This is a genomic window from Bradyrhizobium lupini (genome assembly GCF_040939785.1).
Classification (GTDB): domain Bacteria; phylum Pseudomonadota; class Alphaproteobacteria; order Rhizobiales; family Xanthobacteraceae; genus Bradyrhizobium; species Bradyrhizobium canariense_D.
In genome coordinates this window covers 4,937,568-5,395,677 of sequence record NZ_CP162553.1, presented here as the reverse complement: position 1 = coordinate 5,395,677, position 458,110 = coordinate 4,937,568, and the positions used below count along the sequence as shown (strand labels likewise).

Genomic DNA, 458,110 nt, shown 5'->3' with positions numbered 1-458,110 from the left:
AGGCAGAGGGCTGCGAAGGCATGCAGCATGGTGACGAAGCCGCCCTGCTCGTAGAGCCAGGCGACCAGGCCGACCGAGGCGCCGGCGGCGGTGAGGCCGATGAAATAGCGCACGGCATAGGCGCGCGAGCGCCATTCCTCGCTGGTGTATTTGCCGACCATGGCGTCGTTGACCGTGACCTGCCCGAACGCGCCCATGACGATGCCGATCGAGACCAGGATCAGCGGCAGATTGGACAGGCTCGCGGCCAGATACAGGAACGGCGCCAGCATGAAGGACAGCGGCAGCGCCACCGTCTTCAGCGAATAGCGGTCGAGCAGCCGGCCGATCGTGTACTGCGTCATCGCGCCGAACACGTAGACGCAGGCCGCGATGACGCCGAGCAGCGCCGGGCTTTTGGTGAGATCGGCAAGCCGCTCCGCGAACAGCTTTGGCAGCGCCACGGTGACGGCATTGAACGTGGTGGAAATCGCGATCACCACAATCAGCAGCGACAGGATCACGCGCCACATGTCCTGCTTGGCGACCCGCGCCTGAGCTGCCGCCTGCTTCGAGCCCTTGCGGTCCTCGTGCACGACCATCATCGCAAACGCGATGCCGATCAGGATGGTGACGATGCCGGGGACGATGAAGGCGAAGCGCCAGCCGAGATACTGGCCGATCACGCCGGTGACCAGCGCCGACGATGCGACGCCGAGATTGCCCCAGACGCCGTTGATGCCCATCTCGCGGCCGAGCCTGTCAGCGTAGGAGACGATCATGGCGGTGCCGACGGGATGATAGATCGAGGCAAAAATGCCGATCGCGAACAGCGCCGCGCCGAGTTGCGCCGGGGTCTGCACGCAGCCGACCGAGATCATGGAAGCGCCGATGCCGACGAAGAAGATCAGCATCATATGGCGGCGGCTCCAGCGGTCGCCGAGCCAGCCGGTAAGCAGCGAGCCCGCGCCGAAGGCGACGAAGCCCGGCGTCGCATAAGGCAAGAGTTCCGAATAGGCCATGCCGAGCGCCGGTCCCATGATGATCACCGCGGCGGCGAAAATCAGCATCGCGTAATGGTCGATGAAATGGCCCGCGTTGACGAAACTGATCACCCGGCTGGGGCTGTTCATGGGAATCCTCTCCTGCTCCGAAATGAGTTATATGTCTTGGGCATGACGGGATGCTGCCAATGACTGTCGTCGAGACGCCAATCCTCCGGGCGGTCCGGAGCAATCATCGCTCACCTGCGGGCGTGCATCTGGTCGCGCGCGACTACCCCAAGGGCATGCGGATCGATCCGCACCTGCACCGCGAGGCACAGCTGATCTATGCCGCCAGGGGCACCATGCAGGTAACGACGCCCGGAGGGCGCTGGCTGGTGCCGCCGGACCGCGCGGTCTGGGTCCCCGCCGGGCTCCAGCACGCCATCGATCTGCTCGCCGACATCGAGATGCGGACGCTCTATTTCGACTTGGCTTGGCTGAAGCGCGAGCAGCGCCATGAGGGACTGACCAAGGAATTCGTGGTGCGGGTGTCGCCGCTGCTGAACCAGGCGATCCTCGCGCTGTTCGACGCGCAAAATACCGAGGAGCGGACCGATCTGCTGGTTCGCCTGGTGATGCTGGAACTGGTCCGGGCCGAGGACTCCGCGACCTTCGTGCCGCTGCCGCACGAGCCGCGCTGCCGACGCGCGGCCATGATCGTGCTCGACGATCCCACCGGCCTGCACGACATCGACGCGCTGGCGCGCGAGGTCGGAACCTCCGCGCGCACGCTGTCGCGGCTGTTTTCGACAGAGACGCAGCTGAGCTTCAAGAGCTGGTGCCAGCGTGCGAGGATTGCGGCGGCGATCCAGCGGCTGTCCACCGATGCCAATGTGTCCGTGAAGCAGCTCGCGACCCAGCTCGGCTATGCCAGCGTGCCGGCGTTTTCGGCGGCGTTCCGTCAGGTGACGGGACGGACGCCGACGGAGTTTGCGGGGAAGGGGTAAGCGCAGAGGCGGGCTGCCGATCGTCCTGCGGGCCCGGTTCGCCAGAATACGCGATGGCCGGCGGCCCCTTTGGCCTCGACGAGCCGCGCAATATCTATTCTTCGGGAAGACCTGCCTTGCGTAACCCCACGGCGATACGAGCTCGCTGCGCAAGACAGGTTGGATGATCCGTTGGCGAACTGGCGTGGAATTGGGCGATGCTGAAGCCCGGAGCGAGCGTCAGCCCCGCCTGCATATGAGTCCGCGCTTCCTTGATCTCACCGAGATGCGCCTGCTCGGCGGCGAGATAAAAATGGACAAAGGGTGCAATATTACGGTTGGTCTCGATCGATCGCTTGAACCAACGAACGGCAGCCTCATCGGCGCCGAGATATGATTGCGCGACTCCTGCCGTATTCATCCAGGAAGAGGCCTTGTTATCGCGGGGAGAGAGTCGGAAAGCCTCCATGACGTGCGCTTCGGTCTCCTCGGCTCGGCCCAGATTGCACTTGCCAAGTCCGATCCACGCATGGGCCGTGGCAAGATTCCGGTCCAGCACCAACGCCCGCTCACACTCGGCGATGCCTTGGGCGGCGCGGTTCGTGAAAATCTGGACGACGCCCATCAGGCAATGTGCCCTCGCGTGATTGGGCGTGTGGCCAAGTATCCTGGTCAAGGACGCTTCGACCACTTGCAGAGGCGCCGTGCGGTCGATCAGCATGGAGGTCGCCCGCATCGTATCGACGTCTGTGATTCCCACCATAGCTTCAACGTTTGAAGCGTCCAGCAGGAGCGCTTGTTCGAAGAACGGGCGAGCCTGCGACAGGCTCGTGGGATCCGTCCCGCGATTCAGATACGCCATGCCCTGGAAATAAAGGTCGGTCGGATCTGGATGTGGCGCACGCGCAGCGCGCCGTGCCTCTACCCTGACGAGCTCGGTTCCCAATTGATTGGCAAGACGCGCACCGATTTCGTCCTGCATGTCGAAAAGATCTGCTACCTGCTTGTCGAAACGGTCGCCCCACAAATGATTTCCGGTCTCGGCATCAATGAGCTGGACGATGATGCGCATTCGGCTGCCGGCCCGTTGCACGGAGCCCTCGAGCACGTAGCGAACGCCGAGTTCGCGGCCGAGCTGCTTCAGATCGACATGCACGCCCTTGTAGGTGAAGGCGGTGTTGCAGCCAATCACGAAGATACCGGCCATTCGCGACAGATCCGTGGTCAGGCTCTCGGTCACGCCGTCGACGAAATAGTCCTGGGCGGGATCGGGGCTCAGATTGGCAAAAGGCAGAACCACGAGCGACGGCTTGCCTGCGGCGGGCCTCGGCAAGCGCGCGACAGTCGCAGTTGTAGGCACTTCGCGCACCTCCGCGACGAAGCGGACGCCCTTGCGCGGAAATGTCTTGATCAAGCGCTGCGCGTCCCCGGAATCGCCGATCGCCTTGCGCGCCGCATCAAGCCGCGTGGTCAGGGCGACGTCGGAGACGACGCGACCATGCCAGATGGCGCGGATCAGGTCGTCCTTGCTGACCACGCGCTCGCGGTTGCCGATCAGATAACGAAGCAGGTCGAACACCTGCGGCGCGATGGCGACGACCTCCGGCCCGCGACAAAGCTCGCGCCGCTCAGTGTCGAGTGAAAAATCGTTGAAGAAATAGCGCAAGCGACTTCCCCGAGACCGCCGTCCGTCGTCAAAATCCGTGCGATGCGTAAGAGTAAGCTGCCGGTAAGGAAAATGTAAGCCGGCGACCAAGCCCGTTCGTCCCTCATGTGACACATCCGCCGGTAGAACCCGCTCTGAGCGCCAAATGGATCAGGGAGACAGGGAATGATCACGCGTCGTAGCGTATTGGCCGCATCTGCGGCCTGTGTGGCGAGCTCCGCCTCGCACCGCGTGTCGCGCGCGCTCGCACAGCCGCTCTCCAAAACCGCGCACATTTTGACGGGCTTCTCGCCCGGACTGCAGGACGCCATGGCGCGGCTCGTGGCCGGACAGATGAGCGGCTATGCGGAGACCATCGTGGTCGAGAATCGGCCAGGAGCAGGCGGCCGTATCGCGGTGGAGGCGGTGAAGAACGCCGATGCCGACGGATCGGCCATGCTGTTCTCGCCGCTCGGCTTCATGATGTTTTTTCCGCACGTCTACAAGACGCTGAGGTACCAGCCGCGCGATTTCACGCCGGTGTCGACCGTCGCCTCGACCCCGACATTGCTGACAGTCGGCCCGGCGGTTCCGGCCGACGTCAGGACACTGGCGGATTTCGTTGTTTGGTGCCGAGCCAATCCGAAGCTTGCCACCTTTGGCACGCCGGGCGCCGGAACCACGCTGCATTTTCTCGGTACGATGCTGGGCCGCAGCGCAGGCTTCGATTTTCTCCACGTGCCCTATCAGGGCGGTGGCGCGATTCAGGATCTGGTCAAGGGCGTGATTGCAGCGACCGTCATGCCGATCGGCAGCTCGCTCGGACTTGTCCAATCCGGAGATCTTCGTGCGCTGGCGACCACTGGACCGCGCCGCAGCCCGTTCGTTCCGGCGGTACCGACGGTGCGGGAGGCGGGATACCCCTCGCTCGAGGACCTCACATGGTTTGCGTTTTTCGTTCCAGCGAAGACGCCGGCGCCGATTGTCGATAAGCTCAGCGCCGCGATCCAGACGGCCGTTCGCACCGACGAGGTCAGGGCCGGTATGGCAAAGCTGGCCGTCGAGCCGGACGTGATCGCGATGGACGATTTCGCCCGGCTGATCGCATCCGAATCCGACCGGTGGAAGGCGATCGTGCATGAAACGGGGTTTGTCCCGACCGATTGATCGCAGCAACGGAGGCAACAGATGAGCCGGCCAGCGTCCGTCCTTGATCTCGTGCAGTCGCATCGCATCACCGCGGTGATCTATGCTGCGGCGAAGCTTAGTCTCGCGGAGGCCGTCGGAGACGAGGCGAAATCCGTGGCTGAGCTTGCCCGGCTGGTGTCCGCCGACGAAAGGGCTCTGCGCAGACTGCTCGTTGGTCTGACCACACTTGGTCTTTGTAGGCAGGCAGACCACGACCGGTTTGCTATGACCGATCTCGGCCTGCAGCTCGGCGAGACGGCCGACCCATCCTTCAAGGACTGGGTTCTCTTTGAGGGCGAGATGCTCGCGCAATCCTGGAGCGGACTGGTCGATTCGGTTCGCACCGGAAAGACCGCGACCCAGCTGCGCGGAGAAGGCGACGACCGTTATGCGGCCACAGGCAATACGCCGGAATCAAACCGCCGGTTCAACGCTGCGATGGTCAGCCTCACGCGGTCCATCGTTCCGAAGATCGTTACGGCCCACGACTTCGCCGCAGCGCGCCTCGTCATGGATATCGGCGGCGGCACCGGCGAATTGATCGGCGCCATAGTTCAGCACAACCCTCACCTTGAGGGCATCGTCTTCGATCTCGCGCGTTGCGAGACAGATGCGCGCACACATTTCGATCGTCTCGGGATCGCCGGCCGCAGTCGCTTCGTCACCGGCAGCTTCTTTGAAGATATTCCGAGCGGCGCCGACACGATTGTGATGAAGAGCATTCTCCATAATTGGAACGACGACCGTTGCCGGATCATCTTGCGCAATTGCCGGAACGCGCTGCCGTCCGACGGGACGTTGATCGTGATCGAGCGGATCATGCCGGAGCGCGCAACGACGGCGCCCGAGGATCGTTCCTGCGTCATGAGCGACCTCAACATGCTGCGAGGACCGGGCGGTTGCGAGCGGACCGAAGCCGAGTATCGCAAGCTGGCGGACTCGGCCGGCTTCGCTTTCGTCCGGACGACCGGTATCGGCTCGTTCAGCCTGGTCCAATTCAGGAAATCCGGTCACTGAGCAGGCTGTCTCCTTGCGCTGGCAGGAGGGGCCCGGATCAGGGACGCCCTGGCTGCCACCCGCGGCACGCAGGCCGTGGCGTACTGGATGTCCCTCCTTCGCCGGGCATGACGGCATTCTGGAAATCCACACCCCCCGCTAAACTTGCCAAAATCCCCCGCTTGATTGTGATCGGATTCCGCCCAAATCCCGTGTAAGATTCCCGCACCGCACAAACCCGACACGAAAGCCCCGATGGCCAACGCCTTCTTCTCCGACTTACTTACTACCATCTCCGAGCGCGGCCGCACGCTGCTTCGCCGCGGGGATTCTGCCGACACCAAGCCGGACGCCGATGGGCTGATCGAGCTCTGTGGCGCGCTGCTGTCGGGCCGGGGTGAAGCTTCCGGCACCGCCATGGCGCGTGAGGTGCTCGACATCTACCAGGACCTGGATGCGGCGGGACGTCGCGCCTTTTTCGAAGCCCTGGTGCGCGATTTCGGCCCGGATCGGGAACGCCTGTCCAAGGCGATCGAGACATGGCGCGCCAAGCCGGCCGACGAGGATGCCAGCGCCCTGCACTTCGCCTCCGAGCCGCGCCGGCAGGAGCTGATCCGCCGCCTCAACCGCGCACCCGGCGGCACCGGCGATCTCGTCAAGATGCGCGCCGACCTGCTCGACATGATGAACAGGCACGCCGATCTCGCCGCACTCGATCGCGACGTTTCGCATCTTCTCTCGTCATGGTTCAACAGGGGGTTTCTCGTGCTGCGCAGGATCGACTGGTCGACCCCGGCCAACATCCTCGAAAAGATCATCCGTTATGAGGCCGTGCACGAGATCAGCGACTGGGACGATCTGCGCCGCCGCATCGATCCGGTCGACCGCCGCTGCTACGCCTTCTTCCATCCCGCGATGGTGGACGAGCCCCTGATCTTCGTCGAGGTCGCGTTGACCGAGACGATCCCCGGCGCGATCGCGCCGCTGCTCGCGGTCGATCGCCCATCCGTCCCGATCGAGCGCGCCCGTACCGCCGTGTTCTACTCGATCTCCAACACCCAGCGCGGTCTGGGCGGCATCTCCTTCGGCAGCTTCCTGATCAAGCAGGTGGTGGAGGAGCTGCGCCGCGAATTGCCCAAGCTCGACAATTTCGTGACGCTGTCGCCGGTGCCGGGCTTCATGCCATGGGTGAAGCAGGACAAGGATTTGCCGCTGTCGGACGAGGACCGCGAGATCCTGAAGCGCCTCGACGATCCCAAATGGTTCGAGAACCCCGAGACCACGACACTGCTACGTGGCGTGATCGAACCGCTCGCGGCGCACTATTTCCTGAAGGCGCGCACACCCAAAGGCAAGCTGATCGACTCCGTCGCGCGCTTCCATCTCGGCAACGGCGCCCGCCTCGAGCGCATCAATTGGTTAGGCGATCTCTCGCCGAAGGGCGTGCGCGAGTCCGCCGGCGTGATGGTCAACTACCTCTACCGCCTCGACGACATCGAGAAGAACCACGAAGCCTACGCCAATGACGGCGAGGTCGTGGCCTCGAGCGCGGTGAAGAAGCTCTTGAAGGGCGAAGGGCGGCGGCTGTTGGATATGCGACTGTCGTAAGGGACGACCTCGGCTGATTGCGTTGGTTCGTCCACAATCTCGGTGTCACCGCCCGGCTTGACCGGGCGATCCAGTATTCCAGAGGCCTCCGTTGAAGCGGCTCGCTCTCGCCACATTCGCCACGGCGTACTGGATGCCCCGGTTAAGCCGGGGCATGACAGCGGAAAGCATGGCGTGGCCGTCGCGCCCCCTACTCCGCCAGCGCCTTCATCTCCTTGTAGAGATCCGACTTGCCTTCGAAGCCGATGCCTGACAGCTCCGGCATGGTGATGTGGCCGTTCTCGACGCGGACGCCGTCGGGGAAGCCACCATAGGGCTGGAACAGGTCGGGGTAGCTCTCGTTGCCGCCAAGGCCTAAGCCGGCTGCGATGTTGAGCGACATCTGGTGGCCGCCGTGGGGGATGCAGCGGCTCGGCGACCAGCCATGAGTTTTCAGCACCTCCATCGTGCGCTGGTATTCGCACAGGCCGTAGGACAGCGCGCAATCGAATTGCAGCCAGTCGCGGTCGGGGCGCATGCCGCCGTAGCGAATCAAATTGCGGGCATCCTGGTGGCTGAACAGGTTTTCGCCTGTTGCCATCGGGCCCGGATAGAATTCGGCGAGGGCTGCCTGCAGCGCGTAGTCGAGGGGGTCGCCAACTTCCTCGTACCAGAACAAGGCATAATCCCGCAGCATCTTGGCATAGGCGATGCCGGTCTCGAGATCGAAGCGGCCGTTGGCGTCGACGGCGAGCTGCGCGTCCTTGCCGATTTCCTTCAGCACCGCTTCGATGCGGGTGCGGTCGTCCTCGATATCAGCGCCGCCGATCTTCATCTTCACGACGTTGTAGCCGCGATCGAGATAGCCTCGCATCTCGCCGCGCAGCATCGAGAGGTCCTTGCCGGGATAGTAGTAGCCGCCGGCAGCGTAGACGAACACGCGCGGATTGGCTTTGACGCCGTGACGCTCAGCCAGCAGGCGAAACAGCGGCTGGCCCGCAATCTTCGCGACCGCATCCCACACCGCCATGTCGATGGTGCCGACCGCGACCGAGCGCTCGCCGTGACCGCCCGGCTTCTCGTTGGTCATCATCGCGGCCCAGACCTTGTCGGGGTCGAGATTGTCGCCGGCCGCGTTCAGCAGCGATTTCGGATCGGCCTCCAGGATGCGCGAGGCAAAACGCTCGCGGATCAGGCCGCCCTGCCCGTAGCGGCCGTTGGAGTTGAAGCCGTAGCCGACGACGCGCTTGCCGTCGCGAACGACGTCGGTGACGACGGCCACCAGGCTCGTCGTCATCTTGGTGAAATCGATATAGGCGTTGCGGATCGGCGAAGAGATCGGCTTCGTGATCTCGCGGACGTCGACGATGCGGACGGACATGGGGTTTGGCTTTCTGCGGGCTCCCTCCTCTCGTCATGGCCGGGCTTGTCCCGGCCATCCACGTCTTAGCCGCTCGAAGAACGTGGATGCCCGGGACAAGCCCGGGCATGACGGCGTGCCCCAAGCACGCTTCGCATTCCAAAACTACTTCTTATCCCTGAAATACGGCTCGACCGGGCCGTGCACCTTGATGGTCAGCGGGTTGCCGTGGCGGTCCTTGGCGTTGCCAGCGGTGACGCGGACCCAGCCTTCGCTGATGCAGTATTCCTCGACATTGGTCTTCTCGACACCCTTGAAGCGGATGCCGACGTCGCGCGCCAGAATGTCCGCATTGTAAAAGGGGCTGTTCGGATCGACCGAGAGGCGGTCCGGAAATTCGTCGCTCATGATTGTCTCGCTCATAACAGGGTCTCGATTTGCTGCCGCAATCCTTCGGGCCGCGCGGTCGGCGCATAGCGCGAAACCACCTTGCCGGCGCGGTCCACCAGGAATTTCGTGAAATTCCATTTGATGGAGGCGCCCAGCAGGCCGGATTGCTGGCGTTTCAGGTACTCATACAACGGATGGGCATTGCTGCCGTTGACGTCGATCTTCTCGAACAGGGGAAAGGTGACGTCGTAATTGGTCGAGCAGAACGCCTGGATCTCGCTCGCCTGCCCTGGCTCCTGCGCACCGAACTGGTTGCAGGGAAAGCCGAGCACCGAGAAGCCGCGCGGGGACAGGTCGCGATGCAGATCCTCCAGCCCGCGATACTGCGGCGTGAAGCCGCATTTGCTCGCGGTGTTGACGATCAGCAGCACCTGCCCTTCGAAGCTGCGCATCGGCACTTCTTCGCCGAGAAGCGAGTTGGCCTTGAAGTCGTAGATCGCGGACATCGCTAACCTACGGGATCGATCGGCGACGGCGGCACGCCGCCCGCCTCGATCGCCTCGCCTGCGAGCAGGCAGAGATCCTCGCGATAGCGGCCCGACACGATGTGCACGCCGACCGGCGCCTTGCCGACGAGGCCCGTGGAGACCACGAGGCCCGGCAGGCCCATGAAGGGAATGGCGATCTGCGGCAACTGCGCTTCCCAGACGCGTTTGAAGGAAGAGTCGTCCTTGCGGTCGAGATGATCGGGGAACGGCAGTTCGCCGGAGACCGGCGTCAGCAGCACGGCATAGGTCTCGAAGAACAGCATCCAGTCGCGGGTCAGCCTGGCGCGGCGGGTCAATGCCTTGGCGTAATTGGCCTGGTCCATCGGCGTGACCCTGGCACGGTTGCCACGCAGGCACGCCAGCGCGCCGGGATCGCCTTCACGCTCGGCCATCTCGAGCTGCGCCTCATAGCCGTCGCCGAGCCAGAGCTTGATCTGCCACTCGACCGCTTCGCGCATCGGCGGGGTATTCTCGATTGTCTCGACGGTCCAGCCGGCCCGTTCGAGCCGCTTGCCGGCGTCGATGACGGCGGCCTTCACCTCGGGCGCGGTGGCCAGGCCGTCCGGGTTGAGACAGAGCGCGGCGCGCTTCGGCCGCGCGGGGCCTTCCAGCGGCACCGGCACGAACCAGGGATCGCGGGCGTCACGGGCCGACATGGCCGCGAGTGAAATCCTGATGTCGTTGACGGTGCGCGCCAGCGGCCCCGACACCGCCATGATCTGCGGCCCGATCGGGCGCTCCGGCAGGGCCGGATTGAAGGCCGGGATGCGGCCCAAGGTCGGGCGCAAGCCATGCACGCCGCAGGCATAGGCGGGATAGCGGATCGAGCCGGCAATGTCGGTGCCATGGGCGATATGGCCGATGCCGGCCGCGACCGCCGAGCCCGCGCCGCCGGACGAGCCGCCCGGCGTCAGCGAGGCGTCGCGGGGGTTCTTGGTGTCGCCGTGGACCAGGTTGGTGGTGAACCAGCGATAGGAGAAGGCCGGGCAATTGGTGCGCCCAAGCAGAACGGCGCCGGCTTTGCGGAAATTGGCGACCACCGGATTGTCCTCGCGCGCGATCAGGTCGCGCTGGAGCTTGAGGCCGTTGGTGGTGGCAAAGCCCTCCTGGTCGACATTGGCCTTGATAGTCACGGGCACTCCGGCCAGCATGCCGGGGTCCTCGCCCCTGGCGATGGCGGCATCGACGGCGTCGGCCTGCTTGAGCACGTCCTCGGGCCGGTGGTCGATCACGGCGTTGAGGCTCGGATTGACGGCGTCGAGCCGGGCGAGGCCGGCCTGCGCGGCCTCCTGGCGGAGACCTTTTTGGTTTTGACGAGATTGGCGAGGTCGGCCGCCGACAGGCGCCAGAGATCTTGCATGACTTGCTCCGTGTAACCGGCGTCTTTTAGCCCCGGGAACGCGGCAAAGCCATGCGGATTTCGCAGGGATTCCTCCGCCATTGCGACGGTGGCGAGAGCAAGTCTTAATGCCGGGTGGCGGACTGGTCCGGAATGTCCAGGAGTGCCTCGGTGAAGGGGAATTCGAGCACGATCTCGCCTTCGCGGTCGGTGACCTCGATGACGGCCTCAAGCAGGGCCGGCTGGGTGCCTTCCGATCTCAGCACCTCCAGAATCATCTGGCGGGCAACCTCCCAGGCGCGATCGGGATTGCGCAAATCCTCTCCCTCAGGATCCACGATCAGTTCGTCGCCGATACGGGTGTTGAAGAAATATCTAGGCATCACGAAGTTCCAGTTGGGTCGCCTGTACCGGATTGAAAGCTGCACTGCACTCACAACTGCTTTATCAGGACAGGGTTCGCGACCGAATGCGCCGGGCGCAAGGCAGCATCACCAGCAAGTATCGTTCCGGCGGCATTTTTTCGCGCCGCAACATGGCTTTCTCGGGAAAATTTCACTGGCGAACTTTTCCACCCGCACTAACTTAAGGGTGGGCGGATACGTCCGAATTCTCGAAAATGGAGAGCCGAAAATGGCCTGGAAAGCCCCGAAGATCGTCGAAGTGCCGTGTGGCATGGAAATCAACATGTATGTGAGCGCCACCCGCAAGTAAGCGGTTGGTGAGTTCGCGTTCTGCGCAGGTGGATCTTTCGGTCACGATGCATGTCCGGAAGACAGGATTTGTGTTTGCGTGAGGTCCACCTCGCGACATTGCCTCCAGGAGACGGATCATGCTTCGCGTCGTCGTCCTGGGCGCCGCAGCCGGCGGCGGAGTGCCGCAATGGAATTGCGGCTGCGAGGGCTGCCGGACGGCCCGTGATAACGGCCAAGAGCTGCAACGGACCCAAGCCTCGGTCGCCTTCAGCGGCGACGGCGAGCACTGGTTCTTGATCAACGCCTCCCCCGACCTCCGCCAGCAATTGAATGCGACGCCACAGCTGCATCCGAAGGCAGGCGCGCTGCGCCATACGCCGATCGCAGGCGTGATCCTGACCAACAGCGAGGTGGACGCAGTGGCCGGCCTGCTGTCGATGCGCGAGGGTTCGCCCTTCACGGTCTATGCGCACGAGAAGGTGCTGGCGATCCTGAAGGCGAACAGCATCTTCAATGTGCTGAACGAGAAGAACGTGCAGCGCCAGCCGATCGGCATCAATGAGCCGTTCGAGCCGCGGCTGCCGGACGGGGCGCGCTCAGGACTCGAGGTGCTGCCCTTCGCGGTCTCGGGCAAATCGGCCTGGTACCTGGAAGGCAAGACGCATCCGGGCGGCGACAGCGGCGAAGGCGATACGCTGGGGCTGAAGATCACCGACAAAGCAACCGGCAAATGCTTCTACTTCATCGCCGCCTGCGCCGAGGTCACCGACGCGCTCAAGGCCGAGATCGACGGCGCTGCGCTGGTGTTCTTCGACGGCACGGTGTGGCAGGACGACGAGATGATCAAGGCCGGGCTTAGCCACAAGACCGGCAAAAGCATGGGCCACGTCGCGATGTCCGGCGACCACGGCGCCATCGCGCGGCTCGCCGACCTCACACTCGACAGGAAGATATTTCTGCATATCAATAATTCGAATCCGGCGCTGCTGCCCGCTTCCCCGGAGCGCAAGGCCGCTGAAGCGGCGGGCTGGCAGATACCCGCGGACGGAACGGAGATCGTGCTGTGAATGCCGCGTCACTGACTGGAATGACCGCGCTCTCGATCGGCAAGGACATCAGGCTCACTAGCGCCGAGGAGCTGGAGGCGACGCTGCGTCACATCGGTGCGACGCGCTATCACAGCCTGCATCCGTTCCATAGACTGCTGCATGGCGGCAAGCTCAACAAGGGCCAGGTGCAGGCCTGGGCGCTGAACCGCTACTATTACCAGAGCACCATCCCGATCAAGGACGCGGTGGTGATCTCGCGCTTCCGCGACCGCGCCACGCGGCTGGAATGGCGCCACCGCATCGAGGATCATGACGGCGACATCGGCTCCGAAGGCGGTATCGAGCGCTGGCTGAAGCTGACCGAAGGCCTCGGGTTGGACACAGCTTACGTGGAATCGACCGAAGGCATCCTGCCGGCGACGCGCTTTGCGGTGGAAGCCTATGTGCATTATTGCCGCGAGAAGTCGCCGCTGGAGGCGATCGCGTCCTCGCTCACCGAATTGTTCGCGCCGAACCTGCACGAAGAGCGCATCTCCGGGATGCTGGAGCACTACGACTTCGTCAATCCTGATATCATGAGCTACTTCAAGCGCCGGCTGGCGCAGGCGCCGCGCGACGCCGGGTTTGCGCTCGACTATGTCAAGGCGCATGCCGTCACGCCCGAGCAACGCGCGTCCGTCTGCAATGCGCTGATCTTCAAGACCAACGTGCTATGGGTGCAGCTCGACGCGTTGCAACACGCCTATGTCGAGGGCCATATTCCGCCGGGCGCGTTCGTGCCCCAAGAACACCGAAGGGCGAGCTGAGGAACCACCGATGGCCGGGCCGCGTCACATCAGCGTCAGCGAGACCAGCCGGCCGGTTCTGCCGCGGCACGCCAAGCTGAAATATGACGAAACGCGAAAAGTCTGGGTGATCCTGGCGCCCGAACGCGTGCTGGCGCCGGACGAGATCGCGGTCGAGGTCTTGCAGCTCTGCGACGGCGAGCGCAATGTCGGCGAAATGTCCGACCAACTCGCGACAAAATACGCCGCGCCGCGCGAGGCGATCCTGGCCGACGTCATTGTCATGCTGCAGGATCTCGCCGACAAGGGCTTTCTCACGGAGGCCCGGGAGAAGACGTCATGAGCGATGTGCTCGGCAATCCCACCATCCCGCCCGACGCCAGCGACAGCCTCGCGGTGCTGGAGAAGAGCCGCTCGACGGCAGAGACGTTCGGCATTCCGCTCGCCGTGCTGCTCGAGATCACCCATCGCTGCCCGCTGCAATGTCCCTATTGCTCCAACCCGGTCGAGCTCGACCGCTCGGGCAAGGAGCTGACGACCGAGGAATGGAAGAAGGTATTGAGCGAACTCGCCGAGATCGGCGTGCTGCAGGTGCATTTCTCCGGCGGCGAGCCGACGGCGCGCAAGGACCTCGTCGAGCTGGTCAAGCATGCGAGCGACGTCGGGCTCTACACCAACCTCATCACTTCGGCGGTGCTGCTGACGCGTGAGCGGTTGAGCGAACTTGCCGATGCCGGGCTCTGCCACGTCCAGATCAGTTTTCAGGGCGTTGAAGAAGCCCTCGCCGACCGCGTCGGCGGCTACAAAAACGGGCACCGCAAGAAGCTCGAAGTCGCAAAATGGACGCGCGAGCTCGATTTGCCGCTCACCGTGAATGCGGTGATGCATCGGCAAAACCTGCACCAGCTGTCTGATATCATCCAGATGTCGGTGGACCTCGACGCCGACCGGCTCGAGGTCGCCAATGTCCAATATTACGGCTGGGCGCTAAAGAACCGCGCCGCGCTGATGCCGACGGTGGCGCAGCTCGACGAGTGCACCCGCATCGTCGAGGAGGCGCGCGAGCGGCTGAAGGGCCGGCTCACGATCGACTATGTCGTGCCTGATTATTACGCGCTGCGGCCGAAGAAGTGCATGGGCGGCTGGGGTCGGCAGTTCTTCAACATTTCGCCGGCCGGCAAGGTGCTGCCCTGCCACGCCGCCGAGAGCATCACCGGGCTCGACTTCGAATCCGTGCGCTCCAACCAGTCGATCGCCTGGATCTGGCAGAACTCGGACGCCTTCAACCGCTACCGCGGCACCGGCTGGATGAAGGAGCCGTGCAAGAGTTGCGAATTCCGGGAGATCGATTTCGGCGGCTGCCGCTGCCAGGCCTTTGCGCTGACCGGCGACGCCGCCAACACCGATCCCGCCTGCGCGCTGTCGCCGCTGCACGAGACCATCTTCAAGCAGGCCGAGCGCGAGGCTGAGGGCGAAACCAACCGCTTCCTCTATCGCAATTTCGCTGGCGGCACCCTGGAATCCGAGAATGGTGCCTGACGCCGACGCGGCCAGCTCAGTCAAGCGCGCCGATCCCTTTGCACCGCTGACCTCCGAAATGCTCGACGTCGGCGACGGCCACGAGCTCTATGTCGAGAGCGTCGGCCGCACCGACGGAATCCCGGCGGTCTATCTGCATGGCGGCCCCGGCAGCGGCTGCCAGCCCGACCACCGCCGGCTGTTTGATCCCGACCGTTTTCAGGCCGTGCTGTTCGACCAGCGCGGCTGCGGTCGCAGCCGGCCGAAGGGATCGCGCGCACACAACACCACGCAGCATCTGATCGCGGACATGGAAAAGATCCGCGAGAAATTCGGCGTCGCGCGCTGGATGGTGGTCGGCGGCTCCTGGGGCGCGACGCTGGCGCTGGCTTATGCGCAGGCGCATCCCGAGCGCGTCTCCGGAATTGCGCTGCGCGCGACCTTTCTCGGCACGCGTGCTGAAGTCGAGATCGCCTTCACCTCCCGCCTGTCGCAATTCTACCCCGCGCTCTACGACGATTTTCTGAGCGTGCTGCCGGTCGAGGAGCGCGCGCAACCGGTGGAAGCCTACTATCGCCGCATCCTCGATCCCGATCCGGCGGTGCATGGCCCGGCCTCGCGCGCCTGGCACGATACCGAACGCGCCTTGTCGGAGCACAAGGCGGCAAAGACACGGCTGGATCTGGCGTCGCTGAACGTGTGGCGCACATTGCCGGCGACGCCGTTCATGGAGGCGCATTATTTCGTCCAAGACAGCTTCATGACGGAGAACGAGTTGTTGCGGAACGCCGGCAAGCTCGACGGCATTCCCGGCATCATCGTCCAGGGCCGCTACGATCTGTTGTGCCCTCCCGAGACATCGCAGGCGCTCGCGAAAGTGTGGCCGGGTTCCGAGATTCGCATCGTGGAAGAAGCCGGCCATTCGCTCTATGATACCGGCGTGCGGGACGCGGTCATGAAGTCGATCGCAGATATCGCTTCGAAGATTTCGCGATAGCGGGACAAGAAAATGCCACTCGCCGGGAAGGGCATGTTGCTCACGTCGATGAATATCGACGTTCCAAATGAACCCGATTTCAACCGCTGGTACGATCGCGAGCATCTGGAAGAGCGCGTTGCGATCGAGGGCTTTCTCGAAGCGCGGCGCTATGTCGCGCACGCCGCCAATCCCAAATATCTCTCGCTGTATTCAACCGCGACGCTCGACGTGCTCGACAGTCCCGCCTACCGGGCGAGGCTCGCCAGTCAGACCGAATGGTCGCGGCGGAGCATGGCGCATTTCAAGGACATGCTCCGCGTGGTCGCCCGCATCACGATCAGCAACGGTACCGGACGCGGCGCGGCGCTCGGCCTCGTGCGGCTGCGGCCGACGCCGGACAATGCAGTCGCGTGGCGTGACGCACTGCAAGAACGGCTGGCGCCGGAAAAACACGACGGCATCATCTCCATGCATCTGCTCGAAAGCGAGCCGGAACTATCAGGCGCGACCGCGGATATTCCGGCGGTGCGCAACGAAGGCGCGCGCGACTGGTTCGTGCTGATCGACGGCACGCATGTCGGCGCGGTCTCGTCCGTGATCGCCGAGCGCTTCACCGGCCCTGCCGCCTCGCCATTCCCGCTTCCCGTGTCGGTCGGCTCCTACTGCCTGATGTGGGACCTCGCGAAGAGCGACATCGCGCGCAACTAAGCCATCGGACGCATCGCAACATGCTGCACCGCCACATACTGCGCACGGCCGTTAATGCTGTGCGCGCGTAGCTCCCATGAAAGAGGGGAAGCGCGAAATTTGCCGTTGTACTTCGGAGCGGTTCTAATAAGCTAACCCAATGACGTCATTCAGAAACCAGATCGCCGCGCGTTAGCGTTCGCAAGCTCAAGAAAAGGCCGCGGGGTCTTTGAGCCTGCGCGGACAGGGTAGGAATGAAACCGACCGATATTGCGGCCCCCGACTACTTTCACAAAGTGGTCGATTGCCAATGGGCCTGTCCTGCGCACACTCCCGTTCCCGAATACATCCGACTGATCGCCCAAGGCCGCTACAGCGACGCCTATATGATCAATTGGAAATCGAACGTGTTTCCCGGAATTCTGGGACGGACCTGCGATCGTCCATGCGAGCCGGCGTGCCGCCGCGGACGCGTCGAGGAGACGCCGGTCGCGATCTGCCGCCTGAAGCGCGTCGCCGCCGACTTCAAGGACGACATCACGCAGCGCTTGCCGCGCCCCTCGGCCAAGAACGGCAAGCGCGTTGCCTTCGTGGGCGGTGGTCCCGCTTCGCTGACGGTCGCCCGCGATCTCGCGCCGCTCGGCTATCACTGCACCGTGTTCGACGCCGATGCCCAAGCCGGCGGCATGATGCGCTCGCAGATCCCGAAATTCCGCCTGCCGGATTCGGTCATCGACGAGGAGACCGGCTACATCCTGGGTCTCGGCGTCGACTTCAAGGGCGGCCATCGCATCGAGAGCATGAAGGCGCTGCTCGCGGAGAAGTACGACGCAATCTTCGTCGGCTCCGGCGCACCGCGCGGCCGCGAGCTCGACATCCCCGGACGCAAGGAAGCAGCCGCCAACGTCCATATCGGCATCGACTGGCTGTCCTCGGTCTCGTTCGGTCATACCGACAAGATCGGCAAGCGCGTCATCGTGCTCGGCGGCGGCAACACCGCGATGGATTGCTGCCGCACTGCGCGTCGCCTCGGCGGCGAAGAGGTGAAGGTCGTCGTACGCTCCGGCTTCGAGGAAATGAAGGCCTCTCCCTGGGAGAAGGAAGACGCGCTCCACGAGGACATCCCGATCCTCAACTTCCTCGTGCCCACAGCCTTCGTCCACGACAACGGCAAGCTCATCGGCATCACTTTCCAGAAGGTGAAGGCCGAATACGACGCCAAGGGCCGCCGCAACCTCGTCCCCTCGGGCGAGCCGGACCAGACCATCGAATGCGACGACGTGCTGGTCGCGGTCGGCCAGGAGAACGCCTTCCCTTGGATCGAGCAGGACTGCGGCATCGAGTTCGATAAATGGCACATGCCCAAGGTCGATCCGCAAACCTTCGTCTCGACCAACCCGAAGGTGTTCTTCGGCGGCGACGCCGCGTTCGGGCCGAAAAACATCATCTGGGCGGTGGCGCAGGGCCATGACGCCGCGCTGTCGATCCACAAAATGCTCTCGGGCGAGGACATCACCGAGCGGCCATTGCCCGACGTGTACATCTCCTCGCAGAAGATGGGCATCCACGAATGGAGCTATGACAACGACATCTCCAACGACAAGCGCTACAAGGTGCCGCATCGCGACAAGGTGATCGCGCTGAAGGACATCCGCACCGAGGTCGAGCTCGGCTATGACGTCAAGCTGGCGCTGGGCGAAGCTCATCGCTGCCTGAACTGCGACGTCCAGACCGTGTTCTCGACCTCGCTCTGCATCGAGTGCGATGCCTGCGTCGACATCTGTCCGATGGATTGCATCACCTTCACGGACAACGGCGAGGAAGGCGATCTCCGTCAGCGCCTGAAAGCACCCTCGCTGCATCCGGACCAGGATCTCTATGTGTCCAGCGACCTCAAGACCGGGCGCGTGATGGTCAAGGACGAGGATGTCTGCCTGCATTGCGGGCTGTGCGCCGAGCGCTGCCCCACCGGCGCCTGGGACATGCAGAAATATTTGATCGAGATGACTCACGCAGGTTCAGCATGTCCGACAAAAAGCCGATCAGCAGCGTAAACGACTTCGTCGTCCGCTTCGCCAACGTCAACGGATCGGGCTCGGCCAGCGCCAACGAGATGTTTGCGCGCGCGATCCTGCGCCACGGCGTTCCGGTGAGCCCCCGTAACATCTTCCCGTCCAACATTCAGGGCTTGCCGACCTGGTACGAGGTGCGCGTGACCGAAGACGGCCATCTCGGCGCCCGCGGCGGCGTCGACATGATGGTCGCCATGAACCCGCAGACCTGGGACAAGGACGTCGCCGGCATCGAGCCAGGCGGCTATCTGTTCTACGATTCCACCAAGCCGATGCCGTCGACCAAATTCCGCGACGACATCACCGTGATCGGCGTCCCCCTGACCGCGATCACCAACTCGACTTACACCGATCCGCGCCAGCGCCAGCTGTTCAAGAACATCATCTATCTCGGGGCGCTCTCGGCGCTGCTCGACATGGATCCGAAGCTGATCGAGCAGCTGATCGGCGAGCAGTACAAGGGCAAGGAGAAGCTCTTGTCCTCCAACGTCCACGCGCTGCATCTCGGCCGCGACTGGGCGCTGCAAAACCTGAAATGCCCGACCGGGCTGCGGGTGAAGAAGTCCGACAAGGTCGGCGACCGCATCTTCATCGAAGGCAACAGCGCCGCCGCGCTGGGCGCCGTCTATGGCGGCGCCACGGTGTGCGCCTGGTATCCGATCACGCCGTCCTCGTCGGTGGCAGAAGCTTTCACCGCCCACTGCAAGAAGTACCGGCACGACCCGGAGACCGGAAAGGCGAAATACGCCATCGTGCAGGGCGAGGACGAGCTGGCTTCGATCGGGATCGTGATCGGCGCCTCCTGGAACGGCGCGCGCGCCTTCACCGCGACCTCCGGCCCCGGCATCTCGCTGATGACCGAGTTCATCGGGCTGTCGTATTTCGCCGAAATCCCGGCCGTGATCATGAACATCCAGCGCGCCGGTCCCTCGACCGGCATGCCGACCCGCACCCAGCAATGCGACATCATCGCCTGCGCCTATGCTTCGCATGGCGACACCAAGCATGTGCTGCTGTTCCCCGAAGATCCCGCCGAAGCGTTCGAGTTCGCGGCCGCGGCTTTCGATCTCGCCGAGCGGCTCCAGACCACCATCTTCCTGATGCTCGACCTCGACATCGGCATGAACCACCGGCTCTGCCGTCCGCTGAAATGGGACGACGCGAAGCAATATGACCGCGGCAAGGTGATGACCGCGGAGATGCTGGACGAAGGCCGCGATTTCGGCCGCTATCTCGACGTCGACGGCGACGGCATCCCTTACCGAACCTATCCCGGCACGCATCCGACCAAGGGCTCCTATTTTACCCGTGGCACGTCGCGTGACCGCTATGCGCGTTACTCCGAAGAGGGCTCGGTCTACGCCGACAACATGCAGCGCCTGATGCGCAAGTTCGAGACCGCGCAGGATCTGGTGCCGCGGCCGCTCCAGGCCAATGCGGAACGGCCAACCAAATACGGCGTGATCTATTTCGGCTCGACCACGCCGGCGATGGACGAGGCGATCGGATTGCTGGAAGCGCGCGGGCATCAGCTCGACCGCCTGCGCATCCGCGCCTTCCCGTTCCACTCCAGCGTGGCGAGCTTCCTCGCCGAGCACGATTTCGTCTATGTGGTCGAGCAGAATCGCGACAGCCAGCTGCGCCAGCTCATCGTCAACGAAAACGGCATCGACCCGGTGCGGCTGGTGCCGATCGTGCATTACGACGGCTCGCCGATCACCGCCCGCTTCATCGCAAAAGCCATTGGCGACCACCAGGATCACATCAAGGTGACCCCGCTCCGCAAGGCCGTGTCATGACCTACATTGCAAAGCCGAAATTCCACCATCCCGGGCTGAAGAAGAACGAGCTCGGCTACACCCATCGCGATTACGAGGGCAAGATCTCGACGCTGTGCGCCGGCTGTGGCCATGACTCTATCACGGCCTCCATCATCGAGGCCTGCTATGAGCTTTCGATCGAGCCGCACCGGGTCGCCAAGATTTCGGGTATCGGCTGCTCGTCGAAGACGCCGGACTATTTTCTCGGCAATTCGCACGGCTTCAACTCCGTGCACGGCCGCATGCCCAGCGTCCTGACCGGCGCCAATCTCGCCAATCGCGACCTGATCTATCTCGGCGTCTCCGGCGACGGCGATTCCGCCTCGATCGGCTTCGGCCAGTTCGCGCATTCGATCCGGCGCGGCGTCAACATGACCTATATCGTCGAGAACAACGGCGTCTACGGCCTGACCAAGGGCCAGTTCTCGGCGACCGCCGACCGCGGCTCGAAGTCCAAGAAAGGCGTCACCAACACCGACAACGCCATCGACCTCGTCGCCATCGCGCTTCAGCTCGGCGCCACCTTCGTCGCGCGCTCGTTCTCCGGCGACAAGACGCAGCTCGTGCCGCTGATCGCGGCCGCGATCCGCCACAAGGGTGCGTCGTTCATCGACGTGATCAGCCCCTGCATCGCCTTCAACAACCATGCCGGCTCGACCAAGAGCTTCGACTATGTCCGCGAGCACAATGACGCGGTGAACCGGCTCGACGTGCTGGTCGGCCGCGATCCGATTGCGGTGGATTACGCACCGGGTACGGTGCAAATGGTCGAGCAGCATGACGGCAGCAGGATCGCGCTGCGCAAGATCGACGCCGACTACGATCCGCACGACCGGCTCGGCGCCCAAACCTTCCTGCAAAAGCACGCCGCCAAGGGACAGATCGTCACCGGCCTGCTCTATGTCGATCCCGACGCGGAGGACCTGCACGAGCATCTCAACACGGTCGAAACGCCGCTCAACACGCTGGAAGCCGACACGCTCTGCCCGGGCTCGGCGGCGCTGGACAAGTTCAACGCCAGCCTGCGGTGATTGCCTATCGCGCCGCGGCCGGCTGCCGGACGCGTATGGTGATCTTCTCCGACACGATGGGCGGCTCGAACGGATAGTGCTTGGCATCGCCCAGCACGAGTTGAAGCGTGTGCGTCCCGGGCGGAAGCTCGAGCAGCGTTTCGGTCTGCCCTGCCCCGAAATGCAGATGCGACTTGTCCTGCAGGATCGGCTCCTTGGGATCGATGGGGTCGTTGACGTCGATCAGCAGATGATGGTGACCGGCGTTCTGGTACTCGTCGCCGGCATGGGTCACTCCCATGTTGCGCAAGCCGAACCGGACCCAGAATCCGCCGCGCACCTTCTGCCCGTCACGCGGGGTGATGAAATAGAGCTTTGCGTCCTTGGGCGCTGCCTTGCCCTGCGAAAAGGCTGCCCCCGGGAGCAATGCGAGCGCCGCCGCCAGCGCGACGCAACGAAGGATCTGCATCAAACCAACTCCACCACTTAAGGACTGAGCGCCACGCGGAATCCGTGCGTGGGGTAACGAACATTGGTGTCGTAGCCATCGCGGTTGGACGGCCGCACATATCTCGAATCGTTCTTCCAGGAGCCCGAGCGCAGGACATGAGCGCTGCAGTCCCCGCTGCTCCATGCCGAGCCGTCGGTGGGCGCGCCCTGATAGGTCTTGTGCCAGCAGTCCTCGACCCACTGATCGACGCCGCCGCCCATGTCGTGGAGCCCGAACGGGTTCGGCTTGAAGCTGCCGACTTTCGCTGGCTGCTCGGCCGCGAGATCACCGCAATCCTTGCAACCGGCCATGCCCGGCTGCAGCTTGTCGCCCCACCAATATCTGGTCTGCGTTCCGCCCCGCGCGGCATATTCCCATTCGGCTTCGCTCGGAAGCCGATACGTCTTCTTCGTCGCCTTGGCGAGATAGGCCGCATATTGCTGCGCGTCGGTCCAGCTCACATTGCTGACCGGCGCATCGTCCTTGCCGATGGCGGTGAAGCTGCACGCCTTTGCAGCGGCGCACTCGTTCCATTCCTGCACGGTCACGGGATATTTGCTGATCGAGAACGGCTTCACCGTCACCTGATGGACGGGACGCTCGGTCGGGTCGTCGTTGCTTCCCATCGCAAAGCTGCCGCCGCGAATGGCGACGATCTCGGGTTCGCGGACGGGAATGGGCGATTGACTTACCGATTGACTCGTCGATTGATTTGGCGCCTGAGCGGGCGATGGAGATGACGAGGCCGACGAGGGAGAAGGCTGCGGCGTCTGCGGCGCCGCTTCGCGCGGCGGAGGCTGCGGGCTCGGCGATGCGGCAGGAGAAGCGGGAGTGAGGGCGGCCTGCTCGCCCACCCTGCCCGGCGCCTGAGCCAGAAGATACCACAGCACGCCGGCGGCCATCACCGACAGCGTGATACCCAGGAGAAAGATCAGGGCATTCTCGCGCCGCCCCCGCGTCCTGCCGACCGCGTCTGCATCCGGCAGCACTTTATAAACGCGCACGGGATCGGTGATGTTCTTGACCTTGCGGTCCCCGAGCGACTCGTAACCGCACACGACCTTGTGCTTGATCTGCTCGTAGATCGCGCCGGAGATAAAGACCTGGCCTGGCTCGGCGATGCCCTCGATACGCGTGGCGATATTGACGCCGTCGCCGTAGACGTCGTCAGGCTCCACGATGACGTCACCGAGATTGACGCCAATCCGGTACTCGATCCGGGTGTTCTTCGGAAGCGAGGCGTTGCGGCCGATGAGATTCTGCTGGATGACGATGCTGCATCGGACGGCCTCGACCGGACTGTCGAAAATCGCGATGAAGCCATCGCCCGTCGTCTTCACCAGACTTCCGTTGTGCTCGACGATGCTGGGCTGGATGAGATCCCGCTCGATCCGCTTGACGCGGACGTGCGTGCCCTCTTCGTCGGCCTGCATCAGGCGGCTGTAGGAAGCGATGTCACCGACAATGATGGCCGCGAGGCGACGAGGCATAGGGCCGTGCGAAGGCGGCTCGTCATTCCCGGATCTGAAGTTGCGAATTTCGCCCATTGCGGGGACTCCACAAACTTGCAAAGGCAGACCCCAGCCTACGACTGCCAAAGGCGATCGTCTGTGAAGGCTATCACATCGATGGAATCGGGCAATGTCCGTGGAATCGCAGGCGCCGAGTTCCGAAAGGCGAAGGCGTCACGTCGAATGAACCTTCAGGACCCCACCGACGACTAACGCCCGGCGTGGAACTAATCACCTCGCTCCGCCCTGCGATGATGCTGTCAGCTGTGCGGACGTTGAACGCGTCGCGCCGGGGCTGCGTCTACAGCGTACAGCTCAGCTGCTGCACGCGAGGCCATCATGAAGTCTTTTCTCGTTGCGGCCGTCTTCCTTGCCGCGCTCGGCGGCGCCGCTCACGCCGAGGAGGCCGACGATATCCGTGAGGCCAGCAAGGCCGAAGCCGAAACCTTCAACGTGCGCATGTATGCCGGCGAACCCGGCAACAAGGCCTATGCCTGCTTCGTGCGCCGCTACGATGCCGAGCATCTGGCGCACCATCCGAAGCAGAAGGTCGCCTCGATGAAGCTGCTGATCTCGGCGGAGATGGACACCGAAGACAAGCAGCTCCACAACTCCTTCCGCCTCGGCTTCAGATATCGTCACCGCTCCGGCGATTTCGATTCCAGCGGCTCCTGTCATCACGCCGTGTTCACCAAGGACGGCACCGAAATCCGCCTCGGTTGCGGCGTCGACTGCGAGGGCGGCGGCATCGGCGTCGCGCTCTCGAAGGACGACAAATCGGCGGTCGTGCGGCTGGCGCGGGTCAGGGTCTGGCAGAACAACAAGCCGGACGAGGATGCCGAACTGTCACTGGTCGCCGGGGCCGACGACGGGATTTTCCGCCTAGATCGAACGGACAATAAGGAATGCGCCTCGCTCGTGACCGACCGCAAGGAACTCGCCGCGCTTCGCCACAAATGATATGTGTCCGGCACAATCGAGGGGAGATCGTCATGAACCGCCGGAACATCTTGTGGAGCGCCGTCTCAGGCCTGGGCGCGGCACTTGGCGCCTCCAGCGCGAAGGCCGCGACCGAGGGCGGCACGGGCAACAAGCTGAAGGTGGTCTATCACCTGAGCGATGCCGAGAAGGTCAACTTCGTCCTCGGCAACATCCAGAACCACATCGATGGCGTCGGCGGCCCCGACCATGTGACGATCGCGCTGGTGATCCACGGCCCGGCACTGAAGGCGTTTCACTCGGCGCAGGCCAACCCTGACATTAGCAAGCGCGTCGGCGATTTTTCCAAGGATGGCGTCGAGCTTGCCGCCTGCGGCAACACGATGAAGGCGCAGAACGTCACGCTCACGGATCTGCTGCCGGGCTTCGTCAGCGCGGAGAAGGGTGGCGTCGTCCGTTTGGCCGAGCTCCAGTCGCAGGGTTATCTCTATCTGCGGCCGTAGGGGCGGGCGCTCGACACCCCCTTGACGTACACATAACCCCAGGGTTATGAATATATCCATAACTTGCAGGTTATGGATTTTATGCCCGCCACCGCCCACGACCTTTTGTTCAGGACGCTCGCCGACCCCACCCGTCGGGCGATCTTCGAGCGATTGTGCCGCGAGGGCGAACAGACGGTCGGGGCCCTGACAGCACTGTCGGGCGTTTCCCAGCCCGCGGTCTCAAAACATCTCGGCGCGCTGAAGCAGGCTGGCCTGGTGCGCGACAGGCATCAAGGGCGGCAGACGCATTATAGCGCCCAGCCCGGCGCGCTCAATCCGCTGATCGACTGGACCAGCCAGATGACCGGATTCTGGCAGAACCGGCTCGATGCGCTCGACGATCTCCTGAAGAGGATGGACCAATGAACGAATCCCCCACCGAAACCCGATCTGTCGTCGTCGAGCGCGAATATGCCTTTCCGGCAGAGCGGATCTGGCGCGCGCTGACGCAGCCACATCTGATCGAGGAATGGCTGATGAAGAACGACTTCAAGCCGAACGTGGGCCACCGCTTCAACCTTCGCGGCGAGTGGGGCGGCGTGCTGGACTGCGAGGTCCTCACCATCGAGCCGCAGAAGACACTCGCCTACACCTGGAATTTCTCGCATGACGACGCGGCGTTCGATCTCAAGAGCGTCGTGACCTTCACGCTGACGCCGGCGGGCGCAGGCACGCATCTGCGCGTCGAGCAAGCGGGCTTCAGCCCGACGCAGAAGCAGGCTTTTGGCGGCGCGCATGCCGGCTGGAAGCAGTTTCTCGCCAAGCTGGACGAGCTGCTGGCAAGGGCAGACTAGCTTGGCCGCCGGCCTTCATTCAATCATCTCAAGAGGAGGTTTCATTGACCGGAAACATGTGGGTTCGACAGATCCATCGTTGGCTGTCGATCGCTTTCACGCTTGCCGTCATCGCCAACATCGTCGCCCTGACGCTGCAAGTCCAGGCGACGTGGATCGGCTTGCTCGCCTTCGTCCCATTGATCCCATTGCTTGCGACCGGACTCTACATGTTCGCGCTGCCATATCTCGGCCGCAGCCGCGGCGCCCGACAAGAGGCGTGAACATGAAGAAGGCCGTCACCGTGAAAAACAGCAGCGCGACGAAGGCGGATGGCGCTTCGCCATCCAGGATGATCGACGGCAGGATCAAGGAGCTCGGCGACTGGCGCGGCGACATGCTCGGACGAATCCGCGGCCTGATCAAGGAGGCCGATCCTGACGTCGTCGAGGAATGGAAATGGCGCGGCGTTCCGGTGTGGGAGCACGACGGCATCATCTGCACCGGCGAGACCTACAAGGCCGTGGTGAAGATGACCTTTGCCAAGGGCGCAGCGCTGGACGATCCAGCCGGCCTGTTCAACTCGAGCCTCGACGGCAACGTGCGGCGCGCGATCGATATTCGCGAAGGCGAGAAGATCAACGAGAAGGCGTTGAAGGCGCTGATCCGCGCAGCCGTGGCGCTGAATGCGTCCAAGAAGAAGCCGGCGAAACGTTCCGGATAGAACAGCCGTTGTGGAGCCACGAACGCTTTCCTTCTCCCCTTGTGGGAGAAGGTGGCGCGAAGCGCCGGATGAGGGGTCTCTATCGACACGGGAAACGTTGAGAGATACCCCTCACCGCAGTGAGCTTGTGTCTCCGAGCGTCGCCGCCCTCTCCCACAAGGGGCGAGGGCGCATCAACGCGCATCTCGCCGTATTGCTCCGCATAGTCAGCAGCGTCAGGCCACCGCCGAGATCGGGCGCGGGCTCACGACATATTCGCGCAGCACCTTGTCACTGGCGTCGACCTCGATCAGTGCGACGTCGTAGGTCCAGAGATCGGCTAGATGCTGGAGCACGCGCTTGGCGTCGGTCTCGTTGAGCTGCGCGCCCTTGATGACATGGTGATGCAGGATCAGCCGCCGGTCGCCGGAGAGATCGACGTCGACCACCTCGATATTCGCGTCGATGTAGCCGACATCGTGCTGCCGTGCCAGCTCGCGCCGGACACGGCGGAAGCCCCGCTCGTCGTGAATGGCGTCGACCCGGATGCCGGCGCGTTCCTCGGGGTCATCATGCAGGTGGAACATGCGGAGGTGCCGCATCAGCTTCGGACTCAGGAACTGGGCGATGAAACTCTCGTCGCGGTAGTTGGCCCAGACGTCGCGCAGCACGCCCATCACGTCGTTCTTGCCGGCGATGTCCGGGAACCATTCGCGGTCCTCGTCTTCCGGCCTGGTGACGATGCGCTCGATGTCCTGCATCATGGCGAAGCCGAGCGCATAGGGATTAAAGCCGGAAAAGCGCTGGTCATCGAATTCGGGCTGGAACACGACATTGGTGTGCGACTGCAGGAATTCGAGGAAATTGCCGTCGCTTGTGCGGCCCTGCTGATGCAGCTTGGTCATGATGCGATAGTGGACGTAGGTCGCCGTCCCCTCGTTCATCACCTTGGTCTGGCTCTGCGGATAGAAATATTGCGCGATGTGGCGGACGATGCGCAACAGCTCGCGCTGCCAGGGCGCCAGCCGCGGCGCGCTCTTCTCGAGGAAATACAGCAGGTTCTCCTGCGGCAGGCCGAGCAGCTTGCGGCGGCGTTCGATGCTGAGCGCGGACCGGGTCTTGCTCTTTCCCGCCGGCACGGTGCGCCAGAGGTCGTTGAAGACCTCCTCCTCGTGCTGGCGGCGGCGCCCTGCCCGCTTCTCTTCGGCGCGGAGGTCGAGCTTCTTCTTGCCGGGATAGCGGTCGATCCCATGCGACATCAACGCATGCGCGGCATCGAGGGTGCGCTCGACCTCCACGCGGCCGTAGCGATCCTCGCATTGCATGACGTAGTTCTTGGCGAAATCCAGATAGTCCAGGATGCCATCGGCGTCGGTCCACTGCTTGAACAGATAGTTGTTCTTGAAGAAGTGATTGTGGCCGAAGGCGGCGTGCGCGATCACCAGGGTCTGCATCGTCGCCGTGTTCTCTTCCATCAGGTAGGAGATGCAGGGCGAGGAGTTGATCACGATCTCATAGGCGAGGCCCATGAGGCCCTTGCGGTATGAGGCCTCGTGATACGCAAAGTGCTTTCCGAACGACCAGTGCTTGTAGAACAGCGGCATGCCGACCGACGAATAGGCGTCCAGCATCTGCTCCGCGGTAATGACTTCGATCTGGTTCGGATAGACGTCGAGCCCGAGATCTTTCGTCGCCACCTCCTCGCAGGCATCCGTGATGCGCTGCAAGGTGTGAAAATCCCAATCGGCGCCTTCGAACAAGCGTTCCGTCATGGAGCGGCTTTCTCCTGGGCAGTGTCGCGGCGCTGAAACAGATCGTGGAACACCGGAAAAATTTCGCTGCGCTCGCTGACCTTGCGCATCGAGAGCGGTGCGCCACTGTTGCGCAAGCGCTCGTAGAGGGTCCAGAGCGAGGAGTCGGACAGATCGAAGGCGCTGCCGCCGGACTCGCCGACCTCGAGATAGGCGAAGAACTGGCAGACCGGCAGGATTTTGTCGGTCAGCAGCATGCCCGCGAGCTCGCCGTCGGAATAGGAATTGTCGCCGTCGGAAGCTTGCGCAGCGTAGATATTCCAGTCCGACGGGCTGAAGCGTTCGCGCACGATCTCGTGCATGGCCTGCAGCGCGCTGGAGACCAGCGTGCCGCCGGAAGCCGGGCCATAGAAGAAGGTCTGCTCGTCCACCTCCTCGGCGCGATCGGTGTGGCGGATGAAGACGATGTCGACATGCTTGTAGCGGCGCTTCAGAAATACGTAGAGCAGCATGTAGAAGCGCTTGGCGAGATCCTTCATGTGCTCGGACATCGAGCCCGACACGTCCATCAGGCAGAACATCACAGCCTGGGCAACGGGCTTTGGCACCGTCTCGAAGCGGCGGTAGCGGATGTCGAGCGGATCGATGAAGGGAATGCGCTTGGACTTCGCCTTCAGTTTTTCGAGCTGGGCCAGCAGCAGCAGACGCTCGTCCTCGTCTGCGGAGGCGGCGATGGCGGATTCCAGCTCCTCGATCTCCTCCTTGCTGGGCCGCTTGAGCGCGATACGGCGCGCCATTGCGCGCCGAACCGTCCGGCTCACCGAGATGTTGGATGGCGAGCCCGACGTGGTGTAGCCGGCGCGCTGGATGCCCTCGCTCTCGGTCTGCGCGATCTTGCGCTTGGCGAGATCAGGAAGTTCGAGGTCATCGAGGAAGAGATCGACGAATTCGTCGCGGCTGAGCACGAAGCGGAAGGCGTCCTCGCTGTCGCCTTCGCCCGGACCGGAATCCTTGGCACTGCCCTGGCCGGAGCGCTGGAGGTAGTCGCCCTCGATGAACTTCTTGTTTCCGGGCAACACCATGTCGCGCGTTCCGCCGTCGCGGCGGAAACGCGGCTCGTGCATGCCGTCGAGCGGAATGGTGACCTCGCCACCCTCCAGGACGTCCTTGATGTCGCGTTCCTGCGAGGTCTTCTTGACGGCGCCCTGCACCAGGGATTTGGCCCGACGCAAGAACCGCTGCCGGTTCTCGAGACTCTTGCCGCCTGGATTCAGGCGCCTGTCAATAATGTGAATCGGCACTTTTCCATCCGCCTCAACCGGCCTGCTTCACGCGCATGTACCATTCGACGAGCCGGCGAACCTGACGCTCGGTGTAGCCGCGCTCCACCATGCGTGCGACGAACTCGCCGTGCTTCTTCTCCGTCTCGCCGTCCTTCTTCGACCCGAAGGAGATGACCGGAAGCAGGTCCTCAACCTGGGAGAATATCCGCTTTTCGATCACATCGCGAATCTTCTCGTAGGAGATCCAGGTCGGATTCTTGCCGCCGTTCTGGGCGCGCGACCGTAACGAGAATTTGACCACCTCGTTGCGGAAATCCTTCGGGTTGGCGATGCCCGCCGGCTTCTCGATTTTGGTCAGCTCCTGGTTCAAAAGCTCACGATCCAGCAGCTGGCCGGTGTCGGCGTCCTTGAAATCCTGGTCCTCGATCCAGGCATCGGCGTAGTCGACGTAGCGGTCGAACAGGTTCTGGCCGTAATCCGAGTAGGATTCGAGATAAGCCTTCTGGATCTCGTTGCCGATGAACTCGGCATAACGCGGCGCAAGGTCGGCCTTGATGAATTCGAGGTAGCGCTTCTCGACTTCCTCGGGCAGTTGCTCGCGCTTGATCGATTGCTCCAGCGCGTACATCAGATGCACGGCGTCGGCGGCGACTTCCTGCGGATCGTGGTTGAAGGTCGCAGCCAGGATCTTGAAGGCAAAGCGGGTGGAAACACCGTCCATGCCCTCGTCGACGCCGGCGGCATCGCGATATTCCTGGACGCTGCGCGCCTTCGGATCGGTCTCCTTCAGGCTCTCACCGTCGTAAACCCTCATCTTGGCGTAGATCGTGGAATTTTCGTGCTTGCGCAGGCGCGACATCACCGAGAACCGCGCCAACGTTTCCAGCGTCGCGGGCGCGCAAGGCGCGGCCGCGAGCTCGGAGCCCTGGATCAGCTTCTCGTAGATCTTCTGCTCCTCCGTGATCCGCAGGCAGTACGGCACCTTGATCACGCAGATGCGGTCGATGAAGGCCTCGTTGTTCTTGTTGGCCTTGAAGCTCGACCACTCGGCTTCATTGGAGTGCGCGAGGATGACGCCGGTGAACGGGATCGCGCCGATGTTCTCGGTGCCGATATAGTTGCCTTCCTGCGTCGCGGTGAGCAGCGGGTGCAGCATCTTGATCGGCGCCTTGAACATCTCGACGAATTCGAGCACGCCCTGGTTGGCGCGGTTGAGGCCGCCGGAATAGCTGTAGGCGTCGGGATCGTTCTGCGCGTAGGTTTCGAGCTTGCGGATGTCGACCTTGCCGACCAGCGAGGAGATGTCCTGGTTGTTCTCGTCACCCGGCTCGGTCTTGGCGATCCCGATCTGGCGCAGCCGCGACGGCTGGATCTTTGCAACCCGAAACTGGGAAATGTCGCCGCCGAAGGCTTCCAGCCGCTTGTAGCACCACGGGCTCATCAGGCCGGTGAGACGGCGGCGCGGAATGCCGTATTTCTCTTCCAGCATCGGGCCGAGCTGATCCGGATCGAACAGGCTGAGCGGGCTTTCGAACACGGGCGAGAGCTCGTCGCCGGCCTTGAGCACGTAGATCGGATGCACTTCCATCAGCGACTTGAGCCGCTCAGCGAGCGAGGATTTGCCGCCGCCGACCGGACCGAGCAGATACAGGATCTGCTTGCGCTCTTCGAGGCCCTGCGCCGCGTGACGGAAGAAACCGACGATGCGCTCGATGGTTTCTTCCATGCCGTAGAAACCGGCGAAGGCCGGATAGGTACGGATCGTGCGGTTCAAAAAAATACGGCCAAGGCGTGGGTCCTTGGCCGTGTCAATCGTCTGGGGCTCACCGATCGCTGCTAGCAGTCGTTCGGCCGCGTTTGCGTATTTCATGGGATCGCTTCGACACGATTCCAGATATTCCGCCATCGACATGTCGTGTTGGCTTCTCGCCTCGAACGACTTAGCGAAAGCGTTGAATAGAGAATCGTTGTACATGATCCCTCTCCGCGTGAGTTCCGCTACACAATTGAACGAAAGCAGCGACCGGACCGTTCCTTAGCGCCACTCTCAGATCAGCGTGAGCACATGACGATCATTCGACACCCGGGCGCCTTCTCGGCGCAACGCACAACGTAGGCACAGGGTGAGTTACGAACAGGCACCTGCCTGATATTTGAGCAGATCTTTGTCTATATTGGCTCATTTCCAGAAAATGTCACTCGCTCGCAACATCCGGGCATTACCGGGGATGCGTTCATCCGGCGCCGCATCATAGCCGTCTGCGAACGGCGATCTTATGACGCTTGTGCGGCGAAGCCTTGCGTGGCGCGTTCATCTTCCTGCTGCAATGCGGTGCGTGGACCGCCGGCGGCGTGACAGTCGCGGCAAACGCGCAGCAGTGTATCAAAATCGGTCGCCAGGCCCTCCGACCGGATGACGATGCGATCGTCCGTCACACCGCGGGCCAAGCCGCGGATGCTGCAGAGCTGCCTCTGCAAGGCCGGCGTCGGCGTCAGCACGATCACCTTGCGCCCGCGGCGTTCTTCAGCCGAAATCTCCGCGATCGAGTCCCACAGCAGAAATTCATTGCCGATGCGAAGGTCGCGAATGCCATAGGGGGTGACGATCACCACCGATGCCCGCTCGGCGGGGAGCATCCAGATCAGCCGGCCGGTCATCGCGGCGAACGCCACCACGCCGGCATAGCCGACCGTCGTGTCGTAATCGCCAAAAGCGTTCCACCAGCCCAAGGCGAGCGTTGCGCTGAGCAGCGTCATGGCGAAACCCGCAACGATCAGCAACCGCAGTTGGGTCGTACATGGGCCGATTTCGAGATCGTGGGACGCATCGACGCATCCGGTCGACGTGACCGACTGGGGGCTGTCTGTGACAGCGAGCGCCAGACGGTCATGATGTGCTTGCATGCTTTCCCCCAGCATGGCCATTCGCGACCGAGCCACGATGCATCAGGCGGACCGGAATCCGCTGATGAGTACTCCACGCAGCCGCTGGCGGCGAGGCGAGGCAGCTGGCGTTACACAACAAGGGCCTAGCCGATTCCTCACGGCCAACGACCTTTTACGCAACTCGGCTCCCTCTACGCGGATCGCCATGATCGCGACGGAGTTACACTGGAGGATATGACGCCCATACCCTTGATTGGTTCCCTCAAGGAAGCATGTAAGCTAGAGGATAGCGCGTCAGGACCGGCGCGGAAACCCCTCGCCCGCAGGCTTGGAGATAAATTAGCATCATGAATCCCGTCAAAGAGCTGGAAAAGCACGGACAAGCCGTCTGGCTGGACTTCCTGGCCCGCGGCTTCATCGCCAAGGGCGACCTGAAGCGGCTGATCGACACCGACGGCGTCAAAGGCGTCACCTCCAACCCCTCGATCTTCGAGAAAGCGATCGGCAGCTCGGACGAGTACGACGCGCCGATCGGCAAGGCATTGAAGCGCGGCGATCGGTCGGTCGCCGATCTGTTCGAGGCCGTCGCGGTCGAGGACATCCAGAACGCCGCCGACGTGCTGCGCCCGGTCTACGACCGCCTCAAGGGCGGCGACGGCTATGTCAGCCTGGAAGTCTCGCCCTATCTGGCGATGGACACGGGTGAAACGGTCACAGAGGCGCGGCGGCTCTGGAAGGACGTCAACCGCAAGAACCTGATGGTGAAGGTGCCGGCAACGCCGGAGGGCCTGCCGGCGATCGAGACCCTCATCGGCGACGGCATCAGCATCAACATCACGCTGCTGTTCTCCAGGGACGTCTATCTGCAGGTTGCCGAGGCCTATCTCGCCGGTCTGGAGACATACGTCGCAGGTGGCGGCGATCCCTCGCACGTGGCGAGCGTGGCGAGCTTTTTCGTCAGCCGCATCGACTCGGTGGTCGACAAGCAGCTCGACGAGAAGATTGCCCGCGCCAACGACCCGAGCGAGAAGGAACGGCTCGCCGCGCTGAAGGGCAAGGTCGCGATCGCCAATGCGAAGGTCGCCTACCAGGATTACAAGCGCCTGTTCTCAGGTCCGCGCTGGGACAAGCTCGCGGCCAAGGGCGCCAAGCCGCAGCGCATGCTGTGGGCCTCGACCGGCACCAAGAACAAGGACTACAGCGACGTCCTCTATGTCGAGGAATTGATCGGTCCCGACACCATCAACACCGTGCCGCCGGCGACATTGGATGCGTTCCGCGACCACGGCACGCCGCGGGACAGCCTGGAAGAGAATGTCGACGACGCCAGGCGCGTGCTGGAAGAACTGGAGCGCTCCGGCGTCTCGCTCGATGCTATCACCGAGGAACTCGTCAAGGACGGCGTCAAGCAGTTCGCCGACGCCGCCGACAAGCTCTATGGCGCTGTCGCCCACAAGCGCGCCACCGTGCTCGGGCCTGCGATCGACCGCCAGCTTCTCTCGCTCGGCGACGGCCTCGGCAAGGCCGTGGCCAAGAGCACCGAGGAATGGCGCGCGTCGGCAAAGATCCGCAGGCTGTGGCAACGGGACAAATCGGTCTGGACCGGCACCGACGAGGACAAATGGCTCGGCTGGCTCGACAGCGCCGCCAAGGCCGACGTCGCCGATTATGAGGATTATGCCAGCCGCGTGAAAGGCCAGAAATTCTCCGACGCCGTCGTGCTCGGCATGGGCGGGTCAAGCCTCGGGCCGGAGGTGCTGGCCGAGACCTTCGGCAAGAAGCCCGGGTTCCCGAAGCTGCACGTGCTGGATTCCACCGATCCGGCGCAGGTGCGGGCAATGGAGGCCAGGATCGACATCGCCAACACCGTGTTCATCGTCTCCAGCAAGTCCGGCGGCACCACCGAACCGAATGCGATGAAGGATTATTTCCACCAGCGCGTCGCGCAGGCGGTCGGACCGAAGGTCAAGACCGGCCATCGCTTCATTGCGGTCACTGATCCCGGATCGTCGCTGGAGACGGCGGCGAAGACGCTAAGCTATGCGCGCATCTTCCACGGCGAGCCCTCCATCGGCGGACGCTACTCGGTGCTCTCGCCATTCGGCCTGGTGCCGGCGGCAACCGCGGGCGTCGATATCAAGACCTTCATCAAGCACGCGCTTGCGATGGCCCGCTCCTGCGGACCGGACGTGCCGCCGGCCGAGAACCCCGGCGTGCAGCTCGGCCTTGCCATGGGCCATGCAGCGCTCGAAGGCCGCGACAAGGTGACGATCCTGTCGTCGAAGAAGATTGCCGATTTCGGCGCCTGGGCCGAGCAGCTCATCGCGGAATCGACCGGCAAGGACGGCAAGGGCCTGATCCCGATCGACGGCGAGCCGCTGGGCGAGCCGGCGGTCTACGGCAATGACCGGCTCTTCATCGACATCCGTATCGAGGGCGAAGCGGACGCCGCCCATGACTCGCAGCTTGCTGCGATCGAAGCGGCCGGCCATCCCGTCGTGCGCATCGTGATGAAGTCGATCGACCATCTCGGCCAGGAGTTTTTCCGCTTCGAGATGGCAACGGCGGTCGCGGGCAGCATCCTCGGCATCAACCCGTTCGACCAGCCGGACGTGGAAGCGGCCAAGATCAAGACCCGAGAGCTCACCGCCTCGTTCGAAAAGACCGGCGCGCTGCCGGCCGAGCAGCCGGTGGTCAGCACCACCGAGGCCGATCTCTACACCGACGAGACCAATGCCGCAGCCCTGCGCGCTGCCGGCGCCAACGGCGACCTCACCTCCTGGCTGAAGGCGCATCTGTCGCGCTCCAATCATGGCGACTATGTCGCCCTGCTCGGCTACATCGCCCGCGACAAGGCGACGATCGACGCGCTCCAGGCCATGCGGCTCGAGGTGCGCGAGAAACGACACGTTGCGACCTGCGCCGAGTTCGGCCCCCGCTTCCTGCACTCGACGGGGCAAGCCTACAAAGGCGGGCCGGACAGCGGTGTGTTCCTCCAGATCACCGCCGACGATGCCAGGGACCTGCCGGTGCCGGGCCAGAAGGCCAGCTTCGGCGTCATCAAGGCCGCGCAGGCGCGCGGCGACTTCGACGTGCTTACCGAGCGCGGCCGGCGCGCGCTGCGGGTCCACTTGAAGGGCGGGCTCAAGAAGGGCCTCGCGGCGCTCAATGCGGCGCTCAACGAGGCACTGAACTAAGGGAATTCTTCAAATGCAACTCGGCATGATCGGCCTCGGCCGGATGGGCGGCAATATCGTTCGCCGACTGATGCGCCAGGGACATTCGACCGTGGTCTACGACAAGGACGCCAAGGCCGTCGCCGGCCTTGCGGCAGACGGCGCGGTCGGCTCGGCGACGCTCGAAGAGTTCATTGCGAAACTGGAGCGGCCGCGCACGGCCTGGGTGATGCTGCCGGCCGGCCACATCACCGAGACCACGATCGACACGATCGCGGGCGCGATGCAGGAAGGCGACGTCATCATCGACGGCGGCAACACGTTCTGGCAGGACGACGTCCGCCGCGGCAAGGCGCTGAAGGAGCGCGGCATCCACTATGTCGACGTCGGCACCTCCGGCGGCGTCTGGGGCCTCGACCGCGGCTATTGCATGATGATCGGCGGCGAGAAACAGGTGGTCGATCGGCTCGATCCGATCTTCGCCGCGCTCGCGCCCGGCGCCGGCGACATTCCGCGCACGGAGGGACGTGAGGGGCGCGATCCCCGCATCGAGCAGGGCTACATCCATGCCGGCCCCGTCGGCGCCGGTCATTTCGTCAAGATGATCCACAACGGTATCGAATACGGCCTGATGCAGGCCTACGCCGAAGGTTTTGACATCCTCAAGAACGCCAACATCGAGGCCTTGCCGGCGGATCATCGTTACGATTTCGATCTCGCCGATATCGCCGAGGTGTGGCGGCGTGGCAGCGTGATCCCGTCGTGGCTGCTCGACCTTACCTCGACCGCGCTCGCGGATAGCCCTGCACTGGCGGAGTATTCGGGTTTCGTGGAGGATTCCGGCGAAGGACGCTGGACCGTGAACGCGGCGATCGACGAGGCCGTGCCGGCCGAAGTCCTGACCGCGGCGCTGTTCGCACGTTTCCGTTCCCGCAAGGAACACACTTTCGCCGAGAAAATTCTCTCAGCGATGCGAGCCGGCTTCGGCGGCCACAAGGAGCCGAAGCAGCCGGCCGCTTCGAAGCCGAAATAGCAATTAGCAGAGCGAAGGCCAGTAGTTCGTGACAAAAGACCCGCAAGCCAAGCGCAAGCCGGAAAATTGCGCCTTCGTCATCTTTGGTGTCACCGGCGACCTCACCCATCGGCTGGTGATGCCATCGCTCTACAATCTGGCGGCCGAGCATCTGTTACCCGAAAAGTTCTGCGTGGTCGGCGTCGCCCGCCGGGGCCAGTCGGACAACGAGCTGCGCGACAGCCTATTGAAGGGCTTGCGCCAGTTCGCGACCCGGCCGGTGGACGATGACATTGCCAAGAAGCTGCTGGAATGCGTGACCTTCGTCGAAGCCGACGCAAAGGATCCGCCATCCTTTGATCGCCTGCGTGAGCATCTGGATTCCCTGGAATGCGCGCAGGATACCGGCGGCAACCGGCTGTTCTATCTCGCGACCCCGCCGGCTGCGTTCGCGCCGACCGCGCGCGAGCTCGGCCGCACCGGCATGATGAAGGAGAACGGGGCGTGGCGGCGCCTGGTGATCGAAAAGCCGTTCGGCACCGACCTCGCCTCGGCGCGCGCGCTGAATGGCGAGCTGCTGAAGATCATGGACGAGCACCAGATCTACCGGATCGATCACTATCTCGGCAAGGAGACGGTGCAGAACATCCTGGTGCTGCGCTTTGCCAACGGCATGTTCGAGCCGATCTGGAATCGCAACCATATCGATCACATCCAGATCACGGTGGAGGAAAAGCTCGGCGTCGGCCATCGCGGCGGCTTCTACGACGCCACCGGCGCGCTACGCGACATGGTGCCGAACCACCTGTTCCAGCTGATGTCGCTGGTCGCGATGGAGCCGCCGGCGCGTTTCGACGCCCATTCCGTGCGCTCCGAGAAGGCCGAGATTCTGACCTCGATTCAGCGCCCGAGCGAAGAGGAAGCGCTGAAGAGCTCGGTGCGCGCCCAATATCTCGCAGGGCGCATCGGCGACGATGAGATCCCGGACTATCGCAAGACCGAGGACGTCAAACCCGGCAGCACTACCGAGACCTATGTCGCGCTGAAGCTGATGATCGACAATTGGCGCTGGGCCGGCGTGCCGTTCTATTTGCGCACCGGCAAGGCGCTCGGCCACAAGCGCACCGAAGTCGCGATCAAGTTCAAGCAGGCGCCGCTGTCGATGTTCTCAGGCACGGCTGTCGATCGTCTCTCTCAGAACTTCCTCACGATCGGCATCGCACCGACCGAGACCATCGAGCTCCAGTTCAACGCCAAGATCCCGGGGCCGAGCGTCACCATCGACGGCGTCGAGATGAAGTTCCGCTATGGCGACTATTTCCGGGCCGATCCCTCGACCGGCTACGAGACGCTGATCTACGACTGTATGATCGGCGACAACATCCTGTTCCAGCGTGCCGACGGCATCGAAGCCGGATGGGAGGCGGTGCAGCCGTTCCTTGACGCCTGGAAGAACGCGGGCAGCAACGGCATCGAGACCTATCAAGCCGGCAGCGACGGCCCCGCCTGCACCGATGAATTGCTCCGCCGCGACGGCCGAAGCTGGCGTAAATTTTCGTGACGGCGACGGCCGGACAGCCGAAGCTGATCGTCGAGGCCGACGCCGAGGCTCTCGCGCGGACCGCGGCCGGACGGGTGATGGCGCGAATCGCGGCCAATCCTGGGCGCATTGCGATCTGCCTGACCGGCGGCTCCAGCCCAAAGAGGCTCTACCAGCTGCTGGGCAGCGAGGCTTGGCGCGAAAAAAATCCCGTGGGAGCGCGTGCACTGGTTCATCGGTGACGAGCGCTTCGTGCCCGAAAGCGATCCCCTCAACAACATGGCGGTCGCGCGCGCGACCTTTCTCGATCGCAACGCGCCCTCCGGCCATGTTCACCCGATCCCGACGACGGCTGACGACCCTGATCAGAGCGCCGAGGCCTATGCGCGCGAGTTGCAGGCTTTCTACGGCGCGGAAAGCCTGGATCCGGCACGGCCGCTGTTCGACATGGTCTTGATGGGCGCGGGGCCGGACGGCCACACGGCTTCGCTCTTCCCGGGCTACCCCGCGATCGAGGAGATGGGACGCTGGGTGGTCGGCGTCCCCAAGGCCAATGTTGCCCCCTTCGTGCCGCGGGTCTCGCTCACCCTGCCCGCGCTGGCGTCCTGCCGCGAAATGCTGTTCGAGATAGCGGGGCACGACAAGCAGCCGATCTTGACGCGCCTGCTCAATGGCGAGACTCTGCCGGTTGTACGCGCGCGCTCGAATGGCGAGACCGTCTGGCTGGTCGACCAGGCCGCGCTTCCGGAGGGAATTCGTGGCGGGCGTTGAAGCACCTTGTGCATTGATCGTGATGGGCGTGTCGGGCTCGGGCAAGAGCACGGTTGCAAAAGCGCTCGGCGAGCGCCTCGGCTGGCGTTTCGAGGACGGCGACAGCTTTCATCCCGCCAGCAATGTCGAGAAGATGCGGGCCGGCCATCCCCTCACCGACGAGGACCGCTGGCCCTGGCTCAACGCCATTGCCGACGAGATCGCGAGGGTCTGTGACAAGGGCGAGCACGTCATCATCGCCTGCTCGGCGCTGAAGCATACCTATCGGGACGTGCTCCTGCGCGGACGCGACGACGTCCGCTTCATCTTCCTGAGGGGCACGAAGGAGCTGATCGCCGCACGCCTGGCGCAACGCAAGGGGCACTTTATGCCGCCCGGCCTGCTGACGAGCCAGTTCAACACGCTGGAGCCGCCGGAGGCTGGCGAGCACGTGATCACAGTCTCGATCGACGAATCCGTGGAAGCGATCGTGGACGGCGCGGTGCGGCAGTTGAAACTGGGCGGCGCGAAACGCTGAGGCCAAACACCCAAGAAACACCCAAGGGACCGTCATGACAAAAATCTCGCTCGTCGTCTCCGACGTCGACGGTACGCTGCTGACCAAGGACAAGACGCTGACCGACCGCGCGAGGTCCGCGGTTCAGCGTCTGCACCGGGCCGGCATCGGCTTCACGATTACGTCGAGCCGCCCCGCGATCGGCATGCGTTTCCTGATCGAACCGCTGGCGCTCTGGCTGCCGGTCGGCCCGTTCAACGGCTCCTCGATCGTCGACCCCGAGATGAATCCGGTCGAACAGCATCTCGTCCCCGCCGCGGCGGCCGAGCGAAGCTTGCAAATTCTGCGGGACTTCGGCGCCGACATCTGGCTGTTCACCACCGACAAATGGCTGATCGACAAGCCTGATGGCCAATACGTGGCACATGAGCAGCACACCATCCGCTCCGACCCGACCATCGTGACGGATTTCTCGCCGTATCTCGCGAGCGCCTGCAAGATCGTCGGGGCCAGCGCCGATGCAGCCGGCCTCGAAGCTTGCGAGAAGGCGATGCAGAAGGCGCTCGGCAGCGAGGCGATGGCGGTGCGCTCGCAGACCTATTACCTCGACATCACCCCGCCCGGCTTCGACAAGGGCACATTCGTGCAAGCCATGGCCAAGCGCCTCGGCATTTCAACGGACGCGGTCGCCACCATCGGCGACATGCAGAACGACCTCGCGATGTTTCGCGTCAGCGGCGTTTCGATCGCAATGGGCAATGCGGCCGACAACGTCAAGGACCAGGCGACCCACGTCACCGCGACCAACGAGCAGGACGGTTTTGCGGAAGCGATGGAGATGATTTTGAAGCGGAACGAGGTCACCTAGGTCACTGCTTCGACCGCTGCATCGCGGGCTTCTTGCTGCCCTGCCTTGCGGCCGACAGGTTATGCGCGGTGTTGACCAGCGCGATATGAGTCAGCGCCTGCGGGAAATTGCCGGTCTGACGCCTGGCGCCTGAATCATATTCCTCGGCCAGCAGTCCCACATCATTCGCGACACCGACCACGCGATCGAACAACGCTTGCGCCTTGTCGAGATCGCCCGCCAGTACATGGGCATCTGCCAGCCACAGGCTGCAGGCGAGGAAGGCGCCCTCGATCGGCTGCTTCTCCTCGGACACTTCGCGCGGATCGTGCCGCAGCACAAAGCCGTCAGGCATCATGTGCTTTTCCATCGCCGCGATGGTGCCGCGAATGCGCGGATCCGACGCTTCCAGGAAGCCAACGGACGGCAGCAGCAGCACGCTGGCATCGAGCAGCTTCGAGCCGTAGGACTCCACGAAGGCATTCTCCTCCGCGTCGAAGCCCCGGTTGCAGACGTCGCGATGAATGGCGTCGCGCAAGGTGCGCCAGTGCAGCAGCGGCGCCTTGAAGCCGAAGGTCTCGGCGCTCTTGATGCCGCGGTCGAAGGCGACCCAGGTCATCACCTTGGAGAAGACATAGTGCTTCGGCTGTCCGCGCCGCTCCCAGATGCCGTGATCGGGCTGGTCCCAGACTTCGGCGAGATGCTTGAGCACGGCGCATTCCAGCGCCCAGCTCTCGTCGTCGAGCTTGAGCTTGGCCATCCGCGATTGGTGGAAGGCGTCGATCAGTTCGCCGTAGACGTCGAGCTGGAGCTGCGCATGCGCGGCATTGCCGACGCGCACCGGCTGTGCGCCCTCGTAGCCATCGAGCCAACCGGCCTCCCATTCCAGCAGCCGCCGCTGGCCCCAGATGCCGTACATGATCTGCATGTTCGCCGGTGAGCCTGCCGCCGCACGCAACAGCCAATTGTGCCAGGCCGAGGCTTCCTCGGTGTAACCCGAGTTCATCAGCGCCAGCAGCGTGAAGGTGGCATCGCGCAGCCAGCAGAAGCGGTAGTCCCAATTCCTGGCGCCGCCGAGCTTCTCCGGCAACGAGGTGGTCGGCGCCGCGACGATGCCGCCGGTCGGAGCGAAGGTCAGCGCCTTGAGTGTGATCAGCGAGCGCACGATCAGGTCGCGATAGTCGCCATCGCGATTGCAGTGGCTGCACCAGTCCTGCCAGAATTTCTCGGTCTCCTTGAGTGCGACCTCCGGATCGATTGGCGCGGGCGGCTCGAGATGCGAGGGGCCGTAGGTCAGCACGAATGGCACGGTCTCGCCGGCCTTCACCTCGAAATCGGAAACCGTGGTCAGATCCTCGCCTCGGGTCTTGGCCGGTGTCCGCAGCACGGTCATGTCCTGCCCGGCGACCGCCAGCAGGGAATGGTCGATCCGCCGCACCCACGGGATGTCGACGCCGAAGCCGAAGCGGATGACGAGCTCCATCCGCATCTTCACCTTGCCGCTGACACCGCGGACCAGCCGCACGATGTCGGAGGCCTTGCCGCGCGGCGGCATGAAGTCGATCAGCGCAACGGTGCCGCCGTCAGTCTCAAAGCGCGTTTCGAGGATGAGGGTGTCGCCGAGATAGCGGCGCGACGTCGCGGTGACGTCCTCGCTCGGCGCGATCAGCCAGCGGCCGTTCTTGTGCGTGCCGAGGAGCGCTGCAAAGCAGGCATCGGAATCGAAGGCCGGCCAGCACAGCCAGTCGATCGAGCCGTTGCGGCCGACCAGCGCCGCGGTCTCGCAGTCGCCGATCAGCGCATAATCTTCAATCCTCTGAGACAATGTCGTGCGAGCCTCGAAAACGACGTCCGGAGACCCCGGCGATCAACGCCCGCCGGGTAACGAGCGTTCCCGTGTCGCGGCCTTCAAGGCTGCGACATCGACCTTCGAAACGATCTTGTCGAGCGTCACAGGCAGGCGCTGGCGCCAGTTCGGATGCTCGTCAATCGTACCGGGAATGTTGGGCTGGTCGATCACGCCGAGCAGATCCTCCAGCGACACCGCAAGCAGCCGCGACGGCGTGCGCGACAGGAAGGCGAGCACCGAATAGACATCATTGGCACGGATGCCGTTGGCACGCAGGATCTCGTCGAGCAGGCCGAGCGCATCCCAGCGGGCCTGATCGTTCTCGCCCGGATCGAGCCCGAGCGAGCGCTTCATCCTGAGATCGCTGAAAGAGCGCCAGCCGGCATAGGTCGACAGATCATGCGTGTTCAACGTCACCAGCGCGTTGGGCCGGTAGTGATCGACGGGCCGGAAGTGACCGGCATCGTCGCGCTCGAACATCATGACGAGGTAGGACCAGATGCCGAAATCCTGCATGGTCTCGCGAAAACCTTCCGGCACCGTGCCGAGGTCCTCGCCGATCACAATGCACTTATGGGCCGCGCTCTCCCGCGCCACGGTCGCCAGCAGCGCCTCGAACGGCATCTGCACATAGGCGCCGTTGTCGGGCTTGAAGCCGCGCGGCACCAGATAAAGCCGCTTCAAGCCGAGCACGTGATCGAGACGGATGGCTCCGGAATGGCGCATCGAAGCCGCGAGCATATCGGCGAATGGCACGAAGGATTGCGCCTCCAGGCCGCCGGCATTGAAGCCGGCCAAGCCCCAATCCTGGCCAATGGTATTGAGCACGTCCGGCGGCGCGCCGACGGCGAGATGACGGGAGATCGCCCCCTGTTCGTTCCAAGCATCGAAGCCGTTCGACTGCACGCCGACGGCAACGTCAAGATAGAGCCCGACCCGCATGCCGAGCTGGCCGGCCAGCTCCTTGGCCGCATGCAACTGGCTATCGGCGGTCCATTGCACGAATTCGACGAACTCGACCTCGTGCTTGTCCGGGCCGTTGCGCAGCTCGGCGCATTTCGTCTCATCCAGCTGTTGCCATTCCTGCGGCCATTCCCACCACGGCGCCGCAAAGCGATGGCGTAGCACCTCGAAGCAGGCAAAACGGGACAACAGCGGCGCGCGAGCCGCCCGGAAGGCGTCGAACTGGTTGCGGCGGACGCCGCTCGCGGTTTTCACGAAGCTGTCGAAGGCGGCACGCAAGGCCAACCATTTCAAGGCCGCCATGTCCGGATAGGGCACACGATCACCGTCGCGGAGCCGCGCGGCGGTCGCGGCCGCATCGGGGACGAGGTCGGGGGAAAATTCCGGGATCGCCTCGACGTCGATATAGAGCGGATTGAGAAACAGCCGGCTGTTCGGCGAATAGGGGCTGCAATCGGCCGGATGGTCATCGAACAACACATGCAGGGGATTGAGCCCGACGCCGTCGGCGCCCAACTGCTTCGCGAGCCGGACCAGACCGGCGAGGTCGGTGAAATCGCCGATGCCCCAATTGCGGTCCGAGCGGACGCTGTAGAGCTGCACGGCAAGCAGCCAGCCCCGGTCGAAATCGCCGCCGAAGGCCCGCTCCGGCGCCACGATCATCGGCACCTCTTCCGTCACGCCTCCGGCATCCGTCAGCGTCAGCCGGTGATAGCCGAGCGGCAGGCCGGCCGGCCAGGCAATCACGGGCTCGCGCGTCTCACCTTGCGCGATCAAATTGCCGTTGCCGGTCATCTTCCATTTGAGCGGCGGCGCACCGATCGTCACCAATTCGGTGCGCGGATGGCCCAAGGCGCGTACCACCACAGGCCCGCTGACGAAGCGGTAAACCCGTTTTTCCGGCAAGGCGTCGAGGATGGATTTGAGGGCCACGGGATCGGTGACCCGCAGCTTTCCGAGGGCATCGACGAATTCGGATTGAACGCCCTTGATCCGGGCTTGAGCTAAAAGATCCATTCGGCACGCAGCTTGCAGGCCATTTTGTGGCCGGGGGCATCGATTTTAACGAGGTCGCGGAAGAGGTTAGTCAGGGTTAACTCGCGAGCCGCGCCTGCCGTTCCCCAGGGAACCAATGACACACAAGCGGCTTTCTATAGTGGTATCAAGCGTAGGTTCCCGGCAAGGGAAACGGGCTCCTGCTTTCTTGTCAATGGCATCACCGTGAACAAGACAATTCAAACTGTCGAGAGTGCCGCAGCCGGCAGCACTTTCCTCATCGAGGACGTCTATCCCCTGATCGACGGCGGGCGCTTCCCCGTGAAGCGGATCGCGCGCGAACCGGTCGAGGTCTGGGCCGACATCTACCGGGACGGCGACGCCGTGATCGGCGCAGCGCTGATCTGGCGACAGGAGCAGGACCGCGAATGGCAGAGCGAGCCGATGATCCCTCACGGCAATGACCGCTGGTCCGGCGCGTTCACACCCGTCGAGCCCGGCAAATATGTCTATGCGATCGAAGCCTGGACCGACGAATTCGCCACCTGGTCGCACGCGGTCGCGCGCAAGCAGCGCTCCGGTGCCGACGTCACGCTCGATGCGATCGAGGGCGCCGGCCTTTTGACCAAGGCGCATGGCGCGCAGCAGGACGCCGCCGCCGTCATCGTCAGGCGATGCGAGGACTATCTTCAGACCGGCGACGTTGCCCCGCTGCTGGCAACCGAGCTCGGCGCAGCCATGGCCGAGAGCCAGTTGCGGCCTGATCTCACGCGCTCGGCGCTATTCCCACTGTTCGTCGACCGCGACAAGGCACGCTTCGGCGCCTGGTATCAGATGATGCCGCGCAGCCAGAGCGTGGTGCCAGGACAGCATGGCACGCTCCGCGACTGCATCGCGCGCGTGCCCGACATCGCCGCGATGGGCTTTGACGTGCTGTACTTCACGCCGATCCATCCCATTGGCCGCACCCGGCGCAAGGGCCGCAACAACATGCCGGTGGCGGGCGACGGCGATCCCGGCTCGCCTTATGCGATCGGCGCCATCGAGGGCGGGCACGACGCGCTGCACCCCGAACTCGGCACGATCGAGGATTTTCGCGCGCTGGTCGCGACCTGCCTGGAATACGGCCTCGAACTCGCGCTCGACTTCGCCGTGCAATGCTCGCCGGACCACCCGTGGCTGACGCAGCATCCGGAATGGTTCAAATGGCGCCCGGATCGGTCGGTGCGGACGGCTGACGGGCCCTATTCCGATATCGTCATCCCCGATTTCGCGTCCGTCGACCGGGCTGGACTGTGGAACGCGTTTCGCGACGCCATGCTGTTCTGGATCGACCACGGCGTCACCATCTTCGCCATCGACAATCACGACACCGCGCCGCTCGCCTTCTGGGAGTGGCTGATCCGTGACATCCGCCGCCGGCATCCCGAGGTGATCCTGTTTTCCAAGACGTTCGCGCGCCCGAAGCTGATGAAGGGCCTCGCCAAGCTCGGCTTTGCGCAATCGTTCAGCTATTTCCCCTGGCGCACGGCGAAGTGGGAGCTGGAGCAATATCTCGGCGAGCTGACGCGCTATCCCGAACGTGACTTCTATCGGCCGAACCTGTTCGTGAATACGCCCGATCTTTTGCCCTATCATCTCCAGGGCGGCGAGACATGGGCGTTCAAATCGCGCGTCGCGCTGGCGGCGACGCTGTCCGGCAATTACGGCGTCTACAGCGGGTTCGAGCTGCTGGAGCACGACGCGATCCCCGGCCGCGAGGAATATCTCAACTCCGAGAAATACCAGATCAAGCAGCGCGACTGGAACAAGCCCGGCCACATCAAGGCCTACATCACGGAGATCAATCGCATCCGCAACGAGAATGCTGCGCTTCAGCAGACGGCGAACCTGCGCTTCCTCGGCATCGAAGACGGCGAGACGATCGCCTTCGTCAAGGAAGCGACCGACCCGGCCAACATCGTCGTGGCCGTGGTTGCGCTCTCGTGCCACGTGCGCGAATTCTGGTTGCCGCTCGGCGACGTCACGGTTGACGCCGGCGGGCAGCGACACCATGTGTCGGCACTCGAAAACCTCCTCACCGGCGAACAGGCCCGCATCGAATGGGGCGGGATCAGGTTGCGTATCGATCCCGAGCGCGATCCGGCGCTGCTGTTCCGCTGCCTGGCGTAAGGGCGCACGCCATGAACGTATTGTCTTCCGTCGACACCAAGAAAGCCGAGGCTGCCGAGATCGTGGACGAGCTCTGGTACAAGGACGCCATTATCTATCAGCTTCACGTCAAGGCGTTTGCCGATAGCAACAATGACGGCATCGGCGACTTCGCCGGGCTGACCGAGAAGCTGCCCTATCTCCAGGAGCTCGGCGTCACCGCGCTCTGGCTGCTGCCGTTCTATCCCTCGCCCGGCCGCGACGACGGCTACGACATCGCCGACTACGGTTCGGTCAATCCCGATTTCGGGACGATGAAGGATTTCAAGCGCTTCATCCAGGAGGCCCAGAAGCGAGGCTTGCGCGTCATCACCGAGCTCGTCGTCAACCACACCTCGGACCAGCACAATTGGTTCAAGCGTGCTCGCCGCAGCCCGGCAGGCTCGAGCGCCCGCAACTGGTATGTCTGGAGCGACACCGACCAGAAATACCAGGGCACCCGTATCATCTTCACCGACACGGAGAAGTCGAACTGGACCTGGGATCACGAGGCCGGCGCGTTCTACTGGCACCGCTTCTTCTCGCACCAGCCGGATCTCAATTTCGACAATCCGCGCGTCGTCAGCGCGCTGATCCAGGTGATGAAGCGCTGGCTGGACGCCGGCGTCGACGGCTTCCGTCTGGACGCCATTCCCTATCTCTGCGAGCGCGAAGGTACCTCGAACGAGAACCTCCCCGAGACGCATGCCATCATCAAGCGGCTCCGCCACGAGCTGGATTCCTACTCCAAGGGCAAGCTGCTGCTGGCCGAGGCCAATCAATGGCCGGAGGACGTGCAGGAATATTTCGGCCGCGGCGACGAGTGCCACATGGCCTATCACTTCCCGCTGATGCCGCGCATCTACATGGCGATCGCGCAGGAGGACCGTTTCCCGATCACCGACATTCTGCGCCAGACGCCGGATATTCCGGCGAGCTGCCAATGGGCGCTGTTCCTGCGCAACCATGACGAGCTGACGCTGGAGATGGTGACCGACGTCGAGCGCGACTATCTGTGGACCACCTACGCCAACGATCCGCGCGCCCGCATCAATGTCGGCATCCGCCGGCGCCTCGCGCCGCTGATGGACAACGACCGGCGCAAGATCGAGCTGATGAACTCGCTGCTGCTGTCCTTCCCCGGCACGCCGATCATCTACTACGGCGACGAGATCGGGATGGGCGACAACATCTATCTCGGCGACCGCAACGGCGTGCGCACGCCGATGCAGTGGAGCCCGGACCGCAACGGCGGCTTCTCGCGCTGCGACCCGGCCCGCCTCTACGCGCCGCTGATCATGGATCCGGTCTACGGCTATGAATCGGTGAACGTGGAGGCGCAGTCGCGCAGCCTGTCCTCGCTGCTCAGCGCGACCAAGCGTCTGATCTCGGTGCGCAAATCGACGCTCGCCTTCGGCCGCGGCACCATGACCTTCATCCGCCCGGCCAACCGCGCCGTGCTGGCCTATGTCCGGCAGTACCGCGACGAGGTGATCCTCTGCGTCGCCAATCTGTCGCGCGCGGCCCAGGCGACCGAGCTCGATCTGTCGCCCTGGAAGGACCGCATCCCGCAGGAGATGCTCGGCCGCACGCGTTTTCCGGCGATCGGCGAACTGCCCTACATGGTCACGCTGGGGCCCTATGGCTTCTACTGGTTCCAGCTCACCGAGCGCGACAAGTCCGAGCCGGTGACGCCGCGCGCAGTGCCCGAATTCGAGACGCTGGTGGTGCCGGTGAACTCGACCTGGGTGTCGCTGGCGCGCGAGCGCGGCGTGTTCGAGCACGAGGTGCTGCCGGGATTCCTGTCGCGCACGCGCTGGTATCCGGAGCACAATCCCAAGCACATCAAGCCGACGCTGACCTCGGCGGTGCCGTTCTGCGACATCGGCGACAACAGGCCCTGGATCGCGTTCTTCGAGGCGGCGCAGGGCGACGTCACCACGCGCTACGTGCTGCCGATGCAGATCGAATGGGTGCGCTTCGACCGCGAACGCTTCAATCCCAGGGCGCTCGCCGCCGTGCGTCAGGGGGCCCGCGAAGGGACGCTGCTGGACGTGGCAACCGAGCAGATCTTCATCGGCCTGTTCCTGCGCAATCTGTCGCAGAACCTGGTGGTGGAAGAAAACAATCTGCGGCTGGAGTTCAAGGCGACCAGCCGGTTTGCCGAGTACACCATCAAGGAGCCCGAACGCATCCGCACGATCGAGCAGTCGAACAGCACCGCGCTGGTCGACAACCAGTATGTCGCCAAGATCTATCGTCAGCTCGAAGCCGGCATCAATCCCGAGATCGAGATCGGCTCCTACCTCACCGAGATCGCCCGCTTTGCCAATACGCCGGCACTGCTCGGCAGCGTCGAGCTGGTCGAAGACGACCGTCGCAGCGCAGTCGGCGTGCTGCACGCCTATGTCGAGAACCAGGGCGACGGCTGGGGCGTCACCGCGGGCTATCTCGACCGCTATATCGACGAGCAACGGGTGCTGCCACCGGGCGAGATGCCCCGCGAGACCCAGGAGCAAGCGCCCTATCTGCACTTCATTACGCAGATCGGCCGACGGCTCGCCGAGCTGCATGTGGCTCTGGCCGCTGCAAAGCCCGGAGATCTCGCGCCGGAGCCCATTGGCTCCGCACACGTCAAGCGCTGGTCATCCGAGCTCGAGACACGGGCCGAGCGGGTTTTCGAGCGGCTGGCCGCCAGCACCGACCGCCTGCGGGAGGTGGACCGACCGCTGATCAATCAGCTCGCCGCGGAGCGCGCGACCCTGTCCGGCCGGCTCAACGCGCTCTTACCTTCCGAGCTCGGCGGGTTGAACATCCGTCATCATGGCGATTTCCGCCTCGGGCAAACTCTGATTGTGAAGGACGATATCTTCATCATCGACTTCGACGGAGATCCGCGTTTGCCGCTGGCCGACAAGCGGCGCAAGCTGCCTGCGGCGCGTGACGTTGCCGGCCTGATCCGCTCGATTGATCTTTCGGTTAACGCGGCGCTTCACCGCGCGCTCACGGGCGCCTCCGACGAACAGGGCCGTCTCACGGCTGCGCTCGACGAATGGCGCGAGCGCACCACCGCGACGTTCCTCACCGCCTACCGCGAAGCCATGACCGATCGGCGGCTGTGGCCGGAAGATCCGCAATCTGCGGCTGGCCTGTTAAGGTTTTTCCTGCTTGATCAAGCGTTCGAGGAAGTAGAGTACGAGCTGTCCCACCGGCCTGAGGGGCTCCATGCGCCGCTGTCCGGACTGCTTCGCATTCTGTCCAGTATCGAGAGCGAAGCCCATGCCTAAACTCCCTGCCGAGGCCTATGCGATCATCGAGGGTCGCCACTCCGATCCGTTCCACTATCTCGGGCTGCATCCCGAGGGCGACAAGAGCGTGGTGCGCGCGTTTCTTCCCGATGCTTCCAACGTCGAGGCGGTGGGCGAGCACGGCGAGGTGGCGAAGCTCGATCGCGTCCATGATGCCGGCCTGTTCATCGGCGCTCTGCCGAACGGCGCGAAGCACTACCAGCTCCGCGCGAAGTTCGGCGACAACGTCATCGAATTCGAGGACACCTATCGCTTTCCGCCGATCCTGACCGATTTCGACCTCTATCTGCTCGGCGAAGGCACCCACCAGCGCCTTTACGACAAGCTCGGCGCGCATCCGATGCGGCTCGAAGGCATCGATGGCATCGGCTTCGTGGTGCTGGCGCCCAACGCCCGGCGTGTCTCCGTCGTCGGCGACTTCAATTTCTGGGACGGACGGCGCCATCCGATGCGGGTGCGCGGCGCGGGTTATTGGGAATTGTTCATCCCGCACGCCAAGGCCGGCGACCACTACAAGTTCGAAATTATCGGACCGCACGGCCATCTGCTTCCGCTGAAATCCGATCCGATGGCCTTTGCAAGCGAGGTGCGCCCGAAGACCGCTTCCATCGTGTTCGACGAAGCGCATCTGCCGCGGCCGCGACCGGCGCCCGACGGCATCAACGCGTTGTCCGCGCCGATGTCGATCTACGAGGTCCATCTCGGCTCATGGCGGCGCAAGAACGGCAATGAATGGCTGACCTATCGCGAGCTGGCCGAGCAGCTGCCGGCCTACGCCCGCGACATGGGCTTCACCCATCTCGAATTCCTCCCCGTCAGCGAGCATCCTTTCGACGGCTCGTGGGGCTATCAGCCGACCGGGCTGTATGCGCCGACCAGCCGCTTCGGCACGCCGGAGGATTTTGCCGCGCTGGTCGATGCCTGCCACCGCGAGGGCGTCGGCGTGCTGCTCGACTGGGTGCCCGGCCACTTCCCGGACGATCCGCACGGGCTCGGCAGCTTCGACGGCACAGCGCTGTACGAACACGCCAATCCGCTCCAGGGCCGGCATCTCGATTGGGGCACGCTGATCTACAATTACGGCCGCACCGAAGTGACGAACTTCCTGGTCTCGAACGCGCTGTTCTGGCTCGAGCGCTACGCGATCGACGGACTGCGAGTCGATGCCGTCGCATCCATGCTCTACCTCGACTACAGCCGTCCGCCCGGGGCGTGGATTCCGAACCAGCATGGCGGCCGGGAGAACATCGAGGCGATCGCATTCCTGCGCCGCTTCAACACCGAGCTGTTCGCGCGTTTCCCGCAGGCGACCACGGCCGCCGAAGAGTCCACCGCCTGGCCGCAGGTCTCGCGCCCGGTCGAATTCGGAGGGCTCGGCTTCGGCTACAAGTGGAATATGGGCTGGATGCACGACACGCTGAACTACATCAGCAAGGACCCGATCCACCGCAAGCATCATCACGGCGACATCCTGTTCGGCCTGCACTACGCCTTCTCGGAGAACTTCGTCCTGCCGCTGTCGCACGACGAAGTCGTGCACGGCAAGCGCTCTATCCTCGGGCGCATGCCCGGCGACGAATGGCAGCGCTTCGCGAATTTGCGCGCCTATTACAGCTTCATGTTCGGCCATCCCGGCAAGAAGCTGCTGTTCATGGGCGCCGAGATCGCGCAAAGCCGAGAATGGAATCACGACCAATCGCTCGACTGGCACTTGCTCGAGTACAAGCCCCATTCAGGCATCCAGGCGTTGATCCGCGATCTCAACCGGCTCTATCGCGCGGTGCCCGCCCTGCACCAGATGGACTGCGAGCAGGCCGGCTTCGAATGGCTGATCACCGACGACGCCAACCGCAACGTGTTCGCCTGGCTGCGCAAGGGATTTGACGAGCACGCCCGGTGCATGGTGATCGTCAACTTCTCACCCAATGTCTATCGCAATTACCGCGTTCGCGCGCCGTTCGGTGGCAAGTGGAAGGAAGTGTTCAACTCGGACTCCGCTCATTACGGCGGCAGCAATGTCGGCAACATCGGCGAAGTCCACGCCGTCAATGGCGAGCTCCGCCTCACCATTCCGCCGCTCGCCGCGATCTTCCTCGTTCCGGAAAGCTGAACGATGCGCCTGACTGCTGGATCGCCCGCACGCCTCGGCGCAAGCTGGGACGGACGCGGCACCAATTTCGCGCTGTTCTCCGCCAACGCGCAGAAGGTCGAGCTGTGCCTGTTCGACATGCAGGGCCGCCGCGAACTCGAGCGCGTCGAGCTGCCGGAGCGCACCGAGGATGTCTGGCACGGCTATCTCAACGACGTCTCGCCCGGCCAGCTCTACGGCTACCGCGTGCATGGCCCCTACGAGCCGGAGCACGGCCACCGCTTCAATGCCAACAAGCTCGTGCTAGACCCCTATGCCAAGCGGCTTTCCGGGCGGCTGGTCTGGAGTGACGCGCATTTCGCCTATCGCACCGGAAGCCCGCGCGAAGACCTGTCGTTCGACCGGCGCGACAACGCGCGCGGCATGCCGAAGGCCGTCGTCGTCGACGAGACCTTCAACTGGGGCCGCCGCGAGATCCGGCCCAACATTCCCTGGGAAGATACCATCATCTACGAGGCCCACGTCAAGGGACTGACACAGAAGCGCGACGACGTGCCGCCGAATTTGCGCGGCACCTATGGCGGCCTGTCCTCGCCCGCGATGATCGAGCACCTGAAGAAGCTCGGCGTCACCACGGTAGAGCTTCTGCCGGTGCACAGCTTCGTCGACGACCGCATCTTGGTGGAGAAGAAGCTCGTCAACTACTGGGGCTATAACACCCTGTCCTTCTTCGCGCCCGAGCAGCGCTACGCCCAGGACAACGCTCTCGATTCCTTCCGCACCACGATCGCACGTCTGCACGATGCCGGCATCGAGGTGATGCTCGACGTCGTCTACAATCACACCGCCGAGGGCAATCATCTCGGTCCGACGCTGTGCTATCGCGGCATCGACAACGCCTCCTATTACTGGCTGAACCGCGAAAACCCGCGCTACTACGACGATTTTACCGGCTGCGGCTCGTCGGTGAACCTCACCCACCCGCGCGTGCTGCAGATGGTGATGGATTCACTGCGCTACTGGGTCGAGGTCTGCCACGTCGACGGCTTCCGTTTCGACCTCGCCACCACGCTGGCCCGCGGACCGAACGGTTATGATCGAGGCAGCTCGTTCCTGACCGCGATCCGCCAGGACCCGGTGCTGGCGAGCGTCAAGCTCGTCGCCGAACCCTGGGATCTCGGCCTTGGCGGCTATCAGGTGGGCGCATTTCCCTCGCAATGGTCGGAGTGGAACGACCGTTACCGCAGCGCCATGCGCCGCTACTGGAGCGGCGAAGGCAGCCTGATCGGCGATATCTCCAGCCGCATGACGGCGTCCTCCGACCTGTTCAACCACGACGGACGGCGGCCGCGCGCCAGCATCAACCACATCACCGTGCATGACGGCTTCACCCTGGCCGATCTCTTCAGCTACAACGAGAAGCATAACGAGGCCAATGGCGAGGACAATCGCGACGGCTCCAACGACAACCACAGCAACAATTGCGGTGTCGAGGGTCCGACCGACGATCCCCAAATCGTCAGCTTGCGCCGGCAGCTTCGCAAGAACGTACTGGCCTGCCTCATGCTGGCGCAGGGCATTCCGCTGATCCTCGCAGGCGACGAGGTCGGGAATTCGCAATCAGGCAACAACAACGCCTATTGCCAGGACAACGAGGTGGGCTGGGTCGGCTGGGACAATCTCGGCAAGGACGGCGACGACATGGTCGGTTTTGTCGCCGAACTCGCCGATATCCGCCGCCGGTTTTCGCAGCTTCGCAGCCATCGCTGGCTCGACGGCCGCCCCAAGGACGGCATCTCCTATGGCGCGCTGTGGCTGACGCCGGCCGGCGACGAAATGACGGAAAGCGACTGGAAATTCCCGGAAGGGCGGTTCCTCTCCTATGTGATGGGGCCGATGGAACCGGGCAGCGCCGCGATCTTTATCGTACTCAACGCAGCCCCCGAAGAGATCGCATTCAAATTGCCAAAAATGACTGAATACAAGAGCTGGCAGCAGATCCTGAACACGACCGACGCCAAGCTGAATACGATCGACTTCCAGCCCGGGAGCGACAGCAAGGCGCCGCCGCGCTCCGTGATCGCTTTCGCGGGGGCGCTATGAGGCCATCCTTCGGGGCGAGGCCGACGAAGGACGGCGTATCGTTCCGGCTGTGGGCGCCTGCCGCGCGCCGTGTCGATCTCCTGCTCGACAGACGACACGCGATGCAGCGCCGGCAGGATGGCTGGTATGTCGCCGAGATTGCCAATCTGCCCGTCGGCAGCAACTACAAATTCAGGATCGATGACGAGATCGACGTGCCCGATCCGGCGTCTGCATTCCAACCCGACGACGTGTTCGGCCCGAGCGAGGTGATCGATCATGACGCCTTCGCCTGGCGCGCATCCGATTGGCGCGGCCGCCCGTGGGAAGAGACGGTGCTGATCGAGACGCATGTCGGCACCTTCACTGCGGAAGGCACCTATCGTGCCATGATCGACAAGCTCGATCATCTCGTCGCGACCGGCATCACCGCGATCGAACTGATGCCGCTGGCTGACTTCGCCGGTCGCCGCGGCTGGGGTTATGATGGCGTGCTGTGGTACGCGCCCGACAGCGCCTATGGTCATCCCGATGAATTGAAGACGCTGATCGACGAAGCCCATCTGCGCGGGCTGATGGTGTTCCTCGACGTCGTCTACAATCATTTCGGCCCCGAGGGAAATTACCTCGGCCGCTACGCGCCGGCCTTCTTCACCGACGCGCACACGCCATGGGGCAGTGCGATCGATTATCGCGTGCCGCAGGTTCGCGCTTTTGCCGTCGAGAACGCGCTGTCGTGGCTCAGCGACTATCGCTTCGACGGCCTGAGGCTCGATGCCGCCAATCACATCATGGCGATCCCCGGCGAGCAATCGATGCTGCAAGACCTTAGCGTCGCCGCGGGCGAGCTTGCCAAGGCGACGGAGCGCCATATCCATCTCGTGCTGGAGAACGGCGACAACCGCGCGAGCCTGCTCGACGCGGCGCAGGAGCCTCCGAACGGCAAATATCGCGGCCAGTGGAACGACGACTACCACCACGTCTGGCACGTGATGCTGACGGGCGAACTCGCCGGCTATTATGCGGACTATCAAACTCCGCGGCTCGATCTCGCACGCGCGCTCGCCTCCGGCTTCGTCTATCAGGGCGAGATCTCGGAATTCTGGGGCAAGAAGCCGCGGGGCGAGAACAGCGGCGAGCTGCCGCCGGCAACCTTCGTCAACTTCCTGCAGAACCACGACCAGATCGGCAACCGGCCGCTTGGCGACCGGCTCGAAAGCCTGGCATCGCCCGAGCAGATCGAAGCCGCACTCGCGGTGACCCTGCTCGCACCGATGGTGCCGATGCTGTTCCAGGGCGAGGAGTGGGGCTCCATCGCGCCCTTCCCGTTCTTCTGCGACTTCCAGGGCGGACTGGCTGATGCCGTCCGCAAGGGGCGCAGGCAGGAATACGCCTGGGCCTATGAAAAGTACGGCGACGAGGTGCCCGACCCGCTCGATCCGGCAACACTGCAATCGGCCGTGCTCGACTGGACCGACCACACGCCGGAGCAGGATGCGCGTCTCGCGCTGGTGCGGGAGCTGCTCGCACTCCGCCACAAGGAGATCGCGCCACGACTGAAAGGTGCGCGCTTCGGTGATGCCGCCGTGGCCGATAGCGGCCTGCTCACCGCACATTGGCACATGGGAGATGGCGCGACGTTGCGCCTCGTGGCCAATCTCTCCGACAAGGACATCGCGTGTTCCGACGGCGGTGTGGGGACCCTGATCTGGGGCGGCGCAACCGGCGACCGGCTTGCGCCCTGGTCGGTGGTCTGGCGCCTCGGAGGTTGAGATGCCTCCAGCCATTCCTCTCGCAACCTACCGGCTTCAGCTCACCGCGGATTTCGACTTCGACAAGGCCGCCGCGGTGGTGCCCTACCTGAAGGCGCTGGGAATCACGCATCTCTACACCTCGCCGGTGATGAAGGCCCGCAAGGGCTCGACGCACGGCTATGACACCGTCGACCACAGCCAGTTCAATCCGGAGCTCGGCGGCGAGGCCGGCTTCGCGCGGCTGAGCGAGGCGCTGACGCGACACGACCTCGGCCTCATCATCGACTTCGTACCGAACCATGTCGGCGTGCACTTCGCCGACAATCCCTGGTGGCTGGACGTGCTGGAATGGGGCCAGGCCTCGCCGCACGCCGTCTCCTTCGATATCGACTGGGATCAACTGGCCTTCCGCGCCCGCGGCGGCGTGCTGCTGCCGATCCTCGGAGCGTCCTATGGCGAAGCGCTCGAGAGCGGCGATATCGAGCTGCGCTACGATCCCAACGAAGGTAGTTTTTCCGCCTGGTATTTCGAACATCGATTGCCGATCGCGCCGGAGCGCTATGGCGAGGTGCTGCGGATCATCGTGAAGGACGCCGACGCCGCCGAGACCGAGACGGGCAAGCGCCTGCTGTCGCTCGCGGCGCGCTACACGGGACTGCGCCGCCCCAACCGCAAGGAAGCACCCGGCTTCAAGGCGGAGCTCAGGGAGATCGCAGGCAGCGCCGATATCATCGGGCGCGGCCTCGGCGCCTATCGCGCGGCCAAGGACCGTCCCGCGCAGACGCTGGCGCTGCATCATTTGCTGGAGCGCCAGCACTACAAGCTGGGGCACTGGCGGCTTGCCTCCAGCGACATCAACTATCGACGTTTCTTCGACGTCAACGGGCTCGCCGGCATGCGCGTCGAGGATCCCGGCACGTTCGCCGCCACGCACCGGCTGGTGAAGCAACTCATTGCCGACGGCAAACTGCAAGGCATCCGGCTCGATCATATCGACGGCCTGCGCGATCCCGCGCAATATTGCCAGCGGCTGCGCCGGCTGGTGCGCGACGCTCAGGGCACCACAAAGCCGTTCTATACGGTGATCGAGAAAATCCTGTGCGAGCACGAGCGCCTGCCGCATTTCGCCGGCGTCCAGGGCACCACCGGCTATGAGTGGATGAACGCCATCACTCACGTTCTGGTCGACGCCAAGGGGCTGGAGGCCATGGACGAGACCTGGCGACAGATCAGCAACCGGCCGCCGCGGCTCGCGCCTTACGTCAAGGATGCCAAACGGCGCGTGCTGGAGACGCTGCTGACCAGCGAATTCACGGTTCTGACGCGCCTGCTTGCGCGCATCGCCAACGGGCACTACTCGACCCGCGACTTTTCCGCCGACAGCCTGCGGCAGGCGCTCGAGCTCTATGTGCTGCATTTCCCGGTATACCGCACCTACCTCACGACAGGCGCGCCGACGGCGAACGATCGCAAGCTGATCGACAACACCATCGAGCACGCTCGCCGGGAATGGTTCGCCGCGGACGAAGGCATTTTCGACTTCCTGCGCGACGCGCTCACCATGGACCTGCTCAAGCCTGGCCGTCCCCCGCACAGCGCCCCGCGGGTGCGCCGCTTTGCGCTGAAGGTGCAGCAATTCACCGGGCCGATGATGGCGAAGTCGCTGGAGGACACCGCCTTCTATCAATTCCACCGGCTGCTCGCCCTAAACGAGGTCGGCGGCGATCCCGCGAGCAAGGGCCTCACCATTCCCGCTTTCCACGACACCATGCAGGCCCGCGCCAGGGAATGGCCGCAAGGGATGACGGCGACCGCCACGCACGACACCAAACGTGGCGAGGACGCCCGCGCGCGGATCGCTGCCTTAAGTGAAATTCCCGGCGAATGGACCAGCGCTGTGGCACGCTGGAAAGTCCTGAACGCGCCGCACCTCGCGCTCGACGGCAATCTGCGCGCTCCGTCGGCAACGTTCGAATACATGCTCTACCAGACGCTGCTCGGCGCCTGCTCCCTCCAGGAGCCGGCCGATGCCGGTTTCGTCGCGCGTATCCAGGCCTATGCGCTCAAGGCCGCGCGCGAGGGCAAGGAGGAGACCAGCTGGCTCAACCCGCACGAGGCTTATGAGAACGGCGTCAAGAGCTTCATCGCGAAGATCCTCGATCCCGCGCAATCAGGCGAATTCCTGGAGGCGCTGAACACGCTGGCTCGCCGCGTCGCGCTGCTCGGCGCGCTGAACGCGCTGAGCCAGCTCACGCTCAAGGCGACACTGCCGGGCGTACCCGACTTCTACCAAGGCACCGAATTCTGGGACCTGTCGCTGGTCGATCCCGACAACCGCCGCCCGGTGGATTTTTCCGCGCGACATGTGGCGCTGGGCAGGCTGGAGAATCCCGATTGGAATCACCTAATCAAGAGCTGGCCGGACGGTCAGCTCAAGCTGGCCTGGACGCGGCACCTGCTCAAGCTGCGCAACGAGCTGCCCGACGTCTTCGCGCGAGGTGACTACCAGCCGCTTCAGGTGCGGGGCGCACATGCCGACCATGTCGTAGCGTTTGCCCGCCGCCACGGCCGCGCTGCGGCGATCGTCGCGGTCGGGCGCCACTTCGCACCTTTCACGCAAGCAGGCCGCGAATGGCCGGCGTTCGATGGGGCCGACGCCACTATTGACGTCACGGGCTATAGTGTGCCGGGTTTCGCCGGCAACGATCTGCCGCTCGCGCAGGCGCTTCGCGGTTTTCCCGCTTCGGTCATCCCCGCGCGTCCAGCGGGCGCGGCGAAACCGGTGCGACAGCGCACCCGTGCTTGAACGCTAGCTTTTCCCGTCCTTGCCCAACAGCAGCTGGCCGCGCTTGCGAATCGTGGCCTGCGCCATCTCCGCAAAGCGCTGCAATAGCCAGGGCAGCACCACCTGCACCTTGACATGGTCGTCGGCGACGTCGACCTGCCCCGTCGCGATCTGCCCGAGCGCGCGGATGCGGAAATTCATGCTGTCGCCGCTCCAGCTCTCCTCCTCGACCTGCATCACGGGAATGCTCGCCGCAGCACGGCCTAGCCCAGTCTTGAGCCGGCGCACCGCCTCCTCGCGGCCGAGGCGGTGGGGAATGGAGACGACAAGCGGTGCTGACATGACCCGGTCCGGCTGTGATGAAATCTCACGTAGGCATCCCCGGCGGTGCCACAAAGGTTCCATGCGTCTTTGGCGGCCACCCGTGTTTCAAAGATGGAACTTTAAAAGGTGCGGCAAGTTGCCCTGAGCACAACATAGGAACCCTTTTTTGACGAAGGGCCGGAGGAGATTTCCGCATGTCTATCGGTACGATCATTCTGATCATTTTGGTCATCGCGCTGCTCGGCGGCTTCAGCGGCATCGGCGGCGGCCCGTTCTACGGCACCGGCTATTACGGCGGCGGCGGTCTCGGGCTCGTCATCGTGATCCTGCTGATCCTGCTCCTGCTGGGACGGATCTAGCCACCAAACGAAGATCTAGTAGGGTGGGCAAAGGCGCAATGCGCCGTGCCCACCTTTTTGCTCGGCTGAGAGAAGATGGTGGGCACGCTTCACTTTACCCACCCTACTTCGTTTTCCCGGCGAGCTTCTTGATCGCCGCCTTGATCGACGCGGCTGCATCGTCATAACCATCCCACGCCTTCGATCGCGCCAGCAAGCCGGGCACCGTCCGCACCGTGTACCGCTTCGGATCGAGGTCGCTCTTCACCTGCGCCCACGTGACCGGCATCGACACAGTCGCACCATCTCGCGCACGCGGCGACAGCGGCGCCACCGCCGTCGACATCCGATCGTTGCGCAGATAGTCTAGGAAGATCTTTCCGTTGCGCAGCTTCTTCGACATGTTGAGCAGATAGCGCTCGGGAGCGTCGTCCGCCATCCACTGGCAGACGCCTTGCGCGAAGGCCTTGGCCTCCTTCCAGCTCACCTGGTCGCGCGCGCCGTGACGCAGCGGGACCACGACATGCAGACCTTTGCCGCCGGTGGTCTTGCAGAAGCTTTCCATGCCGATGTCGGTCAGCCGCTGCCGCATCTCCTTGGCGGCCTCAACGACCTCGGCGAAGACGACGTCGGGCGCGGGATCGAGATCGAACACCAGCCGGCCCGGGGTATCGTAGGCGTAGGGCGCGCAATTCCAGGGATGCAGCTCGACGCCGCCGATCTGCGCCACGGCCGCGAGCCCTTCGATGCGGTCGATCTGCAAATAGGGCTTGCGGTCGCCGGAGACCCGCGCGAGCTCCAGAAGGTTCGAGGTGCCCTGCATGGCGTGGCGCTGGAAGAAGCATTCGCCCTTGATGCCGTCAGGGGCGCGGATCAGCGAGCACGGCCGGCCCTTGAGATGCACGATCATCCATTCGCCGACGGCTTCGAGGTAGCGCGCGAGATCCAGCTTGGTAACGGGATCGCCATTGCCGTCGTCCGGCCACAGCGCCTTGTCCGGCTTCGAGAGCACGACACCCATCACTTCGGCAGTGCCGGCTTGCGCTGTTCGTGCACCGGTCTTCGCTTGCGCGCGCGGCTTCGCGCGCTGCTTCGTCGAGGGCTCGGCAAGCTCGGTATCGACCGGTGTCTCGGCCTCGACCTCCTCCGCCGGCTTGTCCTGCCGCAGACCCTTGAAGGCGGCCTGGCGGATATTGCCGTCGGCAGTGAAGCCGGCGAACTCGATCTCCGCCACGAGCTCCGGCTTCAGCCAGTGCACCTCGCGCGTCTTTTTCGGTGCGTTCTTGCCGCCGAAGGGGCTTTGCTTCGCCTCCATAGCCTTCAAGGACGGCATGATGCGCTTGACCTTGTCCGCGCCGAAGCCGGTGCCGACCATGCCGACGAAGGCGAGATGATCACCGCGGTGCACGCCGGCCATCAGCGAACGGAATTTGCCATTGGTGGTCTTGTAACCGCCGATCACGACCTCATGGCCGGCGCGGCATTTTGCTTTGGTCCAGCTTTCTGTCCGCCCCGAACGATAGGGCGCGTCCAGCTTCTTCGACACCACGCCCTCGAGCTCGAGCTTGCAGGCGGATTGCAGCACGGCGTCGCCGCCGCTTTCGAAATGCTCGACATAGCGAATCTGGCTCGATTTGCGCTTACGCGCTTCCAGCAGCTCCTTCAACCGCGCCTTGCGCTCGCCGAGCGGCAGCCGGCGATAATCGAGGCCTTCCGCAAACAGCAGGTCGAACGCAAAGAAGATGAGCTCCTCGGTCTTGCCGTCCGACAGCGCGGCCTGGAGCGACGAAAAATTGGGTGCTCCATTGTGGTCGAGCGCGACGATCTCGCCGTCGACCATCATATCCGGCAGCGCGCCCGCCTCCTTCGCGATAGTTGCGAATTTTTCGGTCCAGTCGAGGCCTTTGCGCGTCTTCAATGTCGCCTTGCCGCCCTCGACCCGCAGCTGCACGCGGTAGCCGTCGAACTTGATCTCGTGGCACCAGCCGTCGCCGCCCGGCGGGCGCTCGACCGACGTACAGAGCTGCGGCGCCACGAAATCCGGCATCTCCGCCGCCTTGTTCGCGGTCGTCGCGGTCGTCGCTTTCTTCTTGACCGTTTTGCCGGTTTTCAACGCCGCGCGGGGCGCCGGCTTGACCGTGCGCTCTTTCGCCTCGTCCGCCCGGTTGGACTGCCAGACCGCGTCGGCCTTGGCCTTGGTGCCCTTCGCCAGCATGAACGGTTTTGGCGCACGGCCCTTGCCTTCGGCGATCTGATCCATCGCGCGGCCGGAGGCGACCGATTTGTCCTCCTCGAGAATGTCGTTGTCTGCGCCCTCGCGAACATATTCGTCGCGATGCTTGATCAGGAGCCAATTGGTCCGTTTGCCGCCGGTGCGGTCGTTGCGCATGCGCACCAGGACCCAGCTGCCGTGCAGCTTCTCGCCGTGCAGCGTGAACTTCAGATCGCCCTTCTTGAAACCGCGTTCGGGATCATCGGATTCCCAGGTGCCGCGATCCCACAGCATGACCGTGCCGCCGCCGTACTGGCCTTCCGGAATCGTGCCTTCGAAGTCGCCATAGTCGAGCGGATGGTCCTCGACCTCGACGGCCAGCCGCTTGTCGTGCGGATCGAGCGAGGGCCCTTTTGTCACCGCCCAGGACTTGAAGACGCCATCGAACTCGAGCCGCAGATCGTAGTGCAGCCGCGAAGCGTCATGCTTCTGAATCACGAAGCGGCGCTGCTTCGACGGCGCCACCGCGGTCTTGCCCGATGGCTCGGGCGTCTTCTCGAAATCACGTTTCTGTCGATACTTGGAGAGCTTTTGCAGCACGACTGGTCCCGGATTCTCTTTGGCGTGAAGCCTATCACGGCCCGCATCCCACCCGGAACCAAAACCCCGCGGGACGGTTGGGGTTCCAAAATGACTCTGGAGAACGGAATGGCACCGCGCGCCTATTGGAAGGGAACGTTGAAGCTCTCGCTGGTCAGTTGCCCCGTTGTGCTTTATCCGGCGACCACCGCGGCCGAGAAGACGCGGTTTCACATGATCAACCGGGAGACCGGCAACCGGTTGAAGCAGCAGATGATCGACGCCGAGACCGGCGACGTCGTCGAGAGCGACCAGAAGGGGCGCGGCTACGAGCTGCGCAAGGGCAAATATGTCGAGATCGAGCCGGAGGAGCTCGAAGCGGTCCAGATCGAGAGCAACCACACCATCGACATCGAGAGCTTTGTGCCGAGCGACGAGATCGACCAGCGCTATCTCAACCACCCCTACTACATCGCGCCCGACGGCAAGGCCGCGGTCGATGCTTTTGCCGTGATCCGCGACGCCATGAAGGACCAGGATCGCGTCGCGCTCGCCAAGATCGTGCTCACCAATCGCGAGCACATCATCGCGATCGAGCCGCTCGGCAAGGGCCTGCTCGGCACCACGCTGCGCTTCCCCTACGAACTGCGCGACGAGGACCAGTTCTTCGACGACATCAAGAGCCCGAAGATCACCAAGGACATGGTTGAGCTCGCCGGCCATATCCTCCAGACCAAGACCTCCCATTTCGATCCCAGCAAGTTCAAGGACGACTACGAGACCGCGCTGAAGGCCCTGGTGAAGCGCAAGGCCAGCGGCAAGACAATCGAACTGCCGGAGCCCGAGGAGAAGCCGAGCAATGTGGTCAGCCTGATGGATGCGCTGAAGCAGAGCTTGAAGGGACGCGGCGGGAAGAAGACGGCGGCGAAGTCCCATGCGCGCCGGGCGTCGGGGCGAACGGGCGCGGCGAAGAAGACGCATCGGTCGACCGCGCGGCAGAGGAAGGCGGGTTGACTTAATCCGTCATTGCGAGCGCAGCGAAGCAATCCAGTATCTTTCCGCGGGGGCAGTCTGGATTGCTTCGCTGCGCTCGCAATGACGATGCTGATGCAGGCTTGCGCCGACCGTCATGCCCGGGCTTGTCCAGGGCATCCACGTTCTCGGTCCCCTGGGTCAAGACGTGGATGGCCGGGACAAGCCCGGCCATGACGGATCGTTGCACGCGGGCAACCCTAATCCCCTGCCCTTAACCGATACCCGATCCCCGTTTCCGTCAGTACATATTGCGGCCGTTCCGGATCGGCTTCGATCTTCTGCCGGAGCTGGCGGACATAGACGCGCAGATATTGCGCGTCGGTCAGCTCGTCCCATAACTCCCTCAGCAGGAAGCGGTGGGTGAGCACCTTGCCGGCGTGCTGCACCAGCACACGCAGGAGGTCATATTCCTTCGGCGACAGTTTGACGTCGCGCTCGCCGACCCTGACGACCCGGCGCACCAGATCGACCGAGAGATCGCCGGCACGAAACACCGGCCGTTCGCCCTGGATCTGAAGCTGGTGCCGCAGCGCGGCGCGCAGGCGCGCCAGCAGCTCGTCCATGCCGAACGGCTTTGTCAGATAATCGTCGGCCCCGAGATCGAGCGCCTCCACCTTGCCGGCTTCGTCGCCACGGCTCGACAGTACCACGATCGGCACAGCTTCATTGCGGGCGCGGATGGTGCGCAGCAGCTCGTGGCCCTGAATGTCAGGCAGGCCGAGATCGAGGATGATCAGCGCGGGACCCTCGCTGAGCTTCTCCAGCGCGGTCTTGCCGTTCGACGCCTCCAGGATCTCATAGCCTTGCGTCGAGAGCCCCATCCGCAGCAATTTGCGGATCGGCGGCTCGTCGTCGATGACCAGCACCTTGATCGGGGCTGCGCTCATGCGGCGGTATCCAATGCGTGGGTCCGGGCCGGAATGGGCAGACGGATGGTCAGAACCGCGCCGCTCCGGTCGCTGCGATTCGCGGCCGAGATCGTGCCACGCATCGCCTCGACGAAGCCGCGGGAGATGGCGAGCCCGAGCCCGGTACCGGGACGGACATGATCGCCCCTCCGCGCGCGATAAAACTTGTCGAACACGCTCTCGAGCTCCTCGGACGGAATACCCTCGCCCTCATCGGTAATCTGGAGCACCACATGATCGCCGTCGCGCCGGCTGCGAATCGAGACCGTCGCGTGGGGCGGCGAATATTTGGCGGCGTTGTCGAGCAGGTTGAACAGCACCTGCTCGAACAGCACCGCATCGAGCTGGAGCATGGGAAGGTCTGCGGCCGACTCCAGCTCCACCTTGTGGGCGGTGAGGATCTTGGCTGCCCGCCGGAGCGCGCTGCCGACGATCTCTCCGAGATCGTGCAACGCAGCGTTGGGCACGATGGCGCCGGATTCGAGCTTGGTCATGTCAAGCAGATTGGCAATGAAGCGGTTGAGCCGTTCGGATTCGTCGATCACGGTGGCGAGCAGGTCGCGCTTCTCGGTGTCGGAGAGCGCGCTGGCGAGATCGCGCATGGTCGAGGCCGCACCCAGCACGGATGCGAGCGGCGTCTTCAGGTCGTGCGAAATCGACGTCAACAATGCGGAACGCAGCCGCTCGGATTCGACGGAGCGCTTGACGCGATCGACGTCCTCGACCAGCAGCACGCGCTCGATTGCCAGCGCACCCTGGTCGACCAGCGCATCGAGCAGCCGGCGCTGGTCCGGCGTCAGCAAGGGACCGGTGCGGTCGTTGTCGATCCCGATGACCCCGATCGGGCCGCGCCCGGTGCGCATCGGCAGGAATAGCCGTTTTGCACCAGGCAGCGTGTCCGAGCCGCGGCCTGCAGGCCGGTCATTGCTCCAGGCCCAGTTGGCGGCCGCAAGGTCGGCCCGATCGAGATCGTCCTCGGGCGGATAGCCCGACTTCACCGTGAGCAGCCCTTCGTCCGGCAACAGCAGCACCACGCGGACTTTCAGCATCAGCGCGATCTGGTAGGCGGTCGCCCACAGCACGTCGTCGAGCGTGCCGGTGCCGGCGAGCTTGCGGCTGAAAGCATAGAGCTGCTCGGTGGTCCGGATGCGGCCGATCGCAGCATCAGCCTGGGTGCGGACCCGCCCCGCCACATTCGACACCACGAACGCAATCAGCATGAAGAAAAAGAACGCCGCGACATTGGTCGGATCGGTAATGGTGAAGGTATAGACCGGCGGCAGGAAGAAGAAATTGTAGGCGAGGGACGCCGCGACACTCGCAAGCAACGACGGCCACAATCCGTAGCGCACGGCAACCGTCACCACGGCGGTCAGAAACATCAGGTCGACGTTTTCAATGCCGAAATACGGCTTGATCGCCACGGCGGCAGCGAGGCCAAGCGCGGTGATCCCGACCGCCTTCAGATAGGGCCGCCCATCGAACGGGTCCGATCGCGTTGCGGTCTGTACCGCCGTCTTCGGCGGCGGCTCGTTCGTGAATTCGTCGCCAGGGATGACATGCACGCTGATGTTACCGGCGCGGCGCACCAGATCGTGCACGACGGAGCCGCGCGTCATCTCGAACCAGAGCGAGCGCGTGGACTTTCCGATCACGATCTGGGTGACGTTGTTGCCCTGCGCGAAGTTGACCACGTCGTCGGCGAGGCGGCGGCCGACGCCCGGAATCGTCAGTGCCTCGCCGCCGAGCGATTCCGCGAGCCGCAGCGTATCGGCGAGCCGGTCGCGCTCCTCATCGGACATTTGCAGGGACCGCCGCGTCTCGATCGACACCGCGATAAACGGCGCGTGCAGCCGGTCGGCCAGCCGCTTGGTGTAACGCACGAGGCTGGCCGCGCGCGGATCTTCGCTGATGCAGACGAGGATGCGCTCGCCTGCGGCCCAGGGACCGGCGATCGCGTTCGCCTGCATGTGGCTGAGTAGCTGCTCGTCGACCCGTTCGGCCGTGCGCCGCAGCGCGAGTTCACGCAGCGCGGTCAGGTTGCCCGGCGAGAAATAATGCTCCAGCGCCCGCTCGGCCTGCCTGGGGACATAGACCTTGCCTTCCTTCAGGCGCTGGATCAGGTCGTCGGGCGTGAGGTCGATCAGCTCGATGGCGTCTGCGCGGTCGAACACCGAATCCGGCACGGTCTCGCGCACCCGCACATGGGTGATCTGCGCGACAACGTCGTTCAGGCTCTCGATGTGCTGGATATTGACGGCGGTGTAGACGTCGATGCCGTGGGACAGCAGCTCCTCGACATCGAGATGGCGTTTTGGATGGCGACAAAGGGGAGCATTGGTGTGGGCGAGCTCGTCGACCAGCGCGATTTTCGGGCGGCGCGCGATCACGGCGTCGAGATCCATTTCTTCGACAATCTGGCCGCGGTAGTCGAGCTTCTTGCGCGGGATCACTTCCAGCCCACGCACCAGCGCCTCTGTCTCGGCCCGGCCATGGGTCTCGACGAAGCCGACCACGAGGTCGATGCCGGCCTTGCGCTTGGCGTGGGCGCTTTGCAGCATCTCGTAGGTCTTGCCGACGCCGGGAGCGGCGCCGACGAAGATTTTCAGCTTGCCGCTCACGCCCTCCTCCCGGCGCGCGGCCTCCAGCAGCGCCTCGGGCGAAGGACGTTGTTCGGGATCGCGGCGCTCTCGGACCATCAGATCAATATAATCATCCGCGCGGACCTAGCCTAGACTACTTCGTGGCACGATCGAGCGCGAGATTCAGAGTCAGCACGTTGACCCGGGGCTCGCCGATCAGGCCGAGCAGGCGGCCCTGGGTGTTGGAAGCCACCAGTTGCTTGACCTGATCCTCCGGCACGTTTCGCGCCTTCACGACGCGCGGCACCTGGAATTGCGCCGCTTCCGGCGAGATATCCGGATCGAGGCCACTGGCTGAGGTCGTCACGAGGTCGACCGGCACGGCGGCATTCGGATTCTCGCCCCTGAGCTTGTCCACGTCTTCCTGCAGCCGGTCGGCCAGCGCCTTGCTGGTCGGGCCGAGATTTGAGCCACCCGAATTCGCGGCGTTGTAGGGCGCCGGTACCGTCTTGGTCGAATCGTTCGGATTCGGCGCCACCGTCGCCGAGGGACGGCCGTGGAAATATTTGTCGTCCTTGAACTCCTGCCCGATCAGGGCGGAGCCGACCACCTTGCCGTCGCGCTCGATCAGGCTGCCCTGCGCCTGCGCGGGGAAGATCGCGCCGGCAATAGCGGTCATCGCGAGCGGATAGGCTAAGCCAGTGATGGCGGTGAGCACCAGCAGCAGGACGATGGCGGGGCGGATTTCTCTGAGCATGTGTTTCTCCTATTTCTTTCGTCATTGCGAGGGGCGAAGCGACGAAGCAATCCAGTCTCTCAGCCGCGGCAAGAATTCTGGATTGCTTCGCTTCGCTCGCAATGACGGGGTTAGGCCAAATGCAAAGCGGTCACCACGAGGTCGATCGCCTTGATGCCGATAAAGGGAATGACGATTCCGCCGAGGCCGTAGATCAGCAGGTTGCGCCGGAGCAGTGCGCCGGCCCCGACCGCGCGATAGGCGACGCCCTTCAGCGCCAGCGGGATCAGCGCGATGATAACAAGCGCGTTGAAGATGATCGCCGACAGGATGGCGCTCTGCGGGCTCGACAGATTCATGATGTTGAGCACATTGAGCTGGGGGTAGAACGCCAGGAACATCGCCGGGATTATCGCGAAATATTTCGCGACGTCGTTGGCGATCGAGAATGTAGTCAGCGCGCCGCGCGTCATCAGGAGCTGCTTGCCGATCTCGACCACCTCGATCAGCTTGGTCGGATTGGAGTCGAGGTCGACCATGTTGCCGGCCTCGCGAGCCGCCTGGGTGCCCGTGTTCATGGCGACACCGACATCTGCCTGCGCGAGCGCCGGCGCATCGTTGGTGCCGTCGCCGCACATCGCCACCAACTTACCCTTGGCCTGCTCGTCGCGGATCAGCTTGAGCTTGTCCTCGGGAGTTGCCTGCGCCAGGAAGTCGTCGACGCCGGCTTCCGCTGCAATCGCGGCCGCCGTCATGGGATTGTCGCCGGTAATCATGACGGTGCGGATGCCCATGCGTCGCAGCTCGGCAAAGCGCTCGCGGATACCGCCCTTGACGATGTCCTTGAGCTGGATGATGCCGAGCAGCTTGCCGTCCCGGGCGACCGCCAGCGGCGTGCCGCCGGCCTTCGATATGTCGTCGGCGATGGTCTGAATCTCGCGGCCGATGTCCGAGAGCCCGGCGGGCTGGATGGAACGAGCCGTGTTGCCGGAGGCGACCACCAGCGGTCCACCGCCACCGACATAGTTGAGGATCGCATCGACCGCGCCCTTACGCACCGACGAGCCGCCGGCGTCGACGCCGCTCATGCGGGTCAGCGCCGTGAACGGGATGAAGGTGGCTCCCAACTCGGCCATGTCGCGGCCACGGATACTGTATTTTTCCTTGGCCAGCACCACGATCGAACGGCCCTCCGGGGTCTCGTCGGCGAGCGAGGCGAGCTGGGCCGCGTCCGCCAGCTCCTGCTCGGTGACCCCGCGCACCGGGCGAAAGGAGGTCGCCTGGCGGTTGCCGAGCGTGATCGTTCCGGTCTTGTCGAGCAGTAGCGTGTCGACGTCTCCGGCGGCCTCGACCGCACGGCCGGACATCGCCAGCACGTTGAAGCGGACCAGACGGTCCATGCCGGCGATGCCGATCGCCGACAGCAGTGCGCCGATCGTGGTCGGGATCAGCGTCACGAACAGCGCGACCAGCACAACCACCGAGATCGAGCCGCCGGCATAGGCCGCGTAGCTCGGGATGGTGACGGTGGCGAACACGAAGATGATGGTGAGGCCCGCCAGCAGGATGTTGAGCGCGATCTCGTTCAGGTCTTCGCCCGCTCGGCGCCCTCGACCAGCTTGATCATACGGTCGATGAAGGTCGAGCCCTGCGCTGCCGTGATCCGCACGCGAAACCAGTCGGACAGCACCTGGGTGCCGCCGGTCACCGCCGAACGGTCGCCACCGGATTCGCGGATCACGGGTGCGGACTCGCCGGTGATGGCGGCCTCGTTGACGGACGCGACGCCCTCGATCACCTCGCCATCGGAGGGAATGGTATCGCCGGCCTCGACCAGCACGATGTCGCCGACCTTGAGGCTGGTGCCGGGCACCAACTTGAAGGTGCGGTCAGAGCCGGTCAGTAGCTTGGCCTGGCTCTCGGTGCGGGTCTTGCGCAGCGATTCCGCCTGCGCCTTGCCGCGGCCTTCTGCTACCGCTTCGGCGAAGTTGGCAAACAGCACCGTGAACCAGAGCCAGACGATGATCTGGAAGGTGAAGCCGAGATTCTCACCGGCGGTGAGGAGATCGCGCAGGAAGATCACAGTGGTGAGCGCGGCCACGATCTCGACCACAAACATCACCGGATTCTTGATCATCAAGCGCGGATCGAGCTTGATGAAGGACGCGCGGATCGCAGGCACGACGATCTTGGGATCGAGCATCGCCGAGACGGACGCGCGTTTTTGCAGTTTCGTGGTATCCATGGAGGTCACTCCAAACAATCAGAAGGCGGTCGATCAGAACACTAGTCGTTCAGAACACTTGGCCGGCGTTCATCGCGAGATGCTCGACGATGGGGCCGAGGGCGACGGCCGGGAAGAAGGTGAGGCCGCCGATGATCAGGATCACGCCGACGACGAGGCCGACGAACAGCCCGCCCGTGGTCGGGAGGGTGCCCGCGGACGGCGGGATCGATTTCTTGGCGGCCAGCGAACCCGCGATCGCCATCGCCGGGATGATCATGAAGAAGCGGCCGACGAACATCGCGCTTGCGAGCGTGAGATTGTAGAAGAAGGTGTTGCCGGTGAGGCCCGCGAATGCCGAGCCGTTGTTGCCGGTCGCCGAGGTGAAGGCATAGAGCACCTCGGTGAAGCCATGCGGCCCGGCATTCGCCATCGAGGCGACCGCCGCCGGATAGATCACGCCGACCGCGGTCCATCCCAGATACATCAGCGGCAGCACCAGGATCGCGAGCATCGCCATCTTCACCTCGCGCGCCTCGATCTTCTTGCCGACATACTCCGGCGTGCGGCCGACCATCAGGCCTGCCACGAAGATCGCGAGCACGACGAACAGCAGCATGCCATAAAGGCCGGCGCCGACGCCGCCGACGATGATTTCGCCGAGCTGCATATTGATCAGGGGAATCATGCCGCCGAGCGCCGTGAAGCTGTCATGCATGGCGTTGACCGCGCCACAGGAGGCGGCCGTCGTGATCACGGCGAACAGGGAGGACGCGATGATGCCGAAGCGAACCTCCTTGCCTTCCATGTTGCCGCCGGTCAGGCCGAGCGCGTGCAGGGTCGAAGTACCGTTGGCCTCCGCCCAATAGGTGATGACGACACCGGCGACGAACAGCACGCCCATCACGGACAGGATCGACCAGCCCTGGCGCTCGTTGCCGACCATGCGACCGAACACGTTGGTCAGCGCCGCACCCAGAACGAAGATCGACAGCATCTGAATGAAATTGGACAGCGCGGTCGGATTTTCGAACGGATGCGCCGCATTGGCGTTGAAGAAGCCGCCGCCATTGGTGCCGAGCATCTTGATCGCGACCTGGGAGGCGACCGGGCCGACCGCGATGGTTTGCTTGGCACCCTCGAGCGTGGTGGCCTCGACATAGTCACCGAGCGTCTGCGGGATGCCCTGCCAGACCAGGAACAGCGTATAGACAATACAGATTGGCAACAGCACATAGAGGCTGCAGCGGGTGACGTCGACCCAAAAATTTCCGACGGTGCGCGCCGACGCGCGCGAGAAGCCGCGGATCAGGGCGACCGCCAGCGCGATGCCGGTTGCCGCCGACAAGAAGTTCTGGTGCGTCAAGCCGAGCATCTGCACGAGATAGGACAGCGTGCTCTCTCCACCGTAATTCTGCCAGTTGGTGTTGGTGATGAAGGAGATCGCGGTGTTGAAGGAGAGATCCGCGGCGACAGCGCTTTGGCCGGCCGGATTGAACGGCAGGACGGCCTGCAACCGCATCACGCCGTAGATGATGAGGAAGCCGCCGACATGGAACAACAGCATGGCGACCGTATAGGTCAGCCAATGCTGCTCGCGCTTCTCGTCGACGCCGGAGAACCGGTAGATGCCGGCCTCGATCGGACGCAGCACCGGAGACAGGAAGGTCCGCTCGCCGTTGAACACGCGCATCATGTACCAGCCGAGCGGTTTTGTGAGCGCGACGGTAATGACGCAAAAGAGAATGATCTGGAGCCAACCGATCATAGTCATGATATCAACCCTTCAGGCTTCGTGAGCACGGTCAGAACCGCTCGGGCCGCAGCAGCGCGTAAGTGAGGTAGAACAGGAGGCCGAGCGAAACGGCGCCGGCGAGCGAATAATCGAAGATCATGGCCGCTCCTTCAAAGCCGTTCGCAGGCGTAGGTGTAGCCAATCGCAAGGGCGAAGAAGCCGAAGCCCAGCGCCAGCATCAGAATGTCCATCATGGAGATACTCCTCGTTGCGCCATTGATTTGGACGCAACCGTTTCTCGGGAGACCCGGTCGGCGCGTGAAAGGAAATGCCAGTGCATTTCCACCGCGCCCACCGGGACCTTTGACCGTGCTGAAGTGCCACCCCAGGCATAGGTTTTCGAGACGAGGGCCGTGGCGAAGTTATAGGAATCTCATAAAAGGCCGAGGCTGGCCTGGTCGGACAACGCTCGCGAGGCACATCACATCGTCGTCCCGGCGAAGGCGGAGAATGGCGCGCGACCGCCCCCATCCCGCACTTATGAAATCCCTATATCTCCCGCCCCGCCCCCATCTCGTTTTCAAATGCCGTTTTGGCCATCTTGGAGAGGCCGGCCGACTGACCGACGCCACCTCCAGGAGGCCTGACATGACCACCGCCGCTCTCCGACACTACGATCCACCGTCACTTGGCAACCGCTTGCGCAATGCGCAGGTGATGACGCAACCGTTGATGCTCGAGATCATCGACAAGGCGTGTCGGCACTTCCCTTCAGCTCGGACAGATCGAGCCCACCGCGCGCGTCACGCGCCTGATCGAAGCAGAGGCCTGGGCCGATGCCGCGCACTGATGGAGCTGGAGCTGCCGCTCTGGCAAGTCCGCCGCATCGCCTATGACGAGGGTGAATGGCATTGCGCTCTCTCGCGCGAGCGCGAATTGCCGGACTGGCTCGACGCCGCGGTCGAGGCGCGCTACTCCGATCTCGCGCTCGCACTGCTGTCGGCTTTCATCGAGGTTCAGGCATTGGCCCTGGAAGTTTCGCGTCCGAGTGTTCCCACTGTTCGCCCCGCGCCTGACCCGCTCTACGAGCCGGTAGGCTGCGAAAATTTCGGCTAGTGGGCGCGGTCCTGACGCTCGTCATCACACTCGTGGCGCGCGGGCTCGGAGCATAAACCGTCACGCCCATCGACCGCGAATTGACCATGGCTGCCTACGGGGCGAGCAACCGGCTCCGCAGCGCGGTCGCGACGCCCGGCTGAGGGCACGTCTCCCGCACCAAAAACACTCGGCCGATCTGGCGCAGTTTCACGGAACCGTGTAGATCGGTTTCATGAGCATCAGCAACGTCAACGTGGTCGCCCATCCCCTGGTCCAGCACAAGCTCTCCCTGATGCGGGAGAAGGACCGCTCGACCAAGAGCTTTCGCGAAATCCTGAACGAGATCGGGATGCTGCTCGGCTACGAGGTGACGCGCGACCTGCCGCTGGAGCTGGTCGAGATCGAGACGCCGATTGCGCCGATGCGGGCGCCCAAGATCGCCGGCAAGAAGCTCACGCTGGCGCCGATCCTGCGCGCCGGCGTCGGCTTCCTCGACGGCATGCTGGCGTTGATGCCCTCGGCGCGCATCGCTCATATCGGGCTCTACCGCGATCCTGAGACGTTGCAGGCCGTGGAGTATTACTTCAAGGCGCCGCAGGACCTGTCGGACCGCACCGTGATCCTGATGGATCCGATGCTGGCGACCGGCAATTCGGCCTGCGCCGGCGCCTCGCTGCTGAAGGCGCGCGGCGCCCGCGACATCCGCTTCGTCTGCCTTCTGGCGGCGCCTGAGGGCATCGCGCAGTTCCAGAGCGAGCATCCGGACGTGCCGGTCTGGACCGCCGCGATCGACGAGCGGCTCAACGACCACGGCTACATCGTGCCGGGGCTGGGCGACGCCGGCGACCGGATGTTCGGCACCAAGTAGACAGGTGCGCGCGATCGGGTTAGTTCGATTGCCATGGGCGCCAACGAATTTTCGCTGCAATCGCTAATCCGGGCCGAGGCCGCCGCCGATCCCGCCTTCGTGTTCGACGGCACGCCGGTCTCGCGCGCGGAGTTCTCGGAAAAGATCGAGCAGACCGCCGCTTGGCTTGCCGCGCAGGGTATCGGCAAGGGCGACGTCGTTGCGGTCTGGCTGGTCAACCGAATCGAATGGATCGCACTGCTGTTCGCCGCCGCCCGGCGTGGGGCAATCGTCGCCGCCGTCAATACACGCTACCGCAGCGCGGAGGTCGCGCATCTCCTGAAGCTGTCCGGCGCCCGTGTGATGGTGATCGAAGCCGCGTTCCGCTCGATCGACTTTGCCGCTATTCTCGCCGACGTCGCCAAGGACGAGGTGCCCGCGCTACGAGAACTCGCGGTGGTCGGCGCGGATGAGATTCCCGCCCAATGGCCATGCGTACGTTTCGACGCCTTCGACAAGCCTTATCCGCCGGCTACGCCGGAGGAGGAGGACGTCGATCTGCCTCTGCTGCTCTACACGACGTCGGGCACCACCAAGGGACCGAAGCTTGTCGCGCATTCACAGCGAACATTGGCCACGCACGCCGCCGCCGTTGCCAAGGCGCTCAAACTCCGCCGCAGCGCCATGCGCTGCTGGCGATGCTGCCGTTCTGCGGCACTTTTGGCATGACGAGCTTGCTCGGCTTCGTCGCAGCGGGCGCGGCCGTCCATGCGCTCGACGCCTTCGAGGCCGCGCCGGCGCTGAAGATTCTCCGCAAGTGCGGGATCACGCACGCCTTTGGTTCCGACGAGATGTTCCGCCGCATCCTCGCCCTCACCGACGCGCCGCATCCATTTCCGCATGTCGAGGCATGCGGCTTTGCCGCGTTCCAGCCCGGCTGGCGCGAGCTTGCGGCGGAGGCCGAAGCGCGCGGTATGCCGTTGCACGGCCTCTACGGTTCGAGCGAGGTGCAGGCGCTGTTCTCGATCGCACGCTCGAGTGATGGCTTCGCCGATCGCATCGAGGGCGGCGGCTGGCCGATGTCGCCGGAGGCCAAGGTCCGGGTGCGCGACACCGAGACCGGCGAACCCGCCCCTCGCGGCGTCTCCGGCGAGATCGAGATCCGTGCGCCATCACTCTTTCTCGGCTACTACAACAATCCCGACGCGACGCGCGACGCCTTCACCGCGGACGGCTTCTTCCGCACCGGCGATATCGGCCAGCTGCGCGGCGACGGCTCGTTCGTCTACGAAACCCGCGCGGGCGACGCCATGCGGCTCGGCGGCTTCCTGGTTGCGCCCGGCGAGATCGAGGACGAACTCAAATCGTGCGCTGGCGTGGCCGACGCCCAGGTCGTCGCGGTCGATCTGAAGGGAAACGCCCGCTGCGTTGCCTTCGTGATCCCCTCCCAGCAACCCCACGAGCCGCCGCGGCAGGACGCGTTGATCGCCCGCCTGCGCGAGCGGCTCGCCGGCTACAAGGTCCCGGCGCGGATCTATGTCGTGGAGGCCTTCCCCGTCACCGACAGCGCCAACGGCGTCAAGATCCAGCGCGCCCGGCTTCGGGCCATGGCGATGGAGCGGATCGCGGCCGAATAGCTCTGCCGTAGCGCGTCGCGGTGATCGGGCGCGAATATCGCGGCGCCCGGCAATGGTACGTGTTCGAGCTTAGTATGACTTGGCCAGTCCAAGCACCTTTTCCGCAATGAAGCTCAGCGCAAGCTGCGGGCTGACCGGCGCGATGCGCGGAATCAGAACTTCACGCAAGTAACGCTCGACGTGAAACTCCTTGGCATAGCCAAAACCGCCATGGGTCATCACCGCCTGCTCGCAGGCGTGATATCCGGCCTCACCCGCAATGTATTTCGCGGCATTGGCGGCGCCACCGCAAGGCATGCCCTTGTCGTATTGCCAGGCCGCCGACATCACCATCAACCAGGCCGCCTCGAGCTCGACCCAGTTTACAGCCAGCGGATGCTGAATGCCCTGGTTCTTGCCGATCGGCCGGTTGAACACCACGCGGGTCTTGGCGTATTCGGTCGCGCGCGACAGCGCGAGCTTGCCGAGGCCGACGGCTTCCGCTGCGATCAGGATGCGCTCCGGGTTCATGCCTTCGAGGATATACTGGAAGCCTTTGCCTTCTTCGCCGATCCGGTCTTCCATGGGGATCTCGAAATCCTCGAAGAACAGCTCGTTGGAATCGACGGCCTTGCGGCCCATCTTCTCGATCTCGTGGACCTTGATCCTGTTGCGGTCGAAGTCCGTATAGAACAGGCTCAGCCCATGCGTCGGCGAGCGCACGTCCTCCAGCGGCGTGGTGCGCGCCAGCAGCAGGATCTTGTGCGCGACCTGCGCGGTGGAGATCCACACCTTCTGGCCGTTGACGATATAGCGGTCGTTCTTGGCCACCGCTCGGGTCTTGAGCTGGGTGGTGTTGAGGCCGGTGTTAGGCTCAGTCACGGCAAAGCAGGCCTTCTCGCGGCCCTCGACCATCGGCGGCAGCATGCGCTTGCGCTGTTCCTCGGTGCCGAACACAACCACTGGATTGAGACCGAACACGTTGATGTGCACCGCGGAGGCGCCGGACATGCCGGCGCCGGATTCCGCGATGGCGCGCATCATGATCGCGGCTTCGGTGATGCCGAGGCCGGAGCCGCCATATTCCTCCGGCACGCAGATGCCGAGCCAGCCGGCGTCCGCCATGGCCTTGTGAAAGTCGTGCGGGAAACCGCCGTCGTGGTCCTTCTTCAACCAATAGGCATCGGGAAAGTCTTCGCAAACCTTTGCGACGGCGTCGCGAATGGCTTCCTGCTGAGCGGTGAGCGCGAAATCCATATTCTTGATCTCCTTCTTGGGAGAAGCGACCGCGCAATCTCCCCCTCGTCGCGTTCCCCACGCGAAGGCCGTGGCGGATTGGTGCGCCCGAACGTGCCTTCGCTTGCGTTCTTTAACTTGAAAAGCAGGGTACAGATACGTGAATTTCCCTATCAACTGTGTGTAGCATGCATAGGGTCATGCGGCGCGAGGATGCGAGCGCGCCGTTATTTCGCAGGGAGGAAACCGCGATGGCCGGACTTTATTTCGAGGAGTTTTCGGTGGGCCAGGAGTTCAGGCATCCCCTGACGCGGACCGTCACGGAGATGGACAACACCCTGTTCAGCCTGCTGACGCTCAATCCGCAGCCGCTGCACATCGACGCACATTTTTCGGCCCAGACCGAGTTCGGCCAGCGCATTTTCAACAGCCTTTACACCCTCGGCATCATGATCGGCATGACGGTCTATGATACGACCATGGGGACCACCGTTGCCAATCTCGGCATGACGGACGTCACTTTTCCGAAACCGGTCTTCCATGGCGATACGCTGCGGGCGACGACAAAGGTGCTTTCGTTGCGGGAATCCAAATCGCGCCCCAAGGCGGGCATCGTCGAGTTCGAGCACCACGCTCTCAACCAGAACGACGAGATCGTCGGCAAATGCCGCCGCATGGCGATGATGCACAAGAGGCCGGTCTGATGCGTTCGATGCTGTTCGTGCCGGGCGACTCCCCGCGCAAATTCGAGAAGGCCAGCGAAGGCAACGCCGACGCGCTGATCATCGATCTCGAAGATTCCGTCGTCACCGACAAGAAGCCGGAGGCGCGCGGGTTGACGCTGACGATGCTGAAGGGCCGCAACAAGCCCCACCAGCTCTATGTCCGCGTCAACGCGCTCGACACCGGCATGACGCTCGCCGACCTTGCCGCGGTGATTCCGGGCCAGCCCGACGGCATCGTGCTGCCGAAATCGCAGGGCGGCGACGACGTGCGACGGGTCGCGACCTGGCTGGAAGCTTTGGAAGCTGCGGCTGGTATCGCCATTGGCTCAACACGCATCGTCTGCGTCGCGACCGAAACCGCAGCTTCGATCTTCGGGCTCGGCAGCTACAAGGGCTGCTCTCCTCGCCTCGCGGGCCTGATGTGGGGCGCGGAAGATCTCTCGGCCTCGCTCGGCGCGACCGAGAAAGCGGCGGGCGGCGTGTTCCACAGCCCTTATCGTCTGGCCCGCGATCTCTGCCTGATGGCGGCCGCCGCGGCCGAAGTCGCGCCGATCGACACCGTCTATACCGACATCGACAATCTCACCGGACTCGAACAGGAAACGCGCGCGGCGCGGCGTGACGGTTTTTCGGCGAAAGCGCTGATCCATCCCAAGCACGTCGACGTGGTCAACGCGGCGTTCGAGCCGACCGAGGCCGAGCGCAATTGGGCCGAGAAGGTGATCGCGGCGTTCGCGAGCAATCCGAACTCCGGCACGCTGCGCCTCGACGGCCAGATGATCGACAAGCCGCATCTTCGCGCCGCAAAGAAGATCCTCGGCCAGAGTTAGATCAGGACGCCGCGCTGCGACAGATGGGATCGAAGCCACTCTCAGCGTCGTCGTGGCCGGGCTTGTCCCGGCCATCCAGGGCTTCCACGCAACCGGCACCCAAAACGTGGATGCCCGGGACAAGCCCGGGCATGACGAAGCGAAACGTCCGGCCCCTCACTTTCCGCAGGCGGGGAGAGGGGAGCGTTAGACGATCTTGATCGACATATCCGGCAAGCCGTCGAGCTTGCACAACAGCACGTCGCCCTTCACGACCGGGCCGACATTCTCCGGCGTGCCGGAATAGATGATGTCGCCGGCCTTCAGCTCGAACGCTTCCGACAGTTTTGCGATTTGCTCGGCCACGCTCCAGATCATCTTGCTGAGATCCGAGCTCTGCTTCACCGTCCCGTTGATCGCCAGCGAGATGGCGCCCTTGTCGAAATGCCCGGTCTTGCTGGCCGGGTGGATCGGGCCGATCACCGCGGCGTGGTCAAAGCTCTTGCCGATCTCCCACGGCTTCTTCTCCGCGGCCATCCCGTTCTGGAGATCGCGCCGGGTCATGTCGAGGCCGAGCGCGTAGCCATAGACGTGGTCGAGCGCCTTCTCGGCCGGGATGTTGCTGCCGCCGGATTTCAGCGCGGCGACCAGCTCGACCTCGTGGTGATAGTTCTTGGTCAGCGACGGATAGGGATGATCGGCGACTTCGCCCACGGCGACGTTCTGGATCGCGTCGGTGGGCTTCTGGAAGAAGAACGGCGGCTCGCGGTTCGGGTCCGAGCCGCGCTCGATCGCGTGCGCCGCGTAGTTGCGCCCGATGCAGTAGATGCGGCGGACCTGGAACACCTGAGTTTCGCCGACGATCGGGATGGTGACCATCGGCACTGGAAAGATCGGCTTCGGGCCGGCCTGCGCCGCGGCCGGCGCAACTTCCGCGATTGAGGCAGCACTTGCCGCCGCGGCAATTGCGAGCAGCTCCCGTCGCGTTGCTGATGTCTCTTTCATGGCTTGTGCTCCCTTTTTATGTTCGTTGGGCGCATAATGCGCGCCGAGCCGCCTGATAATCAATATTCAGTATGCCAGCAATGCTGGACCGGCACGTCGACTAATTTAGAACAGGCCGGCTGCAGCCGAGCCTTCCGAACCGGCTCCCTTTCACCCTAGCATGGAACTTGCATAAATTCTGGGCGACATGGACGCCGCATGAACCTCATCAGCCTCGATATCCGCATGCTCCGGTCGCTGATCTCCGTGGTCGAGACCGGCAGCATCACCGAGACCGCGCGGCGGCTGGGCCGCACTCAGCCGGCGATCACTCTGCAATTGCAGCGGCTGGAGGAGCTCACCGGCAAGCAATTGTTCGAGCATGTCGGGCGCCGGCTCACGCTGAGCGAGGACGGCACCACGGTTCTCACCTACGCCAAATCCATCCTGAGGTTGCATGACGAATTGATTTCGCAGCTGGCGTCACAGGAGATCGAGGGTCAGGTCGTGCTCGGCACGCCCGACCTCTATGCCGCCTTCATGCTGCCGCAGATCCTCAGCGTGTTCCGAAAATCATTCCCGCGCGTCCAGGTCGAGCTCAATTGCGCGCTCTCGACGCCGCTGGTGGGCCTCGTCAAGCGCGGCGATGTCGACATCGCGCTCGTCACCCGCATGAACGATTTTACGGGCGGCCAGGTGGTACGGCGCGAGCAACTGGTCTGGATGACCGGCGAGCAGTCCTCCGCGCACCAGGAACGGCCTATCCCGCTGGCGTTGCTGCCGCCCGGCAACATCTATCGCGACTACGCGATTGACACGCTGGAACGTGCGAGATCTGCGCTGGCGCATCGCCTGCGTCAGCGAAAGCGTCGGCGGCCTCCAGGCGGCGGCCTTCGCCGGCATGGCCGTGACCGTACTCGGCCGCAGCGCGCTGGTGCCGGCGATGCGCGAGATCGGCCCGAACGAGGGCCTGCCGCCGCTGCCGAAGATCGAGCTGCTGCTTTACAAGTCGAGCGGCGCGACCTCGAAGGCGGCGACCGCCTTGCACGACTATCTCGCGCACTATCTGCGCCTCGACGAGGAGCTCAGCGGCCGCGGCGAGCCGATCGAGCTGGGATAAAGCCATCCGGACGTTCGCGCAGCGGTCGTCCCAAACTGCGTCCCGGGTCCACGATCGCAGACAAAGAGCGACCGGCTTGCTGCGGTGATATCCTCTTTGATTGGCCTAGCGAACGAGGCGGTTGCTTCCTGCATTGGCATTGCGCGGCTCGGTTGCTGGAGCCACTCGGACGAGGACCGTGAGCGGTGTGCCGTTGCGCAGCAGAGCGAGCTTCACCTCGTCGCCGACCCGCGCAAGACCAATGGTATTGCGCAGCTGCGCGGCGGTGCGGATCGGGCGGCCCTCCGCCGTGGTGACAATGTCGCCCTTGTGCAGGCCAGCCTTCTCGGCCGGCGAATCCGCGGCAACTTCGGCGATGAGCGCGCCTTCGGTGCGTCCCTTGTTGACGGACGGGTGGAGGTCCTTCAGCGAAATGCCGATGCGACCGCGCTCGACCCTGCCGGTGGCGATGATCTGCTCCATCACCTTGCGCGCCATGTTGACGGGAATGGCAAAGCCAATACCGACATTGCCGCCAGCGGGCGAGATGATGGCCGAATTTATGCCGACCAGTTCGCCCTGCAGGCTGACCAGCGCGCCGCCGGAATTGCCGGGATTGATAGCGGCGTCGGTCTGAATGAAGTCTTCATAACCCTGCTTGCCGAGGCCGGTTCGGCCTAGGGCGCTGACGAGGCCCGACGTCACCGTCTGGCCGAGGCCGAAGGGATTGCCGATCGCGAGCACGAAGTCCCCGACTTCCAGTGCGTCGCTGTCACCGAGGGGAAGCGCCTTCAGTCCGGTCGGATTCTGGATCTGGAGCACGGCGACGTCCGTCGGCGAGTCGCGGCCGACGACCTTTGCGGAAAACTGCCGGCCGTCCTTGGTCGTGATCTGGAGGGCGGAGGTGCCTTCGACCACGTGGTTGTTGGTCAGCACGTAGCCGCTCCGGGCATCGACGATCACGCCGGAGCCGGTCGCGCTGACTTCCTTCTCGATCTGCCTCGGAACGTCGAAGAATTCGCGGAACAGCGGGTCACGATAGAGCGGATTGTCCTCGCGTACCCGGCCGTGCACCGAGATGTTGACCACCGCCGGCGTCACCTGCCGAACCAGAGGCGCCAAAGTCGGCACCGAGCCGCCCGGCTTCAGATCGGGGATCTGGCCTGCGGCGGGATGTGACGCCGTCAGTATCAGCACCAGCAACGCAAGCGAGAACGAACGCATTGCAATCGTCTTCATGACCTGTCGCATCGTCTGAGATTGAAATCAGAGAGCCGCTTCACGTTTGTCTGGCGGCACGTCGAGCCAGCCTTGCAAGGCTAAAAATGGAATGGCCCAGGCCGCGGAGACCTGGCCGACCAGCACCAGAGCAAGAACGGCCTGCGTGAGCATCACGCGCCTCGCCGTTCTGCGGCGGCCCAAGGCGCCGCAGGCGCATCGGGACGCCGCCGCCGCGCGGCGGGTCGTCGTCATTGTCGCCGTCGAGCCGGCGCAGGGCCGCGAGAATATCGGCGAGCCGAATCGTATGGTTCATGCCGGGAATTTCACGCAAAGCGGGACAGGATTCGACCGCGTACATGTCGGACGCCCATGACGACAGGATGATCCGCTTCTCCGGCGTGGAGAGCTCCTTTGCATTCAGGACATCCGCGGGCGAACCGTAGTGAACCGCGGGATGAAACAGCGGGTTGAGATTTCCGGAATTCGTATTCACGTTTGTCATCGGTTGGGCCTCCCCTGACGCTCCTTTCGAAGGGATGGATGTGCTGATGATCGAATGGCCGTTCTCTCATGCATGTGGGAGCGCGGCGCGCATATCTGAGCGCCGCGTTCCACCATTCCCCTCGATCGAGCGCTTAGGCTGCTTTCTTCTGCTCGATCTGAGTTGCAGGAGAGGCCGCGCCCGCGATCTGGATCCGGCGCGGCTTCATCGCTTCCGGAACCTCACGGACGAGGTCGATGATCAAGAGGCCGTCCTGGAAGGACGCCTGCTTCACCTGGACATAATCGGCCAGGTTGAACACGCGCCGGAACGGCCGTGCGGCGATACCCTGGTACAGATATTCGCCCGTCGCGCCTTCGGGCTTCTTGCCCTCGACGGTCAGCGCATTCTGTTCGGCCGTCACCGTGATATCGTTGACGCCAAAGCCCGCCACAGCGAGGCTGATCCGGTAGTGATCTTCGCCGGAGCGTTCGATGTTATAGGGGGGATAGTTGTCTTCGCTCGCCTGGCGCAGCGCGCTGTCGACGAGACCGGCCAGATGATCGAAGCCGACGGTGGAGCGCCACAGGGGCGCGAAGTCAAACGTGGTCCTCATAACCAAGTCCTCCAAAGAGCAAGATGGATACGAAGGAGCGCAGGACAGGGTTTTAGACGGGTCCAAAGACACCGGCCCGGCGCCCGCTCCGGGCCCCTCGCGGGCACCCGGCACACCGCTCTCGCGGCGAAAATGACTTAGAAGAACGCAAGTCGACTTCAAGAGGGCCCCTCGAAAAATTTTTTGGGGCGCAGAGGCCAACCGGGAGGACGCGGCCGGCCGGTTCCAGGCCGGGTTCGGCTCACGCCTTCACGCGGGCAAGGTCCGGTTCGCGCAACGTCAGCTGTGGCCAGAACGCCGCCCATGGCTGGGCCGCTTCGAACGCAGCGGCGATGCGGAAGATCATGGGCTCGTCGAGCCAGGGAGCGACGATCTGCAAGCCGATCGGCAGCCCATCGCGATCGAAGCCGCAGGGCAGCGTCGCGGCCGGGAGGCCGGCGAGATTGATCGGCCAGGTGAAGGGCGACCAGCCGAGATGCGGATCGACCTTGCCGCCGTCGATCGTGTCGACGCCGAGGCGGCCGGCCTCGAACGCGGTCACCGCGACGGTCGGCGTCACCAGCGCATCGACTCGCTCGAACAGCTTCAGGAAGCTGCTGCGAGCCTGGGCGCGGCGATACCCTGCTTCGATATAGTCCGTGCCGCTGTAGCGCCTGCCGGCACTGATGACGTCAAGATAATCTGCTTCGGAGCTGGCGAGATCGGCCGTGGTCTTGCTCGAGACCGCGCCCGCCTGTTCGGTAAAGGCGATCGGCTTCAGCGTGTGCTCCAGGATCCCGGGATCGAGGCCCGGACCATCCATGGTGACCTGCGCGCCGCAGGCATCGAGAATGGCCAGCCCCTTGCCGAACGCCGCGCGCACATCGGGGCTGACCGCGGCGTAGCCGAGATCGACGCTGGCGCCGATGCGAATGCCGTTCAACGGCGCGGCCTTCGTATCGAACCGACGCGCCGCCACCGGCAGGCTTGCGGGATCGCGCAGATCGTAAGCAGCGATGATCTCCAGCGTCAACGCGGCATCCGCGACCGTGCGCGTAATCGGCCCGGTATGCGCGAGCGAGCCCCAGGACGGTGGCGAGAAGCCGGGCGAACGGGGCACCAGGCCAAAGGTCGGCTTCAGGCCAAACACACCGCAGAAGGACGAGGGCACGCGGATCGAGCCGACCCCATCGGTTCCGATCGCGATCGGACCGCAGCCGGCGGCAACGCCCGCCGCCGCGCCGCCGCTCGATCCGCCACTGGTGCGACCCGGGTTCCAGGGATTGCGCGTGGTGCCGGTGACCGGGCTGTCCGCCGTCAACTTGTAACCGGACTCGCAGGTCGTGGTCTTGCAGGTGACGATCGCACCCGCTTCCTTCAGCGCTGAGACAACCGCCGCGTCGACATCGGGCACGAACGCCTTGTTCATCGGTGAGCCGCCATAGGCCGGCACGCCCGCGACAAAGACCAGGTCCTTGATCGTGACGGGGACACCGGCGAGCGCTCCCTTGGTCTCGCCGGCGCGCATCTCCCTGGTGAGACGGTCGGCCTCCGCCCTCGCCTGCCCGTACATCGGCGTCACCACCGCGTTGCAGGCCTCGTTCGTCGCCTCCAGTGCGGCAATGGTGTCGTCGACGACATCGCGCGGAGTGAACGCCTTGCGCCGGTAGCCGGCCAGGATCTCGGTTGCGGAAAGCGAGCCAAGGCCAGTCGGCACCGGCGGGAAGGCCGTTCGGCCGGAACCATCAGTCATCATCAACCCTAAAAGAGCTAGCTGAGCGCCGCGTCGACGGCGCGCTTGGCCATGACCGTGACGAGATGTGCACGGTAGTCGGCTTCGGCGTGGATATCGGAGGTGAGACCGTCGGTGTCGATCCTGATCGCCGCGATCGCGGACGGATCGAAATTTCGCGACAGTGCTTCTTCCATCGGGGGAACGCGGAATACGCCGGAGCCCGCGCCGGTCACGGCGACGCGAACACCATCGGCGAATTTCGCGACGAACACGCCGACCAGCGCATAGCGCGACGCCGGCGCCTTGAACTTGGCGTAGCCCGCCCTGAGCGGCACGGGAAAGCGGATCGCCGTGATGATCTCGCCAGGTTCAAGCGCGGTCTCGAACAGACCACGGAAGAACCCGTCGGCCGCGATCTCGCGCGTGCTGGTGACGACGGTCGCGCCCAATCCGAGCACACCTGCCGGATAATCGGCCGACGGATCGTTGTTCGCGACGGAGCCACCGATAGTGCCGCGGATGCGTACGGCGGGATCGCCGATCATCGAGGCTAGCGCGGCGAGACCCGGGATCTTCGTCTGCACCAGCTTCGAGGCTGCTACCATGGCATGTGGCGTCATTGCACCGATGGTGATGGTGCCGCCGTCGTTGGTGATGCCCTTCAGATCTCCGAGCCTCGACAGGTCGACTAGGGCTGGCGGACTGGCGAGCCGCTGCTTCAGCGTCGGGATCAGCGTCATGCCGCCGGCGAGGAGCTTGCTGTCTTCGATCGAGGTCAGCAGTTTGGCAGCGTCGGGAATCCGGTCCGGCTGGTGATAGGCAAACGGCTTCATTGTCATCCTCCCTATTCCGCAGCGACCGGCAGCGACGCGTTCTGCAGCAGGCGCCAGATCCGGTTCGGCGTTGCCGGCATGTCGACATGGGTGACGCCGAGATGCGACAGCGCATCGACCACCGCGTTGATGACGGCGGCCGGCGAACCGATGGTGCCGACCTCGCCGCAGCCCTTCACGCCCATCGGCGTGTGCGTACACAGCGTCGAATGGGTCGCGATGTTCATCATCGGCATGTGGTCGGCGCGCGGCATGCAATAGTCCATCAGCGAGCCCGATAGCAGCTGGCCCGAGCCCTCGTCATAGACCGCGTTCTCGTACAGCGCCTGACCGACGCCCTGCACGATGCCGCCGTGCAACTGGCCCTCCACGATCATCGGGTTGATGACAGTGCCGACGTCGTCCACCGCGGTGTAATTGACCAGCGTCACCGTGCCGGTCTCCGGGTCGATCTCGACCTCGGCAATGTGGCAGCCGCCGGGATAGGTGAAGTTGACGGGATCATAATAAGCCTGCTCTTCGAGCCCCGGCTCCAGCACTTCGAGCGGATAGTCGTGCGGCACGTAGGCGGCGCCCGCGATCTCCTCGAACGTCCTCATGCGGTCGGTGCCTGCGACCGAGAATTTTCCGGCCTCGAACTGGATATCCACTTCGGCCGCTTCAAGCAGATGCGCCGCGATCTTCTTGCCTTTCGCGACCACCTTGTCCGTCGCCTTCGACAGCGCCGCGCCGCCGACCACCAGCGAACGCGAGCCATAGGTGCCCATGCCGAACTGCACGCGATCGGTATCGCCGAACACGATGTCGACATTGTCAAACGCGACGCCGAGCTTTTCCGAGACGATCTGGGCGAACGTCGTCTCGTGGCCCTGGCCGTGATTGTGGGTGCCGATCATGACCGTGACCTGGCCGGTCGGATGCACCCGCACCGTGGCGCTCTCATAGAGCCCGCCCCGCGCGCCCAATCGTCCCGCGAAGCGCGACGGCGCGAGGCCGCAGGCCTCGACATAGGTCGAGTAGCCGAGCCCGCGGAATTTGCCCCTGCGCGCCGACTCCGCCTTGCGGATACCGAAATTCTTGACGTCGGCCGCGACAAGAGCGCCGTCGAGACACCCCATCGGATCGCCGGAATCGTACTGCACCAGCACCGGCGTCTGGTACGGATAAGCCTCCTTCGGGATCATGTTGCGTCGGCGGATCTCGACGCGGTCGATGCCCATCTCGCTGGCTGCGACGTCGACGATGCGCTCCAACACGAAAGTCGCCTCGGGCCGGCCTGCGCCGCGATAGGCGTCGACCGGAACGGTGTTGGTGAACACCACCTTCACGTTGCAGTAGATTGCCGGCGTGGCGTAGACGCCACCGAGCAACGGTCCGTAGAGATTGGTCGGGATGTTCGGTCCGAAGGTCGAGAGATAGCCGCCCATATTGGCGAGCGTGTTGACACGGAAGGCCAGAAACTTTCCGGTCTCGTCCAGTGCGAGTTCGGCCTCGGTGACGTGATCGCGGCCGTGGCGATCGGAGACGTAGCCTTCCGACCGGCTCGCGACCCATTTGATCGGCCGCATCACGCGCTTGGCGGCCCAGGTGATCACGGCCTCTTCGCCGTAGTGGAACTGCTTGACGCCGAAGCCGCCGCCGACATCGGGCGCGACCACGCGCAGCTTGTGCTGCGGAATGTTCAGCACCAGCGCGCCCATCAGGAAGCGCACGACATGCGGGAACTGGCTGGTGGTCCACAGCGTGAAGCGATCCGTGCCGGGCTCGTATTCGGCGATCGCCGCGCGCGGCTCCATCGGGTTGCCGATCAGCCGGTTGTTGACGAGGCTGAGCTTTGCGACATGGGCCGCCTTCCGGAAGGCGGTCTCGACCGCGGCCTTGTCGCCGAGCTCCCAATCGCAACAGATGTTGTTCGGAACGTCGTCGAACAGTTGCGGCGCGCCGGGCCGCACGGCTTCGAGCACGCCGACCACCGAGGGCAGCACCTCGTAATCGACTGTCAGCAGCTCGGCTGCCGCGCCGGCCTGCGCCGGCGTCTCCGCGACGACGAAGGCCACCATGTCGCCGACGAAGCGCACCTTGCCCTGCGCCAGCATCGGGAACGGCGGCTCCTTCATCGGCACGCCCTTGGCATCCGAGATACCCCAGCCGCAGGGCAGCGAGCCCAGCTTGTCGGCGGCGGCATCCTCGCCGGTCAGCACCGCGATGACGCCGGGCGATGCCAGGGCCGCACTCTTGTCGATGCCGCGCAGGATCGCGTGTCCGTGCGGCGAGCGCACGAACACACCCGCCGTCATGCCCGGACGCTTGATGTCGGAGACGTAACTGCCGCGTCCGGTGAGGAAGCGCTGGTCCTCTTTCCGTTTAGGTGAAGCGCCGATCCCGATCACATGGCCCATGGTCACTCTCCCTTGGCCGCGTTCATGGCGGCGGCGCCTGCCATGACCGAGATGACGATGTTCTGATAGCCGGTGCAGCGGCAGATATTGCCTTCGAGGCCGTGACGGACGTCGGCCTCCGTCAGGTTCGGCTTCTCGGCCGCGAGCGCCACCGCCGTCATCAGCATGCCGGGTGTGCAAAAGCCGCATTGCAGACCGTGATGCTCGCGAAATGCCTCTTGCATCGGATGCAGCCGGTTCGAACCCGGCACACCTTGCAGGCCCTCGATGGTGAGCAGCGTCGCACCGTCGAGCGCGGGCGCAAGCAGCGTACAGCTCTTCACCGGCAGGCCGTCGAGGTGCACGACACAGGCGCCGCACTGGCTGGTGTCACAGCCGATATGGGTGCCGGTGAGGTTGAGCCGCTCGCGCAGCAGCTCGGCGACCAGCGTCGCCGGTTCGACATCCACAGTTGTCGGCCGTCCGTTGAGTGTGAAGGATATCTGCACGATCATACTCCTGTGCGCGACGGGTCTTTAGGCGAGTGGAAGCGCGCTGCCGGTGGCCCATGTGGCCATCACGACATCGCCGACGGTGAAGGGATCCGCGAAGAAAGTCTTTTCCGGCACGTAGGCCACGAACGCGTCGTCCGGCACGGTGTCGAGCATGACCTTGACGAAATAGCCCTGGTATTCGATCGCGAGCACGCGACTCGGCAGCGAGGTGGAGCAGCCCGGCGGCAGCTCCCTGCCCGGTCGGACCAGCGCGACATCGTCGCGGCGCACGGCGATGTCGATCTTGTCGCCGACGCTGACCGTGGGCCGCGCCTGAAGCGGGACCTCGATGCCGTCAGGCGCGGCCTGCGCGAGCGTAAAGGTCGAACCGTTGACCTTCTCGACCCGCCCCGACAGCACGTTCTGCCCGCCCATGAACTCGGCGACGTAACGATCGTGCGGATGGGCATAGACGTCGCGCGCCGCGCCCGCCTGCTTGATTCTGCCCTGCTCCATCACCACCACGAGATCGGCGAGCGCGATCGCCTCGAGCTGGGTGTGGGTGACGTGGATGAAGGTGATGCCGAGCTCCTGCTGCATCCGCCTGAGCTCCTGGCGCATCTGCACGCGGAGCTGCTCGTCGAGGGCGGACAGCGGCTCGTCGAGCAACAGGACCCTCGGCTCGGTGATCGCGGCACGCGCCAGCGCCACGCGCTGCTGCTGGCCGCCGGAGAGCTGCGCTGGAAGGCGGTCGGCGAATTGCGTCAGATGCACCTTCTCGATCATGGCATCGGCTGCGCGGAGGCGATCGGCCTTCGACATGCCGCGCACGCGGAGCGCAAAGGCGATGTTCTCGCGCACGGTGAGATGCGGGAACAACGCGTAGGACTGAAACATCATCGCGGTGCGCCGCTGCACCGGCGCGAGCCCGACGACGTTCTGGCCGCCGATCACGATCTCGCCGGCGGTCGGGTCCTCGTGGCCGGCGATCATGCGCAGTATCGTGGTCTTGCCGCAGCCGGAGGGGCCGATGAAGCAGCAATAGGCGCCGTCGGCGATCTTGAGGTTGACGCCGTCGACCACATTGCCGACTCCGTCAAAGCTCTTGCAGACGCCCGCCAGTTCGATATCGCCGCGATCGCTCTTCATTTCCCAGCTCAACCCTTTGTGCTGCTGCCGCGCTTCTTCTGGATCAGCACGATGCTGCCCAGGCTCGCGCCGATGACAATGAAGGAGACGATGGTAGTCACGGTGCCGAGCGCATAGAGCGAAGGCGAGGTGACGTTCAGCGTCATGCTCCAGATCTCCAGCGGCAGCGTGTTGAGCGAGCCCGCGGTCTGGAGGCTGCGGGCGAACTCGTCGTAGGAGAGCGTGAAGCCGAACAGCGCGACCGCCACCAGGCCGGGTGCCAGCACCGGGATCATCACCAGCCGGATCGACTGCCAACGGCTGGCGCCGAGGTCGTAGGCCGCCTCCTCCCAGACGTGGTTGAAGCGCGACATCACCGCGAACATCACGAGCACGCCGAACGGCAGCGTCCATGACAGTTGCGCGCCGAGCGCCGAGGTGTACCAGCTCGCATTGAGGCCGAGGGCCTGGAACAACAGACCGGTACCGAGGCCGAGCACGAGTCCCGGTGCGACCAGGCTGCCGATCATCATGTAGAACACGACGGTGTCGCCGCGAAAGCGCTTGCGAAAACCGAGCCCGGCCAGGAACGACACCACCACTGTGATGATAGTGACGATGATCGCGAGCTTGATCGAACGATCGAACGAGCCCTTGACGTCGCCGGTCCGCACTTGGGTGAAGAGATCGACGAACCAGTGCAGCGAAGTGCCCTTCATCGGGAACACGAGGCCGCCACGGATGTCCTGGAACGACAGGACGTAGACACAGAACATCGGGCCGTACAGCGCGATCACATAGAACGCGAACAGTGTCGCCAGAACATAGAACGTCCACGGCCGACCGCCCGTGCTCGGCGCAATCGCCTTTGTCACCGGCGCGATCGCCTTTGACACATCAGCCTTGGGCATGTCGGCGAGAACCGCGCTCATCGCGTGATCTCCTGCCTGATGTCGACCGTGCGCAGGATCAGCGAGACGATCGCGACCAGCACCAGCGTCAGCAATACTGCGCTCGCCGCCGCGGTCGGATATTGCAGCACGCCGACATCCTCGTAGAAGGCGCTGACCACAGAGGCCGAGCCGCCGCCGGACATCACCTTGACCACGAAGAAATCGCCCATCACGATCGAGACGACGAAGATGGTGCCGAGGGCGATGCCGCTCTTGGACATCGGCACCACGATCAGCCGCATGATGTCGAAACGACTGGCGCCGGCATCGATCGCGGCCTCGATCAGCTTCTTGTCGATCCGTGCCATGGAATTGAAGATCGGCACGATCATGAAAATGGTGAGCTGATGGACATAGGCGATGACCACCGCAAGGTCGGAGAACAGCAGCACCTCAAGCGGCTGGCGGATCACACCGAGTCCCAGCAGCGCCTGGTTGATCAGGCCTTCCTTGCCGAGCAGCGGAATCCAGGAAATCATCCGGATGATGTTCGAGGTCCAGAACGGCACCGTGCAGAGCAGGAACAGGCCAATCGCCAGTAGTTGGTTGCGGACGTGGAAAACCAGGAAGTATGCGACGAAGAAGCCGATGATCAGCGTGAGGATCCAGGTCAGCAACGTGAACTTGATCGTCGCCAGATACAGCTTCAGCGTCAGCGCCGAATGCAGCACCTCGACATAGCTTGCGAGCGTGAAGCCCGGCGTCAGCCCGCCGAAGCCGTCGGTGGCGAAGAAGCTCGCGGCCAGCACGACCAGGATCGGCGCCACGAAGAACGGTACAAGCACCAGCACGAGCGGCGACACGTAGAGCCAGCCGGCGAGATTTGCGCGTGGTGGGGTTTGAGCTGGACTAAGACTTGGCTGCATGTCGGCAAACGCCTCGAAGTCGGTCATTTGGCACCGGCGCATCGCCGCGCCGGCGCTTCGTTCACGTCAGGGAAAGCAGGTTTCAGGCCACCTTGAAGTCGTTCCAGCGCTTGTTCATGTAGGCGGCTTCGTCCATCAGCGTGTTCCAGCAGGAGATGTTCTTGACGCGGTCGAGGAACGAGCCGCCGTCACGCTTGGTGCCGCTCTTCTCCATCGGCACGCCATAGGGGTCGTTGACCACCTCGGGCGCGGGCTGGCCCTCGTACCAGAACGCCCATTCGGCCGCCGTGAGGAATTTCTTCGCAGTCGAGGGGACCGGGCTGTAATAGCCGTAGCGCGCGACGAAACCGCCCTGCCAGCCCGACAGATACCAGTTGAGATATTCGTAGGCCGCGTCCAGCTTCTTGCCGGAGAGATGTTTCATCAGGCCCATGCCGTTGCACCAGCCGCGATAGCCTTCCTTTCCGTTCTTGATGTTGACCGGCGCGTAGACGCAGGGGATTTCCTTCACGCGTACCGCGGCAACCGCCGGCGACCACATCGACTGGATGACCACTTCGCCCGCCGCCATCAGCTGCACCGACTGGTCGAAGGTGGTCCAGGTCGCGCGGAACTGGCCCTGCTTCTTGAGCTCGATCAGCTTGTTGCAGGTGAAGTCGATCTCCTCCTTGGTCATGTTGCCTTTGTTTCCGTACTTGATCAGCCCGGCGCTTTCGAAGCAGAGCGCGGCGTCCATGATGCCGATCGCGGGCACGTCGAGGATCGCGGCCTTGCCTTTGAATTTCGGATCGATCAGATCCTTCCATTCCGTGACTTCATGGCCGACGAGGTCGGGGCGATAGCCGATGGAGTCGGCGTTGTAGACCTGCGGCAGGAAGGTCGCCCATTCGGTCACGCCGTCGCTCAAATCGGTCGAATCGGGCTTGGCGATATACATGGCCTCGTAGGGCGAGATGCCCTGGCGCGGGATCTTGTGACCGTCGATCTCGCCCTTGGTAAAGATCGGCAGGATGTTGTCGAACTCCTTGACCTTCTTGACCTCGATGCCCTGGATCACGCCGCGCTTGGCAGCGAGCTTGGCCTGCCAGCCCTCGAGATCGGCGATATCGACCGTATTTGGCTGGCTTATGAAGCGGTTGATGGCGGCGGAAGTGTCGAGGTTCTGCATCGTCACCTTGAAGCCGAGATCCTTGGCCGCCTGGTCGCCGATCGCCTTCACCACCGAATAGGACACGCCGACATGGCGCAGCTCGATGTCCTTGATCTCCTGCGCCCAGATGGTTGGGAATCCGCGGATCGCGTCCGATCCTGCAGCCGCGCCGGCCACCGCCGCGGCGCCCTTCAACAGCGTGCGCCTGCTCAGCTTTTTCGCAGACTTGTCGCTCGTCCCCGCCGGATTGGCAGTGGATGTCCCCTTGTCCCTGTCAAGCATGGCAACCCTCGTTGGCTACAATGAACGTGCGCACCGGTCGCCATTGACCGGCTGCGGATGTGATCAATTGCGAGGGAGGCTATGGGCGGGAGGTCGTGAAGTAAAATTGGAAGTAAAAATTCGCTGCATAAACGCGGCTAATGATTCGCCCCGCTGCACCGGCTTTTGGCAACGCGCATAAGATGAAGGCGGCCCTCAGGACCTGAGCGAGTCCCGCGCGGTCTCCGGCGCTATCAACGTTGCGATGATGGTGATGACCGACAGTGCGATGATATACACCGACACCGGCCGGTACGAGGCGGCCCATGCAAGCAGTGCCGTCGCAATCAGCGGCGAGAAGCCGCCACTGAGCGCGGCGGCAACGTTGGCTCCCAGCGATGCGCCGCTATAGCGCACCTGGGTACGGAACAGCTCCGGCATGAAGGCCGCCTTCGGCCCGAACAACAGCGCATGCGTCAGTGTCATCGTCACGACGAGCGCGAGCGTGATCAGCGCAGGCTCCCTGGTGTCGAGGAACCAGAACAACGGAAACGCCAGCGCCACCGAGAACACGCCGCCGGCGAGATACAGCGCTTTGCGGCCGAAGATGTCGGACAGCCAGCCTGCGAGGGGCAGCGTCGCGAGCTCGACGAGCGCGGCATAGACCACCGCGTTGAGGATCACCTGCCGCGGAAGGCCGAGCTGCGTCGTGGCATAGACCACGGTGAAAACAGTGAGGAGATAAGCGAGCCCGACTTCGGACACCCTGATGCCGATCGCCAGCAGGAAGCTGCGCCAGTCGCGGCGCAGGACTTCCAGCACCGGCTGCGCCAGCACCTCCTTGCGCTCGAGCACCTCCTTGAAGTGGGCGTCTCCGCGAGTTTCAGCCGCACGATGAAGCCGACACCGACGAGCAGGATGCTGATCAGAAACGGCACGCGCCAGCCCCAGCTCAGGAAGTCCGCTTCGGGCAGCTGCGTCATCAGACCGAAAATGCCGGTGGACGCGGCGACGCCGACGGGGAAGCCGATCTGCACCAGACTGCCGTAAAAGCCGCGGCGGTTGCCGGCGTGCTCGGCCACCATGACCACCGCGCCGCTCCACTCCCCACCGAGCCCGATGCCCTGGACGAAGCGCAAAATGACGAGGAAGATTGGCGCCCAGACGCCGATCTGGCTGTAGGTCGGCAGGCAACCGATCAGGAACGTGCCCAGTCCCATCGCGAACATGGTCGCGACCAGCATCTTCTTGCGGCCGAGCCGGTCGCCGTAATGCCCGATGATCGCACCGCCGATCGGCCGCGCGACAAAGCCGACCGCATAGGTCGAGAACGCCGCCAGCGTGCCGACCATGGGATCGAAACTCGGGAAGAACAGCTTGTTCAGCACGAGCGCCGCCGCCGTGCCGTAGATCAGGAAGTCGTACCACTCGATCGCGGTGCCGAGCGCGGCTGCCCACACCACATGCGCCGTCGTCGATTTCTCCGCCGCAGTGGAGACTCCCGATGCTGCCGTCATTGCCATCCGCCCCAAGATTCCTGGGCGACATGATGGCCAATCGTTGTGGCGGTTGCAACTTGCGGGAGTGTTGGTTCTCCCAAGATCAGAATGCGAGATTTTCGCGCCACTGCCTCCTCACTGTCGTCCCGGCGAAGGCCGGGACCCATAATCACAGGGAGGAGTTTGGCAAAGACCGGCGCCCTGGTACTGCGACCGCCCGACTTCGAGAGATCACGCGGTATGGGTCCCGGCCTTCGCCAAGACGACGCGGATCCTTTATTCTCCATTGACAAACTTATTTGCTAATATCTAACTTGCTGCCACAATAGCCGGCCGCGCCAAGCGCGCCCATAAACGAGAGGGAACGACGATGAGAGGGTTTTTGGCCTGCGCCATGCTCGCGGCCATGACTTCGGCTGCCATGACCACCGTTGCGAACGCGCAAATCTCCGACGACGCCGTGCGGATCGGCGTGCTGACGGATCTGTCGAGCTGGGGCCGCGACAACAGCGGGCCGGGCTCCGTGGAGGCCGCGAAAATGGCCTTGGAGGAATTCGGGCCCACCGTGCTCGGCAAGCCGATCGAGATCATCAGCGCCGATCACCAGATGAAGACCGATGTTGGCGTGCAGATTGTGCGCGGCTGGTTCGACAACGGCAAGGTCGATGCCGTCGTCGACATCCCCAATTCCGGCATCGCGATCGCCGTCCACAATATGGTGCGCGAGCGCAACAAGATTGCGCTGCTCTCCGGGCCCGGCGCGAGTTCGCTGACCGACGAGCTTTGCAGCCCGAACACCGTGCACTTCACCTACGATACCTACGCGCTGTCGAAGGTGACGGCCTCCGCCGTGATCAAGGAAGGCGGAAAATCCTGGTACTTCATCACGGCCGACTACGCCTTCGGGCAGCAGCTCGAGAAGGATGCCACGCGCTTCATCAACGAGATGGGCGGCAAGGTTTTGGGCGGCGTGAAGCACCCCACCAATACGGCCGATTTCTCGTCCTTTGCACTCCAGGCGCAAAGCTCGAAATCGGACGTCGTCGCTTTCGCCAATGCGGGCCAGGACACCGACAATGCCATCAAGCAGTCCGGCGAGTTCGGCCTGGTGCAGGGTGGCCAGAAGCTGGTCGGCCTCCTGATGTTCGACACCGATGTCCACGCGATCGGCCTCAAATCCGCGCAGGGTACCTACATGACCACGGCCTCGTACTGGAACATGGACGAGGCGACCCGCGCATGGTCGCGGAAATTCTACGAGCGCACCAAGGTGATGCCGACCATGATTCAGACCGGCGTCTACGGCTCGGTGCTGCATTATCTCAAGGCCATCAAGGCCGCCGGCACCGATGATCCCGCCAAGGCCATGGCCAAGATGCGCGAGCTGCCGATCGAAGATACATTCGTTCATGGCGGACGCTTGCGCGAGGACGGCCGCGTCATTCGCGACATGTATCTCGCCAAGGTGAAAACACCCGAGCAGTCCAAGGAACCGTGGGATTATTTGGAGATCATCAAGACGGTGAAGGGCGAGGACGCCTTCCGCCCGGTCTCCGAGTCGAAATGTCCGTTGCTCAAGAAGTGAGGCCTGCATGACCGGCAACGAGCGCAACGAGACTTACGAGTGCGATGTGCTCGTGGCCGGATCGGGCTGCTCCGGCATGTCGGCCGCCATCACCGCGCGCTATCACGGCCTCGACGTGCTGATCGTCGAGAAGGAGCCGCGCTTCGGAGGCACCACCGCCCGCTCCGGCGGCTGGCTCTGGATTCCCGGTACCTCGCTGGCCAAGGCCTATGGCATCGAGGAGACACCGGAGCAGGCGCGGACTTACCTGCGGCACGAAGCCGGCAACAACTTTGACGCCGCGCGCGTCGATGCATTCCTGAGCGCCGGGCCCGAGGCGATCGATTTTTTCACCAGCAAGACGGCGCTCCGTTTCGACATGCCGCTGGTGTTCCCGGACTACCACGCCGAGGCGCCCGGCGGCGCCCAGGGTGGTCGTTCGATGGTGGCGCGCCCGTTCGACGGCCGCGAACTCGGCGACCAGATCAAGACCCTCGGCATGCCCCTGCCCGAGCTGACCGTATTCGGCATGATGCTCGGATCCGGCAAAGACATCGTCCATTTCATGCGCGCGACGAAGTCCCTAAGCTCGGCGGTCTATGTCGCAAAGCGCCTGTCGCGGCATCTGATGGACGTACTGCGCTATGGCCGCGGCATGACGCTGACCAACGGCAATGCGCTCGCCGGGCGCCTGGCAAAATCGGCCCAGGACCTGAAGATACCGATGTGGCTGTCCTCGCCGGTGCGCGAGCTCACTGTCGAGAACGGCACTGTCACGGGCGCCATTGTCGCCCGCGACGGACGCGACGTCCGCATTCGTGCGAGACAAGGCGTCGTGCTCGCCTGCGGCGGTTTCCCGCATGATGTCGAACGGCGCAAGAAGATGTTCCCGCACGCGCCGACCGGGAACGAGCATTTTTCGCCGGGACCGACCGGCAACACCGGCGATGGGCTGCGGCTCGCAGAACGCGCCGGCGGACATGTCGAGGACAGGCTGCCGAACGCGGCAGCCTGGGTCCCGGTCTCGGTCACCAAGCGCAAGGACGGCTCACACGGCGTGATGCCGCATTTCATCGACCGCGCCAAACCCGGCGTGATCGCGGTGATGCGTGACGGCAAGCGCTTTGCCAACGAGGGCAATTCCTATCACGACTTCGTCCAGGCCATGGTCAAGGCGGCGAAACCCGGCGAGGAGATCGCGGCGTACCTGGTCTGCGATCACCAGACCCTGCGCAAATACGGCCTCGGCTGCGTGCCGCCGTTCCCGATGCCGCTGGGTCATCACCTCAAGACGGGATATCTCATGCGCGGCGAGACACTGGAGGCACTCGCGGCAAAAGCGGGTATCGATGCCAGCGCGTTTACCGAGACCGTCAAGCAGTTCAATGCGACCGCACCACAGGGACACGACGCAGCCTTCGGCAAGGGCTCCAAGGCCTATAACCGCTACCAGGGCGATGCGCTGCACGGCCCGAACCCCTGCGTCGCGCCGATCGAGAACGGCCCGTTCTACGCCATCAAGATGGTGGTCGGCGATCTCGGCACCTATGCCGGCATCGTCACCGACGAGAACGCGCGGGCGCTCGATGCGGAGGGACGGGTGATTCCCGGGCTCTATGCCGCCGGCAACGACATGGCGAGCATCATGGGCGGCAATTATCCGGGCGCCGGCATCACGCTTGGGCCGGCGCTGACCTTCGGCTACATTGCCGGCCGTCACCTCGCCGACAGCGCCGCCAAGCGCAACGCGGCGTAAGCCACGCCAGGAAGCGCATGAAGAGAGGAAAGCCGCGGCATCCAGTCGATCGAGGTCGGCGGCGAATTGCTCCGCGCCCTCGCCCGCAGCGGCGAGCCGATGATGCTGCGCGATCTTGCACGCGAGGCCGGCATGACGCCGGCCAAGGCGCATCCCTATCTCGCCAGCTTCTCCCGCATCGGCCTGATCGAGCAGGACGAGACCACCGGCCGTTACGAGATCGGCGCACTGGCGCTGGAGCTCGGCCTGATCAGCCTGCGCCGACTGTCCGGCGTACGCATCGCAGGACCGAAGATCGCGGCGCTCGCAAGCCAGATCGGGCATGCGGTCTCGCTCGCGGTCTGGGGCACGCACGGCCCCACCGTGGTGCAGCTCGAAGAACCCGGCCAGCCCGTTCACATCGTGATGCGCGCCGGTTCGGTGATGGCGCTGCTGGAGACGGCCACGGGCCGGGCCTTTGCCGCCTTCCTGCCGGAAAAGACGATCAACGCCGCACTCGAAAGCGGCCTCGATCGTTACGGCGTCGGCTATAATCCGAAGCGCGCTGTGAAAGGCGCGAAGGTCACTGAGATGCTCACAGAGGTCCGCAAGCACGGCCTCGCCCGCGCGCTCGGCGACCCCCTGCCCGGCGTCAACGCATTCTCTGCGCCGGTGTTCGACCATTCCGGCCATGTCGCGCTGGTAATCACCGCGATGGGGCCGGAAGGCACTTTTGACGCGCGCTGGGACAGCCCGATCGCCCATGCGCTACGCGATTGCGCGGGCGGCATTTCGAAACGACTGGGTCACGGGATGACGGCTGCGGCGGAGTGATCTACTTCACCGGCACCGTGTAATTCAGAATCAACCGCCCACCATCTGGATAGATCGTCTGCCCCGTGATGTAGGACGCATCGTCACTCGCAAGAAACGCGACGACGGAGGCAACTTCGCTCGGCTCGCCGCCACGGCCGGCCGGCGTGCGTGACATCACGGTCTTGCGGGCATCTTCCGAGGTGTAGATGGACGATGCCACCATGTCGGTCAGAATCGTGCCCGGCCCGACCGCGACGACACGAATATTGTGCGGAGCGAGTGCGACGGCAGCGACCGAGGTGAGCTGCTTCATGCCGCCCTTGGACATGGCGTAGGTCGCAAGCGCCGGGATTGCCAGCAGTGCATTGACCGAGGACATGTTGATGATGACCCCGCCGCCGCCTTGCGCGATCATCTGCTTCGCCGCCGCCTGCACGCCGAAGAACGCGCCCTTCAGGTTGATGCCGATGATTTCATCGAATTCCTCTTCGGAGATCTCCAGGAGGTCCCGGTTGCGAGCGACGCCGGCATTGTTGACCATGATATCGAGCCGGCCGAACTCTTTTGCGGCAGTTGCGACCAGCTGGTCGACATCGGCACGCTTTGCGACATTGCCGACGACAGTGCGCAAGGCATCCGGTCGCGCGAGTTCGGCGGCCGTCGCGGCCAAGCCCTCGGCATCGACATCCGAGATGACGACCTTGACGCCGTCGTCCAGGAATCGCTTTGCGCAAGCCTTGCCGATACCGCGCGCCGCGCCGGTGATGGCGGCGACCTTGCCGGATAGTTTCATGGTCTCACTCCAGAGTAGCTGCTCCGACAGCAGACTGTCGCCGGGCGAGAAACCCGGCTCAGACCGACGCGAAGCTAAGATGAGCACGGAACCGGTTCTTGATAAAGACGGCATCGCGCGAGGGTAGCGAGCGCGGCGGATTTTCGGCCAGAACCTTGATGACAAAAAGGCGCGGGCCATCGGCCGGCTCGTCGAGCTGCGTCGCCAGACGTTCCACCTCCTCGAGCGTCCGCACGGTCCCGGTCGCGGCAAAGCCGCAGGCCACAGCGATCGCAGTGAGATCGACGCCGCGCCCGGTGTGGCTGGCCTGCATACCGGTCTCGCCAAAATGCTGGTTGTCGATCACGACGATGTCGAGATTGCGCGGGCGCGCGACGCCGATGGTGGCGATGCCGCCGAGGCCCATCAATTGCTCGCCATCCCCGGTCAAAGCGAGGACGCGCTTTCCCGGCTGGGCTTGCGCGAGGCCAAGCCCGATCAGCGCGGCGCCGCCCATGGCGCCCCAGAGATAGAAATTGCCGTCATGGTCGCCGACCGAATGAAGATCATAGGTCGGCGAGCCGAGGCCGGACACGACCAGCGTGTCCTTGCGATTCTTCAGGAGCGCGGCGACGGCGGCGCGGCGGTCGAGCTGAGCTTGCATTGGCATCACCACTTCTTCTTGCCGATCAGGCGTTGCCCGATCAGCACCGCGATCTGCTGATCGGAATCGTAGGCGAGCGCTGCGGCCGATTCCACGGTCTCGACCAGATCCTCCGCCGTCTCCGCGCGCATCACCTTCAAACCAATCGCTTCCAGCGAGGGCTGCGTCGCACGGCTCATCGGCACCTGCCAGGGATTGAACTCGGCCCATTCGCCGCGCATCGTCACCAGCATCAGCAGTGGAAATCGTCCGATCGCCGACAGCGACAGCATGTTGATGCAATTGCCGACCCCGCTCGACTGCATCAAGAGCACGCTACGCTGGCCGCCGAGCCAGGCGCCTGCGGCGATGGCGACGCCCTCCTCTTCCGTCGTCAGCACGTTGGTGGTGACGTCGCGGTCGGCGGAGAACAGGCGGATGAGCTGGCTGTGACCGGCATCGGGAACGTAGAACATCTGCCGCACGTCGGCGGCTTTCAGGATGCGGTAGAGCTCGGACGGCCAATCGTCTGCGCGCGTGTCGGGATTGGATTGAAGGCTGTGCACCGCTGGTCTCCGTGGATTTCGAGAGGCACTCTAGCGATGTTCAGGCGCCAAAGCTCTGACCGTCTGGCGCGATCAGGTATCGAGGGATTGTATAGCTGCCTCTTCCGCTGCCGGTGGGACAGCGCACGATGCGCATGGCTGCGCCCTCTCCCCTTGCGGGAGAGGACATCACCGCTGACAGATACAAACTCATTTGGGTGAGGGGTATCTCTCCGCGAACTCATCCGCATCCATATGCGCGGAGAGATATCCTCATCCGGCGCTTCGCGCCACCTTCTCCCGCACGGGGAGAAGGAAGAGGAGTCATAGACAACTTCTCGACCTCTAGCCAAACTGGCGCGGCCGCAGCCCGGCATGAAACCAGGTGATCATGGAATAGATATCGTAGACGGGCAGTCCGACCTCGGCCTGAAGCGCCGCTGCATAAGGCGGCATGTTGGTGCATTCCAGCACGATCGCGCCGACATCCGGGTTCCTGGCGATCAGCTCCTTGCCGGCCTCGACCACATCACGTTCGGCCTGCGCAATGTCCATGTCCTCCTTCTCGGCCTTGATCAAGACGCGGAAGAATTCCTTGCCGTGCTCGGTGCCGACCAGCGGCGTATCGAGCGGCACGCCGGCGCCTGCGAGATGGGCCGGCGTCAAGGTCGAACCGGATACCGTGACGAGGCCAACGCGCTTGCCCGGCGGCAAGGTCGCCTGCACCCACGGCACCTGCATCAGTGACGAGGTCGCAACGGGAACGCCGACCGCGGCCGCGATCTCCTTCTGGAACAGCGAGAGGAAGCCGCAATTGGTGGTGATGGCCTCGGCCCCGAGCCGCACCAGGTCCTTTGCCGCGTCGATGAAATCAGGCAGCAGACCGGCGGCGCCCTTCAATACCACCTTCTCGGGCGAAGCCCCGCTCACCACACGATAGAGCACGGGGAAGGGCCAGGTGGTGCCGTTGCCCATGTCGCCGGGAATGCGGGGAAAGCGCGCCTCCAGCATCAGGATGCCGAGCGGCGCTCCATAGATGGCCTTGCCGCCGCGGGCTATTCGGGGGGACGAGTTGGCTGGAGCGGTCATGATGCGATCTCAGAGAAAACGATCGGGCGAAAACGGTGCGAGCGGAATTTCCGGCGGCTTGCCGCTCAGAAGCTGGGCGACGAGACGACCGGTGCGGGCCGAGCCGACCAGGCCGATATGGCCGTGGCCGAAGGCATAGACGATGTCACGCGAGGCCCGCGCGTAACCGATGCAGGGACGTCCGTCCGGCATGCTCGGCCGATGGCCGAACCAGGTCTTGATACGCGAAGCCGGAATGTCCGTGGGCAGTTTCGGGAACATGCTGACGAGATGGTTGCGCAGGATCTCGGCGCGCTTCCAGTTCGGTGCGGCCTCGAGGCCGGCGATCTCGACCGTGCCGGCGGCGCGCAAACCCTTGTCGGTCCAGTTCACCACCATCTTCGCATCCGAGGCCATCATCGAGCTGCGCGGCCCCGATTCCGGATTCTCGATCATGACGTGATAGCCGCGCTCGGTCTCAAGCGGCAGCGGATCGCCGATGGACGCCGTGAGCCGCTTCGAATGCGCACCGGCGGCAATCACCGCGGCATCGCACGCAATCTCGCCGGTCTCGGTCAGGACAGCCACGAGCTTGTTGCCGGATAGCTTCAGCCCAATTGCCTTGGCCCGCACGAGCTTGGCGCCGCTTGCCAGCGCATGTTGCGCGAGCGCCGCGACATAGGCACCGGGATCGCGGCAGCGCCCGGCCTCCTCCACCACCACGCCAAAAGTGTAGCGCGGATGCAAATCGGGCTCGCGTTGACGCATCTCGTCGGACGAAAGCTCAAGCCATTCGACGCCGACGCGCTTGCGCACGCGCCAACCGAGATCGTTGTCGAAATTGCCGCGTGACGGGAAGACATGCATCACGCCGTTACGCTCGATCAATTCAGGGACGCCCGCCTCCTCCGCGAGCTTCCTGTGCAACTGCGGCGCGTCCTTCAGGAGGCCGCGCAGCGCGAAGGCCGTCGTCTCGACCCGCGCCTCGGTCCAGCCCGAGAGCAGATATTTGACCAGCCAGGGCAGCGCCTTCGGCAGATAAGACCAGCGGATCGCGAGCGGCCCGAGCGGGTCCACCAGATAACCCGGCACCTTCTTCCAGACACCGGGCTCGGCCGGCGGGATTACCGAATGCGAAGAGAGCCAGCCGGCATTGCCGTAGCTCGCCGCCTGTTCGCCACCGGGCTCGCCGGCGTCGATCAGCGTGACGCGATATCCCTCGCGCAGCGCCTCGATGGCGCTGATCACGCCGACCGCGCCGGCACCGATGATGGCGACGTGGCGGCCCTCCGACATCGCTTAAGCCTTCACCGCAGGGGCGAAGTCCTTGCCGACCGACATCGCGCGCGGATCGATGATGCAGTGGAGGATCGACGGCTTGCCCGAGGCGAGCGCACGCTCGAACGCCGGCGCGAACTCTTCGGTGCGCTCGACGCGCTCGCCATGGCCGCCGAACGCTTTTGCGTACATCGCAAAATCCGGGTTCTTGAGCTGGGTGCCGACCACGCGTCCCGGATAGTCGCGCTCCTGGTGCATGCGGATGGTGCCGTATTGCGCATTGTCGACGATGATGACGACGAGCGGCGCATCGTATTGCACGGCAGTCGCGAATTCCTGCCCGTTCATCAGGAAGCAGCCGTCGCCAGCGAACGCGATAACGGTGCGATCCGGATATTGCCGTTTCGCGAGCACCGCCGCCGGCACGCCATATCCCATCGAGCCCGAGGTCGGCGCGAGCTGGGCGGCAAAGCTGTGGAAGCGATGATGGCGATGGATCCAGCCGGCGTAGTTGCCGGCGCCGTTGCAGACGATCGCGTCCTTGGGCAGGCGATCGCGCAGCCAGGTCATGACCTGGCCGTACTGGAACGTGCCCGGCAGCTCGCGCGCCTTTTCGGTCCAGGCGAGATAGTCGGCATGCGCCTTGGCGGCCTCGCCCTTCCAGGCAACGGCGCCTGCCGGCTTCAGCGTCTCGACCGCGGCCGCGAAGGCGGCGGGCGTGGCCTGGATCGCGAGCTCAGGCTGATAGATGCGGCCGAGCTCTTCCGAGCCGGGATGAACGTGGATCAGCTTCTGCCGCGGGGTCGGAATGTCGAGCAGCGTGTAGGATGAGGACGGCATTTCCGACCATGCGGCCGCCGATCAGCAAAATGACGTCGGCGTGGTCGATGCGCGCCTTCAGGCCCGGGCTCGGCCCGATGCCGAGATCGCCGGCATAATGCGAGTGATCGGCGTCGATCAGCGAGGCCCGGCGGAACGAGGTCGCGACCGGCAGGTCGAACCGCTCGGCAAAGCGCGCGATGCTCCGGGTCGCTTCATCCGTCCAGCGCGAGCCGCCAAGAATGACGAGCGGCGCCTTGGCGCTCGCAAGCATGGCGCCGACGCGCTCGATATCGGCAGGCGCCGGCCAGCTCACCGCCGGCTCGATGCGCATGGCGTCCGCAACGGCTGCGGTCTCGGTCAGCATGTTCTCGGGCAGCGAGATCACCACGGGACCGGGGCGGCCCTGCATGGCGACGCGGAAAGCGCGCGCGACCAACTCCGGAATCCGGTCGGGACGATCGATCTCGACCGCCCATTTCGCCATGGTGCCGAACACCGCCTTGTAGTCGAGTTCCTGAAACGCCTCGCGCTCGCGCATGCCGGTGTCGACCTGACCGACGAACAGGATCATTGGCGTGGAATCCTGCATCGCGATGTGGACGCCGTGGCTCGCATTGGTGGCGCCGGGGCCGCGGGTGACGAAGCAGACGCCGGGACGCCCGGTGAGCTTGCCATAGGCTTCCGCCATCATCGCCGCACCGCCTTCGGCGCGGCAGATCATGACGTCGATCGGGCTGTCGTGCAGCGCGTCCAGCGCCGCCAGATAGCTCTCGCCCGGCACGCAGGTGACGCGCTCGACGCCCTGGGCGACGAGCTGATCGATCAGGATCTGGCCCCCGGTGCGGGCGTTGCGAATGGTCATGACGGCTCCCTCAAGGCTTTGGCGATGCGTTTCGCAGCTTCGCGAAATTTTGCTCGGAGCTGGCGTAGGACAGGCCGACAGGGCGCGCAAGATCGAAAGGCTCCTCGCACCCTGCGCAGGCGTCATGCCCGCCCCTGCTGGTTGCACTGCAGCCCATGTCGCAGCCGCTTGCCGGACGAGAGGTGGCGAGCTTCGACGCCTTCGTTGACGACCTGGCCGAACCAGATCGGTGCCCTATTCGACCGCGACCTCAGCGAGGCCGACGTGCCGGCAAACAGCAGGGCACAGATCGTGGAGATGATTTTGGCGTGGCTGGCGGCGAAAGCGTGAGACGGCGAGGTTCGTGCCAAGCATTCGGTGTCGTCCTGGCGAAGCCAGGACCTCCTGGCTTTCGCCAGGACGATGAACAAAAATCACCCGCCCTTTTTCTGCCGCGCGCTCGCCAGCAGTACCAGCACGAAGGAGGCCGCCGTCATCAGCGTCGAGATGGCAGCGATGGTCGGGTCGATCTCGTCGCGGAGGGCGGTGAACATGCGCTTGGTCAGCGGCTGATACTGGCCGCCGGAGATGAAAAGCGCGACGATGGTCTCGTCCATCGCCGAGATGAAGGCGAAGATGCCGCCTGCGACCACGCTGGACTTGATCTGCGGCAAGGTCACCGCGAAGAAGCTACGCAGGCGATTCATGCCGAGGCTGCGTGCGACCATCTCCTGCGCCGGATCGAAACTCTGCAAGCCCGCCAGCACCGAAATGATCACGTAAGGCAGCCCCAGCATCACATTGGCGAGCACCAGGCCCGGCAGCGTCGCGACCAAGCCGATTTTGGCATAGAGGAAGAAGATCCCCACCGCAGTGATGATGATCGGCACCACCAGCGGCAACAGCAGCATCATGTGGATCAGCCGCATGATCCGCAGCTTCGACTGGCTGATGGCATAGGCGGCGGAGACGCCGAGCGGCGTTGCGATAAGCACGGTAAGGAGCGCGACCGTCAGCGTTACCCGCGTCGCCTGCATCCAGGCCGCGTTGGAGAAATACTGCTGATACCAGCGCAGCGAGAACGACGGTGGCGGAAAGGTCAGAAAACGCGCGCTGGAGAAGGAGATCGGCGCGATGATCAGCACCGGCAGGATCAGGTAGATCAGCACCAGCGCGCTGATCACATAGAGGGCGATCCGGGCGGGTGACAATCGCGTCATTTCTGCCCCAATATGCGATCGAGCGAGATGAAGCGGCTGACGACGAAGAAGATCGCGAGCACGCTTAAGAGCAGCACGACGGCGACTGCGCTCGCCGCGCCGAACTGGTTGTATAGCTCGACATTGCGGCTCACCAGCATCGACACCATCACCGTGCGGCCGCCGCCGAGCAGTTCCGGCGTGATGTAAAAACCGAGGCAGAGCACGAACACCATGGTGCAGCCTGCCAGCACGCCCGGCAGAGACAGCGGCAGGAAGACGCGGACGAAGGTGAGCGACGGGCTCGCTCCCAGGCTGGCGCCGGCCTGCATGAGGTCGGACGGGATCTTCTGCATGGTGGCGTAGAGCGGCAGCACCATGAACGGCAAGAGGATGTGTACCGTCGCAACCACCGTGCCGAAGGTGTTGTGCACCAGCGCGAGCGGTTCGCTCGTCACCTCGAGATAACGCAAAAGCTGGTTGATCACACCGGTGCGCTGGAGCAGCGCCAGCCAGGCATAAGCGCGCACCAGCACACTGGTCCAGAACGGCAGCACGACCAGCGACAGGATGAGAATGCTCCATCCTTTCGGCACCGAGTTGGCGAGGTAGGCCACGGGATAGCCAAGCAGCAGCGCGATTCCCGTGACCACGAGGCTGATCTCGAAGGTCAGCGCAAAGCTGCGCCAGTAGATGTCTTCGGTGAAGACGCGGCGATAATTCTCCAGCGTGAAGCCGTCATGGTAGATCGACTGCCAGGCGAGCCAGCCGACCGGCAGCACGATCAGAGCCAAGATCACCAGCAGCGCCGGCGACACCAATGCCAGCATCAGGCCGTGTTCGCGACGCTGATGCTTTTGGGAGGGATCCGGCACGGATGTCATCGACGCGGCCTCGCTTCGCCTACTTCTGCATGAACGACGCCCAACGCTTCTCGGTGGCTTCGCCCGCCGGCGAGGACCACCAGGCGTAGGACATCAGGGCCTGCTTGGCCGCATTGGCCGGCTCGCTTGGCAATTGCGCGGCGCGCTCCGGCTTGATCACGCCGGTATCGAACGCCTTGGGATTGCCCGGGCCGTAATCGATATTGAGCGGCAGATTGGCCTGGTGCACGGGATCGACGGCCTCGTTGAGGAATTTGACGGCCGTCTCGAGATCTGGCGCGCCCTTGAGAATGCAGAGCGAGGTGCTCTGCAAAACGCCCTGGTTGTAGGTGAAGGCAACCTTGGCGCCTTCCTTCGCGACTGCGCTGACGCGGCCGTTCCAGGCCATCTCCATGTCGACCTCGCCGTCATTGAGAAGCTGTGCCGACTGCGCACCGGAGGTCCACCACACCGTGATGTGCGGCTTGATCTCTTCCAGCTTCTTGAAGGCGCGCTCGACGTCGAGCGGATAGAGCTTGTCGGGCGCGACGCCGTCGGCCATCAGGGCCGCCTCGAGCGTCGCGAACGGGTGGTTACGCAGTGCGCGGCGCCCGGGAAATTTCTTGACGTCCCAGAAATCGGCCCAGCTGTTCGGCGCGTCCTTCGGAAACGTCTTCTGGCTGTAGGCCAGTACGCTGGAATAGAACTCGTAGGAAACCGAATAGGGGCTGCGATAGGACTCCGGCATCGCGGCGCCATTCGGGATCTTCGAGAAGTCGAGCTTCTCGATCAGCCCCTGCTCGCCGCCACGCAGGCAGTTGCCGGTCGGAGTATCGACGACATCCCAGATCGGCTTGCCGCTGCCGACTTGCGTCTTGATTGCGGGCCAGGCATCGGGAATGGAGTCCTGGTTGACGGTGATGCCGAGCTTCTTTGCCGTGGGATCGAGAATCGCCACCGTCTGCGCCTGCTGGTAGGCGCCGCCTTGCGAGACGAAGGTGATCTGTTCGGCAGCGGCGGCGATGCCGGTTGTTGCGAACATTCCGAGCGATCCGCCCAACAAAGCGTAGCCAAATCGAAAATCTCGTTTCGTCGTCATCCTCGCCTCCTCTGTCACTAATTAAATGTCACTGTCCGATCGCATCGAGAAACTGGTACCAGCCCGCGACCATGCGCACGGCGGGCTCGCGCAACGGATAGAACGGGATGGCTTTCAATCGCCTCGCGTCGAGCAGCCCGACCTCTGGCGTCTCGCCGCGCACGAAAGCGGCGAGATAGCGGCCCATCAGGCTCGACATCGCCACGCCCGCGCCGTTGTAGCCCATCGAGAACAGCGTGCGGTCGTCGAGCCGGCCGATATGCGGCACGGAGTCCAACGTCATCCCGACCAGGCCCGACCATTTGTAGGCGAGCGGGACGTCGGCAAGGTCGGGAAAGATTCCGACCATCGCCTTGCGCAGCGCGTCGAAAGCGGTTTCCGAATCCTGCTTGCCGAACGCGCCGCGGCCGCCAAAAATCACACGATTGTCGACCATGCGGAACCAGCGCATCATGCGCTTGGTCTCGGTGTAGGTGCGCCCGGTCGGCATCAGGCTTCCCGCGAGGTTGCGCGGCAGCCTGTCGGTCGCGATGATGGCGCTTCGGAACGGGATCAGCGTGCGCTGCATGTTCGTCGTCGCGCCGGTGAGGTCGGAATAGCTGTTGGTGGCGATGATCGCCTGCTTTGCCCGCACTGCGCCTTGCGGCGTTTCAGCGACGATGCCGCTGTTGTCGCGGCGGAGCCTTACGACCGGCGACTCCTGGAAAATCGGGATGCCGCGGCGCGCCACGCCATCGGCAAGGCCGCGCAGATAATTCAGCGGATGGATGCCGCCGGAGCCGGGATTGAGCACGCCGCCGACGAAGATGTCGGAGCCAGTCTCGTCGCGCACTTGCCCCTTGTCGAGGATGCGGACCTCCGCATCCCCCATCTCGCGCTTCATCCAGTTGGCCTCGTCGATCGCGGCCTTCAGGGTCGTCTCGTTGTGAGCGGCCTTGACCTGGCCGGTGCGCGTCAACGCGGCACTGGTGATGCCAAATTCGGAGACCAGCTCCTCGACGATATCAGTGGATTCATGCGCGATCCCGTACATGCGCTGCGCCATGGCGCGGCCGTGCACGGCGTCGATCTCGCGGAACGAGAGGCGGAACTTTGCGGTGATCACGCCGCCATTGCGTCCACTCGCGCCCCAGCCCGGGCGGTTGGCCTCAAGTACGATCGGCGACAAACCGCTTTTGGCGATGTGGTGCGCAGCAGACAGGCCCGTGTAGCCCGCACCGATGATCACCACATCCGCCTGGTGCTCGCCTGACACGACCGGAAACTCGCGCGCCGGCTCGGCCGTGGCGGCCCACAGCGAGTTGGCCGACGGCAGCGCGTTCCAGTCCCGTGTCATGCCACCGCTCATGCCTTACGCCGCCGGCCCGATGGCCGCATCGGCAAGCGCCTTCAACGTCGGAAAATGGAAGTCCGGCTTGGTCAGCGTCTCCACGGCCGGTGTGCCTCCGAAACCGGCCATGCCCTGGCGGCGCTCGATCCAGCACACCTTGTAGCCGAGTTTCCGCGCAATCCCGATGTCGTGATACTGGCTCTGCGCGACGTGAAGGATATCGGACTGCTTGTAGCCGAAAGCGGACTGGCGGCCCTTGTTGTAGGCGAAAAACTCCGGATCGGGTTTCGCAACGCCAGTCTCGTCGGCGCAAACGGTATCGTCGAAGGGATTGCCGAGCGCGTGCGCGTAACAGGACAGCGCGACGCGGTCGGCATTGGTCATCGCGACCAGGCGGAATTTGGTTCTCAGGCGCTTCAGAGCCTCGACCGAGTCTGGGAACGGTCCCCAGCGCAGCACCGCGAGCTGGAACACGTCGCAGGAGGCGTCATCGGCCTGCAGCCCGAGTTCCTTGGCAAGATAGCGATAGACATGGAACATCACCTCGCTCGAACGCTCGTGGTGCTTGTCGCGACCGCGCTTGTAGGATTCGAAGATCTTGTCGTCGCTGAGCTCGGCCGGCGACTTGCCCGAGATCCGGCGCACCGCGGAGAGCACGCCGGTCTCGAAATCGATCAAGGTGCCGACGACGTCGAAGGTGAGAACCTTGAAATTGCTGAACGAGGCTGCTGACGACATTTTTGGCTTCTTCTCTCGGTTGGACAAGGCTTGGGTTCAGTCCCTCACCCTGGGCACGACGATGGTGTCCTCGGGGTGAAGGGTCACGGTAAGGCTGCCGCCCAGCGGCGGGATGCGGCTGTAGGCCTGGTGATAGCTCGCCTGGCGCAGGCTGAGCACGATGCCATCGGCGAGCGCCAGGAAGATGCGCAGACTCTCGCCCTGATAGACGATGTCGGTGACCGTGCCGGTGAGCCGATTGCAGGCGGTGTCCGGCGCACCATCGTCGATCAGCAGTTTTTCGCTGTGCACGGCGAGCATCAGCGCGTCCCCGTCGGGAATGGCGCGGGCGCTGCGCAGAAGCACATTGCCGAGCGCAACGCCGGAGGCATCGACGCGTCGCACGGGAAGCATCGTGGCCTCGCCAATGAAACTCGCGACGAAGGAATCCGCGGGATGATCGTGCAGGCGCTCGGGCGCGTCGATCTGGATCAGCCTGCCGTCCTTCATCACGGCGACGCGGTCGCTCATGGTCAGCGCTTCGCGCTGATCGTGGGTGACGTAGATGATGGTGGCGCCGATGCGCTTGTGCAGCGCGCGCAGCTCGATCTGCATGGATTCTGCGCAGTTGCTTGTCGAGCGCGGACAGCGGTTCGTCCATCAGGATCAGCCGCGGCTCGAAGATCATGGCGCGTGCGAGCGCCACGCGCTGGCGCTGGCCGCCGGAGAGTTGCGCGATACCGCGCTCTTCGTAGCCGGCAAGACCGACCATCGAAAGCGCCGCGCGCACCTTATCCGGCCAGGCCGCCTTCGGCAGCCGTCGCGCGCGCAAGGGAAAGGCAACATTCTCGCCGACGCTCATATGCGGGAACAGCGCGTAGTTCTGGAACACGACGCCGATGTCGCGCTTGTGCGGCGGCATCCAGGTGACGTCGCGGCCGCCGAACAAGATCGTTCCGCTCGATGGCAGGATGAAGCCGCCGAGGATGCCGAGCAACGTCGTCTTGCCGGAGCCGGAGGGGCCGAGCAGGGAAACGAACTCGCCGGCGGCGACATTGAGGGACACGTCGTCGAGGGCGCGAACGGCACCATAGGCCTTGCTCGCGGATCTGATCTCGACGCTTTCCGCTCGTTTGTCCAACGATCGACCTCGCCATCTCCTGAGCCGGCGTGCTTCACTGCGCGCCATAAGCCTGCTTTATAGACAGGAATTTGAGCACTCCTGGTCGAAGCGTGCACCGCACCAACATCTTCGCTCGCAGGCCCTGTCTTTTGGCTATGACGCCAATGACACCAGACTTGGCAAAACTCGGCAATTGCCAAATTCTCACCTGGGTCATAACATGGTGTTATGCCCGAGCTGCGCCGGATGCTGCCCTCAAGTAACGCCCTGTTCGTCTTCGACGCAGCGGCGCGCAATGGCAGCTTCACGGCGGCGGCCGCCGAACTGAACGTCACCCAGCCTGCGGTGAGCCGGATGCTGGGTCAGTTCGAGGACCATCTCGGCGTTCGCCTATTCGACCGCAAGGCGGGACGCGCGGTGCTCACTGAGGAAGGCGAACTCTTGTATCGCCGCGTGCTCGAAGGCTTTCGCAGCATCGAAAGCGGGCTGGTCGAGATCGAGCGGCGCCGGAAGGGCACCGAGACGGTGACACTGTCGGTCTCCTCCGCCTTCACCACGCATTGGCTGATGCCGCGCATCGACAAGCTGCAGAAGCAATTTCCTCAGGTCGATTTGCGCTTTCAGCTGATCTCCGGCGCGCTGCGCGGACCAGTGGAGAATGTCGACCTCGGCATGCGCTTCCGCGATCGCGAGGAGCCGTCATCCGGTGGCACGCTGGTGATGAAGGAGGTCATGCTGCCGATGTGCAGCCCTGCCTATCTCGGCGAAACCGATCCCGCCGAAGGCAACACCATCATTCGGCTCGCCGAGACGCCGGGCGACTGGGCCGCGGATTACGCATCGCTTCTCACCGGGCGCCGCGGTGCGGCCAAGGCGCTGAGCTTCACGGACTATGCCGTCGTGATGCAGGCCGCCCTGCTCGGCCAGGGCATCGCGCTCGGTTGGCTGACGGTCGCCTCGCACTGGCTATTGACCGGCGCGCTGGTGCCCGCCTCCGACACGCTCACCACCACACGCCGCATCTGCGAATTCCTGCCACCGCGCAACCGGCCGATGCGTCCCATCGCCGCCGAGATCCGCGACTGGATCACCGCGCAGATGAAAAGCGAGATCGCCGCGATCGACCGGCTCTATCCGAAGCTCGGCGCGATGGCGGCTTGCTACTAGAGCGTTTTCGGGCGAAGTGGACCGGTTCACGTGAAGAAAACGCATCAAAACCGGAGTCTAGGCGGGTGTCAGCGCGGCACAGTAACGATCGGGCAGGTGATCGCCGATCCCTGCCGGCAGCAGCACCGTGAGCCTGCCGATGACATCCGTCCGCGTGTTCTCGGATACGCCGCTGAGGAGATTGCGGACCTGCTCACCAATTCCAGCATTCGCCATTGGCTCATCCGAACCAACATTCGTCGTGAGCTGGCTGGCGCTGAATTTGGCGCCGCGTGCACAGGCGAGATAACGGCCGACGTGATGAAAGCCAAGCCCGGGCGGAGGCACGGTCGGGACGATGTCGGTGCCGTGCACGAGACGATAGGTCGTCCTGCCGAACGTACCGTTGTAGAGGGCGACGAAATCGTCGCGGCCCACGCGCGGACAACCGTAAAGATAGATCTGCGCATCCGCGAGCTGGAGCTGCTCCCGCGCGAAGTCCGCCGTTGCCACCGCGATCGCGGCGCCGAGGCTGTGCCCAGTGATGAAGATCGGTGATTTGCGCGCCAGCGCTGCCGCCAGTGCGCTCTTCACGTCGTCCCACACGGCCGCCGCCGCATCGACGAACCCCTGGTGCACGGGCGCCTTCGGTCGGCCAAGCGTGAAATCGCTGACCCAGTTCAGGAGATGAAGCGGGTCGGTGCCGGCGAAGGCGACAATGGTTGCGTCACCCTTGCTCGCGATGATCCCGCGCGTGTCGGTCAGCGGCAGCGTCGAATGCGCCGGCTGGCTCAGCAACTTGACGCCGGACAGATCCCAGAAAGGAGAGACCCTGTTGATCGTGTCCGGCACATGGGTCTCGTAGGCGAGTTGCGACATCCACATCATCGCGCGAGCGATGTCGAGATCAAAGCCGGTTGATGTCTCGTTGAATTTTGCAAATGCCCGTCGGTCATATTGATCGGGAGGAAGTTCGACCAGAATGCTCACATCAAGCTCCTAAATGGCTTATTGCTGCAATACGTCGATCGAAAACGGAATGACGCTACCTTCGCATATGGCTGGAATTTTGACAATCTGTGCGCGTGCCCGGGACGTATTCTGCCTTTGCGCCTAAGGGGACAAGGTTGAGACGAGGCACCTCTCCCCCGCGTCATTGCGAGCGTAGCGAAGCAATCCAGAGTCCTTCCGCGGAGGAATTCTGGTTTGGTTCGCTGCGCTCGCAATGACGGTATGGATAAAGTTTTGGCCTCTATCGATGCTCGATCGCGCGGATCGCGCCGCGGAGCTCGGCCAGGCCGCGGAGGCGGCCAATCGCGGTGTAGCCCGGATTGGTGCGCTTGGTGGCCGCGAGATCGTCGAGCATGCGATGGCCGTGGTCGGGCCGGAACACAATTTTTCTGGCCGGGCGAACGCCGCGCGTTCTCCTTCAGCAGCGCCTTCAGCACCGCGACCATGTCGACGTCACCGTCGAGATGATCGGACTCGTAGAAGGACAGGCCATCCGCCTCGCGCTTGGTCGCGCGCAGATGCGCAAAGGCAATGCGCGGGCCGAAGCGTTCGGCCATCGCGGGAAGATTGTTCTCGGCGCGCACGCCAAGCGACCCCGTGCACAGGCAGATACCATTCGCCTTTGACGGCACCGCATCGAACAACGCCTGATAGTCATCGGCGCTGGACGCGACGCGCGGCAGACCGAACAGCGGGCGCGGCGGGTCGTCCGGATGCAGCGTCAATGAGACCCCGAGCTGCTCGGCGACGGGGGTGACGCGGCCCAAAAACTCGGCGAGATGCTGCCGCAGGATTTTTGGCGTGACGTCGCGATATGTTTCGAGCCGATCGCGGAATTGCGGGATGGTCAACGGCTCGGTGGTGGAGCCCGGCAGCGCGCTGGCGATGACCATGACGAGATATTCGATATCGGCCTGGCTCATCTGCTCGAACAGTTTTTTCGCGCGGGCCTGCTGCTCGGGCGAGTATTCCTGGACGGCGGCGGGACGCTTCAGGATGTGCAGCTCGAAGGCCGCGAAACGGTCTTGATCGAAGCGCATGGCGCGGGCGCCGTTCGGCAGCTCCCATTCGAGATCGGTGCGGCACCAATCCACGACGGGCATGAAGTTGTAGCAGATGATCTTGATGCCGGCCGCGGCAGCCGCCTCCAGGCTGGCGATCCATGTCTCGATCGAGCGCGTCGCTTTAGCCCCGAGACGCTTGACGTCGTCGGGGATCGGAATCGATTCCACCACCGACCAGGTCAGCCGCGAGCGCCCGGGTTGGCCGCTCTCGATGAAGTTCTTGCGCTCCTCGACCGCCTTGCGTGTCCAGGCTTCGCCGATCGGCACCTGATGCAGCGCCGAGACAATGTCGCTCGCCCCGGCCTGCCTGACATCGTCGAGCGAGACCGGATCGTCCGGCCCGTACCAGCGCCATCCCTCGAGCATCATAAGAATTCTCCCCGATCAGTTCGCGGTCAGCACGACCTTGACGCTCTGCGAGCGGTCGAGCGCCAGCCGCAGCGCGTCCGGCGCGGTGGACAGCGGCCGCTCGGCGGTGACCAGCGACAGCACGTCGACGCTGCCGTCCGCGATCAGCTCCACCGCCGTCATGAACTCAAGCCCGAAGCGGAACGAGCCGCGCAGGTCGATCTCCTTGGCCATCACCGCATTGGCCGGCACCGGAATCTGGCCACCCGGCAAATTGCCGATCTGCACCACAACGCCGCCGCGCCTGACGATACCGATCGCACTGGCAAGGCCTGCAGCCGTGCCCGAGACTTCGAAAGCGACATCGTAGGGGCGCGAGGTGGCCTGCGCCTTCAGGCCTTCCTCGCCGGCTGCGACATTCTCGACGTGAGAGGCGCCGAGCCGGGTCGCAAAGGCCAGCGGCGCCGGCGCGATGTCGGCCACCGTGATGTCGATCATGCCGGCGCGGCGCGCGGCGAGCATGGTCAGAAGCCCGATCGGACCGGCGCCGAAGATGATGCCGCGCTTGCCATCGATGTTGCCGGCACGCGCGACGGCGTGCAGGCAGACCGCGAGCGGTTCGGCGAGCGCCGCGGCCTGATAGGACACATGATCGGGAATCTTCACGCACTGTGCCGGGATCGCGTCGAAATAGTTGGCAAAGCCGCCCTGCATGTGCGGTGTCTTCGAGGCCGAGCCCATGAAGTAGATATTTTCGCAGAGGTTCTGCCGGCCTTGGCGGCAGGCGCCGCAATGGCCGCACCAGCGCGACGGGTTGACGGCAACGCGGTCGCCGACCTTTAGATTTGCCGCGGAGCCCGCGATCTCCACGACCTCGCCGGAGATTTCATGGCCGAGCACCAGCGGCGATTTCACCACGAAATCGCCGGTCCGGGCATGGCGGAAATAATGCATGTCCGAGCCGCAGATGCCGCCGGCGCCGAAACGGAGGCGCACCATGCCTTCAGCGAGCTTGTCGAGCGGATGCTCGACCATGCGCAGATCTTCGGGGCCAAACAGGGTTGCGGCGAGAGCAGTTGAGGTCATTTGGAAAGTCCCATGTATTTCGGTAGCCACAGGGTCAATTCGGGGATGTAGGTGATCGCGATCAGCGCAACCATCAGCGGCACCAGCCACGGCAGGATCGCCACCGTCGTGCGCTCGACCGAGAGCTTTGCGACGCGCGCGAGCACGAACAACACCATGCCGAGCGGCGGATGCAGCAGACCGATCATCAGGTTCAGCGTCATGATCAGACCGAAATGGATCGGGTCGATGCCGAGCTTGAGCACGATCGGCAACAGGATCGGCACCAGAATGGTGATCGCCGCCGTGGTGTCGATGAAGCAGCCGACGAACAGGATCAGGACGTTGGCGAGCGCCAGGAACACCCATTTGTTGTGGGTGATGCTGAGCATCCAGTCCGACAGCATCTGGGCTGCCTGCGACACCGTCAGCAGCCAGGCGAAGATCGAGGCTGCCGTGACGATGAACAGCACCGAAGCCGTGGTCTCGATGGTGTCGAAAGTCGCTTTCGCGACCGTTTTCATCGTCATGGTGCGGTAGCGTACCAGGCCGAGGAACAGCGACCAGATCACGGCGGCGACCGCGGCTTCCGTTGGGGTGAACCAGCCGAGCGTCATGCCGCCGATCAGGATCACCGGCGCCATCAGCGCCATCACCGCGGAGAAGTCGAAGTACCAGTCGATCGCGAGCAGCGCGAACAGGCCGAGACCAACTGCCCAATTGGTGGAGAGACCGGCGACCGTCAGAAGCCAGACAGCCATCGGGAAGCTCAATACGACGAGGATCTCGAGCCCCGCCGATCCCAATTGCGGCCAGGAGAACGGCGTATCGCTGCCCCATTTGTTCTTGTGCGCGAAGTAGGTGACGGTGGCCATCATCAGGAGCGTCAGCACGACGCCTGGAATGACGCCCCCCAGAAACAGCGCGCCGATCGAGACGTTAGCCATCATGCCGTAGATCACGAAAGGCAGCGACGGCGGGATGATCGGCCCGAGCGTGGCGGAGGCCGCGGTGACGCCCACGGAGAATTCCGTGGAGTAGCCGTGGTCCTTCATCGCCTTGATCTCGATGGTACCGAGACCGGCGGCATCCGCGATCGCGGTGCCAGACATGCCGGAGAAGATCACCGAGCCAATGATATTGACGTGGCCGAGGCCGCCGCGCATCCAGCCGACCAGCGCGACGGCGAATTTATAGATGCGCCCGGTGACGCCCGCGATGTTCATGAGATTGCCGGCCAGGATGAAGAACGGCACGGCGAGCAACGGAAAGCTCTCGACACCGGCGATCATGCGCTGCGCCAGCGTGACGTCGGGCGTCACGCCGCTGACCAGGATGTAGAGCAGCGACGACGCCGCCATGGCGATGGCCACGGGAACGCCGAGCAGCATGAGGATGAGGAAGCCTCCAAGCAACAGCAACATGGAATTACCCTTCAAAGCCGTCGTAGGCGCCGGGACGTTCGAGGATCGAGTAGCCCTGCCGCAAATGTTGTATGGCCACTTGCACCGAGCGGACGAACATCAGCACGAAGCCCGCCAGCACGGCGTAATAGACGTAGTCCTTGGGAAGATTGATGGTGGTCATGGATTCGTCGCCGATGATCTGGATGTAGACCCAGACCAGCTTGATGGCGTAACCGAAGAAGACGATCCGAATCAGATCGATCACTGTCGACAATGCGCGCGCCACAAGGTGCGGAAGATAGCGATAGAGCAGGTCGACTTGGATGTGCCGCGACAGCCGCACGCACATCGAGGAGCCGATGAAGACCACGCCGATCAGGCAGTAGGTCGCGATCTCCTCGGTCCAGGCGTAGCTGTCGTTGAGGACGTAACGGGTGAAGAACTGGAGGAAGACGGCGAGCGCCATCACCCAGAAGATCGCCAGCGCGACCCAGTCCTCGAAAGCGTAGATGCCGAGATCGACCTTGGGCGTCGCCTCTTCCTCGAAGGTGTGGGCGATCTCGTCCGCGGTGATCTGCCGGTGCGTTTCGGCGGTGGACATGGGTGTGCTCCTCAAACTGATCACGTCGTTCCGGGATGGTGCGTCAGCACCAGACCCGGAACCTCGAGATTTTCAGGTGCGCAATTGCACACCGTAGTTCGGTCCTGCGGACCGCCCCGGGATGGCGACTACGTCGTTACTTCACCGCCTGAATGCGTTCCCAGTCGGCCTTGCGGTAGCCGAAAGTCTCGAACGCGACGTTCTTCAGCACGGTGTCGCGGAACTCGCTCTTGTCGACCTCGGTGACGGTCAGGCCCTTCTCCTTGAAGAAGGCGACCAGCTTGGCCTCGTTCTGCTTGATCTCCGCGGTCGCCTTGGCGGCGGCCTCCTGCGCGACGTCGGTGAAGATCTTCTTGTCCTCGTCGCTGAGCTTCTTCCAGAGCGCACCGGCCACCACCGTGTTGAGATGGTCGACGATGTGGCCGGTCAGCACGATGTGCTTCTGCACCTCGTAGAACTTCTTGGCCTCGATCGTGGTGAGCGGATTCTCCTGGGCTTCGACGGTACCGTTCTGGAGCGCCAGATAGACCTCGGCGAACGCGATCGGCGCGGTGTTGGCGCCGCAGGCGCGCGGCATAGCGAGATAGGCGGGCACATCGGGCACGCGCATCTTCAGGCCCTTGAGGTCGGCACAGGTCTTGATCGGCTTGTTCGACGAGGTCTGGCGCACGCCGTAATAGGTCACCGCGACGATGTGGTGGCCGCTCTTGTCCTCATAACCCTTGGTGAGCTCCTTGAAGATGTCGCTCTTGGTGTAGGCCAGCAGATGATCGGCATCGCGGAAGGTGTAGGGATAATAGGTCACGCCGATCGGCGGAAAGCTCTTGGCGGCAAAGCTCGAGCCGGAGATGATGATGTCGACCGAGCCGAGCGAGAGGCCCTGGTTGATGTCGGACTCCTTGCCGAGCTGCGACGCCGGATAGACGTCGATCGCATAGCGCCCGTTGGTGCGTTTGCCGATCTCCTGCGCGGCCCAGACTGAAGCAGTGTGGAACGGCTCCGAGGTCTCGTAGACATGGGCCCATTTGAGCTTGGCCTGCGCCATGCCGGCGCCAGTCGTAGCAATCATCGCCGCGGCCGAGACCGCCAGCACCATTGTCATCTTTTTCAACACTGACTTTTCCTCCATTTTTCAAGTCTGCTTCTTTTAAATCTGCTTCATGTCCGCCCGCCCCCAACGCGGGTGCGGGCCGCACGATCTCATCTCGGTCGCGCGCTGCTGCTCGCAGCTCGCTTCTTCTTCGGCGCACGTTCCGGTTTTGTCGGTTTTGCCGTCGATCGCGCCGCGCGCCCGGAGGACAGTCCTGCCGCGCTCTCGGCGCCGAAGTTCTGCGCAAAGCGCTCCTGGGATCTCGCGAGATGATCGCGCATGGCTTCGCGCGCGGCCCCGGGATCATGCGCCGCGATCGCGTCGCGCACCGCGCGATGCTCGTCGAGTGCAGTGCGCCACGTGCCCGGGCTCTCGAAATAATGCGCAAGCTGCGCGAAATAGGGATTGAGGCGCTGGTCGAACAACTCGCCGACCACGCGCACCAGAACGGCATTGCCGAGGCTTCCGGCGATCGCGATGTGGAAGGCGCGGTCGTGGACCATCGAGGCTTCGCCGGGGTGTTCTACATTCTCCATCGCGACAAGGGATGCATCGATGCGGGCAACGTCGTCCTTCGTCGCCACGCGCGCGGCTTCCTCGGCGATGGCGCTTTCCAGGAACTCGCGGGCGCGCAGCAGCTCGAACGGGCCCTCGATGACGGAAGCAGGCGCGGTCGCCGCAACCGCCGCCGGCTCGATCACATAGATGCCGGAACCGACGCGGATGCGGAGGCGGCCCTCGACTTCGAGCGCGATCAGGGCTTCGCGCACTGTCGGCCTGGATATCTTGAGCTGCTCGGCGAGTTCGCGCTCGGTCGGCAAGCGGCTGCCGACCGCGTACTCACCGCTGTCGATCAGGCTTCGCAATTGATCGGCGACTTGGCGATAAAGCCGTCTCGCCTCCACAGCTTCCAGCGGCACGCTGGTCCTCCCGAAAGGGTCATGCCGGCAGCTCTCGCTGCCCGCGGCCCGCCAATTTTGGAAAATTGGTCTTACCAATTGACCGCAGCATTGACCGAGGACGGGCGCCATGTCAAGCAGCGGCCAAACAAGGGGAAAGACCACATGCGCCTTGGCCGCGCCAATCTCGACCGGCTGCCACCCGGCATCCGCCGCCCGGCCTACGACCGTTCGCGGGTCACGCCCGGCATCGTGCATCTCGGCCTTGGCGCGTTTCATCGTGCCCACCAGGCCGTCGTCATCGACGATTGTCTTGGCGCCGGCGCCACGTCATGGGGCATCGTCGGCGCGAGCTTGCGCAGCCCTGATACACGCGACGCCCTCGCCCCGCAGGATCATCTCTATACGGTTGCCGTCCGTGCAGCCAAAGGCACTGAACACCGCATCATCGGTGCGCTGCTCGACAGCATGGTCGCGCGCGAAAGCCCGGCACGATTGGTCGAGCGAATGGCCGATCCCGCCATTCGCATCGTCTCCCTCACCGTCACCGAGAAAGGCTATTGCCACACGCCCCAGACCGGCGATCTCGACGAACGGCATCCTGATGTCGTGCACGACCTCAACAATTTCGACGCGCCGCGCTCGGCTCCCGGCTTCATCGTCGCCGCGCTGGCGCGCCGGCGGGCGCTGGGCGCCCCACCCTTCACCGTGCTGAGTTGCGACAACCTCGCCGCCAACGGCCACACCGTGCAGCGGATCGTGACGCAATTCGCCGCGCTGCGCTCGAAAGATCTCGGCAAGTGGATCGCGGATGCGGCGGCCTTCCCCTCGACCATGGTCGACCGGATCGTGCCGGAGACGACGGACGGTGACCGCGATGCGGTTTCATCAGCGCTCGGTTTGCGCGATGCATGGCCTGTCATGACCGAGCCCTTCACGCAATGGGTGGTCGAGGATCGCTTTACGGCCGGCCGGCCCGATCTTGCCGCCGCGGGCGTCGAACTGGTGAACGACGTCAAGCCGTTCGAGCTGATGAAGCTGCGGCTGCTCAACGCCAGCCATTCGGCGCTGGCCTATCTCGGCTATCTCGCAGGCTACGAGACCATCGCCGACACCATGCTGGATTCGCATTTCGCGCGCCTCGCCGCACAGGTGATGGAAGAGGCCGCGGTGACATTGACGATGCCATCAGGCGCAGATCTGGCCGCCTATCGCGCCTCGCTGCTCAGGCGCTTCGCCAATCCGGCGCTGCATCACCGCACCTGGCAGATCGCGATGGACGGCTCGCAAAAGCTGCCGCAGCGCCTGCTCGGCGCGATGCAGGATCGTCTCGCCAGGAACCTGCCGATCGCGACGCATGCGCTCGCGGTGGCCGGCTGGATGCGCTACGTCAGCGGCCTTGACGAGAAGGGCCGCACCATCGACGTGCGCGATCCGCTCGCAGCCGAGTTCGCCGGCTTGGCGCGCGAGGCAGGTCCCGTCGCCGAACGATTGGCACCCGCGCTGCTCGGCGTCGGAAAAGTGTTCGGGCCCTTGGGCGCCGAGCCGCGCCTGCGCGAAGCCGTGACCGCTGCGCTCGGCCGGCTCTACAAGGATGGCGCGCGGCGTGCGGTGGAGATTCTGGTCTCGGCGTGACCACAAAACGGGCAGCGATGCTGCATTGCGGTCCAGATCGACGGAAAGTCGACGGAAGTCTTGCTTGATTTTTGCCTGTCATTGCCCCACCCGAGAGGCATGGCAAAGGACAGCAAGGTGATCGCCGCGAACGCAGCGTTCTACGCCGCCTTTTCGACCGGCGATTTCGACGAAATGGAGCGGATGTGGGCGGACGATGACGCCATTTCCTGCATTCATCCCGGCTGGCCGGCCATCATCGGCCGGGCCACGGTGATCGGAAGCTGGCGCGACATCCTGCAGAGTCCGGAGCGGCCGCAGATCCTTTGCGCGGAACCGCAGGCCATCGTCGATGGCGACAGCGCGCGCGTGCTCTGCATCGAGATCGTCGACGGCACGGCATTGGCTGCGGCCAACCATTTTCGGCGCGTCGGCGACGACTGGCGCCTGGTGCACCACCAGTCCAGCCCGATCGCGCAGATTGTCGAGCAAGCTGAGGACGATAGAGCGAGCCACCGCGTCCATTGAGGGCGCCCGGCCCGCAGGCACATTCTACTGTGCATGGGGTTGTTTTTTCAGTTTTTTTGTTTTGCCGCCTCACCCGAGCCCCGACAGATCATCCAGCACGACCCGCGCCTGGCTAAAATCGTCGTCCCGGAAGAACATGCTTCTGGTGATGAGCACGGGAATGTTCGCCCGCGAAGCTGCGGTCAGGCCGTTAGCGGAATCCTCGATCGCGACGCAGTCGGACGCGTTGAGCTTCAGCCGCGCCAGGGTCTCGACATAGACATCCGGCGCAGGCTTTTTATGCCGCACGTCATCTCCGGCGACAATCGCATCAAAATCCGCGGCCCAGCACTTTCCCAGGGCGCGCGACAGCAGCGCGTCGATGTTGGCGTGCGACGTGGTCGTCGCGATCGCGAGCCGCTGGCGGCGCGCCTTGGCAGCGACGAGGAGATCCGTCACCCCGGGCCGTAAGGGGCAGCAGCCGGTTTGGACCAGTTCGGCATAATGCGCGGTCTTGATGCGGTGGAGTTCCGCGATGTCCACATCCGATAATGGCGCGGCGATCCTCAGCCTTTCATGGTGGGCGCGAATGCGTTCCTTGCCGCCCGTGACCCGCAGCAGGTCCTTGTAGACGGCCCGATCCCATTGCCAATCGAGACCGTGGCGGGCGAAGGCATGGTTGAAGGCCTGCCGATGCAGCTCTTCGGTCTCAGCCAAGGTGCCGTCGACGTCGAAGATCAGCGCGGCGGCGCGGCGGACTAGCTCAGCCGCGTCAGATAGCATGATGGCTGGCGCTTCTGCCTGCATGATCGATGCGTCCCTCCGGTGAGCGACCATCGCCTGCACAGGCGGGCGAGACAAATTGCAATATCTTTTGCCGGACCCAAAAATCTCTTATGAGCGGAGGCGCGCTGCGGCGCGAACGGGAACTCCGACCTGCAAGGAAGATGTATGCTGCTCTTTATCCTTGGCCTCGGCTACAGTGCGCGGCACTTCGTCCGCCTGTTCGGTGGCCGCTTCTCGCATATCGCCGGCACGGTGCGCGATCCCGCGCAGCGGGGCGCTCTCGCCGGCGTCGAGGTGCATGCTTTCTCCGGCAGCAGTCCGGCACGCGAGACGATCGAACGCATGAGGGACGCGGATGTCCTTCTCGTTTCGATCCCGCCCGGCAGTGCCGGCGATCCCGCAATCGCGGCCTTCTCCGGCCTGCTGGCGGCGGGCGGCGACCGCAAGATCGTCTATTTGTCCACGATCGGCGTATATGGTGATCACGCCGGCGGCTGGGTCGACGAGAGCACGCCGCCGAAGGCGGACCTCGACCGGACGCGCATGCGGGTCGCGGCGGAACAGGCATGGACCGACACGACCGGTGGCGACGCCGCGATCCTGCGGCTTGCGGGTATCTATGGCCCCGGCCGTAACGCGCTGGTGACGCTGCGCGCTCGAACGGCGCGGCGCATCATCAAGCCGGGACAGGTGTTCAACCGCATCCACGTCGACGACATCGCGAGCGCGATCATGGCTGCGATTCATCACCCGAGCGGCGGCACGTGGAACGTCTGCGACGACGAGCCGGCGCCGCCGCAGGAGGTGATCGCTTACGCGGCGAAGCTGATGAATGTTGCACCGCCGCCGGAAGAGCCGTTCGAGACCGCCGAGATGTCGGCGATGGCCCGCAGCTTCTATGCGAGCAGCGCCCGCGTCTCCAACGCGAAAATGAAGTGCGAGCTCGGCGTCACGCTTGCTTATCCGACCTACCGCCACGCCCTGGATGCGTTGTGGCAAGCGGGGGAAGGAGGATCATGATCAAGCGTCAGCTCAACACGCCATACTTCTTGAACCAGGCCTGGGCCTGCTTCCAGGCATCTTCTGCTGCGTCCTTGCGATAGCTGCCGCGGTAGTCGGCATGGAAGCCATGCGGCGCTTCCGGATAGATCTTGAACTCGGCCGTCTTCTTGTTCTGCTCCAAGGCTGTCTTGAGCTGCTCGACCTGGGCGACGGGAATGCAGGTATCGGCGCCGCCATAGAGGCCGAGCACCGGTGCCTTCATCTCGGGCGCGAGCTGCATCGGGCTCTTCGGCCACGGCCGATTGGCTGGATCGACCGGCGGACCGTAGAAGGCGACGCCGGCCTTGAGGCTGCCCCTGTGAGCGGCATATTCCCAGACGGTGCGTCCGCCGCGGCAGAAGCCGATGATGCCGAGCTTACCGGTGTGGCCGCCTTGCGATCCCGCCCACGCCACTGTCTCGGAATACTGGATCGCCCGGTCAAGCCGGGCGATGACAGGGAGTGTGTAGCCGTAGACACGCCTTCGCGTCCTCGCGGCGTTTCGCCCGAGCTTTGCCTGGTCATTCCACCCTCTTGTCCAAGAGGGCGCAGGGAAGGCCGGGTGCCGGCTGGCACCCGCGGTCCGCTGCGCGAAAATGTAGCGCAAGGAAACCGCACAGCAGCATACAGGTGTAGCCAATCACTCGGCCTTCCCTGCGCGATGGTTGGACGGCTTATGCCGTGCTCTCCCGGGAGCCGAGTTCCTTTTGGCCTCCCTCGTCCCAACGAAAGTCACCGGCACCGCGCCGGTTGACGCGGATGCCGCATTCGCCAGGGCTTGACCGTAGCAACGACGGCCAGGACCACACGGTTTTGCCGTACGCACGGCTCGCCATTTCGCCGCAGTTTTTCCAGCCCTGTCGACGGAGCCGGAAACTTACAGACGAGACGAAGCCTAGCAGCGCCGCTCGTCGGAACGCAGCCTTGGGCTCACGGAGAGCAATCCGCCCTGCCCTTGGCCTCTCGCACCCGAACGCTGCCGCGTCCACCGCAAGCCCGGCTCGCGAACATGACGACCACAAGATCGCCCCTCAAGGATGAGCCGGGATGCACGACACATACGTAGTTTCCGAATTTCGGTAAAGCGGAATATTTTTGTGAGAGCGGATTGACACGGGGGCGACACAGGCGCGGTCCCGTAGCCCGGATGAAGCGAAGCGTGATCCGGGAAGGTGCCGGACGCAGCGCGAGCAGCCCCCGGATCACGCTTCCGCTCCATCCGGGCACCGGGGCTTCGCCGCCCTATATCATCTGCCTTGCGCAAAAAAACACCCGGCGGTTTCCCGCCGGGTGTTCGTTCATGTGTTTCGATAGATTTTACCAGTTGCGCTGAGCGCGGAGGATCATGGCGACCGAGTCCTGATCCTTCAGCTCGTAGGCCGCGGTTGGCTTGGCGGTCGCGACGCTCGGGGAGGCGCCAACCGTACCAGAATACTTCTGGTCGAGATGGGTCCAGGACACGTCCGCCGAGAAGGTCAGGTTCTTGACCGGGGTCCACCGGGTGACGACACCTAGCTGGCCGATCGCGAAGTCAGGGTTGCAACCCGTCACACCTGCCAGGGCTCCGAACACACCGGCGCCGCCGCCGGCGCCGCAGATGGTGGTCTTGGCCAGCGTGCCGAACTGGGCCTGAGCGTAAGCACCGTACAGCGAGGAGTTCCAGTTGGGATCCCAGTTGTGGGTGTAAGCGCCACGGAAGCCCCACGTCTTGACGGTTTCCTGCGAGCTACCGGTCACGTACACCGTGTCAGGAGCATTGGCGAAGCCAACGCTCTGGTAGGCAACACCCGAGCTACCGAACAGCGAGTAGCTGCTGCCCGACAGGTTCTGGAAGTTGTAGCGGGTCGCGCCGTCGGTGTAGACGCCCTGGATGTTGATCGTGTCACCCGCGCCGGTCGGGATGTTCTTGATCGACAAAGCGAGCTGAACCGCCCAACCCCACTTGTCGTCGGGATGGCCGGTGGCTTCGGTCGCGCCGTAATAGGCGACATGGTTGTCATGCGCAGCCACTGACGCCTGGAAGAGACCCCAGGCCTGATCGACACGCACCTGACCGACGAGGTTCGGCGAACGCGAGCCGCCGAGGGCGTTGGTGCCGTATGAGCCGCCGATGATGCCACCTGCGGTCGCGCCGGTCATGTTGAGGTTGCCGGCCTGATAGTAGGCCGTCGCATCTTCAGCGGAGAACGATGCCGTGACGCCCTGGCCGAAGTCGGCGGTGTAGGTGAACTGGGTGACGCCGGTAACGGTGCCGCTGCCGCCGACGAGGTTGTCGGTGATGTTGCCGGGATAGTTGGTCCAGGGCGCGTCGAACTGCGACACGGCCTTACCCATCGTGAAGCCGGCGAACTGGATGAAGGCGTAGTATACGCCGAGCGCACCGGCCGAGGTATTGCCGTCGGTGCCGTTGACGTTGCCGCTACCCGAACCGACGAGGCCTGTGCCCGCAGCGTTGAGACCGAGCGTACCGCTGTACTGGGTGCCACCCGTTGCCGAACCGGTGCCCGAATAGTTGCCGGTCGTCCAGGTAAAGACGCCGTCGAAGAACGTGCGGACCACGCCGTATTCGGTCGCGGTGCGGGTGTCGATGTTGAGGTCTTCACGAGCGCGGAAGGTGTAGTAGTTCATCAGGCGGTTGCGTGCACCGGCAACACCGCTCTGGTTCGGGTTGAAGTCCGAATTGGTATTGAGGTTCGCATCGGCACGCAGGTAACCACCCAGCTTGATGCAGGTGTCGGTGCCGGGGATGTAGTAGAAACCGGCGCCGTACAGCGAGCAGATCTTCACGTATTCGACCGCCTTGGCCTTCACGGGAAGATCGGCAGCGAACGCCCCGGAGGCGGCCATCAGGCCGGCAGCCGAGCCGAGAAAGAGTGTCTTCGTCAACTTCATCAGTAAACCTCCAGGTCGGTTCAGGGGGCTCGGGTCCTCGGTGGACGCCGCTTTACCCTCTCAATTTCCGTTCAATTCAGGTCCGCACCGAAGGTTCGGACTGAAACGACAGCGAGGTGCCCCCTCCGTCGCGGCTTCACATATAGTTTATAAAAACAATGGTCTCAATTTATTGCTTTGATGAATCGACACTTCGGGTCGCGATGTGGCTTGAGGGCAACAGCGCGACATCACCCCGGAAGATCACTATAGAAAGACCAGAAAAGCCCTCGGGGGGCATCCCGAGGGCTTCTTGGAGGTCTCGCATCGCTGTCCGTCGCGTGGGTCAAGAGCAGCGAAATAGAGCGCGATAGTCGATAATAAAATTAATTGTTCTTTGCAAGTAATAAGTGAGCCTACGATTTCTTCCGCCCGGTATCTCCCCTTTGGTCGGCGCGCGATTTTCGAGACGCTTCCAAGATATCCCATTAAGGATAGGCAAGGGATAAACGGGGAAGGGAGCCACATGATCGAGAAGAAACTCGACAGGGCGATTACGGACTTCATCTGGAACGTCGTCGAAATTCATTCCCAGCTGGAGGACATCCACACCAGCTGGGCCGGACTGCTGGGCATTACCGAGCCGCAGTGGCTGATCCTGATGGCCATCACCGAACTGGACCAGGGGCGAGGTGTCGCGGGAATCGACATCGCGAACAAGCTGCGCGTCCACCCCGCCTTCGTCACCAACCAGACCAAGAGTCTCGAAAAGGGCGGCTTCCTGTCGCGACGGCCGGCCGCAGAAGACGCACGCTACGTCCTGATGTCGCTGACGGCGAAAGCAACGACGGAGATCGAAAAACTGTCGAAGAGAAAGCTCGCCTTGAACTCGACCATGTTCAACGAGCTCGACGAGAAGACCTTGGCCGATCTGAATGCCGCGCTCGCAACGATTGCCAAGAATGCCCGGCTGGCCGCACGGTTGCTGGCCATCGACGCTTCCTGACTCCCTGACGTCAGGCGCGGAACGCGCGCCTCGATTCATCCCCAATCTCTCCTCGCCTTCCCAATCTTTTCTCGCCTTCCCCCAATCTCTTGGCGCCTTAGAGGTAGGTCACGGAATCCAGCTGGCGGGCAATTCCAAGTTTGCTGTCGAGCCATTCGAAAATGAAATCGTCCACCGCGATGAAATTCTCGACCTCGCCCAGAGGGTACGGAATGCAGTTCGGCACGACGGTCGCGCAATCGGCTCCGGCCTGCCGATAGCCGGCTTGCAGTTCGAGAGCATCCTCCTCCCAAACCATTGAGCGGCTGCCGACGACCATCAGAAGCGGGCAAGGTATCCGACACAACGGCAGCAACGAACCCGTCGAGGGCCCGTCACGGACCGCCTGCTCGACGCCGATCATCCAGCGCAGCGATGCCCGGCGCATGACCGGCGTCGCAATGCCGCCGTCGCACACGGCGGCAGCCATTCTGCGATCCACGAGGGCAAGACGGGATGCGTGACTGGCGGCCGCCCCCTCGCCGTAGACCGCGATCTGCTGCGAATCGACGTCCGGACGAGCTTCCAGGTAATCCAGCCAGCATTGAAGAATATGCGCCGGCTTGAAGGGGCTACGACCGGATGAATCGCCGGCATCAACGAGTAGGAGTGACACGTTCCGTCGCCCTGAAGCCGGCAACAGCCTGCTCATCATCGAGCCGAGGGTGATGTCCTCGTCGCTGACGCAGATAACCGCGGGTGCGAAAGACCGATCGGGGAACGCCGGCAGAAAGTAGCCCGCAAGCGAGCCTTGATCAAAGCAGTCGATCTCCACACGCTCGATCGCCGAACCGGCGTCCTCCTCGAAGCCCCGCAGGCAGAGTCTGACCTTGTCTACGAGGTCGGTACCCCCGGGATCTCCGGGCCAAGACAGGTTCCTCGCGACTTCAAGGGCCGTCAGCGAGCACAGCCACGCTTCCCGCACGATCTGAGCTGAACTGGTTACGCGCGCCGATTCGGCGAATATCCGGTACTCGCCTGAGATCCTCAACCACTCCGAAATCCACCGATGCCTGTGCGCCTCGCGCACGAGTTCCCCGACGGACAAGCTTTCAAAAAAATGGGACGCACGTTTTCGCAAGCACGCCAGGCTTCGACCGGCGCCGTCGCACGTGCCGTGAGGCCAATGATCATCTTCCATGTCCGTCCCCGAACGGCGCGTCGGCGGTTGCTTGGACTCGGCGCAGCGCCGTCAGCGCAACGCCCTGCATGTCTGCTCGATGCGACGTCACGCGTGCGTGATCGCGCTTGCGTCTGCCGTCCCGATGATCGTTCCGTTTTCCCTTCGCGGGCGGGGGCACTGGACCGGACGGACTACAGTCCGAACGAACCGGTCGCAAAACAAGTCGCACGCCGACTCCAACTCAATCGTCACGTCTCAGCTCCGTTGCTGATACACAGTTTAGGCCCGCACCACTCTGCCATTCTTTGCTGTCCCGCGTTTGCAGTTTTTTGTTGCGGTGGACGACTAAAATTGGAGCTCATTTAACGAGGGAGAAGGCATCGCCTGTGTCGGCTTCCATCATGATTCCTCATGACGCCGATCCGGCGCGCCACCAATCACGCCAGCGATAAAAATGCGGCGGGTTACCGCCTGATCGATGCCGACGGCCTTCGACAAAGGACTTTCCGCTAGTCAATGTCGCAGGAAAACCGGCGCGACAAAATCCTCGAAGTCGCTCATCCGCACCCGGCGCGCGAGACGTGACGAGGTATGATCGCGTTCTGGGAGAGCTTGGGCGATCGAGATGTGCAACATTTCTTACTTCGGTAAGCCAGTTATTTGAGCAACTCAACGACCCTGCACAACCGCCGCCGGTTTGGCGTCGTCTTGCTTTCGGCGTCAAGCAACACGCCGGGCCGCCCGCTGATCCGCGCCTTGTATCCATTATCCCAGTTGCCATCCCCACGCACTTTGCCTTACATGCCCGCCAAACTCGCCCGCGGCTGACGGCCGGGGCCCAAAAATCACCAATTGTCAAAGGGACGAGACATGGCGCGTAACATCCTGATTCTCGGGGCTTCCTACGGCTCCCTGCTGGGCACGAAGCTGCTGATGGCGGGGCACAATGTGACCCTGGTCTGCCGCGCCAAGACCGCGGAGCTGATCAACCGCGAGGGGACCGAGGTGCGCATCAAGTTGCGTGACGAGGCGGTTCACCGCGCCATCTTCTCGCGCGACCTGCCCGGCAAGCTCGACGCCGTGACGCCGGCCAATGTGGACCTGTCCCGTTACGACATGGTCGGCCTTGCAATGCAGGAGCCGCAATACACCAACCACACGGTGCGCGTTCTCATGGTCAGGATCGCCGCGGCGAAGCTGCCGTGCCTCTCGATCATGAACATGCCGCCGCTGCCCTATCTGAAGCGGATCCCCTCGCTCGCAGACATGGATCTCGAGGAGGCCTACACCAATGCGCAGGTGTGGGAGCGCTTCGAGCCGGGGCTGGTGACCCTGTGCTCGCCCGACCCGCAGGCATTCCGTCCGCCGGAAGAGGCTGCGAACGTGCTGCACGTCGGTCTGCCCACGAATTTCAAGGCATCCGTGTTCGCCGACGAGAAGCACAACAAGGTGCTGCGCGAGCTCGAAGCCGACATCGACGCGGTGACCCTCGACGGCCACGACGTGCCGGTGAAGCTGAAGGTGTTCGATTCCCTGTTCGTGCCGCTGGCCAAATGGTCGATGCTGCTGACTGGCAACTACCGCTGCATCACGCCGCACGAGCCGCAGTCGATCCGCGATGCCGTGCACGGTGATCTCGCGCGCTCGCAGACGATCTACGAGCATGTCGACGCCATCGCCCGGCGCCTCGGCGCCGATCCGCAGGACCAGGTGCCGTTCGCGAAATACGCCAAGGCTGCCGAGAGCCTGCTGAAGCCGTCATCGGCCGCGCGCGCGGTGGCCGGCGGCGCACCCTTCATCGAGCGCGTCGACCTGCTGGTCAAGCTGATCTCGCATCAGCTCGGCGCGCCCAATGCAGAGATCGACCGCACCGTCGAGACCGTGGACCTGAAGCTCAACGAGAAGATCGTGCAGGGCGGATCGGGCGCGCTGTAACGGGCTTCGCGGACCCCTCATTGACGGGGCGCATGCCGAGCGCACGGCGCAATGGCGGTTTCGCACATCAGCGGGGGAACTCGCGCAAGCGATACCCCAGGATGACGATCCGCAAGCCCCCTATCGGCCCGCACTTCTACGGCAATCGAATCACGCCTGAACTCCGCCGTGGGCAACAACGCATGATTCTCGCCATGGCGCTCGACGCGCCGTGGCCGGATTGATAAGCCCCTGTCCGCGAATGATGGGACTTGAGTCGGGCATGACGGTTGCGATCGAGATGGGGCAGACCACGGCGGGCGCCGCGGCGGCCATGGACCTCGAGGAACTGCTGGCGACCCGCCTCCTGGTGCAAGGCAATTCGGGTTCCGGAAAATCACATCTGCTGCGGCGGCTGCTGGAGCAGAGCGCGCCCTGGGTGCAGCAGGCCATCATCGATCCCGAAGGCGATTTCGTCTCCCTGGCGGAGCATTTCGGCCATCTCGTGATCGAGGCCGAGGATCACACCGAACGCGGCCTTCAGGTTGCCGGCGAGCGCGCGCGGCTGCATCGCGTCTCCACCGTGCTCAACCTCGAAGGGCTCGATGCCGAGAACCAGATGCGCCGCGCCGCGGCCTTCCTCGGCGGACTGTTCGACGTGGACCGCGACCATTGGTACCCGATGCTGGTGGTGGTCGACGAGGCGCAGCTGTTTGCGCCTGCGGTCGCGGGCGAAGTCTCTGACGAAGCGCGAAAGCTTTCGCTCGGCGCGATGACCAATCTGATGTGCCGCGGCCGCAAGCGCGGGCTTGCCGGGATCATCGCGACCCAGCGGCTGGCGAAGCTCGCCAAAAACGTCGCGGCGGAAGCGTCCAACTTCCTGATGGGCCGCACTTTCCTCGACATCGACATGGCGCGCGCCGCCGACCTGCTCGGCATGGAGCGGCGGCAGGCCGAATCGTTTCGCGATCTCGAACGCGGACAATTCATGGCGCTCGGCCCCGCGCTGTCGCGACGCCCCCTGCGTTTGAATATCGGCGCAACCGAAACCCAGCCGCGCAATTCCACGCCGCGGCTGATGCCGATGCCCGAAACCTCACTCGAGAATATGCGCGCCGTGATCCTGGCCGCGCCGCCGCCCGATGCCAGCCGGCCGCAGCGCCGGCCCGCGCCCGATCTGCTCGAGCAGCTCCGCGCCGCGAAGGCTGCGGCACCGGAGATCGGGCCCGAAATGATCGAGGTCCCCGTCAGTGCCGAAGAGCTCGCCGAACGGCGCGAGCGCGTGGATCGGACCCTTCGTGCCGTGCTGGCCGTGCCCGATGCCGGTTTCCGCGCGGTCGGCGTGCTGTACCAGGAGTTTGTGGTTCGCTGCCGCATCGAGGGACTCGGCTCGGCGGTGCCCGACCTCACCGAATTCCGCCGCATGCTGACACGCGCACGCGCCGGGCTCGGCGCCGAGCATGCCGAGGACGACGCCTGGCAGGACGTGTCGCTGCGCGCCTCGATCCTGCCCGACGACATGCAAGGCGTGTTCATGATGATCGCGCGCGCGGCGAAAGAAGGCTGGCCCTGCCCCGGCGACGCCGCGATCGCCCGCGCCTACGGCTCGCATTCGCTGCGCCGGGCTCAGCGCCTGCTCGGCTACATGGAAGAGCAGGGCCTGATCGTCTGCCAGCTCGACGGCGCCGGCCGCAGGTTCGTGACGCTGGTGGAATTGGCGTGGGCCACCGCGCCGGGCGATCCCAATGCCGACGACCTGCCGGCGGAGAGCGCAGCTTCGGCTTGAGCCCACGATTGACTCACGCTGTCTCGGTAGCATCGGCGCCCACCAGCACATCGGGCGTGCGCCGCCGCTCGAGCGCGAATAGCCTGCGATAGAGCATGACCGAAACCAGCCATGCAATCGCGAATAGCGCGACCACGGCGAAGCCGACGTTCGCGAGTGAATCGTTGAGGCCGTCGACCAGCGTCCACACACCGCCAGACAGGCCGAGCCGATCCCCGATCAGGCCAAGCGCCTCAATGCCGCCGATGAACAGCGCCACCGCGACCGAGGCACCGGTGATCGTGAGGTTGTACCAGAGCTTCCGTAAGGGATCGACGAAGGCCCAACGATAAGCGCTGACCATCAGCGCGGAATCGGCGGTATCGACCAGCGCCATGCCTGATGCGAACAGCGCGGGAAAGACCATGACGTCGGCCAGCGATGCACCAAGCGCGTATTCGCTGGCGGAGATGCTGAGCAGGCCGATCTCGGTGGCGGTGTCGAAGCCGAGGCCGAACAGGAAGCCGAGCGGGTACATATGCGCCGGCTTGGTCACCAGGCGGAACATCGGGCCGAGCAGCCGCGCCAGCAATCCGCGGCTGGCGAGCAGCGCATCAAGCTGCGCGGCGTCGTGAATGCCTTGCGCGCGCGCGATCCGGAACGTCCGCCACAGGCCGGCGAAGATGACCAGGTTGATGGCCGCGATCACCAGCAGGAACAGCGCCGACACCGACGTGCCGATGAAGCCGCCGACGTCCTTGAGCAGGCTGTCGCCGCCAAGGCTCACCAAGCCCAGCGCGAGCAGCATGGTCGCGACCACAACCACGGTGGAATGACCAAGCGCGAAATAGAGACCAACGCTGCGCGGCGCATCGCCGGCCTGCATCAGCTTGCGCACGACGTTGTCGATGGCCGCGATGTGGTCGGCATCGACGGCGTGGCGCAGGCCGAACACCCAGGCAAGCAGCGCGGTCGCCATCACCGTCGGCCGGTCACCGAACGCCGCGAACGCCCAAGCCCACGCCGCGATGTTGGCCGCGATCAACCCGCCGAACAGCAGCATCATTCCGGGATCGACCGCCCGCAAAGATAATTTCGTCACGCCAATCATTCCGTCCGCTGCACGATCCATCGCACGAGCGGTATGATCTTTTCATAAGGTGGTCATACTGACCAGTGCAATCCCGGAGGGGCGGCACGGTTCTGCAGCAGTGCTTGCGGCGTCCTTCGGGACGCCCGCTGCGCGGGCTCCTTTAGGATGAGGTCTTGCTTCGCCGCGAGGTTGCCAGACCCTCATGGTGAGGCGCCCGCCGAGGGCGGGCGTCTCGAACCATGCAGGCCGAGATGGCGCTACGCCGCCTCGGAGCCGCCGAGATAGGCATCGCGGATGCGGGGATCGTCCTTCAGCGCGCGGGCGGAGCCGGAGAGAACGATCTTGCCGGTCTGGAGCACATAGGCCTCGTGCGCGATCTCGAGCGCGAGGCTGGCGTTCTGCTCGACCATGAAGACCGAGACGCCCTCCTGGTTGATGGTGCGGATCAGCTCCAGCACGCGGTCGACGTAAAGCGGCGACAGGCCCATGGTCGGCTCGTCCATCACGATCATCCGGGGACGGCTCATCAGCGCCCGCGCCATCGCGACCATCTGCTGCTCGCCGCCCGAGAGCGAGCCGGCGCGCTGCGACAGCCGTTGGCCGAGCTTCGGGAACAGCGTGAGCATCTTGTCGAGATCCTGCGCGATCGCCTCGCGGTCGTCGCGCACGAAGGCGCCCATCAAAATGTTCTCGCGGACGCTCATGTCGGCGAACAGCCGCCGTGCCTCCGGCACCGAGCCGATGCCGCGGCGGACGATCTGCGGCGTGGTAAGTCCCAGTAGCGAAGTGCCGTCGAACGTCACGTCGCCCGAGCGCGGCTTCACGAGGCCTAGAATGATCTTCATCGTGGTCGATTTGCCGCTGGCATTGCCGCCGAGCAGGCAGACGATGTGGCCGCGCAGAACTGATATCGACAGGTCGAAATGCACCTGGGCCTGACCATAGAAGGTATTGACGTCGGTGATCGCGAGCAGCGCATCGGGAGGCGGGTTCGTCATGCCGCGCTCTCCTGCTTCGTCGTCAGGCCGTGGCCGAGATAGGCCTCGATCACCTTGGGATCACCGCGCACCGCTTCGCCCGGGCCTTCCGCGATTTTCTTGCCCTCGTCCATGACGATGACGCGATCGGAGAGGCGCATCACCATTTCGAGCTTGTGCTCGATCAGCAAGATCGTCAGCCCTTCGGCTTTCAGCTCGGCGACGAGCCCCTGCATCTCCGTGGTCTCGGTCGGATTCATGCCGGCGGTCGGCTCGTCCAGCAGCAGCAGGCGCGGCTTCAAGGCGAGCGCGCGCGCGATCTCGACGCGGCGGCGGTTGGCGTAAGAGAGGCTGTAGGCCGGCTGATCGATACGCGGCAGCAACCGCTCGCCGAAGCGCGCGAGAATGACCTTCACCTCCTCGCGCAGCCGCTCTTCCTCCGCCTTGACGCTGGCGGGGCGCAGCAGCGCCAGACCCAATTCCAGCAGCGGGCCGATCACCGGCACTGCCGGTTTCACCGCGCGCAAGCGCGTATGCGCACCGATCAGGACGTTGTCCATCACGCTGAGATTGCCGAAGACGCGGCCGAGCTGGAACGTCCGCGCGATGCCTCCGGCCGCCAGCCGTTCCGGCGAGAAACCTGTGATGTCCTGACCTTCGAAGCGAACCGTCCCGGCGTCCGGAAGGTCAAGCCCGGTCACGAGATTGAACAGCGTTGTCTTGCCCGCCCCGTTCGGGCCGATGATGCTGATCAGCTCGCCTTTGGCGAGATCGAGATCGATGGCGTCGACGGCGGTGAGGCCGCCGAAGCGCCGCGTCAGCCCGCGCAGGGACAGCATCGCCGTGTGTGCGTCCATCATCACACCGTCCCCAAAAGGCCCTGCGGCCTGAACCGCACCAGCAGCAGCAGCACGATGCCGTAGATCAGGATGCGATACTCCGCCGCGATGCGGAACACTTCCGGCAGGCCGACCAGCGCGACCGCCCCGAGAATCGCCCCGACGACATTGCCGAGACCGCCGAGGATGACGACGGTCAGCGCCAGGATGGATTGCTGCGTGTTGAAGGTCTCGTGGTTGATATAGGAATAGAGATGCGCGGCGATGCCGCCGCTGACCCCCGCGGCAAAGCCGCCGAAGATGAAGGCCAGCGATTTGTAGCGATTCAGGCTGAGGCCATAGGCCCGCGCGGCGATGTCGTCGTCGCGGATGGCGCGAAAGCTGCGGCCGAGATGCGAGCCGAGCAGGCGTCCCTGCAGCAGCGCCAGCACGACCATCACGATGAAGCTGAACCAGTAGATCGAAATCGGGCTGACCAGCTCATAGCCAAACAGCGACAGCGGCGGGATGCCGGAGATGCCGATCGGCCCGCGCGTGACGCTCTCCCAATTCAGGATCACCAGCGAGACGATCTCGCCGATCGCGAGCGTCGCGATTGACACATAATGTCCGCGCAGCCGGAACGACGGCGAGATCAGCGCCGTGCCCAGCGCAGCACTCATCAGGCCGCCGCCGATGATGGCAAGGCCGACCGGGACAGCGAACGTGAGCGACAGCAGCGCGGAGGTGTAGGCGCCGATCGCGAGCAGCGCGGCGTGTCCCAGCGAGACCTGACCAATCGTGCCTGCAACAAGGGTGAGGCTCAGCGCGAGCATGCCGAGCAGCCAGGCGTTGATCAGGGTCTGGAGCACGTAGAACGACACGGGCAACAGCGGCAGGATCGCGAAGACGACGGCAGCGATCAGCAGAGCCCAGCGCGGAATCCAGACCGGGCGGCTCGGCGCGATGAAAGTGCCGGTGAGCGGCTCGGGCGGCGCCTGCCGCGCGCTGGCGAACAGACCGTTCGGGCGCAGCACGAGCACCACGACCAGCAGCAGGAACGCGAACAGGTTGCGGTAGCTGGTGCCGAACACGGCAACGCCGTAGCTCTCCACCAATCCCAGCAGCAGGCTGCCGATCACCGCACCCGGCACATTGCCGGCACCGCCGACGACTTCGGCGACGACGCCCTTGAGCGTCGCCTGCAGGCTCATCGCGGTGTCGATCTGGTTGTAGTACATACCGACCAGCAGGCCGGAGACGCCGCCGAGCGCAGCCGCAATGCCGAACACGGCCTGATTGACGCGGTTGACGTCGACGCCCATCTGCATCGCGGCGTCGCGGTCCTGCGCGGTGGCACGCACGGCCCAGCCGAGCTTGCTGTAGCGCAGGAACACGAACAGCAGCAACGCGCTGGTGAGGCCGACACCGGCGATGAGCAGATCGAGCGGGCCGATCGTGCCGCCGCCGATCTGGAAGCGGACATCCGGCAACTGGCTCGGCAATGCGCGCGGATTGGGCGAAAAAGTCAGCATCACGAGCTGATCGAGCACGAAGCTGATGCCGATGGTCGCCAGCAGCGGTGCGATGCGCACCGAGTTCTGCAGCGGGCGCAGGCCGAACCGCTCGATGATCAAGCCGACCAGCGCCGCCGCCACCGCGACCAGGATGATGGTGAGCGGCAGTGGCGTATGCAGCTGCACCACCGCGACCCAGCCGATATAGGCGCCGACGAGGTAGATCGATCCTTGCGCAAAGTTGATCAGCCGGCTGACGCCGAAGATCAGCGCGAGCCCGACCGCAACGAGGGCGTAGACGTTACCGACGATCAGCCCGTTGATCGTGTAGTCGAGCCAGGAAGACACGCAGGAGATCCCCTCAGGTCGGCTTGCCGTCCCAGAGGGCGAACTGGCCCTTGCGCACGACGAGCTCCGCATTCATGGCGCCCTTGACGCGCCGGCTCTCGACGTCGAACGTCGCTTTGCCGAAGATCACGCTCGAGACGTCCTTCACTTTCGTGAAGGCATCGCGGATCGCGCGCCGGTCGGCGCCGCCGATCCTCACCACGGCGGCCGCCATGTTCATCGCGTCATAGGCGTAGGCGTTGAACGCGTCGGGCTCCACCCCGTTGTATTTCTTCTTGAAGCCGGCGATGAACGTCTGCACCTCGGGGCGCGGGTCTTCCGGGAAGTAGCGCGTGCCGACATGAACATCCTCGACGGCCTCGCCGCCGAGCTCCAGGAATTTCGGCGAGTAGACCGAGCTCGCGGCGCAGATCACCTGCTTCAGCCCAACCTGGCGCGCCTGGCGCGCGATCAGCGCACCGTCGGAATAATAGGAGATCAGGATCAGCCCGTCAGGATTGGCGTCGCGGACACGCACCAGCGTGGAGCGGAAGTCGCGCTCCTCCGCGATGTAGCCTTCGGTGACGGCGATTTCGGCGCCGTGCTCCTTCGCGGCCTTAACGAAATAGTCGCGGCTGGTACGGCCCCAATCGGTGTTGAGGTGCAGCACGGCGAGCTTCTTCAGGCCGAGGCGCTTGACGGCATAGGCCGCCAGCAGCGGCTGCTCGTCAGCCTGGCTGACCGAGGTGCTCCACATGAAGTCGCCGCCCTTGGTGAAATCGGGATGCGAATTTGTGAATCCGAACTGCACCAGCCCGCCGCGCTGATAGATCGGCGAGGCCGCCATCGAGGCGGGGCTGGAGAAGTCGCCGAGCTCCATGACAATCCTGGGATCGGAGACGAATTTCTGGGCGATCGCCACCGACTGGCGCGGGTCGCTCTGGCTGTCCTCGAAATTATAGGCGAGCTTGCGGCCGTTGATGCCGCCCGCTGCCTCGATCTCGTCGAGCGCGAGATCGAAGCCCTGCTTCCACTGCGTGCCATATTGTGCGTTCGGCCCGGTCAACGGACCACTGACGCCCAGCAAAATCGGTTCGGACGATTGCGCAAGCGCGGCGCGCGAGAAGGCTGCCCCCGCCATCAGGGCGGCAAGCGAGCCCTTGACCAGGGTACGACGATCGATGTTGCTCATGGACGGCTCCATCCTGTCAGGCGTTGAAACAACTAGCAATTTCCATGCCGGTGAGATTGGCTATTTCGAGGGCTCGCCAAGCGACAGCATCAGCCGGTTCGCCCAGTTGAAGAACGACGCGCCGTTGATGACGTCGACGATCTCGGCATCGTCGAGACCGGCGCGGCGCAGCTCATCGATATTGTCGGGGCTGAACGCGATCGGCGTCGCAGCCAACGCCACCGAGGCCTTGACGACCGCATTCCAGCGCTCGCCGAGATCGGCGCCGACGCCCTCGTCGAGCAGGCGCTGCACATCGTCGCGGCGCTTGGAATAAGTGCTGGCGAAACGCGCATGCACGGAGGCGCAGTAGATGCAGCCGTTGTAGCGCGAGGTCGCAGCCGCCGCGAGCTCGCGCTCGGCGCGCGGCAGGCCGTCGGCGACGTTGTAGAAGATGTCCTTGTCCGTCTTGGTGCGGGCTTCCAGCACCTCGGGGTCGCGCACCAGCAGGCGGAAATACTCGGACTTGGAACGGAAGCGATCGACGAGGCCCGCGAAATGCCGCTCGGTCAGCTCGGCTTCGAGCAGCGGGTCGATCCAGGACACCCAGCCCAGTTCGTCCTGGGTGAAGACGACGGGCGGATTGGCATTGTTTGCAGCGCTCATGATGCAGCCTCCTTACGCGCCGGCCGCGGCGTTCGTGGTGCGCCCGAGCGAGGCACCGAGCACGCGCAGTCCGGTGACGACGCGCACCTGGAACGACAGGAACGCAACGAGCTGAGAGAACGTGACGATTCCGGTGTTCGACCAACCGGCGGCGAGCAGAGCCTTCATGTCGGCGGCGGCCGCATCGCGCGGGCGGAACACCAGCAGATGCGCATGTTCGAACGCCGCAGCGAGCCGGTCCCCGAGATCGGGCTTGCGCTCCGCGCTGACGCGGTAGATCAAGCCGGCCTTGTTTTCGACAGACAGGGGGCCGGTTGGAAAGGCACCGTAGGGGCCCGAGGTCTCGCCCCGCGCGATTTCGACATCGACAGCTTCGACCAGGCGCGCGCCATCGGCGGTCGCAGCTAACTTCGCCCGATAGAAGCCGGCCATCGTGGGCTCGCGGTGAAGCCCGATCACGAAGAGCGCGACCGCGGCGCGCTCCACCAGCGAGACATCGCCGGCGTCGATCGGCTCGAACAGCGAGAGATAGCTCTTCTGCGCATTGTCGCGCGCCTGGATGCGCTTGGCCCGAATGCCGTCCAGAGCCGAACCCGGTTCGATCCCGGCGAGCGTGTCGATGATATCTTTCGTAGCCATCATTCAGCCTCTTGCAACCTCATTCCGACTAACCCGCCAGCGCCACGTCGGGCGCCGTCCGCGCCCAGCCCAGCGCCGGCGCGACCTTCTCCGCCACCAGCTCGATCGAGCGCAGGATATGGGGATGCGGGGCATCGACCGAATGCGCCTGGAAGACGAGATCGGTCACCCGCTCCAGCGTGGCGTCGGCGCGGAGCGAAGCGATGACGTCGTCGGCCGCGCCGACATGGGTGTCGAACGCCGCGATCATCTCCTCGAGCGTTTCGCCTGGCTTGGCGTGGCCGCCCTTGAGGAATTGCGGGAGCGCGCGCCGCAGGCCGATATCGGCAAGACGCATCGCCTCAGTCCGGTCGTCGGCAACGAAGACGGTGCGCGAGGCCATGATGCGGGGCTCCCGTCCCGGCGGCAGCGCCTCGAGATAGGCATCGATCACCGGATTCTGAATCTCGGCGAGCGTTGCCTTCGGCGCCTCCTTGGTTCGAGGCTGGGTGCGCGACAGCAACAGGCCATCGCCTGCCTTGCCGGCACGCGCGCCGCCCGCGACAGAGAACGTCGCCTGCCAGATCCTGTCGTCCAATTGCGGCCGCTGCGGATAGAGCGTGTCACCACCTTCGAGCGGCTTGCCGACCAACGCGGTGCGGACGACGTCCAGATTGCGCGCAAAGATCTCGTTGCGCTGGGCGCTGTCGAGGCCGAAGGCGGCAAAGGCCGAGGGATTGCCGCCGGTGCCGACACCCAGCTCGAAGCGACCGTTGCAGAGCAGATCGAGCACCGCGGCATCCTCCGCCACCCGCACCGCGTTCTCCAGCGGCAAGGTGACGATGCCGGTGCCGAGCCTGATGCGCGAGGTCTGGGCTGCGACATAACCGAGGAAGGTGAAGGGGGACGGCAGGCCGCCCTCGCGCTCGTGGAAATGGTGCTGCGCGATCCACGCGGAATCGAGGCCCGCCGTCTCGGCGCGCACGATCTGCTCGGCCGCGAAGCGATATCGGTCGGCCGGCGGGGCCTCGTCGAGAAGCCGTGTGAAAAACCCCAGGCGTTTCAGGTTTGCTAAGCGTTTCATACGACCCCTGTCGGACGAGGATAGGTCCCGATGATGTCGGTTGCCGCAGCTCCAGACAAGCGGGCATTGCGCAGGGCTAGTACGCAAGCCCGCCCGCCGGGATCGCCCTGAGCTGAACTTTGGCTGGGCAGACTGCCTACCAGCTCGGCAGAACCGCGCCCTTGAACTTGGTCAGGATGAACTCCTTGACCTCCGCCGTGTGATAGCTGTCCACCAGGATCTTGACCCAGGGCTTGTCCTTGTCGACCGTGCGAACGGCGATGAGATTGACGTAGGGACCCTTCGGGTCCTCGCGCAGGATCGGATCCGTGACGGGATCGAGGCCAGCCTGGGTTGCATAATTGGTGTTGATCGCGGCGGCGTCGACGTCGTCGAGCGCGCGCGGCGCCTGCGCCGCGTCGACCTCGATGAACTTCAGCTTCTTGGGATTCTCGGTGATATCGAGCACCGTCGGCTTGAAACCCGTGCCGTCCTTCAGCTTGATCGCGCCCTTGTCGCGCAGCAGCAGCAACACGCGGCCGCCATTGGTCGGATCGTTCGGGATCGAGACCTTGCCGCCCTCGGGGATATCGGCGAAGGCCTTGTGCTTCTTGGAATAGACGCCGATCGGGAAATTCACGGTCAGGCCGACGGCTTCGATCTTGTAGCCACGGTCCGCCTTCTGATTGTCCAAATATGGTTGGTTCTGGAACGAATTGGCCTGGATCTCGCCGGCATCGAGCGCGGCGTTCGGCACGACGTAGTCGGAGAATTCGATGAGCTGGATGTCGAGACCCTGCTTGGCGGCGATCGGCTTCACCGCCTCGAAGATCTGGGCGTGCGGCCCCGGCGTCACGCCGATCTTGATGGTCTCGCCTGAAGCGGCGGCCGACCAGGCGGCGAGCACGGTCGCAAGGATCAGGGTGGAACAGAACGACATCTTGGTCTCCATGACTCGGCAATGATTGGAACCGAATTCGCTTCTCCGCGGCGCGAAATCAATGAAATGTAAATCCATATTGACCGATTGACGCGGACCACGCTTCTCCGTTCGACCGCATGTGGGGAACGAATGCATCTGCGCAAGCGTGAGACGCGTCACGACAAAACCCACGGATCGTTGCCCGTAGCCCGATGGAGCGATGCGCAATCCGGGGCGCCGCCAGCGCGGCTGGACTTATCCTGGTTGCGCTCGGCTCCATCCGGGCGTCAGACCTCTCCCCCGCACATTCGTCATTTCGCCGCAGGGTTTTCTGACCTTGGTGGCATTGCCGCCTCGCCCATGATCAAACATGATGGGCCTTGGCCGGTGACGACTTGTCCTTGAAGTGGGGGATCATCCGATGAACGAGAACGAAATCCGCAAGTCCATCACTGAGGTGCAGCAGGGCACCTTGTCGCGACGCTCGTTCATGCAGACGATGGCTGCGATCGGGATCGCGGCGCCTGTCGCGAGCCAGATCCTGGTCTGGAACGACGTGGCGATGGCGGACGCCACCCTGCCCTACAAGCCGACCAAGGCCGGCGGCGGCGGCCCACTCAAGATCCTGCTCTGGCAGGCCCCTACACTGCTCAATCCGCATTTCGCGCTCGGGACCAAGGACCAGATCGCCTCGCGCGTCTTCTTCGAGCCGCTCGCCGGCTGGGACAAGGACGGCAACCTCGTCCCCTGCCTCGCGGCCGAGGCTCCGTCCAAGCAGAACGGCGGCCTTTCGCCGGACGGCCTGAGCGTGACCTGGAAACTGAAGCAGGGCGTGAGATGGCATGACGGCAAGCCCTTCACCGCCGACGACGTCGTGTTCACCTGGCAATACGCCTCGGATCTCGCCACGGCGGCGTACACTACGGGGTCTTACAAAGACATCACGGTCGAGAAGATCGACGACCACACCGTCAAGGTGCTGTTCAAGGCGCCGACGCCGTTCTGGGCCGATCCCTTCGTCGGCTCGGTCGGTCCGATCCTGCCGAAACATCATTTCGGCGACTATGTCGGCGCGAAGTCGCGCGAAGCGCCCGGCAATCTGAAGCCGGTCGGCACTGGTCCCTACAAATTCGTCGAGTTCAAGCCGGGTGACCTGATCCGGGCCGAACGCAATCCCGACTATCACGTCAAGAACCAGCCGCATTTCGACACGCTCGAGATCAAGGGCGGTGGCGATGCGGTGTCCGCGGCGCGCGCCGTGCTGCAGACCGGCGAATACGACTATGCCTGGAACATGCAGGTGGAGGAGGAGGTCCTCAAACGCATGGAGGCCAGCGGCAAGGGCAAGCTCGACGTCACGCCATCAGGCAACGTCGAATTCATCATCCTCAACACGACGGACCCCTGGACCGAGGTGGACGGCGAGCGCTCAAGCCCCAAGACCAAGCACCCGACGCTGTCCGATCCCGCCGTTCGCCGCGCGATCAATCTGCTGATCGACCGCGAGTCGATTCAGAAATTCATTTACGGGCGCGGCGGCGTCGCCACCGCGAGCTTCGTCAACGCGCCCAAACAGTTCAAGTCGCCGAAGCTGAAATACGAGTTCGACGTCGACAAGGCGAACAAGATCCTCGACGAGGCCGGCTGGGCCAAGGCCGCGGACGGCATCCGCGAGAAAGACGGCAAGAAGCTCAAATTCGTCTTCCAGACCTCGACCAATGCGCCGCGTCAGAAGACGCAGGCCATCATCAAGCAGGCCTGCCAGAAGGCCGGGATCGAGATCGAAATCAAGGCGGTCACGGCATCGGTGTTCTTCTCGTCCGACGTCGGCAACCCCGACACCTACTCCAAGTTCTATGCCGACATGGAGATGTACAACACCACGCAGCCGCAGCCCGACCCGGAGCGCTTCCTGAACCAGTGCGTCTCCTGGGAGATCTCCAACAAGGAAAACAAATGGCTCGGCCGCAACGTCTCGCGCTGGTCCGATCCCGAGGCCGACAAGGCCTACAAGTCTGCGCAGAACGAGCTTGATCCGGTCAGGCGGGCCGCGCTGCTGATCAAGGTCGACGAAACCTTTTGCGAGGCCAACGTGTTCCTGCCGCTTCTATCCCGCAACATCGTCAACGCAGGGGTCAACAACCTCATGGTCGACATGTCGGGATGGGACGTCACGACCTGGAATCTGGCGAGTTGGTATCGCAGCTGACGCCGGAGAGGCTGAACGCGCAAACTCCGCCTCGGCAGACCACCAGCTCAATCCCTGCCGGCGAATTGACGGTCGAGGTTTGACGCCGCGTCGGCGCTTCTGAGCCGTTTCATCAGCTCATCCCGCTCCTTGCCGTCGGGCAACGCCTCGGCCTTTTCACGGATGGTCCTGGTGAACTCCGCAAGCCGTTCTTGCAGAGTGGTGGTTTGCTGAACGCGACGCCGCCTGAGCACGATCGGGTCTCCATCTCATGGCACCATGCGGTGCCTTTCCGGATTGCCGATGATAAGTGCGAGCGCAGCCATGTCTGTATCAAATGATATAGTTCACGCCATTTGGTGCCGACACCCTTTGTTCACATGTGAACAGTGGGAGCCACCTTCACCTGCCGCTCCGGAACGAAAATGGCGGCTGTTACATTGACGCGGCGAGACAGCACGGACGCGCCATGGGCAAGATATTGATCAGCACCGCCGTCGTAAGCCTGGCGCTCATCATTGCCTTCGCGGTCTATGTCATCACTCTCTGAATTGCCAAGTAGAAGCGAATGATGGTGCGGCTCGGACATCAACCGCGCGCGCAGCAATCGACCAACAGGTCCCAGATCCGCTGCGCCTCGCGCGATGCGCTGCTTTCCGGCCCCTTCTCCGGGTTGGACTGCGAATAGTCCGCCACCGGACGTTCCTCGCGAGGCACGATCCATCGCTGGGAGATCGGGTCGTACCATTTTCCGATCATCATTTCAGTCACGCCGATCGACTCACCGATTTGATCCTGGGCGAGCTACGGCTCACGGGCTTCGTCAATCCCATTCACCGCGCCTCGCCCATTTTACAAATCGGCTTCTGACACAATCGTTCCTGCCGCGGCTCAGCCAGGCCGTGCCGGATGAAGCGTACGGGGATGCCGCTCGTGCAGCAGCCGCGCGAGCTCTTCCCGCTCCGCAGGACGCCCCTTCATGGCGGTCTCGAACAGCGCTTCCTGGATGTCGCGGGGCATGTCACCCCACACGTCCATCGCCGCTCGTCCGAGCAGGCCCGCAAGATGATCCGCACCATCGCTCATTCGGCTCTCCTGATCTGATCACGGGAATGGAACAGCTAGGGCTGTGCAGCGTTCCAGTTCCATCATTGTCAAAGGAGACGTCGTTTATGGGATTCTTCACCAAGGACATCAAATCGATGGAAGACCTGCTGCTGCACGGCCTGCAGGATATCTATTACGCGGAACAGCAGATCCTCAAGGCTCTGCCGAAGATGATCGAGAAGGCGACAAACAGGGACCTTGCCGCCGGCTTGAAAGCCCATCTGGAGGAGACCAACAAGCAGGTCGACAGGCTCGGCAAGGCATTCGCGAAGCTCGGCAAGGAGCCCAGCGGGACACACTGTCCCGCCATCGACGGCCTCATCAAGGAGGCCGATGAGACCGCGGGCGAAATCGAGGACAAGGCCGTGCTCGATGCCGCGATCGTGGCCAACGCATAGGCCGTCGAGCATTATGAGATGTGCCGCTACGGCACGCTGATCGCATGGGCGGAGGAACTCGGGCACGACGACATCGTGCGCTTCCTCACGACGAACCTGAACGAAGAGAAGGCCGCCAACACCAAGCTGAACACCGTGGCGCTTCGCAAGGGCGTCAATGCCAAGGCGTCCAGCGCGGCTTGATCGAGACGTACTGAACGTGGCGGCCCCACCCGCGGGGCTGCCACGTTCTCGTTGCAGGTTCGGTCAGATGAACGGCTTGCCGCCGGTGACCGCCAGGGTCGCTCCCGACGTGTAGCTCGAGAGTGTATCGGCGAGCATGACATAGGCGGTCGCAAGTTCGGCCGGTTGGCCGGCCCGTTGCATCGGCACTTGCTTGCCGAAGTTCTTGACTTTGTCCTCCGGCATCGTCGACGGGATCAGCGGCGTCCAGATCGGACCCGGAGCGACCGCATTGACCCGAATGCCCTTTGCCGCCAGCATCTGCGCAAGGCCGCCGGTAAAGTTCTGAATGGCGCCCTTGGTCGTGGCATAGGCCAGCAGGGTTGGATTCGGCATGTCGGAGTTCACCGACGCGGTGTTGATGATCGCCGCTCCCGGGCGCATGTGGGGGACCGCAGCCTTGGTGAGATAGAACATGGCGTGAATGTTGGTCTCGAACGTCCGCTGCCATTCCTCGTCGCTGATCTCAGCGATCTCCTTGAACGTGTCCTGATGCGCCGCGTTGTTGACGAGGATGTCTATTGCGCCGAACGCCTCGACGGTGCGCTGGATGATCGCGCGACAATGATCGGGATTGCGGATGTCGCCGGGGATCAGGACGACCTTGCGTCCCTCGCGCTCCACCAGCGTCTTGACCTCAGCGGCATCCTCGTCCTCGTTCAAATAGGCGATGACGATGTCGGCACCTTCCCGGGCATAGGCGATCGCGACCGCGCGGCCGATGCCACTGTCGCCACCGGTGATGATTGCCTTCTTTCCGGACAGTCGCCCGGAGCCCTTGTAACTCTCTTCGCCGTGATCCGGTCGTGGATTCATCGCGCGGGTCGAACCGGGCATCGATTGCTGCTGGGACGGATAAGGCGGCTTTGGATATTCGGTCATGGAGTGGCTCCAGGGATTTACTCCGCTAACGGAAAGCTTTCGGAAGCGTTCCTCGCGGTTCCATCACGCCTCGTGGCCAAGCCGCACGATGATGTCGCTCGGCAACAGCGCTGGCGCGTCGGCGGCGCCCAATCGCCATAGGCTCTCGCCCGCGACCAGCGCCGGCATGGGCAGTTCGTGGTCGGCGAAACTGGCAACAATCTGCAAGATGTCTCCCTTCTGCGTCCGCCAACGGGCATCCAGGCCGCCCTTACGCTGGTTCTCCCCCAGCAACCTGCAATGAGCCGAAACGAAACCCCGTTTGATCAGCGGAACGATCTTCTCGCGCCGTATCTTCAGCAATCGGGCTGTGAGGCCGCGAAACCTGGCGCTGGCGGGAGAGCGGTCGATGCCGGCCCAGTCGAGCTTCGATGCCCCGAAGGTTTTTTTCATCGCACGGATCCGGAATCCTGGCGCGCATGCCGGGCGTCGAGAACGCCTTGAAGTGCGCGAACTCCTTGCGCCGCCCTTCCCGCGTCAGCTCGGCAGCTTCGCCGGACCAGTCTGCGAAAAACAGGAATGGCGTCTCGGCCGCGGCTTCCTCACCCATGAACAACAGGGGAATATGCGGGTTCAAGAGAACCAGTGCCATGGCCTGGTCCAGCTTCTCCGGACCGACCAGCGCGGAAAGCCGCTCCCCGAGCGCGCGGTTGCCGATCTGGTCGTGGTTCTGGGCGAAGAAGATGGTGGCATCAGGCGGCAGATGCGCGCTCGGCTCGCCGCGCGGTTCGTCATGCAGCGGAAAGATTTCGCCCTGGTAGGCAAAGCCCTCGGTGAGCGCTCGCGCGAGATGTTCAAGCGGCCTGTCTGCGAACGCGCGATAATAGCCTTCGTCCTCGCCCGTCAACAGGACGTGGAGCGCGTTGTGAAAATCATCGCCCCATTGCGCGTCATAGAGCCGGGTTCGCCCCTGAGCACGGTCGAGCAGGCGGGCCTGATTGGCCTCGTTCTCCAGCATCAGATGCACGCGCCGGTCCGGCAGCTGACTGCGAACCGTCTCGGCAAGCTCGATCAGGAAATGGCGGTCGGAATCGTCCTTCAGGGCGTGAACGGCGTCGAGCCGCAAGCCGTCGAACCCGTAGTCGCGCAGCCACATCAACGCGTTCTCGATCAGGAACTCGCGCACGAACGCGCCGTCGTGTCCCTCGAGGTTGACGGCAGGGCCCCAGCCGGTGCTGTGGCGCGCGGTAAAGAAACTTTCCGCATAGAGGTGCAGATAGTTCAGCTGCGGTCCGAAATGGTTATAGACAACATCGAGATAGACCATGATGTCGAGGGCATGCGCCGCGCGTAACAGCCGCTTGAGGTCTTCCGGCCTGCCGTAGCGCGCATTCGGCGCATTCAGCAGCACGCCGTCATAGCCCCAATTGTGCCGGCCGGGGACATCATTGAGCGGCATCAGCTCGATTGCGGTAATGCCGAGATCGCGCAGATAGGGCAACTTCTTCTCGACGCCGGCATAGGTGCCCTCCTCACTGAAGGTGCCGACGTGCAACTCGTAGATCACGGCCTCCGCCCAAGGGCGGCCGGGATAGAGCACCGAGTCTCGGAACGCCGCAGTGTCCACCACCTCGCTCGGGGCCCCGACGTCGTCCGGCTGGAAGAACGAGGCGGGATCGGGAACGACCAGGTCTTCGTTGATCCTGAACTGATAGCGCGTGCCGACATGCGCGGTGGGACTCAACGCCTGGTACCAGCCATCGTGGTCGCGCATCATCCGGAGTGGCGGCCGGCCGGCTTCGAGCAATTCGACCGATTGCGCCGTCGGCGCCCACAGATTGAAGCAGACCCCGTGGTCGAGGCATCGAGGGCCGTAGTGTCGCGCTGGCCCAGCCATTCCCAAACTGTGACTCAAACCTGGCCGCCTTTGCGTGCATGGCTGGAAGTTACGGCACGCTTCGCGAGGCTCGATTTTACGATCGCTTGAGCATGCTCAACGGGAGAAGCCGAGATGTGGGCATTCGTTCCTCAGGCCGGCGCCACACCGATGCGCCATGTGCGTTGTGTGCACTTTTGGGCCGAGGTGCGGCGACGATGGGTTGGGGAAGATCACTGTTGCAAACAGGGAACGGAATCGCCGGGGCGACGGTTGCAACTCCACACGGGAGTTTTCGTCATGCGCCGCTCGAAGCCACAGCCGATCCGCAACAAGCTCGACCTCGCCGACCGTACTCAGGTGCGCCTCGTCAGAAAGCGTCTCGGACTATCCGACGCAGAGCTGACCAGCATCGTCGAGCGGATTGGCAACTCGATTGCGGCTATCAGCAAGGAGGCGGCGCTGCAAAGGGCAACCACGCTGCCGAAGCCGGACGATGTGCCTCCTGTCGCGGTGATTACTTCTGCGACCGTCGGCGAGCAGGCGACGCGGAAGTGACGGCAACCTCACCAAATTCTTCAGGGGCTATTCGGGGGCAGCGATGGATCAAACGGTACATTCAGACGACACCCTGACGCGGGCGGCCTCGAGCCTGCGCCGCTCCCGCATCAGCGAGGGCAAGCCGTTTCCGCTCGGCGCCACCTGGGACGGGCTCGGCGTCAATTTCGCGCTGTTTTCAGCCCATGCCACCAAGGTCGAACTCTGCCTGTTCGACGACAGCGGCGAAGCCGAACTGGAGCGGATCGAACTCCCCGAATATACCGACGAAGTCTGGCACGGCTATTTGCCCTCGGCCCGCCCCGGCACCGTCTACGGCTACCGCGTCCATGGCCCCTACGAACCCGACGCTGGACACCGCTTCAATCCCAACAAGCTCGTGCTCGATCCCTACGCCAAGCAGCTGGTCGGCCGGTTGCGCTGGGGACCGGAGCTGTTCGGCTACCAGCTCGACCATGCCGACAAGGATCTCTCCTACGACGAACGCGACAGCGCGCCCTTGATGCAGAAATGCCGTGTCATCGACCCGGCCTTCACCTGGGGCGCCGCGCGCAAGCCGGAAGTGCCGTGGGAGCGGACGATCGTCTACGAGATGCACGTCAAGGGGTTTACCCAGTTGCATCCGCTGGTGCCCGACGCAGACCGCGGCACGTTCTCCGGTCTCGCGCACTCGGAAGTTCCGGCCTACCTGCGCTCGCTTGGCATTACCAGTGCAGAATTGTTGCCGATCCATGCCTTCGTTGACGACAGCTATCTGGTCGAGAAAGGCTTGCGCAATTACTGGGGCTACAACTCCCTTGCCTTCTTCGCGCCGGAGCCGCGTTACCTCAGAACGCCGTTCGCGAACGAATTCAAGGCCATGGTCAACCAGTTCCACGCCCATGGCGTCGAGGTCATCCTCGACGTCGTCTACAATCACACCGCTGAAGGAAACGAGCTCGGCCCAACCCTCTCGTTCAAGGGCATCGACAACGCCAGCTATTACCGCCTGCTGCCGGACCAGCAGCGCTACTACATCAACGACACCGGTACCGGGAACACGGTGAACCTGTCGCATCCACGCGTGCTGCAACTGGTCGCGGATTCCTGCGCTACTGGGCGACCGAGATGCGGGTCGACGGTTTCCGCTTCGATCTCGCCACCATCCTGGCGCGCGAACCTTACGGGTTCGATGAAGGCGGCGGCTTCCTCGATGCCTGCCGGCAGGACCCCGTGCTTTCCAGCGTCAAGCTGATCGCCGAGCCCTGGGACATCGGTCCGGGCGGCTATCAGGTCGGTCAGTTTCCGCCGGGATGGGCGGAGTGGAACGACAAGTTCAGGGACACCGTGCGCGCCTTCTGGAAGGGCGATGAGGGATCGATCGCGGACTTCGCCAAGCGCGTGTCCGGATCCGGCGATCTCTTCAACAAGCGCGGCCGCCGGCCATGGGCCAGCGTCAACTTCGTCACAGCCCATGACGGCTTCAATCTCAATGACCTCGTCTCGTACAACGACAAGCACAACGAAGCCAATGGTGAGGATAATCGCGACGGCCACAGCAACAATCATTCCTGGAATTGCGGCGCCGAGGGACCGACGGACGATCCGGACATCACGGCGCTGCGCGAGCGCCAAAAGCGCAATCTGCTGGCGACCATGCTGTTGTCGCACGGCACGCCTATGCTGCTTGCAGGCGACGAATTCGGACACACCCAACACGGCAACAACAACGCGTACGCCCAAGACAACGAGATCACATGGCTCGACTGGCTCCGCATCACCGCAAATGGCCGCAGCCTTCGCGAATTCACGCGCAAGCTGATCGCCACGCGTAAGGCATTTCCGATTCTTTACCGCAGCCGCTTCCTGGTCGGCTCCCACAATGAAGAGCTGGACGTGAAGGACGTGACGTGGCTCGCGCCGTCCGGGGAGGAAATGACGACGGACCAGTGGCAGGACGGTAACGCCAAATGTTTCGGCCTGCTGCTCGACGGCCGCGCCCAGGAGACCGGGATCAAGCGCCGCGGCTCGGACGCAACCATGCTGCTGATCTACAACGCCCATTACGACGTCGTGAATTTCACCTTGCCCGCAGTCGCCGAGGGACGCAGCTGGATCGGGTTGATCGACACCAATCAACCGGAGGGGCAAATGCCCGCATTCGAGTTCGGGCACGTTTATGCGATGACGGGGCGATCCCTCGTGGTGTTCGGTCTCGCCACCGAAACCATCGCCACGCGCCGCCTGCGCCAGGGCCTCGGCGCGCTGCTGGACGTCGTGGAGGCGCCGCTGCCGGGGTAATTGGTCGTGACACGGTGAGCCGACGCTTTCGAGTTGATGACGACAGGGAACGCACGCAGGTTATCGGCGTTCGAGTAGATGGGGCATCAGTCGGAGAACACCGAGATGAAGTTCACAGGTGCCGTTATCCTCGCCGCTCTCGCGCTGCCTGGAGCAGCCTGGGCGCAGGCCAGCAAGCCTGACGTTTCGTCCGCGCCGAGCGCGCAGAATTCGGGTGCCGGCATTGCCGGGCAGCCCGGCAACAAGAACGGGCCGGCCGCAAAGCCTGGTGAGACCGTTGGATCGAGTTCGACGAGCTCCACTGGCAACACCGCCGTGCAGTCGCAGGACCCGTCGAATATTCAGGGCGCGCCAGGCAACAAGAATGGGCCGCCCGCCAAGCGTCCGGACCAACGCTAAACGAATACGCCCACAATCCTGCCGATCGACTTCGAACGACCTGCGCCCGATATCATCGGCGCAGGTCGTTTCGCGAGGAACGAACGCTAAAGCCGCCCGTTCGGAAGACATCCTCTTTCCTGTCCTTCCAATACGAGAGTCCCCACCATGTATCACCACGTCAAGAAGCTGATGTTCACCGTTCGCGTCGACGAGCCGGATCCCCGCTTCGGCAACATGCTGCTGGAGCAGTTCGGCGGCGCGAATGGCGAGCTCGCCGCCGCGATGCAGTACTCGATCCAGGGGTTGAACTGCGAGGATCCCGATCGCAAGGACCTGCTGATGGACATCGGCACCGAAGAGCTCAGCCATCTGGAAGTGGTCGGCACGCTGGCGCGGATGCATCTCAAGCCGTCGAAGTTCGACCGCCAGGCGGCCGAAGCCGATCCCCTCATCGCCATCGCCGGCGGCGGCGGCGTCAATCTCTTCAACTCCCAGGGCAATGCCTGGACCGCCGACTATCTGAAGATCACCGGCGAGCTTGACGTCGATCTGCGCAGCAACATCGCCGCGGAGGCGCGGGCCAAGATCGTCTACGAGCGGCTGATCAATTTCTGCGACGACGCCGGCAGCAAGGACGCGCTGCAGTTCCTGATGACCCGCGAGATCACGCACATGAAGGCGTTCGCGCTCGCGCTCGAGAGCATGGGCAAGCCAGCGTTCAGCATCGGCCGCATCGCGCCGACGCCCGGCCTCGTGGACCAGTTCTTCAACGATTCCACCGGCGCCGGCGACCATGGCGAGATCGACACGCGCGGCCCGTGGAACGAGGGCGGCGACTGGGTGTTCACGGAGTCGCCGGCGATCCAGGCGGGCGAACCGGGTCCGGCCTCGGCCATCGTCACCGAGAGCTCGCCGCCCGCGGACGAAGCGGGTCTCGGCGATCTGCTCATCAACGAGCTGCGCGATATCCTGCATGCCGAGAAGCAATTGACCAAGGCGCTTCCCAAGATGGCGGAGGCCGCCCGCTTCGATCAGTTGCGCGAGCTGTTCGAGCAGCACCTCGCCGAGACCGAAGCGCAGGTCGAGCGCATCAACGAATGCTTCGAAATGCTCGGCAAATCCCCCCGCGCCAAGCCCTGCAAGGGCATGATGGGCCTCGTCGAGGAAGGCCAGGAGATCATGGCCGAGGGCGAGGACAAGGAGGACGCGGCGGCCGACCTCGCCCTGATCGGCGCAGCGCAGCGCGTCGAGCATTACGAGATCGCGGGCTACACCACGGCGCGCAACCTCGCCCAGCAGCTTCGCCACAGTGCCATTGTCGCCCTGCTGTCGAAATCGCTCGCCGAGGAGGAGAACGCCGATCAGCTTCTCAACCAGGTGGCTCGCTCGCTGATGTCGGTGGCGAAAATGCCGGCGGCAGTCGAGCAGACCGAATGATCCCTAGCCGTCCAGCAGGTCGAGAAACTCCTCGACCCGGCTGAACGGATCCTGGTCGCGGCGGCCGGCGTGAACAACGCGGTCGCCGTCGCGCTGCAGCGCTCCCGTCTGCGACTTCGCCCTCGATTTCCGTAGTCGCCCCGGCAGGAACGTCGCGGCGACGGCCTCGGGCCCGACATCGAGCCTGACGATACCGCGCCGCTTGCAATCGATCCGCAGCCTGGCGGAGGCGAAGAAGTCGCGGGCCTCCGGCGGCAGCCTGCCGAAACGACGCGAGATCTCCTCTTCCAGATCTTCCAGATCGTCGTCGCTCCGGCACCTGGCAGCGCGCCCATAGATCTCGAGCCGGACCGCCTCGGATTGCACGTAGCCTTCAGGCAGCATGTCGGCGAGCGGCATATTGAGATCGGGCACCCACAGATCGGCCCCGGTATCGCTGCCTCGCTCGGACGCGCGCTTCAGCAGATGACTGTAGAGCACCGGTCCGAACACCTGGACATGCCCGGACTGCTGTTCCGAGAACAGATCGCCGGCGCCCCTGAGGTCGAGGTCGCGCTCGCTGATCGCAAAGCCGGCCCCGGGCTTGCTGAACTCCTCCAGTACCGCCAGGCGCTTCTCGGACTGCTCCGAGGTCGCTTCCGTCAGCAGATGAGCAAAAGCGCGCGTGCCGCCGCGTCCCACCCGTCCCCTGAGCTGATGCAGCTGCGCAAGCCCGAACTTTTCGGGCCAGCACACCACGATGGTGTTCGCGCGCGGAATATCGAGACCGCTTTCCACGATATTGGTCGCCAGCAGCACATCCGCCTCGCCATCGACGAAACTCATCATGCGATCGTCGATCTCGTCCACGGGCAGTCTGCCGTGAAGACAGACGATGCGCAGCTCCGGCGCCACCGATTGCACCCGCGCCAGCATCGGCTCCAGATCCTGGATGCGTGGGCAGATCAGGAAGCTCTGACCGTGCCGCCTGCGCTCACGGAGCAGCGCTGCGGCAATGGCAGCATCGGACAGCGGCGCGATCCTGGTCACGATGGGAAGGCGATGAACCGGCGGCGAGGCGATCACGCTGAGGTCCCTGAAGCCGGCAAGACCCGCCGCGAGCGTGCGCGGGATCGGCGTGGCGCTCATCCACAGCGAATGGGCCCCCTTGGCGAGGCCTGAAAGCTTCGCCTTCTCGGCCGCCCCGAAATGCTGCTCTTCGTCGATGATGACGAGGCCGAGTTCGGCGAACTTCACGTCCTTTGCCGCAAGCGCCTGCGTGCCGACCACGACTTTCAGCGTGCCGCGCCGCAGCCCCTCCTTGGTCTCTCGCGTCTCCGGGCCTGAACTGGCCCGCGACAGGCTTCCCACCTCGATGCCGAGAGGGCCGAATCGCTTGCGGAAGGTTTCGACATGCTGCCGCGCCAGCACGGTCGTCGGCGCCGCGATCGCCACCTGCTTGCCGGACAGCGCCACTGCGGCCGCCGCCCGCAGCGCGACCTCGGTCTTGCCGAAGCCGACGTCACCGCAGATCACCCTGTCCATGGGATGGCCCGCCGCAAGATCGTCGAGGACGTCTTGAATCGCCTGGGCCTGGTCCACTGTCGTGAAATAGGGGAACCGCGCGACGAATTTTTCGTAAGCTGGCCCCGGCGGCACCAGTTTCGGTGCACGACGGCGGAGGCGCTGGCTGATGTGTTTGGCGAGCGCCTTGGCGGCGACCTGGATTTCCGCTTCCGCCTCGGTGCGCCGCGCCCACCAGCTGCTACCGTCCGCCTTGTCCAGCGTCAGCTTGCCGGGCTCGCCGGCATAAGGCCAGATCACGGCAAGATCGGAGGGCGGTACGAGCACGGCATTGTCGCCCGCGAATTTGAGCCTGATCATCTCGCGTCGCGATCCCTTGCCCATATCCAGGGTCTGCAAGCCATCGAGCACGGCGAGCCCGCGTTGCAGATGGACGATAGCGGCGCCCTTTTCCGGCACGTCGGGATGATCGAAAGCCGGATTCCAGGCGCGCGCCATCGGCTGCGGATGATGGGCTCGGCTGCCGAGCACGTCGGACGCGGTCACGACGACGAGCGGCTTGCGGCCGGCGCCAATGAACCCCGCGTCGAAATCGGCCAGCAGCGCGCCTTCGCGGCTCCGTGCCTTCGTCACCTCGCTCCAATCGGCCAGGCGCTCCGCCTTGATGCCGCTCATGCGCTCCATCGCGCGAAGGTCGTCCTCGACGGCCGCGACGAACAGCAGCCGCGATCCGCCGCGCTGCATGTCGGCGACGAAGGCGCGAAGCGCCTTGCGAGGCGAGGCCAGCTTCGAGAACTCCGGCGTCGAGATGAAGGCCGTCTTGCGCGGCAGCACGCTGATGCGCTTCTTCAGCTGCTTCCAGTCCGCCTGCCCCAGATATTCGCGTTCCGCATCCCTGCGGCCGGCAGCGTCCTCGATCGTGCCCAGCCAGCTCTCGGCGTGAGCCGATACCCCGGCATCCGCGATCCATCGCGCGCGGCTGCAATAATCAGGCAGTGTCGCCCGCTGTCCGCGCGTAGCTCCCAGAGCGATCCGCTCGGACATGGGATCTATGATCAATTCCGGGGTCTCGTAGACGACCTCGTGCTCGATAGGATCAACCGCGACGATCTTGCGGATCGTGTCGCCGGAATGCTCGATCCGGAAGGGAGCGAGTGCGCCGGCGGGAAACACTTCGAACGTCTTGCCATGGAACAGGACACCGCCCGGATACTCCGCCTCTTCGTCGAGATCGTAGCCGAGAGCTTCCAGCCGCGTCTCCAGCTCGGTCTCGGAATAGGGCGCGCCCACCTTCAGCGTGAGGCTCGACCGCGACCAGCTCGCCGGCAGCGGCAGCCGTTCCATGATGGCTTCCGCGGTGGACACCAGGAAGACGGGCTTCTTTGTCTTGGCGAGACGCCGCAGCACCGAGCTGCGCCGGCCCGCGATCTCGCGGGAGGGCTCGAGGCCGTCGAAGGGCAGCGTGTTCAGGCGCGGAAACACCAGCACGTCGACCGAGGGATCGAGGGCGTGGATCACGCCGCCCAGCCGCTCCGCCCTACTCTCGTCGTCGCAGAGGAAGACGAGGCCGTCGCGGCCGGACTTCTCCCACTGCTCGAGCAGATGCAGCGCCAGCATGCCGAGCGGCGATGAGGAGGCGACCGCGGAACGCGAGGCGCTCTTGTCCGGGCGCTTGCTTGTCGAGCTGGTACTTTTCGACCTCTTGCTTTTCGAACTCGTGCTCTTCGCGCTCTTGCTTATCGAGCCTACGCTTGTCGAGCTCTTGCTTTTTGTCTTTATCGCGCCGGTCGTGGCCCGGGCTTTGCTGGTGGGCGCCAATGTGTATCCAACTTTGTTTCGCAAATAGAGGCGAGCGACGACGAGCCCTCCCGTCGAGCTCCGTCGATAACGCGCCTCGGGCTTGAGCGCCCACTGACGTCATTACAATTTTGCAATTGCGTTGAAAAGCAGAGACAGGGGGCAAAGGCAAGCGGCCTGAACGGGCAGAAGGCTAACGGGCAGGCGGCTATTGCAGAACCTTCGGCAGCACCACGACCACGTCCACGCTCTGCGCGAGGATGTGCGTGGCGACCACACCGAGCTGGTGCGAGAACTCGTCCTCGATCTCGGCCGCGCAGTCTTCGTCGCTGGCAATGGCAAACAGCAGATTGCCGTCGATTTCGTCGAACCGGATGCCGGCGAAGAGGCGATCGAAAATCTCGGCGCCCGCGATGTACGCGATTCGCGCTTGGATGGCCTGGTCCTCGACGAGCGACAACTTCCTCATGGAGGCAACATATGGCCGCACCACCCGAATGCAAGAGCAGGAGAGCGCTGGCGCGGCGTGCCTTGCGAACTATATTGGTGGCATCGTCCCGCCTGATCGCCGTTTGCCCTTGAGGAAATCCTTGATCTGTTCCTGCTGCTGATCTTCCTGCCGATCGGCGTGTCGGCCGGCCGCTATTATTTGCGCGGCGACGGCCGCGGCAATTGGCAGACGGCGGATCGCTCCAGCGCCGGCCTGCTGCCGCCCGCATCGGCCAATCCGGATGCGCTGATCCGAGTGTTCGCCGCGCGCACCGTGCGCTGGCGCAGTATTTTTGCCGTCCACACCTGGATCGTCGTCAAGGAGAAGGGCGCCACAACCTATAGCCGATACGACTACACGGCCTGGGGCGACCCTGTTCGCAGCAACGGCTTTCCGCCCGACGGCCGCTGGTTCGGAGCCCTCCCGGAAACGGTGGTCGCCGTCGATGGCGCGCGGGCCGAAGCGCTGATTCCGAAGATCCGTGCCGTCATCGAGAATTACAAGTTCCGCGCCTATGGCGACTACAGCGCCTGGCCGGGACCGAATTCCAACACCTTCGTGCAGGCGGCGCTGGATGCTGTTCCCGAGCTGCGTGCCGTGCTGCCGCCGACCGCTATCGGCAAGGACTTTCCCTACAGCGGACGCTGGGCCGGCATCACGGCGTCCGGCACCGGGCTCTACGCCTCGCTGTCGGGCTATCTCGGCATGACCATCGGCTGGGTCGAAGGGGTCGAGATCAATTTCCTCGGCGCGGTGCTCGGCCTCGACATCCGCCGCCCCGCGCTGAAGCTTCCAGGCATAGGCCGCCTCGGTGTCGCGGCCGGCGCATAGGCCAATGACGGGCCGTCCCATCAAAGTCGGCGCCCTCCCAAGCTTCCTGACACATCGCCCCTTCCAATGTGTGCTTCAGGTCACAGCAGAATCGAGCGCCGTCGCGTAGATTGATCTTGCATGGCCGCAAACAAGGTAACGGCGGTACGCATGAGGCTGGAGAGGCGACCAACAGCTACGAAACTTTTGAAGCCGCCAGGGTGAAGAGCTCGGCGGCTTTTTCTCTGTCCAGGAACGCGCGGCCGAGCTTGTTCGCTGCCGATGTGGCTACCGGCAGCGCCAGCTACTATCGTTTCTCTGAATCCGAGGACCTCCGCTGATCGCGCTCTTCTTCGATCTGCCGTTCCGCTTCGACCCAGAACTCCACATCGCGATCGGCCGGGCGACCGGCCTGCTCCCAGAGCTCGTACGCGCGCGCTCGTACCTTGCCGCGCCGCATCATGCGAAGGAGCTTTTGCTTCAGCTCCTCGGCGAAACTCCTGAATCGCTGGACGGTGGTTTCGTCTTTAACGAGCGCAGCCGCTCGCGTTGCGAGTTCGATCTGGTGCTCTATCTTTTGCTGCTCATCCACCGCAAACCCCGCCGTAGCCACCGGCCTGCGTCGCAGCCCGTGCTGCTCACAACCTCAATTCCTGCTGGAAGGCTTCTGTTCCGCCTTCAATGCCAGGTCGTGTCAGCTTCGACGATCACCACTCTTGTTTCGGGATCTTCCGTCGTGTTGCAGGTGCAGGGCATGCCCTCACCACAGCGGCAGCCGCCCAATTCCTCGCTCCAGGCGCGGAGCGGATGGTTTACGCAGACCCATCCCAGACCGTGGCAGAATGGGCAGCCCTTGTTGGTCACAGCGTATCCGGCGTCCGCATCGGGTTCGACTTGTCCTCGTTGCGCAACTCCTGCTCGGCCGCGTGCCAGAACTCGTCCTCGCGGCCTTCCGGCTTGCCCGCCTGTTCCCACAAGCGGTGCGCGCGTTCTCTGATGTCGTGATCGGTCGGCTCCGGCATTGCATCTCCTGCGAAGAGACACGGCCCCACCCTGGGGGGTATGGGGGCTTGGAGGCGGGGCCGTGCAGGCCAGCAAATCGGCGGCGACGCTGGCCCGCTGAGTCAAGCCTCGATGGTGCGCAAGAGTTCCTACCGGAGCGGCGAACACGCGAGCTCGAACGAAGCCCGCTCTCGCCGCCTTTACAGGCCTCGGGATGGAGCGGTGCACTCCTGACGCGGAGCGTTCCTCAGGTATCGGGATGCCACGTCAGCCAGCAATCCAGACGAATCTGACGTCGGGCAGCAGGCGGCGCAAGCTCGAGCAAGTCACCGCGACGAGCGAGAACGTTGTCATCAGCCGAAATCTGCGATACGGGCGTCGAGCGCAAACATGCTTTGATAAACTTCCGGCTCGCTCGCCCCGGTCATCACGTCGGGCGCAAGCTCGCTCGCCCGCTGCAAGGCGCCCTGCAACGACGCGACGTCGAGCGCCTCGATCAGCAAAAGTCCGGCGAAAAAGCCCTCGTTCTTCCGCATGCCCTTCTCGGTCGTCCGCACCGATGTCCGCGCCTCGTCGGTCGCGCCGATCTGCACCGCGGCAACCCCGTCGCACGCAACGAGCGCCTGAGCCAGACCCTGGGGATCCTTCGGCAACGTCTCGATCCGCAGCGCCACGATCGATGCGCCCTCGCCCCGCCCTCCCCGCGCAATCATGACGCCGCCGCCCCGCATGAAATTGCCAAGCTTCGGCATGATGCGCCGGGACCACGGCGTCGGTGCGTTGAGGCGCGCCAGATAAGCCTCGCCGTCGAGGACCTCCGGCGTCCCCAGCTCGTACAGAATGAAGAAGCGGTTGATGTCGTCCCTTGCCGCGCGGAAGACACGCGATGCCAGGAAGCCCTTCGTCGTCACGCGCTCGGTCGTGTGCTCACGCGTCAGCCAGTGCCGGTAGTCGGTCAGGTCGTGAGCCTCGACGTCGCTCCAGATGGCGAGAAATCCCGTGCCGCGCATCCCGCCCTCCATGCCTACGCCTTGCCGCCGGCCGCAAGCCCGTGCAGAGCCGGTGCGATGGTCGCAGGCAATTGCCCTAGCCGTTGGACCGCCGCGAGCATCGCGGCGAGATAACCATAGGGACCCAGGCCGCAAATGACTGCCGTGGAGGCGCTCGACGTGATCGAGTGGCGGTGCAGCTCGTCCCGCGCGTGGATGTTCGAGATATGCACCTCGATCTTTACACCCTCGAAAATCTTCAGCGCATCGATCAGCGCGATCGAGGTGAATGAATAGGCCGCGGGGTTCATGATGATGGCGTCCGCGTTGCCATGGGCGGACTGGATCAGGCTGACGAGTTCGCCCTCCATGTTCGATTGATGGAACGACATCGAAACCCCGAGCTGGTCGGCCAGCGCCTTGCAGCTCGCCTCGATCTCCCCGAGCGTCGTCGAGCCGTAGATGTGGGGCTCGCGGATGCCGAGGAAATTGAGATTGGGTCCGTTGAGGATCATGATCCTTGCGGCCATTTTCGCTTGTCCTTCTTTTGTTGCCGACGCGTCTAGCCGCTGAACCACTTGGCCGGGATCGTCACCAGCCCCGGGAATAGCACCATCGCGAACAGGACGATCAGTTGCGCGATCAAGAAGGGCCAGACGCCCTTGATGATGTCCTCCATGCTGATCCTGGAGACGCCGCAAACCACGTTCAGCACGATACCGACCGGTGGCGTGATGAGGCCGATCGCATTATTGATGATGAAGAGGACACCAAAGTAGACGGGATCGATGCCCGCCGCCTTGACGATCGGCATCAGGATCGGCGTGAGGATGAGGATGGTCGGCGTCATGTCGAGAGCCGTCCCCACGATCACCACCACGACCATGATCGCCAGCATCAGGAGCGTGTTGTTGCCCATGAAGGGCTTCAGCAGGGTGACGATCTGTGCCGAAATCTCGGACACGGTGATGAGCCAGGACGACACCAGCGCGGCTGCCACGAGAAACATGACGATGCTCGTCGTCAAGGCCGAGGAGACGAACACCTCGTAAAGCTGCGACAGCTTCAATTCCCGATAGATGCAGGTCGCAACGAACAGCGAATAGACGGCGACGACCACTGCGGCTTCCGTCGGCGTGAAGATGCCGAAACGCAGGCCGACCACGATGATGACCGGCAGCATCAACGCCCAGAAGCCGTCGACCACCGCTTTCACCATTTCCGAGAGCGATGCTCTTGGCGGGGGCGTCAGGTTCTCCTGGCGGACCACCCACCACCAGGCCAGGCAGAGCCCCGCCCCGAGCAACAGCCCGGGGACGATCCCGGCCAGAAACAGTTTCGAGATCGACACGCCCGCGGCGACACCGAAAATGACGAATCCGATGCTGGGCGGAATCACGGGCGCGATGATGCCGCCGGCCGCGACCAGACCCGCCGCATAGGATTTCTTGTGGCCCGCCGCCACCATCATCGGCACCAGCAGGGCAGCCAGTGCCGCGGCATCGGCTGCCGCGGAGCCCGAGAGCGACGCAAGGATGCAGGACGCGAGGATCGTGACGTAACCAAGGCCGCCGCGAAAATGGCCGACCGCGACGAGCGCAACGTTGACGATTCGCTTGGCCAAACCACCCTTGTTCATGACCTCGCCGGCGAGCATGAAGAAGGGAATGGCCATGAGCGGAAAGCTGTCCGCGCCGTTGATGACGTTCTGCGCCACGATCTGCGCGTCGAACATGTCGATCGTGCTCATCAGGGCCACGCCGCAGACGATCAGCGCAAAGGCGATCGGCATGCCCAGCGCCATGGCGCCGAGCAGCGAGAGGGTGAAGACGGCAATCGTCATGGCATGATCCCGGTGATTTTCAGGATGTGAGCGCCGGGCGGCACGATACGAGGAGACAGCATCAGTGCTCCTCCGATTCCCTGACGGCTACCATGTCGGCTTCGCTGGCCTGTCCGGAAATGACGCGGAACAGGTCGTAGAGAAGGATCACTCCGGCCGAAACGCCGAAGATCACGCCGACGCCATAGAAGATGCCGAGCGAGAGGCCGGTCGCCGGCGCGCGGTCGTCGATATTGATGATCGTCTGCCGCCAACTTCCCGAGAGCAGAAGCCAGTCGGCGAACAGCATCAGGACGTAGCTGACGATGAAGCAGATGCGTTTGCCGTAAGCCGGCAGCATCCGCACAAGGCTATCGACGCCGAGATGGGCGTGCTCACGCATTGCCACGACCGCACCGAGGAAAGTCAGCCAGACCAGGAGCCAGCGCGACAGCTCCTCGGAAATCGCAATACCGGAGTTGAAGCCGTAGCGCAGGACAACGTTGCCGAAAACCAGCACCACCATCACCGCAAGAAATGCGGCGATGATGCCCTTCAGCAGGGTGCAATAGAGGTCGAGAATTCGCGCCATGCGTGCCGTCCGGGCAAAGTCGGGTTCAGAGCCGGCCCACTGGCCGGCTCTGCCTCTTGCATGCTGACGAGGTCGACTATTTCACGTCCTTGCGGATGCGATCGAGCTCGTCGTTGAACAGCTTGACCGCCTCCGGCTTGAGATTGGCGGCAATCTTGTCGACGACCGGCTGCGCCGTCTTGCGCATCCGATCGAGCTCTTCCGGCGCGACGGTGTTGTACTGCATGCCCTTCGCCTGCAATTCAGAGAGGGCTTTTTCAGTCTGAAGGCGGGTCTGCTCCTTTTGATAGCCTCGGCTTTCCTCGTACGCCTCGCGCATCAGGCGCTGCTCGGTCGGCGAGAGCTTGTCCCAGAACGCCTTGCTCACGAGGATGATGTTCAGGGTGAAGGTGTGATTGGTGGCGGAAACGTATTTTTGCACTTCGTAGAACTTGTTGGAGAGAATGACCGTGAAGGGGTTCTCCTCGCCGTCGACTGTGCGGGTCTCCAGCGCCGAATAGAGTTCGCCGAAGGCCATCGGAACGGGATTGGCCTTGAAGGATCCGAAGGTCTCGAGATAGACCGGGTTCGGAATGACGCGGAGCTTGAGGCCGTTGAAATCCTCGACCTTGGTGATCGGCCGCGTGCTGTTGGTGACGTTGCGGAAGCCGAGGCCCCAATAGCCCAGACCGATCAATCCCTTCGACGGCAACGTATCGAGCATCGACGTGCCGAATTTTCCGGTGCCGAGAGCATCCGCCTGCTCGATGGTCTTCACGATGAATGGAAAGTCGATGAGGCCGAACTCCGGCACGACGGTTGCGAGCGACGTCGTCGAGGCCGACAGCATTTCCTGCGTGCCGCCGCGTAGCGCGGATTGCTGCTGCAGCTCGTTGCCGAGCTGCGAGGCCGCGAACTCACGAATCTTCATCTTGCCCCCGCTCTTCGCCAGCAGGATCTCCGCAAATTTCTGCACCCCCGCGCTGACGGGGTGATCGGTGTTGTTCAGGTGTCCCCACCTGATCGTGCGCTCCTGAATGTCCTCAGCGGATGCACCGACCGTCAGCGCCACGCAGATCGCCGTCGCAGACAGCGCCCGTACCAACAACCTCATTTTGACCTCCCTGTTCGATCGGGGCACGACGGCGGCTTGAGCCATTCTTTTCTGCACCCTCAGGTCAATCAAAAAACATAACTACATATTTCGGTCAAATGATAAATCGTAGTTCTTCTGAGATTTTTAAATACATCTGTTGTTAGGCGTCTGCTATATTGCTGGTAACATTGATAGTTCAGCCGCCCGCCACGGGGCGTTGCGCGCATATTGCGGGATCGGAGAGCATGACGTCACTCGAGGGGCGCCCCTTGTCGGCGGGCGACAGCGGTTATCAGCGGATTCGATCCGACATCATTTTCGGCGTGCTGACGCCGTCCGGACGTCTCAAGCTCGACGCCATGAGGGAGGACTACGGCGTCAGCATCTCCACGCTGCGCGAGATCCTCAATCGTCTGACCTCCGAGGGATTCGTGGTCGCGGAGGGCCAGCGCGGCTTCGAGGTGGCGCCGATATCCATCCAGAACCTGCGTGAACTCGCCGGCCTGCGCATCCTGCTGGAGCAGCATGCAATGGCCGAGTCGTTTCGTGCCGGCGACGTCGAGTGGGAGGGCCGCGTGGTGTCCGCGCATCACAAGCTGGCGGCCACCGAACGCACCGTCCTCAAGGAGGGGGACGATCCCGAGCTGCGCAAACGCTACGACGGCGAATTCCACCAGGCTCTCATCTCGAGTTGCGGCTCGCGCGAGCTGATGCAGACCCACGCGATCGTGTTCGACAAATATTTCCGCTATGCGCTGCGCTACCGCGGCGCGGAGACGATCAACCAGCACAAGGCGCTGCTCGAATGCGCCCTCAAGCGCGACATCAAAGGCGCCAAAACCGTGCTTACCGACCACATCAACGGGTGCGTCGCGCACGCCCTCGCCTCCTGGAACGAGGATTGATCGTCCGCGGCCTGACGTCGTTCGGAGAGAGCGCTCGTCGCTGCAATCGGATTTCGGGATGACTCCTGACATGATTCCCGCGCATCGGGTCGAGACCGCGGTCGCCACAGGCGACATCCTCGGCGAAACGCCATTGTGGTGCGACAGCTCCCGCAAGCTGTGGTGGGTCGACATCGACCGGCGGCTGCATCAATCCTTCGATCCGGCGACAGGCGCGCATCAGGTTATTCCGTACGCATGCAACTTCCTCGGCAGTCAGGCCTTGACGGCGGATGGCTCCCACCTGCTCGCGCAGGATCTGAGGCTTTATCGCCGCGCGTTCGATGACGATCCTCCAGGTCAGCTCTGCGAGGTCGAAAGCGGCCTCGACAATCGCCTGAACGACGGGCGCGTCGACGCGCGGGGCCGGCTGTGGATCGGCACCATGGACAACCAGCTGCATCGGCCGAACGGAGCGCTGTATCGGGTGGACGCGGACGGCCGGACAACGCGCATGTTCGGCGATGTCATCGTGACGAACGGCATCGCGTTCTCGCCCGACAATCGCACGCTCTACTTCACGGACACGAGGCGTTACCGCACCTGGCAGTTCGACTTCGATCTCGATGACGGCGCGATTAGCAACAGACGGCTGTTCGCGGATTACAGCGCCTCCGGCGAGAGGCCCGACGGCGCGTGCATCGACGCTGCGGGCGGACTGTGGACCGCATTCTTCTCCGGCGGCCGGGTGGTGCGCTATCGGCCGGACGGCCGGATCGATACCGTCATTCCGATGCCGGCGACCAATCCGACCTGCGTATGCTTCGGCGGAGCCGATCTGAAGACCCTGTTCGTGACGACGGCGAGAAAGTTTCTTGATCGCGAGCAACTGGGCCGCGAACCCCAGGCGGGTCATGTTCTGGCCATTGATGGCATTGCACAGGGACTTCCAGAGCATCGCTTCGGCAATTCATCCTGAGCGCCTGCCACCGAGACGTCGCGGCACATGACGCGACCAGGCATTCAAACAGCGGACATGATTTCTCGTTCTCGCGGCGCGTTTCGCCCGAGCTTTGCTTCGTCACTCCGCCCTCATATCCAAGAGGGCGCAGGGAAGGCCGGGTGCCGGCTGGCACCCGCGGTCCGCTGCGCGAAAAGCACACGCAGGAAAACCGCACAGCAGCATACAGGTGTAGCCAATCACTCGGCCTTCCCTGCGCGACGGTTGGACGGCTTATGCCGTGCTCTCCCGGGAGCCGAGTTCTCTTTGGCCTCCCTCGCCTCGCGAATTTGGATGATGCTGTCTGCCCGGTTGGGCTCGCACACACCTCCGCGAAAGCTTGACCGTAGCAACGACGGCCAGGACCACACGGTTTTGCCGTACGCACGGCCCGCCATTTCGCCGCAGTTTTTCCAGCCCTGTCGACGAAGCCGAAAACTTACAGGCGAGACGAAGCCTAGCAGCGCCGCTCGTCCGCACGCGGTTGCGGGCTCACAGGGTCTACCCGCCCTGCCCGCACCATCTCGTACCGACGCTGCCGCGTCCATCGCAAGCCCGGCTCGCAATCAAGACGACAACGAGATCGCCCCTCAAGGATGAGCGACACATACGCCGTTTCCGAATTTCGGTAAAGTGGAATATTTTTGCGGAGAGGGATTGACGGGAGAAGGGTGTGTTGCCCGACGGGCTGGGTTGCCGCTTCCCTAGAGCAAGGGATTGGCCGTTTTCCACAGAGGTCTAATCACCGCGGAGTGCCAGGGATTGCGTCACCGATACACGTTCTTATTTTGTTCGTTGGGTTAAGACTGCCCGCCATCTATTCCGGGCGCTTGACCGGGATCTAGCATCAATTTGCGGTGGACACCTGCGGGCGGTGTCGGAACTGTGTCGCGCCGTTCGTCTTGAGTCCAAGTCCCCTTATGGAGTTTTGCGTACCATGGCCCCCCGCGCGAACTGGAAAGGCTTTTTGCGTCTCTCGTTGGTCACCTGTCCCGTGGCGCTCTACCCAGCTACGTCGGAGAGCGAGAAGATCTCCTTCAACCAGCTCAACCGTCAGACCGGTCATCGGATCAAGTACCTGAAAGTCGACGCCGACACCGGCGACGAGGTGCCCAACGAGGACATCGTTAAGGGCTACCAGCTCGAGAAGGACCAGTTCATCGAGGTGACCAAGGAGGAGCTTGAGGAGATCGCGCTGGAATCCACGCGGACCATCGAGATCGATGAGTTCGTAGACAAGGCCGAGATCGATCCGCGCTACCTAATTCGCCCCTACTACATCCGTCCGGACGGAAAAGTCGGCCACGACGCCTTCGCGGTCATCCGCGAGACCATCCGCGAGATGAACAAGGTTGCGATCGGGCGCGTGGCGCTCACCAACCGAGAGCACATCATTGCGCTCGAGCCGATGGACAAGGGTCTGGTCGGCACCTTGCTGCGGTATCCCTACGAGGTTCGTAGCGAGCAGGAATACTTCGACGAGATCCAGGACGTCAAAGTGACGAAGGACATGCTCGATCTGGCCAGGCACATCGTGAACCAGAAGGCGGGATCATTCGAGCCGGAGAAGTTCGAGGACCATTATGAAAGCGCGCTGATCGAGCTCATCAACCAGAAGCGCACCGGCAAGCCGATCGCGCCGAAGGATCGGCCGAAAGGCGAGAACGTCGTCGATCTGATGGACGCGCTACGCAAGAGCGTCGGCGGGGCAGCAGCAAAGACCGAGGCTCCGAAAAAGCCTGCCAAGAAGACGAAGAAGGCTGCCGCGGCTCAGAAGGAGATGCTGATGCCGATCGCCGGTAAGAAGCTGGCTAAGGAAGCGGCGGCGAAGAAGCCGACAGCAGGGACGCGGCGGAAGTCGGCGTGAGATTGTGAAACATCCGGTGATACCCGATGGCAGTTTCGGACTGACATGGAAGAGGCCGCGCATGTCAAGGCTGAGCTGCGGCTCGGCACAGCGGGATGGAATGTTCCGCGAGTCTGCAAGGAAAGAGTTGGCGGGGTAGGTAGCCAGCTTGAACGCTACGCGCGGGTGTTGAACGCCACCGAGATCAACTCATCATTTCATAAGCCGCACCGGCGTTCGACCTATGAGAAATGGGCGAACGCGACGCCAGATGATTTCCGCTTTTCGGTAAAGGTGCCGAAGTCTGTTACTCACTCGTCACAGCTTGCGCAGGGTGAACTCGATCGGTTCATCGAAGAGAGCGCCGGACTTGGTGCGAAGCTCGGGGTTTTGCTCGTTCAGTTTGCGCCTCGCAAAATGTTCGTTGAGTCCGATGCGGAGTTCCTGTTCCGCGCGCTGCAGGAAAAGACCTCAGCCGCTCTCGCGTGCGAGCCGCGTCACGTCAGCTGGTTTACGCCCGAGGTCGGCGCCTGGCTCGGGGAACGTCGGATTGCCCGTGTCGCCGCGGATCCGGCGCGGGGGACCGATGCCGACCTGCCGGGCGGGTGGCCTAGTCTGCGCTATTTTCGATTGCATGGAGCGCCGCGCATTTACTACTCCGCGTACGACGGGGCGTTCCTGCGATCGCTGAAGCTGCGGCTCGGTGCTGCGTCGTCATCTAGTGAGACCTGGTGCATCTTCGACAACACCGCAGCCGGCGCAGCGATCGAGAACGCACTAGACTTGCTCGCTTGAAGGGCCTTTTGGCAATAGTCCGCTGATATCCGTTACGTCGTCCAAGTTTGCCAAAGGCGTTTGAGGCTCGCACGCCATTCGAGCGGCGCGACAGCGCAGGGGACCTAATCGGGACGTGGCGGGCACTCCGGGCACGTATCGCCGATCGAATGCAAAACCTCGCGCACTTGCCCGACGGCCTGATCCGCAGATAAGCCCTCGGGTGGCTCCTGCCTGGCTATATCCAATGCGTGCTCGCGTGCATGCGGGTCGGCCCGGTCCTTCGCCCAGCCATGCTCCTCGCATTCGTAGATGGCGCCCGCCTCCTGCAGCACGCTGAGCGCCCATCCGCGCAGCGTTCGGGTCGCCGGCCGTCTTTCCTTCGTCATCAGCATCGAGCTTGCTCCTGCCCGGACGAATCGTTGGCCCGTCTTCTCGTTCCGAGGCTAGCACGCAGCAGGGATTCGCAATCGGCAGAGCTGAGGTTTGTCCCCGTGTTCCGCGGCTCTGGCACAATCGCGTCGGCTGCAGCACGGCTCAGCCGTAGGGTTCTGCCCGCTGAGAAGCGGCCACGCTTCGACTCCGGGCGCTAAACCGCTAAATGTACCCCGCCGTCTTCCCCTCCGCAGCGCGTAGCTTCATGCTCGCCAGCTTGCGAATTGGTGGGACTAATGTGGTACCAAGAGAGTCCGAGGATCGCAGGTTAGCAGGAAGTGCCTGATTTTTTGGTAGCGGGAGAGGGACTCGAACCCCCGACCCCAGGATTATGATTCCCGTGCTCTAACCAGCTGAGCTACCCCGCCACAGGGTCGCGAGGGCCGAAACAAGCCGATCTCGCGAACGCGCGGCATATAAGGAAGGGGGCGGCGGGCTGTCAATCCGAGTTTGCTTCCGCTTTGGCTAAAGCTTCCGCCTTCGCCAAGGCGACGGCGCGACAAGTCCGCGGACAGGAATGGATGGGTGTGTTTTGGGGCCGAATCTCGGGCCAGATTCGTCATGGCCGGGCTTGTCCCGGCCGTCCACGACCTTTTTCCCGGCCATCCACGACCTTTGCGGGCGGCCACAAAAACGTGGATGCCCGGGACGAGCCCGGGCATGACGACGAGATTGGGATGCGGAACAGGCTCCGCCTACGCCAAGGCTTCGGCGCGACGAGCTATTTCGGCCGCACCGTCGGGTCGCCGCCGGGGCTGCCGGGGGGCGGGATGACGGGCATGGCGCCGTTCGTGCTGGGCGCCGGGGCGTGCATCTCGGGATCTACGCCGGAGGGCGGGCAGAGCACGCCGTCCGATTTTGCCAATTTGTCGCCGAGCGGTTCCCGGGACTGGCCGGTGGTGGTGCCGTCGGCCGAGCGGTTCGGGCGATCCTGCGGCGTGCAATTGGTCGCGTGCTGCGGGGATGGCGGCGCGGTCGCTTGCGGCGGCGTCGCCGGGGCGGGCGGAGCCTGCGCGATCGCGCTGCCGGAGGCGGCGATCAGGAGGCTGGCCAGAATGATGTTTGATGTCGTGCGCATGGGAGGGAAACGCGCGGGTCAGCCCGCGTGTTCCGCACCCCCGATCACGATTTGAGGTAGCGGATCAGCGAAAAGTGGCCCATCGGCGGCATCGGGCGGCGCTCGGCAAGCGTAACGCCGCCGTGTTTTGCGGCCCAGTCGACCAAGCGCTGCCACGGAAATTCCGGGCGCCAGCCAAGGCGGCGAGCAAGCGGCGCAAACGCCAGCTCGGAGAGTTTGCGCAAACCCTTTTCGGCGCCGATGTGGTTGACGAGGATCAGCTCGCCGCCGGGTTTCAAGACGCGCACGAACTCGTCGAGCGTGCCCTCGGGATCGGGCACCGCGGTGATGACGTATTGCGCCACCACCGCGTCGAAGAAGTTTTCGGGGAAGGCGAGGTTCTTCGCATCCATCACCGAGAGCACCTCGACATTGCTCAAGCGCATCGCGCGCACGCGCGATTGCGCCTTGCGCAGCATCGGCTCGGAGATGTCGACCCCGCAAATCTTCGTGGTGCGCGCATAGTCGGAGAGCGACAGCCCGGTGCCGACGCCGACGTCGAGGATGCGGCCGCCGATGCGATCGGCCTCGGCGATGGTCGACTGCCGGCCGGCGTCGAACACCTTGCCGAACACGAGATCATAGACCGGCGCCCAGCGGCCATAGGCCTTCTCGACCCCGGCCCGCGAGATGTCTGCTGCCATGCCCCCTGCCCTGCCTAGATTCTTATTTTGCGCATGATCTGTTCGGAAAACCGCTGCACACTTTTCCGGATCATGCGCTTAGCCGCGGACCGCTTCTGCGAGCGGCCTCGTCGTGCTGCTTGCGGCCTTCGCGGCGGCGCTTTGAATGAAGCCGCCGCCGAGCACGCGGGCCTGGCCGCCAGGTGCGTCGTAGAACACGCAGGCCTGTCCCGGCGAAACGCCCTCTTCGCCGGCGACGAGCTCGACCTCGTAATGGCCGTTCGCGCCGCGCAGCCACGCCGGCTGGGGCGCGCGGGTCGAGCGCACGCGCACGAACATTTCGAGGCCATTGCCGATGGCGCGGTCGATGTCGCCATCGCCGATCCAGTTGACGTCGCGCAACACGATGCGGTGCATCTTCAGCGCCTCGCGCGGGCCGACGACGACGCGGCGGTTGGCGGCCTCCAGCCGCACCACGAACAGCGGCGCGGCGGCTGCGATGCCGAGGCCGCGGCGCTGGCCGATGGTGAAATTGGCGATGCCGTTGTGCCGGCCGAGCACGCGGCCGTCGAGATCGACGATGTCGCCGGGGTCCATCGCGTTCGGCCGCAGGCGGGTGATGATGTCGGTGTAGCGCCCGGTCGGCACGAAGCAGATGTCCTGGCTGTCGTGCTTGTCGGCGACGGCAAGACCGAAGCGCCGCGCCAGCTCGCGCGTCTCGGGCTTGGTCATGTCGCCGAGCGGAAAGCGCAGATAATCGAGCTGCTCCTGCGTGGTCGCGAACAGGAAGTAGCTCTGGTCGCGATCGGCGTCGGCGGCACACACCAGCGCGCGCGAGCCGTCGTCGCGGCGGCGCGAGGCAACGTAATGGCCGGTGGCAAGCGCGGTGGCGCCGAGCTCGCGCGCGGTCTTCAAGAGGTCGCGGAACTTGACCGAGCGGTTGCACTCGATGCACGGCACCGGCGTCTCGCCGAGCGCGTAGCTGTCGGCGAAATTGTCGATGACGGATTCGCGAAAGCGATCCTCGTAGTCGAGCACGTAATGGGGAATGCCGAGCTTGGCGGCGACGTCGCGGGCGTCGTGGATGTCCTGGCCGGCGCAGCAGGCGCCCTTGCGATGGGTCGCCGCACCATGGTCATAGAGCTGCAGCGTGATGCCGACAACGTCGTAGCCTTCCGCCTTCAAAAGCGCAGCCGTCGTCGATGAATCGACGCCGCCTGACATGGCAACGACGACCCTGGTATCCTCAGGACGGCCTTCGAGATCCAGACTGTTGAGCATGGGCCTTAAAGCGTTGTGGACGGCGGCGCTGGGCGATCCGCTGGGTGCTTCCGGCGGGACAAAGGCAATCCCCGGGAACCGAGAGTTCCCGAAGGGCGCGGCCTGCCCGGTCGAAAGCGGTTGAGAGCTCTCTCTTTAATATAGGCGGCCTTCCGGTGAAGCAATCACGGACCCCGCAAGGTTTACGGCAATTCTTGCCGGGGAGGCAGAAATGGCGGGGCTTTGGGAGGCTCCGCGGCGGGGCGCGAATTCGTCAACGCATTGATTTGATTGGATAAAATTCCTACCCACAAGGGTGGCCCGCTCCTTGCTACCTCTCATGGCGAAGATGTTTCCAAGGGGTTGCCTGTGGTCGGTCGAACGTCAGATGTCGTGGCAAGCGTGCAAGTCCCAAGCGCGCAGCAAAAGCCTGCCCGGTCGCAAGCGCCGAAAGACAGGTCCAACGACTCCTTTGGCTCGCTGGTGGACAGCAACACCCAGGCGATCAGCGACAGCGCGGCGTCCTCCGTGCAGGACTCCCCGCGCCGCACCGATTCCTCGTCCTCCGCCTCCGACAAGAGCCCGCGCGATCGCTCAGCGAGCGACCAGTCCTCGCAGAGCAAGGCCAGCGACGACGCCAACAATTCCGCGCCCGCCAAAAACGACATCAAGAACGACGCCAAGAGCGACGCCAAGAACGACTCGACGGCTGATGCGGCCAAGGCTGATAGCAAGACCAAGGACAAGCCGGAGGCGTCCGACGCCAAATCGGCCGACAAATCTGCGGACAAATCCGACGAGACCAATGCGGACAAGGCCGGCGGCATCGATGGCCTCGCCGCCGCCGTCGATACCGCCGCCGCCGCGCAAGTCGACGCGACGCAGGCCGCCGTACCCGATCCGAATGCACTCGTGGTCGCCGTGCCGGTCGATTCCAACGCGGCTGCAAACCAAGTGGCCGGCGCCGCCGCCTCGCCGCTGACGATTGCCGCCGCCGGCATCGCCGCCAGCGCATCTATCGCAGCGCAGATCGCCGGCACCAAGACCGATACCGCGACGCCGGGCGACAAGACCGCCAAGACCGCAAGCGCCAAGGTCGATGCCGACACCTCGGCAGTGCTGGCCGATGCCGCGACCGGGACCACCGATTCGACCGCGGCCGATGCCAAGACCAATGGCGGCCTGATCGCCGCCGTCGACCAGGGCACGCCAAAAACCTCGTTCAAGGCCGCAGTCACTGCGCAAGGCGCGAGCGACGTTTCCAATATCGGCCAGGACACCGGCAAGGCCAACGCCGCGCAGACCTCGGCGACGGCAGCGTCCGCCACCGCGGCGCATCCGCACGCCGACAAGCCGCCGATCGACGCGAACGCGGGCGACACCAAGGCTGGGACTTCCGACCGCACCGCCGATGCGGCACCGGCGACTGCGACACCGCATCCCCATGCGGGCACGCAGGCCGCTGTCCCCACCACCGACACCGGCGCGCAGGCGGCCTCGGCCGTGCAGGCGTCACTGACCAATACGACTTCGGCCGCGACCGCATCGACCGCGACGCTCACGGCGACCGCAGCCACCAATACGGCCATTCCGATCACCGGCGTGCCGATCGAAATTGCCGCCGCCGCACGCGCGGGCAAGACCCGGTTCGACATCAGCCTCGATCCGCTCGACCTCGGCCGCATCGACGTCCGCATCAATGTCGACCGCAACGGACAGGTCACCTCGCATCTCACCGTCGAGAAGCCGGAGACGCTGCAGATGCTGCGGCAAGACGCTCCCCAATTGCAGCGCGCGCTCGACGATGCCGGCCTGAAGACCGGCAGCAACGGGCTGTCCTTCAGTCTGCGCGACCAGAATTCATCGGGCCAGAACTCCGGCCAGAACAACGACAATGGCGGCAATGCCCGCCGGCTGATCGTCAGCGACGAGGACGCAGTTCCCGCGGCCCCGGTCGGGCGCAGCTACGGCCGCATGCTCGGATCGAGCAGCGGCGTCGACATCAGAGTGTGAGGAGTATTCGATCATGACCACCACGAATGCCGCCACCGCCCCGTCCGTCGTCTCGGGCACGACCGACCTGCCGAAATCCTCGTCGAACCCAAGCCTGGGCTCGACCACCGGCGCGACGCTCGCCGGCAACTTCCAGACCTTCCTGACGCTGCTGACGACGCAGCTACAGAACCAGAACCCGCTCGATCCGCTCGACACCAACCAGTTCACCCAGCAGCTGGTGCAGTTCGCCGGGGTCGAGCAGCAGCTCAAGACCAACGACTCGCTGTCCCAGCTCGTCACCCTGCAGCAGACCACGCAGGCGACCCAGGCGCTGGGCTTCGTCGGCAAGACCGCCCTGGTCGACGGCACCACCGGGACCATGACGAATTCGTCGGCGACCTGGCATCTCAACGTGCCGAGCGACGCCACCGTCGACATCACCATCGCCAATGCCAGCGGCCAGACCGTGTTCACCGGCAAATACACCGCCGGCGCCGGCACCGACGTTCCGTTCACCTGGAACGGCCAGGGCAATGACGGCACGCAATGGCCCGACGGCAAGTACACGATCTCGGCCACGGGCAAGGATGTCGCCAACAACAATGTCGGCATCGCTGCGCAGGTGCAGGGCACGGTGTCATCCGTCGACCTGACCCAGTCGCCGCCGCTGCTGACCATCGACGGCGCCAGCTACACGCTGAGCCAGGTCAAGAGCATCATCGCGACGGCCAGCAATTAAAGGCGGAATGCCACTGGATAACGGTGTCGTCCTGGCGAAGCCAGGACCCATTGCCACCGAAAGTCGCTCTGGTTCATAACCCCGAGTCGTCGTAGCGACTCCTCCCTGGGGTAATGGGTCCTGGCTTTCGCCAGGACGACAATTGGGGTCTTGCAGCGCCGCGCGCAGGACCTCTTTCGTTAGTAAAGTATTTACGAACACCCCCTCGGCCCGCCTGGACGTACCGTCCCGCCGGTCGAGACGGCTGCGTTCCAGCCATTTTCAACGAGAATTGTATTGAAGCCTTAGGCTTAGCGGATTTTTAAGCCGGCGCGCGTAGGGTTCCTGAGTGAGTTCAGTGGTTGAGAGTTTGTGAGTACGCCATGACAGAACCCCATCGCCCGAGGGTAAAATACGTCATCGGGCCGGACGGTAGTCCGTTGACGATTGCGGATCTGCCTGCACCCGGCACCAAACGCTGGGTCATCCGCCGCAAGGCCGAGGTCGTCGCCGCAGTTCGTGGCGGTCTTCTCTCCCTCGAGGAGGCCTGCAGCCGTTACACGCTGACGGTTGACGAATTCCTCTCCTGGCAGTTTTCGATCGACCAGCATGGTCTGGCGGGACTTCGCACCACCCGTATCCAACAATATCGCCAGTAGGCAATCCGGAAATCTGCGGCTTTTGACGAAAATCGGCCTCGTCTTGCGAGGCCGATTTTTTTCATGCTTCGTTTTGGCGCGACTTTTGTCGCAGCTCTTAACCTTCGTTAACCATATCGAAACCATCACCTAGGCAATAATTGCCCAGTCGGCCTTTCCTGTGAAAGCAGCCGAATCTGTCGGGGCGGTTGCTTGCAAGGTCTTGCGGACTTTCTGAAGGGTATCGGAGCCGCCCGGTTCGGGGCGATGATCGCGGTCACCGCCGCGCTCGTCGGCTTTTTCGCGTTCGTCATCATGCGCGTCACCACGCCGCAGATGACGACGCTGTTCACCGACCTGAGCGTCGAGGACTCCTCGGGCATCATCAAGGACCTGGAGCGCCAGGGCATCCAGTTCGAGCTGCGCAACGAGGGCACCATCATCATGGTGCCCAAGGACAAGGTCACCCGGCTGCGGATGAAGCTCGCCGAGGGCGGCCTGCCCAAGGGCGGCGGCGTCGGCTACGAGGTGTTCGACAAGTCGGATGCGCTCGGCACCACCTCTTTCGTCCAGAACATCAACCATCTCCGCGCGCTGGAAGGCGAGCTCGCCCGCACCATCCGCGCCATCGACCGCATCCAGGCCGCCCGCGTCCATTTGGTGCTGCCCGAGCGCCCGCTGTTCTCGCGCGAGGCGCCGGAGCCGTCGGCCTCGATCGTGGTGCGGGTCCGCGGCGCGCTGGAAGCCCAGCAGATCCGCGCCATCCGCCACCTCGTCGCCTCGGCCGTGAACGGGCTGAAGCCGCAGCGGGTCTCGATCGTCGACGAGACCGGGCAGCTGCTCGCCGACGGCGCCCAGACCGATCCGGACCAGCAGATCGGCGACGAGCGCCGCACCGCCTTCGAGAAGCGGATGCGCAAGCAGGTCGAGGACATCGTCTCCTCCGTGGTGGGCACGGGACGCGCCCGGGTCCAGCTCTCCGCCGATTTCGACTTCAACAAGGTCACCCAGACCTCGGACAAGTACGATCCCGAAGGCCGCGTGCTGCGCTCGAGCCAGACCCGCGAAGAGCAGAGCATGACCGCCGACAACAACGGCCAGGTCACCGTCAACAACGAGTTGCCGGGCAACCAGCAGAACGGCGGCGTCGCGGCCAAGGACCAGAGCAAGAAGAGCGAAGAGACCAACAATTACGAGATCTCCCGCACCACCAAGACCGAAGTGACCGAGGCCGGCCGGGTCAACCGCATCTCGGTCGCGGTGCTGGTCGACGGCATCTACTCCAAGAACGAGAAGGGCGATCTGGCCTACCAGGACCGCACCAAGGAGCAGCTCGACCGCATCGCCACGCTGGTGCGCTCGGCGATCGGCTTCGATCAGAAGCGCGGCGACCAGGTCGAGGTGGTCAATCTGCGCTTTGCCGATGCCCCCTCCACCCCCTGATCGCCGAGCCGAGCGGCTTACTCGGCATGCTCCAGTTCACCAAGGACGACGTCATGTACTTCGTCGAGCTCGGCGTGATGATGCTGCTCGGCCTGGTCGTGCTGTTCCTGGTGGTCCGGCCGCTGGTCAAGCGCATCCTGGCATCCGACGAAGTCGCAGCCGCCATCTCCGGCGCCCTCACCGGTCCGGCGAGCGACGAGGCCGCGCCTGCCAGCCAGGCGCTCTTGCCGAGCGGCGCCGCGAGCGCGATCGACGTCGCCACCGTCCAGGGCCAGGTCCATGCCCAATCCGTCCATCGCGTCGGCGAACTCGCCGAGCGCAATCCCAACGAGACCGTCGCCATCATCCGCCAATGGCTGACCGAACCCACGAAATAATCGAGAAGTGATCTGATATGGCCGCCGCCCTGCAAAACGCCAATTCCAACGACATCACCAGCGTGATCTCCACGCTCGGTCAGCGTGCGGGCAGCCGCGGAGGCGCGAAGACCGAAGCGGTGGCGGGGCCGAAGCGCGCCGCGATCCTGATGCTGGCGCTCGGCGAGCAATATGGCGGCAAGATCTGGTCGCTGCTCGACGACGACGAGGTGCGCCAGCTCTCCCTGGAAATGTCGACGCTCGGCACCGTCGAGGTCGACACCGTGGAGGACATGCTGCTCGAATTCGTCTCGCGGATGTCGGCCTCGGGCGCGCTGATGGGCAATTTCGACGCCACCGAGCGGCTGCTCCAGCAATATCTGGCGCCCGAGCGCGTCAACGGCATCATGGACGAAATCCGCGGCCCCGCCGGCCGAAACATGTGGGAGAAGCTCTCCAACGTGCAGGAAGAGGTGCTCGCCAACTACCTCAAGAACGAATATCCGCAGACCATCGCGGTCGTGCTGTCGAAGCTGAAGCCGGAACACGCCGCCCGCGTGCTCGGCATCTTCCCCGAGGATCTGGCGCTCGACGTCGTCAACCGCATGCTGAAGATGGAGGCGGTGCAGAAGGAGGTGATCGAGAGCGTGGAGAAGACGCTGCGGACCGAATTCATGTCCAATTTGTCCCAGACCCGCCGACGCGACGCCCACGAGGTGATGGCGGAAATCTTCAACAATTTCGACCGCCAGACCGAAACCCGCTTCATCACCTCGCTGGAAGAGGACAATCGCGAATCGGCCGAGCGCATCAAGGCGCTGATGTTCACCTTCGACGACCTCGTGAAGCTGGATCCCGGCTCCGCCCAGACCCTGATGCGCAACGTCGACAAGGACAAGCTCGGCGTCGCGCTCAAGAGCGCCAATGAGGACGTCCGCAACTTCTTCTTCGGCAACATGTCCTCGCGTGCGGCCAAAATGCTCCAGGACGACATGGCGGCGATGGGTCCGGTCCGCCTGCGCGACGTCGACGAGGCCCAGGCGTTGCTGGTCAACCTCGCCAAGGACCTCGCCGCCAAGGGCGAGATCATGCTGACCAAGAACCGCGCCGACGACGAGCTGGTGTACTGATGGCCGCCCCGGCAAAATTCCTGTTCGACAACGACTTCGCCGCGCCCGACCGGACGCGCGAGAAGGCCGCAACCGCAGCCGAGATCGCCCAGAAGGTGGCGGAAGCCGAGGCGCGCGCCTATCAGGACGGCTTCGCCGCCGGCCAGCGCGAGGCCAAGGCCGAGAGCGACCGCCGTGTCGCGCTCGCCATGGAAGAGATCAACATCGCGATCCGCGGCATCGCCTCGGGCATCGGCAACATCGAATCCAAGATGGAGACCGAGGCGGTCGACGTCGCGGTCGCGGTGGCGCGCAAGCTGTGCGCCGATCTGGTCGCCGCCGAGCCGCTCGGCGAGATCGTCGCGCTGGTCAAGGACTGCTTCTCGCATCTGGTCGCGACGCCGCATCTCGTCGTCCGCATCAACGACGCGCTCTACGATGCCGCGCGCGAGAACATCGAGCGGCTGGCCAGGCAGAACGGCTTTGAAGGCCGGCTGGTGATTCTGGCCGAGCCCGAGATTGCCACCGGCGACTGCCGGATCGAATGGGCCGATGGCGGCGTCGTGCTGGAGCGCGCCGCCATCGCGGCCAAGATCGACGAAATGGTGGGTCGCTACGTTGCGTCCCGCAGGGGGAGTTAAATCATGAGCGACACTGACGGACAGGTCCCGCTGCCCGATCTCAACGGCCCGATGCCGCCTGCCGGCACCGACGTCGGCTACAACGAGGACGAATACGCGACGCGCGCCGCCGCCGACCTCGAGGCCGTATTCGATGTACCGGTGCAGGTCTCGGCCGTGCTCGGCCGCTCCAAGATGGACGTCAGCGAGCTGTTGAAGCTCGGACCCGGGACCGTGCTCGAGCTCGACCGGCGCGTCGGCGAGGCCATCGACATCTACGTCAACAACAAGCTGGTCGCCCGCGGCGAAGTCGTGCTGGTGGAGGACAAGCTCGGCGTGACCATGACTGAAATCATCAAGGCTGAACGCGCCTAAAGCGACGACGCGCGGCAGCGCGACCAGACGGACAGGAGACTGACATGCGGCTTCTCATCGTTGGCACATTGAAGGGCCAGCTCACCACCGCCACCAAGATCGCGATGGCGAACGGCGCCACCGTGACCCACGCCGAGGATAACGAACAGGCGATGCGCGTGCTGCGCGGCGGCAAGGGCGCCGACCTGCTGCTGGTCGACGTCGCCCTCGACATCCGCGACCTCGTGATGCGTCTGGAGGCCGAGCACATCCACGCCCCGATCGTCGCCTGCGGCATCACCAACGACGCCCGCGCCGCGGTTGCCGCGATCCATGCCGGCGCCAAGGAATACATCCCGCTGCCGCCGGACCCGGAACTGATCGCAGCGGTGCTGGCTGCCGTCGCCAACGATTCCCGCGAGCTGGTCTATCGCGACGAGGCGATGGCCAAGGTGATCAAGCTCGCGCAGCAGATCGCGGGCTCGGACGCCTCGGTGATGATCACCGGCGAATCCGGGACAGGCAAGGAAGTGCTGGCTCGCTACGTCCACACCCGCTCGGCCCGCGCCAAGCGCCCGTTCATCTCGATCAACTGCGCCGCGATCCCCGAGCATCTGCTGGAGTCCGAGCTGTTCGGCCACGAGAAGGGCGCCTTCACCGGCGCGATCGCCCGCCGCATCGGCAAGTTCGAGGAGGCAACCGGCGGCACGCTGCTGCTCGACGAAATCTCGGAGATGGACGTCCGCCTGCAATCGAAACTGCTCCGCGCCATCCAGGAGCGCGTGATCGACCGCGTCGGCGGCACCAAGCCCGTCCCGGTGGACATCCGCATCATCGCGACCTCGAACCGCAACCTGGTGGACGCGGTGCGCGAGGGCACGTTCCGCGAGGACCTCTTGTTCCGGCTCAACGTCGTGAATCTGAAGATCCCGCCGCTGCGCGACCGTCCCGCCGACATTCTCGAGCTCGCCCAGCACTTCGTGAAGAGATACGCCGAAGCCAATGGCGTGCCGATGCGCCCGATCTCGGCGGAAGCGCGCCGCGTGCTCTCCACCAACCGCTGGCAGGGCAACGTCCGCGAACTCGAAAACACCATGCACCGTTCGGTGCTGATGGCGCAGGGCGACGAGATCGGCGCCGATGCGATCCTCACGCCCGACGGCGACCGCCTCGACCTCGCCAAAACCGTGCCGGCCGTGGCCCATGCCACCATGGCCGCCGAGCAGGTGACGCGGGCCCTGGTTGGCCGCACCGTCGCCGACGTCGAGCGTGACCTGATCCTGGAGACGCTGAAGCACTGCCTCGGCAACCGGACCCATGCCGCCAATATCCTGGGCATCTCGATCCGTACGCTGCGCAACAAGCTCAACGAATATTCCGACGGCGGCATTCCGATCACGCCAGCGGGAACGCCGGGTGAATATCCACGCATGCCGATGGTGGGGGCGTAGGCGCTCTACGCTGACTGAGAGAAACGAATGCCCGGGCTGGTCCCGGGCATTTTTCTTTGAGAAGAACGCAAAGCAGTCACCACAATCCGTGGCTTCCGGCGAAAGTCAGGATCCATTACTCAGTGCGAACGGTAAGCCACGCCGACCCATTCGGAGCTACTCTTCCGCCGCGTGAAGCAGTTCACAATCAAACCACAACAAGATGGTTAAAGTCCTCGAGCCGCGCGACGTGATGTCGGGCAGAGCCGCATTGGTCTCGCGAAACGTCCTTTACATCGAAAGGGCATCCCATGAAGAACTCGTCGTGGACCATCTTCCGCCTCTCATTGATTGTAACGCTGCTCGCAGCGTCGGCGCCGCTTGCGCGCGCCGACGTGATCATGGATTGGAATGCAAAGGCCGACGCGATCGCCACTGAAAAGCAAATCCTTCCAGCGCCCCACAGCCGTGCCTTGTCTATGATGCACGTCGCGATGTTCGAGGCGGTCAACGCGATCGATCGCCGGTACGCGCCTTACAAGCTTGCCCTATCCGCGGATCGTTCGACGTCGCGGGAAGCTGCGGCCGCAGTTGCGGCTCACGACGTGCTGCTGTCGCTCTATCCGGACCTCAAGCCGGAGCTGGATGCGGCGCTGACGAGTTCTCTGGTGCCGATCGCCGACGGCGAGTCCAAGATCGCGGGCATCGGCCTCGGCAAGGAGGCCGCGATGCAGATCATCGCGCTTCGTGAGAACGATGGCAGCGCCGCCCTTGAAACTTACCGGCCCCTGACAACGGCGGGTGCCTACGTTCCGACGACCGTCCCGCTGTTCTCGATCGCGGGCGCGACGACGCCCTGGGTCATGACGTCCGGATCTCAGTATCGCCCCGGCCCGCCGCCGGCGCTCGGTTCAGAGCTGTGGACCCGGGACGTCAACGAAATCCGCGAGGTCGGCAGCCGAACAAGTGTGATCCGGACGCCCGAGCAAACCACGGTCGGTCGATTTTGGTTCTTTGTCGGTGCCCGCACCTACAATCCGATCGTGAGGCAGGCGGCAACGGCCAAGGGCATGGATCTCGTCGACTGCGCCCGGCTGTACGCGCTGACCTCAATTGCCGGCAACGACGCCTTCGTCGCCGTTTTCGACGCGAAGTACCACTACAATTTCTGGCGGCCGATCACGGCCATACGCAACGCCGACCTGACATCGAACGCAGCGACGCCTCGCGACGCATCTTGGCTGCCGCTGGGGGACACGCCGATGCATCCGGAATATCCCTGTGCTCACTGCATTACGTCGGCAGCGATTTCGACCGTGCTCCAGACCATCGTTGGAGATTTCGGCGAGTTCTCGGTGACCAGCCCCACGGCACCAGGCGTCACCCGCAAATGGACGCGGCTCCAGGACTATAGCGACGAAGTCTCCAACGCCCGTATCTGGGCCGGCTTTCACTATCGGTTCTCGACCGAGATCGGCAAGGAGATGGGCCGGAAGATCGGCGCGCTGACCGTCGCCACGCAGCTTCGCGGCGTGGAAGCGATGGCGGAGCCGAGGCGTTAGCCGGTTGCCACACGCTCAACTTCGTTCTGGCGAAAGCCGGGACGACGTGGAAGGCACGGTGCGTCCAATTCCGTGGACCGGCGACATGGCCGCACCGCGTTCTCCGACTAGGTCACACCGGCGCCAGGCCCTATAAGCCCGCGTGAGAACCACGCGAGGGTCAACATGTCTCAAGCTCAAATCACGGACTGGCTGGCGACGCAACGGCAGGCGATGATCGACCTGCTGCGCGATGTCGTGAACATCGATTCCGGATCCTATGACAAGGAAGGCGTCGATGCGGTCGGGGCGCGGTTCGAGCAGCATTTCGCCGAGCACGGCATTCCGTTCCGGCGCGAAAGCCACGCCACATTCGGCGATGCCATCCACGCCGAAGTGGCAAAGCCCGGCAGCAACGAGAAGCCGGTGCTGTTGATGGGGCATCGTGACACCGTGTTCGGCAAGGGCGAGGCCGGACGGCGTCCGTTCACGATCCAGGGCAGGCGCGCTTATGGTCCCGGTGTTGCCGACATGAAGTCCGGCGTCGTCATGAACATATTCGTGGCAACCGCCTTCCACAAATTCGGCGGCAACCCGCACCCGATCAAGCTGCTGATCACCTCGGACGAGGAGATCGGCTCGCCCTCCTCGCGGCCGGTGATCGAGCGCGAAGGCCGAACCGCGCGCGCCGTGTTCAATTCCGAGCCGGGCCGTCCGACCGGCAATATCGTCACGGGACGCAAGGGCGGCATCTTCATGCATGTCGCGATCACCGGCAAAGCCGCGCATTCCGGCGCCAATTTCGCCGCCGGCGTCAGCGCGATCGGCGAGCTCGCGCACAAGATCGTCCATATCCACGCGCTGACTGATCTCGACAAGGGCATCACGCTCAATGTCGGCCTCGTCTCGGGCGGGCAGTCCGTCAACACGACGGCGCCTTACGCCGAAGGACAGATCGACCTGCGCTACGTCGATCCGGCGGACCGCGCGAGGGTGATGGCCGCGATCGAGACCATCGTCGCGACGTCCTACGTTCCTGGCACCAGCGCGACGCTGACGGTCAAAGGCGAGTTCGTGGCGGTGGTACAGAGCGCCGATTCAAGGGCGCTGTTCGAGAACTATCAGGCCGCCGCAAGGCAGGCCGGCCTCACCACGCTCCAGGGCGAGTTCTCCGGCGGCTGCGCCGATTCCGGCTTCACCGCCGCGGTCGGGACGCCGACCATCTGCGGGCTCGGCCCGGTCGGCGGGCTCGCGCACACGCCGGAGGAATATCTCGAGCTCGACAGCATCGTGCCGCGCGCACAGGCGCTGGCGCTGGCGATCTTGCGGGGATAGTCGCCCGCACTCCGCCGTCATGCCCGGACTTGTCCCGGCCATGACGAATTGAAGAGCCGTCACGAATAGCTCGGCGCATCCGGCCTGCGGAAGATCTGGATGGGGTCGCCCGGCACGATCGGATGGCCGCTGAACATCGCGTAGGCGTAGAGCGCGAGATAGGCGATCGCGAGCGCGCCGACCGCGTAGAAGGCCCAGGTCGCGACGCGTTTCATCATTGCGCTCCATTGCTGTCCCGGCGGGAGGCTCAGGCAGCGCTTCTAGAGCGATGACGGGGAAAAGGCCAGCCTGCACGGCCCGTCGCCGGCGGCGATCAAATGCCGCGGCGGACGTGGCTGGGAAGGCTGACGTCCGCAAGCCTGACGGCGTCTTCGTCCTGATCCACCGTCACATACTGACCGTGCCAATAGGCCAGCGCAGCGTTGCGGATCGAATTCCTGACGTCTCGCACCCGCCCGATGATGATGCCGTGCGAATGGCGCTCGAAGATCTCCTCGACCTCGCAGTCGACGGCGGACAATGCGCCGACCAGCAGCGGAACACCCGAGACCGCGGTCACCCATCTGGCGCCCGCGAAACGATCGGCGCCCTTAAGCCCGCCCTTGCCGGCAAAGCGCTCGGCGATGTCGAGCTGATCGGCCGCGAGGATGTTCACGCCGAAAGCGCCGTGGCGGCGGATCAGCGGGAAGGAGGAGGCGTCGCGGTTGATGCTGACGATCAGCGTCGGCGGATCGACCGAGAACGAGCTGACCGAGGTGACCGTCATGCCGGTGATGTCCTTGCCCCGTCCGGCGGTGATGACGCTGACGCCGCCGGTAAGGTGGCGCATGGCGCCGCGGAAATCGGCGGAGGAGACGGCATTTTCGGTCATGAGATCGCGGGGCACTACATTCATGGCATCGTCCCCAAGCGGGGGTCCCTGTCTATCTAGGTACGATCGTCCGCCGACAAAAGGTGGCTCAGGATCGAGCCTTCGAGACCCGCGAGCTCGGCCGAGCCGCGTTCGCGCGGTCGGGCCGTGTTAACCACAACGTCGTGGGCGATCCGCCCTTCCTCGATCACCAGCACCCGGTCGGCCAGCGCGACCGCCTCGGCGACATCGTGGGTCACCAGGATCGCGGTAAAGCCCTGGTCGCGCCAGACGCGCTCCAACAACCGCTGCATCGAGATGCGGGTCAACGCGTCCAGCGCGCCAAGCGGCTCGTCGAAGGCGAGCACACGGGGACGCGAGACCAACGCGCGGGCAAGAGCTACGCGCTGCTTCTGGCCGCCCGACAGTACCGAGGGCCACTGGTCGCGCTTGTCGGTCAGTCCGACTTCGGTCAACGCCTTATCGGCGCGTGTATGCGCATCACTGGATGAACGATCGCGGCCGAGACCGACCTCGACATTGGAGAGAACGCGGGCCCAGGGCAGCAGCCGAGGCTCCTGGAACATCACGCGGATATCCTCGGGCTTCACCGCGTCACTGAGCGAGATGCTGCCGGCGTCGAACTTCTCCAGGCCGGCGATGAGGCGCAGCAGCGTGCTCTTGCCGCAGCCGCTTTTTCCGACGATGGCAACGAACTGGCCGGCGGGGATGTGTAGGTCGATGCCGCGCAGCACCTCGTTGTCGCCATAGGATTTACGCAAGCCGCGGATGCTGAGCGGCAGGCCGCTCGCTTGCACCGGGCGCTCCTCGCGCACGACGCGGGCGTGAGGCGCGAAATTGGCCCGGCTGGCGAGCTCGATGTCGGGAAGGGAGGTACGAAGGGCTGTCTGCATGTGATTCCCAGTATTTCTTCTCAACGTTTCAAATAAGCGGGGTGCCAGGAGAGCGTGAGGCGCTCCAGCACGCGGGAGGCGCTGTCGGCGAGCTTGCCGAGTAGCGCGTAGATCAGGATCGAGAGCACCACGACGTCGATCAGCATGAACTCGCGCGCCTGCATCGCCATGTAGCCGAGGCCCGAAGACGCCGCGATGGTCTCGGCGACGATCAGGGTCAGCCACATGATGCCGAGTGCGAAGCGGATGCCGACGAAGATCGAGGGCAGCGCGCCCGGGAAGATCACCCGGCGAAACAGCTCGCCGTCGCTCATGCCGTAGATGCGGCCCATCTCGATCAGCTGGGGATCGACGGTGCGGATGCCGTGCAGCGTATTGAGGTAGATCGGGAAGAACACGCCGAGCGCCACCAGGAACAGCTTCGCGCTCTCGTCGATGCCGAACCACAGGATGACCAGCGGGATCAGCGCCAGATGCGGCACGTTGCGCACCATCTGCAGCGTTGTATCCGTGAGCTTGGCCGAGAGCTGCGACAGGCCATTGGCGAGGCCGAAGGCAAAGCCGATGCTGCCGCCGATCAGGAAGCCGATCGAGGCGCGCCAGAATGAAACCCAGATGTTGCGAACGAGCTCGCCGGAGAGCAGCAGCTTCCAGCCCGCAAGCAAGACGTCGCTCGGCGCCGGCAGCACCCGCGTCGGCACGAAGCCGGTGACGCTTGCGACCTGCCAGATCGCGATGATGGCGAGCGGCACGATCCACTGGATCAGGCTATCGACGCGCGGCAGGCGCAAACTGCGGGGAAGTGAAACGCTGTCGATCAGGCTCATGACTGCGACACCTTCTGTTGCGGACGGAAGTCGCTGCCGACCGTTTCACCAAAAGGACCACCGTTGAAGTGCAGCCTGGTCACGTTGCTGGGCTGCTCCAGCGAGAGCAGCGGGAACACCAGCTCGGCGAAACGATAGGCTTCCTCCAGATGCGGGTAGCCCGACATGATGAAGGTATCGATGCCAATGTCCTGATACTCCTTGATACGGGCCGCGACCGTCTGGGCGTCGCCGACCAGCGCCGTGCCGGCGCCACCGCGCACGAGGCCGACACCGGCCCATAGGTTCGGAGCGATCTCGAGCTTGTCGCGCTTGCCGCCGTGAAGCTGCGCCATGCGCTGCTGGCCAACCGAATCCATCCGCTCAAAGTTCTTCTGCGCGGTCGCGATGGTCTCGTCGCTGACATGTTTGATCAGCTCATTGGCCGCTCGCCAAGCCGCGTCATTGGTCTCGCGGACAATCACGTGGAGCCGGATGCCGAAGGATAGTTTTCGACCGCGAGCTGCTGCGACCTCCCTCACCCTCGCGATCTTCTCGGCTACCAAGGCCGGCGGTTCGCCCCAGGTCAGATATTTGTCGACGGTGTCGACGGCGACGTCGATGCCGGCATCCGACGAGCCGCCGAAATAGAGCGGCGGACGCGGCGACTGCACCGGAGGAAACAGCAGCTTTCCGCCTTCGACATGGATGTGCTTGCCCTCGACATTGACGGTCTTGCCGGCGAGCAGCTCGCTATAGACGCTGAGGAACTCGCGGGTAACCTCGTAGCGCTCGTCATGGGCGAGGAAGATGCCGTCGCCCTTGTTCTCGACGGGATCGCCGCCGGTGACGACGTTGACCAGAAGCCGGCCGTTGGTGATGCGGTCGAGCGTCGCGGTCATGCGCGCGGCCACGCTCGGCGATTGCAGGCCGGGCCTGACCGCCACGAGATAGCGCAGCCGCTCGGTGAACGGCGCGACCGAGGAGGCGACGATCCAGGAATCCTCGCAAGACCGCCCGGTCGGCAGCAGCACGCCGAAATAGCCGAGCTGGTCGGCGGCCTGCGCGATCTGGCGTAGATAGTTGAAATTGACCTCGCGGCCGCCGATGCCGGTGCCGAGATAGCGGCCGTCGCCGTGGGTCGGCAGGAACCAGAGGATGTTGGCGTTCGTTTGCTTGCTCATTTGCTTGCTCATGATCCTGGCTTCCGCGCCACGTCGGAAATCTTGATGGATTTGGGGATCAGGTTGAGCGCGAAGAACGCGTCCGCAACCTGCTGCTGATCGGCGATGACGGCATCGGTCAGCGGCTTGATGCCGTAGGATTGCCGCTTCAGCGCGACCTCGACCACCGGGACTGACAGGCCGATCGAGGGCGCCAGCTGCTCGGCAACCGCGTGGATATCGCCCTTGGCCCAATCGTCGACTGCGCTCAGCTCGGCCAGCACGGCGTCGACGATCTCAGGATGGGCTTCGAGGAATTTCTTCGAGGAAAAATAGAACTGGTAGTTGGCGACGATGCCGGTGCCGTCGGTAAGCGTGCGGGCGCTGGTGGCGGCTTCCGCGGCGGCCTGGAACGGATCCCAGATCACCCATGCATCGACTGCGCCGCGCTCGAAGGCGGCGCGCGCATCGGCTGGTGCGAGAAACACCGGCTCGATCTCGGAATATTTGACGCCGGCTTTCTCCAGCGCCTTGACCAGGAGGTAGTGGACATTGGAGCCCTTGTTGAGCGCGACCTTCTTGCCCTTGAGATCGGCGATGGATTTCAGCGGGCTGTCCTTCGGCACCAGGATCGCCTCGCCTTTCGGCGCCGGCGGCTCGTAGGCGACGTACTCAATCGGTGCGCCGGCGGCCTGCGCGAAGATCGGCGGGGCTTCTCCGGTGTTGCCGAAATCGATCGCGCCGACATTGAGCGCTTCGAGCAGCGGCGGGCCGGAGGGGAATTCGGTCCACACCACCTTGTAGCCGTCGGCCGCGAGTTTCGGCTCCAGCGTGCCCTTGCTCTTGAGCAGCACCAGCTTGCCGTATTTCTGATAGCCGATGCGGACCACCTTGTCCTGACCGTAGGAGGTGCCGACCGCGGCGGCGACGATGCCGATCGACAGCACGATGGCTGCGATCAGACGCTGGATGATACGCCTCATGTTCAAACCCTTTTGAATGGGAAGGCTGGTTGGCACGATCAGGCTGCCGGGTTGCGCCAGACGATGTCGCGGATCACGATCGGCTTCGGGATCAGGCCGAGCCTGTGGAAGCGGTCGGCGACACCCTGCTGAGTCGTGACGATGTCGTCGGTGACCGGGCCGACCACGAAATTCGCGCGATTGGCGGCGACGGTCTGGATGTCCAGTGGAACGCCGGTGACCGCGGCGAGCGATTTGGCGACCTCGTCGCGGTGCTGTTCGGCCCATTGACCAGCCGCGGTCGTCACATCGATGATCTGCTGCAGGATGGCGCCGTGATTCCTGGCGAATTCGCGGTTGGCGATGAAGAAGGAATTGGTCTTGGTGACTTCGCGCGCATTGATCAGGATGCGGCCGCCCTGCTTGGTCTCGCCGATCGCGAAATACGGATCCCAGATCGCCCACGCCTCGATGCTGCCATTGGCAAAGGCGGGCCCGGCATCCGGCGGCGTCAGATAGACCGGCGTGATATCGGCATAGGTCAGGCCGGCTTTCTCGAGCGTCTGCACCACGATGTTGTGGGCGCTGGAGCCCTTGGTGAAGCCGACGCGCTTGCCTTTCAAGTCGGCGATGCCGCGGATCGGCGAATCCTTCGGCACCAGGATGCCCTGCCCGTTGGTGATGGGCTGGCCGGCGGCATAGACGATCGCCGCGCCCGCGGCCTGGGCGAACACCGGCGGGGAGTCGCCGACCGCGCCGAAATCGATGCTACCGACATTCATTGCCTCCATCATCGGAGGCCCCGACGAGAACTCGACCCATTTCACGTCGATGCCCAGGGGCGCGAAATGCTTTTCCAGGGCGGCCTGCTGACGCGTGATAACCAGCACGCCGGTCTTCTGGTAGCCGACACGAACGTCCTTCACCGCGCCTTGTGACGTTGCTTGCGCGTTGGCGTGCGAAACGAATGCGGCGGCTGCCGCAGTTCCAACGGATAGTTTGAGAAAATCCCGACGTTGCATCCGACACTCCCGGCCGCGTGCGGCCGTCCTTCATTCGTGCTCGGGAATGATGGGGCGGCTTATCGGAGGTGTCGAGACGCGCGGAAAAATAGCGATGCATGCACTGCGCACCTGGCGGAGCGCATGATTAATCTTTCGATCCACGGAGCGAACGCAGGGGATATTTTTCCGCACGCGAATGTGAAAAACGCACGCAACCGAGCCGAGAAATTAAAAATCGCGAAAACAACCCCATGCACAGTAGCCGGGGCGCGCGAAAACAATGACTTACGCTTATCCGAAATTGACCTTGACTCGTCGGGCAAAACAGGAGCAGGATGGCATCGTGGCGGCGTTGCGGATGGACCGGTCCCTGCCGGCCTAATGCAGCCATCTCACCGGTAGATTCTGCAGCCCGCGAAAGGCCCATCCGCCGATCCGTACCGGCTCGTCGTCGGCGGTCTCGAGCCGGCCGGCACGGGCGAACAAGATCGGCAGTGCGACGTCGGCAATCATGGCGCGGGAGGCCCAGGCGCCGGCACAGAAATGCGGACCGGCGCCGAACGCGACGCTCTTGGCCGTATCACGCCGCACGTCGAACTGGTCGGCGCGTTCAAAGTGCTTCTCGTCGCGATTGGCGGAGCCGAACATGAGGAATACGCGTTCATCGGTTTCGAAGGCGACGTCGCGGATCGACCACGGCTTTGCGATGCGCCGCGGCGACATGCCGATCGGCGAGATCCAGCGGGCATATTCCTCGAAGGCCTGGAGCCACGTCACCTCGCCCTTGCGCACGAGATCGAGCTGGTCGGGATGGGTCAGCAGCGCCCACACCGTGCCGGCGATCGCCTTGCGCGGCTCGTTCTGGCCGCCGGAGATCGCGAGCTTGACGTTGGCGCGCACGCTCTCCATCGCCATGCCGGACGCGAGGAGCACGCCGAGGATACTCTGGTCGGGATGCTTGCGCATCACCGGCAGGATGTCGTCGATCGCGGCATCGATGCCCGACGTCGCCGCATGGCAACGCGCCTCGACGGCCGCGTCGCCGCTGTAATTGGCGATGCCCTCGATCATGCCCTGTGACCAGGCGTCCATGTCGGCAAAGCCGATATTGGTGAGGCCGGTGATCGACTTCAGGCATTCGCCTGAGAACGGCAACGCGAAGTCGCGCATGAAATCGATTCGCCCGGGCGCGATCGCGTCGATGATGCGATCCGCATGGGCCTGGAACAGCGCGGTCCAGTGCGCCTTCACCGTCTTCGGCGACACCGTTGGAAACATCGCGCGGCGCTCGACCTGATGCGCCTCGCCGTCCTTGCGCATCATGTTGTGGCCCATCAGCCGGTTCATCAGGCCCGCGGGCTGGTGCGAGGAGAACACGTCGATCTGCTTCTCGGAGATCGAGATGTCGTCGCGGCTGGTCAGCAGCGTCGAGCCCAGCTGCGGCACGAAGGCGATCGGCGCCTCCTTGCGCATCTTGGCGAGCATCGGATAGGGATCGGCCCAGAATGCGGCCGGGTCGATGTCGATGCGCGGCGCGGTGCTCAAGCTTCGCTCCATTGCTGGTTAGCCGCCAAGGCTAGCGGCTTCACGAGGCGCCGTCTGTCCCCAGCGATTGGGACAGCTTCAGTTCAGGCTGCGCGGGCCGGCGAGCAGGCGCAGCACGATCGCAAACAGCTCGCTTTGTGACGAGATGCCGAGCCGCTCATAGGCGCGCTTGCGATAGGTTAGCGTCGAATGCAGGCTGATGCCGAGCGTCTGCGAGATCGCCTCGGAGCTGAAGCCGGAGAGGATGCGCCGGCAAACGTCCTGCTCGCGCGGGGTGAGGCTGGCGAGCGGCGCGCGCGTCGCGAAGAGCGCGGCGAGAGACTGCTCGGTCGTCGCAGCCGAGCCGTGCTGGAAATGGCGTGCCACGCTCGCACTGATGGCCGGTGCGATGGCCTGAAGCCGCGCACGCTGGGGGGCGCTGAAGCGGCCCTGGACAGCGATGCGATAGAAATTGACGTAGAAGCAGGTGTCGTCGACCCAGATCGCGGTCGCGCATTTGTCGACGATGCCGGAATCCACAAAGAACATTTTTCGGTAGCGGGCGCCGTACATGCGCGGCGCGAAGGCGGGCAGCACGAGCGTGGCGCGGCCCTCACCTTCGAACAGCGCATCGCGGTTGGGATCGGATTGGTGGAACTGGCCGGCATAGGCAGCGCCGAGATCGCCGCCGATCGGGATGTTGCCGGCATCGAGCAGGCAGTGTGCGGCGCCCGCGCGGCTCAGCGCGAACACCATGCAATGCCCGACCCCGGCCTGCCGACGCAGTGTATCGATCAGGACATCAGGAAAATCCGGACGACCGATGGCAAGCACCGCGGGTGTGACATCGCCAGCCGCCGGCTTTGCGGGCGTCCCGTGAGGGCGCATCGTTTTCTCCCCATCGCCTTTTGACGAAATTTATCAGCAATGGCCGCGCAGCGGAAGGCGGGTGTCGCCCGATATCTCCTGCCACGTCGCCGAGCCGGCGGACGAAGGGGCTCAGGAAGCACTTTTGCGCAGAATCCTGTCCATTGCTTTTCCCTTCGCCAGCTCATCGATCAGCTTGTCCAGGTAGCGGATCTCTCGCATCGTGGGTTCTTTGACGTCCTCGACCCGGACGCCGCAAACCACGCCTGTGATCAGGGTTCGCGAAGGATTGATCTTGGGGGCCTTCGCAAAGAAGGTTTCAAAGTCCGTCCCCTGCTCCAGTTGAGCTTCCAGTTCGTTCTGACCATAGCCTGTCAGCCAGGAGATGACCTGATCAACCTCCGTTTTGGTGCGCCCTTTCTTCTCCGCCTTCGCAACGTAAAACGGGTAAACGCTTGCGAAGCTGGTGGTATAGATCCTGTGTTTCGCCATGACCACTCCATGGATCACTCGCTGCGGCCGAAGGCCGATACGATATCATCGATGGAGTTGCCTGTAGAGGTTCTGACTGAGAAGCCCCGCGAAGCAATATACGGCGGCAAATGCGCTCCATCAAAGCGCCCGTGATATCGGTCACTGAGCGTTCAAGGCAGTTGCGGCACTCTGCATCGTGCCAGCGCAATCACCTTCCGGGCGGCCGCTGAGGTGACTGTCTCGACAGTGTTTTGCCGGCATCCCCTGCTAGGTTAGCAGAATTCGCACCCAGCAGGGTATGCTCGGATGTGAAGCTTACTCCAAGGCAAAGGCGCAGCTATGTTCAAGGTCGAACCCACGCTTGAAAATCTCGCATCGCATATCCAGCGGCAGGACCGGTCGCTGAAGGCTATGAGTTGGAGCGTTTTGGGGGCTACGATCCTGGCGGCTGCGGCGATCATTTCATCGCAATGGCATGCGACCGCTAATGCCGATACAGTCAAGGCCAAGACCCTGTCTGTGGAAACAATTGCCTTGCGAAATGGCACCGGCAAAATCGTCGCCTTGATCTCATCCACTTCCGACGGAACGCCGCACATCTCGCTCTTGGATAGCCGCGAGAAGGTGCGTCTCAGCATCGGGCTTCGCCAGGATGGCGTACCTTCGGTGTCGCTCCTCGATACGGAGCAGGGTCAGCGGGCAGTGCTGTCCCTGAACGATCATCAGGATGCGTCCTTGACGATGTACAATGCTGCAAAACTTCCCCGTGCGACGCTCGCTGTGGACTCCGTCAGCTCGGGTCACATGGTTCTCTTCGGGACCGGCGGTGGTCTAAACTTCTCCGCTTTGGATGGCCGCGTGCAGTGGACTCCGGTGGGCGGAGCCGTTCAGAACATCCAGACGAAAACCGAATCCAAATAAACTCAGCCGGCCGCAGCGGCGAAAGACCCTACCCCGCCGCCGCCTTCGCCGGCGGAACGTTGATCGCGAGCTTGCCATAGCGGTCGGTGAACGCCTGCGTGTCGATCTCCTCGAGCTTGATCTCGCCGCTCATGACGCCCTGCTTCCAGGCCGCCTGCGCGGGATCGTTCTGGAATTCCGGCATCACCTCGCGGCCGAACAGCTCCAGCGATTCGCAGATGTGCTCGTGGCTGTTCTTGCCCGCCTGGTTCAGCAGGATGACCTGGTCGATATGCGAGCCCTGGAAGCGCTTTAGCTTCCTGCGGATCGTCTCGGGCGAGCCGATCAGTCCGCCGCGCAGCGCAGCCTCCTGCGCCTCGGGATTGTCGCGTTTCCACTTGTTGTACTCGTCCCACATGTTGACGGTATAGGGCGCCGGACGCTGGCGATTCTGCGACGCGCCGTAGAAGCGTAGCGCGAACTGGAAGAAGGTGGCGCCGTCGGCGCGCGCACGCGCCTCCTCGTCCGTCTTTGCGCACATGAAGAACGACACCAGCGCCATGTTCGGGTTGATCTCGTAGTCGGCGAGCTTGGCGAGACGCTTGGTCATGGCGTTGTAATAGGCGTGCACCCAGGCGTGCGCGGCGTCTGCGCTGACGAACTGGAAGCCGAGCGCACCAAAGCCCTGGCGGCCGGCGCGCTCGATGGTCGGCAGCTGCGAGCAGGCCATCCACAATGGCGGATGCGGCTTCTGCACCGGTTTTGGCACGACGTTGCGCAACGGGATGTCGAAATATTTGCCGTGGTGCTCGCTTCCTGCGTCCTTGAACATCGGGAAGATCGCGGCGACGGCCTCCTCGAACACCTCTTTCTTGGTCTCCATGTCGCGGCCGAACGGCGTGAGCTCGGTGATGGAGGCGCTCTCGCCCATGCCGAATTCGCAGCGGCCGTTGGAGAGCAGATCGAGCACCGCGACGCGCTCGGCGACACGTGCGGGGTGGTTGGTCGTGAGCTGGAGGATGCCGTGGCCGAGCCGGATGTTCTTGGTGCGCTGGCTCGCGGCTGCGAGAAACGATTCCGGCGAGGGCGAATGCGAGTATTCTTCGAGGAAGTGATGCTCGACAACCCAGGCGTGGTCGTAGCCGAGGCTGTCTGCGAGTTCCATCTGCGACAGCGCGTTCTGATAGAGGCTGAGCTCGTCGCCGGCCACCCACGGCCGTGGCAGTTGCAGCTCATAGAAGATGCCGAACTTCATGACGCCGTCTCTCCCAGGTTTTGTTGCAAGTTTTCTTGCAAATTTTCTTGCCGCTTATGTTTTTGTTGCGGGCATCTTAATGGGCGGGGCGGCGCTGTCTACGCAGTCGCAATTCCGCCTTGCGGGAGAAGGTGCTTTTCGGCGCGGCGGCCATTCAGGACCACGCCGATGAAGGTGAAGCGCACCAGCAGATGATAGCTCGCCAGCATCGGAGGAAGCGCGACGACGAGAAGAACACCGAACTTGATCAGACCGGGCCAGTCGAGCTGCGACAGCGCGACCTGCAGCGCCATCACGATCGGCAGGTGGATCAGATAGACCCAGTAGGATGCATCGGCGAGATAGCGCCAGGTCGGGCTGAAGCCGGACATGAAGCGGAGCGCGAGGCCGATGACCGCAAAGGTCGAAATCCATATCGCCGGCGCATACAGGATCACGGAGACAAGCCGGAGCGTGGCGAAGCCGAAAGGCAGTTTCAGTGCCCCCGGCGCGGACGTCATCGCCCCAACCAGCACGAAACTGATCAGGATCAGAGTGATTGCGAGCAGAAGATGCGGGAGCCAGCGCCGCTCAATCAGTCGCAGCAGATCGATCTGCCGATGCAGCAGCCAGCCGATCGCGAAGGCGGTGCCGAAGCCAATCCAGGCCTGCGCGTTGGTGACGAGCGATTGATCCGGCGTCCTCACGCCCGTCACGTTGATCCAGCGTTGGTCGAGGCAGAAGGCGGCGCCGATCGGGATTGCCAGAACAAGGGGGGCCAGCGGACTTTTCATGATCCCGGCGAAGACGCGGTCAATCACCGCTCGCCACCTGCCTGACGCATCTAGCCAGACAAATGCGCCGCGCAGCAGCAGCACGACGACATAAAGCTCCAGCAGCACATAGATGAACCAGAGATGGGTCAGGGGGGAAATTCGGCAGCACCGGTGGCCAGCTGCGGGACCAGCCGCCGTTCGGGAAATGAGACGCCCAGATCGCGATGAAGTACATGGGCGTGAACAGGATCGGCCAACCCGTGCGCAACTATCCGGAGCAGCCGCCGGTGATCCCGCACACGATCGACGGCTATCAGATCGACCTCAACGGCAACAAGTGCCTGTCCTGCCATGCGCGGGCGCGCATCGCGGAATCGCAGGCGCCGATGGTCTCGATCACCCACTTCATGGACCGCGACGGCCAGTTTCTGGCTTCGATCTCGCCGCGCCGCTTCTTCTGCACGGAATGCCACGTGCCGCAGAACACCGCCAATCCGCCCGTCAGCAACGACTTCACCGACATCGACACGCTGCTGTCGCGCGCAAGCCCCGGTGGCCGCCGATGACGACGACCGCTGATGAACCCGGCGAGGGACTGAAGGCCAGACGCGGCTTCGTCGCGCGAAGCTGGGACTTCGCGCGCGAGCTCTGGCAGGTGCTGATCCGTCCGAGCTCGGTGTTCGGGCTCGGCGTGCTGGTGCTGGCGGGCTTCATGGCCGGCGTGATCTTCTGGGGCGGCTTCAACACCGCGCTGGAATTGACCAACACCGAAAAATTTTGCACCGGCTGCCACGAGATGAAGGACAACGTCTTCGCCGAGCTGAAGTCGACCATCCATTTCGCCAACCGCTCCGGCGTGCGCGCGACCTGTCCGGATTGCCACGTGCCGCACAACTGGACCGACAAGATCGCCCGCAAGATGCAGGCCTCCAAGGAGGTCTGGGGCAAGATCTTCGGCACGATCGACACCCGCGAGAAATTCCAGGATCACCGGCTCGAACTGGCGGCGCATGAATGGGCGCGCTTCAAGTCCAACGATTCGCTGGAATGCCGGAACTGCCACAGCGCCGATTCCATGGACATCACCAAGCAGTCGCCGCGCGCCTCGGTCGCGCACCAGCGCTTCCTGTTCACCAAGGAAAAGACCTGCATCGACTGCCACAAGGGCATCGCCCACCATCTGCCCGACATGCGCGGCGTTCCCGGCTGGCAATAGGGCGCCCCGCCCGGCTTGAACCAGCGGTGCGAATGGTTAGTTTTGGGGCTGGCGAATCGCTCCGTTTTCGCCCCCTCCTCAAGACAGACATGGCCACATTCACCCCGCATCAGGATGCCGCGCTCAAGGCCGTTGGCGACTGGCTCAAGGCCAAACCCGGCCGCAACGGCACGCCGCCGGTGTTCCGCCTGTTCGGCTATGCCGGCACCGGCAAGACCACGCTGGCGCGGCACATCGCCGACGGCGTCGACGGCGAGGTGAAGTTCGCCGCCTTCACCGGCAAGGCGGCGCTGGTCATGCGCAACAAGGGGTGCGACGAAGCCTCCACCATCCATTCGCTGATCTACCGCACCCGCGAATCCGGTGAGGAGCAGCCCAGCTTCGAGCTGTGGGACGACGCCCCGGCCTCCAAGGCCAAGCTGATCGTGATCGACGAATGCTCGATGGTCGATGCCGAACTGGGCCGCGACCTGATGTCGTTCGACTGCCCGCTGCTGGTGCTGGGCGATCCCGCGCAGCTGCCGCCGATCCAGGGCGGCGGCTTCTTCACCAATACCGAGCCCGACGCGATGCTGACCGAGGTGCACCGCCAGGCCCAGGACGATCCGATCGTGCGGATGTCGATGGACGTCCGCGAGGGCCGCGAGCTCGACATCGGCCGCTACGGCGAGAGCGAGGTGGTGTCGCGCAAGGAGCTCGACCCTGATCGCGTCATGGCCGCCGACCAGGTGCTGGTCGGCCGCAACAACACGCGACGCGCGTACAACATGCGGGTGCGCCAGCGCCAGAACATCGAGGACATCTTCCCCGTCGCCGGCGACAAGCTGGTCTGCCTGCGCAACAACCGCAAGAAGGGCCTGTTCAACGGCGGGCTGTGGCGCGTGAAGTCGCGCAACACCTCGCGCTCGAAATCCCGGATTCTCAGCATGAGACTGTCGCCGGACGAGGATCTCGGCCACAAGGTGACCAAGGTCTCGGTGCGCGCCGATTGCTTCGAGGGCGGCGTCGAGGCGATCGCCTGGGAGCAGCGCAAGCCCTATGACGAGTTCGACTACGGCTACGTGCTGACCGTGCACAAGTCGCAGGGCTCGCAATGGGACGACGTCGTGCTGTTCGACGAGAGCTTTGCGTTTCAGGAGAGCCGGGCGAGGTGGCTGTACACGGGCATCACGCGGGCGGCGAAGCGGCTGAGCATCGTGGTTTGAAACTGCGGTAGTCCGGATGGAGCGCAGCGTAATCCGGGGTTAGCTCCGCGATCGTGATTCCCGGATTTCGCTGCGCTCCACCCGGGCTACGAAGTCACTTCCCCGCGACGAAATAAAAATCCTCGCGCCCCGGCGGCGAGCCGTAGGAAAACGGCTGCTGCTCGTGCTTGGTCACAAGCCAGACATCGTCGCGAACGATGTCGAACAGTTTTCGGATCTCGACGCGCGGCATCTTGATCTCGCGAGCGAGCGCGGTGGCGAACGGGCTGTCGGCGCCGCCGTCGCCATCCATCGCGGTCTCGCCGTGCTTGGCGGCGTAGACCACCATGAAGCCGGCGCCCGGCTCGATGTTGGAAAAGCCCTTGTCCACGAGCTTGAGCGACAGCGTGCGCTGCATGGTCGGCGCGAACGGATTGTCGCGACAGGCATCCAGCATCACCAGACGCACTTTTCGCGCAGCGCCCACCGCCGCGATCACCTGCTCCAGCGCGACCGCCTGGGTCTCGGCGTCCCTGTCGGCGGCGAGCTTGGCGTCGACGGGAACGAGATAATTCACGCCGCCGATCTCGAACCCGTGGCCGGCATAATAGACCACCGCCCAATCCGCCTTCTCCGCCTCGGCGGCAAACGTCTGCAACGCTTCGAAGAACTTGTCGCGGGTGAGGTCGCTGACGGATATCACGGTCTGGAAGCCGACATCGCGCAGCGCGGCTGCGATCATTTTCGAGTCGCGTGGCGGATTGGGCAAGGCGTGGACGTTCTTGTAGGCGCCGTTCCCGATCACCAGCGCCACACGGCGCCCCGTGGATCCGGCCGGTGCCTGCGGGGTCAGCGCGGCCAATCGCTCCTGCGCGATCGCGCGGGCGCGCGCGACGTCGAGCTCGTCGAACTTCGTCAGCGAATAGGCCGCCGCACGATAGTCGGCACGGGCCTGGGCGAGATCCTTCTTGCGCTCGTAGATCTGGCCGCGACCTGAATGTGCCCGGACGTTGTTCGGGTTGATCTGGATGGCCGTGTTGTAGTCCTTCAGCGCGGCGTCGAAATCGCCCTTCAACATGTTGACGTCGGCGCGATTGTTGATCGCGTACGTGTTCTTCGGCTGCTTCTCGATTAGGCCGTTGCAGTCGGCGAAGGCCTGGTCGAACTTGCCCATCATGCCGTAGGTGATGCAGCGGTTGCCGGTGATCTGCTGCGCGGCCGGTTCGATCTTCTCGGCCTCCGCGAAATCGGCAATCGCGCCGTCAAAATCCTGCATCAGCGTGCGCACGCGGGCGCGGTTGGTGTAGCCGAGCAGGAACCTGGGCGCGTATTTGATCGACAGGTTGAAATCGTCGAGCGCGCTTTGCAGCGCACCCCGGCGCAACTGGATGACGCCGCGGTTGTTGTAGGGGACACCGTAGGTCGGGCGCTTCTGGAGCGCGAGGTCGTAGTCCGCCATCGCATGATCGTCCTGGCCCGTCCGCTCATAGGCGAGGCCGCGCAAATTGAGCGTGACGACGTTGTCGGGATCGAGGTCGACGGCCATGGACAAGGTCTCGATGGCGTGGCCGTAGTCGCGCTTGTTGAGCAGTGTGTTACCGCGCACGGAGAGCGCGATGGCCTTGTCCTTGCCGGTGAGCCGGTCGGCGTTGAGCAGCTTGTCGCAGGCCTGCGCCCTCGCCTGTGCATCCGCCTGGCGGTCGCGGCAAATGGCGAGGTCGTCGCCGGGTTGCGGTTCGGCCGCCGCGAGCGAGCTCCAGCCGGCCAGGATGGCGAGCACGACGACGAGGGTCAGGGATGCCACGCGCAGCATGTTGTCAGGTCAGCTCCAGCCACGATTCTCTTTAAGTCGATCACCGATCGCGCCGGTTCATCTAGCGCGGAGTTCCGGTCGTCGCCAAGCCGGGCCGCTGGAGGCGGCGCGTTTCACGGACTCGTGTCCCTCCGGCCGTAACAATCGCCCGGTCCGCCCGTATCTCGAATGTCCGAAAATGCCGGGCAGGCTGTTCGCCCGGCCCCAACCGCCCTAGACTGTCAGACCTTCCGAAAGAGGATCGCCATGCGCCGACCTGCCGTCCTGTCCCTGCTCGCCGCAACCACCGCCCTGACGCTGGCCTTTGCCGCGCCAACCCGGGCCGCAGAGGATGCGGTCGTGATCCCCGCTCCTGCCGTTGATGTGGCCCCCGCAAGCGGGATCCAGACCGCCGTGATCGCCGGCGGCTGCTTCTGGGGCGTGCAGGGCGTGTTCCAGCACACCGCGGGCGTCGTCAACGCGGTCTCCGGCTACGCCGGCGGCACCAAGGCGACGGCCGACTACCAGACCGTCTCGAGCGGCCGGACCGGCCACGCGGAATCCGTCGAGATCAAATACGACCCCAAGAAGATCTCCTACGGCAAGATCCTGCAGATCTACTTCTCGGTGGCGCACGACCCGACCCAGCTCAACCGGCAGGGCCCCGACACCGGTCCGCAATATCGCTCGGCGATCTTCATCACGTCCGACGAACAGAAGAAGGTGGCCGAGGCCTATATCGCCCAGCTCAACGGCGCCAAGGTCTTCAGCAAGCCGATCGCGACCAAGGTCGGCGCGCTGGAGGCATTCTATCCGGCGGAGGCCTATCACCAGGATTATCTGACCCTGCACCCGAACCAGCCCTATATCGCCTACAACGACCTTCCGAAGGTCGAGAACCTGAAAAAAGCTGTTCGCGGATAACTATATCGAGAAGCCGACGCTGGTGAGCGCCAGCAAGGCCACCAACTGAAAAAACGGGAGACCCATGCCCGACACCAAGACGAAAACCACGGATGACAAGGTCATCAAGAGCGAAGAGCAATGGCGCAGCGAGTTGTCGCCGATGCAATTCGCGGTGCTGCGCGAGAAGGCGACCGAGCGTCCCTTCTCCGGCGAATATGAGCACGACCACCGCGCCGGCACCTACACCTGCGCCGGGTGCGGCAACGTGCTGTTCGAGTCCGACGCGAAGTTCGATTCCGGCTGCGGCTGGCCGAGCTTCACCCAACCCGCCGTCGAGGGCCATATCGAAGAGGAGCGGGACGTCAGCCACGGCATGATCCGTACCGAGGTGCTGTGCGCCAAGTGCAGCGGTCATCTCGGCCATGTCTTCCCCGACGGCCCGGGACCGACGGGCTTGCGTTACTGCATCAATTCCGCCGCGCTGAAGCTCGAACCCAAATAAACCTTGCGCGGCGCCGAGTTCCGTCATGGAACCCGGCGCCGCGATGTGCTTTTCTTCCCTGGTGGTGCGGCTGGCCATGGCGTGGCGGCGGCCGCCAGGGAGGATGCCATGACGCTTGGGACCATCCTGATCATCCTGGTGATCATTTATCTCGTCGGCGGCCTGTCGGGCCGCTTCGGCGGCTACGGCTACGGAATGGGTCATTCCGGCATGGGGATCGGCGGCCTCGTCCTGGTGGTGCTGCTCGTGCTGCTGCTCCTTGGCAAGCTGTAGACCATTCAAGTCGCTGATATTCCTGCAATTTCCCGGGCTGCGGAGCTGCCATGCGCAGATTCATCATCTCGCATCGCGGGGGTCGCAATTTTGTCAAAACGGGCTATATTAGAGGACGAAAATGACATGTGCGGCGCCCACTCAATCGTGGCCTCTGCCCGTCCCAACCCCACGCGCTTAAAGCCCCAGAGAGATCACGAGGTCTTTGACCATGCGTCCACTGCGTCCGTTCAACTTCAACACTTCCGCCGAACTCTTCCCCGCTGCGATCCGCAAGAAGAAGCGTGCAGGCTTCACCTATCGCCGGTTCGGCACCGCGGCCGAAGCCGTCCAGTTCGCGATGGAGCAGTTGCCGACGGATTCGCTGAACGGCGCCTATCTCCAGGTCGAGGAAGCGCGCTTCGACCAGAACGGCATCCGGTCGCTCTATGAGAGCGAAGCCTTCCCGCTGCCCCGCCACCGCAAGCCGGTCGAAGCCAGCACCGACGCTGCCGACGCGGCGTAAGTTTTCGTCACGCGCTCCGATGTGCGCTGAAAGCGCGATGGCCCGAAAGGCCGTCGCGCTTTTTGCGTTTTGGGGCGTGTCAGATGCGAGGCTGCTTGTCGAGCCAGCGGCGGAGCAGGCGCACGTTGCGCATGTTGGCACGGAACATGACGTCGAATGCGTCGCCCGCGAACGGGACGATGCCGACGACGCCGTCGAGGGCGACATTTCCGAGCATGCGCGCGGTGATGTACCAGGGCGCCCCGAGCGCCCTCGCCTCTTGCACCAGCCAGAGCGAGATCGCGGTGGTGATGATGTCGCCGACGACGGGGATCAACCCGATCAACCCATCGATGCCATAGCGGATGTTGGTTCCGGGCAGCACGAAGGCGACGTCGAGCAGCTTTGCGATCGCCTCGATCCGCGCGATCCGCTGCTCGCGCGTTAGATTGCCAAACGAGTTGCCGGCGAAGGGACTGTCCTTCCCGAACTCGAAGCGAAATTCGCGAAAGCCCTGCCCCAGCGTTTCGGGCCGGATCTCGTGACCGTCCTGATCGATGATCGGCCCACGCCCGTCGGTGCCCGAAGAGGCCGCACCCGAGCGGCTTCCCGAACGGGATCGACGCGGAGCAAGAATATCGTCATCGGACATGGTCATGGCCTGTAGGGAACGCGCCAGCGCGGCGGAGGTTGCTGCGGCGTGATCGAAGGTCGCGCCCTCAAGTCTGTGCCGCCGCCGGCTGCGGCTCCGCGACATATTTATGCACGAGCCAGGATGAAATCACCGCCGGCACGAACCCGACGAGGCCGTACAGGATGAACTGCACCGCGCCCGAGTCCGGCCCGCGCGAGCTGTAGGTCAGCGAGGCCAGGATGAAGGCGAACACGCCGACCAGCAGCATCCGCAGCACCGGGCCGATCCGGCGGACGTGGACCAGGATATCGTCGACCGCACCGATCATCAGCGAGGGCAGGAAGCCGAACAGATAACTGTATTGCAAGGATTTGAAGAACACCGCGAACAGCTTGCCGACCTCAGCGAGACTGGTCTGGGTCCAATAGCCGGACTGATAGGTCGTCGTCAGCAGCAGCAGGAACCCGCCCACGAACGGGCCGACCAGCGCAAACACGAGATAGCGTTTCATCAGGCACCCTCATCCTTCACCTTACTATAGCAGCGCCGCAGGAACCTTGAATAGCGGGGCGTGCGGGCTCTGCGCTGGGAACAAGCGGCATAGCGACGGACTTGAAATTCACCTGTCAGATTTGGAGCCGCCGATGTCCCGCAAACTGTTCTTCCTGGCGACGATCGCACTGACGGCCGTGAGCGGCCTGTCGAACGCGCCCGCTCTCGCACAAGGCCATATGGGTTCGCCGCAGGAGCAGCAGGCCTGTTCGCGGGACGCCTCGCGCTTCTGCCGCAAGGACCTCGGCAATGACGGTGCGGTGCAGGCCTGCCTGCAAGCCAACCGGGCCAAACTGTCGCGGTCTTGCAGCAAGGTCTTTCAGAGCCACGGCATGTGAGGACCGGAACCATCCCCGGCGAACGGAGAGTGAAGCCATGTTGCGCGACGAACAGCTCTCGATCCTCAGGGACATCAGCCAATCCATCGCCTTTGCCGACGACCGGCACGGCAAGATAGGCGAGCTGATCGCCGACGGTTACGTGACGAAGGACGGAGATCTGTTCGAGCTCACGGCAAAGGGCGTTACGGCGGTCGAAGAGCATGCAGCGCTTGGCGCAAGCGATGTGGAACAAGCGAGCGTATCCTCCGATCGGTTGATCTGATCGCACGCGAGTCGCGTTGTGCGTGACGTGCGCGCAACAATTGCGAATTCCTTTTTGCCTGCCATTGCGGTCGCGCAACAATGGCGCATACTTGGCTCGGGCGGCGCAGCACTTTTCGATCTGAACATCACCAGAGATCGAGCAACCACATGCGGGATTGAGGTCCCGGCGTGATGGCTGAGACATGCGGCAGGTCAAGCCGCGTGCGGCGCCCCAAAACCAAGTGGCTCAAGCCCACGGAACTCGGGGACGCATTCTACATGACACGCAATCAGACGATCGCAACTCTCTTCGCCCTGGCCACCACCGCCATCGCAATCCCAACATCGCCAAGCTTCGCGTTCTCGTCCGAAGCGCAGCAGATGTGCTCGGGCGATGCGATGCGGCTGTGCTCCAGTGAGATCCCCGACATCCCCAGGATCAGGGCCTGCATGGTGCAGAAGAAGGCTCAGGTCAGCCCGGGCTGTCGCGCCGTGATGGACCGCGAGCACTCCGCCGCGACAGGATCGCGCAAGCGGGAAGCAGCCGCGCAATAGAGAGAGCGTATCTGCGGCCATCCTGAGGGCCCGCCCAAGGGGCGGGCCCTCAGGATGAGGTCTCGTTTCGCGGCGAGATATCAAACCCTCATGGTGAGGAGCCCGCCAAGGCTGGCGTCTCGAACCATGCAGGCCGAGGTCTCACGGAGTAGAGATCTAGTCGCCCCACTGCGCGAAGGCGTCGTTGAAGGCGCGCTCGCCGGGAGCGCCCTTCTCGATGGCGATGATGGCGCGGCGCTGGTTGGCGTAGACCAAGGGCACGTCGAACCAGGAGCGCTCCTTCAGCAGCTGGACGTTGCGGCTGCGGTCGGCATCGACGTTGGAGAGGCCGACCAGGAAGAAGCCGTCGGTGACCTTGACCGCGAGGCCTGCGAGCGGCGTGCCGCGTGCCTGCTCGTTCGACTTCATCAGGATGCCCGGCACGTTGGAAACGCCGCCGCCCGGAAAGTCCGGCGGCAGGACGAAGGTCAGCTCCGCGGTGTGGCTCGCCGGCAGCGAGGAGTCGGTGTTGCGGCGGAACGACATCGTCATCTTGAACTTGCGGTCGGGAATCTCGATGTCGGCGCGCACGGCGACGTCGGCCTTCTGATTGCCCGACGCCTTGATCGGCTCGAGCCGCCACACCACCGAGCCGACATATTGCTTGCCCTTCGGATCGGATGGATCCTCGTCGTAGAGCACGACTTTCTGCGCCACCGGCGCGACCGGCTGGTCGCTGGCCGAGGGCTGGCCGACGCGATCCGGAATCTTGGGCTTGCTCTGCGGCTGAGACGAATCCTTGGGCGCCTCCACCACCTGCGTCGGCGAAGACTTCAACAGGTTGGTCGCGGTCTGGACCAGCTGCTTGCCCCACAGGATGCCGGCACCGACCAGGATCAGCACGATGCCGACGGCGATCGCGCTCTTGAACGGAAAGGCGCGGCCGGTGCGGGCGCGCTTCTTCTTGGGTTCGCGGTCGAGAACGGGGATGTGCGGACGTTGCGACGGCGGCTGCGACGGCGGCGCGTAGCGCTCAGCTTCCTCGATCGATTCGTCGTAGGAATACGGCGCGTCGGCTCCGGCGCCGCGATTCTCCAGGCTCGGCTCGAGCCGGTCGAATTCCGGCGAGGGCGAGGGCACGTTGGCGTAGGTGCGGCGCGCCGCGCGGTTGGCCTGCGCGGCGGCGCCGCCGAGCTCGTTGGCGTCCGCCGTGATGTCGCGGAAGCCGCGCACGCCCGGTGCGGGCGGCAGCGGCGGTGGCGGTCCCATGTCCGGCGGACGGCGCCCACCAGCGCGATCACGTCCGACCGGCGGAGGCTCCGGCATCGACGACGGGGCCGGCGGACCCGGCTGCCGCGGCGCGTCGAAACGCGGGGCCCGCGGCGCACGCGGGGCGTCGCCCTGGTCATCGACATTGAAGGAGGGCCGGTCAGCCCGCGGCGGCGGCGGAGCCGGACGGGTGCGCGGCGGGGCAGCCGTTTGCGGCGCGGGCGAGTTGCCCTCGGTGGCGCGGGTGCTGGCGCGGCGGAAGGCGTCGCGGCTGCCGCTGCTGCGGGCGCCGCCAGCGGGGCGCGAGGCCTCGCGGGCACGCTGGGCCGCCTCTGATTCGACCTTGCGGACGGCCTCTTCCAGCGAGAGGCGCTCGCGGGTGATCTCGATTCCGAGAGCGGCGGCTGCACGCTGCGGAGCTGCGCGATCAGCGCCGTGCGCGCCCGCTCATAGAGCGCGCGACGGCTCTCGCCGGGAGCGTTGGGGTCCAGGGCGGCAATAGCGCGGGCGATCAGCGGGTAGTAATCAGCCATTTCTACTCAATTATACGCGCGTCCCGGTAAGAGATCGTTAAGCCTCAAACGGATTTTGTACCAGGATAGTATCCTCGCGTTCGGGGCTGGTGGAAAGCAGCGCCACCGGGCACCCCACCAATTCCTCGATCCGGCGGACATATTTGATCGCCTGGGCCGGCAGCTGGGCCCAGGACCGCGCATTGGCGGTCGGCTCCTTCCAGCCCTCGATGGTCTCGTAGATCGGCTCGACCCGGGCCTGGGCGCCTTCGCCCGCCGGGAAATGATCGATCTCCTTGCCGTCCAGCCTGTAGCCGGTGCAGACCTCGATCGAATCGAAGCCGTCGAGGATGTCGAGCTTGGTCAGCGCCAGACCGTTGATGCCGCAGGTCCGGACCGCCTGGCGAACCAGAACCGCATCGAACCAGCCGCAACGGCGGGGCCGCCCGGTATTGGTGCCGAACTCGCGGCCGCGCTCGCCGATCTTGCGGCCGGTCTCGTTGTCCTGCTCGGTCGGGAACGGGCCCTGGCCGACGCGGGTCGTATAGGCCTTGCAGAGGCCGAGCACATAGCCGACCGCGGCGGGGCCGAGGCCCGAGCCGGTCGCCGCCTGCGCCGCCACCGTGTTGGACGAGGTGACGTAAGGGTAGGTGCCGTGATCGACGTCGAGCAGGGCGCCTTGCGCGCCTTCGAACAACATGCGCTTGCCCTCGCGCCGCTTGATGTCGAGCAGCCGCCACACCGTCTCGGCATAGGGCAGGAGCTGCGGCGCGAGCGCGGTCAATTCCTTCACGATCTCCTTGCCGTCGAACTCCGGCAGGCCGAGGCCGCGGCGCAATGCGTTGTGATGCGCCAGCAGCCGGTCGATCTTGTGCGGCAGGGTGTCGAGATCGGCGAGGTCCATCAGGCGGATGGCGCGGCGGCCGACCTTATCCTCGTAGGCCGGGCCAATGCCACGGCGGGTGGTGCCGATCGCGGTCGCCGCATTGGCGGATTCGCGATGCGCGTCGAGTTCGCGGTGCAGCGGCAGGATCAGGGTGACGTTCTCGGCGACCCGCAGATTGTCCGGGCCGACCGCGACGCCCTGCGACCGCAGCTTGGTGACCTCGTCGAGGAAGGCGGCGGGATCGAACACGACGCCGTTGCCGATCACCGACAGCTTCTGCTCGCGCAGCACGCCCGAGGGCAGCAGCGCCAGCTTGTAGGTCTTGCCGTTGATCACCAGCGTGTGGCCGGCGTTGTGGCCGCCCTGGAAACGGACGACGATGTCCGCCTGCTCCGACAACCAGTCGACGATCTTGCCCTTTCCTTCGTCGCCCCACTGGGCGCCGACGACGACAACATTGGCCATTCGCGGGTAATCCCTATGCAATCTGTCAGATGCGCCCAGCCCAATCACGGCCGGGGCCGCTCGAACGCGAGGCAGCCAACCGGATAAAGGATGCAGCCCCTCTAGGCAAGCAAGAACGGGACTTTTTCGAGGCCGCGAGCGCACTCCAAGCCTTTGATATCCCCTGAAAATCCAGAAACCTTCGCGGCGGGTGCAATGCTTCGACCAAAGCGTGAGAGGCTGCTTCCGCCGCTGCATGGTCGCGATGCATCCGGCCCCCGTTGATGCAACCTCGATTTCCGTGTCTTTGAACGGGGCCGGGTTTGAACCGGCCCGGGTGCCACCGGGCTGGAGGCTTGGCGCATGACGCGGGGCCACAACAATCCAATGTCCGCCACCGACGAGACCACCGGCGCCGCCACGTCCGGCCACAACTGGATCGCCAACCAGCCTTATCTGCTGCTCAGCATCACCGCGCTGTGCTGGGCCGGCAATGCCATCGTCGGCCGGCTCGCCGCCGGTCACATCCCGCCGGTGACGCTGTCGTTCCTGCGCTGGTTCTTCGCCTTCCTGCTGGTGCTGCCGTTCGCCTGGAAACACCTTGCGCAGGACTGGCCCGCGATCCGCGGCAGGCTCGGCCTGATGGTCACGCTCTCGATCACCGGCATCGGCGCCTTCAACACGCTGCAATATTGGGCGCTGGAGCATACGCAGGCGCTCAACACTCTCCTCTTGCAATCCGCCGCGCCGCTGGTCGTGGCGCTGTGGTCGCTCGCCATCCTCGGCGTCCGCCTCACCGTAGCGCAGGCCTTCGGCGTGCTGCTGTCGATGTGCGGCGTGCTGATCATCCTGCTGCATGGCGACTTCACCACGCTGTCGAACATCGACTTCAACAAGGGCGACCTCATCTTTGTCGTCGCGCTGATCATCTTCGCGCTCTATTCGGTGCTGACCTTGAAGCGGCCCCCGATGCACGGCCTGTCGTTCCTCGCCTTCACGTTCGGCTGCGGTGCTGCCTGTCTCATTCCGCTGGAGATGTGGGAGTTGTCCGCGCGTCCCGTGATGAAGCTCGACGGGCCGAACCTCCTGACCCTGTTCTATGTCGCGGTATTCCCCTCGACGCTCGCCTATCTCTGCTTCAATCGCGGTGTCCGCCTGATCGGCGCCAACCGCGCCGCGCCGTTCTTCCATGTCGTGCCGGTGTTCGGCTCGATCATGGCAATGGCGTTTCTGGGCGAGCACCCGCAGGCGTTCCACTTCATCGGCTTCGCGCTGGTGCTGGCCGGCGTGTTCGTGGCGTCACGGAAGCAGGCGAGCTAGGCTTGGGGCCCAGTTCGATCGGCTGCGATCAAGCGTTTGTCGACGGGTTCATCCACACCATCTCCCAAACATAGCCATCGGGGTCTTCAATGTGTCGGTTGTACATGAAGCCGAGATCCTGCGCCGGATTGGGATCGGCGCGACCGCCCGCAGCCACCGCGCGCGCCAGCGTTGCATCGACGGCATCGCGGTCGTCGACCGTGAGAGCGAACATAGCCTGGCTGTGGCGCCGCGCGTCGCCGATCTCGCGGCTGGTGAATTCACGATACCGGTCGTGGGTCAGCAGCATCACGCCGATCGCGTCCGTGAACATGAGCGACGTCGAATTTGCTCCGGAGAATTGAGGATTCACCGCGCCACCCAGGGCTACGTAGAACGCTGTCGATGCGGCGAGATCGCGTACCGGCAGGTTGACCAGAATCATCTTGGACATTGCTTTTCCTTCGAAAGCGGCTGGAAGCCGCGCTATGGTCTGACATTGGGAACAGAGAGCTCTCAACACTCCTCCCTGGACTGCATTCAAATGTAGCGCGCGGCGCCCATGCAGAGCGCGGCCATGCCCAGCAGGCCGGCCGCCGCACGTTGGGCGGCGGCGATACGTGCACGGAGGTCCTCCGGCTTGCCGGTGCCGCGACGCAAGGCCGCGAGCGCACGAGGACCGATGACAGCCTGAATAGCGGCCGCGATCAGTGCACAGACAGCACCGACGGCGAGCACCTGCTCGGTCGTGCCGAAGCTGTGGGAATGAACGAGATGGCCGAGATAGCCGCCGGTCAGGATGGCAATCGTGGCCGCGCCGAGTTGTGGAAAGACCAGCTGCTCACCGGCAACTCCGCCGATGCGGGCCAGCGCAAAGCTTGATCCCGCCCAGAACACGGACGACAACACATGAAGTGACAAGGCGATCACGAGGGCAGTTTGCATGGCAAGCTCCGAACCGGCTTCTAAATTAGATATACTACATGTATAGTCAATACGTCAACAGAATGGCAAGGCGATGCCGAAGCGCAATTATGTGAGCTCCGCGCGGGCTTCCGCGGCGGCGGCGACGCGCGAGCGCATCATCGCGGCCGGCGCGCGACTCCTACGCGAGGACGCGAGCATTGCGAACTTCTCCCTCGACGTGGTCGCCAAGGCGGCCGGCGTCACGCGATTGACCGTCTACAACCAGTTCGGATCGCGGCGGGGATTGCTGGAGGCCGTGTTCGACGACATCGCGCACCAGGGCGGACTGTTCGAACTGGCCGAGGTGATGACGATGGCGGATCCGCGCGCCGCGCTCGACCGCGTCATCGAAATCTTCTGTACGTTCTGGGGGCGCGATCCCGCCATCGGTGGGCTCAACCAGGCCATCGCGACCGATCCGGAATTCGGCGAGGCGCTGATCGAGCGTAACGAGCGACGGCGCGAATTGCTGACCGCGCTGCTGTCGCGGATCGTGGGCAAGCACGCGGCAAAGCGCGCCATGCGGGACACGGTTGATTTGATCTTCGTGCTGACGAGTTATCCGACGTTTGCAGCGCTGAGCCGGCAGCGGTCGACGGAGGAGGTCTGTCGCTTGCTGCAGACGGCGTGCCACGCGGCTGTGGACGGGCTGAAGTAAGCCGGCAGCAGGCGGCGCTACTTCATCTTGAACTTGCTGTACGCTTCGCTGGTCGCAAAGATGACGTGCTCGGCGCAGGCGTTGACGCGGTGCGGATCAGCCTCCGTCTCGTAGGCCTTCGAGGTCATCATGTCGATGAAAGCCGTGACGGTGGGATAATAGACCAGCGCCGCGAAATCCCAGTCGTTGCCCTGCTGCGGGCCGAGCGCGACGGCCCTGGCCTCGCCGGTCCAGAGCAGCGTGCCGCCGCGTGCCTTGATCATCGGCACTGTGACCGCACTGTAGCGCAGATAGGCGTCCCAGCCGGAACCGTCGCCGTCGCCGGAGTGCGCGTGGAAGCGCATCAGGTTCAACATCACCACCGGTGCATGCCGATCGAGCCGATCAAGGCCATCGATGTTCAACATATTAACCGCCAATGCCGCCTCCTCTGGTCATGCCTGCATTGTAGCATTGCGGTCGCATGACTTGTGTCACGACGCAAATCCGGCGCAAGCTCGTATGCAACGCCAATGACGATCGCTTCGCCCGCGCCACCGGCCTCCAATCCGGCCAGTTGGCTCAACAACCAGCCTTATCTGCTGCTCAGCCTGAGCTCGCTGTTCTGGGCCGGCAACATCGTGCTCGCGCGCCACGTCGGCGCGCATGTACCGCCGCTGACGGTGACCACGATCCGCTGGTTCGGCGTGTTCCTGATCCTCCTGCCCTTCGCCTGGCCGCATCTGAAGCGCGACTGGCCGAATCTGCGCAAGAGCCTGCCGCTGATGCTGTTCCTGTCGCTGGTGGGCTTTGCCTTCAACAACGCGATCTCGTACTGGGCGATGCAGTACACGGAAGCGCTGAACGCGCTGCTGATCCAGTCGGCCGGACCGTTGTTCGTGGCGCTGTGGTCGCTGGTGCTGTTCGGCGTGCGGCTGACCGGTGCGCAGCTCGCCGGCATCGGGATCTCGCTTCTCGGCGTGCTGATCATCATCCTGCGCGGCGATCTCGCCGCGCTCGCGAGCATCAGCTTCAACAGGGGCGACATCATGTTCGCCTCCTCGCTGGTGGCGTTCGGGATCTACTCTGCCTTCATCCCGCGGCGGCCCAAGATCCACCAGCTCTCCTTTCTCTCCTTCACCACCTGCTGCGGCGCGACGATGCTGCTGCCGACCGCGATCTGGGAGGCCTGGAGTGGTCGCGTCCTGCAACTCGACGGGGTGACGCTAGCGACGCTGGGCTACATCCTGATCTTTCCCTCGACGCTGGCCTATCTGTTCTTCAACCGGGGCGTGGCGCTGATCGGCCCGAACCGCGCCGCGCCGTTCTTCCATCTGGTGCCGGTGTTCGGCTCGGCGATGGCGATCCTGCTGCTCGGCGAAAAGATTCAGCCCTTCCACCTGATCGGCTACCTGCTGGTGCTCGCCGGCGTCGTGATCGCCTCGCGCCAGGGTTCTGCGGTGAAGTAATTCCGCGACGCGAGACGAGGCGACAAACTCGCGCCTTCCGATTTCGACGAGGAGACGCTAGGTTCCCCGCCAACCAAAAAAGAGGGAACGACCAGACATGCTTTCAGCGTTGATCCGAAACCTGCGTGCCATCGGCACGGGCGCCCTTTGTCTCGCCGCCGCGTCCGCTGCGCAGGCCGACAATTATCCGAGCCGCAACATCACGCTGGTGCTGCCGTTCGCCGCCGGCAGCGGCACCGACACCACGACGCGGCTGATCTCGCAGCATTTGTCGCAGGCCCTCGGCGTCGGCATCGTCATCGAGAACAAGGCGGGCGCCAACGGCATGATCGCCGCCACCTATGTCGCGCGCGCCGCGCCCGACGGCTACACGCTGCTGGTGACCACCAACACCACGCATTCGGCCAATCCCTATCTGCTCAAAAGCCTGACCTACGATCCGGTCAAGGACTTCACCCCGATCGCGCGCACCGGCGACCTGCCCTTCATGCTGGTGATCCACCCGGAGGTGCCGGCCAAGACCGTCGGCGAGCTCATCGCCTACGGCAAGGCCAATCCGGGCAAGCTGAGCTACGCCTCGGGCTCGTCCTCGGCGATCGTGTCGGGGGCGACCTTTGCACACAATGCCGGGCTCGACCTCCTGCACGTGCCCTACAAGAGCTCGCCGCCGGCGCTCAACGACGTCATGGGCGGCCGCGTCTCGATGATGTTCGTGGACATCCTGACCGGCCTGCCGCATGTCCAGGGCAACGCGCTACGCGCGCTCGCCGTCACGACGAAGGACCGCTCGTCGCTGGTGCCGAACCTGCCCTCGATGCAGGAGGCCGGCGTGCCGGACTTCGACATCTCGTCGTGGCAGGGCTATTTTGGCCCCGCCGGCATGCCCAAGGAGATCGTGACGCGACTCAACGCCGAGATCCGGAAGATCGTCGAGAAGCCGGAGATCAAGGCCCAGCTCGCCACCCTCGGCATGGACGCGTTTTCGGGCACGCCCGAGCAGCTCGGCACGTTCGTGAACGAACAGCTGGTGTTGTGGGAGAAGCTGATCCGCGAGGCAGGGATCGAGAAGCAGTAGGGGCTCGCGAAAGCCGCGCGCTCGGCATTCTCCGTCATGGCCGGGCTTGTCCCGGCCATCCACGTCGATCAAAGCGTCCGGTGTCCAAGAACGTGGATGCCCGGGACAAGCCCGGGCATGACGATAGAGGAGATGGCGTCGCTTTGGTGTGGCGACCTACGCCGCGCGCACCTTGGCGAGGAAGCCGTCGACTGCGCTGCGCAGCGCGCCGGACTGGCTGTCGAGCTCGCGAGCGTTGGTGAGCACGTCGCTTGCCGCCGTGCCGGTCGCTTCCGCGGCCGAGGTGACGCTGCCGATATTGGCGTTGATCTCGTTCGATCCGGCCGCGACCGACTGAATGTTGCGGGCGATCTCGCGGGTCGCCTCGCCTTGCTGCTCGATCGACGCGGAAATGCCCGCGGTGATCTCGCTCATCTCGGCGATGGTCTGAGTGATGCCGCCGATGGCGGCGACCGCATCGCTGGTCGATGTCTGCATCGCCGCGACCTGGGCGGAGATTTCCTCGGTGGCCTTGGCGGTCTGGTTGGCGAGCGCCTTGACTTCGGAAGCGACGACGGCGAAGCCGCGGCCGGATTCACCGGCGCGCGCCGCTTCGATGGTGGCGTTGAGGGCGAGCAGATTGGTCTGTGCCGCGATCGAGTGGATCAGCTTGACCACCTCGCCGATCTTCTCGGCGCCGGTGGAGAGTTCCTGCACCGTGGCATTGGTACGCTCGGCGTCGTTGACAGCGCGGCTCGCCACTTCGGTCGAGCGGGTGACCTGGCGCGAGATCTCCGCAACCGAGCTCGACAGCTCTTCGGCAGCCGCGGCAACCGTGCCGACATTGCCCGACGCTCTCTGCGAGGCCGCGCCGACCGTCGCCGCACGCGACGAGGCGTCGCCGGCGGTCGCGGTCATCGATTGCGCAGTGGCTTGCATGCCCGTCGCAGCCGAGGAGACCGAGCGGACGATACCATTGACGCTGCGTTCGAAGTCGCTGGCGATGCCCTCCATCACGCTGCGACGTTCCGCCGCTGCGCGATCCTTGGCATCGGCTTCGCTCTTCTCGATGTCGCGGATGCGGACAGCGTTGTCCTTGAAGATCTGGACGGTCGACGCCATTGCGCCGACCTCGTCACCACGGCCGACGCCGGGAATGTCGCCGTCGAGCTTGCCCTCGGCGAGATCCTTCATGCGGGCTCCGAGCAGGGCGAGCGGGCGGCTGATGCTGCGACCGATCAGCCAGGCAACGCTGCCGGCGACGATGACGATACCGAGCATGGCCAAGCCGAGCAGCCAGTAGACCGGACCCATCTTGGCATCGATATCATCGAGATAGGCGCCGGTGCCGAGATACATGTCGAAGCCGGGGACCGCGACCGCGTAGCCGAGCTTGCGGATCGGCTTCTCCTGGCCGGGCTTCACATATTCATAATACAGCAGGATCGAACCATTGGCCTTGACCCCGTCCATCAACTCGGCAGACAGCTTGCGGCCGTTGGTCACGACATCCATGCGGTTGCTGCCGATCTGCTTCGGATCGGGCGCGAGCTGGGTGATGCCGTCATAGGACGTGCCGAACAAATAGCCCGCACCGTTGTCATACGTCATTGCATTGCCGTAGCGACGAATCTCGGCCATCGCCGCATCCTTCGTCAGCTCGCCGGCGTCGACCCGCTTCTTGAGGGCAGCGGCGTAGTTGCGCCCCATCTCCACGATCGCCTTGGCCTGATCGATGCGCGCGTTCACCATCTCCTGCTTCATCAGGTATCCGGCGAGGATCCCGGAAATGCACAGTCCGAACAAGGTGACGCCGACGAGGATGCCGAGCTTGGGGGCGATCTTCATATTGCTTAATTTCACGGGATGCTCCGGCAACACAGGGATAAGGACGCGCGAGTGAATCGATCGAAATCAAATTAACCTTTAGGGGGTGACCCCTTAGCAAGCTGTTACGGAGCGCCCCGTAGAAGCCCGGAGAAGACGTCGAACCAGTCGTATAAATCGCCTCAATGACAACCGGGAATTGTACGCGACCTCCTCGATTTCGCGTAAAAGACGCAAAGGCCCGCGCAAAGCATGGGTCACAACAAGAAACCAAATCGGGAGCAGGATATGCCGAAATACAGGGTGGTGACGCCGAAGGGCGCGAGCTTCACGGTCGCGAGCAGCGATTATTCCTACGAGCGCGAGGCGCTCGATCCGATCGACGCCGAGATCGTCGAGGCGCCGGCCGACGAGGCCGGGTTCATCGCCGCCGCGAAGACAGCGGACGCCATTTACGCCAAGGGCATCCCGATCACCAAGACCATCATCGACGCGCTGGAGAGCTGCAAGGTCATTACGCTCGGCTCGGTCGGCGTCGATAGCGTCGACATCAAGGCGGCAACTGCGCGCGGCATTCCCGTCACCAACATCCCCGACACCTTCATCGAGGAGGTCGCCGACCATGCCATGATGCTGCTGCTCGCGGGCTTCCGCCGGCTGGTCGAGCAGGACCGGATGGCGCGCAGCGGCCGCTGGGCGGAGGGCCGGCCGGCGTTGTCGAAGATCCCACGACTGATGGGCCAGACGCTCGGCTTCATCTCGTTCGGCCGCGTCGCGCGTGCAGTTGCGAAACGCGCAGCTCCGTTCGGTCTGCGGATGATGGCCTACGATCCCTTCATCCAGGAAACGCTGATGTCCGACCACGGGGTGATTCCGGCGACGCTGAACGAGGTGTTGTCGCAATCCGACTTCCTCTCGATGCACGCCCCCGCTCGGCCCGAGGTGCATCACATGCTCACCGAGAAGCACTTCCGGCAGATGAAGAAGGGCTCGGTCTTCATCAACACCGGCCGCGGCGCCACCGTGGACGAGGAAAGCCTGATCAAGGCGCTTCAGGAGGGCTGGATCGCCCATGCCGCCCTCGACGTGCTGGAGAAGGAGCCGCCCTCGCACAACAATCCGCTGCTCGGCATGGACAATGTCACCCTGACCGCCCACGTCGCCTCCGCCTCGGCACGGTTTGACGAGGCGCGCAAGCGCCGGGTGGGCTACGAATTGTCACTGGTGCTTCAGGGCATGTGGCCGGTAAGCTGCGTCAATCCGTCGGTGCTGCAAGACACCGCGCTCCGCCGCTGGCAGCCTGTCAGCATGGACCGCGGCCCGAACAGCTAGACGGGACGGCCGCGAAGGCGCGCCGGCAACCGGAAAGACCCTTCACCGGCGATCAACGCCGGGAAGGGAAACATATAGGGAGGAACCGATGAGGAACGACATCACGCGTCGTGATGCCTTGGCGCTGGGCCTGTCCGCTGCGGCAATCGCGGCAACCGGTGCTCCGGCAAATGCGCAATCCGCGATCAAGGCCGCGGACGTCCCCACACCGAAACTGCCGATCGAGAAAGGCGCATCCCTGCGCATGCTGCGACCGGTACGTTTCGTCCAGGCCGACGAGGACGTGTTCCGCGCCAATGCGGCCAAATTCACCAAGGAGACCGGGGTCGAGGTCAAGGTCGACTTCGTCGGCTGGGAGGACATCAACCAGCAGACCGCGGTGACCGCGAATTCCGGTGCCGGCCCCGATATTATCATCGGCTTCTCCGATGCGCCGCACATCTATATCGACAAGCTGATCGAGCTGACCGACGTCGCCGACTATGTCGGCAAGCGGTACGGCGGCTGGCTGCCGCTGGCGCAGCGCTACGGCAAGAAGAACAAGAGCGACGCCTGGATCGGACTGCCGTTCGGCGCGACCGCGGGTCCGCTGATCTACCGCAAGTCGATCCTGCGATCGGTCGGCTTCGACAAGGTGCCGGAAGACCATGCCGGAATCCTCGATCTCTGCCAGAAGCTTCAGAAGGCCGGCAAGCCGGCCGGCTTGGCGCTCGGCAACGCCAAGGGCGACGGCAACGGTTTTGCGAACTGGGCGCTGTGGTCGCACAACGCGGCGCTGCTCGACGAAGAGGGGAACGTCGTCATCAACAGCAAGGAGACGATCGCCGCACTGAACTGGGTCAAACAGCTCTATCCGACCTTCATCGCCGGCACGACGTCATGGAACGACGTCAGCAACAACCGCGCCTACGCCGCGCAGGAGATCTCGCTGACCGCCAACGGCGTCTCGCTGTATTTTTCACTGAAGAACGATCCGGCGACCAAGGCGATCGCCGACGACAGCGAACATCAACTGCTGCCGAAGGGTGTCGCGAAGGTCTCGCCGATGGCGGGCCTGACGCTGAACGCCATGCTGTTCAAGCACAGCCAGTACCCCAACGCCGCAAAGGCCTTCCTGCAATACATGCTGGAAAAGGACCAGTACGAGCCGTGGCTCAACGCCAATTCCGGCTACTGGGCCCAGCCGCTCGCGGCTTACGCGGAGGCCAAGGTCTGGAGCGAAGATCCCAAGATCAAGATCTTCAAGGACACCATGAACACCATCTACTATGACGGCTATGCTGGCCCGATCTCGACCGCGACCGGTGCCGTCAGCGCCGACTACGTGCTGATTCAGATGTTCGCATCCGTCGCGACCGGCGCTGCCACGCCGGAAGCCGCGGCCGCGGAAGCCGAGCAGCGCTGCAAGCGGTACTTCCGGCGGCAGAAGTAGCGCTGGACAAAGCGCGTCATTGCGAGCGAAGCGAAGCAATCCAGCCTGTCTTCCCAGTTACAGCCTGGATTGCTTCGTCGCACCAGTGCAAAATTGCTTCGCAATTTTGTCACGGGCTCCTCGCAATGACGGGCTTGGTGACTTTCAGAGACGGGACAACAAACCGATGTCCGTGACCACACTCTCTTCTCCAGCCCTCGTGCACCGGCAACCCTCCTGGCTGGTGCGCCTGTTCGACTACAAGCCGTTCCTGATCGTGATGTGCCTCGCACCTGCGATCGGGCTGCTCACGGTGTTCCTGACCTATCCGCTCGGCCTCGGCATCTGGCTCGCCTTCACCGACACGACAATCGGCAGAAAAGGCGTCTTCGTCGGCTTCGAGAATTTCCAGTATCTGCTCACCGATTCCTGTGGTGGAACGCGGTGTTCTACAGCGTGGTCTACACGGGGATCGCGACCTTTGGAAAGTTCGCGCTCGGCTTCTGGCTCGCACTGCTGCTCAACAACCATTTTCCGTTCAAGAGCCTGTTGCGTGCGATCATCCTGATGCCTTGGATCGTGCCGACGGTGCTCTCGGCGCTGGCGTTCTGGTGGATCTACGATCCGCAGTTCTCGATCATCTCCTACCTTCTGGTCGACGTGCTGCACTGGCGCACCACCAATATCGACTTCCTCGGCTCGCCCTGGCCGGCGCGCTTCTCGCTGATCGCCGCCAATATCTGGCGCGGCATTCCCTTCGTCGCGATCTCGCTGCTGGCGGGCCTGCAGACCATTTCGCCCTCGCTCTACGAAGCCGCGATGCTCGATGGCGCCAGCGCCTGGCAGCGGTTCCGCTACATCACCTTCCCGATGATGATGCCGATCCTCGCGATCGTCATGACCTTCTCGATCATCTTCACCTTCACCGATTTCCAGCTGGTCTACGCCATCACCCGGGGCGGCCCCGGCAACTCAACCCATTTGCTGGCAACGCTGGCCTTCCAGCGCGGCATTGCGGGCGGCGAGCTCGGCGAGGGCGCGGCGATTGCGGTGTCGATGATCCCGTTCCTCGTGTTCGCAACGCTGTTCTCTTATTTCGGCCTGGCGCGCCGCAAATGGCAGCAGGGAGAGAGCAATGACTGATACCGCCGCCGAGCCGGCCGCCGTCGCCACCACGCCGCCGGACACCATGGCCTGGGATTCCGGGCTGCGGCGGCTGATGATGATCTATCTGCCGCTCGGCTGCTTCGTGCTGATCCTCCTATTTCCGTTCTACTGGATGACGATCACGTCGTTCAAGCCGAACGCAGAGCTGATGAACTACAAGGAGCACAACCCGTTCTGGATCTCCTCGCCGACGCTGGCCCACATCAAGCACCTGTTGTTCGACACCGCCTATCCGCGCTGGCTGTGGACGACGATGCTGGTCGCGGTCGGGGCGACTACGCTGTCGCTGATCGCGAGCACGCTGGCCGCCTATGCGATCGAGCGCCTGCGCTTCCGCGGCAGTCCCTATGTCGGCCTCGGCATTTACATGGCCTATCTCGTGCCGCCGTCGATCCTGTTCATTCCGCTCGCGACCGTGGTCGTGCAGTTCGGCCTGTTCGACAGCCCGCTTGCGTTGATCCTGGTCTACCCGACCTTCCTGGTGCCGTTCTGCACCTGGCTCCTGATCGGCTATTTCAAGTCGATCCCCTACGAGCTCGAGGAATGCGCGCTGGTGGACGGCGCCACCAGGCTCCAGATCCTGCGACGGATCACGCTGCCGCTGGCGGTGCCCGGCCTGATCTCGGCCGGCATCTTCTCCTTCACGCTGTCCTGGAACGAGTTCATCTACGCGCTCGCCTTTATCCAGAGCGGCGCCAACAAGACGGTGCCGGTCGCGATCCTGACCGAGCTCGTCACCGGCGACGTCTATCAGTGGGGCGCGCTGATGGCGGGCTCGCTGCTCGGCTCGCTGCCGGTTGCGATCTTCTACTCGCTGTTCGTCGATTACTACGTGTCGTCGCTGACGGGCGCGGTCAAGGAGTAGCTGTCGGCTGCGGCGTTTGGCCCGGTTTCACAAAACTGCAATGCGCGGTCCGCATAAGACGGCCTCCGTTAACAGGAGACGCACATGCGCGCGACTTTGCTTAGTACCGTCGCAACGATCATTCTGACCGCGAGCTCCGCGCAGGCGCAGAGCGAAGGCGAATTCCCCGCCAAGCTCGCCGGCCACGTCGTGATGCCGGCCGCCACGTTCATCGACGCGCCGGCTGATGCTCCCGCCGATCTCAAGACATCCGGTAAATACACCACCGGGAAGCGGGTCGACGCGCTCGGCACGGTGATGGGCAAGTCCTATGAGCGGGCCACCGGCGTGTCGCTGCCGTTCAAGGGCCAGCCGCTGCAGGGCCATTCCGGTATCAAGTCGATGGGGGACGGCACTTTCTGGGTCATCACCGACAACGGCATGGGCGCGCGCGCCAATTCGCCAGATTCGATGCTGTACCTCAACCGCTACAGGATGGATTGGGCCGGCGGCAAGATCGAGCGGCTGGAGACCGTGTTCCTGCACGATCCCGACAGACGCGTGCCGTTCCGCATCGTGCATGAAGACACCGAGAGGCGTTACCTCACCGGCTCCGACTTCGACACCGAAGGTTTCCAGATTATCGGCGACACCTTCTGGATCGGCGACGAGTTCGGCCCCTACATCCTGAAGGCCGACAAGACCGGCAAGATTCTGGCCGTATTCGAGACGGTCGCCGACGGTAAGCCCGTGCGATCGCCGGATCATTGGGCGGTGGCGACCCCGGGCGCGCCGGGTGCGACCTACACCAACGTCAACCTCCGACGCTCCAAGGGTTACGAGGGCTTCGCCGCCTCGAAAGACGGCAAGTTTCTCTACGGCCTGCTCGAGGGGCCGCTCTGGGATGCCGAGAAAAAGGACTGGGAGAAGGTCGACGGCAAGGAAGCCTCGCGCATCCTCGAATTCGACGTCGCCGCGGAAAAATTCACTGGCCGCTACTGGCAGTATGTGTTCGAGCAGAACGGCAATGCCATCGGCGACTTCAACATGATCGACCCGAGCGCCGGCCTGATCATCGAGCGCGACAACGGCGAAGGCACGCCCGAAAAGGCCTGCCCGCAAGGCACCCGCGGCGAGAACTGCTTCCCCGACGTGGCCAAGTTCAAGCGCGTCTACAAGATCGAGCTCACCGACGCCAATGTCGGCAAGCCCGTGCGCAAGATCGGCTACATCGACCTCCTGAAGATCAGGGATCCCGACAAGAAGGCGAAGAAGCCGCTCAATGACGGCGTCTACACGTTCCCGTTCTTCACCATCGAGAACGTCGATCGTGTCGACGAAACCCACATCATCGTCGGCAATGACAACAATCTGCCGTTCTCGTCCAGCCGCGATCCCAACAAGGCCGACGACGACGAGTTCATGCTGCTCGATGTCGCGGACTTCCTGAAGGCGAAGTAAGCCAGCGCTCTCTCAACGCGGGTCATCGCCCGGCTCGACCGGGCGATCCAGTACGCCGCGGCGCCAGCGATCAAATCGTGAGGCCGCGGCGTACTAGATGCCCCGCCCTCGTGCGTAACTGCGCACTAGGCGGGACATGACGGACAGTGAGCGAGCACGAGGTAAAGACAACTCGCACCTCGGCGCCGCACATCAACCCGCCGGCACGATCACCATGCTCTTGTCCTTCGGCCAGCGAACGCGCCAGGCGAAATTGATGTCGCGGACCTCACCGGGCTTGGCGTCGAACGACCATTCCAGCACGCCGCGCCGGTCGCGAATGTTGCTTGCGGTCGGCGGCGTGGTCGCAGGCAGCATCTCGACGAGGATGTCCTCGTTCTCGCTGACCGGCAATTGATCCTCAATCGCGACCTTGATCGGGAAGTCGTGACCGTTGCGGATCGTCGTCTTGAACGATCGCTCGTCGGTCTTCGACGTCGTGACCAGGAGACCGGCCGAACCTTCGTTGCGCTTGAGCACCGCGCGCTCGATCCTGACCTTGTCGTCGGCGCCGAAGCCGAGCCGCACGATATCGTCCTTGGCCGAAGCCGAGAGTTTGCCGCGGCCGACGAAAGTCCCGTCGCGATAGATTGCGACCTTGCCCGGCAACAGGCTCGTGTCGTCGGTCTGCTTGAAGCTCGCTTCGAGGAAGGCGGTGGGGTCCATCACCGGTGCCGCGCGCACCATGAGATCGGCGGGCACGGTCATCGAGGCGATGCGCAGGCTCTTGGCGCCCTCGGCGGCCCCGAGGCTGACGCGGCCGGGAATTTTGTAGGTGGCCTGGAAGTCACCGATCTCGGCGACCGCCTGCTGCTCTTCGGCGCGTTCGCGGATATCGTCCGCCGCCTTGGCCGCGGAAGTTTCCATCTTGCGCTGCTGCATGGGCGCCGCCGCAGGCATTGCCGAATCCGAAACTGAGCCCAGCGCCCGCGGCCTCGGTACCTGCGGATATTGTGCGACCAGCGAATTCAGCTCCGGCGCGCTGCCGCCGCGGCCGATGCGGACCGTGGAGACGCCGAGCGTGACATTGGACCAGTCCTCGCCGGTCGATTGCGTGACTTCGGCACGGCGGACAAGCTCGAGCTGTGGTTTGCGATCCTTCGCGCCGGTGTCGAGCCGGGCGTCGTAGAGCGGCAGCCAGCGCGCATTGCGCACATTGTAGGTGACCCTCAACGTCGCCTTGGTAGCCACCGGCGCGGCGATGTCCATGCGGACTTCGAGCTTGCTCGGCGGCTTGGCCTTCCGCTCGACTTCGAGCTGGGCGATCTGCCGATCGATCTCGCGCATCTTGCGCGTGGCGTCGCGGACGGCGGTATCGGCGCTTGCAATTTCCTCGCCGACGGTGGCAAAGGCCGTGCGCCATTCGGCAATCGGCCGCGCCTCGCCCTTGTCGCCGATGCCCGCAGGCGACGCTTCCGCAAAGTGCTCCGCGAATTTGCGCCGCGCATTGGCCGAGTCGATCGCGCCTTGCAGGTCGGCGCGTTGGTCGTTCAGCGCCTCGATGCGCTTGTCCAGCTCCGGCAAATTGACCGGCGCCGCACGTGGCGTTCGCGCATCGATCGTGCCGATGGTGAGCTTCGCTCCCCCCTCACCCTCCACCCGGATCGAGGAGGTGTCGAGACCAAGCGGGAAGTCCTTGGCAACGAGCGTCGAGTCACCAGACGGCAGGTCCACTGCGATGACGCGGGTTACGGTCGCGCCATCCGGGTAAACGGTGACGGTATCGATGGCCGACGTGGCGTCCAATTCGGCGGCCCATGACGACGACGCGAATGCCGTGCTCACCAGAACCAGGCTCGTCGTCGCCAAACATCTTGCGGTGATGCGCATCAAGTCCCTCCTCCAAGTCATCGCCGCCGCCAGCCGGACGCGCGATCCAATGCCTCGCCAACATGGTTGGACGCGGCAGGGAAGGAACTGGTTCGATTGGGGTTTCCGTGGGGCGCCGCCGCGGCGGCAGCAAGGCCCGCGACGGAGCGCTTAATCCTGAGGAGTCGAACCCTGCCCGAAGATGCGGCGAAGCAGGTCCGTCACGTTCTTCGCACCGGCCTTCCTCAGAATACCGGCGCGATAGCCCTCGACCGTGCGTGCGCTCAGATGCATGCGCCGGGCGACCTCCTTGTTGGTCAGGCCGGCGGCGAGATGCTCGAGCACGTCGCCCTCTCGCGTGGTCAGGGGTTCGCAGCCGGGCAGCCAGCGCTGCCGGCTGGAGCCGGGCTGTGCGAACTCGTCGATGGCGGCATCGATCCGGTCGATGATGTCGCGGGTGCGGAACGGCTTCTCGATGAAGTCGGCCGCACCGCTCCTGATGGCATCCACCGCCATGGCGATGCTGCCGTTTGTCGCGGTCACCAGCACCGGCGCCATGCAGTTTTCCTCGCGCAGGCGCTTGAGCACGTCGAGACCGGAGCGATCGGCCGGCATCTCCAGCAGCACGCAGGCCGGCATCCGCGCCTTGGCCTCCGAGAGCAGAGACGCGCCGTCGGCGAAGCAGATCACGTTGTATGCGCTTTGTTGAAGCGCGGTGGAAAGTTGTTCGCGGGAGGCGGCATCGGTGTCGATGACGAATACCTCACCCTTGGAAAGCATGTCCCCCGGCATAATTCCGATCCAGCAATGTCTTGGGTCAAATGGTCCGAGACGGCAGCGGGGCCTCGTCGCGCCGCGCCGTCATTTGCACAGCACTCACGCCCGTGCTTCGGTTTCACTTATGTATGTTCCACCCTGTTCCCGGATTTGACCGATCGGGACAGAAACTTTACATTTCGGGACATCGGCGGGACGGCTGGCAGGAACGGGGCGCATGACCGACCTCATTCGTAGCGCGGGCTTGAGCTATTACCTGGAGGTCGCCCGGTCGGTCGGGCTCGACCCCAAACACATGATGCGCAAGGTCAGGCTGCCGCTGGCCTGCCTCGACAAGCCCGATACACCCATTGCCGTCACAAGCCTGCGACGTCTGCTCGAATTGTCGGCCGAGGCGTCCGGAGCCGAAGATTTCGGGTTGCGGCTTGCTGAACGCGGCGGGCTGACCAATTTCGGCGCGGTCGGCCTGATCGTGCGCGAACAGGCGACCGTTGGTGAAGCCATCGAAGCCTTCTCGCGCTTCATCCCGATCCATCACGACGGCATGAAGCTGGACGTCACCCGCGACAAGCAGACCGTCAGCGTCACGCTGCACCTGCGCGGCCGGCAGCCGGCCGCGCCGCGCCAGTCGATCGACATGGCGCTCGGCAGCGTCCACCGCATCATCCAGTCGCTGTTCGGCAGCGATTGGCGGCCGCAGGAAGTGCACCTGCATTACCCGCCGCCGCACGACCGCAAGCGCTACCGCGAGTTCTACGGCTGCCGTGTGACCTTCAATGCGGAGGCCGATTCGATCCTGTTGTCGGCACACGACATGGAGCGCCGGATCCCGAGCGCGCATCCGCTGATCGCGAGCTATCTGCGCAAGCGGATCGAGGCGATCGAGACGCGGCCGGCAAGCTGGGAGGAGAAGGTCGACGAGGTCGTGCGTCTCCTGCTCGCCGGCGGCGGCTGCACGGTCGAGCGCGTCGCCGAACACCTCGCCTGCACCCGGCGCACCATCCACCGCCACCTCGCCGAAGCCGGCACCAGCTTCTCGGCCATTCTCGACGCGCAGCGCGCCGATCTCGTGGTCCAGCTCATCGACGACCCCGGCCGGCCGCTGGCCGACATCGCCGTGCAGCTCGGCTTCTCCGCACAGAGCGCCATGGCCCGCTGGTTTCGCGGCCATTTCGGCTGCACCATCACCGCATGGCGCAAAGGCGCCCGGCCATTGGCGGCAACCGCGGCTTGATTTTCAAGACCGATCACATCACCCGCGCAAACATGCGAAAGCCCGGCGCACCGATGATCGCCTCGAAGGCAGGATCGCGCTTCTCCTCGGCAAGGACAAAGCCGGCCTTGGTATAAGCGCGCTCGGCGGGCTCGTTGCCGATCAGGAACGATATTGTCGCCCGTGCACATCCAGCCGCTCGCCCCTTCTCCAGCGCATGCGCGATCAGTGACTGCACCAGGCCGCGGCCGCGATAGGCGGGATCGGTCGCGACATGCTCGATCATCCAATCGCCCTCGCCGCCCTGAACCCAGCAGGCGCGGGTGTAGCCGCCGCGTTGACGGATGGCCTCCAGCTCTGCCGCGGCGAGTCCGGACGCGGCTGCGACTTCCTCGATCGCACGCCAAGCCGCTGGTCCCGTGCCGGCCGCCGGTAGCGCACACAAGGCGGCAGCAGGCTTGCCATCGATCTCGGCGACCAGAAATTGCGAGACGTGCCACATCGACACCGCGCGAGCGGCTGCGACGTGCGCGATGAAATCGCGGCACTGTGTTTCAGGCCAACCGAGCGCAACGTCGAACCAGCCACGCGGCCGGTAGCCGCGCTGCGATGAAAGGATGGTTTGTGCGATGAAATCGGCGTCTTCGGGACGCGCAGACCGTATCGTCATGCGCGCCCCCTTCGCGAAAACTTTACGTGTTCTTCAGTGCGACGCGAAATTCGGCCTCGGTCTTGGCCTTGACCTCGTCGAGCGAGACGCCGTCGGCGAGCTCGATCAGCGCCATGCCGCCGCTGCCGTGCTTGTCGATGGTGAAGACGGCCAGGTCAGTCACGACCATGTCGACCACGCGCTCGCCGGTCAGCGGCAAATTGCACTGCTTCAGGAGCTTTGGACCGTCCTTGGCCGAATGCTCCATCACCACGACCACGCGCTTGACGCCGGCGACGAGATCCATCGCGCCGCCCATGCCCTTGACCATCTTGCCGGGGATCATCCAGTTGGCGAGATCGCCGTTCTGGGCCACCTGCATGGCGCCGAGGATCGACAGATCCATGTGGCCGCCACGGATCATGCCGAAGGAATCCGCGCTCGAGAAATACGAGGTCGACGGCAGTTCGCTCACGGTCTGCTTGCCGGCGTTGATGAGATCGGCGTCCTCTTCGCCCTCGTACGGGAACGGGCCCATGCCGAGCATGCCGTTCTCGCTCTGAAGGCTGACGTCCATGCCGTCCGGGATGTAGTTCGAGACCAGCGTCGGGATGCCGATGCCGAGATTGACGTAATAGCCGTCACGCAGTTCCTTCGCGGCGCGCGCAGCCATCTGTTCACGGGTCCAGGCCATCTTAGTCTCCTGATCTCAAGCTGCCGTGCGCGGGCGGGTGTTGCGGAATTCGATGCGCTTCTTGGCCGTTCCGACCTCGACGATGCGCTTGACGAAAAGACCGGGCGTGTGGATGTGGTCGGGATTGAGTTCGCCGGCCGGAACCAGATGCTCGACCTCGGCCACCGTGACCTTGGCGGCGGTCGCCATCATCGGGTTAAAGTTGCGCGCGGTCTTGCGATAGATGAGGTTACCTGCGGTGTCGCCCTTCCAGGCGTGGACGATGGCGAGGTCGGCGAACAGGCCGCGCTCCATCAGGTATTTCTGTCCGTCGAATTCTTTCACTTCCTTGCCTTCGGCGATCAGCGTGCCGACGCCGGTCTTGGTGTAGAAGGCCGGAATGCCGGCGCCGCCCGCGCGGATGCGCTCGGCCAGCGTGCCCTGCGGATTGAATTCGAGTTCCAGCTCGCCGGCGAGGAATTGCTGGGCGAACAGCTTGTTCTCCCCGACATAGGACGAGATCATCTTCTTGATCTGGCGGGTTTCGAGCAGGCGGCTGAGGCCAATGCCGTCGACGCCGGCATTGTTTGAGACCACCGTCAGGTCCTTGACGCCGGAGTCGCGGATCGCGTCCGACAGCGTCTCGGCGATGCCGCAGAGGCCGAAGCCGCCCGACATGATCATCATGCCGTCTTTCAGAACGCCCTCGAGAGCCGACTTGGCGTCGGGATAGACCTTGTTCATGCAAATTACCTTCGAGTGAACCTTCGGCTTGCAGGCGTCGCGCCTTAGTGGCGGCGATTATTAGGCGAAATCGTCCGAAGCCGTCAATGATACGGGGTTCTCCGCTCCGCCCCTGGGTGATAGAAGCTGCCCAAGCCGTGGGCGCAACCGTTCCCGCGGCCTTGAAAGCGACAAGAAAACCCATCAAGTTGCGGCACTTAACACAATAGGTCTTGGGCGTGGGGCGCGCAGGTTTCCCGGCCCGCCTTCTGGCTCCAGCGACCAACTCGATCAGGACATGCCATTGACCATGGCCCAAGGAATGAAGCGCCTCGGGACGCCGATCGCGGCGCTGCTCGGCGTGGCGCTGATCGCCCTGATCGCGACCTCATGGCTCATCAACCGCGACGCACTGCGCAAGGCCGTGGAAACGCAGATCCGCGACGTCACCGGGCTCGAGGTCAACGTCGCAGGCGCGATCGACATTTCGGTGCTGCCGGCAAGCTACATCTCCTTCCATGACGTCGGCCTGAAGGGCGGCGGCACCAGTGATCCGGCGCTCCATGTCGACGTGCTCACCGCGAACCTGCGGCTGCTGCCGCTGCTGCTGCAACGGTTCGAGATCGCCGACCTGACGCTGCTGCGGCCGCGCATCCATGTCAGCCTGAAGCCGGACGGTGAAAGCAACTGGACACCGTTCATCCAGACCATCGCGCGCACCATGAAGCCTGGCGCCGAGAATCAAGTGTCGTTCTCCGAGATCCGGATCCAGGACGGCGTGCTCAATTACGAGGACGCTGCCACGCACGGCACCGAGAAGCTCGAGGACATCGACCTGTCGCTGGCCTGGCCCTCGATCTCGCGCTCCTTCGCCGCGACCGGACAATTCGACTGGCGGGGCGAACGGGTCGACGGCTCGATCAGCTTTTCCGATTTCGTCGCCGCCCTCTCCGGCGAGCGCTCGGGGTTGAAGGCGCGGATCGCGAGCGCACCGCTCAAGCTCGCCTTCGACGGCAGCGTCGCCAACCGCACCAGCCCGATGATGGAGGGCACGCTCACCATCGACAGCCCGTCCCTGCGCAACGCGCTACGCTGGACCGGCCAGCCGCAGCCCGCCAGCGGCGGCTTCGGCCGCTTCGCGCTGAAGGCGCGGGCCAATGTCGTCGGCGCGTCGATCGCGCTCACCAACGTCAATGTCGAGCTCGACGGCAACACCGCCGAGGGCGTGATGACCTACGCCAATAACGGCCGGCAGACGCTGCAGGCGACGCTCGCAGCCGACGCGCTCGACTTCACCCCCTATATCTCGACTTTCCGCCTGCTCGCGAGCGGCGCGCGCGACTGGAACAGGCAGCTGTTCGATCTCAACGCCTTGTCGACCACCGACCTCGACATGCGCCTGTCGGCCGCCAAGCTGACGGTCGGGGCATCGAAACTTGGCCGCACCGCGATCGGCGCGAGATCTGCGCAACGGCACGCTGGCGCTCTCGGTCGGCGAGGCCCAGGTTTATGGCGGCATCGCCAAGGGCTCGTTCGGCATCGCGCGCTCCGACACCGTCGCCGACATCAAGGCGCAATTCCAGTTCACCGACGTCGACCTTCAGGCCTGCGCCTCCGAGCTGTTCGGCATCAACAAGCTGTCCGGGCGCGGCAACATCAACGTCTCGCTCCTCGCGTCCGGCTCGAGCCCGTTCGGCCTCGTGCAGTCGCTCGACGGCAGCGCCAACGTGACCGGGCATGACGGCGCGATCGCGGGCTTCAATGCCGAGCAGCTCCTGAAGCGGCTCGAGCGGCGGCCGCTGTCCGGCGGCGGCAATTTTCGCAACGGCTCTACCCCTTACGACAATCTCACCATCGCGGTGAAGTTCTCCGACGGCGTCGCCACCGCCGAGGACATCCGCGTCGAAGGACCTGCGGCGAAGATCACGATGACCGGCACCGCCTCGGTGCCGACGCGCGAATACGACATGAAGGGCGTGGCCAGCCTCAACAGCGCGTCGGGGTTCGAATTGCCCTTCGTGGTGCAGGGCCCCTGGGACGACCCCCTGGTGTTTCCCGATCCGGAAAGCCTGATCCGCCGCTCGCCGGCCTCTGCGCCCTTGCTCGACATGCTGAAAGACCGCAAGCCGGGCGACGCGGTGCGCTCCGCGATCGAGCGCATCACCGGCACCGGAAAACGTCCCGCACCGGCCGAAGCGCCGACGGCGGAGAACGCCAAGGAAGGCGCGAAGTCGAATTAAGGACGGCGATCAAGCGGCGCCAGCAGATCGGCGCGAATTGATCAGGGCGCATTGATGCAGCGATTGGATCGATGCGCACGTTAAGCATCTCCTCTCGCCCGACACCCCCACGACCTATGTCTGACAACAAGCCGCTAGATCGTATCACGGCCATGCGCTAGTGTTTTATACGACCGGTTAAAAACACCGGCCGTTTGAGGGAGAAAAACGTGAAATCCAAGGTTATTGGCGCAGTATCACTGGCGGTCGCTGCGGCCGGGCTGTTTGCAGCCGCTGCACCCGCATTTGCGCAGCAGAAGACGATTACGGTCTGGTGGGGCAAGGGCTTCTACCGCTCCGAAGACGACGCGCTGCTCGAGACGATCAAGAAGTTCGAAGCCAAGACCGGCATCAAGGTCGAATTGTCGCAGTACGCGATCCAGGACATGATTCCGAAGACGGTCGCCGCACTCGATTCAGGCACCGTGCCCGATGTTGCCTATTCCGACACCTACGACGTGCAGGTCCAGGGCAAGTGGGCCTACGAAGGCAGGCTCGAGGACCTCTCCGACATCATGGAGCCGATCAAGGATCGGTTCGTGCAGAACACGCTGGATGCGTCGATCCTCTATAACGACGTCACCAAGAAGAAGGCCTATTACGGCTTCCCGCTGAAGCAGCAGAGCATGCATGTCGAGATCTGGAACGACATGCTTGAGAAGGCCGGCTTCAAGCTCGCCGACATCCCGACCGACTGGGAAGGCTACTGGACGTTCTGGTGCGACAAGGTGCAACCGGGGATCCGCAAAGCCACCGGCCAGCGCGTCTACGGCGTCGGCCAGCCGATGGGCGTGGAATCCACCGACGCCTTCCAGTCGTTCTACACCTTCATGGATGCCTATCACGTCAAGCTGGTCGACGACGACGGCAAGCTCACGGTCGACGATCCCAAGGTCCGCGAGAACCTGATCAAGGCGATGAAGGACTACACCGACACCTACATCAAGGGCTGCACCCCGCCGTCCTCGACGACCTGGAAGGATCCCGACAACAACGTCGCGTTCCACAACAAGACCATCGTGATGACCCACAACTTCACGATCTCGATCGCGGCGAAGTGGTTCGAGGATTCCCAGAACCAGACGCTCACGCCCGAGCAGCGCGAAGCCGGCAAGAAGGCCTATGGCGAGGACATCATCACCGCGTCCTTCCCGAAGGCTCCGGACGGTTCGACGATCCGCTACCGCTCGGACGTTAAGACCGGGCTGGTCTTCTCCGTGGCCAAGAACAAGGCCGAGGCCAAGCAGTTCATCGCCTTCCTGCTCCAGGAGGAGAACGTCCGCCCCTATATCGAGGGTGCGCTCGGCCGCTGGTTCCCGGTGACGAAGGAAAGCCAAGAGAGCCCGTTCTGGCAGGCTGACCGGCATCGCAAGGCGGTCTACTCGCAGTTTAAGGGCGGCACCGCCGCGTTCGACTTCACCAAGAACTGGAAGTTCACCATCCTGAACAACGAGAACGTCTGGGCCAAGGCGATGAACCGCGTGGTCAGCGAGAAGGTGCCGGTGGACAAGGCGGTCGACGAGCTGATCGCCCGCATCAAGGCGGTCGCGGGCTGATCTCGGACTGCAATAAGGTATATGCTAATACCGGTCGCGGCTCTCCGCGACCGGTTGCTTCGGTGGGTATGCGATATGGCGATCACACTTTCCGGCTCAGACACAATTCCGGCCCCTCCCCTGTCGGCGCGCCTGACCACGCAGCAGGTCTGGGGCATCTTGCTGCTTGTGCCCTATCTACTCGTCTTCCTGGCCTTCGTCGTCTATCCCGTCGGCTACGGCCTGTGGCTGGCGCGCAGTCCGGCGAACTATGTCGCGCTGTACAACGACCCGATCTTCGCGCGCGCCGCGGTCAACACGCTGATCTTCCTGGTCATCGGCATCAACGTGAAGATGCTGATCGCGCTGTTCCTGTCCGGCTTCTTCGCCCAGCAGCGCCCCTGGATCAAATGGCTGTCGGTGATCTTCATCCTGCCTTGGGCGGTGCCCTCGATCCCGACTATCCTGTCGGTCCGCTTCATGCTCAATCCCGAATGGGGCATGGTCAACCATTTCATCTTCTCTCTCACCGGCGATGACGGGCCGAACTGGCTGAACGATCCGACGGTCGCGCTGACCATGGCGATCGCCGTGCATATCTGGAAGTCGCTGCCGTTCTGGACGCTGATCCTGCTGACCGGGCGGCTCGCGATCCCGCAGGATCTGTACGAGGCGTCCGAGGTCGACGGCGCCAGTCCGTGGCAGAAATTTCGCTTCATCACCTGGCCGTCGATGCAGATGCTCTACGTCACCTGCACGCTGCTCTCGATGATCTGGACGCTCGGCGACTTCAACAGCGTCTATCTGCTCACTGGCGGCGGGCCGGCCGACCTCACTCATGTGCTGTCGACACTCGGCATCCGCTATCTCCGGCTCGACCAGCTCTCGCTTGCGATGGCCTCTATCGTCTGCGCGATACCGCTCGTGCTGCCGCTGATATACTTCATGATGAAACGGTTGTCGCGATGAAGCTTCCCACCCTCCGCGAAGTTGGCACCGAAGCCAAGCTCCTGCTGATCGGCATCCCGGTCTTCATCTGGACCATGATTCCGATCTACCACATGTTCCTGTTCGCGATTTCGCCCAAGGAGGACGCGTTCTCGGGCAAGCTGTGGCCGGATCATCCGACGCTGCACAACTTCCACATCGTGTTCTACCAGGAGCACTATTTCCTGCGAGACTTCTGGATCCAGTTCTGGAACTCGACGGTGATCGCGCTGGCCGCAGGCGCGCTGACCTTGTTCGTCGCGACCGCCGCCGCATTCTCGATCTCGCGGCTTAAGGCGCCGGGCGGCCGCTGGGTGATGAATCTCGCGCTGTTCACCTACTTCATCCCGGCGGCGTTCCTCGCCGTGCCGATGTACCGCACCATGGGCAACTACGGCCTGCTCAACAATCACTGGTCGCTGATCCTGGCGATGGTGACGATCGCTTCGCCTTACGCGATCTGGGTGCTGAAGCAGGCGTCCGACAAGCTGCCGGTCGAGCTCGACGAGGCCGCCGTGATGGACGGCGCGACCACGCTGCAGCTGTTCCGCCTGGTCTATGTGCCGCTGATGATGCCCTCGCTGGTCGCGATCGGCACCTATGCCGTGCTGCTGGCCTGGAACGAATATCTCTACGCGTTCCTGCTCTTGTCCAAGGACACCGATATCACGCTGCCGGTCGCGCTCGGCAACTTCCTCGCCGCCGACGACTCGCCGTGGGAGCTGTTGATGACCACCGGCTTCATCTACGCGCTGCCGCCGGCCGCGGTCTATTACGCCTTCAAGCGCTACATGGTGGGCGGGCTCACGGCCGGTGCGGTGAAGTCCTGAGATCCACGGCGCGCTTTCTTTGGTAGGCAACCAGCAGCGCGATCGTCGAGCCGATGAAATAGCCCGCGGTCGCGCCCGAAATCGCGCCGCCGACGACGAGTGCGAGTGCACGGTCGCTCGCATCGACCGTCGAGATCACGCCGACCGCATACTGCAGAGAGAATATGACGAGGTTGCGGATCAGCGCAAAGGCGCCACCCGCGCGGATGATCTCGCCTGTCTTGTGATCGACGTCGAACGGACGCGACGTTAATACGCCGATCGGCAACAACACCAATGCGGCCCCGCCCCAGGCAACCAGCGGCCACGCGCTATCCTGATGTCCGAAGCCAATCCGCGAAATGCCCCAGACGATGAATACGATCGGAACGATCAGCGCACGCCAGATCGGCGTCTTGCGCGGCTGCATCGCCTTGATGCCCTGCCAGACCAGATAGGCGAGCAAGGTCCAGACCCAGAGCGGCGTATGCACCAGGACCTGATAGGCAAACGTCATCATCGCCTCCCGTTATAGCGGCGCCGCGCTCTCGCCCTGCGAGCTCGACAGTTTCGAGGCGAGCGAGGCGATGACGATGACAACAGCAATCAAGGCGATCACCAGCGTGCAGATCGCGTTGATCTCGGGCTTCACTCCGAGCCGCACTTCCGAATAGATCCGGATCGGCAGCGTCGCCGAGCCGGGGCCGGTGGTGAAGCTCGCGATCACGAGATCGTCCAGCGACAGCGTGAAGGCGAGCATCCAGCCCGCGACGATCGCAGGCGCGATCAGCGGCAGCGTTACGGCCACGAACGCGCGCAGGGGGTCGTAGCCGAGATCCATCGCGGCCTCTTCCAAGGAGCGGTCGAGCGAGCCGAGGCGGGACTGCACGACGACGGCGACGAAGCACATCGTCAGCGTGGTATGGGCGATCGTCACCGTCCAGAAGCCGCGCTCCGCGTTTAGCGCCACGAACAGCAGCAGCAGCGACAGTCCGGTGATCACCTCCGGCATCACCAGCGGCGCATAGAGCATGCCGGAGAACAGGGTGCGGCCGCGAAACCGCTCGCCGCGCGACAGCGCCACGGCGGCGAGCGTGCCGATCAGGGTCGCAATGGTTGCCGACGAAACCGCGACGCGCAGGCTCATCCAGGCCGCCTCGATCATGGCGCGGTCATTGAAGAACTCGTGATACCAGCGCAGCGACCAGCCACCCCACACCGTCACCAGCCGCGAGGCATTGAAGGAATAGATCACGAGGATCAGGATCGGCAGATAGAGGAAGGCCAGACCCAGCGAAAGCGAGGCGACGTTGAAGCGGGACAGACGGGAGACCTTGCGCATCGCCTCACCGCCCCTGTTCCAGCTGCCGCTTCTGCAGCCGTTCGTACAGCAGCAGCGGGACCAGCAGCACCACCAACAACACGATGGCCGCGGCGGAGGCGACCGGCCAGTCCTTGTTAGTGAAGAATTCGAGCCACAAGGTCTGGCCGATCATCAGCGCATTGGAGCCGGCCAGGAGATCCGGAATGACGAACTCGCCGACGATGGGGATGAAGCACAGCAGCACGCCGGCGCCGACGCCGGGCAGCGACAGCGGGAAGGTGACGAGCCAGAACACCTGCCAGCGCGGCGCGCCGAGATCGGAGGCGGCCTCCTCCAGCACCGGCTCCATTTTGGCCAGCGTGGCGTAGAGCGGCAGGATCATGAACGGCAGGTAGGAATAGACGATGCCGATATACATCGCGCTGTCGGTGGAGAGCCACACCACGGGCTGACTAACCAGATGCAGCGCCAGCAGTATCTGGTTGAGCAGGCCGTCGTGCTGGAGGATGTTGATCCAGGCATAGATCCGGATCAGGAACGAGGTCCAGAACGGCACGATCACCAGCACCATCGCCACGGCCTGCCAGCGCGCCGGCAGCCGCGCCATGCCGTAGGCGATGGGATAGCCGATCAGGAGCAACAGCGCGGTCGCGGTGACGGCGACGGTGAGGCTACGCACATAGGCGAACACGTAGATATCGTCGGAGACGAGCAGCCTGAAATTGTCGATCGACAGCGCGGCAAAGGCGGCCTTCAGCGCCCCCCATCCCGCCATCAGGTCGAACACCGGCTCGTAAGGCGGCTGCGCGATCGCCGTCTGCGACAGGCTGATCTTCAGCACGAAGCCGAACGGCACCAGGAAGAACAGCACCATCCAGACATAGGGCGCGATCGCGGCAAAGTGAGCCGGTCGCGCAAAAATGCGGCGCCCGCTCATGACGGCAGCACCACGCAGTCGTCGGGCGTGAACCAGGCGACGACAGGCTGGCCCACGCTGTAGGCGTCGACGTCAAGGCGCGCGCTGTTGGCGACCGACGCCTGCACCGTCCCGCCGGCCTCGAGCTTCACCTTGTAAGTGGTGGTGCCGCCGAGATAGCAGATGTCGGCGATCACGCCGTCCAGCTGGTTGATCGCCGTCTCATGACCGGCCTCCTCCCCGGCCCACGGCGCGACAGCTTGACCTTCTCGGGGCGGATCGCAACCGATAATCTGACCTCACCGAACGGCTCGCGCGGCTCCGCCACCACCAGCGGTCCCGCATCGCGCGTGCCTATGACCAGACGATGACCGTCGCGCAATTTGGACTTGGCGTCGAACAGGTTGATGTCGCCGACAAACTCCGCGATCCAGCGCGAGCGTGGCGCCTCGTAGAGTTCGCGGGGACTCGCGACCTGCGCCAGCCTGCCGTCCCTCATCACGCCGATCCGGCTCGCCATCGTCATCGCCTCTTCCTGGTCGTGGGTGACGATGATGAAGGTCATGCCGAGCCGGCGCTGAAGCTCCATCAGTTCGCCTTGGGTGCTTTCGCGCAGCTTCTTGTCCAGCGCTGCGAGCGGCTCATCGAGCAGAAGGAGCTGCGGGCGTCGCGCCAGTGCACGCGCCAACGCCACGCGCTGGCGCTGTCCCCCGGAGAGCTGGTCGGGCTTGCGCTTCTCGAGTCCGTCGAGCTTCACCAGCGCAACCATCTCCGCCACACGCGTGGCGATGTCTGCGCGCGCCATACCGGCGCGCTTCAGGCCGAAGGCGATGTTGTCGCGCACCGACAGGTGCGGAAACAGCGCGTAGTTCTGGAACATCATGTTGATCGGCCGCTCATGCGGCAGCGCCTGCGCGATGTCCTTGCCGCCGAGCAGAATGCGCCCTTGATCCGGCGCTTCGAAACCGGCGAGCATGCGCAGAAGCGTGGTCTTGCCGCAGCCGCTGGGCCCGAGCAGCGCAAAGAACTCGCCGGCCTTGATGTCGAGCGAGACGCCATCGACGGCCCGGAACGTCCCGAACGTCTTGGCGACGCCCTCGATGCGCAGCAACGGCTCGCCGGCCGCGAACTGCGTCTCTCCGACCGCAGCCGCAGCCGCGTCTGTTCTGGGCAACTCGTCAGTCATGGTTCCTGCCAACCCCAATCAAGCCGCACGCTAGCGGCCGATCGTCCCTCACTCAACCGGTTAGAGGCCGTTCGTTCACGCATTCGCCATGAACGCAGCCAGCGCATTGCATTCCCCCGCTGACATCGTCAGGCCGAGCTTGGAGCGGCGCCACAGGATGTCCTCGGGAAAACGCGCCCATTCGTGGGTCATGAGATAGCGCACCTCGGCCCCGGTCAGTTCGGGACCGAAGGCGGGGCCGAGATCGTCCCGGGTCTTCGCCTCGGCAAGCACAGCCGATAGCCGCGAGCCATAGGCCGCGACGAGGCGTTGGGCCTGCGCCTCCGAGAGAAAGCGCCAGCGGTCACGCGCAAGATCGACCTCGGTGTCGAAACGATCCCAGGCAAAATCTCCGCCCGGCAGCGCCGCGCCTGCGGTCCAGGGCGGCGACATCGGATAGAACGGCGTCAACTTCGTCACCGCGCGCTCCGCCCGCAGGCGCGAGGTGGTGACGTCACCGCCAAACATCGTGATCAGCGGCGCCTTGCGCCGTCGCGCGTCGAACAGCGTCGTGCCATCACGCCCGCGCGCGGACGCCAGCGTCAGGTTGACGCCGGAGACCGCGCGCACCACGTCGGTCGGGGCAACGCGCTCGCGGAAATAGCGACTGGCCGCTTCGCAGAGATAGCTGACGTCGGCCCCCCGCATCGCGACGATCGCAGGATCGCCGGTGAAATCGTGCGTGACTGTTCCAATCAGTGTGAAATCGCGCGCGATAGGACTCGCGAAGATCAGCCGGCCATCGCTGTTCTGGAAGACGTAGACGTTATCGGAATCGAACAATCGCGGGACGATGATCTGGCTCATCTGCATCGCCGCCACGGCGGGTTGCGGCTGCCGCAGCACGGTCTCGGCGACGATCGACGTCCAGCCGCCGGTGGCGTTGGCCAGTGCCCGGGCCGTGATCGTGCGACGATGGCCGCGGTCGACCACCGCGAGCCGCCATGTGTCGGTTTGATCGGCGCGCACACAGCGCGCTCCAGTCCGAATCACGGCGCCGCGCTCGGCCGCATCCAGTGCCGTGAGCACCACCAGTCGGGAATCGTCGACGACGCAATCCGAATATTCGAAGGCCGTGCCGAATGGTCGTTTCAGCGCGTTGCCGACCGGATGATGCGTGATGTCGAGGGTCGCCGTTGCAGGCAGGCCGCTCCGGCTGGTGAGGCTGTCGTAGAGGAGCAGGCCGACGCGCAGCAGCCATGGTGGGCGCTCGTCGGAATGCGCCGGGATCACGAAGCGCATCGGCCGAACCAGATGCGGCGCGATCCGGAGCCAGATCCGGCGCTCAGCGAGCGCCCGGCGCACCCGGCGGAAGCCGCGCCGTTCCAGAACCGACAGGGCGCCGTGGATCAGCCGCGGCGTTGCCGACGACGCCGCGCCGCCCAGATCGCCCTGCTCCAACAGGATGACCCGCAGGCCGCGGCCGGCGGCATCGCGGGCGAGGCTGACGCCGTTCAGGCCGCCGCCGATGATCGCAAAATCGTAATCCGCCATGAAGCCGTCGAATGGGAGCGAAACGCTCGCCATCTCTAGAGCCATTTCCCTTCCGATGAAAATCGGAACGGGGCTCTAGATTCTGATTTGGCGCGTTTTCTTGACGCGAACCCGCATCCGCTGCGCTCGAAAAACGCTCTAGCCGGTCTTGAGCGCAAGCTCCATGACTTCGGCACGACCGACGAGGCCGGCATATTTCCCGATCGGCAGTGGCTTGCCGAGCAGATAGCCCTGCACGCCGTCACAGCCTTCCGCGGCGAGGAAGGCGAGTTGTTCCAGCGTCTCGACGCCCTCGGCGACGATCGACATTTCCAGGCCATGGCCGAGATCGATCACCGCGCGCACGATCGCCGCCGATTGCGGGTTGCGGCCGAGATTGATGATGAACGCGCGGTCGATCTTGATCTTGTCGAACGGGAACGCCTGGAGATAGCTCAGCGAGGAATAACCGCTGCCGAAATCGTCCATGGAGATGCGCACGCCGAGCGCCTTGAGCCGGCGCAGCAGCGCCAGACCGCGATCGAAGTCCTCGATCAGCACGCCCTCGGTGATCTCGAGTTCGAGCCGACCGGGTGCGAGACCCGTCTCGAGCAGGATGGAATGCACGAGCCCGACCACGTCGCCGTGCATGAACTGCGCCGGCGACAGGTTGACCGCGATCTGAAGCGGCTTCGGCCAGGACGCGGCCTCGCGGCAGGCTTCGCGCAGGATCCACTCGCCCATCTCGACGATCAGGCCGCTTTCCTCCGCGATCGGGATGAATTCGGCCGGAGAGACTTGGCCGCGCACCGGATGCTGCCAGCGCGCCAGCGCCTCGAAGCCGATGATCTCGCTCTCGGCGACGCTATGGCCCGCTGCTCCCTGCGGCTGGAAGGCGAGCGAGAGCTCGCCGTTCTTGATCGCCATCGAGAGATCCTGGTGCAGCACGCGGCGATCGCGGATCTGCTGGTCCATCTCCGGCTGGAACAGGCTGATCGTGCCGCGCGACTTCTGCTTGGCGCGGAACAGCGCCGCGCCGGCATTGGCGAGCAACGAGGCGGCGTCGGCGCCGTTGTGCGGGAAGATCGACATGCCGGTGGTGACGCCGGCGCGGACCGGGCGGCCGTCGATCTGGAATTCCTTAGCGACGGCATCACCGATCTGCTGCGCCAGCGCGAGACCTGCATCCGGCTGCTTACCGTCGATGATCAGGCCGAACTCGTCGCCGGACAGGCGCGCCACCACGCCGCCGCGCGCGGAGTCCTGGAGCCGCTGGGCCACCTCGACCAGGAGCTTGTCGCCGTGCGCATGACCGAAGACGTCGTTGACCTCCTTGAGACCGTCGAGATCGACGCACAGAACCGCGAACTCCTCGCCGGTGCCCTCGCAGGCCTCGATCATCTGGGTCAACGCCTGCAGGAAAGCGGCACGGTTCGGCAAATCGGTGAGGCCGTCGTGATAGGCCATGTGCGCCATGCGCGACTCGGTCTGCCGGCGATCGGTGACGTCCTCGTGGGTCTTGATCAGATATTGCGGCTCCCCGGTGTCGCCCAGCACGGTGGCGCGGCGGGTGAGGAACAGCCGCAGCCCGTCCTTGGTGGAGATCGGGTGCTCTTCGGTGATCATCCCACGCTTCTTGATCGCGGCTTCGTCGCGCGCGATGATCAGCTTGGCTTCCTTGGGATTGAAGATGTCGGACGCGGTCAGGCCTGTGGCTTCCTCGCGCCTGCGGTTGAGGATCGTCTCGGCGCTGCGGTTGGCGAGCAGGTAGCGGCCGTCCTTGACCTGCTCGACGATCAGGGCCACCGGGATGTTGTCGACCACGAGCTCGAGGAACTTCTTCGTGCTCTCCAGCTCCTTCGACAGCGAGCGGCGATCGGTGATGTCCTCGAACACGAGCATCAGGAATTCGGGCTTGTTGCTCTCGTTGCGGACAACGATCCGGATCGAGGCAACCATGCGTCGCTCACCGGCGCGGTCGACCTCGAATTCGTTGCGAAACTGGCCGTCCGGCGAATCGAGTGCCGTGCGGTCGGTCGCCTCGATGCTGTCCGCCGAGATCGGCGCAAACAGCTCGCGCGCGTTCTTGCCGACGACATGGTCGCGCGAGAAGCCCCAGAACCGCTCATAGGCGCTGTTGGCGAAGATGTAGCGACCATCCTCGATGTTCTTTGCGGCCACGCAGGCCGGCACGTTGTCCAGCACCGTTTCCAGGAACTGCTTGGTGGAGGCGAGCTGCCGCGACAGCCTGCGCTGCTCGCTGACGTCCAGATGCGTCGTCACCGAGCCGCCGTTGGGCAGCACGAAATATTTCACCAGGATGGCCCGCCCGTCCGGCAGTTCGGTGATCAAGCCGTTGGTGCTTGCCGCCTTCTCGTAGAACTCGTCGTTGGAGGCGGCGCCGAGCACCCCGCGCTTGCGTCGCAGCTCAAGGAGTTCGTAGCCGTTCATGTTGGCCCAGAGATCCGACCGCGCCAGGCCGTAAATCTCGATATAGCGGTCGTTGCAGAAGATGACGCGCCGCTGCGCATCCGTCATCACCACGCCCTGGTTGAGATTGTTCATGGCGGAGGAGACGAAGGCATTGCGCCGCAGCTGCAGACGCCTGGTCCGGCGCAGCGAGGAATGGATCCACAGCGCGATCGCGGCGAAGAACGAACAGATCACAATTCCCGCGATCAGGGCTTCCCAGATCACGTTGGGATCAAGCTCGCCGAGATAGCTCGGAGGGGTGAAGCTGTCTGAGAGGGCAAAGGCGCGCGCAGGCGCGACCGCTGCGGCCAGGCACACGACGGCCTGCACCGCAATCGGAAGCGCGCTGCCCGCGTGCCAGTTCTTCTCAGCCATCAGCCACCCGCGATTTCAACGTCGGATTGTCTGGCCTCGCGAGTTTGGATCGGGTAAACGCCTGTACGCGCAACGGAACAATGTGGCATCAAATACGGCAATTGCCCTGACATGATAAATGCTTCCTTAACGGAAAAAGCCCCCGCGCCGCCCTCCCCAGGCGTGGGGCCATCGTCGCTTCGAGCGGACGTCCTGCACGACCATGGATAGGGTGGACTGCGTCGTCATCGGAGCCGGCGTGATCGGGCTCGCGGTGGCTCGAAAGCTGGCGCAAGCCGGGCGCGAGGTGATCGTGCTCGAGCAAGCCGAGGCCATCGGCACCATCACCTCCTCGCGCAACAGCGAGGTGATCCATGCCGGCATCTACTACCGCGCCGGAAGCTGGATGGCGCGCATGTGCGTCGACGGCAAGCACGCGCTCTATCGTTACTGTTCCGAGCGCGGCATCCCGCACAGGAATTGCGGCAAGCTGATCGTCGCGACCAATCCGAAAGAGACCGAGAAGCTGCAATCGATCAAGGCGCATGCCGAGGCCAACGGCGTGCTCGACATGCAGTTGCTCACGGGTGATGCGGCACGTGCGCTGGAGCCGGCGCTCGCCTGTGACGCCGCGCTGCTGTCGCCGTCGACCGGCATCATCGACAGCCACGCCTACATGCTCTCGCTGCGCGGCGAAGCCGAGGACGCGGGCGCGGCCTTCGCGTTTCACACCCCGCTGATCCGTGCCAAGGCGACCGCCGGCGTCATCGAGATCGAGGCGGGCGGCGAAGCGCCGATGACGCTGCAATGCAGCCTCCTCGTCAACGCCGCCGGGCTCTCGGCGACCACCGTGGCGCGCAACATCGAGGGCATGCCGCTGGAACGGATCCCGACGGCCTACCTCGCCAAGGGAAACTACTTCAGCTGCAATGCTAGGGCGCCGTTCTCGCGCCTGATCTATCCGGTGCCCGAGCCCGGTGGCCTAGGGATGCATCTGACGCTGGACATGGCCGGGCAGGCCCGTTTCGGCCCTGACGTCGAGTGGATCGAGACGATCGACTATGAGGTCGACCCGTCACGCGCCGAGCGCTTCTACCCGGCGATCCGCAAATACTGGCCGACGTTGCCTGACGGTGCTCTCATGCCGAGCTATTCGGGCATCCGCCCGAAGATCGTGCCGCCGGCGGTGGCCACGCAGGATTTCTTGATGCAGGGCCCGCGCGATCACGGCGTCGAAGGCCTGATCAATCTGTTCGGCATCGAGTCGCCCGGATTGACGTCATCGCTCGCGATCGCGGATCACGTCGCCGAGCTCGCAAACATCTAGTGGTTTAAAGCGAATTGGATTCCGGTTGCGCGTAAAGAACTGCGTCCAGACAAGACGCTGGAGCCGCGCAAATCCTTGCACGCTGCGCGCCTTGCAGCAGGGATGAGCGCAAAGGCTCCCATTCCTGCCTGAAAGGGTGCGATCAACTCTACGCTGTTACGGGGTTACTAGTGGAGCGTGTCGCCGTGCCTGAGACGCTCGATCTGGTCCTTGACCATCAACTTCCGGCGCTTCAACTCAACAATTTGCAGGTCGTCTGTTGAAAGGTGCACGAGAGCTTCGTGCAATTCGTTTTCGAGAGTTTTGTGCTTCCGTTCCAATTCAACCAGATGTGCCTGAATTGTCATTCGAAACCTCCTCGGTAGGGGTGAACCTTGGATTCGACCGGACGAGGAAGTGTACATCACCGATTTGTTCTGTCGATGGATATCAGTCGTCGCGCTGTCATTTTTAGAAATTCATATGTAACGAAGCGTGAGTAAGGGAACCACGCGGGAAAAATCCGTGATATCAATGCGCTTGCGCAACGCCGGAGCGACCGCAGAAATATCTCGCGGGAGATCGGCGCGCGACAGCCCGAGATCGCTTGCGATCACGGCGCGCAAGGACGATAGTTTCCACAGGGCATCCACAGCCTTAATCTCACGCCTATCGGTTTTTCGGCCACCGCAGACATGACCAATGAAGATGCGCGCGAACTCAGAATCCGAGCTCGCCCGGTTGCACCAGGAACACCGAGATCTCGATGTGGCGATCGATGCACTGCATCAATCGCCCGCCCCCGACCTGTTGCGGTTACAGCGGTTGAAGAAACGCAAGCTGTTGTTGCGTGACCGTATCGCGTTCATCGAAGACCAGATCACGCCCGACATCATCGCCTGATCCACGGGTAGAACTTTACGGCGGCCCCGCCGCACGTAAATCCGCTTGACTCGAAAGGAACAAAATAAGAACATTTGAGCACCCAACACCCCCGGGGAAACCGTCTAAGGAAAATGCAGATGTCGGCAACCGCCCTTCTCGACAACAGCCATTATGAACAAGCCTGCGATCAGGCGATCGCGATGTGCGACGGCAATCTGCGCAGCACCATCAAGGCGCTGATCATGGCCAATGAATATCTGGAGGCCGAGCTGGAAGAATTGCAGGCGGCGGTTTCCGCAGGCTGCATTCCGGAGACCTCGCGCAGCAAGATGCGGAGCAAGAGCAGCGCCGCCTGACTGTCAGCTATCGGAGCCGACCATGTCCGATGTCACCTATTACGTTGCATTACCTTTCCTGACCGACGAGGACGGATCGCCGGTCGCGGGTGCGGCCGAGGAATGCCAGAGCGCGGCGGCCGCGCTACGGCGCGCCGAGATTATGTCGCACGGCGCCGGCCACACCGGCGCGGTCGCGTTCAGCCGCAGCGGCGATCCCATGACCGGCGAATTCGGGGACGCAAAACTGCTCCGCAGCTTCGGCGACGTACCGAAAGACCTCGGCACGCTTTAACTAGCTGCTGACGAGCCTGATGTGCGGCTCGTGCCGCCGGTGCGCCTTGCGCACATACATCGCGGCATCGGCCTCCTCCAGGGCGCGCGTGGCGTCGGATTGCACTCCGAGCAGGGCGACGCCGGCGGAAGCGCCCGCGCTCACGTGCTGGCCGCGAAAGACAAAGGACAATTCGTCGATGGCCTGCTCGAAAGCCGCGGCCTTCGCCTTGGCGTCGGTCTCGCTGAGATTCCAGAGCAGCAGCGCGAACTCGTCGCCGCCGAGCCGGCCGACCACGTCCGAAGCGCGGATCTGCCGCGTCAGCGTGGTGGCAATCGCCTTCAGGACCTCGTCGCCGGCCGCATGGCCGAAGGAATCGTTGATCGGCTTCAACCGATCGACGTCGAGCACGATCAGCGCCCCGCTGGCGCGGTAGCGCTTCATGTAGGCGACGGCGCGGGCGAGCTCGCGTTCGAAGCCGCGCCGGTTCGGAATTTCGAGCAGGAAATCGGTGTCGGCAGCCGCCTCGAGCTCCGCGACCCGCCGCAGCGCCCCCTTGAGCTTGCTCCGGAGCTCGCGGATGGTCGCGTTGATGGCCGGCTCGATGGCCGCTTTGGCCCCGTCATCGGCAGACGCTGCCCGCTGCGACGGCCTGGTCGGACGCCGCGCCGGACCCTTGATCCGACGCTTGGCCGGACGCTTGAGAGCAACTTTGGAGCGGCCGGCACTGGCCTTCGGGCCCTTTTTGGCCTTCGCAGCGCTTGCCCTTTTTGGTTTCTTCATGGGCATCCTGCTCAATGAAGGCTTGCGGGGTTTCACCAAGACAGGATAGTTCATTCCCTTCTCCTTGCCACCGCCTTGCGAGCCACCGGCCGGAACCTTTAGTCTGGCCTATCTTTCTGTTTTTCGAGAACAATTCACGTCATGACCGCGCCGATCGCCATCATCATGGGAAGCCAGTCGGACTGGGACACGATGCGGCATGCCGCCGACACGCTCGCAGGGCTCGGCGTTGCCGCCGACACCCGCATCGTTTCGGCCCACCGCACCCCCGACCGGCTGTTTACGTTCGCCAAAGGCGCCAAGACGGCTGGTTACAAGGTCATCATCGCCGGCGCGGGTGGCGCAGCCCACCTGCCCGGCATGGCGGCGGCTCTGACGGAATTGCCCGTGTTCGGCGTCCCCATCGAATCCAGGACGCTCAAGGGCATCGATTCGCTCTATTCGATCGTCCAGATGCCCGCAGGCATCCCGGTCGGCACCCTCGCCATCGGCAAGGCGGGCGCCATCAATGCGGCGTTGCTGGCGGCGGCCGTGCTGGCCTTGTCCGACCCGGCCTTGTCCGATCGCCTCGCCGCCTGGCGCAAGGCGCAGACCGAGGCCGTGGCCGAGCGCCCGGAGGACAAGGCGTGACTGACGCAAAGCAGGTGAAGCTGAAGCCCGGCGACACCATTGGCATCCTCGGCGGCGGACAATTGGGGCGGATGCTGGCCATGGCGGCGGCCCGGCTTGGCCTGCGCTGCCAGGTGTTCTCGCCCGATCCGGACTCACCGGCCTTCGACGTCGTCCTGAATGCGACCTGCGCCGAATATGCCGATGTCGAAGCACTCGAGCTGTTCGCCAACGACGTCGACGTCATCACCTACGAATTTGAGAACGTGCCGTCCGCGGCCGCGATGGTGCTGGATGCGCGCCGCCCGGTGCTGCCCAACCGCAAGATCCTCGAGACCACCCAGGACCGGCTCGCCGAGAAGGATTTCGTGACGCGGCTGGGCATCGGCACCGCAGCCTACGCCGACGTCACCTCGGTCCCGTCATTGCGCGAGGCGATCGCCAGGATCGGCCTTCCGGCGGTGCTGAAGACCCGTCGCTTCGGCTATGACGGCAAGGGCCAGGCCGTCATCCGCGAGGGCGACGACGTCGCGAAAGTGTGGACCAGTCTCGCCACCAAATCGGCCATCCTGGAAGCCTTCGTGCCGTACGAGCGTGAGATTTCCGTGATCGCCGCCCGCTCGGCCACAGGCCAGGTCGAGTGTTTCGACGTCACCGAAAACGAGCACCGCGACCACATCCTGAAGATCTCCCGTGCGCCCGCCCGGATCCCGGACGTGCTCGCCGAGGAAGCGCGCAGTATCGCCGGCAAGATCGCGGGCGCGCTCGATTATGTCGGCGTGCTTGCCGTCGAGATGTTCGTGCTCGCCAACGGCACCGGACCCAAGGTGCTGGTCAACGAGATCGCTCCGCGCGTGCACAATTCCGGACATTGGACGCTCGACGGTGCGTCCGTCTCGCAGTTCGAGCAGCACATCCGCGCCATTGCCGGCTGGCCCCTCGGCAAGCCCGTGCGCCACGGCGAAGTCGTCACCATGACCAATCTGATCGGCGACGAGATCAACGAATATGACAAGTGGTTGAGCGTCGCGGGCGCAACGGTGCACATCTACGGCAAGGGCGCGCCGCGTCCGGGCCGCAAGATGGGACATGTCACCGAAGTGCGACCCACGACCGGCAAATAACGGGACCGCGGCGCATGCCGCGATCCCGCTTTGCAGTTATGCCTTCTTCGCGCCCGCGACGACGCCAGTGGGCTCTTCGCTGAGCCAACGATAGATCACCCCGCCCAGCGCGCCGCCGATCAGTGGCGCAACCCAGAACAACCAGAGCTGCGACAGCGCCCAGCCGCCGACGAACAGCGCGGGCCCCGTGCTACGCGCCGGGTTCACGGAGGTGTTGGTGACGGGGATGCTGACGAGATGGATCATCACCAGCGCGAGCCCGATCGCCAGCGGCGCAAAGCCGGCGGGCGCGCGGCCGTGAGTCGCGCCCATGATGATGAACAGGAACATCATGGTCATGACCACCTCGGTGAGGAAGCACACGATCATGCTGTACTGGCCGGGAGAATGGGCATCGTACCCGTTGGACGCGAACCCCTTGCTGACGTCGAAGCCGGGAGCTCCGCTTGCGATGACGTAGAGCAGCCACGCGGCCACGATCGCGCCGGCGACCTGCGCAATCACATAAGGCAGGATCTGTCCGGCCGGAAAACGTCCGCCGGCGGCAAGACCGACAGTGACGGCCGGATTGAGATGACAGCCTGAGATGTGGCCGATCGCATAGGCCATGGTGACCACGCTCAGTCCGAATGCGAGGGAGACACCGACCAGACCGATGCCAACCTGCGGAAAGCCGGCTGCGATCACCGCACTTCCGCAACCTGCGAATGTGAGCCAAAAGGTACCGATAGCTTCGGCCGCGTACTTCTTCATATCCATGTGTCGTCCCCTGCTTTCAAAGATTCCGGAACAAAGCTCCGGAAACGGCCCCACCCTTGGCGTCAAATCTCCCAAATCAGGGCCGCGCAGAGGTATTTTGCCTCATTTAATGGCTGAACTTGGCCCGAAAACCCGCTTGGCCGGTGGACATCCCAAGTTTTGTCTGATACATCCGCGCCCTCAAGGTCAAGGGCTTGTGCGTTTCGCCATCCCCTTTGACTTACCAGAATTCAAATCCGATCCACTGAAGAGGATGCCGCGTGCAGGTTCTCGTTCGCGATAACAATGTCGATCAAGCCCTCAAGGCGCTGAAGAAGAAGATGCAGCGCGAGGGTATTTTCCGCGAGATGAAGCTCCGCGGTCACTACGAAAAGCCCTCCGAGAAGAAGGCCCGTGAAAAGGCCGAAGCCGTGCGTCGCGCACGCAAGCTGGCCCGCAAGAAGCTGCAGCGCGAAGGCCTGCTGCCGATGAAGCCGAAGCCGGTGTTCGGTGCTGGCCCCGGCGGTGATCGTGGCGGTCGCGGCGGCCCGGGTGCAGGCGCAGGTGCAAGTGCTGGTCCGCGCGGACCGCGCTGATTTACCCGACTTGAGAGATTTCAGTTTTCGATGACGCGGGCCCCTGGCCCGCGTTATTGTTTTGTGAGCGGTGCCTTGCTGGGATGGGGCACTACCGATGCGGCACCAGCGCGAGCGAACCGTAGATGGCCTCCCCTCTCCCCAAGCGCGGCTTGGCGCGGCTACGGCAGATCTTGCAGCAGCCGTTTGCGCTGGCCTTGATGGGGATTTCGCTATGCGGCTGCTCCTTCGACCTGGGGTCGCTGACGCCGGAGAAGGAGAAGCCGCAGGAGGCACCCAAGGCGGCCACGACCGCTGAGAACGTGGTCAGCGCCGTCAATGTCAGCGAAGCCCAGGCCCATACGGCAAAGGCCCAGGCTCTGGCAAAGTCCGGCGAGACGGCGGCCGCGCTCGATGAATTCAATCACGCGGTCGGACTCGATCCCTACAATGCGCAGGCGCTCTATGGCCGCGCCCTGATCTACCAGGGCAAGAACCAGCACGACTTCGCCATCGCCGATTTCAGTGCCGCGAGCGGCCTTAACCCGCAGAAGGTCGAGCCGCTGCTCGGCCGCGCCACCAGTTATCTCGCCCTCGGCAAGGTCAAGGAGGCCGCGGCCGATCTGGATGAGGCTTCCGAGGCCGATCCCCACAATGCCCAAGTCTGGACCATACGCGGGCAAGCCTATGAACGGCTGGGCGACAGGACCAAGGCGGCGGCGTCCTACACCAAGGCGGTCTCGCTTCGCCCACGCGACGACGCCGCCCGCAGCGGCCTCGCCCGCGTCGGCGGCTGACGAGTCTGGCGCCGCGCAGGCGCCGTCTTAATCCGGGGTGACGCTCTTCGGCAGAACGGAGTGGAACATGGACTTAACGCCCGACAGCATGTCGTCGGCGACATTGGTCTTCGGCCGCGGCATCGACGCGCCGGCATCGGCGCGCAGATCGAGCGGGGGCGCAATCATCGGGACCGGAATATCAGCCGGCGGCGTCAGCCGATCTGGGTTCTCGTTGCCGACCGACGCCGTGTAGGGCGGGCTCGGCTGCGACGAGCCGCCATTGCCATAGGCCTCGGCTGCGGGTGTCGAGACCGTGATCGGCGGCGGCAACGGACGCACCGATGACGTATCCACGGGAATGATACGCGGGGCCTCCGGAGTGCGGGCGGCTTCACGCACCGCAGGCTCCTGAGTCTTCTCGGGCGCCTTGGTCTCGGAAGACTTATTGTCGGAAGCCTTTGTGTCGGCAGCCTTTGTGTCGGAAGCTTTGGCCTCAGCCGCTTTGCTCTCAGGCGACTTGCGCAGGCGCTCGATCGCGGCGCGCACGAGATCGTTGGCGTCGGGGGTTGCGGCCGGCGCGGCAGCAGCGGGCGCCGAATTGGCCTCCACCACCGGGGTGGCGGGAGCGGCTGCACTGACGGCCGGCGTGGACTTGGCGACTGCCTTCTCGCGACCGGACGGCTTGCCGCGCGGGGCGGCCTCGGCCGGTGCCACGTCCGCCGTCGAGGTCTTCGACTCCGCGCCCGGATGATCGGCAGCCTTCTCGGCCGCCGGCTTGTCCGTCACGTTCTTCTCGGAGATGCCCTTGGCCTTGACGCCGGGCGCGGGGAGGTTGGCCACATCGGCGGGCTTGCCGTTCTTGCCGGCCTCGGCGGGCGCCATTACGGCCGCGGGCGCATCCGCCGCCGGCTTGGCGTTGATGTAATGATTAACGATATACGCCCCGATGATCGTTGCGAGCACCGAGGGGAAGATGTCCATCGAGATTTTAGCGATGTATTTCAGCATTCCGGCCACTCCCCGCGCGATCTGATGCGGGAACTTTGAGGCATAGTGAGGGATCAACTGCGACGGATCAATGGCAAAGGGGTACGCCGGACTTACGACTTCAGCTCAACCTCAAGGAACACGATCTCGGTTGCGGTTTCGTTAAGCACGTCGTGCTGGACGCCGGCCTTGCGAAAATAGGATTTCCCGGCCGCAAGCTGTGCTTTGGACCGCTCGCCATCGGGCGCCACGATGGTCATTTCCCCTCCGACCACGGGAACAATGACGTAGTCCATGCCATGGGTGTGATGCCCGGTGGCGCTGTTTGGCGCGAGCCGCCACTCGGTCACCCGAACCTGCTCATTGTCGACCTGAACCTCGGACTCGGCGGCAAGCATCGGAACTCTCCTGGGGCATATCCGGAAAACCGGTTCAGGGCACGAAAACCACGAACACGTAGACGGCAAATACCACCTTATGGACCAGCCCGAACAGGACATTGGTCCTGCCCGTACCGAAGGTCAGCATGCTCAGGAAGAAGGTCAGGAGCAAAGGCAGGCGGCGCGCCGATCCTGGCCGCGACGGCATCGACCACCAGCGAGAATTTCTTGGACAGCAACACGACCGCCAGCAGCGCAATCAGCAGCAGCACGACGCTGAGCACCAAGGCCCGGCCCGACAGATGCGCCTCGCACGGCCAGCGCCGGAAAGATCCAGGCCGATCGAGGTCGGATTGTGCGCGCTCATCCATCGGCTCCAATTGTCTCAGCCGAGCAGTAGCAATCGCGCGGCAGATTCAATGCCAGCGCAGGATCGGAGCGAACGGCAGCAGCGTCAGCAGCACGAACAGCGGGATCAGCACCGCGCTGGCGCGCAGGAAATAACCGAAGAAGCTCGGCATCTCGATGCCGTTCTCGCTGGCGATGCTGCTCACCATGAAATTCGGCGCATTGCCGATATAGGTAAGCGCGCCCATGTAGACTGCGCCCATGGAGATGGAGGCGAGCGTGCCCGAGAGTTCGTGCATCAGCACCTGCGGGTCGCCGCCGGCGAGCTCGAAGAACAACAGATAGGTCGGCGCATTGTCGAGGAACGCCGACATCAGACCGGTGAACCAGAAATAGGCAACCTCGCGCGGCGTGCCGTCCGGAGCGGTCACGGCCGACAACAGCCAGGCGAACGCGCCGTGATGGCCGGCATCGAGCATGGCGATGACCGGGATGATCGCGATGAAAATGCCGGCGAACAGCTTTGCGACTTCGCGGATCGGCTCCCAAGTGAAGCCGTTGGCCTGCCGGTGCTCGTCCGGCGTCAACCACACCGACAGGCCCGCTATGGCCAGCAGCGCCGCGTTGCGGGCGATATCTTCCAGCTCCAGCCTGGTTCCGAGAATGTCGAAAGCGATGCCGGGCTTCCACATCGCCGAGGCCAGCAGGCTCGCGACGATGGCTGCAATCAGCACCAGGTTGACGAGGCCGCGGATGCGGACCGGCTTCGCGGCGCCGGCGGCGCCGAGCAAGGGTTCGCTGCGGAAGCGCCAGACGTCGATGACGACGAAGATCGCGAGCAGCAGTCCGGCAACGATCGCCGTCTGCAGCCAGATGGTCCGCGTGGTCCAGAAGAAGTCGACACCATGCAGGAAGCCGACGAACAGCGGGGGATCGCCGAGCGGGCTCAGCGCGCCACCGACATTGGCGACCAGGATGATGAAGAAGATGACGACATGGGCGTTGTAGCGCCGCGGCCGGTTGGCGCGGATCAGAGGGCGGATCAGGATCATGGCCGCCCCCGTGGTGCCGACGACACTCGCCATCACCGTACCGAGCGCGAGGATGCCGGCATTTGATGCCGGCGTCGCCTTGATGTCGCCCGTCACGAGAATGCCGCCAGCCACGACATAGAGCGAGAACAGCAGCACGATGAAGCCGAGATATTCGGCGAGCATGGCGTGAACGAGCGCCGCCAACGTCGCCATGCTCCCGGCCAGGATGACGAGCGAGGCGAGTGCCAGCAGCGACCAGGCCGCGGCGATCTTGCCGTAATGATGGTGCCAGACTTTTGCAAACAGCAGCGGCCCGAGCGCGATCGACAGCAGGAGGCCGGCAAAGGGCAGCGCATACGGCCAGCGCATCGCCGCGCCGTCGAGCCCGGTCGCCGCCCATGCGTGCTGTGGCAACAACACGACGAGGATCGCGGCGATGAACCCGCTCGCGCGCCGAACGACAAGCCGTCTAGAAAGCAATGAAGTGCCTCGCCGTTTCAATCGCACCGAACGCATCGAGATTGTCGTGTCCACCGCCCGCAAAGCGAACGAACTCCTTCGGTTCGTGCGCAAGCGCGAACAGACGCTCTCCGAACACGATGGAAATGGCAAGGTCATCGGTGCCATGCATCACCAATAGCGGCACAGTGACGCGCGGGATGCGCTCGTCGGAATGAAATGGATCTCGCATCAGCAGGCGGACCGGAACGTACCAGAACGATGAAGCTGCAATATCGGCCGTCGATGTATAGGGCGCTTCCAGGATGAGTTTTCCAACACGATGCTCCGAGGCGATCGCGACCGCCACGCCGGTCCCGAGCGAAAAGCCCCACGCGACGATTCGCTCCGCCCCGTAGCGCGCGGTGGTGAAGGCGTAGGCGGCCGCGGCATCGCGCAGCAGGCCCGCCTCGCTCGGCGCCCCGCTCGAGCCGGCATAGCCGCGATAGGACAGCGCGACCAGGCCGGTGCCGTCCGCCGTCATGGCCTTGAGGCGGCTGACGCGACCGGCGAGATAATCGCCATTGCCCGGAAAATACAGGATCACGGGGCGGCCTGGCTTCGCCGGCACGTGCCAGACGATGACATTCTCGCCATCGGAGGTAGTCAGGACGTGCTCTTCGGCCTCGGGGAAGCCTGCGGCGTCCGGCGTGGTGCGACCGACGGGCGGGATCGGAAACAGCATCTCGCGCTGCCTGACATACAGCACGAGGAGACCGGCGCAATAGACGGTCACGAGCAGGATGGCGATCCATTTGACGATGGTCATGATGACGCGACCCGGCCCCTGTTCAGGGTTTGCACCGGCTCGGCAGCAATTTCATGACATCGCCCGAGGCGGGCCGGAACGTCACGGCAGCCGCACGCCGCCTGGTGAGCGGTGTGCCACGCGACGCGCTGCTCGCGCGTCGCATTGGCAATGGCCCGCTTGCCTCCGCGCTACATCGCCTTGACGATGTTCTCGGTGACCTTCTTGGCGTCGCCGAGCAGCATCATGGTGTTGTCGCGATAGAACAGCGGATTGTCGATGCCGGCATAGCCGGAAGCGAGCGAGCGCTTGATGAACATCACGGTGCCGGCCTTCCAGACCTGGAGCACCGGCATGCCGTAGATCGGCGAGGTCTTGTCCTCTTCGGCCGCCGGATTGGTGACGTCGTTGGCGCCGATCACGAAGGCGATATCGGCCTGCGCGAATTCGGAGTTGATGTCCTCGAGCTCGAACACCTCGTCATAGGGCACGTTGGCCTCGGCCAGCAGCACGTTCATGTGGCCGGGCATGCGGCCGGCGACCGGGTGAATGGCGTATTTCACCTCGACGCCTTCTTTCTTCAGGATGTCGCCCATTTCACGCAGCGCATGCTGAGCCTGTGCCACCGCCATGCCATAGCCGGGCACGATGATGACCTTCTGCGCGTTCTTCATGATGAAGGCTGCGTCGTCGGCCGAGCCGAGCTTGGCCGGCTTCTGCTCGCCGCCGCCACCGCCGGCCGCCGCGGTCTCGCCGCCGAAGCCGCCGAGAATGACCGAGATGAAGGAGCGGTTCATCGCGTGGCACATGATGTAGGACAGGATCGCGCCGCTTGATCCCACCAGCGCGCCGGTGATGATCAGCGCGGAATTGCCGAGGGTGAAGCCGATGCCGGCCGCGGCCCAGCCCGAGTACGAGTTAAGCATCGAAATCACGACCGGCATGTCGGCGCCGCCGATCGGGATGATCATGAGGACGCCGAGCGCCAGCGCGATGATGACGATCAGCCAGAAGTCGAGCGCGCTGCCCGTCATGACCAGCCCGACGATGAAGACGACGAGGGCGATCGCGAGCGCAATGTTGATGATGTGGCGGAACGGCAGGATGATCGGCGCACCGCTCATACGCGCGGACAGCTTCAGGAACGCGATCACCGAGCCGGTGAAGGTCAGCGCGCCGATGGCGACGCCGAGCGACATCTCGACCAGGCTCTGCGGATGGATGTTGCCGGGGCTGCCGATGTCGAAGGCCTCCGGCGCGTAGAACGCACCGGCGGCGACCAGCACCGCGGCCATACCGACCAGCGAATGGAACGCGGCGACCAGTTCCGGCATCGAGGTCATCGGCACCCGGCGGGCGATCACCGCACCGACGCTGCCGCCGATCGCGATGCCAAGGATCACGAGGATCCAGGCGAGGCCGTCCGCCGGCGGATGGCTGGCCAGCGTGGTGGCGACCGCGATCGCCATGCCGATCATGCCGAAGAAATTACCCTGCCGCGATGAGGCGGGGCTGGACAGCCCGCGCAGTGACAGGATGAACAGCACACCCGCCACGAGATACAGAACTGCAGCCAGATTGGCGTTCATCTCAGGTCCCCTTTGTCTTTGTCACCCCGAGGTGAACGCCGCTCACTTCACCTTCTTCTTGTACATCGCCAGCATGCGCTGGGTGACAAGGAAGCCGCCGAAGATATTCACGCAGGCGAAAATGAGCGCGATGAAGCCGAAGCCGCGCGCCCAGCCCGAGCCGCTCGAGATCATGCCGACCCCGACCGCGAGCAGCGCACCGACCACGATCACCGAGGAGATCGCATTGGTCACGCTCATCAGCGGCGTATGCAGCGCCGGGGTCACCGACCACACCACGAAATAGCCGACGAAGACGGCGAGAACGAAGATCGACAGCCGGAAGACGAAGGGGTCGACGACCTGTGCAACATGCTCCATGGCGGCTCTCCTTACGCTTTCGGCTGGAAGTTCGGGTGGATGACGGCGCCGTCCCTGGTCAGCGCGGTCGCTTTGACGAGCTCGTCGTCCCAGTTCACGGCCAGCGCCTTGCTGGTCTTGTCGACCATCGTTTCGATGAAGTTGAACAAATTGCGCGCGTAGAGGCTGGAGGCCGACGCCGCGACGCGGCCGGCGACGTTGGTGTAGCCGACGATCTTGATGCCACCGACATCAGCGACCTCGCCCGCCTTGACGCCTTCGACATTGCCGCCGCGCTCGACGGCGAGATCGACCAGCACTGATCCCGGCTTCATCGACTTGACCATGTCAGCCGTGACGAGCCTCGGCGCCGGCCGGCCCGGAATCAGCGCGGTGGTGATCACGATGTCCTGCTTCTTGATGTGCTCGGCGGTGAGCGCGGCCTGCTTGGCCTGGTATTCCTTGGACATTTCCTTGGCGTAGCCGCCGGCGGTCTGCGCGTTCTTGAATTCCTCGTCCTCGACGGCGAGGAATTTTGCACCGAGCGATTCGACCTGCTCCTTGGTGGCGGGCCGGACGTCGGTCGCGGTGACGACGGCGCCGAGACGGCGTGCGGTCGCGATCGCCTGGAGGCCGGCGACGCCGACGCCCATCACGAACACTTTGGCGGCGGGCACCGTGCCGGCCGCGGTCATCATCATCGGGAAGGCGCGTCCGAAGGCCTCGGCGCCCTCGATCACGGCGCGGTAGCCGGCGAGGTTGGCCTGCGAGGACAGCACGTCCATCACCTGCGCGCGCGTGATGCGCGGCATCAATTCCATCGCGAAGGCGGAGACACCGGCATCGGCGATCGTCTTCAGCGCGGCCTCGTTGCCGTAGGGGTCCATGATGGCGATGACGAGCGCGCCGCGCTTGTACTGCGCCAACTCGGAGGCTTCAGGGCGCTTCACCTTGATGATGATGTCGGCGTCCTTCAGCGCGTCGGCGCTGACGGTGGCGCCCACGGCGGTGAATTCGAGTCCGGCAGGCCCGACTTGAGGCCGGCGCCCGGCTCGACGGCGATCTCGGCGCCCAACGCCTTGAACTTCTTCACCGTATCCGGCGAAGCGGCGACCCGCGGCTCCGACGGATCGATTTCCTTGGCAACGGCGATCTTCATAGGCCCTCCGGCGACGCGGGAAGAAGCGCGCACGCGAACTTAGCGTTACTCCCGCAACGTTGGATACCGGTTTTCAATCCGGCTTGATTGCAAATTTTATAGGCACCGACGACACTGGCGGTGCTGCAGGGGATGAATCAGGTCAGGAAGATCGCCATCAGGATCACGATAAGCGCGACCGAGACCGTGCCGTACTTCACCAGCTTGATGAAGCCCTCGTAGGTCTGCTCGTGGGCAACGTAGTCGTTGCCGTCGGCGGTGCTGTACGCCACTTCGCTATGGTCAGCCATGAATTGTCCCCAGTCGAAAGTCGAATTTCGTGGCTGGGATACCGCAAACTTCCGGGCAGGGCAACGGCACGGAGGCGCGGTTTCCCGGCAAATCAGGTCATTTGGAATTCCAATGGGCGGGAATTCGGCTCAGACCGGTGATCCGCCCGTCAGAGGCGGTCTCCGATGCCACGAGCCGAGGCCTCTCAGCGCAGGCCGAGCGCACGGCGGACTGCGCCGATCGGCTCCACCTTGCTGTCGCAGAAGTTTCGCTTTGCGCAGCGTTCTCCCGGAACGTTGACGACGATTGCATCCGCGCCGGCATCCTCGGTGAGAAAACCGTGGCTCATGTGGAAACCCAGCGCGCGGTAGACCTCGAACTGCTCCTCCGAGAAGAACTGGTCACCGGTGGTTTCATGCGGGAAGGTGTCGTTGCGGCGTGCATAGTCGCGGATGTAGTCGTTCTCGTCTCCGGTCAGGGACGACTTGATGTACACGAGGTACCCCTTTTCCCCCGAGCCGTAGTCGATGGTGCCGACCGCCACGTGCGGTCCGCCCGCCGTGCGCCGGGCCGGGGATTTGGTTGCGTTGCACTTCATCCACTCGAGCGTGGTGTTGCGGATCGGCGTCCACGGCAGATCGATGATGATCCCGAGATCGATGCGCGCATAGCGCTGCAGCGTCACCAGGGATGAGAAATTCATGGGTGCATCGGCTTCGGCGTCAACCGCGATGATCACCTTGCAGCGTCGTCGCAACAACTCGTAGACACCGAGATTCTCGATGTGTCCGCCGTCCGTCAGGTAGACCGCATCGGCATTCTCGTAAAGCCGGCCCGAGATCTCAGACCATAGAAACAAAGGGGTCGAGTGGTGCTGCGGCTTGTCCTTTGTCGAGACCCAGCGCGGGTTCTTCAACCAGTACCCCAGGCGCACGTTGAGGAGCGCCAGGGTCGGGGTCAGCGAGCGGATCGACCCCGAGCCCATGTTCGACGAAGCAGCGGCCCCGGAGATTGCCATCGCGGTCGCAAGATCGAGGCCCGGCGCGACCTTCTCGAATGCCGGTGTATTCGCATAGCCAGTGGCCTCGCTGCCGACGTGCAGCGGCGAGAATATGAAGAAATCCGCGTTCCGTCCCCGCCGATTGGCGAAGTCGGATCCTTGGATGTTCAGCGCGGCGTTGATGATGGGATATGGCGAGGCCAGGCTGCATTTTTTCGATGTCGCGACCGTCATCGCTCCCGCTGGATCGACCCCGTAGACCATCTGATGTAACAGACCGCTCAGCTTCTCCTCGTCGAGCGGAAGGAAATCCCTCCCCTGGTCCAGGCTCGGCATGTTCCGCGACGGCTCCCCGTCGGCGTAATAGAGCGGATTGAACAAGAAGGCCTTGCTGAGGCGATCACGATAGAGCCGGTGCAACGAATTGGCATTCGGCCCGAGAACCCACGACAGGCCGAACATGGCCGAGCCCGACAAGAAGTAGAGCAGCATCATCCGCCAGCTGACACTGTTGCCGAACTGGTACTTCGACCAAGTGAATTTGTCCGGGGACTGCAATGACGCAACGGAAAACAGCCATGCGGGAATGTGCGAGATCGGCCCCACCGGCTTGGAGACGACGACCTTCGCTTCGCGATTGGTGATTTCGGCCGAGAGCTTGCGGGTCGCCGAGTCAAACTGGACATTTCCTTGACATCGACACCGGCCGCGGGCGGCACGGGTTGCACGCCAGCCGCTCCCCACTCCTCGATCATGGGGTATTGACGGTAGGCGGCGTCGAGGGTCTTGTCGTTCGCGATGCCCCAATAGCAAAGATAGAGATATCCGACCCAGATCAGCAAGGGCAGCGCCAGTCCCGCGACAAGCACGGCTGCTTTCGCCGCATGGGCGAGCAGGCGTGATCCCAGGTCCGAGGCGCCGGCGCCCTTCAGCAGGTCGGCGAATTGCTGCCGGAACAGCGTGACAGCCGCCGCAACCGGCGCAGTGATGGCCGCAAGCGATTGGACCCACTTGATTGCAACGCCGCCAATGATGCCGCCGGACTGAGTCGTGTTAGCGTCGGCGACATCGAACATCTGGGCGATCATGAAGGGCTGAAATTCGAAGAAGCAGATGGCGGCAAGCAGAACGAGATAGGTCGCGCCGACCGTCGACGGATAGCCGCGGAATTCACCTCCCTTGGTCGACGAAATCGATCGCAGCACTGCCCAGCCAAAGAAAAGCGCAAGGCCGAGCAGGACCGCTGCAAGCGAAAGGCCAAAGTGATCGACATTCAGGCAGCTGGCGATCGCACAGATGAGACCCATCGCAAACGCAAGACCGGCCAGGTACCGAAACAGCTCGCGCCGCCCGACTTTGAAAAGGCGCCCGACCAACAAAAGCAGCAAAGCGACAACAAGGCCGACAAGAAAGAAGGCAGGCATCAATCCCAGGCTGGAGAGGGGACCAAGATTGTGGGTGTCGTCGACGCTCAGGCCGAAGAAATTGGTCGTATAGAGTGACGAGCGTGCGGCGTTGGACAGGATCGTGATCACTGCAACGAGCAGTACAACCGGCAGCGTCAGGCTCAGATTGGCAACGAGTCCACGCACGACGATTGCGACGCCGGTGATCAGGTCGCGCGCGCCGGCCGGAACGAGATAGTTCGAGTAATTCCGGATATGGCCCACCGCAGGCGTGTCACTGATCTCATTTGCGCTCTCGGCTCCAGGTGTCGGCGTGCTTCCGAAGACGAAATTCTGCGCCCGCGTCATGGTCGCCGTAAACGAACAGCCGGTGTAACCGCCGCCCGATACGGTCGACAGATAGTCGATGTGCTTGATGAGCCCGTGGTGATTGAAAGCCTGCAAGACGCCGAGGCAGATTGCGGAGGATCGGATCCCGCCGCCTGACAGCGCAAGGCCGACCGTGTCGATCGCCTTTTTCGTCGCCAGGGTATGCAACGGGATCCATACCCTGGGCTAGGCGGCGGTTGTTGATGGCTGCGAGCTCGCGCTTGACGATCTTCCGGTGCTGCGTCCCCCACAGCTGCTGTTCCCCCACAGCCCGTGGCGGCTCCACCTTGGGGTCTGGGGCACTGATCCTGGCCATGTTCGCCTCCCTGGCCGAGCACACGCGACGATCAACGATCACAGATTGCATTGCAGGTCGAACCCGCCTGCAAGAATTAGTCCGGTCCCGGGCACAAACGTTCAATGTGCATGGCGGGATCTTTACAACCCGCCTCCCCCGTTGTCGGAACAACGGGACACTCGGACGGCCGACCCGACCTGCTCGCTGCAGCGCTGAAGGCGGTTCGGCTCAGCCCATCGCTTCCAGTTCGTCGATCATGCCGGCGATGACGCTCAGGCCGCCGTCCCAGAACTTTGGATCCTTGGCATCGAGCCCGAACGGCCGCAGCAGTTCGGAATAATGCTTGGTGCCGCCGGCGGCGAGCATGTCGAGATAGCGCTCGGCAAAGCCTTCGGCCGCGTTCTCGTAGACGGCGTAGAGCGAGTTCACGAGACAATCGCCGAATGCATAGGCGTAGACGTAGAACGGCGAATGGATGAAGTGCGGGATGTACATCCAGTAGTTCTCGTAGCCCGCTTTGATCTCGATTGCCGGACCAAGGCTCTCGCCCTGCACCGAGAGCCAGATCTCGCCGAGCCGCGTCGCGGTGAGCTCGCCGTTCTTGCGTTCGGTGTGGACCGCGCGCTCGAAGGAATAGAACGCGATCTGCCGCACCACGGTGTTGATCATGTCCTCGACCTTGCCGGCGAGCAGCGCCTGGCGCTGCCTTGCGCTCCTGGTCTGCGCCAGCAGCCGCCGGAAGGTCAGCATCTCGCCGAACACGCTCGCGGTCTCCGCCAGCGTCAGCGGCGTCGGCGCCATCAACGCGCCGTTCCTGGCCGCCAGCACCTGATGCACGCCATGGCCGAGCTCATGGGCGAGCGTCATCACGTCGCGCGGCTTGCCCTGGTAGTTCATCAGCACGTAGGGGTGCGCGGACGGCGTGGTCGGATGCGAGAAGGCCCCCGGCGCCTTGCCCGGACGTACCGGCGCGTCGATCCAGCGGTCGGCAAAGAAGCGCTCGGCGATATCAGCCATCTTGGGCGAGAAGCCGCGATAGGCGGAGAGCACCATGTTTCTCGCATCGCCCCAGCCGATCACGTCGGTCGCAGCAAAAGGCAGCGGCGCGTTGCGGTCCCAATAGGCCAGGCGCTTCCTGCCGAACCAGCGTGCCTTCAGCGCGTAGTAGCGATGCGACAATTTTGGATAGGCTGCGCGCACCGAGGCGACCAGCGCATCCACCACCTCGCGCTCGACGCGGTTGTTCAGGTGCCGGGAATCTGCGACGTCCTTGAAGCCGCGCCAGCTATCGGAGATGTCCTTGTCTTTGGCCAAAGTGTTGGTGATCAGCGCAAAGGTGCGCTCATTGGCCTTGAAGGTCTTTGCGAGCGCCTCTGCCGCGGCCTTGCGCTTGGCGCCGTCGCGGTCCTGCAACAGATTGAGCGTCGGCTCGATCGCGAGCTCCTTGGGCCCGACCTTGAAGCGCAGGCTCGAAATGGTCTGGTCGAACAGCCGATTGAAGGCGGAATAGCCGGTCTGCGCCTTCTCCAGGAAGAGCTGCTCGAGCTTGTCCTCGAGCTGGTACGGTTTCTCCTTGCGTAGATCCTCGATCCAGGGACGGTAGTGCGCGAGCTCGGTGGCCTGCATCGCGCGGTTCAAAATATCGTCATCGATCCGGTTGAGCTCGAGCGCGAAGAACAGCAGATGCGTCGATGCCGCCGTCAGGCGCTCGGAAACGTCGCCGTAAAACTTTGAAATCTTGGGGTCCACGCTGTCGCCGGCATGAACGAGGCCAGCGTACGAGCCGAGCCGGCCGGCGAGGTCGTCGATCGCCTCATAGCGTCGCACGGCTTCTGCGAGCCATTTTCCGCCATCTTCCTTTGCTGTTCCTGTTGCGAGCTTGCCCTTGTAGTCCGTCTCGAACGCGACGCAATCGGCATCCATCTTTGCGAGATCGCGCGCCACTTCCGGCGCATCGATCCCGGAATAGAGGTCGGCGAGGTTCCACTCCGGAAGCTTGCCGGTCTTGCTCGCAGGCTTTGCGGGTGAAGGTCTGGAGGACTTTGCCTTGATGACCGATTGCTTGGTGCCTGGTTTGCGGAGAGCAGACTTTTTGAGAGCAGACTTTTTGAGTGCAAGCTTGGAGCTCGAATTCATTGTGTGGGAAACCTGTGTTCAACAATCGCGACGGCGGGCGGGGGCATCAGGATTTAACAGTGCGTTAATCGGCTTCGGCCAGAGTGCCCCGATTCGAGACAGATAGTAGTAGCGTGCGGGGAACACCATGGCTGCCAGTATTTTGATCGCCGACGACGACGCTGTAGCCCGCCGGCTGGTCGAAAACATGGTGCAGAAATGCGGCTATGAGACGATCGTGGTGGACTCCGGCGATGCGGCGATCGCCGCCCTCACCGCCCCCGACGCGGCCATCGACGGCGTCATCCTCGATCTCGTGATGCCCGGCCTCGACGGCATGGGCGTGCTGGCGAAAATCCGCGAAGCGGGTCTCAGCATCCCCGTCATCGTGCAGACGGCCCATGGCGGCATCGACAATGTGATCTCGGCGATGCGCGCGGGTGCGGCCGACTTCGTGGTCAAGCCGGTCGGCCTGGAGCGGCTCCAGGTCTCGCTTCGCAACGCGCTCAATTCGTCCGCGCTCAAGGGCGAACTGCAGCGCATCCGTCACAGCCGCGAAGGCCGGCTGACCTTCTCCGACATCATCACACGCGCCGAGGCGATGGCGGGCGTGATGCGCGCGGCGCAGAAAGCAACAAACTCCTCGATCCCGGTGCTGATCGAGGGCGAGTCCGGCGTCGGCAAGGAGATGTTCGCGCGTGCCATTCATGGCAGCGGCGAGCGCAAGGCCAAGCCGTTCGTCGCGGTCAATTGCGGCGCGATCCCCGACAACCTCGTCGAATCCATTCTGTTCGGTCACGAGAAGGGTGCCTTCACCGGCGCCACCGAACGCCACACCGGCAAGTTCGTCGAAGCTCATGGCGGCACGCTGTTCCTGGACGAGGTCAGCGAGCTGCCGCTGAGCGCGCAGGTCAAGCTGCTTCGCGCGCTCCAGGAAGGCGCGGTCGAGGCGGTCGGCGGCCGCAAACCCGTGAAGGTCGACGTCCGCATCATCTCGGCGACCAACCGCAGGCTGCTCGAGCGGGTCAAGCAGGGCCACTTCCGGGAAGACTTGTTCTATCGCCTGCACGTGCTGCCGCTGACGATCCCATCGCTGCGCGCCCGGCGCGAGGACATTCCGCATCTGCTCAGGCATTTCCTGGCGCGCTTTGCCGCCGAGGAGAACCGCCCCATCACCGGCATCAGCGGCGAGGCCGTTGCGCACCTTGCCCAGCTCGATTGGCCCGGCAACATTCGCCAGCTCGAAAACGCGGTCTATCGCGCCGTGGTGATGAGCGAGGGCGACCAGCTTGGCCTCGACGACTTCCCTCTGATCGCCTCGCAGCCGCATCCGGGAACAGACATTCCGACCGCGCCGCTGATGCTGGAGCCGATCGCGGCCCCCTCCGTGGTGTCAGGTAATGAAATACCGATCGCGCCGCTGCCCATGGCGGGTGCCCTCTCAATGCTGACCGCGACCGGCGACGTCCGGCCGCTGGAAGACATTGAGAACGAGATCATCCGTTTCGCGATCTCGCATTACCGCGGGCAGATGTCGGAGGTCGCCCGCCGCCTCAAAATCGGCCGGTCCACCCTCTACCGCAAACTCGATGAAGCCGGAGTTCCCGGCCATGGCGGCAAAAGCGGTGAGGAGACGCACTGAGCCGGACGCGAACGGCGGTTCGTCCGGGCGGAGCGATACGACTGTAAGCCGTTCGTATGACGACGGAATTCGACTGCGATTTGAACCGTGACTTGGAAGTGACAGACACAGGGAAAAGCGCGTGGCAGAAGCGCACAATCCGTTGCCAAGAGGCGTGCTTGAAGTCAGTTTGTCGTGAGTTGTCCCGGGTAGCGCTGGCTGCGAAATCGGGGCCTGTATATCGTCCGCGTAAGATTCGTCTGCGTAGGAATCGTTGCGTGCAGGCGTGCAACTTTCGAGAGGCCGGCGCGGTTTAGCCGAAGCTCAATAGGCGATAACGAAGCTGTTCCACGGGGGACAGTTCACCCGAGGGGTGCGACACAATGCGTGACTGTTTGAACCACCGTGCAGGCTTTGACCGTGTCTTGATCACGGTCGCGGCGACCTTCCTCACGGTATCGGCCAGCTCAGCCCTGGCGCAGGATCAGGCGCACAGCAGCGCTGCCGAGCTCGCGATCGAAGCCGCCATCCCGCGCCCCCGAACCCGCAAACGTCCCGCCCCCGACCGCATCAGACATCAAGCTCGACACCACCGCCACGGTGGTGGACCCTGCTAAGGAGCCCGCCAAGGAACCCCTGAAGGCCGAATCCGCCCCCGCGCCGGACAAGGTCGAGACCAAGCCTTCCGACGTCGCCACCACGCCCGCCGCCGAGGCGACGAAGAGCGAGACGGCGAAGACTGAACCTGCCAAGACCGAACCTGCCAAGGCCGACACGGCGATCCCAACGCCGGCCGCGCCCGCCACCGCTGCGGCTCCGGCCTCGGAGCCGGTGAGGGCCGCGAGCAACGTTCCCGCGGCCGACCAGCCGGTCGCCGACAAGCTCAAGGACATCATTGGCGCAAAGGCCTCGCGCTATCTCGACCGTAAGAACGAACGCGCTGCGATCGAGAAGTTCTACGGTGCACGCGACTTCGCGCCGGTCTGGAGCCAGGGCGGCAGCCTGACCGCTGCGGCCAAGGGCGTGATCGCACGGCTGAAGGACGCGGCGTCCGACGGTCTCAATCCCGCCGATTACCCGGTGCCGGACTTCGCGGCCGCCACGACACCCGATACGCTCGCCGATGCCGAGCTCAAGCTCACCGCCAGCATGTTCGACTATGCGCGCCAGGCCCAGAGCGGCCGCATGCACTGGTCGCAGGTCAGCGGCGACATCCTCTATCCCGAGCATCCGGTCGATCCGAACGAGGTGCTCGCCAAGGTCACGACCGCGGCGGACGCCTCCGCGGCGCTCGACAGCTACAATCCGCCGCAAAAACTTTACAAGGAGCTGAAGGCGAAGCTCGCGGAGCTCCGCGGCCAGGGCAACGGCCCGGTGATCGAGATCGCCGATGGTCCGGCACTGAAATACACCCCGGCCGGCAAGAAGCAGGCTGAAATCGTCGTTGAAGATCCGCGCGTGCCGCAGCTGCGCGCCAAGCTCGGCATCACCGAGAACGCCAGCGACACCCGCTATGACGCGGCGGTCGCCGAAGCCGTGCGCAAATTCCAGAACAGCGCCGAGCTCAAGGCGACCGGCATCCTCGACGACAAGACGGTGAGGGCGATCAACGCCCCGAAGCGCGACAAGCAGATCGACGTGGTGCTGGTGAACATGGAGCGCTGGCGCTGGCTGCCGCGCGACCTGGGCGCGCCCTCGCTGGGCGATGCCTATGTCATCCTCAACATTCCCGACTACACGTTGAAGGTGATGCAGCGCGGCCAACAGGTCTGGACCACCCGCGTCGTCACCGGCAAGCCCGGCACGCATGCGACCCCGCTGCTCACCGAGACGATGAAGTACATCACGGTCAATCCGACCTGGAACGTGCCGCCGTCGATCGTCTACAACGAATATCTGCCGGCGCTTCAGCAGGACCCGACAGTGCTCCAGCGCATGGGCCTCAAGCTCGAACAGAACCGCGATGGTTCGGTGCACATCTCGCAGCCGCCCGGTGAAGCCAACGCGCTCGGCCGCATCCGCTTCAATTTCCCCAACAAGTTCCTGGTCTATCAGCACGACACGCCGGACAAGAACCTGTTCGCCCGGGACGAACGCGCCTTCAGCCACGGCTGCATGCGCGTGCAGAACCCGGATCAGTACGCCTCGGTCCTGCTCAACATCGCGATGCCGAACGAGAAGTACACGCCGGAACGCATCCGCAGCATGTACGGCAAGAGCGAGATCGACCTGAAATTCCCGACCCCGATCCCGGTCAACATCACCTATCAGACCGCATTCGTGGACGATGGCGGCAAGCTGCAATTCCGCAAGGACGTCTATGGCCGCGACGCGACCATGATCAACATCCTGAAGAACGGTCGCGGCAAGGATCTCGAGAACGTCGTCGCGCACTCCCAGCCGAGCTATTCACGCCCGGCGACGACACTGCCGAACGGGGTGTTGGCGGCCAACAACGGCGGCTCGTCCGGGCCGAATTTCTTCGAGCGGCTGTTCGGAGCGCCCACCCCGCCGCCGGCCCCGGTCGGCCGCCGGCCGCAGCAGCAGCGGGTATTCACCCGCTGAGCCAGGCCGCCCGGCGCCTGATTTCCTGAAATTCTGCAGTAAAATCAGCGACCTCATCCTCTGGATGGGGTCGCTTAACGTTAACCATTCTCCACCTGACCTCAGGCAGCGGGCGTTTTTTTTGCCACACTCACCCGGTTAGGTTCGCGATCTGACTTGGTTTGGGGGCGGGAAGGTCAACCTCGAATTAACCTTCTCGCTTTAACAAAGCGTTCATCCTCTTTCGCGCGCTAACGGGGTTAGCGGGAGAGTCCATTTTGAACGCTCGTCGACTGGGTGGGCTCTAACGTGCTGACTGGAATCGCACGCCAATTCGCTGTGCTGTCGTTGTCCCATGCGGGAGTGAAGGCCGGATCCAGATCGGCCTCGCTGCCGTATTGCTGCTTGCTGCCGCGGGTTCAGTTCACAACGCCGCCGCGCTCAACGAGACCAAGACGCTCTCCTTCCACCACACCCATTCCGGCGAAGACCTCACCGTCACCTTCAAGCGCGACGGACGCTACGACGAAGCGGCGCTGAAGCAGCTCAACCACTTCCTGCGCGACTGGCGCAGCCAGGACGAGACGGTCATGGACCGTCACCTCTTCGACATCCTCTGGGAAGTCTACCGCGACGTCGACGGCAAGCAGCCGATCCAGATCATCTCCGCCTACCGCTCGCCCGCGACCAACTCCATGCTCCGCCGCCGCTCCTCCGGCGTGGCGCGCTTCAGCCAGCACATGCTGGGGCATGCGATGGACTTCTACATCCCGAACGTGCCGCTGGAGCAGATCCGCTTCGCCGGCCTGCGCCTCCAGCGCGGCGGCGTCGGCTTCTACCCGACCTCCGGCTCGCCGTTCGTACATCTCGACACCGGCAGCATCCGGCACTGGCCGCGCATGACGCATGACCAGCTCGCCCGGGTCTTCCCGGACGGACGCACCGTCCACCTCCCGACCGACGGCACGCCGTTGAAGGGTTATGAGCTCGCCAAGGCAGAGATCGAGCGGCGCGGCAGCGGCGAGGATTCCGGCAGCAAGTCGAATTTCTTTGCCGCCCTGTTCAAGGGCAAGTCGGCTCCGGCCGCGGCGAGCAACGACGAGGATGACGAGGGCGCGCCCGCCCCGTCCGCGAAGACTGTCGCGCCGACCGTGGTCGCCGCCGCGACCAAGCCGGCCGATCCGGTGCCGACGCCGCGCGCCAAGCCGTCAGTCGCGGCGACGATCCAGCTCGCCTCGGCCGATGCGCAGATCGTCGCGCTTGCCAAGCCGAAGCCGGCCCCCGTGGCTGACAAGCCGGCCGCCGGCAAATCTGCTGACGCCAAGCCCGAGACCCCCGCCGACATCATCAATGCCCGCGGCTTCTGGGATACCCCGACTGCGCCGCAGCAGGCGACGCCGGCCCAAATTGCTGCGCTGAAGGCACGGCAGGCGCTTGCCGCCGCCACCGATCCGCAGCCGACCGCGAGCGTGTCCAGCGCCGCCTATCAGGCGCTGGCCTACGCGCCGGCGTCCGCCTCCCCGGTCGACCGCGCCAATGTCGTCGCCGCCTCTGCGCCGATCCCGCGCTCCGCCCGTCCCGCCGCCGCATCGCGCAACGTTGCGCCCGCGACCGAGATCAACACGGTGGTCGGCAAGCGCATCGACGGCATGGTCGCAACCGCGACCCGGCTCTCCGCAGCCAAGGGCGAAAGCATCTGGCTCAAGATCGTGATGCTGTCGCCGAGCGCCAGCCGCGCGATGTCGGTCACGCTGATGGGCGAGCTCGACACCGCCGCAATGCGCGCCTACTTCGTCAAGCCGCAGTCCGTGATCGCCATGGGTTTTGCCGACGATCCGATGCAGGGCCTGTCCTGCGACAGTTTCTCGGGCACCGCCACCGCCAAACTCGAGACGACGTCCTTCGTCGTACGGACGGCTTCGCTGCGCTGACGTCTTCGCGCGCCGCTAACGCTTCCTCCGTCGATCCAGATGATACGTCAACGCCAGCAACAGGCAGACCGATAGGTCCTGCTTCGGCAGCTTGCCCGACACCGGCAACAGCAACGCCCTGGTCTGCCGATATTCGAACTGATCGGGAAAGCGTTCACGAAAGGTATCGACCAGCGTCGTCTTGCAGTTGAACAGAATCGCGGCGTGCGCGGAGTCCTTCAGGCGGCCGAGCCGGATCGTGCTGCCACTGCCGGTCTCTTCGGTCAGATAAGCAGGCTCGCCCCATTTCAACGTTTCGGTAAGACGGCCGATGCCTTCATGCGCCGCGGCGGCCGCGAAGATCAGCTCGCGTACCCAAAGCAGCCGCTTGCCGATCGACGCCGGAAAAGCATCGTAGGCACGGCTTACCTCGCGCGGCAGCGGCGGCGCAGTCACCGCGGTCTCCTTCGATCGGCATGGTGTCGCCCTGGCGAAAGCCAGGACGACACCGATAGCTCAGATCATCCCCAGTGCTTGCATGTAGGTCTCAAGGATCGTCTCGGCCTCGGCGCGCTCGTTCGGGTCCTGCTTGCGCATGCGCACGATGGTGCGCAGCGCCTTGACGTCGTAGCCGTTGCCCTTGGCCTCGGCGAATACGTCGCGGATGTCGTCGGAGATCGCCTTCTTCTCTTCCTCCAACCGCTCGATGCGCTCGATGATGGACTTGAGCTGGTCCTTGGCAAATTTCGTCGCGGGCTCGTCGTCGCGGACGGCGGCGGAGGTGGCCATCTTGGTACTCCCAATGGAACTGGCAAAACGAGGTGACGCCGGCATCCTCACCGCGCGTGCTGGTTAGACCCTTAGGGTTCGGACCTCTCGCGTTCAAGGCAGCATCGCGCTCGTCCACAGCGCGCCCACACCTTCCTGCGGCGTGTCGAAGAAAGCGGTTGTGTGATGCGACTCAAAGGCACCGCATATCAGGCTGCCGGCGAGGCCGTTCAGTGCCCCGGATGAACCTTCTTCATGGCATCGAGCTGCTCAGGCGTGGCCGCGCCCTGGTATTTCGACTTCCAGGCCTCATAGGGCATGCCATAGACGGCTTCCCGGCTCTCATCCTTGCTCAAGGCGACGCCTTGGGCGTCGGCGGCGTCCTTGAGCCAGTTGGACAGGCAGTTGCGGCAGAAGCCTGCGAGGTTCATCAGGTCGATGTTCTGGACGTCCGTCCGCGTCTTCAAATGATCGACCAGGCGCCGGAAAGCGGCAGCCTCGAGTTCCGTTCTGGTTTTGTCGTCAATTGCCATGGCTGGATCCCTCGGCTTTGCGAATTGGCTGTGACCTGGATGGGTCACCCTTACGAGATCAGGTGGGGCCTGTCACAGATTTTGCCATATCGCGGCGCAAACGGGCGCGAAGCCGGCTTCAGGCAGTTCCTGGGCCCTACGCCAAATCGTCAATGATCTGATATAGCTTCCGCGACAATGATCGCCGAATCTCCCCGCTCCCGCCTTCGCCTGCTCGCCCGGTTGGTCCCGGTGCTGGTGGTTGGCCTGCTGTACCTCTGGGCCAGCCCGGCTTCCGCCGATTTCCGGCTCTGCAACAACACATCGAGCCGGGTCGGCATCGCGCTCGGCTACAAGGATGCCGAGGGCTGGACCACCGAAGGCTGGTGGAACATCTCGTCGCGCTCCTGCGAGACCCTGCTGCGCGGAACTCTGGTGGCCCGCTTCTATTACATCTACGCCATCGACTATGACCGCGGCGGCGAATGGTCGGGCCAGGCTTTCATGTGCTCGCGCGATAAGGAGTTCACCATCCGCGGCACCGAGGATTGCCTTGCGCGCGGCTATGACCGGACCGGCTATTTCGAGGTCGATACCGGCGAGCAGCGGGCCTGGACGGTGCAGCTCACCGATGCCAACGAACAGCCGTCAAAGCAGCAGCGCGTGCCAGGCCTCCCCGGCCCTGTTGGCCCGGGGGTCCCGGGTTTGCCCAATGGCCCGCCCGGTGGTACGCCCCCCGCCGCGCCTGGCCTCCCGCCAGCTCCCTCGCCCCCGTCTGGAAATAAGCCATGAGGCGTCTTCGCCGTATCAAGATTCTCGCGACCCTTGGACCCGCTTCTTCGGACCTCGCGATGATCCGCCGCCTGTTCGAGGCCGGCGCCGACCTCTTCCGCATCAACATGAGCCACACCCCGCATGACAAGATGCGCGAGCTGGTGGCGACGATCCGCAACGTCGAGAGCAGCTATGGAAGGCCGATCGGCATTCTGGTCGATCTCCAGGGGCCAAAGCTCCGGCTCGGTGCCTTCGCCGAAGGCGCGGTCCAGCTCCAGAATGGCCAGACCTTCACGCTCGATTCCGACAAGGCGCCGGGCGACACCACCCGCGTCCAGCTCCCGCATCCGGAGATCCTGGCCGCGCTGCGGCCGGGCCACGCGCTGCTGCTCGACGACGGCAAGGTGCGGCTGATCGCCGAGGAGACCTCGAAGGAGCACGCGGTGACGCGCGTCGTGGTCGGCGGCCGGATGTCCGACCGCAAAGGCGTCAGCCTGCCCGACACCGACCTGCCGGTCTCGGCGATGACGCCGAAGGACCGCGCCGATCTCGAAGCGGCGCTGGTCACCGGCGTCGACTGGATCGCGCTGTCCTTCGTGCAGCGCGCCGACGACGTGCTCGAGGCCAAGAAGATGATCCGCGGCCGTGCGGCGGTGATGGCCAAGATCGAGAAGCCGCAGGCGATCGATCGCCTCGCCGACATCATCGACGCCTCCGACGCCCTGATGGTGGCGCGCGGCGACCTCGGCGTCGAGCTGCCGCTGGAACGCGTGCCGAGCCTGCAGAAGCAGATGACGCGCATGGCGCGGCGCGCCGGCAAGCCGGTGGTGATCGCGACCCAGATGCTGGAATCGATGATCCAGTCGCCGGTGCCGACCCGCGCCGAGGTCTCCGACGTCGCCACCGCCGTCTACGAAGGTGCCGACGCCATCATGCTGTCGGCGGAATCGGCGGCCGGCAAATTCCCGGTCGAGGCCGTCTCGACCATGAATCGCATCGGCGAGGAGGTCGAGCGCGACCCGATTTATCGCTCCGTCATCACCGCACAGCGCCCGGCCCCGGAAGCCACCGCCGGCGATGCCATCGCGGACGCTGCGCGGCAGATCGCCGAGACGCTCGACCTGCCGGCCCTGATCTGCTGGACCAGTTCGGGATCGACCGCCGTGCGCGTGGCGCGCGAGCGGCCGAAGCCGCCGATCGTGGCGATCACGCCGAACGTCGCGGCGGGACGCCGGCTGTCGGTCGTCTGGGGCATACATTGCGTGGTGGCAGAAGATGCGCGCGACCAGGACGACATGGTGAGCCGCGCCGGCCAGATCGCGTTCCGCGACGGCTTCGTCCGGGCGGGCCAGCGCGTGATCATCGTCGCCGGCGTGCCGCTCGGCATCCCCGGCACCACCAACATGGTGCGCATCGCCTCGGTCGGCCCCGAGGGCGAAGCGAATATCTAGCTCCGCCGGCACCCGGCAAACAAAAAATGTCGAAAACAACCCCATGCACAGTAGCCGGCGAGTCCGGCGGATGTGCTGAGGTTTTTTGAAAAGGCGAGCTCGAGCAACGGCCTGGGCGCGATCAGGTCCGCCGGTCGATCAGGATGACGTTTTAGGCCCCAACCAGCGCTTTCGCCGTCGGCAGCAGCGTCTGCTGCACGACGAGCCCCTGGCGCGGGCGTCCATGACGCCGACCGCGCGGAGCGCCAGCAGCGTCACGGTCTGCACGGCATCGCGCATCCTGGCGGGATCGTCGAGATTGTCCGGCGCGAGCGGTCCGACCAGGGCCTCGTGCAGCGCGCCGAGCAGCGCGGTGGCAGCAAGGGCCGTGTCCTGCGCCGGCAGGTGGCCGGCGCGCACGGCGGCGTCGATCCGCGAGGCCATCTCGCCCGCGATCTCGCGCCGACTGGCGAGACGTGAAGCGCTGACATCGACATCGACCGGCTCGGCCAGGATGCCCCAGGCGAGCCTGCGCTGTGACAGGGTATGGACAGCCACGGTGGTGACCGCCGCCGCCAGCGCCGAGGACGGCCCCGGCGCGGCATCGGCGGCTCGCCGGATCGCCGTGAGCTCGTCGCGGGAGACTTCGGCAATCAACTCGGAGATCAAATCGGCCTTGGAGGGGAAGTAGCGGTAGACCGTACCCGCAGCGACGCCGGCGCGAACCGCGACTGGCGCAATCTGCACCGCCGCCATCCCGCCTTCCGCCGCCGCCTCCCGCGCCGCCGCCAGTATCGCACTGCGCCGGGCCGCAAGGCGCTTCACCACTTGATGCGTCCGCCGATAAACCATGGCGCGCTTCCTGTCCCACACGCCGGTCGCACGCCCTGCGGCCGAACGCTTCGTCACTGATATCGCAAATCGCCCCGCAAGGACTGAACAACTATTCAGAGTGGATGACAAGGTGCAAATGCATGAAGCGTCACGCAAAAAAAAACGCGAGCTCAAACAGCTAAAAACGTCGCGAACTGCTTTGGTGAAGGGGTAACCACGATCGTTACCGCCATCTTAAACCTGCTCCGCGACTGTGCTGCGGTATCGCGATCCCACCTCGGTGCAGCATGGTCGACACGGATGCCCGGACCGCCTGGCAGCTCTTCCACCTGAACTGGCTTCCCATCGCAGCCATGGGCAGCCTGCTGGCGCTGGGCCTCGCCTTCACCGGCCTGAGCCTCGAACCAGTCGCCTATTGGGTGACGCTGGCAGTTGCTGCAGTCTTGCTCGCGCTGGCCTATGGCCATCGCATCGTCAAAGGCGAGCTTGCTGACCCGAAGCTGCTGTTTTCGCTCGGAACGATCGGACAGATCATTCTCACCTGCGCCATCGTCGGACCGCTCAGCTATGTCGCGGCCAAGCTGAACTGGCCGCTGCAGGACCAGGCGCTGCTTGCGATCGACCGTGCACTCGGCCTCGATCCTGAACCGATCGCGCGATACGTCAACGACCATCCCTGGCTCGCGGACTGCCTGGCTCGCGGATATGGGCTGATCAAATTGCCGCTGCTCGGCATTCCCGTCGTGCTGGCACTGACGGCGCACTATATGCGGCTGCAATTGTTCATGCTCGCGATGAGCCTCGCGCTCGCAGTCACCATCGCGATCTCCGCCGTCGTGCCCGCGATCGGCACCTATTGGGGGCTGCAGCTGTCCGCCGCGCATTTTCCCGAAATCAACACCGCGGTCTATGCCGGGCAGTTGCGCGACATCCTCGCGCTTCGCGACGGTAGCCTGCACGAGCTCCAGTTGTTCTTCCTCGCCGGCATTGTCTCGTTTCCGAGCTTCCACGCCGCATCCGCCGTGCTCTACATGTGGGCGCTGTGGCCGGTGCGCGGCCTCGGCGGCATCGCGGCTGCGCTCAATCTGCTGATGATTGCGGCAACACCGGTGATCGGCGCGCATTACGTCATCGACGTCGCCGGCGGAATCGCAGTCGCCGCAGCGTCGATCTGGGCGGCGAAATTCTATCTCGAATGGCACCGCCGCGCGCAGCAAACGTCTGCCGCGCCTGCGCCGTCGGCGGTCTGGCAGCCCGGCCTCGCGGAATGACAGCCGACAAGTTGCCCTAGGGTCCGCGCGTAGCGGCGTGCCCGCCGGTAACTTTCAATGTTCAATGTTCTCGACGGTGGGAACGCCTGCGCTTCGGAGCCGCGGCAGACGCTTTGCCGCCCTACAAGCTTGCTACAGCTTCACGACTTCTCAGATCCGGAAATCGTCCGCCAAAAGAAAAGAGCCCCGTCAAGGGGCTCTTTGAATTCGCGATTCGTACAGCGTTACTTGAGGCTGCTCGAGATCGAGGTGAACTTGGCGTTCAACGTGGTGCCCAGGTTATTGACGACAGTGATGATCGCCAGCGCAATGCCGGCGGCGATCAGACCGTATTCAATAGCGGTGGCGCCGGATTCATCTTTCGCAAAACGCGCAACGAGGTTCTTCATAAAGAGCTCCAAATGAGTACACGAGGCTACAACTGATCTGGTCTTTTGGGCTTCCCAGCGCCGCTTGACCATGGAACCGAACGTAGAGGCAAAGAATTGCGCCGCAGTTAATTCGACTGCGGAAACACAGAGCGGTTTGCGTGTATGCGTCGATGGTAAACCGAAATCTAAAACGATCCGTTAAATTGTCGAGACATCAAGCCGGCCCCGCCTCACCGGTTTACCCGGAATTATGACCGCCGTGGTCCAATGTCGATCGCTCGGCACAACGACAAAAACACCAGGACGACGAGGCGGCATGTCCCTTTCCTTTGCCAACAGCATCACGGTGCAGGGTCGTGCGCGAGCCCTGGTGCCGCTGTGCGTCGGTGCGGGCGCCTATCTCTTCTTCGTGTATGTCGGCGACACGCTGCTTCAGGACTCCGACTCGCTCTGGCAGATCAAGATCGGACAATGGATCCTCGATCACCAGGCGCTTCCCTACACGGACTTCTATTCCTTCACCCGTCCGGGGGCGCCCTGGGTTTCGACCTCATGGCTGTCGCAGGTCCTGTTCGCCCTCTCCTATGCGCAATGGGATTGGGCCGGCCCGGTGATCCTCACCGCGCTTGCGGTCGCATTGTCGGCGGCGATGCTGGTCGGCCTGCTCGAGGCCCATCTGGAAATTCCGCGAGCGGTTCTGTTCGCGATGTTCGCGCTGTTGCTGTCGCTGCACCACGTTCTGGCGCGGCCACACATGCTGGCGCTGCCCGTGATGATCGCGTGGGTCGGCGTATTGATGGCCGCAGCCGACCGCAAGGGCGCCCCGTCATGGTACTGGCTGCCGCTGATGTCCCTGTGGTCGAACCTGCATGGCGGCTTCGTGCTGGGCCTGGCCCTGATCGGCCCGATGTCATTTGTGGCGCTCTGGGGCATGGAGTCCGGCAAGCAGGTCCGACTGCTGTCGCGCTGGTTCCTGTTCGGTGTTGCGGCACTCGCCGCAAGCTGCGTCACGCCTTATGGCTGGCGCACATTGCTCGGCGCGATCAACATCCTCAATCTGGGCGAGCTGCTGACGATCATCTCCGAGTGGGCGCCCGCGAACTTCGCCTCCTTCAACGCATTCGAAGGCGCGCTGTTCGGCCTGATTGCGATCGGGCTGTATCGCGGCCTGACGCTCTCGCCCCCGCGTATTCTTCTGATCCTGCTTCTGACCTGGATGGCGCTCACCCACGTCAGGAGCATCGAGGCCTTCGCCTTCCTGGTGCCGCTGGTGCTGGCCAAGCCCCTCGGCGAACGGTCTGCGCTGCCGCAGCCTGGCACGCAGGGCGGCGAGAGTTGGGCTGCCCGTTACGTCACCGCGACCGGCGCGCTGATGATCGTGGCCGCAGGCTGGACCTCGACCTCACTCTACATGGCGCATCACCGCTTCACCTTCACGATGGATCAGACACCGGTCGCCGCCGTCGATCTGCTCGAGAAACGCAAGGCGCAACGCATCTTCAACGCCTACCAGTTCGGCGGCTATCTGATCTCGCGTGACATCCCGGTCTTCATCGACGGCCGCGCCGAGCTCTACGGCGAAACCTTCGCCATGGACGTCTTCAAGGCCGTGGAGCTCAAGAAGCTCGACAGTCTGACGCGGCTGCTCGACGCGTACCAGATCGACGCCACGCTCATGGTCGCGGACGCACCGGCCGCCCAGGTGCTGGACCACATCAAGGGCTGGAAGCGGCTCTACGCGGACAACATCGCCGTGATCCACGTGCGAACCGGCGGCACAGAGGCCGGCGCGATGCCGGAAGCGGAGTCCTCGAGGGAAGCCGTCAAGTGAGCGCGTCAGCTCAGCAGCCGATATCCGGTCCATCGCGCCGCTGGATCGGAATTCCTCTCGTGATGCTGCCAGCGTTTTCGATCGCAACGCTCTTCGCCTGGGGCGTCCTGATCTCCACCTTCACCCATCCCGGTTGGATCGGGCTGAACCACGTCGCTCCCGGCACCGACTGGATGGTGTTTTACGGCGCCGTCAGATCGTTGCTCGCCGGCAATCTTGCGCTGGTCACCGATGGTGACGCGTTCACGGCCTATCTCAACCAGTCGTTCGCATCATGGCTCACGGTGCCTCTGGAGTTCCGTCCATGGTTCTATCCGCCCGGCTTCCTCGTTCTGCTGCTGCCATTCGCGCCGCTTGGCTTCATCGGCTCCTATGTCGCATTCCAGGCCGCGACCGCAGGCTTCCTGGCCTGGGCGCTTCGCAACCGGTCCGATCAGCCGCAACTGACGCCCTACATCATCGCGGCCGTGCTGGTCTCGCCATCGGCATCTCTCAACCTGGCCGATGGACAATGCGCCTTTCTCGTTGCCGCACTGCTGGTCGCGGGCGTCAGGCTGCTCGGACCGCGACCGCTCCTGGCCGGGGCAATCCTCGGGCTGCTGAGTTTCAAGCCGCAATTCTTCCCGCTCGTCCCGCTCGCGCTAATGGGGGCGCGCCGCTATGGCAGCCTGTGCGCTGCTGCATGCTCGGCATTCGCATTGGCGGCTGCAAGTGCCATGATTTTTGGCGTCGAATTGTGGCTCTGGTGGATACCGCAGGCGTACAACAATCTGGTCAGCCCCGACGCGAAATGGCTGGCCTATGGCCGCATCTGGGGTCACAGCGTGTGGGCCTGCGCGATGCTGCTAGGCCTGCCGGAGCGGCTGGCCTCCATCCTTCAGCTGGCCGCGATCCTTTTCGAGCGCGGCGGCAACGTTCGCGGTCTTTCGCTCCTCGCTCAGTACCAACAACAAGCTGATCGTACTGCTTGCGGCAACCGTGCTGGCAGCCCCGCATTCGGGCCCTTATGACGCGACGCTGCTGACGGTCGCCGTCGTGCTGTGGCTTGCCGCATCGATCGATGCTCCACGCTTTCGCGACTGGCTGATCGGGCTCGGCATCTGGATGGTGCCGTTGCTCAGCCCGGCGGTGTATATTCCGGCGGGACGACTATCGCCGCTCCTCATCGTCGCTCTCATCGGCGTCGTGTTCGGCGCGTTGCGCAGTCCGGCAGGGTCTGGCGAGCCGGCAATGTCGCCGCATTCCTGAATCCAATCTGCGGCTGGCGATGCGGGCGCCGAAGTGATGACGCAAACTCCAGAGCGTGTGCCACCACTTCTAGCGTGATTGGCGAGAGATGGTGGGCGCGGCGCTTAGGCACCTTTGCCTGCCGTACTTCTGAGTTTCCAGTGCAACTGCATCAAAATCGTCAATGCGAGCGCAGTGAAGCAAATCCAGACTGTCACCGCGGATCTATTCTGGATTTCTTCGCTGCGCTCGCAATGACGGGGCGCTGAGTTGGCACCACCCGCAAATCACCATCACCAACAAAAAACGCGGCGTTTCCGCCGCGTTTTTCAATTCGATCTGCCGTACGCGATTACGCCTGCGGCTGCGGCTCCAGGCCGGGATCCGGATCGGGTCGCGGGCGCGACTTGCCGGCCGGCGGCACGGCCGAGGCGCGCGGTGTGGTCGGCTCGAGCACGGATTCGCGGTTCGGCTTCTTGCCCTTGAGCAGGTCGATGATCTCGTCGCCGGAGAGCGTCTCGAATTCGAGCAGGCCCTTGGCGAGAGCTTCGAGATCGGCGCGCTTCTCGGTGAGAATACGCGTTGCCTCGTTATAGCCTTCTTCGACGAAGCGCCGGATCTCGGTATCGATCTTCTGAACCGTCGCTTCCGATGCGTTCTGGGTGCGCGACACCGACATGCCCAGGAAAACCTCGTCCTGATTCTCGCCGTAGGACACGGTACCGAGCGCCTCGGACAGGCCCCAGCGCGTCACCATCATGCGTGCCAGACGCGTCGCCTGTTCGATGTCGGACGACGCACCCGAGGTTACCTTCTCGCGACCGAAGATCAGCTCTTCGGCGACGCGGCCACCCATCATGATGGCAAGGCGCGAGGTCATCTGCTCCAGCGACATCGACAGCTTGTCACGCTCGGGCAACTGCATGACCATACCCAGCGCACGCCCGCGCGGAATGATGGTCGCCTTGTGGATCGGATCGGTTGCGACGACGTTGAGGCCGACGATGGCGTGGCCGCCCTCGTGATAGGCCGTCAGCAGCTTCTCTTCCTCGGTCATGACGAGCGACTTGCGCTCGGCGCCCATCATCACCTTGTCCTTGGCTTCCTCGAACTCGGCCTGGGTCACCATCCGCTTGTTGCGGCGGGCGGCGGTGAGCGCGGCTTCGTTGACGAGGTTCATCAGGTCGGCGCCGGAGAAACCCGGGGTGCCGCGCGCGATGGTCTTGAGGTTGATATCCGGCGCCAGCGGCACCTTGCGGACGTGGACCTTGAGGATCTGCTCGCGGCCGACGACGTCCGGGTTGGGCACCACGACCTGACGGTCGAAGCGGCCGGGACGCAGCAGCGCGGGATCGAGCACGTCGGGACGGTTGGTCGCGGCGATCAGGATCACGCCCTCGTTGGCCTCGAAGCCGTCCATCTCGACCAGCAACTGGTTCAGCGTCTGCTCGCGCTCGTCATTGCCGCCGCCGAGGCCGGCGCCACGGTGACGACCGACGGCGTCGATTTCGTCGATGAAGATAATGCAGGGCGCGTTCTTCTTAGCCTGCTCGAACATGTCGCGGACGCGGCTGGCGCCGACGCCGACGAACATCTCGACGAAGTCAGAACCCGAAATGGTGAAGAACGGCACGTTGGCTTCGCCCGCGACCGCACGCGCGATCAGGGTCTTGCCGGTGCCGGGAGGTCCGACCAGCAGCACGCCGCGCGGAATTCGGCCGCCGAGGCGCTGGAATTTGCCGGGGTCGCGCAGGAATTCGACGATCTCCTGCAGGTCCTGCTTGGCCTCGTCGACGCCCGCGACGTCCTCGAAGGTGACGCGGCCATGCGCTTCAGTCAGCATTTTTGCGCGCGACTTGCCGAAGCCCATCGCCTTGCCGGCGCCGCCCTGCATCTGCCGCGACAGGAAGATCCACACGCCGATCAGCGCGATGAAGGGCAGCCAGGAGACCAGCAGCGAGACGAACCACGGCACGTTGTCGCCGGGCGGCTTCGCAGTGATCTGCACCTTGCTGTCATAGAGGCGCTTCACGAGCGTCGGATCGCTCGGCGCATAGGTCTGGAAGCTCGAGCCGTTGGTGAAGGTGCCGTGAATGTCCGGCCCCTGGATTACGACGTCGCGCACATTGCCGCGGTCAACCTCGCTCAGGAGCTGGGAGAAGGCGATGTCCTGCGAGGAGGCGCGCTGACCCGGATTCTGGAAGAGCGTGAACAACGCCAACAGCAGCAGGACAATGATGACCCAGAGGGCGAAATTGCGCAGATTGGCGTTCATCGATCTTCCTTCGTGGTCGCGCGGATCGCGGCCTGAGCCTTGGGCAGTTATTTGGGCAGCGCGAGGAAATCCCCAAGGAATCCTCTCGGTTAGACGCATACAATCTAGGTGTCGCTCCGGTCGCTGCCAAGGGAACGAGATGGGACTATTTAGCCCATCTTAGTCCGATTCCCGCTGAAATAATGGCGCCCGGGTCCGGGTTTTTCCTGCCTGGTTAAGGTGTCCTCACGGCGCGGTCTCGAAACGGCCGGTGCCATGATCCGCCCTTATCCACCCTTGATCCACCCTTGCGCCGGGCCGGCGCCGGGGCGATGCGGATACGTCCCCCGGCAAGGCTGATCAAGGCTCCCGCAAGCGTCTGCTTCAGGGCCGGCCGGCCATTTGCGGGTGCGCGGGCACTTGCGGCAATGGCCTGATCGAGCACGGCCAGGAGGGATTCGACCTTGCCGAGTTCCGCCGGCCCCTCATGCCCGAACGCGTTGATGGCCCGCAGCAGGATCCGCAGCCGGACCTCCTCCGGCAGGGCGGCAAACCCGGAGGCCTCGAACCTTCGAACGCCGGCCTGCGGCGCATCGCCGCGATCCCGCAAACGGAGGAAGCGCTCGGCTCCATCGGTCAGCACCTCGACGGCCAAATTGGCGCGCGCCAGCCTTGCCGCGAGCCGAGCCAGGCTGCGGGCATCACCGCCCTCCGCCGCGAGCTGCGGCAGCAGCGCACGCAGCCGCGGCCGGGTAAAGGCAGCGTCGTGGTTGGTGGGATCGTCGGCAAAGCCGATCTTCGCCCGCTTCAAGGTCGCAATCAGCTGCGACTTCGGAACATCGAGCAGTGGACGCGCAAGAACGACGCCGTCGCGCTCGGTGAGACGGGCCATCGCCGACAGCCCGGCTAATCCGCTGCCGCGCACAAGCCGCATCAACAGGGTCTCGGCCTGGTCGTCGCGGGTGTGGGCGGTCAGCACGTGGCTCGCACCGGCGAGGCGCGCGGCCTGCACAAGCAGGCGGTAGCGAGCTTCGCGCGCGGCGGCCGGCAGTCCCGTTTTCGGCTTTGCCCCGCGCCAGCGCACGGTCCGGTGCGGCAGGCCAAGCCCGGTTGCGAGACGCTTGACCTCGCGCGCCTCGCGTGCCGCCTCCGGCCGCAAGCCGTGGTCGATGGTGACTACGGTGAGACGCGGGCCGCGCGAAAGGCTGCGATGCCAGCGCGCCGCAAGCCACATCAGCGCCACCGAGTCGGGCCCGCCGGAGACCGCGAGCAGCAGTCCCTGCGCGCCTTTCAGGCCTGCGAAGAGGCGCTTGGCCTCACGCGCCGAGATCGGTGAATTGTCCTCTGACATGACACTGCAATCGTCCGCGGATGGACACTGTTTAGCGCAGCGCCATCCGTCTTGTCAGGATCAATCGCCGCGCCTCAGCACTTCACCCGCTTCTGCTCGCGGTCGACCGCAGCTTTGACGCCGGCGGAAGCGCGCGGATATTTGCGACCGACTTCACCGAAGGCGGCACACGCCGCCTCCTTCTCCTTCAGCGCCGCCAGCGACTGGCCGAGCCGCAGCAGGGCATCCGGTGCCTTGGCGGATTTGTCGTATTTCGTGGTGACGGCGAGGAAGGCTTCCGCGGAGTCGCGATATTGCTGGCGCTGGAAATAGCTCTCGCCGAGCCAGTATTGCGCGTCACCGAGCAGCGGGTCGCTCGGATATTTCTGCGAGAAATTCTTCATGGTCTGCTCGGCCAGCGCATAGTCCTTGCGCTGCATGTAGCCGATTCCGAGGTCGAATTCGTCGCGCGGCGTTGCCGAGGGCGGCAGGGTCGCAAGGCCCGTGCCGCCTGATGGCGCGGGAGAGCCGGACGAGACCGGCGGATAGCCGGGCTGCGCAGCCTGAGGCCCGACCGCCTGCGGATAGCGGGGGCCGCTGTTGGCGAGATCAAGCGGTTCGCCGGCGCCACGGCCGCCGGGCGCGCCGCTCGGGGCACCTGCAGGCATCGGTTGCTGCCCGCCGCCGAGCGCGCGCGGCGCACCCGGCGCATTCGGACTCTGGTTGGGGTCGAAGGCATCGCCGCGGCGGCGCGTGCCCGGCGCGCCGGGCGCAGGCTGCTCCTGAACGATCGGTGCCGGAGAGGCGATCTGCGGCTGCTCGTAATTCGGCTGGGCCGCTTGCTGGTGCGGCGGCTGCTGGCGATAGGCCGGCGCGGCTTGTGCGGGCGGCATGGCCGCGACATTGGGCTGGACCGGCGTCTGGACGGGCGAAGCTTGCGCGCCGCCCTCGAGCGCTCGCAGCCGCTCTTCGAGCTGGCGGTTGCGATATTGCAGCTCTTCGTTCTGGCCGGTGAGCTGGCGCAGCTGGTTCTCCAGCCGCTCGATCCGCATCTCGGGATCTGCATCGTCCGATTGTGCGAGGGCGGGCGAGCACAACGAAAGCAGCGCGGCGATCGCCACGGTGCCGGTGAAGACCTTAAATCTGGATGACATCTTGCCCTGATGACGAAAGCGAAATGGCCTGCGACCGAACATTCGACGCGCCACACATTGAAGGGGAGTACGCCAAAACTGTGACTGTAACAAACGGGTTTCTGTCACAGATCGCTGAAACGAAACCGGCGCCCGAGAGGGCGCCGGCATAATCGCTATCTGAAGATGAACGGCGCCTGACCGATCGTCAGGAGCTCGCGTTCAGCACGGTGACGGCGCGGCGGTTCTGCGACCAGCAGGAGATGTCGTTGCAAACGGCCACCGGCCGCTCCTTGCCGTACGAGATCGTGCGCATGCGGTTCGGATCGATGCCGCGCGAGGCGAGGAACGAACGCACCGATTGGGCGCGGCGAGCGCCGAGCGCGATGTTGTATTCGCGGGTGCCGCGTTCGTCGGCATGACCTTCGACGGTGAAGCTGTAGCGCGGATAGCTCTGGAGCCACTGCGCCTGCTTCTCCAGGGTCACGATCGCCTGCGGGGTCAGATCGGTCTGGTCGCTTTCGAAGAACACGCGGTCGCCGACATTGACGACGAAGTCTTGCTGGCTGCCCGGCGTCGCCGCGTTGGCCATCGCATCCGTGGCAGAGTTCTTGTTGGCGCAGGCACCCATCGACAACGCGACGGCAAGCACCGCGGCCAGCTTCAATCCCTGGAGGATGCGCATAGGATGTTTCATTCCGGAGCCTCCACGCTCACGTTTCGTCCACTGCTGTCCGGTCTACAGGGGGTTGGTTAAGCGAACGTTCCGTCAACCTTGATGGAACCTTGCCACAGCCGGTCAAATGCCCCCAACCAGCGAAAAGCAACCGTCATGGTTAATGGGTTGTAAATGTGGCGCGACGGTGAAGGCAAGCCGCAACGACCGGCAAAAACCGCGGCCTTTGCTGGAATTTTAGGCTCCTCGCGTGGGGGCCTAGCGGGCAGAACCCGTTGCCGAGACGGCTACGTCCGGGGGCCGCTGCGTGGCCAGCGACACCGGGCGCGCGGCAGCCTGGCGGGGGCTGCTGCGTTGAAACAGCATGCGCCGCTCAAACGCGCTGGAACGCATGATCGGAAAGCGCGTCAGGACCTTTTCCCGCTGGTTCCGGAAATCGGACGCCATCAGCACGGCCTTCTTGGTGGGCCAGCCCGGAAACCCGCGTGGCTCCGGTGAAATGGTCTCGTGCAGGAAGATGCGACGATAAAACGCCTGGTGGTCGGTCCGGATCATGGCCAGCCCGGTATCGGCGTTGAAATGATCGCAGGCCACAAAGGCCAGCCGCACCGTCAGATAGGGCAGCTCCGGAAAACGCTGGTGCTTTTCGGGATCGGCAACAAACCGGCATGGATCGATGAGAACTTCGCCGCGGTCGAGGCGGGGATGCAGGACGTCGCCAAACACTTCGGTCGTGTAGGACATCCGCCAGTCCGACGTCAGGACGTGAATGCGAACGGAGCTGCAGAGCTCTCCATCGACATAGACCCCGAAATTCCAGGTGTTGGGCGCATCGTCGAAGCGATCGGTTACGCGCCGCGACTCCGACGGCTCGATCAGACCGGCGTGCAGATAGGCCCGGTACCGCATCAAATAGAGGTTGTCTCGGTCCTCGGGAGTTTCGATCAGGCGGTAATCGATGCGGTCAAACAGAGCGGCTCCCCGCGGAAGGAGCACCGTTTGCGGTTCAGCTCCAGACGTCATCCAGTACCCCTACACTCCAAAGCAACTTCTGCGAGTGTGAGGAGATTAATGGTTCATTAACGGAATTGCAAAGGCTTAGAAACGTTAGGGTTAACCTTTGCAGCCCGCAAAAACACGGGCGAACGAGAGCTAAATGCGTTGAAGGAGTGACGCGGAGAAAGATCAGGCGATCGATCGCGAGGACACCATGACGATGTGGTCCTCAGCCCCGCGGCGGCCATGCGAGGCATTGAGCAATTGGCGAATCCGGACTGCCGGCACCGGCCGGCTGAACAGATAGCCCTGCCCTTCGGTCACGGTGCCGTCGGCGCTGATCAACTCGAGCTGATCATTGGTCTCGATGCCCTCGACCACGACCGCCATGCCGAGATCGGCCGACAGCCGCGCTACGCCGCGCAGCAGCGTCAGCGGCCGGTCGGCATCGATGCCCTCGAGGAAGGAGCGGTCGATCTTCACCTTCTGCATCGGGAAATTGTGCAGGTAGCTGAGGCTCGAATAGCCGGTGCCGAAATCATCCAGCGAAATGCGCACGCCGATCGCATGCAATTGCGACAGGATGTCGTGCGTGAGCTGGGTGTTGCGCAACAGGGAGGATTCGGTGATCTCGATCTCCAGCCGATGCGCCGGGAGCCCCGAAACCTCGAGCGCGTAGCGGATTTCGCTCAAGACGTCGCGCTGGTGGAATTGCTGCGGCGAGAAGTTGACGGCGACGCTGACGCCCTCCGGCCATTTCATGCATTCCATGCAAGCGCGGCGCAGGATCCAGCGGCCGAGATCGACGATCAGCCCCATGTCCTCGGCGACCGGGATGATGTCGATCGGCGAGACCGTGCCGCGCACCGGATGATTCCAGCGCAGCAGCGCCTCGCACGTCGTGATCTTGCCGGATTTCAGATTGACCAGCGGCTGATAGAACAGCTCGAACTCCTCGTTGGCGAGCGCCTTGCGCAGATCGAGCTCGAGGATGCGGCGCGCCTCGACGGTCGCCGCCATCTCGTCGCGGAAGAAGCAGAAGGTGCCGCGGCCGTCGGCCTTGGCCCGGTACAGCGCCATGTCGGCATTCTTGAGCAGCGTGTCTGCGCTGATGCCCTCCGGCAAGGTCAATGCGATGCCGACGCTGGCGCCGATCTCGACCAGATGATTGTCGATGCGGTAACGCTCGCTCAGCCGTTCGACGATCCGGCGCGCCAGCGCAGCGGCGTCCTCGGGCGAGGAGATGTTCTCCTGGAACACGACGAATTCGTCACCGCCGAAGCGGGCGACGAAATCCTCGGGGCGCAGCATCTCGCGCAGACGGTTGGCGACCGCGCACAGGAGCTGGTCGCCGCAGGGATGGCCGAGCGTGTCGTTGACCTGCTTGAACTGGTCGAGGTCGACGAACAGCAGCGCGGACAGGCGCTCGGCGCCGTGCGAGATCGCCAGCAGCCTTTCGATCTCATCGCGGAAATGAACGCGGTTGGGCAGCGCGGTGAGGTCGTCGTAGCGCGCCAGATGCGTGATCTTGGCCTCGGCGCTACGTCGCTCGGTAATGTCCTCGAGCAGCACCACCGCGCCACCGTCAGCCATCGGCTGGACAGTCCAGGACAACGACCGGTTTCGCTGCGTATCGGGATCGGCGGTGATGATCTCCTTGGCTTGCGAACTCTCGATGTCCGCGACGATTCGCTCGCCGCTCCCAGCGGAGATGGATCCCGCGCTCACGCACGCCGCGACGATGTCACGCGCGTTGACCCCGCGCTGCGCGAGACCTTCCGGCAGATTCATCATTGCGCCGAAGCGGTGGTTCATGACCGCCAGCTGTCCGTCGACGCGGAACATGCAGAGGCCGTGCGGCATGTTGTTCAGAGCCGTATCGAACTGGCCGGCGAGCGCGGCTTCACGCTCACGTGCCACGACCGCTCCCATGAAGATTCGATGCAGATTCACCGAGAGCTGCATGATCGCCATCAGGAACGCGGCGCTGACCAGCGCCATCGCGATGTAGTAGGGTGTTCCACGCAGCGCCAAGGCAAGCACGGCCGGGCCGAAGATCAGCACGGCCTGGAGGTGGAAGATCGCAGGCCGGCCATATGCCCTGCCCGCGCCGCCTGCCGCGATTCCGGTCGTGACCGACAAGGCGATCATGTGGGCCACGGCGTCGTCCGTGGCCAACAGGGTGGTGGCGCACCAGATGCCGATCGCAGCCGCCTGGATCTTTGCTCCGATCTGATAGCGCTTCTGCCAGCGTGCGGCCGCCTCGACGGTCATGACCGCGTGACGTGCCTGATAGAGGCGCAGGTCGATCGCCCGCGCGGTCCCGGCCAGGATCAGAAGTGCGACGCACGCCCAGATCAGCGGCTCGCCCGTCCTCAGCGCGGTGAGGGCCGCACCAATCGACACGAAAATGAGTCCCGCCAGCAACGGGCCAGGCGCTTCGAACAGCGAATCGATTTGCGCCGCCGAAGTTTTCGGCGGCCGCTGTTCCGGCTCTCCGCTCTGACTTGCAAACTGCATCTGGTGTTTACGCGCGTCCTGTCTGGAGCGCAGTTTTACCGATCCGGTATGAAGTCTTTCTGAGGGAACATCGTTAAAGTCGAGTTGTTTTGAATGACCAATAGTCGGAATACATCAATAGAAACAAACCCATGGGAAAAGTTTGCCTAGTGCAACCTTAAAGAACAATTATCGCGGGGAAACATCTCGCCAAGTTTTCGGAAAAGGCGCGCGGTCAAATCATCGCGCGCCGGGGGCGGCGGCTAGCCCGATGTCGAGGACAAGAGCGGCGACCATGCCGGGTCGGAGGCGAAGCCCGGCGTCGGCACTTTCAGCTCGTTGCGCCCCGAGATGTCGACGGAGAACAGCGACGGCCCGCCGCTGCCGCCCGGATCGCGGAAGAACATCAGCACGCGGCCGTTCGGCGAGAAGGTCGGACCTTCGTTATGATAGCCGGAGGTGAGAAGCCGTTCGCCGGAGCCGTCCGGCTTCATCACGCCGATCGAAAACTGCCCGCCACCTTGCCTGGTGAAGGCGATGTAATCGCCCCGCGGCGACCACACCGGCGTCGAATAGGTGGCGTTGTTGTCGTCCTTGGAGAAAGAGATGCGCTGCGCCGCTCCGCCGCCCGCGGCCATGACATAGATCTGCGATCTGCCGCCGCGATCGGACTCGAAGCAGATGCGGGTGCCGTCCGGGGAGTAGGAAGGCGAGGTGTCGATCGCGGGCGTGTCGGTGAGGCGCGTGGTCGAGCGCGAGCGCAGATCCATCACGAACAGGTTGGAATTGCCGCCCTGCTGCAGACTCATGATGACGCGCTGGCCGTCCGGCGAGAACCTCGGCGCAAAGGTCATGCCGGGGAAGTTGCCGACGATCTCGCGCTGGCCGGTCTCGATGTTGAACAGGTAGACCTTCGGATCGCCCTGGCCAAATTCCATGTAGGTGATCTCTTGCGAGTTCGGCGAGAAGCGCGGCGTCAGCACGAGGTCGGAGCCGCGGGTCAGATAGCGCACATTGGCGCCGTCCTGGTCCATCATCGCGAGCCGCTTGACGCGGCGCTCTTTCGGCCCGGTCTCGTCAACGAACACCACTCGGCTGTCGAAATAGCCCTTCTCGCCGGTCAGCTTCTCATAGATCTGGTCGGAGATGATGTGGGCGATGCGACGCCAATATTCCGGCGAGGTGAAATATTGTTGGCCGGCGAGCTGCTGGCCCGTGACGACGTCCCACAAGCGGAATTCAGCCTTGAGGCGGCCGTCCGGCTGCCGCGTCATGCGGCCGGTGACGAGGGCCTGCGCGTTCAGGGTCTTCCAGTTCTCGAACTGCGGCGCGACGTCGATGTTGCTGATGCGCTCGATGAAGGCGGCCTGGTCGACCGGCGCAAACAGGCCCGAGCGCTTCAGATTGTTGGTGATGACCTGGGTGACGCCGTTGCCGACGTCACCGTCGGCCGGCGAGCCCGGCACAAAATTGGTGATCGCAATCGGAATCGGCCGAAACTCCGTGGGATCGATGCGGAGCCGTCCCTGCGGCTGCTGGGCCAAGGCTTGTCCGCCCCCCAGCATCGCGAGCGTCGATCCGGTCAGGGTCATGAAGCGGCGGCGGTTCATCGATCGAACGTCATTCATCGCAAAATTCTTTTGTTCGGATGTCACAACATGTCTTTCAGGCCGAAAGTCATCGGAATGAGCTTCCAGCTCTCGTATTGCTGCTTCGGCATGAACGAATAGACCTGACACTGCACGATGGCGCGTCTGGCACTCTCCGCCACCGCCTGTGCGATCGATCGCGACGGTCCCCTCACCGCGACGACGATCGGCTCGGACGCGAGCGATCCGTCGATCTTCATGGGAATGTCGATGTCGGCTTCGTATTGATCTGCATCCTGGCCGTTATAGGTCGGCGTGAAGCAGCGCTTCACCGCCCCCTGGAACGCGCCCCGCCAGGTCGCAATGTTGTTGGCGGCCGTTCCGGTCGTCGATCCCAGCGAGGCCGACGCATTCAGCGTCGAGCCGGCGAGTTCGTGCCGGGTCGCGGCGCGCTTGTCGAGATCGCGCTGGATCTGCGCGGGGTCGAAGCTGCGCTCCTTGGGCTTCGGCAGCTGCTGCGGCTGCACCGCCGCGACCTTTTGCTCCGGCGGCTTGGGCGGCGGCTTCTTGGTTTCGAGCTTTTTCTGGAGCTCGGCGATCGGATCTTCCTTGGCCGGGTCAGGCTTTTTTTCCGGCGGCTTCGGTTCTTCCTTGGGCTTCGCCTCAGCGACGGGCTTGGGCGGCTCGGGCTTCTTCTCGACCGGCTTCTCCACGGGTTTTGGCGGCGGCTCCGGCGTCGAGTTGGTCTTGATCAGCTCTTTCTTCTCGGTGACCTTGCCGACAGCGTCTTCCTCGGGCTTGGCTTCCGCGATCTTCTCGACCTTCGGCTTCGGCTCTTTCTTGTCGCCGGTCTTCTGCCCCGACATCATCTGCGCGAGTTGATCGGTGGAGATGATGTCGATCGGCAGCGACTCTTCCGCCGGCACGAAAGCCCTGCTGCTAAAGGTGACGAGCCCCCATCCCAGCACGAGGACGTGGAGGGCAATCGACGCAACGAGTGTCTTGTCGACCTTCACCTTCACGGTTTACCCCTGATCCGCTTCCGTGACGAGCGCCAGCTTCTTGAAGCCTGCGCCGGACAACTGGCCCATGACCTTGGCCACCGTCCCGTAATCCGCCTTCTTGTCGGCACGCAAATAGATGCGTTCCTCGAGCCCGCCGCGCGCGTCCGTGATCGCCTTCAGCTTGGGGATCAGTTCGTTGATCGCGATCTCGGCGTCGTTGATGAACACCTTGCCCTTGATGTCCACCGACATCTGGATCGGCTTCTGGTCGTTGTTTTCGAGGCTCTTGGCCTGGGTCTGCGGCAGGTCGAGCGGCACGCCGACCGTCAACATCGGCGCCGAGACCATGAAGATGATGAGCAGCACCAGCATCACGTCCACCATCGGCGTGACGTTGATTTCGGCCACGACCGGCTTGCGCCGGCCACGGCGCCCACCGCCTCCGGACGAACTCGCAACGTTCATGCCCATGGTCTGGTGCCCAAATTGCCCTTCACACTATACATGCCGTCCGTCAGCCCCGCTCGTCGATCTGGCGCGACAGGATGGCTGAAAATTCATCGGCGAAGCCTTCGAGCCGCTGGGCCTGCCGGTTCACCTCGGAGGTGAACTTATTGTAGAAAATAGTGGCAGGAATGGCGGCGATAAGGCCGACGGCGGTCGCAAACAGCGCCTCCGCGATGCCAGGGGCCACCACCGCCAAAGAGGTGTTTTTCGACGCCGCGATCGACTGGAAGCTCGACATGATGCCCCAGACGGTGCCGAACAGGCCGACGAAGGGGCCTGCGGAGCCGACGGTGGCGAGCACCAGCAGCCGGCGTTCCAGCCGCTCGACCTCGCGGGCGATCGAGACATTCATGACCTTGTCGATGCGCATCTGAAGGCCTGCGACCGAGCGGGCCTGGCTCTCGAACGAACGCTTCCACTCGCGCATCGCGGCGACGAAGCAGGCCGCCATGGAATGTGTCGGCTTGGCCGAGAGCGTGCGATAGAGGTCCTCGATCGACTCGCCGGACCAGAAAGCCTGCTCGAAACGGTCCATCGAGCGGCGGGTGCGGGCAAACAGGAAGATCTTGTCGATGGCGATCGCCCAGACCCAGACCGAGCAGGCGAGAAGCCCCAGCATCACCGCTTTCACGATCCAGTGAGCCTGCCAGAACAGCGCGATCAGCGACACGTCCGCGGAAGCGGCAACCGGAAGGGCTGACTGAGCCACGTCGGCCGGATTCATAAGCAGTATCCTCTCAAGGCGATCGTTACCTGATGTCCCGACCTAATGTCCCGGCCAGCAAATGGCCGCCGGTTCCCCAATAGCCGCGCTAGAACCGGCGCGGCCGGCAAGCCCGCTCAAAGCCTTGTCTTTCTGGGGTGCAGGGCTCGTCCAAAGCCGGCCGCCTGCATTCCCTGCCAAGATGTCAAAACTATGGGCCCGACCCCAAGGCTCAGACTTCAGGCTTTGGGCGCGCGATTGTCCGCAATTACCAGAGCCCGGCGATGGTTAATGCTGGGTTACCGCAGACGAATTTGAGTGCGGGAAAGGGAGGTCGCACAGGGGGATGGGAGGCGCGGCGGGCGGGCCGTGTTCCCGACGGGACGGTGCGCTGCGCCCGGGACAGCAGAGTTCCGCTTTCCCGTGCGCATCAGGAGCGGAGCCCGCTATCCCGGTCAGAGGAACCAGCCTCCGTCCGAAAAATTGTCTGGAAAATCACTTCTCGCGAGGTTTTGCCATGAGCATCAACCCCAAGACGACCGCCGCGGTCGGCGATCATCCGCTCCACCCCATGATCATCCCGTTCCCCGTCGCCTTCCTGGTCGGCGCGCCCATCGCCGATCTCGCCTTCATCGGCACCGGTGACGGCTTTTGGGCCAGAGCCGCGATCTGGCTGATCGGCGCCGGTATTGTGATGGCGCTCGTTGCGGCCGTGGCCGGCTTCACCGACTTCTTCAGCGACGCCCGCATCCGCAGCCTCAATGACGCCTGGTATCACATGATCGGCAATCTCGTAGCCGTCGTGCTGGCTCTGATCAATTTCTACCTCCGCTACGCGCAAGGCGCGGAAGCTGCAATCAAGCCGTGGGGCGTGGCGCTGTCCCTGATCGTGGTCGGCATTCTGCTTTTCACGGGGTGGAAGGGCTGGGAGTTGGTCTACCGGCATCACGTCGCGGTGCTGGACGCGCCAGGCCAGACCAGTTCGGAGCCGGTCAGCCCGCGTCATGGCGGCGAGAGCCGCCGCCGCGCCGCGTGAACGAGGAGCACGTCGCCTGATGACGTGACGGCGAGTCAGGCCGCGGAAGCGGGCTCTGGGCAATTGGTCAGCCGCGCCGGATTGCCGATTGCGGTGCAGCCCCGGGGCACGTCGCTCGTCACGACGGTGTCGGCGCCGATCTTTGCAAAATCGCCGATTCTGACGTTGCCGAGAATTGTCGCGCCGGAGCCGATGAACACGCCGCGACCAATGCGAGGCGAGCGCGCCGGCAGTTCCGTGCCACGACCGATGCTGACGTTCTGAAGCATGGTGACCTCGTCGCCGATCACCACATCGGCACCGATTACGATGCCGGTGGCGTGGTCGAGATACACCGACGATCCCAAGCTCGCCGACGGATGAATGCTGACCTGCAGGACGTTCGACGTCTCGTTCTGAAATAGCAGCGCCGCGTCACCACGGTCGTGATGCCAGAGCCAGTTCGAGACGCGCCACGCCTGCAAGGCGACGTAGCCCTTCAAGTGCAGCAGCGGCGCCAACACTCCGCTGATGGCGGGATCGCCAAGCACGATGGCCTGCAAGTCGCGGCCGGCCGCCTCGATCAGATCCGGCTGACCATTGAAGGCGTCGCGGGAAAATGTCGTGAAGCGCGCGCGTTCGACCTCGCTGTCGCCAAGCCGGCGTCCGATCAGGTCGGACAGTGCGGCGGTAAAATCGTCATGGACGAGGATGAGTCCGACAAGAGCCTTGCCGAATATGGCGTCGGCTGCCGCGGTGCGCTGCGCCTCGTCGCGGATCTTCTGCCAGAGGGTTTCGCTCGCCATCATCGCCGCTTCCGCCATCGTTGCTGCCTGCGGTATTTTGACGCTTCCTTTTCACTGTCGGCTATAGGCCGTCGGCAGCCCGCGCGCCACGCACCCCGTGAGGCTACGAGCTTGCATGCCAAGCAGTCGGGATCATATATATGGAGGCAGCCGAGTTCCGCCCGTAGCTATGGTCTCAGGTTCGTGCTGCCGCGCTGGCCCGGGTTGCTCAGGCAAAGCATCTCGTTCAAAGCCCCGCAGTGGTCCGCCATCCCCGGGATTGTCGCACACAGCGGCCCTCAGTGCTGCCGAAGCGAATCCCGAATCCCCGTCCTCCAAGGTCACGCCAATACATGTCGCCCAACGCCCCCGCTGACGACCAACACGACGACATCATGTATCCCTCCGCCCTGCCGTTCCTGCTGGTCCATCTCGGCTGCATTGCTGCGATCTGGACCGGCGTTACCTGGCAGGCCATCGCGATCTGCGCCTCACTCTATGTCGTCCGTATGTTTGCGATCGGAGCAGGCTACCACCGCTATTTCTCCCATCGGGCTTTTGCGACCGGTCGAGTGTTTCAGTTCATCCTGGCCTGGCTTGCGCAAAGCACCGCGCAGAAAAGCGTTTTGTGGTGGGCGGCCAAGCATCGACATCATCATCTGCATTCCGATACCGAAGACGACGTGCATTCGCCGCGTCATCGAGGCTTCCTCTACAGTCATCTCGGCTGGATTTTTTACAGGGAGCACGATGGCACCGACCTCGTGAAAGTCGGAGATTTCGCCGCCTATCCGGAGTTGATGTGGCTGCATCGCCTGGAACTCCTGCCAGCCGTCACGCTGGCTGCGCTCTGCTTCCTGGTTGGCGGATGGTCCGGTCTCGTCGTCGGCTTCCTGTGGAGCACCGTGCTGGTCTATCACGCGACCTTCTGCATCAATTCCCTCGCCCACGTGCATGGACGCAAGCGGTACGTGACCGGCGATGATTCACGCAACAATTGGCTGCTGGCCTTGTTCACTCTCGGTGAGGGCTGGCACAACAATCACCACGCCTACCAGAGCAGCGTGCGGCAGGGTTTTCGCTGGTGGGAAATCGACGTCACCTATTACATCCTGAAGGTGCTGTCCTGGTTCGGCATCGTCTGGAACATGAAGTCGCCACCCGAGCAGGTGCTGCGCAACGAGCAGCCGCTTGGCGCACGCGTCATCAACCGGGCGGCCCGCGAGCTTGCCGGACGGTTCGATGCGCAGACCCTGGCGCATGCGATTTCGTCGGCGCTCCGCCGAGCCGATTTGGCCCAGTTGCAACTGCCGACGCTGCACGACATCCTGAGTCGCGCGCACGAAGGTGTCGATGCACTGACGCATCTGCACTTGCCGAAGATTCCGACCCGCGAGGAGTTTCTCGCCGAGGCCAAGGCGATGTTTGCGCGAACGCGATCACTTAACGAGATCGTGGACTATGCCTACGAACACTTCCTGGAGTCGGTTCGCGCGCAGCTCGCCACGGCGCGCTGACCAAGTCTCTCTGGACCAGGACTTTCCAGACCAAGACTTTTCCAAACCAAGGCAATCCGGACGGTCGCGGCAGCCTGACGCGCATTCCCAAAATCAAACCGCCCGCCTGCGGGTTGCGCAGGCGGGCGGCTCGGGCCATCAGGACTTTGGGGGCATGCGCCTGACGGCTTTGAGAGGCGTCAGTCCCGAGATCAAGCTTGAGATCAACCTTGCTGCTGGTCGGTCGGCGGCGGGGTCGGGCGTGTCTTGTGTTGCGCCATGAACTGGTCGAACTCTTCCTTGTCCTTGGCGTGACGCAGACGGTCGAGGAAGTTCTTGAACTCGACCTGCTCCTCCTCGAGCCGCTGCAATGTCTCGGTGCGGTACTCGTCAAAGGCGCGGTTGCCGCTCGAGGGCGGACCGAAGCCAAAGCCGAAACCGTGGCGCTCCATGCGGCCGCGCATACGATCCATCTTGTACTGCATCCGCTCCATCTTGTTCTGCCAGCGATCCTGGTTGCTCCAGCACGACATTCTTCTGCTCCCGAGTGTGAAAAAGAGAAGGGCAAGTCCGATCGGCCACCAGATGATGAAGCCGAGGATGGTCACGGCGATCCAGCCGGGATGCCAGGGCGTATTGAGCATGTGGGGGCGCTCGTAGTGTTGGTCCGAAGGGCCGCGCCATCGATTGACATCAGCGGTGTAGGCCATTTCCCTCTCCATGACGGCATCAGCGCCGTTGTGAATGTAAATAACATTTACATAGGTAGATCATCCCGCGGTTTTGTCAAGCCGACCGCCTGACAGGGCGGGGCAATTATTTGGGTAACTTTATTTCGGCTTGCCCCAGGGACCACCGGGCGGCACGCCTGAACCGGAGGATGCCTCCGGCGGCACCGGCGGCGGCTCGGCGCTTTTCGCCGGGGGACGGCGATCGGTCGGGAAGCCGAGACCGCGCAGATAGATCAGCACCTCAGCTTCGAGCAGCTCGTCCGGCGACATCGGCAGCTTTCGACGCGCGGCGTCACCGCGGGAGAACAGCGAGGCCACGCCATGCGCCATGGACCAGATGTGCAGCGCCATCATCATCGCCGGCGGCCGCGGCGTGCCCGGCGGCGCCAGCGCGGCAAGCCGCTCCGCCGCGGCACGAATGATGTTGAAAGCACGCTCGCTGGCCGCCTGGAGCGCCGGATTGGCATCCACCGGGAGGCCAGATTCGAACATCGCGTTGTAGAACGCGGGCTCCTCGCGGGCGAAGGCGAGATAGGCCCTGCCGACACGCTCGAACGCCGTGACGGTGTCGGGCCGTCCGTCGTCCCAAGCCGCGGTCAGGCGCGATTCAAACTGCTCGAAGCCGCGCTGCGCGATCGAGGACAGCAGTTCTTCACGGTCGCGAAAATGCCGGTACGGCGCCGCCGCACTGACGCCGGCCATGCGCGCGGCATCGGCAAAGGTGAAGCCGGCCGCGCCCTTCTCGGCGATCAATCCGAGGGCGGCCTGCAACAGGGCTTCCTTCAGATTGCCGTGGTGATAGCCGCGCTCGGCGCGGCGCGTCTCCTTGCGCCAGCTCATGTGAACGACCTTTACATGAGCCGGCGGTGAAGGTCACTAGCGGCGACGGGTTGATCAGCCCGTATTCTTCCCGGTCCGGCGAGGCGGCCCGAGATCCTAGCCGCCAGGGATCGGCAGCACCGGCATGATCTCGACGCGTTCGCCGGGGAAGATCGTGAAGTGCGGGTGGTTCTCGAACATCTTCGCCGCGGCTTCATGGGACGCTGCGCGCACCACGGTGAAGGCGCCCATCTCGTTGGCGATGTCGGCGATGCCCTTGCCGTCGACCTTCTTGGTCTTGCCGAGCGGGCCGCCCATGGCCTCGATCGCGCCCTGGTGCTTTTCGACCCAGCCTTTCCACGCCGCCATGCCCGCCTGCTCTTTCGCCTTGCGCTCGGCCTCGGGCATCGCATTCCATGCGGTCCATTTGGAACTGGTCTTGCTGCCGAGGAAAACGGCGAGATAGGTGTCGGTGCTCATCGGTTCTCTCCTTTGGTGATGGATAGACGAAGCTGCGGCTATTTCTTCAGGTCGCCGAAACCGGCGGCCTCCTGCACGTCAGGCGGGAAGTCGCTCATCTCCTGCACCTGACGGATCTCGATGATTTCGTTCGGTGCGGCCGGACACCGCCTGGCCCAGGCGATCGCCTCGGCACGCGAGGCAACCTCGATCATCCAGTAGCCGCCCAGGACCTCCTTGGCCTCGGCGAACGGACCATCGGTCACGATGGGCTTGCCGGCCGCAAACGAGACGCGCGCGCCCATCGAGGGCGGGTGCAGGCCGTCGAGCGTGATCAGCACGCCGGCGTCCTTCAGCGCCTCGTTGTAGCGCATCATCGCAGCGACCCGCTCGGGATCGAGTTGAACGTCGGGCGCCGCGGTCTCGTAGCCGAGCGGGATCATCAGCATCATGAATCGCATGAGCACTCCTTGCGTGCTTTTTCGTTCGGGTTACGCGGCGAGGCGCCACTCCGGATGGGCGGAGCGGCGGCCCGGGCCGCCCACCCTCACCTCCAAGACGAAGGAACCTTGACGAAACCGACAGGTGACGAAAATTATTCTGGCGATTATTGGCTGGCCCTAGCGCGCCTGCGGCAGGAAACGCCCGTCCTGCCGGGCAGCGCCGAAATAGACGTCGATGCAGCGAATCTTGCCGCCGGCGAAGGTGAAGAACTCGGTGTTGCGAAAGCTCCTGCCATCTGTCGCCAGGCAGAGATAGGTGACGAAGGCCTCGTCGCCTTGGACGAAAATCCGCTCGATGTCGTGCCGCGCAATCCAGCCGGTGTCCCTCCAGCAACGCTCGAAATAAGCCGCCTTGTCGAGGTCGTCGTCGAACGGGCTGGTGAAGCGGAAATCGTCCGCCAACGCGTCGGCGACCCGTTGCCGGTCGTTGCCGAGATAAGCGGCGAAAAGGTCTCGAATCTGGCGCTCGTGGTTGGACATTGCGGATCTCCCTGGCAATGATCCCCTGGAAGACGATCCATCGAGGACCGTCCCGACATCGTGCCTTCGAGTTAAGGCCTTCCTCGTCGGGACGAAAGCGAAGTAAAAGAGGCTCGCGTTTGCGCGACCCAATCTTTCATAAGGACCGATCAGCCAATGCCCCCTACCCCGCACCGCGTTGCCCTCGTCACCGGAGCCGCGCGTGGCATCGGGCTTGCGACCGCGAAGAAGTTTTTGAGCGAGGGCTGGCGGGTGGCGTTGATCGACATCGAGGGCGAGTTGCTCGGCTGCGCGGTCGCCGAGATCGGCCGGGACGAGGCCACGCTGGCGTTGACCTGCGACGTCTCGGACGCAGCCGCGGTTGCCGCCGCGATGACGACGGTCGAACAGCGGTTTGGCCGGCTCGATGCGCTCGTCAATAATGCCGGCATTGCCGTGTTCGCGCCGCTGATGGAGACGTCGGAGACCGATTGGCGGCGCGTGCTCGAGGTCAACCTCACCGGCCCGTTCCTCTGCACCAAGGCGGCGGTGCCGCTGATGCGCGACGGCAATGGCGGCGCCATCGTCAACATCACCTCGATCTCGGCAGTGCGCGCCTCGACGCTGCGCTCGGCCTACGGCACCAGCAAGGCCGGTCTCGCGCACCTTACCAAGCAGCTCGCGGTTGAGCTCGCGTCCCTCAACATCCGTGTCAACGCGGTCGCGCCGGGACCGGTCGACACCGCGATGGCGAAGCAGGTGCACACCAGCGAGATCCGCGCCGATTATCACGACGCCATTCCGCTCAACCGCTACGGCCTGGAAGAGGAACTCGCCGAAGCCATCTACTTCCTGTGCTCGGAACGATCGAGCTACATCACCGGACAAATTTTGGCCGTCGATGGCGGCTTCGATGCGGCAGGCATCGGCCTGCCGACGCTGCGCGGCGAGCGGAGGAACGGGTAGGCACCGCGTAGGTTGGCCTAGCGAAGCGTTACCACCTCTTCTCGTCGGCCTATCCTACGGACTCGAATTCGCGGAGGCTTCATGCGGCGCGTCACCTTTCTCAGGGCCCTGATCCTCGCATCCGCGCTGCTCGCCGCCACACCTGCCTCGGCCGAAATCCGCATCATCCAGTCGCCCGGTGGACAGGTCGGGCCGTTCCTCGATTTGTTCGAGAAGGTGCGCGAGAGCGGCGAGCGCGTGGTGATCGACGGTCCCTGCCTGTCCGCCTGCACACTGGTACTGAGCATCGTGCCGGGCGAGCGGATTTGTGTGACAAAACGCGCCGTGCTCGGCTTCCATGCGGCGCGCTCGGTCGATCGGCGCGGACGCTTCTACGCCGAGCCGGAAGCATCCGATGCGGTGCTTGCGGCCTATCCCGGCCCGGTGCGCGACTGGATCAGTCGCCGCGGCGGCCTCTCGTCGCGGTTGCTTCTGCTGAAGGGACGCGACCTCGCCGCGATCTATCCGCGCTGCCGGTGATGATCGACGGACGCGAGTGCCCGGCAAAATTGCGCCGGTCACCTGCTTCGAGAGCTCTAGTAAAAACTCTGGATCAACTCGGTCAATTCCATGCTCGCGCAGATGAGCATACCCCAAAGTGCAAAGTTGATCTGCAGCGCCGCCGCCATCGGTCGCTCCCCTTCCAAGTCCGCCCGCCCCAGTTTTTAGAATTTATGACGGAATAAATAACGATTCTGTCCCGGAGTTCACAGCCTAATATTGCGCCAGTTGTTGTGCGATGCGGTCCGCATCATTTCACGAAGCGGCCTCACTGCTCTCGCAATGTGGTGCGACAGCAGAATTCATATTCGGCCATGTCGGCCACGCGTTTCCCTTAGGTTCCATTTGAGCGGTGCGACGCAAGCTTCGGTAAGCGGACTTGGCGCGTCGCATACAACACCCAAGGGTCCGGCATGATCCGACACGGCTTCGTCTTGCTCACTTTTTGCGCAACGCTCATGGGATGCGTGGTCGCGCCTGCGCAGGATCGCCGTCCGATCGCATGGGACGGCCTCGGTCAGGATCCGAACCGTCCCTCCGGCATCAAGCGTCGCGTGGCGACCCAAGCTCCCGCGGCGAGTGATCCGAATCAGGAGCGGGAGAGAGTCCTCGGCACCTTGCGCCCGTACTCCCCGGCGTGGTGGGCAATCCATGACGAAATCGAAGCGGAGAATGACAGGCAGCTCGGGACAAAGCTCGTGATCTGTCCGCGCTGCGTTCCCTCCTCCCAGCCACCGAGCAATGACGTGACCGGATCGATCCGCTGAGGGGCACGCGGTCGACGCGACGTCCTCATGGGCGCCCCTCTCCCGCATCGTAGAGGAGAGGGGATCGCCGTTCAGCGCGTCAGGCGATCGCGCCTGTCACATTTCCTCGGCCGGGCAGTTCACCATCCAGGGAATGCCGAACTTGTCGACGCACATGCCAAAACCCTTGGCCCAGAACGTCTTGCTGAAGGGCATGGTGACGTTGCCCCCATCGGCGAGCGCGTTGAACTTGCGCTCGCCCTCCGCCGGGTCCGCGACCGTGAGCGAGATCGAAAAGCCCTGCGGCTTGTGAAAATGTTCGCTTGGTGCGTCGGAGGCCATCAGCACGCTGCCGTCGGGCAGCGACATCCGCGCATGCATGATCGTCTTCTCGCGGCCGGGCGCCGCAGCCATGTCCGGCGGTGCGTCCGAAGAACGCATCATGGCGTCGATCTTGCCGCCGAGAACCTTGGCGTAATAATTGAACGCCGCTTCGCAGGTGTCCTGATAGAACAGATAGGGATTGAGCATCGTTTCTCTCCTTTTTGCTTTGGTTCGGGGTGACGGCGCTACTTCTCGGTGAGCTTCTTCAGGCTGGCCAAGCCCGCCTCGAAATCCTTGCCGATCATGTTGTCCATGTTGACGAACACCTGCATGACTTTGGACAGGAACGGGGCCGGACCGGACATCGCCCACGTGACCAGTGTGGCATCGCCTTGCGGCACAAAGGTGAACTCGGCGGTGTTGTGGCCTTCGAAAGGCCGCTCGAAATCGAGCTTGATGCGTAGTTTTGACGACGCACTCGCCTCGAGGATCTCCATATGGCCGGCGCCGACATTGTTGTTGCCGTCCCAGGCATAGGTCGCGCCCTTGCCTTGCGCGGTGCCGCCAAACGCCCGCTTCATCGCAGGATCGCGGTTCTCGTAGGGGGACCAGGCCGTCCAGCGATGGAAATCGGCAACCAAGGGATAGACTGCATTGGCCGGCGCTTTCACGGCGAGGCTGCGCTCGACGCGGAATGTGTCGGGCTTCGTCAGGGCAAAGCCGAGCACGCCCACGATTCCGACCGCGAGCAGGATGGCGATGACGGCAATGGCTTTCAGCATGAATGGCTCCCTGGATACGCTCCTAGGACGAAGGGAGGGGACCGGGCCCGACAAGGCGAAGCGGAAAAATTTGTTATGCCCCAGGCAGGCGCTCCCTACTTCACCTTTGCGCCTTCGACCTTAGCGTCTTGCCTGGCGCCGCCATTGGCGCCCTTGGGCTGGCTGTCCCGGATCAGGCGATCGAGATGCATGCGGATGTGAGCGGCTTCTGCGGACGTGTTGGCGAGGGCGATGGCGCGGTCGAAGGCGATGCGGGCTTCGTCGTTGCGGCCGAGCTGCATCAGGAAGGCGCCGCGCACGCCATAGAAATGGAAGTAGTTGGCAAGCTTTGGCGCCAGCGGCTCGATCAGGTCGAGCGCGGCTTGCGGTCCGCGCACCTTGGAAACCGCGACCGCGCGGTTGAGCGTCACCACCGGCGAGGGCTGCACCACCTCCAGCGCACCATAGAGCAGGTCGATCTGCGCCCAGTCGGTCTCCTCAGGCGTGGAGGCGCGGGCATGCAGCGCAGCAATCGCGGCCTGGATCTGGTAGGGCCCGCTGCGGCGATGGCGTATCGCCTTGTCGATCAGCGCGAGGCCTTCCGCGATCATCGTGCCGTTCCACAGCGAACGATCCTGGTCGTCCAGCAGGATCAGCGAGCCATCCGCGGCAAAGCGCGAGGCACTGCGCGCATGCTGCAACAAGATGAGCGCCGTGAGTCCCATGATCTCCGGCTCGCTCTGGAACAGCCGCAGCAGCAGCCGCGCCAGCCGGATCGCTTCCTCGCACAGCGGCTTTCTGATTTCGGCGGTGTCGCCGCTCGCCGAATAGCCCTCGTTGAAGATCAAATAGATCATCGCCGCGACAACGGCGAGCCGCTCCGAGCGCTCGACCGCGCCCGGCGTTTCAAACGGCGTCCCGGCCTCCGCGACCTTGGCCTTGGCACGCGTGATGCGCTGCTCCATCGCCGCTTCCGACACCAGGAAGGCGCGCGCGATCTGCTTCACCGTCAGGCCGCAGACGATGCGGAGCGCCAGCGCGATCTGCTGCGTTGCCGGCAGCCCTGGATGGCAGCAGATGAACATCAGCCGCAAGATGTCGTCGCGGTAGTGCGAGCCGTCGAGCCGCTCGGCGAGCGCGCCCTCGGCGTCGTCGAGATCGGAGATCGCCTGGTCGTCCTCCGGCAGCGGCTGCTGCTTGCGGGTGCGGCGCACCTCGTCGATGGCAACGTTGCGGCCGACCATGATCAGCCAGGCGGCGGGATCGCGCGGCGGTCCGTTCTGCGGCCAGGTCTTCAGCGCGCGCAGGCAGGCGTTCTGGAAGGCCTCCTCGGCGGTGTCGAGATCGCGGAAATAGCGCAGCAGCGCGCCGACCGCCTGGGGGCGCGCCGAGGTCAGCGCGGTCTCGATCCAGGCGGTATCGGCTTCGCTCATTTCAGATTCCCTCCGGGACTGAACACGCCGACGGGGCGCACCTCGTAGGCGCCGCCGGGATTGGCGGCACCGAGGTCGCGGGCGACATCGAGTGCGTCATCGAGATTCTTGCAATCCACGATATAGAAGCCGAGCAACTGCTCCTTGGTCTCAGCGTAGGGGCCGTCGAGCACCAGTGGCGGGTCCTCCTTGCGCAGCGTCGCTGCCGCAGTGGTCGGCAGCAGCCGCGCCACCGGGCCGAGCCTGCCCTGCTTCGCGAGACCTTCCTGCACCACGGCGAGCTTCTTCATCACGGTCTCGTCCTGGTCCTTGCTCCATGAGCCGACGAAGTCCTCGTCGTGATAGCAAAGGATCGCATAAAGCATGGGCAGTACCTTCTCTGAGCGCTTGTTTTGAAGACGATCCAGTATGCCTTGCCCCGACATGGCTGCGGAAAAAAATTGCAAGAAAAATCCGGCAGATCGTGCCAAGGAGGGCCTTCAAAAGCGGAACTTAAAGAGGCACTTCGAATGACCGTTGGCACCCTGGCCGTCCTGATCAACAGCACGCAGCAGAACTGGCTGCCTGAGCGCTGGAAGGCCCGGTTCGACGCCGTCTGCGGCGGCCGCCGCGTGGTGCTGCTGCCCGATGCCGGGCTCGATCCGGCCGAGGTGCATTATGCCGCGGTGTGGAAGCCGGTGCCGGGCGACCTCGGCTCTTTCCCCAATCTGCGTGCGATCTTCAATCTGGGCGCCGGCGTCGACGCGCTGATGGCGGACAAGAGCCTTCCGAACGTGCCGCTGGTGCGCGTGGCCGTGCCTGATCTGACCGGCCGCATGACCGAATACGTCGTGCAGCACGTGCTGATGCACCACCGCCAGGAGCTTTATCTGCGCCAGTCGCAGCGCGAAAAGCGCTGGGAGCCGACCTATCAATGGCCAGCGAGCGCCGTCACGGTGGGTATCATGGGCCTGGGCACGCTCGGTACTGATGCGGCCGATGTGCTGCGGCGGCTTGGTTTCCGCGTCGCCGGCTGGAGCCGCAGCCCGCGTATCATCGCGGGTGTCGAATGTTTCCATGGCGCCGGGCAAATCGACGCGTTCCTGCGCACGACCGATATTCTCGTCAGCCTATTGCCGCTGACGCCTGATACACACGGCATCCTCAACCGCGACGTCTTCACCAAGCTCAACCGCAAGAGCCCGCTCGGTGCGCCCGTGCTGATCAACGCCGGCCGCGGCGGCCTCCAGAATGAAGCCGACATCCTGGCCTGCCTCGACGACGGCACGCTGGGCGCCGCCTCGCTCGACGTCTTCGTACAGGAGCCGCAGCCGGCGGACAGCCGGTTCTGGACCCATCCCAAGGTTTTGCTGACCCCGCACAACGCCGCCGACACCGACGCCGACGCGATCTCGGCCTATGTCGCCGAGCAGATCGCGCGGTTCGAGGCGTGTGGTGTGCTGGAGAACGTGGTGGACCGGACGCGGGGGTATTAGGCCGCACGCCTGAAAAAGGCACGACCGCTCCCTACCCTCCGTGTCGTCCTGGCGAAAGCCAGGACGACACCAGACTTCTTTGGTCACTCCGTCACCCCCGAAGGCACCCGCTCGGCCGGCATCCCGTTCACCCTCTCTTAGCGAGAAGTTGATAGGTCTCCTTAATCAACGCTCAACGAACGAGTCGGACATGCGCTTCACGCTCGGCCTCAGGATGCGGATCACGGTTGCGCTGGCGGTGACGGCGGCGGCGACCGCCCTGTTCGCCGTGCTCGGGGCGATGTGGATCATTTCCGGCATCATCGACCGGGCCGACCAGCGCGAGCTTCGCAGTCATTACGACGCGCTCCAGTCGCGAATTGCCGAGGAATCCCAGCGCGCCGCCGCCATGAGCGCCGTCGTCGCCGCGATGCCGGCAACGCAGGACGCGATGGCCAAACAGGATCGCAATGCCCTGATCAGCCTGTTCGGGCCGGTGTTTGCTGCGACCAAATCGGAGTACGGCGTCGAACAGTTCCAGTTCCACGTGGCGCCCGCGACCTCGTTCCTGCGCGTGCACCAGCCTGCTAAATTTGGCGACGACCTCTCGGGCTTCCGCAAAACCGTGATCATGGCCAACCAGGAGCGCAAGGTCGTGGTCGGCCTCGAGGGCGGCTTGGCTGGGCTCGGCATCCGCGGCGTCGTGCCGATCGCGCAAGGCGGCAAGCATCTCGGCTCAGTGGAGTTTGGCCTGACCTTCGGCCAGTCCTTCCTCGACGATTTCAAGACCAACCGCCATGTCGACATCGCCTTCCATCTCGCGGACGGCGGCGGCTTCAAGCTGTTCGGCGGCACGCTGAAGGGGAAGAGCTTCTTCGATGCGGCCGATTACGGCCGCGCCGCCGGCGGCGACTTCACGGTACGGCAGGCCAAGCTCGACACGACGCCGGTAGCGGCGCTGCTCGGACCGATCAGGGATTTTTCCGGCAAGCCGCTCGGCGCCGTCGAACTGGTGATGGACAATGCCGACTATGTGGCCTCCGCCGACCGTGCCTGGCTGCTGGCATTCGGCATCGCCGCGCTCGGGCTCGTGCTCGCCGCCATCGTCGGCTATCTCATCGCCCGCAGCATCTCGCGCCCGATCATTTCCATCACCAGCGTGATGCGCGAGCTGGCCGACGGACACCTCGATGTCACCGTCCCCGTCAGCAAGGCGAATGACGAGGTCGGCGCGATGGTCAAGGCTGTCGCGGTGTTCCGCGACAACGCCGTCAACTTCAACCGGCTCCAGGCCGAACAGGCCGACACTAAGGCGCAATCCGAAGCGGAGAAGCGACGCGCGTTCGCCGCGCTCGCCGACAATTTCGAAGCCAGCATCCGCGAGGTCGTCACCACGGTCTCCTCGGCCGCGGTCGAGATGGAGAACACGGCGCGCTCGATGTCTGATATCGTCGAGCGGTCGCGGCAGCAGACCGGCACGGTGTCGTCGGCCTCGGCGCTCGCCTCGGAAAATGTGCAGACGGTCGCTGCCGCCGCGGAAGAGCTGTCGTCGTCCATGACCGAGATCAGCCGGCGCCTTGCGCACGCGACCGCGGTGGTCGGCAAAGCCGCGAGCGACGGACGACGGTCGAACGAGCGCGTGCAAAGTCTGGCCGACGCCGCGCAAAAAATCGGCGACGTCGTCTCCTTCATCAGCGGCATCGCCGAGCAGACCAATCTGCTGGCACTCAACGCGACGATCGAGGCGGCGCGCGCGGGCGAAGCCGGCCGCGGCTTTGCGGTGGTCGCCTCCGAGGTGAAGGCGCTGGCAACCCAGACCGCCAAAGCGACCGAGGAGATCGGCGCCCAGGTCACGGCGGTACAAGGCGAGACCACCGGCGCAGTGGACGGCATCCAGTCGATCTGCGCAACGATCCAGGAGGTCGACGAGATCTCCGCCGCGATCGCCGCCGCCGTCGGCCAGCAGGGCACCGCAACGCAGGAGATCGCCCAGAACGTGCAGCAGGCAGCCGCCCGCACCGGCGAGGTCTCGCAAAACATCGCAGGCGTCACCGCCGGCATCGCCGCGACGGGAACAGCAGCGGAGGAGGTGCTGGGCTCCGCGATCGAGCTGTCAAAGCAATCGCAGCGGCTGCGGGACGAGGTGGACCGCTTCCTCGCGCATATTCGCGCGGCGTAGGCGGGCTACAGGGAGGAGCTGCGGCGCGACGGCGGCAACTCCGAATCTTCGCCAAACCAGATTCGGTGGCTAGGGGTCCTGGCTTTCGCCAGGACGACGTTAGCTCGCGCCACGCAACCGCCTAGCTCTTTCGTCCCACCATCACGTCGATCGCTCCCTTCACGATCGCCTCGAGATCCTTCCGCGACACGCGCGCGCGCGAACGAATGGCAATTGAGTGCACGGTCGCTGAAGCGAGCTGCGCCAGCACGGCGGGATCGGCGCTTTCGGGCAATTCGCCTTTCTCCTTGGCGCGGCGGAAGCAACTCGCAAACGCCTTGTCGAGTTCGTTAAGGCCATCGAGCACCATGGCGCGGATGTCGGGATCGCCGACCGCTTCGGAGGCCGCCGTGACCACGGTGAAGCAGCCGCGCGGGCCGGTTGCGCCGGACAGATAGATGTTCAGCGCGGAGGCGAAGATACGCTCCAGCCGCTGGCGCACGGGCATCTCCTGTCGAAAGATCTCCACCATGGATGCGCGCGCGTCCTCACGGTAGCGCTGATAGCTCTTGATGTAGAGCTCGCGCTTGTCGCCGAAGGCGCCATAGAGGCTCGGGCGATTCATGCCGGTGGCTTCGCTGAGATCGTCGAGCGAGGTCGCGGCGAAACCCTGCGTGCGGAACAGGTCGAGCGCCTTGCCGAGCGCGACCTCGGGTTCGTAGGCGCGCGGACGGCCGCGGCGCTTGGGCTCAGTGGCAGCAGCTGGCGGCTTCGATTTTTGTACCATTTCGCAATTTAATCCTTGACCAACTCCATAATATGCAAGACAGTACAAAAATCAATCTGGCCAGGTTGAGCGCCACTCCAAAAGTCACATCGAAGAATTGCCCAAGGAGGCTCAAGATGGATCTTTATTTCTCGCCGCTCGCCTGTTCGATGGCGAGCCGCGTCGCGCTGTATGAAGCCGGCGCCGAAGCCAATTATCTCGAAGTCGATCCGCCGACCAAGACGGTGCTGAGCGACGGCACCGACTTTCGAACCGTGAACCCGATCGGCCTGGTGCCGACACTGCGCACCGACGACGGCGTGGTGCTGACCGAGAACGCCGCGATCCTGCAATATATCGCCGACCGCTTCCCGCAATCGGGTCTCGGAGCCGCAGCGGGCATCGAGCGCACGCGACTGCATCAATGGCTCTGCTTCATCGGCACCGAGCTGCACAAGGGCCTGTTCATCCCGGTGCTCGACCGCAAGGCGCCGCAGGAGACGAAAGCCTACGCGCTGGAGAAGAACCTGTCGCGGCTGGACTATCTCGACAATTACCTGAAGGGGCGCGACTTCCTGCTCGACCAATTCAGCGTCGCCGACGCCTATCTCGTCACGGTCATCAACTGGACCATGGCGACGCCGCCGATCGAGCTCGCCAAATGGCCGAACGTGAAGGCCTATTACGAACGCCTGCGTCAACGGCCCTCGATCGCCAAGGCGATCGCGGAAGAGTTCGAGCTGTACAAGGCCGAGCAGGCGCGGAAGAAGGCCGCGGCGTAGCGGCATTCGAAACGACCGTCGTTCCGGCCAATGCGGCCGGGACGGCGGGCTAAATCGCGACTGACCGCGCCCCGGAACAATTGGCTATTTCGGCGTCTGCAGTACGACCCCGTAGCGGCCGTATATCCGATCGATCGTGCCGTCGTTTCGCAGCCGTTCAAGCGCTCCATCGATGGTGTCGCGCAATGCATCATCCGGGCGGACCATGCCGACGGCGACGTTCCAGTTGAGATCGGCTACGGACTCGTCGCGGTCCAAGATACGAAATGCCTTGTCCGGATGCGTCAGATTGAAATAACTCGCCGCAGTGGGTGTGACCGCAGCGGCATCGATCTCATGGTTTGACAAGGCATCGAGGCTGTCGCTCTCGAAGCCGAAGGTCGACGTCGGGACGTGCCGTTGACTGATGATCATGGCAGCGACGGATCCGACCTGCACCCCGACCTTGGTATGCTCGTTGAGGCTCTGAAACGAGGCGAGCGCGCTGGATGAGGGGACGGCGAGCGCAACGCCCGTGCGATAATACGGTTTTGAGATTCGCAAGCGGGTTTCACCCTGCGCTTCGCGGTTGGCGATGACGTCCAGAACAATGTCGCAACCGGCGCTCCGCATCTGGTACTGGGTGATGATCCAGTCGAGCCGCAGCGACACCCCGAGCTCGTGTGCCAGCGCCTGGCCCAATTCGATCTGAAAGCCGGGAGGATCGGCCGCCTTGCTGGCGAACGGAAGCGAGTTCGGATGGGCGCATAATCCGAGCACACCGGACGCGCGGATCGCGTCCAGGGTTCGTCCCTGCGCAGGATTCAGCAGTGCGATCACGGCGCCGACCACAAGCGGGAGAACTGTCTTCATTCCGCGTCCCCGTATCGACATCGGCCTGGTATTCAGCCCTCGCGCGGCTTCAGGGCGCGGATATATTTGACGATCTGGTCGATCTGCGCGTCGGTGAAGGCCCCGCCGAATGCCGGCATCGCACCAGACTTGCCGTTCTTGATGCGGCTGTGCAGAAAGTCGTCGTCGCGCGGCGAATTCATCAGCTGTGGTCCCTTGCCGGCGGCTCGACCGCCAGCGGAGTGACAAAAGCCGCAAGTCCCTGCGAATAACTGCTCGACGTCGAACGTCCCGTTGTCGGGTACGGGAGTAGCAGACTGCGCCTGAACCGGTGCGGCATACAGCGACGAGGCGCCCAGCACCGCCGATAGCAGCGCGGTGATCTTCTTCAAATGCAAGTTCAAGGTATCCAGCTCCATATCCTGAAGCACGATGTCCTGATGAAGCACGCCGCAAATCCAATGCACGGGAAGCAAGCTTGCGCCTGCTCCCCGGCAATCTGCCATGAATTATTTCAAGCTGAAGACGACAAGCGCCCCGTCATCACGCGGCATGCTCTTGTAGGCGCCGCCGAAGTTTGGCGCGTATTCGTCCGCCAGCATGCCGCCAAAGCCAGCGACTACGGCAATGTACTGCTTGCCATTGACGGAATAGCTGACGATGCCGCCCTGGTGGCCGGTGCCGTTGTTGTGACTCCACAGCTCGGCCCCGGTTTCGGCATCGTAGGCATGAAGGATGCCGCGGGAGTCGGGCACGAATACGAGATTGCCCGCAGTGGATAGCACGCTTCCAAGCGGCGGCTCAGGATAGCGAACCTCCCACTTCTTGGCGCCGGTGATGGGGTCGCGCGCGTCGAGATGTCCATAAATCTCTCCGCCCGGAGGGGGTACCATCTTGAAATCGGCGCCGATATTGAGCTGGACCTGGGGCGCTGTGACCGGCGTCGTCTTCTGGACGTCGAGCGTCATGCACCATTCCTGGCCGATCTTGTAGTACAGGCCGGTCTTCGGGTTGTAGGAGCCGGCGTTCCAGCTGACGCCGCCGCCAATGAAGGGGCACAGCGGCGGTTCGGTGACCTTCCCGGCGCTGAAGTCGCGACGGCCGATCAAGGCACCGGTCTTGGGATCGATATCCTTGACGAAATTGATGTTCTCAACGAGCCGCCAGACATTCTTCACGGCGAGATTGCGGTCATAGACGAAGACGAAACCGCCCTTATTCGGGTGAACCACGAACTTCTGACCGTCGCGTTCGAGCATCACAAACTCGCCGACCGCGCTGTCGAAATCCCAGGCGTCGTGCGGCAATTCCTGATGATGGAATTTCAGCCTGCCGGTATCGACGTCGAGGCCGATCACCGAACTCGTGTAGAGATTGTCGCCGGGACGCGCGCCTTGCGTCTTGTAATCGGCGCCCGACCAATCGTAGAGCGGCGCCGGGTTTGCGGTGCCCCATAGGATCGTGTTGGTCTCGGAATCGTAAGTGCCCGGCATCCAGCCACCGCCACCGCCGGTGCGCCAGGAATCGTTTCCCCACGTCTTCATGGCCTCGTCGGTGCCGGCGACGGTCAAGAACTCCCACTTCTTCTTCCCGGTGGTGGCATCCAGGCCGAAGATCGGACCGCGGCCGGGCCATTCACCGCCTTGCGCTCCGATGATCACCGTACCCTTGGCGTAAAGCGGTGCACCGGTGAAACCCACCGTGAGCTTCTGCGAGTCGATCAGCCCGGTTTCCCAGAGGACCTTCCCCGACTTCATATCCAGGCCAAGAACCCTGCCATCCATGGTGCCGACGAAAACCTTGCCCTCGCCGAGCGCTACGCCGCGATTGTAGGGGGAATGGGTCTGACGGGAGATCAGGGCCTCGTCCAGCTCCGGAAAATGGGACCAGATCACCTCGCCTGTCGCGCCGTTGAGCGCGAAAACCCGGCTGTAAGAACCCGAGTAGTAGAGCACGCCATCCGCCGCGAGGGGCATCGATTGCAGGCCCCGGGTCGAGCGTCCTGGAATATGGGTCCAGGCAACGTTCAGATTGCCGACGTTGTTTGCATTGATCTGCGCCAGCGGGCTGTAGTGATAGGATTTGTATGAACCGTGATAGGTCAGCCAATCGTTCTGACCGCCGTTCTCGATCCGCGCAGTATCCACGGACTGGGCCAAGGCCGACGACACCATCAGCGTCGCGCCGGCAATAAGAGGTAGACCAGACTTACACCAACGCTTCCTCATCCGTTCCTCCCGCTTTTATGTTTGTTGAACTTGCTTCTCACAGACGCCACCGCGAGGGATGCTGCAGTCCGCTCTCTGTCGGCCTTCTCCATCGCATACGAGCCGCCAACGGCTCTCGATCTCTCTCGGCGGACATCGCCAAAAGGTGCTACGTCTCTGGACTGGTTGCAGTTGCGCTTATCCTCGCTCGGGCAGCGTACGCCGGATGACGAGGAGCGCAAAGATGGAACACGCGCACGGCGCGAATTTGACGCGCGGCGCGGAATACAAACGTCAGTTTCGCTGTCCGGTTCGTTTGGCCTCGCAGTCCCAGAGTGCTGCGGGCGGACGCGGAGGAAGGATTTACCCGTACAGCACGCGCGGGAGGATCGTGACGATGCCGGGCCAGAGCGTCAGCAGCAGCACGAATCCGACCATGATGAGGAGATAGGGCATCGTGACGCGCGCGATGTAGCCGAGGCCGTCGTCGGTCAGGCCTTGGATCACGAACAGGTTGAAGCCGACCGGCGGCGTGATCTGGGCCATCTCAACCGCGAGCACGAGGAAGATGCCGAACCAGATCTCGTCGAAGCCCGCGCCCTTCACGATCGGCAGCACGATCGGCAGCGTCATCACGATCATCGAGAAGCCATCGAGGAAACAGCCGAGGATCAGATAAAAGATAATCAGCACCACGATCAGCATGAACGGCGATAGCCCCAAGCCCTTCACGAAGGCGGCGACTGCCTGCGGGATGCCGAGGAAGGCCGCGGCGTTGCCGAGGATCGAGGCGCCGAGCACGATCAGCGCGATCATCGAACAGGTCACGACCGAGCCGATCAGCACGTCACGCATCACCTGCTGCGACATCGAGCCCTGCGCCCAGGCGACCAGCGCCGCGCCGAACACGCCGACCGCGGCGGCCTCCGACGGCGTCGCCAGCCCGCCATACATCGAGCCGAGCACGCAGGCGATCAGGAACAGCGCCGGCGCGAGGTCCTTGAGCGCCGCAAACCGTTCGCGCCATGGCACTTGCGAGAGCTTGGCTTCCGCCTCCGGCACCATGCCGGGGTTAAGGGTCGTGTGCAGCATCACCCACCCCATGAAGGTGGCGGCCAGCAGCAGTCCGGGCAGCACCCCGGCCGTGAACAGTTTCAGGATCGAGACGTCGCCGAGCACGCCGTAGATGATCATGATGTTGGATGGCGGGATCAAAAAGCCGAGCGTGCCGGCGCCGGCGAGCGAGCCGATCGCGATGTCGCGGGAATAGCCGCGGCGCAGCAGTTCGTTCAGGGACATGCGGCCGATCACCTGCGTCGTCGCCGCCGACGAGCCGGAGATTGCGGCGAAGATGGTGCAGCCGATCACGTTCACATGCAGAAGACGACCCGGCAAAAGCCCCGCCCAGGGCGCGAGCCCCTGGAACAGAGAACGTGACAGACGGGTGCGAAACAGCAACTCGCCCATCAGGATGAACAGCGGCAGCGCCAGCAGTTCCTGCGTCGTCAAGATGTTCCAGGCGTATTGCGGCAGCAGCTTGTCGAGCGGGATTGAGCGGAACATCGCCAGCAGCAGCGTTGCGGTGAGCGCAAGCGTCAGGCCGATCCATACGCCGCATGCCAGAAGCGCAAACAGGATCCCGAAGAGAGCAACGACTTCGATGGTCATGGTATCCGGTGTCTGCTGGCTGGCGCGTGGGCGATCATTCGACGGGCGAGGCCTTCATGCGGTGGTCCTCCAGCGGCAGGCCGAGCACGGCCTGGATCACGCGCGCCAGGAACTGCAGCGTCAGCAGCAGCATGCCGAAGGTGACGACGGCCTGTGGAAACCACAGCGGGGTGTCGCTCGAGGTCGAGACCTGGCCGCGCACATAGGCGCCGAAGGCGAACTTCGCCATCGATGATGTCAGGAAGGCCATGAAGGCGAAGCCGGCGGCGGCCGACAGGATTTCGATCGCGCGCTGAAACGGAGCGGAGACGTTCTTCAGCAGCAGCACGACACGGATATGGCCGCCGACGCGCAGGGTCATGGCGGCGCCGAAGGTGAAGGACGCCGCCATCAGATAGGAGGAATACTCCCACGCGATCGAGATTGTGGGCGGAAAGAACGGCAGGAAGTTCGAGAGGAAGCGCGTTGCGACCTCGCACAGCATCAGCAGCGTCAGCATCAAGAGGCAGCCGCCACCGATCCAGCCGTCCAGCCGGCCAAGACGGTCGATGCCGTCGAGCAGGATGCGCAGCGGCGCCGGCGCCGCCGCGTTGAGACTATGGGACGACGCAGGCAAAACATCTGCCACTGCAAGTCCTCAGCGCTTCATTTCCGCGAGATAGGCCCGCACCGGCTTGTCGGCCGCCGGCACGCGCTTGACGAAAGCGTCGAGCTGCGGCGCCGTCTTGGCGCGAATGTCCGTGATCATGGCATCCGAGACCGGCACCACCTCCATGCCGCCTTCCTTGAGCCGGTTGAGGCTGTCGACATCCGCCTTGAGCGAGTTCGCCCAGAAGCCCGGCTCCATCTTCGCGGCAATGCCGGCGACGAGCTGCTGCTGATCGGCACTCAGCGCCTTCCAGGAATCGAGGTTGACGGTGAGCATCTGCGACGACCAGACGTGGTTGGTCGGGTAGATGTATTTCAGGAATTCCCAGAATTTTCCGTCGACGCGGACACCGACGAGGTGGATACGCCGGAGACCGCGCCCGACGCCAGCGCCGGGATGGTCTCGCCCCACGGAATCATCACCGGCGCCATGCCGACCACGGCCAGCATGTCGACGGCGTTCTTGTCGGGCACGCGGATCTTGATGTTCTTCAAGCCGTCGACATCGGCGACCTTGACCTTGAGATGCAGATATTGCGTCGGCCAGGGCACGATGTAGAGGATCTTCTGGTTGTTGCGCGCGGCGACCTTCTCGTATTCGGGCCGCACGTATTTGTGCAGCACCTTCAATTCGTCCATGGAGCCGCAGAGAAAGGGAATGCTTTCGACGCCCATGAAGGGTTCGTCGCCGACCTGCTGAATATTGAGGACGTCGGCGAGCGGCACCAGACCGTCGCGGACGGCGCGCAGATGCTCGGGGCCCTTGAAGCCGAGCTGTCCACCGGCCTTCACGGTGATCGCGACCGAGCCAGCCGTCTGCTTCTTCACCTCTTCCGCGAAGGCAAACGCGTTCTGGGTGTGGAAATTGCCGTCGGGCCATACCGTCGACATGTCCCAGCTTACCGTCGCCGCTCGCGCGCGGGTCGAGATGTGGCCGGCTGCGAGCAGCGTCGCTGCGCCCGCGGTAAAAGTCCGTCGCGTGATCATTGAGCCCCTCCGTTTGCTACGCGCACGACGCCTGAAGCGTCATCGCGTGTGCCCATAAATTTCAACCGCATTGTCGGCAGACACGAGGCCGCTTTCGATGTCGTCGTTGACGGCTGTCGGCGCGCGCTCCCGGGGATCGCCGATGCCGGCGCCGCCTGGTGTCAGCACCACCAGCCGGTCGTCCGGCGGCACCTGCTGAAAGCCTTTTCCACGCAGCTTCTTGCCGGACTTCAGGCCGACATAGCCGGCCTCGCCGTTCTTGCCGCCATCACGTCCGCGTGGCGGATGATCGATGCGATCGAACGCCGCCAGGATGTCGAACGGCCCATCGACACCGCTGCCGACCTCGATGATCTGGCCGAGGCCCCCGCGGGTTCGCCCTGCCCCGCCGGAATCCGGACGCAGTTCCTTGCGCCAGAAGATCAGCGGCGTCTGCGTCTCGGCGATCTCAACCGGCGTGCCGCGCACGCCGCTGGGATAGGCGGTCGCCGACAGCCCGTCCTTCGCGAAGCGCGCGCCGGTCCCGCCATTGGAGGTCACCGCCATCGAAAATCCGTAATTGCCGCCGGCGCCCGAGCGGGTCTGGCCGCGCACGTTGAGATTCCACAGGCACGAGGTGCCTTCCGCGGGCACGCGCTCGGGAATGATCTGGCGCAGGCAGCCGAACACGACATCGGGCAGCATCTGGCCGATGATGTGGCGCGAGGCGACCGGCGCCGGCTTTGGCGCATTGAGGATCGCGCCTTTGGGAGCCGACACCGTCAGTGGCGAGAGCGAACCGGCATTGTTCGGAATCTGGGAGGCGACGACGCAGCCGAGACCGAACACGGTGTAAGCGATGGTGTAGGACAGAGGCACGTTGATGCCGAACCTGGACGCGGCCGAGGTGCCGTCGAAGTCGACGTGGATGCCTTCGTCCGAGATCGTCAGCACGGCGGCCAGCGTGACCGGCTCATCATAGCCGTCGACCACCATGGTGTTGCGCCAGCTGCCTTTCGGCAGTTTGGCGATCTCGGCCAGCACGGCCTCGCGCGAGCGGTCGCAGATGTAGTCGCCGAGCGCATCGAGCGAGTCGATGCCGAACTCGGTCATCATCTCGACCAGGCGCTCGCAGCCGACGTCGTTGCAGCCGGCGAGCGAGTAGGTGTCGCCCTCGGTGTCGATCGGCAGCCGCGTGTTGGTGCGGATCATCGCCATCAGCGTCTCGTTGACGACGCCCTGGTCGATCAGCTTCAGCATGGGGATGTAGAGCCCCTCCATGAACACGTCGGTAGCGTCGGGTCCGAAGCCGATGCCGCCGATGTCCATGAGATGGCTGGTGCAGGAAAACAGCGCGACCGGCTTGCCGTCCTTGAAGCAGGGCGTGGTGACGACGAAATCGTTGAGATGGCCGGTGCCCATCCAGGGATCGTTGGTGATGTAGGCGTCGCCCTTCTTCATCGTCTCGATCGGAAAGTGGGCGATGAAGTGCTTGACCGATTCCGCCATCGAGTTGACGTGGCCGGGCGTGCCGGTCACCGCCTGCGCCAGCATCCGTCCCTTGAGGTCGAACACGCCGGCCGAGAGGTCGCCGCATTCGCGCACGATCGGGCTGAAGGCCGTGCGGAGCAGCACCTGCGCCTGCTCCTCGACCACGGCGATCAGCCGGTGCCACATGATCTGAAGGTCGATCAGGCTCGCGCCGCTTGCCTTGCTCATGATCAGGCCGCCTTCCGTTCCATGACGATGCTGCCGGCACCGTCGATATGGGCATCAAAACTGTTGGAGACGAACGTCGAGGTCTCGTCCTCCGCGATGACGGCGGGACCTGCAATCGTCGCGCCTGGCGCCATGTCCTCGCGGCGATAGAGCGGGATCTCGATCACCTCCCCGACCCGGCCATCGAAGAACTTGCGGCTGCCGGTCGCCTTCCCGGCGGGCTTGCGCGTAACGGTTGCGACAATAGGCGGATTGCGCGCCTCGGTCGTCGCAAGCACCGACCAGCTCAAGACCTCGATCGCCGCACCCGGGATCGGCCGCTCGAACATCACCGCATAATCCGCCTCGAACTTCTGACGCAGGCCGGCCAGATCGGCCGTCGCCAGCCGCCGGTTCGGCAGTTCGATCGAGATCTCATGGCCTTGACCGACATAGCGCATGAAGGCCGCGCGGCGCTCGCGGACCGGCGCGCCTGCCGCACCCGTCTCGACCAGCGCACGCGCTTCGGTCACCATCTCCTGGAGCAGATCGGAGACCCCTTCGGTGTCGAAATCGTCGAGCCGCACATGACGGCTGCGCACCAGCTCGTAGGCGATCGGAGCCGCGAGGAAGCCAACGGCCGAGCCGACGCCGGCATTGGAAGGAACGATCACGCGGGAGACACCGATCTTCTCGGCGACGCGCGCCGCATGCAGAGGCGCCGCGCCGCCGAAGGCGATCAGCGTGTGCTGACCGACAATCTCACCGCGCTCGACCGCATGCACGCGCGCCGCGCTCGCCATGTTCTCGCAGACGACCTCGTGCACGGCATAGGCCGCAGTCTCTGCCGACAGACCCAGCGGCTCGCCGACGCTGCGCAGCAGCGCCTGCTTCGAGAGTTCAGGGTCGAGCTTGATCGTGCCACCCGCGAAGTCGTCCGGATCGATCATGCCGAGCGCGACGTCGGCATCCGTCACGGCCGGGCGCAGGCCGCCGCGGCCGTAGCAGGCGGGCCCGGGCTCCGACGAGGCACTCTCCAGGACCGACCTTGACGCGCTTCATCGCATCGACATGGGCGATCGAGCCGCCGCCGGCGCCGATCTCGACCATCTCGATCACGGGAATCCGCACCGGCAGACCCGAACCTTTCAGGAAGCGCGCTGCGCGATCGACCTCGAACACGCGCGAGGTCTCGGGCTGGTATTTTTCGATCAGACAGATCTTTGCCGTGGTACCGCCCATATCGAAGGACAGCACCTTGCTCTCGCCGAGACGCGCCGCGATCTGCGCCGCGAAAATGGCGCCGCCGGCAGGACCGGATTCGACGAGGCGCACCGGAAAGCGCCGCGCCGTCTCGATCGAGGTGACACCGCCGCCGGAGGTGACGAGATAGATCGCGCCGCGGTACTGCTCGACCTGCAAGGCGTCGGACATGCGAGCGAGATAACCATCGATTAGCGGCTGCACATAGGCGTTGGCCACTGCAGTCGATGTGCGCTCATATTCGCGGATCTCCGGGCACACCGCGGACGATACGGTCACGGAAATGCCGGGCATCTCCTCACTGATGATCGCGGCCGTGCGGCGCTCGTGCTCGGGATTGGCGTAGGAGTGCAGGAACGCGATTGCGACGCTCTCGACGTTCAGCGCGCGCAATCTTGGCGCGAGCGCGCGCACCGCCGCTTCGTCCAACGGGAGGCGGACGGCGCCATGCGCGTCGATGCGCTCGGGCACGGTGAAGCGCAAAGATCGCGGCGCCAGCGGCTTCGGCTTGTCGATGGAGAGGTCATACTGGTCGTAGCGGCTCTCGGTGCCGATATCGAGCACGTCGCGAAAGCCCTCGGTCGCGATCAACGCCGTCTTGGCGCCGCGACGCTCGATGATGGCGTTGGTCGCGAGCGTCGTGCCGTGAATGAAGACGTCGATGTCGCTGATATAGGCGCGCGCATCAGCGAGAATGAGCCGCATGCCGTCCAGCACCGCCTCTTCCGGCCGCTGCGGCGTCGTCAGCAATTTGCGCGTCTTGCGCACCTCGCCCACGTCCAGCACGATGTCGGTGAACGTGCCACCGATATCGACGGCAAGCCGCACCTCGGCTCCCTCAAGCATTCCAAACTCTCCGTGCTGATCGTCAAGACCGAGGACAAAAGCGCCGCAATTTCCATGCCATGGATGACAGGAACATGCTGCCGTCCAGCTATTCTGCTTGGCACCCATGCAATAGGCAAGGCGTGTTCGCAGGCCGCGCGATCAGAGCAGGAATGCAAGCGCCGCTTCGCAGCGCTCCTCGACCTTCAGCGTGAGGAGATCATCGGCGCGGGTGCGTCCGAGATTGACCGCAGCGATCGGGATTTGCCGTTGCGCGGCCGCCTGCACGAAGCGGAAACCGGAATAGACCATCAGTGACGAGCCGACGATGAGCATGGCGTCCGCCTGCGCCAGATGATCCTGCGCGGTCACGACCACGTCGCGCGGGACGGTCTCGCCGAAGAACACGACGTCGGGCTTGAGGATGCCGCCGCAGGATTCGCAGGCCGGCACCTTGAACGACGAAAAATCCGCATGCTCCAGGTCCGCATCGCCGTCGGGCGCATCGGCCGCGTCGAGCGTCAACCATTCCGCATTGGCGTGGCCGAGCGTCTCCTGGAATTCGCTCCGCGGGGTCTTTTGACCGCAGCCCATGCAGCGGACCAGATCGAGCCGGCCGTGCAGGTCGATCACCTGGCGGTGGCCGGCGGATTGATGCAGCCGGTCGACGTTCTGGGTCAGCAGCATTCCGCAACGCCCGCTCGCCTCGAGCCGGGCGAGCGCGTGATGCGCATCGTTCGGCCTCGCCTGGCCGAACCGCCGCCAGCCGATCAGGCTGCGCGCCCAATAGCGCCGACGCGTATGCTCTTCCGACATGAAAGCCTGGAAGTTCACCGGCTGGGTCCGCTTCCAGTTGCCGTGACTGTCGCGATAATCGGGGATGCCCGAATTGGTGCTGCAGCCAGCGCCGGTCAGCACGAACAGATTTTCGTGCCGTCCGACGAAATCGCGGAGCGGATGATTTGCCATGACGCAGATGTAGTCTGCGCAGGCCGGTTTTGCCAGATGGCGAGGAAGCCCGCTAGCTTGCCCAGTTCTCGCGGAATTCGGGAAACAGCGTCAGACCTCCGCACGCATAGATGGTCTGCCCCGTGATGTAGCTGGCCTCATCCGAGGCGAGGAAGGCGAACACGCCGGCGATCTCCTCCGGCGTGCCGACACGGCCGAGCGGAATGTGGCTGGTGACCACACCGCGCTTTTCCGGATCGCCGGTCCAGGCCGCGTTGATTGGGGTGTCGATCGCGCCTGGACCGACCGCATTGACGCGAATGCCGCGGCCGGCGAATTCGAGTGCCAGCGTGCGTGTCAGATTGGCCATGCCGCCCTTGCTGATGGAATAGGCGAGGTAGCCGGGTTTCGGGATGATCTGGTGGACGCTGGAGCAATTGATGATGCTGCCGCCTGCGCCGCGCGCAACGAAATGCGCGAGCGCCTTCTGGGCGCAGAGCACGGCGCCGTTGAGATTGACGTCGATGATGCGGCGATAGGTGTCGATGTCGAGCGCCTCGCTCGGCGATTCCCGCTGGAAGCCCGCATTGTTGACCAGGCAGTCGAGACGCTTCCAGCGCGCCAGGATCGTCTCGAACATCGCGGCTACGTCCTGCTCGTTGCTGACGTCGGCCCTGACGACGACATGGTCGAGCTTGCCGTGGCCGCGATCGCTCGATGCCGTACGCGCGTACGCGAGCACCTCCTCTGCCTTTTCCGGATGATCGACATAGTTGATGGCAACGGTCGCGCCTTCCTGGGCAAGCCGAATGGCGACGGCGCGGCCGATGCCTTGCGAGGCGCCTGTCACCAGCGCGTATTGGCCGACGAGGCGCGAAGAAAAGGTGGTCGAGCGGTCGGTATGTGGCATCGTTCTTCTCCGGGGACACATCAACATGGAGGGAACCGGCGTTTTGTTCCATCCGTCGGCGCACAGCTGAGATTCACTCCTAGCGGCGAGCCAGTCGCGAAGTCAGGATCTGGTACAGGATGATGGCGCCAAAGGTTGCGGTGCCGATCCCGCCGATCGTGAAGGCGCCGAATTTGAGCGTGAGGTCGCCGGCGCCTGCGGTGAGCGCGACCGCGACGGTGATCAGGTTTGCCGGACTTGAGAAGTCGACCTTGTTCTCGACCCAGATCCGGCCGGCCATTGCGGCGATCAACCCGAACAGCACGATCGAGAGCCCACCGATGACGGGACCCGGGATCGACAGGACCAGCGCGCCGAATTTCGGCGAGAAGCCGAGCACGATCGACACCATCGCCGCGAAGGCAAACAGCAAGGTCGAATAGACCTTCGTCGCCGCCATGACGCCGATGTTTTCGGCATAGGTGGTGACGCCGGTGCCGCCGCCGCAGGCGGCCACCATGGTCGCGAGGCTGTCGGCAAGCAAGGCGCGGCCGAGATAGTCATCGAGGCTCCGGCCCGTCATGGCGCCGACGGCCTTGATGTGACCGAGGTTCTCGGCGACGAGAATGATCGCGACCGGCGCGATCAGGACGATTGCATCGGCCTGGAAGGTCGGCGTGGTAAGACTCGGCAGGCCGATCCACGACGCAGCCGAAACTTGCGTGAAGTCGATCGGCCTGCCGAAGCCGAGGCCGTTCGCGAACAGCAGGTACAAAAGATATCCGCCGATCGCGCCGAGAATGATCGGCAGGCGGCGCCACAGGCCAGGCGCGCCAACGGCAACCACGCCGATGATCAGAACGGTCGCGAGCCCGATTCCTGTGTCGAACGCATTGGCGCTCACTGCCTTGACCGCCACCGGCGCGAGGTTGAGGCCGATCGCGGCGACCACAGCGCCGGTGACGACCGGCGGCAACAGCTTCTCGATCCAGCCAACCCCCGACCACATCACGACCAGCGCGATCAGGCCGTAGAGGACGCCGGCTCCTACGATGCCGCCAAGCGCAACCGACAGGTTCGGGTTCGGCCCGTGCCCGGCATAGCCTGTGGCGGCGATCACGACCGCGATGAACGCGAAGCTCGAGCCGAGGTAGCTCGGCACGCGCCCCGCGACGATGACGAAGAAGATCAGCGTGCCGATGCCGGAAAACAGCACCGCAACATTGGGATCGAACCCCATCAGCAGCGGCGCGATGATCGTCGAGCCCGACATTGCGACGCAATGCTGGAGACCGGAGACAACGGTCTGGCCAAGCGGCAGCCGCTGCTCGGGCATGATCACGCCGGAGGACTTCAGAATCCAACGCGGAAAATAGCCTTGCGCTCGCTCATCGGAGCCCGTTGCAATCGGCATGTTCCCCCCAGTTGCGGTGCAGCGACAGATCTTCGTGCGAACAGATAAAAATGTGATTGTCGCTTCTGCAGCGGCCATCACATGATGCAAATCAAACAAGATCAATACGTCCGGGGCCTATTCTATGACACACATTGCGATCCAGCCAGCCGTCCACCGCCGGCACCAGCCCTGGTACAAGATCCTCTACATTCAGGTGCTGATCGCGATCGCACTCGGGGTGCTCGTCGGCTATTTCTATCCCGATCTCGGCAAGGCCCTGAAGCCGCTCGGCGACGGTTTCATCGCGCTGATCAAGATGATGATCGCGCCGGTGATCTTCTGCACCGTGGTGCACGGCATCTCCTCGATGGGCGACCTCAAGCGCGTCGGTCGGGTCGGGCTGAAGTCGCTGATCTATTTCGAGACGGTCTCGACCGTGGCGCTCGCGGTCGGCCTGCTGGTCGGCGAGGTGCTCCAGCCCGGGCACGGCTTCAACATCGATCCCGCCACGATCGACCCGAAATCGGTGGCGACCTACGTCACCAAGGCCAAGGAAGAAGGCATCGTCGCCCATCTGATGGCGATCATCCCCGACAGCTATCTGGGCGCCATCGCACGCGGCGATCTGTTGCAGGTGCTACTGATCTCGATCCTGTCGGGCTTCGCCATCGCGTTCCTCGGCAAGGCCGGCGAGCCCATTGCGGAGGCGATCGACAAGGCCGCAAAGATGTTCTTCGGCATCATCCGCATCATCGTGCGCGTCGCCCCGATCGGAGCGTTCGGCGCGATGGCGTTCACCGTCGGTGCCTACGGCCTCGGTTCGCTGCTCAACCTCGCGGCCCTGATCGGCACGTTCTATCTCACCAGCATCCTGTTCGTTGTGGTCGTGCTCGGCGCAATCGCGCGGCTCGCCGGCTTCTCGATCTTGCGTTTCATCGCCTACATCAAGGACGAGCTGCTGATCGTGCTCGGCACCTCGTCATCAGAAACGGTGCTGCCGCAGATGATCCAGAAGATGGAGCATCTCGGCGCCTCGCGTTCGGTGGTCGGCCTCGTCATTCCGACCGGTTACAGCTTCAACCTCGACGGCACCAACATCTACATGACGCTGGCAACGCTGTTCCTGGCGCAGGCGACCAATACCCATCTGACCATCTGGCAGGAGCTCGGCATTCTCGGCATCGCCATGATCACCTCGAAGGGCGCCTCTGGCGTGACGGGGGCGGGCTTCATCACGCTGGCGGCGACGCTCTCGATCGTGCCCGACATCCCGATCCAGTCGATTGCGATCCTGGTCGGCATCGACAAGTTCATGAGCGAGTGCCGCGCGCTGACCAATCTGATCGGCAACGGCGTCGCCTGTGTCGTCATCAGCATCTCCGAAGGCGAGCTCGACCGCGATGCGCTGCACGAGACCATGGCCCATCCGCTGGAGATGGGTGAGGCGCTCGAACCGGGCGGCAGCGCCGCCTCCTAGGCCGCGCGCAGGTTGGGCGGCGTCCGGTTCCAACGCGGTAGTTTCCCGGAGTGGTAAATTGGAGCGACGCGAGTCACAACTGCTGCGTTGGGATCACGGATTGATACTCATCTTTTTCCACCCGACGCGCTGGGGGCAGGGCGTCGGGTTTTTGAAAATTGTCGTCGTGCCGAACCGCAAAGCGGGATCAAATGATCCTGCAACCGGCGCGCTGCCTCGGGGCAGCAAGATCGAGCCGTCGGGTAATCCCGATCGCCTGCAAAAACGCCTCATCATGACTGACGACGAGCAGCGCGCCGTCATAGGCCCTCAAGCCCGCTTCGACGGCTTCGATGGATTCGATGTCCAGATGATTGGTCGGCTCGTCGAGGATCAGCAGCGACGGCGGCATCGCTCCGCCCAGCACGCAGGCAAGGCCTGCACGAAACATCTGCCCGCCGCTCAAATGTCCCGCAATCTGCAAGGCGGCATCGGCTCGAAACATGAACCGGGCCAGCGCCGCATGGCATTCATTTGCACCCGCCTTCGGATGGAAGCGCCTGAAGTTATCCAGGATGGAGACCGCGGGATCGAGCAGGCTGACCTTCTGATCGAACAGCGCAAGATCCGGCCTGACCCGCATGGTGCCGGAGAGCGGACGTAGTTCGCCGGCGACGAATTTCAGCAGCGTCGTCTTGCCGGAACCGTTGGGTCCGACAATTGCCAGGCGCTCCGGACCAACGATCGCGAGCGATAGATCGCGCAAGACTTCCCGGTCCGGCCGATAGCCGGCGCTGACGCAATCGAGCCAAACCACCTCCCTGCCCGCTGGCAGCCGGGTCGAGGGCAGCTTCACCGACAGCGGCTGAAGAATCTCGATGCGCCGGCGCGCCGTATCGACGGCCTCAAGCGCATCCGCACGCCGCCGCTCGGTGATCTCAGCGTTCTTGCCGCCGGTGTCTTCGCTACGGTCCTTGCGTGCGCCGGCCAGGATGCGCGGCATGTCGCCCTTGGCGCGCTTCTTCTTACCGCCACTGTCCTTGCGCGCTTTCCTCTCCGCAGCCTCCTGCGCCCTGCCGTCGATCGCGGACAGGCGCCTCTCGGCATGGGCGAGGTCGTGCCTGACAGCCGCGAGCGCGACGGCTTTCTGTTCGCAATAACTGCTCCAATTGCCGCCGTATCGCGCGGCTCCGAGCGACGTCAGCTCGACAATCGCGTCCATGGTTTCGAGCAGGCTCCGATCGTGGCTGACGACAATCGCCCCACCGCGCCAGGACGCAAGGAAATAGATCACGGCCTTGCGGCCCTCCCGATCGAGATCGTTGGTGGGCTCGTCGAGCAGCAGGAAGTCCGGCTCCGCGAAGATCAGCGCGGCGAGACGAACCCGCGTGACCTGGCCGCCCGACAGGCTGCCGAGCTCGATGTCCGGAGCGACATCGAACCCAACACGCGCGAGGGCGGATGCAAGCCGTGTTTCGAGGGTCCAATCGACCTCGGAAACCTCCTCGGCCGAGGCATCCCCGCGCTCGGCTCGACGAAGCAGATCGAGCGCGGCTCGCGCCTCGAACAGATCGATCACCTTCGCGCCCGCAAGGGGCTGGACGTCCTGGCGCAGCAGACCGACGGTTCCGTTGACGGTAACGCGGCCCGACTGGGGGATGTGCTCACGCGAGATCGATGCAAGCAGCGTCGTCTTCCCGACGCCGTTGCGGCCGACAAGGCCGGTCCGCTCGGCGCGGAATGTCAGATCGATGTCGGAGAGAAGAGGACGGCCGTCAGGCGTGGACAGCGACAGGTTGGACAGGATGATGGAAGCAGGCATGGAATTCCCCGTGAGCAAGGCAGGTCGGCTTTGCGGTCGGGGTCAAATCCATGGATCTCGAATATCCTGTTTGAGGGCTCTCTAACTAATCCCATCGAAGGGCGAGATCAAGGCGAGGCTCTGAGGAACGACGGCGCGCGGAGCGCCGACGTCCGCCGCAGGCCCGCGCGATCAACCCTTGAGCGCGGTGACCACGACCTCGATCAGCGCGCTGCCGCCGAGATCGGCGACGCCGACGGTGGCGCGGGTCGGCAGATTGTCGCCGAAGAACTCGGTCCAGACCGCGTCCATCTCCTTCTTCTTGGAAAGGTCCGTGACGAAGATCGAGGTGCTCACGACGCGCGACTTGTCGGTGCCCGCTTCCTTCAGATAGCCGGCGATCTTGCCGAGGATGTTGCGGGTCTGCTCGCCCATCGACACAGAGGTGTCGTCGGCGATGGTGCCGCCAATGAAGACGAAGCCGTTGGCTTCGACGGCGCGGTGCATGATGGGCGTGCGGATGCTGCGGGTAATGCTCATGATGTCCTCTTTTGCTAGAGCGTGGAGGGGTGGAAACGGTCGATGCCGAGATCGCCGATGCGGGTCTGGGTGCCGCCGTTGACGATCAGCTCCGCCATGACGGCGCCCGCGCCGGGGCCGAGCTGGAAACCGTGCAGCGAAAAACCGAATTGGTGATAGAGGCCCTTGTGCCGGCTGCTCGGTCCAAACACGGGCAGATCGTCCTTGGTCTTGGCCTCGATGCCGGCCCAGGCCCGCATGATCGTCGCGTCGCGCATGACCGGGAACAGCTCGAACACGGTGCGGGCGCTGGTCGCGAGGCTTTTCCAGTCCAACACCGTCTCGTTGCGATCCTGATGGGGCGTAGCCAAATGGCCGCCGCCGATCAGCACCGTGCCGTTCTTGAATTGCTTGAAGGACAGCTTGCGGCCGCGCAGGATCACGACCGGATCGATGAAATGCGGCACGCGCGAGGTGATCATCAACATCGGCGCCACCGTCTCGACCGGAACGGGCTCACCGAGCGCGGCTGCGATGGTCCCGGCCCAGGCGCCGGCGGCATTGACGAGCACCGGCGCGGCAAAGCTCTCGGCGCCGACATCGACATGCCAGAGACCATCGGTGTGCCGGATATTCGTGGCCGCAATGCCCTCGCGAACGGTCGCACCGAGCTGCCCTGCCTTGCGCCGGAACGCCGTCGTCGCCTGCGCGGGATTGGCCGCACCGTCGCGGCGCGAGACCACGCCGCCGGGACAGCTCTCGGCGACCGCAGGCACGAGGCGCCGCAGCTCTGCGGCATCGATCAGCTCTTCGTGGGTGAAGCCGAGCGCGTTGAGCTCGGCCACACGTGCGCGGCAGACCGCGAGTTCCTCTTCGTTCTCGGCGACGAGGACCTGGCCATAGCTCTCAAAGCTGCAATCGTCGTCGAGGAGATCGGTGATCTTCTCCCAGATACCCATCGAGCGGATCGAAAGCGGGATTTCGGGGATGTGCCGCGCAAGCTGGCGCACGCCGCCGGCGTTGACACCGGAAGCGTGCCGGCCGGCATAGTCCTTCTCGATCAGCACCGGCTTGAGGCCGGCGAGACACAGATATAGCGCGGTCGAGCACCCGTGGATGCCGCCGCCGACGACGATCGCATCCACGTTTTTCGTCATCCGCGCACCACCGCCTTGATGTCGTCTGCGCTCTTCGGAACGGCGGCGAGCTCGGCGAGCGTGATCGGCTTGACCGGCGCGCGCAGCCGGTAATAGCCAATCTCCTGCGGGCTCTTGCCCCGCGCCTGCGCCATCAGCTCGGTGACGGTGAGGCCGCAGAGCCGGCCCTGGCACGGCCCCATGCCGGTGCGGCGGTAGGCCTTGAGCTGGTTCGGCCCGGTCGCGCCGATCGCGACGGCGTCGAGAATATCCTTTGCGGTGACCTCCTCACAGCGACAGACGATGGTGTCGCCTGCGGGAATGCGAAACTGCGGCGCCGGCCGGAACAGCGTGTCGAGAAAAACGCGACCACGTTCGGCCTTGGCGAGATCGGCGCGGAGGCTCGCCATCGGCGCAAATATTTTTGCAGCCGCAGGCGCCAACGCCTCCACTGCCGCGCGTGCCGCGATGCGGCCGCGCACTACGGCTGCGTTCGCCCCGCCGATGCCGGCGCCGTCGCCAGCAATCGCAATGCCGGCGACCGACGAATTGCCGCTGGCATCCAGCACCGGAGACCAGCACAATTGCAAATCATCCCAGCGATGCTCGATTCCGGCCGCCATCGCCAGATTGACGTTGGGCACGACGCCCTGGTGCAGCAGCAAGAGATCCGCAAGGACGGTCTCGCGCTTGCCGCCGGCGACATAGCTGACGTTCGCGAGTTGGCCGTCACCAGAGGCAGCAAGCTCGCTGACGCCTGAGACGACCTGCACCTTCGCCTTCACCTCGCGCATCATCGACAAGCCCTTGGCGAAATACGGCGAGGTCAGGAAAGCGAAAGCGTGGGGGAGTGCGGCGAAATAGTTTACGCGCTCGGTGGTGTCGAGAATGCGATCGATGCGACCGCCGAGACGCAAGATCTGCGCGGCGAGCAGCCAGAGCAGCGGCCCCTGCCCCGCCATCACCGTGCGGCCATCCGGCACCAGGGCCGATGATTTCAACATGGTCTGCGCGGCGCCCGCGGTCATCACGCCCGGAAGCGTCCACCCGGGAATCGGAAACGGCCGCTCCAGCGCGCCGGTCGCGAGGATCACGCGCCTGGCCTTGACGAAGGCGGACGCGCCGCCGACCGAGACGGCGATATCGAGATTGCGATCGAGGCTCCAGACCGTTGCGCGCTGAATGACCTCCGTGTTGCCTGCGCGTAGCGCCTGCACGAGATCGGTACCGACCCAATAGTCCTCACCGAGCTGGCTGCGGTCGGTCACCGGCGTCGAGGCGATGGCACGAAACACCTGGCCTCCGGGGCCGATATTCTCGTCGAGCAGCAGCGTGGACAGGCCGGCTTCGGCGGCCGTCGCGGCGGCGGCAAGGCCGGCAGGCCCGGCCCCGATCACCACGACGTCATATTCTTCGCGCTTGGGAGCCACAGTCATTTCCCGATCTCCCGCTTGCCCTTCTGAATCTCGATCTGCATGCCGTCGGTGACCGGCACCAGGCAGCCCTGTCGGTTGCCGACGCCATCGATGGTGACGAGGCAATCGAAGCACACGCCCATCATGCAATAGGGCAAACGCAGCGCCCCGCTGACTGCGGTCGAACGGCGTGCATCGCAGCTCGAGGCCAGCAGCGCGGCGGAGACGGTGTCGCCCTGCCGCGCCGCGACGGCAACGCCATCGACGAAGATTTGCACCGCTGGCCGCTTGTCCTGCTCGGATCGTTTGAACATCCTGGCTCCTTCAATGTCCCTAGTAGCCGCTGTTGTTCGCGGCACCGGCGGCGCCAAAACGGCTGGCCGAGAACGGGCCGACCAGCTCGGGCTCGAGCGCGCCTTGCGCAACCATCCGCGCGATCTCGAAGGCGTGGTTGGAGGCGAGTGTCACCCCGGAGTGGCAGCAGGCGACGAAGGCACCGGGATGCGTCTCCGACTGGTCGTAGATTGGAAAGCCGTCCTGCGGCATGACGCGGATGCCGGCCCAGCTCCGGACCACGTTGAGCCGCGCGAGATGCGGAAACATGCGCTGGGCGCGATCCGTCATCACGGCGCTGACCGAGTGCTTCAGCGCGCGATCGTCGAGCTCGTCTTCCTTGCTGTCGCCGATCATCACCGTGCCCTCGTCGGTCTGGCGGATCGTGGTCAGCGGATGCGGCAGAAAGGGCATGGTGCGCTCGGTCACCACGATCTGGCCGCGGGTCGGGCCCATCGGGGCGTGGAGACCGACCATCGGCGCCAGGGTCTGGTTAGCATTGCCGGCGGCGAGCACGATCTTGGCGGCACGGAGCTCGCCCTGCGGCGTCGTCAGGCAGAATTCGCCGCTGCTCCTGCTGATCGCCGAGACCGGGCGCTCCGGAAGATAGTCGATGCCGAATGCCTTGAAGCCGGTGTGGAACGCACGAAACGTGCGCAGCGAATTGACGTGACCGTCGAGTGGACAATAACTGCCGCCGGAGACCTCGGGCCCGATCAGCGGCAGCGCCTTCTTCACCTCGGATGCCGGCAGCATCTCCATCTTGTAATCGGCGGCACCCGTCTGGTTGTGCATGCGCTTGACCAGCTCGGCGCGCTGACCGAACTCGTCCTCGCCAAGCGTCAGATGAAAACCGCCGTTCTGCTGAAGCGAGACATCGAGGCCGGTCTGCTGCTTCAGCTCCGAGGCGAGCCTGCTCCACGCCTGTGACGCCTGCACCGTCCAGACGGTATAGGCTGGCATGCCGAGCCCCTTGCTCTGGACCCAAACCAGCGCAAAGTTCGCGCGTGAGGCGCGCTTGGTGATGTCGCCTTCGTCGAGCACGGCCACCTTCTTGCCGAGTCTTCCCAGGCCCCAGGCGATGGCGGAGCCGAGCAATCCGCCGCCGACGACGGCGACATCGTAATCTGTTCGCATGGATTCTCCTATCGCCCTGTATCGCCCTTGCCGGCGAGCACGCGGTCGAGCCCGTAGAAGCGATCGAGCAGAATGAGGGCGGTCATGGTGATCGCGATCACGCAGGCCGAGACGGACGTCACCAGCGGATCGATGTTGTCCTGGATGTAGAGGAACATGCGCACCGGCAGTGTTTCGGTGCCGGGTGCCGCGAGGAAGACGGTCATGGTGAGATCGTCGAAGGACTGGATGAAGGCGAGCGCCCAGCCGCTGATGACGCCGGGCAGGATCAACGGCAGCGTCACGCGGCGGAATAGCGTCCAGCCGCCGGCACCGAGCGAGACCGCCGCCATCTCGACCGAAAGGTCCATGCCGGTCGCCGCCGCCAGGGTCAGCCGTAGCGCGAACGGAAACACGATGATGACATGCGCGATGATCAGCGCGGCGAAGCTGCCGCCCATCCCGGCCGAGGTGAAGAAGCGCAGGAACGCGATGCCGAGCACGACATGCGGGATCATCAGCGGCGAGAGAAAGAGGGCCGCGAGCGCATCACGGCCGCGGAAGCGATAGCGCGCGATCGCGAGCGCCGCCGGTACCGCGAATAATAGCGCGACGAACGACGATAGTGCGCCCAGGCCAAGGCTGACCCAGAAAGCATGGACGAATTCGGGATAGTTGGCGATCGCCCTGAACCAGCGCAACGAAAAACCGTTTGTCGGCAACGACAGGAAGCCTTCAGGCGTGAACGCAACGAGGCAGACGACGAGGATCGGCGCCACCATGACGATGACAAAGATGGTGTGGAAGATCAGCGCGAGCGGGCCATTCCGGCTCATCGGAACACCTCCGCGTAACGGCGCTCGATCAGTGCGTTGCTGCCGACGACGATCAAGACCAGCGCGGCCAGCAGCAGCGTGGCGACCGCCGCCCCCAGCGGCCAGTTCAGCGTGTTGAGGAACTCGTCATAGGCCAGCGTCGCCGCGACCTTGAGTCGACGGCCGCCGATGATGGCGGGCGTCGCAAACGCGCTGGCCGAGAGCGAGAACACGATGATCGCCCCAGACAGCACGCCCGGCATGATCTGCGGCATGATGATGCGGTGGATGATGGTCGCAGGGCCGGCGCCGAGCGACATCGCGGCATTCTCGATCTGCGGATCGAGCCGCTGCAGCGCCGCCCACACCGACAGCACCATGAACGGCATCATCACGTGCGCGAGTGCGACCACCATGCCGGTTTCGGTGAACATGAAGGGGATAGGCGCGCGGATCAGCCCGGCCGACATCAGCAGCTTATTGACGAGGCCGTTGTTGCCGCCGAACAGCAGCGCCCAGCCGAGCGTCCGCGCCACCACGGAAATCAGCAATGGCCCCAGGATGACCAGGAGAAAAACGCTCTTCCAGCGTCCGCTCATGCGGTTGAGGATGTAGGCTTCGGGTGCACCGAGCACGGCGGTGAGCAGCGTAGTCAGGATCGCGATGCGAAACGTCCGCCCGAACATCTCGGCGTAATAGGGATCGGTTACGATCTCATGCCAGTTCTTGAGGATGAAGACCGGCTCGATGCCCTTGTACTGGCCCCAATCATGGAACGACAGCATCACGGTCATTGCCAGCGGAATCAGGAGCACGCCGACGAACAGCATCAAAGCGGGCGCCGTCAGCGCCCAGGGCGTGCGTGCGTTTCGTTCCTCGGCGGAAGCGCTCATGCGACGCCCCTCACGCTCATGTCCTCGGGCCGCCAGGTGAGGTGAACGGCCTCGCCTTCGACCGGCTGCGACCGGCCGTCATTCTGGCGGATCACGGTCGCCGGGCCACATTCGCTCTCGCACTGGAACAGCCAGTGATTGCCCTGGAAGATGCGTGTGACGATCTTTGCGCTGAGGCCCGCGTCGCCAAAATCGATCCGCTCGGGGCGAATGCTAATGGTGACGGGACCGCTGCGCCCGACAGGCGCAGGCGCGCTCCACGAGCCGACAATCAATCGCCCAGGCGCACTGGTCCGATCGATCGTCGCGGCAAAGTCGTTGGTCTTTCCCAAAAACTGCGAGACGAAGGCCGAGGCCGGCTTCTCATAAGTCTCTTGCGGCGTGCCGATCTGCTCGATCCTGCCCTGGCTCATCACCACGATGCGGTCGGACAACGACATCGCCTCGTTCTGGTCGTGGGTGACGAGGATCGTGGTGGTGCCGATGGTACGCTGGATCTGGCGCAGCTCGATCTGCATCTCCTCGCGCAGCTTGGCGTCGAGATTCGATAGCGGCTCGTCGAGCAACAGCACGCTCGGCTTGATCACCAGCGCGCGCGCCAGCGCCACGCGCTGCTGCTGGCCGCCGGACATGCGGCGCGGATGGCGATCCTCGTAGCCGGCAAGCCCGACCATCGCGAGCGCTGCGCGAACGCGCTCGGTCCGTTCGCCGCGCGGCACATTGCGCATCTCGAGCCCGAAGGCGACATTCTCGGCCGCGGTCATGTGCGGAAACAGCGCGTAGCTCTGGAACACGATCCCGAGCCCGCGTTTGGCCGGATGGATCGCGGTCAGATCCTTGCCTTGCAGCCGGATCGCGCCGCGGGTGGGATCGAGGAAGCCCGCGATCATCTGCAGGGTCGTGGTCTTGCCGCAGCCGGAGGGGCCGAGGAAGGAGACGAACTCGCCCTTCCCCACCGCGAGACTGAAGTCGTCGACGACAGTCTGCGCTCCGAATTGCTTGGCGACCCCTTCGAGCTCGAGATAGGCCATGACGCTGTCTCCGCCGCGAACGATCAGCGTTCGACCTCGCGATTCCAGCGCTTGGTCCATTCCTCACGCTTCTCGTTGATGACGGTCCAGTCCGGATTATAGAGCTTTGCCGCGCGCTCGCCGATCGGCGCCATCTTGCCGAGCTCGGGCGGGATCACCAGCGATTTCAGCACCGGGCCGTAGCCGTAATCCTTCAGCATCACGAGCTGGATCTTGGGTTCGAGCAGCATCTTGACGAAGCTAGACGCAAGCGGCGAGGCGTTCGGCTTGGTGATCGGACAGGCGGTCGTCAGCAACGTCGCGGCGCCCTCCTTCGGATAGACGAAATCGACGGGGAAGCCGGTATTGGCAAAGCTCTGCACGCGGCCGGTGCCCCACACCGCGATCACAGCCTGCCCGGACTGGAACAGCTCGGTCATCTTGCCCGGCGACGGCTCATAGGCGAGCACGTTCGGATTGATCTGCTCCTTGAAGATCTTGAAGCCGGAATCGACATTGGACTCGCCGCCGCCATTCATCTTCGACAGCATCACCAGCGCTTCGAGGCCATAGGTGTTGTTGATCGGCGGGATCACGAGCTGCTTGGCGTATTTCGTGTCCTTGAGATCGTTCCAGGAGGTCGGCGGCGCCCAGCCCTTCTCCGCAAACACCTTGGTGTTGTACATCAGGCCGGTCGCGACGATGCCGATCGCGACCGCACGATCGTCCTTGAAGCGCGCGGTGTCGTAGAGATCGGTCGGCAGGCCATCGAGCTTGCCGCAGAAGCCGAGTTGGATCGCCTGGTACATCGGGCCGTCGTCAACGATGGCGACGTCGATCTGCTGGTTGCCCTTCTGCGCCTGGAGCTTGGCCAGCGTGTCGGTGGAGTTGCCGGCGACGTACTCGACCTTGACGCCGTTCTCCTTCTCAAAAGTCGGGATCACCTCGTCGCGGATGGTCTTCTCGAACGAGCCGCCATAGCCGGCGACATAGAGCGTCTTTTGCTGAGCCGTGGCAACCGAGGGGGCGGCGATGAGGGCCGCGATGCTGACCGCTGTCAGAAGGCGAAAAGTCTTCATGTGGTCCGATCTCCATACCGGGATGAGGTGACGTGCCGACGAGTCTCGTTGGCTGAACCTTCCGCATTTCCTTCCGCGCAGATCCCTCTCCGACTAGGGCTCCAGCCCTTGCGCGGCGAATTTTGGCGCGATCCGGAGGTTTAAACCCCTCCAATCTGCCGAAAAAGCGGGCCGTCTCCAGCACTGATGAAAAAGATCGCAAACTCCGGCTTCCATCGTCCAATGAATAATGGCAGCCTCTGCATGCCTAAATGTTATGAATGGAAATGGGGATGGCCCGGATCAATTCGCGGCAGGTGGAGGCTTTCCGGGCGACGATGCTGACCGGCAGCGTGACGGAGGCGGCGGCGCTGATGACCGTGACGCAGCCGGCGGTCTCCCGGTTGCTGCGCGACCTCCAGGCGCTGTTGAAGATGGAGCTGTTCGAACGGCGCGGCACCGGCCTCGTGCCGACCGCTGCGGCCATGGCACTCTACACCGAAGTCGAGCGCTCCTTCGTCGGCCTCGAACGCATCACCGCGGCAGCCGAGGAAATCCGCGGCCGCCGCACCGGCTCACTGCGGATCGCGGCACTTCCAGCATTGTCGAATGGCTATTTGCCGCGGCTCACCGGGCACTTCCTGAGGGAGCGGCCGAACCTCAACCTCGCTTTCTTCGGCGTGATCTCGCCGATCGTGGTCGACTGGGTACTGAACAATCAGTGCGACGTCGGCTTTGCCGAGGTGCCCATCGCGCATTCGGGCTTGCCGAGCCAGAAGCTGCCGGCGCCCGCGCGTGTGGCTGTACTGCCCACCGGTCACCGCCTCGCGGAAAAGGAAGTGCTGGAGCCCCGCGACTTCGAGGGCGAGACTTTCATCTCGCTGTCGGCGGGCTCGTCGAGCCGCCACCTCGTCGACCAGGTCTTCCATCGCCACGATGTCCGCCGCGTGCTCAGGGTCGAGACCACGCTGTCGGAGATCATGTGCGGCATGGTGTCGTCAGGACTTGGCGTCGCCATCTGCGATCCCTTCACCGCCCAGGAATTTTCCACCCGCGGCGTCGTCGTGCGCCGCTTCCTGCCGCGCATCGACTTCGAATTCTCGGCGGTCTTTCCGGCACAGCGCAGCCCCTCGCCGGTAGCGCTCGATCTGGTCGAGACCATACGCAAGGCGCTCGCCGAATTCGACGAGCCACCCCTCAGCCGTTGAACGCCGCCTGTGCCTCCGGCAGGTCCCAGATCTTGCCAATCGCAGCGGTGCCGGCAGCCGTGATCGCCGCCTCGTCGGCGCCGAGATAGCGGCCGGCATCGACCAGCATGCGGCCGTCGACCATGACCTGATCGATATTGGCGCGATTGGCGAGCGCGATCAGCGCGCGGCGCGGGTCGAACAGCGGCTGAAGATGCGGATGGGTGAGATCGACGATCGTGAGGTCGGCGGTCGCGCCCGGCTCGATACGGCCGAGATCGGGCCGCTTGATGACATCGGCCGCGATTGCCGTGTTCGCCTCGATCAACTCGGGCGCGTTCGCGACATCGGCACGCGCCGAGGTGATCTTGGAGATCAGCGACGCCGCATTGAGCTCGCCGAGCAGGTCCATGTTGTAGCCGTCGGTGCCGACCACCGTGCGCACGCCGTGCTCCGCGAACTGGCTGAAGGCCGCGGTGACGCCGGCGCGCGCGAACACGCGCGGGCAGTTGAGAACCGTCATACCGCGCGCGGCCATCAGCTTGAGATCGTCATCGGTGCTGAACATGCAGTGCGCCGCCATCAGGTCGGGCGCCAGCAGGCCGAGCCAGTCGAGATATTGCGCCGGCGTGCGGCCGCCATAGCGCTTGCCGATGGTTTCGACCTCGGCGCGGCTCTGCGCCATATGCGTCGTGACGGGCACGCCGAGCTCGCGTGCCCGCGCGGCACAGGCCCTCAACAGATCAGGCCCGCAGGTGTCGGTGGCATGCGGACTCATCGCAAGGCCGATGCGGCCGTCGCCGCGATTATTCCAGCGCTGGTAGAGTGCATCCCAGGTCGCCATGTCGGCTGTGCCGTCATCGCCGGAATAGTGCACCACGCCGTCGGGGCCGGCCTTGGCGTCCGACGTCGAGAACAGATAGGGCGCGCCGTAGAAGCGGATGCCCATCTCCTCGGCGGCATCGAACATCTCCGGGATCGAGTTGCGGAACGGCTCCATCACCGTGGTGGCGCCGCCCTTCAGGAGTTGGAGGATGCCGAGCCGCGCGACCGCCATGCGCTCTTCCGCCGACAAGATATCTGCACCGCGCTTGGTCAGCGGCAAAAGCACCGTGTAAACGATGCTCTGATTGTTGCGGCGGCCGTTGCCGTCCTCGGTGTGGCTGCGCGCCACCGCTTCGGAGAAGCAGTGATTGTGCAGGTTCAACAGGCCCGGCAGAACGAAGCGGCCGGGACGGTCATGCACCTCGTCCGCCCGCGGCTTGTCGCGCGTGACCGCGGCAATCTTCTTGCCTTCGACCAGAACCCAATGGTCGCGCAACACGTCCTGCGCGCCGTCCTTGCGTGACAGCACATAGCTGCCGAAGATTGCGATCATGCTCATGCGGGGCGTACGTTCCAGAAGACGGCGGTGCCGTCGAGAATGCCGGTGATGGCTTTGCGATAGGCGGTCGGCTGCTTGTACAGGCCAATCGGAATATAGGGGATTTCCTGGAAAGCCACCGCCTGGATCTCACGGCAGATGCGCTGCTGCTCCGCGAGCTCGGAGGCCGCCAGCCACTGGCTGCGGAGCCCGGCCATCTTCTCGCTCGCATACCAGCCGGCGACCTTGCCCTCACCACGGATATTGGTGTTGCCGGCCGGATTGAGCCAGTCGATGCCCTGCCAGTTGCCGACGGCCGCGCTCCAGCCGCCCTGACCGACCGGATCCTTCTTGAGCTGGCGCTGCAACACCACTGCGAAATCGAGCCCGGCATATTCGACGTTCATGCCGGCCTTGCGGAGGCTGTCGACGGCGATCTCGCCAAGCGGCTTCTGCGCCAGTGAGTTGGTGGGGACGAGCACCACGATCTTCTCGCCATTGTAGCCGGCGGCTTTGAGATCGGCCTTCACCTTGGCGTAGTCACGCGGGCCGCGGAATACATCGAGGCCGACTTCGCTCGCCATCGGCGTATTCGGCGCGAAATAGCCGATCGGTGAGACCTGGAAGTTCGGATCGGTACCGGCCACCGCGGTCATGAAGGCGGATTGATCGATGGCCCCCAGGAGCGCGCGGCGAACGGCAGGATTGTCGAACGGTGGCTGAAGATGATTGAGGCGCAGCATGCAGGCGTAACCGCGGGGATCGAGGATCCGCGTCTCGATGTCGCCGGCGGCCTTGATGATCGGCAGCAGGTCGTGCGGCGTGGTCTCCTGCCAGTCCTGCTCCCCGGTCTGCAGCGCGGCGACGCCGGTGCCGGCATCGGGCGTGGTGGTCCAGACCACCCGATCGTAGTGCACGATCTTCGGGCCCGCTGTCCAATCCGGCTTGCCGTCCGTGCGCGGCTGATAGCGCTCGAACCTGGCATACGCGTTGCGCGCACCCTGCACGCGCTCGTCGGCGAGATAGCGGAACGGGCCGCTGCCGATCACTTCGGTGAGCGGCTTGAACGGATCCTGGCCCGCCAGCCGCTCCGGCATCATGAAGCACGCGTTGATCGCGGCCTTGCCCAGCGCTTGCGGCAACAGCGGGAATGGACGTTTGAGGCGGAAGCGGATGGTGCGGTCGTCAGTGGCCGACAGCTCGTCAGTCGCCTCCATCAGCTCGCCGCCAAAGCCGTCGCGCGCGGCCCAGCGGCGGATGCTCGCGACGCAGTCGCGGGCGAGCACGCGCTCGCCATCGTGCCAGAACAGACCGTCGCGCAAGCTGAGGTCCCATTGCAGCCGGTCGCCGGAGACGACATGGCCCGACAGCATCTGGGGCGAGACCTGGAGCGAAGAACTCATGCCGTAGAGCGTGTCGTAGACCATGAAGCCGTGGTTTCGCGACACTTGTGCCGTCGAATAGATGGGATCGACGAAGGCGAGGTCGATCACCGGAATGAAGCGTAGCGTGGTCTGGGATTCGGCGCGCAGGATGCCCGGAAATGACAGCGCCGGCACCGCGGCTGCGGCCTTGAGGAGCGAACGGCGGGAGACGGGCATTGCAAGAGGCTCCTGAAGGATCTTACGTGTTCAACAAGACCGCGCCGATCGCAGCGGCCACCGCCTGCTGCGCCGGCTCGACCACGGGGACACCGATGGTATCCGCAATCGCCGCGCGGTGCGAGGCCATGCCGGCGCAGCCCATCACCACGACATCGGCACGGCATTGCGAGACCAGCGCGCGGCCGGCTTCAATCAACCGTCCCCGGATGTCCGCGCCTGCCGTTTCCGCCGCGCTCGCGCCGACCGACCAGCTTCCGGCATAGCGGCTGTCGATGCCCATCAGCCGCACCATCCGCTGCTGGCGGCGAATGCTCGACGGCGACAGCGCGATGACGCCAAACCGCTCGCCCAGCATCATTGCGCGAAAGATGCCGCACTCGGCGATGCCCATCACCGGGCGCCCGCCGACCGCCTCGCGCACCGCATGCAGGCCGGGATCACTGAAGCAGGCGAGCACGAAGGCATCCGCATCGTCGCGCGACACACGGTTGACCAGCGGCATCACCATGCTGTCGGCGTCGCGTTGCGAGCTGATGCCCGGCGGCCCCCGGCAAGGCCGACGACCTCGATTGCGGGTCCGCCGGCGATGCGTAGCGGCGCGACGGCGTCGTCGATCGCCGCCGTCACCGATGCGGAGGAGTTAGGGTTGATGACGAGGATGCGGGTCATGGCGTGGCTCAACTTTTTCCGGCCTCGTGGCGCAGGAAGTTTTCCGCGATCTTCTCGCCGGTCGTGATCCAGACGTCCGGGCACGACTTTGCGTAGGTCAGGAACTCACGCAGCAGGCGCAGCCGCATCGGACGGCCACTGCACTGCGGATGCAGCACCGTCGTCACCATCGCGCCCCAGTCTCTGGTTTCATCGAGCTCATCCTTCCAGATCGAGAGCACATGCTCCTTGGGGAAGATCGAGCGGGGGCTGAAGCGCGCGGACAGGCCGTGCATCCAGTCGTCATAGCTTGCGGTCACCGGCAGCTCGATCGTGCCCGGCTTGCCGTCGGCGAGACGATGGCGATAGGGCCGCACGTCGTCGCGAAACGAGGAGGTGTAGACGATGCCGTGGCGCACCAGCGCCACCCGCAGCTCCTCGGTGAACTCGCCGTAAGGCGCGCGATAGCCGGTCGGCCTGACGCCAAGCCGGCGCTTGAGCGCCTCAAAACCGCGCTCAAGCTCCTCCTCGATCCAGGGATCGCCGGGATCGGGAAGGAGATGGTGATAGCCGTGGTGGCCGATCTCGTGACCGGCCTTGAGAATGGACTCGGCCATCGCCGGATGCGCTTCGACCGACCATCCCGTGACGAAGAAGGTCGCCTTGAGATCGAACTGGTCGAGCAGCTCCAGGAGCTTCGGCGTGCCGACGCGTGCCTCATAGCCGCCATAGCTCATGGTGATGAGCCGCTGCGCGTGCACCGCGTCCTTGCTGGTCCAGGCGCTCTCCGCGTCCACGTCGAACGACAGGAACATCGCCGAATTGTACGGCTTCGGCCAGGGGTATTCCGGCGCAGGATCCGCGGTGTTGGCTGGGGTGAGCGGGATGCTCTGGAGTGCGTTACTGTCCAGCATTGATGGTCGCCTTTTCGAGTGCGTTGTCGCTCAGTTTCCACTTGGCAAGCAGCGTGCGATACGTGCCGTCCGCGATCAGCGCGTCGACCGCCTCCAGCATGGCTTGCTGCAGCGCCTTTTCCTTGACCGGCAGAGCGATGCCGGTGAATTGCTGCGCGATGGGCTCGCCCACGGTCGCATAGGTGCCGGGCTCGAGGTCCATGATGTAGGGCAGCGTCTCGTTGCCCTGGGCGGCGGCATCGATGCGGCCCTGCCTGAGCTGGGTGCGGGCGTCGGCCGAGCCGTCGGTGCCGACGAACTGGATCGGATTGGTGCCGCAATTCTTCTCGCTCCAGGCCGCGATCTGCGCCGGGAACATGGTGCGGCGGCTGGCGCCGACCTTCTTGCCACAGAGCGCGGCTGCGTCCTTGAACTCCGCCTTGCGCGACTGCTGCACGAAGAACTGCGGGCCGCTGCGCAAATAATCGACGAAGGACGCGATCTCGTGCCGGCTGGCATAGTCCGTGAAGCCGGACAGGATGGCGTCCACCCGCCCGGTCGAGATCGACGGCATGAACTCGGCAAAGCTGGTCTCCTGCCACTCGATCTTGACGCCGAGCTTGCGGCCGATGGCCTCGCCGAGATCGATGTCGAAGCCGGACAACGCGTTGGTGGCGGGATCGCGGAACTCCATCGGCGGATAGTTCGGCACCAGCGCGACCTTGATGCTGCCGCGCTTGGCGATCTCCGCCGGCAGCTCGACTGCCATGACCGGAGCGCTCATGGCGCCAACGAGTGCCGCCGTAACCAGAAGTCTCTTCATCGATACGCCCCCATTCAGATCACTGCCGAAAGAAATGCCTTGGTACGCTCCTCGCGCGGCGCGCCCAAGACATCGGATGCGCGCCCGTGCTCGATGATCGCGCCCTGGTCCATGTAGACGACGCGGTCGGCAACCTCGCGCGCGAAGCCGAGTTCGTGCGTCACGACCATCATGGTCATGCCGCTCCGCGCCAGCTCCTTCATGACCGCCAAGACCTCGCCGACGAGCTCGGGATCGAGCGCGCTGGTCGGCTCGTCGAACAGCATCAGCATCGGCTTCATGGCAAGCGCGCGGGCAATCGCGACGCGCTGCTGCTGGCCGCCGGAGAGCTGGGCGGGATACGCGTCCGCTTTGGCCGACAATCCGACGCGCCGCAGCAGCTCGATCGCCTCAGCGCGCACCTCGTCGGATTTTCGGCCTTGAACCTGGAGCGGACCCTCGGTGATGTTTTCGAGCGCGGTCTTGTGCGGAAACAGGTTGAAGCGCTGGAACACCATGCCGGTCTTCAGCCGCTGCCGCCCGATTTCGCGCTCGCTGAGCCGATGCAGTCGTCCGCCCTGCTCGCGCACGCCCAGGAGCTCGCCGTCGAGCCAGATGCCGCCACTGTCGATCGCGGCGAGCTGGTTGATGCAGCGGAGCAGCGTGGTCTTGCCCGAGCCGGAGGCGCCGATCAGACACATCACCTCGCCGGGCCAGACATCGAGCGTAACGTTTTTGAGAGCCTGAAACTCGCCAAAACTCTTGCTGACCGAGCGAATCGCGACGAGAGGTTTTGTCATCGCGCGAGCCGCAATGTGCCGCGCGCAAAACGGCGTTCGAGCAGCATCTGGAGCGGCGTCAGGACCGAGACGACGAGCAGGTACCAGAGCCCGGCCACGATCAGGAGCTCGATCACGCGCGAATTGGCGTAGTAGATGTTTTCGGCGTTGTGCAGCAGTTCCGGATACTGGATGACGCTGGCGAGCGAGGTCGCCTTCACCATGCCGATGAACTCGTTGCCGAGCGGCGGGATCACCACCCGCATCGCCTGCGGCAGCACGATCCGGCGCAGCGCACGCAAGCGTCCCATGCCAATCGCCTGCGCGGCCTCATATTGCCCGATATCGACTGATAGCATGCCGGCGCGCATCACTTCCGAGGTATAGGCACCCTGGTTGATGCCGAGCCCGAGCAGCGCGGCGAGGAACGGCGTCATGACGTCGACGGCGCGCGCGCTCCACAGGCCGGGAATCCCGATGGTCGGAAACACCAGCGCAAGATTGAACCACAGCAGCAGTTGCAGGATCAGCGGCGTGCCGCGGAACAACCAAGCGTAGCCGGCGGCAACGGTCTTCAGTACCGGGTTGGGCGACAGCCGCATGATCGCGACGACGACGCCAAGGAAGATACCGAGCGCCATCGCCAGCACCGCCATCACCATGGTGTTGACGATGCCCTCTATGATCACCTTTGCGGTCAGGAAGCGGCCGACATAAGACCATTCGATCTGGCCGCCCGCAAAAGCGCGCCCGATCAATGCAAGCACGAGGACGATCAGCGCCGCGCTGAGCCAGCGAAACCAGTGCGGCTCGCGCGCGACCCGCATTCCCGACAGATCGGGAAAACCCTCCGCGAGTGCCGGTGCCGGCTTCATTGCGGCGCCGCGTTCAGCATGGGCTGGGCGACCGCGTTGCCGCCAAGGCTCCATTTGTCGAGGACAGCCTTGTAGGAACCGTCGGCGATCATCGCGATGAGCTTCTCGGTCACCACTTCACGAAGCGCCGCATCGTCCTTGCGGAACATGATGCCCTGATAGCCTTTGGCAAAGGGCTCGCCGATCACGCGGTATTTGCCGGGTTCCTGCGTCTGCGCATAAGGCAGCGTCTCGCTGCCCTGTACGGCGGCGTCGATACGGCCCTGCTTGAGCTGGTTGCGAACGTCGATCGAGTTCTCGCCCGGCACGTACTGGATCGCCGGCTTGCCGGCCGGCTCGCAATTCTGCTTGCTCCACTTCTCGATCTCGACCGGGAAGCTGGTGCTGCGGGTGGTCCCGACCTTCTTGCCGCAGAGATCGGTCGCAGCCTTGGCTTCGTTCTCCGCCATCACGAAGAACTGCGGGCCGGTCCCAAGATAATCGACGAAATCGGCGGTCTCGCGCCGCGAGGCGCGATCGGAGATGCCGGAGATGATGAAATCGGCGCGTTTGGTCTGGAGCGAGGGGATCAATTCGGCGAACGGCGTCTCGCTCCACACGATCGTCAGGCCGAGCCGCTTGGCGAGCTCGTTCGCCAGATCGACGTCGAGCCCGACGAGCTCATTCGTTGCGGGATCGCGATATTCCATCGGCGCGTATGTCGAGTTGACCGTGAGCTTCAACGCGCCCGCCTGCTTGATCTCCGCCGGAAGCTCCGCCGCCTGCGCGGACGTCACGGCCGCCAACGCTGCGATGCCGAAGAAATACGAGAGGCGCGTCATATCGGCTCCTTTGCCAGTGTTGCTGGAACGTCCTGTCAGTCTGCGTCGAGAACCGCGGGTTCGATCACGCCGGCGCGTTCGGTGATCACCCGGTATTGCTCCGGCCGCCGGTGTGCGGCGAAGTTGAACATCTTGTCCTTGCCCTGGCGGCAGAGGTCGAGATCGATGTCGGCGACGATCACCTCATCGGTCAGCGTTGCGGCCTGCGCAACAATGCGGCCATTGGGATCGACGATGCAGGAGCCGCCGATCAGCCCGGAGCCGTCCTCCTCGCCTGCCTTCGCCACCGAGATCGCCCAGGTCGCGTTCATGTAGGCGTTGGCCTGCGTCACCAGCGTAGAGTGGAAGGTGCGCAAGGAGGCATCTTCCGTGCTGCCCCCATTGGGATCATAGGCCGCCGAATTGTAGCCGATGCAGACGAGCTCGACGCCCTGCAGGCCAAGCACGCGCCAGGATTCCGGCCAACGGCGATCGTTGCAGATCATCATGCCCATGATCGCGTGGGCCCAGGCCGAGCCGGCGCGGAAGGCGGGAAAGCCGAGGTCGCCATAGTCGAAATAGCGCTTCTCGAGCTGCTGGTAGCGCGCACCCTGTCGCGGCTCGACCGAGCCCGGCAGGTGCACCTTGCGATAGCGGCCGAGCAGCTCGCCGTCGCGGTCGACCAGGATGGCGCAATTGTAGCGGCGTCCATCGGGCGTCAGCTCGGCATAGCCAACATAGAAGCCGACGCGCAGCGCACGCGCACGGTCGAACAAGGCGGCGACGTTCGGGTTCGGCATGCCGCGTTCGAAATAATGGTCGAGCGCCTCGCCTTCGAGCAGCCAGCGCGGGAAGAAGGTGGTGAAGGCAAGCTCGGGAAACACCACGAGGCTGGCGCCGCGGCCGGCCGCCTCCTCCAGCAGCGCAAGCATCCGCGACAGCGTATGCTCGCGCGTATCGGCTTTTTGCGTCGGCCCCATCTGTGCGGCGGCGGCGCGAAGGACACGAACCAAGATTGCCTCCAATCTGTGCGCAGTGGCGCCTCAATGGGCGGATGAACCCTTTGATGCGACGTGCAAATCTGCGGCCATTACGCGGAAGCGGGGCTGCAAAATCAATTCGTTCTGCTATGATGTTTTGGCCCAGAGTATAATCGGCAGTGATATGAACCTGCGCCAGCTCGAGATTCTCCGCGCCGTCATCCGCCACCGCACCACGGTTGCGGCGGCCGACGAACTGGCGTTGTCGCAGCCCGCCGTCAGCAACGCGCTGAAGACGATGGAGGCGCAGGCGGGTTTTGCGCTGTTCGAGCGCGTCAACAACCGGCTGTTTCCGACCACGGAAGCGATGGCGCTCTACAAGGAGAGCGAGGCGATCTTCGCGCTGCACGCAAAGCTCGAGAACCGCGTGCGCGATCTTCGCGAGAACCGCTCCGGGCATCTCGCGCTGGTCGCGACGCCGCCGCTCGCCTACAGCATCATCCCCGCGGCGCTGTCAGGCTTCCTGCGCCGCCGCCCGGAGACCCGGGTGTTCTTCGACGTGCGGCGCTACGAGGGCATCATCGAAGGCGTGCTCAACCGAGTCGCCGAACTCGGCTTTGCGCTCGGGCTGACACATCATCCCGGCATCGCCCATGAGGTGGTGCACACCGGCGAGATGGTGTGCGTGCTGCCGCTGCAGCACCCGCTCGCCGACCGGCCGGTAATCTCGGCCGCGGACCTGTCCGGACTCCCCTTCATCGGGCTCGAGCGCGGCACGCGGCTCGGTGAAGCCGTGCGCGACAGTTTTGCCCGCGCCGGCGCGCCGTTCCAGCCGACCGTCGAGGTGCGCTACTGCAACACGGCCTGCGTGCTCGCCGCCGCTGGCGTCGGCGCCGCGGTGGTCGATCCCTTCTCGCCACGGCAGAACGGCGGGACCGGCCTCGCCGTACGGCCGTTCGCGCCGACGACGCACGCCGTGGCCTATATGCTATGGTCGGAAGCCGAGCCGCTGTCGCGCCTGGCCAAGGCGTTTCTCAACGAGGTCCGGAAAGAGAGTGCGCTGCTGGAGCGCACAGCGCCACACCAACAACATGGGGCAGGAAGCGACTGAGCTTGACCTTTACCGGAGGGCACATGGCACGCATCACCATCATCGAGACCGGACAGGTCCCACAAAAATATTGCGAGCGCCACGGTTCATTCCCGGACATGTTCGAGCGCATGGTCCGCGCCGAGGATCCGACAGCTACGGTCGAAATCGTCAGCATCCCGAACGGCGATGCGCTGCCCGATCCGCGCAATTTGGAGGCGGTGCTGATCACCGGCGCGGCCGCCGGCGTCTATGACGGGCTCGACTGGATCGCGCCGCTGGAAGATTTCGTGCGCACGGCCTACGCCAACAGGACACCCATGGTCGGCGTCTGCTTCGGCCATCAGTTGATCGCGCAGGCGCTCGGCGGCACCGTGCGCAAGTCGGAGAAGGGCTGGGGCATCGGCCGGCACGTCTATCAGGTGCTGCCGGACAACGGCGTCGTTGACGGCGAAGCGGTCGCCATCGCCTGCTCGCATCAGGACCAGGTGATGGAGCCGCCCAACGATGCGCTGACGATCCTCTCCTCCGATTTCACCCCGCATGCCGGCCTGCTCTACGCCAACGGCGCGACGCTCACCCTGCAGCCGCATCCGGAGTTCGACGTGGAGTTTGCGCAAGTGTGCTGCGAGCTGCGCATCGGCAAGGCGCCGGAGGATGTCGTTGCCACCGCGAGGGAATCACTGGCGCAGCCGATGGATCACGCCAAGCTTGGTGGCGCGATTACGAGATTTCTAGCGCGCAGGTCCACCTCCTCATCCTGACGAGCGCGCTCCCGCGCGCGTCTCGAAGGATAGAGGCCCAAATGCAGCAACCGGGCCTGCATGGTTCGAGACGCCGCTTCGCGGCTCCTCACCATGAGGGGAGAGAGTTGTTTGCAAGCCTCAGAACGGATCCGTCCCCAGCCCCACCACATCCGCAGGCCTCGGCCCCGGTGCCGGCCAGTGAAACCGCCGGTCCTTCTCCGCAATCGCGATGTCGTTGATCGAGGCTTCGCGGCGCCGCATCAGGCCGTGCTCGTCGAACTCCCACTGCTCGTTGCCGTAGGAGCGATACCACTGGCCGCTCGCATCGTGCCATTCGTATTGGAAGCGAACCGCGATGCGGTTTTCGTCGAACGCCCAGAGGTCCTTGATCAGGCGGTAGTCGTGCTCCTTCTCCCATTTGCGGGTGAGGAACGTGACGATGGCCTCGCGCCCCTGAAAAACCTCGGAGCGATTGCGCCAGCGGCTGTCCTCGGTATAGGCGAGCGAGACGCGCACCGGGTCGCGCGAATTCCAGGCATCCTCGGCCATGCGGGCCTTTTGCGCTGCGGTCTCACGGGTAAAGGGCGGGAGCGGCGGGCGCGACATGAGGGCCTCATCGGTTGGCGGGAGTGCAATCTATCGCCGCGCGCGGGGGAGTCGAGAGGGCCGTCCGCTATCGCCCGATCACGAAATCGGATCAGCCTTCATCAAGGCGCGGATCGATTTCGGGATCGGCTGGGCACGTCCGCCGCTGATGAAGGCGACCCGCACCTCGGCTTTGACCAGCACGACTTCGCCGCGCCGCACCTCCTGCGCCAGCATGATGGAGGCGCCCTTCACGGCGACCGGCCAGGTCACGACATCGAGCACGTCATCCATCCGGGCAGGCTTGAGGAAATCGAGATGCATCGAGCGCACCACGAAGGCGAAGCTTGCGTCTTCCGCCTCGGCCTGCTCGAACAATGCCTGCTGCTCGGCGCCCATCAGCCGCAGATGATTGGTCCGCCCGCGCTCCATGAAGCGCAGATAGTTGGCGTGATAGACGATGCCGGAAAACTCGGATTTGACGATATCGCAACAGAATACCAACTGCTTGATTTCGTTGGGGCGCTGGAGGGCGGTAGCGTGAACAAGCGCAGATTTTTCTACGTCCCTTTCATGGCGAGCCGCAGCGCCTTCGGGATCAGCTTCAGTGTTCACCTAGCTCGCCTCGAGAGAAATGTCAGCCCGGCCGCGAGCATAGCGGCCCGAAGGGGCATGCGGGACGAGTGCAGCGACAACACCGGTGTTTGAGCGGCACGCGGGAACGGGGCCGTAATAACGCTCGCCACAGGCGAGCCCGTTTTCCGAGTGCCCCCGGCGAGGAGCACTTTATGGCTTGCGCGAGGCATCGTGATCCGAAAGGCCGAGACAGCATGGCTCGGCAAGCTGGCTCATAGAGCCCCGTCCGCGGAGCGGACGCGCCCACAACCTAATCGGACCCGTACTTGTGGCATGGGCGAAAACCGCGGCACTTATGAGCCTGATTTCGGGAGATCCTATCGCGGACCTCACACCACTGACCCACATTAAGAACGTGTGCGGTTATTTGCGTGAGAGTTTCCGGGTTCGTTGCTCCGTCGGCGCCGCCCCTGACCGAAAGCCCAACCGATCGCTCCTGCATTGACGGTTTCATCCGCGGAGCCGGAGCAGGACTGGCGTGTATCGTACTCCGTCAACCCAGCTCCATGGTCTGGCCGGAATAGTCGACGAACAGCTTCTCGCCGGCGACATGGACCTGGGGACAGGATGGGCTTGAGGGGGCCGGCCCATTGCTTGTAGCGTTCGCATAGCTGAAGCAGTCGGAGTTAGGCAAAAGACCAAGGTAGCCGGGTTGCAGACTGTCAGCGGTGCGCGCCTCCTGGTTACCCCGATCGCAATCGCTGAAATAGCGATCACGATCGGCTGGAAACGGTGATCACGATGCTCTGGAATGGGCGATCACGATGGCTTGGACTCCGTGATCACGAACGGCTGGAACACGCACTTACCGGGCGCCCCGTCGACCTACCACGCTACTACGTCGCGAGGTGGAGCATGCCGTCAAGCTGTCGGGTGCGCGAGAGGCAGGACACCGCGCTGATCTACGCTCGCAAGCGAAGGGGCATGTCAAGGAGTTGGAGATATCTGCAACGCCGCAACCTGACGCGGCGTTTGTTTCACGCATTTCTTCCAGCGCCAATGTTGCGATGCAGTTACAGCAATTTGCGTGCACGTTGTTAAGACGCAGCAGGCTCGGGGGCACTCAAGACATGGGAATAGAAATGAAGAACTTGTTGCTTATGACAGTCAGTACGGTGGCGCTTGCTGCGGTGGCCCCCGCATTCAGTGCTGATCTGCCTGCGCAACCCATCAGGCCTCTCTACACCACCGCTCCGGGACCTGTCGCGGCTGCAATCTACGATTGGAGTGCTTACTATTTCGGCGTGAACGGTGGTCTGAGCTCAGGCGAGAGTTGTTGGGAGTACCTTGGCAGCAAGCCCGAGGGCTGTCATCATCCGACAGGCGGTAGCGTGGGCCTCCAGATCGGCTATCGATGGCAGATGGGCCAGATCGTGCTGGGTGTTGAGGGCCAGGGCAACTGGGCTGATTTGACCGGGTCCAATCACAGCATCCCGTTTTCCGATACTACCAACCAGACTAAGATTGACGCGTTCGGTCTCATGACGGGGCAGATTGGTTATGCCTTTGGGAATAACGTACTTTACGGCAAAGGCGGCGCCGCAGTCACGAGCAACATCCATCAGATCAGCTCGACCGTGGCAGGAGCCGCTAGGAAAAGTGACGTTCTTTGGGGCGGTGTGTTGGGGGTCGGATTCGAGCACGGCATCGCACCGAACTGGACGGTGGGCTTCGAGTACGACCACCTGTTCTTCCAGCCCCGCACGGTGAAATTCAGCGGGAACATTGGTGGGGCCGATCGCATCCGCGAGGATCTCGATCTTATCACGGTACGGGTCAACTATAAGTTTGGCGGTCCGATTCTCCTGAAATATTGATCCCTAGTTGCGGTCGATGGCCCCGGCCTAGCCGGGGCCATTTGAAGGGAAGCATGGCCCGCTCAGAGCCCGGCCATTCAGGCAATTCCGACGTGAGATTCAAGCGCCGCCTGCGCGATCCCGGCCCCTTTCGCTGGCCTGCGACCCCTCCTTCTCCGGACGGCAAGCTCAGCACTTCGCGGGGAACCGCCGGCTCAGCGCTGAGCACACTCGACACCGAAAGTCAGCCGTAATCGTGGAGAGGGGTAGTCGCAAGGGCGACGAGCTCGGAACCTGCGTCGATGCCGCGGGAATGATACTGCTTGGCTTGCGGCTGCCGCCTTGCCAGGGTAAGCGGCGCATCGCCGTCGCAATCGAGGCAGACGAGATCGTCGAACACAGCTGCCTCGGCTGAGGCGGCCACGGCAAGAGTCCGCCTGCAAGCGTTGAGGACATAATAGATCGGCTCATCCGCGTCTGTCGCGAACCCGGACGATAGGCAGCTCGGCTTTCCAACATCTCACCGGCCCGTCCGATCTTTCGGATCACTCGGCCTCGCCCGCTTCGGCTACTAGCGGCAACCGGGCAGGCGAGCACCCTGCCCTCCGACATCGCCGATATCGCGCGCCAAGCGCCGATGCGGACAGAGGAGAAATCCATATGTGCCGCGGGCGGGGCGCAATGACGTCAGTGAAAGCCGCGGACACGGGCGACCTCATGATGGAGCAAGGCGGCATCCACAGCAGGACTGACCCGAGTTTCTCCGGGCAGGACGCCATAACCCTCGCGCTCAGATGGCATCGCTGCCGGGCGCAAGCTCCATGGCCGGGCAGACCTCTAATCTCGCGCCGCCTTGCAACCCGCCGAAACCCAGGCGGTCAGCCACGCCGGAGCGCGGGGAATAGGTTTGGAGTTCATTCTCGGTCCTTCACACCTCGAAGGGGGTTCTGCAGTTCGCACCCGTAGCAACCACAACAGGATTCCTGCAGACTCCGTAGCGCGAGACGCGTCAAGACAGTTGGATCCAAGTGACCTTTTGCGGCCAGAGCTAATACCTTTTCGGCGAGGCACGCCTTCAACGAAGACGTCCGGTTTGCTTCGGGCACCATCCCGATCGCATCGTCCAGAACACCTCGCAACAAAGCGCATAGTTTGGTTTTCGGTGTCATGGCGCTAATCCAAAAACAACGGAGATCTGGCCGACCTCGGCTCCGGCCCGCCTGGCCGGTGGCCCCCGGAAAGCCGTGCGGAATAAACCTTCTTCGCTCCAGGGAGCGGGAGGAGTAAGGGAGACGGCCGAGCCTACAAGTACAAGAGCTAGGTTTCGGTAATGTGACAGTTCGTGCTCCGCTCATTCTGGATGCATGACGGCTTAAGAAAGCATCCTGCGGATAGGTCCTTTGGTTTTCAAGTCGACGCTTGCTGACGCTATCAACAAAAGTTCGTAAAGCATTTGGTGAGGATCGCCGAGCCGTGAATTGGGCAGCCTTAGTGGATTGCTTGTTCCGATCTCGCCAATTCCAGCTTAGGAGCTCGTCGCGCCTTTTGAGCCGGATGTGCGGCGCGGTTGCTATAGTCGGCGAGCCACGCTTGTGAATCCACGCTGCTCAATCTGGCGGTCATGTTCACGGCCAGAGCTCCGGCTCGGCGGAAACGGATTGGTCCGCAGGCTCAGAGTTGTCAAATCCCGGTTCTGGTAGTTGAAACACGACGCAACATCATCTTGAACTCTTCTGGCACGGTTCACAGTTGAGCTTACGGTGATAAGAATTTCTCTTCGAGATAATTTCGGCGTGCTCCGGCCAGCCCAGCTTGTCGCCGTCCAGGATCGCTGGTTCGAGTGGCTCGATATTCGCACCGAAACTTTCGCCCAGCTGCGCGATCCAGTGACGCTAGAACGAGCTTGGGTGCCACTGGGCTCGATTACCGTTCCGCCAGAACCAGAATGGACACCAACACATCCGGCGGTCACAAGGGCTCGCCGCCCCACGTAATGCCTACCCCTGTTTAGCACCGTATTCCATGGAGGCGGATCAAGTTTGAAACATCCCGCATGGTCGTTCTGGCTAGTCAGTCAGTGTCCGGTGCCATGTGTGACACAATTATGATTGCTCGCTGGACAACACCGTTGAGGCGTGTCTGACTCACACTGTCGAACTTACGACACGCTGGTACTTATTTGTAGAGCTAGGCGGTGTGGACTCTGAGAACCCATTTCCAGGAGCAAATCAGATTCATGGCTGTTTTCTCGGAGCAAGTCTTCGGTGTCATGAACCCGCTGGCTCGACTGCAGGTCGAACGCGACGCGGCTGCTTTGTAGCTTACCCGCCGCGGCTGTAATGGCCCCTACAGCCATCCGCCGCCCCTTTGCCTCAGTCCGCGCGCTGCAACAGCGCGCTAGCCGTCATCCACAACAACACGTCACGGGGGTTCCGATATGCAGTTGCTAAGTTTCTCCACGCCGAGCGCCATTCTCTCGAGTGCCCCTTCTCACAACTTAAGCAATTCAGCAGCGTTGCGACCGTTTGACGCAGAACGGAAGGTCAGGTGTCCGTCAACTCCCTATAGCTATAGGAATCATGTGGCTGGCTTCCTTATCTCGATCGACGGCAGTGGCCCACCGTGGATCTTTGCCTCAAAGCTCCGCAGCCGCTGATAGATCGAGATCAGTTCGACGATCGTGCTCCAGGAGTTGACGAGATACTGAAACGAGGTTCGTACTTGCGTGAACGCGTTGAGGATCTGGTTCATCGCGCCGAGGGTGATCCTGCCCGCGATGATTGTGGGCGCAAGCAGCAGATAAGGAAAGATGACGTCAGTCTGCAGATAGACGATCCGGCCGATATTGAAGTACATGAAGTTCAGATAGAGCCGGAAGTAATTCCTGCGAATGTCGCTAAACAGCACGCTCAATGTCGGCGCATTGGCACGCGCCGTATCATCCTCGCCGAGCACGAGCTCCTTGCGATAGGCCGCTTCGACCCGCTGGTTGAAAAATTCAATTCCGGGCAGGCGGATGCCGATAAGCGCGAGAACGCCGGTGCCCAGGATCGACCAGATCACCGCGGCGAACACCAGCGGATAGGCAATCGAGCCGAACAGAGGCAGCTCCGTGACGTTGCTGGACAGCCTCACCAGAACCGGCAGGAACGCCAACAGTGTCAGCACCGCGCTGATGAGATTGACGCCTAGACCTTCCATGGTGCTGGCGAAGCGCATGGTGTCTTCCTGGATGCGCTGGGAGGCGCCTTCGATCGTGCGCAGCCGTGGCCAGTTGGCGACATAAAACTCGTTCATCGCCGTGCGCCAGCGGAAGATGTAGTGGCTGACGAAGAATCGCGTCATCACGCCGACCACGACGGCCACGAGCGCTATGCCGGCAAAGGTCGACAACTCGCTGTAGAACTGCTCGACCGTGACCGGCGCCGACTTCGAAAGCGCAGCCTGGATCATGTCATAGAACGGTCCATACCAGCTGTTGATCGCGACCGAGACCTGGACCTGAAAGTAAGAGGTGAACAGGATCAGCGCCGAACCAAGAATGGACCACGTCGCCCAGGGATGCGGGGCAAACAACATCCATGCCGCCGCGAACACCGTAACGGCCAGCGCAAAATAGAGATCAAACCACAGCGCCGTGGCCGACCAGAACGTCGCAAGCCCGACCGGCTTCTCCGGGGCTGGAAAGAGATTGCCGGCAAATACATACCAAAACGCCATCGCCAACGCCGTCCAAAGAATTGACGACGCAAAGAACAACTTTGGTCGAGGGAAGAATGAAACGAACATGCTCGCTGTCCTTTATCGATTTAGAACTTCAGCTCAGAAGATGAACTCGCCGCGGTTTCGCTAACTGTTCCTGACTTCCGGTCACCCGCCAGTCGCGTCGCACGCGCGATGCCTGAAAGGCCCCGGTCTAGCCGGGGCCTTCGATTCACCAGTCCGACTTCAGATCAATATTTGAGCAGAATCGGGCCGCCGAACTTATAGTTGAGCCGCGCAGTCACAAGATCGAAATCCTGGCGGATGCGGTCGCCGCCCAGCGAACCAGCAGCCACGACAAAGTTCACGTCGGCATCCCGCATGAACAAGTGGTCGTACTCGACGCTTACCGACCAGTTCGGCGCGAAACCGACTTCGATCCCGGCGCCCACAGTAGCACCCCAAGGGCTGCTATCAGCGCCCGCGAACTGCGCGCCCGTGACTGCGGAGTTGACTCGATACGTGTTGCTCGCCACTGCGACGCCGCCCTTGGCGTAAAACAGTACGGTGTCGAGCGCATAACCGATCTGCCCAGTCATCGTACCGAACGCACCAATCTTGCTCTGGTCGACATCGCCGAACGCAATGCTGACGTTGGATCCGCTCAGATCAGCCCAGTTCCCCTGACCTTCAACGCCCAGCACGATCTGGCCGATCTGCCATCGATAGCCGATCTGCCCGCCGACGGTAATGCCGGTCGCATCATGACAGCCCTCAGGGGTGCGACCATTGTAGTCCCAGCAATTCGAGCTTGAGCCCAAGCCGCCGTTCACACCGACGTAGAGGCCGCTCCAGTCGTAAATTGCAGCCGCGACAGGCGGCGGAGCTTTGGAGTAGAGAGGTTGGACGGGCTGCGCAGCCAGGTCTGCACCGGATGCGGACGCAATTGCGCCAAGCGCCACAATGCTCACAGTCGTAAGCAAGAAGTTCTTCATTTCTACTCTCATGTCTTGAGTGCCCCGAGCCTCATGCGTCTTAACAACGTGCGCGCGAATTGCTGTAGCTGCGTCACAACATTCGTGCCGAAAGAAATGCGTGAACCGGACGCTGCGTTAGGTTCTGCGTTGCAGATCATTCCCAAGTGTCCCCTTACGGAGGCCACCATGGGCGGAGCGCCACATCGGCATGCGTTTCTTGGAATCCCGGGCCCACCTTGATATCCCGCATTCCAAGTTCGGCGGAGACATCGAGCAGTTTGCTGACGGAATTTGTCGGATTCCATTCGCTTCTCGTCAGTCCGGTACCAATCGAGCAGAAATTCAATCTTCAGATATTTGATGCCATTGTCTTGAAGAATGCGTCTCATTTCCGCAAAACCAATCTTGCTTTGCGCGACCATCGTGTCTTCGTAGTGAAGTCCGAACCCGTTGAACCCCGCGCGCGCTGCCCCTTCGACCCTGCCTTTGAATTGGAATGGAGTGACCTCAGCAGGCCCCGAGCGGGTAAACGTGCCCCGAAAGCGCGAAATACGAGATCAGAAGCGCTACGTCATTAGCCACGGCACTATCCTCGCGCGTTCAAGCGGTGAAGTAAGGTATGGCAGCCCACAGGCCACCGGTTGCCATTCTGATATCATGGCACTCGCTGACATAAAGTGGGCGCCCCACGAAACAGTTTTGCCTATTGGAGGCCCGGACCAACTTCGAAAATGGCCGCGCGGCCCTTCATTCGATTGGCGGCGCATCCGGCGCAATGTTGTTGTCGGCACGGCACGCGGCATAAAGAGCGCTAGCCGATGCGCGGTCTCGAACGTAAGCGGCATTTCCGCGACGATATCCATCCTCTTTGAGCGACGGTGAATGACGATCGCTCGATCGTGCTGATCCGCATTCCAGAAAACAACATAAAGATTGAACCTTCTAATGAATCCGACAAACGTGCCTTTGATGTTTTCAGACCCAAGGACGAGGCCGCCGGCCGCCTTCGATTGGGCCGGCTCCTGGACCGTCTTGACCATCTCGTCGAAAATGATCGCGCTCGGTTCCGCCCTCTTCCATGATTTTTTATCCGGAGTGGCAAGAGCACCGAGCGTTGGCGCGCAGCTCGGAAACCATCCGCCTCGCTGCCGTCAGCCAGATGGAGCATGGGGCAATGGAGACGGTGCCGCCATTTGAGAAGAGCCGCGAAATGCGATCGCGCAAGTTCGCCACGGCAGCGCCGCCGGGATAGCCGCGCCAGTCGCCAATCGGCCCGTCATCCTTGACGTGGGTTTCGCTGTGGTCGCTGTGACCAAAGCGGCCGACGAAGTCCGATTTATTTTCGTTCTTAGCCGGCTTCTGATTCATTCGGCTGGACTGTGCAATTGAGCCACCCCCGGGTTGCCGCAGCCCATTTGCTTTAACTTACGCCGCCATGATGACTTGAATTCGTTGGAGCGCTGCAAGGCAAACGCGTGAATGAGGCGGCAGATTTATCTATGCCCTTCCATAGCGAGCCGCAGCGACTTCGGGATGCGCTGCGCCTTTCCAGCTGAGATAAACGCTACCCGTACACGTGCTGTGACCAGGAGATCGTCGCCACGCCTGCATTCCTGCAGCAAGGCAATCGACGCGCCCCTCACCTCTTGCGGGACTGTGACGACGTCAAGAATGTCATCCAAGACCGCCGGTTTTAGAAAATCGATCGTCATCGAGCGCACAACGAAGGCAACACCGGGCGCATCGTTCTTGGCTTCTTTGAGTAATGCTTGCTGATTCGTTCCGAGCAGGCGCAAGTAGTTCGTTCTGCCGCGTTCCATGAAGCGCAAGAAATTTGCGTGATAAACAATCTGGCCGGAGTCGGTATCTTCGAAATAGACCCGGATCTGCATATGATGGCGGCCGTCGCGAATTTCGCCATCAAGAGAGGCTCTCACGGTGTGGTCCCCTTGCTGCCCTTTTGGGACCCATTGTCTCGCACAAAGGCGCGTTCCAGAGCAAGCGACGAGGGGCTTTGGCTTTGTTCGCGCAGTCGGAGCTCCGGCGCACCGCCGCGTGGGTGCTGCGCGTGCCCTCAACAGATCAACAACTTAGTAGCTCGGCCTGATCTTCGGGGTGATGACGAACTGCCCTTTTGGCCTGCGATTTGCCTGCCGGTGTGGCGCTGGCACGTCAGTGTTGGAAGCTAGGGAGGTCCGCTTGGATACTAGAGAGGTCCGCCAGAACTTAGCGGTATTCACGATGGCTGCTGGAGCTCGGGTCGATCAAGAAGCTACTTGTAAGAGGATTGGCGGATGCGAAACAATCGACGATCACACGGACTGTGGGTGCTGACTGCGCCACCAGCGCCACAAACTGCTCCACTTACTGATGAAATTGCAGCGGATATCGTCGTGATTGGCGGTGGATATACCGGGCTGTCGGCGGCCCTTCATCTAGCTGAAGGTGGAGCGCGTGTTGCGCTTTTGGAGGCGTCTGAAATAGGATTCGGCGGGTCCGGGCGGAACGTCGGACTCGTGAATGCGGGCATGTGGCTCATGCCTGAGTCGCTTCCGGCCGCGCTCCGCGCGCCGTTTGGAGAACGGTTACTTGAACAGCTCGGCCGCGGACCGCAGACGGTATTCGAGCTCATCGAAAAGCACCACATCGAATGTGAAGTCGAACGTGCCGGCACCTTGCATTGTGCGGTCGGACGTAAGGGCTTGGAGGAGGTTGAGGCCCGTGCCGAACAGTGGCAGAAGCGTGGAGCGCCCGTCCTGGTGCTAAATGCGGAGGCAACACGCAGCAAAGTAGGCGGTGGCGACTACACCGGCGCGCTGCTCGATAAGCGCGCCGGCACCATACAGCCATTGGCTTATGTGCGAGGGTTAGCGCGGGCCGCGCTTGCGATGGGAGCCAGGATATTTACGCATAGTGAGGCCGTCATGGCGCAACAGAATGGTTTCCGCTGGAGAGTCGGCACCGAAAGCGGATCTGTAGAGGCCGACTGGGTGGTCGTCGCGACGGATGCTTATAGCAAGGGACTTTGGTCTGAGGTACGGCAGGAACAGATTCAACTGCCCTATTTCAACTTTGGCACGCCATGTCTGCCCGATGATCTGAGAAAGTCGATCCTGCCTGAGCGGCAGGGTGTGTGGGACACTCGAGAAGTCCTCTCTTCGTTTCGTCTCGATCGCTCCGGGCGACTCGTGTTTGGCAGTGTTGGTGCGCTTGAGGGGATTGGGCGATCTATTCACCGCGCTTGGGCCCAAAGATCGTTGCACAAGCTTTTTCCAGGACTTCGGGGCGTCCAGTTTGAAACCGGCTGGTTTGGCATGATTGGAATGACCTCCGACAACTTGCCCCGGCTTCACAAGCTGGACCGCAAAGTCATCGGTTTCAGTGGCTATAACGGCCGCGGAATCGCACCAGGCACTGTGTTTGGCAGTGTTTTGGCTTCGTATGTATTGGGGCAGATCGCGGAGAACGACCTGCCGTTGCCGGTCACCGCCGTTGAAGCCCAGCGCTTTCGTGCAGCGCAGGAGGCGTTTTATACGGCGGGCTCCCAGCTTGTTCACCTGATGGATTCCTGGTTCTGATCACCCCAGCAACCCGGTTGGCTTCACAAGCTGCCCTCGCTCGAAGCATGCCGGTCCTCGTGATGTTGTTATGATGTGTTCAAGGGCGCCGTCATGGAACTTAGCATACCTCGGGTAGACAATCGGATGGTGAAAACGACGAGCTTGCGACGGGTGACGTTCATGACTCGAGCTGTCGGTTCTCCGCCGAATGCCAGTCCGCACCGTGGAGGCGGATCATCTCCCCGACGGATCGCTCGATGAAGATGCGCTCAACGCAAAAGCCGGCAGTGACCGAAGCCGCACTTTAAAAGGGGTTTCTCGATATCGCGAGACACCAGCGCGAAGGCCCACCCCAAACTGGAAGCGCTCATGAGTTGCCGTCACGGCGGTCGAAAGGGAAGCGCCAGCCTGTGAGGCGAGTTCTGCGTCATTTCGTTTCGCTGAACCCGTCTGGAAACTCCCTTATGATGGACAGGGCAACTTCGCCTCCCTGCTTTATCCCGGCATCGTAGTGCTAGATGCCAGCGCTGCTTTCTGTTGGGGTGTCATAATTAATCCATGCGCCGAGCGCGTGCGGTGCGCGGCGAAATCTCTTCCGAATAATGAGGTTGTCCACAGGAAGCTGTGAATAGCCGGCATAAGGTTCCGCTATTTGCGGTTGCACGCCCGGAAACGTGTTCCACTGCTCGTAACAGATCGGGGAGAACCGCCAGCTTGCGACTGGCGGCCCCGATTGCCCGCGCAACGCTGCGGACTACGGGCCAAACGCCGATGTTAGCAGCAACAGCATTACATTCGGTAAGCCCCGAGAGGTCAAGTCCGGCTTTACTCTAGTGACAGAATTCGAATGGCTACCTATAAGAACGCCAACTACCTACCGCAATCTAACAGCGACTGTTTCGATCAGGATCAGGGGCCGGGAGTCGCGGCTCCCTTTGCCGCTCTCTCCCGATGCACGGGCTGTCATCGCGAAATCGGAATTGCAGCAGGCCACACATTGCCTCCGCAAAGCAATCATGCGCATACGTCAGCACAAGCACCATTCGATGGCGTCTGATCGTATGGGCAGATCACAATCCGAAGTGAGCGACCGACAACAGCGGAAGTCCGGTTCAGCCGGGCTTCTACACTCTTGTTTGGAGATGCCCATTCAGGCGAGAGTACTTGAGAATGAGCTAGAAGTATTCGCGGCCGGGTCTTCAGCATCTTCCACTTCCGGCATCATTACTTTCGATGCATCGGACAGCGAGCCGCAAATGGAATTCAGCATCATTCTGAGAAGATTCAGAGCTTTCGCAAACGTCTTCGCCTCCGATTTGCCGCGCAACCAGCCCACTTGCCATTGCCACCAGCGTCCGGTGGCTCCGGGTTGAACCATCGAAGGTCATCAGACAGCGTTCGCCGCGCCTCGCGCTCGTGCGGTTTGCCTAAGCATTTCGGCGGTTCGCCTAACGGACCCAAGCCATTTGGCTCTTTGCGGCCCGAAAATCGTTTTGGATTCTTGCGAGTGCGGCCGGTCGCCCGGGCTTTGCTGAGAGGAACGCATGCGCGTGCCATTGAAATTCATTCCTTTATATAAATTGGGTATGGGGACTCCATTTGCAGCTGTGCGCGTGAACGACCCGGTCTGTGTTTGGGTTGGCCGTTCTGTGCCTTTCGAGATGCCCTACCCATGTGGAACCACGCGAGCGCGACAAAGATTGCAATCAGGTGCATGCTCCGAACAAACATCTTCTCGGAAGCAACGGCAATACGGGCAACGGCGATGAATGAAGTTACGATGCTCAACGCGGAGTTAGATCGCTGCAAGGCTGAGCTGAGGGACCTTAACGCGAAGATGAGCTCAATTTCCTGCACGCAGCCGGTGGACATGACCGCAGTCGAGGACGTGGCGAGGCGAATTCGCCAAATTGCCGAACGGGTCGAAGTCTTGACGCGCACCATCCTCCACGGTCCACAAGCCGGAAAACAATAAGGCTGCCAGGAGCGCTGCCGGGCGGCCAGTTACAAAGTTAACCCGGCAGGGAGATGCCCAGGTTAGATCATATTTCTAAGCCTTGCGTGTTCTTGCAGCAGCTCAACTTCTTCTGTCTGAGCCCCTGTTGCTTTCGTCAACTGTCGGCCACCTAATCTTGCGAAGCGATTCGCGATCACCGTAGGTCGCAGGAACGTGCGCTTTTAGATGACGTAACGTGCGCGACACGCGATGCAGCTTCTGCGCTGCTACGGTCGAAAATGTCTTAAGCGGGCAGATATTCTGGCGGGAATTGTGCGAGGGCTTTAGCCTCTTCGCCCTGCCCGTGCGTTGGATGTAACCGTTGACATAGGTGCGATGGCAAGGGCCGCGTCCCCAAGCCGGATGATGAGCGGACCTGAGGCGCATTCAGCGAAGCTCGAGTCTGCCAAGGACCGCGAGTGCTCGCCACGAAAGATCGCTTCGCGGTCCTCAAATCGCGTGTTGCTCAGGCAGTCGCCTGCCGAAGCCCGACTTCCCCATGCCAACCGGAGCGTCTTCAGCGCAAAGGCCCCGTCTCCATGGAGCGCCGCCCGCGAACACTTGCGAATGGCGCCTCCTTCATACTCAACATTTCGCGTTGTCGTGTTCAGCCGTATCCGGCTGAAGACGTTAATGTCGGAGACCAGACACTAACGCGCGAGTATTCCGTCGCCTGAGCCGAAGAACATGGTTTTGCCCTCTTCAAGCGGGGCTCGCAAATGGCTTTGGTGGCACGTGGATTGCTGGGACACCGAAAAGAGCCCGTACGATCATGACGGCCTCGCAGTCGCCGGCCCAGGAGTCCAAATGAAACTTGCTCGATTGATCGCGGGCGTCAATCATCTCCATTCTCGCCAGCATTTCAACTCATCTAGTGTGTCGATGCCCATGCCGTAGTAGTTCGGTGCTACTATACGTGGCGAACGACGGTGGCACCCGCACGGAATCTATGCTTAAGGTCAGATCATGAAACCGGTTCTCGTCTTCGATTGGAATGGAACGTTGCTCGATGATGCATACGCACTGCTCGAAACCACCAATGCAATTCTAGATCGCTTTGGTCGTACAACGATCGACATGAAGACGCTTCGGGAACATTGCGACGTTCCGCTGTCTCTTCTTTATCGCAGCCTCGGACTATCGCGAGACGAGCTTGCGACGGTGGATCGCGATGGGAGTGCAATGTTTCACGACGCCTATGAGGCTCTTGCGGGCAGAGCCGATCTACGCGAGGGCGCGCGCAGAGTCTTGGAGTTGGCGCGCCGAGAAGGGGCTTCGTCCATCATCGTGAGCAACCATATAGTCGACCCTCTGCGCTACCAATTGAGAAGACTTGGAATCAATGACTGCATCGACGATGTGCTCGCGTTCGAAAGCCGCGACACGCAATACAAATCGACAAGCAAAGGAGAGCGACTTCGTCTATACATGCAGAAGAACAACTTGAAACCAGCGTCAACTTTCATCATCGGCGATATGCCGATCGAAACGGATATTGCACGGAATCTCGGACTGATAAGTATAGCCATTACCGGGGGATTTGTTTCCGAGGCGCGCCTGCAAGCGGCGCATCCAGACTACACGATTAACAACCTTCATGAGCTGTTGCCAATCTTACGAAGCTACGGTTTTTTTGGAATGCACAAATCATGATCGGCGAAGATCACCGCACAGCGTCTGTAAAACCTTGATCATGTCGTCCATGTTGAACGAGTTTATCTCGGCGATCTGAACTCCGCCTTCGACATCGCACGCGTCGCATGGCTCAACTCAGTCGCGAGTCCAGCATCTGCAATACCGAACCCGTAATCGGGTACCTGCCGCACTCGCGGCATTCCAGGCGCCTGTAGTCGTCACCGGTGGACTGCTCGAGGCTTGACGATGCCAGATCGAACAATAACCCATCTCTCACCCACACATTGCCGCTCTTACGACCTCAGCGATCCCAGATAGTCGAGCGTGTTGGCAAGCGTCACATTGTAGAATCGGAGAGCAACTTCACCCCGTGCGTCGAACGCTGACCCCAGCTATTCCATCGCAAGTCAGTACTGGTCTGGACGAAATCAGCAGTAGGCCGGGGTCATGGTTGGACGCTGACGGGGCCAGCTGGGCATCCGGAACTCCGCAACCGTAACAGCACCAGCGCTCGTGCCGCACGGTACGCCAAAGGCACCGGTTCGGTTTGACGCGCGGGTCGCGCTGCCGGATGGAGATGCGCTTCGCCGCTGCTGGCGGACATAGTCCAATTCGCTCCCACACCCCCTACCCAGGGGACCTGTTCGTATGCGCCACAGGCGAGTCAACGACCTGACTTTCTGAGCCGCTGGGAGAACTCGGCGGCTGCTCCTCAAGATGCATGCGCTCGCGCGCGTTCGCGGGCTTCGCGGCGACGCTGGAAGCGCTCGCGTCAGCGGTTCGCTCGTTCCGAGGGCTGGGCACCGATGGCACCGGCCCGGCCGTTTCGAGTGGGACCTTCTCCGTCGGCTCGTCTTGGCCTCGGCGCGCCTCCATGGTCTCGAGCACAACTCGCCCTCTCACCGTGATTCTCCAACCGCCGTTTTGGCGCTCAACGAGGCCGTCCGAAAAAATGTCCAGCCCGGGAACGCGCGCGGCCAGCCGTTTGGTGCGCTCGGCCCATTCCGGGCCGCTGGTCGCGAGGATTGCCATGTCCCGCTTGAGGTCCGCCATCACGGCAAATCCTTGGGGGTAACTCACCAGGATCTTCAAGACTGTGACCTGGAAGTTCACTCCGCACCTCGCCCGATCAACGCCACATGATCGACGCTCGGGCCAGGGCTTTACGCCCTATATGCCGCAGCAGCTTCGGCGTTGTTTCGTCGGTCTTTGCGGCTTCGACGATCTCGGAGGCCAAACCAGCGCCGCTCCCCTTGCGCGGAAGCGTCTGGCAGACCTCGTCAAGTACCGCTTGCGATAGAGCGGTCGTGGGGTGTTCAAACATGGACGCCTATCCTACCGTAAGTCTTTCGACCTTGGGATTCCCGCAGTTGAGGTAAACTCTGCCGCGTTGCGCACGAGGGCTCGCGCTCTACTGATGTACCGCGGTCTTGATTCTGATCGATGCGGACTCAAATTGGTAGGCCGAGCTGCAGCTCGGCCTACGGTTCGCCCTGGCGTGAAGACAAGAAGGCGGATCGGCTTTGGAGCGGGTATCTCGTTTGAAGGAAGACGAGCGACAAGTTTCGAGCTCGCAGCGGCTCGAAATCGGGACGCGTCCGGTCCTGCTCCGCGTGATGATCTCGAGATCGTTGAACCTGCCCCTCAGTTTAACCGTCCGGCCCCGCGAACCTTTGTCCTCGCAGTGCATCCAGACCTTCTCGATGAGCGGCTGTGCCTTCCTGACAACGGGGGGACGCCGGGGTGTCGACACCCAGTCAAGGCGATGCCGGTGATCTTGACGACGCGGCGCCGCGTGCAACCGCCCGCAACTGACTGGAAAGCGCACACAGCAAATATCAGTCTCCTCACACCGGCGTCGGACTTGAACGCTTCCCCGATGGTAGCAAGCGGACTTTCTACGTGGCCACCCCGCGCCGCAACAATGTGACGAATTCATTTGCATATCCGTCACGTGCAGCGACGCTGCCTGCATCAGCCGAGCGACTCGGTCGTAAGCTCGTCGTGCAGCAGATGTTCGCGATTGAACATGAGAGGCCTCCATCATCATTCAACATTCCGCGTTTGTCGTGTTCAGCCGTGTCCGGCTGAAGACGTTAATGTCGGGGACCAGACACTGAGGCGCGAGTATCCCGCCGTTGGCGCCGAAGAACATGGTTTTGCCCTCTTCAAGCGAGGCTCGCAAGCGGCTTTGGTGGCACGTGGATTGCTGGGACACCCCAAAAGATTCTGTACGACCATGACGGCCTTGCTGTCGCTGACCCAGGAGTTCAAATGAAGCTTGCTCGATTGATCGAAAATGCCATGGACATTGCGCTGTTGCCTACGTCCGGCTTAAAGCTTTGCCGCGTTGCCCCGCGGGTGGCTATCTCCGAGGTCGAGCACCATTTTCTCGAGGAGTATTCGCACCCTCTGCGCCTGAAGTCTTCCTCGGTGCCGTTTAGCAACGCCCGAGGGGGCATTCGCGTGGGCCACGGCATCTGTCTTCCTCGCCGAACCATAATCGACCCTCGCGTGTAGCCGAGCGGATGGCGGCCCGTGTTCTGATCTACGGTGGTTGCCTCGAGGGGGAGCCGACAACCCCGCGCCTTTTATCGAAACGCATGGCTACGGTATCGAGCCCGAGCTGAAGAGCGGAATGTGAAGCGAGGGACGGAGGTGCCATCGCCCCTTGCTTCACACGAAAGCTAGAGGAGTTCAACAAAATGCGCGCCCCGACCTATTCCGAAGCCTTGGAATTCGCGATCGACCGATCCTACGACATTAACCTCGACATGTTGAGGTCACGGAATTTGCACCTTGACACGCACAACGATTATCTCGTCGGCACATATCCGCCTCTCAAGGCAATGGGCGATCTAGATGCCGAAAACTTGTTGCTTCAGGTTACGCCGTCAATTGATCTCTACTTTCACGTCCCCTTCTGTGACCAGCATTGCACCTTTTGCCACTTCGCCAAAGAAATCCATCCATCTCCCGAGCGAGTGGAGCGCTATCTGGCGGCCTTAGATAAAGAGATGAGTTGGTCGGACGCGGCACTGGCTGACAGAGCTGTTGAGACTGCTTTCTTCGGAGGCGGTACCCCCTCGTTCCTGACCAACAGTCAACTCAAAACGCTATTTGGTATGATTGGCCGGCGCTTTGATCTGTCTAAGTCGGAGGTGAGCTTCGAATTACATCCCTCTCTTGCAAAGCAAGTGGATGCTGCAGATCGCATATCGACACTGCTCAGATCCGGCGTAAACCGCTTTGTATTGGGCGTTCAGAGTCTAGATCCGAGCATTTTGCGCATACTAAACCGCGGACACCGCGTGGACGAGGTAGTACAACTCGTAAGATTGCTGAATGAGATGGGCGTTGAGAATCTCTCGCTCGACCTCATGTATGGATTGCCGCAGCAAACGCTCCGTAGCTGGTACGACTCACTCATCGGCTTACTAGATTTGGGGATAGAGAAGTTCAATGTATTCCCCTTGATGTTCAAATCTACAGACCCCGTGGCCCGCCATTTGGCTCAGGGACGATATCAATTCGCCGGGGCTAAGGAGCGCATTATCATGCATTTTATGGCCGAGCACATCCTCACGACACTGGGCTATCGTCACGGGCCGATTTTCTACTGGAGTCAGCAGTCGCAGCCACACTCGGTTCAACAGCGCCGCAAATACGATTCCTGGAACGACAATAATCTGGTTCCGTTTGGGGTTGCCGGATTTGGCTACATGAGCCAGTGCCAGTTCTATAACGAGGCAGATTTAGATCGTTACCTATATAGGGTCGAGGCTGGCGAGAAGCCAGTGTGGAAGGGTGTTGTCCTGTCGCAAGATGATCTCATGCGCAGAACAGTAATGTTTGCCCTGCGAAGCAGTGGAGTGTCGCTCTCCCGCTTCGAGCGGGAGTTTGGGGTGTCGATTGAGAAATGCTTTGGCCGCGAGCTGGAAAAGTTGAATGAGGCAGGCCTCATCTGCATTTCAAATGACGGCCTGCTTTCGTTAACTGCCGCCGGCACCATCAATTCGGGCGCGGTATCACTGCTATTCTTCTCGAACAATATACTTGAGCAGGTCGCGTATAACGACAGTAGGATAGCAGACAAACGAACTGATCTGCTCGAAAAGCATGATTACTCACCGGCCGCTCGATACGGATCAAGTACCGAAATGCAAGTTGCATTTCGATGAAGCCGCGGGCGGGCTCGTTTATGGTCACTCCTTTTTCCGTTTCCACTCCGCAAAGCTCGCCTTGCGAAGGGCACGACATATTTTTGCATCTGGCCGATAGTATTGATCGGCGGCAGCGAGAACGTCCGCTTGGGCTGGTCAGCAATTTTGTCACCGATGAACTGCCGCACTGCATTGCGGAAATCAAATGCAGTGAACGACCAGATGAAGCGGTTAAGGCGCTTGGACGCAGCGTCCACGCGATGATCGCCGCGAGTGACTATGATGCGTTGCTGCGAAGTCTTCCGCAGTCCGAGTTCGAGATCGCTAAGACAGATATCCAATATCTCGTAAATTGTGCTTATCAGATGTCTGCGTTTGCCGGCCTTCACCCCCTGGACGCCGAGCTGACGGTGGGAGAGGCACTGAGCCGCCTTGCGCGATCAAGTTGTGACCGGCAACCCGGCATCGAGGTCCTCTCCTATGAAGATATGATCCTTACGAATCCGTTGCAGAACGATCCACGCGTATACTGCCTCGGCGCGGCCGGGGTCGAGGAGCGAGATTTTTGCTTGGGCCATCAGATCATCGAGAGCGAATTGCAGTCAGCAATGGACGCTCTGCTTAACTTGCGGGATGTGGCCGAGGTGGATGCGGGGCAATGTCTCACGCTATGCCTGGAGCGCCTTGAGTCAGCAAATTATGTTCTGACGCGGTTTCATGAACATATGTCGCCGGACCTATTTGGCCAATTTCGTGTATTTTACGGAAAGAATCCTTACAAGAATACGCTTGGTCCAAGCGGCCGCTTCTCGGCTCGCATCGTGGCGGTCTCGGTGCTACTGGTCGGCGAAGAACTCTTCCACCAGAAACCGCAATTCTATAGTGATCTATATCGGCTGTCCGAATATTACCCGCAGAGATGCATTCACGAGGTATTCCGCTGGCTGTCGTCAGACAAAGAGAGTGCGTCGTCCAAGCCGGGTTGGCTAGAAGGGAAAGCGGACTTTCCCAGGGTTGCGACCATTTCGCCAGTCGTGGAGCATCACGGCGGCGAAATCGAAACGCTGCGCGCGTCCTGTATTTGTGCACTGGATCGGTTTACCCGGATGCACCGTAGTACGGCCTTAAAATATACCGTTGAGCCTGGTCGTCCAATTGTCGGAGTGGAGGTATCGGAGAATGTTGAGGCTGTCCTTTCTCAGCGGCTGTTGACAGAGGCTCTTCGGTGAGCTGTCGGTGGTCTCTGCTTGGCTAAAAACAGACAACGGTGCCACAGGCACAGGCGTCCGACACCGGTCGAGAGGTGTTAGTCGATGTCTCAAGACGAACTGATCCTTCGTCGCTTCGAGTCCGGGGATAGCGATGGTGTATGGTATCTGCACAGAAGCGCATCGCAGGATGTTGGTGTGTGCGGCCCGGAAGGGGCCTGGGAGGATGATTTACGCAATATCGAGGAAGTTTACATCGGGTCGGGCGGCGACTTCGTAGTTGCGCATATTGGTCTCCGACTTGCTGCCATGGGTGGATTGAAACCTTTTGATGATGATGTCGCAGAACTTAAACGTATGCGGGTCGATCCCATCCGTCAGCGACGCGGGCTTGGAAGGACAGTTCTTCGTGAATTGGAGTCGCGAGCTGTTGCTCTCGGTTTCAAGTGGATAATGCTCGACACAACAACGATCCAAGTAGGGGCTCAAAGACTTTATGAGTCCGCTGGATATGTTCGCCGCAGGGAAGGGATGTTGCATGGATATGCAGTGATCTTTTACGAAAAGCGGCTCACTCGCCACGATGACTCCGCTTGAGAAAATGAGGGTGGTGAGACGGATAATCCAATGAAGCTCTACGGACCCCAACGAGCAAAAATTCAGTCACTTTCCCCTGACTATCGCTCACACTCGCTCCTTGGGAATGATGTCGAATGCGCTCAGATAAAACCGTCACATCTCCCTTCAACAGCCCGCGAGATCTGCGATCGGAATAAATCGTGTCGCTGTAGCTGACGAAGGCGTGAAGATTTCGCGACCGACAGGCCTCGAACGCACGCCCAAACTCACGCCGGCTGCACCAACGTTGAGTTCATAACGAGAGCTGAAAACGGTGCGCCAGCGGCGGATTGGCGAAGGCGCGCTGGAGCTCCGCGATGTAATCATGAGCCGCTTCGAACGCCAATTTGATCCACTGTTCGTCGTGATTGTACACCTGATCCATTCCGCGTGGCTTTTGCCCGGCCTACAGCCGCTGGATTTCCTTGTCGTAGCCGCAGCGTGACATGGTGCTTCGAAAGCCGCGCTCAAAGTCATGCATAGTGAACTTGGCGATACTGGCTTCCTTGGCAAGGCGGTTGACCATCTTGGTCAAGCCTGAGATCTGGCCCCCGGTCCTCGGCGAGGGAAGACATAGTCGGACGTGGCGCGCTGGAAATGTTTCGCAGCCGCAAGCAGCTCGCCAGCGAGGTGAGTACGTGGCAGGTCGTGGTGCAAGCCCATGTGGTCCATGCCGCGTCGAAGGTGATGCGGTCATCCAGCGAGAGTCCGTCGGGGGAGGACCCGCACGAAGGACAACACAAAAAGGGCACGCGCCCTGATCGCTTGGCCCCTTGCGGTGAGTGGAGTCAGCTATGTCGGTCGACGATGTACCCGCTGAGCGGTGCCAGAACGAATCCAGCGACGCTTCAGGTAAGCAGCACAAGGTCAACCAGGCTGGATCCGCCGGCGTGCAAGGCGATCCACGCCGGCAGGACGATGCCAACGCTGACGATGAAGAACGACCTCGAGAAAAACTCAACAACGCAAAGTCGGTATGTTGCTTGCATATCAAATTCGCTTCGTCCCGCGCTCCAGGAGGCGGCTACCCCTTTCCCTCAAGCTCGACCCAGTCCCTGCGGCTGCAAGGCTGAAGCGCCAAAATACCAAACACGAATCGGGCCGTTCCATCCGTGTCTCCGCGCATTGCGACGTCGGCGTGCACAATGGCAGAGTCGCTATGCTCAGCGAGCCTTAAAGTTATCAACGCCGCGCGCATGGACGAATAAGGGCTTTCGATCAGAAGCTTGGTCTGACGGACGGCTGCCTGGCTCTGGCCTAGCGCGAAGTGGCCGCGGCTCGTCGTACAATCAGCGGCATTTGAGCGAGCCGGTGCGAAAGGATGCCGATGGTATGTGAGGCCGATAGGCCATCCCGTCTGGATCGTGTTGCCTTGCGTTCCGATGCAACCGAGAACGCGAGCATACTCAAGCGGAATCTCCAACCAGGCGGAAGCTCAACGCTTAACCTGCAGAGCGGGCGGATCCATTTTTACGAGCAAATATTGATGTCTCGAGCACGCTTGACGATCCACATCAGCGCAATTGCGCTCCTTGTCGCTGGAATGCGTAGGTTGGATTCATCCCGCAATAGGCTAAGGTACCGGAGGCAGTGGCCATGCACTGGTCATATGTCGAGAACTGGCAATTGCCCGGATATCCCCAGGTACGTCCCTGCAAGCAAAAAACGTCCTGCCGAGCCGGTGGAATGTACGAACGCCCCCGCTGCGGCGCGGCAATCAGGATGGAAGTGCAGCGTCAATCAGCTGGCAGGATCGCTCCAGTGGCAGTCCGCTGGCCAGTTCGAGAAGGTTGAATCACACACAGGAGACTAAGGATGGGTCACAACAATCCGGGCCGAGCACGTCGAGAGATCGCCCGCGAGAACGAGCACCTTTCCAAAATGACGGAGGAAGAGAGGCAAAAGGAGCGAGACGCGGAGGAACTGTCCCGGGCTAAAGATCTAGCGAGGGAGGAAGCCTACCACTCCTTCTCGGCCCAGTAGAAAGCCATCTACGCGAAGGTCAAGAACGCGCTCGCAGCCGCAGAAAGCCGCGCCACAGATGCATGGCATCGGGATAAACAGTTTGGCGGCACAGGCAAGCAAAACCCTTGGCGGAAAGACCAATGACGCGGGTCGCGTTCGTCTCCTGCGTGAAGCTGAAGGCTGACACGGCGCGGCCAGCTCGTGACCTCTACGTCTCGCCCTGGTTCATCGGCGCCAGAAGATATGCCGAACGAAACGCCGACTCCTGGCTCATCCTCTCTGCGGCCTATGGTCTAGTTGATCCCGACCGGGTCATCGTGTAGCGCGACAAACTGGATGAGAGGCGGGCGACAATCAGGATGAGAATCCGGTGTCGCGGCAGGTGTCCCAAACAAGCTCCTGCGGAGCTCCCTTTAAGAGTTGAAACATCTTTACTCCTCGTCATGAACGTTCTGAGGATCGCCTCAACCTCCCTTTGACCGTACAACCTGACGCTACGTGCGCTTCAAGCCTCTTGGGTGCGGATTCCGATCGATGTCGCCCAGGATTCCGAGATGATCTCGCCCACCATTCCGATTTGAAGTCGCCCACCCGTTCCGAAATGATGTCGCCCACCATTCCGGGATGATGTCGCCCGGGTGACGAGGCATCTTCTGGCTCCCATAGGGTCAACTCTTTCGGCTTTGCGAAGGGGACCCTGGATGCCGACGGAGAGGCTTGCGATGCGCCGTGTGCGCGATGTGATCAGAATGAAGGCGGCCGGGCTGCCGAGCCGCGAGATTGCGCGACGGGTGGGCGCGGCGCCCTCGACGGTGCGCCTGGCGCTCCGGCGGTTCGAGGCCGCGGGCTTGAGCTGGCCGTTGCCAGACGACGTCACCGACACGGTTCTGGAACTTCGCCTGTTCGCGAAGACCGGCAATGGCAACCGTCAGGGTCACCGCCGCATCGCCGAGCCCGACTGGGCGACCGTGCACCGCGAGCTCAAACGCAAGCACGTGACTCTTTCGATCCTGTGGGAGGAATATATCGCCACCGAGCCCGGCGGATACCGGTACTCGCGCTTCTGTGAGCTCTACCGCGCCTGGGAGGGCCGCCTGTCGGTGACGATGCGCCAGGCCCATGCGGCCGGCGACAAGTTGTTCGTCGACTATGCCGGCGATGGCGTGCCGGTGGTGGTCGACCGCCTGACCGGTGAGCGCAGAACGGCGCAGATCTTCGTCGCCGTGCTCGGCGCATCGAGCTTCACCTACGCGCAGGCGACGTGGACGCAGGGGCTCGCCGACTGGATCAGCGCCCATGTTGGCGCCTTCGCGGCGATCGGCGGCATACCGGCGCTGGTGGTGCCCGACAACACCAAGGTCGCGGTCATTAAGGCGAGCCTGTACGACCCGCAGATCAATCGTACCTACGCGGAGATGGCGGCGCATTACGGCACCGCCATCTTGCCGGCGCGGCCGCGCAAGCCGCGCGACAAGGCCAAGGTCGAGCAGGCCGTCCTCATCGTCGAGCGCTGGCTGCTCGGCCGCCTGCGCCATCGCACCTTCTACAGCCTGGCCGAGGTCAATGCGGCGATCGGCGAACTGCTCACGAGGCTGAATGAGGAACGGCCGATCCGGCGGCTCGGCGTGACACGCCGCCGGTTGCTCGAGGAGGTCGAGCGGCCGGCGCTCAAGCCATTGCCGGCGTCCCCCTATGTCCTCGCCGAGTGGCGGATCCGCCGCGTCAGTCTCGATTACCACGTCGAGGTGGAGAAGCATTACTACAGCGTTCCGCATCGCTTCGCCCGCGCCGAGGTCGAGGTGCGGTTCACGGCCCGTACCGTCGAGATCTTCCACAAGGGCGAGCGGATCGCCGCGCATCAGCGCATGAGCGGCAATCACAAACACACCACCGTGCCGGAGCACATGGCCTCCAGCCATCGGCGCTACGCCGGCTGGACCATCGCGCGTATCCGCCAGGACGCCGCCGCGATCGGGCCGGCGACCAGCGCGTTGGGCGACCTCATTCTCGACGAGCGCTCGCACCCCGAGCAAGGCTTCCGCGCCTGCCTCGGCATCCTCAGGCTCGCCGCCTCCTATGGGCGCGAACGGCTGGACGCCGCGGCTGCGCGGGCAATCGACATCGGCGCGCGCACCTATGGTTCGGTCAAGTCGATCCTCGCCAACAATCTCGATCGGCGTTCTGCTCACCAGCGTTCCGCGGACGATGCGCCGATCCTGCATGCCAACATCCGCGGACCGCGCTACTACAATTAGGAGATCATCCCTTGCTCACCCATCCGACCCTCGACCGCCTCAACGCCCTCGGCCTCCACGGCATGGCCAAGGCCTTCGCCGACATCGAAGCCACCGGTGAGGCCGCAAGCCTCGGTCACACCGAATGGCTTGCGCTGCTGCTCGAACGTGAAGCCTCGCTGCGGCACGACAAACGGCTCGCCACTCGCCTGCGTTACGCCAAGCTGCGCCAGCAGGCGTGCGTCGAGGACATCGACTACCGCACCCCGCGCGGTCTCGACCGCCCGCTGTTCGCTAAGCTTGTCGAGGGCCGCTGGATCGACGACCACGTCAATCTCCTGATCTGCGGCCGGCCGGCGTTGGCAAGAGTTGGCTCGCCTCGGCGCTCGGCCACAAGGCCTGTCGCGACAATCGCTCCGTGCTCTATCAGCGCGTCCCGCGACTGTTCGACGATCTGGCGCTCGCCCGCGGCGACGGCCGCCATCCACGCCTGTTGCGCGGCCTTGGCCGTGTCGATCTGCTGATCCTCGATGATTGGGGACTCGAGCCGCTCGACGCCGGTGCCCGTCACGACCTCCTGGAAATCCTCGAAGATCGCTACGGTCATCGCTCCACCATCGTCACCAGCCAGCTCCCCGTGGACCAGTGGCATCTGCTCATTGGAGATCCCACCTATGCCGACGCCGTGCTCGATCGCCTCGTCCACAATGCCCATCGGCTCGACCTCACCGGTGAGAGCCTGCGCCGAACCCGGCAATCCGCCCGAAAGACTTGAGCCCGTGGCGCTGTGGACATGCCGCTGCGCTTGGACAACGCAATCGCGTTGCCCACATGCCCACAGCAACCGCAGAAGAAGAAAAACAGGTTGAAGTCGCGATTCCAGATTGACCACGCGGCTTGACCGATGCCAGAGAACCAGCCGGCCAGAACGCCTCGCCGCTGGGCGAGATCAAATCGGAAAGGTGGGCGACATCGTCTCGGAATCCACGGGCGACTTCATATCGGTACGCCTGGGCGACTTCGTCGGAATCCGCATCTTGGGCGCTAAATTCTGGGGCGAACCTGGAGCGTGGTCACCGTTCAATGAAGGCCGGGTGGCCGCCCTCGAGTCGCGCTAGACAACTCGGGAGCAAGCCCTCGTCATACCTCAGCAATCTGCGTCCCACCGGAAACGTTGTGCGCTCCACGCTCCGCAGACCAAGGCAATACGCCCAATGAACCAATTGCGTACCTCGGGCAGATTCAGGACATAGATGTCTCAAACCGAACAAGCCAAAGATGACAGATAGGACGTCAGCGGCTGAGGTACGCGTCTGTCAGCCCTTTCAATTATGCTGACGTATAGCTTTCGAAAGAACGCCTCCCCTGGCATTCTTCTTAAGCCGACGCGATGACTGGCAGCAGGCGAGACGCCGCTATCGGAGGTCCACATTTGTGTCACACTCGAGCCTGGTCAAAGGAATTTTGCCATCCTGATTGGGACCGTACTGCGGATTCCGATATACGAACGCGGAGATCGCAGACAAAGCTTGGCAATGCGCTCAGCACTGTCAGGCTGAGCCCGGGATAGCTCTTCTCCAGAACCGCATGAAATCGAAGCAAGAAGCGGATTGAAGTTGACTCTGCCCTCTCCTCGCTGGACCAAACGAGAAGACGAACTACTGCGCGAGCTTGTTGATGCAGGCACGCCTGTGGAATCCATTTGCGAAAGGCTCAACAGGTCCGAGCCAGAGCTTCGCAGGCGTGGCTACTACATTGGCCTACCGAGGAAATGGTTCAAGCGAACAGCCGCCATCTGATCCCTCGGCTACTACAGTTCTTCCCGAACTGGCCCCATAGTATGGTCGGCGGCAAGGAAGACCAAAGTCCCTAACTCTGTCCCCTCGGTGGCGCCGAGCCAATCGTGATAGCATGTCTATTGACGCTGTTCTCAAAAAAAGTGCTGGTCTCTTGCGGCGTCAAAGTACAGAGCGACGTCGGCGTGGGATAGTTGGAGACGGTGAACATCACCTCGTCCGTTTCATTCGATGCGGCAGGTAAACCGACGCTCGCATTCTCCGGGAGTGGGATCGCCGTGGCCCGCCAGGCGCCCTGATCGCACTTGTAGACGAACGCCTTGCCCTGAACATTGTCGAGGATCGTCAGGATCAATAAGTGCCTGGTGGCGCTGAACCCGCTGAGCGCCTGCCGAGGCCCGGGCTGGAACACGAGCCAGGGTCTGGCGCGCAGCGGATCCTGCTTCCATTCGGCGACGTCATACGAGATCATCGAGCCAGCCGCGAACGCGGTGCCGCCGGACGGCTTCCAATCTTCGTCGAGCGTCACCAGCAGGCGGCCACTGGCGATGCCGCCGATGTTCCCCTTCTTTGGCACGTTGAGCGTGATCGGCCCCTTGGGCCCAAGAGCACATACTCCTGCTCGAACGTGCTGATGGTGCGCATGGCGCCGGTCGCGTGGACCTTACCTTCATTGTCCCGCAGCACGAATGGCGCGGCGCCGACATCGGTTGGCTCGCCGCGAAAGACCTTTCCCGCCGAGGCCTGTTCTCGCCTGCCCCGAGTCGGACGGGAAATCGGAGTGCTCAGCGAAGCGGCCGCTCGATCCCGCCGGACGCTTGAGGCGCTCAAGACGATGTCGGATAGATTGTCAGCGTTGACAAAAACGCTGCTTGCCCTCGAGCGAGCTCGGTCAGACATCGCGCGTAGACGCCAGCGCCGGCGTTCAGGCAGGCTAACCTCGATCGCCCGCGCCAAGTTTTGTCGACCAGATCGGGAAACATGATCTCCATTGCGCGCAGCGCGCCGGGCCAAAATCGATTGACCATGCGTATCAGAACTTCACGTTGAAGGTGGCATTCAGTCCGGTCTGGGTGCTGCCTGAACCGAACTGGCCCTGGTAGGCGACGCCAAGGGTGCTGTTGCTCGAAAGCTGGAAGTCCAGACCGGATTCGACGAGTGCCACGTCCTTGCCAATGGACACGCCCGAAGCCACAAAAGCGATGGAACCAGCAGCAAAGCTGGCGGTCGACAGCGGAATGAGGCCACCAACGGCATGACGCCAGCCAATATCAGCTCGCGCAGTCGTGGCTATCTCGCCAAGTTGAAAACGGGTGGTCGCGTAGATGCCGAGAGTGGAGAGCGTCGTATCCATCGTGTCAGCGTGAATATCAAGCGCCGCTCCGTTCAGTCCCATCTCGCTAAAACCATCCGTCGCGACGCGAATATGGGCGAGATTGCCATAGGGTTCGATCACCGACCACTTGCCGACACGAACCTTGTAGCCCAATTCTCCAAAAATCTGGAAAGTGCCTGCATCATAATCCGAGATCAAGTTGTCGTTGAATCCCGGGAACCTAACGTTGCGGCTCATCTCAAGATCGTGCCATGTATAGGCAATGCCTGAGCGGAAGGCGATGGCCCCTTCTGGCACAGTCCACTCGGTGCCTGCATAAGTCCCGAAAGTGTAATTGTCGCTGCGGCCCGATGACGAAGCAGCGTTAACCTTGAAAGTGGAACGGCTATAGCCCGTAAGAACACCGAAGCGCCAGTCGTCAAATACCGACGCGTCGATACCGGTCATGAAGCCGTCAATGGTGGATCTGGTGCTTGCGACATTGCTATCACCTGATTGGGTCGTCCATCCGCCAAAAGCAGAACCCCACGTTGCATAACGCTGCAAGTCATAGGATGGCAGGTCAGAGGTAGCCTGGCCGACCGCGCTGATGGGAGATGCAGAATTGCCGCCGGGCCTCTGCTCAGGACCATAACCCATGACCGCCATCTGCGAGAATGGCGCGCCGCCAAACGCCTGTTCGAGACGATTGTAGACTGCTGAACGCGCATAGAAGCTGTCATTGACACGTCTGCCCTGCTCCGACGCATAAACGGACGGCGAAAGCTGCCGCAGCGCAGATGTCACCACCGTGCCGTCCGATGCGGAGAAGTCGAGTGCCGCGATGAGCGGCTGCAGCCCCAACGCAGCGTTGCCAGCTACTCGATCGAGCGCCGCGCCCACGTGGCGGCTGTTGGCATTGGCCGCATAACGCGAATAGGCATATGTTGGGCGAGCGAGCGTCAAGGCATAGGTGTTGTCGCCCTGAGCTGTAGCGCTTGCCATCAAGATTGGCGATTGCAGCGATGTCGCCACGTTCGTGAACGACCCTGTGAGATTTGTTGCGTTCAGCCACTGATCGGAGGAGACGCTAAAGCCGCTGTGATACCAGCCACGTTTCGGCGTGATCGTGAGCGTGCCGTCGAGCGTCGCATTGCCGTTCACCACGAGGCGGCTGAACGCACCGGTATCATTCACCGCGACCTGCAAGCGACCGGTCGAGGTCTGCAGATAGTCGCCATTCACCTTTATGCTGTTGTCAAGACCGTCGATGAGGGGAGCGACAGCACCGCCATTGGTGAAGCGGCCATCGCTATTGAGCAGATAACTGCCGTTGCCGGACAAGGTTGCGCCTTGCGCGACAGTTGCGTCGTGCACTTCGTGATTGCCGGTAAACAACACGGCGCCGCCGGACAACTGCAGCGACAGATTTTTGCGCCCAACGATATTACCTTCATAGCGGGTCGCAAAGCTTGCGTCGGGCTGTCCCGTTGAGTGACCATTCGCGTCAGGCGTCATACCGAAGGTCAATTTGGTCAGGCGCGGAGAACCGTTCTCGTCAAGCTGGGCGTAATCAGACAGGATGTCTCCTGACAGCATTGCGCCACGCATCACATTGATCTGGCCGACATAGCCATTGTTCGACATGTACATCGCTGCATGACTGCCAGCCAGGCGCCCGGTCAGATCGAACGTGCTGACGAGCGGACCATCGATTTCGTTCAGCATCGGGGCCGGGTTATTGCCGATCGTGCGAATATACGATCCGCGGTATTCATGCTCGTTGCCTATCGCACTGTTGCCAAAGTCGAAGCTTGCTGCGATACCATGCTCGCCGAGAGCCTGCACGTCGCCACCCTGAGTAAACGTGTGATTCTTGCCGTAAGTGAACATGATGCCGCGCCCATAGGCGCCGTCCGCGTAGACGCGGGTCCCGGGCGAGACTAATATCCGATTGCTTTCGCCATCGACGCGGATGCCGCCCCCCCTGCTCCTTGCGAAAGCAGGTCGGCGCGCTGGATCACAGTGTTGCCGCTGCCATAGACGTGCAGTCCCAGTCCGAGCGTGGCCGTGTTGTATGTATTTGGCAGATACGCGGTACCGTTAGCATTGCGAGCGAAGAAGGGATTATCGTTTACCAAATTCTGACCGTTGCCGTAGATCGAGTAGCCGAAGAAATTGCGCCGATCGATGCTGTAGCCGATGTCCTGCATCGCGGCGATCTCCGCCTCCATCAGGGAGGTATAATTCCGGTATCCCTGGTGGCTCATCAGGCTGTTCTTAAGCTCGCTATGCGAGACGAACGGTACATCCTGCCGACCATCCTCGGTCATTACTCGCACCGGAATACCTGGCATGGCACCGGCCAGTACTTCACTCACATTCTTGCCGGCGAAATAGCCCTGATCGCGGCGCAGGTCGAAAACGTCGTCAGCTCGCGGGTTCGCGCAGACGGTACAGTAGATTGCCTGTCCAGGCTTCGCTTGGTTGCCATTGTCATCGTGCAAATGATCGGTCCAGGCATTTATCGATTCAGCGAAATACGGTGATATCGCCCGAGGGGAGAACGGCGTGGCTTCACTACCGTAAATGATGGTACTGGCAATTCCCAATTGATGGGCGAACTCATGAATCATAACGGGCGCAAGGCCGATCTTCGGCGTCATCGGCAATTGCGAAGGGATGTAGGCATCGGATGAGAACCCCATCTCGCCGATCGCAACCATGCCATGCGCGCCGTAGTCCAGCTCGCCCGGATCCTGGCCCTTGAGCGCCGCCTCCACCTTGGTGCCGCCATCGGGTGACGCCTGGATTATCGACGCTGCGGTGTTACCGCGAATTCCGCCGATGTTGACAATGGCCGGCGACTGACCCGGCATGACCTTGATGATTTCGGCCCAATGCCGAATCGCCGCAAGCGAATGATCTATTTCCCATTGCGGCACAATCCGGAGCGAATGATTCGGCTTGTCACCTCCGCCACAACAAGAAGGGCCATCTCCGGGACCGAATATCCGCGCCCGCATGAAGGGCACGCCGTTCGAATCCCTGACATCGTAGGTTTCAACGGCCCTGCTGGGCGGGCCGAGCAACGTTTGAGCCGCAAGCACGATGATCGTAATTGTCTTTGTATTCATACTACACGTCCTATTCCGGGCTGCGATTGCAAAAGACCTGCAGCTTCAACGAGGTCGACTCCCTCCAAAAGCTGCCTCACAAGGTGTCCCAAACAAGCTCCTGCCGAGCTCCCTTTAAGAGTTGAAACATCTTTAATCCTCGTCATGAACGTTCTGAGGATCGCCTCAACCTCCCTTTGACCGTACAACCTGACGCCACGTTCGCTTCAAGCCTCTTGGGCGCTAATTCTGGGGCGAACCTGGAGCGTGGTCACCGTCGTGCCGGGGGCGACATCGATCGTTTTCATGGTGCCGTCCACAATGCGAGCTCCTATTGTCTTTTGATCGCACGAAGATCCATTCTGCAGCGGACCAATTCCGACAAAGCAGGCGGCTGCACGCAACTAGCGAGCAGCGGAGCAAAGCCGGGCCAATTGCTGACGCTTCCGCAACACGCGCCGCCAGCTGAACGCCGCATGCACCCGCGGGGGCCCTTGTATGTGAAAATAGGCGGCATCTGTTCGGCGTCCGCCAATGTTGTCGCAAACTCGCCATTGCACAGAAGCACAACGATCGCCCCCGCCCGACAACTGCAGCGCGTTCATCTATTCATCTTTGCTGGCGATTGCCGCGATCAGTTCAAGGCTTGAATGGGGCTGCAAGAGGCAGGCATTTTTATTGCACTCATCGTCGTGAGCTTCGTCGTGGCATGCGTCAAGCACATGTGGAGCACTGGGACGCGGGGCGGCCACCTCAAGCTAGAGGGGATGTAGAGCGAGTGGAATGCAACGCGCGCGACCTGACTGGTCGAAATGTTCAGGCTAGCGATCGCGCGCGAGACGGATCCAGGATGGCCAGGCAATTTACTCGGGAGAAGCCGGAGCCGGTCCTCGGTCCGGCAGACGAACGCTTGACCGGCCGCGCCGTGTGGGGCGCAACCATCGGCAATATTCTCGAATTCTCCGACTTCGGGACCTATAGCTTTTTCGCTATCCAGATCGCAGGCGCACCGCGCTCGAGCGGAAGCGTGGTCCAGGGCGACCATCCTCGCACGCGACACCAAAAACACTCGCTGATTGACGCTCCGCGACAATCAGAGCGAACAAAACTCTTGCGCGCGACAATCATCGCGGCAATCCATCATCTCGCGGCGACACCGACTCGCCATCCTGATTGTCGCGCGCTTCCCATCCAGATTGTCGCGCTATATCATCGAGCCATACGACAAGACTCTCAACGACATGGGTATCGAAGCACGTCGGGGATGGGCCAAGCTGGTGACCCAGCAGATGGATCTGGCGCGCGTGGGTGGCGACACCGCCATCGTGCTCGCCGGCCAGAACTATCGACGCCATCTGAACATGGCATTGCTCGACAGGTTCGCCGAGGTTGAGGTGCCGATGTCAGGACTGATGCTCGGCCAGCAACTCAGCTGGCTATCGAAACACTGAAGGAATTTGTAATGACTAAACGTACCCTGGCGTTCTCCTGCGCCTTCATTATGCTCGCCGTCTGCAACGCGCACGCGGCCGAGAAGCAGATGCCGATCGACTTCGTGGGCGAGTGGTGTAGCCCGGAGAAGGATGGGAACAGCACGCAGTACAGCCTGCCGAGCTGGGCCTTGCAGGAGCCGGACGGCAAATGCACGGACATTCTGAGCGTCGAGAAGTGGGGCTTCACGGATTCGGCGATCTGACGTGCCTTCCCGTGGATGTTCGGACTAAGTCTGACACCGCTCCTTCTGGCACCGCGTACTTTGCAACGATCAAAGCGAGTTGCACCACGGTGGATGCAAAGGGCCTGACGAAGCGCGTGCCAGGACAGCAGGTCTTCGAGTTCGAGCGCTACAAGGGCCAGCCGCACAGACCTCGGCCGAGAATGCGGCCTCAGCTTCGAACGATGCGGCCGATGCTGTCACAAAGATCAACGAGTTCAAGGGCATCTACTACGGGGGTCTCACCGCCGATCCCGCGACCGATCCGCTCGGTGCAGCGCCAAATGCTGGCGACTTCTACTTCAACACCGTCTCCAAGAAGTTCCGTTCTTATGACGGCACGGCCTGGACCGACATGGTGTCGGTCGGCACGCTAAAGCGCTTCATCTTCTCTGCGACCGCAGGTCAGACGACGTTCACGGGCGCGGATGCCTTCGCCAAGACGCTGGCTTATCGTTCAGGTATTGCGGAGTAATTACTTCTCCGTCTTCCTTCACTATTTTCGCGGCTAGCTCCTTTTGGCTCATGCCCTTCTCCTTCCTCGCGGAGGAGATCGCGCGCCCGAAAGAAGACATATCCAATCCCATTTGCTACGACCCTTCGTTGGTTCTTGTCAGCATATCAGCTAATTAGCTGATTGTCACCCACCAACAACATGCTGGAATCCCCCATTGTAATTCTACACCGCGACGACCTCGCGGATACCTATATTCCCGTGAGGAAGGAAAGCACATTGATTCCATCAGGATTTAAGCTTGTCTTCGGATGGTGGGGGTGATCGCAGTCGTGGCCCGAGACGCCATCACCAAACAACACTTCTCTGGGCGAGATCGTAATCGGCCCAGCGGGGCTTTTGGATATTTTAGAAACGATTCTGCGATTGGGAGGCCCGGCCACTCCCCACGCCAAACGGATTGCCGCGTGGCAAGCCAAGATGCGGGCATGCGACAATGGCAGTCGGCTCTGGTCGCGTTCCTTCAAGATCGATCCCTGGGCGACTGCGCGCCTAACATTGGGCTGGCGAGATGAACTCAACGAGGCCGGTTGGAATCCCGCGCGACCGTACCTTCATCGAGAGGGCAGCCTGCATAAGACGGCGTTCCAGTCATCCGTGGTTTTCGAGAAATAGAAGAAATCGGTTTTGTAGTCGGCGCCGAATGAGAGCTTGCGAAGAACAAGGCTGAGCCCGATACCGTGGTTCTGTACGAACTCCCGCGGGATGAGACGCGTGTGCTGCTCGAGGTAAGCTTGGTACATCTGCTCCTCGCGTTCTTCGTCGAGCAGCTGCACGAACCGCGCTGCTTCTTCATCCAAATTCATCTTGGCTCCAAAGGCTGGCGCTTATTCTAACGTACTATCCAGGCGCCCCCGAGCTTGGGCAAGGATTTTGATTAATCGGGAAGCCCTCCGAAAACAGGCACGATTCGTCCTATTTGTACGCCACACCTACCCAGCAGCCATACCTGCGCCCTCGATTTCTGTATTGCTGCTGACGTCTGCGATCTTATTGCGTCAAACCGGATCAGGGTTTGGGGCGGAGGCATGAACGGTGAAAACGAAAAGCCTCCGACCGAGGCGATAGGGCCGCCAAGTAGTGGTGAGATGCCGCCTTCCACAAAGCGGCGTCGCAAGAATCGCGGCGTGCCGCCGCCCGCGACGTTCGATATCGATGCGCTGCCGGCCAGCTCCAATTTAACGGCATTAGAGGCGGCCGCGGTTATCCGGCGCACGCCTGGCGCACTGGAGCAGTGGCGGCGTGATCCGAACCACCCGCTGAAATGGCGCTACGTCGATGGCCGCCCGCTCTATCGTGTCGATGCGGTGCGCGACTATCTGGCCAAGTGCGATAAGACCACTAAGACGCCTCAGCCGCAAAATGCTCACGGAGACGGCCGAGGAGCTCGGCCTTGATCGGGTCAAGCGGATTCGTCCGCTGCAGACGCACGATTTTGCCGACCCGTTTCGCGCCGACCAACTCCGCAATGTAGTCGTGAGCCGCTTCGAACGCCATCTTGCGGATGATCCACTGTTCGTCGTGATTGTAGACCTGATCGATTCCGCTTGGCTTCTGTCCAACACACAGCCGCTGGATTTCGTTGTCGTAGCCACAGCGTGACATGATGGTGCGTAAGCTGCGCCTTAAGTCATGCATGGTGAACCTGGCGACGCTCGCTTCCTTGACCAAGCGGTTGACCATCTTGGTGAAGCCGGACATCTGGCCGCCGGTCTTTGGTGATGGGAAGACATAGTCGGAGGTTGCCCGCTGGAAATGTTTCGCGGCCGCGAGCACCTCGTCAACGAGATGGGTGCGCGGCAGGTCGTGGTGCAGGCCCATCTTGGTCCACGTGGCATCGAAGGTGATGCGGTCGTCCATGACATGCTTCGACCACTCGATCATGGTTGGCTCGCTGCGGCGCGGGCCGCCCAGTAGGCACATCCGTACCAGAAGCCCGAAAGTCCCGAGCTTGCCGGATGCCTGCCAGACCTTGATGATCTCGTCATCGCTCAGCGCGCGTCCCTTGGTGCGGCGCAAGCTCCGCTGCGCCCGGGTTTCCTTCGGCTCGCGATAACCAGCGAGCACATTGTGGTCGACATAACCTTCGCCGACGCACCATTCGAGGAAGGTGTGGGTGTGCTTGCGCAGGTCCTTGGCCGCCCCACGCTTGCCGGTCTTGGCAATCTTGTCGACGGCCGCCATGATCTGCCGCCGCGTCAGGTCTCCGACGGCGCTCTCGGCGTGTTCCTTGAGCCCGCGCCGCAGCGCCGACATTGCTGGCTTCCAGTTGACGACTTGGCGTCCGGTCAAGGACGCCTGGTAGGGACCATCTTCAACAATGAGGGTGGTTAGCGTGGTGCGCTGCTTCTCGGCTGCCTGTTGCCGCCTCGCCTCGCGCTTGGCGTCGTTCGGATCCACGCCCTTGAAGACCTCGCCCGCGGCGATGGTGGCGGCCTTGCGCGCTGCCTTCTCATTATATTTGGGCCAGGCGCCGAGGGTCTTGCGCTGGGTCCCCCTCACCCCCGGCTTGGTGAAAAGGTAGACCCAGGTCCGGCCACCGGTCGCGCGCATGCGCAGCGCGAGGCCGGGCAACTTGTCGTCGTGGAGATAATGCTGCGCCTTACCCGGCGGCAACGTCGCGTTGCGGATTACGGCATCGGTGAGTGTCAGCTGGTTGGTCGGCTCCGGCATGGTCCCTGTGCTCCCTGTCGCCGTGTGCCCCGCAGCCGCCGGGACCATCGAAGCGAGGGAAAGTGATCATTGACTTTCCTTCGCTTTTTCCGCCTCGGGGCACACCAGCGTGGAAGGACGGCCCTTGAAGAACAGAGGGGGCACAGACCCTCCCCGATTTGTGTGCCCCAAGGGAAGATGGCACGGGGGCACAGCGGGGGCATACAAAATGTAGTTTGGTCAGTTGTGGCCTATTATGGTCGCATATGGCGAAATACCATACGATGCATAGGCTTATCTACTTTTTACTATGGCTGGCTCGGGTTGGCTAGGGACTACCGATTGTGGTTCACACGGGAGAGGTCCAAGGTTCGATCCCTTGTGCGCCCACCATTCACCTTCCTGAACCATAATTTGTTGCGGACGATAACCGACGCTCGGCGGCTGTCTTCACCCGTCCAAATCAAAAACAGCGAAAACAACCCCATGCACAGTAGCCGACCTCAGTCGGATCAATGAGTTACAGGATTGCGACTTTTCCGAAATATAATTTGACTCGTCGGGCAAAACACCGGCATGATGGCATCATCGCGGGGGACCTGAAGCGCGATCGCATCAAGCTTCACGCAACCCGCGCCGGTCGCCAGGCTGCGTACAAACCGACCAGGGTGCCGATAGTAACCAGCGCTGCGGCCAGCAGCAGCTGCAATTCTCCATCGTCCGTGGTGCCTACGGACGACACAAGTCTGGTCACCACGACGAACAGAATGCCCACAGAGGCTGCTGCGCCCACGCCGAGATAGGCGAGCTCGCGCGTCAGGTTGCGGCCGAGGAGTCCGAGTGCCGTGAAATACATCGCGCAGGCGTTGGGATGAACGAACAGCGCAATTCGCGCGTAAGGACCGTAGGCGTCGAGGAGGGACTCACACCGGTTCAGTGCCGCCTTTGAGGCAATCCGCTGCAACAGCGGTCTGAAAAAACGAGCCTGTCCGTAGCTCAGAACGGCGCCCAGGATGATGGCCAACCACGCCACGATGAAAACGGAGACGTCCGCGGGCTTTGGATTGAGCGCCACGGACATCAGGATGAGAGCGGTTCCGGGGAAATAGCCAAAATACGGGAAGACCGCCTCCAGCAGCACGCAGACGAATATGAAGGCCGGAAACCACGCCGAGCCGGTCGCATCCTGGACGATGGCGTTCAGGTCGAAGAGATTTGTCCTGTACAGGACGAGGTACATGCACATGGCCAACCCAGCCAGCGCGTAAAACGGCAATGCTCCCGACAGAAACCGCCTCATCCAGCTATCGCGCCTTGTTGCGCGGACACAGCGGAAACCATCGATAAACGCCCCCTACTCAATCGACAAAATCTCGATCTCCTGCGCACCCGATCCCACGACATCCCCGACCGCCTTCCCCATCAACGACTTCGCCACCGGTGCCACAAATGAGATCGTGCCGGCCTTGGGATCGGCTTCGTCCTCGCCGACGATGCGATAGGTTTGCACGCGGCCATCGGCGCGGCTGAACGTCACCGTGCTGCCGAAGGCGACGACATCGGTCGAGGCCGGGGCGGGAATGACCTGCGCCGTGCGCAGCCGTTCGGTGAGATAGCGGGCGTCACGCAAGGGCACCGCCGACTGCCGGCGCTTTTCGTTGACGTCCTCGATGGCTTGCGCGGCTTCATAGGCCTCGCGCGCGTCCTGAAGCTGCTTTTGCAACGCCTGCAAGCCTGCTTCCGTCACGAGATTTGGATGCGGCGAGATCGGCCGATCCGGCAACAGCGTCTCGGCGGCGGTTTCCGCGCTCTCTTCCTTGGTAAAGGCAACGCTCAAGTCGAAAATCCTGTCGAACTGTTCGGGCTCACGGCCCGCGCCTTCGCGCCGCAAGCAATCGCGGCGGGCAGAAGCTGGCGATCATCCCGGATCATATCTCAAGTACGACGAAACGGCGCAGCTTGAAAACGATGTCCGGCATGGCCTGCCGGAACCGCGTGGCATCCCGGAACGTGGTCGAGAACGGCGCGAAGGTGATCATCGCGTTCCAGTGCCTGTAGCCGTAGACCGTGACGGAGGCGCCGGTCGCCGGAAAATTCTCGAGCTTGCGCAGCTCACCCAGGACGAGATCGGCGATCGCTTCAGCAGGCAGCAACTGCTTGCCATCAGGTGTCGTGGCGATCTTCGCTGGCGGCTCGACTGACTTCGCGGGGGCCAGCGCCGCATCGAGCGCGTTCTCGGAATTTGTTTCGGGCTTGTCCTCGAGGTTGGCCGCCGGCGTATCGGCGGCGGGCAGCTCGACCAGCTCAAATCCGTTCGTCGGCGCGGTCGGCGGCGGAACCTCGATGACCGGCGGCGGCGCAACACTGTCTGCGGCGCGCCTGTTGCCTCCCAGGATGCTGCTGATCATCGCCACGAGGCCAGCATCCTTCACGTCGTCACTCATTACTCCCCCCAGGCTTCGACCTACTCTAGCACCGCTCGCGCGGACCGCCACTGGGGATGTATGGCCGGATTCCGTCCGGCCAAGGTCCTATTTCACGCGATGGCATTGGCGGCGCGATGCCCGATCACGCCGCGCTGCCGTGCGATCCGTCACTGCTTATCGAACGGAATGTATTGTTGGTATTGCTTCGGCACCGAGCTGCGGTAGCGCGCGGGCACCGTGCCGCTGTCGACCGAGTGATCGATCTCCTGCTGCCGCGTCATCTTCTTCTTCGCCGGCTTCTTCGACGCACTCTTTTTGGAGTCGGTCGGCTGGCTGGAGGTGTCGCTGGTTGCGCCCGGCGCGGTCGTCGTCGTTGCCGGCGCGGCGGTTGTCGTCGCAGACGCCGCGGTTCCGGCGGCGGCTGGTGCGCCCTGCGCCAACGCGAGCGGTGCCTGCATGAGAAGCGCCAGCGCTGCTGTCGCAGCCAGCAAGTATGATTTCTGCATTAGAACCTCCAAAATACCTGATCCGAATAAGGCAAGCGTATTTCTGCGGGATCGACGCGTGCAAGTCCGTTCACGATAGGCTCGAACCCCATGGTGAACTGTGGCCGAGATCACATTGCCGGCAGCAGGCTGCGTCATGATGTGCCTTGTCGCGAACGCAAAGCATTCTGGCGACACCAATACAGGCATGACTGCGCAACAGACGAGCCAGGCTCGCTGGCATTCCCACCCACTCGCTCTCGAAGGAGACTGACATGCGTCGCACCATCCTCACTCTCGCATCGCTCGCGGCCCTGCTCGCCGTAGCATCCCCGGCAGCCCAGGCACATCCTGCGAACGATCGATATTGCATCCAGGGCCGCTCGTGGGGTTACCCCGGCAATTGCCAGTTCGCCAGCTATCAGCAGTGCCTCGCTACCGCCTCCGGCACGTCGTCCTATTGCGGCATCAACCCGCGCTACGCGTTCTCGCAGCAGCGCGACTACTGACGAATTGGCGGCGTGCGCGTATGACGCGCGCGCCGCCACAATTTTTGCGTGAAGACGACCCGCTCCGCCGACGTGCCGGCGAATTGAAACTGTGCGAAGCCGCTTGCGTCCGTCGATGACGAGAATGTTATCCGTCATCAGCACCGAGAAATTCACGATGCGCAGCCGTGGCTTGCGGGCCAAGGCGCACCTTCCGAAAATTTCGATACCGGGCAATTGTGATCCATCTCGCTCGTGGCAGGCGTGATCGCGCCTAGGCTGCAAACTCCAGCGCGAGAAACCTTAGCCCGATCTTTCCATTCGACTTTTCAGGAAGGTGTTTCAATGAGCAGCCGCCACGCAATTGTTCCGCGCGGTCTGAACGCAACGCGTTCGCCGCTTTCGCAAGGCCGCTTCGGCCGCATGTTCCGCAAGCTCGCACCGGCCAAATTCGGCCCGAACGATTCCGACGCTGTCGCAAACCTGTCGGCGCTCGCCGACAAGATGGTCGCCGGCTTCGACGGGCCGAAGGACGGGCCGGATGCGGAAGAGAGCGGCATTCCCTCGCTCTACACTTATTTTGGCCAGTTCATCGACCACGACATCACCTTCGATCCGGTCAGCTCGCTGACCAAGCAGCAGGACCCCGACGGGCTCGTCGACTTCCGCACGCCGTCACTCGACATGGACAATGTCTACGGCCGCGGCCCGAACGACCAGCCCTACATGTATGACGACATCAAGTTCCGGCTCGGCGAGAAGGTCACCGGGGCGGGCGTGCCCGATGCAGTCGATCTGCCGCGCTTCAAGGGCCGCGCGCTGATCGGCGATCCCCGCAACGACGAGAACAGCATTGTCTCGCAGTTTCAAGCCTTGATGCTGCGCTTTCACAACCGCATGGTCGACGACAATGACAGCCTGTCGTTCGAAGAGGTGCAGCAGCGCGTTCGATTCCACTATCAGTACGTGGTGCTGAACGACTTCCTGCCGCGCATCGTCCACGCCAGCGTGCTGGACCAGCTGAAGACCGCGGGTCGCTACGACCGCGGCAAGCTCGCTTACTACCATTGGAAGACCTATCCGTTCATGCCGGTCGAGTTCTCGGTCGCGGCCTACCGGCTCGGGCACTCCATGATCCGCCCCGGCTACCGGCTGAACGACGCGGCCAACATGCTGCTGCAGATCTTTCCCGATCCCAACAATCCCGACCACAACGCACTGACCGGCTTCCGAGCGATGGGACCAGGACGCGCCATGGATTGGGGCCGCTTCATCGATCTCGACACGCGCCCCTATGGCGTCGAGGACGACGACGCCAATCCCGACAACAAGAGGCGGCTGCAGTTTGCCTATCGCATCGATGCCTCGCTTGTGGACCCGCTGCGCAAGCTGCCGCCGGAAGTCGCCTCCAATCCGGCGTCGCTAGCGCTGCGCAATCTCGAGCGCAGCTGGCGGCTTGGGCTGCCGTCCGGCCAGGCCGTCGCCAAGGCGATGAAGCTGACACCGCTGACCGACGACGAGATCATCATCGGCAAGGCGGTCGACGAGCCGGGACCGGGCGATCCGCAAGTCAAGATCGCGAGCATCGCGAACGGCGTGTTCGCCGACAACTGCCCACTGTGGGCCTACATCCTCGCCGAGGCGCGGCAAAACGCGACCGACATGCAGATCTCCGCCACCGGCGGGCCCGCCACGGTCAAGACACCGCAACTCGGACCGGTCGGCGGTCGCATCGTCGCAGAAGTCTTCCTCGGCATGATGTTCGGAGATAATTCCTCCGTGCTGTCGCTCGACCCGCAATGGACGCCGGTGACCGGCTCCAGCTTCGCGCTGAAGGACCTCGTCGCCTACGCGCTCGGCCAGGGCGATCCGCTGCATTGAGGGGATGACGGTCGATGATGCAAGGCCGCTCGTCGTGCGAGCGGCCTTGTGACCCACTCGCCTCGACGCGCGGGCGGATGGATCCTGGCAGGCGTGCTTCCCTAACGCAAATCCGTCCGCTTCCTGTTGACTCGCATCGCGAATAGAGAAATCCTTCAACAACGCAATTGCCATTGCCGATCTCAGCAGTACGAACTTCGGCGCCCTCGGTTTTATCGGCGCCATCTGACCAGATTTATTCTGAACAGAAACGGAGGGGCCGATGCGCGCGCTCGCCTTGAGAACCGTCTCTCTTCTCGCCCTCGCTACCTTAGGCTCGATTTCCGGCACGCCCGCCGCACGCGCGGAAGACGGGGCCGATGAGCAATTTGGCAAGGTGCACTTCCAGACTTCCTGCAACGAGGTGGCGCAGCGCCGCTTTGATCGCGGGATGCGTTATCAGCACTCGTTCTGGTACCGGCCCGCAAAGGAAATTTTCGAGGAGACGCTGCAGGCCGATCCGGAATGCGCGATCGCCTATTGGGGCATTGCGCTGAGCCTGCTGTACAATCCGCATTTTGCCGCGCCGAAGGAAAACCTCACCGGAGGGCTCGCCGCGCTGCAGAAGGCGAAGGCACTCGGCGCCAAGAGCGAACGCGAACGCGGCTATATCGATGCGCTGCTGGCCTTCTATTCGGGCGACGAAAAGACGACGTTTGGACAGCGTGCGCAGGCCTATCTCAGGGCAACCGAAGCCGTCGCCGCGCGCTATCCCGATGATGACGAGGCGCAGATCGCCTACGCCATTACGCTGAACGTCACGGCGTCACCAAACGACAAGTCCTATGCCAACCAGCTCAAGGGCGCCGCTATCCTGGAGCCGATCTTCAAGCGCCAGCCGCGGCATCCCGGCGTCGCACATTACCTGATCCATCTCTATGACTATCCGGCGATCGCAGAGCAAGGACTCGACGCTGCTAAGCGTTATTCCGAGATCGCGCCGGCGGCACCGCACGCCTTGCATATGCCGTCGCACATCTTCACGCGCGTCGGCTACTGGAACGAATCCATCGACGCCAATAGCCGTTCCGCGAAGGCTGCCAAGGAGGGCAAAGACCCCAGCGAGCAGCTGCATGCCGACGATTATATGGTCTACGCGCTGCTCCAGCTTGCGCAGGACAGCCGAGCCAGCGAGGTCATCGCGGACATGATTGCGACCACTGGCTATGTGCCGGCTGTCCGCGCCGGTCCCTACGCGATAGCGGCCAGCCAAGCGCGCTATATGGTCGAGCGCGGTGATTGGCAGGGCGCCGCCGCGCTGAAGGTCGAGCCGAGCCGGTTTGCCTATGTCGATGCGATCACCTATTTCGCCCGCGCCCTTGGCGCCGCGCGCTCCGGCAATGCAGACGCGGCAACGGCGGACATCGCCAAGCTGGCGGAGTTGCGGGACAAGCTGCAGCAGGACAAGGACGCCTATTGGGCCGAAATCGTGGACATTCAGCGGCAGGTCGCTACAGCCTGGCAGCTCAACGCCCTGGGGAAGCAGGCGGATGCGTTGGAAGCGATGCGCCTTGCCGCCGATGCCGAAGACAAGACCGAAAAATCCATCGTGACGCCGGGTCCACTTGCCCCCGCACGCGAGCTTTACGGGACCATGCTGCTCGAACGCGGCATGGCGACGGAGGCATTGGTCGCGTTCGAAAGCACGATGCGCAAGGAGCCGAACCGATTTGGCGCGACGATCGGCGCCGCTCACGCGGCCGAGAAAGCGGGGGATCCTGTGAAGGCCCGCCAGTACTACGCGAAAGTCGTCGAAACCGCGAGAAATGGCGACTCGTCGCGAGAGGACCTCGCGGCCGCACGAAAGTTGATGGCTCAGAATTAGCAAAGATGTCGCGGCAACTTCCATGCGCCTGACAAGCAAGCTCGTTGCAACCAGCGCAGCCATCGCACTGTTCTGCTCAGCCACAGCGCTCTGGATATTGCGATCCGGTGAACCGGCACGCGCAACAGCGACCTCCGGCGAGGTTCGCCCAGTGTGGACGGAAATCGACTGGCCTTTCGGTGCGGATCCCTGGGGGAAAGGAAAAGCGTTCCGCTGCAAGGCCGCGGATTGCGGCGGCGAAGTCCAGCTCTACGTTCGCGCCAAGCTCGGCTTTTGCAATTGCGCCACCGGCATTGCCGATGACGGCGACCTCGAGCAGATGGGCGACCTGGCGCTGATTGGGAAGGCAACGCCGACGGCCGCCGGCCGAGAGATCCTTGTCGGTCCAATGCGCGGCCGCAGCCGGGCATATCGCGTCGAGGGGAACGCCAAGGCCGCGCTCTCACTCGCCTTCAATCAACGCTGCGACATGGTGGCCGCGACGGCTTTGCTCGCACCGGGCGGCACAGCGTCGCTCGAGCCGGCGGTGCTGGCGTTCCTCAATAGCGACCGCATGCTGAAATGGGCCGAGATCGCGCTTGGGCTATGACTCAAGGGAATAGCTGAATTAAAGGCGACAATTCGGCACACGCCTTAACGCGCCATCCCGAGGCCGACCTCCTCCAGCCGCGTGGCGAACCAGCGCGACAGCGGCTGATCGAGGACGCCGCTGACATAGACTTCCGAGATCGTCACGTTGTCCTTGTCCAGCACCAGCAGCACGCCGATCCAAAAGGCGAACCAGACATGCGCATCGGTCAACGCCATCAGCTTGTGCTGGTCGTGGTCGAGCGCGGTGTGATTGCTGGCCTTGCGGATCTCCACGGTGAGCAAATTGTTCGGGATCTCGCGCTGATGCACCACGACGTCAGGGTAGATCGACTTGCCCAGATGATCGTCGGTCGAGATGATGGTGCCGTGCGGCAGATGCAGCGTACGCTCGCCTAGCCGGTCGTAGTTGCAATCGACCGACCAGCCGGAGAACTGCTTCTCCAGATGCACAGCGAAGCGGTGCGTGATGGCACGCTCGCCGATGTCCTTCTCGAACAGGAATGTTTCGTGTGCGTAGAAGTCCCGGAGTGCCGCGATCACCTTGTTCAGCTCGGTCTGCATCTTGCCCCCGGCCCTCGGCGCTCCTGATGCGGTGCCCTACATCTGGACTTCGATCAGCCGCGGTCCGGGCTCGGCGACGGCCTCGGCCAGCGCCTTGTTGAACTCGTCCGCGTTGGTGACGGCGCGGCCGGGCACGCCCATGCCCTTGGCCAGCGCCACGAAATCCAGCGTCGGCCGGTCGAGCCGCAGCATGTCGTTGGCGCGCTGGCCGGGCTCGCCGGCGCCGACATTGTCGAACTCGCCGCGCAGGATCTGGTAGATGCGATTGGCGAACACGATGGTGACGATATTGAGATTTTCTCTCGCCTGCGTCCACAGCGACTGGATCGTGTACATCGCGCTGCCGTCGCCGACCATGCAGATCACCTTGCGGTCCGGGCAGGCGATCGCGGCACCGATCGAGAGCGGCGTCGAGAAGCCGATCGAGCCGCCCATGTTCTGGAGCCAGTCGTGCGGAGCAGCCGCCGCTGTCGGCGGGAAGAAGGCGCGGCCGGTGGTGAGGGATTCGTCGACCAGGATCGCATTCTCCGGAATCGCATAGGCGATCGACTGGGCGATCGAGGCGTGGGTCAGTGCGCCGGTCGGCTTGAGCAGCTCAGCCGCGGCCTGCGGCTTGACGTCCTTCGCGCTGGCCTTCACCGCGCCGGCAAGGGCTTCGAGTGCAGCGACCGAATTCTCACCCCAGGAGGTCATGCGATGCACCTCGCAGCCCTCTGGCTTGAGGATGCTCGGCTTGTTCGGATAGGCAAAGAACGCCACGGGATCGTCGGACTCGACCAGCACGATATGGCGGAACCTGGCCAGCATCTGCAGCGCGTTGTCGATCACGTAATGGATGCGGTCGATCGAGAAGCGGCCGCGGCCGCGCGCCATCCTGGGACGGAAGGTCGGGCCCATCACGGTGCAACCGGTCTTGGCGGCGATGCGCTCGGCCAGCGCCAGGCCCTGCTCGCTCAGCGCACTGCCGGTCATCAGCAGCAGCGTGCCCTCGCCGTCGCCGTGCAGGATCTTTGCGGCCTGCTCGACCGCCTGCGGCGAATAGCTTGCGCGCTGCTGCTCGGCCGGAACCTCGGCGATGCCGTCCGCTTCGTTCCAGGCGGTGTCGGCGGGCAGGATCAGGGTCGCGATCTGCGGCGGCGCGCTCTTGGCGGCGGCGATCGCCGCGGCACCGTCGGCAGCGACCGATTTGGAGTCCGGCGAAGTGCGGACCCAGGACGACATCGGCCGGGCCAGGCCCTCGATGTCGGAGGTCAGCGGCGCGTTGTAGTCGATGTGGTAGACGGCGTGCTGGCCGACGATGTTGACGATGCCGGAATTCGCCTTCTTGGCGTTGTGCAGATTGGCAAGGCCGTTGGCAAGACCGGGGCCGAGATGCAGCAGCGTCGAGGCCGGCGTGCCCTTCATGCGGAAATAGCCGTCGGCGGCGCCGGTCACCACGCCTTCGAACAGGCCGAGCACGCAACGCATGCCGGGCACGCGGTCGAGCGCTGCGACAAAATGCATCTCGGAGGTGCCGGGGTTGGAGAAGCAGACGTCGACCCCGCCCTTGACCATCGTCCGCACCAGACTTTCCGCACCGTTCATCCGTCAGCTCCCGCAACCGGCAATGTTCCAACAATCCATCCGATCAATCATTGTTCGCTCGTCTCGTCAAAGCAATAGCCGGCGTCGCCGCCCTGCCCCGCGCGGCGATGCGCTGGTTTGGCTAATACTTTCCGGCAAATTGGCGCGGTTGCCGGTTTGGTAACTCCAACCGTTAAGGATGCCCCGTCTCACGAGGCCGTGGCTTGCGGAAAGCCCGCAAATATGGCCTGTAACTTCAGTTGAATCGATTTTTTGCTGGGGGAACAATGATCCGGTATTTTGCCGCGCCGATTGCCGCCATCGCACTTCTGTCGGCGACCGCCGGCGGCGCCTTCGCCGAGGAGTTCGACTCGCGCGACATCATGGGCGGCGGCCCGAATTTCTTCCGCGGCGGCTCGAGCCCAGTTCCCCGCACCACCGTCATGTATAACGGCAACTACGCCCCGGGCACGATCGTGGTGAACACCTCGGAGCGCCGGCTCTATCTGGTGCTCCAGAACGGCCAGGCCCTGCGCTACGGCATCGGTGTCGGCCGCGACGGCTTCCGCTGGGGCGGCGTGCACCGGATCACCGCCAAGAAGGAATGGCCGGACTGGACGCCGCCGTCACAGATGCTGGCGCGCCGGCCGGACCTGCCGCGTCACATGAAGGGCGGCGTCGAAAATCCGCTCGGTGCGCGCGCGATGTATCTGGGCTCGACACTCTATCGCATCCACGGCTCCAACGAGCCGGAGACGATCGGCCAGGCGGTGTCCTCGGGCTGCTTCCGCATGACCAATGACGACGTCACCGACCTCTACGGCCGCGTCGGGGTCGGCACCACGGTGGTCGTGCTGAACAACTAGCAAGAATCGGCGGCGCGTGGATATGCGGCCTTGTGCGTCGGTTCCGAATACGGCAGCGTCGCCTGGCAATGACCGCATTGGCCCCGTCTCCGTCCGGCTTTCGCATCGTGCTGCTGGCGCTCGCCACCGTCGCGTTCGCGCCTGACACCGCTACCATCGCCGTCGCGGGCGAATTGCCCGCGATCGCTTCGCGCCAGCGCGCCGAGAAGAAGAGCTTTACCGACGGCGAGATCGTCGACGGCTTTCTGAAGACGGCGTTCGGCGCCGAATACCACCTTGCCGGCCGTGTCGATCGCATCCGCAAGTTCGACGGACCGGTGCGCGTGTTCGCCGAGAGCGATCGCGCCGACCGCAAGGCGCAGCTCGCGAAAGTCGTAGCCGACATCGGCAAGCGCGTGCAGCATCTCGACATCGCCATGATCGACTCCAGCGAAGCGGCGAATGTGCGCGTGAAGCTCGTGCGCGACCGCGATCTGTTCCGCACCATCTCGAGCTTCTACGGTGCGGAGAAGGCCCGCGAGATCCGCACCTCGCTCGATCCGCAATGCCTGTCCGGCTTCCGCAAGAACGACAATTTCGAGATCGAGCATTCCGACGTCATCCTCACCGTCGACAACGGCGATTTCACCTTCCTCGACTGCGCCTATGAGGAGCTGCTGCAATCGCTCGGCCCGATCAACGACACCGCCAGCGTGCCCTGGACCATGTTCAACGACAACGTCTCGATGGGCTATTTCGACGTCTATGACCAGTACATCCTCAACCTGCTCTACGATCCCCGCATCAAGGCCGGCATGACCGTGGCTGAGGTCAAGGCGGCGCTGCCCGACGTGCTCACCGATGTACGCATTTGGGTGAGGCGCGTGAACGATCTGAAGGAGTGAGATCGCAAGGGGAGAAGGAAAGCACCGTGGCGCGGCTTTACGCCTTCTTCGCCTTCGACATCAAAAATTGCTGGCGCATCACGTTGTTGCTTCCGTCGTAATATTCGGAGATCAGCGCCTCGAACTCGCTGCGAAAACTCCGCAGCCTGTCCGGCTCGTCCTTGTACTGGGCGACGAGCTTGATCAAAGGCCCGATCGTCGTTTCCATGGTGCGGCGGAAATGCTGCGGGCTGAGCGCGGACGGCGTCATGATGTCCATCTCGAAGGCGATATCCTTCGCTTTCCCTGCGAGACGTTCGGCGACGATCTTGGGATCGCCCCAAGACACCGGTGAGGCCACGCCCTCGGGCGGCGGCAGATGGCGGCCGATCAGCGCGAACATCCGTCCGACATAGAGATGCGGCGGCCAGGTGGAGAAGGCGATGGTGCCGCCGGGCTTCAGCACGCGCAGCATCTCGCCGATGGCGACCTCGGGACGCGGCGCGAACATGTGGCCGAACTGGCTGAGCACCACGTCGAACTCGTTGTCGCCATAGGGCAGGCTTTCGGCGTCGCCTTCGGCGAAGTCGACATCGAGATCGCCAGTTGCGCGTGCTCGCGGGCGCGCTCGATCAGGACCGGCGACAGGTCGAGACCCCTGACCTTCGCACCGCGGCGCGCCGCCGTGATCGCAGCAACGCCGGTGCCGCATCCGACATCGAGCAGCATTTGGCCGGTCGCGACCCCGGCGAAGCTCACGAGCTTGGCGGCCGAGGGCGTGGTGAACACTTCCATCGGCGTGAACAGCGACCAGGCTTCCTTCTGGACTGCCTTGAAACCAGCAAACGGGTCTTGGTCGGCCATGGAACTCTCCCTTGTTCGATGCCAGTTTTCATGAGGCTGACGACGGATGCCAAAGGTTCAACGCAAGCCCATGACGGCGACGGCTTCGCCTCCTCGCGGTCCTATTGCACGAGATCGGCAACGATGGTCGCGGCCTTGAGGCCGGTGCCGGTGAGGACCGCGACCGTGGTCTCGGTCGCCTTGATGCTACCGGTGGCGGATAGTTTCTCCAGCGCGGCGGCAGCACTTGCGCTGGTCGGCTCGGCGAACAGGCCCTGCCACGCAAGACGCCGCAGCGCGGCGACGATCTCGTCCTCGGTCAGCGCGACAGTGCCGCCACCGCTCTCGCGCAACGCGCCGATGATCTCGCGCAGGCGCAGCGGATGCTTGATCGCGGTGCCTTCGGCGATGGTCTTGTTCACCTCGCGCGCGACAGGGGTGTCGACGCCGGCCTTGAAGCTTGCATCGATCGGCGAGCAGTTGAGCGGCTGCGCCGCGAACAGGCGCGGCAGCCTGGTGATCTGGCCGGCTTTCAACAGCTCACGGAAACCAAGGGCGCAACCCAAAAGGCTGCTGCCGGCGCCGACGGGCACGATGACGTTGTCGGGGACGCGGAAGCCGAGGTCTTCCCAGATCTCATAGGCGAGCGACTTGGTGCCTTCGAGGAAGAACGGTTGCCAATTGTGGCTGGCATAGAAGGTCTGGCTCGACTGCCGGATCGCCTCGGCCTCCGATTCCTCGCGCGGGCCCTCGACCAGCTGCACCGCCGCGCCATAGGCGCGGACCTGCGCGATCTTGGCCGGCGACGTCGACGCCGGCGCGAGAATCTTCACGCGCATGCCGCCGGCGGCGCCGAGACCCGCCATCGACGAGCCGCCATTGCCGGACGAGTCCTCCAGAATGGCGTCGACGCCGATCTGCCGCAGGAACGACAGCATCACGGCGGAGCCCCGGTCCTTGAAGCTGCCGGTCGGGTTGAACCATTCGAGCTTGAAGAACGGGCGCAGCTCGCCCCAGGCCTGCTGCACCAGCGGCGTGCAGCCTTCGCCGAGCGTGATCGGAGTCTTGATCTCGACCGGCAGCGCCGCCCGGTAGCGCCAGAGCGAACGCGTGCGCGGCTCGATCTCCTCCCGCGACATCCCTGCCCCGGGCGTCACCAGCAGCGGCGTGCGCTCGTCCGAGCACCAGCGCGGCTGGTCCAGCGGATAGAGCTTACCGTTGCGGGGGTCGATGTAGGCGGGGGCGGGCATGGCGGTCTCCAAGGAAGGCGATGCGGCAAAGGCGATCTGTACGTTTTGGTTTGATGACACGTTTTGTCCGGAAACTCGACGCCCGGCACGCCAACCGTGTGGCGCCTCTTGAAAACGTGAAAACCATAATTACTTCATCATCTTACTGCGATGGCGGAGAGCTCCGCCAGTGCGGTAGCGTGGCACGCGGGCAAGCGCTGCCGGGTCGCACGATGACGGGAATTTGGCATCGAGCCGCCCTGCCCCGCGCAGCACGATTAACTTGTCTGTCGCGACTGCCCGCTACAATATGTTGGATTGAGCTCGCGCCGCCGGTGCCGCATCGGCAGCGCGACGAGCCAAGGCCCGTCCGAGCGGCGGGCCGTTGGCTTTTTAGGAGTTTGGTCATGAGCCGCGCGAACCGTACCGACCACATCCGCCTCACCTCCCATCCGGAGCCGGGCAGGACAGCCGCCTTCCCGATCCACTGGGGCGCCGCCGACGCACGCACCCGCGGTCCGATCATCGGCACGGTGTCGCGCGCGGGAGATCGCAACGTGATCGGCAGCCATGGCGGCTCCTATGCGATGTACCGCGCGCTCGCGGTGTCCGCCGGCGCGCTCGATCCGATTCGTAGGCCCGACCTCACCAACACGTTTCCCGCGGCGACCATCGGGCCGTTCCCGCAATGGAGCGATCCCGCCAAGATCGTCGCGCTCGATCCCTGGGGGCATCTCGTCGCCGAGAATTTCGGCAAGGACATCGCCGAGGGCATCGACATCAGGCCGAGCATCGCGGTGACGCGCGCGCGGCTGGACCTGCCGGAGATCCGCGAGGCGCTCGCCGCCAAGCGCCTGCGCGCCGACGGCGACGTCGTGCACGCCAATGGCAGCGTGTCGGTGGTGAAGATCGCGATCGATCCGGTCTGGTATCTGCCGGGCCTTGCGGAGCGCTTTGCGACCAACGAGACCGAGCTGCGGCGCACGCTGTTCGAGCAGACCGCCGGTATGTTCCCCGAGCTGGTGACCCGGCCGGACATGAAGGTGTTTCTGCCGCCGATCGGCGGCACCACAGTCTACATGTTCGGCGACGTCAGCAAGCTGCCGGACCATCGCACCAAGATCACCTGCCGCGTGCATGACGAGTGCAACGGCTCCGACGTGTTCGGCTCCGACATCTGCACCTGCCGGCCCTACCTCATTCACGGCATCGAGGAATCCGCGCGCGGCGCGCAGGAGGGCGGACTCGGGCTCGTGATCTACAACCGCAAGGAAGGCCGCGCGCTCGGCGAGGTCACGAAGTTCCTGGTCTACAATGCGCGCAAGCGCCAGGAGGACGGCGACGCGGCCGCCGCCTACTTCGAGCGCACCGAATGCGTCGCCGGCGTCCAGGACGCGCGCTTCCAGCAATTGATGCCCGACACCATCCACTGGCTGGGCCTGAAGCGCATCGACCGCTTCCTGTCGATGAGCGACATGAAGCACGACGCTTTGACCTCGCAGGGCATCGACATCGTCGAGCGCGTGCCGATCCCGCCCGAGCTCATTCCCGCCGACGCCTATGTCGAGATCGCCGCGAAGAAGGCCGCCGGCTATTACTCCACCGACATCGCGCCGGAGAAGGACGTCGACGGCGTGGTCGGGCGTTCGCTGGAAAAATACTGATCGATTGATGGCAGACGCTTTGGAATTGCAGGCCCGTTCGCTGCTCAGCGCAGCAGCGGTTCGCGCGCGTGCCGGCGAGATGTTTGGGATCGGCCTGAACGGCGGGCTGACGCATTTCACCATCGATCTCGATCGCATGGATGGCGTTGCCGACGCCGTTCTCGCCGTGACGCGCGAGGCCTATCCGACGCTGGAGATTCCGTTCCATGCGCGCTGGCGGCATTTCGTGCTCGGCGGCATCGATCGCTGGGCGCGGCTTGCGGATTCGGCGTCGTGGCCCGATCGCGCGGCGCGGGCCCGCGCGGAGTTCGACCTTGCCATCGTCAGCGTGCTGCTCGATGCCGGCGCGGGGGCGGCGTGGCGATACCGGGACGCCGTGACGGGACAAAGCGTCGGCCGATCCGAGGGGCTTGCGATTGCGAGCCTCGACATGTTCGCGAGCGGTCTTTTTTCCCACGATCCCCGCGCGCCCTTCAGGACCGATGCCGACGTGCTCGCGCAACTGCCACTCGCCGCGCTCACTTCGGCCTTTCAGGTGAGCGAGGCCAATCCGCTGCTCGGGCTCGAGGGGCGGACCGATCTGCTGCGCCGCTTGGGCAAGCTGGTGGCGGAGCGGGCGGACGTGTTCGGCGCGCACGACACGCCGCGGCCGGGCGGTCTGTTCGATCACATCGCGGCGCAGGCGAAGGGCGGCGCGGTTCCCGCGCCCGCCATCCTGACCGCCGTGCTGAACCAGCTCGGACCGATCTGGCCGTCTCGGTTGGAGCTTGCCGGAATTCCGCTCGGTGATTGCTGGCACCACCCGGCGATCAAGGCGAACGACTCAACGGAAAGTCTCGTGCCCCTGCACAAGCTGTCGCAATGGCTGAGCTATTCGTTGATCGAGCCGCTGCAGCGCGCCGGCTTCGACGTCACCGACATCGACGGCCTGACCGGGCTTGCCGAATATCGCAATGGCGGGCTGTTCGTCGATCACGAGGTGCTGCGCCTGCGCGACGCCGCCGATGCCGAGCGCGCGCATGCGGTGGATTCCCTGCTCGTCGTCGAGTGGCGCGCGCTGACCGTGGCGCTGCTGGACCGGCTGGCCGAACTGGTCTGCGCAAAACTCGGCCGCACCCCTGAATCATTGCCGCTCGCCAGCATTCTGGAAGGCGGCACCTGGGCCGCGGGCCGCGCTATCGCCTTCGCGCGCCGCCCCGATGGTTCGCCGCCGCTCAAGGTGATCAGCGACGGTACGGTGTTCTAGTCTCTCGTTCGAGTTCGCGGAAACAGACCCCTCATCCGGCGCTTCGCGCCACCTTCTCCCACAAGGGGAGAAGGAAGAAAGGCATCCGATCATGCAAGGCGTCACGATCGTCGATCATCCGTTGGTGCAGCACAAGCTGACCCTGGTGCGGGACAAATCGATCTCGACCAAATCGTTTCGGGAGCTGATCAAGGAGATCGGCATGCTGCTGTGCTACGAGGTGACGCGCGACCTGCCGCTCGCCGATACCGTTATCGAAACGCCGCTGGCGACGATGCATTCGGCCAAGATCGCGGGCAAGAAGCTGGTGTTCGTGCCGATGCTGCGCGCCGGCACCACTTTCGTCGACGGCATGATGGATTTGGTGCCGACCGCGCGCGTCGCCCATATTGGCCTCTACCGCGAGCCGCACAGCTTTGCCGCGGTCGAGTACTTCTTCAAATCGCCGTCCGATCTCAGCGAGCGCCTGGCGATCGTGGTGACGCCCGTGGTTGCGACCGCCAACACGGCTGTGGCCGCAATCGACCGGCTGAAGGAGCGCGGCGCCAAGGATATTCGCCTCGCCTGCCTGATCGCCGCCCCCGAAGGGCTCGAACGGCTGCGCGGACTGCATCCTGACGTGCCGATCTGGACGGCCGCAGTCGATGAAGGTCTCGACGAGAACGGCTTTATCCTGCCGGGCCTCGGCGACGCCGGCGACCGCGCCTACGGGACGAGATAGGCGCCGGCTTGCAAACCGCGTCACGTTAGGAACAGGTTCGCTCGCGCAAGGTTTTCCTGCTCTACGATGGAGAGCACGATGACCTATCAGGATGACCGCAGGGCAGACAGAGCACGCCGCAACAGCCCGGTGGGCTGGGCGATCGGCGCGATCTTCGTGATCGCCGTGGTCGCTGCCGTCTTCTTCTACAATGGACGCGACGTCGGCCCGCAGACCACGACCTCCAATCCGAACAACGCGCCGAGCGTCACCACCGGATCGAATCCACCTGCTGCGCCCGCGAAGTGATGCGCTGAGGGCGGGCCGTCACACCTTGCCGCTGCCGCAGATCCCCTTCAGCGCCTGCCACTCCGCATCCGTGAGCAGCGGCGGGCCGCTGGCGGGGCGGTCTTCTTTCGTCATGCGCGCGAGGCGGTCCTCGGTCAGCGGATGGCTCGCCAGGATCGACGTGAGGCCGCCGCCTTCCTTGCCGGTGATGCGGAACATCAATTCGGCTGCAGGCTTAGGCGAACGGCCGAGCTTGTGCATGATCTCGATGGCAAACGTATCCGCAGCGGTCTCGGCCTCGCGCGAATAGGAAGCCTCAACCACGCTGCGCGAGGCGAAGATCACGGCGCTCGAGCCAGTGACGTCGCCGAACAACAGGCCGATCAGGAACGAGGTGCCGCCGTTGTAGATCAGGCCGCGCATGTTGTCGTAATGCTTGAGATGACCGAGCTCGTGGGCGAGGATGCCGGCGATCTCGTCGGCATTTTCGGCCTTGTCGAGCAGGCCCTTCAGCACGAACACCTTGCCGCCCGGCAGCGCGAGCGCGTTCGGCACCGGGGTCGGCAGCACGCCCGCGGTCATGGAATCGTCGTCGAGGCCGGCGGCATCGCGCAGCCGATTGACGAGCTTGACGAAGGCCGCTTTCCCCGCCCCATCCTGGCACTCGCTGCGCCCGAAGATCGTCTTCACCTGAACCTCCGCCGCATCTCCAATGCGCCGCTCGATCGGTTTCGGCACCAGCGGCGCGAGGCGGTCGGCAGCGAGCGGCACGCCGAACAGCACGACGCAGACAATGGAGACGGCGGCAGCCATCGACCAGCCGACGATTTTTGCGACCCCGCGGCGCGAGGTCTGGTGCTCGTCGAGCCGCATGCAGCGCGCGGTCACGTCTGACGCGAGCAGAGCGTCGCGGATTTCCAGCCGGGCCAGCGGCGGAGCGGAAGCGCAGGCGAGCCGCAAGATGCCGGGCGGGCTATCGGCGCGGCGGATGTCGGCATAGGCCCACCGAACGGGCGTCGCACCCTCTTCGAGGATCTCGAGCGCGTCACCGAGCGTCAGCGCCACCTGCCGCCTGCGGCTCGACAAGCCGTCGAAGAAGATCGTCGGCTTTGCGGATTGCGCCGGCACCTCTGTGGACAACTCACTCACAGCTCAGAATCCCGCGACATCGAGTCCATCGGCAAAGCCTTCGCCGAGCGCGCTGGCGAGCTCGGCGCTGCCGCGCACATCCGCCGCGGCTCCGATGTTGTGCACCTCGACAGTTTCCAGCACCTTGGCCCAGAGATCGCGCTGGAGATAGACCCGCATGACGATGTTGAGGGCGAGAGCGAGTGCGAAGTAGCCGATCACCATCATCACCAGCGTCGGGATGCTCTTGGCGGCATTGCCCGGCCCCAACGCCTGCTCGACCGAAAGACCGCTCAGCTTGACGACGAGCATGGTCGCTCCGCCGATATAGGCGGCGAAGATGGCCGAGAGCAGCATCCACCAGCCGATCACTTTCCAGTACAACGCGTAGAATGCGTTGTGCGGCAATTGCGAGGACAGGCTGACGTCGCCGATGCGGATACCGTCGAGCCACCAGCGCCACTCGCGCGCCTTGAACTCGGCATAGAAGAACGGCGCGAGCGGGAAGATCACCATCGCGATCGGGCTCAGCAGCCACAGCCACCAGCCGCGCTTGAAGAATGTCCAGCCGTCGCCTTCGAAATCGCCGCGTAAATCGCCGTAATGGGTGTGCCGCATCTTGTAGCGTTCGAGCGAGGCCTCGCGCCACGGCAATGCGAGCCCGAGCGTCAGGAACACGAGCAAGCCCCACAGCATGGCGCGGAACGAATAGGCCCAGCCCGATCCGTCCATCCAGAACCGCACGCCGCGCCAGACCGTGCGCGTCAGGCGATAGCGCCGCGCGCGAAAGATCGCAAACTGACCAAAGGCGTAGAAGCTGATGAACAGCGGCGTCGAGGCAAAGCCCTGCCAGCGTTCGAACTCGATACCGACAAGGAAGTAAGCGAGGTAGATCGGCACCAGGATCGCGAGCGCGAACAGGAAGCCGACCAGCAGCTCCTTGGCCCGCCCGGTATATTCGGCGGCGTCGCCATCAACCGCGGTGTTCGCCCACAGATGACGGCGGATGTCGGTGACGAGCCAGAACCGGTAGAAGCCGAAGGTGACGAGCTCGAGCAGGGCACCCTTGGTGACCAATTTGCGAAACTCGGTACGGATGCCGGTGAAATCGACCCGCGTGGGCGGCAGCGGCGGGGGTAAGGGTTCGGAGCCGATGGGGGCCCATTGCATGTCGTTCACGGCGGCAACCTCGGGGTGCGGACCTGGTTCGATCAAACTTATAGATCAGAGATTAGTCGATCCCCAAGATGGGCGGGTTCGATTTAGCTCGATTCCGGTCGATTTCTGGCACGATTCCACGGCCGAGGGCGTGCGCGAGATCACGTTGTTGGATCAATGGCGTCGTAGTCCGGATGGAGCGCAGCGCGATCCGGGACAGCGGCAGTGGCGGACCGAATCCCGGATTTCGCTCCGCTCCATCCGGGCTACATCACACCCATGTGGCAAAACTCGCCCTTGCTCCGGCGCAGACAACCGGCTGTAATTGCAAATCAAATACCGCAGCGCAGAATTCAACGAGAACGCGCGGTTGATGTCAGGGAGAGCGGTCATGCATGGGACCATCGAAAACGCGGCGAAGCTCGACGCGTTACGCGCACGCGCTACGTCACTGCCGCTGGAACAGTTCGATCCGGGCGACCCAGAGCTGTTCAGGACCGATACGTTCTGGCCCTATTTCGATCGCCTGCGCCGCGAAGATCCCGTGCACTATTGCAAGGACTCGATGTTCGGGCCGTATTGGTCGGTGACGCGCTACAACGACATCATGGAGATCGAGACCAATCATTCGGTATTCTCCTCGGCCTCCTCGCTCGGCGGCATCACCATCCGCGACATCGATCCGGAACTGCGCCGCGAGAGCTTCATCTCGATGGACCCGCCGCGCCATGCGGCGCAGCGCAAGACCGTGGCGCCGATGTTCACGCCGACGCATCTGGACAATCTCGCGCTCAGCATCCGCCAGCGCTCGGCCGAGTGCCTGGACAATCTGCCCCGCGGCGAGGTGTTCGACTGGGTCGACCATGTCTCGATCGAGCTCACCACGCAGATGCTCGCGGTGCTGTTCGACTTTCCCTGGGAGGATCGCCGCAAGCTGACGCGCTGGTCGGACATCGCGACCACCATTCCCGGCCCCGACGGCCTCGTCGCCACCGAAGACGAGCGTCAGGCCGAGCTGACGGAATGCGCGGGCTATTTCACGCGACTGTGGAAGGAACGCATCGAACAGCCGCCGAAGAGCGACCTGTTGTCAATGATGGCGCATGGCGCCGCGACGCGCGACATGGACGCGAAGAACTTCCTCGGCAATCTCATCCTTCTGATCGTCGGCGGCAACGACACCACCCGCAACACCATGTCGGGCTCGCTCCACGCGCTGAGCCAGCACCCGGAGCAATATCGCAAGCTGCGCGAAAACCCAGCGCTTCTCGACAGCTTCGTGCCGGAAGTGATCCGCTGGCAGACGCCGCTGGCCCATATGCGGCGCACAGCGCTTGCGGACTTCGAGTTCCGCGGCAAGCAGATCAAGAAAGGTGACAAGGTCGTGATGTGGTACGTCTCGGGCAACCGCGACGCCGATGCGATCGAAAAGCCCTACGAATTCATCATTGACCGCGCGCGGCCGCGCACGCATCTCTCGTTCGGCTTCGGCATCCACCGCTGCGTCGGCTTGCGGCTTGCCGAACTCCAGCTCAAGATTATTTGGGAAGAGATCCTCAAGCGATTCGACCATATCGAGGTGGTCGGCGAACCCAAGCGGGTCTATTCGAGTTTCGTGAAGGGTCTTGAAACCTTGCCGGTGAAGATCGCGGCTTAGATTCGCAAAGATGAGTTCGACACGTCCACAAGGAAGCTGTGCCCCCTCTCCCGCACGCGAGAGAGGTTAAGCAAGCAACTGGAGCAAACCACCATGAACATCCAAGCGCCGGTTCAAGTGGACAAGGCCGAACGCATGCGCAGGGCGCGCGAGGAGGCCTATGCGACGCCGCTGGCGCAATTCCACCCGGGCGCGCCCAGGCTGTTCCAGGACGACACCCTGTGGCCGTGGTTCGAGCGGCTGCGCAAGGAAGAGCCGGTGCATTACTGCACCAATGCGCCGATCGAGCCGTATTGGTCGGTGGTGAAGTACAACGACATCATGCATGTCGACACCAATCACGGCCTGTTCTCCTCGGATTCAACGCTCGGCGGCATCGGGATCCGCGACGTGCCGGAAGGCTATGACTGGCCGAGCTTCATCGCCATGGACCAGCCGCGTCATTCGTCGCAGCGCAAGACGGTGTCGCCCATGTTCACGCCGACGCATCTGGACGAACTGGCAAAACTGATCCGCCAGCGCTCGCAGACCGTGCTCGACAATCTGCCGCGCAACGAGACCTTCAATTTCGTCGAGCGCGTCTCGATCGAGCTGACGACGCAGATGCTAGCCACCCTGTTCGACTTCCCCTGGGAAGAACGGCGCAAGCTGACGCGCTGGTCCGATGTCGCGACCGCGCTGCCCAAGAGCGGCATCGTGGCCTCGGCCGAAGAGCGCCGCCGCGAGATGGACGAATGCTACGCCTACATGTCCAAGCTCTGGAACGAGCGCGTCAACTCCGCGCCGCGCAACGACCTGCTGTCGCTGATGGCGCACAACGACGCCACGCGCTTCATGGACCCCGATAATCTCATGGGCAACATCATCCTGCTCATCGTCGGCGGCAACGACACCACGCGCAACACCATGACCGGCTCGGTGCTGGCATTGAACGAGAATCCGGAGCAGTACGACAGGCTGCGCGCCAACCCGGAACTGATCGATTCCATGGTGCCCGAAGTGATCCGCTGGCAGACCCCGCTCGCGCATATGCGGCGCACCGCGCTGCAGGACACTGAAGTTGGCGGCAAGCACATCAAGAAGGGCGACCGCGTCGTGATGTGGTACGTCTCCGGCAATCGCGACGAGGAGATGTTCGAAAAGCCGAACGAGTTCATCATCGACCGCCCGCGGCCGCGGACCCATCTCTCCTTCGGCTTCGGCATCCACCGCTGCGTCGGCATGCGCCTCGCCGAACTCCAGCTCAAGATCGTCTGGGAGGAGATGCTGAAGCGCTTCGACCGCATCGAGGTGGTCGGCGAGCCCAAGCGGATCTATTCGAGCTTCATCAAGGGGTACGAGTCGCTGCCGGTGAGGATACCGGGGTAGGCCCCACTGTCATGCCCCGCGAAAGCGGGGCGTCCAGTACGCCGCGGCTTCTCGGCTCAAGCACTGCGGGCTCTGGAATACTGGATTTGCCCGCCTTCGCGGGCAATGACACGCGGGGGTGGATTGAGAGCGGGCGACTCCACCCCAGCTATAAAATTCCGGCATGACAGCTCGCGCAACATGCGATGGGTCGCATACGGCCTTCTGTCCTAAACCGCACCGCCACATCTAACTCAACTTGATGTCCCACACGCCGTCCTTGCGGCAGGCGGCGACTTCCTCGCGCAGGAGGGCGGTGACGGCAAGCGAGGCCGTCGAGACCGGACGGTCGATCGGAGAGGCGAATATGAGTTCGCGCGTCATCGGCTTCGAGACGACAGCCGTTTCCAGCCGCCCGTCCGCGACCTCGCCGTGGACCGACGAGGGCGGCAGCAGCGCGAAGCCGAGGCCTTCCTCGACGAGGCTCGTGAGCACGCGGAACGAATCCGCCTCGAGCTGGACGTTGAGCTTGATCTTGCGCTGGGCCGCCGCATGCTCGATCAGCGCACGGAGACCGTGGGAATGACTGGGCAGCACCAGCCGTTGCCGCAGCAGCCAGCCGACATCGACGCTCTTCTTGCGCGCGAGGCCACAACCGCGCGGACCAACCGCGACGATGTTGTCGCGCCCCAAGCTCTCCACGTTGAGATGCAGATCGGCGGAGCGGCCGTAGAGGATGGCGAGATCCATCTCGCCGCGATGCAGCCATTCGACGAGATGGCCGCTGTAGCTCTCGACGATGCGCAGCGAAATGCCGGGAAATTTTTCGACGCAGCGCCGCGCGAAGCGCGCCGACAGCACGCAGCTCACGGTCGGGACCAGGCCGAGCACGACCTGGCCCGATGGCGGCCCCTTGGACGACTGGATGTCGTCGCGGATCTGGTCGATCTGCCGCACGATGCCGGAGGTGCGCGCCAGCAAGAGGCGGCCGGCATCCGTGAGCACCATGCCGCGGCCGTTGCGGGTGAACAATTCCGTGCGCAGCTCGTGTTCCAGGAGCTTGATCTGCCTGGAGAGCGCCGGCTGCGCCACGCGCAACGTATCGGACGCCTTGGAGAGGCTGCCGAGCTCCGCCACGCAACTGAAGGTCCTGAGCTGACGGAAATCCATGCTTGCCAATCCTGGAAGGCTACTCCATACGCTATAGCAAATGAGCATAGGGGGCTGGCAGTGTTTTCACAACGCCAGAGGATCGGCCGGCGTTATCTTAACTGCCGCACATACGGGAAACCCCATGAGTGAAGAACACCACACCGAAGATCACGCCGACATCCGCGAAGCCGTCGCAAAGCTCTGCGCGCAGTTTCCCGGCGAATACTGGCGCAAGCTCGACCGTGAGATGGCCTACCCCAAGGCCTTCGTCGACGCGCTGACCGAGGCCGGCTATCTCTCGGTGCTGATCCCCGAGGAATATGGCGGCGCGGGCTTGAAGCTTTCAGCGGCCGCGGCGATCCTCGAAGAGATCCAGCGCGCGGGCTGCAACGGCGGCGGCTGCCACGCCCAGATGTACACGATGGGCACCGTGCTGCGGCACGGCAATGACGAGCAGAAGGCAAAATATCTGCCGAAGGTCGCGAGCGGCGAATTACGGCTGCAGGCCTTCGGCGTCACCGAGCCGACCAGCGGCACCGACACCACGTCACTGAAGACCTTTGCGCGCAAGGACGGCAATGCCGGTTACGTGGTCAACGGCCAGAAGATCTGGACCAGCCGCGCCGAACATTCCGACCTGATGCTCCTGCTGGCGCGGACCACGCCGAAGGACCAGGTCAAGAAGCGCACCGACGGCCTTTCGGTGTTCATCGTCGACATGCGCGAGGCCAAGAACAAGGGCCTCGAGATCCGCCCGATCCGCACCATGATGAACCATGCCACCACCGAAGTGTTCTTTACCGACATGAAGGTGCCGGCGGAAAATCTGATCGGCGAAGAGGGCAAGGGCTTTCGCTACATCCTCTCCGGCATGAATGCCGAGCGCATTTTGATTGCTGCCGAATGCGTCGGCGACGCCAAATGGTTCATCGCCAAGGCCACCAACTACGCCAAGGAGCGCAGCGTTTTCGGCCGACCGATCGGCCAGAATCAAGGCATCCAGTTCCCGATCGCCAAGGCCTATGCCGCGATGCGCGCGGCCGAACTGATGGTGAAGGAAGCGACGCGCAAATACGAGGCCGGGCTCGACTGCGGCGCGGAGGCCAACATGGCCAAGATGCTCGCGGCCGATGCGTCGTGGGAAGCGGCGAATGCCTGCGTCCAGACCCATGGCGGCTTTGGATTTGCCGAGGAGTACGACGTCGAGCGCAAATTCCGTGAGACGCGGCTCTATCAGGTCGCGCCGATCTCGACCAACCTCGTGCTGTCCTTCATCGCCGAGCACGTCCTCGGCATGCCCCGCTCGTACTGAGGCAGCCATCATGGGAGCACTTGACGGGATCAGGGTGATTGCAGTCGAGCAGGCGGTGGCGGCACCGTTCTGCTCGTCGCGGCTGGCGGATGCCGGCGCGGAAGTCATCAAGATCGAGCGGCCTGAAGGCGATTTCGCCCGCGGCTATGACGCGGCGGCCAAGGGCCAGAGCAGCTACTTCGTGTGGCTCAACCGAGGCAAGCAATCCGCGGTGGTCGATCTCGCCACCAAGGAAGGTTGTGCCGAACTGGAGCGACTGATCGCGAGCGCCGACGTGCTGATCCAGAACCTCAAGCCGGGCTCGATGGACAAGCTCGGCTTTTCGCGGGAGCGGCTCTTGAAGGATTATCCCAGGCTGATTTCGTGCACGATCACCGGCTATGGCGACGACGGCCCCTATGCGCACCGCAAGGCCTATGATCTCCTGATCCAGGCCGAGAGCGGCCTTGCCTCAATCACCGGCAATCCCGACGGCGCCTCGCGCGTCGGCATGTCCATCGTCGACGTCGCGACCGGCGCCACCGCGCATGCGGCGATCCTGGAGGCGCTGATCGGGCGCGGACGCACCGGCAAGGGCGCCGACATCCGCATCTCCATGTTCGACGTGATGGCGGACTGGTGCACCGTGCCGCTGCTCAATTCCGAAGCCGGCAATCCGCCCAAGCGCATGGGGCTGCGCCATCCCTCGATCGCGCCCTATGGCGTGTTCACGTCCAGCGACGGCAAGGACATCCTGATCTCGATCCAGAGCGAGCGCGAATGGAAGACGCTTTGCGCAAAAGTGCTGGACCAGCCCGATCTGCCCGCCGATCCGCGCGTGGCCAACATGGTCGAGCGCGTGCGCAACCGCGACTTCACCGACAAGACGGTCGCGGATGCCTTCGGCAAGATGACGCGCGATGAGCTATTGAAGCGGCTGTCCGAGGCCGACATCGCCTTTGCCGAGGTCAACACCATGGCGGACCTCACCAAGCATCCGCATCTGCGCCGCATCGAGGTGGACACGCCGCAAGGACGCGTCAGCTATCCCGCGCCGGCGCCGATCATTGTCGGCGAGACGCGCAGCTATGGTGCTGTACCGGCGATCGGCGAAAATCCCCAATCCAAGAAATAACAAGAGCGAGGCGTCATGACCGAGAAGCTCGACATCGATCATCTCAGGCAATGGATCGGCCGCAGCGAAGAGGCCACCGACACCGTCACCGCGCAGCTCGTGAAGGGCCTGCGTGCGACGCTGTTCCAGGAGGTCGGCGCGCCCAAGCCGGGCGACGCGGCGCCGTTCACGGTGCATTGGTGCCTGGCGCAGCCGGTGTTTCCGATGTCGATGCTCGGCCCCGACGGCCACCCCACCCGCGGCGGCTTCCTGCCTCCGGTGCCGCTGCCGCGCCGGATGTGGGCCGGCGGCGAGATCGAGTTCCTGCAGCCGCTGCGCGTCGGCGACGAATCGACGCGGAGCTCGCGCATCGCGGACGTACAGGTGAAGACCGGCTCGACCGGCACGCTGTGCTTCGTCTCGGTCGAGCACAGCATCTCCTCGCCGCGCGGCATCGCCATCCGCGAGCGGCAGGACATCGTCTATCGCGAGATGACGACGACGTCCGCGCCGGCAAAGGCGCCGCCTCCGCCGCCGAAGGCGCAGCATCGCCAGACGCATGTCTCCGATCCCGTGCTGCTGTTTCGTTATTCCGCGCTGACCTTCAACGGCCACCGCATCCATTACGACCGCGACTACGTCACCAAGGTCGAGGGATATCCGGGCCTGATCTTCCACGGGCCGTTGCAGGCAACCTTCATCATCGAGATGGCGGCGAAGCTGCGCGGCGGCAAGCCGCCGAAGAAGTTCACCTATCGCGGCCTCCAGCCGCTGTTCGAGGGCTCGGAGTTCTCCATCAACGCCAACGAGACCGCTGATGGCATGGAGCTGTGGACCGCGAACGCGGAGGGGCAGCCGACGATGAAGGGGACCGCGGTGTGGTGATGGTCTCTCCTCGTCATTGCGAGGAGCGAAGCGACGAAGCAATCCAGACTGTCGCCGCGGCGGCATTCTGGATTGCTTCGCTGCGCTCGCAATGACGGGTGAGGTAGCAGCGCCGATGGACAACAGGGAACGGCAACCATGGTGAAGAACGGCAAAGCCACAACCAAATCCGTCACCGTCAAGCAGGCGACACTCGACCTGCTGCGCTCCTTCGGCATCACGAAGGTGTTCGGCAACCCCGGCTCGACCGAGCTGCCGTTCCTGAGCGACTGGCCCGACGACATCGACTACGTGCTCGCGCTTCAGGAAGCCTCCGCCGTCGGCATGGCCGACGGCTATGCGCAGGCGACGCGCAATGCCGGCTTCGTCAATCTGCATTCGGCCGCCGGCGTCGGCAACGCGCTCGGTAACATCTATACCGCGCATCGCAACCAGACGCCGCTGGTGATCACCGCGGGCCAGCAGGCACGCTCGATCCTCCCCTTGCAGGCGTTCCTGTATGCGGAGCGTGCGTCCGAATTCCCACGGCCTTATGTGAAGTTCAGCGTCGAGCCGGCGCGGCCCGAGGACGTTCCGGCCGCCATCGCGCGCGCCTATTACACCGCGATGCAGCCGCCATGCGGGCCGACCTTCGTCTCGATCCCGGTCGACGACTGGGCGCATGCGACGGCTCCCGTCGAAGCCCGCAACGTCAGCCGCGAGATCGGGCCTGAGATTGACGCGATGAAGGCGCTGGTCACCGCGCTCGGCTCGGCCAAGCACCCTGCCGTCGTCGTCGGCCCCGGCGTCGATCGCGCCGGCGCGGTCGACGTGATGGTGCGCGTCGCCGAGAAGGCCAGGGCCAGCGTCTGGGTCAGCCCGTTTTCGGCGCGCTGCTCGTTCCCGGAACGTCATCCCCAGTTCGCGGGATTCCTGCATGCCTCGCCGGCGCAATTGTCGGACGCGCTGCGCGAGCACGACCTCGTCGTCGTGATCGGCGCGCCGGTGTTCACCTTCCACGTCGAAGGCCATGCCGCGATCTTCGACTGCGGCGCGACGCTCTTCCAGATCACGGACGACCCGGATGCCGCGGCGGTGACGCCCGTCGGCACCAGCATCATCGCGACGATGAAGCCGGCGCTCGCAATGCTGCTCGACCTCTTGCCGGAGAGCAAGCGCGCGGCACCGAAGGGGCGAACGCTGCCGCCGACGCCGCAAGCCGCCGATCCGCTGCCGGTCGAATTCCTGCTGCATTCGCTGTCGCAGGCGATGCCGGACGGCGCGTCGCTGGTCGAGGAAATCCCCTCGCACCGGCCGGCCATGCAAAAGTTCATGCCGATGCGCGGCCAGGACAGTTTTTACACCATGGCGAGCGGAGGCCTCGGCTACTCGCTGCCGGCCGCGGTCGGCATGGCGCTCGGCAAGCCGACGAGCCGCACGGTGTGCCTGATCGGTGACGGCTCGGCGATGTATTCGATCCAGGCGCTGTGGACCGCCGCGCAGCGCAAGCTGCCGCTCACGATCATCGTCATCAACAATTCCGGCTACGGCGCGATGCGCTCGTTCAGCCAGGTGATGCAGGTGAGGAACGTGCCGGGACTCGAGTTGCCGGGGATCGATTTCGTGCGGCTGGCCGAGGGCATGGGCTGCCATGCGGTGCGGGTGAGCAAGGCGGCCGAACTGGGCGAGGCGCTCAAGCGCGGGATGGCATTCGAAGGGACGAGCCTGGTGGAGGTGGTCGTGGATTCGGCGGTGCCGGTGCTGTACGGGCAGAAGCATTGAGGGCCGACCGTCGTCCTGGCGAAAGCCAGGACGACACCGGAGGTCGTGGCAGGCCCCTTCCTACGTCCCGAAATCTTCCCGCATCTTAGCCTGGATCTTGGCCATGCCGCCGATCCAACGGTCGTAATTCTCGGTCTTCTTGCGCATGTAGCCGAGCACCTGCGGGTGCGGCAGGATCAGGAACGTCTCCTGATCGAGACCGGCGAGCACGTCCTTGGCGACCTGCTCGGGCGACAGGTCGCCGTCGCCGGATTGCGGGCCTTTGGGGATCGAACGCAGCATGTTGGTGTCCACGCCCTGCGGGCAGAGGATCGAGACACGGATGTTGTGCGCCTTGTGCGAGATCGCGAGATTTTCGGCAAAGCCGACCGCGGCATGCTTGGTGGTGGAGTAAGCCGGGCTGCCGACCTGCGACAGCAGGCCGGCGGCCGAGATCGTGTTAAGGAAATAGCCGCCGCCGCGCGCCTTCATGCGCGGGATCAGATGCCGCGCCGCATAGACATGCGCCATGACGTGGATCGCCCAGCTGCGCTGCCAGGGCTCATCCGAGGCGCCGCCGGCATTGACCGACATCGGGTCGAAGCCGCCGCCGATGCCGGCATTGGAGCAGAACAATTCGATCGGGCCGAACTGACGCTCGGTCTCCTCGATGACGTGGGAAATATCCTTTTCCTGCGCGACATCGCATTTGAAGGCCGCGCCATCCACCGTGGCCGCGACCGCCCGCGCGTTGTCCGCGTCCATGTCGGCGACGACGACCTTGGCCGCACCCGCCTTGTGAAAGGCTTCGCACAGCGCCTTGCCGATGCCGTTGGCGCCGCCCGTGACGACCACGACCTTGCCGGTCACCTGCATGCGACGTCTCCTCTTGTCTTATACCGTTTTGCCTTATTGCGCTTCGCGGAGCTTGCTCAGCTCAACACGAGGTCGAGCACCGCGGTATAATGGCACGCCGCGCCGGCCAAGACAAAGCCGTGCCAGATCGCATTCTGGAAGCGCAGCCGCCGCCAGGCATGAAAGATCACGCCGAAGCTGTAGAGCAGTCCACCCGCAAGGACGAAGCCCAGCACCAGCGCAGGCAGCGCCTTGACCACGGAATCGTAGAGCATGATGCCGCTCCAGCCCATCGCTAGGTAGATCCCGACCGCAACGCGGTCGAACCGGCCGGGGTAGAGAAGTTTCAGCACGATGCCGAGGAGCGCCACGCACCAGACGCCGGCGAGCAGCACCAGCGCGAACCCACTGTCCTTCACCTCCAGGATGAACGGCGTGTAGGTCGCCGCGATCAGGAGATAGATCGCCGAATGGTCGAAGCGCCGCAGCAGCCATTTGGCCGGCGAGACTGGCCACAGATTATAGGTCGCCGACAACACCAGCATCGAAAGCAGGCCGGCGACGTAGATCGAGACGCCGACGATGTCGGTCGCGTCGGCAAAGAGCACCGTCAGCACCACCAGCACGGTCGCGGCAATGATGCCGCAGAGCACGCCGATCGCGTGGATCACGCCGTCGGCGATCAACTCGGCGCGGTCGTAATGCCAGCCGACCGCGTCGGCGGCTGCGTGGACGGAGGAGGATGCGAGCTGTTTCAATTGGAAGACGGTCATGGCAATCCGCAAGGTGAGTTAATACCCTCTTGTATGGGTGTTTCGGGATCGGCGCGTCGTTCAAACGGCTGATTTGCCGACAAAGACGGTGGAAGTATGAAGCTTGATTTTCCTCAGGCAGTTGCCACTTTTGTGATTAGTCCTTTTTGCCTATCCGCCCTCGCCCGGGATTCCCAACGTTCATATGGCATTTAGTTTCCAGGATATGATCGAGGAGGCGCGCCTGTCGGCTCGGGCGCTGATCGACTACGGCGAGCATTTCTTCAATCCGACGGTACGATTGGGGGTTACCGGCCTGTCCCGGGCCGGCAAGACGGTGTTCATTACCGCGCTGATCCACGGCCTCACCCGTGGCGGCCGGTTTCCGGTGTTCGAGGCCTATTCATCCGGGCGGATCGCGCGGGCGCATCTGGCGCCGCAGCCGGACGACGCGGTGCCGCGCTTTGCCTATGAGAGCCATCTGCGCGCGCTGATCGAGGAGCGGCGCTGGCCGAACTCGACTGTCGACATCAGCGAGCTCAGGCTCCTCATCGACTACCAGCGCCAGAACGGCGCCGACCGCACGCTGACGCTCGACATCGTCGACTATCCCGGCGAGTGGCTGCTCGACCTGCCGCTGCTTCAGAAGAGTTTTGAGCAATGGTCGGCCGAAAGTCTCGCCTTGTCACGCGAGGCGCCGCGCGTCCATCTTGCCGCGGATTGGCACGCGCATCTCGCAACGCTCAAGCCCGAGGCGCGCGAGGACGAGCAGGCGACGCTGACGGCCGCAAAGCTCTTCAGGGGCTATTTGCAAGGCTGCCGCGATGAGCGGTTTGCGATGAGCCTGCTGCCGCCCGGCCGCTTCCTGATGCCGGGCAATCTCGCCGACACACCGGCGCTGACCTTTGCGCCGCTCGACGTACCCGCGGGTGGCCAGGCGCCGGAGGGATCGCTGTGGGCGATGATGGTGCGCCGCTATGAGGCCTACAAGGACGTCGTGGTGCGGCCGTTCTTCCGCGATCATTTTGCCCGGCTCGATCGCCAGATCGTACTGGCCGACGCGCTCGCCGCGTTCAACGCCGGCCCCGAAGCGCTGCACGATCTCGAAGCCGCACTCGCGGGCATTCTCGACTGCTTCAACATCGGCCGCAGCACATTCCTCTCCGGCCTGTTCCGGCCGCGGATCGACCGCGTGCTGTTCGCGGCGACCAAGGCGGATCATCTGCATCATTCCAGCCATGACCGGCTCGAGGCCGTGCTGCGCCGCGCGGTCACCCGCGCCGTTGCGCGCGCCGAAAATACCGGTGCGGCGATCGACGTCGTCGCGCTCGCCGCCGTCCGCGCCACGCGCGAGGCGCAGGTCGCGCATGGCCGTGACAAATTGCCGTCGATCTTGGGAACGCCCACCGCGGGCGAAAGCGCCGGCGGCGAATTCTTCGACGGCAGCACCGAGGTGGCAACCTTTCCGGGCGACCTGCCCTTGGATCCCGAGCCGTTGTTCAACGGCACCGACGCATTCCGCGGCCTCTCGACCGAGGCCGCCGGGAAGAGCGATTTTCGCTTCCTGCGCTTCCGTCCGCCGAAGCTCGAACGTGAGGGGGCCGACCACCCGGCGCTGCCTCACATCCGCCTCGACCGTGCCTTGCAGTTCCTGATCGGAGACAAATTGTCATGAACGACCGATCGAAGCCACGGCGACCGGCGACGTTCCGGCTCGACGACCCCGGCGTCGTCGTCACCGAGGCCGACGAGACGACCCGGCTCGGCCGTACCACCATCCAGATCACGCCGGAGCCCGATCCGGCGAATTTGCCGGTGCCAATCGCAGCGACGCTTCCGGCGCGGCGCGGCTTTCCCTGGGGCGCAATGTTCTGGTCCGGCGTTGCCGGGCTGACGCTGCTCGGGGTCGGGCTCGGCGTCGTCCGTCTGATCGAGGATCTGTTTGCGCGCAGCGACAGCCTCGGCTTCGTCGGACTGGCGCTTGCCTTCGTCACCGCGCTTGCGCTCGCGGTGGTGACCGGACGCGAGGCTTTCGGGCTGGCGCGGCTGGCAACGATCGAAAAGCTGCATCAGCGCGCAGCCGCTGTTCTTGCCAGCGACGATCGCAAGGAGAGCCGCATCATCGTGCAGGATCTGCTCAAGATCGCGCACCAGAACCCGCAGCTCGCGCGCGCCCGTGCCGCCCTGGAGAGCCACGCCGGCGAGATCATCGACGGCGCCGACATGATCCGGCTCGCCGAGCGCGAATTGATGTCGCCGCTGGACATCGAGGCGCGGCGGCTGGTGTCGTCAGCAGCGCAAAAAGTCTCGATCGTCACGGCGGTGAGCCCGCGAGCGGCGATCGACGTGATGTTCGTGTTCATCGTGTCGCTGCGCCTGATCCGCCAGCTCGCTTTCCTCTATGGCGGCCGGCCCGGCGCGCTCGGCATGATCCGCCTGCTCCGCCATGTCATCGCTCATCTCGCCATCACCGGCGGCATGGCGGCGAGCGACAGCCTGGTGCAGCAGATGCTCGGCCACGGCATTGCGGCGAAGCTGTCGCAGCGGCTGGGCGAAGGCATGCTAAATGGATTGCTGACGGCGCGGCTCGGCCTCGCCGCAATCGACGTCACACGACCGCTGCCGTTCGCCGCACTGCCGCCGCCGAAGCTGTCGGACCTCGCGACGGATCTGCTGCGGAAGAAGGACGAGGAAGAGTAGAACGCCATCTTGCGCGGCGGACTCGTTTTCCCCTCTCCCCTTGCGGGAGAGGGCGGCTCGCCGCAGAGCGGCGAGACGGGTGAGGGGTTCTCTCCGCGCGCGCCTCTCGCAGTCGTCTTAGCGGATAGAGACCCCTCATCCGGCGCTTCGCGCCACCTTCTCCCGCAAGGGGAGAAGGAAGAAGGCCGCCTTGCTAGGCGAGCGTACGCCGCTCAAACTCGCCCGCCAGCACGCGCCACCGGAACAGCGGCGAGTCTTTCGGCGGCGACAGCTCCGGGGTCCAGCCGGTGAGCTTTTCCAGCGTGTACGTGTCCATCACGAGACCGCGCCAGCGGCGCTCGACCTGACCGAGCGGCTCGCGCTTGGCGGGGATGTTCTCCCACAGTGATGAGCGATTGTCCGGCTCGCGCCCGACATAGATGCCGACGTGGCCCTTGATCCGGTCCATGCCCGGATCGCGAAAGTCCTGGAAGCGGCCGCGCTCGTTGATCTCGATCACCGGCACCCGGCCCCTGAACAGCCAGCGCATCATGGCATAGGTGCGGTAGTCCGTGGTGGCGATCCAGGTCGCGCCAGTCTCGTCCAATGCGGCCTGTGCGCGCGCGGCGACCTGCTCGTAACCGGACTCGGCACCGATCGGATCGATCTTGCCAAGTAAATTCCAGGGCGCGGCGACGTAGTAGAGGAACACGATGACGACAAAGGCGGTGCCGGAGACCACCGCCGTGTTGACCCAGAACAGCGACGATCTGATCATCCGCGCCGACCATTTTTCACGCGACAGCATGGTGAGGTTGACAGCGGCGGCGGCGAAACCGACCGGCCACATGAACATCGGCCAGGTGTCGCCGACGCGGAGGGTCAGCGATTTCCCCAGGAAATAGAGAAACGGCACCAGGACGGCGGTCGACAGCAAAATCGCGACCGGCTCGCGCGTGCTATAGCCGCGCCACGCCGTCAGCACCACCCCCGTCAGTACCACCGGCAGCATGACGAAGCCGACCAGTCCGAATTGCAGGCCGATGTAGTCGCCGAATGTGCGGAGCGAGATGCCGTAGCTGGTGGTGGCGCGCACACCCTGGAAGCGAATCGCGGCCCAGTCGTGCTGCACGTTCCAGATCAGGACCGGCGAGAACACGGCGATTGCGATCAGGACCGCGAGATAAGGATAGGGGCTGCGCAACCAGCGCCAGCGCCAATCCGGCACCAGCAGAAAGGCGGCAACCGCCGGTGCGAACATGATCACGGTAAATTTCGACAGCATCGCGAGCCCGGCGAACAGGCCGGCCGCGAGCCACCAGCGGCCGTCGCCGCCCTGCGCGAGCCGCACCAGGCACCACATCATTGCCACCGCAAACGGGATCATGGCGACATCGGGCGCGACCTTGGCCATCAGCAGTCCGTAATAGAGCGCGGCCTCCGGCATCAGCACCGCGAGCACGACGGCGCGCACATCATGAGTGAGGCGGCGGACGATGTCCGCGAGCAGGAGCTGCGTCACCAGCATCGCGACGATGCCGCCGAAGCGCACACCGAGTGTGGTGTCGCCGAAGATCGCAGTACCGAACCGGATCAGCCAGGCGATGCCGGGGGGATGATCCAGGAAGCTGAGCGCCGTCTCCTGCGACCAGGTCCAGTAATAGGCCTCGTCCGTGCGCAGCTCGATGGCCGAGGCGTAGACGATGCGCAGCAGCGTCATCGCGGCGATGATCGCCGCGGCCATGACGAGCGGCCGGCGCGCCGCGCCGGCGGGGAGCATCGTGATGTCGGGAGCTGTCCTCACGGCGGCGCTTTTCGCCAACCTGAGAGGGGGAGTCAATGTTGGGTACCGTCGTCCCGGATCCGCGTGCGCCCCCGGGGGTGCTTGTCCAGGACGACACGGAGATTGCGGCAGCTTGCCGCGCATGTGATCGGGCGCGCTATCCACCCCCGGAATTAAACGCGACGCTGGCTGTTCTCCTTCATGAACTGATACAACAGAATCATGGCCGCAACCGCATCCACACGATTTTCCGATCTTTCCCGCGCCATCAGCGTACGCCAGGTGCGGCTGGTTTGCGGTGTCATCCTGTTCGCCTATGTGGTCAGCCATTTCCTCAACCATGCGCTCGGCAACATCTCGGTCGATGCCATGGAGATCGGGGTCTACTACCACATGCTGTTCTGGCAGTTCCTGCCGGTTGCGATCGTGTTCTACACGGCGGCGCTCACGCATATGGGGCTCGGCATCTACGCGTTGTATCAGCGCCGGCAGTTCCGTTGGCGGACGGTCGAGCCGCTGCAGCTCGTGCTGGGCTTGAGCATCCCCGCGCTGGTCATGGCGCATGTGATCGGGGTGCGGCTCGGTCAGACGCTTTACGGACACCAAAAACTCTATCCGCAGGAACTCTATCTGTTCTTCGTCGCGTCGAACCGTATCTGGACCATGACGATCCTGCTTCTCATCGCCTGGGTGCACGGCTGCATCGGCATCTATTTCTGGCTTCGCCTCAAACCGTTCTTCACGCGCGCGGCGCCCTATCTGCTCGCGGCTGCCGTGCTGATCCCGACGCTGTCGCTGCTGGGTGTCTACCAGGGTGGCCGCAGCGTCGAGGTCGAGGCCGACGACGGGGAATGGCGGACGCACAATCTCACGCGCCGCCAGCTGGGCACCACGGCAGAGGCCGCGATGCTCGACCGCATCACCGGCGGCCTCACCGCCGGCTATCTCGGACTGCTCGCTTTGGCGCTGCTGGCGCGTGGCGCGCGCGCCCTGCGCGAGCGGCGCGGCGGCATGATCGCGCTGTCCTACGGCAACGGCAAGACGGTGCGCGTTCCCAAGGGCCTCTCCGTGCTGGAAGCGAGCCTGCGCCACAATGTGCCGCATGCCAGCGTCTGCGGCGGCCGCGCCCGCTGCTCGACCTGCCGCATCCGCATCATCGGCGATCATGGCGCCCTGCCCGAGCCGTCGCAGCGCGAGGCGTTCGTGCTCACCCGTGTCGGCACCAGTGACCCCTCGATCAGGCTGGCCTGCCAGCTGCGGCCGACGTCGGATCTCTCCTTCTTCCAGCTCTTCACCGCGCATACCCTTTCGGCGAACACAAAGGCCTCGACGCCTGCCAGAATCGGCCAGGAGCGCTATCTCGTCAGCCTGTTCGTGGATATGCGCGGCTCGACGCAGCTGGCCGAGAAGCGGCTGCCGTTCGACACCGTGTTCATCGTCAACCGCTTCCTCGGCGCCGTCTCGCAGGCTGTGATCGAGAATGGCGGCCAGCCGAACCAATTTGTCGGCGACGGCATGCTGGCGCTGTTCGGACTGAGCGCCGATCCGCAAACCGCCTGCCGGCAGGCGCTGAAGGCCGCCGCCGGCATCGCCAGGCATATCGATGAGCTCAACGAGCTCCTGTCCCACGATCTACGCCAGCCGATCCGCTTCGGCATCGGCATCCATGGCGGCGAGGTCATCATCGGTGACATCGGCTATCGCGATCACATCGTCTTCACGGCGCTGGGCGATGCTGTCAACGTCGCGGCCCGCCTCCAGGACATGACCAAGACGCTGGCCTGCGAAGCGATCGTCTCGGAGGAAGTCCGCCGGACCGCCGGCCTTGCCGACGATGCGCTGCCGCAGCAGGAGGTCGCGATCCGCGGCCGCGACGAACCGATGGCGGTGCGTGTGGTTGCGGACGCGAGGGAGCTGTCCGCGCTCGTCGATCGCGGCGAACGCGTCGCGGCGTAACACCGGCTTGCTGCAACGCAGCGGCATGGGCCTGCTGCGAAAGCACGAATTGACTTCATCTGAGTCGTTGCGACAGATGAGTGAGAGATCGCGGTGATGACCGTGATCCAACGAAAAGCTCCGGGAGGAGACCACATGTTCGATCGACGCGACCTGCTCAAAGGAGCGGGCCTTGCCGCTGTTGCGACTGCACTGAACTCGACCAAAGCGCTGGCACTCGACACCGTCGCCCTGCCCTTTGCCAATGGCGAACGGCCTTTGGTGAAATATCCGCAGAAGCGGCCGATGATCGGCCTGACCAGCCGCCCGCCGCAGCTCGAGACGCCCTTCGCGGTGTTCAACGACGGCCCGATCACGCCGAATAACGCGTTCTTCGTGCGCTATCACCTTTCCGACCTGCCCTACAATCTCGACCCCGACAAGTTCACCCTCGAGGTCAAGGGCAAGGTCGACAAGCCGCTCAAGCTGTCGCTGAAGGACATCCGGAAGATGAAGGCGACCGAGATCGTCGCCGTCAACCAGTGCTCCGGCAACAGCCGCGGCTTCCTGGATCCGCGCGTGGCCGGCGGCCAGCTCGCCAACGGCGCGATGGGCAATGCGCGCTGGCGCGGCGTGCCGCTGAAGGCCGTGCTGGCGATGGCGGGCGTGCAGAGCGGCGCCAAGCAGGTCACCTTCAACGGCATGGACGGTCCGGTCAGCGACAAAACGCCCGATTTCGTCAAGGCGCTCGATATCGATCACGCCAACGACGGCGAGGTGATGCTGGCCTATGGCATGAACGGCGAAGACCTGCCGTTCCTCAACGGCTTTCCGCTGCGCCTGATCGTGCCCGGCTATTTCGGCACGTATTGGGTCAAGCACCTCAACGAGATCACCGTCGTCGACAATGTCTATGACGGGTTCTGGATGAAGTCGGCCTATCGCATTCCGGACACGCCGAACAATGCGGTCGAGCCGGGCACCGCGCCGAAGGCGACGATCCCGATCAACCGCTTCACCATCCGTTCCTTCATCACCAGCGTCCCCGACGGAGCCAAGCTGAAAGCAGGCGGCACGACGCTGCGCGGCATCGCCTTCGACGGCGGCAAGGGTATCAAGGAGGTCGCGGTCTCCACCGACGGCGGCAAGACCTGGACCAACGCCAGGCTCGGCAAGGATCTTGGCAAATACTCATTCCGTGAATGGACGCTGCCGGTGAAGCTCGCGGCGGGCTCCTACGAGCTCAAGGTGCGCGCCACCGGCAATGGCGGCGAAACCCAGCCGGATACGCCGCGCTGGAATCCGGCGGGTTACTTGCGCAACGTCGTCGAAACCGTCCGCGTCACCGTGGCTTGAGGGGAATGATCATGCAGCGCACCGTTTTCCTCGCCATCACGCTCGCCCTCGCCGCCGTGGTGGGTTCGGCACTTGCAGCACCGGTCAATTACAAGACCCCCGATGAGGTCGCGGCGTTCAAGCCCGGGCCCAATCTCGAAGTCGTGCAGGGCAATTGCAGCGCCTGCCACTCCGCCGACTACATCAACACGCAGCCGCCGATGAAGGACAAGAAAGGTTTCTGGCAGGCCGAGGTGACCAAGATGATCAAGGTCTATGGCGCCCCCATCGACGATGCCGATGTCAGCAAGATCGTCGATTATCTGGCCGCGACTTATTGACGGATGGCGCGCGGCGCGCCGACCAAGTGACCGCGAAAAGGGCAAATCCGGCAAAAACGCCGCGAAGTTGAGCGGAATTCGCCGAAATGCCGATGTGGTTTGAGCTACCAAGCCAGCCACATTCCGCGTATCGTATTAGGACCGAACCGGCCGGTTGGCGGGGACTGGCGGTTCGAGATCTCGGAGGAAGACCCGCGGAGAAGTCGTGATGGCTAAAGGTACGGTCAAGTGGTTCAACCCGACGAAGGGTTATGGATTTATCCAGCCTGCGTCGGGCGGCAAGGATGTGTTCGTGCATATCTCGGCAGTGCAGAAAGCCGGTCTGTCGTCCCTGAACGAAGGACAGACGGTGGAATATGAAGAGATCGCAAACCGAGGCAAAAGCTCCGCAGAGAACCTCAAAGTATAAGCCCGCCGGCTTTTGCTAACTCCCGGATCAATCCGGGAGCCGGGCCAAGAAATTTTAGAAGACGGTCAGTGCACTCGACGACAGGCGTTGCGATTGCACACGGCAAGCTATTTGCCCGCGAAGACCGCCCATTGGACGCCACAGCAATGACAATCGCGACGGCACTTCGTTAGTCCACCGGCAATGGTGCGTCGCGCTTGATCTCCTCCATCACCGCATAGGTTCGCGTTTCGCGCACGCCGGGCATCGACAACAAGGTCTCGCCGAGGAAACGTCGATACGCAGCCATGTCTGCCAGCCGCGCCTTCACAAGATAGTCGAAGCCGCCGGCGACCATGTGACACTCCAGCACCTCGGGCGCGAGCTTCACCGCGCGGGCAAAACGCTCGAAATTGTCGGGCGTGGTCTTGTCGAGCAGCACTTCGACAAACACCAGGAGGCCGAGGCCGAGCCGGTGCGGGTTGAGCCGCGCGCCATAGCCCTCGATAAAGCCCTCTCGCTGCAAACGCTTCAGCCGTTCGCCGATCGAGGTCGGCGACAGCCCAATGCGCTCCGCGAGCTCGACATTGGCGATTCGCCCGTCCTGCTGCAAAATCGAGAGGATCTTCCGGTCGGTTCGATCTAATTCCATATTCCGTAAGGTTAAATGACTGGGCGACTTCATTTTCTAAGCCGAATGAGCTAAATTGTCTATCGAGCTAAGGTAGCGTGGGCATTATCCTGAATTGAAGCCACAGGACACGCCATGCCGAACATTCCGCCTCCCTTCTCCGCCGCCTACGCGCCCGATGACGCCGATATCGCCGCGCGCCTTTTGCCATCTGTGCATCTCGGCCCGCCGCAGGAGGCGCGGATCGATCGCACCGCGACGCGGCTGATCGAAGCCATCCGCAAGCGCGACGACCGGCTTGGTGGAGTCGAGGATATGCTGCGGGAATTTGCGCTCTCGACCAAGGAAGGGCTGGCCTTGATGGTGCTGGCCGAGGCCCTGTTGCGCGTGCCGGACGCGCGCACCGCCGACCAGTTCATCGAGGACAAGCTCGGCGAGGGCGACTTCATCCACCACGAGACCAAGTCCACCGCCTTCCTGGTCAACGCCTCGGCCTGGGCATTGGGCCTCTCGGCGCGGGTGATCCAGCCCGGCGAGACGCCCGATGGCACCATCGGCCGGCTGGTGAAGCGGCTGGGCGCACCCGCCGTGCGCACCGCCACGCGCCAGGCGATGCGGCTGATGGGAAATCATTTCGTGCTGGGGGAGACCATCGCGCAGGCCTTGGAGCGGGCCCGGCCGCGCTCCGGCGAGAGGCAGCGCTATTCCTTCGACATGCTCGGCGAAGGCGCCCGCACCGCCACCGACGCAAGGCGATATTTCGACGCCTATGCCAGCGCGATTCTGACTATCGGCAAGGCGGCGGGCAGCCATCCCCTGCCCGATCGGCCCGGCATCTCCGTCAAGCTGTCGGCGCTGCATCCGCGCTTCGAGGCAATCAGCCGCGACGGTGTGATGGCCGAGCTGGTGCCGCAACTGCTGGACCTGGCGCAGCGCGCCAAGGTCCATGATCTCAACTTCACCGTCGACGCCGAGGAAGCCGACCGGCTGGAATTGTCCCTCGACGTGATTGCGGCAACGCTCGCCGATCCCTCGCTTGCCGGTTGGGACGGATTTGGCCTCGCGATCCAGGCCTATCAGAAGCGCGCCGGCGACGTGATCGACTATGTCGATGCGCTCGCCCGGGCGCACGACCGCAAGCTGATGGTGCGGCTGGTCAAGGGCGCCTATTGGGACACCGAGATCAAGCGCGCGCAGGAGCGCGGGCTCGACGGCTATCCCGTGTTCACCCGCAAGGCGATGACGGATCTGAACTACGTCGCCTGCGCTCAAAAGCTGTTGAGTCTGCGGCCACGCATCTTCCCGCAATTCGCCACCCATAACGCGCTGAGCGTCGCGACCGTGCTGGAGCTTGCCGGTGCGAACGGCGGCTTCGAATTCCAGCGCCTGCACGGCATGGGCGAGGCGCTCTACGAGCAGCTCGCCAAGGATCACCCGGAGATCGCCTACCGCACCTACGCCCCGGTCGGCAGCCATCGCGACCTGCTCGCCTATCTGGTGCGGCGACTGTTGGAGAACGGTGCCAACTCCTCCTTCGTGGCGCAAGCGTCCGATTATCGCGTGCCGGTTACGGCGCTGTTGCAGCGCCCGGCGGATGCCATCGTCCGGCCGCAGCACGCGGCCCATCCCAAGATTCCGTTGCCGGGCGACCTGTTCGCGCCGGAGCGGCGCAATTCGCGCGGCGTCGAATTCGGCGCGCGCGCCGCGCTCGACGGGTTGCTGACGGAGGTCAAAGCCGAGACGATCGACCTCAAGCCGATCGCGGACGCAACGCCGGATCAGGCCAATGCGGCAGTGGCTGCCGCGCGCGCCGGCTTTGCCGCCTGGAGCCGGACACCCGCAGCCACGCGCGCGGCGGCGCTGGAGCAGGCCGCGCATCTTCTGGAGAACCGCGCGCCCCATTTCATAGCGCTGCTGCAACGCGAGGGCGGCAAGACGCTCGACGATGCGCTGTCGGAGCTGCGCGAGGCCACCGACTTCTGCCGCTATTATGCCGTGCAGGGTCGCAAGCTGTTCGGCAACGATGTGGCGATGCCGGGCCCGACCGGCGAGAGCAATGCGCTGGCCATGCGCGGCCGCGGCGTCTTCGTGGCGATCTCGCCATGGAATTTTCCGCTGGCGATCTTCCTCGGCCAGGTCACGGCGGCGCTGATGGCCGGCAACAGCGTGGTGGCCAAGCCCGCAGAGCAGACCCCGCGCATCGCGGTCGAGGCGGTGCGGCTGCTGCACGAGGCCGGCATCCCCGCAAGCGCGTTGCACCTCGTCACTGGCGACGGCCGCATCGGCGCCGCACTGGCCGCGCACCCCGATATCGGTGGAATCGTCTTCACCGGATCGACCGAGGTCGCGCGCAGCATCAACCGGGCGCTGGCAGCCAAGGACGGGCCGATCGTGCCGCTGATCGCGGAGACCGGCGGCATCAACACCATGATCGCGGATGCGACCGCGTTGCCAGAGCAGGTCGCGGACGACGTCGTCACCTCGGCGTTTCGTTCCGCCGGCCAGCGCTGCTCGGCGCTGCGGCTGCTGTTCGTGCAGGAGGACGTAGCCGACCGCATGATCGAGATGATCGCGGGCGCGGCGCGCGAGTTGAAGATCGGCGATCCAAGCGACGTCGCGACCCATATCGGGCCGGTGATCGATGTCGAGGCCAAGCAGCGCCTCGATGCGCATATCGCACGGATGAGGAGAGAGGCACGGCTGCACTTTGCCGGCACCGCGCCGGAGGGCTGCTTCGTGGCGCCGCACATCTTCGAGCTTGGGGATGCCGGCCAGCTCACCGAGGAGGTGTTCGGCCCGATCCTCCACGTCGTGCGCTATCGTGCGGAAAATCTCGAACGCGTCCTGCAAGCGATCGAGCGCACCGGCTACGGGCTGACGCTCGGCATCCACTCCCGCATTGACGATACGATCGAGGCGATCGTCGACCGCGTCCAGATCGGCAACATCTACGTCAACCGCAACATGATCGGTGCCGTGGTTGGCGTGCAGCCGTTCGGCGGCAACGGCCTGTCCGGAACCGGCCCGAAAGCCGGCGGCCCGCACTACCTCACGCGCTTTGCGACCGAGCAGACCGTGACGATCAACACCGCAGCAGCCGGCGGCAATGCTGCCCTGCTCGCAGGGGATGAGTGAGGCGCGGCGAGGAGCGTTGCATCCCGCCGAAACATCGGTCTAATGCTGCCGTGACGTGGCCCTCGCCAATTCCAGCGCGCGGGAAACAACACGAGTGAGGGAGCAACGCCGCGATGGAAAAGGGCATTTTTGCAGGGCTCAAGGTGCTGGATTGCGCGAGTTTCATCGCAGCACCAGCAGCCGCGACCGTGCTGTCGGATTTCGGCGCGGATGTCGTCAAGATCGAGCCGCCAGGTGCCGGCGATCCCTACCGCAATCTGCCCAACATTCCGGGCTATCCGACCAGCGAGCACAATTTCGCCTGGCTGCTGGAGGCCCGCAACAAGAAGAGCATCGCGCTCGACCTCGCAAAGCCGGAAGCGCAGGCCGTGCTCTACAAGCTGGTCGAAGAGGCCGACGTCTTCATCACCAACATGCCGCCGCCGGTGCGCACCAAGCTCGGCATCACCTATGACCATCTCGCCCATCTCAATGATCGCCTGATCTACGCCTCCTTCACCGGTTATGGCGAGAAAGGCGAAGAGGCCAACAAGCCCGGCTTCGACAGCAACGCCTATTGGGCGCGCTCCGGCCTGATGGATCTCGTGCGCGCCGACACCGACACGACGCCGGCCCGCTCGGTCGCCGGCATGGGCGACCATCCCTGCGCCATGGCGTTCTACGGCGCCATCGTCACCGCGCTCTATCAGCGCGAGAAGACCGGCAAGGGCTCGCATGTCGCCTCCAATCTGATGGCGAACGGCGTGTGGGCTGCGAGCGTGCTGGCGCAGGCAAAGCTCTGCGGCGCCAAGTTCGCCGAGCGGCGGCCGCGCGAACGCGCGTTGAACGCGGTCGCCAACCACTACCAGTGCAAGGACGGCCGCTGGCTGATCCTGTCACTGCTGAGCGAAGAGAAACAGTTTCCAACGCTGGCCAGGTGTCTCGGCCGCGAAGATCTCATCACCGACCCGCGCTTTGCCACCAAACCCGACCGCCACGCGCGCTCCGTCGAGCTGATCAAGATCTTTGACGAGACCTTTGCGACCAAGGATCTCGCCGAATGGCGCAAGATCCTCGACGGCAACGGACTGGTGTTTGGCATTGTCGGCATTTTGGACGACATCCCGAACGACAAGCAGATGCTCGATAACGAGGTGCTAGTGCCGTTCGAGAACGACGCCATGCTCACCATCTCCAGCCCGATCTGGATCGACGGCGCCAAGAAAGTGCAGCCGCGCAAGCCGCCCGACGTCGGCGAGCACAGTGACGAAATTTTGCGCGGCGCGGGATACGATGAGGCCGCGATCAAGCAGCTGCGGTCGCAGGGGGCTGTGGGGTAAGGAGCCGACAGCGGTCATACATCCACGCTGTCGTCCCGGCGAAGGCCGGGACCCATATCCCAGAGAGGAAGTTGTCGAACGAAGCTGATAACTCCAAATCTTCGCCAAACTGCGTTCGGTGGTTATGGGTCCCGGCCTTCGCCGGGACGACGACGTAGATCGCTTCAACAATCACAGTCATCGCGAGGTCCCATGCCCAGCTACCGCCTGCACTACTTCCCCGAATCCGGCAACAGCTACAAGCTGGCGCTGATGCTGACACTTTGCGGCGAGAGATTCGAGCCGGTCTGGACCGACTTTGTCGGCGGCGTCACGCGCACGCCGGAATGGCGCAAGAGCGTGAACGAGATGGGCGAGATTCCCGTGCTCGAAATCGACGGTGTGAAGATGACGCAGACCGCGCCGCTCCTGCTCAAGCTTGCCGAGCAGTTCGGGCGTTTCGGTGCCGAGACCGAGGAGGAAAAGTTCGAGCTGCTGCGCTGGCTGTTCTGGGACAACCACAAGCTCACCGGCTACATGGCGACCTACCGCTTCATGCGCGCCTTCACACAAAACAACGATCCGCAGGTGCTGAAACATTTTCGCCGGCGCCTCGAGGATTTTCTCGGCATTCTCGACGGTCATCTCCAGCACAATCAATTCGCGATCGGAACCAGGCCGACCGTCGCCGATATCTCGATGATGGCCTATCTGCACTATCCGAGCGACGAGCACGGCTTTGATTTCGCGGAAAGCTATCCCGCCATTCACGCCTGGCTTGGCCGCATGGCCGCGCTGCCCGGCTGGAGGCGGGCCTACGAGCTGCTGCCCGGCAAGCGGATGACGAATTACGCGAAGTGAGGGCGCCGACTACTTCAGCGCCAGCCAGCCGAGCGTGAACAGGATTCCGCCGATGATGACGACGACCGCGACCGCCCAGGTGCTGACGCGGATGCTGCCGGTAACCTGCTTGGCCTCTTCATTCTGCGCGATCTCGCGATTGCGCTCCTTGTTGGCTTCGCTGGAGTCCGTCATGGGTCATCCAAACCGGTTCGAGACAGCCTAACGCGTCTTGATGAAGCACATGCCGATGCGGCGCGAAGCCGCGGCAGCCTGACAGGTCAATCCTTTAGCACAGCTCCATGACGTAAAACTCCTGTCGGTCGATCGCGATCCCGCATTTTCCAGGGAACAATGCGCGCCCCAGCCGTCCTGATATTCGGTCCCCGCCAGCTCAGTGCTGCCGCGGGTCTGCGGCCGGCTGGCAAATCCACGTGAGAAATCAGGACGTTTGCCTGCGGCCATCGCGGTCAGGATGTCACGGCGGCGGACCTGGTCGCCAAGAAAATGCGGCGAGGCCGGCACGATGGTCGAGTTGGACGGCTTGTCCGCAAGCCAATCGACGCCCGGGAAGTGAAAGCCGCCGATGCCGCGGGTCTGGTGGCAGCCGGCGCAGGTGACGTCATTGAGGCGGCGCTGGAAGCCCGCGACCGAGCGGACGTTCTGCATGTCCCCGCGCGCGGCAGCTTGCTTCAACGCACCAACCACGTCGTTGTCGGAGAAGACCGGCTCGCCCTGTCCCTCTCCGTTGCCCTCCCCTTGCACCATCCCGAACTCCGGCTGCAACGGAGAAGCATCAAGGCCGGCTGGCGTCGGCACGATTGCAGCCTTGGCCAGGAATTTCTCGGGGATCAGCACCGTACCGCGATCGAAGTCGCGAAGATGATCGGGCGCGAGCAGCCAATCCCTGAAGTCGCGCCGGAGATCATTGTCAGCGAGAATGCGGTCGCGGTCGATCTGGTTCTCCAGCGTCGATTCCTCGAACGTCTTCGAGGCGGCGTCGTACTTGAACACCTTGAGCAGATAGTCGGAGCGGAAATCGTGCAGCGCCGATTTCGCCGCAACTGAGATCTGAATGTTGGTCTCGATGCGATCGAGCATCGCATCGTAAGGGAAGAAGTCGCTGCCGATCAGCCCCTGCCAGTCGCCATTGCCGAGCCAGCGTCGCGCGACCTCGGCGCAGGTGATCGGCTTGCCGTTCCCGTCCATCTGGCGCACGTCGCGCGCCTTCATCACCAGATTGAGCGTCATCGGCAGCCGCGTGGCTGTCCTGCCGCCATCCGGTTTGGTCTCGAAACGCACAAGACGATAGATCAGCCTGATCTCGCCGCAGGAGTCTTCCGAGACATAGGCCCGGTCCATGCGGTTGACGATGCCGGCCAGCACGAAACGGGTGTCGCGGGATTTCAGATTGGCGCGATCGAACAATTGTACGTCGAAGCCCTCGCCGACGCCGATGGTCTCGGTCGGATATGCCGCCTTCTGCTGGGCGACGTAGCGATCGATCTCCGCCTCGATCGCGGGAGGAATCTCCTTGAGCTGCGACAACCACGAAAACATCAGATCGGTCGTCAGCGGAAAGTTCGCGTTCCGCTCCGGCCACAACAGGCGCGAGATCGTGAGCGCATCGTGCTGGTCGAGCTCGCGCAGGAGATCGGGATCGGTGATCGCCGTGCCGCGTGCCAGTTGCGCGTTCTCCGCGGCCAACAACGACACGATGCCGCCGAAAAATACGGCGGCGGCAACGAGAATTCGCAAGGCGCGGCTCATGCCTCAGGTAACACCGCGCAGGGACGGCTATTCAAGCAAAAAGGCGCTTCACATCGTGGTGAAGCGCCTTTTCGAAATCGGATATGGGCCGCTCAGCGCGCGACGATCAGCCCCTTGCTGGTGACGACCACCCAGCGGCCGTCCTGACGGCGGATCGCATCGACACGGCCAACCCCTGGGATGGGGTCACCGGCATACACCTCGTAGAGGCCACCGCGGCCCTCGACCAGTGCGCCGCCGTTGGAGACGTCGCGCAGCACCCAGCCTTCGACCGTCGGCAACCGGCCGACCTCGGTCTTGGGTGCGACGGGAGCCGGCGCAGCTGCGGCGGTTGCAACCTGGGTCGGTGCGATCGAACCAGTGGTCTCCTTGGCGGGCACGGCGGCTGCGGCCTGGACGGGCGCCGCGGGCGGGGTGGCGCGGAGCTTGTCGACCGTCTCGGACAGCTTTGCGATCTTGGCCATTGGCTCGGCCTGCGCCTTCTCGAGCTTGTCGAGGCGGTCGTTGGTCCGGTTGAACTGGCCGAGGCCGGTCTTGGAGGTATGCTCGACGTTGGCTTTGAGCGCGACGACATCGGCATCAATCCGGGCGACCGAGGATTCCAGCGCGCTGGTGTCGGCAACCTGTGCCGGCGCGGAGCTTGCGAAGTGCATCATCCCTGCGGTCGCGAGCGCGCCGCTGATGGCGCCGACACTGGCTGCAATCGCCACTACCGCGGCCATCGCCGACAGGCGGCGCGCGCCGCCGCTCTCGCGCGGCTCGTCCGCCTTCACATGCGGCGCAAACTCCTCACGGTCCCAGGACCGCTCTGCGGGTGCCATGACGATGAGCTTGCCGGGCTTTGGCTCGGACTTGGTCTCGGCTTTGGGCTCAACCTGGGCCTCGAACTTCGGCACCTCGATCCGCGGCGGCTCAATCTCGATCGGATCAGGCTTGGGCGGCGCCTCGTGGTCAGGGGCAATCGAAGGGGCCTCGATTCCCGCAGACTCGACGGCCTGCGGCGCGGTCGCGGCGGCTTCGACGACGCTCGTCTGCTCACCGGTCGTTTGGGCAGCCTGCTCAGCCATTGGTTCGCTCACAGCTCAAATACTCCACCTTTTGGTAACTTTCATTGCTTGCGAAATCCTTACTTCGGGACCCGCTTACCGAAATTTTAGGGAGTCATCCGGGGCCGAATTGGGCCGGGAACGTGGAACCGGTGTGGCGGGTATGAAGCAATTTGTAACCGGGCGAAGATGAACGGCCGCGCAACGGACAGGGTCTGCCGCCCCCACGTGGTCAACGACGGGCGTGGATGACGCCCGCTCTGTCCACATCACTGTCCGTCACATCAGCACCGGTGCATCCGGCAGCTCGTTGGGGTGCGGGCCGCTTGACGGAAAGTGCTTTGTCAGCTCCCGGGACACCGCCTCGATGCCGCCGATCACGCCGCGCTCGAACTGCCCCGACCTGAACTCGACTTCCATGGCGCGGCAGATGCTCTCCCAACGCTCGCCACCAACCTTCGCATCGATACCGCGGTCGGCGATGATCTCGACATCGCGGTCGGCGAGCAGGAGATAGATCAGGACACCATTGTTGTGCGCGGTGTCCCAGATGCGCAGTTGCGAGAACACGTCGAGCGCGCGCTCGCGCGCCGGCTGGTTGCGAAACAGCGGGCCGCCGTCGAGCGCGCCTTCCACCACGAAGCGGAGCTGGCCGGAATGGCTGGCTTCGCCGCGCTTGATCGCCTGCTCGATGCGGTCGAGCACGCCCTTCGGGAACACCTGCTTGGCACGCCAATGGTGCTGGAGCAGATGCCGGGTGATGCGCCTGATGCTCATGACCTACCAGCTCCCCGAGGCGCCGCCGCCGCCAAAACTGCCGCCACCACCGCTGAAGCCGCCGCTCGACGACGACCCGCTGCTCCAGCCGCCGGATGACGAGCCGCTCGACCACGAGCCACGACGCGAGGACCCCGTGCCCGATCCCGCCCCAAACAGATCGGCGATAAACGTCAGGACAGCGCCGAGCACACCGACGCCCAGTCCGATGACCGCTGAGCCGATCACGAACCAGGCGAGGACACCAACGATCGCTCCCGTTATTCCCGAACCGAACAGCCGCCCGAACATGGAGCGCAGGATGCCTCCGATGACCAGCGGGCCGAACAGCAGGAAGTAGAAAAGCGGCTCGACGTCGTTCCAATCGCCGAAATTCACGCTGCGCGAGGGCGTCGGCAGCGGCTCGCCGTCGATGACGCGGATCATGCGGTCGACGCCCGCCGTGATGCCGCCGGCGAAATCGCCGCTCCTGAATTTCGGCGTGATGGCTTCATCGATGATGCGCCGCGACGTGACGTCGGTGAGCGCGCCCTCGAGGCCGTAACCGACCTCGATGCGCAAATGCCGGTCGTTCTTGGCCACAACGAGGATGGCGCCGTCGTCGACCTTCTTGCGTCCGATCTTCCAGGCCTCCGCGACGCGGATCGCGAATTGCTCGATGGTCTCCGGGTCCGTCGTCGGCACGATCAGGACGGCGATCTGGCTGCCCTTGCGCATCTCGAAGTCCTGCAGCTTTTGCGACAGCGCGGCGATGTCGCCGCTGGAGAGCGTGCCGGTCTGATCGACCACGCGGCCGGTCAGTTGCGGCACGGCGACATCGGCTGAGGCGGGGAGCGCAAAGGTGAACAGGAGCGCGAAGACGAGGACGAATGCTGAGAAGCCCAAAACGGCACGCCACAACATCGTTGTCATCGCCCGCGAAGGCGGGCGATCCAGTATTCCAGAGGCAGCAGTGATTGAACCGTGAAGCCGCGGCGTACTGGATTCCCCGCTTTCGCGGGGAATGACGGTGGTGGGTGGGGCATGCATCGGGGTCGAAGGCACTTACTTCGACGGCGCGGGCGCCGGATTGAAATCGACCTTCGGCGCGGTCGAGATTTCCTTCTCGTTCCCGACCGTGAAGTTCGGCTTTTCCTTGTAGCCGAACATCATCGCCGTGACGTTGCTCGGGAACGAACGGATGGTGACGTTATAGTCCTGCACCGCCTTGATGTAGCGGTTGCGCGCCACCGTGATGCGGTTCTCGGTGCCTTCGAGCTGCGACATCAAATCCTTGAACAGCGCATCCGACTTGAGCTGCGGATAGTTCTCGGTGACCACGAGCAGCCGCGACAGCGCGCCGGAGAGCTCGCCCTGGGCGGCCTGGAATTTCTGGAATGCGGCGGGATCGTTCAGCACCTCCGGCGTCGCCTGGATGCTGCCGACCTTGGCGCGGGCATTGGTGACGCCGAGCAGCACGTCCTTCTCCTGCTGCGCAAAACCCTTCACCGAGTTGACGAGGTTGGGCACGAGATCGGCGCGACGCTGATACTGGTTCACGACCTCGGACCAATTGGCCTTGATCTGCTCGTCCTCGCTCTGGATCGCGTTATAGCCGCAATTGGTGAGGCTCAACGAGGCCAGCGCCGCCAGCACGGTCAGGATCTTGCGCATCAAATTTCTCCCGGTGGAATCGGGCGCAAGCTACCAGATTGCGCGCGCGAGATGCCAGACATCTTGCGTCCCGGCCGTTGCCTGTGAAAAGCAGCCGATGTACGCAAGCCTCTTGCTTAATCCTGGCTGTAATAGTCAACTTGAGGGAACAATAATGCCAGGTCGGGAACGCCAGGGGAACGCGATGAGCTCGTTCGAGACCATCCTCGTGGAGAGGCCGGAGCCGGCGATTGCCCGGGTCGTGATGAACCGGCCCGACGCGCGCAACGCGCAGAACCTGCAAATGACCTACGATCTCAACGCCGCCTTCGACGAGGCGGTGCAGGACGACGCGGTCAAGGTGATCATTCTCGCCGGTAATGGTCCGCACTTCTCCTCAGGCCATGACCTGCGACCCGGCAGCAAGAATGAAGCGGGCGTGGATTTTCCGCCAATCGGAAATTGGGGCGGCTTCGCTGAATCAAATGCTCATGGCCGCTTCGCGCGCGAGCAGGAAATCTATCTCCAGATCACGCGGCGCTGGCGCAACCTCGCCAAGCCGACCATTGCAGAGGTGCACGGCAAATGCATCGCGGGCGGCCTGATGCTGGCCTGGGCCTGCGATCTCATCGTCGCCAGCGACGACGCGCAGTTCTGCGATCCCGTGGTCACCATGGGTGTCTGCGGCGTCGAATGGTTCGTGCATCCCTGGGAGCTCGGCCCGCGCAAGGCCAAGGAATTTCTGTTCACGGCCGACGCATGGAGCGCGCAGGAGGCGCATCAACTCGGGATGGTCAACCGGGTCGTGCCGCGCGCAGAGCTGTCATCCGCCGTGCTGGCGCTGGCGCGCAAAATCGCGTCAAAACCGTCCTTTGCGCTGAAGCTGACCAAGGAAGCCGTGAATCGTTCGGTTGACGTGATGGGCCAACCGGCTGCAATCGACCAGGCCTTTGCGCTGCATCAGCTCTGTCACGCGCATAATCTTCAGGAATTCGGCATGATCGTCGATCCATCGGGCCTACACCCCTCCGTCCGCAAGCCGCCGGCCGCCGCGGAGTAGACAGGATGGATCTCAATCTCAGCGACGAGCAACGCCTGCTGCGCGAAAGCGCGGAGCGCTTCGTGGCCGAAAGCTACGATGCCGATCACCGCCGCAAGATGGCGAACGATCCGCTCGGCTTCAGTCCGGCGGTGTGGAAACAATTCGCAGAACTGGGCTGGCTGGCGCTGCCGATCGCGGAGGAGTGTGGCGGGCTCGGCGGCAGCGCGGTCGAGATCGGCATTTTGATGGAAGCCTTCGGCCGCGGGCTTGTGTCGGAGCCGTATATCGCGTCGGTCGTGCTTGGCGCCGCGTTGATCGAGCGATGCGGCAGCATGGCGCAGAAGCAGGCCATCCTGCCGAAGATCGCGGACGGATCGTTGAAGCTCGCGCTCGCGCATTCCGAGCGCGCGGCGCGGTTCGATCTTGCTAGGGTCGCGACGACCGCGACCAAGACGGGCCAAGGTTGGCGCCTTGCCGGCAGCAAGATTGCCGTGCTCGACGGCCATGCCGCCGACGAGATCATCGTCTCCGGGCATATCCATGATCATCAGGGGCCATCGACGCGGATCGGCCTGTTTCTAGTCTCGGCGACGACGCCGAATGTTGCGATCTCCGACTACGAGCGCCTCGGCGGCGGGCGGGCCTGCAACATCGAACTGTCGGACGCGCAACTGCCGGAGGATGCCTTGCTCGGCAACGGGCATGACGCGCTGCCGGCAATCGAATGGGCTGTTGATCGCGCCATGGCTGCGCTTGGCGCCGAGGCCGTCGGCATCATGCAGGTACTGCTGGATACTACGCTGGAGTACACAAAAATCCGGAAGCAATTCGGCCGGCCGCTCGCCGCCAACCAGGTGATCCGCCACCGCCTCGCCGACATGGCGGTCCAGGTCGACGAAGCGCGCTCGATGGCGCTGCGCGCCGCGCTGAAGCTCGACGCCGATCCGGTCGAGCGCGCGCGGGCCGCATCGGGCGCGAAGGCGAAGATCGGCAAATCCGCGCGTTTCGTCGGCGAGCAGTCGATCCAGCTTCACGGCGGCATGGGCGTCACCGAGGAGCTCGAGGTCGGCGCTTATTTCAAGCGGCTGGTCGCGTTCGACACGTTGTTCGGCGGCAGCGCGCACCATTATGGCCGCCACGCCCTGCTTGGCCGCCCCACCGTGCCGGCCTGACACAAGGAGCGCATCATGGACCTGTCGTTCAATGCCGAGGAGCGCGCCTTCCAGGACGAGGTGCGCGGCTTCATTGCCAGAAACCTCACCGAGGAGATGAAGCGCGCGACCGCGCTGACGCCGTCGGTGTTCTCCGACCCCGATATCGGCATGGCCTGGCAGCGCACGCTGCACAAGCAAGGCTGGGGCGCGCCGGGCTGGCCGGTCGAGCATGGCGGGCCGGATTGGACCCCGGCGCAGCGCTGGATCTTCGAGACTGAAAGCGCGCGGGCCGGCGTGCCCAATGTCAATGTGATGGGCGTGAAGATGGTCGGGCCCGTCATCATCGGTTTCGGCTCGCCCGAGCAGAAGAACTTCTACCTGCCGCGCATTCTGTCCGGTGAGGATTATTGGTGCCAGGGCTATTCCGAGCCGGGCTCCGGCTCCGACCTCTCCTCGCTGAAGACGCGCGCCGTGCGCGATGGCGACGACTACATCATCAACGGCACCAAGATCTGGACGACGCATGCCCACCACGCCAACCGCATGTTCGCGCTGGTGCGCACCAGCGACGGCCCGCGGCAGCAGGACGGCATCAGCTTCATTCTGATCGACATGAAGACACCGGGCATCACGACGCGCCCCATCCTCACCATCGGCGGCGACCACGAGGTCAACCAGGTGTTCTTCGACGACGTGCGCGTTCCCGTGGCGAACCGCGTCGGCGAGGAAGGCAAGGGCTGGACCTACGGCAAGTATCTGCTCGAGTTCGAGCGCGGCTCCGGCATCGCCTCGGCGAAGCTGCGCGAGGGGCTGAAGGCGATCGCGGAGCTTGCCGAGTCCGATCTGACGGGCCGCGCGATCGACAGTCCCGACATCGCGACGCGCATCTCCGAAGTCGAGGTCGATATCGACGCGCTGGAGATGACCGAGCTGCGCGTGCTGTCGGCGCTGCAGACCGGACAGAATCCCGGTGCGGTGTCGTCGATCCTGAAGCTGCGCAACAGCGAGATCCGCCAGGCCGTGACCCGGCTCGGCGCCGACGTCATCGGCCATGACGCCCTCGCGGTCGAGCCGATGCGCCCGCTCTACAAGCTCAACCACGAGCAGGCGATGCCGGAGGAGATGCTGACGGTGATGCCGGAATATCTCAACGGCCGCGCCTATACGATCTTCGGCGGCACCTCGGAGATCCAGCGCGATATTATTGCGAAGATGATGTTGGGGATCTGAGGGGCACTGGCGCTACATTCTCACTGTCGTCCCGGTCTCACTGTCGTCCCGGCGAAGGCCGGGACGACGAGTTGGATTTGTGGCGACAGCCAGCACGACAATGGCCGCTAACCGCCCACCTTCGCATCCCGGATCGCCTGCCAGATCTTCTGCGGCGTCAGGGGCGTGTTGAGCTGGGTGATGCCGAGCTCGGCGAGCGCATCCATCACACCGTTGGTGACGCAAGGGGGGCCACCGATGGCGCCGGATTCGCCGCAGCCCTTGGCGCCGAGCGGATTGGTGCGACAGGGCGCGGAATCGTCGAGCGTCACCACGATCGGCGGAACGTCGTCGGCGCGCGGGATGCAATAGTCCTGGTAGCTCGCGGTGAGCAGCTGGCCGTCGGCATCATAGGACACCCCCTCATACAGCGCCTGGCCGATACCCTGCGCCACGCCGCCATGGATCTGGCCGGTGACCAGCATCGGGTTCACGGCGACACCGACGTCGTCCACGGTGGTGTAGCGCACGACCTTGGAGACGCCGGTCTCGGGATCGATCTCGACCTCGCAGATATGGGTGCCGTTCGGCCAACTCGGACCATCGACCTCGCCTTCGGAATCGACGCTGAGCTTTGCGCCGCCTTCCTTCTCGGCCAGATCGAACAGGCTGATGCGGCGGTCGGTGCCGACCACCGTGAGCATGCCGCCCTGGTATTCGATGTCCTCGATCGAGGTCTCCAGCACGTTCGCCGCCTTCTCACGCGCCTTCTGAATCAGATCGTTGGAGGAGACAGCGACCGCCGTGCCGCCGACGAACAGCGAACGCGACCCGACGCTGCCGAAGCCCGTCGCCAGATCGGTATCGCCCTGGACCACGTCGATCTTGTCCATGGCAATGCCGAGCGTGTCGGAGATCATCTGCGTGTAAGTGGTCTGCAACCCCTGCCCCATCGCCATGGTGCCGGAATGCAGGACGACGCGGCCCTGCGCGGTCGCGTGCAGGCTGACCTTCTCGGTGTGGGCGCGGCCGCCGGTCCACTCGATATAGGAGGTGAGCCCGCGGCCGTAGAGCAGGCCCTTCTTCTTCGCCGCCTTCTTGCGCGCGGCAAAGCCGTCCCAATCCGCAAGCTTCACGGCGCGATCGAGCATGTGCGCGAAGGCGCCGGAATCGTAAACCTGCCCCGCAGCATTCGTATAGGGCAGTTGCGCCGGCTTGATGTAATTCGCTTTCCGGATCGCGCGCGGATCCATGCCGATTTTTCGTGCAGCCGCGTCGAACAGGCGCTCGACGATGAACACGGCCTCCGGGCGGCCTGCACCGCGATAAGCGCCGACCGGCGCGGTGTGGGTCATCACCGACTTCACCTCGAAATGTACCAGCGGCAAATCGTAGACGCCGGTCTGCACGAACGGCCCCAGCACCAGCGGGATGATGTTGGCCGCGCCTGAGGAATACGCGCCGGTGCAGCCGATCGAGCTGACGCGGTAGGCCAGCACCTTGCCCTTCTCGTCGAGCGCGAAGGAAGCTGTCGAGGTAAGATCGCGGCCGTGGGTGCCACCGACGAATTCGTCGGTGCGGTCGCCGCGCCAGCGGATCTTCCTGTTCAGCTTGGTCGCGGCATAGGCGACTATGCCGTCCTCGGGATAGAGGTTGGTCTTCTGGCCAAAGCCGCCGCCGATATCGCCGACCAGCACGCGAACGCTGTCCTTGGGACGCTTCAGCACGGCCTCGGCCAGCACGTCGCGGGTCGAGGCGGGCGTCTGCGACTGCACATGCAGCAGAAGGCGGCCGGACGTCTTGTCGATCTCGGCAATGGTCGAGCGCGGCTCCATGGCCGACGGCACGAGGCGCTGGCTGACGAGATCTAGCACGACGGTATGCGCCGCGCTGGCAAAAGCCTCGTCCACCTTGGCGGCATCGCCGTAAGCCATCGCGCCGACGATGTTGTCGGGTGCCTCCGGCCACACCACGGGCGCGCCGGGCTTGACCGCCTCGACCGGATCGACCACCGCCGGCTGCACGTCATATTCGACCACGATCGCTTCGGCTGCGCTCTGCGCGTCAGCACGCGAGGAGGCCACCACGGCGGCCACCGCCTCGCCGGCATAGCGCACGATGTCGTGCGCCAGCAGGCGGCGTGGCGGCACCGTCATCGGCTTGCCGTCGGGACGCTTGAAGATGCTCAAGGTCGGGATGACGCCGATGTCGTCCTTGACGAGGTCGGCGCCGGTGTACACCGCGGTCACGCCGGGCATCGCAGTGGCGGCGCCGGTGTCGATCGAGACGATCTTCGCGTGGGCATGCGGCGAGCGCAGCAGGTACAACCACAGCGCGCCATCTTCCGGCTTGTCGTCGATGAACTGCCCCTTCCCGGTGAGCAGTCGCTGATCTTCCAAACGCTTGACGGGCTGCCCCGCTCCGAAACGCAAATTGCCGGGAAGAATGTTCATTCCACCATGTCCTTGAAACCCAGAAAACGACCGCGGGGGTTTTAGCCGATTTTGCGGTCGATACAACCGAGCCGCGGCACATCTGCATTGCGTGTCACGCCCGCTTTGGCCGCAGATTGCCGGGTCAGGAGCGCTCTATGTCGATGATGCCCACATTGATATCACGGGTGTCCGAATCCCGCTTTACCGTGAGGCGAACGGTCTTACCGGCACCGGCCTGCTCGAGCGCATCAGTCAGGTCGGAGAGCCGCCGCACCGGCTTGCCTTCCACCGCGGTGATGATGTCTCCGACCGTTCCAGTCGACAAGTTGACACCGCGAATCCCCGCCTGTTCCGCAGGGCTGCCGGGGGCTGTCCGGACCACGATCACCCCTTGGACGCCAAGCCGCGTCGACACATCCTCGCTGGCGGCGACGATGCCGATGCCGGGCGTCGGCACGCGGCCATTGCGAATGAGCTCGGGGACAATCCGGTTCACGACGTCCACCGGCACCGCGAAACCGATGCCCGCATTCGAGCCGGACGGCGATATGATCGCAGTCGTGACGCCGATCAGCCGGCCGGCGGAGTCCAGCAGCGGCCCGCCTGAATTGCCCGGGTTGATTGCGGCATCCGTCTGGATGACATTGGCAATCTCCCGGCCGCCATGGGTCGGAAGCCTCCGCTTGAGGGCACTGATGATGCCGCTCGTCATCGACTGATCTAGCCCGAAAGGATTGCCGATCGCAAACGCGGATTGCCCGACTTTCAGGTCGGTCGAGCTGCCGAGAGCCACCTGCGGTGGAAGCTCGCGCACGCTGCGGATCCGCAGGACCGCAAGATCGTAATTGGGGGCGGTGCCGATCAGATCAACCCGAGCCACCTCTCCCGACGCAAAGCGCACCGCGATCTCGCCGCCATTGGCCACGACATGGTTGTTCGTGACGAGATGCCCGTCGCGGTCCCAGACAAATCCCGTGCCGGAAGCGCCGCCCTGCCCCTCCTCTCCCATGACAGGAGTAGCGGCCGATCTCACCGCAACCTGGACAACCGAGGGCGACACTCGTTCGAAGATGTCGATGGTGGCCCTTTCGGCCTCGGACAGCGGACCACGTTGCTCGACGGCGCGCGCGGAGGGGGTTGTCCATGGCGCATGCTGGACCTTCACGGCAGTTACCACGAGCAGCAGGGCGGCAAAAGCCGCCGCAATGATTGCGTAGCGACGATTCATCAGTGATCACCGTGTCGTATGCTGAAGACGATCTCTCGAATGCACATGCCGGGAGGTGACAGAGCCAGCTCACGCAGCAACGTCGAAAATGAATGGAAGTTTCTCGAATCGGGCAGCTAAGGACGGTTTCCGCTGCCCGTGCCGGGGCCCATTGCCGCGTGACAAACCGCTACGCCAGCTCCCGCAATGCCGCTTCTACGACCTTGCGCGCATCGGCGGTGAGAGCGGCCTGCGGCGGGACAGGATCGCCGACGTCGTACCCCTGGATGGCCAAGCCGGCCTTGATGCAGGCCGCCAGGTTGAAGCGGGCAAAAGCTTCGTTGATGCGCCACAGCCTGCGCTGGAGCGCCATCGCCTCGTCCCAGCGGCCGGCCTTGCAGAGGTCGTAGAGCGCGACGCTCTGGCGCGGAATGATGCAGGCGGGGCCCGCCATCCAGCCGAGGCCGCCGATCAGCATCACCGCGGCCGGGATATGGGCGGAGGCGGAGAACACCCGCAAGGCATCGCCGCAGCGGTTCATGATCGAGAGCAGCCGGCCGGTGTTGGTCGAGGCGTCCTTGATGTAGCCGATGCGCGGATGTTCGGCGAGGCGCGCGATGATTTCGAGGGTGAGATCGGAGCGCTGGAATTGCGGATTGGTATAGATGACGACGGGGATGTCCACGGCATCCGCGATGGCGCGGAAATAGGATTCGATCTGGGCGTCGGCGAGCGGGAAATACGCTTCCAGGATCGCCAGAATGCCGTCGGCGCCGAGCTTCTGATACGCCTTCGCCTGCGCCACCGCATCTGCCGTCGAGGTGGAGGCGACGCCCGCGACAACAGGCACACGTCCCCTTGCCGCCTCGATCGTGGTCTGCACGACCGCGGTGCGTTGGGCGGCGTTGAGATAGGCGAACTCGCCGGTCGAGCCGAGCGGGGTCAGACCGTGGACGCCCGCGCCGATCAGATCGTCGCAGAGCTTTGCGAGGACGTTCGTCCGCACCGCGCCATCGGCAGCGACGGGAGAGACGAGATAAGGGAAGACGCCGCGAAAATCGGACATGTCAGGTGTGAATCCCGGAAACTGGCTAGCGCCTGACGGTCTTACCAACGCTCGTGCCGGCGATCAAATCCTGATCAGCCGCACCCGCGTGCCCCAGGGATCGATCGCCTCAACGCCGTCCGCTAGCGCCGTGACTTTCGCGCCGCCCTTGCGCAGGCGCTCTTCCTGCGCGGCGAGCAGATCCTGCTTAGCTGTCACCAGCGAGAACCAGGCGAGCCCCGTTGCCTGATCGTCGCGTTGGCCGGCGCCCTGGCTCTGCCAGACGTTCATGCCGAGGTGATGATGGTAGCGTCCCGACGACAGGAACGCGGCGCCGTTGCGGCTGCGGGTCGGGTCGAGTCCGATCGTGCCGTGGTAGAAATTCTGCGCCTGCGCGAGGTCGCCGACGCGCAGATGCATGTGGCCGATGCGCATTCCGTCCGGTGCCTTGGCATAATCAGGCACGCGCGTATTGGTCAGCGACAGCAGGTCGGGAATGTCGAGCTCGTCGGCCGCCATCTTCACGCTGCCTTCGCTCCACTGCCATTGCGAGGGATCGCGGTCGGCATAGACCTCGATGCCGTTGCCTTCGGGATCGTCGAGATAGACGGATTCGCTGACGAGATGATCGGCAAAGCCCGACAGCGGCACGCGATGCGAAGCGGCTGCTACCAGCCAGCGGGCCAAGTCCTTGCGGGTCGGCATCAGGAAGGCGGTGTGATAGAGGCCGGCGGCGTTGCGCGGCTCGATCTCGGCATCAGGACGGGCCTCCAGCACCAGCAGCGCGATGCCGGCCGTGCCGAGCTTGGCGGCGCTCGTCGAGCGTTCCATCACGGTGAGCCCGATCACGTCGCGGTAGTAGTTCGCAACCTTGTCGAGATTCTTCACCCGGAGCGTCACCATGCCGACGCGCATCGGCGTGCGGCTGGCATAGGTCGGACCGCCGCCCTGCGGTGTGCCCTCGGCGCGCGCCGCGCCCGCAGCCGCCATTGCGAGCGAGCTGGCGCCGGCGAGTTGAAGCAGGGTGCGGCGGGTAAGGTCGATGGTCATCAATCAGGGCTCGCAAAAAGGCGTGAGGCCGTACGGCACAAGGTCGAGCCGATTGCTACACGTTCCCGTGAGCGGCTCCAATCACATGTTCGTCGGCCGTGCTCTTACGGACCAGCTTCCCTGCTTATTTCCTGGCCATGCGGCCAGTTACGCGATCGCCCGCGACATCCCAGATTGAGGACAGCTTTACAGGAGCCTGCCATGACCGACTCAACTCCCCTGACTTCGCTGTCGTCCGCGCTCGCGGATATGGTGTCCCGCACCGCGCCGTCCGTCGTCGCCGTCCATTCGCATCGTTCCCGCGCCACCGGCTTCGTCTGGAAACCCGGCCTGATCGTCACGGCCGACGAGGCGCTGGCCGACGAGGGCGACGTCGAGATCGGCCTCCCCGACGGCAGCACCGCGGCCGCCACGATCGCCGGCCGCGACCATACGACGGATATCGCACTGCTGCGCGCCGATACGGCGATTGCCCCGGTCAAGCTGGCCACAATTGTGCCGCCCCTTGGCGCGTTGTCGGTCGTCGTCGCCACCAACCGCGATACGCCGAGCGCCGCGCTCGCGATGGTGTCGCAGTCCGGCAAGAGCTGGCGCTCCCTGCGCGGCGGCGACATCGACGCGCGGATCGAGCTCGACGTCCGCTTGCGCTCCAGCCAGCAGGGCGGCCTCGCGCTCGACGCATCGGGCGAAGCCTTCGGCATGGCCGTGCTCGGCCCGAGGCGTGTGCTAGTGATCCCGACAGCGACGATCGAGCGGGTCGCGGCCCAGTTAGAGGCGCGCGGCCGCATCGCACGCGGATATCTCGGCCTCGGGCTGCAGCCGGTCCGGCTCGACGACGGCGTCGGCGCGATGGTGATGAATGTCGACAAGGCCGGCCCTTCGGCGGCGGCCGGCATCCGCCAGGGCGACGTCATCGTCGCGGTCAACGACCAGAAGCTGTCCGGCGTGCGCGCGCTGTCGCGGACGCTGGGTCCGGCGAGCGTGGGCGCGGTGGTCGATATCGCGGCGCGCCGCGGCGGCGAGCCGGTCAGCTTCAAGGTCACGATCGGCGAGAGGCCGGCGGCGTGAGCGAGGACATCGCGCCCGAGATCGTGTTGGCTTTGGAGATCGACGATCCCGCCCTCGCCGATCGCCTGGCTGCTCTGCTCGGCAATATCGCCGGGCTTCGCCTCGCCGAACCCGGCGAGAAGGCCGCCGCGACGATTGTCGCTCGCGATCCGCGCATCATGCCTGAGGACATTGCGCTGACGCAGCGTGAGCTCGACGTGCTGGCGTTGATGGCGGAAGGCGGCTCCAACAAGATGATCGCGCGTCAGCTCGGCATTTCCGTCCACACGGTGAAATTCCATGTCGGCTCGCTGCTCGACAAGCTCGACGCTACCGGCCGCACCGATGCGGTGGCACATGCGGCCCGCCGCGGCGTGATCGAGCTCTAGGTCGGGTGCGGCGGGAAGCTGAGCTGGACCGTCAGGCCCGGCGCGTTGTCGTGCAGGGCAATCTCGGCACCATGGAGGCGAGCGACCGCGGCGACCAGGCTTAAGCCAAGGCCGTTACCCGGGGTGTAGCGGCTCTGCTCGAGCCGGTAGAAGCGTTTGAACACGTGATCGCGCTGATCCGCCGGAATGCCCGGGCCGTCGTCGGCGATCGCGATCGTCGCACCGCCGTCGGTGCTGCTGCAGGTGACGGTCACCTGCCCGCCTTTGCAGCCGTGCTTGATCGCGTTGTCGACGAGATTGGCGATAGCGTCGAACAGCAGGTCGCGATCGCCAATAATCGCCACCTCGCGATCGCCGCCGAGGCTGAGCCGCGTCGCAACCTGTTCGGCGGCGGCATCGTAGAGCTCGACGACCTCGCCGGCGATTTCGGCGAGATTGAGGGTGCGAAACGCACTACGGCGGGCGCGGGTCTCGATCTCCGAGATGCGCGTGATGGAGGCGAACATGCCGAGCACGGCGTCGAGATCGGCGATGGTGTCACCGATCAGCGCCGCGTCGGCCTCGCCATTGCGCGAGGCGTGATAAGCCTTTTCCAGCCGACCCCGCATGCGCGTCAGCGGCGTACGCAAATCATGGGCGACGTTGTCGCTGACCTGCTTGACCTCTCCCATCAAAGTCTCGATGCGGTCGAGCATCTGGTTGAGGTTTTCGGCGACCCGGTCCCATTCGTCGTGACTGCCGCGCAAGGGAATGCGCTGGTCGAGGCCCGACATCATGATGGCGCGGCTGGTGGCGTTGATCTCCTCGATCCGCCCGACCGTGCGGCGCGTCACCAGCACCGCGGCGAGCCCGGCGAGCACCAGCATCAGCACGGCGACAGCGGCCATTGCGAGCTCGATCATCGCGGTGAAGCCGCTGTGGTCGCCGGCATCGCCGACACGGCTCTGCACATAGGCGATCGTGCCGAAATAGACATAGGCCATGATCGCCGCGACGATCAGCCCGAACGCCGCGATCGCGATCAGCGCAAGGCGGAAGGTCGAGGAGCGGAGCGTTTTAGCCAGGAGCACGGAGACAATATCCGATGCCGCGGATGGTGTGGATCAGCGGATAGGCCTGGGCATCATCGACCTTGCGACGGACGCGTCCGACATAGACGTCGATGATGTTGGTGGAGGGATCGAAATGCAGATCCCAGACATGCTGGAGCAGCATCGCACGCGAGACGACGCGGCCCTCGTTGCGGACCAGATATTCGAGCAATTGGAATTCCCGCGGCAACAGCGGAATCTTCCGGCCGCGGCGGCTCGCGCTGCGTGCGATCAGGTCGATGGCGAGATCGCCGACCCGCAGGATCGTCTCCTTGGCGACGGTGTCGCTGCGCCGGCCGAGTGCCTCCAGCCGCGCCAGCAATTCGGTGAAGGAGAACGGCTTGACGAGATAATCGTCGCCGCCGGCCCGCAAGCCGCGCACGCGGTCGTCGACCTCGCCAAGTGCGGAAATGATCAGGAACGGCGCGGCGATGCCGTCGTCGCGCAACTGGCGCATCACGCTGATGCCGTCGATGTCGGGCAGCATGCGGTCGATGGTGATCACGGCATAGTCGCGCGCGGCGCCGTGGCTGAGCGCTTCGCGCCCGGTGGCGGCGAGATCGACGTCGTAGCCGGAAGTCGTCAGCTCCTCGACGAGCTGGCCTGCGGTTTCCGCGTCGTCCTCGACGACCAGAATGCGGCGGTGAGCTCCGGTCATGACAAACTCCGCGCGACGATCGCCACCAGACTATCCCGTTCCGGGGCTGAGCGGAACCGTCCGATGACGATCGCGACAATGGTGCGGTACGGCGATGCTAGTACCAAGAGTCTCCGCACACATTGACCCATTGCCACCCATAGGGCGTCAAGCTCCTGCGCCAGCAGCCGTCATAGTAGCCGGCATAGATGAAAGGTGCTCCGAAGAAGAAGCGATGGTGGTGCCGGAAGAAGGCATGGCGGCCGATGAAGGGCCTGCCGTGCCAGCCGGAGCCAGCGAAGCGCGGCCCGATCGCCGCATGCGCGAAACGTGCACCGCCAAAGCCCGGGCCGCCGAAACGGGCGCCGCCCATGCCGCCGACGCGCATACCACCGAAGCCACCGGTGTGCATGCCGCCGCCGAAGCCTCCCGTGTGCATGCCGCCGCCACCGAAATGCCCACCACCGGCGAATCCGCCATGACCGCCACCGCCACCGCCACCGCCTCTGGCAAGCACCGGTGAAGCGAGCGCCATCACCGCTGCGATCGTCACCGCGGTGAGGCCTTTGAGAATCCTGTTGTCCATCGAAGCATCCTCCGTGCTGCGCGACAATATTCTGCCGCGCGAGGAGGATCAGATGAGAGGAAGGGACAGGCGCCTTCAACTTACAAACGCGCCAGATTCTGACGCGGAAGTTAGGGAGACGCTGCTCTCTCACTCCCCTCGCCCCGTTCTTGCGGGGAGAGGGTGGGGTGAGAGCGGGGAGAGGTTAGAAGCTACGCCCGCTTGCCGCCGTTTTTCTCGGCCGCGCGGCGCAGCGCTTCGGCGAGCGCACCGCCGCCGGAAGACTCCTGCTGGCGCGGGGCCGACGACGTCATGCGGGACGGGTTACGTGAGCTGTTATCCCGCTGCATGCCGGGCGCGTCCTTCTTGGCGCCGACCTCGTCGTCGAGCCGTAGTGTCAACGAGATACGCTTGCGCGCGACCTCGAAGTCTAGCACCTTCACTTTGACGATGTCGCCGGGCTTCACCACTTCACGCGGATCCTTGATGTAGGTCTTGGACATCGCCGAGATGTGCACGAGGCCGTCCTGGTGCACGCCGATATCGACGAAGGCGCCGAACGCCGCGACGTTGGTTACGGTGCCCTCGAGGATCATGCCCTTCTTGAGGTGCTTGATCTCCTCGACGCCGTCCATGAACACAGCTGCCTTGAAGGCCGGACGCGGGTCGCGACCGGGCTTCTCGAGCTCGCGCAGGATGTCGGTGACGGTCGGCAGACCAAACGTCTCGTCCACGAAGTCTTTCGGCTTCAGCGTGCGAACGATGTCGCTGCTGCCGATCAGCGCCTTGATGTCGCTCTTGGTGGCGCTGAGAATCCGGCGCACCACCGGATAGGCTTCCGGATGCACACCGGAGGCGTCGAGCGGGTCCTCGCCGCCGAGGATGCGCAGGAAGCCCGCGCACTGCTCGAACGCCTTGGGGCCGAGCCGCGGCACGTCCTTCAACGCCTTGCGCGACTTGAACGGCCCGTTGGCGTCGCGGTGTGCCACGATGCTCGAGGCGAGGCCGGAGCCGACGCCCGACACGCGCGCGAGCAGCGGAGCGGACGCGGTGTTGACGTCGACGCCGACGGCGTTCACGCAGTCTTCGACCACGGCGTCGAGGGATTTGGCGAGCTTGGCCTGCCCGAGGTCGTGCTGGTACTGGCCGACGCCGATCGCCTTGGGTTCGATCTTGACGAGCTCGGCGAGCGGATCCTGGAGCCGCCGCGCGATTGACACCGCGCCGCGCAGGGTGACGTCGAGGCCCGGCAACTCCTCCGAGGCGAACGCCGAGGCCGAATAAACCGACGCGCCGGCTTCCGACACCACGATCTTGGTCATCTTCAAGTCGGGCAGGCCCTTGACGAGGTCGGCCGCGAGCTTGTCGGTCTCGCGCGAGGCGGTGCCGTTGCCGATCGCGATCAGCTCGACACGATGTTTCAGCGCGAGCTTGCCGAGGATCGCAAGCGCCTCGTTCCACTGCCGCTGCGGCTCGTGCGGATAGATCACGGCGGTATCCACCACCTTGCCGGTCGCGTCGGTGACGGCGACCTTGACCCCGGTGCGGAAGCCGGGATCGAGACCCATGGTGACGCGGGTGCCGGCGGGCGCCGCGAGCAGCAAGTCGCGCAGGTTCGAGGCGAACACGCGCACGGCCTCTGTCTCGGCCGCATTCCACAGCCGCATGCGCAGGTCGATGTTGAGATGCACCTGGATCTTGGTGCGCCAGGCCCAACGCACGGTATCGATCATCCAGCGGTCGCCGGCGCGCTTAAGGTCGGCGATGCCGAACCGCTTCATGATCTTCAGTTCATAGACGCTCGGCACGCCGGGCGGCGATGGTTCGGCCTCGGCCTGGATCTGGAGATCGAGGATTTCTTCTTTCTCGCCGCGGAACATTGCGAGGATTCGGTGCGAGGGCAGCTTGGTCAGCGGCTCGGAGAACTCGAAATAGTCGGCAAACTTTTCGCCCTCGGTTTTCTTGCCGTCGCGCACCTTGGAGGTCATGCGCGCATTAGTCCACACCTCCTCGCGAAGCGCGCCGATCAGGTCGGCGTCTTCGTCGAAGCGCTCGACCAGGATGGCGCGGGCGCCATCGAGTGCCGCAGCGGCATCGGCAACGCCCTTCTCGGCATTGACGAAGGCTTCGGCGACCACCTTCGGATCGTTGGTGGGCTCGGCCATGAGCTGATTGGCGAGCGGCTCGAGGCCGGCTTCCTTGGCGATCTCGGCCTTGGTGCGGCGCTTCGGCTTGAACGGCAGATAGATGTCTTCGAGGCGCGCCTTGCTGTCGGCGGCGAGAATGGAGGCTTCCAGCGCCGCATCGAGCTTGCCCTGCTCGCGGACCGATTCGAGGATGGCCTTGCGGCGGTCCTCGAGCTCGCGCAGGTAACCCAGGCGCTCCTCCAGCGTGCGCAATTGTGCGTCGTCGAGCGCACCGGTCGCTTCCTTGCGGTAGCGCGCGATGAAGGGAACCGTGGCGCCGCCGTCGAGCAGCGCCACGGTCGCCTCGACCTGCTCCGCCCGAACCCCAAGCTCCTGCGCAATTTTCTGGTTGATATTTGCCACGCGAGAACCCCTCTATCCAAGCACGCATCGCGGAGGCGAACCACCGGCTGCGGGACGCCGCTTATGGACCAATCAGGGTTGATTCATCAAGGTGCGGCGGACGACCGTCGACAAGGGATTTTTTTGTCGAAGCGATGCGATCTCGCCACAATCGTGGGTGCTACGCAGACGGCGCACGTCCTGCTGTCGTCCTGGCTTTCGCCAGGACGACGACGGGGATTGCCTCGACACCTTGACAGGCGCCCCGGTTCAGCGGCTGTTTTGTCCGCCGGACTCCTGAACTTCATGTGAGGATTATAATGCGGACGACATCGGTCGGCGTCTTCAAGGTCGCCACCAGAGGCCCCGGCGACGTCTCCGGATTGATGAGCATGATCGGCTCCGGCGCGATCGATCCGGCATCCATCCTGGCGATCCTCGGCAAGACCGAAGGCAATGGCGGCGTCAATGACTTCACCCGGGAATATGCCGTTGCCGCGCTGTGCACGGCGCTGGCGCCGCAGCTCGGGCTGTCGCCGCAGGAGGTCGAGCAACGCATCGCTTTCGTGATGTCGGGCGGCACCGAGGGCGTGCTCAGCCCGCACATCACGGTGTTCACGCGCCAGGACATTCTACAGCGCCCAGCAGGCCTCTCCGGCAAGCGCCTGAGCATCGGCATGGCGCACACGCGGGATTTTCTCCCTGAAGAGCTCGGCCGCTCCGCTCAGATCACGGAGACAGCCAAGGCCGTGAAGGCCGCGATGGCGGATGCCGGGATCGCCGATCCCGCCGACGTCCATTTCGTGCAGATCAAATGCCCGCTGCTCACCAGCGAGCGCGTCGAAGCGGCGAATGCGCGCGGTCACAAGACAGCGACGACCAGCGCCTACAGTTCGATGGCCTATTCGCGCGGCGCTTCCGCACTCGGCGTTGCGGTCGCGCTCGGCGAGATCGCAACCGGCGTTCGTGATGAGGACGTGCTGCGACGCTACGATCTGTTCTCGAACGTCGCCTCGACCTCGTCCGGGATCGAGCTCATGCATAACGTCGTCATCGTGCTCGGCAATTCGATGTCCTCGACGAGCGAATTCGAGATCGGGCATGCCGTGATGAGCGATGCGATCGACGCCGCGGCGGTGCTTGCGGCGCTGGAGAGCGTTGGGCTCCGTGCCGGGCAACAGACGACGACCGGCAGCAAGCTTGTCAACATCTTCGCTAAGGCCGAGGCCTCCCTGATGGCTGCGTGCGCGGCTTCCGCCACACCATGCTCGAAGATACCGATATCAGCTCGACACGCCACGCCCGGGCTGCCGTTGGCGGGTTGATTGCCGGCCTCGCCGGCACTGGTGCGGTCTACGTCTCCGGCGGCGCCGAGCATCAGGGCCCAGCCGGCGGCGGCCCGGTCGCGGTGATCGCAAAGTTCTCCAATTGATGCGCGCGCATGCAATTCGGGATTACCTCTCCATCCGGCGCAACCCTGCCCTTCGCGCCGCTCAGTTGATTAAAGTGTTCCTGTGCGAAACTAAGGTGGCGCCGCACGAAGAGGTTTGGATCGCATGACTTTTCCGATGAGCTGGAACGAATGGGCGCAGCACGACGGCGTAGGGCTGGCCGCGCGCGTCCGCAAGGGCGAGCTCACGGCAAAGGAGTTGGCGCGCCAGGCCGCCGCGGGGGTTGCCAAGGTCAATCCGGCACTGTCGGGCGTGGTCGAGCTGTTCGATGACGTGATCGCCGAGCCGGCTAAGGACGGCGCCAATCTCGCCGGCCCATTCGCAGGCCTTCCCTTCCTGATGAAGGACCTCGGCCCGACCATGAAGGGGCGGCTCCAGGAGATGGGCTCGCTGTTAATGCGCGGCAATCGCGCCAGCGCCGACACGTTCCTGACCGGCAAATTCCGCCAGGCCGGACTGAACCTGATCGGACGCACCACGACACCGGAGTTCGGCGTCTGCAGCTCGGCCGACAATCCGGCCGTCTATGTCACGCGCAATCCCTGGGACACCGACTACACCACCTGCGGCTCGTCGGCCGGGAGCGCCGCAATGGTCGCGGCCGGCGTGGTGCCGATCGCACACGCGACTGACGGCGGCGGCTCGATCCGCATTCCCGCCGGCGTCAACGGCAATATCGGCTTGAAAGTCTCGCGCGGCGTGTTCTCGCTCGCACCGCACATGTCCGATCTCACCGGCCTCGTCTCGATCCAGGGCTGCCAGTCGCGCTCGGTGCGCGACACCGCCGCCTTCGTCGACCATGCAAGGGGAGCGGCGCCCGGCGAATTCATGCCGTTCTGGACCACGGCGCAGCCTTATTCCGAGATGATCAAGCGCGACCCGTCAAAGCTTCGTATCGCGCTGTCGCACAGCTGGGGCGACTACACCGCGACGCCCGAGATCGCGGCCGAGCTGGCGAAGGCCGGCCGCTTCCTCGAAGGCCTCGGCCATCACGTCGACTACGCCCTGCCCGAACTCGACTTCCGCGCCGCGTTCGAGGCGCAGACCACCTGCTACATCTCGAATTTTGCCGTGGTGATCTCCAACATGCTCGCCGCGCGCGGACTGGAACGGCCGCCGGAAGATCTCATCGAACCCATGAATATCCGGATCTGGGAAGCCGGCCGGCATACGAGCTTCGCCGAGCGGGCGAAGATGCAAGGCGTGTTCAACACGACCTCGCGCGCCTTCGGCGCCTTCTTCGAGCAGTGGGACGTGATCTTGACCCCGATCACGGCGCTGCCGACGCCGAAGGTCGGCACCCGGGAATATCTCACCATCTCCGACAACCCCGACGTGCTCGACTGGTTCGGCAATCTTTGGCGCTTCTTCGCCTTCACGCCGCTCGCCAATCTCTGCGGCATGCCGGCGATCTCGATGCCGATGGCCACGCAGGACCACGGCCTGCCGCTGGGCATCCAGGCGATTGCGAAGCAGGCCAATGACGGCCTCCTGCTGCAACTCGCCGCCCAGATCGAGCGCGCGCTCGACGGCAAGTGGAACGACGGCAGGAAGCCGAAGGTGCATGTGAGCTGAGCGAGTTGATCGCATTAACTTGCGATCCGCGAACGGCCTCAGTTCTTCACCGAGGGAATTTCCTCCGGCCGGGGCTGCTGCTGGCCCTGCTGGTACATTGCCAGCGCCTTTTCGAGCGCTTCGCGCAGAGCCAGCGCCGCGGCCACGCTGCAACGCAGATGCGCGGTCTGGACCACATCAACCCTGACGGCGGCGCCGACCGGCATCAGAAGGTTCGCCGCAAGCTCGATTTGAATCGCGCCGTTGTGGTGGCCGAAGCAGGATGCACCGTCGAAATAGATGATCGGCGCCCGCTCCGAGCTCGATGTCGAAATGATGACGGGCCCCTGGCTGGTGACGGGCGTTTCGGGATCGGCCATGGGCACTCCTTACGGCTGGTCGAACGAACGAGGCGCCCACCATCGTTGCTTCGGCCCGCCCTGTCGAGGCCAAACCGCCCCCGGCACCCACCGTGGGACGCGCATTCGGGGTTTTGCGCCGCGCCCGCCACTGGTCTAGAACGTCCTCATGTCCAGCTCACCGACCACACTTTCGTTCGAGGACCTCGCCGAGGCGATCAAGGGTCGCCGCTCCGATTACGGCCAGATCAGCGGGCTCCAGCTCGACCGCTTCGCACCGCGCGAAGCCTGGTCCAGCCTGCCCTACCGGCCGGTCTTTGTCGGTGACACCGAGACCGGCGTCCTGCATGGCGGGGTCGTCACCGCGATGCTGGACGAGAGTTGCGGCATGGCGGTGCAACTCGCGCTGGACGGCACAAGCGCGATCGCGACGCTCGATCTGCGCATCGACTATCAGAAGCCGGCAACGCCGGGCCTCGACATCAAGGCGCATTCGGTCTGCTACCGCACCACGCGTTCGATTGCCTTCGTGCGCTCCACCGCCTATCAGGAGTCCGAGGACGATCCGGTCGCGACCGCGACCGCCTGTTTCATGATCGGCGCCAACCGCACCAACATGCTCGCGGATCGCAGGATGGATTCGCCCGGCATCCCGAGGCTGGAGGCGCCGGACGATCCGGAAGGCCCGTTCGCCAACAGCCCGTTCGCACGCTGCCTCGGCATTCGCGTCAACGACGACGGCACACTGACGATGCCGTTCTCGCCAAAGATCATCGGCAATCCGATTCTGCCTGCGATCCATGGCGGCATGACCGGCGCCTTCCTCGAAACCACCGCGATCTTCGGAGTGGCCCGTGAACTCGGCGCCACCGCACTGCCCAAGCCGATCGGACTGACCGTCAACTATCTGCGCTCCGGCCGCGCGCTCGACACGTTCGCCAACGTCTCGATCGTGAAACAGGGCCGGCGCATCGTCGCCTTCGAGGCACGGGCCTGGCAGGACGATGCGAACAAGCCGATCGCCACAGCCTTCGGCCATTTCATGCTGCGGCCGACGCCCGGAAACGACGAGGAATAGGCGCATTTTCCCTTGACGGCCAAGGTCTGGGCCACAACGATAGCGCGTCCCCTCACGAGAGGTATTGGCTTGCGGCATCCGCTCGACATCATCGCCATGTTCGCCGCGCTCTGGCTGCTGGCAGCGATGGTGCTCGACGCGCTGACGCCGAAGGAGCTGACGACGGTGATGATCGGCATCGCCATCGGACCCGCCGTCGTCATCACCGCCGTGTTCTACTATCTGCGCTGCCCGCGCACCGATTTCGCGGTGATGTTCGCCGCGCTTTGGCTGATCTCCGACATCGGCATCGCGTTCATCTCGCCAACGCAGCTGCCCCACTTTCTGATCGCGCTCGGCTTCGTGCCGGCGCTGCTGATCGGGATCGTGCTGCACTGGCAACGCTTCCAGCGCCGCCATGAGCGGCTGCCCGTGCCATCGGTCAAGCGCGGCTAGCGCGGCAGCAAATTGGTCTTGGCGAGATCGACGACCTCGTCGCCGCGGCCGTTCATCACGGCGCGCAAGACCCAGAGGCTGAAGCCCTTGATCTGTTCGGGCGTGATGGTCGGCGGCATCGACAGCTCCTGCTTGGCGGTGACCACATCGAGCAGCGCCGGTCCGTGGTGGGCCAGCATCTCCTTCATCGCACCTGGAAGCTCGCCGGGATCCTCGACCCGCCTTGCGAAGATACCCATCGCGCGCGCCATCGCCGCGAAGTCCGGATTCTCCAGATCGACATTGGTGTCGACGAAACCGGCCGCCTTCATCTCCAGTGCGACGAAGCCGAGCACGCCGTTGTTGAAGATGACCACCTTCACCGGCAGCTTCATCTGCGTCAGCGTGATCAGATCGCCCATCAGCATGGTGAAGCCCCCGTCGCCGGAGAGCGAGATCACCTGCCGGCCGGGCTGCGCGGCCTGCGCGCCGATCGCCTGCGGCATGGCGTTGGCCATCGAGCCGTGCACGAACGAGCCGATCAGCCGGCGGCGTCCGTTCATCTCGAGATAGCGCGCGGCCCACACCGTCGGCGTGCCGACATCGGCGGTGAACACCGCATCATCGCTCGCATGGTCGCTGATGACCTTTGCCAGGTATTGCGGATGGATTGGTTTGCTGCCCGGCGTGCCCTTGGCGAGCGAGTCGAGGCCTTCGCGCGCCTTCTTGTAATGCGCGATCGCATCGTCGAGGTGCTTGCGCTGCGTCTTGGATTTCAGAAGCGGCAGCAGCGCCTCGAGGGTGAGCTTGACGTCGCCGACCAGGCCGAGGTCGATCTTGCAGCGGCGCCCGAGATTTTCCGGACGGATGTCGATCTGCGCGATCTTGGCATCGGTCGGGAAGAACTGCTTGTAGGGAAAATCGGTCCCGAGCATCACCAGCGCGTCGCAGGCGTGCATGGCGGCATAGCCGGAGGAGAAGCCGATGAAGCCGGTCATGCCGACATCGTAGGGATTGTCGTATTCGACATGCTCCTTTCCGCCCAGCGCATGCACGATCGGGCTCTTCAAGGCTTCCGCAAGCTGCATCAGCGGCGCATGCGCGCCGGCGCAGCCGCGACCGCAGAACAGGGTGATGCGTTCGGCGCCGTTCAGGAGATCCGCAAGCGCCTTCAACTCATCCGCCTGCGGCACAACCTTCGGCGCCGACAGCGCAAGGCCACGCGCCGTCGACAGCGCGCGCTTGGGTGGGCTGCGGAAGGCGACGTCGCCCGGCATGGCGACAACGGCGACGCCGCGCATGCCGACCGCCGCGCGGATCGCGTTTTCCAGCACGTAGGGAAGCTGACTCGGATCGGAGACCAGCTCGCAATAATGGCTGCACTCGCGGAACAGGTTTTGCGGATGCGTCTCCTGGAAATAGCCGCTGCCGATCTCGGCGGTCGGAATTTGCGCGGCGATCGCAAGCACGGGAACGCGGCTGCGATGGGCGTCGAACAGGCCGTTGATCAGATGCAGATTGCCGGGACCACACGAGCCCGCGCACACCGCAAGGCTGCCGGTCATTTCCGCTTCCCCGGCGGCGGCGAAGGCCGCGACCTCCTCGTGCCGGACATGGATCCATTCGATCGTGCCGCGCCGCCGCAGCGCTTCGGTCAGCGCATTCAGACTGTCGCCGACGATGCCGTAGATGCGCTTGACGCCAGCCTGTTCGAGCGTTGCCACGAACAGATCGGCCACGTTGTTGATTGCCATGTCGGTCTCCTGATCTCGCCTCTGCGGCAAGATAGGATAACGCGCAACCGTGACGGCATCACGGCTTGTTTATTGCTGCTTCAGTCTTTCGCAATCGCCCGATCGTAGGCCGCGATCGTCAATTTTGCGCGAGCGGCAACGTCCGTTACCGTCATGCCGGGCTTGTAGAGGTTGGAGCCCAGCCCGAACGCCGTCGCGCCACCCTCGATGTACTCCGCGAAATTCTGGTCGGAGACGCCGCCGACGGCGGCGATCATCACGCCGGCCGGCAGCACGGCGCGGATCGCGGCGATGCCGGACGCGCCGAGCACGCTTGCCGGAAAGAACTTCAGGCCAGAGGCGCCGGAGCGCGCGGCCAGCAGCGCCTCGGTCGGCGAAAACACGCCCGGCAACGTGACCATGGCGTATTGGTGCGCACGTGTGAGCACCTGCGTATCGACATTCGGCGAGACCATCAGCTTGCCGCCGACATCGTTGAGCCGATCGACATCCGCTGTGGTCAGCACCGTGCCGGCGCCGATCAGCACGCCGGCCGGCGCGAGCTTGACGGCGGTGGCGATGGAGCGGAACGGATCGGGCGAGTTTAGCGGGATCTCGATCGCGGTCATGCCGGCCTCGATCAGCACGCCGACGATGGCCTGCGTTTCCTCGGGCTTCACGCCGCGCAGGATCGCGAGCAGTGGCCGCTTCATCGCCGGAAAGGGAACGCTCATTTCAACAGTCCTCTCATTTCGTCCAGATCGCGGCAGCCGCCATCGACAGACCGCGGCGGACCGCTTCATCGGCATCGACGGGGTTCACGGTGACCGACAACGCATCGAAAGCCAACTTGTACAGCATCGCGAGCCGCCCCGAGGCAATCAACGTAATGCCTGCTTTCGGCACGGCGCCGGAGAGCCCGGCGGCCAGCTCGATGCCGATCAAAGTGCCCGACAACGTTTCGCGCGCCGCGGCCGGTGTGCTCCCGAACAGAAGCTGACGCGAGCGCGCGCTGAACAGAAAATTGGCCGCGAACGACGGCGCCTCATACGCAGCTCTCACCGCCGCCTTGAAGCTCGCGACGTCCTCGGCGTCTTCGGCGCCTGCGACCGCAAGCGACAAGATCGTCTCGCGCGACACAACCCTGAAGAGCTCGCCGGTCATGAAGGTGGAGAAATGCGCGATCGTATCGTCCTTCAGGCGTACCCATTTCGAATGCGTGCCGGGCATGCAGACCAGCGCCTCACCTGCGGCATCGAGACCAAGCGCGCCGAGCAGCTGCGTCTCCTCGCCGCGCATCACGTCCGGCGCTCTTGTATCGCGCTGCGCGATACCCGGCAGGATGCGGATATCGCGTGCTTCGCCCGGCACGTGCGCGGCCTGCTCCAGGACGGCCGCGAGCGGCGCGGGTGTATCGACATATCCGGCTTCGACCCAGCCCGTCTTGGCGCCGGCCATGCCGCAGACCAGAACCGGCAGATGAGCTGGTGCTTCGACGGCGGCAAGATGGGATTGCAGCACGGCCGCGAAGCCGGTCTTTGCCGCCGCCAGCATGCCCTCGCCGCTGCGGCGTTCGGCCAGCACTACGCCGGTACGATCGATCAACCAGAGCCGGAAGCTGCTGGTGCCCCAGTCCACCGCGACGTAAGCGGGTTCGGTCATCTCGGTTCTCGTCCTCGTCTCACCGGCAAGACGCCGTCTCGCGACAATGAGACGACGGCCCGCAAATTCGCCACGGGATATCGGCTATTGCCGCCGCAAACCAGCGTTTTCTCGCGGGACTGAGCCGCTGTAGCGCTGGCACACCGCTTGCGGAGCGGTGGCACACCGCTTGCTCAAGCAACCCTGCTCACGTCCGTGAACCGCGCAATAAGACGCGTCAACATCAGATGAGGAAACCCATGGAGATCGGCTATTTCACGATGCCTTCGCACCCGCCGGAGTGCGGCCTGAAGGAAGGGAACGACTGGGACCTGCAGGTCATGCGCTGGCTCGACGAGCTCGGCTATCAGGAGGCCTGGGTCGGCGAGCACCATACCGCGCCCTGGGAACCCAATCCCACGCCCGATCTGCTGATCGCGCAGGCGCTGATGCAGACCAAGAATATCCGTATCGGGCCGGGCGGCTTCCTGCTGCCCTATCACCACCCGGCCGAGCTCGCCAACCGCGTCGCCATGCTCGATCACCTCTCGGGAGGTCGGCTCAATTTCGGCGTCGCGGCGAGCGGCCTGCCGAGCGACTGGGCCATGTTCAATGTCGACGGCATGAGCGGACAGAACCGCGACATGACGCGCGAGGCGCTGGAGATCATTCTGAAGATGTGGAGCGATCCCGCGCCCTGGACCTACAAGGGCAAATTCTGGACGGTGACCAAGCCGGACACGATGTTCGACTTCTTGAAACCCCACATCAAGCCGTTGCAGACGCCGCACCCGCCGATCGGCGTCGCTGGGCTCTCGAAGAACTCGGACACGCTGAAGCTCGCCGGCGAGCGCGGCTTCATTCCAATGAGCCTCAACCTGAACCCGGCCTATGTCGGCAGTCATTGGGATCTCGGTTGTAGCCGGTGCCGCCAAGACCGGGCGCAAGCCGGACCGGGCCGATTGGCGGCTGGTGCGCGAGGTGTTCGTCGCCGATACCGACGAGGAAGCGTGGCGGCTCTCGACCGGCGACATGATGGGCCGGATGATGGGCGAGTACTTCCTGCCGCTGCTCGGCCATTTCGGCTTCAAGGACTATCTGAAGCACGCGCCCGACGTGCCCGATAGCGACGTCACCGTCGAATATTGCGCCAAGCGGAACTGGATCGTCGGCTCGCCAGCGACCGTCGCCGAGAAAATCGAGAAAATCTACGAGGAGGTCGGCGGCTTCGGCGTGCTGCTGGTGTTCGGCTTCGACTACAAGCACAAGGCTGAAGCCTGGCATCACTCGCTGTCGATGCTGAAGAACGAGGTGATGCCGCGCCTGAAGCATCTCGGCTCCGCGAAGAAGGCGGCTTGACCCGGCGCGGGTGCGGCGCGATCGTGCCGCACCCACATCCATTTCGGAGATTTCCGCGTGACGGTGGACGCCAGTGCTTTCGACGCTAAGAATTTCAAGCAGGCGATGCGCCAGTGCGCCGGCGCGGTCGCGCTGGTGACGGTCGGCGCCGAGCACGGCAAGCGCACGGGGCTGACGGTGACCTCGGCCTGCTCACTGTCGGACTCGCCACCATCCCTGATCGTGTGCGTCAACCGCAACGCCAGTGCGCACGCGCGCATCCGCGAGGAAGGCGCGTTCGCGATCAACTTCCTGCACGAGGACCACGCCCTCCTGGCGCTTACCTTCAGTGGCCAGAAGGGCGTCAATGGCGACGACCGTTTTGCGTTCGGGGAGTGGACGCGCGGGGTGACCGGCGCGCCGGTGCTGAGCGATGCGGTCGCCGCATTCGACTGCGTGCTGGCGCAGGAATTCGAGACCAAGACGCATTCGATCTTCGTCGGCGAGGTGCGCGGCGCATCGCATTCCGACGGGGCGGCGCCGCTCGTGTATCTGCGCAGCAGCTTCCACGCCCCGCGCGAAATCCGCGGCACCGTCACAGTCGGAGATCTCGATTCCCGGCATCTGAGCTGGAGCGATTTTTCCTAAGGCAGCGGCGCCAAGCGCACCGCCGTTCCCTTCTCCCCTTGCGGGAGAGGGCAGAAAGAAAGCGCTACTGCGCCGTCTCGATCTTCATCGCTTTGATCTTGCGATACAGCGTGGCGCGGCTCAGCCTCAGCGCGCGCTGTTTCCGTCACGCGGCCGCCATGCTTGCGCAGCGCCTCCACGATCGTAGCGCGCTCCGCCGCTGCCAAATCCGGCTCCGCCGCCCTTCCACCAAACGGCGGCAGATCGAGGTCGGCATCGGTGATGACGCCGTCCTCCGCCGTGCAGCCGGCGAGCCGCAGCACATGCCGGAGCTGGCGCATGTTGCCGGGATAGGGATAGGCCGCCAGTTGCCCCCAAGCCTCGTCCGAGAGCGAGCAGTTCGGCGCTTCCTCGCGCGCGATCTGGCGGATGACGTCGTCGCGGTCGGAGCGCTCGCGCAAGGCCGGCAGCCGCACCTCCATGCCGCGCAGACGGAAATAGAGGTCGGTGCGGAAGGCGCCCTCCTCGGCCATGCGACCGAGATCGCGATGGGTGGCGCTGATCAGGCGAATGTCGACCGGCACGGGCTTCAGCGCGCCGAGCGGCCAGACTTCGCGGTTCTCCAGCACCCGTAGCAGCCGCGTCTGCAGCGCGATCGGCATGTCGCCGATCTCGTCGAGGAACAGCGTGCCGCCGTCGGCCTGCACGATCAGGCCCTTCGAGCCGTCGCGGCGCGCGCCGGTGAAGGCGCCGGCCTCGTAACCGAACAGCTCGGCATCGATCAGGCTTTCCGGCATCGCCGCGCAGTTAAGCGCGACATAGTTGTGGCGTGCGCGATTGCCGGCTGCGTGAATGGCACGGGCGAACACATCCTTGCCGACGCCGGTCTCGCCATGCAGCAGCACCGGCAGATTGCGATCGCCGATGCTTCTAAGTCGCTTCACGCTCCTGATCAGGCTGGGATCGCGTCCGGCGAGCCGCTGCAGCGCATCGAAGCGATCGACCGGTGCATCGCGGCGCGGCGCGAGCGGACGGGTCGAGGCCCTCGCCCGCAGCGGCGGCGCGACATGGCCGTGCCCTAGTGAACTGCCATCGGCCCGGCGCAGCTCGACGAGATCGTCTGCGTCGCGCGCGGCGGGATGGTCGAATTTGACATAGCGCGACAGATCGATGCCGGCTGCGATCAAGCCGTCGGTGAGACCCAGCAGTGCGCGCGCCGAACGGCAGGCGCCGACGATGCGGCGATCGTCGTCATAGGCGAGCAGGCCGCTGCCGCCGTCGCCCGGCACGGTCGCGATCCAGGCGTTGCGGAAATGACTGCGGAAGATCGCGCCCTCCATGCGCCGCGTTGCCTCCATCGTCACCGCGAGCGCAAGCTGATGCACGGTGCGTTCGAGGTCCTCGCGGCAGGAGGTGATGTTCACGGCGCCTGCGAGCCGTCCCGCCTGGTCAAACAGCGGCGTCACGGCGCAGGAAAACATGTGCCACTGCGCGCGAAAATGCTCGTCGCGATGCACCAGGATCGGCTTCTGCTCGGCGAGCGCGGTGCCGAGCCCATTGGTGCCTTCGGAGGCCTCGGAAAAATTCGAGCCTGTGTAGATCTTCCAGTCCATGAATAGTCGTGCGTCGGCCTCGCCGGGCAGGCGGCTGAACAGCATGGTTGCGTTCACGTCTGCCAGGTTGACGCAATAGCCGGCACCGCGCAGTACCCGGGCGAGGTCGTCGAGCTCCGGCGTTGCAAGCCGGATCGTCTCCTCCATGGGTTCGGCGACGTGACGGATCTCGGCTTCGGTGAGCGTCTGCGGCGGCCCCTGACGGCCGGGATCGAGCTTGTGGCTGACCAGGCAGCGCCGCCAGGAATTGGCAATGCGCGAAGAGGCATCGACGTCGGCCAAGCGGTCTGTAACCTGATTGGCGACGGACAAGACACGGGCGACATGGTTCGAGGCCGAAAGGCTGGCCATCGCGGACGTCTCCACCCTGCATTATTGTGCAAAGTCTGGCACCGCAGGCGGGGATGTCAATCGGGAACCGGGAACGCGGCGAAGCGCAATCAGAATTGCTGCACCGCCCTCACCACGTATCAATACAGGGCCGCTTCTTCCCAGTCCGCGCCGGCGGCTTCGGCACCGAGCGCAGGCCCGCCATGATCCAGCGCCTGGTCTCGGCGGGGTCGATGACGTTGTCGATCTCGAACACGGAGGCGATCGAGACCGCCTTGCCGTTGGCATAGAGCTCGGCGACCTTGTTGCGATAGTAAGTCTCGCGCTCGACGGGGTCGGCGATCGCCTCCATCTCCTTGCGGAAGCCGAGGCGGACGTAACCCTCCAGGCCCATGCCGCCGAACTCGCCGGTCGGCCACGCCGCGGTGAAGAATGAGGCGTGGAAGCCGCCGCCGATCATCGACTGTGCACCCAGCCCATAGCCCTTGCGCAGCACGATGCCGAACAACGGCACAGTCAGGCTCGCGCCTGTCACGAACATGCGCGAGACGTGACGCACGATCGCCGTCTTCTCGGCTTCCGGGCCGACCATGAAGCCGGGCGTGTCGCACAGCGAGACGATCGGCAGATCGAAGGCGTCGCAGAGCTGGAGGAAGCGCGCGGCCTTGTCGCCGGCATCGGCGTCGATCGCACCGCCGAGATGCCGCGGATTGTTGGCGATCAGGCCGAACGGCTTGCCCTCGACACGGATCAACGCCGTGATCATGCCGACACCGTAGTCGCGGCGCAGCTCCAGCACGGACTCCTTATCCGCGACGAGGTCGATCACGCTGCGGATGTCGTAGACGCGCAGGCGGTTCTCGGGGATCGCGCGGCGCAGCAGGCGCTGGTCGGCGGCCTGCCAGTCCGTCACCGCACCCTGGAAATAGGACAGATATTTTTGCGCAACGGATGTTGCCTCTTCTTCGTCCTCGACGAGGATGTCGATCACGCCGTTCGGCGACTGGAACGTAACAGGACCGACCTCGGCCGGGTGATAGACACCGAGCCCGCCGCCTTCGATCATCGCGGGGCCCCCATGCCGATCGAGGCGTTTTTGGTTGCGATGATGACATCGCAGCAGCCGAGCATCGCGGCGTTGCCGGCGAAGCAATAGCCGGAGACGATGCCGATAACCGGCACCAGACCCGAGAGCCTTGCGAACTGCACGAAGGACGGACCATCAAGCCCGGTCATGCCGAGCCGGTCGGTATCGCCGGGCCGGCCGCCGCCGCCTTCGGCATAGAACACCAGCGGCACACGCCAGTCTTCCGCGAGCGTCAGCATGCGGTCGATCTTCTTGTGGTTCATGTGGCCTTGCGTGCCCGCGAGCACGGTGTAGTCGTAGGCCACGACGATGCAGCGCCCGCCTTCGGGACCGAATTTCCCGGCGTTGACGGTCGCGACGCCCATGACGAGGCCGTCGGCCGGCGTGTTCTTGATGAGATCGTCGAGCTTGCGCCGGCGCCGCTGCGCCGCGATCGCAAGGCTGCCGTACTCCATGAACGAGCCGTCGTCGACGAGCTGCGCGACATTCTCGCGCGCGGTGCGCTGATTGGTGTTGCGGCGGCGCTCGACCGAGGCTGGGCGATTTTCGTCGAACGTGTTGGCCTGGCGCGCGATCAGTTCGGCGAGATCGGGTCGGATGTGGTCGAGATCGACATCGGTTTCCGTTGCCGACGCGTCCGCCGCAACGTCGAGCGGCTCCAGATACATGATCGGCTCGCCATGCATCAGCGTGATACCGTCGCCGGCGAGTAGCTTCGTGACGCGGCCGCCCTGCTCGGCCATGACCAGATGTTCCATTTTCATGGATTCGATCACGGCGAGCTGCTGGCCCGGGCGCACGACCTCGCCTTCCTTCACCTGAATAGTGACAATGGTCCCCTGCAAGGGTGCCGCGACCATCACTGTGCCTTCGGGCACGGTCTGTGCCGTATGCGCCTCGGTGCCGGGACCGCCGTTTCGCTCCGTCGCTGCAAAATAAAGTGGTTTGGCCGCGCCATCCGCGGCTTCGACGAGCTTGCCCATGTTGCAATCGATGAAGTCGGTCGCGATGCGGTTGGACCTGAAGTCGGGATGCGCCAGCACCGCCTGGAGGAAGGCGATGTTGGTGATGACGCCGTCGATCCGAAACTCGCGCAAGGCGCGCGAAGCCTTGGCGACCACGTCGTGCCAGGCTTCACCGGGCGTATGCACGATGACCTTTGCCAGGAGCGAGTCGAAGGCGGCGCTGGTCTTGTAGCCGGCATACCCGAAACTATCGACGCGGACGCCGGGACCCGACGGCGGTTCGAACACGGCGAGCACGCCGCCGGTCGGGTGCGTCGCCCCCAGCTCGTCCAGCGTCTCCATGTTGACGCGCAACTGCATGGCATAGCCGCGCGGTTTCGGGATCGAGCCTTGCGCCAGGCCGATCGAGGCAAGCGAGGCGCCGGCAGCAACCGCGAGCTGGGCGCGGACGAGGTCGAGGCCGAGCACCTCTTCCGTCACGGTGTGCTCGACCTGAAGCCGCGGGTTGGCCTCGATGAAGGCAAAACTGTCTTCGGCGGCACCGTCGACCAGGAACTCGAACGTGCCGAGATTGTCGAACGACGCGGCCACGGCGAGTTGCTTCGCCGCCGCGATGATACGGCCACGCAAGCCGTCGCTGAGCGACGGGCTCGGCGCCACCTCGATCAGCTTCTGGTGTCGGCGCTGAATGGTGCATTCGCGCTCCCAGAGGTGGGAGATCGCGCCGTCGCGATCGCCGATGATCTGCACCTCGATATGGCGCGCCTGCCGGATCAACCGCTCGGCATAGACGCCGTCGAAGCCGAACGCGGCCTTGGCCTCGGACTGGCAGCGCGCATAGGCCTCCGCGAGATCGGCAGCGCGCTCGACCACGCGCATGCCGCGCCCGCCGCCGCCGGCCATTGCCTTGATCACGATCGCCGCGTTGCTGCCGAGCGAGGTGAAGAACGCCGCGATGTCCTCCAGCGAGGACGGCCCGCTGGTGCCGGCGATGATCGGGACGCCGCAGCGCTTTGCCAGTTGCCGTGCCGCCACCTTGTCGCCGAACAACTCGAGCGCCGCGGCTTGGGGCCCGACGAAGGCGATGCCTGCATCGGCGCAGGCCTTCGCGAACGCAGCGTTCTCGCTGAGGAAGCCGTAGCCGGGATGCACGGCGTCGCAGCCTGCGCTCTTCGCCGCCTTGACCACGGCCTCGATGTCGAGATAGGCCCGCGCGCCGCGACCGGGGATTTCGACGGCCTCGTCGGCAACCCGCACATGCAGCGACATCGCATCGTCCGCGGGATGGATCGCGACCGTCGCGATGCCGGAATCGGCGGCGGCGCGCGCGATACGGATGGCGATCTCGCCGCGATTGGCGATCAGGAGCTTCTTGAACGACATGCAGCGTCTCCATGCCCGCGTGCCCAAGCGCGGGTCGGCAGGTCCCATGGTTCTGCTTCGTCACTTTAACCGAGGCCGTCAAGGGCAAGAACGCGGTCCCGACGACCGTTCCCGCGGGCCGGAATTTCAGTCGGTCGCGCGCGCCGTGATGAGGCGAATAATCCGCGCCACGGCAGACGGGATCGGCGCGATGATCGGCACGGTGAACATCGGCTGAAGCTCGCACGCAGCTTCGCCCAGCGGGCCGCCACCGATGATGACCGCCTCCGCGCCATCCTGTGCGATGCAGGCCTCGACCGCGCCGGCAAGCGCCGCACGCAATCGCGCCGGATCGCCCATCAGGTCTTGCGGATCGCCTTTGGCGAAGCGGGCGCCGGTATAACGCGATCGCAATCCCAGCGCGTCCGGCACGGCGTCGATCTTCGATTCCAGCAGCGGCGTCGTGGTCGCCACGCCGAAGCGACGGCCGTTCTCGGCGGCTGCCAGCATGGAGGACTGACCGATACCGACCGCGGGCCGTTTAACCGCGGCTTTGATCCCGGCCAACCCAGGATCGCCGAACGCCGCGACGATGATGCCGTCGCATGCATGCCGGTTCGACTGCGCGATCTCCAGAACTTCGATGGAAGCTGCATCCAGCGCATCCGGCGTCACGATCATTTGCGGCGCGCGCGTTGCGGTCGCGCCGTCGATGTCGAAGCCGTCCACGGCGGCCGACCTCGCGATGGCGACCATCATCTCAGTGGTCGCCACAGAACTGTTCGGATTGATCAGGAGAATGCGCGCGCTCATTCTCCTGCTATACTAGGCCGCCCGTACCCCCGCAACGAAAGCACTGACCTCGTCTTCCAGCGATTGCAGCTTCTGCGACAGCCGGCCGCTCGATTGCAGCACGAGGCCGGCGGCCTGGCCGGTCTCCGCCGTCGCGTCGGTCACACCCGAGATGTTCTGCGAAACCTGGTCGGTGCCGGAGGCGGCCTCCCGTACGCTGTGCGCGATCGCCGCCGTCGCGGCGCCCTGCTCCTCGACGGCTGCGGCGATCGACGAGGAAATTTCGTTGACCTCCATGATGGTCTTGCGAATGCTGTCGATGTTGCCGACCACCTGGTTGGTCTCGGCCTGGATCGCCGATATCTGCGCGCCGATCTCGTCGGTCGCCTTCGCGGTCTGGCTCGCCAGCGACTTCACTTCGCTTGCCACCACCGCAAAACCCTTGCCGGCCTCGCCGGCGCGCGCCGCCTCGATGGTGGCGTTGAGCGCGAGCAGATTGGTCTGCGAGGCGATCTGGTTGATGAGGTCGATGACCTCGCCGATCTTGTGCGCGGCTGCAGCAAGTCCCTGCACGGTGTCGTTGGTGCGTTGACCGTCGGCGGCGGCCTTGTCGGCCACGCTTGCAGCCTGCGCGACGCGCTGGCTGATCTCGGCGATCGAGGACGACAGCTGCCCGGCGGCGGAGGCCACCGTCTGCACGTTGCTCGATGCCTGCTGGCAGGCGGTGGCGACGAGGCTCGCACGGTCGGTCGCCTTGTCGGCGGTCTCGGACATGCCCTGCGCGGCCTGCTGCATCGCGCGCGCCTCCTTGAACACGTCGCGGACGACGGCTTGAACGTTGGCCTCGAACTTGCCGGCGAGGTCGGTCATCGTCTTGCGCTTCTCCTCGTCGGCCTTCTGCTTCGTCTCCTGCTGTTCGGCGTGCATCCGGCCGACCGCCGACGCATTGTCCTTGAACACGGCGAGCGCCTTGGCGAGCCCGCCGATCTCGTCGCGACGGTCGGTATGGGGCACGTCGAACGCGCTGTCGCCGGAGGCGAGGCGCTCGGTGAGCGCGGTGATCTTCGCCAGCGGCCGGGTCACGCTGCGGCCGATCACGAAGGAGGCGCCGAGCACGAGCACGAACACGACCAGGCACACCAGGGCGAAGGTCATCGCATTCTGGCGGAATACGGCGTCGACGTCGTCGAGATAGATACCGGTGCCGATGATCCAGCCCCAGGGCGCAAAGCCCTTCACATAGGAGATTTTCCCGACCGGCTGGTCGAAGCCGGGCTTCGGCCAGAGGTAGCTGTAGAAGCCTGCGCCCTGCTTTTTGACGACGTCGACGAAGCCGACGAACAGCGCGTTGCCGGATGGATCCTTCATCCCGGAGAGATCCTTGCCGTCGAGTTCGGGCTTGATCGGATGCATGACCATCTTGGGGGTCATGTCGTTCAGCCAGAAATACTCGACCTTGTCGTAGCGCAGGCTCTTGATCTCCGCGATCGCGCCGGCCTGGGCCTGCTCGCGCGGGAGTTTTCCTTCGCTCTCGAGCTTCTGGTAGTGCGCCAGGATGCCGTAGCCGACGTCGACCAAGTGCTGCGTCTTGGCCTGACGATCGGCGATCATCTGCGCGCGCAAGGTCGAAAGCGCGATCGGCGCCAGCGCGATCATGCCAAGGAGGCTGATGCCGACAATCAGGACCAGCTTGAAACTGATGCGGGAGAAAAACATCGGTGCTCGCAAGATTTGGAAGGCTGATATGCCAGTTTATCCCGCGCCCCTTAGCAAAGCTTTAAGCATTCGGGTTCCCCCACCCCGCAAAACTCCATGCATCCTACCGGCATGCCGCAGACGGCTCGCAGGCTCGCGAGGCTGGCTGCATCCGAGATGCGAACTCTTCAAAACTAGAAGACCTCGACATCGCCCCTCCGAGCGTTGACTTGCAGCGGGCTCTGACGGAACGATCGGCGCAGATCATCGGCGCCTGCCGGGACGTGGGCGCAGCCAGAGACCAGAGGCTCAATGCATCGATCGACAGCCACAGTCTCTCTCGACCTTCCGGCGCTAAGCGCAGCGGAACGGCTCTTCATTTGGGGATTTCGGGCCAAGGCACGCAGCGGAAGCGCCGTTCCGACCGCGGCCGACATCCAGCAAGTGTACGACCATTTTGGCGTGGGCGACGCCGTGCCTTCGCTGGAATCCATCATCGAGATCTTTGCCTGCACGGCGCATACGGCGATCGCGGTGCACTGCCCGACCTGCCCGCGCATGTCCGACAGCGAGCACGGCATGTTGCGGGCGATCGCCGCCGCGCAGAAAGAGCGTGACGATATCGCGCGCGAGCAATTCGAATGCTGGTTGCCGCCGGTCGGCGCCGATTGGGCTCTCGCGCCCGTGCGGGGGCTTGCAACGGTCTTCCGCATGGCGGGCCTCATCCTGCCCGACCGGCACGTTCCATCTTTGGACCATGACCAGACGATGGCGATGAAGAGCTGGCTGGTCGGAAGCCCCACGTTGCACTGACCGGGATCGCGCATGATGCAGGATAGTTGCGGCTCTGTGCCTGTCACGGAAGCCGGCCAGGCGCGGCTCTGTCCGCGTCAGGCCGCGCTTGCGACGCGGCCTGAC

General features: G+C 63.9%; 399 protein-coding genes, 1 tRNA gene and 36 pseudogenes (2 of these 436 only partly in view). 185 read left to right on the top strand and 251 right to left on the bottom strand.

Annotated features, from left to right (window positions below):
- A protein-coding gene (locus AB3L03_RS25625; RefSeq protein ID WP_368507199.1) for an MFS transporter crosses the window boundary here: on the bottom strand, positions 1-1,112 show its 5' portion. It extends 61 nt beyond the left edge of the window; the window shows 1,112 of its 1,173 coding nt (coding positions 1-1,112); it begins with the start codon at positions 1,110-1,112; its stop codon lies beyond the left edge, outside the window.
- Positions 1,113-1,171: 59 nt separating this feature from the next.
- Between AB3L03_RS25625 and AB3L03_RS25620 the strand changes: the two genes are divergently transcribed.
- On the top strand, positions 1,172-1,972 hold the full coding sequence (locus AB3L03_RS25620) for a helix-turn-helix transcriptional regulator (protein ID WP_368507198.1): 801 nt from the start codon (positions 1,172-1,174) through the stop codon (positions 1,970-1,972).
- 94 nt (positions 1,973-2,066) lie between these two features.
- Here the strand turns inward: AB3L03_RS25620 and AB3L03_RS25615 are convergent, their stop codons facing one another.
- Complete coding sequence (locus AB3L03_RS25615) at positions 2,067-3,617, bottom strand: winged helix-turn-helix domain-containing tetratricopeptide repeat protein (RefSeq protein ID WP_368507197.1); 1,551 nt, start codon at positions 3,615-3,617, stop codon at positions 2,067-2,069.
- Between the two features lie 165 nt (positions 3,618-3,782).
- Between AB3L03_RS25615 and AB3L03_RS25610 the strand changes: the two genes are divergently transcribed.
- The 3 genes from AB3L03_RS25610 (at position 3,783) to AB3L03_RS25600 (ending at position 7,388) form a co-directional block, all read left to right on the top strand.
- A complete protein-coding gene (locus AB3L03_RS25610) occupies positions 3,783-4,763 on the top strand; it encodes a tripartite tricarboxylate transporter substrate binding protein (protein WP_085385340.1) in 981 nt (326 codons plus the stop codon).
- A 21-nt stretch (positions 4,764-4,784) separates the two neighbouring features.
- Entirely contained in the window at positions 4,785-5,801 is a 1,017-nt protein-coding gene (locus tag AB3L03_RS25605; RefSeq protein WP_368507196.1) for a methyltransferase, read from the top strand.
- A 234-nt stretch (positions 5,802-6,035) separates the two neighbouring features.
- Entirely contained in the window at positions 6,036-7,388 is a 1,353-nt protein-coding gene (locus AB3L03_RS25600; RefSeq protein WP_085351884.1) for a malonyl-CoA decarboxylase, read from the top strand.
- 190 nt (positions 7,389-7,578) lie between these two features.
- Here AB3L03_RS25600 and tarD read toward each other — a convergent pair whose 3' ends face one another.
- The 5 genes and pseudogenes from tarD to AB3L03_RS25575 all read right to left on the bottom strand — a co-directional run bounded on the left by tarD (position 7,579) and on the right by AB3L03_RS25575 (position 11,387).
- Positions 7,579-8,748: a D(-)-tartrate dehydratase gene (gene tarD, locus AB3L03_RS25595; RefSeq protein ID WP_368507195.1), complete on the bottom strand. Its 1,170-nt coding sequence runs from the start codon at positions 8,746-8,748 to the stop codon at positions 7,579-7,581.
- Positions 8,749-8,892: 144 nt separating this feature from the next.
- A complete protein-coding gene (locus tag AB3L03_RS25590) occupies positions 8,893-9,150 on the bottom strand; it encodes a DUF3297 family protein (RefSeq protein ID WP_007613756.1) in 258 nt (85 codons plus the stop codon).
- Positions 9,147-9,623, bottom strand: coding sequence for a glutathione peroxidase (locus tag AB3L03_RS25585; RefSeq protein WP_018454085.1), 477 nt, complete (start codon positions 9,621-9,623; stop codon positions 9,147-9,149). Before AB3L03_RS25585 ends, AB3L03_RS25590 begins: the two co-directional genes overlap by 4 nt.
- 2 nt (positions 9,624-9,625) lie before the next feature.
- A pseudogene (locus tag AB3L03_RS25580) lies at positions 9,626-11,025 on the bottom strand (amidase family protein).
- 104 nt (positions 11,026-11,129) lie between these two features.
- On the bottom strand, positions 11,130-11,387 hold the full coding sequence (locus AB3L03_RS25575) for a hypothetical protein (RefSeq protein WP_007613759.1): 258 nt from the start codon (positions 11,385-11,387) through the stop codon (positions 11,130-11,132).
- Between the two features lie 250 nt (positions 11,388-11,637).
- Here AB3L03_RS25575 and pqqA point away from each other — a divergent pair, with 250 nt between their 5' ends.
- The 10 genes from pqqA (at position 11,638) to AB3L03_RS25525 (ending at position 21,640) form a co-directional block, all read left to right on the top strand.
- On the top strand, positions 11,638-11,718 hold the full coding sequence (gene pqqA, locus AB3L03_RS25570) for a pyrroloquinoline quinone precursor peptide PqqA (protein ID WP_007595659.1): 81 nt from the start codon (positions 11,638-11,640) through the stop codon (positions 11,716-11,718).
- Positions 11,719-11,836: 118 nt separating this feature from the next.
- Positions 11,837-12,766, top strand: a complete 930-nt coding sequence (gene pqqB, locus AB3L03_RS25565) for a pyrroloquinoline quinone biosynthesis protein PqqB (RefSeq protein WP_368507194.1) — start codon at positions 11,837-11,839, stop codon at positions 12,764-12,766.
- Positions 12,763-13,554, top strand: a complete 792-nt coding sequence (gene pqqC, locus AB3L03_RS25560) for a pyrroloquinoline-quinone synthase PqqC (protein WP_368507193.1) — start codon at positions 12,763-12,765, stop codon at positions 13,552-13,554. Before pqqB ends, pqqC begins: the two co-directional genes overlap by 4 nt.
- Before the next feature lie 10 nt (positions 13,555-13,564).
- The gene (gene pqqD / locus AB3L03_RS25555; protein WP_368507192.1) at positions 13,565-13,876 is read left to right on the top strand and encodes a pyrroloquinoline quinone biosynthesis peptide chaperone PqqD; all 312 of its coding nucleotides are present in this window, start codon (positions 13,565-13,567) and stop codon (positions 13,874-13,876) included.
- A complete protein-coding gene (gene pqqE, locus AB3L03_RS25550; protein WP_368507191.1) occupies positions 13,873-15,072 on the top strand; it encodes a pyrroloquinoline quinone biosynthesis protein PqqE in 1,200 nt (399 codons plus the stop codon). Before pqqD ends, pqqE begins: the two co-directional genes overlap by 4 nt.
- On the top strand, positions 15,062-16,048 hold the full coding sequence (pip, locus tag AB3L03_RS25545) for a prolyl aminopeptidase (protein ID WP_317245839.1): 987 nt from the start codon (positions 15,062-15,064) through the stop codon (positions 16,046-16,048). The genes pqqE and pip overlap by 11 nt, the downstream gene beginning before the upstream one ends.
- Before the next feature lie 12 nt (positions 16,049-16,060).
- A complete protein-coding gene (locus AB3L03_RS25540) occupies positions 16,061-16,738 on the top strand; it encodes a hypothetical protein (protein WP_368507190.1) in 678 nt (225 codons plus the stop codon).
- A gap of 233 nt (positions 16,739-16,971) precedes the next feature.
- On the top strand, positions 16,972-18,771 hold the full coding sequence (locus AB3L03_RS25535) for an FAD-dependent oxidoreductase (RefSeq protein ID WP_247295015.1): 1,800 nt from the start codon (positions 16,972-16,974) through the stop codon (positions 18,769-18,771).
- Positions 18,741-20,588, top strand: coding sequence for a 2-oxoacid:acceptor oxidoreductase subunit alpha (locus tag AB3L03_RS25530; protein ID WP_085385335.1), 1,848 nt, complete (start codon positions 18,741-18,743; stop codon positions 20,586-20,588). The genes AB3L03_RS25535 and AB3L03_RS25530 overlap by 31 nt, the downstream gene beginning before the upstream one ends.
- On the top strand, positions 20,585-21,640 hold the full coding sequence (locus AB3L03_RS25525; RefSeq protein WP_018454076.1) for a 2-oxoacid:ferredoxin oxidoreductase subunit beta: 1,056 nt from the start codon (positions 20,585-20,587) through the stop codon (positions 21,638-21,640). The genes AB3L03_RS25530 and AB3L03_RS25525 overlap by 4 nt, the downstream gene beginning before the upstream one ends.
- A gap of 4 nt (positions 21,641-21,644) precedes the next feature.
- Here AB3L03_RS25525 and AB3L03_RS25520 read toward each other — a convergent pair whose 3' ends face one another.
- Both AB3L03_RS25520 and AB3L03_RS25515 read right to left on the bottom strand, forming a co-directional pair.
- Positions 21,645-22,088: a DUF4399 domain-containing protein gene (locus AB3L03_RS25520; RefSeq protein WP_018454075.1), complete on the bottom strand. Its 444-nt coding sequence runs from the start codon at positions 22,086-22,088 to the stop codon at positions 21,645-21,647.
- A gap of 17 nt (positions 22,089-22,105) precedes the next feature.
- Positions 22,106-23,656 (bottom strand): SUMF1/EgtB/PvdO family nonheme iron enzyme, encoded by a 1,551-nt coding sequence (locus AB3L03_RS25515; RefSeq protein WP_368507189.1) that lies wholly within the window; start codon positions 23,654-23,656, stop codon positions 22,106-22,108.
- 303 nt (positions 23,657-23,959) lie between these two features.
- On the opposite strand from AB3L03_RS25515, the gene AB3L03_RS25510 reads away from it, so the two are divergent.
- The 6 genes from AB3L03_RS25510 to AB3L03_RS25485 all read left to right on the top strand — a co-directional run bounded on the left by AB3L03_RS25510 (position 23,960) and on the right by AB3L03_RS25485 (position 26,601).
- Positions 23,960-24,580 (top strand): hypothetical protein, encoded by a 621-nt coding sequence (locus AB3L03_RS25510; protein WP_085351895.1) that lies wholly within the window; start codon positions 23,960-23,962, stop codon positions 24,578-24,580.
- A 32-nt stretch (positions 24,581-24,612) separates the two neighbouring features.
- Entirely contained in the window at positions 24,613-25,062 is a 450-nt protein-coding gene (locus AB3L03_RS25505; RefSeq protein WP_368507188.1) for a DsrE family protein, read from the top strand.
- 81 nt (positions 25,063-25,143) lie between these two features.
- Complete coding sequence (locus AB3L03_RS25500; RefSeq protein ID WP_018454071.1) at positions 25,144-25,470, top strand: helix-turn-helix transcriptional regulator; 327 nt, start codon at positions 25,144-25,146, stop codon at positions 25,468-25,470.
- On the top strand, positions 25,467-25,898 hold the full coding sequence (locus AB3L03_RS25495; protein ID WP_317245832.1) for an SRPBCC domain-containing protein: 432 nt from the start codon (positions 25,467-25,469) through the stop codon (positions 25,896-25,898). Before AB3L03_RS25500 ends, AB3L03_RS25495 begins: the two co-directional genes overlap by 4 nt.
- A 44-nt stretch (positions 25,899-25,942) precedes the next feature.
- Positions 25,943-26,161 carry a hypothetical protein gene (locus AB3L03_RS25490; RefSeq protein ID WP_026232665.1) on the top strand — a complete coding sequence of 73 codons (219 nt, stop codon included), beginning with the start codon at positions 25,943-25,945 and terminating at the stop codon, positions 26,159-26,161.
- A 2-nt stretch (positions 26,162-26,163) separates the two neighbouring features.
- Positions 26,164-26,601 carry a DUF1801 domain-containing protein gene (locus AB3L03_RS25485; protein WP_085352024.1) on the top strand — a complete coding sequence of 146 codons (438 nt, stop codon included), beginning with the start codon at positions 26,164-26,166 and terminating at the stop codon, positions 26,599-26,601.
- 215 nt (positions 26,602-26,816) lie between these two features.
- Here AB3L03_RS25485 and AB3L03_RS25480 read toward each other — a convergent pair whose 3' ends face one another.
- The 4 genes from AB3L03_RS25480 to AB3L03_RS25465 all read right to left on the bottom strand — a co-directional run bounded on the left by AB3L03_RS25480 (position 26,817) and on the right by AB3L03_RS25465 (position 32,539).
- Positions 26,817-28,352, bottom strand: coding sequence for a SpoVR family protein (locus tag AB3L03_RS25480; protein ID WP_368507187.1), 1,536 nt, complete (start codon positions 28,350-28,352; stop codon positions 26,817-26,819).
- Positions 28,349-29,626, bottom strand: a complete 1,278-nt coding sequence (locus AB3L03_RS25475) for a YeaH/YhbH family protein (RefSeq protein WP_247475656.1) — start codon at positions 29,624-29,626, stop codon at positions 28,349-28,351. Before AB3L03_RS25475 ends, AB3L03_RS25480 begins: the two co-directional genes overlap by 4 nt.
- A gap of 19 nt (positions 29,627-29,645) precedes the next feature.
- Positions 29,646-31,589, bottom strand: coding sequence for a PrkA family serine protein kinase (locus tag AB3L03_RS25470; protein ID WP_018454065.1), 1,944 nt, complete (start codon positions 31,587-31,589; stop codon positions 29,646-29,648).
- 299 nt (positions 31,590-31,888) lie between these two features.
- Positions 31,889-32,539 carry a hypothetical protein gene (locus tag AB3L03_RS25465; RefSeq protein WP_085351899.1) on the bottom strand — a complete coding sequence of 217 codons (651 nt, stop codon included), beginning with the start codon at positions 32,537-32,539 and terminating at the stop codon, positions 31,889-31,891.
- Between the two features lie 308 nt (positions 32,540-32,847).
- Here AB3L03_RS25465 and AB3L03_RS25460 point away from each other — a divergent pair, with 308 nt between their 5' ends.
- The 6 genes and pseudogenes from AB3L03_RS25460 to AB3L03_RS25435 all read left to right on the top strand — a co-directional run bounded on the left by AB3L03_RS25460 (position 32,848) and on the right by AB3L03_RS25435 (position 40,363).
- Positions 32,848-35,697, top strand: coding sequence for a bifunctional transaldolase/phosoglucose isomerase (locus tag AB3L03_RS25460; RefSeq protein ID WP_018454063.1), 2,850 nt, complete (start codon positions 32,848-32,850; stop codon positions 35,695-35,697).
- 13 nt (positions 35,698-35,710) lie between these two features.
- Entirely contained in the window at positions 35,711-36,709 is a 999-nt protein-coding gene (gnd, locus tag AB3L03_RS25455; RefSeq protein ID WP_018454062.1) for a phosphogluconate dehydrogenase (NAD(+)-dependent, decarboxylating), read from the top strand.
- Positions 36,710-36,737: 28 nt separating this feature from the next.
- Positions 36,738-38,249, top strand: a complete 1,512-nt coding sequence (gene zwf, locus AB3L03_RS25450; protein ID WP_368507186.1) for a glucose-6-phosphate dehydrogenase — start codon at positions 36,738-36,740, stop codon at positions 38,247-38,249.
- Positions 38,246-38,999, top strand: a pseudogene (gene pgl, locus AB3L03_RS25445) (6-phosphogluconolactonase). The gene zwf and the pseudogene pgl overlap by 4 nt, the downstream one beginning before the upstream one ends.
- Positions 38,986-39,516: a gluconokinase gene (locus tag AB3L03_RS25440; RefSeq protein ID WP_026232661.1), complete on the top strand. Its 531-nt coding sequence runs from the start codon at positions 38,986-38,988 to the stop codon at positions 39,514-39,516. Before pgl ends, AB3L03_RS25440 begins: the two are co-directional and overlap by 14 nt.
- 34 nt (positions 39,517-39,550) lie before the next feature.
- The gene (locus tag AB3L03_RS25435; protein WP_204512129.1) at positions 39,551-40,363 is read left to right on the top strand and encodes an HAD family hydrolase; all 813 of its coding nucleotides are present in this window, start codon (positions 39,551-39,553) and stop codon (positions 40,361-40,363) included.
- 1 nt (position 40,364) lies between these two features.
- Here AB3L03_RS25435 and AB3L03_RS25430 read toward each other — a convergent pair whose 3' ends face one another.
- Positions 40,365-42,167, bottom strand: coding sequence for a glycoside hydrolase family 15 protein (locus AB3L03_RS25430; RefSeq protein WP_085395696.1), 1,803 nt, complete (start codon positions 42,165-42,167; stop codon positions 40,365-40,367).
- Positions 42,168-42,209: 42 nt separating this feature from the next.
- On the bottom strand, positions 42,210-44,171 hold the full coding sequence (gene malQ, locus AB3L03_RS25425; protein ID WP_368507185.1) for a 4-alpha-glucanotransferase: 1,962 nt from the start codon (positions 44,169-44,171) through the stop codon (positions 42,210-42,212).
- 204 nt (positions 44,172-44,375) lie between these two features.
- Here malQ and AB3L03_RS25420 point away from each other — a divergent pair, with 204 nt between their 5' ends.
- From AB3L03_RS25420 to treY, 6 genes are read left to right on the top strand one after another with little or no spacing between them, the layout of a single operon-like run.
- On the top strand, positions 44,376-46,322 hold the full coding sequence (locus AB3L03_RS25420) for a maltotransferase domain-containing protein (RefSeq protein WP_247295027.1): 1,947 nt from the start codon (positions 44,376-44,378) through the stop codon (positions 46,320-46,322).
- An 11-nt stretch (positions 46,323-46,333) separates the two neighbouring features.
- The gene (gene treS / locus AB3L03_RS25415; protein WP_085351909.1) at positions 46,334-49,627 is read left to right on the top strand and encodes a maltose alpha-D-glucosyltransferase; all 3,294 of its coding nucleotides are present in this window, start codon (positions 46,334-46,336) and stop codon (positions 49,625-49,627) included.
- Positions 49,620-51,758: a 1,4-alpha-glucan branching protein GlgB gene (gene glgB / locus AB3L03_RS25410; protein ID WP_018454055.1), complete on the top strand. Its 2,139-nt coding sequence runs from the start codon at positions 49,620-49,622 to the stop codon at positions 51,756-51,758. The genes treS and glgB overlap by 8 nt, the downstream gene beginning before the upstream one ends.
- Positions 51,759-51,761: 3 nt before the next feature.
- Positions 51,762-53,840 (top strand): glycogen debranching protein GlgX, encoded by a 2,079-nt coding sequence (gene glgX, locus AB3L03_RS25405; protein WP_085385326.1) that lies wholly within the window; start codon positions 51,762-51,764, stop codon positions 53,838-53,840.
- Positions 53,837-55,591, top strand: a complete 1,755-nt coding sequence (treZ, locus tag AB3L03_RS25400) for a malto-oligosyltrehalose trehalohydrolase (RefSeq protein WP_247370167.1) — start codon at positions 53,837-53,839, stop codon at positions 55,589-55,591. The genes glgX (AB3L03_RS25405) and treZ (AB3L03_RS25400) overlap by 4 nt, the downstream gene beginning before the upstream one ends.
- A gap of 1 nt (position 55,592) precedes the next feature.
- The gene (gene treY / locus AB3L03_RS25395) at positions 55,593-58,379 is read left to right on the top strand and encodes a malto-oligosyltrehalose synthase (RefSeq protein ID WP_368507184.1); all 2,787 of its coding nucleotides are present in this window, start codon (positions 55,593-55,595) and stop codon (positions 58,377-58,379) included.
- Positions 58,380-58,382: 3 nt separating this feature from the next.
- Here the strand turns inward: treY and AB3L03_RS25390 are convergent, their stop codons facing one another.
- Positions 58,383-58,700, bottom strand: a complete 318-nt coding sequence (locus AB3L03_RS25390) for a polyhydroxyalkanoic acid system family protein (RefSeq protein WP_085351913.1) — start codon at positions 58,698-58,700, stop codon at positions 58,383-58,385.
- A 176-nt stretch (positions 58,701-58,876) separates the two neighbouring features.
- Between AB3L03_RS25390 and AB3L03_RS25385 the strand changes: the two genes are divergently transcribed.
- Positions 58,877-59,041, top strand: a complete 165-nt coding sequence (locus AB3L03_RS25385) for a DUF3309 family protein (RefSeq protein WP_007595743.1) — start codon at positions 58,877-58,879, stop codon at positions 59,039-59,041.
- A gap of 103 nt (positions 59,042-59,144) precedes the next feature.
- Here the strand turns inward: AB3L03_RS25385 and ligD are convergent, their stop codons facing one another.
- Positions 59,145-61,832: a DNA ligase D gene (gene ligD, locus AB3L03_RS25380; protein ID WP_018454049.1), complete on the bottom strand. Its 2,688-nt coding sequence runs from the start codon at positions 61,830-61,832 to the stop codon at positions 59,145-59,147.
- A gap of 108 nt (positions 61,833-61,940) precedes the next feature.
- Between ligD and AB3L03_RS25375 the strand changes: the two genes are divergently transcribed.
- Positions 61,941-62,825: a Ku protein gene (locus tag AB3L03_RS25375; RefSeq protein ID WP_018454048.1), complete on the top strand. Its 885-nt coding sequence runs from the start codon at positions 61,941-61,943 to the stop codon at positions 62,823-62,825.
- Between the two features lie 218 nt (positions 62,826-63,043).
- On the opposite strand, the gene AB3L03_RS25370 is transcribed toward AB3L03_RS25375, so the two are convergent.
- The 6 genes and pseudogenes from AB3L03_RS25370 to AB3L03_RS25345 all read right to left on the bottom strand — a co-directional run bounded on the left by AB3L03_RS25370 (position 63,044) and on the right by AB3L03_RS25345 (position 71,191).
- Positions 63,044-63,733 (bottom strand): response regulator transcription factor, encoded by a 690-nt coding sequence (locus AB3L03_RS25370; RefSeq protein ID WP_085351914.1) that lies wholly within the window; start codon positions 63,731-63,733, stop codon positions 63,044-63,046.
- A complete protein-coding gene (locus tag AB3L03_RS25365; protein ID WP_368507183.1) occupies positions 63,730-66,453 on the bottom strand; it encodes a DUF4118 domain-containing protein in 2,724 nt (907 codons plus the stop codon). Before AB3L03_RS25365 ends, AB3L03_RS25370 begins: the two co-directional genes overlap by 4 nt.
- A 37-nt stretch (positions 66,454-66,490) precedes the next feature.
- Complete coding sequence (locus AB3L03_RS25360) at positions 66,491-67,093, bottom strand: K(+)-transporting ATPase subunit C (protein ID WP_368507182.1); 603 nt, start codon at positions 67,091-67,093, stop codon at positions 66,491-66,493.
- A gap of 110 nt (positions 67,094-67,203) precedes the next feature.
- Positions 67,204-69,317: pseudogene (kdpB, locus tag AB3L03_RS25355) on the bottom strand (potassium-transporting ATPase subunit KdpB).
- 49 nt (positions 69,318-69,366) lie between these two features.
- On the bottom strand, positions 69,367-71,070 hold the full coding sequence (gene kdpA, locus AB3L03_RS25350) for a potassium-transporting ATPase subunit KdpA (protein ID WP_368507181.1): 1,704 nt from the start codon (positions 71,068-71,070) through the stop codon (positions 69,367-69,369).
- A 31-nt stretch (positions 71,071-71,101) separates the two neighbouring features.
- A complete protein-coding gene (locus AB3L03_RS25345; RefSeq protein WP_018454042.1) occupies positions 71,102-71,191 on the bottom strand; it encodes a K(+)-transporting ATPase subunit F in 90 nt (29 codons plus the stop codon).
- A gap of 488 nt (positions 71,192-71,679) precedes the next feature.
- Here AB3L03_RS25345 and AB3L03_RS25340 point away from each other — a divergent pair.
- The 3 genes and pseudogenes from AB3L03_RS25340 to AB3L03_RS25330 all read left to right on the top strand — a co-directional run bounded on the left by AB3L03_RS25340 (position 71,680) and on the right by AB3L03_RS25330 (position 74,613).
- Positions 71,680-72,147, top strand: a pseudogene (locus AB3L03_RS25340) (hypothetical protein).
- 214 nt (positions 72,148-72,361) lie between these two features.
- Positions 72,362-72,997, top strand: coding sequence for a uracil phosphoribosyltransferase (gene upp, locus AB3L03_RS25335; protein ID WP_085351919.1), 636 nt, complete (start codon positions 72,362-72,364; stop codon positions 72,995-72,997).
- Between the two features lie 33 nt (positions 72,998-73,030).
- A pseudogene (locus AB3L03_RS25330) lies at positions 73,031-74,613 on the top strand (AMP-binding protein).
- Between the two features lie 69 nt (positions 74,614-74,682).
- Here AB3L03_RS25330 and AB3L03_RS25325 read toward each other — a convergent pair.
- Positions 74,683-75,849, bottom strand: coding sequence for an acyl-CoA dehydrogenase family protein (locus tag AB3L03_RS25325; RefSeq protein WP_085351921.1), 1,167 nt, complete (start codon positions 75,847-75,849; stop codon positions 74,683-74,685).
- 230 nt (positions 75,850-76,079) lie between these two features.
- Between AB3L03_RS25325 and AB3L03_RS25320 the strand changes: the two genes are divergently transcribed.
- Together AB3L03_RS25320 and AB3L03_RS25315 are read left to right on the top strand one after the other, a co-directional pair.
- Positions 76,080-76,532 (top strand): MaoC family dehydratase, encoded by a 453-nt coding sequence (locus tag AB3L03_RS25320; protein ID WP_026232656.1) that lies wholly within the window; start codon positions 76,080-76,082, stop codon positions 76,530-76,532.
- Positions 76,532-77,383, top strand: a complete 852-nt coding sequence (locus tag AB3L03_RS25315; protein WP_317245821.1) for a CoA ester lyase — start codon at positions 76,532-76,534, stop codon at positions 77,381-77,383. Before AB3L03_RS25320 ends, AB3L03_RS25315 begins: the two co-directional genes overlap by 1 nt.
- Positions 77,384-77,569: 186 nt before the next feature.
- Here the strand turns inward: AB3L03_RS25315 and AB3L03_RS25310 are convergent, their stop codons facing one another.
- The gene (locus AB3L03_RS25310; RefSeq protein ID WP_085361511.1) at positions 77,570-78,367 is read right to left on the bottom strand and encodes a fumarylacetoacetate hydrolase family protein; all 798 of its coding nucleotides are present in this window, start codon (positions 78,365-78,367) and stop codon (positions 77,570-77,572) included.
- A 150-nt stretch (positions 78,368-78,517) separates the two neighbouring features.
- Positions 78,518-78,730, bottom strand: coding sequence for a hypothetical protein (locus AB3L03_RS25305; protein WP_368509133.1), 213 nt, complete (start codon positions 78,728-78,730; stop codon positions 78,518-78,520).
- Between AB3L03_RS25305 and AB3L03_RS25300 the strand changes: the two are divergent.
- Both AB3L03_RS25300 and AB3L03_RS25295 read left to right on the top strand, forming a co-directional pair.
- A pseudogene (locus AB3L03_RS25300) lies at positions 78,632-79,129 on the top strand (LysR family transcriptional regulator); the annotation flags it as partial. The gene AB3L03_RS25305 and the pseudogene AB3L03_RS25300 sit on opposite strands and share 99 nt — an antisense overlap.
- Positions 79,130-79,157: 28 nt before the next feature.
- On the top strand, positions 79,158-79,466 hold the full coding sequence (locus AB3L03_RS25295; protein ID WP_368509132.1) for a hypothetical protein: 309 nt from the start codon (positions 79,158-79,160) through the stop codon (positions 79,464-79,466).
- Positions 79,467-79,571: 105 nt separating this feature from the next.
- On the opposite strand, the gene AB3L03_RS25290 is transcribed toward AB3L03_RS25295, so the two are convergent.
- From AB3L03_RS25290 to AB3L03_RS25235, 12 genes and pseudogenes are all read right to left on the bottom strand, one after another.
- Positions 79,572-80,684, bottom strand: coding sequence for a trypsin-like peptidase domain-containing protein (locus AB3L03_RS25290; protein WP_018454034.1), 1,113 nt, complete (start codon positions 80,682-80,684; stop codon positions 79,572-79,574).
- A 40-nt stretch (positions 80,685-80,724) separates the two neighbouring features.
- Positions 80,725-81,168 carry a hypothetical protein gene (locus AB3L03_RS25285; protein WP_368507180.1) on the bottom strand — a complete coding sequence of 148 codons (444 nt, stop codon included), beginning with the start codon at positions 81,166-81,168 and terminating at the stop codon, positions 80,725-80,727.
- Positions 81,169-81,301: 133 nt separating this feature from the next.
- On the bottom strand, positions 81,302-81,763 hold the full coding sequence (locus AB3L03_RS25280) for an Hsp20 family protein (RefSeq protein WP_018454031.1): 462 nt from the start codon (positions 81,761-81,763) through the stop codon (positions 81,302-81,304).
- A 241-nt stretch (positions 81,764-82,004) separates the two neighbouring features.
- Positions 82,005-83,495, bottom strand: a complete 1,491-nt coding sequence (locus AB3L03_RS25275) for an amidase (RefSeq protein WP_368507179.1) — start codon at positions 83,493-83,495, stop codon at positions 82,005-82,007.
- Positions 83,496-83,512: 17 nt separating this feature from the next.
- Complete coding sequence (locus tag AB3L03_RS25270) at positions 83,513-84,310, bottom strand: xanthine dehydrogenase family protein subunit M (protein ID WP_204512138.1); 798 nt, start codon at positions 84,308-84,310, stop codon at positions 83,513-83,515.
- A gap of 11 nt (positions 84,311-84,321) precedes the next feature.
- Positions 84,322-86,709: a xanthine dehydrogenase family protein molybdopterin-binding subunit gene (locus AB3L03_RS25265; RefSeq protein WP_368507178.1), complete on the bottom strand. Its 2,388-nt coding sequence runs from the start codon at positions 86,707-86,709 to the stop codon at positions 84,322-84,324.
- 2 nt (positions 86,710-86,711) lie between these two features.
- Positions 86,712-87,203, bottom strand: coding sequence for a (2Fe-2S)-binding protein (locus AB3L03_RS25260; protein ID WP_201263837.1), 492 nt, complete (start codon positions 87,201-87,203; stop codon positions 86,712-86,714).
- A 21-nt stretch (positions 87,204-87,224) separates the two neighbouring features.
- Complete coding sequence (locus tag AB3L03_RS25255) at positions 87,225-88,331, bottom strand: ABC transporter ATP-binding protein (protein ID WP_317245815.1); 1,107 nt, start codon at positions 88,329-88,331, stop codon at positions 87,225-87,227.
- An 8-nt stretch (positions 88,332-88,339) separates the two neighbouring features.
- The gene (locus tag AB3L03_RS25250) at positions 88,340-89,242 is read right to left on the bottom strand and encodes an ABC transporter permease (protein ID WP_204512141.1); all 903 of its coding nucleotides are present in this window, start codon (positions 89,240-89,242) and stop codon (positions 88,340-88,342) included.
- Positions 89,239-90,156 (bottom strand): ABC transporter permease, encoded by a 918-nt coding sequence (locus AB3L03_RS25245; RefSeq protein WP_204512142.1) that lies wholly within the window; start codon positions 90,154-90,156, stop codon positions 89,239-89,241. Before AB3L03_RS25245 ends, AB3L03_RS25250 begins: the two co-directional genes overlap by 4 nt.
- A gap of 55 nt (positions 90,157-90,211) precedes the next feature.
- Positions 90,212-91,561 (bottom strand): PotD/PotF family extracellular solute-binding protein, encoded by a 1,350-nt coding sequence (locus AB3L03_RS25240; protein WP_018454023.1) that lies wholly within the window; start codon positions 91,559-91,561, stop codon positions 90,212-90,214.
- Positions 91,562-91,756: 195 nt separating this feature from the next.
- Positions 91,757-93,057 (bottom strand): annotated as a pseudogene (locus tag AB3L03_RS25235) (MFS transporter).
- 352 nt (positions 93,058-93,409) lie between these two features.
- On the opposite strand from AB3L03_RS25235, the gene AB3L03_RS25230 reads away from it, so the two are divergent.
- The 3 genes from AB3L03_RS25230 to AB3L03_RS25220 all read left to right on the top strand — a co-directional run bounded on the left by AB3L03_RS25230 (position 93,410) and on the right by AB3L03_RS25220 (position 97,172).
- Entirely contained in the window at positions 93,410-94,624 is a 1,215-nt protein-coding gene (locus AB3L03_RS25230) for an ABC transporter substrate-binding protein (protein WP_085351926.1), read from the top strand.
- 7 nt (positions 94,625-94,631) lie between these two features.
- Positions 94,632-96,359, top strand: a complete 1,728-nt coding sequence (locus AB3L03_RS25225) for an FAD-dependent oxidoreductase (RefSeq protein WP_085351927.1) — start codon at positions 94,632-94,634, stop codon at positions 96,357-96,359.
- A gap of 66 nt (positions 96,360-96,425) precedes the next feature.
- Positions 96,426-97,172, top strand: a complete 747-nt coding sequence (locus AB3L03_RS25220; RefSeq protein WP_368507177.1) for an IclR family transcriptional regulator — start codon at positions 96,426-96,428, stop codon at positions 97,170-97,172.
- Between the two features lies 1 nt (position 97,173).
- On the opposite strand, the gene AB3L03_RS25215 is transcribed toward AB3L03_RS25220, so the two are convergent.
- From AB3L03_RS25215 to AB3L03_RS25185, 7 genes are all read right to left on the bottom strand, one after another.
- Complete coding sequence (locus tag AB3L03_RS25215) at positions 97,174-97,947, bottom strand: SDR family NAD(P)-dependent oxidoreductase (RefSeq protein ID WP_085351929.1); 774 nt, start codon at positions 97,945-97,947, stop codon at positions 97,174-97,176.
- A gap of 58 nt (positions 97,948-98,005) precedes the next feature.
- Positions 98,006-98,596 (bottom strand): thiamine pyrophosphate-dependent enzyme, encoded by a 591-nt coding sequence (locus AB3L03_RS25210; RefSeq protein ID WP_143273367.1) that lies wholly within the window; start codon positions 98,594-98,596, stop codon positions 98,006-98,008.
- The gene (locus AB3L03_RS25205) at positions 98,596-99,135 is read right to left on the bottom strand and encodes a thiamine pyrophosphate-binding protein (RefSeq protein WP_085351930.1); all 540 of its coding nucleotides are present in this window, start codon (positions 99,133-99,135) and stop codon (positions 98,596-98,598) included. Before AB3L03_RS25205 ends, AB3L03_RS25210 begins: the two co-directional genes overlap by 1 nt.
- A 324-nt stretch (positions 99,136-99,459) precedes the next feature.
- Entirely contained in the window at positions 99,460-100,203 is a 744-nt protein-coding gene (locus tag AB3L03_RS25200) for an aspartate/glutamate racemase family protein (protein ID WP_085351931.1), read from the bottom strand.
- A gap of 9 nt (positions 100,204-100,212) precedes the next feature.
- On the bottom strand, positions 100,213-101,478 hold the full coding sequence (locus AB3L03_RS25195) for an FAD-binding oxidoreductase (protein ID WP_085351932.1): 1,266 nt from the start codon (positions 101,476-101,478) through the stop codon (positions 100,213-100,215).
- A gap of 3 nt (positions 101,479-101,481) precedes the next feature.
- The gene (locus AB3L03_RS25190; protein ID WP_368507176.1) at positions 101,482-102,300 is read right to left on the bottom strand and encodes a thiamine pyrophosphate-dependent enzyme; all 819 of its coding nucleotides are present in this window, start codon (positions 102,298-102,300) and stop codon (positions 101,482-101,484) included.
- A complete protein-coding gene (locus AB3L03_RS25185; protein WP_368507175.1) occupies positions 102,197-103,144 on the bottom strand; it encodes a thiamine pyrophosphate-binding protein in 948 nt (315 codons plus the stop codon). Before AB3L03_RS25185 ends, AB3L03_RS25190 begins: the two co-directional genes overlap by 104 nt.
- Before the next feature lie 204 nt (positions 103,145-103,348).
- Between AB3L03_RS25185 and AB3L03_RS25180 the strand changes: the two genes are divergently transcribed.
- A complete protein-coding gene (locus tag AB3L03_RS25180; protein ID WP_256464935.1) occupies positions 103,349-103,474 on the top strand; it encodes a hypothetical protein in 126 nt (41 codons plus the stop codon).
- Positions 103,475-103,557: 83 nt separating this feature from the next.
- Here AB3L03_RS25180 and AB3L03_RS25175 read toward each other — a convergent pair whose 3' ends face one another.
- The 6 genes and pseudogenes from AB3L03_RS25175 to AB3L03_RS25150 form a co-directional block, all read right to left on the bottom strand.
- Positions 103,558-104,343 carry an ABC transporter permease gene (locus tag AB3L03_RS25175; protein ID WP_085361521.1) on the bottom strand — a complete coding sequence of 262 codons (786 nt, stop codon included), beginning with the start codon at positions 104,341-104,343 and terminating at the stop codon, positions 103,558-103,560.
- Entirely contained in the window at positions 104,340-105,206 is an 867-nt protein-coding gene (locus AB3L03_RS25170; protein WP_026232651.1) for an ABC transporter permease, read from the bottom strand. Before AB3L03_RS25170 ends, AB3L03_RS25175 begins: the two co-directional genes overlap by 4 nt.
- 19 nt (positions 105,207-105,225) lie before the next feature.
- A complete protein-coding gene (locus tag AB3L03_RS25165) occupies positions 105,226-106,284 on the bottom strand; it encodes an ABC transporter substrate-binding protein (protein ID WP_368507174.1) in 1,059 nt (352 codons plus the stop codon).
- Between the two features lie 28 nt (positions 106,285-106,312).
- Positions 106,313-107,620, bottom strand: a complete 1,308-nt coding sequence (locus AB3L03_RS25160; RefSeq protein ID WP_085385419.1) for an FAD-binding oxidoreductase — start codon at positions 107,618-107,620, stop codon at positions 106,313-106,315.
- A gap of 15 nt (positions 107,621-107,635) precedes the next feature.
- Positions 107,636-108,352: an HAD family hydrolase gene (locus AB3L03_RS25155; protein WP_018454007.1), complete on the bottom strand. Its 717-nt coding sequence runs from the start codon at positions 108,350-108,352 to the stop codon at positions 107,636-107,638.
- A 36-nt stretch (positions 108,353-108,388) separates the two neighbouring features.
- Positions 108,389-109,472, bottom strand: a pseudogene (locus AB3L03_RS25150) (ABC transporter ATP-binding protein).
- 210 nt (positions 109,473-109,682) lie between these two features.
- Here AB3L03_RS25150 and AB3L03_RS25145 point away from each other — a divergent pair.
- Complete coding sequence (locus AB3L03_RS25145; RefSeq protein WP_204512151.1) at positions 109,683-110,621, top strand: LysR family transcriptional regulator; 939 nt, start codon at positions 109,683-109,685, stop codon at positions 110,619-110,621.
- Positions 110,622-110,678: 57 nt separating this feature from the next.
- Here the strand turns inward: AB3L03_RS25145 and AB3L03_RS25140 are convergent, their stop codons facing one another.
- The 7 genes and pseudogenes from AB3L03_RS25140 to AB3L03_RS25110 all read right to left on the bottom strand — a co-directional run bounded on the left by AB3L03_RS25140 (position 110,679) and on the right by AB3L03_RS25110 (position 118,105).
- Positions 110,679-111,590 carry a lipase family protein gene (locus tag AB3L03_RS25140; RefSeq protein WP_368507173.1) on the bottom strand — a complete coding sequence of 304 codons (912 nt, stop codon included), beginning with the start codon at positions 111,588-111,590 and terminating at the stop codon, positions 110,679-110,681.
- Positions 111,591-111,852: 262 nt separating this feature from the next.
- Positions 111,853-113,041, bottom strand: a pseudogene (uxuA, locus tag AB3L03_RS25135) (mannonate dehydratase).
- Positions 113,042-113,059: 18 nt separating this feature from the next.
- Positions 113,060-114,109 (bottom strand): L-idonate 5-dehydrogenase, encoded by a 1,050-nt coding sequence (locus AB3L03_RS25130; RefSeq protein WP_368507172.1) that lies wholly within the window; start codon positions 114,107-114,109, stop codon positions 113,060-113,062.
- Positions 114,106-115,512: a TRAP transporter large permease gene (locus AB3L03_RS25125; RefSeq protein WP_085351941.1), complete on the bottom strand. Its 1,407-nt coding sequence runs from the start codon at positions 115,510-115,512 to the stop codon at positions 114,106-114,108. The genes AB3L03_RS25130 and AB3L03_RS25125 overlap by 4 nt, the downstream gene beginning before the upstream one ends.
- 4 nt (positions 115,513-115,516) lie before the next feature.
- Positions 115,517-116,095 (bottom strand): TRAP transporter small permease, encoded by a 579-nt coding sequence (locus AB3L03_RS25120; RefSeq protein ID WP_018454000.1) that lies wholly within the window; start codon positions 116,093-116,095, stop codon positions 115,517-115,519.
- 136 nt (positions 116,096-116,231) lie between these two features.
- Positions 116,232-117,191 (bottom strand): sialic acid TRAP transporter substrate-binding protein SiaP, encoded by a 960-nt coding sequence (locus AB3L03_RS25115; RefSeq protein ID WP_162496399.1) that lies wholly within the window; start codon positions 117,189-117,191, stop codon positions 116,232-116,234.
- A 104-nt stretch (positions 117,192-117,295) separates the two neighbouring features.
- Complete coding sequence (locus tag AB3L03_RS25110; RefSeq protein ID WP_085361530.1) at positions 117,296-118,105, bottom strand: FadR/GntR family transcriptional regulator; 810 nt, start codon at positions 118,103-118,105, stop codon at positions 117,296-117,298.
- A 144-nt stretch (positions 118,106-118,249) separates the two neighbouring features.
- On the opposite strand from AB3L03_RS25110, the gene AB3L03_RS25105 reads away from it, so the two are divergent.
- Both AB3L03_RS25105 and AB3L03_RS25100 read left to right on the top strand, forming a co-directional pair.
- A complete protein-coding gene (locus AB3L03_RS25105) occupies positions 118,250-119,719 on the top strand; it encodes a mannitol dehydrogenase family protein (RefSeq protein WP_085361544.1) in 1,470 nt (489 codons plus the stop codon).
- A gap of 99 nt (positions 119,720-119,818) precedes the next feature.
- Positions 119,819-120,226, top strand: coding sequence for a nuclear transport factor 2 family protein (locus AB3L03_RS25100; protein ID WP_085361531.1), 408 nt, complete (start codon positions 119,819-119,821; stop codon positions 120,224-120,226).
- Positions 120,227-120,295: 69 nt separating this feature from the next.
- Here the strand turns inward: AB3L03_RS25100 and AB3L03_RS25095 are convergent, their stop codons facing one another.
- Positions 120,296-121,012: an HAD family hydrolase gene (locus AB3L03_RS25095; protein ID WP_085351942.1), complete on the bottom strand. Its 717-nt coding sequence runs from the start codon at positions 121,010-121,012 to the stop codon at positions 120,296-120,298.
- A 144-nt stretch (positions 121,013-121,156) separates the two neighbouring features.
- On the opposite strand from AB3L03_RS25095, the gene AB3L03_RS25090 reads away from it, so the two are divergent.
- Entirely contained in the window at positions 121,157-122,011 is an 855-nt protein-coding gene (locus AB3L03_RS25090; RefSeq protein ID WP_085351943.1) for an SDR family oxidoreductase, read from the top strand.
- A gap of 7 nt (positions 122,012-122,018) precedes the next feature.
- On the opposite strand, the pseudogene AB3L03_RS25085 reads toward AB3L03_RS25090, so the two are convergent.
- Together AB3L03_RS25085 and AB3L03_RS25080 are read right to left on the bottom strand one after the other, a co-directional pair.
- Positions 122,019-122,450 (bottom strand): annotated as a pseudogene (locus AB3L03_RS25085) (dienelactone hydrolase family protein); the annotation flags it as partial.
- Between the two features lie 899 nt (positions 122,451-123,349).
- Positions 123,350-124,924: a porin gene (locus AB3L03_RS25080; RefSeq protein ID WP_085357572.1), complete on the bottom strand. Its 1,575-nt coding sequence runs from the start codon at positions 124,922-124,924 to the stop codon at positions 123,350-123,352.
- Between the two features lie 505 nt (positions 124,925-125,429).
- On the opposite strand from AB3L03_RS25080, the gene AB3L03_RS25075 reads away from it, so the two are divergent.
- The gene (locus AB3L03_RS25075) at positions 125,430-125,909 is read left to right on the top strand and encodes a MarR family winged helix-turn-helix transcriptional regulator (protein WP_085357570.1); all 480 of its coding nucleotides are present in this window, start codon (positions 125,430-125,432) and stop codon (positions 125,907-125,909) included.
- A 97-nt stretch (positions 125,910-126,006) separates the two neighbouring features.
- Here the strand turns inward: AB3L03_RS25075 and AB3L03_RS25070 are convergent, their stop codons facing one another.
- On the bottom strand, positions 126,007-127,089 hold the full coding sequence (locus AB3L03_RS25070) for an alpha/beta hydrolase (RefSeq protein WP_247337728.1): 1,083 nt from the start codon (positions 127,087-127,089) through the stop codon (positions 126,007-126,009).
- Positions 127,090-127,941: 852 nt separating this feature from the next.
- Here AB3L03_RS25070 and AB3L03_RS25065 point away from each other — a divergent pair.
- From AB3L03_RS25065 to AB3L03_RS25055, 3 genes are all read left to right on the top strand, one after another.
- The gene (locus AB3L03_RS25065; RefSeq protein WP_007595931.1) at positions 127,942-129,006 is read left to right on the top strand and encodes a ketopantoate reductase family protein; all 1,065 of its coding nucleotides are present in this window, start codon (positions 127,942-127,944) and stop codon (positions 129,004-129,006) included.
- Between the two features lie 101 nt (positions 129,007-129,107).
- On the top strand, positions 129,108-129,230 hold the full coding sequence (locus AB3L03_RS25060; protein WP_268738936.1) for a hypothetical protein: 123 nt from the start codon (positions 129,108-129,110) through the stop codon (positions 129,228-129,230).
- Between the two features lie 38 nt (positions 129,231-129,268).
- Entirely contained in the window at positions 129,269-130,771 is a 1,503-nt protein-coding gene (locus tag AB3L03_RS25055) for an ATP-binding protein (RefSeq protein WP_204512170.1), read from the top strand.
- 13 nt (positions 130,772-130,784) lie between these two features.
- Here AB3L03_RS25055 and AB3L03_RS25050 read toward each other — a convergent pair whose 3' ends face one another.
- From AB3L03_RS25050 to AB3L03_RS25010, 9 genes are all read right to left on the bottom strand, one after another.
- Entirely contained in the window at positions 130,785-131,816 is a 1,032-nt protein-coding gene (locus AB3L03_RS25050) for a HoxN/HupN/NixA family nickel/cobalt transporter (RefSeq protein ID WP_094183266.1), read from the bottom strand.
- 284 nt (positions 131,817-132,100) lie between these two features.
- Positions 132,101-132,841, bottom strand: a complete 741-nt coding sequence (locus tag AB3L03_RS25045; protein ID WP_204512171.1) for an ABC transporter ATP-binding protein — start codon at positions 132,839-132,841, stop codon at positions 132,101-132,103.
- Positions 132,838-133,680 (bottom strand): ABC transporter ATP-binding protein, encoded by an 843-nt coding sequence (locus tag AB3L03_RS25040; RefSeq protein WP_018453942.1) that lies wholly within the window; start codon positions 133,678-133,680, stop codon positions 132,838-132,840. The genes AB3L03_RS25045 and AB3L03_RS25040 overlap by 4 nt, the downstream gene beginning before the upstream one ends.
- Positions 133,680-135,503, bottom strand: a complete 1,824-nt coding sequence (locus tag AB3L03_RS25035; RefSeq protein ID WP_204512172.1) for an ABC transporter permease — start codon at positions 135,501-135,503, stop codon at positions 133,680-133,682. Before AB3L03_RS25035 ends, AB3L03_RS25040 begins: the two co-directional genes overlap by 1 nt.
- Before the next feature lie 13 nt (positions 135,504-135,516).
- Entirely contained in the window at positions 135,517-136,674 is a 1,158-nt protein-coding gene (locus AB3L03_RS25030; protein ID WP_026232631.1) for an ABC transporter substrate-binding protein, read from the bottom strand.
- Positions 136,675-136,734: 60 nt separating this feature from the next.
- A complete protein-coding gene (locus AB3L03_RS25025) occupies positions 136,735-137,319 on the bottom strand; it encodes an alkylhydroperoxidase domain protein (RefSeq protein WP_204512173.1) in 585 nt (194 codons plus the stop codon).
- A gap of 12 nt (positions 137,320-137,331) precedes the next feature.
- Positions 137,332-137,958 (bottom strand): CMD domain protein, encoded by a 627-nt coding sequence (locus AB3L03_RS25020; protein WP_204513992.1) that lies wholly within the window; start codon positions 137,956-137,958, stop codon positions 137,332-137,334.
- Positions 137,959-137,986: 28 nt separating this feature from the next.
- Positions 137,987-139,021, bottom strand: a complete 1,035-nt coding sequence (locus AB3L03_RS25015; protein ID WP_204512174.1) for a putative FMN-dependent luciferase-like monooxygenase — start codon at positions 139,019-139,021, stop codon at positions 137,987-137,989.
- A gap of 136 nt (positions 139,022-139,157) precedes the next feature.
- Positions 139,158-139,952, bottom strand: coding sequence for a MetQ/NlpA family ABC transporter substrate-binding protein (locus AB3L03_RS25010; protein ID WP_368507171.1), 795 nt, complete (start codon positions 139,950-139,952; stop codon positions 139,158-139,160).
- 391 nt (positions 139,953-140,343) lie between these two features.
- On the opposite strand from AB3L03_RS25010, the gene AB3L03_RS25005 reads away from it, so the two are divergent.
- The gene (locus tag AB3L03_RS25005) at positions 140,344-142,131 is read left to right on the top strand and encodes a peptide ABC transporter substrate-binding protein (protein WP_085348497.1); all 1,788 of its coding nucleotides are present in this window, start codon (positions 140,344-140,346) and stop codon (positions 142,129-142,131) included.
- 47 nt (positions 142,132-142,178) lie between these two features.
- On the opposite strand, the gene AB3L03_RS25000 is transcribed toward AB3L03_RS25005, so the two are convergent.
- The 4 genes from AB3L03_RS25000 to AB3L03_RS24985 all read right to left on the bottom strand — a co-directional run bounded on the left by AB3L03_RS25000 (position 142,179) and on the right by AB3L03_RS24985 (position 143,196).
- Positions 142,179-142,364 (bottom strand): hypothetical protein, encoded by a 186-nt coding sequence (locus tag AB3L03_RS25000; protein WP_018453934.1) that lies wholly within the window; start codon positions 142,362-142,364, stop codon positions 142,179-142,181.
- A 122-nt stretch (positions 142,365-142,486) separates the two neighbouring features.
- A complete protein-coding gene (locus tag AB3L03_RS24995; RefSeq protein ID WP_143273036.1) occupies positions 142,487-142,699 on the bottom strand; it encodes a hypothetical protein in 213 nt (70 codons plus the stop codon).
- On the bottom strand, positions 142,699-142,881 hold the full coding sequence (locus tag AB3L03_RS24990; RefSeq protein ID WP_143273038.1) for a hypothetical protein: 183 nt from the start codon (positions 142,879-142,881) through the stop codon (positions 142,699-142,701). Before AB3L03_RS24990 ends, AB3L03_RS24995 begins: the two co-directional genes overlap by 1 nt.
- A gap of 120 nt (positions 142,882-143,001) precedes the next feature.
- The gene (locus AB3L03_RS24985) at positions 143,002-143,196 is read right to left on the bottom strand and encodes a hypothetical protein (RefSeq protein ID WP_007614011.1); all 195 of its coding nucleotides are present in this window, start codon (positions 143,194-143,196) and stop codon (positions 143,002-143,004) included.
- 86 nt (positions 143,197-143,282) lie between these two features.
- Here AB3L03_RS24985 and AB3L03_RS24980 point away from each other — a divergent pair.
- Positions 143,283-143,798 (top strand): annotated as a pseudogene (locus AB3L03_RS24980) (ferritin-like domain-containing protein).
- Positions 143,799-143,861: 63 nt separating this feature from the next.
- Here AB3L03_RS24980 and AB3L03_RS24975 read toward each other — a convergent pair.
- The 3 genes from AB3L03_RS24975 to treZ (AB3L03_RS24965) form a co-directional block, all read right to left on the bottom strand.
- Positions 143,862-144,719, bottom strand: coding sequence for an SDR family oxidoreductase (locus tag AB3L03_RS24975; RefSeq protein WP_368507170.1), 858 nt, complete (start codon positions 144,717-144,719; stop codon positions 143,862-143,864).
- Between the two features lie 63 nt (positions 144,720-144,782).
- A complete protein-coding gene (locus tag AB3L03_RS24970) occupies positions 144,783-145,061 on the bottom strand; it encodes a hypothetical protein (RefSeq protein ID WP_368507169.1) in 279 nt (92 codons plus the stop codon).
- Positions 144,970-146,595 (bottom strand): malto-oligosyltrehalose trehalohydrolase, encoded by a 1,626-nt coding sequence (treZ, locus tag AB3L03_RS24965; protein WP_368507168.1) that lies wholly within the window; start codon positions 146,593-146,595, stop codon positions 144,970-144,972. Before treZ (AB3L03_RS24965) ends, AB3L03_RS24970 begins: the two co-directional genes overlap by 92 nt.
- Before the next feature lie 279 nt (positions 146,596-146,874).
- Here treZ (AB3L03_RS24965) and AB3L03_RS24960 point away from each other — a divergent pair, with 279 nt between their 5' ends.
- The 4 genes and pseudogenes from AB3L03_RS24960 (at position 146,875) to AB3L03_RS24945 (ending at position 151,230) form a co-directional block, all read left to right on the top strand.
- Positions 146,875-147,132 (top strand): DUF3606 domain-containing protein, encoded by a 258-nt coding sequence (locus tag AB3L03_RS24960; protein WP_018453928.1) that lies wholly within the window; start codon positions 146,875-146,877, stop codon positions 147,130-147,132.
- Positions 147,133-147,175: 43 nt separating this feature from the next.
- Positions 147,176-149,412: pseudogene (gene glgX / locus AB3L03_RS24955) on the top strand (glycogen debranching protein GlgX).
- 105 nt (positions 149,413-149,517) lie between these two features.
- On the top strand, positions 149,518-149,811 hold the full coding sequence (locus AB3L03_RS24950) for a hypothetical protein (RefSeq protein ID WP_026232628.1): 294 nt from the start codon (positions 149,518-149,520) through the stop codon (positions 149,809-149,811).
- A 147-nt stretch (positions 149,812-149,958) separates the two neighbouring features.
- Positions 149,959-151,230, top strand: coding sequence for a DUF892 family protein (locus AB3L03_RS24945; protein WP_085383542.1), 1,272 nt, complete (start codon positions 149,959-149,961; stop codon positions 151,228-151,230).
- A 3-nt stretch (positions 151,231-151,233) separates the two neighbouring features.
- On the opposite strand, the gene AB3L03_RS24940 is transcribed toward AB3L03_RS24945, so the two are convergent.
- Positions 151,234-154,350 (bottom strand): DEAD/DEAH box helicase, encoded by a 3,117-nt coding sequence (locus tag AB3L03_RS24940; RefSeq protein WP_368507167.1) that lies wholly within the window; start codon positions 154,348-154,350, stop codon positions 151,234-151,236.
- Here AB3L03_RS24940 and AB3L03_RS24935 point away from each other — a divergent pair.
- On the top strand, positions 154,349-154,579 hold the full coding sequence (locus tag AB3L03_RS24935) for a hypothetical protein (RefSeq protein WP_018453923.1): 231 nt from the start codon (positions 154,349-154,351) through the stop codon (positions 154,577-154,579). The two genes, AB3L03_RS24940 and AB3L03_RS24935, sit on opposite strands and share 2 nt — an antisense overlap.
- Before the next feature lie 159 nt (positions 154,580-154,738).
- Here AB3L03_RS24935 and AB3L03_RS24930 read toward each other — a convergent pair whose 3' ends face one another.
- Positions 154,739-154,999 (bottom strand): hypothetical protein, encoded by a 261-nt coding sequence (locus AB3L03_RS24930; protein ID WP_368507166.1) that lies wholly within the window; start codon positions 154,997-154,999, stop codon positions 154,739-154,741.
- A 159-nt stretch (positions 155,000-155,158) separates the two neighbouring features.
- On the opposite strand from AB3L03_RS24930, the gene AB3L03_RS24925 reads away from it, so the two are divergent.
- The gene (locus AB3L03_RS24925; protein ID WP_368507165.1) at positions 155,159-155,851 is read left to right on the top strand and encodes a DUF3750 domain-containing protein; all 693 of its coding nucleotides are present in this window, start codon (positions 155,159-155,161) and stop codon (positions 155,849-155,851) included.
- A 286-nt stretch (positions 155,852-156,137) separates the two neighbouring features.
- On the opposite strand, the gene AB3L03_RS24920 is transcribed toward AB3L03_RS24925, so the two are convergent.
- The 7 genes from AB3L03_RS24920 to AB3L03_RS24890 form a co-directional block, all read right to left on the bottom strand.
- Positions 156,138-156,422 (bottom strand): DUF2934 domain-containing protein, encoded by a 285-nt coding sequence (locus AB3L03_RS24920; protein WP_039798852.1) that lies wholly within the window; start codon positions 156,420-156,422, stop codon positions 156,138-156,140.
- A 268-nt stretch (positions 156,423-156,690) separates the two neighbouring features.
- Entirely contained in the window at positions 156,691-156,852 is a 162-nt protein-coding gene (locus AB3L03_RS24915) for a DUF2934 domain-containing protein (RefSeq protein ID WP_018453920.1), read from the bottom strand.
- 333 nt (positions 156,853-157,185) lie between these two features.
- On the bottom strand, positions 157,186-157,842 hold the full coding sequence (locus tag AB3L03_RS24910) for a hypothetical protein (protein ID WP_368507164.1): 657 nt from the start codon (positions 157,840-157,842) through the stop codon (positions 157,186-157,188).
- A gap of 14 nt (positions 157,843-157,856) precedes the next feature.
- A complete protein-coding gene (locus AB3L03_RS24905) occupies positions 157,857-158,351 on the bottom strand; it encodes a type II 3-dehydroquinate dehydratase (protein ID WP_026232626.1) in 495 nt (164 codons plus the stop codon).
- Between the two features lie 32 nt (positions 158,352-158,383).
- Positions 158,384-159,664 carry a TRAP transporter large permease subunit gene (locus AB3L03_RS24900; RefSeq protein ID WP_085383158.1) on the bottom strand — a complete coding sequence of 427 codons (1,281 nt, stop codon included), beginning with the start codon at positions 159,662-159,664 and terminating at the stop codon, positions 158,384-158,386.
- 61 nt (positions 159,665-159,725) lie between these two features.
- The gene (locus AB3L03_RS24895; RefSeq protein WP_085393958.1) at positions 159,726-160,235 is read right to left on the bottom strand and encodes a TRAP transporter small permease; all 510 of its coding nucleotides are present in this window, start codon (positions 160,233-160,235) and stop codon (positions 159,726-159,728) included.
- A gap of 76 nt (positions 160,236-160,311) precedes the next feature.
- Positions 160,312-161,328: a TRAP transporter substrate-binding protein gene (locus AB3L03_RS24890; protein ID WP_368507163.1), complete on the bottom strand. Its 1,017-nt coding sequence runs from the start codon at positions 161,326-161,328 to the stop codon at positions 160,312-160,314.
- 227 nt (positions 161,329-161,555) lie between these two features.
- On the opposite strand from AB3L03_RS24890, the gene AB3L03_RS24885 reads away from it, so the two are divergent.
- From AB3L03_RS24885 to AB3L03_RS24870, 4 genes are all read left to right on the top strand, one after another.
- On the top strand, positions 161,556-162,215 hold the full coding sequence (locus tag AB3L03_RS24885) for a GntR family transcriptional regulator (RefSeq protein ID WP_368507162.1): 660 nt from the start codon (positions 161,556-161,558) through the stop codon (positions 162,213-162,215).
- Positions 162,216-162,273: 58 nt separating this feature from the next.
- The gene (locus tag AB3L03_RS24880; protein ID WP_368507161.1) at positions 162,274-163,173 is read left to right on the top strand and encodes an SMP-30/gluconolactonase/LRE family protein; all 900 of its coding nucleotides are present in this window, start codon (positions 162,274-162,276) and stop codon (positions 163,171-163,173) included.
- 958 nt (positions 163,174-164,131) lie between these two features.
- Positions 164,132-165,061, top strand: a complete 930-nt coding sequence (locus AB3L03_RS24875) for a Ku protein (protein WP_368507160.1) — start codon at positions 164,132-164,134, stop codon at positions 165,059-165,061.
- A gap of 45 nt (positions 165,062-165,106) precedes the next feature.
- A complete protein-coding gene (locus tag AB3L03_RS24870) occupies positions 165,107-165,835 on the top strand; it encodes a DUF72 domain-containing protein (protein WP_018453911.1) in 729 nt (242 codons plus the stop codon).
- Positions 165,836-165,939: 104 nt separating this feature from the next.
- Here the strand turns inward: AB3L03_RS24870 and AB3L03_RS24865 are convergent, their stop codons facing one another.
- The 5 genes from AB3L03_RS24865 to mnmA all read right to left on the bottom strand — a co-directional run bounded on the left by AB3L03_RS24865 (position 165,940) and on the right by mnmA (position 169,270).
- Positions 165,940-166,209 carry a hypothetical protein gene (locus AB3L03_RS24865; protein WP_204512184.1) on the bottom strand — a complete coding sequence of 90 codons (270 nt, stop codon included), beginning with the start codon at positions 166,207-166,209 and terminating at the stop codon, positions 165,940-165,942.
- Positions 166,210-166,540: 331 nt separating this feature from the next.
- Positions 166,541-166,617 (bottom strand) — tRNA-Met (locus AB3L03_RS24860).
- A 353-nt stretch (positions 166,618-166,970) separates the two neighbouring features.
- Complete coding sequence (locus AB3L03_RS24855) at positions 166,971-167,327, bottom strand: hypothetical protein (protein ID WP_063994841.1); 357 nt, start codon at positions 167,325-167,327, stop codon at positions 166,971-166,973.
- Positions 167,328-167,371: 44 nt separating this feature from the next.
- The gene (locus tag AB3L03_RS24850) at positions 167,372-168,010 is read right to left on the bottom strand and encodes a class I SAM-dependent methyltransferase (protein ID WP_204512185.1); all 639 of its coding nucleotides are present in this window, start codon (positions 168,008-168,010) and stop codon (positions 167,372-167,374) included.
- A 78-nt stretch (positions 168,011-168,088) separates the two neighbouring features.
- Positions 168,089-169,270, bottom strand: a complete 1,182-nt coding sequence (gene mnmA, locus AB3L03_RS24845) for a tRNA 2-thiouridine(34) synthase MnmA (RefSeq protein ID WP_018453891.1) — start codon at positions 169,268-169,270, stop codon at positions 168,089-168,091.
- 348 nt (positions 169,271-169,618) lie between these two features.
- Between mnmA and AB3L03_RS24840 the strand changes: the two genes are divergently transcribed.
- From AB3L03_RS24840 to AB3L03_RS24795, 10 genes and pseudogenes are all read left to right on the top strand, one after another.
- Positions 169,619-171,262 (top strand): flagellar hook-length control protein FliK, encoded by a 1,644-nt coding sequence (locus AB3L03_RS24840; protein WP_204512186.1) that lies wholly within the window; start codon positions 169,619-169,621, stop codon positions 171,260-171,262.
- 13 nt (positions 171,263-171,275) lie between these two features.
- Positions 171,276-171,983, top strand: a complete 708-nt coding sequence (locus AB3L03_RS24835; protein ID WP_018453889.1) for a flagellar hook assembly protein FlgD — start codon at positions 171,276-171,278, stop codon at positions 171,981-171,983.
- 362 nt (positions 171,984-172,345) lie between these two features.
- Positions 172,346-172,621: a DUF1153 domain-containing protein gene (locus AB3L03_RS24830; protein ID WP_002714638.1), complete on the top strand. Its 276-nt coding sequence runs from the start codon at positions 172,346-172,348 to the stop codon at positions 172,619-172,621.
- Positions 172,622-172,813: 192 nt separating this feature from the next.
- Positions 172,814-174,420, top strand: a pseudogene (fliF, locus tag AB3L03_RS24825) (flagellar basal-body MS-ring/collar protein FliF).
- 17 nt (positions 174,421-174,437) lie between these two features.
- Positions 174,438-175,529, top strand: coding sequence for a flagellar motor switch protein FliG (gene fliG, locus AB3L03_RS24820; protein WP_368507159.1), 1,092 nt, complete (start codon positions 174,438-174,440; stop codon positions 175,527-175,529).
- The gene (locus AB3L03_RS24815) at positions 175,529-176,149 is read left to right on the top strand and encodes a FliH/SctL family protein (protein ID WP_007614077.1); all 621 of its coding nucleotides are present in this window, start codon (positions 175,529-175,531) and stop codon (positions 176,147-176,149) included. Before fliG ends, AB3L03_RS24815 begins: the two co-directional genes overlap by 1 nt.
- A gap of 3 nt (positions 176,150-176,152) precedes the next feature.
- Positions 176,153-176,503, top strand: coding sequence for a flagellar motor switch protein FliN (gene fliN, locus AB3L03_RS24810; RefSeq protein WP_368507158.1), 351 nt, complete (start codon positions 176,153-176,155; stop codon positions 176,501-176,503).
- 44 nt (positions 176,504-176,547) lie between these two features.
- Positions 176,548-177,933 carry a sigma-54 interaction domain-containing protein gene (locus AB3L03_RS24805; RefSeq protein WP_368507157.1) on the top strand — a complete coding sequence of 462 codons (1,386 nt, stop codon included), beginning with the start codon at positions 176,548-176,550 and terminating at the stop codon, positions 177,931-177,933.
- A gap of 290 nt (positions 177,934-178,223) precedes the next feature.
- Positions 178,224-179,474 (top strand): vanadium-dependent haloperoxidase, encoded by a 1,251-nt coding sequence (locus AB3L03_RS24800; protein WP_018453883.1) that lies wholly within the window; start codon positions 178,224-178,226, stop codon positions 179,472-179,474.
- A 165-nt stretch (positions 179,475-179,639) separates the two neighbouring features.
- On the top strand, positions 179,640-180,788 hold the full coding sequence (locus AB3L03_RS24795) for a M20 family metallopeptidase (protein ID WP_368507156.1): 1,149 nt from the start codon (positions 179,640-179,642) through the stop codon (positions 180,786-180,788).
- Between the two features lie 59 nt (positions 180,789-180,847).
- Here AB3L03_RS24795 and AB3L03_RS24790 read toward each other — a convergent pair whose 3' ends face one another.
- The 10 genes from AB3L03_RS24790 to AB3L03_RS24745 all read right to left on the bottom strand — a co-directional run bounded on the left by AB3L03_RS24790 (position 180,848) and on the right by AB3L03_RS24745 (position 189,370).
- Positions 180,848-181,006 (bottom strand): hypothetical protein, encoded by a 159-nt coding sequence (locus AB3L03_RS24790; protein ID WP_018453881.1) that lies wholly within the window; start codon positions 181,004-181,006, stop codon positions 180,848-180,850.
- A gap of 95 nt (positions 181,007-181,101) precedes the next feature.
- Positions 181,102-181,683, bottom strand: a complete 582-nt coding sequence (locus tag AB3L03_RS24785; RefSeq protein WP_085395132.1) for a flavin reductase family protein — start codon at positions 181,681-181,683, stop codon at positions 181,102-181,104.
- Between the two features lie 32 nt (positions 181,684-181,715).
- Positions 181,716-182,552 carry an ATP-binding cassette domain-containing protein gene (locus AB3L03_RS24780; RefSeq protein ID WP_368507155.1) on the bottom strand — a complete coding sequence of 279 codons (837 nt, stop codon included), beginning with the start codon at positions 182,550-182,552 and terminating at the stop codon, positions 181,716-181,718.
- Positions 182,553-182,572: 20 nt separating this feature from the next.
- Positions 182,573-183,379, bottom strand: a complete 807-nt coding sequence (gene ssuC, locus AB3L03_RS24775) for an aliphatic sulfonate ABC transporter permease SsuC (RefSeq protein WP_368507154.1) — start codon at positions 183,377-183,379, stop codon at positions 182,573-182,575.
- On the bottom strand, positions 183,376-184,542 hold the full coding sequence (ssuD, locus tag AB3L03_RS24770) for an FMNH2-dependent alkanesulfonate monooxygenase (protein ID WP_368507153.1): 1,167 nt from the start codon (positions 184,540-184,542) through the stop codon (positions 183,376-183,378). The genes ssuC and ssuD overlap by 4 nt, the downstream gene beginning before the upstream one ends.
- Before the next feature lie 8 nt (positions 184,543-184,550).
- Positions 184,551-185,504: a sulfonate ABC transporter substrate-binding protein gene (locus AB3L03_RS24765; protein WP_368507152.1), complete on the bottom strand. Its 954-nt coding sequence runs from the start codon at positions 185,502-185,504 to the stop codon at positions 184,551-184,553.
- A gap of 38 nt (positions 185,505-185,542) precedes the next feature.
- Complete coding sequence (locus tag AB3L03_RS24760) at positions 185,543-186,505, bottom strand: sulfonate ABC transporter substrate-binding protein (protein ID WP_368507151.1); 963 nt, start codon at positions 186,503-186,505, stop codon at positions 185,543-185,545.
- Positions 186,506-186,865: 360 nt separating this feature from the next.
- Positions 186,866-188,032: a cytochrome P450 gene (locus AB3L03_RS24755; protein WP_368507150.1), complete on the bottom strand. Its 1,167-nt coding sequence runs from the start codon at positions 188,030-188,032 to the stop codon at positions 186,866-186,868.
- Between the two features lie 78 nt (positions 188,033-188,110).
- Positions 188,111-188,899 (bottom strand): helix-turn-helix transcriptional regulator, encoded by a 789-nt coding sequence (locus tag AB3L03_RS24750; protein ID WP_247337666.1) that lies wholly within the window; start codon positions 188,897-188,899, stop codon positions 188,111-188,113.
- Positions 188,900-189,010: 111 nt separating this feature from the next.
- Entirely contained in the window at positions 189,011-189,370 is a 360-nt protein-coding gene (locus AB3L03_RS24745; RefSeq protein WP_085395137.1) for a DUF2200 domain-containing protein, read from the bottom strand.
- Between the two features lie 321 nt (positions 189,371-189,691).
- Between AB3L03_RS24745 and AB3L03_RS24740 the strand changes: the two genes are divergently transcribed.
- Positions 189,692-190,273, top strand: coding sequence for a hypothetical protein (locus AB3L03_RS24740; RefSeq protein WP_085359406.1), 582 nt, complete (start codon positions 189,692-189,694; stop codon positions 190,271-190,273).
- A 28-nt stretch (positions 190,274-190,301) separates the two neighbouring features.
- Here AB3L03_RS24740 and AB3L03_RS24735 read toward each other — a convergent pair whose 3' ends face one another.
- Positions 190,302-191,507: an LLM class flavin-dependent oxidoreductase gene (locus AB3L03_RS24735; RefSeq protein WP_018453870.1), complete on the bottom strand. Its 1,206-nt coding sequence runs from the start codon at positions 191,505-191,507 to the stop codon at positions 190,302-190,304.
- 98 nt (positions 191,508-191,605) lie between these two features.
- On the bottom strand, positions 191,606-192,388 hold the full coding sequence (locus AB3L03_RS24730) for an acyltransferase family protein (RefSeq protein ID WP_368507149.1): 783 nt from the start codon (positions 192,386-192,388) through the stop codon (positions 191,606-191,608).
- Between the two features lie 134 nt (positions 192,389-192,522).
- Between AB3L03_RS24730 and AB3L03_RS24725 the strand changes: the two are divergent.
- The 3 genes and pseudogenes from AB3L03_RS24725 to AB3L03_RS24715 all read left to right on the top strand — a co-directional run.
- A pseudogene (locus tag AB3L03_RS24725) lies at positions 192,523-192,828 on the top strand (nitrate reductase cytochrome c-type subunit); the annotation flags it as partial.
- Complete coding sequence (locus tag AB3L03_RS24720; protein ID WP_018453867.1) at positions 192,825-193,478, top strand: NapC/NirT family cytochrome c; 654 nt, start codon at positions 192,825-192,827, stop codon at positions 193,476-193,478. The pseudogene AB3L03_RS24725 and the gene AB3L03_RS24720, both read left to right, overlap by 4 nt.
- Positions 193,479-193,567: 89 nt before the next feature.
- Complete coding sequence (locus AB3L03_RS24715; RefSeq protein ID WP_018453866.1) at positions 193,568-194,683, top strand: ATP-dependent RecD-like DNA helicase; 1,116 nt, start codon at positions 193,568-193,570, stop codon at positions 194,681-194,683.
- 94 nt (positions 194,684-194,777) lie between these two features.
- Here AB3L03_RS24715 and AB3L03_RS24710 read toward each other — a convergent pair whose 3' ends face one another.
- Positions 194,778-196,475, bottom strand: coding sequence for a caspase family protein (locus tag AB3L03_RS24710; RefSeq protein ID WP_085359416.1), 1,698 nt, complete (start codon positions 196,473-196,475; stop codon positions 194,778-194,780).
- Between the two features lie 246 nt (positions 196,476-196,721).
- Here AB3L03_RS24710 and msrA point away from each other — a divergent pair.
- The 4 genes and pseudogenes from msrA to AB3L03_RS24690 all read left to right on the top strand — a co-directional run bounded on the left by msrA (position 196,722) and on the right by AB3L03_RS24690 (position 198,640).
- Positions 196,722-197,427: pseudogene (gene msrA / locus AB3L03_RS24705) on the top strand (peptide-methionine (S)-S-oxide reductase MsrA).
- 15 nt (positions 197,428-197,442) lie between these two features.
- Entirely contained in the window at positions 197,443-197,862 is a 420-nt protein-coding gene (msrB, locus tag AB3L03_RS24700; protein WP_018453863.1) for a peptide-methionine (R)-S-oxide reductase MsrB, read from the top strand.
- A 108-nt stretch (positions 197,863-197,970) separates the two neighbouring features.
- Entirely contained in the window at positions 197,971-198,135 is a 165-nt protein-coding gene (locus AB3L03_RS24695; protein ID WP_083926348.1) for a DUF3309 family protein, read from the top strand.
- 211 nt (positions 198,136-198,346) lie between these two features.
- Positions 198,347-198,640 (top strand): hypothetical protein, encoded by a 294-nt coding sequence (locus AB3L03_RS24690; RefSeq protein WP_007596188.1) that lies wholly within the window; start codon positions 198,347-198,349, stop codon positions 198,638-198,640.
- A 79-nt stretch (positions 198,641-198,719) separates the two neighbouring features.
- Here AB3L03_RS24690 and AB3L03_RS24685 read toward each other — a convergent pair whose 3' ends face one another.
- Positions 198,720-199,277 (bottom strand): DUF4112 domain-containing protein, encoded by a 558-nt coding sequence (locus tag AB3L03_RS24685; RefSeq protein WP_204512195.1) that lies wholly within the window; start codon positions 199,275-199,277, stop codon positions 198,720-198,722.
- Between the two features lie 61 nt (positions 199,278-199,338).
- Positions 199,339-199,764: a DUF5413 family protein gene (locus tag AB3L03_RS24680; RefSeq protein ID WP_085349175.1), complete on the bottom strand. Its 426-nt coding sequence runs from the start codon at positions 199,762-199,764 to the stop codon at positions 199,339-199,341.
- A gap of 133 nt (positions 199,765-199,897) precedes the next feature.
- On the opposite strand from AB3L03_RS24680, the gene AB3L03_RS24675 reads away from it, so the two are divergent.
- The 3 genes from AB3L03_RS24675 to AB3L03_RS24665 all read left to right on the top strand — a co-directional run bounded on the left by AB3L03_RS24675 (position 199,898) and on the right by AB3L03_RS24665 (position 200,944).
- Positions 199,898-200,143 carry a cysteine rich repeat-containing protein gene (locus AB3L03_RS24675; protein WP_085384905.1) on the top strand — a complete coding sequence of 82 codons (246 nt, stop codon included), beginning with the start codon at positions 199,898-199,900 and terminating at the stop codon, positions 200,141-200,143.
- A gap of 37 nt (positions 200,144-200,180) precedes the next feature.
- The gene (locus tag AB3L03_RS24670; RefSeq protein WP_368507148.1) at positions 200,181-200,408 is read left to right on the top strand and encodes a hypothetical protein; all 228 of its coding nucleotides are present in this window, start codon (positions 200,181-200,183) and stop codon (positions 200,406-200,408) included.
- A 260-nt stretch (positions 200,409-200,668) separates the two neighbouring features.
- A complete protein-coding gene (locus AB3L03_RS24665; RefSeq protein ID WP_231190374.1) occupies positions 200,669-200,944 on the top strand; it encodes a hypothetical protein in 276 nt (91 codons plus the stop codon).
- 156 nt (positions 200,945-201,100) lie between these two features.
- Here the strand turns inward: AB3L03_RS24665 and AB3L03_RS24660 are convergent.
- Positions 201,101-202,725: pseudogene (locus AB3L03_RS24660) on the bottom strand (hypothetical protein).
- 37 nt (positions 202,726-202,762) lie between these two features.
- Entirely contained in the window at positions 202,763-204,055 is a 1,293-nt protein-coding gene (locus tag AB3L03_RS24655) for an adenylosuccinate synthase (protein ID WP_018453855.1), read from the bottom strand.
- Positions 204,056-204,421: 366 nt separating this feature from the next.
- On the opposite strand from AB3L03_RS24655, the gene AB3L03_RS24650 reads away from it, so the two are divergent.
- On the top strand, positions 204,422-205,354 hold the full coding sequence (locus tag AB3L03_RS24650) for a DMT family transporter (protein WP_085395142.1): 933 nt from the start codon (positions 204,422-204,424) through the stop codon (positions 205,352-205,354).
- 28 nt (positions 205,355-205,382) lie between these two features.
- Here the strand turns inward: AB3L03_RS24650 and AB3L03_RS24645 are convergent, their stop codons facing one another.
- Positions 205,383-205,787, bottom strand: a complete 405-nt coding sequence (locus AB3L03_RS24645) for a VOC family protein (RefSeq protein WP_018453853.1) — start codon at positions 205,785-205,787, stop codon at positions 205,383-205,385.
- Between the two features lie 86 nt (positions 205,788-205,873).
- Positions 205,874-206,278 (bottom strand): hypothetical protein, encoded by a 405-nt coding sequence (locus AB3L03_RS24640; protein WP_018453852.1) that lies wholly within the window; start codon positions 206,276-206,278, stop codon positions 205,874-205,876.
- A 73-nt stretch (positions 206,279-206,351) separates the two neighbouring features.
- Here AB3L03_RS24640 and AB3L03_RS24635 point away from each other — a divergent pair, with 73 nt between their 5' ends.
- Complete coding sequence (locus AB3L03_RS24635; protein WP_018453851.1) at positions 206,352-206,957, top strand: TetR/AcrR family transcriptional regulator; 606 nt, start codon at positions 206,352-206,354, stop codon at positions 206,955-206,957.
- A 17-nt stretch (positions 206,958-206,974) separates the two neighbouring features.
- On the opposite strand, the gene AB3L03_RS24630 is transcribed toward AB3L03_RS24635, so the two are convergent.
- Positions 206,975-207,364, bottom strand: coding sequence for a DUF1330 domain-containing protein (locus AB3L03_RS24630; RefSeq protein WP_247820746.1), 390 nt, complete (start codon positions 207,362-207,364; stop codon positions 206,975-206,977).
- A gap of 105 nt (positions 207,365-207,469) precedes the next feature.
- On the opposite strand from AB3L03_RS24630, the gene AB3L03_RS24625 reads away from it, so the two are divergent.
- Together AB3L03_RS24625 and AB3L03_RS24620 are read left to right on the top strand one after the other, a co-directional pair.
- The gene (locus tag AB3L03_RS24625) at positions 207,470-208,405 is read left to right on the top strand and encodes a DMT family transporter (RefSeq protein WP_007614154.1); all 936 of its coding nucleotides are present in this window, start codon (positions 207,470-207,472) and stop codon (positions 208,403-208,405) included.
- Positions 208,406-208,502: 97 nt separating this feature from the next.
- A complete protein-coding gene (locus AB3L03_RS24620) occupies positions 208,503-209,480 on the top strand; it encodes a tripartite tricarboxylate transporter substrate binding protein (protein ID WP_018453849.1) in 978 nt (325 codons plus the stop codon).
- A gap of 156 nt (positions 209,481-209,636) precedes the next feature.
- Here the strand turns inward: AB3L03_RS24620 and AB3L03_RS24615 are convergent, their stop codons facing one another.
- On the bottom strand, positions 209,637-211,322 hold the full coding sequence (locus tag AB3L03_RS24615; protein ID WP_026232608.1) for a methyl-accepting chemotaxis protein: 1,686 nt from the start codon (positions 211,320-211,322) through the stop codon (positions 209,637-209,639).
- Between the two features lie 252 nt (positions 211,323-211,574).
- Here AB3L03_RS24615 and AB3L03_RS24610 point away from each other — a divergent pair, with 252 nt between their 5' ends.
- The 5 genes and pseudogenes from AB3L03_RS24610 (at position 211,575) to AB3L03_RS24590 (ending at position 217,501) form a co-directional block, all read left to right on the top strand.
- Positions 211,575-212,618 (top strand): C-terminal binding protein, encoded by a 1,044-nt coding sequence (locus AB3L03_RS24610; RefSeq protein WP_085359428.1) that lies wholly within the window; start codon positions 211,575-211,577, stop codon positions 212,616-212,618.
- A gap of 88 nt (positions 212,619-212,706) precedes the next feature.
- The gene (locus AB3L03_RS24605) at positions 212,707-214,050 is read left to right on the top strand and encodes an ABC transporter substrate-binding protein (protein WP_018453846.1); all 1,344 of its coding nucleotides are present in this window, start codon (positions 212,707-212,709) and stop codon (positions 214,048-214,050) included.
- A 166-nt stretch (positions 214,051-214,216) separates the two neighbouring features.
- Positions 214,217-215,172 (top strand): annotated as a pseudogene (locus AB3L03_RS24600) (carbohydrate ABC transporter permease).
- Positions 215,165-216,061 carry a carbohydrate ABC transporter permease gene (locus AB3L03_RS24595; RefSeq protein WP_018453844.1) on the top strand — a complete coding sequence of 299 codons (897 nt, stop codon included), beginning with the start codon at positions 215,165-215,167 and terminating at the stop codon, positions 216,059-216,061. The pseudogene AB3L03_RS24600 and the gene AB3L03_RS24595 overlap by 8 nt, the downstream one beginning before the upstream one ends.
- 84 nt (positions 216,062-216,145) lie before the next feature.
- Entirely contained in the window at positions 216,146-217,501 is a 1,356-nt protein-coding gene (locus AB3L03_RS24590) for an esterase-like activity of phytase family protein (RefSeq protein ID WP_085395146.1), read from the top strand.
- 192 nt (positions 217,502-217,693) lie between these two features.
- Here the strand turns inward: AB3L03_RS24590 and AB3L03_RS24585 are convergent, their stop codons facing one another.
- Both AB3L03_RS24585 and AB3L03_RS24580 read right to left on the bottom strand, forming a co-directional pair.
- Positions 217,694-219,370: a mucoidy inhibitor MuiA family protein gene (locus AB3L03_RS24585; protein ID WP_085395148.1), complete on the bottom strand. Its 1,677-nt coding sequence runs from the start codon at positions 219,368-219,370 to the stop codon at positions 217,694-217,696.
- 150 nt (positions 219,371-219,520) lie between these two features.
- Positions 219,521-220,141 carry a response regulator transcription factor gene (locus AB3L03_RS24580; protein WP_368507147.1) on the bottom strand — a complete coding sequence of 207 codons (621 nt, stop codon included), beginning with the start codon at positions 220,139-220,141 and terminating at the stop codon, positions 219,521-219,523.
- Between the two features lie 202 nt (positions 220,142-220,343).
- Between AB3L03_RS24580 and AB3L03_RS24575 the strand changes: the two genes are divergently transcribed.
- Positions 220,344-221,360, top strand: coding sequence for an AraC family transcriptional regulator (locus tag AB3L03_RS24575; RefSeq protein ID WP_204512204.1), 1,017 nt, complete (start codon positions 220,344-220,346; stop codon positions 221,358-221,360).
- A gap of 13 nt (positions 221,361-221,373) precedes the next feature.
- Here the strand turns inward: AB3L03_RS24575 and AB3L03_RS24570 are convergent, their stop codons facing one another.
- From AB3L03_RS24570 to AB3L03_RS24560, 3 genes are read right to left on the bottom strand one after another with little or no spacing between them, the layout of a single operon-like run.
- Entirely contained in the window at positions 221,374-222,009 is a 636-nt protein-coding gene (locus tag AB3L03_RS24570; protein ID WP_204512205.1) for a GNAT family N-acetyltransferase, read from the bottom strand.
- A 22-nt stretch (positions 222,010-222,031) separates the two neighbouring features.
- Positions 222,032-222,682, bottom strand: a complete 651-nt coding sequence (locus AB3L03_RS24565) for a CoA transferase subunit B (protein WP_007596236.1) — start codon at positions 222,680-222,682, stop codon at positions 222,032-222,034.
- Between the two features lie 15 nt (positions 222,683-222,697).
- Entirely contained in the window at positions 222,698-223,405 is a 708-nt protein-coding gene (locus AB3L03_RS24560; protein ID WP_085349162.1) for a CoA transferase subunit A, read from the bottom strand.
- Between the two features lie 289 nt (positions 223,406-223,694).
- Between AB3L03_RS24560 and AB3L03_RS24555 the strand changes: the two are divergent.
- The 4 genes and pseudogenes from AB3L03_RS24555 to AB3L03_RS24540 all read left to right on the top strand — a co-directional run bounded on the left by AB3L03_RS24555 (position 223,695) and on the right by AB3L03_RS24540 (position 229,015).
- Positions 223,695-225,624, top strand: a pseudogene (locus tag AB3L03_RS24555) (AsmA family protein).
- A 209-nt stretch (positions 225,625-225,833) separates the two neighbouring features.
- A complete protein-coding gene (locus AB3L03_RS24550) occupies positions 225,834-227,219 on the top strand; it encodes an ABC transporter substrate-binding protein (RefSeq protein ID WP_018453835.1) in 1,386 nt (461 codons plus the stop codon).
- 75 nt (positions 227,220-227,294) lie between these two features.
- Positions 227,295-228,167 carry a carbohydrate ABC transporter permease gene (locus AB3L03_RS24545; RefSeq protein ID WP_018453834.1) on the top strand — a complete coding sequence of 291 codons (873 nt, stop codon included), beginning with the start codon at positions 227,295-227,297 and terminating at the stop codon, positions 228,165-228,167.
- Positions 228,164-229,015 carry a carbohydrate ABC transporter permease gene (locus AB3L03_RS24540; protein ID WP_018453833.1) on the top strand — a complete coding sequence of 284 codons (852 nt, stop codon included), beginning with the start codon at positions 228,164-228,166 and terminating at the stop codon, positions 229,013-229,015. The genes AB3L03_RS24545 and AB3L03_RS24540 overlap by 4 nt, the downstream gene beginning before the upstream one ends.
- Here the strand turns inward: AB3L03_RS24540 and AB3L03_RS24535 are convergent.
- The 6 genes and pseudogenes from AB3L03_RS24535 to AB3L03_RS24510 all read right to left on the bottom strand — a co-directional run bounded on the left by AB3L03_RS24535 (position 228,990) and on the right by AB3L03_RS24510 (position 236,779).
- Positions 228,990-229,511, bottom strand: a complete 522-nt coding sequence (locus tag AB3L03_RS24535; RefSeq protein ID WP_368507146.1) for a DUF6622 family protein — start codon at positions 229,509-229,511, stop codon at positions 228,990-228,992. The genes AB3L03_RS24540 and AB3L03_RS24535 overlap by 26 nt on opposite strands.
- Positions 229,512-229,523: 12 nt before the next feature.
- Positions 229,524-230,336, bottom strand: a complete 813-nt coding sequence (locus tag AB3L03_RS24530) for an ABC transporter permease (protein ID WP_018453831.1) — start codon at positions 230,334-230,336, stop codon at positions 229,524-229,526.
- Positions 230,337-230,340: 4 nt separating this feature from the next.
- A complete protein-coding gene (locus tag AB3L03_RS24525; protein ID WP_018453830.1) occupies positions 230,341-231,255 on the bottom strand; it encodes an ABC transporter permease in 915 nt (304 codons plus the stop codon).
- Positions 231,252-232,420: pseudogene (locus AB3L03_RS24520) on the bottom strand (ABC transporter ATP-binding protein). The gene AB3L03_RS24525 and the pseudogene AB3L03_RS24520 overlap by 4 nt, the downstream one beginning before the upstream one ends.
- A gap of 75 nt (positions 232,421-232,495) precedes the next feature.
- Positions 232,496-233,953 (bottom strand): glycerol-3-phosphate dehydrogenase, encoded by a 1,458-nt coding sequence (locus AB3L03_RS24515; RefSeq protein ID WP_368509072.1) that lies wholly within the window; start codon positions 233,951-233,953, stop codon positions 232,496-232,498.
- Between the two features lie 138 nt (positions 233,954-234,091).
- Complete coding sequence (locus tag AB3L03_RS24510) at positions 234,092-236,779, bottom strand: EAL domain-containing protein (RefSeq protein WP_368507145.1); 2,688 nt, start codon at positions 236,777-236,779, stop codon at positions 234,092-234,094.
- Positions 236,780-236,981: 202 nt separating this feature from the next.
- Here AB3L03_RS24510 and AB3L03_RS24505 point away from each other — a divergent pair, with 202 nt between their 5' ends.
- On the top strand, positions 236,982-238,085 hold the full coding sequence (locus AB3L03_RS24505; protein WP_368507144.1) for an NAD(P)/FAD-dependent oxidoreductase: 1,104 nt from the start codon (positions 236,982-236,984) through the stop codon (positions 238,083-238,085).
- A gap of 167 nt (positions 238,086-238,252) precedes the next feature.
- Here AB3L03_RS24505 and AB3L03_RS24500 read toward each other — a convergent pair whose 3' ends face one another.
- On the bottom strand, positions 238,253-238,432 hold the full coding sequence (locus AB3L03_RS24500; RefSeq protein ID WP_007596254.1) for a YdcH family protein: 180 nt from the start codon (positions 238,430-238,432) through the stop codon (positions 238,253-238,255).
- A 111-nt stretch (positions 238,433-238,543) separates the two neighbouring features.
- Entirely contained in the window at positions 238,544-238,690 is a 147-nt protein-coding gene (locus tag AB3L03_RS24495) for a hypothetical protein (protein WP_240543946.1), read from the bottom strand.
- A gap of 69 nt (positions 238,691-238,759) precedes the next feature.
- Here AB3L03_RS24495 and AB3L03_RS24490 point away from each other — a divergent pair.
- The 3 genes and pseudogenes from AB3L03_RS24490 to AB3L03_RS24480 all read left to right on the top strand — a co-directional run bounded on the left by AB3L03_RS24490 (position 238,760) and on the right by AB3L03_RS24480 (position 239,579).
- Positions 238,760-238,967: pseudogene (locus tag AB3L03_RS24490) on the top strand (YdcH family protein).
- 119 nt (positions 238,968-239,086) lie between these two features.
- Complete coding sequence (locus tag AB3L03_RS24485; protein ID WP_007614210.1) at positions 239,087-239,305, top strand: hypothetical protein; 219 nt, start codon at positions 239,087-239,089, stop codon at positions 239,303-239,305.
- Positions 239,306-239,327: 22 nt separating this feature from the next.
- Positions 239,328-239,579 (top strand): hypothetical protein, encoded by a 252-nt coding sequence (locus AB3L03_RS24480; RefSeq protein WP_007614211.1) that lies wholly within the window; start codon positions 239,328-239,330, stop codon positions 239,577-239,579.
- Here the strand turns inward: AB3L03_RS24480 and AB3L03_RS24475 are convergent, their stop codons facing one another.
- A complete protein-coding gene (locus AB3L03_RS24475; protein ID WP_204512210.1) occupies positions 239,580-240,341 on the bottom strand; it encodes a GGDEF domain-containing protein in 762 nt (253 codons plus the stop codon).
- A gap of 141 nt (positions 240,342-240,482) precedes the next feature.
- Between AB3L03_RS24475 and purE the strand changes: the two genes are divergently transcribed.
- Together purE and AB3L03_RS24465 are read left to right on the top strand one after the other, a co-directional pair.
- A complete protein-coding gene (purE, locus tag AB3L03_RS24470) occupies positions 240,483-240,971 on the top strand; it encodes a 5-(carboxyamino)imidazole ribonucleotide mutase (protein ID WP_007614214.1) in 489 nt (162 codons plus the stop codon).
- Entirely contained in the window at positions 240,968-242,074 is a 1,107-nt protein-coding gene (locus AB3L03_RS24465) for a 5-(carboxyamino)imidazole ribonucleotide synthase (RefSeq protein WP_368507143.1), read from the top strand. The genes purE and AB3L03_RS24465 overlap by 4 nt, the downstream gene beginning before the upstream one ends.
- Before the next feature lie 36 nt (positions 242,075-242,110).
- Here the strand turns inward: AB3L03_RS24465 and aqpZ are convergent, their stop codons facing one another.
- On the bottom strand, positions 242,111-242,833 hold the full coding sequence (gene aqpZ, locus AB3L03_RS24460) for an aquaporin Z (RefSeq protein ID WP_368507142.1): 723 nt from the start codon (positions 242,831-242,833) through the stop codon (positions 242,111-242,113).
- Positions 242,834-243,093: 260 nt separating this feature from the next.
- Between aqpZ and rpsU the strand changes: the two genes are divergently transcribed.
- Together rpsU and AB3L03_RS24450 are read left to right on the top strand one after the other, a co-directional pair.
- Positions 243,094-243,408 (top strand): 30S ribosomal protein S21, encoded by a 315-nt coding sequence (gene rpsU / locus AB3L03_RS24455; RefSeq protein ID WP_007614218.1) that lies wholly within the window; start codon positions 243,094-243,096, stop codon positions 243,406-243,408.
- Positions 243,409-243,533: 125 nt separating this feature from the next.
- Positions 243,534-244,184, top strand: a complete 651-nt coding sequence (locus AB3L03_RS24450) for a tetratricopeptide repeat protein (protein ID WP_204512212.1) — start codon at positions 243,534-243,536, stop codon at positions 244,182-244,184.
- Between the two features lie 27 nt (positions 244,185-244,211).
- Here AB3L03_RS24450 and AB3L03_RS24445 read toward each other — a convergent pair whose 3' ends face one another.
- The 13 genes and pseudogenes from AB3L03_RS24445 to AB3L03_RS24385 form a co-directional block, all read right to left on the bottom strand.
- Complete coding sequence (locus AB3L03_RS24445; protein ID WP_368507141.1) at positions 244,212-245,174, bottom strand: hypothetical protein; 963 nt, start codon at positions 245,172-245,174, stop codon at positions 244,212-244,214.
- A 92-nt stretch (positions 245,175-245,266) separates the two neighbouring features.
- Positions 245,267-245,551 (bottom strand): cupin domain-containing protein, encoded by a 285-nt coding sequence (locus AB3L03_RS24440; RefSeq protein ID WP_018453817.1) that lies wholly within the window; start codon positions 245,549-245,551, stop codon positions 245,267-245,269.
- A gap of 34 nt (positions 245,552-245,585) precedes the next feature.
- Positions 245,586-245,841 (bottom strand): annotated as a pseudogene (locus AB3L03_RS24435) (ionic transporter y4hA); the annotation flags it as partial.
- 108 nt (positions 245,842-245,949) lie between these two features.
- Positions 245,950-247,431 (bottom strand): sodium:proton antiporter, encoded by a 1,482-nt coding sequence (locus AB3L03_RS24430; RefSeq protein ID WP_085349149.1) that lies wholly within the window; start codon positions 247,429-247,431, stop codon positions 245,950-245,952.
- Positions 247,385-248,182, bottom strand: a complete 798-nt coding sequence (locus tag AB3L03_RS24425; RefSeq protein WP_085349148.1) for an alpha/beta hydrolase — start codon at positions 248,180-248,182, stop codon at positions 247,385-247,387. Before AB3L03_RS24425 ends, AB3L03_RS24430 begins: the two co-directional genes overlap by 47 nt.
- A gap of 170 nt (positions 248,183-248,352) precedes the next feature.
- The gene (locus AB3L03_RS24420) at positions 248,353-249,750 is read right to left on the bottom strand and encodes an NAD(P)(+) transhydrogenase (Re/Si-specific) subunit beta (RefSeq protein WP_085349147.1); all 1,398 of its coding nucleotides are present in this window, start codon (positions 249,748-249,750) and stop codon (positions 248,353-248,355) included.
- Between the two features lie 42 nt (positions 249,751-249,792).
- Entirely contained in the window at positions 249,793-250,110 is a 318-nt protein-coding gene (locus AB3L03_RS24415; RefSeq protein ID WP_018453812.1) for a proton-translocating transhydrogenase family protein, read from the bottom strand.
- An 11-nt stretch (positions 250,111-250,121) separates the two neighbouring features.
- Positions 250,122-251,248 (bottom strand): annotated as a pseudogene (locus tag AB3L03_RS24410) (Re/Si-specific NAD(P)(+) transhydrogenase subunit alpha).
- A gap of 137 nt (positions 251,249-251,385) precedes the next feature.
- Entirely contained in the window at positions 251,386-251,538 is a 153-nt protein-coding gene (locus tag AB3L03_RS24405; protein WP_007596280.1) for an aa3-type cytochrome c oxidase subunit IV, read from the bottom strand.
- Positions 251,539-251,723: 185 nt separating this feature from the next.
- The gene (locus AB3L03_RS24400) at positions 251,724-253,076 is read right to left on the bottom strand and encodes a hypothetical protein (protein ID WP_368509131.1); all 1,353 of its coding nucleotides are present in this window, start codon (positions 253,074-253,076) and stop codon (positions 251,724-251,726) included.
- Positions 253,010-254,053, bottom strand: coding sequence for a hypothetical protein (locus AB3L03_RS24395; RefSeq protein WP_368509130.1), 1,044 nt, complete (start codon positions 254,051-254,053; stop codon positions 253,010-253,012). The genes AB3L03_RS24400 and AB3L03_RS24395 overlap by 67 nt, the downstream gene beginning before the upstream one ends.
- A 264-nt stretch (positions 254,054-254,317) precedes the next feature.
- Positions 254,318-254,368 (bottom strand): annotated as a pseudogene (locus AB3L03_RS24390) (hypothetical protein); the annotation flags it as partial.
- 451 nt (positions 254,369-254,819) lie between these two features.
- Positions 254,820-256,727, bottom strand: coding sequence for a M3 family oligoendopeptidase (locus AB3L03_RS24385; RefSeq protein WP_018453809.1), 1,908 nt, complete (start codon positions 256,725-256,727; stop codon positions 254,820-254,822).
- Positions 256,728-256,854: 127 nt separating this feature from the next.
- On the opposite strand from AB3L03_RS24385, the gene AB3L03_RS24380 reads away from it, so the two are divergent.
- The 3 genes and pseudogenes from AB3L03_RS24380 (at position 256,855) to AB3L03_RS24370 (ending at position 262,802) form a co-directional block, all read left to right on the top strand.
- A complete protein-coding gene (locus AB3L03_RS24380) occupies positions 256,855-258,348 on the top strand; it encodes a sigma-54 dependent transcriptional regulator (protein ID WP_018453808.1) in 1,494 nt (497 codons plus the stop codon).
- A 362-nt stretch (positions 258,349-258,710) separates the two neighbouring features.
- A pseudogene (locus AB3L03_RS24375) lies at positions 258,711-260,892 on the top strand (L,D-transpeptidase family protein).
- Between the two features lie 276 nt (positions 260,893-261,168).
- Positions 261,169-262,802 (top strand): annotated as a pseudogene (locus AB3L03_RS24370) (DUF882 domain-containing protein).
- A gap of 15 nt (positions 262,803-262,817) precedes the next feature.
- Here the strand turns inward: AB3L03_RS24370 and AB3L03_RS24365 are convergent.
- From AB3L03_RS24365 to AB3L03_RS24355, 3 genes are all read right to left on the bottom strand, one after another.
- Complete coding sequence (locus AB3L03_RS24365) at positions 262,818-263,237, bottom strand: hypothetical protein (RefSeq protein WP_018453805.1); 420 nt, start codon at positions 263,235-263,237, stop codon at positions 262,818-262,820.
- Between the two features lie 60 nt (positions 263,238-263,297).
- Entirely contained in the window at positions 263,298-263,570 is a 273-nt protein-coding gene (locus AB3L03_RS24360) for a DUF2312 domain-containing protein (protein ID WP_007596286.1), read from the bottom strand.
- Positions 263,571-263,779: 209 nt separating this feature from the next.
- Entirely contained in the window at positions 263,780-264,082 is a 303-nt protein-coding gene (locus tag AB3L03_RS24355) for a DUF1244 domain-containing protein (protein ID WP_007596287.1), read from the bottom strand.
- A 177-nt stretch (positions 264,083-264,259) separates the two neighbouring features.
- Here AB3L03_RS24355 and AB3L03_RS24350 point away from each other — a divergent pair, with 177 nt between their 5' ends.
- Both AB3L03_RS24350 and pyk read left to right on the top strand, forming a co-directional pair.
- Positions 264,260-264,853 (top strand): DUF1036 domain-containing protein, encoded by a 594-nt coding sequence (locus tag AB3L03_RS24350; protein WP_018453803.1) that lies wholly within the window; start codon positions 264,260-264,262, stop codon positions 264,851-264,853.
- Positions 264,850-266,286, top strand: coding sequence for a pyruvate kinase (gene pyk, locus AB3L03_RS24345; RefSeq protein WP_026232597.1), 1,437 nt, complete (start codon positions 264,850-264,852; stop codon positions 266,284-266,286). The genes AB3L03_RS24350 and pyk overlap by 4 nt, the downstream gene beginning before the upstream one ends.
- A gap of 151 nt (positions 266,287-266,437) precedes the next feature.
- Here the strand turns inward: pyk and AB3L03_RS24340 are convergent.
- Positions 266,438-267,117, bottom strand: a pseudogene (locus AB3L03_RS24340) (helix-turn-helix domain-containing protein).
- Here AB3L03_RS24340 and AB3L03_RS24335 point away from each other — a divergent pair.
- Positions 267,116-267,313 carry a hypothetical protein gene (locus AB3L03_RS24335; protein ID WP_143273098.1) on the top strand — a complete coding sequence of 66 codons (198 nt, stop codon included), beginning with the start codon at positions 267,116-267,118 and terminating at the stop codon, positions 267,311-267,313. The pseudogene AB3L03_RS24340 and the gene AB3L03_RS24335 overlap by 2 nt on opposite strands.
- Before the next feature lie 73 nt (positions 267,314-267,386).
- Positions 267,387-268,370, top strand: coding sequence for a phosphatase PAP2 family protein (locus AB3L03_RS24330; protein ID WP_085359461.1), 984 nt, complete (start codon positions 267,387-267,389; stop codon positions 268,368-268,370).
- Between the two features lie 224 nt (positions 268,371-268,594).
- On the opposite strand, the gene AB3L03_RS24325 is transcribed toward AB3L03_RS24330, so the two are convergent.
- Positions 268,595-268,759 carry a Flp family type IVb pilin gene (locus AB3L03_RS24325; RefSeq protein ID WP_007614256.1) on the bottom strand — a complete coding sequence of 55 codons (165 nt, stop codon included), beginning with the start codon at positions 268,757-268,759 and terminating at the stop codon, positions 268,595-268,597.
- 298 nt (positions 268,760-269,057) lie between these two features.
- Here AB3L03_RS24325 and AB3L03_RS24320 point away from each other — a divergent pair, with 298 nt between their 5' ends.
- The 3 genes from AB3L03_RS24320 (at position 269,058) to AB3L03_RS24310 (ending at position 271,820) form a co-directional block, all read left to right on the top strand.
- Complete coding sequence (locus AB3L03_RS24320) at positions 269,058-270,572, top strand: hypothetical protein (RefSeq protein ID WP_085359463.1); 1,515 nt, start codon at positions 269,058-269,060, stop codon at positions 270,570-270,572.
- Positions 270,573-270,634: 62 nt separating this feature from the next.
- A complete protein-coding gene (locus tag AB3L03_RS24315; protein WP_368509071.1) occupies positions 270,635-271,582 on the top strand; it encodes a glycosyltransferase family 87 protein in 948 nt (315 codons plus the stop codon).
- On the top strand, positions 271,551-271,820 hold the full coding sequence (locus AB3L03_RS24310; protein ID WP_368507140.1) for a hypothetical protein: 270 nt from the start codon (positions 271,551-271,553) through the stop codon (positions 271,818-271,820). Before AB3L03_RS24315 ends, AB3L03_RS24310 begins: the two co-directional genes overlap by 32 nt.
- A gap of 331 nt (positions 271,821-272,151) precedes the next feature.
- Here the strand turns inward: AB3L03_RS24310 and ftsH are convergent, their stop codons facing one another.
- The 10 genes from ftsH to tolQ form a co-directional block, all read right to left on the bottom strand.
- The gene (gene ftsH, locus AB3L03_RS24305) at positions 272,152-274,074 is read right to left on the bottom strand and encodes an ATP-dependent zinc metalloprotease FtsH (protein WP_007596301.1); all 1,923 of its coding nucleotides are present in this window, start codon (positions 274,072-274,074) and stop codon (positions 272,152-272,154) included.
- A gap of 214 nt (positions 274,075-274,288) precedes the next feature.
- On the bottom strand, positions 274,289-275,404 hold the full coding sequence (gene tilS, locus AB3L03_RS24300) for a tRNA lysidine(34) synthetase TilS (RefSeq protein ID WP_368507139.1): 1,116 nt from the start codon (positions 275,402-275,404) through the stop codon (positions 274,289-274,291).
- Positions 275,405-275,478: 74 nt separating this feature from the next.
- A complete protein-coding gene (gene ybgF, locus AB3L03_RS24295; protein ID WP_204512219.1) occupies positions 275,479-276,537 on the bottom strand; it encodes a tol-pal system protein YbgF in 1,059 nt (352 codons plus the stop codon).
- 187 nt (positions 276,538-276,724) lie between these two features.
- Complete coding sequence (gene pal, locus AB3L03_RS24290) at positions 276,725-277,213, bottom strand: peptidoglycan-associated lipoprotein Pal (RefSeq protein ID WP_026232595.1); 489 nt, start codon at positions 277,211-277,213, stop codon at positions 276,725-276,727.
- Positions 277,214-277,450: 237 nt separating this feature from the next.
- A complete protein-coding gene (locus tag AB3L03_RS24285; protein ID WP_026232594.1) occupies positions 277,451-278,215 on the bottom strand; it encodes a hypothetical protein in 765 nt (254 codons plus the stop codon).
- 162 nt (positions 278,216-278,377) lie between these two features.
- The gene (locus tag AB3L03_RS24280) at positions 278,378-280,708 is read right to left on the bottom strand and encodes a bifunctional diguanylate cyclase/phosphodiesterase (RefSeq protein ID WP_018453792.1); all 2,331 of its coding nucleotides are present in this window, start codon (positions 280,706-280,708) and stop codon (positions 278,378-278,380) included.
- Between the two features lie 242 nt (positions 280,709-280,950).
- Positions 280,951-282,297 (bottom strand): Tol-Pal system beta propeller repeat protein TolB, encoded by a 1,347-nt coding sequence (tolB, locus tag AB3L03_RS24275; protein WP_026232593.1) that lies wholly within the window; start codon positions 282,295-282,297, stop codon positions 280,951-280,953.
- 41 nt (positions 282,298-282,338) lie between these two features.
- Positions 282,339-283,298 (bottom strand): protein TolA, encoded by a 960-nt coding sequence (locus AB3L03_RS24270; protein WP_085348905.1) that lies wholly within the window; start codon positions 283,296-283,298, stop codon positions 282,339-282,341.
- 3 nt (positions 283,299-283,301) lie between these two features.
- Positions 283,302-283,751 carry a protein TolR gene (gene tolR / locus AB3L03_RS24265; RefSeq protein WP_018453789.1) on the bottom strand — a complete coding sequence of 150 codons (450 nt, stop codon included), beginning with the start codon at positions 283,749-283,751 and terminating at the stop codon, positions 283,302-283,304.
- A gap of 43 nt (positions 283,752-283,794) precedes the next feature.
- On the bottom strand, positions 283,795-284,511 hold the full coding sequence (tolQ, locus tag AB3L03_RS24260; protein ID WP_007596319.1) for a protein TolQ: 717 nt from the start codon (positions 284,509-284,511) through the stop codon (positions 283,795-283,797).
- A 496-nt stretch (positions 284,512-285,007) separates the two neighbouring features.
- Between tolQ and AB3L03_RS24255 the strand changes: the two genes are divergently transcribed.
- The gene (locus tag AB3L03_RS24255; RefSeq protein ID WP_368507138.1) at positions 285,008-285,526 is read left to right on the top strand and encodes a DUF2231 domain-containing protein; all 519 of its coding nucleotides are present in this window, start codon (positions 285,008-285,010) and stop codon (positions 285,524-285,526) included.
- 35 nt (positions 285,527-285,561) lie between these two features.
- Here AB3L03_RS24255 and AB3L03_RS24250 read toward each other — a convergent pair whose 3' ends face one another.
- Complete coding sequence (locus tag AB3L03_RS24250; protein WP_368507137.1) at positions 285,562-286,329, bottom strand: serine acetyltransferase; 768 nt, start codon at positions 286,327-286,329, stop codon at positions 285,562-285,564.
- 314 nt (positions 286,330-286,643) lie between these two features.
- Between AB3L03_RS24250 and AB3L03_RS24245 the strand changes: the two genes are divergently transcribed.
- Complete coding sequence (locus AB3L03_RS24245; protein WP_368507136.1) at positions 286,644-287,807, top strand: acyl-CoA desaturase; 1,164 nt, start codon at positions 286,644-286,646, stop codon at positions 287,805-287,807.
- 203 nt (positions 287,808-288,010) lie between these two features.
- On the opposite strand, the gene AB3L03_RS24240 is transcribed toward AB3L03_RS24245, so the two are convergent.
- From AB3L03_RS24240 to AB3L03_RS24220, 5 genes are all read right to left on the bottom strand, one after another.
- Complete coding sequence (locus tag AB3L03_RS24240; RefSeq protein ID WP_007596323.1) at positions 288,011-288,496, bottom strand: DUF2852 domain-containing protein; 486 nt, start codon at positions 288,494-288,496, stop codon at positions 288,011-288,013.
- Between the two features lie 120 nt (positions 288,497-288,616).
- Positions 288,617-289,357, bottom strand: coding sequence for a TetR/AcrR family transcriptional regulator (locus AB3L03_RS24235; RefSeq protein WP_085348908.1), 741 nt, complete (start codon positions 289,355-289,357; stop codon positions 288,617-288,619).
- 96 nt (positions 289,358-289,453) lie between these two features.
- On the bottom strand, positions 289,454-289,816 hold the full coding sequence (locus AB3L03_RS24230) for a hypothetical protein (protein ID WP_368507135.1): 363 nt from the start codon (positions 289,814-289,816) through the stop codon (positions 289,454-289,456).
- A gap of 38 nt (positions 289,817-289,854) precedes the next feature.
- On the bottom strand, positions 289,855-290,256 hold the full coding sequence (locus AB3L03_RS24225; protein WP_085348946.1) for a YciI family protein: 402 nt from the start codon (positions 290,254-290,256) through the stop codon (positions 289,855-289,857).
- Positions 290,257-290,415: 159 nt separating this feature from the next.
- Complete coding sequence (locus AB3L03_RS24220) at positions 290,416-290,778, bottom strand: nuclear transport factor 2 family protein (RefSeq protein ID WP_018453781.1); 363 nt, start codon at positions 290,776-290,778, stop codon at positions 290,416-290,418.
- 156 nt (positions 290,779-290,934) lie between these two features.
- On the opposite strand from AB3L03_RS24220, the gene AB3L03_RS24215 reads away from it, so the two are divergent.
- The 3 genes from AB3L03_RS24215 (at position 290,935) to AB3L03_RS24205 (ending at position 293,030) form a co-directional block, all read left to right on the top strand.
- Positions 290,935-291,723: an SDR family NAD(P)-dependent oxidoreductase gene (locus tag AB3L03_RS24215; RefSeq protein WP_085348910.1), complete on the top strand. Its 789-nt coding sequence runs from the start codon at positions 290,935-290,937 to the stop codon at positions 291,721-291,723.
- A gap of 81 nt (positions 291,724-291,804) precedes the next feature.
- Positions 291,805-292,242 carry a hypothetical protein gene (locus tag AB3L03_RS24210; RefSeq protein ID WP_018453779.1) on the top strand — a complete coding sequence of 146 codons (438 nt, stop codon included), beginning with the start codon at positions 291,805-291,807 and terminating at the stop codon, positions 292,240-292,242.
- A gap of 434 nt (positions 292,243-292,676) precedes the next feature.
- Positions 292,677-293,030 (top strand): hypothetical protein, encoded by a 354-nt coding sequence (locus tag AB3L03_RS24205; protein ID WP_018453777.1) that lies wholly within the window; start codon positions 292,677-292,679, stop codon positions 293,028-293,030.
- 96 nt (positions 293,031-293,126) lie between these two features.
- On the opposite strand, the gene AB3L03_RS24200 is transcribed toward AB3L03_RS24205, so the two are convergent.
- From AB3L03_RS24200 to AB3L03_RS24185, 4 genes are all read right to left on the bottom strand, one after another.
- A complete protein-coding gene (locus AB3L03_RS24200; protein WP_204512222.1) occupies positions 293,127-293,540 on the bottom strand; it encodes a VOC family protein in 414 nt (137 codons plus the stop codon).
- A 38-nt stretch (positions 293,541-293,578) separates the two neighbouring features.
- Positions 293,579-294,115: an SRPBCC family protein gene (locus AB3L03_RS24195; protein ID WP_018453775.1), complete on the bottom strand. Its 537-nt coding sequence runs from the start codon at positions 294,113-294,115 to the stop codon at positions 293,579-293,581.
- 95 nt (positions 294,116-294,210) lie between these two features.
- The gene (locus tag AB3L03_RS24190; RefSeq protein WP_018453774.1) at positions 294,211-295,527 is read right to left on the bottom strand and encodes an RNA polymerase sigma factor; all 1,317 of its coding nucleotides are present in this window, start codon (positions 295,525-295,527) and stop codon (positions 294,211-294,213) included.
- On the bottom strand, positions 295,524-295,892 hold the full coding sequence (locus tag AB3L03_RS24185; protein WP_026232592.1) for a YciI family protein: 369 nt from the start codon (positions 295,890-295,892) through the stop codon (positions 295,524-295,526). Before AB3L03_RS24185 ends, AB3L03_RS24190 begins: the two co-directional genes overlap by 4 nt.
- Positions 295,893-296,036: 144 nt before the next feature.
- Here AB3L03_RS24185 and AB3L03_RS24180 point away from each other — a divergent pair, with 144 nt between their 5' ends.
- Entirely contained in the window at positions 296,037-297,002 is a 966-nt protein-coding gene (locus AB3L03_RS24180; protein ID WP_018453772.1) for a glyoxylate/hydroxypyruvate reductase A, read from the top strand.
- 190 nt (positions 297,003-297,192) lie between these two features.
- Positions 297,193-299,160, top strand: coding sequence for a methyl-accepting chemotaxis protein (locus AB3L03_RS24175; protein WP_018453771.1), 1,968 nt, complete (start codon positions 297,193-297,195; stop codon positions 299,158-299,160).
- 121 nt (positions 299,161-299,281) lie between these two features.
- Here the strand turns inward: AB3L03_RS24175 and AB3L03_RS24170 are convergent, their stop codons facing one another.
- On the bottom strand, positions 299,282-299,926 hold the full coding sequence (locus AB3L03_RS24170) for a TetR/AcrR family transcriptional regulator (RefSeq protein ID WP_018453770.1): 645 nt from the start codon (positions 299,924-299,926) through the stop codon (positions 299,282-299,284).
- Positions 299,927-300,042: 116 nt separating this feature from the next.
- On the opposite strand from AB3L03_RS24170, the gene AB3L03_RS24165 reads away from it, so the two are divergent.
- Positions 300,043-300,687: a glutathione binding-like protein gene (locus tag AB3L03_RS24165; protein ID WP_018453769.1), complete on the top strand. Its 645-nt coding sequence runs from the start codon at positions 300,043-300,045 to the stop codon at positions 300,685-300,687.
- An 84-nt stretch (positions 300,688-300,771) separates the two neighbouring features.
- On the opposite strand, the gene AB3L03_RS24160 is transcribed toward AB3L03_RS24165, so the two are convergent.
- The 11 genes and pseudogenes from AB3L03_RS24160 to AB3L03_RS24110 all read right to left on the bottom strand — a co-directional run bounded on the left by AB3L03_RS24160 (position 300,772) and on the right by AB3L03_RS24110 (position 314,044).
- A complete protein-coding gene (locus AB3L03_RS24160) occupies positions 300,772-301,539 on the bottom strand; it encodes an ABC transporter substrate-binding protein (RefSeq protein ID WP_204512224.1) in 768 nt (255 codons plus the stop codon).
- Between the two features lie 32 nt (positions 301,540-301,571).
- Positions 301,572-301,967: a cytochrome c gene (locus AB3L03_RS24155; RefSeq protein ID WP_231190364.1), complete on the bottom strand. Its 396-nt coding sequence runs from the start codon at positions 301,965-301,967 to the stop codon at positions 301,572-301,574.
- A gap of 60 nt (positions 301,968-302,027) precedes the next feature.
- Positions 302,028-303,746: a PQQ-binding-like beta-propeller repeat protein gene (locus AB3L03_RS24150; RefSeq protein WP_231190361.1), complete on the bottom strand. Its 1,719-nt coding sequence runs from the start codon at positions 303,744-303,746 to the stop codon at positions 302,028-302,030.
- Positions 303,747-304,088: 342 nt separating this feature from the next.
- Positions 304,089-305,393, bottom strand: coding sequence for a TRAP transporter large permease (locus AB3L03_RS24145; protein ID WP_085348915.1), 1,305 nt, complete (start codon positions 305,391-305,393; stop codon positions 304,089-304,091).
- A 34-nt stretch (positions 305,394-305,427) separates the two neighbouring features.
- The gene (locus AB3L03_RS24140) at positions 305,428-306,021 is read right to left on the bottom strand and encodes a TRAP transporter small permease subunit (RefSeq protein WP_085394693.1); all 594 of its coding nucleotides are present in this window, start codon (positions 306,019-306,021) and stop codon (positions 305,428-305,430) included.
- Positions 306,022-306,030: 9 nt separating this feature from the next.
- Positions 306,031-307,028 (bottom strand): annotated as a pseudogene (locus tag AB3L03_RS24135) (TRAP transporter substrate-binding protein).
- 39 nt (positions 307,029-307,067) lie between these two features.
- Positions 307,068-308,726 carry a hydantoinase B/oxoprolinase family protein gene (locus tag AB3L03_RS24130; RefSeq protein WP_204512225.1) on the bottom strand — a complete coding sequence of 553 codons (1,659 nt, stop codon included), beginning with the start codon at positions 308,724-308,726 and terminating at the stop codon, positions 307,068-307,070.
- A 2-nt stretch (positions 308,727-308,728) separates the two neighbouring features.
- Positions 308,729-310,814, bottom strand: a pseudogene (locus AB3L03_RS24125) (hydantoinase/oxoprolinase family protein).
- A gap of 141 nt (positions 310,815-310,955) precedes the next feature.
- A complete protein-coding gene (locus AB3L03_RS24120; protein WP_085348919.1) occupies positions 310,956-311,762 on the bottom strand; it encodes an NAD-dependent protein deacetylase in 807 nt (268 codons plus the stop codon).
- Positions 311,763-311,814: 52 nt separating this feature from the next.
- On the bottom strand, positions 311,815-312,651 hold the full coding sequence (locus AB3L03_RS24115; protein WP_085359482.1) for an SDR family oxidoreductase: 837 nt from the start codon (positions 312,649-312,651) through the stop codon (positions 311,815-311,817).
- A gap of 79 nt (positions 312,652-312,730) precedes the next feature.
- Entirely contained in the window at positions 312,731-314,044 is a 1,314-nt protein-coding gene (locus tag AB3L03_RS24110) for a solute carrier family 23 protein (protein ID WP_085394694.1), read from the bottom strand.
- 124 nt (positions 314,045-314,168) lie between these two features.
- On the opposite strand from AB3L03_RS24110, the gene AB3L03_RS24105 reads away from it, so the two are divergent.
- A complete protein-coding gene (locus AB3L03_RS24105) occupies positions 314,169-315,503 on the top strand; it encodes a dicarboxylate/amino acid:cation symporter (protein ID WP_018453760.1) in 1,335 nt (444 codons plus the stop codon).
- Between the two features lie 187 nt (positions 315,504-315,690).
- Here AB3L03_RS24105 and AB3L03_RS24100 read toward each other — a convergent pair whose 3' ends face one another.
- The 10 genes from AB3L03_RS24100 to AB3L03_RS24055 form a co-directional block, all read right to left on the bottom strand.
- Positions 315,691-317,304: an ABC-F family ATP-binding cassette domain-containing protein gene (locus tag AB3L03_RS24100; protein WP_204512227.1), complete on the bottom strand. Its 1,614-nt coding sequence runs from the start codon at positions 317,302-317,304 to the stop codon at positions 315,691-315,693.
- A 171-nt stretch (positions 317,305-317,475) separates the two neighbouring features.
- Positions 317,476-317,823: a RidA family protein gene (locus tag AB3L03_RS24095; RefSeq protein ID WP_007596366.1), complete on the bottom strand. Its 348-nt coding sequence runs from the start codon at positions 317,821-317,823 to the stop codon at positions 317,476-317,478.
- A gap of 14 nt (positions 317,824-317,837) precedes the next feature.
- Positions 317,838-318,959 carry an FAD-binding oxidoreductase gene (locus AB3L03_RS24090; RefSeq protein ID WP_204512228.1) on the bottom strand — a complete coding sequence of 374 codons (1,122 nt, stop codon included), beginning with the start codon at positions 318,957-318,959 and terminating at the stop codon, positions 317,838-317,840.
- A complete protein-coding gene (locus AB3L03_RS24085; RefSeq protein WP_368507134.1) occupies positions 318,956-320,374 on the bottom strand; it encodes an NAD(P)/FAD-dependent oxidoreductase in 1,419 nt (472 codons plus the stop codon). The genes AB3L03_RS24090 and AB3L03_RS24085 overlap by 4 nt, the downstream gene beginning before the upstream one ends.
- On the bottom strand, positions 320,371-320,667 hold the full coding sequence (locus AB3L03_RS24080; protein WP_018453756.1) for a (2Fe-2S)-binding protein: 297 nt from the start codon (positions 320,665-320,667) through the stop codon (positions 320,371-320,373). The genes AB3L03_RS24085 and AB3L03_RS24080 overlap by 4 nt, the downstream gene beginning before the upstream one ends.
- A 19-nt stretch (positions 320,668-320,686) precedes the next feature.
- A complete protein-coding gene (locus tag AB3L03_RS24075; protein WP_204512230.1) occupies positions 320,687-321,823 on the bottom strand; it encodes an FAD-binding oxidoreductase in 1,137 nt (378 codons plus the stop codon).
- Between the two features lie 8 nt (positions 321,824-321,831).
- A complete protein-coding gene (locus AB3L03_RS24070) occupies positions 321,832-322,638 on the bottom strand; it encodes an ABC transporter permease (protein ID WP_204512231.1) in 807 nt (268 codons plus the stop codon).
- On the bottom strand, positions 322,635-323,510 hold the full coding sequence (locus AB3L03_RS24065; RefSeq protein WP_018453753.1) for an ABC transporter permease: 876 nt from the start codon (positions 323,508-323,510) through the stop codon (positions 322,635-322,637). Before AB3L03_RS24065 ends, AB3L03_RS24070 begins: the two co-directional genes overlap by 4 nt.
- Positions 323,507-324,541 carry an ABC transporter ATP-binding protein gene (locus AB3L03_RS24060; protein ID WP_204512232.1) on the bottom strand — a complete coding sequence of 345 codons (1,035 nt, stop codon included), beginning with the start codon at positions 324,539-324,541 and terminating at the stop codon, positions 323,507-323,509. Before AB3L03_RS24060 ends, AB3L03_RS24065 begins: the two co-directional genes overlap by 4 nt.
- Before the next feature lie 23 nt (positions 324,542-324,564).
- Complete coding sequence (locus AB3L03_RS24055; protein WP_018453751.1) at positions 324,565-325,599, bottom strand: ABC transporter substrate-binding protein; 1,035 nt, start codon at positions 325,597-325,599, stop codon at positions 324,565-324,567.
- A gap of 272 nt (positions 325,600-325,871) precedes the next feature.
- On the opposite strand from AB3L03_RS24055, the gene AB3L03_RS24050 reads away from it, so the two are divergent.
- The gene (locus AB3L03_RS24050; protein WP_018453750.1) at positions 325,872-326,786 is read left to right on the top strand and encodes a LysR substrate-binding domain-containing protein; all 915 of its coding nucleotides are present in this window, start codon (positions 325,872-325,874) and stop codon (positions 326,784-326,786) included.
- Here the strand turns inward: AB3L03_RS24050 and AB3L03_RS24045 are convergent.
- The 9 genes and pseudogenes from AB3L03_RS24045 to AB3L03_RS24005 all read right to left on the bottom strand — a co-directional run bounded on the left by AB3L03_RS24045 (position 326,776) and on the right by AB3L03_RS24005 (position 335,509).
- Complete coding sequence (locus AB3L03_RS24045; protein WP_204512233.1) at positions 326,776-328,149, bottom strand: amidohydrolase family protein; 1,374 nt, start codon at positions 328,147-328,149, stop codon at positions 326,776-326,778. The genes AB3L03_RS24050 and AB3L03_RS24045 overlap by 11 nt on opposite strands.
- Positions 328,146-329,729, bottom strand: coding sequence for an ABC transporter substrate-binding protein (locus AB3L03_RS24040; protein ID WP_204512234.1), 1,584 nt, complete (start codon positions 329,727-329,729; stop codon positions 328,146-328,148). Before AB3L03_RS24040 ends, AB3L03_RS24045 begins: the two co-directional genes overlap by 4 nt.
- 22 nt (positions 329,730-329,751) lie before the next feature.
- Positions 329,752-330,401 (bottom strand): annotated as a pseudogene (locus tag AB3L03_RS24035) (aspartate/glutamate racemase family protein).
- Between the two features lie 8 nt (positions 330,402-330,409).
- Complete coding sequence (locus AB3L03_RS24030; protein ID WP_204512236.1) at positions 330,410-331,294, bottom strand: polysaccharide deacetylase; 885 nt, start codon at positions 331,292-331,294, stop codon at positions 330,410-330,412.
- Entirely contained in the window at positions 331,281-332,096 is an 816-nt protein-coding gene (locus AB3L03_RS24025) for an ABC transporter substrate-binding protein (RefSeq protein ID WP_204512237.1), read from the bottom strand. Before AB3L03_RS24025 ends, AB3L03_RS24030 begins: the two co-directional genes overlap by 14 nt.
- Before the next feature lie 14 nt (positions 332,097-332,110).
- A complete protein-coding gene (locus AB3L03_RS24020; protein WP_204512238.1) occupies positions 332,111-332,875 on the bottom strand; it encodes an amino acid ABC transporter ATP-binding protein in 765 nt (254 codons plus the stop codon).
- Positions 332,872-333,729: an amino acid ABC transporter permease gene (locus AB3L03_RS24015; RefSeq protein ID WP_368507133.1), complete on the bottom strand. Its 858-nt coding sequence runs from the start codon at positions 333,727-333,729 to the stop codon at positions 332,872-332,874. The genes AB3L03_RS24020 and AB3L03_RS24015 overlap by 4 nt, the downstream gene beginning before the upstream one ends.
- Positions 333,726-334,550 carry an ABC transporter substrate-binding protein gene (locus AB3L03_RS24010; RefSeq protein ID WP_204512240.1) on the bottom strand — a complete coding sequence of 275 codons (825 nt, stop codon included), beginning with the start codon at positions 334,548-334,550 and terminating at the stop codon, positions 333,726-333,728. The genes AB3L03_RS24015 and AB3L03_RS24010 overlap by 4 nt, the downstream gene beginning before the upstream one ends.
- 35 nt (positions 334,551-334,585) lie before the next feature.
- Positions 334,586-335,509, bottom strand: a complete 924-nt coding sequence (locus AB3L03_RS24005; RefSeq protein WP_231190871.1) for an N-carbamoyl-D-amino-acid hydrolase — start codon at positions 335,507-335,509, stop codon at positions 334,586-334,588.
- A gap of 184 nt (positions 335,510-335,693) precedes the next feature.
- Here AB3L03_RS24005 and AB3L03_RS24000 point away from each other — a divergent pair, with 184 nt between their 5' ends.
- The gene (locus AB3L03_RS24000; RefSeq protein ID WP_368507132.1) at positions 335,694-336,620 is read left to right on the top strand and encodes a LysR family transcriptional regulator; all 927 of its coding nucleotides are present in this window, start codon (positions 335,694-335,696) and stop codon (positions 336,618-336,620) included.
- A 23-nt stretch (positions 336,621-336,643) separates the two neighbouring features.
- Positions 336,644-337,363: a type 1 glutamine amidotransferase gene (locus AB3L03_RS23995; protein ID WP_204512242.1), complete on the top strand. Its 720-nt coding sequence runs from the start codon at positions 336,644-336,646 to the stop codon at positions 337,361-337,363.
- A 120-nt stretch (positions 337,364-337,483) separates the two neighbouring features.
- Here the strand turns inward: AB3L03_RS23995 and AB3L03_RS23990 are convergent, their stop codons facing one another.
- Both AB3L03_RS23990 and AB3L03_RS23985 read right to left on the bottom strand, forming a co-directional pair.
- Positions 337,484-337,951 (bottom strand): nuclear transport factor 2 family protein, encoded by a 468-nt coding sequence (locus AB3L03_RS23990; protein WP_085348942.1) that lies wholly within the window; start codon positions 337,949-337,951, stop codon positions 337,484-337,486.
- Positions 337,952-338,029: 78 nt separating this feature from the next.
- Positions 338,030-338,434 carry a YbgC/FadM family acyl-CoA thioesterase gene (locus AB3L03_RS23985; RefSeq protein WP_210350912.1) on the bottom strand — a complete coding sequence of 135 codons (405 nt, stop codon included), beginning with the start codon at positions 338,432-338,434 and terminating at the stop codon, positions 338,030-338,032.
- A 1,214-nt stretch (positions 338,435-339,648) separates the two neighbouring features.
- Here AB3L03_RS23985 and AB3L03_RS23980 point away from each other — a divergent pair.
- Positions 339,649-340,383, top strand: coding sequence for an outer membrane protein (locus tag AB3L03_RS23980; RefSeq protein ID WP_085348947.1), 735 nt, complete (start codon positions 339,649-339,651; stop codon positions 340,381-340,383).
- Between the two features lie 292 nt (positions 340,384-340,675).
- Positions 340,676-340,777, top strand: a complete 102-nt coding sequence (locus tag AB3L03_RS23975) for a hypothetical protein (protein WP_368507131.1) — start codon at positions 340,676-340,678, stop codon at positions 340,775-340,777.
- 2,162 nt (positions 340,778-342,939) lie between these two features.
- On the opposite strand, the gene sbmA is transcribed toward AB3L03_RS23975, so the two are convergent.
- Entirely contained in the window at positions 342,940-344,151 is a 1,212-nt protein-coding gene (gene sbmA, locus AB3L03_RS23970; RefSeq protein WP_368507130.1) for a peptide antibiotic transporter SbmA, read from the bottom strand.
- Between the two features lie 164 nt (positions 344,152-344,315).
- Positions 344,316-345,059 (bottom strand): outer membrane protein, encoded by a 744-nt coding sequence (locus AB3L03_RS23965; protein WP_035974413.1) that lies wholly within the window; start codon positions 345,057-345,059, stop codon positions 344,316-344,318.
- 860 nt (positions 345,060-345,919) lie between these two features.
- On the opposite strand from AB3L03_RS23965, the gene AB3L03_RS23960 reads away from it, so the two are divergent.
- Complete coding sequence (locus AB3L03_RS23960) at positions 345,920-346,123, top strand: hypothetical protein (protein ID WP_143272996.1); 204 nt, start codon at positions 345,920-345,922, stop codon at positions 346,121-346,123.
- 4 nt (positions 346,124-346,127) lie between these two features.
- On the opposite strand, the gene AB3L03_RS23955 is transcribed toward AB3L03_RS23960, so the two are convergent.
- Together AB3L03_RS23955 and ybgC are read right to left on the bottom strand one after the other, a co-directional pair.
- Entirely contained in the window at positions 346,128-346,409 is a 282-nt protein-coding gene (locus tag AB3L03_RS23955; protein WP_085348290.1) for a hypothetical protein, read from the bottom strand.
- Positions 346,410-346,534: 125 nt separating this feature from the next.
- Positions 346,535-346,978 (bottom strand): tol-pal system-associated acyl-CoA thioesterase, encoded by a 444-nt coding sequence (ybgC, locus tag AB3L03_RS23950; protein ID WP_007596415.1) that lies wholly within the window; start codon positions 346,976-346,978, stop codon positions 346,535-346,537.
- Positions 346,979-347,335: 357 nt separating this feature from the next.
- Here ybgC and AB3L03_RS23945 point away from each other — a divergent pair, with 357 nt between their 5' ends.
- Positions 347,336-348,619: an FAD-binding oxidoreductase gene (locus AB3L03_RS23945; protein WP_007614421.1), complete on the top strand. Its 1,284-nt coding sequence runs from the start codon at positions 347,336-347,338 to the stop codon at positions 348,617-348,619.
- A 1,132-nt stretch (positions 348,620-349,751) separates the two neighbouring features.
- On the opposite strand, the gene AB3L03_RS23940 is transcribed toward AB3L03_RS23945, so the two are convergent.
- Complete coding sequence (locus AB3L03_RS23940; RefSeq protein ID WP_368507129.1) at positions 349,752-349,979, bottom strand: hypothetical protein; 228 nt, start codon at positions 349,977-349,979, stop codon at positions 349,752-349,754.
- A 387-nt stretch (positions 349,980-350,366) separates the two neighbouring features.
- Here AB3L03_RS23940 and AB3L03_RS23935 point away from each other — a divergent pair, with 387 nt between their 5' ends.
- Both AB3L03_RS23935 and AB3L03_RS23930 read left to right on the top strand, forming a co-directional pair.
- A complete protein-coding gene (locus AB3L03_RS23935) occupies positions 350,367-350,576 on the top strand; it encodes a hypothetical protein (protein ID WP_143272998.1) in 210 nt (69 codons plus the stop codon).
- A gap of 987 nt (positions 350,577-351,563) precedes the next feature.
- Positions 351,564-352,250: an HAD family hydrolase gene (locus tag AB3L03_RS23930; RefSeq protein ID WP_007596419.1), complete on the top strand. Its 687-nt coding sequence runs from the start codon at positions 351,564-351,566 to the stop codon at positions 352,248-352,250.
- Positions 352,251-352,859: 609 nt separating this feature from the next.
- On the opposite strand, the gene AB3L03_RS23925 is transcribed toward AB3L03_RS23930, so the two are convergent.
- The 3 genes from AB3L03_RS23925 to AB3L03_RS23915 all read right to left on the bottom strand — a co-directional run bounded on the left by AB3L03_RS23925 (position 352,860) and on the right by AB3L03_RS23915 (position 353,922).
- On the bottom strand, positions 352,860-353,345 hold the full coding sequence (locus AB3L03_RS23925; RefSeq protein ID WP_085348292.1) for a hypothetical protein: 486 nt from the start codon (positions 353,343-353,345) through the stop codon (positions 352,860-352,862).
- 16 nt (positions 353,346-353,361) lie between these two features.
- The gene (locus AB3L03_RS23920; RefSeq protein WP_007596423.1) at positions 353,362-353,556 is read right to left on the bottom strand and encodes a hypothetical protein; all 195 of its coding nucleotides are present in this window, start codon (positions 353,554-353,556) and stop codon (positions 353,362-353,364) included.
- Between the two features lie 87 nt (positions 353,557-353,643).
- On the bottom strand, positions 353,644-353,922 hold the full coding sequence (locus AB3L03_RS23915; RefSeq protein WP_368507128.1) for a hypothetical protein: 279 nt from the start codon (positions 353,920-353,922) through the stop codon (positions 353,644-353,646).
- Between the two features lie 1,015 nt (positions 353,923-354,937).
- Here AB3L03_RS23915 and AB3L03_RS23910 point away from each other — a divergent pair.
- From AB3L03_RS23910 to AB3L03_RS23900, 3 genes are all read left to right on the top strand, one after another.
- A complete protein-coding gene (locus tag AB3L03_RS23910; protein ID WP_085383185.1) occupies positions 354,938-356,413 on the top strand; it encodes a coproporphyrinogen-III oxidase family protein in 1,476 nt (491 codons plus the stop codon).
- A gap of 20 nt (positions 356,414-356,433) precedes the next feature.
- On the top strand, positions 356,434-357,624 hold the full coding sequence (locus tag AB3L03_RS23905; protein ID WP_368507127.1) for a hypothetical protein: 1,191 nt from the start codon (positions 356,434-356,436) through the stop codon (positions 357,622-357,624).
- 84 nt (positions 357,625-357,708) lie between these two features.
- Positions 357,709-358,200, top strand: coding sequence for a GNAT family N-acetyltransferase (locus AB3L03_RS23900; RefSeq protein ID WP_085348294.1), 492 nt, complete (start codon positions 357,709-357,711; stop codon positions 358,198-358,200).
- 328 nt (positions 358,201-358,528) lie between these two features.
- Here AB3L03_RS23900 and AB3L03_RS23895 read toward each other — a convergent pair.
- Positions 358,529-358,922, bottom strand: a pseudogene (locus AB3L03_RS23895) (integrase); the annotation flags it as partial.
- 93 nt (positions 358,923-359,015) lie between these two features.
- Between AB3L03_RS23895 and AB3L03_RS23890 the strand changes: the two are divergent.
- Positions 359,016-359,294 carry a hypothetical protein gene (locus AB3L03_RS23890; RefSeq protein WP_143273002.1) on the top strand — a complete coding sequence of 93 codons (279 nt, stop codon included), beginning with the start codon at positions 359,016-359,018 and terminating at the stop codon, positions 359,292-359,294.
- Between the two features lie 441 nt (positions 359,295-359,735).
- Here the strand turns inward: AB3L03_RS23890 and AB3L03_RS23885 are convergent, their stop codons facing one another.
- Complete coding sequence (locus AB3L03_RS23885) at positions 359,736-359,945, bottom strand: DUF3551 domain-containing protein (RefSeq protein ID WP_085348296.1); 210 nt, start codon at positions 359,943-359,945, stop codon at positions 359,736-359,738.
- A 381-nt stretch (positions 359,946-360,326) separates the two neighbouring features.
- Here AB3L03_RS23885 and AB3L03_RS23880 point away from each other — a divergent pair, with 381 nt between their 5' ends.
- The 3 genes and pseudogenes from AB3L03_RS23880 to istB all read left to right on the top strand — a co-directional run bounded on the left by AB3L03_RS23880 (position 360,327) and on the right by istB (position 363,195).
- Positions 360,327-360,509, top strand: a complete 183-nt coding sequence (locus AB3L03_RS23880) for a DUF6884 domain-containing protein (protein ID WP_085348297.1) — start codon at positions 360,327-360,329, stop codon at positions 360,507-360,509.
- 399 nt (positions 360,510-360,908) lie between these two features.
- Positions 360,909-362,441: an IS21 family transposase gene (gene istA / locus AB3L03_RS23875; protein ID WP_368509070.1), complete on the top strand. Its 1,533-nt coding sequence runs from the start codon at positions 360,909-360,911 to the stop codon at positions 362,439-362,441.
- An 11-nt stretch (positions 362,442-362,452) separates the two neighbouring features.
- Positions 362,453-363,195, top strand: a pseudogene (gene istB, locus AB3L03_RS23870) (IS21-like element helper ATPase IstB).
- Between the two features lie 1,094 nt (positions 363,196-364,289).
- Here istB and AB3L03_RS23865 read toward each other — a convergent pair.
- From AB3L03_RS23865 to AB3L03_RS23855, 3 genes are all read right to left on the bottom strand, one after another.
- Positions 364,290-364,745 carry a hypothetical protein gene (locus AB3L03_RS23865; protein WP_143273316.1) on the bottom strand — a complete coding sequence of 152 codons (456 nt, stop codon included), beginning with the start codon at positions 364,743-364,745 and terminating at the stop codon, positions 364,290-364,292.
- 504 nt (positions 364,746-365,249) lie between these two features.
- Complete coding sequence (locus AB3L03_RS23860; RefSeq protein WP_368507126.1) at positions 365,250-367,424, bottom strand: autotransporter outer membrane beta-barrel domain-containing protein; 2,175 nt, start codon at positions 367,422-367,424, stop codon at positions 365,250-365,252.
- 50 nt (positions 367,425-367,474) lie between these two features.
- Positions 367,475-368,668: a hypothetical protein gene (locus AB3L03_RS23855; RefSeq protein WP_368507125.1), complete on the bottom strand. Its 1,194-nt coding sequence runs from the start codon at positions 368,666-368,668 to the stop codon at positions 367,475-367,477.
- A 1,055-nt stretch (positions 368,669-369,723) separates the two neighbouring features.
- Here AB3L03_RS23855 and AB3L03_RS23850 point away from each other — a divergent pair.
- From AB3L03_RS23850 to AB3L03_RS23840, 3 genes are all read left to right on the top strand, one after another.
- Positions 369,724-370,098, top strand: coding sequence for a DUF6884 domain-containing protein (locus tag AB3L03_RS23850; protein WP_162496312.1), 375 nt, complete (start codon positions 369,724-369,726; stop codon positions 370,096-370,098).
- An 11-nt stretch (positions 370,099-370,109) separates the two neighbouring features.
- On the top strand, positions 370,110-370,343 hold the full coding sequence (locus AB3L03_RS23845) for a hypothetical protein (protein WP_085349542.1): 234 nt from the start codon (positions 370,110-370,112) through the stop codon (positions 370,341-370,343).
- Between the two features lie 79 nt (positions 370,344-370,422).
- Positions 370,423-370,836, top strand: coding sequence for a hypothetical protein (locus AB3L03_RS23840; RefSeq protein WP_085349543.1), 414 nt, complete (start codon positions 370,423-370,425; stop codon positions 370,834-370,836).
- 593 nt (positions 370,837-371,429) lie between these two features.
- On the opposite strand, the gene AB3L03_RS23835 is transcribed toward AB3L03_RS23840, so the two are convergent.
- The gene (locus AB3L03_RS23835) at positions 371,430-371,681 is read right to left on the bottom strand and encodes a hypothetical protein (RefSeq protein WP_085384399.1); all 252 of its coding nucleotides are present in this window, start codon (positions 371,679-371,681) and stop codon (positions 371,430-371,432) included.
- A gap of 222 nt (positions 371,682-371,903) precedes the next feature.
- Between AB3L03_RS23835 and AB3L03_RS23830 the strand changes: the two genes are divergently transcribed.
- The gene (locus tag AB3L03_RS23830) at positions 371,904-372,272 is read left to right on the top strand and encodes a hypothetical protein (protein WP_085349545.1); all 369 of its coding nucleotides are present in this window, start codon (positions 371,904-371,906) and stop codon (positions 372,270-372,272) included.
- On the opposite strand, the gene AB3L03_RS23825 is transcribed toward AB3L03_RS23830, so the two are convergent.
- From AB3L03_RS23825 to AB3L03_RS23805, 5 genes are all read right to left on the bottom strand, one after another.
- Positions 372,217-373,548 carry an integrase arm-type DNA-binding domain-containing protein gene (locus tag AB3L03_RS23825; protein WP_085349546.1) on the bottom strand — a complete coding sequence of 444 codons (1,332 nt, stop codon included), beginning with the start codon at positions 373,546-373,548 and terminating at the stop codon, positions 372,217-372,219. The genes AB3L03_RS23830 and AB3L03_RS23825 overlap by 56 nt on opposite strands.
- A 601-nt stretch (positions 373,549-374,149) precedes the next feature.
- Positions 374,150-374,827 carry a hypothetical protein gene (locus AB3L03_RS23820; protein WP_026232578.1) on the bottom strand — a complete coding sequence of 226 codons (678 nt, stop codon included), beginning with the start codon at positions 374,825-374,827 and terminating at the stop codon, positions 374,150-374,152.
- 54 nt (positions 374,828-374,881) lie between these two features.
- On the bottom strand, positions 374,882-375,364 hold the full coding sequence (greA, locus tag AB3L03_RS23815; protein WP_204512277.1) for a transcription elongation factor GreA: 483 nt from the start codon (positions 375,362-375,364) through the stop codon (positions 374,882-374,884).
- Between the two features lie 91 nt (positions 375,365-375,455).
- Positions 375,456-375,971: a hypothetical protein gene (locus AB3L03_RS23810; protein ID WP_368507124.1), complete on the bottom strand. Its 516-nt coding sequence runs from the start codon at positions 375,969-375,971 to the stop codon at positions 375,456-375,458.
- A 149-nt stretch (positions 375,972-376,120) separates the two neighbouring features.
- Positions 376,121-376,459, bottom strand: coding sequence for a hypothetical protein (locus AB3L03_RS23805; RefSeq protein WP_085349549.1), 339 nt, complete (start codon positions 376,457-376,459; stop codon positions 376,121-376,123).
- A gap of 254 nt (positions 376,460-376,713) precedes the next feature.
- On the opposite strand from AB3L03_RS23805, the gene AB3L03_RS23800 reads away from it, so the two are divergent.
- The 4 genes from AB3L03_RS23800 to AB3L03_RS23785 all read left to right on the top strand — a co-directional run bounded on the left by AB3L03_RS23800 (position 376,714) and on the right by AB3L03_RS23785 (position 381,260).
- Entirely contained in the window at positions 376,714-376,947 is a 234-nt protein-coding gene (locus tag AB3L03_RS23800; protein WP_007596464.1) for a DUF3551 domain-containing protein, read from the top strand.
- 324 nt (positions 376,948-377,271) lie between these two features.
- Positions 377,272-378,807 (top strand): heme peroxidase family protein, encoded by a 1,536-nt coding sequence (locus tag AB3L03_RS23795; protein WP_204512279.1) that lies wholly within the window; start codon positions 377,272-377,274, stop codon positions 378,805-378,807.
- Positions 378,808-379,069: 262 nt separating this feature from the next.
- A complete protein-coding gene (locus tag AB3L03_RS23790) occupies positions 379,070-380,671 on the top strand; it encodes a hypothetical protein (protein WP_368507123.1) in 1,602 nt (533 codons plus the stop codon).
- A 151-nt stretch (positions 380,672-380,822) separates the two neighbouring features.
- Complete coding sequence (locus AB3L03_RS23785; protein ID WP_231190307.1) at positions 380,823-381,260, top strand: hypothetical protein; 438 nt, start codon at positions 380,823-380,825, stop codon at positions 381,258-381,260.
- A 44-nt stretch (positions 381,261-381,304) separates the two neighbouring features.
- Here the strand turns inward: AB3L03_RS23785 and AB3L03_RS23780 are convergent, their stop codons facing one another.
- Entirely contained in the window at positions 381,305-381,823 is a 519-nt protein-coding gene (locus tag AB3L03_RS23780; protein ID WP_085349552.1) for a hypothetical protein, read from the bottom strand.
- Between the two features lie 36 nt (positions 381,824-381,859).
- Positions 381,860-383,407: an acetolactate synthase large subunit gene (locus tag AB3L03_RS23775; RefSeq protein ID WP_085349553.1), complete on the bottom strand. Its 1,548-nt coding sequence runs from the start codon at positions 383,405-383,407 to the stop codon at positions 381,860-381,862.
- Positions 383,408-383,673: 266 nt separating this feature from the next.
- Here AB3L03_RS23775 and AB3L03_RS23770 point away from each other — a divergent pair, with 266 nt between their 5' ends.
- The gene (locus AB3L03_RS23770; RefSeq protein ID WP_007596474.1) at positions 383,674-384,252 is read left to right on the top strand and encodes a L,D-transpeptidase; all 579 of its coding nucleotides are present in this window, start codon (positions 383,674-383,676) and stop codon (positions 384,250-384,252) included.
- Positions 384,253-384,320: 68 nt separating this feature from the next.
- Positions 384,321-385,136, top strand: a complete 816-nt coding sequence (locus tag AB3L03_RS23765) for a DUF2927 domain-containing protein (protein ID WP_368507122.1) — start codon at positions 384,321-384,323, stop codon at positions 385,134-385,136.
- Positions 385,137-385,173: 37 nt separating this feature from the next.
- Here the strand turns inward: AB3L03_RS23765 and AB3L03_RS23760 are convergent.
- Positions 385,174-385,844: pseudogene (locus AB3L03_RS23760) on the bottom strand (class I SAM-dependent methyltransferase).
- Between the two features lie 236 nt (positions 385,845-386,080).
- The gene (locus AB3L03_RS23755; protein WP_368507121.1) at positions 386,081-387,208 is read right to left on the bottom strand and encodes a pyridoxal-phosphate dependent enzyme; all 1,128 of its coding nucleotides are present in this window, start codon (positions 387,206-387,208) and stop codon (positions 386,081-386,083) included.
- A 386-nt stretch (positions 387,209-387,594) separates the two neighbouring features.
- On the opposite strand from AB3L03_RS23755, the gene AB3L03_RS23750 reads away from it, so the two are divergent.
- From AB3L03_RS23750 to AB3L03_RS23735, 4 genes are all read left to right on the top strand, one after another.
- A complete protein-coding gene (locus tag AB3L03_RS23750) occupies positions 387,595-388,851 on the top strand; it encodes a GTP cyclohydrolase II (protein WP_368507120.1) in 1,257 nt (418 codons plus the stop codon).
- A gap of 7 nt (positions 388,852-388,858) precedes the next feature.
- On the top strand, positions 388,859-390,097 hold the full coding sequence (locus tag AB3L03_RS23745; protein ID WP_368507119.1) for a URC4/urg3 family protein: 1,239 nt from the start codon (positions 388,859-388,861) through the stop codon (positions 390,095-390,097).
- A 91-nt stretch (positions 390,098-390,188) separates the two neighbouring features.
- Positions 390,189-390,818, top strand: coding sequence for a uracil phosphoribosyltransferase (gene upp / locus AB3L03_RS23740; protein WP_007614501.1), 630 nt, complete (start codon positions 390,189-390,191; stop codon positions 390,816-390,818).
- 78 nt (positions 390,819-390,896) lie between these two features.
- Positions 390,897-391,106 carry a hypothetical protein gene (locus tag AB3L03_RS23735; RefSeq protein ID WP_026232575.1) on the top strand — a complete coding sequence of 70 codons (210 nt, stop codon included), beginning with the start codon at positions 390,897-390,899 and terminating at the stop codon, positions 391,104-391,106.
- 18 nt (positions 391,107-391,124) lie between these two features.
- Here AB3L03_RS23735 and AB3L03_RS23730 read toward each other — a convergent pair whose 3' ends face one another.
- Positions 391,125-392,234, bottom strand: coding sequence for a M48 family metallopeptidase (locus AB3L03_RS23730; RefSeq protein WP_368507118.1), 1,110 nt, complete (start codon positions 392,232-392,234; stop codon positions 391,125-391,127).
- Between the two features lie 3 nt (positions 392,235-392,237).
- Positions 392,238-393,392, bottom strand: a complete 1,155-nt coding sequence (locus tag AB3L03_RS23725) for a YjgN family protein (protein WP_231190287.1) — start codon at positions 393,390-393,392, stop codon at positions 392,238-392,240.
- 370 nt (positions 393,393-393,762) lie between these two features.
- Here AB3L03_RS23725 and AB3L03_RS23720 point away from each other — a divergent pair, with 370 nt between their 5' ends.
- Positions 393,763-395,028: a cytochrome P450 gene (locus AB3L03_RS23720; protein WP_018453688.1), complete on the top strand. Its 1,266-nt coding sequence runs from the start codon at positions 393,763-393,765 to the stop codon at positions 395,026-395,028.
- Positions 395,029-395,121: 93 nt separating this feature from the next.
- Positions 395,122-396,396, top strand: a complete 1,275-nt coding sequence (locus AB3L03_RS23715) for a cytochrome P450 (RefSeq protein WP_018453687.1) — start codon at positions 395,122-395,124, stop codon at positions 396,394-396,396.
- Positions 396,397-396,624: 228 nt separating this feature from the next.
- Here the strand turns inward: AB3L03_RS23715 and AB3L03_RS23710 are convergent, their stop codons facing one another.
- Positions 396,625-397,545, bottom strand: a complete 921-nt coding sequence (locus AB3L03_RS23710) for a LysR substrate-binding domain-containing protein (RefSeq protein WP_085349559.1) — start codon at positions 397,543-397,545, stop codon at positions 396,625-396,627.
- A 124-nt stretch (positions 397,546-397,669) separates the two neighbouring features.
- Between AB3L03_RS23710 and AB3L03_RS23705 the strand changes: the two genes are divergently transcribed.
- From AB3L03_RS23705 to mdlC, 4 genes are all read left to right on the top strand, one after another.
- Positions 397,670-398,839, top strand: a complete 1,170-nt coding sequence (locus AB3L03_RS23705; protein WP_007614510.1) for an acyl-CoA dehydrogenase family protein — start codon at positions 397,670-397,672, stop codon at positions 398,837-398,839.
- 10 nt (positions 398,840-398,849) lie between these two features.
- Complete coding sequence (locus tag AB3L03_RS23700) at positions 398,850-399,953, top strand: CaiB/BaiF CoA transferase family protein (protein WP_368507117.1); 1,104 nt, start codon at positions 398,850-398,852, stop codon at positions 399,951-399,953.
- Between the two features lie 15 nt (positions 399,954-399,968).
- Positions 399,969-400,817, top strand: a complete 849-nt coding sequence (locus tag AB3L03_RS23695; protein ID WP_018453683.1) for a MaoC family dehydratase N-terminal domain-containing protein — start codon at positions 399,969-399,971, stop codon at positions 400,815-400,817.
- 138 nt (positions 400,818-400,955) lie between these two features.
- Positions 400,956-402,578, top strand: a complete 1,623-nt coding sequence (gene mdlC, locus AB3L03_RS23690; RefSeq protein WP_368507116.1) for a benzoylformate decarboxylase — start codon at positions 400,956-400,958, stop codon at positions 402,576-402,578.
- Positions 402,579-402,638: 60 nt separating this feature from the next.
- Here the strand turns inward: mdlC and AB3L03_RS23685 are convergent, their stop codons facing one another.
- Positions 402,639-403,433: an SDR family oxidoreductase gene (locus tag AB3L03_RS23685; RefSeq protein WP_018453681.1), complete on the bottom strand. Its 795-nt coding sequence runs from the start codon at positions 403,431-403,433 to the stop codon at positions 402,639-402,641.
- A 56-nt stretch (positions 403,434-403,489) separates the two neighbouring features.
- Positions 403,490-404,185, bottom strand: a complete 696-nt coding sequence (locus tag AB3L03_RS23680) for a hemolysin III family protein (protein ID WP_018453680.1) — start codon at positions 404,183-404,185, stop codon at positions 403,490-403,492.
- Between the two features lie 184 nt (positions 404,186-404,369).
- Between AB3L03_RS23680 and AB3L03_RS23675 the strand changes: the two genes are divergently transcribed.
- Both AB3L03_RS23675 and AB3L03_RS23670 read left to right on the top strand, forming a co-directional pair.
- Entirely contained in the window at positions 404,370-405,839 is a 1,470-nt protein-coding gene (locus AB3L03_RS23675) for a YcjX family protein (protein ID WP_368507115.1), read from the top strand.
- Entirely contained in the window at positions 405,836-406,864 is a 1,029-nt protein-coding gene (locus AB3L03_RS23670; protein ID WP_247489379.1) for a YcjF family protein, read from the top strand. The genes AB3L03_RS23675 and AB3L03_RS23670 overlap by 4 nt, the downstream gene beginning before the upstream one ends.
- A gap of 193 nt (positions 406,865-407,057) precedes the next feature.
- Here AB3L03_RS23670 and AB3L03_RS23665 read toward each other — a convergent pair whose 3' ends face one another.
- Positions 407,058-408,623, bottom strand: coding sequence for a glycosyltransferase family 39 protein (locus AB3L03_RS23665; RefSeq protein ID WP_368509069.1), 1,566 nt, complete (start codon positions 408,621-408,623; stop codon positions 407,058-407,060).
- A 225-nt stretch (positions 408,624-408,848) separates the two neighbouring features.
- Between AB3L03_RS23665 and AB3L03_RS23660 the strand changes: the two genes are divergently transcribed.
- The 4 genes from AB3L03_RS23660 (at position 408,849) to AB3L03_RS23645 (ending at position 412,646) form a co-directional block, all read left to right on the top strand.
- Entirely contained in the window at positions 408,849-410,582 is a 1,734-nt protein-coding gene (locus AB3L03_RS23660; protein ID WP_368507114.1) for an adenylate/guanylate cyclase domain-containing protein, read from the top strand.
- Positions 410,583-410,717: 135 nt separating this feature from the next.
- Positions 410,718-411,917 (top strand): molybdopterin-dependent oxidoreductase, encoded by a 1,200-nt coding sequence (locus AB3L03_RS23655; RefSeq protein WP_247489376.1) that lies wholly within the window; start codon positions 410,718-410,720, stop codon positions 411,915-411,917.
- An 11-nt stretch (positions 411,918-411,928) separates the two neighbouring features.
- Positions 411,929-412,237 carry a sulfite:cytochrome C oxidoreductase subunit B gene (locus tag AB3L03_RS23650; protein ID WP_085384418.1) on the top strand — a complete coding sequence of 103 codons (309 nt, stop codon included), beginning with the start codon at positions 411,929-411,931 and terminating at the stop codon, positions 412,235-412,237.
- A 208-nt stretch (positions 412,238-412,445) separates the two neighbouring features.
- Positions 412,446-412,646, top strand: coding sequence for a cold-shock protein (locus AB3L03_RS23645; protein WP_007596519.1), 201 nt, complete (start codon positions 412,446-412,448; stop codon positions 412,644-412,646).
- A gap of 169 nt (positions 412,647-412,815) precedes the next feature.
- Here the strand turns inward: AB3L03_RS23645 and AB3L03_RS23640 are convergent, their stop codons facing one another.
- The gene (locus tag AB3L03_RS23640) at positions 412,816-413,277 is read right to left on the bottom strand and encodes an Lrp/AsnC ligand binding domain-containing protein (protein ID WP_018453673.1); all 462 of its coding nucleotides are present in this window, start codon (positions 413,275-413,277) and stop codon (positions 412,816-412,818) included.
- A 114-nt stretch (positions 413,278-413,391) separates the two neighbouring features.
- Here AB3L03_RS23640 and putA point away from each other — a divergent pair, with 114 nt between their 5' ends.
- From putA to AB3L03_RS23625, 3 genes are all read left to right on the top strand, one after another.
- Positions 413,392-416,391 carry a bifunctional proline dehydrogenase/L-glutamate gamma-semialdehyde dehydrogenase PutA gene (gene putA / locus AB3L03_RS23635; RefSeq protein ID WP_368507113.1) on the top strand — a complete coding sequence of 1,000 codons (3,000 nt, stop codon included), beginning with the start codon at positions 413,392-413,394 and terminating at the stop codon, positions 416,389-416,391.
- Between the two features lie 113 nt (positions 416,392-416,504).
- Positions 416,505-417,710 (top strand): CaiB/BaiF CoA transferase family protein, encoded by a 1,206-nt coding sequence (locus AB3L03_RS23630; protein WP_368507112.1) that lies wholly within the window; start codon positions 416,505-416,507, stop codon positions 417,708-417,710.
- 192 nt (positions 417,711-417,902) lie between these two features.
- Positions 417,903-418,550 carry a glutathione S-transferase family protein gene (locus AB3L03_RS23625; RefSeq protein ID WP_368507111.1) on the top strand — a complete coding sequence of 216 codons (648 nt, stop codon included), beginning with the start codon at positions 417,903-417,905 and terminating at the stop codon, positions 418,548-418,550.
- A gap of 9 nt (positions 418,551-418,559) precedes the next feature.
- Here the strand turns inward: AB3L03_RS23625 and AB3L03_RS23620 are convergent, their stop codons facing one another.
- The 6 genes from AB3L03_RS23620 to AB3L03_RS23595 form a co-directional block, all read right to left on the bottom strand.
- Entirely contained in the window at positions 418,560-418,724 is a 165-nt protein-coding gene (locus AB3L03_RS23620) for a hypothetical protein (RefSeq protein ID WP_007596528.1), read from the bottom strand.
- A 27-nt stretch (positions 418,725-418,751) separates the two neighbouring features.
- Positions 418,752-420,299 (bottom strand): hypothetical protein, encoded by a 1,548-nt coding sequence (locus AB3L03_RS23615; RefSeq protein WP_204512294.1) that lies wholly within the window; start codon positions 420,297-420,299, stop codon positions 418,752-418,754.
- Between the two features lie 92 nt (positions 420,300-420,391).
- The gene (locus AB3L03_RS23610) at positions 420,392-421,366 is read right to left on the bottom strand and encodes a hypothetical protein (RefSeq protein ID WP_018453668.1); all 975 of its coding nucleotides are present in this window, start codon (positions 421,364-421,366) and stop codon (positions 420,392-420,394) included.
- A 258-nt stretch (positions 421,367-421,624) separates the two neighbouring features.
- Positions 421,625-422,122, bottom strand: a complete 498-nt coding sequence (locus AB3L03_RS23605; protein ID WP_085349574.1) for a TPM domain-containing protein — start codon at positions 422,120-422,122, stop codon at positions 421,625-421,627.
- A gap of 3 nt (positions 422,123-422,125) precedes the next feature.
- A complete protein-coding gene (locus AB3L03_RS23600) occupies positions 422,126-423,034 on the bottom strand; it encodes a YgcG family protein (protein WP_085349575.1) in 909 nt (302 codons plus the stop codon).
- A 132-nt stretch (positions 423,035-423,166) separates the two neighbouring features.
- Positions 423,167-423,775, bottom strand: a complete 609-nt coding sequence (locus AB3L03_RS23595) for a LemA family protein (RefSeq protein ID WP_007596535.1) — start codon at positions 423,773-423,775, stop codon at positions 423,167-423,169.
- Positions 423,776-423,959: 184 nt separating this feature from the next.
- Here AB3L03_RS23595 and AB3L03_RS23590 point away from each other — a divergent pair, with 184 nt between their 5' ends.
- Genes AB3L03_RS23590 through AB3L03_RS23580 form a run of 3 tightly spaced genes read left to right on the top strand, consistent with a single transcriptional unit; the run spans position 423,960 to position 427,180 of the window.
- On the top strand, positions 423,960-424,814 hold the full coding sequence (locus tag AB3L03_RS23590; protein ID WP_368507110.1) for an enoyl-CoA hydratase: 855 nt from the start codon (positions 423,960-423,962) through the stop codon (positions 424,812-424,814).
- Between the two features lie 5 nt (positions 424,815-424,819).
- Entirely contained in the window at positions 424,820-425,968 is a 1,149-nt protein-coding gene (locus tag AB3L03_RS23585) for an acyl-CoA dehydrogenase family protein (protein WP_368507109.1), read from the top strand.
- 15 nt (positions 425,969-425,983) lie between these two features.
- Positions 425,984-427,180 (top strand): acyl-CoA dehydrogenase family protein, encoded by a 1,197-nt coding sequence (locus tag AB3L03_RS23580; RefSeq protein WP_368507108.1) that lies wholly within the window; start codon positions 425,984-425,986, stop codon positions 427,178-427,180.
- Positions 427,181-427,287: 107 nt separating this feature from the next.
- Here the strand turns inward: AB3L03_RS23580 and AB3L03_RS23575 are convergent, their stop codons facing one another.
- From AB3L03_RS23575 to AB3L03_RS23560, 4 genes are all read right to left on the bottom strand, one after another.
- The gene (locus AB3L03_RS23575; RefSeq protein WP_018453661.1) at positions 427,288-429,612 is read right to left on the bottom strand and encodes a xanthine dehydrogenase family protein molybdopterin-binding subunit; all 2,325 of its coding nucleotides are present in this window, start codon (positions 429,610-429,612) and stop codon (positions 427,288-427,290) included.
- A gap of 124 nt (positions 429,613-429,736) precedes the next feature.
- On the bottom strand, positions 429,737-430,822 hold the full coding sequence (locus AB3L03_RS23570; protein ID WP_018453660.1) for a S1C family serine protease: 1,086 nt from the start codon (positions 430,820-430,822) through the stop codon (positions 429,737-429,739).
- Between the two features lie 169 nt (positions 430,823-430,991).
- Positions 430,992-431,867, bottom strand: a complete 876-nt coding sequence (locus AB3L03_RS23565) for a dihydrodipicolinate synthase family protein (protein ID WP_018453659.1) — start codon at positions 431,865-431,867, stop codon at positions 430,992-430,994.
- Between the two features lie 63 nt (positions 431,868-431,930).
- Complete coding sequence (locus AB3L03_RS23560; RefSeq protein WP_368507107.1) at positions 431,931-432,896, bottom strand: VOC family protein; 966 nt, start codon at positions 432,894-432,896, stop codon at positions 431,931-431,933.
- Positions 432,897-433,097: 201 nt separating this feature from the next.
- Between AB3L03_RS23560 and AB3L03_RS23555 the strand changes: the two genes are divergently transcribed.
- Positions 433,098-433,964 (top strand): S1C family serine protease, encoded by an 867-nt coding sequence (locus AB3L03_RS23555; protein ID WP_018453657.1) that lies wholly within the window; start codon positions 433,098-433,100, stop codon positions 433,962-433,964.
- Positions 433,961-434,332 (top strand): response regulator transcription factor, encoded by a 372-nt coding sequence (locus AB3L03_RS23550; RefSeq protein ID WP_368507106.1) that lies wholly within the window; start codon positions 433,961-433,963, stop codon positions 434,330-434,332. Before AB3L03_RS23555 ends, AB3L03_RS23550 begins: the two co-directional genes overlap by 4 nt.
- On the opposite strand, the gene AB3L03_RS23545 is transcribed toward AB3L03_RS23550, so the two are convergent.
- From AB3L03_RS23545 to AB3L03_RS23530, 4 genes are all read right to left on the bottom strand, one after another.
- On the bottom strand, positions 434,329-435,402 hold the full coding sequence (locus AB3L03_RS23545; RefSeq protein WP_018453655.1) for a HAMP domain-containing sensor histidine kinase: 1,074 nt from the start codon (positions 435,400-435,402) through the stop codon (positions 434,329-434,331). The two genes, AB3L03_RS23550 and AB3L03_RS23545, sit on opposite strands and share 4 nt — an antisense overlap.
- The gene (locus AB3L03_RS23540) at positions 435,389-436,081 is read right to left on the bottom strand and encodes a response regulator transcription factor (RefSeq protein WP_018453654.1); all 693 of its coding nucleotides are present in this window, start codon (positions 436,079-436,081) and stop codon (positions 435,389-435,391) included. The genes AB3L03_RS23545 and AB3L03_RS23540 overlap by 14 nt, the downstream gene beginning before the upstream one ends.
- A gap of 97 nt (positions 436,082-436,178) precedes the next feature.
- Positions 436,179-436,646, bottom strand: coding sequence for a hypothetical protein (locus AB3L03_RS23535; RefSeq protein WP_368507105.1), 468 nt, complete (start codon positions 436,644-436,646; stop codon positions 436,179-436,181).
- A 191-nt stretch (positions 436,647-436,837) separates the two neighbouring features.
- Positions 436,838-439,174 (bottom strand): Tex family protein, encoded by a 2,337-nt coding sequence (locus AB3L03_RS23530; RefSeq protein ID WP_368507104.1) that lies wholly within the window; start codon positions 439,172-439,174, stop codon positions 436,838-436,840.
- Between the two features lie 299 nt (positions 439,175-439,473).
- Between AB3L03_RS23530 and AB3L03_RS23525 the strand changes: the two are divergent.
- Both AB3L03_RS23525 and AB3L03_RS23520 read left to right on the top strand, forming a co-directional pair.
- A pseudogene (locus tag AB3L03_RS23525) lies at positions 439,474-440,585 on the top strand (ring-opening amidohydrolase).
- 124 nt (positions 440,586-440,709) lie between these two features.
- On the top strand, positions 440,710-442,179 hold the full coding sequence (locus AB3L03_RS23520) for an amidase (RefSeq protein ID WP_368507103.1): 1,470 nt from the start codon (positions 440,710-440,712) through the stop codon (positions 442,177-442,179).
- Between the two features lie 38 nt (positions 442,180-442,217).
- Here AB3L03_RS23520 and AB3L03_RS23515 read toward each other — a convergent pair whose 3' ends face one another.
- Positions 442,218-442,538 carry a hypothetical protein gene (locus AB3L03_RS23515; protein WP_204512303.1) on the bottom strand — a complete coding sequence of 107 codons (321 nt, stop codon included), beginning with the start codon at positions 442,536-442,538 and terminating at the stop codon, positions 442,218-442,220.
- A 148-nt stretch (positions 442,539-442,686) separates the two neighbouring features.
- Between AB3L03_RS23515 and AB3L03_RS23510 the strand changes: the two genes are divergently transcribed.
- Both AB3L03_RS23510 and AB3L03_RS23505 read left to right on the top strand, forming a co-directional pair.
- Positions 442,687-443,595, top strand: coding sequence for a PaaI family thioesterase (locus AB3L03_RS23510; protein WP_204512304.1), 909 nt, complete (start codon positions 442,687-442,689; stop codon positions 443,593-443,595).
- Between the two features lie 69 nt (positions 443,596-443,664).
- Positions 443,665-444,030 (top strand): hypothetical protein, encoded by a 366-nt coding sequence (locus tag AB3L03_RS23505; RefSeq protein WP_166517536.1) that lies wholly within the window; start codon positions 443,665-443,667, stop codon positions 444,028-444,030.
- Here the strand turns inward: AB3L03_RS23505 and poxB are convergent.
- From poxB to AB3L03_RS23490, 3 genes are all read right to left on the bottom strand, one after another.
- Positions 444,027-445,763 carry a ubiquinone-dependent pyruvate dehydrogenase gene (gene poxB, locus AB3L03_RS23500; RefSeq protein WP_204512305.1) on the bottom strand — a complete coding sequence of 579 codons (1,737 nt, stop codon included), beginning with the start codon at positions 445,761-445,763 and terminating at the stop codon, positions 444,027-444,029. The genes AB3L03_RS23505 and poxB overlap by 4 nt on opposite strands.
- Positions 445,764-445,843: 80 nt before the next feature.
- Complete coding sequence (locus AB3L03_RS23495) at positions 445,844-446,476, bottom strand: 2-dehydro-3-deoxy-6-phosphogalactonate aldolase (RefSeq protein WP_085360497.1); 633 nt, start codon at positions 446,474-446,476, stop codon at positions 445,844-445,846.
- A 13-nt stretch (positions 446,477-446,489) separates the two neighbouring features.
- A complete protein-coding gene (locus AB3L03_RS23490; protein WP_368507102.1) occupies positions 446,490-447,404 on the bottom strand; it encodes a 2-dehydro-3-deoxygalactonokinase in 915 nt (304 codons plus the stop codon).
- A gap of 239 nt (positions 447,405-447,643) precedes the next feature.
- On the opposite strand from AB3L03_RS23490, the pseudogene AB3L03_RS23485 reads away from it, so the two are divergent.
- Together AB3L03_RS23485 and AB3L03_RS23480 are read left to right on the top strand one after the other, a co-directional pair.
- Positions 447,644-448,742, top strand: a pseudogene (locus AB3L03_RS23485) (LLM class flavin-dependent oxidoreductase).
- A gap of 57 nt (positions 448,743-448,799) precedes the next feature.
- Positions 448,800-449,369 carry a flavin reductase family protein gene (locus AB3L03_RS23480; protein WP_204512308.1) on the top strand — a complete coding sequence of 190 codons (570 nt, stop codon included), beginning with the start codon at positions 448,800-448,802 and terminating at the stop codon, positions 449,367-449,369.
- Positions 449,370-449,433: 64 nt separating this feature from the next.
- Here the strand turns inward: AB3L03_RS23480 and AB3L03_RS23475 are convergent.
- From AB3L03_RS23475 to AB3L03_RS23460, 4 genes and pseudogenes are all read right to left on the bottom strand, one after another.
- Positions 449,434-451,312: pseudogene (locus AB3L03_RS23475) on the bottom strand (sigma-54-dependent Fis family transcriptional regulator).
- Between the two features lie 109 nt (positions 451,313-451,421).
- Positions 451,422-454,726 (bottom strand): annotated as a pseudogene (locus AB3L03_RS23470) (carboxyl transferase domain-containing protein).
- 126 nt (positions 454,727-454,852) lie between these two features.
- Entirely contained in the window at positions 454,853-455,518 is a 666-nt protein-coding gene (locus AB3L03_RS23465) for an aspartate/glutamate racemase family protein (protein ID WP_247296136.1), read from the bottom strand.
- A gap of 12 nt (positions 455,519-455,530) precedes the next feature.
- On the bottom strand, positions 455,531-457,213 hold the full coding sequence (locus tag AB3L03_RS23460) for a methyl-accepting chemotaxis protein (protein WP_368507101.1): 1,683 nt from the start codon (positions 457,211-457,213) through the stop codon (positions 455,531-455,533).
- 441 nt (positions 457,214-457,654) lie between these two features.
- Here AB3L03_RS23460 and AB3L03_RS23455 point away from each other — a divergent pair, with 441 nt between their 5' ends.
- Both AB3L03_RS23455 and AB3L03_RS23450 read left to right on the top strand, forming a co-directional pair.
- Positions 457,655-458,005 carry a hypothetical protein gene (locus AB3L03_RS23455; protein WP_231190281.1) on the top strand — a complete coding sequence of 117 codons (351 nt, stop codon included), beginning with the start codon at positions 457,655-457,657 and terminating at the stop codon, positions 458,003-458,005.
- A 12-nt stretch (positions 458,006-458,017) separates the two neighbouring features.
- Positions 458,018-458,110, top strand: the start of a protein-coding gene (locus tag AB3L03_RS23450; RefSeq protein WP_368507100.1) for a hypothetical protein. 381 nt of this gene lie beyond the right edge of the window; only the first 93 of its 474 coding nucleotides appear in the window; it begins with the start codon at positions 458,018-458,020; its stop codon lies beyond the right edge, outside the window.

Excerpts from the sequence above, each read along its gene's own strand:
- AB3L03_RS25620 (WP_368507198.1), top strand. The coding sequence starts at position 1,172 with ATGACTGTCGTCGAGACGCCAATCCTCCGGGCGGTCCGGAGCAATCAT.
- AB3L03_RS25610 (WP_085385340.1), top strand. The coding sequence starts at position 3,783 with ATGATCACGCGTCGTAGCGTATTGGCCGCATCTGCGGCCTGTGTGGCG.
- AB3L03_RS25605 (WP_368507196.1), top strand. The coding sequence starts at position 4,785 with ATGAGCCGGCCAGCGTCCGTCCTTGATCTCGTGCAGTCGCATCGCATC.
- AB3L03_RS25600 (WP_085351884.1), top strand. The coding sequence starts at position 6,036 with ATGGCCAACGCCTTCTTCTCCGACTTACTTACTACCATCTCCGAGCGC.
- tarD (WP_368507195.1), bottom strand. The coding sequence starts at position 8,748 with ATGTCCGTCCGCATCGTCGACGTCCGCGAGATCACGAAGCCGATCTCT.
- AB3L03_RS25590 (WP_007613756.1), bottom strand. The coding sequence starts at position 9,150 with ATGAGCGAGACAATCATGAGCGACGAATTTCCGGACCGCCTCTCGGTC.
- AB3L03_RS25585 (WP_018454085.1), bottom strand. The coding sequence starts at position 9,623 with ATGTCCGCGATCTACGACTTCAAGGCCAACTCGCTTCTCGGCGAAGAA.
- AB3L03_RS25575 (WP_007613759.1), bottom strand. The coding sequence starts at position 11,387 with ATGCCTAGATATTTCTTCAACACCCGTATCGGCGACGAACTGATCGTG.
- pqqA (WP_007595659.1), top strand. The coding sequence starts at position 11,638 with ATGGCCTGGAAAGCCCCGAAGATCGTCGAAGTGCCGTGTGGCATGGAA.
- pqqB (WP_368507194.1), top strand. The coding sequence starts at position 11,837 with ATGCTTCGCGTCGTCGTCCTGGGCGCCGCAGCCGGCGGCGGAGTGCCG.
- pqqD (WP_368507192.1), top strand. The coding sequence starts at position 13,565 with ATGGCCGGGCCGCGTCACATCAGCGTCAGCGAGACCAGCCGGCCGGTT.
- pqqE (WP_368507191.1), top strand. The coding sequence starts at position 13,873 with ATGAGCGATGTGCTCGGCAATCCCACCATCCCGCCCGACGCCAGCGAC.
- pip (WP_317245839.1), top strand. The coding sequence starts at position 15,062 with ATGGTGCCTGACGCCGACGCGGCCAGCTCAGTCAAGCGCGCCGATCCC.
- AB3L03_RS25540 (WP_368507190.1), top strand. The coding sequence starts at position 16,061 with ATGCCACTCGCCGGGAAGGGCATGTTGCTCACGTCGATGAATATCGAC.
- AB3L03_RS25535 (WP_247295015.1), top strand. The coding sequence starts at position 16,972 with ATGAAACCGACCGATATTGCGGCCCCCGACTACTTTCACAAAGTGGTC.
- AB3L03_RS25530 (WP_085385335.1), top strand. The coding sequence starts at position 18,741 with ATGTCCGACAAAAAGCCGATCAGCAGCGTAAACGACTTCGTCGTCCGC.
- AB3L03_RS25525 (WP_018454076.1), top strand. The coding sequence starts at position 20,585 with ATGACCTACATTGCAAAGCCGAAATTCCACCATCCCGGGCTGAAGAAG.
- AB3L03_RS25520 (WP_018454075.1), bottom strand. The coding sequence starts at position 22,088 with ATGCAGATCCTTCGTTGCGTCGCGCTGGCGGCGGCGCTCGCATTGCTC.
- AB3L03_RS25515 (WP_368507189.1), bottom strand. The coding sequence starts at position 23,656 with ATGGGCGAAATTCGCAACTTCAGATCCGGGAATGACGAGCCGCCTTCG.
- AB3L03_RS25510 (WP_085351895.1), top strand. The coding sequence starts at position 23,960 with ATGAAGTCTTTTCTCGTTGCGGCCGTCTTCCTTGCCGCGCTCGGCGGC.
- AB3L03_RS25505 (WP_368507188.1), top strand. The coding sequence starts at position 24,613 with ATGAACCGCCGGAACATCTTGTGGAGCGCCGTCTCAGGCCTGGGCGCG.
- AB3L03_RS25500 (WP_018454071.1), top strand. The coding sequence starts at position 25,144 with ATGCCCGCCACCGCCCACGACCTTTTGTTCAGGACGCTCGCCGACCCC.
- AB3L03_RS25495 (WP_317245832.1), top strand. The coding sequence starts at position 25,467 with ATGAACGAATCCCCCACCGAAACCCGATCTGTCGTCGTCGAGCGCGAA.
- AB3L03_RS25485 (WP_085352024.1), top strand. The coding sequence starts at position 26,164 with ATGAAGAAGGCCGTCACCGTGAAAAACAGCAGCGCGACGAAGGCGGAT.
- AB3L03_RS25480 (WP_368507187.1), bottom strand. The coding sequence starts at position 28,352 with ATGACGGAACGCTTGTTCGAAGGCGCCGATTGGGATTTTCACACCTTG.
- AB3L03_RS25470 (WP_018454065.1), bottom strand. The coding sequence starts at position 31,589 with ATGTACAACGATTCTCTATTCAACGCTTTCGCTAAGTCGTTCGAGGCG.
- AB3L03_RS25465 (WP_085351899.1), bottom strand. The coding sequence starts at position 32,539 with ATGGCCATGCTGGGGGAAAGCATGCAAGCACATCATGACCGTCTGGCG.
- AB3L03_RS25460 (WP_018454063.1), top strand. The coding sequence starts at position 32,848 with ATGAATCCCGTCAAAGAGCTGGAAAAGCACGGACAAGCCGTCTGGCTG.
- gnd (WP_018454062.1), top strand. The coding sequence starts at position 35,711 with ATGCAACTCGGCATGATCGGCCTCGGCCGGATGGGCGGCAATATCGTT.
- AB3L03_RS25435 (WP_204512129.1), top strand. The coding sequence starts at position 39,551 with ATGACAAAAATCTCGCTCGTCGTCTCCGACGTCGACGGTACGCTGCTG.
- malQ (WP_368507185.1), bottom strand. The coding sequence starts at position 44,171 with ATGGATCTTTTAGCTCAAGCCCGGATCAAGGGCGTTCAATCCGAATTC.
- treS (WP_085351909.1), top strand. The coding sequence starts at position 46,334 with ATGAACGTATTGTCTTCCGTCGACACCAAGAAAGCCGAGGCTGCCGAG.
- glgB (WP_018454055.1), top strand. The coding sequence starts at position 49,620 with ATGCCTAAACTCCCTGCCGAGGCCTATGCGATCATCGAGGGTCGCCAC.
- glgX (WP_085385326.1), top strand. The coding sequence starts at position 51,762 with ATGCGCCTGACTGCTGGATCGCCCGCACGCCTCGGCGCAAGCTGGGAC.
- treZ (WP_247370167.1), top strand. The coding sequence starts at position 53,837 with ATGAGGCCATCCTTCGGGGCGAGGCCGACGAAGGACGGCGTATCGTTC.
- treY (WP_368507184.1), top strand. The coding sequence starts at position 55,593 with ATGCCTCCAGCCATTCCTCTCGCAACCTACCGGCTTCAGCTCACCGCG.
- AB3L03_RS25390 (WP_085351913.1), bottom strand. The coding sequence starts at position 58,700 with ATGTCAGCACCGCTTGTCGTCTCCATTCCCCACCGCCTCGGCCGCGAG.
- AB3L03_RS25385 (WP_007595743.1), top strand. The coding sequence starts at position 58,877 with ATGTCTATCGGTACGATCATTCTGATCATTTTGGTCATCGCGCTGCTC.
- AB3L03_RS25375 (WP_018454048.1), top strand. The coding sequence starts at position 61,941 with ATGGCACCGCGCGCCTATTGGAAGGGAACGTTGAAGCTCTCGCTGGTC.
- AB3L03_RS25370 (WP_085351914.1), bottom strand. The coding sequence starts at position 63,733 with ATGAGCGCAGCCCCGATCAAGGTGCTGGTCATCGACGACGAGCCGCCG.
- AB3L03_RS25365 (WP_368507183.1), bottom strand. The coding sequence starts at position 66,453 with ATGGTCCGAGAGCGCCGCGATCCCGAACAACGTCCTTCGCCCGAGGCG.
- AB3L03_RS25360 (WP_368507182.1), bottom strand. The coding sequence starts at position 67,093 with ATGCTCAGAGAAATCCGCCCCGCCATCGTCCTGCTGCTGGTGCTCACC.
- kdpA (WP_368507181.1), bottom strand. The coding sequence starts at position 71,070 with ATGACTATGATCGGTTGGCTCCAGATCATTCTCTTTTGCGTCATTACC.
- AB3L03_RS25345 (WP_018454042.1), bottom strand. The coding sequence starts at position 71,191 with ATGATCTTCGATTATTCGCTCGCCGGCGCCGTTTCGCTCGGCCTCCTG.
- upp (WP_085351919.1), top strand. The coding sequence starts at position 72,362 with ATGAGCATCAGCAACGTCAACGTGGTCGCCCATCCCCTGGTCCAGCAC.
- AB3L03_RS25325 (WP_085351921.1), bottom strand. The coding sequence starts at position 75,849 with ATGGATTTCGCGCTCACCGCTCAGCAGGAAGCCATTCGCGACGCCGTC.
- AB3L03_RS25320 (WP_026232656.1), top strand. The coding sequence starts at position 76,080 with ATGGCCGGACTTTATTTCGAGGAGTTTTCGGTGGGCCAGGAGTTCAGG.
- AB3L03_RS25315 (WP_317245821.1), top strand. The coding sequence starts at position 76,532 with ATGCGTTCGATGCTGTTCGTGCCGGGCGACTCCCCGCGCAAATTCGAG.
- AB3L03_RS25310 (WP_085361511.1), bottom strand. The coding sequence starts at position 78,367 with ATGAAAGAGACATCAGCAACGCGACGGGAGCTGCTCGCAATTGCCGCG.
- AB3L03_RS25305 (WP_368509133.1), bottom strand. The coding sequence starts at position 78,730 with ATGCTCGAACAATTGCTTGCCGGTGAGCTCCTCCAGCCGCTGCAATTG.
- AB3L03_RS25290 (WP_018454034.1), bottom strand. The coding sequence starts at position 80,684 with ATGAAGACGATTGCAATGCGTTCGTTCTCGCTTGCGTTGCTGGTGCTG.
- AB3L03_RS25285 (WP_368507180.1), bottom strand. The coding sequence starts at position 81,168 with ATGACAAACGTGAATACGAATTCCGGAAATCTCAACCCGCTGTTTCAT.
- AB3L03_RS25280 (WP_018454031.1), bottom strand. The coding sequence starts at position 81,763 with ATGAGGACCACGTTTGACTTCGCGCCCCTGTGGCGCTCCACCGTCGGC.
- AB3L03_RS25275 (WP_368507179.1), bottom strand. The coding sequence starts at position 83,495 with ATGACTGATGGTTCCGGCCGAACGGCCTTCCCGCCGGTGCCGACTGGC.
- AB3L03_RS25270 (WP_204512138.1), bottom strand. The coding sequence starts at position 84,310 with ATGAAGCCGTTTGCCTATCACCAGCCGGACCGGATTCCCGACGCTGCC.
- AB3L03_RS25265 (WP_368507178.1), bottom strand. The coding sequence starts at position 86,709 with ATGGGCCATGTGATCGGGATCGGCGCTTCACCTAAACGGAAAGAGGAC.
- AB3L03_RS25260 (WP_201263837.1), bottom strand. The coding sequence starts at position 87,203 with ATGATCGTGCAGATATCCTTCACACTCAACGGACGGCCGACAACTGTG.
- AB3L03_RS25255 (WP_317245815.1), bottom strand. The coding sequence starts at position 88,331 with ATGAAGAGCGATCGCGGCGATATCGAACTGGCGGGCGTCTGCAAGAGC.
- AB3L03_RS25250 (WP_204512141.1), bottom strand. The coding sequence starts at position 89,242 with ATGAGCGCGGTTCTCGCCGACATGCCCAAGGCTGATGTGTCAAAGGCG.
- AB3L03_RS25245 (WP_204512142.1), bottom strand. The coding sequence starts at position 90,156 with ATGACCGACTTCGAGGCGTTTGCCGACATGCAGCCAAGTCTTAGTCCA.
- AB3L03_RS25240 (WP_018454023.1), bottom strand. The coding sequence starts at position 91,561 with ATGCTTGACAGGGACAAGGGGACATCCACTGCCAATCCGGCGGGGACG.
- AB3L03_RS25230 (WP_085351926.1), top strand. The coding sequence starts at position 93,410 with ATGAGAGGGTTTTTGGCCTGCGCCATGCTCGCGGCCATGACTTCGGCT.
- AB3L03_RS25225 (WP_085351927.1), top strand. The coding sequence starts at position 94,632 with ATGACCGGCAACGAGCGCAACGAGACTTACGAGTGCGATGTGCTCGTG.
- AB3L03_RS25215 (WP_085351929.1), bottom strand. The coding sequence starts at position 97,947 with ATGAAACTATCCGGCAAGGTCGCCGCCATCACCGGCGCGGCGCGCGGT.
- AB3L03_RS25210 (WP_143273367.1), bottom strand. The coding sequence starts at position 98,596 with ATGCCAATGCAAGCTCAGCTCGACCGCCGCGCCGCCGTCGCCGCGCTC.
- AB3L03_RS25200 (WP_085351931.1), bottom strand. The coding sequence starts at position 100,203 with ATGACCGCTCCAGCCAACTCGTCCCCCCGAATAGCCCGCGGCGGCAAG.
- AB3L03_RS25195 (WP_085351932.1), bottom strand. The coding sequence starts at position 101,478 with ATGTCGGAGGGCCGCCACGTCGCCATCATCGGTGCCGGCGCGGTCGGC.
- AB3L03_RS25190 (WP_368507176.1), bottom strand. The coding sequence starts at position 102,300 with ATGCCGTCCTCATCCTACACGCTGCTCGACATTCCGACCCCGCGGCAG.
- AB3L03_RS25185 (WP_368507175.1), bottom strand. The coding sequence starts at position 103,144 with ATGACCATTCGCAACGCCCGCACCGGGGGCCAGATCCTGATCGATCAG.
- AB3L03_RS25175 (WP_085361521.1), bottom strand. The coding sequence starts at position 104,343 with ATGACGCGATTGTCACCCGCCCGGATCGCCCTCTATGTGATCAGCGCG.
- AB3L03_RS25170 (WP_026232651.1), bottom strand. The coding sequence starts at position 105,206 with ATGACATCCGTGCCGGATCCCTCCCAAAAGCATCAGCGTCGCGAACAC.
- AB3L03_RS25165 (WP_368507174.1), bottom strand. The coding sequence starts at position 106,284 with ATGACGACGAAACGAGATTTTCGATTTGGCTACGCTTTGTTGGGCGGA.
- AB3L03_RS25160 (WP_085385419.1), bottom strand. The coding sequence starts at position 107,620 with ATGACACGGGACTGGAACGCGCTGCCGTCGGCCAACTCGCTGTGGGCC.
- AB3L03_RS25155 (WP_018454007.1), bottom strand. The coding sequence starts at position 108,352 with ATGTCGTCAGCAGCCTCGTTCAGCAATTTCAAGGTTCTCACCTTCGAC.
- AB3L03_RS25145 (WP_204512151.1), top strand. The coding sequence starts at position 109,683 with ATGCCCGAGCTGCGCCGGATGCTGCCCTCAAGTAACGCCCTGTTCGTC.
- AB3L03_RS25130 (WP_368507172.1), bottom strand. The coding sequence starts at position 114,109 with ATGACCTCAACTGCTCTCGCCGCAACCCTGTTTGGCCCCGAAGATCTG.
- AB3L03_RS25125 (WP_085351941.1), bottom strand. The coding sequence starts at position 115,512 with ATGTTGCTGTTGCTTGGAGGCTTCCTCATCCTCATGCTGCTCGGCGTT.
- AB3L03_RS25120 (WP_018454000.1), bottom strand. The coding sequence starts at position 116,095 with ATGTCCACCGCCGAAACGCACCGGCAGATCACCGCGGACGAGATCGCC.
- AB3L03_RS25115 (WP_162496399.1), bottom strand. The coding sequence starts at position 117,191 with ATGGTGCTGGCGGTCTCGGCCGCGGCGATGATTGCTACGACTGGCGCC.
- AB3L03_RS25105 (WP_085361544.1), top strand. The coding sequence starts at position 118,250 with ATGCGCCTTGGCCGCGCCAATCTCGACCGGCTGCCACCCGGCATCCGC.
- AB3L03_RS25100 (WP_085361531.1), top strand. The coding sequence starts at position 119,819 with ATGGCAAAGGACAGCAAGGTGATCGCCGCGAACGCAGCGTTCTACGCC.
- AB3L03_RS25095 (WP_085351942.1), bottom strand. The coding sequence starts at position 121,012 with ATGCAGGCAGAAGCGCCAGCCATCATGCTATCTGACGCGGCTGAGCTA.
- AB3L03_RS25090 (WP_085351943.1), top strand. The coding sequence starts at position 121,157 with ATGCTGCTCTTTATCCTTGGCCTCGGCTACAGTGCGCGGCACTTCGTC.
- AB3L03_RS25080 (WP_085357572.1), bottom strand. The coding sequence starts at position 124,924 with ATGAAGTTGACGAAGACACTCTTTCTCGGCTCGGCTGCCGGCCTGATG.
- AB3L03_RS25075 (WP_085357570.1), top strand. The coding sequence starts at position 125,430 with ATGATCGAGAAGAAACTCGACAGGGCGATTACGGACTTCATCTGGAAC.
- AB3L03_RS25070 (WP_247337728.1), bottom strand. The coding sequence starts at position 127,089 with ATGGAAGATGATCATTGGCCTCACGGCACGTGCGACGGCGCCGGTCGA.
- AB3L03_RS25065 (WP_007595931.1), top strand. The coding sequence starts at position 127,942 with ATGGCGCGTAACATCCTGATTCTCGGGGCTTCCTACGGCTCCCTGCTG.
- AB3L03_RS25060 (WP_268738936.1), top strand. The coding sequence starts at position 129,108 with ATGACGATCCGCAAGCCCCCTATCGGCCCGCACTTCTACGGCAATCGA.
- AB3L03_RS25055 (WP_204512170.1), top strand. The coding sequence starts at position 129,269 with ATGACGGTTGCGATCGAGATGGGGCAGACCACGGCGGGCGCCGCGGCG.
- AB3L03_RS25050 (WP_094183266.1), bottom strand. The coding sequence starts at position 131,816 with ATGATGCTGCTGTTCGGCGGGTTGATCGCGGCCAACATCGCGGCGTGG.
- AB3L03_RS25045 (WP_204512171.1), bottom strand. The coding sequence starts at position 132,841 with ATGACGAACCCGCCTCCCGATGCGCTGCTCGCGATCACCGACGTCAAT.
- AB3L03_RS25040 (WP_018453942.1), bottom strand. The coding sequence starts at position 133,680 with ATGATGGACGCACACACGGCGATGCTGTCCCTGCGCGGGCTGACGCGG.
- AB3L03_RS25030 (WP_026232631.1), bottom strand. The coding sequence starts at position 136,674 with ATGAGCAACATCGATCGTCGTACCCTGGTCAAGGGCTCGCTTGCCGCC.
- AB3L03_RS25025 (WP_204512173.1), bottom strand. The coding sequence starts at position 137,319 with ATGAGCGCTGCAAACAATGCCAATCCGCCCGTCGTCTTCACCCAGGAC.
- AB3L03_RS25020 (WP_204513992.1), bottom strand. The coding sequence starts at position 137,958 with ATGGCTACGAAAGATATCATCGACACGCTCGCCGGGATCGAACCGGGT.
- AB3L03_RS25015 (WP_204512174.1), bottom strand. The coding sequence starts at position 139,021 with ATGAAACGCTTAGCAAACCTGAAACGCCTGGGGTTTTTCACACGGCTT.
- AB3L03_RS25010 (WP_368507171.1), bottom strand. The coding sequence starts at position 139,952 with ATGGAGACCAAGATGTCGTTCTGTTCCACCCTGATCCTTGCGACCGTG.
- AB3L03_RS25005 (WP_085348497.1), top strand. The coding sequence starts at position 140,344 with ATGAACGAGAACGAAATCCGCAAGTCCATCACTGAGGTGCAGCAGGGC.
- AB3L03_RS24995 (WP_143273036.1), bottom strand. The coding sequence starts at position 142,699 with ATGTCCGAGCCGCACCATCATTCGCTTCTACTTGGCAATTCAGAGAGT.
- AB3L03_RS24985 (WP_007614011.1), bottom strand. The coding sequence starts at position 143,196 with ATGAGCGATGGTGCGGATCATCTTGCGGGCCTGCTCGGACGAGCGGCG.
- AB3L03_RS24975 (WP_368507170.1), bottom strand. The coding sequence starts at position 144,719 with ATGACCGAATATCCAAAGCCGCCTTATCCGTCCCAGCAGCAATCGATG.
- treZ (WP_368507168.1), bottom strand. The coding sequence starts at position 146,595 with ATGGCTGGGCCAGCGCGACACTACGGCCCTCGATGCCTCGACCACGGG.
- AB3L03_RS24960 (WP_018453928.1), top strand. The coding sequence starts at position 146,875 with ATGCGCCGCTCGAAGCCACAGCCGATCCGCAACAAGCTCGACCTCGCC.
- AB3L03_RS24950 (WP_026232628.1), top strand. The coding sequence starts at position 149,518 with ATGAAGTTCACAGGTGCCGTTATCCTCGCCGCTCTCGCGCTGCCTGGA.
- AB3L03_RS24945 (WP_085383542.1), top strand. The coding sequence starts at position 149,959 with ATGTATCACCACGTCAAGAAGCTGATGTTCACCGTTCGCGTCGACGAG.
- AB3L03_RS24935 (WP_018453923.1), top strand. The coding sequence starts at position 154,349 with ATGCCGAGCGGCGATGAGGAGGCGACCGCGGAACGCGAGGCGCTCTTG.
- AB3L03_RS24940 (WP_368507167.1), bottom strand. The coding sequence starts at position 154,350 with ATGCTGGCGCTGCATCTGCTCGAGCAGTGGGAGAAGTCCGGCCGCGAC.
- AB3L03_RS24930 (WP_368507166.1), bottom strand. The coding sequence starts at position 154,999 with ATGAGGAAGTTGTCGCTCGTCGAGGACCAGGCCATCCAAGCGCGAATC.
- AB3L03_RS24915 (WP_018453920.1), bottom strand. The coding sequence starts at position 156,852 with ATGCCGGAGCCGACCGATCACGACATCAGAGAACGCGCGCACCGCTTG.
- AB3L03_RS24910 (WP_368507164.1), bottom strand. The coding sequence starts at position 157,842 with ATGCGCGGCACGGGATTTCTCGCCATCTGGAGCGACGTCGAGGCTCAC.
- AB3L03_RS24905 (WP_026232626.1), bottom strand. The coding sequence starts at position 158,351 with ATGGCCGCAAGGATCATGATCCTCAACGGACCCAATCTCAATTTCCTC.
- AB3L03_RS24900 (WP_085383158.1), bottom strand. The coding sequence starts at position 159,664 with ATGACGATTGCCGTCTTCACCCTCTCGCTGCTCGGCGCCATGGCGCTG.
- AB3L03_RS24895 (WP_085393958.1), bottom strand. The coding sequence starts at position 160,235 with ATGGCGCGAATTCTCGACCTCTATTGCACCCTGCTGAAGGGCATCATC.
- AB3L03_RS24890 (WP_368507163.1), bottom strand. The coding sequence starts at position 161,328 with ATGAGGTTGTTGGTACGGGCGCTGTCTGCGACGGCGATCTGCGTGGCG.
- AB3L03_RS24885 (WP_368507162.1), top strand. The coding sequence starts at position 161,556 with ATGACGTCACTCGAGGGGCGCCCCTTGTCGGCGGGCGACAGCGGTTAT.
- AB3L03_RS24880 (WP_368507161.1), top strand. The coding sequence starts at position 162,274 with ATGACTCCTGACATGATTCCCGCGCATCGGGTCGAGACCGCGGTCGCC.
- AB3L03_RS24875 (WP_368507160.1), top strand. The coding sequence starts at position 164,132 with ATGGCCCCCCGCGCGAACTGGAAAGGCTTTTTGCGTCTCTCGTTGGTC.
- AB3L03_RS24870 (WP_018453911.1), top strand. The coding sequence starts at position 165,107 with ATGGAAGAGGCCGCGCATGTCAAGGCTGAGCTGCGGCTCGGCACAGCG.
- AB3L03_RS24865 (WP_204512184.1), bottom strand. The coding sequence starts at position 166,209 with ATGCTGATGACGAAGGAAAGACGGCCGGCGACCCGAACGCTGCGCGGA.
- AB3L03_RS24855 (WP_063994841.1), bottom strand. The coding sequence starts at position 167,327 with ATGCGCACGACATCAAACATCATTCTGGCCAGCCTCCTGATCGCCGCC.
- AB3L03_RS24850 (WP_204512185.1), bottom strand. The coding sequence starts at position 168,010 with ATGGCAGCAGACATCTCGCGGGCCGGGGTCGAGAAGGCCTATGGCCGC.
- mnmA (WP_018453891.1), bottom strand. The coding sequence starts at position 169,270 with ATGCTCAACAGTCTGGATCTCGAAGGCCGTCCTGAGGATACCAGGGTC.
- AB3L03_RS24835 (WP_018453889.1), top strand. The coding sequence starts at position 171,276 with ATGACCACCACGAATGCCGCCACCGCCCCGTCCGTCGTCTCGGGCACG.
- AB3L03_RS24830 (WP_002714638.1), top strand. The coding sequence starts at position 172,346 with ATGACAGAACCCCATCGCCCGAGGGTAAAATACGTCATCGGGCCGGAC.
- fliG (WP_368507159.1), top strand. The coding sequence starts at position 174,438 with ATGGCCGCCGCCCTGCAAAACGCCAATTCCAACGACATCACCAGCGTG.
- AB3L03_RS24815 (WP_007614077.1), top strand. The coding sequence starts at position 175,529 with ATGGCCGCCCCGGCAAAATTCCTGTTCGACAACGACTTCGCCGCGCCC.
- fliN (WP_368507158.1), top strand. The coding sequence starts at position 176,153 with ATGAGCGACACTGACGGACAGGTCCCGCTGCCCGATCTCAACGGCCCG.
- AB3L03_RS24805 (WP_368507157.1), top strand. The coding sequence starts at position 176,548 with ATGCGGCTTCTCATCGTTGGCACATTGAAGGGCCAGCTCACCACCGCC.
- AB3L03_RS24800 (WP_018453883.1), top strand. The coding sequence starts at position 178,224 with ATGAAGAACTCGTCGTGGACCATCTTCCGCCTCTCATTGATTGTAACG.
- AB3L03_RS24795 (WP_368507156.1), top strand. The coding sequence starts at position 179,640 with ATGTCTCAAGCTCAAATCACGGACTGGCTGGCGACGCAACGGCAGGCG.
- AB3L03_RS24790 (WP_018453881.1), bottom strand. The coding sequence starts at position 181,006 with ATGATGAAACGCGTCGCGACCTGGGCCTTCTACGCGGTCGGCGCGCTC.
- AB3L03_RS24785 (WP_085395132.1), bottom strand. The coding sequence starts at position 181,683 with ATGAATGTAGTGCCCCGCGATCTCATGACCGAAAATGCCGTCTCCTCC.
- AB3L03_RS24780 (WP_368507155.1), bottom strand. The coding sequence starts at position 182,552 with ATGCAGACAGCCCTTCGTACCTCCCTTCCCGACATCGAGCTCGCCAGC.
- ssuC (WP_368507154.1), bottom strand. The coding sequence starts at position 183,379 with ATGAGCCTGATCGACAGCGTTTCACTTCCCCGCAGTTTGCGCCTGCCG.
- ssuD (WP_368507153.1), bottom strand. The coding sequence starts at position 184,542 with ATGAGCAAGCAAACGAACGCCAACATCCTCTGGTTCCTGCCGACCCAC.
- AB3L03_RS24765 (WP_368507152.1), bottom strand. The coding sequence starts at position 185,504 with ATGAGGCGTATCATCCAGCGTCTGATCGCAGCCATCGTGCTGTCGATC.
- AB3L03_RS24760 (WP_368507151.1), bottom strand. The coding sequence starts at position 186,505 with ATGCAACGTCGGGATTTTCTCAAACTATCCGTTGGAACTGCGGCAGCC.
- AB3L03_RS24750 (WP_247337666.1), bottom strand. The coding sequence starts at position 188,899 with ATGCGCCCTCACGGGACGCCCGCAAAGCCGGCGGCTGGCGATGTCACA.
- AB3L03_RS24745 (WP_085395137.1), bottom strand. The coding sequence starts at position 189,370 with ATGGCGAAACACAGGATCTATACCACCAGCTTCGCAAGCGTTTACCCG.
- AB3L03_RS24740 (WP_085359406.1), top strand. The coding sequence starts at position 189,692 with ATGTTCAAGGTCGAACCCACGCTTGAAAATCTCGCATCGCATATCCAG.
- AB3L03_RS24735 (WP_018453870.1), bottom strand. The coding sequence starts at position 191,507 with ATGAAGTTCGGCATCTTCTATGAGCTGCAACTGCCACGGCCGTGGGTG.
- AB3L03_RS24720 (WP_018453867.1), top strand. The coding sequence starts at position 192,825 with ATGACGACGACCGCTGATGAACCCGGCGAGGGACTGAAGGCCAGACGC.
- AB3L03_RS24715 (WP_018453866.1), top strand. The coding sequence starts at position 193,568 with ATGGCCACATTCACCCCGCATCAGGATGCCGCGCTCAAGGCCGTTGGC.
- AB3L03_RS24710 (WP_085359416.1), bottom strand. The coding sequence starts at position 196,475 with ATGCTGCGCGTGGCATCCCTGACCCTCGTCGTCGTGCTCGCCATCCTG.
- msrB (WP_018453863.1), top strand. The coding sequence starts at position 197,443 with ATGCCCGACACCAAGACGAAAACCACGGATGACAAGGTCATCAAGAGC.
- AB3L03_RS24695 (WP_083926348.1), top strand. The coding sequence starts at position 197,971 with ATGACGCTTGGGACCATCCTGATCATCCTGGTGATCATTTATCTCGTC.
- AB3L03_RS24690 (WP_007596188.1), top strand. The coding sequence starts at position 198,347 with ATGCGTCCACTGCGTCCGTTCAACTTCAACACTTCCGCCGAACTCTTC.
- AB3L03_RS24685 (WP_204512195.1), bottom strand. The coding sequence starts at position 199,277 with ATGACCATGTCCGATGACGATATTCTTGCTCCGCGTCGATCCCGTTCG.
- AB3L03_RS24680 (WP_085349175.1), bottom strand. The coding sequence starts at position 199,764 with ATGAAACGCTATCTCGTGTTTGCGCTGGTCGGCCCGTTCGTGGGCGGG.
- AB3L03_RS24675 (WP_085384905.1), top strand. The coding sequence starts at position 199,898 with ATGTCCCGCAAACTGTTCTTCCTGGCGACGATCGCACTGACGGCCGTG.
- AB3L03_RS24670 (WP_368507148.1), top strand. The coding sequence starts at position 200,181 with ATGTTGCGCGACGAACAGCTCTCGATCCTCAGGGACATCAGCCAATCC.
- AB3L03_RS24665 (WP_231190374.1), top strand. The coding sequence starts at position 200,669 with ATGACACGCAATCAGACGATCGCAACTCTCTTCGCCCTGGCCACCACC.
- AB3L03_RS24655 (WP_018453855.1), bottom strand. The coding sequence starts at position 204,055 with ATGGCCAATGTTGTCGTCGTCGGCGCCCAGTGGGGCGACGAAGGAAAG.
- AB3L03_RS24650 (WP_085395142.1), top strand. The coding sequence starts at position 204,422 with ATGTCCGCCACCGACGAGACCACCGGCGCCGCCACGTCCGGCCACAAC.
- AB3L03_RS24645 (WP_018453853.1), bottom strand. The coding sequence starts at position 205,787 with ATGTCCAAGATGATTCTGGTCAACCTGCCGGTACGCGATCTCGCCGCA.
- AB3L03_RS24640 (WP_018453852.1), bottom strand. The coding sequence starts at position 206,278 with ATGCAAACTGCCCTCGTGATCGCCTTGTCACTTCATGTGTTGTCGTCC.
- AB3L03_RS24635 (WP_018453851.1), top strand. The coding sequence starts at position 206,352 with ATGCCGAAGCGCAATTATGTGAGCTCCGCGCGGGCTTCCGCGGCGGCG.
- AB3L03_RS24630 (WP_247820746.1), bottom strand. The coding sequence starts at position 207,364 with ATGTTGAACATCGATGGCCTTGATCGGCTCGATCGGCATGCACCGGTG.
- AB3L03_RS24625 (WP_007614154.1), top strand. The coding sequence starts at position 207,470 with ATGACGATCGCTTCGCCCGCGCCACCGGCCTCCAATCCGGCCAGTTGG.
- AB3L03_RS24620 (WP_018453849.1), top strand. The coding sequence starts at position 208,503 with ATGCTTTCAGCGTTGATCCGAAACCTGCGTGCCATCGGCACGGGCGCC.
- AB3L03_RS24610 (WP_085359428.1), top strand. The coding sequence starts at position 211,575 with ATGCCGAAATACAGGGTGGTGACGCCGAAGGGCGCGAGCTTCACGGTC.
- AB3L03_RS24605 (WP_018453846.1), top strand. The coding sequence starts at position 212,707 with ATGAGGAACGACATCACGCGTCGTGATGCCTTGGCGCTGGGCCTGTCC.
- AB3L03_RS24595 (WP_018453844.1), top strand. The coding sequence starts at position 215,165 with ATGACTGATACCGCCGCCGAGCCGGCCGCCGTCGCCACCACGCCGCCG.
- AB3L03_RS24590 (WP_085395146.1), top strand. The coding sequence starts at position 216,146 with ATGCGCGCGACTTTGCTTAGTACCGTCGCAACGATCATTCTGACCGCG.
- AB3L03_RS24585 (WP_085395148.1), bottom strand. The coding sequence starts at position 219,370 with ATGCGCATCACCGCAAGATGTTTGGCGACGACGAGCCTGGTTCTGGTG.
- AB3L03_RS24580 (WP_368507147.1), bottom strand. The coding sequence starts at position 220,141 with ATGCCGGGGGACATGCTTTCCAAGGGTGAGGTATTCGTCATCGACACC.
- AB3L03_RS24575 (WP_204512204.1), top strand. The coding sequence starts at position 220,344 with ATGACCGACCTCATTCGTAGCGCGGGCTTGAGCTATTACCTGGAGGTC.
- AB3L03_RS24570 (WP_204512205.1), bottom strand. The coding sequence starts at position 222,009 with ATGACGATACGGTCTGCGCGTCCCGAAGACGCCGATTTCATCGCACAA.
- AB3L03_RS24565 (WP_007596236.1), bottom strand. The coding sequence starts at position 222,682 with ATGGCCTGGACCCGTGAACAGATGGCTGCGCGCGCCGCGAAGGAACTG.
- AB3L03_RS24560 (WP_085349162.1), bottom strand. The coding sequence starts at position 223,405 with ATGAACAAGGTCTATCCCGACGCCAAGTCGGCTCTCGAGGGCGTTCTG.
- AB3L03_RS24545 (WP_018453834.1), top strand. The coding sequence starts at position 227,295 with ATGGCGATCACACTTTCCGGCTCAGACACAATTCCGGCCCCTCCCCTG.
- AB3L03_RS24540 (WP_018453833.1), top strand. The coding sequence starts at position 228,164 with ATGAAGCTTCCCACCCTCCGCGAAGTTGGCACCGAAGCCAAGCTCCTG.
- AB3L03_RS24535 (WP_368507146.1), bottom strand. The coding sequence starts at position 229,511 with ATGACGTTTGCCTATCAGGTCCTGGTGCATACGCCGCTCTGGGTCTGG.
- AB3L03_RS24530 (WP_018453831.1), bottom strand. The coding sequence starts at position 230,336 with ATGCGCAAGGTCTCCCGTCTGTCCCGCTTCAACGTCGCCTCGCTTTCG.
- AB3L03_RS24525 (WP_018453830.1), bottom strand. The coding sequence starts at position 231,255 with ATGAGCGGGCGCCGCATTTTTGCGCGACCGGCTCACTTTGCCGCGATC.
- AB3L03_RS24515 (WP_368509072.1), bottom strand. The coding sequence starts at position 233,953 with ATGGCGGATTACGATTTTGCGATCATCGGCGGCGGCCTGAACGGCGTC.
- AB3L03_RS24510 (WP_368507145.1), bottom strand. The coding sequence starts at position 236,779 with ATGGCTGAGAAGAACTGGCACGCGGGCAGCGCGCTTCCGATTGCGGTG.
- AB3L03_RS24505 (WP_368507144.1), top strand. The coding sequence starts at position 236,982 with ATGGATAGGGTGGACTGCGTCGTCATCGGAGCCGGCGTGATCGGGCTC.
- AB3L03_RS24500 (WP_007596254.1), bottom strand. The coding sequence starts at position 238,432 with ATGACAATTCAGGCACATCTGGTTGAATTGGAACGGAAGCACAAAACT.
- AB3L03_RS24485 (WP_007614210.1), top strand. The coding sequence starts at position 239,087 with ATGTCGGCAACCGCCCTTCTCGACAACAGCCATTATGAACAAGCCTGC.
- AB3L03_RS24480 (WP_007614211.1), top strand. The coding sequence starts at position 239,328 with ATGTCCGATGTCACCTATTACGTTGCATTACCTTTCCTGACCGACGAG.
- AB3L03_RS24475 (WP_204512210.1), bottom strand. The coding sequence starts at position 240,341 with ATGAAGAAACCAAAAAGGGCAAGCGCTGCGAAGGCCAAAAAGGGCCCG.
- purE (WP_007614214.1), top strand. The coding sequence starts at position 240,483 with ATGACCGCGCCGATCGCCATCATCATGGGAAGCCAGTCGGACTGGGAC.
- aqpZ (WP_368507142.1), bottom strand. The coding sequence starts at position 242,833 with ATGGATATGAAGAAGTACGCGGCCGAAGCTATCGGTACCTTTTGGCTC.
- AB3L03_RS24450 (WP_204512212.1), top strand. The coding sequence starts at position 243,534 with ATGGCCTCCCCTCTCCCCAAGCGCGGCTTGGCGCGGCTACGGCAGATC.
- AB3L03_RS24445 (WP_368507141.1), bottom strand. The coding sequence starts at position 245,174 with ATGCTGAAATACATCGCTAAAATCTCGATGGACATCTTCCCCTCGGTG.
- AB3L03_RS24440 (WP_018453817.1), bottom strand. The coding sequence starts at position 245,551 with ATGCTTGCCGCCGAGTCCGAGGTTCAGGTCGACAATGAGCAGGTTCGG.
- AB3L03_RS24430 (WP_085349149.1), bottom strand. The coding sequence starts at position 247,431 with ATGCGTTCGGTGCGATTGAAACGGCGAGGCACTTCATTGCTTTCTAGA.
- AB3L03_RS24425 (WP_085349148.1), bottom strand. The coding sequence starts at position 248,182 with ATGACCATCGTCAAATGGATCGCCATCCTGCTCGTGACCGTCTATTGC.
- AB3L03_RS24420 (WP_085349147.1), bottom strand. The coding sequence starts at position 249,750 with ATGAACGCCAATCTGGCTGCAGTTCTGTATCTCGTGGCGGGTGTGCTG.
- AB3L03_RS24415 (WP_018453812.1), bottom strand. The coding sequence starts at position 250,110 with ATGGAGCATGTTGCACAGGTCGTCGACCCCTTCGTCTTCCGGCTGTCG.
- AB3L03_RS24405 (WP_007596280.1), bottom strand. The coding sequence starts at position 251,538 with ATGGCTGACCATAGCGAAGTGGCGTACAGCACCGCCGACGGCAACGAC.
- AB3L03_RS24385 (WP_018453809.1), bottom strand. The coding sequence starts at position 256,727 with ATGAATTCGAGCTCCAAGCTTGCACTCAAAAAGTCTGCTCTCAAAAAG.
- AB3L03_RS24380 (WP_018453808.1), top strand. The coding sequence starts at position 256,855 with ATGGCTGCCAGTATTTTGATCGCCGACGACGACGCTGTAGCCCGCCGG.
- AB3L03_RS24360 (WP_007596286.1), bottom strand. The coding sequence starts at position 263,570 with ATGGCCACCTCCGCCGCCGTCCGCGACGACGAGCCCGCGACGAAATTT.
- AB3L03_RS24355 (WP_007596287.1), bottom strand. The coding sequence starts at position 264,082 with ATGGCAATTGACGACAAAACCAGAACGGAACTCGAGGCTGCCGCTTTC.
- AB3L03_RS24350 (WP_018453803.1), top strand. The coding sequence starts at position 264,260 with ATGATCGCCGAATCTCCCCGCTCCCGCCTTCGCCTGCTCGCCCGGTTG.
- pyk (WP_026232597.1), top strand. The coding sequence starts at position 264,850 with ATGAGGCGTCTTCGCCGTATCAAGATTCTCGCGACCCTTGGACCCGCT.
- AB3L03_RS24335 (WP_143273098.1), top strand. The coding sequence starts at position 267,116 with ATGGCGCGCTTCCTGTCCCACACGCCGGTCGCACGCCCTGCGGCCGAA.
- AB3L03_RS24330 (WP_085359461.1), top strand. The coding sequence starts at position 267,387 with ATGGTCGACACGGATGCCCGGACCGCCTGGCAGCTCTTCCACCTGAAC.
- AB3L03_RS24325 (WP_007614256.1), bottom strand. The coding sequence starts at position 268,759 with ATGAAGAACCTCGTTGCGCGTTTTGCGAAAGATGAATCCGGCGCCACC.
- AB3L03_RS24320 (WP_085359463.1), top strand. The coding sequence starts at position 269,058 with ATGTCCCTTTCCTTTGCCAACAGCATCACGGTGCAGGGTCGTGCGCGA.
- AB3L03_RS24315 (WP_368509071.1), top strand. The coding sequence starts at position 270,635 with ATGCTGCCAGCGTTTTCGATCGCAACGCTCTTCGCCTGGGGCGTCCTG.
- ftsH (WP_007596301.1), bottom strand. The coding sequence starts at position 274,074 with ATGAACGCCAATCTGCGCAATTTCGCCCTCTGGGTCATCATTGTCCTG.
- tilS (WP_368507139.1), bottom strand. The coding sequence starts at position 275,404 with ATGTCAGAGGACAATTCACCGATCTCGGCGCGTGAGGCCAAGCGCCTC.
- ybgF (WP_204512219.1), bottom strand. The coding sequence starts at position 276,537 with ATGTCATCCAGATTTAAGGTCTTCACCGGCACCGTGGCGATCGCCGCG.
- pal (WP_026232595.1), bottom strand. The coding sequence starts at position 277,213 with ATGAAACATCCTATGCGCATCCTCCAGGGATTGAAGCTGGCCGCGGTG.
- AB3L03_RS24285 (WP_026232594.1), bottom strand. The coding sequence starts at position 278,215 with ATGACGTCTGGAGCTGAACCGCAAACGGTGCTCCTTCCGCGGGGAGCC.
- AB3L03_RS24280 (WP_018453792.1), bottom strand. The coding sequence starts at position 280,708 with ATGCAGTTTGCAAGTCAGAGCGGAGAGCCGGAACAGCGGCCGCCGAAA.
- tolB (WP_026232593.1), bottom strand. The coding sequence starts at position 282,297 with ATGAACCGCCGCCGCTTCATGACCCTGACCGGATCGACGCTCGCGATG.
- tolR (WP_018453789.1), bottom strand. The coding sequence starts at position 283,751 with ATGGGCATGAACGTTGCGAGTTCGTCCGGAGGCGGTGGGCGCCGTGGC.
- tolQ (WP_007596319.1), bottom strand. The coding sequence starts at position 284,511 with ATGAATCCGGCCGACGTGGCTCAGTCAGCCCTTCCGGTTGCCGCTTCC.
- AB3L03_RS24255 (WP_368507138.1), top strand. The coding sequence starts at position 285,008 with ATGAGCATCAACCCCAAGACGACCGCCGCGGTCGGCGATCATCCGCTC.
- AB3L03_RS24250 (WP_368507137.1), bottom strand. The coding sequence starts at position 286,329 with ATGGCGGAAGCGGCGATGATGGCGAGCGAAACCCTCTGGCAGAAGATC.
- AB3L03_RS24245 (WP_368507136.1), top strand. The coding sequence starts at position 286,644 with ATGTCGCCCAACGCCCCCGCTGACGACCAACACGACGACATCATGTAT.
- AB3L03_RS24240 (WP_007596323.1), bottom strand. The coding sequence starts at position 288,496 with ATGGCCTACACCGCTGATGTCAATCGATGGCGCGGCCCTTCGGACCAA.
- AB3L03_RS24235 (WP_085348908.1), bottom strand. The coding sequence starts at position 289,357 with ATGAGCTGGCGCAAGGAGACGCGCCGCGCCGAGCGCGGCTATCACCAC.
- AB3L03_RS24230 (WP_368507135.1), bottom strand. The coding sequence starts at position 289,816 with ATGAGCACCGACACCTATCTCGCCGTTTTCCTCGGCAGCAAGACCAGT.
- AB3L03_RS24225 (WP_085348946.1), bottom strand. The coding sequence starts at position 290,256 with ATGCGATTCATGATGCTGATGATCCCGCTCGGCTACGAGACCGCGGCG.
- AB3L03_RS24220 (WP_018453781.1), bottom strand. The coding sequence starts at position 290,778 with ATGTCCAACCACGAGCGCCAGATTCGAGACCTTTTCGCCGCTTATCTC.
- AB3L03_RS24215 (WP_085348910.1), top strand. The coding sequence starts at position 290,935 with ATGCCCCCTACCCCGCACCGCGTTGCCCTCGTCACCGGAGCCGCGCGT.
- AB3L03_RS24210 (WP_018453779.1), top strand. The coding sequence starts at position 291,805 with ATGCGGCGCGTCACCTTTCTCAGGGCCCTGATCCTCGCATCCGCGCTG.
- AB3L03_RS24205 (WP_018453777.1), top strand. The coding sequence starts at position 292,677 with ATGATCCGACACGGCTTCGTCTTGCTCACTTTTTGCGCAACGCTCATG.
- AB3L03_RS24200 (WP_204512222.1), bottom strand. The coding sequence starts at position 293,540 with ATGCTCAATCCCTATCTGTTCTATCAGGACACCTGCGAAGCGGCGTTC.
- AB3L03_RS24195 (WP_018453775.1), bottom strand. The coding sequence starts at position 294,115 with ATGCTGAAAGCCATTGCCGTCATCGCCATCCTGCTCGCGGTCGGAATC.
- AB3L03_RS24190 (WP_018453774.1), bottom strand. The coding sequence starts at position 295,527 with ATGAGCGAAGCCGATACCGCCTGGATCGAGACCGCGCTGACCTCGGCG.
- AB3L03_RS24185 (WP_026232592.1), bottom strand. The coding sequence starts at position 295,892 with ATGCTTTATGCGATCCTTTGCTATCACGACGAGGACTTCGTCGGCTCA.
- AB3L03_RS24180 (WP_018453772.1), top strand. The coding sequence starts at position 296,037 with ATGACCGTTGGCACCCTGGCCGTCCTGATCAACAGCACGCAGCAGAAC.
- AB3L03_RS24175 (WP_018453771.1), top strand. The coding sequence starts at position 297,193 with ATGCGCTTCACGCTCGGCCTCAGGATGCGGATCACGGTTGCGCTGGCG.
- AB3L03_RS24170 (WP_018453770.1), bottom strand. The coding sequence starts at position 299,926 with ATGGTACAAAAATCGAAGCCGCCAGCTGCTGCCACTGAGCCCAAGCGC.
- AB3L03_RS24165 (WP_018453769.1), top strand. The coding sequence starts at position 300,043 with ATGGATCTTTATTTCTCGCCGCTCGCCTGTTCGATGGCGAGCCGCGTC.
- AB3L03_RS24160 (WP_204512224.1), bottom strand. The coding sequence starts at position 301,539 with ATGAAGACAGTTCTCCCGCTTGTGGTCGGCGCCGTGATCGCACTGCTG.
- AB3L03_RS24150 (WP_231190361.1), bottom strand. The coding sequence starts at position 303,746 with ATGAGGAAGCGTTGGTGTAAGTCTGGTCTACCTCTTATTGCCGGCGCG.
- AB3L03_RS24145 (WP_085348915.1), bottom strand. The coding sequence starts at position 305,393 with ATGACCATCGAAGTCGTTGCTCTCTTCGGGATCCTGTTTGCGCTTCTG.
- AB3L03_RS24130 (WP_204512225.1), bottom strand. The coding sequence starts at position 308,726 with ATGAGCAAGGCAAGCGGCGCGAGCCTGATCGACCTTCAGATCATGTGG.
- AB3L03_RS24120 (WP_085348919.1), bottom strand. The coding sequence starts at position 311,762 with ATGGCAAATCATCCGCTCCGCGATTTCGTCGGACGGCACGAAAATCTG.
- AB3L03_RS24115 (WP_085359482.1), bottom strand. The coding sequence starts at position 312,651 with ATGCCACATACCGACCGCTCGACCACCTTTTCTTCGCGCCTCGTCGGC.
- AB3L03_RS24110 (WP_085394694.1), bottom strand. The coding sequence starts at position 314,044 with ATGCCGATTGCAACGGGCTCCGATGAGCGAGCGCAAGGCTATTTTCCG.
- AB3L03_RS24105 (WP_018453760.1), top strand. The coding sequence starts at position 314,169 with ATGACACACATTGCGATCCAGCCAGCCGTCCACCGCCGGCACCAGCCC.
- AB3L03_RS24100 (WP_204512227.1), bottom strand. The coding sequence starts at position 317,304 with ATGCCTGCTTCCATCATCCTGTCCAACCTGTCGCTGTCCACGCCTGAC.
- AB3L03_RS24095 (WP_007596366.1), bottom strand. The coding sequence starts at position 317,823 with ATGAGCATTACCCGCAGCATCCGCACGCCCATCATGCACCGCGCCGTC.
- AB3L03_RS24090 (WP_204512228.1), bottom strand. The coding sequence starts at position 318,959 with ATGACGAAAAACGTGGATGCGATCGTCGTCGGCGGCGGCATCCACGGG.
- AB3L03_RS24085 (WP_368507134.1), bottom strand. The coding sequence starts at position 320,374 with ATGACTGTGGCTCCCAAGCGCGAAGAATATGACGTCGTGGTGATCGGG.
- AB3L03_RS24080 (WP_018453756.1), bottom strand. The coding sequence starts at position 320,667 with ATGTTCAAACGATCCGAGCAGGACAAGCGGCCAGCGGTGCAAATCTTC.
- AB3L03_RS24075 (WP_204512230.1), bottom strand. The coding sequence starts at position 321,823 with ATGCGAACAGATTACGATGTCGCCGTCGTCGGCGGCGGATTGCTCGGC.
- AB3L03_RS24070 (WP_204512231.1), bottom strand. The coding sequence starts at position 322,638 with ATGAGCCGGAATGGCCCGCTCGCGCTGATCTTCCACACCATCTTTGTC.
- AB3L03_RS24065 (WP_018453753.1), bottom strand. The coding sequence starts at position 323,510 with ATGAGCGCTTCCGCCGAGGAACGAAACGCACGCACGCCCTGGGCGCTG.
- AB3L03_RS24060 (WP_204512232.1), bottom strand. The coding sequence starts at position 324,541 with ATGGCCTATCTCGAGCTCGAAGGGGTCGCCAAGCAATTCGGAGCGCAG.
- AB3L03_RS24055 (WP_018453751.1), bottom strand. The coding sequence starts at position 325,599 with ATGAAGACTTTTCGCCTTCTGACAGCGGTCAGCATCGCGGCCCTCATC.
- AB3L03_RS24050 (WP_018453750.1), top strand. The coding sequence starts at position 325,872 with ATGGCCCGGATCAATTCGCGGCAGGTGGAGGCTTTCCGGGCGACGATG.
- AB3L03_RS24045 (WP_204512233.1), bottom strand. The coding sequence starts at position 328,149 with ATGAGCATGATCGCAATCTTCGGCAGCTATGTGCTGTCACGCAAGGAC.
- AB3L03_RS24040 (WP_204512234.1), bottom strand. The coding sequence starts at position 329,729 with ATGCCCGTCTCCCGCCGTTCGCTCCTCAAGGCCGCAGCCGCGGTGCCG.
- AB3L03_RS24030 (WP_204512236.1), bottom strand. The coding sequence starts at position 331,294 with ATGCTGGACAGTAACGCACTCCAGAGCATCCCGCTCACCCCAGCCAAC.
- AB3L03_RS24025 (WP_204512237.1), bottom strand. The coding sequence starts at position 332,096 with ATGAAGAGACTTCTGGTTACGGCGGCACTCGTTGGCGCCATGAGCGCT.
- AB3L03_RS24020 (WP_204512238.1), bottom strand. The coding sequence starts at position 332,875 with ATGACAAAACCTCTCGTCGCGATTCGCTCGGTCAGCAAGAGTTTTGGC.
- AB3L03_RS24015 (WP_368507133.1), bottom strand. The coding sequence starts at position 333,729 with ATGAAGCCGGCACCGGCACTCGCGGAGGGTTTTCCCGATCTGTCGGGA.
- AB3L03_RS24010 (WP_204512240.1), bottom strand. The coding sequence starts at position 334,550 with ATGACGCGCCTCTCGTATTTCTTCGGCATCGCAGCGTTGGCGGCCGTG.
- AB3L03_RS24005 (WP_231190871.1), bottom strand. The coding sequence starts at position 335,509 with ATGGGGCCGACGCAAAAAGCCGATACGCGCGAGCATACGCTGTCGCGG.
- AB3L03_RS24000 (WP_368507132.1), top strand. The coding sequence starts at position 335,694 with ATGAACCTGCGCCAGCTCGAGATTCTCCGCGCCGTCATCCGCCACCGC.
- AB3L03_RS23995 (WP_204512242.1), top strand. The coding sequence starts at position 336,644 with ATGGCACGCATCACCATCATCGAGACCGGACAGGTCCCACAAAAATAT.
- AB3L03_RS23990 (WP_085348942.1), bottom strand. The coding sequence starts at position 337,951 with ATGTCGCGCCCGCCGCTCCCGCCCTTTACCCGTGAGACCGCAGCGCAA.
- AB3L03_RS23980 (WP_085348947.1), top strand. The coding sequence starts at position 339,649 with ATGAAGAACTTGTTGCTTATGACAGTCAGTACGGTGGCGCTTGCTGCG.
- AB3L03_RS23975 (WP_368507131.1), top strand. The coding sequence starts at position 340,676 with ATGATACTGCTTGGCTTGCGGCTGCCGCCTTGCCAGGGTAAGCGGCGC.
- sbmA (WP_368507130.1), bottom strand. The coding sequence starts at position 344,151 with ATGTTCGTTTCATTCTTCCCTCGACCAAAGTTGTTCTTTGCGTCGTCA.
- AB3L03_RS23965 (WP_035974413.1), bottom strand. The coding sequence starts at position 345,059 with ATGAAGAACTTCTTGCTTACGACTGTGAGCATTGTGGCGCTTGGCGCA.
- AB3L03_RS23955 (WP_085348290.1), bottom strand. The coding sequence starts at position 346,409 with ATGAATCAGAAGCCGGCTAAGAACGAAAATAAATCGGACTTCGTCGGC.
- AB3L03_RS23945 (WP_007614421.1), top strand. The coding sequence starts at position 347,336 with ATGCGAAACAATCGACGATCACACGGACTGTGGGTGCTGACTGCGCCA.
- AB3L03_RS23940 (WP_368507129.1), bottom strand. The coding sequence starts at position 349,979 with ATGGTTCAACCCGGAGCCACCGGACGCTGGTGGCAATGGCAAGTGGGC.
- AB3L03_RS23935 (WP_143272998.1), top strand. The coding sequence starts at position 350,367 with ATGAATGAAGTTACGATGCTCAACGCGGAGTTAGATCGCTGCAAGGCT.
- AB3L03_RS23930 (WP_007596419.1), top strand. The coding sequence starts at position 351,564 with ATGAAACCGGTTCTCGTCTTCGATTGGAATGGAACGTTGCTCGATGAT.
- AB3L03_RS23920 (WP_007596423.1), bottom strand. The coding sequence starts at position 353,556 with ATGTTTGAACACCCCACGACCGCTCTATCGCAAGCGGTACTTGACGAG.
- AB3L03_RS23915 (WP_368507128.1), bottom strand. The coding sequence starts at position 353,922 with ATGCACTGCGAGGACAAAGGTTCGCGGGGCCGGACGGTTAAACTGAGG.
- AB3L03_RS23910 (WP_085383185.1), top strand. The coding sequence starts at position 354,938 with ATGCGCGCCCCGACCTATTCCGAAGCCTTGGAATTCGCGATCGACCGA.
- AB3L03_RS23905 (WP_368507127.1), top strand. The coding sequence starts at position 356,434 with ATGGTCACTCCTTTTTCCGTTTCCACTCCGCAAAGCTCGCCTTGCGAA.
- AB3L03_RS23900 (WP_085348294.1), top strand. The coding sequence starts at position 357,709 with ATGTCTCAAGACGAACTGATCCTTCGTCGCTTCGAGTCCGGGGATAGC.
- AB3L03_RS23890 (WP_143273002.1), top strand. The coding sequence starts at position 359,016 with ATGTCGGTCGACGATGTACCCGCTGAGCGGTGCCAGAACGAATCCAGC.
- AB3L03_RS23880 (WP_085348297.1), top strand. The coding sequence starts at position 360,327 with ATGACGCGGGTCGCGTTCGTCTCCTGCGTGAAGCTGAAGGCTGACACG.
- istA (WP_368509070.1), top strand. The coding sequence starts at position 360,909 with ATGCGCCGTGTGCGCGATGTGATCAGAATGAAGGCGGCCGGGCTGCCG.
- AB3L03_RS23860 (WP_368507126.1), bottom strand. The coding sequence starts at position 367,424 with ATGTTCACTTACGGCAAGAATCACACGTTTACTCAGGGTGGCGACGTG.
- AB3L03_RS23855 (WP_368507125.1), bottom strand. The coding sequence starts at position 368,668 with ATGAATACAAAGACAATTACGATCATCGTGCTTGCGGCTCAAACGTTG.
- AB3L03_RS23845 (WP_085349542.1), top strand. The coding sequence starts at position 370,110 with ATGACTAAACGTACCCTGGCGTTCTCCTGCGCCTTCATTATGCTCGCC.
- AB3L03_RS23835 (WP_085384399.1), bottom strand. The coding sequence starts at position 371,681 with ATGAATTTGGATGAAGAAGCAGCGCGGTTCGTGCAGCTGCTCGACGAA.
- AB3L03_RS23830 (WP_085349545.1), top strand. The coding sequence starts at position 371,904 with ATGAACGGTGAAAACGAAAAGCCTCCGACCGAGGCGATAGGGCCGCCA.
- AB3L03_RS23825 (WP_085349546.1), bottom strand. The coding sequence starts at position 373,548 with ATGCCGGAGCCGACCAACCAGCTGACACTCACCGATGCCGTAATCCGC.
- AB3L03_RS23820 (WP_026232578.1), bottom strand. The coding sequence starts at position 374,827 with ATGAGGCGGTTTCTGTCGGGAGCATTGCCGTTTTACGCGCTGGCTGGG.
- AB3L03_RS23810 (WP_368507124.1), bottom strand. The coding sequence starts at position 375,971 with ATGAGTGACGACGTGAAGGATGCTGGCCTCGTGGCGATGATCAGCAGC.
- AB3L03_RS23805 (WP_085349549.1), bottom strand. The coding sequence starts at position 376,459 with ATGCAGAAATCATACTTGCTGGCTGCGACAGCAGCGCTGGCGCTTCTC.
- AB3L03_RS23800 (WP_007596464.1), top strand. The coding sequence starts at position 376,714 with ATGCGTCGCACCATCCTCACTCTCGCATCGCTCGCGGCCCTGCTCGCC.
- AB3L03_RS23795 (WP_204512279.1), top strand. The coding sequence starts at position 377,272 with ATGAGCAGCCGCCACGCAATTGTTCCGCGCGGTCTGAACGCAACGCGT.
- AB3L03_RS23790 (WP_368507123.1), top strand. The coding sequence starts at position 379,070 with ATGCGCGCGCTCGCCTTGAGAACCGTCTCTCTTCTCGCCCTCGCTACC.
- AB3L03_RS23780 (WP_085349552.1), bottom strand. The coding sequence starts at position 381,823 with ATGCAGACCGAGCTGAACAAGGTGATCGCGGCACTCCGGGACTTCTAC.
- AB3L03_RS23775 (WP_085349553.1), bottom strand. The coding sequence starts at position 383,407 with ATGAACGGTGCGGAAAGTCTGGTGCGGACGATGGTCAAGGGCGGGGTC.
- AB3L03_RS23770 (WP_007596474.1), top strand. The coding sequence starts at position 383,674 with ATGATCCGGTATTTTGCCGCGCCGATTGCCGCCATCGCACTTCTGTCG.
- AB3L03_RS23765 (WP_368507122.1), top strand. The coding sequence starts at position 384,321 with ATGACCGCATTGGCCCCGTCTCCGTCCGGCTTTCGCATCGTGCTGCTG.
- AB3L03_RS23755 (WP_368507121.1), bottom strand. The coding sequence starts at position 387,208 with ATGCCCGCCCCCGCCTACATCGACCCCCGCAACGGTAAGCTCTATCCG.
- AB3L03_RS23750 (WP_368507120.1), top strand. The coding sequence starts at position 387,595 with ATGAGCCGCGCGAACCGTACCGACCACATCCGCCTCACCTCCCATCCG.
- AB3L03_RS23745 (WP_368507119.1), top strand. The coding sequence starts at position 388,859 with ATGGCAGACGCTTTGGAATTGCAGGCCCGTTCGCTGCTCAGCGCAGCA.
- upp (WP_007614501.1), top strand. The coding sequence starts at position 390,189 with ATGCAAGGCGTCACGATCGTCGATCATCCGTTGGTGCAGCACAAGCTG.
- AB3L03_RS23735 (WP_026232575.1), top strand. The coding sequence starts at position 390,897 with ATGACCTATCAGGATGACCGCAGGGCAGACAGAGCACGCCGCAACAGC.
- AB3L03_RS23720 (WP_018453688.1), top strand. The coding sequence starts at position 393,763 with ATGCATGGGACCATCGAAAACGCGGCGAAGCTCGACGCGTTACGCGCA.
- AB3L03_RS23715 (WP_018453687.1), top strand. The coding sequence starts at position 395,122 with ATGAACATCCAAGCGCCGGTTCAAGTGGACAAGGCCGAACGCATGCGC.
- AB3L03_RS23710 (WP_085349559.1), bottom strand. The coding sequence starts at position 397,545 with ATGGATTTCCGTCAGCTCAGGACCTTCAGTTGCGTGGCGGAGCTCGGC.
- AB3L03_RS23705 (WP_007614510.1), top strand. The coding sequence starts at position 397,670 with ATGAGTGAAGAACACCACACCGAAGATCACGCCGACATCCGCGAAGCC.
- AB3L03_RS23700 (WP_368507117.1), top strand. The coding sequence starts at position 398,850 with ATGGGAGCACTTGACGGGATCAGGGTGATTGCAGTCGAGCAGGCGGTG.
- AB3L03_RS23695 (WP_018453683.1), top strand. The coding sequence starts at position 399,969 with ATGACCGAGAAGCTCGACATCGATCATCTCAGGCAATGGATCGGCCGC.
- mdlC (WP_368507116.1), top strand. The coding sequence starts at position 400,956 with ATGGTGAAGAACGGCAAAGCCACAACCAAATCCGTCACCGTCAAGCAG.
- AB3L03_RS23685 (WP_018453681.1), bottom strand. The coding sequence starts at position 403,433 with ATGCAGGTGACCGGCAAGGTCGTGGTCGTCACGGGCGGCGCCAACGGC.
- AB3L03_RS23680 (WP_018453680.1), bottom strand. The coding sequence starts at position 404,185 with ATGACCGTCTTCCAATTGAAACAGCTCGCATCCTCCTCCGTCCACGCA.
- AB3L03_RS23675 (WP_368507115.1), top strand. The coding sequence starts at position 404,370 with ATGGCATTTAGTTTCCAGGATATGATCGAGGAGGCGCGCCTGTCGGCT.
- AB3L03_RS23670 (WP_247489379.1), top strand. The coding sequence starts at position 405,836 with ATGAACGACCGATCGAAGCCACGGCGACCGGCGACGTTCCGGCTCGAC.
- AB3L03_RS23665 (WP_368509069.1), bottom strand. The coding sequence starts at position 408,623 with ATGCTCCCCGCCGGCGCGGCGCGCCGGCCGCTCGTCATGGCCGCGGCG.
- AB3L03_RS23660 (WP_368507114.1), top strand. The coding sequence starts at position 408,849 with ATGGCCGCAACCGCATCCACACGATTTTCCGATCTTTCCCGCGCCATC.
- AB3L03_RS23655 (WP_247489376.1), top strand. The coding sequence starts at position 410,718 with ATGTTCGATCGACGCGACCTGCTCAAAGGAGCGGGCCTTGCCGCTGTT.
- AB3L03_RS23650 (WP_085384418.1), top strand. The coding sequence starts at position 411,929 with ATGCAGCGCACCGTTTTCCTCGCCATCACGCTCGCCCTCGCCGCCGTG.
- AB3L03_RS23645 (WP_007596519.1), top strand. The coding sequence starts at position 412,446 with ATGGCTAAAGGTACGGTCAAGTGGTTCAACCCGACGAAGGGTTATGGA.
- AB3L03_RS23640 (WP_018453673.1), bottom strand. The coding sequence starts at position 413,277 with ATGGAATTAGATCGAACCGACCGGAAGATCCTCTCGATTTTGCAGCAG.
- putA (WP_368507113.1), top strand. The coding sequence starts at position 413,392 with ATGCCGAACATTCCGCCTCCCTTCTCCGCCGCCTACGCGCCCGATGAC.
- AB3L03_RS23630 (WP_368507112.1), top strand. The coding sequence starts at position 416,505 with ATGGAAAAGGGCATTTTTGCAGGGCTCAAGGTGCTGGATTGCGCGAGT.
- AB3L03_RS23625 (WP_368507111.1), top strand. The coding sequence starts at position 417,903 with ATGCCCAGCTACCGCCTGCACTACTTCCCCGAATCCGGCAACAGCTAC.
- AB3L03_RS23620 (WP_007596528.1), bottom strand. The coding sequence starts at position 418,724 with ATGACGGACTCCAGCGAAGCCAACAAGGAGCGCAATCGCGAGATCGCG.
- AB3L03_RS23615 (WP_204512294.1), bottom strand. The coding sequence starts at position 420,299 with ATGAGCCGCGCCTTGCGAATTCTCGTTGCCGCCGCCGTATTTTTCGGC.
- AB3L03_RS23610 (WP_018453668.1), bottom strand. The coding sequence starts at position 421,366 with ATGGCTGAGCAGGCTGCCCAAACGACCGGTGAGCAGACGAGCGTCGTC.
- AB3L03_RS23605 (WP_085349574.1), bottom strand. The coding sequence starts at position 422,122 with ATGAGCATCAGGCGCATCACCCGGCATCTGCTCCAGCACCATTGGCGT.
- AB3L03_RS23600 (WP_085349575.1), bottom strand. The coding sequence starts at position 423,034 with ATGACAACGATGTTGTGGCGTGCCGTTTTGGGCTTCTCAGCATTCGTC.
- AB3L03_RS23595 (WP_007596535.1), bottom strand. The coding sequence starts at position 423,775 with ATGCGCAAGATCCTGACCGTGCTGGCGGCGCTGGCCTCGTTGAGCCTC.
- AB3L03_RS23590 (WP_368507110.1), top strand. The coding sequence starts at position 423,960 with ATGAGCTCGTTCGAGACCATCCTCGTGGAGAGGCCGGAGCCGGCGATT.
- AB3L03_RS23585 (WP_368507109.1), top strand. The coding sequence starts at position 424,820 with ATGGATCTCAATCTCAGCGACGAGCAACGCCTGCTGCGCGAAAGCGCG.
- AB3L03_RS23580 (WP_368507108.1), top strand. The coding sequence starts at position 425,984 with ATGGACCTGTCGTTCAATGCCGAGGAGCGCGCCTTCCAGGACGAGGTG.
- AB3L03_RS23575 (WP_018453661.1), bottom strand. The coding sequence starts at position 429,612 with ATGAACATTCTTCCCGGCAATTTGCGTTTCGGAGCGGGGCAGCCCGTC.
- AB3L03_RS23570 (WP_018453660.1), bottom strand. The coding sequence starts at position 430,822 with ATGAATCGTCGCTACGCAATCATTGCGGCGGCTTTTGCCGCCCTGCTG.
- AB3L03_RS23565 (WP_018453659.1), bottom strand. The coding sequence starts at position 431,867 with ATGTCCGATTTTCGCGGCGTCTTCCCTTATCTCGTCTCTCCCGTCGCT.
- AB3L03_RS23560 (WP_368507107.1), bottom strand. The coding sequence starts at position 432,896 with ATGACCATCGACCTTACCCGCCGCACCCTGCTTCAACTCGCCGGCGCC.
- AB3L03_RS23555 (WP_018453657.1), top strand. The coding sequence starts at position 433,098 with ATGACCGACTCAACTCCCCTGACTTCGCTGTCGTCCGCGCTCGCGGAT.
- AB3L03_RS23540 (WP_018453654.1), bottom strand. The coding sequence starts at position 436,081 with ATGACCGGAGCTCACCGCCGCATTCTGGTCGTCGAGGACGACGCGGAA.
- AB3L03_RS23535 (WP_368507105.1), bottom strand. The coding sequence starts at position 436,646 with ATGGACAACAGGATTCTCAAAGGCCTCACCGCGGTGACGATCGCAGCG.
- AB3L03_RS23520 (WP_368507103.1), top strand. The coding sequence starts at position 440,710 with ATGACTTTTCCGATGAGCTGGAACGAATGGGCGCAGCACGACGGCGTA.
- AB3L03_RS23515 (WP_204512303.1), bottom strand. The coding sequence starts at position 442,538 with ATGGCCGATCCCGAAACGCCCGTCACCAGCCAGGGGCCCGTCATCATT.
- AB3L03_RS23510 (WP_204512304.1), top strand. The coding sequence starts at position 442,687 with ATGTCCAGCTCACCGACCACACTTTCGTTCGAGGACCTCGCCGAGGCG.
- poxB (WP_204512305.1), bottom strand. The coding sequence starts at position 445,763 with ATGGCAATCAACAACGTGGCCGATCTGTTCGTGGCAACGCTCGAACAG.
- AB3L03_RS23495 (WP_085360497.1), bottom strand. The coding sequence starts at position 446,476 with ATGAGCGTTCCCTTTCCGGCGATGAAGCGGCCACTGCTCGCGATCCTG.
- AB3L03_RS23490 (WP_368507102.1), bottom strand. The coding sequence starts at position 447,404 with ATGACCGAACCCGCTTACGTCGCGGTGGACTGGGGCACCAGCAGCTTC.
- AB3L03_RS23465 (WP_247296136.1), bottom strand. The coding sequence starts at position 455,518 with ATGAGCGCGCGCATTCTCCTGATCAATCCGAACAGTTCTGTGGCGACC.
- AB3L03_RS23460 (WP_368507101.1), bottom strand. The coding sequence starts at position 457,213 with ATGTTTTTCTCCCGCATCAGTTTCAAGCTGGTCCTGATTGTCGGCATC.